This window comes from Brevundimonas sp. Marseille-Q4549 (assembly GCF_976940555.1).
In genome coordinates this window covers 437053-885431 of record NZ_CDRHXG010000001.1, presented here as the reverse complement: position 1 = coordinate 885431, position 448379 = coordinate 437053, and the positions used below count along the sequence as shown (strand labels likewise).

The window sequence follows — 448379 nt, the reverse complement described above, 5'->3', positions numbered from 1 at the left end:
TTGAAAGGACAGGCTGACATGACCTTACGCAAACTCTTCGTCGTCGGCGCCGCCATCGCCGCCCTGGGCGTCGCCGGGGCCGCCGTAGCTCAGACCAGCGCCCAAAAGGCCCTGATCGACCAGGCCAAGGCCGCCGGGACCGTGGGCGAACAGGCCGACGGCTATCTGGGCTTCCGCAACAGCACCTCGGACTCCGCCCTGCGCGCCGCCGTGGACGCGACCAACGCCGGCCGCCGCGCCGCCTACGCCCGCAGCGCCGCCGACGCCGGCACCACGGCAGACGTGGCCGGCGCCCGGATGTTCGAAAGCCAGCTGCTGCCCCGCATCTCTTCGGGCCAGTGGTATCGCAACGCCCAGGGCCAGTGGGTCCAACGCTGAACCGTCAAAGGCCCGGCGAGTGCGCATTCCGCCTCTCGCCGGGCTGAACCTGGAATTCAGGCGGCGGCGCGACGCGGGCTGAGGACGGGCGACAACAGCCCCTCGGTCAAGGCGCGCACCACCGGCACGGCGACCGCATCGCCCATCAGCTTCAGCGCAGCGCTCTCGCTGGCCGGCAGGCGATAGTCGTCCGGCAGCCCCATCAGACGCGCCGCCTCGCGTCCGGTCAGACGACGCACCCGCGCCAGGCCGTGGTCGCAGACCACGACATATTGGCGCGAAGAGCCGCCGGCCGGGGTGCGCAGGCAGCCGGCCAGGCCGTCGAACCGCACCTCCAGCCGCTGAACCTTGACGCCGTTCTCGACCCGCACCCGGCGATAGGCGGCCCCCACCTGACGCCGCCCCGAGGCCAGGGCCTGGTCGATCCGGGCCCGGTGGGCGGGGGCGGCCAAGGCCAGGATCGCCTGGGGATCATCCAGCCATTCCGCCGCCTCGTCAGGCTCCAGAACGGCGGCGAGATCCAGGTTGCGCTTGGGCGGGCCCGGCAGCGACCACCAGGCCCAGGCGTCGCGCACCGTCTGGGGCAGGCGAGCCTGGGCGGCGACCAGACGCGACGAATGGAAGGGCGCGGTCGGACCGGACGCCTCTGGCCCTTCGCCCTTGATCGCCACCACGAACAGGCGCGGACGCGACTGGGGCAGCCAGAAGGCGGCGTCCATCTCGAGCGCCCCTACACGATAACCGGCCTGGACCATGGCGGCGCAGACGGCGGCGAAGTCACGCCCCTGGCCCGAGGTCAAAAGGCCGATGACGTTTTCCAGCACGACGACGCGCGGCGCCCGCCCTTGACCCTCCAAGCCCTGCATCAGTCGCCAGAAGCCCCAGAAGGCGCCGGAACGCCCGGCCTCCAACCCCCCTCGCGCCCCGGCCAGGCTGACGTCCTGACAAGGAGACGACGCCCAGGCCAGATCGGGTCGCCCCGGCAGATCCTCCAGCGTCAGGGACCAGACATCGCCCTGGCGAAAGGGAATCTGCGGATGGTTGGCGACGAAGGCGCGCGCCTTGGCCGGATCCATGTCGTTAGCGAAAACGGTGTCGATCCCGGCGGCGCCCGCCGAAAGCCCCAGCCCCGCCAGGCCGCCGCCGGCGAAGAATTCATAGGCGGTGGGGCGAATCGTCATGGGGCCAGCATAACCCAGCCCCGGCATAACACAGCCCGGCCCTTGACCACGGCCTGACGCGCCCACACTTGCGGCGGGTTCCGGATAGCCGCCTCCCCCAGAAGTAAGAGAGACCGCCGATGCGTCTGATCCTGCCCGTCCTGATCGCCGGCGTCGCCCTGGCCGGCTGCTATGACCGCAAGGAGGTCAAGCCCAAGACCGCCGCCGAGCCCCAGGCCGCCGCCGTCCTGGGCGGGGTCGATCTGGGTCAGCCCGTGCGCGCGCTGGGGACCGAGCCGTTCTGGAGCGTGGAGATCACCCCCGACGCCCTGATCTATACGCGCGTCGACCAGCCCGAGCAGCGCGCGCCCAACCACGGCGCGACCATCCAAGGGACGGTGGCGACCTACGCCACCTCGACCAATCTGCAACAGGCACTGAACGTCATGTTGATCGCCACGGAATGTTCGGACGGCATGAGCGACCGGGTGTACCCGTTAACGGCGCGGGTCGAGATCGGCGACGACACCCTGACGGGCTGCGCCGCCTCCAAATCGGCGATCATGGTGCAGCCGGCGCCCTGAGCTCCCCCGCGCGCCGTCCCCTCACCACCAGTCGGCTTCGCGCAGGGCGCGGGCGTAACGGCGGCTGACGGGCGCGCGCAGGCCGCCCTCCAGCGTCAGGACGGCGCGGCCGTCGCCGCGTTCGACGCCGCGCACCGCCTCGCGCGCCACCCACCAGCTGCGGTGCGTCTGAGCCCCCTCCAGACCCTCCAGCTCCTCGACCGCGTCGGACAGGCGCATCAGGATCAGGTCCGATCCCCTGTCGGTGTGCAGGCGCAGATAGTGGTCCTCGGCCTGAACGGCGTGGAGCGTCGCCCCCCTCAGCCGGGCGGGCAGGCGTTGCAGGAACCGGGCGGGCCCAGGATGGACCGGATCGGCGTGGGTCTGGACCGGTTCGGCCCGCCCGAGAAAGACGTTCACCGTCGTGATCGCGGCCGTCACGATCAGCACGGGAACGAACAACTGCGGCAAGCTCGCCACCGAATAGAGGCGATGGGCGAAAAACAGGCCCGTGGCGGCCCAGACCACGATGCTGAGCGGACCTGTGATCACCGCCGTCAACGCGGCGACGGCCAGCCAGGGTCGCTCGTCCGCATCGACGAAGCGGCCGACCGCCATGCCGCAGACATGCCCCCACAAACCGCCGATCACCATGACCAGAACCCAGTAGACCAGCCGTTGCGGCAGAGGCGCGCCGACGCTGCCGAAAGCGCCGGTGATCGCCAGGAAGACGCCGCCCGACACCGCCACGACCAGACCTCTGAGAAAACGGCGACGTTCGGCGGGGTGGGTGAGCATGTGGGCTTTCGACGACAAGGATCAGTCGCCGTGAAATCATGTTTTCCTGCCGGGCGAAAGCAGCGCGTGCGTTCACGAAGCCGACGCGGTCGTTGACGAAGGGCCTCTGGCGCCGAACGGCGCGCCAGCCAAGGACCACAGGGCAAGGAGACGCCCATGACCCACTTCACCCGCCTTCGCCACCTCGCCCCCTCAGCCCTAGCGCTGTTTCTGCTCGGCGCGCCGCTCGCCTTCTATATGGCCCGGCACGGCGTCGGTCTGACGCGGGAGGGGTTCGCCTTGCACGCTCCGGATTGGACGCGTCTCCAGGATGCGCCCGCCGTGATCCAGCTCCATCTGGCGGCCGCCCTGGTCGCCCTGGCGATCGGCGTCATTCTGCTGACGGGCGTGAAGGGAACCCGTCGGCACCGCATTCTGGGTTGGACCTGGGTGCTGGCCATGGCGACGACGGCGATCAGCTCCTTCTTCATTCACCAGATCAATCCGGGCGGCCTGTCGCTGATCCACGCCCTCAGCGGTTGGACGCTGGTCGGCCTGCCGATGGCGGTCCATGCGGCGCGCCGCCATCGCGTAGAGGCGCATCGTCGGGCCATGACGGGCATGTTCGTCGGCGGGCTGGTCGTGGCGGGCCTGCTTACCTTCCTGCCCGGACGACTGCTGTGGGCGGTTTTCTTCGCCTAGTCCTGGGCCTAGTCCTGGTCGCCTTGCCGGCCGTCCATTCCGGCGACGGCGCGGAAGCCGGCGGCGGCGAAACGGACCATATAGTCGCCGGCCGTCTGCAGATCGCCGGATCGGGCCAGACCGTTGGACAACCGGTCCAGACGCCCCGTCTCGCCCAGGGTCAGGGTCAGGGCGCCCGACAGATTGTGATAGGCCCAATAGAGATCGACCTGGCTGGCCTCGGGCAAGACGCGCGCGATCAGGGCGATCAGCCGGTGAATGGCCGGGTCGAAATAGCGGGCCATGGTCTCGCCGCCGAAACTGGGATTGGCGTTGGTCTGGGCCACCAGGGCGGCGTAGTGTTTCCAGCCCGGTCCGCCTTTCAGCGACCAGTCGAAAGGCGGACGCAGGAAGGCCTCCAGCAGGCCCTCCAGCGTCATGGCCTCGCCCGCCGCCTCGGCGTAGCGGTCAATGGCGGCCACCCGCTCGTCGTTCCACACCTGGGCGCGACGCAGAAAGACGGCGTCGAACAGGTCGCGCTTGGCCCCGAAATAATAGTGGACCAGGGCCGTATCGACCCCCGCCTCGCGCGCCACTTCGCGGATGGTGACGCCGTAGAAGCCGTGTTTGGAGAACAGGTCCTCGGCCGCATCCAGGATCAGGTCGCGCGTCTCGACGGCGGCGCCGGCGCGCGCCTTTGACGGACGGCCGCGTCTGGCGGGGGCGGCGCTGTCGGCCTTGCGGCGAGCGGCGGCGACGGGACGGGACGGGACGGTCTCGGACTTGGTCATGACCCGACGCTAGAGCCTGATCCACGCCGTGGAAAGCGTTCGCCGCTGATGCAAGCGCGACACGCTGCGGCGTCCGCATGACGTCACGGAAAGGTCAAGGTTTGACAGCGGGGCCAATCCAGTCCACTCATCGTGAAAATCATTGAACGCTGAATAAAAGCGTCAACGGGCTGGAAAACGACAAAGGGGTCACGATCATGAATCGTCATGTGAAGTACGCGCTGCTGGCCGGCGCGGCGTGGGGCGTTATGGCGGGGGCTTCGGCCGCCCAGGACACGGAGGCTGCGGCTCAGGCGGCCAACGCCAACCAGGACACGGCGACCGTCGACGACATCGTCGTCACCGCCCGCCGCCGCGACGAACAGCTGAAGGACGTGCCGGTCGCGGTTTCGGCCCTGAGCGCCGAACGCCTGGAACAGACGGGCGCGGTCAACATCACCGCCCTGCAGCAACAGACGCCGAACGCCACGGTGCAGGTCGCGCGGGGCTCCAACTCCACCCTGATCAGCTTTATCCGCGGCGTGGGCCAGCAGGACCCGCTGTGGGGCTTCGAGCCGGGCGTGGGCCTGTATGTCGACGACGTCTATGTGGCGCGTCCGCAGGGCGCCGTGCTGGACATCTTCGACATCCAGCGCATCGAAGTGCTGCGCGGCCCGCAAGGCACCCTCTACGGCCGCAACACCATCGGCGGCGCGATCAAATACGTCACCAAGCGTCTGGGTCGTGATCCCAGCCTGACCGCCCGCGCCGAACTGGGCAGCTACAACGAGCAGAACTTCCTGCTGTCGGGCTCGATCCCCGTGGGCGACACCTTCGCGATCGGCGCGGCCGTGGCGACCTACAACCACGACGGCTACGGCAAGAACCTGAACACCGGCCAGGACCAGTACGACAAGGACGTCACCGCCTATCGCGCCAGCGCGGAATGGACGCCGAACGACAACCTGTTCTTCCGCCTGGCCTGGGATCGGGTGGAAGACGACTCCAGCCCCCGTCACGGCCACCGCGAAGTCACCTCCTCGGACGGCCTGTGGACGCCGCCGGCCGGCAAGTACGACACCTACGCCGGCATCACCGGCGAGCAGAAGGTGGTGACGGAGGGCGTCGCCCTGACCGGCGAATACCGCGTCAACGACATGCTGACCCTGAAATCGATCAGCGCCTATCGCACCGGGGACACGCACACGGTCATCGACTTCGACCAGACGCCCAACCCGACCCTGGACGTGCCGGCCATCTATAACGACCGCCAGTTCACCCAGGAGTTCCAGGCCCTGCTGACCGGCGAACGCTGGTCCGGCGTGGCGGGCGTCTTCTATCTGGACGGCAAGTCCTCGGGCGCCTTCGACACCATCGCGGGCAATCTGGGTCTGGCTATCGCCGCCGCCGGTTCGGTGGACACCAAGTCCTTCTCGATCTTCGGCGACTTCAGCTACGACCTGACCGACCGCCTGCACCTGTCGCTGGGCGGCCGCTACACCCGCGACGACAAGGACGGATCGGTCCTGCGCCTGTTCTATCTGGGCGCCACGCCGACGCCCTATACCGGCGGGGTCAATCGGCCGATCTTCGCCACGCGCACCAACTATGCCGCGTCCAAGACCTTCGAGAAGTTCACGCCGCGCGTCAGCGTATCCTACGACTTCAGCGAGGCCGTCACCGGCTACGCCTCGATCAGCCAGGGCTTCAAGTCGGGCGGCTGGGACATGCGCGGCGACGCCGCCCTGGTGCCCCAGACGGTCAACGGCTATCAGCCCGAGACGGTCACCACCTATGAGCTGGGCCTGAAGGGATCGGCCTTCGACCGTCGCATGAACTTCGCCTCGGCGATCTTCTATTCTGACTACAAGGACCAGCAGATCACGACCCAGCAGGTGGCCACGCCGCCCGCCGTCGGCATCGCCTCGGTCGTCGACAACGCCGGCGCCTCGACCATCTACGGCTTCGAGCTGGAAGGGTCGGCCTATCTGACCAACGACATCTCGGCCAACTTCTCGCTGGGCTATCTGAAGAACGAGTTCGACAAGTTCGTCACCCTGGTGACGGGTTCGCCGGTCGACATCTCGGATCAGCGCAAGCCGCAGAATTCCCCGGAATGGTCGGCCTACTACGGCATGACCTGGCGCGGCGACATCCTGGGCGGCGAGATCCGCGTCACCCCGTCGCTGTCCTACCGTTCGGACTACCATCTGTTCGACGCGCCCGATCCCATCCTGGATCAGAAGGGCTATGTCCTGGCCGACGCTGCGGTCGTCTGGACTGCGCCCAGCAAGCGGTGGGAAGTGGGTCTGTTCGGCCGCAACCTGACCGACGTCCGCTACAAGGTCGGCGGCTACAGCTTCCCCGGCGCGACCTATAACAACTCGATCAGCGCCTTCTACGGCCCGCCGACCACCTATTCGGCGCGCCTGACCTACCGCTTCTGATCGCGACAAAAGACGCCTGATGCGAGGGGCGGCGGTCTCCGGGCCGCCGCCCTTCGTGCTTTCGGACCCGGCTTGGCAGGCCCTGCGGCTTGCGGCTAGGCTCGCTCCAAACATGACGCGCCGAAAGGCCGCCCAAGGGAAACGCCGATGACCTCCGACGTGACGACCGACGCCCCGTCCCGGACGCCCGACCGACCCGGCTACCGCTTCTATGTGCTGGCGGTGCTGATCCTGATCTATATGCTGAACTTCCTGGATCGGCAGATCATCGGCATCCTGGCTGCGCCGCTGAAGGCCGAGTTCGGCATGTCCGACAGCCAGTTCGGCCTGTTGGGCGGCATCGCCTTCGCCTCGGTCTATTCAACCCTGGCCATTCCCCTGGCCTGGATGGCGGATCGGTTCAGCCGGGTCTGGATCATGACCGGGGCGCTCGCCATCTGGTCGGGCTTCACCGCCCTGTGCGGCATGGCGGGATCGTTCGGGCAGTTGTTCCTGTGCCGGATGGGCGTCGGCGTCGGCGAGGCGGGCGGGGTGGCCCCGGCCTATTCGCTGATCGCCGACTATTTCCCGCCGCATCAGCGGGCGCGGGCCATGGCGGCCTTCGCCTTCGGCATTCCGCTGGGCATGGCGGCGGGCACCCTGGTCGGCGGCCTGCTGGCCGCGACCTATGGCTGGCGTACGGCCTTCATCGTGGTCGGCCTGTTGGGCCTGCTGGTCGCGCCGCTGCTGCGCCTGACGGTGCGCGATCCCCGGCGCGGCGGAATGGATGTGGTCAAGACCCAGGCCGTAGAGGCCGCGCCGACCTTGGCCCCCGCCCCCGCTCCCGCAGGCGCGGATCGCGCCGGCCGGATCGCCGCCCAGATCATGCTGGGTCTGGGCGCCGGGCTGCTGGTTCTGGCCGGCGTCAGTTGGCTGATGGGGACGTCGCTGGGCAATCCGCTGGTGCTGGGCTTCGGCGGGCTGCTGGCGGTGGTGATCGGAGTGTCGCTGATGATCGCGCGGCGCACGGCCTCGGTGGTGGTCAAAAAGCCCAGCTTCTGGCTGCTGGCCCTGGGCGCGGCCTCGTCGTCGGTGTGCGGCTATGGCGTCGCCGGCTGGTTGCCGCTGTTCTTCATGCGCAGCTTCGACCTGACCCTGAAACAGACCAGCGTCTATTACGCCGGCATCGCCCTGATCGGCGGCCTGCTGGGCATCTGGCTGGGCGGCACGATCGCCGACAAACTGTCCAAGAAGGGCAAGGGCGCCTATCCGCTGACGCCCGCCATCGCCTTTCTGATCTCGGCGCCCTGCTTCATCCTGGCGATGAACTCGCCGTGGCTCATCGGTCTGGTTCTGCCGGGCGGCGGCAGCCACGTTCAGCAGCTGACCCTGGCCTTCTTCATCTTCCTACTGCCCACGGGTCTGAACCTGGCCTGGCTGGGTCCGATCACGGCGGCGGTGCAGCATCTGGTTCCGGCGGCCATGCGTTCGACGGCCTCGGCCCTGTTCCTGCTGATCAACAATCTGCTCGGGATCGCGGTGGGCTTCTACTACTTCGGCTGGATGAGCGACCTTCTGGCGCCGCGCTTCGGCGACGAGAGCCTGCGCTGGGCCATCTACACCGGCATGGGCTTCTATGTGCTGGCGGCGATCCTGCTCGTGGGAGCCTCGCGCACGCTCAAGCGGGACTGGGTGGACTAAAACGCAGCCTGTGGACGGTTGCACCTGCGAAGGGACGGGGCCTATAAGCCCCGCAACTTTCCCAGCAGATCGCGGCGGTCCCTCATGAACATTCACGAATATCAGGCCAAGCAGGTCCTCAAGGCCTACGGGGCCCCGGTCGCGGACGGCGTCGCCATCACCTCGGCCGACCAGGCTGAAGCCGCCGCCAAGCGGCTGCCTGGCCCGCTCTACGTCGTGAAGTCGCAGATCCACGCCGGCGGACGCGGCAAGGGCAAGTTCAAGGAACTGCCGGCCGACGCCAAGGGCGGCGTGCGCCTGGCCTTCTCGATCGAGGAAGCCGTCGCCCACGCCAAGGAAATGCTGGGCAACACCCTGGTCACCGCCCAGACGGGCGAGGCCGGCAAGCAGGTCAACCGCCTCTACATCGAAGACGGCGCCGACATCGATCGTGAACTGTACTGCTCGCTGCTGGTCGACCGCTCGGTCGGCCGCGTGGCCTTCGTCGTCTCGACCGAGGGCGGCATGGACATCGAGGCCGTCGCCCACGACACGCCCGAGAAGATCCACACCATCGCCATCGACCCGGAAGCCGGCGTGACCGACGCCGACGTGTCCGCCATCTCCAAGGCCCTGGAACTGACCGGCGACGCCGCCGAGGACGCCAAGTCCCTGTTCCCTATCCTGTACAAGGCCTTCGTCGAGAAGGACATGGACCTCCTGGAGATCAACCCGCTGATCGTCATGAAGAACGGCCGCCTGCGCGTGCTGGACGCCAAGGTCAGCTTCGACGGCAACGCCCTGTTCCGCCACGAGGACATCAAGGCCCTGCGCGACGAGACGGAAGAAGACGCCAAGGAGATCGAGGCCTCCAAGTGGGACCTGGCCTATGTCGCCCTGGACGGCAACATCGGCTGCATGGTCAACGGCGCCGGCCTGGCCATGGCGACCATGGACATCATCAAGCTGTACGGCAAGGAGCCCGCCAACTTCTGCGACGTCGGCGGCGGCGCCGGCAAGGACAAGGTGGCGGCAGCCTTCAAGATCATCACCGCCGACCCCAAGGTCGAAGGCATCCTGGTCAACATCTTCGGCGGCATCATGAAGTGCGACGTCATCGCCGAAGGCGTGGTCGCGGCCGTCAAGGAAGTGGGCCTGAAGGTGCCGCTGGTGGTGCGTCTGGAAGGCACCAACGCCGAACTGGGCAAGAAAATCCTGAACGAGTCGGGCCTGACCATCCAGGCGGCCGACGATCTGGACGACGCCGCCCAGAAGATCGTCGCGGCGGTCGCGTAAGCGCCGCTATCGCCCAGCAGACACACAGAATTCAGAGCACAGACACATGTCCATCCTCGTCAACAAAGACACCAAGATCCTGGTGCAGGGCCTGACCGGCAAGACCGGCGGCTTCCACACCGAACAGGCCCTGGCCTACTACAACACCAAGATGGTCGGCGGCGTGCACCCGGCCAAGGGCGGCCAGACCTGGACCGGCTCGCACGGCGAAACCCTGCCGATCTTCGCCTCGGTCGCCGAAGGCAAGGAAGCCACCGGCGCCGACGCCACGGTGATCTACGTCCCGCCGGCAGGCGCGGCCGACGCCATCATCGAGGCCATCGAGGCCGAAATCCCCTTCATCACCTGCATCACCGAAGGTATTCCGGTGTTGGACATGGTGCGCGTCAAGGCGCGCCTGGATCGCTCCAACTCGCGCCTGCTGGGCCCGAACTGCCCAGGCGTCCTGACCCCGGAAGAGTGTAAGATCGGCATCATGCCGGGCAACATCTTCAAGAAGGGCAACGTCGGCATCGTGTCGCGTTCGGGCACCCTGACCTATGAGGCCGTGTTCCAGACCTCGAACGAGGGCCTGGGCCAGACGACGGCCGTCGGCATCGGCGGCGACCCCGTCAAGGGCACCGAATTCATCGACGTGCTGGAGATGTTCCTGGCCGACGACGCCACGGAATCCATCATCATGATCGGCGAAATCGGCGGCTCGGCCGAAGAGGACGCCGCCCAGTTCCTGATCGACGAAGCCAAGAAGGGCCGCAAGAAGCCGATGGCCGGCTTCATCGCGGGCCGCACCGCGCCCAAGGGCCGCACCATGGGCCACGCCGGCGCCGTCGTCTCGGGCGGCAAGGGCGATGCGGAATCCAAGATCGCGGCCATGGAATCGGCCGGCATCAAGGTCTCGCCATCGCCCGCGCGCCTCGGCACGACCCTGGTGGAAGTGCTGAAGGGCTGAGAAGGCCGGGCCGGCTCCCTCTCCTACGAGAGGGGAAGCGGTTCTTTCGCGCGGCTTCCACGCATTGAAAATGCCGCCTCCGGCGGGGATCAGCGCCCTCGGCTTCGGCCGGGGGCGTTTTTTCTGGCCCCTGCGACCAAATTCTTACCCAAATGCCCCCTTTCGGCCATGACCCATTAGGAAAGCGGGCCTATATGACGGGCGCGCCCTTCACGGAGATGTGTCCGGCTGGGCTCCAGAGACGAGACGAGAGAACCATGGCGGACGATGCCGGTCGGCTGAACCAGGTCTTTGCCGAGACCTCCTTCCTGTACGGGTCCAATGCGGCCTATGTGGAGGAGCTCCAGGAGAAGTGGGCGCGCGATCCCGCTTCGGTCTCTCCGGAATGGAAGGCCTTCTTCGACCAGTTGCGCGACAACGCCGCCAGCGTGACCGCAGCGGCCGAGGCCGGCGGCTGGGGCCGCGGCGTGGCGACCGATCCCACCGAGGAGACCGGCGTTTTCGACGGCCGCTGGCCTGCTCCCAAGCCCGACCCCAAGAAGCCCGGCGCGCCCGCACCCGCCAAGGCCGCGCCAGCCGCCGACGCCTCGCCCGAGGCCATTCGCGCCGCCGCACACGATTCCATCCGCGCCCTGATGCTGATCCGCGCCTATCGCGTGCGCGGCCACCTTCAGGCCAACCTGGACCCGCTGGGCATTGAACAGCCGGTCGAGAACCCTGAACTTACGCCGGAATTCTATGGCTTCTCCGGCGCCGATCTGGACCGGCCGATCTACCTCGACGGCGTGCTGGGCCTGCAGACGGGCACGATCCGCGAGGTGCTGGCGATCCTGAAGCGCACCTACTGCGGCAATATCGGCATCCAGTACATGCATATCGCCGAGCCGGAGGAGAAGTCCTGGCTTCAGGAACGGTTCGAGGGACCGGACAAGTTCGAGGCCAACGCCTTCACCAAGGAAGGCAAGATCGCCATCCTGAACAAGCTGATCGAGGCCGAAGGCTTCGAACGCTTCCTGCACAAGCGTTTCCCCGGCACCAAGCGGTTCGGCCTGGACGGCGGCGAGGCCATGGTCCCGGCCTTGGAACAGGTCATCAAGCGCGGCGGCAATCTGGGTGTCGATGAAGTCGTTCTGGGCATGGCCCACCGCGGCCGCCTGAACGTGCTCGCCGCCGTGATGGGCAAGCCCTACAAGGTCATCTTCCACGAGTTCCAGGGCGGCTCGGCCGTGCCTAGCGACATCGAGGGTTCGGGCGACGTCAAATACCACATGGGCGCCTCGTCCAACCGCGAATTCGACGGCAACCACGTCCACCTGTCGCTGACCGCCAATCCGTCGCACCTCGAGATCGTCAACCCGGTCGTGCTGGGCAAGGCGCGCGCCAAACAGGCGTTCGACATCCGCGAGGCCAACGCGGGCGTGCCCGAGGGCCAATGGGCGCTGGACCGCTCCAAGGTCGTGCCGCTGCTGATCCACGGCGACGCCGCCTTCGCGGGTCAGGGCGTGGTGGCCGAATGTTTCGCCCTGATGGGGCTGAAGGGCTATCGCACCGGCGGCACCCTGCATTTCGTCATCAACAACCAGATCGGCTTCACCACCAGCCCGCGCAACTCGCGCTCCTCGCCCTATCCGTCGGATGTGGCGTTGATGGTCCAGGCGCCGATCTTCCATGTCAACGGCGACGATCCCGAGGCGGTCGTCTTCGCCGCCAAGGTGGCCACCGAATACCGGCAGAAGTTCCACAAGGACGTGGTGGTGGACATGTTCTGCTACCGCCGCTTCGGCCACAACGAAGGCGACGACCCCACCTTCACCCAGCCGCTGATGTATTCGAAGATTCGCGCCCAGGCTTCGACCCGCGAACTGTATTCGCAGCGCCTGATCGCCGAGGGCGTGATCACCCAGGCCGAGATCGACGCCGAACTGACCCGGTTCGAGACCTTCCTCGACGAACAGTTCGAGGCCGGCAAGTCCTGGAAGGCCGACAAGGCCGACTGGCTGGACGGCCAGTGGAAGGGCCTGCAGGCGCCCAAGGAAGAGGCGCGCGGCGACACCGCCGTTCCCCTGTCCAAGCTGAAGGACCTGGGCCATCGCCTGACGACCATTCCGAACAACGTCGACATGCACAAGACGTTGAAGCGGGTCATCGACGGCCGCCGCGAGGCCATCGACAGCGGCCAGGGCCTGGATTGGGCCACCGCCGAGAGCCTGGCCTTCGCCTCCCTGCTGGACGAGAACTTCCCCGTTCGCCTGTCCGGCCAGGATTCGGTGCGCGGCACCTTCTCCCAGCGTCATTCGGGCGTCATCGACCAGACCACCGAAGAGCGGTACGTCCCGCTGAACAACCTGCGCGAAGGCCAGGCCAATTTCGAGGTGATCGATTCGGCCCTGTCCGAAGAGGCGGTGCTGGGCTTCGAATACGGCTACTCCCTGGCCGACCCCAATACGCTGGTCATGTGGGAAGCCCAATTCGGCGACTTCGTGAACGGCGCCCAGGTGGTGATCGACCAGTTCATCAGTTCCGGCGAACGCAAGTGGCTGCGGATGAGCGGCCTGACCATGCTGCTGCCGCACGGCTATGAGGGCCAGGGACCGGAACACTCCTCGGCCCGTCTGGAGCGGTTCCTGCAGGCCTGCGCCGAGGACAATATGCAGGTCGCCAACTGCACCACCCCGGCCAACTACTTCCACATCCTGCGCCGCCAGATGCACCGGTCGTTCAGGAAGCCGCTGATTCTGATGACGCCCAAGTCGCTGCTGCGTCACAAGAAGGCGGTGTCCAGCCTGGCGGACCTGGCGGAGGGTTCGTCCTTCCACCGCGTCCTGCACGACGACGCCCAGACCCGTCCCGACGTGGCCGGGATCAAGATCAAGGCGGACAAGGACATTCGTCGCGTCATCCTGTGCTCGGGCAAGGTCTATTACGACCTGCTGGACGTGCGCGAGAAGAAGGCCAAGGACGGTCAGGCGGTGGACGACGTCTACATCCTGCGTCTGGAACAGTTCTATCCGTGGCCGATGCAGTCGCTCCGCAAGGAGTTGGCGCGTTTCCCCAACGCCGAACTGGTCTGGTGCCAGGAAGAGCCGCGCAACATGGGCGGCTGGACCTTCGTCGATCCGTGGTTGGAGATCACGCTGGACAAGCTGGACGTCAAGGCCAAGCGCGCCCGCTACGTCGGCCGCCCCGGTTCGGCCTCGACCGCCGCCGGCCTGATGAGCCGTCACCTGAAGGAACTCGAAAGCTTCACCAACGAAGCCTTCGCCTGATACACCTAGACGCCTGAAATAAGAGACAGCTGGACCCGACATGGCCGACATCCTGACCCCCGCCCTCGGTGAATCCGTCACCGAAGCCACCATCGCCAAATGGACCAAGAAGGTCGGCGACGCGGTCAAGAAGGACGAACTGCTCGTCGAGCTTGAAACCGACAAGGTCTCGCTGGAAGTCGTGGCGCCCGCCAACGGCGTCCTGGCCGACATCAAGGCCGCCGAGGGCGACACCGTCGTGCCGGGAACCGTTCTGGGCGTGGTGAGCGAGGGCGCGGCCGCCGCCGCTCCCGCCGCCCCTAAGGCCGCCGCGCCGAAGGGCGAAGCCAAGGCCGCCCCGGCCGCTGCTGCGAGCGCCATCGACATCACCGTGCCGGTGATGGGCGAAAGCGTCGCCGAAGGCTCCATTGGCAAGTGGCTCAAGAAATCGGGCGATGCGGTCAAGAAGGACGAACTGCTGGTCGAGATCGAGACCGACAAGGTCGCGGTCGAGGTTTCGGCCCCCGCCGACGGCGTCCTGACCATCGCCGCCGACGAAGGCGCGACCGTCACCCCGGGCCAGAAGATCGGTTCGGTTTCGGGATCTGGGGCCGGCGCGGCCCCCGCCGCTGCTCCGGCTCCGGCCGCTGCGGCGCCGGCCAACACCGGCTCTGCTCAGGTTTCTGGCCAGGTTTCGGGCGCCAGGAACGACGCCCTGTCGCCGGCCGTCCAGCGCGTGGTCGCCGAAAACAACCTGGACCCCAAGGCCATCGCCGCCACGGGCCCCAAGGGCAACATCACCAAGGGCGACGCCATCGCCGCCATCGGCCAGGCCTCGGCTCCGGCCCCTGTCGCCGCTGCTGCGCCTGCCGCGCCGCGCGCCCTGGCCCCACGCGAGGAGCGGGTGAAGATGACGCGCCTGCGTCAGACCATCGCCCGCCGCCTGAAGGAATCGCAGAACACGGCCGCCCAGCTGACCACCTTCAACGAGGTGGACATGACCAACATCATGGCCCTGCGCGCCCAGTACAAGGACGCCTTCGAGAAGCGCCACGGGGTGAAGCTGGGCTTCATGTCCTTCTTCACCAAGGCGGTGGTCGCGGCCCTGCACGAAATCCCGGCCGTCAACGCCGAGATCGACGGCACGGACATCATCTACAAGAACCATTACGACATCGGCGTCGCCGTCGGCACCGACAAGGGTCTGGTGGTTCCGGTCCTGCGCGACGCCGACACCCTGACCCTGGCCGGGATCGAGAAGGGCATCGCCGCCCTGGGCAAGGCCGCCCGTGACGGCTCGCTGACCATGGATCAGATGCAGGGCGGCACCTTCACCATCACTAACGGCGGCACCTATGGCTCGCTGATGTCGACGCCGATCCTGAATGCGCCGCAGTCGGGCATCCTGGGCATGCACAACATCGTCCAGCGCCCGATGGCCATCAACGGCGAGGTCAAGATTCGCCCGATGATGTATCTGGCCCTCAGCTACGACCACCGCATCGTGGACGGCAAGGAGGCGGTCACATTCCTGGTCCGCGTCAAGGAACTGCTGGAAGACCCGCAGCGGGCCCTGTTGGACCTGTAAATAACGAAGGGGCGGCCGATCAGGCCGCCCCTTTTTCGTTCTCGCAAAGAGGGTCCGCCGATGCTGACGCTGCACACCGCGCCCCGCTCCTGCAGCCGCGCCAGCCATATCGCGCTGGAGGAGGCGGGGCTGGACTATCAGGCCCGCTACGTCGACTTCGCTCGCGGCGATCAGCGCCAGCCCGAGTTCCTGGCGATCAATCCCAAGGGGCGCGTGCCCGCCCTGGTCACAGATCGCGGCGTCCTGACCGAGGGACCGGCCATCCTGGCCTATGTCGCCGCCCTGGCGCCCGAAGCCAGGCTGGCGCCGACCGATCCATTCGACTTCGCCCGGATGCAGGCCTTCAACCTCTATCTGGCCACCACCATCCATGTCGCCCACGCTCACGGCCGACGCGCCGCCCGCTGGAGCGACGACCCCGCCGCCCAGGCCAGCATGGCCGCCAAGGTCAGCGAGAACATGAGCGCGGGCTTCGACCTGATCGAGGCAGGGCTGGATGGCGAATGGGTGATGGGCGACGCCTATTCGGTCGCCGATCCCTATCTGTTCGTCTTCTCGGGCTGGTTGGCCGGCGACGGCGTGGACATCGCCCGGTTCCCCAAGGTCGCGGATCATTTCCAGCGTATGGCCCGGCGTCCCGCCGTCCAGCGCGTCCTGGCCTGGGAGGCCGCGCGAGCGGACTGAAAAACCAACGGTTGTGTCTTTCCGGCGTCGGTCAGGGTACGATCATCAGCCAAGTTTGATTTATCGCATTTCGCACCGCCCGATTTCATGGCCATATTCTCGCCATGGAGTGGGCAGCGCGCGCGATCGGGGTGTTTTACGTCTTGGGCGGACTGATGCTCCTGTATCAAGCCTGGCTTAACTGGCGCCTCCAGCAGGCCCTGTCGCACCTGGTCTCCACCTCCTTCAACGACCAGCTGGCGGATGGCGTGATCGCGCTGGGCGGTCTTATGGTCCTGGCCTCGGGCCTGGCGCTGGCGGCGCTCAGCGCCTGGGCGGTCATCGCGTTTTCGGCGGGCTGGGCGATACAGGCGGCCTATCTGCTGTGGGCCAATCGTTCGAACCTGGACGATCCACCAGCCGCCGGACGCCGCCGGGCGGTTCACGCCTTCGCCGGCTACACCGCCGCGACGGCCCTGGTCCTGCTGCTGCCGCTGACCGGCGTGCTGGACTGACGCCTCAGCCGAACTCGGCTTCCAGATCGGCGAGGCGCGCGGCCTGATCCTCGGCGATCAGGGCGTTCAGCAGAGGATCGATCTCGCCTTCCAGTATCTGCGGCAGGCTGTGCAGGGTCAGGCCGATCCTGTGGTCCGTCACCCGCCCCTGCGGGAAGTTGTAGGTGCGGATGCGTTCGGAACGGTCGCCCGATCCCACCTGCGACTTGCGCGAGTCGGCGCGGGCCAGATCCTTGGCCTGACGCTGCATGTCGTACAGCCGCACCCGCAGATTCTTCATCGCCTTGTCGCGGTTCACGTGCTGCGACTTCTCAGACGAGGTGACGACGATGCCCGTGGGCAGGTGGGTGATCCGCACAGCCGAATCGGTCTTGTTGACGTGCTGGCCGCCGGCGCCCGAACTCCGGAAGGTGTCGATGCGGATGTCCTGGTCGCGGATCTCGATCTCGACGTCCTCGACCTCGGGGAGGACGGCGACGGTGGCCGCCGAGGTGTGGATGCGTCCGCCCGCCTCGGTGGTCGGCACGCGCTGGACCCGATGCACCCCGCTTTCGAACTTCAGCCGGCCGAAGACGCCGTCGCCGGTCACGGTGGCGACGATCTCCTTGAAGCCGCCGGCGTCGCCTTCGGACACGCTGTCGATCTCGACCCGCCAGCCGCGCGTCGCGGCATAGCGCGAATACATCCGAAACAGGTCGCCGGCGAACAGGGCCGCCTCGTCCCCGCCGGTGCCGGCGCGCACTTCCAGAACGGCAGAGGCGTTCTCGTCCGCATCGCGCGGCGCCAGCAGCAAGGCCACCTGCCGTTCCAGCTCGGGCAGGCGGTCGGTCAGGGCGCGAAGCTCGTCCTCGGCCATGGCCGCCATTTCGGGATCGGCCGTCATCGCCTCCAGATCCGCCATCTCGGCGCGGACGCGCGCCAGGCCCTGAACGGCGTCGGCGACGGGCTTCAGTTCGGCGTGCTCCTTGGACAGACGCACGATCTCGGCCCCGTCGGTCGCCGCGCCCATGCGGGCTTCGACCTCATGGAAACGGTCGAGCACCTGATCGAGACGGGCCTGGGGCAGTCGCAAGAGGAAGACATCCTGAGGGAGATGGAGTGAGGGGCGTCCTTACCCGGCGCAGATGCGCCTGTCGATTGCGGGCGCGCCGTCGAGCCGATGGTCAACTTTTGGTCACGATGGCGTCAGGCGCGGTGACGGATCGCCCCTGGACCGTTTAGCTGACGCCCAGCCACCGCCCAGGAGGACATCCATGTTCGATCGCCCCCATTCGTCCGTCGGTTCCGACACAGGCCCCGATCAGATCGCCGTCGCCGACAGCGTCGAGCGGCTGTGCCGCCTGTATGACGATCGCCTGGCCCAGGCGAGCCAGACCCTGTCGCCGCGCGACCTGCAGGAGTTGAACGCCCTGGCCGCCGTCTACGACCTGGACATCCAGCGGCCGGCGCGGGAGGTCTGGCGCGACCTGCGGGCCGTCCTGGTGCGTCAGGCGCCGGTTGCGGGCGAACGGGCGACGAGCCCCGAAGGCCAGGCCCTGACCCTGCTGGTGGTGGAGGACGACCCGGACGCGGCCGCCTCCCTGACCGAACTGCTCGGCGAGGCGGGCCACAACGTCATCGGACCGTTTCACAGCGCCGCGGCGGCCGAGGCGGCGGCGGCCCTGCACGACATCGACGCGGCCCTGCTGGACATCAATCTGTCGGATCGGATGACGGGGGTGGATCTGGCCCGCACCCTGCGCGACCGCTGGGCCGTGCGGGTCATCTTCACCTCCGGCGACGTGGCGGCGGCGGCGCGCCATGCCGATCTGGCCGAGGCGCTTTTGCTGAAGCCCTACAACGGCGCCCAGATACTGGAGGTCGTGGATCGCCTGGCCGCCAAGGCCTGACCGGATGGAAGACTTCCTGCTGTTTCTGGTGGTGGGTTTCCTGGCCCAGATGGTCGATGGCGCCCTGGGCATGGCCTATGGGGTCATCTCCTCCACCGTCCTGTTGTCGTTCGGGGTGCCGCCGGCGACGGCGTCCGCCAGCGTCCACGCCGCGGAAGTCTTCACCACCGCCGCCTCGGCCGGGTCGCACACGGTCAACAAGAACGTGAACTGGAAGCTGTTCGCCCCCCTGGCCCTGGGCGGCGTTGTCGGCGGGGGCGCGGGCGCCTTCCTGCTGACCAGCATCGACGGCGACGCCATCCGACCCTGGATCACCGCCTATCTGGCGATCATGGGCCTGGTCATCATCTGGCGCGCGACGCGACAGACGCGCGAGCGGCTGTTTCCCCGCCGCTTCGCCGGGCCGCTGGGCCTGGCCGGCGGCTTCTTCGACGCCATCGGCGGCGGCGGCTGGGGGCCGACCGTCACCACCACCCTGGTGGGGTCGGGCCAGGACCCGCGCGTGTCGATCGGCACCACCAATACGGCCGAGTTCTTCGTCACCTCGGCGGTGTCGGCCACCTTCCTGGTCGCCCTGCTGACGGGCCACTGGCAGGAGGCGGAGGGCATCGCCACCCACGCCACGGCGGTGGCGGGCCTGGTGCTGGGCGGCCTGGTCGCCGCGCCCTTCGCCGGGATCATCGCCCGCATCGCACCGCGCCGGGCCTTGACCTATGGCGTCGGGGCCGTCGTCCTGCTGTCGGCCGGCTACCAGGCGCTGCGACTGTTCAAGCTGATCTGACAAGCCAGCGGCGCCGGACCCGAAGACCCGACGCCGCCCTGGTTCGGCATCCGGTCAGCTTACCGCGCGCGGGCGCGGAAGCGCGTCAGGAAGGTCTTGATGTTCTCGCGGATCGAGGCTTCGTTGGCCATGCGCAGTCGCTCGGTCGCCAGCAGGGACTGGCCCATGGAAGCCGTGCCCGTGGCGGCCACCGTCTCGTCGAACAGGACCCGCTCGGCGCGCGTGACCGTATAGCGGACCTGGCTGATCACCGACAGGTCGAAGCCCGCCAACGGCTGTTTCAGGTCGATCAGGGACGCCGAAACCGTCATCGGCTGACCCTCCGTTCCCATATAGCCGGCGGCGGCGAGCGAGTTCTCCAGCGCGGTCTTGAAGTCGGCGTTGGAGACCTGGGAGGTCCAAAGCGGATTGGTGCCTTGCCCGCCCGAGACGGTCACGGTGGTGACGGCGTGATAGCCCAGGTCGCCCGATGAGGCGGTCAGGCCCGGCGTGGCGGGCAGGGTCATCAGGGCCGGGTTGGACGGGCTGGCGCAGGCGGCCAGGCCCATCAGGGCGACGACGGCCGCGCCGACGGCGAGACGGCGCATCCTCAGCGCGTCCCCGCCGGGGCGGGCGCGACCGGCGCCGGCGTCCGCGCCGCCGCCGCTTCCTCGGCCGGGGTGCGCAGCGTCACCGTCAGCGGATTGGGCTTCAGATCGTTGAGGGCCCCTGAGGTGGCGTCCACCGCCCCGCCGATCAGGCCGCCGACCAGGACGTTGCCGGCCAGGGCCGCGCCGCCCGCGCCGGACATGCTGCTGGTCACTTCCACGGTCTGGGAGACGTAGCCGTCCTTGGACACGGTCACGTTGAACCCGTCCTTGCGCGACATGCGGAAGGTGCAGGGGGTCGAGACGCACTCGAAGCCGTTCGAGGTGGTGACGTGCGCGCCGGGCGGGGTGCTCTCGACGGTGAATTGCTGGGTGGTGCCGCGCGTCATCGTGGCGCAAGCCGGCACGGAAAGCGCCACGCCGACGAGCGCGAGCGCACGCACGCCGAAGCGCACGACAGTCTTGGAAATCATGGAAGCCCCATATCAGAACGACCCGCCTCCCCGACGGGTCTAAAGCGTAGGTTGCATAGCGGCGGTACGCGCGTCAATCACGGATCGGTGACGCTTGACCGCCAGGACGACCGCCACGGTGCGGCGGCTTGTCGCAGGGCTATTCCGCCGCCTGGACCGGGGCGGCGCGGGCGGCGGTCAGTTCGGCGGCCTTCTGTTCGACCAGGTCGACGATGTGGTCGATCATGCCGTCGTTGGCCTGTTTGTGGGCGATCTTGCCGTTCAGATAGATCATGCCCGCCCCCTTGCCGCCGCCGGTGAAGCCGATGTCGGTGTAGAGGGCCTCGCCGGGTCCGTTCACCACGCAGCCGATCACAGACAGGCTCATCGGCGTGGAGATATGGGCCAGCTTCTCTTCCAGCAGGGCCACGGTCTCGATGACGTTGAACCCCTGGCGCGCGCAGGACGGGCAGGCGATGATGTTGACGCCCCGGTGACGCAGGCCCAGCGATTTCAGGATGTCGAAGCCGACCTTGATCTCCTCGACCGGATCGGCGGCCAGGGACACGCGGATGGTGTCGCCGATACCGGCCCACAGCATCGACCCCAGGCCGATGGCCGACTTGATCGTGCCGGTGCGCAAGGGTCCCGCCTCGGTCACGCCCAGGTGCAGGGGGCAGTCGATAGCCTCGGCCAGCTGCTGATAGGCGGCGACGGTCAGGAAGGGGTCGGACGCCTTCACCGAAATCTTGAACTCGTGGAAGTCGTGGTCCTGCAGGATGCGGGCGTGATTCAGGGCGCTTTCGACCATGGCGTCGGGGCAGGGCTCGCCGTATTTTTCCAGCAGTTCCTTTTCCAGCGAGCCGGCGTTGACGCCGATCCGCATCGAACAGCCGTTGTCCTTGGCCGCCTGGATGACTTCGCGCACCCGGTCCGCGCTGCCGATGTTGCCGGGATTGATGCGCAGGCAGGCGGCGCCCGCCTGGGCCGCCTCTATGCCGCGCCTGTAATGGAAATGGATGTCGGCGACCAAGGGGACCTTGGCCTCGCGCGCGATGGTCCTGAAAGCGGCGGTCGAGTCCTCGTCCGGGCAGGAGACGCGGACGATGTCGGCCCCCGCCTCTTCCAGCTGGCGGATCTGGTCGATCGTCGCGGCGGCGTCGGACGTCGGCGTATTGGTCATCGACTGGACGCTGATCGGGGCGTCGCCGCCCACCAGAACGGAGCCGACGCGGATCTGGCGGCTCTTGCGGCGCTCGATATGGCGCCAGGGGCGGACGTGGGTATGGTCGCTCATCGGGTGCTCATATAGGCCGAGGATGACGGCGGGACCACGGCGGACCGATCAGTTGGGCGCGGAAACGGGCGCGACGGGAGGCGGCGTCGCAGCCGAGGGCGGCGCAGGCGACGGCGCGGCCGCCGGGACGCGGGCGGCGGCCTGGGCCTGCGCTTGAGCCTGGGCCTGGGCGCGCGCCTGGGCCTCGGCCAACTGACGGGTCGCCTGGCCCGCGCGGGCGTTCAACTGCGCCAGCGGCGTCAGAACGGCCGGCAGGGGCCCGCCGTATTCGCCGTTCAGATACACGTCGAAGGCGGCCGGGTCGGAGACGTCGATGGTCGCCGCAGCCGCCAGGGGCGCGCGCCACGCCTCTCCGGCGGCCATCTGACGGGCGAACAGCGCCTGACCGTCGCCGATACGGACCACGAGCGCGCCGGGCTTGCGGGCCTGGATCACCACCTGGGAGGCGTTGGCCGGCGCCCCATAGACGGCGCCGCGCGGATTGAACGCCTTCTGCACCGGCGCCTGGTCCTTGGCGGCGGCCAAGGCGGCCATGGCCTCGGGATCGGCGGGATCGACCCCGGCCAGCTGAGCCTCCAGGCCCGGGGTGACATAGAGGGCTGGGGTCGTCTGGTCGGGCGGGGCGGCCCTGGGCGCGCCCAGGGCGATCGGCGCGCCGTCGGCGCGGGCGCGCCAGGCGTCGGGCACGGCGGCGATGTCGGAGGCGCGAGGGGCGCGCAGCAGGCTGATACGCTGAAACACGTTCCAGCCGATCACGGCCAGAACCACGACGGCGATCCCGGCGACGATGCGCGGCGACTGGCGCTTCATGTCCTCGAAGGCGATGCCGACGGGCGGCTTCAGCGGCGTGGTGGTGTCGGGACTTTCGCGCTTGAACCGCTCCACCGCCGACTGCTCGTCCAGGCCCAGGGCGGCGGCGTAGGCGCGGACATAGCCGATGGCGAAGACGCGCGACGGCAGGGACGACCAGTCATTCTGCTCCAGGGCGGTCAGGAAGCGGCGGTGGACCTTGGTCTCGGCGGCCAGTTCGGCCAGGGACTTGCCCGAACGGTCGCGCGCCGTGCGCAGGCCCTCGCCCAGGGTCGCGGCCGCGTCGAGGACATGACCCATGTCCTGTCCGTCCGAAGAAGCCTGCGACTGGTCGGGACCCGATCCCGCTGACAGCGTCATGACGCCTGGTTCCCTATGCCTGCTGGCATTGATCCGGACACGCCAGGGCGGCCGATCCATTGCGCCCTAGTAGAGGATGGCTCGCCCCGCTTCAACCGACGCCTGAGGCCCGGCGACGATGGACGGTCGGACAGGCGAAAAACAGAGTCCGAACAGTCCGATCCGTCCGATCTGTCCGAAATCGCCGCCCCTCCTCCATGCGGCGGGCAGTATGGCGCGGCGGTCGACCAGGGCGCGCAGAAAGCATATCTGGAAGCGCAAGCCCTTGAAAAAGCGTCGCTCACGCCGCGACGTTCAGCTTTCGAGCCAGGGCCTGTATCTCGTTGCGGACCGATCCGGTCGACAGGTTCAGCAGATTGGCCAGGCCGCGCCGCGCCGCGCCCAGGTCAGCCGACAGGATCATGCGCTTGACCGGCCCCACGCCGCCCGCCGGCGCCGACAGGCGGGTGAAGCCCAGGGCGATCAGGGCGAAGGCTTCCAGCGGGCGACCCGCCAGCTCGCCGCAGATGGAGACGGGCGTGCCGGTGTCGGCGCAGGCCTTCTGGATCGTCTGCAGCGCGCGCAGGGTCGGCGGCGACAGGGGATCGTAGCGGTCCGACACCAGCGGATTGGTCCGGTCCGCTGCATACATGTACTGGAACAGGTCGTTGGTGCCGATGGAGACGAAATCCGTCAGGGGCAGAAGCGCGTCCAGGTGCCACAGCAGGGACGGACATTCGATCATGGCGCCCACCCGCAGCAGGGCGGGCAGCGCCCGGCCCCGGCGGCGCGCCCAGGCGCATTCGACATCGACCAGTTCGCGCGCGGCCCGGAACTCGTCCACCGTGGCGATCATCGGGAACATGACGCGCAGTTCGCGCCCGGCCCCCGCCGCCAGCAGGGCGCGCAACTGCATCCGCAACAGGGACGGCCGGTCCAGACCCAGGCGGATGGCGCGACGACCCAGGGCGGGATTCTCTTCCCGCTCCGCCTCAAGATACGGCAGGACCTTGTCGCCGCCGATGTCCAGGGTGCGGAAGGTGACGGGTTTGTCGCCCGCCGCGTCCAGAACCAGCTTGTAGAGCGCCGTCTGGGCGTCCAGCCGGGGCAGTTCGTCCGAGACCATGAACTGGAATTCGGTGCGGAACAGGCCGATGCCCTCGGCGCCCGTCTCGGCCATATTCTCCAGATCGACCGCCAGACCGGCGTTGGTCAGGACCATGATCCGCTGGCCGTCCAGGGTGACGGCGGGCGTGTCGCGCAGCTGGGCGAACTCGGCCTGACGCTGCTGGCGCACGTCCATGCGGGACTGGGTCGCCTCCAGCATGTCGGGGCGGGGCCGCAAATAGGCCTCGCCGGTCTCGCCGTCGGCGATGACCATGTCGCCTTCCGACAGCCGGTCGCGCAGCCCCATCAGGCGGCCGACGCAGGGAATCTGTAGCGCGCGGGCCACGATGGCGGCGTGGCTGGCGGCCGAGCCTTCCTCCAGCAACAGGCCCTTCAGCTTGTCGCGCGGATATTCCAGGAGGTCGGCGGGGCCCAGGTTTCGGGCCACCAGAATGGCGTCGTCGGGCAGTTCGCGCTCGCCCGGCTTGTCGCCCGCCAGCACGCGCAGCAGCCGGTTGGCCAGATCCTCGAAATCGTGCAGCCGCTCGCGGATATAGGGGTCGCGCGCCTGGGCGAAGCGGGCGCGATGTTCGTTCCTGACCCGGTCCACGGCCGCCTCGGCCGTCAGGCCGTTCCGCACCGCCTCTTCCAGCGACCGGTTCCAGCCCCGGTCGTCGGCGAACATCCGATAGGTCTCAAGCACCTCGAACGAGGGGCCGGCCAGGCCCTGGCCCTTGTCCAGCATGGCGTCCAGGCCGGTCTTCAGCGTGGCCAGGGCCAGCTTCAGCCGCGCCTCCTCCATGCCCGGATCGTCGCTGAGCAGCCTTTCGGGCGCCAGCGGGGCCTCGTGCAGGACCACATGACCGAAGGCCAGGCCATCGGCGAATTTCTGGCCCTTCAGCCGTTCCGGGCGGTGGGGCGCCACTTCGACGTCGCGCAGCTCGTCCTGGTCCAGCAGTTCGCCGGAGGCCACCGTCTCGGCCAGGACCATGGCGATGGTCTGGATGTCCTCGACCTCGTCCTCGTCGTAGCGCCGTTCGGTGCGGTTCTGGACGACCAGGACGCCGATGGCCCGCCCGCCGCGCAGCAAGGGGGCGCCCAGGAAGGCGTGATAGGGGTCTTCGCCCGTCTCTGGTCGGTAGGAGAAGGCCGGATGCGACGGCGCGTCCGACAGGCTGATCGGCTGGGCCAGGCGGGCCACCTCGCCCACCAGACCCTCGCCGGGACGCAGGCGGGTGTTGTGGACGGCTTCGGGATTCAGACCCTCGGTGGCGAACAGCTCCAGCTCGCCCGAGGCGCGGCGCAGATAGATGGAGCAGACCTCGGCGACCATCGAGCGGGCGATGATGCGGACGACCATGTTCAGCCGGTCCTGCGCCGGCGTGGCGCCCGCACCCGCCCCGCCCAGAGCCTCGCGGATCTGGCGCAGGAGGATTCGAGGTCCCCTGGTCATCGCGCCGCCTGCCGGCATCGTGTCTCCCGCGCCCTTTCGTCTGATGTAGGCGCTTTCTTCAGATCACCTATACCGTTTCAAGCCCATAGGCCGAATGCAGGGCGCGAACGGCCAGTTCGGCGTAGGCGGCGTCGATCAGGACGCTGATCTTGATTTCCGAGGTCGAGATGGCCTGGAACTTGACCCCCTTGTCGGCCAGGGCCTTGAACATGGTCTGGGCCACGCCGGCATGGCTTCGCATGCCCACGCCCACGACCGAGACCTTGGCCACGTCCTCGTCGACGCGGATTTCCTCAAAGCCCAGCTGGGCCTTGGCGGCGGTCATCAGCTCGGCGGCGCGCACGGCGTCGCGGCGGCCGGTGGTGAAGGTCAGATTGACCGCCCCCGGGGTGCGCGACTGGCTCTGGACGATCATGTCGACGTTCACGCTGGCCTCGGCCAGGCGGGTGAAGACGTCGGCGGGGGCGTCGACCCGGTCCGAAAGGCCCAAAAGGGTGATACGGGCCTCGTCGCGGCTCATGGTCACACCGGACACAATGCGTTTTTCCACGATCTCCTCCTCGTCGCAGATCAGGGTTCCGCCCTTGTCGGGCATGACGCCGTTAGCGTCGGGTTCGATAAAGCTGGACAGCACGCGCACCGGCACCTGTTTGGCCATGGCGAGCTCGACCGAGCGGGTCTGCAACACCTTGGCGCCCAGGGAGGCCATTTCCAGCATCTCCTCGTAGGAGACCTTGTTCAGACGCCTGGCGCGGCTCTCGATGCGCGGGTCGGTCGTATAGACGCCGTCCACGTCGGTATAGATGTCGCAAGGGCAGCCCAGGGCTGCCGCCACCGCCACCGCAGAGGTGTCCGAACCGCCCCGGCCCAGGGTGGTGATCTTGCCGTCGGGGGTGACGCCCTGGAAGCCGGGGACGACCGCGATCTGACCGCCGTCGACGGCGGCGCCCAGCTTGTCGCCCGGAATGTCGACGATGCGGGCGCGGGCATGGGCGTCGTCGGTGACGATCGGCACCTGCCAGCCCATCCACGAGCGGGCGTCCAGCCCCATGTTCCTCAGGGTCATGGCCAGAAGGCCGGACGTGACCTGCTCGCCCGAGGCGACCACCACGTCATATTCGTCGTCCGACAGCGGCAGCCCCGCGCCGGCCGGGCCGGCCCCGTCGGTCCAGGCGACCAGTTCGTTGGTCTTGCCCGCCATGGCCGAGACGACGACGGCGACCTTCTTGCCGGTCGCGGCCTCGGCGGCGACGATGCGCGCCGCACGACGGATACGTTCGAGGTCGCCCATGGAGGTGCCGCCGAACTTCATCACCAGTCGTGTCGTATCGGGCCGCGTCATCGTGGCGTTTCGCCCCCTGCTTGCGTGAAAGGCCGCAAAGGTTCATCCCTCGCGTCATGACCGCTTCTAACGGCGCCGCTCCGTCTCGCCTACCCCAACAGGGGCAGGGTTTTTCGCAAAATTCGCCCGAAGGTGCGTTCGGCGCATCGATCGACCCCGCCGACGTCGCCCGTTTCTCGGCCCAGGCGGCGGAGTGGTGGGATGCGAAGGGGCCGTTCGCGCCGCTGCACCGGTTCAATCCGGCGCGGCTGAAACTGATCCGCGAACAGCTGTGCGCCCGGCTGGGCCGCGATCCCGATGCGATCCGTCCGTTCGATGGGCTGACCCTGTTGGACGTGGGCTGCGGCGGGGGGCTGATCGCCGAGCCGATGCGGCGGATGGGGTTTCAGGTTTCAGCCATCGACGCCTCCAGCGAGAACATCGGCACCGCCCGCGCCCATGCGGACATGGTCGGGCTGGACATCGCCTATCGCGCCGCCACGGTCGAACAGATCGAGGCCGAGGGCGCCGGCCCCTTCGACGTCGTCCTGACGATGGAGGTGATCGAACACGTCGCCGATCCCGAAAGCTTCGTGCGCGCCTGTTCGCGCCTGGTCCGGCCCGGCGGCGTCATGATGGTCGCCACATTGAACCGCACGCTGAAGTCCCTGGCCCTGGGCAAGGTGGCGGCGGAATACATTCTGCGCTGGGTCCCGGCCGGCACCCACGACTGGCGCCAGTTCCTGAAGCCCGACGAAATCCGCGCCATGCTGTCCGCCGAGCCGGTGACGGTCGAGGGGCCCTACGGCCTGAACTACGACCCGCTGAACGACCGCTGGAGCCAGTCGGACGATGCGGGGATCAACTACATGATGGTCGCGACGCGAGACGTCTGAAACGAAAAAGGCCGCCCCGAAGGGCGGCCTTCCCTTTTGGGGCCTGGATCGCCCCTAGACCTTCTGCGCCCGGCTGCGCGTCCAGGCGTAAAGGCCGAACACGGCGACCGCGAAGCCGACGACGCCCGCCAGCATGGCCGGCCAGGCGGAACCGGCGGGCAGCATGGCGAAGGGGGCGTCGTCCTTGGTCGCCACGATGACGCCGGCGGTGAAGACGCCGAACAGACTCTCGCCCACGATCAGGCCCGAGGCCAGCAGCACGCCCATCCGCCGCGCCACGTCGGCGTAACGGGTGGACGACACCGCCTTGTCGTAGATCCAGCCGCAGACCGCGCCGATCACCAGCATGGTGGTGACGGCGGCCGGCAGATAGAAGCCGATGCCGACGGCCAGCGGCGGAAGCTTGATCTTTCCGTTCGAGGCCTTGGACACCACCACGTCCAACACGATGATGACCACGCCGATCGCCGCGCCCAGGCCGATCAGGTCCCACCGCAGGTCGCCGCCTATGACGCCGCGCGCCAGGGCCGAGATCAGGGTCGCCTGGGGCGCCGCCAGGGTCTTGGCGCCTTCCACGATGGCGGGCGGGCCGCCTTCGAAGCCGAAGGCCTGGTTCAGCAGGTTCAGGATGAAGGGGATCACCAGGGCGCCGGCGCCGACGCCGACGATCAGCGCCACCTGCTGACGCCACGGCGTGGCCTCGACCAGCTGGCCGGTCTTCAGGTCCTGAAGGTTGTCATTGGCGATGACGGCGACGGCGAAGACCACCGCCGTCACGATCAGGGCGAAGGCGATGATCGACGGATCGGCCGGTACGCCCGCGATGGCCATGACGCCCAGCATCAGCAGCGAGGCGATGACGATGGCCAGGATGCCGACGCCCGACACGGGGCTGTTCGACGAACCGATCAGACCGGCCATATAGCCGCAGATGGCCGCCACGGCGAAACCAATCAGCACCACATAGACCAGGCCGCCGATCACCAGCAGCGGGGTGGAAGACGCCAGGGCCGGGGCGCTCTGGGCGAACCAGGCCAGGAGGCCGGCGATGCCGACCAGGCAGGCGACCGAAACGCCGCCGACAAGCTTGATCGGCAGGTCCTGTTCCGTGCGCTCAAGCACCTCTCCGTGGGCGCGTTTGGCGTTGGCGGCGAGCGCCGAGGTCAGGCCGCCGATCAGGGGGCCGGCCAGTTTGATCAGGGTCCAGATGGCGGCGACGCCGATGACGCCCGCGCCCATGAAGCGGACCTCGCGCGCCCAGACCTTGGAGGCCAGTTCCTCGGCGCCGACGCCGGCGGGCAGGGTGGAGGCGATGGACGGGATGCCGTGCGCCGTCAGCCAGGCGATGGTGTCCGGGCTGGTCAGGATCGGTACGGCGACGGCCCAGGCCAGCACCAGGCCGAACAGCTGCGCCAGACCGACCGTCAGGCCGATCAGGTGGCCGGCGCCCAACAGGGCGAACTGCATGCCGAAGCCCATGCCGGTCGCGCCCCCGCCCAGGGCGGCGGGCAGCTTGAAGAACTTGGCCGCTTCGCCCGCGAACACCCGGCCCGCCACCAGCAGCGCATAGCCCGCCGAGACCACGGCGCCCGCGACCACGACCCACAGGCCGGACTTGTTCTCGCGCACCGCGCTCTCGGTCTGTTCGGCCCCGCGCGAGCCGACCTTCAGCACCTCGGCGGCGGCGACGCCTTCGGGGTAGGGCAGGCCGCCGTTGACGACCAGCGCCCGGCGCAGCGGGATCGAGAAGGTCACGCCCAGCACGCCGCCCAGGATGCAGATGGCGACCGACTGCCAGAAGGGGAACTGAAGCCACCAGCCGATCATCACCAGGCCCGGCAGTACGAAGATGATCGAACTCATGGCCCCGCCGACCGAGGCCACGGTCTGGACGGTCATGTTCTCCCAGATGGTCGAGGTCTTGAAGGCCCGCAGCACGGCCATGGAGATCACCGCCGCCGGAATGGCCGAGGCGAAGGTCAGGCCGACCAGCAGGCCCAGATAGGTGTTGGCGGCGGTGAAGATCACCGCCAGCAGGCAGCCCAGCACCAGGGCGCGGAGCGTCAGTTCAAGCCGACCTTTCGGGGCGGCGGCGGCGTCTGTCATCGAAGGGTTCCCACGTTTGGCGGGACCGTAAGCGCATTATGTCGCAGGCGGCAACAGGGCGCACGACGAAGGTCATGCGGTGCGGCGCCAGCATGACCATGGCCGTCAGCTCCCAGGACAGAAGGATGTCGGACAGGAAATGGCCGCCGAAGGCCAGACGGTTCATCGACAGGGCGACGGCGCAGGTGGTCGTCACAGGCACGGCGACGGGGCGCCCGCGCGCGGGCGAAGGCGCAGTTGGTGCGGCAGGCGTCGCTGAACATCCAGACCGGGGTGAAGCTTTCCTGACCCGCCCAGACCTGACCTTCCAGGTCGAACCCGTCAGGCGCGGCCGGGGGTCTGTTCCAGTTGCAGTTCCGGCGCGGCGGCGACGGGCGCGGCGCTGATCGGCAGATGCAGGATGAAGATCGCCCCCTTGCCCGGCTCGCTCTCCACCTCGGCCCAACCGCCGTGCAGTTCGACCAGGGCCTTGACCAGGGCCAGGGCGACGCCGGGGCCGCCCCGTTCGCGCCGGACGAAGCGGTCGAAGACGTGGGGCTGCAGGTGATAGGGGATGCCCCTGCCGGTGTCAGAGACGCTAAGACGCACCTCGCTCGGCGCGCCTTCGGCGGACAGGGACACGGCGCCGCCTTCGGAGACGGCGCGGGCGGCGTTCTCCAGCAGATGATCCAGCGCCTGGCCGATGCGGTGGTGGTCGGCGCGGATGGGCTTCAGGTCGGTTGGGCAGGTCACGGTCAGGGTCGCGCCGCGTCCCTCCACCTTGGGGCGCACCTTCTCGGCGGCCTGGGCCAGGAGGTCGCAGACGCGCACGTCGCCCAGCGACAGCTCCATCTCGCCGGCGTCGATCTGGGCCATGTCAAGCACGTCGTCGATGGAGCGGGCCAGCTGGCTGGCGGCGATGCGGATGGCGCCGGCGTGCTGGCGGCTGCGTTCGGGCAGATCGCCCAGGGTCTCCAGCAGTTCGGAATAGCCGACGATGGTCGTCAGCGGCGTGCGCAGTTCATAGGAGACGCTGCCGACGAATTCGCGCTTCAGGGCCTGGCTTTCGGCCAGGGCCTGTTCGCGCTGGACCAGGGCCTGTTCCAGCCCGCGCCGGGCGGTCACGTCCGAGAAGGCGACCAGGGTGGCGCCGTCCGGCAGGGGCCGGGTCTGCCAGGCGGCCACGCGACCGTCGTTGGTGCGCCCCTCGCCCGAGATGGCGACGCGGCTTTCAGGATCGGGGTCGGCCACCCGCGCCTTCAACCCCAACCACAGGGCCGGGTCGGGCAGGACCGCCTTGCACAGTTCCGCCAGGGCGTCGAAGTCGGCGGCCGCCGCGATCCGATCGCCCGACAGGTTCCAGAAGGTCTCGAACGCCTCGTTGTGCAGCCGCAGCCGCCCGTCGGAGCCGAACACGGCGACGGCGTCGTTCAGCTTGTCCAGCGTCGCGGTCTGGACCTGGATCTGGGCGTTGTAGCGGCTGCGCAGCTGCAGTTCGCCGGTGATGTCCGAGAAGATCAGCAGAATGCCGCCCAGGGGGTGAGGCTGGCGCACCACACGCAGGGTGCGGCCGTCAGGCAGGGACCAGCTGTCGTCGGGCGCGGCCTGGGCGGCGCCGTAGAAGTCCAGTTCGCGCGCCTTCCAGCCGGCGTAGTCGACCACCTCGGGCAGGCGGCGGCGCTGGCGCAGCCGGTCCAGCAGTTCGGCGTGGGTCGGCCGCTCGTCCAGCCAGGCCGGGTCCAGGTCGAACAGGGTCTGGAAGGCGGTGTTGTGAAAGGCCAGCCGCTTGGCCGGGCCGAAGATGGCCACGGCGTCGGCCAGGTGGTTCAGGGTCTCGTCGTGGGCCTCGACGTGGCGGCGCAGGGTGTCGCGCGTCTCTTCCGCCTCGGTCGCCTCCAGGGCGAAGGCGGTGACGGCCCCGCCGCCCGCCGGTTCGGCGACGATGCGCCAGGCGCGGCGATGCCCCCCGCCGGTGGTCCAGCGGAACCCTTCCTGGCGCACGCCCAGCCGGCCGGCCTCGGCGACCACGGCGTCGGCGCCGCGATCGAACGACAGACCCTTCTCGATCGCCTCTTCCAGACTGTCGGCGCTGACCTGGGCCAGCCAGGCGCGGTTGGCCCAGGCCAGGCGGCCGGCGCCGTCCACCACCCAGGTCGGCACGGGCGAGGCGTCGCCCAGCAGGGCCAGACCGCTCTCGGCCGCGTCGATGCCGGTCAGGGTCACGCTGGAGGCCGGCGACAGGCGCAGCCAGGCCGCGCCGCCCGCGACCCGCCCCTCGATCCGCCAGGGCTCGACCTCGTCCAGGGCGATCAGGCCGTCGAAGACCTGGCCTTCGCGCACCAGGGCGTCCAGCTGGTCGGCGTGGGTCTGGCGCAGACGGGTCAGGACGGCCTCGCCCGCCTGCGTCTCCGCCCCGGCCAAGCGGGCGATCAGCTCGGGCGGGCCGACGGGCGGGCCGGCCGCCGCGCCGTCCGGCGTCAGGGCCAGGTTGACGTCGTCGAAGGCCCGCAGCAGACCGTCGTAACGGCCGAGGGCGAACACGGCCTCGGCGCGTTGGCCCTGCGCGGCCTGAACCGTGGCGTTCAGCTGGGCGCGCAGGCGCAGGGCCCAGGCGCTGACGGCCAGCGCCAGCCCGGCTGCCCCTGCAGTGGCGACATAGGCGATGTCGGCCTCGGCCATTCCCATCCTGAAGCTTCGCGCGAACCGATTCGGCGTTCACCATACTCCAACCGCGCGAAAAAGCGGCGATCTCCTCGCGCGACGGGAGGCGCGGCGTCGCGTCCCGTTGCGTCGGCGCGCGCGGGCGGCGATAGGCGGGGCATGACCGACGCCGCCCCCGACCTCATGGCCCCGTCCCTGGACGACTTCGCCCGTCTGGCGCGCGACGCCTTCGACGCCCTGCCGGCCGAGTTTCGCCAGGCGGCGGGCGAGGTGGTGTTCCGCATCGACGACTTCGCCGACGAACAGACGCTGAAGGACCTGGAGATCGAGGATCCGTTCGAGCTGACGGGCCTGTATCACGGGGTCGACATCGGCCGGCGCGAGGGCCTGGGGCCGGCGCCCGAGCCGTCGCGCATCTTCCTCTATCGCCGCCCGATCCTGGACGAATGGTGCGAACGCGGCGACGTGGGCTTAGCCGAACTGATCGCCCATGTCCTGATCCACGAGATCGGCCACCACTTCGGCCTGTCCGACGACGACATCCACGCCATCGAGGACCAGGACTAGGGCCTCTAGCGGTCCGAAGGATAGGGCGTCGTCACCGCGCCCGAGATCATGCCGGGAATGGCCTCGCCCAGGCCCAGCAGGATGAACTGGATCGCCAGGGCGCACAGGATCAGGCCCAGCACCTTGACCACGATGGCCATGCCCACGTCGCCCAGCAGGCGGCTGAGCGAGCCGGTCAGGGCGAAACAGACGAAGGACACGGCGCAGGCCGCCGCGATGGCGACCAGGGAGCCGACCGTGCCGGCATAGCCCAGCTTGGCCGCCTCGCCCGCCTGGATGATGACGGCCGAAATGGCGCCCGGTCCGATCATCAGCGGAATGGCGAAGGGCACGACCAGACGCTGGAAACGCCTACGCGCATAGCCGCGCACGTCCTTGGCGTCGCTGAGCGCGTCCTTGTCGGCGAACATGGCCAGGAAGTCGCCGCGCGCCATGTCCAGCCCCAGGAACAGCAGCAGAATGCCCCCGGCGATGCGGAAGGCCGCCAGGGAGATGCCGAAGAACTGCAGCAGGCCCAGGCCCGTGAACAGGAAAAAGGCCAGGAACAGGGTGGCGAAGGCGCAGATCAGGGCCGAGACGGAAATCCGCTGACGCAGGGTCGCGCCCGCCGTGGCGGCGGCGAAGATCGGCAGATTGCCGATGGGGTCCAACAGGGCGAACAGGGTCACGAACAGGTTGACACCCAAATCGACTGCGTTCATCGCCTGCCCTCGCCCTCAATCCGTCACGCCGCCCTGCCGACGCGCCCGCGTGTCCGGCATAGCCGCTCAGCGCGAGTCCGTCGATGACCCAGACCGAAACCGCTTCCGACCTGGCCCCGAACCGCGCGCCCGACGAACGGATCATCTGCGCCCTGGACGTGCCGACGACGGCCGAGGCGGCGGCCCTGGTCGAACGGGTGCAGGACGCGGTCGGCTTCTACAAGATCGGGCTTCAGCTGTTCGCCGCGGGCGGCATGGACCTGGCGCGCGATCTGAAGGCGGACGGCCGCAAGGTCTTTCTGGACTGGAAGCTGCACGACATCGGCGCGACGGTCGAAAAGGCCGCCGCCAATCTGGCCGCAGCGGGCTGCGATCTGCTCACGGTCCACGCCCGGCCCCAGGTGATGGCGGCGGCGGCGCGCGGCGTGGCCGGCTCTGGCCTGAAGGTGCTGGGGGTGACGGTCCTGACCAGTCTGACGGCCGAGGACCTGATCGCCGACGACCACAGCCTGTCGCCCGCCGATCTGGTCGAGCGTCGCGTGCGTCAGGCGCTGGACGCCGGGATCGACGGGGTGGTCGCCAGTCCGCACGAGGCGGCGCGCGTCAAGGCCCTGGCCGTCGAGGCGGGCCGAAACGACTTCCTGATCGTCACGCCGGGCGTGCGGCCCGAGGGCGCGGCCCTGGACGACCAGGCCCGGGCGGCCACGCCAGAGGCCGCCTTGCGCGCCGGGGCGACCCATCTGGTGATCGGCCGCCCGATCACGGCGGCGGCCGATCCGCGACAGGCGGCCCTGGCGATCGCCGAGACGATCGCCCTGATCTAGGGCCTGATCAGCCGCGTTCGCCCGGTTCCTGGGCGTAGCCGTGGCGCGGACGCGCGGGCGGCGGCGGCGGAGGCGGGGGCGGGGGCGGGGGCGGCGCGATTTCACCCTCGGGCGGCAGGTCGCCGTAGTAGCCGCTGGGCGCATAGGCCGGGGCCGTGTTCACCTGCGGCGGGGCGACGTGGACCTGGGCCGGGGCGATGTTGACTGGGGCGGACTGCACATAGACCGGGGCCTGATCCACATAGACCGGACCGCCGACATCCACCTGGGCCGGCGCCATATTGACGCGTCCGGGGGCCACCTGCACGCGTTGAGGACCGACGTTCACGTCCGGCGCCTGCGCATAGACCGGAGCCTGATCGACATAGACCGGCCCGCCGACGTCCACCTGAGCCGGGGCCATGTTGACGCGTCCCGGACCAACCTGGACCCGCTGGGGACCAATGTTCACGTCCGGCGACTGCACATAGAGGGGCGCCTGATCGACATAGACCGGCGGGGCGACGTCCACCTGGGGCGGGGCCATGTTGACCTGACCCGGCGCGACCTGGACCCGCTGCGGGCCGATGTTGACCGGCGGAGCCTGCACATAGATGGGCGGCTGTTCGATATAGGCGGGCGGTCCCATCTCGATCTGCGGCGGGGCGATGTTCACCTGCGACGGCGCGACATAGATGCGCTGGGGCGCGATATTGACCGGCGGAGCCTGAACATAGGCCGGACGCTGCTCGATATAGCGTTGTTCGTAGCGCTGCTCGTAACGGGGCTGGGGCGCCGGGCGCGGGGCCGGACGGCAGTTGCAGCCGCCGCCCTGATAGGGACGCCAGCCGATATAGTCGCGGCCGAAGCCATAGACCGGATAGCCGACGGGGGCGCTGACCGGCGCCGGACCGACGAAGTTGACCGGCGCGGACATCACCGGCCCGCCCCAGTATCCGCCCTCGGAATAGCCTTCCGAATAGCCGCCGCCGGAATAGACCGTGCCGCCGCCGACATAGCCGCGCGAGAAGCTGGACGAACCCGAATAGCCGCGCGCGTTGATGGCGGAATAGCCGCGGGCGTAGGCCGAGCTTTGCGCCGAACTATTGGCGTAGGCGTTGTTCACATTGACGTTGACGTTGCGGTTGTAGTTCCCGCCGCCTTGAAAGCCGCCTCCGGAATGGCCGCCGCCCGGGTGGCCGCCGCCGCCGCAACTTCCGCAGCCGCCGCCCCCTCCGCCATGTCCGGGGCCGCCGGCCAGGGCCGGCGCGGCGGAAAATAGAAGGACCGCCGCTGCGGCCGAGATCATCAACTGTTTCGTCACGGGACAGACTCCTCTGAGTTGTCCCGCACCACGCAAGTCCGGCGCCTGTCGCTAAGCTTTCGTTAAGGGTTGCGATAGGCCGGCGGCATCGGCGTCTGCTGGCGATAGCGGTCGCGCAACAGCAGGGGGCGGCTGGTCAGGGGCTGTTCGACCCCGTCGATGAAGACGGCGGAGGGCTGGCTGAGCGGCTCCAGGGGATCGCCCGACCAGACGACCACGTCGGCGGCGGCGCCGGGCGCGATCTGGCCGAAACGGCCCTCCATGCCGAAGATCCTGGCCGGGTTGGCCGTCAGGGCCGCAATGGCCGCGCCATAGGGCAGGCCGTGCGACACGGCGTTGCCGGCGTTGTAGCGGGCCTCGCGCGCCCGGTGGGTAGAGCCTTCGTTGCCCTTGATGGCGATCAGCACCCCGGCGGCGTTCAGGGCCGCCGCATTCTCGGCCCGCGCCGCCCGCATCTCGAAGTCCGAGGGCAGGTTGGAGATGGGGTTCAAAAGGACCGGGGCGCCCGCCGCGGCGATGTCGCCGGCGACCAGCCAGCCTTCCTCGGCGCCGTCCAGGATGACCTTGATCCCCTCCTCGCGCGCCAGCCGCAGCACCTGACGGATGTCCGAGGCGCGGTGGACGGTGACGATCAGCGGCTGGGTTCCGTTGGCCACCGGGATCAGGGCCTCCAGGTCCGCGCGCGAAAGGCTGAGGCTGCGCAGGCCCGCGCGTTCGTAGGCGGCCTTGTTGCGGGCGTAGAGGCGGACCTCGGCCATCGTCTCCTTGAACAGGACGAACTGGGCGCCGCGCGCGCCGCCGGCGATGTCGGCCCCGGCCTCGCCGAACGGGGCGACCATGGCCACGCGCGGCTTGACCAGGATGTCGGGCCCCTGGGCCAGTTGAATAATGGCTGCCTGGCCGGCGAACAGGCCGGGCGTCTGGAAGCCGCCGTCGCCGGCGCCGGCGGTGTCCTCTTCATGCACATGGCCGCCGGACGAGCCGGGATGCTGGGGCACGACCACGGCGCGGGTGATGCCGCCCAGGCGCGCAACCGGCAAGGTGAAGGACCAGGGGTCCAGGCCGTAGGAGACGTCGAAGGCCGCGCTGAGGGTGTTCGAGCGGTTGCGCAGTTCGTTGGTGCCGCGGACCGAACCGACCTCGGTTCCGCCCAGGCCGGAATCGACGGCGACGAAGCCGGGCGCCACCGTCTTGCCCGCCGCATCGATGACGCGCGCGCCGGCCGGGGCGGCTCCGGCGCCGACCGAGACGATCTTGCCGTCCCGCATGACGACCACGCCGTTTTCGATGACGGAGGTTCCGGTCAGGACGCGGCCGCCGACGATGGCGACGACTTCGTCGGGGCCTGCCGCGCTTCGCGCTGCTTGAGGCCCGGATTGGGCGAAGGCGGCAGGGGCGAGAGACAGGGCCGCGACAGCGCCCGCGAGAATATGGGACAAGCGCATCAGCGGGCTCCTTCCGTGACGTTGGCGGCGCTCAGCCCATAGCCGGGCTGGCCCAGTTCGAAGTCGCTGGTCGGCTGATAGGCCGGGTCGGCGCGGTCGAAGGCCAGGGCGCCGTCGATGAAGACCTGATCGGCGCGGGCGTAGATGGAGAAGGGATCGGCGCTCCAGATCACCACGTCGGCGCGCAGGCCCGGCGTCAGCGACCCGGTCTGGTCGGCGATGCCGATGGCCTTGGCGGCGTTGGAGGTGAACCAGCCGATGGCGTGTTCTTCCGAAATGTTCAGCCCGGCGCGCCGACCGGCCGACAGGGCGGCGGCGGCCTCCTGGTTCAGACGCTGGGTCAGTTCGGCGTCGTCGGAGTGGATGACCGCGCACGACCCCTGCGGCGCATCCACCAGGGCGGCGTTCTCCTCTATGGCGTCCAGTGCCTCCATCTTGAAGCCCCACCAGCCGGTCCACATGGCCGCGCAGACGCCCTCGGCGGCTAAGCGCGGCGCGATCTTGTAGGCCTCGGTCGCGTGGTGGAAGGTGGTGATGCGGTAGCCGAACTCCTTGGCCATATCCATCATCAGCGCCATTTCGTCGGCGCGGTAGCAATGGTTCTGGATCAGGATGGAGCCGTCCAGAACGCCCGCCAGGGTCTCGTTCTGCAGGTTGCGGGTGGGCGGCGTTCCCTCATGATTCTCCTGCCACTTGTCCCACTTGGCCTTGTATTCGCGCGCGGCGATGAAGGCGGCGCGATAGCCGGCCATATTGCCCATGCCGGTCGCGGGGCTCTGGTTGCGGCTCCCATAGACGCGCGACGGGTTCTCGCCGCAGGCCATCTTCAGCGTGTAGGGGGCGCCGGGGAACTTCATCCCCTGGCTGGTGATCGAGGGCACGTTGCGGATGGTCACGCCGCGCCCGCCGAACAGATTGGCCGAGCCGGGCAGGATGTGAAGCGTGGTCACGCCGCCCGCGCGCGCGGTGTTGAAGCCGGGATCCTGAGGCCACAGCGAATGTTCGGCCCAGACCTGGGCGGTGTTCGGATTGGTCGCCTCGTTGCCGTCGCTCATCCCCTGCACACCAGGCGAGGGATAGACGCCCAGGTGGCTGTGCACGTCGATGACGCCCGGCGTTACATAGCGCCCGCGCGCGTCCACGACCTTGTAGCCCGCAGGGACGGGGGTGGAGGCGTCGCCGACGGCGGCGATGCGGCCGTCCGTCACCACCACTACGCCGTTGTCGATCTTGCGGTCCGTGCCGGTCAGGACGGTGGCGCCGACCACGGCGAAGTTTTCGCGCGGCAGGGGCTGATAGGTCGAGGGATAGGGGTCCAGGGTCTTGGACGGGTCCAGCCCGGCCGCCAGGCTGGCGTCGCGCGCCGGGCGCGCCTGGGCCGTTTCCGGCTTGGCCTGGCCCGTGGTGGCGCAGGCCGACAGCCCCAGGGCCGCGCTTGCCAGCGCCGCGAGGCCGACGCCCCGCAGATGATGTCCGGTCATCGGAACCCCTCTATCCCATGCGACGCCGCCCGATGGCGCCCCTCCGGCGCGCATAGAAGGGTGTTTCGGTCTGGGGCGTCAAAAGGTTTCGGCGGGGCGCCGGGCGGCGCGGTCCTAGACGCCGGGAGCGGCGACGGCTAACGGCAGGCGCATGACCGCCGACCTGCCCCCCGAGGACGACAATCCCCATCTGGACCGCCCCCTGCGGTCCTTCGGCCGCATCAAGGCCCGTCCGATCAAGCCGCGTCAGGCGGCCCTGATGGAGACGCTGCTGCCCGCAATCGCCGTGCCGGACCCCAAGGCCGGGCCGCTGGATCCCAGGGCGATGATGCCGGGCGCGACCGAGGTCTGGCTGGAGATCGGCTTCGGCGGCGGCGAACATATGGCGGCCCAGGCGGCGACGCGGCCCGACGCCCTGGTCATCGGCTGCGAGCCCTTCCTGAACGGGGTGGCCTCGGCCCTGCGCCACGTCGAGGAAGGCGATCTGAAGAACGTCCGAATCCACGCCGACGATGCGCGCGACGTGGTGGACGCCCTGCCGGACGCCTCGGTCGACCGGGTGCTGATCCTGTTTCCCGACCCCTGGCACAAGGCGCGCCACAACAAGCGCCGCCTGTTGCAGGACGAGACGGCCCAGGCCTTCGCCCGCATCCTGAAACCGGGCGGGACGCTGCGCTTCGTCACCGACTGGCTGGACTACGCCGAATGGGCGCTGGAACGTCTGGAGCGCACGCCGGGGCTGGAGCGGATCGGCCCGTCTGATCAGGACTGGTTCGTCCCGCCCGCCGACCACGTCGTCACCCGCTATGAGGAAAAGAAGCTGGGCGACACGACGCCGGTCTTTCTGGAGTTCAGACGGGTCTGAACATAAGAGGGCTGACAAGCGGACGTGAAGCGCCTATATGCCCCCTCACATCGTTAGACCGGCGTCCAACGGCGTCGTTCCAAGCGGCGGCCCGGACGGACCGCCGCTTTTGTTTTGGATATTCGTCGCGTGCGCGCAAAGACCGCCCAGGACCGCCAGCTGCTGGAGCTGATCGACCCCATCGCCGAAAGCCTCGGCCTGGAGGTCGTGCGCGTGCGCCTGATGTCGGGCTCCAAGCGCCAGCGCCTGCAGATCATGGCCGAGCGCCCGTCCGATCACGACATCTCGGTCGAACAATGCGCCAAGCTGAGCCGTGCGGTGTCCGAGGTGTTCGACGCCGCCGACCCTGTCGCCGGCGAATATCTGCTGGAGGTCTCGTCGCCCGGCATCGACCGCCCTCTGACACGCCCCATCGACTTCGACCTGTTCGAGGGCGAGGAGGCGCGGCTGGAGACCGACCGGATGATCGAGGGCCGCAAGCGGTTCAAGGGCGTGCTGGCCGGCTATGAGGACGGCAATGTCCTGATCGACCTGGACGGCGAGGACGACACCGCCCTGATCCCCTTCGACTGGCTGGCCGACGCCAAGCTGGTTCTGACCGACGCCCTGATGAAACGGGGCGCCGCCATTCGCGCCGCGCGCGGCGAACCCGAAGACGACGGCCTGCCCGAGGGTGCGCCGGACCAAGCGACAACCGACACCAAGACCCCTTCTGAGGACAACGCCTGATGGCCGTCACCGGTATTTCCGCCAACCGCCTCGAACTGCTGCAGATCGCCGATGCGGTCGCCCGCGAGAAGAACATCGACCGCGAGATCGTGATCGAGGCCATCGAGGAGGCGATCCAGAAGGGCGCCAAGTCGCGTTACGGCGCCCACCACGACATCCGCGCCAAGATCGACCACAAGACCGGCGAACTGGCCCTGACCCGTCACGTCACCATCGTCGAGGACGACTGGATGCCGGAAGACGAGCTGGAAGAGTTCAACGACAGCGCCATGGTGCGCCTGAAGGACGCCCTGAAGCGCGACCCCGAGGCCGAGGTCGGCAAGGAATACGTCGAGAACCTGCCGCCGTTCGAATTCGGCCGCGTCCAGACCCAGATGGCCCGTCAGGTCGTGACCGGAAAGGTCCGCGAGGCCGAGCGCGCCAACCAGTACGAAGAGTTCAAGGATCGCGTCGGCGAGATCGTCAACGGCACGGTCAAGCGCGTCGAATACGGCAACACCATCGTCGACCTTGGCCGGGGCGAGGGCGTCATGCGCCGCGACCAGTCCATCCCGCGCGAAGTGTTCAACATCGGCGACCGCATCCGCACCTACATCTACGACGTCCGGCCCGAGGCCAAGGGCCCGCAGGTCATGCTGTCGCGCGCCCATCCGGGCTTCATGGCCAAGCTGTTCGCCCAGGAAGTGCCCGAAGTCTATGACGGCGTGATCGAGATCCGCGCCGCCGCCCGCGACGCCGGCTCGCGCGCCAAGATGGCCGTCCTGTCCAACGACAGCTCCATCGACCCCGTCGGCGCCTGCGTCGGCATGCGCGGCTCGCGCGTTCAGGCGGTCGTCGCCGAACTGCAGGGCGAGAAGATCGACATCATCCAGTGGAACCCGGACGAGCCGACCTTCATCGTCAACGCCCTGGCGCCGGCCGAAGTCTCCAAGGTCGTGCTGGACGAAGAAGCCGGCCGCGTCGAAGTGGTCGTGCCGGACGAGCAGCTGTCGCTGGCCATCGGCCGTCGCGGCCAGAACGTGCGCCTGGCCAGCCAGCTGACCGGCTGGCAGATCGACATCATCACCGAGGCGCAGGACTCCGAGCGTCGCCAGCGCGAATTCACCGAGCGGACCGCCCTGTTCCAGGAAGCCCTGGACGTGGACGAGGTCATCGCCCAACTGCTGGTGACGGAAGGCTTCGCCACGGTGGAAGACCTGGCCTATGTCGACGCCTATGAAGTCTCCGAGATCGAGGGCTTCGACGAGGAGACGGCCGAAGAGCTGCAGACCCGCGCCCGCGAGTTCCTGGACAAACAGGCCGCCGAACTGGACGCCAAGCGCGTCGAACTCGGCGTCGAGGACGCGGTTCTGGACGTGCCGGGCGTGACCCTGGCCATGGCCGTCGCCCTGGGCGAAGGCGGCGTGAAGACGGTCGAGGACTTGGCCGACCTGGCCACCGACGAGATTCGCGGCGGCTACGAAGTCCGGAACGGCGAACGGGTGAAGGTCCCGGGCGTTCTGGAAAGCTTCAACCTGGCCCAGGAAGACGCCGAGCTGCTGATCCTGCAAGCGCGCGTGGCCGCCGGATGGATCGACGCTTCGGAACTGCCGCAGCCCGAGCCGGAATACGAGGAAGACTACGCCGAGGGCGAATACGATCCGGACCAGGTGTTCGGCGACGCGCCCGCTGAAGATGCGGCCGAAGACGATGCGGAGGTCCTCGCCGAGGACTCCGAACCGTCGAACGCGTGATGGAGACCCTGGCCGTTCATGAGCTTGCGCGACGCAACGATCGATAGGGAACGCCGCGACCTGGTCAGCCACCAGGTCATGGACGAATCTCGTCTGATCCGTTTCGTCGCCGGGCCCGACGGCCAGGTGGTCCCCGACCTGGGGCGCAAGCTGCCCGGCCGCGGTCTGTGGGTCGAGGCCAGCCGCGCCTCGGTGGAGGCCGCGGTCAAGAAAAACGGCTTCACCCGGGCCGCCAAGACGCGGCTGATCGCCCCCGCCGACCTGGCCGACACGGTGGAGCGGCTGCTGGTCCGGCGTTGTCTGGACCAGCTGGGTCTTGCCCGGCGCGAAGGCGTGCTTATTTCTGGCTTCGAAAAATCCGCTGCGGCCCTGCGGTCCGGCAAGGCCGCCTGGGTGATCGAGGCCTCTGACGGAGCCTCTGACGGCCGTGGCAAAATCCTCGCATTGGCTCGCCATCAGACCGCCAAGGTCTGCGGCGCCTTTGCGGCGGACGATTTGAGTTTGGCCCTTGGGCTGGAAAATGCGATACACGCCGTCCTGCTTGCGGGCGGACGCGCTGATCGCTGGACCTTGGAGGTCGAACGACTGGCTGGATTTCGGCCGCTTCGCCCCCCTCACTGGGACATTTCCGGTGAAGCGGACGGAACGGCGGGAACGCTCCCCACAGGAGCGAACTGAGGATTTTGGCGGGCGCGGGCCTGTCTCCTGGCACGGAGACGGGCTCACGGCCGTTTATGGGTATCGAGACGACGGCGGGCTTTTCCGCCCCAAGTAAAGCGACCGGATGAGCGACGAAAACGACAAGACCAACCAAGGCCAGGGTTCGAACACCGGCGGAACGCCGTCCCAGACGGGACCACGCGCGCCGCTGAGCCTGAAGCCGCGCGCCGCGGGATCGGTTTCGACCGGCACCGTGAAGCAGAGCTTCAGCCACGGCCGTTCCAAGACGGTGGTGGTCGAGACCAAGCGCCGCGTCGGCGCCGGCGGGCCTCAGCGCCCGCAGGGCTTCGATGTCGCGCGTCCGCAGGCCGCCGCGCCCCAGGCGCCGCGTCCGCAGGCGCCGCGTTCGGCCCAGCCCGCCGGCGGCGCCCTTTCGCCCGAGGAACAGGAGGCCCGTCGCCGCGCCATCGCCCTGGCGACCCAGGCCAACGCCGAGCGCGAACGCGCCGCCGCCGCCGAAAAGGCCGCGCGCGAAGCCGCCGAGCGTGAACGCGCCGCCGCCACCGAACGGGCCGCCCAGGCCGCCCGCGACGAGGCCGCCGCCGCCAAGGCCGCAGCCGAGGCCGCCCGCGCCGAGGCCGCCAAACTGGCCGCCGCCGCGCCCGCCCCGGCCAAACCCGCGCCCAAGCCGGCCGCGCCCGTCGCTGCGGCACCGGTCGCGCCGACCCCGGCCGCGCCGACGCCCGCTCCCGCACGTCCGGCCGCCCCGACGCGTCCCGCCGTCAACTTCGGTCAACGCGCGCCCAAGCCCGGCAATCCGCAACGCGCCCCGGCCGAACGTCCCGCCTTCGGCGGCCGCTCGGCCCGCGAGCAGGCGATGGGCGGCGGCGAGCGCGCCTATTCGGACCGTCCGCAATCGAGCGAGCGTCCGCAGGGCGACCGTCCGCAAGGCGCGCGTCCCGGCCAGCGTCCGCAAGGCGCCAAGCCGGCCGAACCCGTCCGCTACTCGGCCCTGAACCCGCGTCCGGCGCCGGGCGCAGCCCGCACCGGCCCGCGCACCGGTCCCGGCGGTCGTCCGACCCCGAACGCCCCCCCGGCCCAGGCCGAGGTCGCCCGTCCCAGCCGCGCGCCCGGCGCCGGCTTCGGCCGTCCGGTCGGCCGCGACGACGATCGCGACAAGCGTTTCTCCGACGCCGGCAAGGCGGTCAGCCGCACGCGCGGCGAGCCCAAGCGCCGCGAAGGCCGCATGACCATCCAGTCGGTGGTCGGCGACGGCGACGCCGCCGAGCGGATGCGCTCGCTGGCCTCGGTCCGCCGCGCCCGCGAACGCGAGAAGGAAAAGCGCAAGGGCGGATCGACCGACGCGCCGAACCGTCCGCGCGAAGTGGTCATCCCCGACGTCATCACCGTACAGGAGCTGTCCAACCGGATGGCCGTGCGCGGTGTCGACATCATCAAATTCCTGATGCGTCAGGGCATGATGATGAAGATCAACGATGTGATCGATTCCGACACCGCCGAACTGGTGGCCGAGGAATTCGGCATGGCGGTCAAGCGCGTGTCGGAATCCGACGTTGAAACCGGCTTCATCGCCGAGGCCGACGACGAGGGCGCCACCGAGACGCGCGCCCCGGTCGTGGCCATCATGGGCCACGTCGACCACGGCAAGACCTCGCTTCTGGACGCCCTGCGCACCACCGACGTCGCGGGCGGCGAAGCCGGCGGCATCACCCAGCACATCGGCGCCTATCAGGTGCGTCTGGAAGACGGCCAGAAGGTCACCTTCCTGGACACGCCGGGCCACGCCGCCTTCTCGGCCATGCGGGCGCGCGGCGCCAATGTGACCGACATCGTGGTTCTGGTCGTCGCCGCCGACGACGGCGTCATGCCGCAGACCATCGAGGCCATCCAGCACGCCAAGGCCGCCGAGGCCCCGCTGATCGTCGCCGTCAACAAGATGGACAAGCCGGGCGCCACCTCGCAGAAGGTCGTCAACGAACTGCTGCAGTACGAGGTCATCGCCGAAAGCCTGGGCGGCGACACCCAGATCATCGAGGTGTCGGCCAAGGAACGGATGAACCTGGACGGCCTGTTGGAAGCCATCCTGGTCCAGGCCGAGGTCATGGACCTGCGCGCCAACGCCGATCGCTCGGCCGAGGGCGTGGTCATCGAGGCCAAGCTGGACAAGGGTCGCGGCCCGGTCGGCACCGTCCTGGTCAAGCGCGGTACGCTGAAGCGCGGCGACATCGTCGTGGCCGGCGGCTCGTGGGGCAAGGTTCGCGCCCTGCTGAACGAGCGCAACGAGCAGCTGACCGAAGCCGGTCCGTCGGTTCCGGTCGAGATCCTGGGTCTGGACGAGGCGCCGTCGCCCGGCGACGTCTTCGCCGTGGTGGAAACCGAGGCCCGCGCCCGCGAGCTGACCGAATACCGTCAGCGGGTGAAGCGCGAGAAGGCCCAGGTGTCGGGCGGCTCGGTCTCGCTGGTCGACATGATGGCCAAGCTGGGCTCCAAGAAGATCAGCGAGCTGCCGGTCGTCATCAAGTCCGACGTCCAGGGTTCGGGCGAAGCCATCGCGGCCTCGCTGGAGAAGATGGGCAACGACGAAGTCCGCGCCCGCATCGTCTATTCCGGCGCCGGCGGCATCACCGAGAGCGACGTCAACCTGGCCAAGTCGGCCGGGGCGCCGATCCTGGGATTCAATGTCCGTGCGTCGAAACAGGCGCGCGACCTGGCCGAACGCGAAGGCGTGGAGATCCGCTACTATTCGATCATCTACGACCTTCTGGACGACATGAAGGGCGTGCTGTCGGGCATGCTGGCGCCGCTGCAGCGGGAAACCTTCCTGGGCAACGCCCAGGTGCTGCAGGTGTTCGACATCTCCAAGATCGGCAAGATCGCCGGTTGCCGCGTCACCGAAGGCGTCGTGCGCAAGGGCGCCCGCGTCCGCATCATCCGCGACGACGTTGTGGTGCTGGAACTGGGCGTGCTCAACACGCTCAAACGCTTCAAGGACGAGGTCAACGAGGTGCCCTCGGGCCAGGAGTGCGGCATGCAGTTCCAGGGCTTCCAGGACATCAAGGAAGGCGACTACATCGAGTGCTTCACGGTCGAAGAGATCAAGCGCACCCTGGACTAAGGGTCTGCGCGAGGCGCGATGAAGGAGACAGGCCCGGAACTCAAGTTCCGGGCCTTTTTCGTGGGCTAAGCAACGGTTGAACCCGTGTCCGCGCCGGTGGTCGTTCGCGCTTCGCCAACGGACGGGCGCGGTCGTTGGCGAAGGCGAGGCGTCCGTTTCCGCAGAGGCGCTGGCGATCCGGCGGGGTCGGCGGCACGGTCGGGTCATCGAGGGCCGGTCGGCGGTCCTCATTCAGAACCGGACCCATCGCCATGAAGACCCTGTCCTCCGTTTTCGCCCCTGTCGCCGCCCTGGCTGTCGCCGCCGCCTTCGCTTCGCCCGTCTTGGCCGCCGACCTGACCCTGTCCTTCCCCACCGCCGCGTCTCAGGGCAAGATCATGGTCGCCGTTTTCGACAGCGCCGCCGCCTATGGCGGTCGGGGCCAGCCGGCCAAGGTCGCCCTTCTGGATGCGGCGGCGGGCGAGACCCACGTCACCTTCGACGGCCTGCCCGACGGCGACTATGCGGTACGCGCCTTCCACGACCTGAATGGCGACGGCAAGATGAACACCAATCCCTTCGGCATGCCGACCGAACCCTATGCCTTCTCCAACAATGCGGTGGGCAATATGGGGCCGGCGTCCTGGGATCGCGCCAAGTTCGCCGCCGCCGGCGCCACCGCTCAGACCATCGACCTGAAGTAAGTAGTGCGCCGTCGGAGCCCGACCATGACCCCTTCCCGCCGTTCCTTCCTGATGGGCGCCGCCGCCCTGTCCGCCGCCGTGGCCACGCCCGAAATGGTGCGCGCCGCCGCCGCCCTGGACGCCGCCGCCAGCGCGGACTGGGCCCTGGCCACCCGCGACGTCGAGGGCGACACCCCGCGTCAGGCCATGCGCCTGATCCATGGCCGGGCGCCCCGGGGGCTCGAAGGCGCCCTCTATCGCAACGGTCCGGCCAAGTTCCGGCGACCGGGCGGCTCGGCCACCCACTGGTTCGACGGCGACGGCATGATGCGCGCCTTCCGTATCCGGGACGGTCAGGCGACGCTGGAGGCCCGGTTCGCCGACACGCCCAAACGTCGCACCGAAACCGAACTGGACGCCGTGGTCACGCCCGGCTTCGGCACCAGAGGCGACGCGCGCGCCCGCATCGGGTCGAACGACGACGCCAACGCCGCCAACACCGCCGTCATGGCGGCCGGCGACAAGATCTGGGCCCTGTGGGAGGCCGGTTCGCCCCTGGCGATGGAGGCGTCGGACCTGTCGACGAAAGGCTTCGTCACCCTGCGCGACGATCTGAAGGGGATGCCGTTTCAGGCCCATCCGCGCTACGCCCCCGACGGTACGATCTGGAACGTGGGCACGGCCGGCGGCCAGGCCGTGATCTGGCGGCTGAACCCCGACCGCAGCCTGAACGACGCCCAGGTCGTGCCGCTGCCGCGCGCCAGCTATATGCACGACTTCACCGCCACAGACCGGCATCTGATCCTGGTGCTGCAGCCCTGGGTGTTCGAAGGCCACGCCATGCCGGTCGTCTCGGCCCTGCACTGGCGGCCCGAGATGGGCACGCAGGTCCTGGTGCTGGACAAGGCCGACCTGTCGCAACGCCGGCTCTACGGTCTGCCGGCCTTCTTCCACTTCCATCTGGGCGACGCCTGGGCCGAGCGGGACGGAACGATCCGTTTCGACGTGGCCGCCAGCAGCGATCCGCGCTTCGCGGTGGACGGCGCCAAGGTGCTGGTCGACGGGCGCGGGGTCGTGCCGGGCGATCCAGCCAGACTGGCCCTTGTGACCCTGCATCCCGACGGCCGCACCGAGATGGTCTCCAGCGAGGTGGTCGGCGAATTCCCCAAGGCCGACCCGCGCCGCGCGGGCCTGAAGCGCCGCCTGACCGCACATACCTGGGGCGAGACGCGCGGTCGCCCCCTGCCGACCGGCCTGGCCGTGCACGACTGGGACAAGGGCCGGTCGAACGCCTTCGAATTCGGCGTCCATCAGGTGGTTGAAGAGGCCGTCTTCGTGCCCAAGCCCGGCGCTGCGGCCGAGGATCAGGCCTGGCTGGTCGGCCCCTCTGTCAATCTGAAGGATGGCCGCACCGAACTGCACGTCTTCGACGTGGCGCGCATATCGGACGGGCCTGTGGCGACCTGGCAGGCCGAGGTGGCCCTGCCGGCGGGTTTCCACGGCGCCTGGGTCGGCTGAACGGGCCTGAAAGCCCCCCGGGCACGGCGTTTGCGGGCCTTCACGGTTCGACAAGGCTGACGTGCCAAGGTGACACCATGACCCCCGTCCAGACCCCCGCCGATCTGAAGCCCATCACGGCCCTGCGTTTCGGCGCGGCCATCTGGGTCGCCGTCTACACCTTCTGGGAAAACCTGGCCGGCGCGGGCCAGTCCGGCCTGGTGTCCAAAGGGTATCTGGGCGTCGAACTGTTCTTCGTCCTGTCGGGCTTCATTCTCAGCCACGTCTATCTGCAGTCGGCGGGCGAGAAGCGTTTCTCGTATCGCAGCTTCCTGTGGGCGCGGGTGGCGCGGGTCTATCCCTTGCATGTCGCCACCCTGATCGGGGTGGGTCTCCTGGCGGCGGCGGCCCTGATCGCGGGGATGAGCGTGGACGCCAATGTCCTGTCCTGGGCCTCGTTGCCGGCCAATCTTATGATGGTCCACGCCTGGGGCCTGGCGCCGGTGGCGGGCTGGAACCATCCGTCGTGGTCGATCTCGGCGGAGTGGTTCGCCTATCTGTGCTTTCCCCTGTTCGCCTTCGTCTTCTGGCGTCTGCGCGAAAAGCCCGTCGCGGCCGTGATCGGCGCGGCGGCCTTTCTGGCGGTGCTTTATTTCGTATTCGAGCAGACGGCGGGCTTTCCCCTGACCGAGGCCACCATCCGCTGGGGCGCGCTCAGGATCGTGCCCTGCTTCGCCCTGGGGTGCGCCCTCTACCTCGTCTATCGCAAGGCCCCGCTGAAGGCGCCCTGGACCTGTTCGGCGATCAGTTTCGGCCTGATGGTGCTCAGCGCCGCCTTGGGTTTGTGGGACGGGATCACCGTGCTGCTGGCCGGCGCCCTGATCCTGTCGCTGGCCTCGCTGCCGAACCAGCGCGCCGGTTGGCTGGCTTCGCGCCCGGCGGTCTACCTGGGTGAGATCAGCTACTCCGTCTATATGGTCTGCGTGCCGTGGAAGCTGCTGGCCGTCGGCCTGGCCGCCAAGCTGACGGACGCGCCGGACAAGCAGCTTCAAATTTTCGTGTGGTTGGCCATCCTGGCCCTGCTGCCCGTCGTGGCGGCCGTGTCCTATCACCTGATCGAACACCCGGCGCGCAAGGCTTTGCGCACGCTCGGCGCCCATAAGCGCAAGGTTTCAGACACGAATATGAAGCACGGCGATATGCCGAAACAACTTGCTACAGGGCGTGAACCCGTGGCCTAAAGGAGGTTCCTTAGGCAGGTCGGGAAACCCTAAGCATGTCGAAACGGCTGAAAGCCGCCGCGGTTGCGGCGACCCTCGGTTTTTTTGCATTGGGCGTCACGCCCGCTTCCGCAAAGGCTGACGAGCCGTATTGGCAATGCGTGACCTTCGCCCGCATGTTCTCGGGCATTAATATCTTCGGCGACGCCTGGACCTGGTGGCGCCAGGCCACCGCCAACTTCCGCACCGGCAAGGCGCCTGAAACCGGCTCCGTCCTGGTGTTCCGCCCCGAGGGCCGCATGAGCCGGGGCCATGTCGCCGTCGTTTCCGACATCCTGACCGACCGCGTCGTGCGCGTGACCCACGCCAACTGGGGCGGCAGCCGCGGCAAGGTCGAGGAGAACGTCACCGTCGTCGACGTCTCGCCCGCCAACGACTGGTCGCAGGTCAAGGTCTGGTACAATCCGATCAACGGCCTGGGCACCACGGTCTATCCGACGTACGGCTTCATCTACAAAGGCGCCCGCGACGCCTTCGACGCCGGCCGCCAGATCGCCGCCAACGCGACCGGCCAAGGCCAGCACTAAGACCACACGTCTCGCCCCCGCCGGCTTGCGCCGCGGGGGTTCGCGCGCGATAGGCGGCGTATGACCCAATCCAGCGACATGACCTACGCCGGCTATCTGGCGTTGGACGACCTGCTTTCGGCGCAACATCCGCTGTCGGACCAGCATGACGAGATGCTGTTCGTCATCATCCACCAGACCAAGGAACTGTGGCTCAAACAGATGCTGCACGAGGTGGCGCTGGCCCAGACCCTGGTCCGCGGCGGCGATCTGGTGCCCGCCTACAAGAGCCTGGCGCGGGTCAGCCGCATCCAGGCGGTGATGACCCAGAGCTGGGACATCCTGTCGACCATGACGCCGGCGGACTATCTGCGGTTCCGAGGCGTGCTGGGATCGTCGTCCGGCTTCCAGAGCGACCAGTTCCGGCGGTTCGAGGCCATGCTGGGCCTGAAGGACGCCAGCTTCCTGAAGTTCCATGTCGAACGCCCGGCCGCCCATGCCGCGCTTGAGGCCGCCATCGCCGCGCCCAGCCTGTACGACGACGCCCTGGCCCAGCTGGCGATCGCCGGCCTGCCCGTGCCGGTCGCCGTGCTGGATCGCGACGTGACCCAGCCCTATGAACCGTCCGAAGCCGTGGAGGCCGCCTGGCTGGAGGTCTATCGCGACACGGAACGCTGGTGGGCCCTGTATCAGCTGGCGGAGAAGCTGGTCGATCTGGACGACGCGCTTCTGACCTGGCGGCACAAGCATGTCGTGACGGTCGAACGGATCATCGGCCGCCGACGCGGCACCGGCGGCACCGAGGGGGCGGCCTATCTGGCCTCGACCCTGACCAAGCGCTGCTTTCCCGAACTGTGGTCCCTGCGCACCAAACTTTGATGTCGCAGGGCGGCAACCAAAGCCGCCGCCCGCCCATTTCGCCATCGACCGCAATTGCGGAAGGAATGGACGAGATGAGCAATCCCAACGCCCACGACATCAAGGTTTTGAACGGCCTAATCGAAACGACGCTGGACAGCGCCGACGGATATCGCGAGGCCGCCGAACAGACGGACGACGCCCACTATCGCACCCTGTTCCAGCGTCGCGCCGCCGAGCGTCAGCAGATCGCCGATGACCTGTCGGCCGCCGTGCGGGGTCTGGGCGGCGACCCGGAATCCGACGGCTCCATCCTGGCGAAGGCGCACCGCGCCTTTCTTGACGTGAAACACGCCCTGCTGCGCAACGACGACTCCGTCGTAGGGTCGATCAACGCGGGCGAGAGCTTCATCACCGCCAAATACGACAAGGCCCTGGAGGACGGCGGCATCTCGGCCACCACCCGCGAGACCATCCGTCGGGCCCATGCCGCCGTAAAGGCCGAGCACGATCAGATGGAGGCCCTGAAACACAGTCTGGAAGGCCAGCGCACCGAGGCCAATCCCCTCTTCCCGCACTGATCGCACCTCAGGCATGAAAAAGGCCCCCGCGTCACCGCCGGGGCCTTGGTCGTTTCGGCAGGAGCCCGAAGCCTTAGGCTTCGTCGCCGCCCTTGTCGGCCGAGCCGGTTTCCGGAACCACGGCGCCCTTGGCCGGGCGGACCGTCTGGCGCTCGGCGATACGCGCCGACTTGCCGCGACGATCACGCAGATAATAGAGCTTGGCGCGACGCACGACGCCGCGGCGCTTCACTTCGATGGACTCGACGTTCGGCGACAGAATGGGGAATTTGCGCTCGACGCCTTCGCCGAACGAGATCTTGCGGACGGTGAAGGTCTCGTTCACGCCGCCGCCGTCGCGGGCGATGCAGACGCCTTCGAAGGCCTGAACGCGCTCGCGCTCGCCTTCCTTGATCTTCACGTTGACGCGCAGGGTGTCGCCGGGTTGGAATTCCGGGATCTTGCGCTCGCCCAGAACGCGGGCTTTTTCTTCAGCTTCCAGCTGTTGAACGATGTTCATGTCATTTCTCCTCGAGCTTTGCGCTCTTTACCTGTGAGTTGGCGAGATGCGCCTGCCAGAGGTCCGGCCGCCGCTCCCGCGTCGTTTGCTCCCGTTGCGCCTGACGCCATTGGTCGACCTTCTTGTGGTCGCCCGACAGCAGCACCTCGGGTATCTCCAGTCCCTCGAACGTCCGCGGTCGCGTGTACTGCGGGTGTTCCAGAAGCCCGTCCTCGAAGCTCTCGGACGACAGGCTGTCGCCTGAACCGAGCACGCCGGGGATCAGTCTTACGCACGCCTCGATCACGACCATCGCCGCCGCCTCGCCACCGGCGAGAACCGCGTCTCCGACCGAGACCTCCTCGAACCCGCGTGCGTCGAGCACCCGCTGGTCCACCCCCTCGAAACGGCCGCACAGCACGACGATCCCGTCGACCTTCGCCCATTCCCTGACGCGCGCCTGGGTCAGGGGCCTGCCCCTGGCGCTCATGTACAAAAGCGGCCGTCTTGGTCCCGGCAGGCTATCGACCGCCCGAGCCACCACGTCCGCCTTAAGCACAGCTCCCGGCCCGCCACCCGCAGGGGTGTCGTCCAGGAAGCCGCGCGTATCTGTGGAAAAGGCGCGGATGTCAACCGTTTCCAGGCTCCACAGCCCCTTCTCGCGCCAGGCCGTGCCGATCAGCGACACACCGAGCGAGCCCGGAAAGGCCTCTGGGAACATGGTCAGGACGGTCGCGGTGAAGGGCATGGCGGCGGCTCATACACCAAAGCCCCGCCGCCCGCGAGGCGAGGCGGTCGTCGAACGCGGGTCCAGAAGGTCGAAGACGCTTCGTGCCACACCGTCCCTGCAACCAAGGTCAAGCTTGGGCGTTCGGACAAAGCTTGACCATAAGGAGGTTCATCATGCGCAAGATCATCGCCTTCTCGCTCGTCGCCGCCGCCCTGGCGGTCTCGGCCTGCAACACCATCGCCGGCGTCGGCCGCGACGTGTCGGCGGCCGGTTCGGCCGTGACCCAGGGCGCCAACGACGCCAAACGCTGAAGCGGGCTCGGGGGAACGAGGGGGTGACGCGCCTTCTCGTTTCCGTCGCAGGACGGTGCTAGCCTGATCCCGCAATCCGAAGGAGATGGATCATGGGCATGCTGGACAATGTGCTGAACGGCCTGGGCGGCGATGCGGCCGGCGGCGTCGGCGACCTTCTGCGAGGCCAGGGCGGCGTCGGCGGTCTGGTGGAGAAGTTCAACCAGGCGGGCCTGGCCGACGTGGTCGGCTCCTGGATTGGGACCGGCGCCAACGCCAATATTTCGGCCGAGCAGATCACCGCCGTGATCGGTCACGGCCCCTTGGCCGACATCGCCGCCAAGATGGGCGTCACGCCCCAGCAGGCGGGAGAGACCCTGGCGGGCCTGCTGCCCGAAGCCATCGACCGCCTGACGCCCGGCGGACAGCTGAACGGCGCCGACGACCTGCTGGGCAAGCTGCCCGGCGGCCTGGGCGACATGATCGGCGGCTTTCTGAAACGCTGAGGCTTCAGGAGGGCTGGCCCTCGGTCGCCGCGATGGCCGGGTCGACGTCCTCCTCCGCCTTTCGGCGTGCTTCCAGCGCGGTCTGTTTGCCGGCCACCACGAAGGCCAGGACAATGGCGAACAGCCCGATGACGACCGAGTAGAGGAAGAAGACGACATAGCCCGCGCCCAGGGCGGCCGGGCTGACGCCGCTGGTCGCTGCGCCGGTCGCCAGCGACCCCTCCGGCAGGCGCGCGAACAGGCCTCTCAGGCCCGCGAACGGCCCCCCGCCCTCGGCGGCCCGGGCTGCCGCCTCGACGATACGGCCCGACTGGGAGGCGATCAGCTTGCCGGGCAAGGCATAGAGCGAACTGAACAGGGCGTACTGCGTCGCAGTGAAGCCGATCGACGTCAGGCTGGACATATAGGCGATCAGGGCCGTGCCGGCGTAGCCGGTGGCGACGTTGTCCACCCCGATAGCCACGGTCAGGGCCGACAGATTGGGCCCCTGGGTCGCCAGCCAGGCGAAGACCAGGTTGGACACCGGGCTCATGAAGGCGCCGATGACCATGGTGCGGATCAGGCCTAGCCGGGCCACCGACCACCCGCCGACGAAGATGCCCAGCGAGGTCATCACCACGCCAAACACCTTTCGCACCTCGGCCAGCTCGGTCTTGGAGAAACCGAGGTCCAGGTAGAAGGGATTCATGATGTTCAGCACGAAGTCGGCCAGGCGATAGACGCAGATCAGGGCCAGGATCAGGGTCGCGACGCCCGCGAACCGCTTATAGAAATCGGCCAGCGGCGCGCCGAAAGAGCCCGCCAGATAGGCGCCGGGTCGTGTCTTCACGCCGGGAATGGGCCAGCAGGCCAGCACCATCAGCGCCAAGCCGCCGAACACCGCCAGCACCTGCAGATAGACCCCGCCCGGTTTCGCCGCCCAGGCCTGCGTGATCGCGGCCTTACCCTCTGCGCTCAGACCGAACAGGCCCAGCAGGCCGTTCAGCGGATCGGCCTGCGCCGTCAAACCCGAGCCCACCACCATCGCGGCGGCGATTATGACCACCAGCCGGGCGATCCATTCCAGCACTTCGAGACGGGGCCGCGACGGAATGCCCGTGACCGGAATGGGCCGGATCACATGCGCCTTCTCGCGTGGCGCGAACAGCACTCCGGCGACGCCGAAGCCCATCAGCGCGGCCATCACTGCATAGGACAGGTTCCAGTTATAAAGGTCGGCCAGAACCAGGGGCACGGCGCCGGCGACGATCTGGGCGACGCGATAGCCCAACTGATAGCTGGCGGCCATGGCGCCGTGGCGCGTGTCGTCCGCCGCCTCGATACGCCAGGCGTCGATGACGATGTCCTGTGTGGCGCCGAAGAAACCGACCAGAACAGCGAACATTGCAACCTGCGGCAAGGCGGTCGCGGGGTTGAGGCCTGAGATCGACCACAGGCCGAAGATGACGACGGCCTGGGTGACCAGCATCCATGATCGGCGGTGGCCCAGATATTTGGTCAGTAGGGGAATGTGGGTCCGATCGATCAGCGGCGCCCAGACGAACTTCAGCGAATAGGACAGGGTCGCCAGGGCGAAGAAGCCGATCATCGCCAGAGACAGGCCGCTCTCGCGCAGCCAGGCCGAAAGCGTGTCAAAGATCAGAAGATTGGGCAGGCCCGCCGAAAAGCCCAGCAGCAGCATGATGAAGACGCGACGCTCGCCATAGACGGCCAGACCTCCGAAGCGGCTCGCGGACTTGCCTCCCGCAGGGACGGCGGCGGAGGACGAGGCTTTGTCGGTCATGAAACGCTCCGGCGGCGGCCGGAACGCGGACGCCTGAATCTCAGCCGACCTTGGCGCGGATGTCGCCCTTCGTCCAGCGGGTCAGGGCGGCGCGCAGCGAGGCGGCGTCCAGCGGCTTGGTCAGATGGTCGTTCATGCCGGCTTCCAGACAGGCGCGGCGGTCCTCGGCGAAGGCGTTTGCGGTCAGGGCGACGATGGGGGTGGCGTCGCCCCCGGCGCGGATCGCGCGGGCGGCGGCCGGGCCGTCCATGCCGGGCATCCGCATGTCCATGAAGACCAGATCGTAGCGCGCGCGCTGCAACGCCTCCACGGCCTCGGCGCCGGTGGCGGCGGTTTCGACGACGCAGCCTTCGCGGCGCAGCAGGGTGCGCGCCAGGAGGGCGCCGACCGGATTATCCTCGACCAGCAGCACACGCGCCCCTGCGAATTGGATGGGTGCGACGCGGTCGTCCTCGGGCGGGGCGGATGCTAGCGCACGGGGCGGCTGGCCTCCCGCTTCGGCGACAGTCCCGGCGGATCCCGCGGCGGCAAGCACGCGTTCGACCAGAGAGGCGCGGCGCAACGGCTTGATCAGATAGCCGTGGAAACCGGCGGCGCGATAGCGCGGGATCAGGTCGCGCTCGGACGGTTTCAACAGGACGATGGCGCGGCCCGTCTCGGGCGCGGCGGCCAACAGCTCGGCCTGGGCGTCGCCGGGCGCCGTTGCATGATCGACCAGGACGACCGGCGCGACGCGCGCGACCCGTCCGCCGGACGCCGCGATCTGGGCGGTCGCGGCCGACAGGACGAAGGGATCGGTTGCTTGGACGGCGACGCTTCGTCCCCGCAGAGCGTCGCGGGTCGCGTCCCTGGCGTTCGCATCCTTGGGGTCGGCGACGGCCTGAAAGGCGGCTTCGAAGCGGAAGCGCACACCCTTGCCCGAATTCCGTCCCCGGTGGCCGGCCGGCAGGTCTTCGACCTTGACGATCCCGCCCATGGCGGCGGCCAGTTTGCGCACCACCGCCAGCCCCAGGCCGGCGCCGTCGTGGCGGGCGGCGTCGGAGGAATCGGCGTGGCCGAACTCCTCGAATATCCGATTGCGGGCCTCAGGCGGGACGCCGGGGCCGGTGTCGTCGACGAGGAAGGCCAGGCGGGGCCGGTCGGGATCGGCGTCGCCCTCTGCTTCGGCGCGTTCGATGGCGATGCGGACACCACCGGCCTCGGTGAACTTCACCGCGTTTCCAGCCAGGTTGAACAGGACCTGCCGCAGCCTGCCCTCATCTGCCAGGATATGGGGCGTGTCCGGGGCTACCGACCAGACGATCTCCAGCCCCTTGTCGTGGGCGCGGGGACTGAGCAGTTCGGCGACGCCCCGCGCCAGACCCTCCAGATCGACAGGCGCCAGATCGAACTCCAGCGCGTCAGCTTCCAGCCTGGCGTAGTCCAGCAGGTCGTTGACCAGGCCCAGCAGATGTTCGGCCGACTGACGCGCGTTTTCGGCATAGGCGCGCTGGGCGCCGTCCAGCCGTGTGCGCTGCAACAGGTTGATCATGCCGATGACGCCGTTCAGGGGCGTGCGCATCTCGTGGCTCATCAGACGCAGGAACTGCTGAGCGGGGTCGGCCGTCGGGACCGTTTCCTGCGACGCCGTCTGCTCTTCGATCCGTTTCGCCGCGCGTCGCGCCATGCCGCCTGCCTCCGTCTTGGGTGCAGTCTAGGACGGCGGGGGTTAAGGATTGGTCCTGTCCGCCGGATCGAAACGGGAATCAGGTGTGGAGGAAGGGGGTCTGCGGCGGCCCGGCCTCGCCCAGGCCGAAGGCGCCGCCGCGCGCGGCGGCGCGGCGGTCGAACTCGGCCTGGGCGCCGACGGTGGTGCGGCGATAGATCAGGGCCTCCGCCACATGACGGCGCAGCACGCCGGTCGCGCCGTCCAGATCGGCGATGGTGCGCGCCAGACGCAAGGTGCGGGTCCAGCCGCGCGCCGTCAGACCCCCGGCCTCTCCGGCGCGCATCAGCAGCATCCGCCCGGCCTCGTCCGGCGTGGCGAACCGGTCCAGGGCCGCGCCGCCGATACGGGCATTCAGACCTTGTGACGCTTCCAGCCCCGCCTCTCGCGCCCGATCCTCCTGCAGGGCGCGGGCCTGGGCGACGCGCGCCCTGGCCTCGGCCGTGCCCTCGGCCGGCGGCGGCAGGGTCATGTCGGCGGCGGTGACGGGCGGCGTCTCCACCGTCAGGTCGATGCGGTCGAACATCGGCCCCGACACCCGATTCTGATAGTCGCGCTGGCAGCGGGGCGCCTTGCCGCAGGCCCCGCGTCCGGCCCCGCCCAGGCCGCAACGGCACGGGTTCATGGCCGCCACCAGCTGGAACCGCGCCGGATAGCGGACATGGGCGTTGGCGCGGGCCACCACGATCTCTCCGGTTTCCAGCGGCGCGTGCAGGGAATCCAGCGCCTGGGCCGAATATTCGGGCAGTTCGTCCAGGAACAGCACGCCATTGTGGGCCAGGGACGCCTCGCCCGGCTTGGCGCGCAGCCCCCCGCCGGTCAGGGCCGCCATGGAAGCTGAATGGTGCGGGCTGCGGAACGGCCGGTCGCGCGTCAGGGCGCCGCGCTCGATCAGGCCGGCGATCGACCAGACCATGGAGGTCTCCAACAGCTCCTGCGACGTCAGGGGCGGCAACAGGCCCGGCAGGCGCTGCGCCATCATCGACTTGCCCGAGCCTGGCGGCCCGATGAAAAGCAGGTTGTGACCCCCGGCCGCCGCGATCTCCAGCGCCCGCTTGGCGCCCTCCTGCCCCTTGACGTCGCGCAGGTCGGGCACGGCGCCGCCGTCGGCCAGGGGGCCCGGCTCGGGCGCGCGCAGCACCTGCGTTCCCTTGAAATGGTTGACCAGGCCGATCAGCGACCGCGGAGCCAGGATGCGCGCGCCGCCCGCCCAGGCGGCCTCCGGCCCGGTCGCCTCGGGGCAGATCAGGCCCAGGCCCATGGCGTCGGCGGCGACGGCGGCGGGCAGGGCGCCGCCCACCCGCGCGATCTGTCCGTCCAGACCCAGTTCGCCGATGGCGGCCCAGCCGTCCAGGGCGTCGGGCGCGATCACCCCCATGGCCGCCATCAGGGCCAAGGCGATGGGCAGGTCGAAATGGCTGCCCTCCTTGGGCAGGTCGGCGGGCGCCAGATTGGCGATGATCCGTTTGGCCGGCAGGGCCAGGCCGATGCCGGCGAAGGCACCGCGCACCCGTTCCTTGCTTTCGGCCACCGCCTTGTCCGGCAGGCCGACGATGTTGAACACGGTCGGGCCGTCGCTGCCGACCAGTTGGACCTCCACGTCGACGCGCCGGGCGTCCACCCCATCGAAGGCGACCGTGACGACCCGCGCGACCATATGTTCCCTCCGCCGTAGCGAAGGAACAAAACACGAACCGAAATCTAATTCAAGTCGTGTTCACGCAACCTGAGCGGAACGCTTCCTTTCCATCACGTCCCACATCACGGCCGTGGCGTCGATGCCGGTGAACTGTTTCAGCTGCTGGGCGCCGGTGGGCGAGGTGACGTTGATCTCGGTCATCCAGTCGCCGATCACGTCGATGCCGACGAAGATCAGGCCGCGCGCCTTCAACGTCGGACCGATGGCGGCGCAGATTTCCAGATCGCGCGGGGTCAGCTCGACCGGCGCAGCCGTGCCGCCGACGCGCAGGTTGGAACGGACCTGATCCTTGGCCGGAATGCGGTTGATGGCGCCCACGGGTTCGCCATCGACCAGCAGGATGCGCTTGTCGCCCCTGGACACGGCGGGCAGGAATTTCTGGATCACCAAGGGATCGCGGGACCCGGCGGCGTGAATCTCGATCAGGGCGTCCAGGTTCGGGTCGTCCGCCTTCAGCCGCACCACGCCCGAACCGGCGGCGCCGTGCAGGGGTTTCAGCACCACCTCGCCGTGACGACGGTGGAAATCGTTCAGCTGGACGGGATCGGAAGTGATCAGCGTCGGCGGCGTCAGGTCGGGAAAGCGCGTGACCAACAGCTTTTCGGGCGCCGAACGCACTTCGGCCGGGTCATTGACCACCAGGGTGTGCGGATGGACGGTCTCCAGCAGATAGGTGGCGGTGACATAGGCCATGTCGAACGGCGGGTCCTGGCGCATCAGGATCACGTCCACGTCGCGGCCCAGGTCCAGCCGCACCTCCTCGCCGAAGGTCACATGGTCGCCGACCACGCGCCGCAGCGTCACGGGCCGGGCGCGGCAATACAGGCGGCTTTCCTCCAGCGCCAGGGTGCGGAAATCATAGACCCACAGCCGGTGTCCGCGCGCCTGGGCCGTCTCGGCCATCAGGAAGGTGGTGTCCGAGACGATGTTCACCGCCTCGATCGGGTCCATCTGGATGGCGACTCTGAGGGTCATTTTTGTTTGGGCCTATCGCGCGTCGCGCTGCTTGAGGCCCGGTGGGCGCGCTGCGCCGTGGGCCGGTGGAGATTGGGGGCGGCGGCGGCGGTCAGTCCAGTTGACGCGCTTCCTCCACCAGCATGATCGGCACGCCTTCGCGGATCGGATAGGCCAGCTTGGCGCCGGCCGAGACCAGTTCGCCCGCCTCGCGGTCATACGTCAGCTTGCCGCGCGTGACGGGACAGACCAGCACCTCCAGCAGGCGGGGGTCGACGGAGACGGGGGTGTTGAAGGCGTCGCTCATTTTTGTTGGCCTATCGCGCTGGCGCTACTTGGGGCCGTTGTAGGGGGCGGCGGCGCATCGCGCTACTGCATGGACGGAGCGTCGCCGTCGCCGGCGTCGGCGGCGTCGATGCGCAGCAGGGCCGTCAGGGCCTGGGCGCGGTCCATCAGGCCGTGCGCCTCCAGAAGCGCCTGTTTCTCGGCCGGCTCGAACGGCAGGGCCATGGACAGGCTGTTGACCAGCGCCTCCATCGGTGCGCTCTCGGCCGTGTCCCAGTCGATATCCATCGACCGATGGGCCAGATAGCCGCGCAGGGCGTCCAGGAAGCCGTCGCGGTCGAAGTCGGGCTCCTCGGCCGGAGAGGTCAGGTCCGCAGCGTAATCCTCGAACGCGGCGCGCACCTGGCGATAGGGCGACTTGGACGGCAGTTCGGCGGCGATGCGAAAGCGCGAAATCCCCGTCAGGGTGATCAGATAGCGGCCGTCGGACGTCTCGGCGAAACTGGTGATGCGCCCAGCGCAGCCGACCGGCGACAGGCCCGGCAGGGCGCGCGTTCCCCCCATCGGCTGGACCAGGCCGATCAGCCGGTCGCCCGCCATGGCGTCGTCCACCATGTTCAGATAGCGCGGCTCGAACACGTTCAGAGGCAGCTGGCCGCGCGCCAGCAGGATGACCCCCGACAGCGGAAAGACCGGGATCACCTGCGGAAGATCCGAGGCTTTCACATAGGCTTGCGGCATCGGGCTCCTTCCGGCCTATCGACCTTCGCGCTTCCTACGAGAACAGGATCGACGACAGGCGCCGGCGTCCGTCCTTGGACACGTCGGAACTCAGGCCCGCCGCCTCGAAGATGACCAGCAGCTGCTTGCGGGCCGCCTGATCGTTCCACTCGCGGTCGGCCTGGATGATGGCCAGCAGATTGTCGACCGCACCCTTGAAGTCGCCGGCCGCGCTCTGGGCTTCGGCTAAGTCGAAACGGGCCTGATGGTCGTTCGGATCGGCGGCGACCTTTGCCTCCAGTTCGGCCGAGGCGCCGGCCAAATCGCCAGAGGGCGCCTTGGACGCGAGGGCCAGCTGGGCGCGCACGCTCTGGACCATCGGCTCCTTGGAATCCTGGGGCGCCATGGCGATGGTCTGGGCCGCCTGTTCGGGGTCGCCGCCCGCCAGATAGACCCGCGCCATGCCGGCGATGGCCTTTTCGTTTTCGGGCTCGATCGACAGGACGTGGGCGAAGGCCTGAGCGGCGCCGCCGAAGTCGTTCAGGCCCAGCGATTCCTCGCCCAGCTCCAGAAGCTGCGCCGTCTCGGTCGAGCCCCCCTGACCGCCGGTCAGCTTGTCGATGAAGGCCTTGATCTGGCTGTCGGGGATGGCACCCTGGAAGCCGTCGACCGGCTGGCCGTTGACGAAGGCGTAGACGGTGGGGATCGACTGCACCCGCAGCTGGCCCGCATAGGCCGGGTTGGCGTCCACATCGATCTTGACCATCTTCACCACCCCCTTGGCGGCGCGCACGGCCTTCTCCAGCGCCGGGCCCAGGGTCCGGCACGGCCCGCACCAGGTCGCCCAGAAGTCGACGATGACCGGCTGGTGTTTCGAGGCCTCGATCACATCGGTCATGAAGGAGGCGTCCGTGCCTTCCTTGATCAGATCGTCGGGTGTGTTGAGCGTCGGGTCGGCGAAGGTCATGGCGGCGTCCGTAAGGCGGCTGTCGTGTTCAACGGCTCAGATGGCGTCGGGATGCCTCGGCATCAAGCGGCGATGCGGTCGCGGCGGATTTTCGGACAGCCGAAAATTTGAGTCCGAAGTGGCCGATCAGTCCCGAATTCCGAACCCACAGCGTCCGGTTGTTCGTTCTAAACGGGGGAATGCGCTGATCGTCAAGCGGCCGTCGCGAGCGCAGGTATGGAAAGCAGAGCAAGCTCCGGCTAGTCTTGGCTCATGGATCAGGAATCGCTTTCAAGCGAAGAGAGAATGAAAAAGCTCGCCAAGGCTTTGAGGGAGGCAGAGCACAGAATCATTTCTCCGACGCCTTCACCGCCAGTTGCACCGGAGCGTCATGCGCCGGCGCAACTCGGTCCCAAGACACGGCTTACGATCAAGGTGATGGTATGGTGCTTTAGACTGTTCTGGCTGGTCTGGATCGCGCTAGTGTTGGTCACCAGTCCGCCGCGTCAGATCAGCGACCTGTTCGTGACGCCGCTCTCGGCGTTCGTGTGCTGGCTGATTTTTCAGTTTCACAAAGCGATCATTGTCGGCGCGGCCGGGCGATTGTCCCGTCGAACCTAATCCTGAGACGGGCTAGCGTTGTCGTCCGAAACCGAGAACGCCCCGAAATCCACCACCACCGGCTCGCGCCCCAGCAACGCTAGAACCCGCCGAAACGCCGCCTGGTCCAGCGCCGTCGTCGCCGTATTGGTCAGGGGGTGGAAGTTGACGACAGCGGCGTCCCACAGGCGGCGGTCCAGCACGAAGGTCACACGGCGGTCGGTATCGTTGATCAGGCCCAGCGCCGTCACCGAGCCGGGGCGGACGCCCAGCGTTTCCCACATCAGGGCTTCGGCGCCGAACGATAGGCGGCCTGAGCCCATGACGGCGGCGGCGCGCTTCAGGTCGATCATCGTGTCCTGACGCGCCGAGATCAGCCACAGCCGGCCCCTGTGATCCTTCAGAAACAGGTTCTTGGTGTGGGCCCCGGGCAGATCAGCCTTGAGGTCCAGCCCTTCCTCGACGCGAAAGACGGCCGGGTGATCGTGGGTCACGTGATCCACGCCGTTCGCCTCCAGCCAGACGGTCAAGGTCTCGCGGTCGTAAGCGGGTGCGTCAGTCATGGTTGAGCCGTCGGATTTGGGGCGTTAGGACAGGTCCATGGTCGATACCGTCAACACGCGCCCGCTGGAACTGGAATGCTATCCGATGACGGCCCGGCCGCCGGACCTGGTGCCCGGTCGCCAGTCGCGCAACTGGATGGACGCCTTCATCAGCCGCCACCCCTATCGCTGCCTGCCGCTGAACATGGCCAACACCACGGGGTGGGAAATCCTGTGCCCGTTCGGCTTCTCGGCCGAGTGGAACGGCGGCCCGCGTCAGGAAGACATCGTCATCACGCCGGACCGGCCCCAGCACGACCTGGACCATTTCGTCACCTCGCACTTCTCGCGCGGGGTGCTGACGATGCACCCGCAATATCTGTTCCGCACGCCGCCCGGCTGGGGGATGATGTGTTCGGGGTCGCCCAACCATGTGAAGGACGGGATTCAGCCCCTCGTCGGCCTGATCGAGACCGACTGGCTGCCCTTCCCGTTCACGATGAACTGGATCTTCACCCGGCCGGGGCGGATCACCTTCGAAAAGGGCGAGCCCTTCTGCTTCATCAATCTGATCGAGCACAAGAAGGTCGAGCAGTTCCAGCCGGTGATCCGGACGCTGGACTCCAATCCGACCATGAAGGGCCAGTTCGAAGCCTGGAACCGCGCGCGGACCGACTTCAACCAGCGCCTGGCCGGCGGCGACCCCGACGCGGCCAAGGAGGCCTGGCAGCGTTTCTATTTCAAGGGCGAACTGCCCGAAGATCTGGGCGCGGCCCCCGCCACCCATTCCAACAAGCGCCGGCTGAAATCGCCGCGCGTGGGATAGACAAAAGCCCTCTCCCGGCGGGAGAGGGCTTGAGCTGACGGCGGCGAAAGCCGTCGGTTACGACGTGGGGCGCGTGACCTGCGGGCCCAGGTTCTGGATCACTTCACGCGCGTCGAAGGCGTTGGGGTCGTTGGCGGGCTTGGCGCCCCGGCCCATGACGATCTCGGCGTTGGCTTCGAAGCGATCGACCTGGCGGACGTCGAAGTCGTTGGCGCCCCAGCCCCAACGGTCCCACGGGCTCCAGAAGCCGCCGCGATAGTAGCGCCACGACGGACCCCAGTAGGGGCCATAGAAGCTGCTGTAGCGCGAGTAGAACGGATCGGGCGTGGCGACGTAGCGGGTGTCGCGGTCCGTGGCGCGGTTGACGGTGGCGAACCAGTCATAGCCGCTTTCGGCCGTCAGCTCCGCCGAGCGCAGCAGCAGGCCCATCTCGACCTGTTCGCGCGATGTGACGGAATTGCCCGAGAAGCTGACGCGGAAACGGTTGTTCTCCAGCCGCTGTTCGGCATAACCGCCGCGCTGGCCGTTCAGCCCGGCGGGTTGGTACGGCGTCGCGGTGGCGCAGGCGGCGAGCGCCAGCCCCGCCGCCACCGTCATCGCCAAGGTCTTTAAGGGGAGGGCTTTCATGACATCAAACTCCTTGATCGCCCATTCGGGCGCGCTGACGGCTGAACGGAGCATGAACGGCGGCGTTCAGCCTGCAATTTAGGACGAAGCGGGGCGGCGTCTAGAGCCTTGCGACGATCAGCAGCGCCGCCGTCATCAGAAGCATGCCGACGAAGACGCCGAACGCCTTTCTAAAACGGGGCTGCTGCATCCGCCGCGACAGGGCCGCACCGGACAGGGCGTAGGCGCTCATCGACATCATATCCATGCCGATGACGGCGACGGCGAATAGGGCCATCTGCGGCGCGACCGGCCGGCTGACATCCACGAACGGCGGCAGGACGGCGGTGAAGAACAGGATGGCCTTGGGGTTGGCGATCTGCACGGCGAAGCCGTCGACGAAGGCGCTGCGGCCTCTTCTGACGACGAGGCGATCGGGCTGACCGGCCGTGGTGAAGGCCCCGCGCAGCGCCTTGACGCCCAGCCAGGCGACATAGACGGCGCCCAGGACGGCGACGACCTTGAAGGCGGCGGGGAAGGCCTTGACCAGGGCGGCCAGACCCAGGGCCGCCGCACCGAACCAGACCAGGGTGGCGACGTTCATGCCCAGCACCCCGAACAGGGCCGAGGCGCGCCCCTTCTCCATCCCCGTGGCGACAGCGAACAGATTGGCCGGGCCGGGCGTCACGGCCATGACGGCCATCACCCCCAGGAAGGTCGAATAGAGGTGCGGATCGACGGGAAGGGCGGCCATGCGGCGCGGTGTCGCCCCGCCTCGCCCCCCGGTCAAGCGTCGATCAAGCGCCGATCAAGCCTCAGGGGCGGCGTGGTGCGGGCGGCGGCGGCGGGGCCTCGGGCGCTTCCGGTCGTTCCGGCGCCTCGATGCTGTCCTCGACGGCGTCGGCGGCCTGGTCCAGGGCGTATTGAGCGATCAGGCCGTAGGTTTCGATCTGATCCTTGTCGGGATTGGTCCAGGCGCTGTTGCGAACGACGCCTTCGCCGGCGGCGACGCCGTGCGCCATGCCGTCGGCCATGGCCTGTTTGACCTCGGGGTCGTTCAGGGCGTCCTGGACCAGGGCCTCGACGTCGATGTCCTGCAGCGCCTGGGCGGCGACCTCGCCCGCGTGCTGGGTCGCTTGGGCGGTGAAGGCGGTCACGTCCGGCTGATACTCGGCCCACAGGGCGGCGACGCGGCGACCGCGTTCCGCCTCGCTGAGGCCGGCGTCTTCTGAAATGGCTTCGGCGCGTTTGCCGAACTCTTCCATGCGCGCCTCGAACGCCGATGCGGCGGCGTCCAGCCGGGCCTCCGCCGCATCGGCGGCAGGCGCGGGTCCATCCTGGGCCAGGGCCGAAGACAGGGGCAAAAGGGCCAGGGCGGCGGTCAGGCTGAGCAGGCGGATCATGGGAAGAGGCCCCGTTGACGACCCGCGTAAACTCGACCCAAGGCGCCCCGGCCTCAAGTGAAATCGCGGTAAGGCGCGGCCTTACCGGGGCGTGGCCGGACCGGCCGACGCGGCGACCGCGCCTTCGATCTGGGCGCGGACCATGGCCGGGATGGCCTTGATCTGCTGTACCGCCTCGGCGATCTCGTCGGCCGCCGCGGCCTGGGTCGCCGCGAACGTCTGGACATCGTCGGCGAAGGCGTCGACCTCGCCCTGATAGCGGGCCTGGACCGCATCGAGGTCCGTCTTGGCCTTGGCCTTGTCCGACTGGGCGGCGGCGGCCTGCATCTCTGCGGCCATGGCCTGAATCTTCTCGCCGAAGGCTTCGGCCCTGGCCTCGAACGCCGCTTCCTCGGAGCTCTTGGCGGCGTCGTCCGCGGCCGGCGCCTGGGCGGCCGGGGCCGGCTGCGGCGTCGCGACGGCCTGGGCGAAGGCGGGGGCCGCTAGGGCCAGAACGGCGGCGGCCGCGACGAAGGACAGAGGACGCATGGGAAGACTCCGGGCGTCGGCCGGAATGGCCGGAAACGCGAACCCCGGACTATATCGGAAGCTAAGAGGGTCCGTCACCCGCCCTTGGCCCGAGAACCGCGAACCTCGGGCTGGGAGCCGCACCGGATCGCCCATCCGCAATTGTACGTAGAAATTACAGGTGCGGATTTTTAAGACCTGAACGCCCAAGGTCGGTCTCATGGGGTTCAGAACGAAGACCTTGGGGCGCGGACGGTGGCGGTTCTTCCGCCATGACGCCGGTCAGGCGGCGGGCCCGCCCGCATGGGCCTATGTCCTGCTGTTCGCGGCCTGTCAGCTTCTGGGCCAGTGGAGCCTGAGCACGCTGCACGTCATGGTCATGTGGCCGGCCAACGCCGTCCTGCTGGCCGCCGTATTGCAGCTTCACCGACGACCGGCCCTGGCGGTTCTGGTCTGCTGTTTTTCGGTCAATCTGATCGGCAACGTGTTCCGCGGCCAACCGGACGTCTTCACCCTTGTCAACGCCGTGCTGAACCTGGTTCAGGTGCTGGCCGCCGCCCTTCTGGCGCGGCGTCTGTGCGGCGCCGCGCTGGACATGCGGCGACCCGCCCGCCTGTTCCGATTCGCACTCGGCGCGGCCGTCCCCGCCGTGGCCCTGAGCACCGCCCTGGCCGGCGTCATCGCCCTGGCCACCGGACGGCTGTCGCCGGAGGTGCTGAGCTTCCGCCTGCACCACCTGTTCGACATGGAGCTGCTGGCGATGATGATCTTCACGCCGTCCCTGCTGCTTCTGGCGCGCAGTCATCGCTTCTCCCAGGACGCCGTGGCGCCCGCCGCCGAGGTCGTCGCCTTGATGGGATTGGTCGTGATCGCGACCGTGTGGGGCTTTGGCCAGACCGTGGCGCCGATCCTGTTCGTGGTCTTCCCGCCCTTGATCCTGCTGGCCTTCCGGCTGTCGCCGCCCTGGACGGCCTTGGCGGTCATCGCCATCGCGGTGATCGGGGGCGCGGCGACCGTAACGGGACACGGCCCGGTGACGCAGACCCATGTGGCGCAGAACCCCGCCCTGTCCTCCATTCCGCTGATCATGCGCCAGATGAACGTCTTTCATCTGTTCCTGCTGATGGTCGTGGCCACCGCCTTGCCGATCACCACCCTGTCGTCGGAACGGCGCAGACTGGTGGCCCAGTTGCGCGCGCGCACCGCCGCCGCCCTGGCCGCCCTGCAGCGGGCCGAGGCGGCCGACGTCGCCAAATCCCGCTTCCTGGCCCTGATGAGCCATGAAATGCGCACGCCCCTGACCGGCGTGACCGGCTATGCCGATCTGCTGGCGCAACGTCCCTGCCTGGACGAGGAAGGCCGCCGTCAGGTCGAAGCCCTGCGCCTGTGCGGCGAGGCCATGCTGCGTCTGGTCGAGGACCTGCTGGAGGTGTCGCGCGGCGGCGGCGAGGTGATGCTGAGACCCATCGACGTGCGCGCCCTGATCGACGAAGCGGTCGCCCCCGCCCGCGAATGGGCGGCCGTTCGCGGCCTGGATTTCACCGTCTCGATCGCGCCGGAAGCCGAAGGGACCGTGCTGACCGATGCACGACGCCTTCGCCAGACCCTGCACCATCTGTCCGGCAACGCCGTCAAATTCACCAGCCGTGGCGGCGTGGACATCGCCGTGGATCGGGTCGACGAGCGGCTGCGCATCGCCGTCAGGGACACCGGATGCGGCATGGGCGACGCCGTGCTGTCGGGCGTGTTCAGCCTGTTCGCCCAGGCCGACGCCAGCACCAGCCGCGCGCATGAGGGCGCAGGCGTGGGCCTGGCCCTGGCCAAGACCCACATCGACCGCCTGGGCGGGACGATCGGGGTCGAGAGCGTCCAATGGACCGGCACGACCTTCACCCTGATCCTTCCCGCCGAAGTCGTCGCCGCCGCCGCGCGCGAGGCCGACGCCCCGCGCGACGATGGCCGGATTAGGGTGCTGATCGTCGACGACCATCCGGCCAATCGCGACCTCCTGCGCATCATGCTGCAGGCGGCCGACTGCGAGACGACCGAGGCGCGCGACGGCCAGGAAGCCCTGGACGCCGTGGCGGCGGGCGCCTTCGACCTGGTGCTGATGGACGTGCGCATGCCGGTGATGGACGGCCTGGCCGCCACCCGCGCGATCCGCGCCCTGGACGCGCCCGTGTGCGACCTGCCGATCCTGGCGGTCACGGCCGAGGCCATGCCCGAGGACGCCGCCCGGTGCCTGGCCGCCGGCATGGACGGCCATCTGGCCAAGCCCGTCACCCAGGCCCGTCTCTATGCGGCGGTGACGGAGGTGCTGGACGCCGCCGCCGAAAGAGCCGCTACGGCCCAGACCGCCCGAGCGGCCTGACGGGGACACCGTGCGACGAGGGCGTCCGATGCGGACGCCGACGCTGTCGTCAGGATTGCGTCGCGATGGAGCAATGCTAGATTTCGGCCATGTTTGTCGCTCTCTTCGCCGCCGCCGCGATTCAGGCCGCGCCTGCCCCGCCGCCCGTGATCTGGATCGACCCGCCCCGGATCGAGACGCCGCCCAGAGCCTTGGAGGCAGGCGCTTCTGGTGTCGTCGTGCTTCGGTGCGAGTTCAACACGCAGGGACGAGCGACCAATTGCCTGGTCGTTTCCGAGACGCCGCCGGGACTGGGCTTTGGTCGAGAAGCCCTTCGCGGGGCGCGCATGGGCCGGGCGCAGGTCGACCAGGCCGGACCGCGTGAGGTTACGCTCAACTTCCAGACGCGATGAAGCGGCGGTCGCGCCTGTAAATCGCCGTCGTCTTTTGGCATAAGCCCGCGATGAAGTTCCTCGATCAGGCCAAAATCTTTATTCGCTCGGGCAACGGCGGCGCGGGCTCCGTGTCGTTCCGGCGCGAGAAATTCATTCCCAACGGCGGGCCGGACGGCGGCGACGGCGGGCGCGGCGGCGACGTCTGGATCGAGGCGGTCGAGGGGCTGAACACCCTCATCGACTATCGCTACCAGCAGCATTTCAAGGCCCAGACCGGCCACCACGGCCAGGGCCGTCAGATGCACGGCGGCAAGGGCGAGGACGTCGTCCTGAAGGTGCCGGTCGGCACCCAGGTGCTGGACGAGGACAAGGAGACGGTCCTCCTGGACATGGATGCGCCCGGCAAGACCGAACTGCTGCTGAAGGGCGGCAACGGCGGCTGGGGCAACACCCGCTTCAAGGGGCCGGTCAACCAGGCGCCGACCCACGCCAATCCGGGCCAGGAAGGCCAGGAACGCTGGATCTGGCTGCGGCTGAAGCTGATCGCCGACATCGGCCTGGCGGGCCTGCCCAATGCGGGCAAGTCCACCTTCTTGGCCGCGGCCAGCGCCGCGCGGCCCAAGATCGCCGACTATCCCTTCACCACCCTGACGCCGAATCTGGGGATGGTGGACCTGTCGCCGACCGAGCGGTTCGTCATCGCCGACATCCCCGGCCTGATCGAGGGCGCCAGCGACGGCGCAGGGCTCGGCACGCGCTTTCTGGGCCATGTCGAGCGGTCGGCCAGCCTGATCCACCTGGTGGACGGCACCCAGGACGACGTCGCCGCCGCCTATCTGATCATCCGCGGCGAACTGGAGGCCTATGGCGCGGGCCTGGCCGACAAGACCGAGATCCTGGCCCTGAACAAGATCGACGCCCTGACGCCCGAGATGCGCGAGGAAAAGGCCGCCGAGCTGGAAGCCGTCGCCGGTCGCCGGCCCATGCTGGTCTCGGGCGTGTCGGGCGAGGGGGTGCCGGCCCTGCTGCGCGCCGCCTGGGCCGAGGTGAAGAAGACGCGCGGCGCCCTGGCCGGGGAAGGCGCGGCCGATCAGATCAGCGGCTGGCAGCCCTGACCGGCTCTAGCCCGCGGCTTCGGCATCGCCCTTGGTCGCGGGCTTTCGGCGTGGTTTCGGCGGCGTCTTCCCGCCTTTGCGCGGGCCCTTGTCGGCATAGGGCTCGCCGTCGCCCGACAGCAGCACCGCCATCCAGCGCGAGCCCTGGAACTCGGCCAGGACGGCCATGGCCATGACCGCCAGCGGCGTGGACAGGAACATGCCGACCACGCCCCACAGCTTGCCCCAGAAGGCCAGAGCCAGCAGAACCACCACCGGGTCGATGTTCTGATTGTCGCCCTGCATGCGCGGCTGGATGAAGTTGCCGACCACGAACAGGATGATCTGCAGGCCCACCAGCAGAATCACCGCGGGCCAGTAGCTGGAGAACTGCACCAGGGCGAACAGCGGCGGGGCCAGGCCCGCGACCGCCCCGCCCAGCACCGGAATGAAGCCGACGATGAAGATGACGAAGGTCCAGAACTCGGCGTTCTGAAGCCCGACCGCCCGCATCAGCAGCCAGGCGGCGGCGCAGATCATGATCCCGGTCACGGCCTGGACCCACAGATAGCCCTCGACCCCGCCGCGCACCCGCTGGAACACTGCGACCGCCTCGTCCCGGTGGGTCTTGCCGGGGAACATGGCGACGATTTTGCGCTGGAAGCCCATCTGCGAGGCCAGGAGAAAACCCAGATAGACCAGGACGAAGAAGGCGCTGGAGGCGATGCCCTGCACCTGCATGGCGGTCGAGGCCAGATAACCCCGGATGTCGATGCTGTTGATCAGGTCCTGGGCCGTGGGCGGATTGACCAGGTGGAACAGGCCGTAGACGTCGCGGATGATCTGGTCGATGCGCGGGCCGATGTTCTGGGACACGCCCGACGCCTCGCCGAAGAATCCGGCCGCTCCGTTCACGATGATGCCGATTGAGGCGAAGAAGGCCAGGACCACAAGGGCCAGGGCCCCGACCCCGGCCCAGCGGCGCGGCAGGGGCGTGCGCGCCTCGATGGTGCGCTTGACCCCGTCGATCATGATCAGAAGGAAGATCGCCATGGCCAGGGGAGTCAGTATGTCCCGCAGCCAATAGACGGCGGCGCCCGCCGCCACGGTCGCGATCACGGCCAGGGCGTTGCGCGACGCGGTTTCGGGCGGGGTGACGATGGCGCTTTTCATGATCCTGTCATCGGCTTGAGCATCGAGCGCGTCAATCGCTGTTCCGGGCGCGGCGATCATGCTCTAGAGCTTGGCGCAACGCTTGCGGAGACCGGCATGTCCGACACCCCCACCGGCCTGTTCATCGGCCAGTCCGACGCCAACGCGCCGGAGACCCTTCTGTTCAACCGGGCCAATCGCCACGGCGTCGTCGCCGGCGCGACGGGCACGGGCAAGACCGTCACCCTGCAGATCATGGCCCAGGGTTTCTCGGACGCCGGGGTGCCGGTCTTCTGTTCGGACGTGAAGGGCGACCTGTCGGGCATCTGCCAGCCGGGAACGCCGAACGAGAAGCTGACGGCGCGGGCCGAGAGCATGGGCCTGACCCTGACCCCGCGCGCCGCGCCGACGGTGTTCTGGGACCTGTACGGTCAGAAGGGCCACCCGATCCGCACCACGGTGTCCGAGATCGGGCCGGTCCTGATGGCGCGGATGCTGAACCTGAACGAGGTGCAGGAAGGCGTTCTGACCGTGGTCTTCCACGTCGCCGACAAGGAGGGCCTGCTGCTGCTGGACCTGGGCGATCTGCGCAGCCTCCTGGTCTATGTGGGCGAGAACGCCGACCGGATCGGACGCGAGGTCGGCAATGTGGCCCCCGCCTCCATCGCCTCCATCCAGCGCGCCCTGCTGCAGCTGGAACAGGAGGGCGGCGCCGCCTTCTTCGGCGAACCGGCGCTGCGGCTGGAAGACATGATCCGTGTCGGCCTGGACGGCCGGGGTCAGGTCAATGTGCTGGATTCCACCCGCCTGATGAACAGCCCGCGCCTGTATGCGGCCTTCCTGCTGTGGCTTTTGTCGGAGTTGTTCGAGCAGCTTCCGGAGGTGGGCGATCCCGACAAGCCGCGCCTGGTCTTCTTCTTCGACGAGGCGCACCTGCTGTTCAACGACGCGCCCAAGGCCCTGTTGGAGAAAGTCGAACAGGTCGTGCGCCTGATCCGGTCCAAGGGGGTCGGCGTCTATTTCGTGACCCAGAACCCGGCCGACATTCCCGACACCGTCCTGGCCCAGCTGGGCAACCGGGTGCAGCACGCGCTTCGCGCCTATACGCCTTCGGACCAGAAGGGGCTGCGCGCCGCCTCGCAGAGCTTCCGAGTCAACCCGGCCTTCGACACGGCCGAGGCGATCCAGGCCCTGGGCGTGGGCGAGGCCCTGGTCTCGCTGCTGGACGAAAAGGGCGCGCCGACCGTCGTCGCCCGCACCAGGATCAGGCCGCCCGATTCGCGCCTGGGCCCAGCGACCGACGCCGAGCGCGCCGCCGTCATGGCCGCCAGCCCCGTGCGCGGCGTCTACGACCAGGCCGTGAACCGCGAATCCGCCGAGGAGATCCTGGCCGCGCGCCATGCCGCCAGCGATCAGGCCGCCGCCCAGGCCAAAGCCCAGGCAGACGCCGCCAAGGCCGCCGAGGCCCAGGCGAAGCTGGACGCCAAGGCGGCCGCCGCCCAGGCGAAGGAACAAGCCAGGGAACAGGCGCGCGTCGCCCGCGCCCCTGCCGCGCCGCGCCGCTCGACCCGCGAGACGCCGATCGAGTCCCTGACCAAGTCGGTGCTGCGCACGGCCGGTTCGACCCTGACCCGCGAACTGCTGCGCGGCGTGCTGGGCGGGTTGAAGCGACGCTGAGGCTTCCTGCGCCGACCCCTTGCAACAGGGCGGGGGACGGCGCATCTCCCGCCCATGTTCATCCAGACCGAAGCCACGCCGAACCCCAATGCGCTGAAGTTTCTGCCGGGCCGCGAGGTCTCGCCGAACGCGGCGCTGGAGTACCGCACCATCGACGAGGCGACCGCCTCTCCGCTGGCCGAGGCCCTGTTCGAGCTGGAAGGCGTCGACGGCGTCTTCTTCGGCGCCGACTACGTCTCGGTCACGCGTCATGAGCTGGGTCCCGACTGGTCGGCGATGAAGCCGGCGGTGCTGGGCGTGATCATGGATCATTTCGTTTCGGGTCAGCCGCTGACGCGCGGCGGCGACGGCGAGGCGGCCCACGCCGAGGACGACAGTGAGATCGTCGCCGAGATCAAGGCCCTGCTGGACAGCCGCATCCGACCCGCCGTGGCCCAGGACGGGGGCGACATCCTGTTCGATTCCTTCGACGAGGAGACCGGCGTGCTGTCGCTGCGTATGCGCGGCGCCTGTTCCGGCTGCCCGTCGTCGTCGGCGACGCTGAAGGCGGGGGTGGAGCAGATGATGCGCCACTATGTCCCCGAGGTGACGCGGGTCGAACAGACGATCTGACCGCCGGGGCGGTTTCCACCTCGCCAGACGCGCGGCGGGGCGCCATCTTAAGTTGATGGCTCGCTTCGTCCCTGACCCAGAAGTTATTCGCCTCGGGGAGGCCCTGGCCGTTCTGCGCCGGGAGCGCGGCCTGTCCCAGGCCGAGGCGGGCGCCCGGCTGGACATGACCAGCCAGGGTTGGGGCCTTTATGAATCCGGTCGTCGCCCCGGCCTGTTCCGCCCCGACGTGCAGCGCCGTCTGACCGCCGCCCTGGACTCTACGCCCGAGGTGCTGGCCCTGACGGCCGCCCGCATCGTCCCGCCGCTGGCCGAGCGGACGCCGCAGGGGCTGGAGAGCAAGGGGCGCGGCTTCGACGGTCCGCCTGTCCTGAAAATCCGCAGTCTTCGCCTGACCGACGACGGCCTGTCACCTTGGGCGGGGGCGGGGGTGACGGTGGATTATCGGCCGGGCCAGCTTCCCCGCATGGGCCAGGGATGCGTGGTCGAGATGACGGACGGGGCGATCCTGGTTCGATTGTTCGACGGCGACGAAGGCGCGACGGTTCGCCTGCGTGGGGCCGGGGCGCTGGATCGCCTTGAGACCCTGCCCCGCGACCGCATCCGGCGGATTTCGGCCGTTGTGGCGCGTCGCGAAGAATGAAACGAAATGGTTGCATGCGCGGTCAGGTTGTGAAAGGACTGGGGCATGGACACCGATCCCGCCCCGCCGCCCAGGACGCCCCGATCCGTCGATGCGATCGACGTGGCGGTCGGCGAACGCATTGCGGCGCGCCGGGCGGCGCTAGGCCTGTCGCAGACGGCCTTGGCCGAACGAATCGGCGTCAGCTGCCAGCAGGTCCAGAAATACGAGGGCGGGCGCAACCGAATCTCGGCCGCGCGCCTGCACAGTCTGGCCGCAGCCCTCGGCCTGCCCATCGCGGCCTTCTTTCCAGCGGGCGCCGAGGCGGAGGAGACCGGGGAGGTCTCGATCATGCGCGCCCTGGCCGCGACGCCGGAGGGACGCAACCTGGCGCTGGGCTTTTCCCGAATCGAGGATCACGCCGTGCGCCACGCCTTGACCCGGCTGGTCAGCGCTCTGGCCGCCGCCTGACCCCAAACGCCTGACCGCCGCCGCCCGGACCGGACGGTTTCGCCGACGGTCCTCGAGCGCTAGAAGGCCGGCATGAGACTTCTCGTGATCGATACGGCGCTGGGCGCCTGCACGGCGGCCGTGTTCCAGGACGACCGGCCCTTGGCGGTGCGGTTCGAGCCCATGACCAAGGGCCACCAGGAACGGCTGGGCGGGCTGGTCCGCGACGTGGCGGCCGAGGCGGACGGCGGCTTCGAGGCCCTGGACCGGATCGGCGTCACCGTCGGGCCGGGGTCATTCACGGGGCTTCGGGTCGGCCTGGCCTTCGCGCAAGGATTGGGCGCCGCGCTGGACCGGCCGGTGGTCGGGATTTCGACCCTGGCGGCGCTGGCGGCCTCTCTGGACGACGGAGACGGCCCGGTCGCGGCCCTGATCGACGCCCGGCGCGGCCAGGTCTATGCACGGCTGTTCGAGGAGGGTTCGCCCCTGGGGCCGGATGAAGCCCTGACGCTGGACGTCGCCGCCGCCCGCATCGCCGCCCTGTCGAAAGCGACCGGCCAGCCTGTGCGTCTGGTCGGCGGCGGCGCGTCTGTTCTGTGCGAGGCCTTTCCCGACCTGGCGGCGGGCGCGGTCGATCCGAGAGCGGCGCCGTCGCCCGAGGCCCTGGCGCGGCTGACGCTCGCCGCCGACCCGGCCGCCTGCCCGCCCCGGCCCCTCTATCTGCGCGCCCCCGACGCCACGCCGCCCAGCCGCCTGCCGGGCCAGCCGCGCCAGCCCGTCGCATGACGCCGCCCGACCCCTCGGTCCTGGCCGCCCTGCACGCTCAGGCCTTCGCCGCGCCCTGGGACGCGGCGGCCTTCGCCGACCTTCTGGCCCAACCGGGCGTCTTCGCCGTGGTCGAGACGGACGGTTTCATCCTGATCCGCCTGGTGCTGGACGAGGCGGAAATCCTGACCCTGGCGGTGCGGCCCGCCGCCCGGCGCGCCGGGCTGGGCGGGCGTCTGGTCGGCCAGGGGGCGATCCAGGCCGCGCGGGGCGGCGCCCGTCGCCTGTTCCTGGAGGTGGCCGAGAACAACGCCGCCGCCCGCGCCCTGTACGCGCGGGCCGGCTTTCACTCCCTCGGCCGGCGAAAGGCCTATTACGCCGCGCCGGACGGCGGTCGGACGGACGCCCTGGTGCTGGGACTGGACCTTGCGGCGAATCCCGCCACGGTCCCGCTTCCCTGATGCGATCCGAACCCCTATTCTAGGCGCATGGACCGGATCGAGAAACTCTGCGCCGACCGCGGCATGCGTATGACCGAACAGCGTCGGGTGATCGCCCGCGTGTTGTCGAACGCCGAAGACCACCCCGATGTCGAGGAGCTGTATCGCCGCGCCTCGGCCATCGACCCGCACATCTCCATCGCCACCGTCTATCGCACCGTGCGCCTGTTCGAAGAGGCGGGCGTGGTCGAGAAGCACGACTTCGGCGATGGCCGCAGCCGCTATGAAGAGGCGGGCGACGACCATCACGACCACCTGATCGACACCAAGTCGGGCGAGGTGATCGAATTCTTCGACGCCGAGATCGAGCGGTTGAAGTCGGAGATCGCCGAACGCCTGGGCTTCCAGCTGATCGGCCACAAGCTGGAGCTTTACGGCGTGCCGATCGAAGGCGCCGAACCGTCCAAGCGCGAGGGCCTGATCTTCACCCGCCACGCCGCCCGCGTCGATCCCGAGACCGCCGCCTGACCCAGGCCGTGCGTCTGCAAGGCTTTCGGTCGCCGGGACCGCGCTCAAGTAGCGCGAAGCGCAATAGCGCACTAAAAAGCCCCTCATGACCGAGACCCTTGAGACCGCCGAGGCTGGACGCGCGCCCGAGAAGCGCCTGTTCATCAAGACTTACGGCTGCCAGATGAACGTCTATGACTCCGAGCGCATGGCCGACGTCCTGCGTCCGCTGGGTTATGCGACGACCGACGATGCGGCCCAGGCCGATTTCGTCATCCTGAACACCTGTCACATCCGCGAGAAGGCCGCCGAGAAGGTCTATTCCGAACTGGGCAAGCTGAGAGAACTGAAAGAGGCCAAGGCGGAGACGTCCGGCGCGACGATGACCATCGCCGTCGCCGGCTGCGTCGCCCAGGCCGAGGGCGAAGAGATCATGCGCCGCCAGCCGGCGGTCGACATCGTCGTGGGCCCCCAGGCCTATCACCAGCTGCCCGAACTGCTGACCCGCACGGCGCGGGCGCGGGGGGAGCGGATCGGCGCCGACTTCGCCCCCGACGACAAGTTCGACGCCCTGCCGGTCGCGCGCGGAACCACTGGCCCGACCGCCTTCCTGACGGTGCAGGAGGGCTGCGACAAGTTCTGCACCTTCTGCGTGGTGCCCTATACCCGCGGCGCCGAATGGTCGCGGCCCCTGGCGGCGGTGCTGGAGGAGGCCCGCGCCTTGGCCGATCGCGGCGTGCGCGAAGTCACCCTGCTGGGCCAGAACGTCAACGCCTATGACGGCGAACGGTCGGATGGAAAGAAGGCGACCCTGGCCGAACTGGCCTATGCCCTGGCCGAAATCCCCGGCCTGGACCGCATCCGCTATACGACCAGCCACCCCAACGACATGTCCGACGACCTGATCGCCGCCCATGGCGATCTGGACGCCCTGATGCCCTATCTGCACCTGCCGGTTCAGTCGGGCTCGGACCGCATCCTGCGGCTGATGAACCGGAAGCACGGTCGCCAGAAGTATTTCGACCTGATCGACCGCATCCGCGCCGCGCGGCCGGACATGGCGCTGTCGGGCGACTTCATCGTCGGCTTCCCCGGCGAGACGGATCGGGAGTTCGAGGACACGCTGGATCTGGTGCGGCGGGTCAACTACGCCAGCGCCTTCTCCTTCATGTACTCGCCCCGCCCCGGCACGCCTGCCGCCGGCATGGGCGCGCAGGTGCCGTCCGAGGTGTCGAAAGAGCGGCTGCATCGCCTGCAGGCCCTGCTGTTGGAACAGCAGGTCGCCTTCAACGCCGCCCAGGCGGGCCGAACCCTGAACGTCCTGTTCGAGAAGACAGGCCGTCACGGTCGCCAGGCCATCGGCCGGTCGCCCTATCTGCAGTCGGTCCATGTCGATGATGCGGATCATCTGATCGGCCGGATCGTTCCGGTCCGTATCGTCAGCGGGCAACAGAACAGCCTGACCGGCGAACTGATCCCCGACGGGCTCGATCAATCGCGCCCCGCGGGCGAGGCGGCGGCCCAAAACCCCGGGCTCAAGCAGCCGAGCCCCGCGGGCGCGGCGTTAGCCCAAGAAGAAAAGGCGGCCTAGTGGCGCGCGAGTCCGATTTCGTTCCCCTGAACCATGCCGAACTGCAGGCCGTCGTCGGCCCCAACAGCCGACACGTCGCCCTGATCGAGGACGCCTTCAAGGTGCTGATCGAGGCGCCGGGCGGCGGGGTATCGATCAACGGCGGCACGCGCGACCGGTCCGACGCCCGCCGGGTGGTCGAGGACCTGGCCAAGCGCGCGGCCCTGGGCGCCGAGGTGACGGAGGCCGACGTGCGCGCGGCCCTGGGCCTGGCGCGCGGCGGCAAGGGCACGCCCGGCATGGCGGCGGCGGGCGTGTCCCTGCCTGGCGGCAAGCGCGGCGCCATCGTGCCCAAGACCAAGGCCCAGGCGGCCTATCTGGACATGCTGGGGCGGTGCGAACTGACCTTCGGCGTCGGCCCGGCGGGCACGGGCAAGACCTTTCTGGCGGCGGCCTATGGCGCCAGCCTGCTGCGGCGCGGGCAGGTGGACCGGCTGGTCATCACCCGCCCGGCGGTCGAGGCGGGCGAGAAGCTGGGCTTCCTGCCGGGCGACCTGAACGAGAAGGTCGATCCTTATCTGGCGCCCATCTGGGAGGCGCTTAACGACATCCTGGGGCCCGAGGACGTGCAGCGTCGGCGCGACAAGGGTGAGATCGAAGCCGCCCCCATCGCCTTCATGCGCGGCCGCACCCTCAGCCACGCCTTCGTCATCGTGGACGAGGCCCAGAACACCAGCCGTCTTCAGATGAAGATGGTTCTGACGCGCCTGGGCGAAGGCGCGCGGATGGTGGTGACGGGCGATCCGTCCCAGGTCGACCTGTTGAACCCGCGCGATTCCGGCCTGGCCCACGCCCTGCGGATTCTGGAGGGGGTGGAGGGCGTCGGCGTGCTGAAGTTCGGCGCCGCCGACGTGGTGCGTCACGTCATGGTCGAGCGGATCGTGCGCGCCTATGACGCCGACGCCGCGCGCGGGCGTCCCACGCCGGACCTCGAAGACCCGGCATGATCCCGGGAACGATCGAAGTCGAGATCGAGGCGGACGCCTGGACCGCCGCCCTGCCCGAGGCCGAAACGGTCGTGCGACGCGCGGCGACGGCGGCGCTGGGAACCGTCGCGGGCGATGTCGTCGTCCTTTTGACCGACGACGGGGCAGTGCGCGATCTGAACGCCCGGTTCCGCGACAAGGACCGGTCGACCAACGTCCTGTCCTTTCCGGCGCCCGAAACCGCCGAGCCGCATCTGGGCGACATCGTCCTGGCCTACGGCGTCTGCGCCGATGAGGCGGCGGCCCAGGGCAAGAGTCTGGCCGACCATCTCAGCCATCTGGTCGTGCACGGCGTGCTGCACCTGCTGGGCCGCGATCACGAGGACGACGCCGAGGCCGAGGAGATGGAGGCTGAGGAGCGCGAGATTCTGGCCGGGATCGGCGTCGCCGACCCCTACGCATCCGAGCAGGACTGACCGATGTTTCCAGACACCCTGCTTGACCGTTTCGCGACCCCGATCCGCGCCCTGCCCGAGCGGCGTCGCGCCTGGACGTGGCGGGCGATCCGCATCGTCCTGGCCCTGCTGGCCGGGGCAGGCGCGGCCTTCGCCCACCCGCCTTTCGGGGTGCTGATCGGCCTTCTGGGGTATCCGCTGCTGATGATCCTGTCGGAGCGGTCCGACCGGCCGCGCGGCGCCTTCTGGATGGGGTGGCTGGCGGGTTTCGCCTATTTCTTCGTCGGCTGCTGGTGGGTGGCCGAGGCCTTCTTCGTCAATCCCGAACAGGCGTGGATGGCGCCCTTCGCCGCCAGCCTGCTGCCGGCGGGGCTGGGCCTGTTCTGGGGCGGGGCCTGCGCCCTGTATCGCCGCTTCGCTCCCATTGGGGCGGTGCGGGTCCTGCTGTTCGCCGCCCTGTTCTGCGCCTTCGAATGGCTGAGAGGCCATGTGCTGACCGGCTTTCCGTGGAACCCGGCCGGGGCGACCTGGCGCGCCGGCGGCGGCATGTCGCAGTTCGCCGCCGTCGTCGGCGTCTATGGGCTGAGCCTGGTCACGGTCGGCGCGACGGCGGCGCTGGCGCCCCTGATCGGGCCCGGGGTGCGGCGTGGGCGGCTGATCTCGGCGGGGCTGGGGCTCGGCGCGCTGCTGGCCGTCGGCCTGTTCGGCGCCGCGCGCCTGGCCCAGGCGCATCTGACCTTCACCGACACCGTCGTGCGCCTGGTCCAGGCCGATGTGAAACAGGAGACGAAATGGTCGCCCGAGGCCTATCGCTCCATCGTCGATCGCTATCTGGCCCTGACGGCCCAGGCGCCGGTCGAACCAGGCGGGCGCGTCCCGAACGTCGTCGTCTGGCCCGAGGGCGCCCTTCCCGCCTCGGCCAACGACGTCTTCGCCTCGGCCGACGCCCAGGCCCTGGCGGCCGCCGTCCGGCCCGGCCAGACCTTGATGATCGGCCTGGCGCGCGGCGAGCCGGACCTGACGGCGCCCGAAGGTGCGCGCTACTACAACAGCCTGTTCGCCCTGCGCAGCGAGGGGACGGCGGGCCTGCGCGTCGCGGCCGTCTATGACAAGCATCGGCTGGTCCCGTTCGGAGAATATCTGCCCCTGGGGTCGCTGATGACCGCCATCGGCCTGCGCAGCCTGGTGCATATGCCCAGCGACTTCTCGGCCGGGCCGACGCCCAGCCCCATCGCCGTGCCCGGCGCGCCGCCCGCCCAGGTGCTGATCTGCTACGAAAGCCTCTATCCCGGCTTCACGCCCGGCGCGGCGGGACGTCCGGACTGGATCGTCAACGCCTCCAACGACGCCTGGTTCGGCGCCACATCCGGACCGCGCCAGCATCTGAATCTGGCCAGCTATCGCGCCATCGAGACCGGCCTGCCCATCGCGCGGGCCACGCCGACCGGCATCTCGGCCATGATCGACTCCTGGGGCCGGATCGTGGACGGCGAGAAGCTGGAGCCCGGCGTCATGGGGGTGATCGACGCCCCCCTGCCGCGCCCGACCGACGTGACCCCCTATGGCCGATTCGGCGACTGGCCCTTTTTGATCGCTCTTCTGGCAGCCTGCGCCCTATCCTTGTGGCCGTCGATCCTGCGATCTAAGGTTCGCCTGGAGTCGTCCGTGATTTGAGCTGAGGGGAACGCCATGGCGCGCAGCGGGGAAGAGGACATCCATCCGGTCGATCGCCACGTCGGTCGCCGCGTTCAGGAAAAGCGCCTGGGCCTGGGTCTCAGTCAGACCGCCCTGGCCCAGGCGGTCGGCGTCAGTTTCCAACAGGTGCAGAAGTACGAGAAGGGGACCAATCGCGTCTCGGCCTCCAAACTGTTCGAGATCGCCGAGTTCATGCGAGAGGAGATCGCCTTCTTCTTCGACGGTTATTCGTCACGGCGACCCGGCCTGGCCGAAGAGACCGCGCCCGTCTTCGAGCATGACTTCCCCATGACCAAACACAGCCTGGAGATCAGCAAGCTCGCCCCGCGTCTGCCGTTGCGCAAGCAGAAGGCGGTCGTGCAGATCATGCGCGAGATGCTGGACGACGGGGCCGACAACGACGCCTGAAGCCTAGTCGACCGCGACGATCTCCGCGGTCTGGCCGGCGATCCGGACCTCGTCTCCGATCTGTCTGCCCAGCACGGCCCGGGCCAGGGGGGAGACGTGGCTGACGGATCCCTGCGCCGGATTCGCCTCGTCCTCGCCGACGATGCGCCAGGTCTGGACGCGGCCGTCCTCGCGTTCGACGCCGACGCTTCCGCCGAAGCGCACCCGGCCGTCGCAGGCCCCAGGTTCGACCAGTTGGGCCGAGGCGCGGCGGGCGGACCAGTAGCGCAGGTCGCGCGTGGCGCGGGCCATGGCTGTGCGGTCGCTGTCGATGGAGCCCTTCACCTGGGCGGCGGCGTAGGCCGCCCGCGCCGAGGCCAGTTCGGCCTCGATCAGGGCCAGACCCTGGGGCGTGACCAGGTTGGGGTGGGGCGAGATCGGCCGGTCCGCCAGGTCGGCGGCGGTGGCTTCCAGATCTTCCTCTCGGGTGAAGGCGACGCTCATGACAGGGAACATAGCGACGCCGCCCGCTATAGCCAGCGCGACCGCGAGCGGGCAAAGCGGGGATATGAGCGAAACCTCCTCCGTCCATGTCATCGGCGCCGGTCCCGCCGGGCTGATGGCGGCCGAGCGGTTGGCGAACGCGGGCCTGCGCGTCGTCGTGCACGAGCGGATGCCGTCCGTGGCGCGCAAGCTGCTGATGGCCGGACGCGGCGGGCTGAACCTGACCCATTCCGAGCCGCTGGACCGGTTCCTGCCCCGCTATGGCGCGGCCCAGGCGACGGCGACGGACTGGATCGCGACCTTCACCCCCGGCGATCTGATCGCCTGGGTGGAGGGGCTGGGTCAGCCGACCTTCGTGGGGTCCAGCGGGCGGGTGTTTCCCCGGGCGATGAAGGCTTCGCCGCTGTTGCGCACCTGGCTGGCGCGGCTGGAGGGATTGGGGGTCGGGGTGCGCACCCGCTCGCGCTGGATCGGGCGACGCGACGGCGCCTGGATGTTCGACACGCCCGACGGCGAGCGGATGGAGCGACCGGACGCCGTCGTCCTGGCCCTGGGCGGAGCCAGCTGGCCGCGTCTGGGTTCGGACGGCGCCTGGAGCGGAGAGGTCGAGGCCCTGGGCGCGACGCTGTCGCCCTTCCGGGCCGCCAACGCCGGCTTCGACGTGGCCTGGTCGCCCCTGTTCCGAGAGCGTTTCGCCGGACGACCGGTGAAGGGAATCGCCCTGACCCACGCCGGACGCACCGTGCGGGGCGAGGCCATGATCGCCGCCTATGGGATCGAGGGCGGGGCGGTCTACGCCCTGTCGGCCGACCTGCGCCGGACGCTGGAGCGGGAAGGCCGCGCCGAGCTGATCCTGGACCTGAAGCCCGACCTGACCCCGGCGCGCCTGGCCGAATGGCTGGCCCGGCCGCGCGGCAAGGCCAGCGTCTCCAACCATCTGCGCAAGACAGCCGGACTGGACGCGACCGCCGTCGCCCTGCTGCGCGAAGCCGGGCCGCCGCCAGAGACGGCACAGTCTTTGGCCGAACGGATCAAGGCCCTGCCCCTGACATTGACCGGCATGCAGGGGCTGGAGCGGGCCATCTCCTCGGCCGGCGGCGTGCGGCTGGACGCCCTGGACGAACGACTGATGCTGAAGACCGCCCCCGGAGTCTTCCTCGCCGGCGAAATGCTGGACTGGGAGGCGCCGACCGGCGGCTATCTGCTTCAGGCCAGTTTCGCCTCGGGGGCCGCGGCGGCGCGTGGCGTTCTGGACTGGCTCGACAGCCGGAGCCGAGCGGGGCAGGCTGTCCCTCCATCGTCCCGGAGTTCCTGATGCGCCCTTCCCTGATCGCCTTGTCCGGCCTGTCGCTGGTCCTGTCCTCGCCCGCCTGGGCCGGCGATGCGCCGACCATCGACGCCGAACGGATGAACCAGGCGGTGCGGGTGCTGGCTTCGGACGAGTTCGAAGGCCGCGCCCCCGCCTCGGCGGGCGAGGAGAAGACGGTGGCCTGGCTGGTCGAACAGTTCCGCGCCGCCGGCGCCGAGGGCGGCGGGCCGGACGGGTCGTTCGTCCAGGTCGCCCATCTGTCGCGTACGCGCCAGGACGGCCCGGCGACCATCGTCGCCCATGTCGCGGGCCATGGCGGGGGCCATGTCGGGGGGCGGGCGATCGACCTGGTGCGCGGGCCGGACGTCCTGGTCTCCAGCGACCGGCCGGTCAGCCATATCACCGTGACGGACGCGCCCGTCGTCTTCGTCGGCTATGGGGCGACCGCGCCCGAGCGTCAGTGGGACGACTTCAAGGACGTGGACGTGCGCGGCAAGGTGATCGTCGTCCTGGTCAACGACCCGGATTTCGAAGCGGCGGCGGGCGATCCCGTCGCGGGGATGTTCGACGGCCAGGCCATGACCTTCTACGGCCGCTGGACCTACAAATTCCTGGAGGCGGGTCGTCGCGGGGCGGCCGGCGTTCTGGTGGTGCATGAGACGGCGGGGGCCGGCTATCCCTGGTCCACACTCCAGAATTCGTCGGCCGCGCCCAAGTTCGACATCGTGCGCGCCGACCCGGACGCCGAACGCGCGCCCTTCCAGGGCTGGATTCAACGGGCCAAGGCCGAACAGCTGTTCACTGCCGCCGGCCTGGACTTCGCCGCCCTGAAGGAAAGCGCCCGCCGCGCCGACTTCCGCCCCGTGGTGCTGCCGGGCCTGACCCTCAGCGTCGATTTCGGTCAGGTCGCCGACCGGGTGGAGACCAAGAACGTCCTGGCCCGCATTCCGGGTTCGGAACATCCGGACGAAACGGTGATGTACGGCGCCCACTGGGATGGTTACGGCGTCGGCACGCCCAACGCCCAGGGCGACAAGATCTACAACGCCGCCGTGGACAATGCGACGGGTGTCGCCGCCCTGCTGGAACTGGCCCACGCCTTCGCCGAGGGGCCGCGTCCCAGGCGATCGGTCGTTTTCGCCGCCTGGTCGGGCGAGGAGGCGGGCCTGCTGGGCTCCACCTACTACGCCGCCAATCCGGTCTGGCCGCTGGAGACGACGGTGGCCGACATCAATGTCGACAGCCTGCTGCCGGGAACCGAGGTCGATCCCAACGTCGTCGTCATCGGCAAGGGCAAGAACCAGCTGGACGACATTCTGGCCCGTCACGCCGCCGCGACCGGCCGGGTGCTGATCGCCGATCCAGCGCCCCAGGCGGGGGCCTTCTACCGCTCGGACCACTTCCCTCTGGCGCTGAAGGGGGTGCCGGCCCTGTTCCCGGCGGCGGGCTTCACCGGCGCCAGCGCGGCCAGCCGCGACTATGTCCAGAACCGCTACCATCAGCCTACGGACGAATGGGACGAGACCTGGCGGATGGACGCCGCAGCCGCAGACGTCGCCCTGATCTACGCCGTGGGCCGCGAACTGGCCGACAGCGAGCAATGGCCCGACTGGAACCCCGGCGCCGAGTTCGGCCCGGCGCGCGACGCCTCCAGAGGGATGCGGCGTTAAGGTCGAACCACAGCCATGCCCGAACTTCCCGAGGTCGAAACCGTCCGACGCGGCCTGACGCCGGTGCTGGAGGGCGCGCGTCTGTCGCGCGTTCGGATCAACCGGCCCGACCTGCGTTTTCCCTTTCCCGAGCGGTTCGTCGAACGGCTGGACGGCGCGACCGTGCTGCGGATCGACCGGCGGGCCAAATATCTGCTGATGCCCCTGTCCACCGGCGAGACCTGGATCATCCATCTGGGCATGACCGGCCGCTTCACCCTGGACGGGGCGCTGCTGGGCGAGTTCGAGGAGGCGGCGCCCATCGCGGGCAAGCACGAACATTTCAGCGGCTGCGCCATCCGCGACGGCGCCGCGACCCGCATCGGCTACGCCGACGCCCGCCGGTTCGGCTTCATGGGGTTGATCGCGACCGACCTGATCGAGGCCCATCCCTGGTTCGCGGGTCTGGGGCCGGAGCCCCTGGGCAACGGCTTTTCCGGCGCCCACCTGGTCGAGGCCTTCGCGGGCAAGAAACAGAACATCAAGGTGTCCTTGCTTGACCAGCGGATCGTCGCCGGCCTGGGCAATATCTATGTCTGCGAGGCCCTGTACCGCGCCCGCATCTCCCCCCTGGTCGCGGCCGGATCGGTGTCGAAGGCGCGGCTGGAGCGTCTGGCGACCGAGGTCCGAAACGTCCTGAACGACGCCATCGCGGCGGGCGGCTCCACCTTGCGCGACTTCGCCAACGCCGAGGGCGGCCAGGGCTATTTCCAGCACCGGTTCGACGTCTATGGCCGCGAGGGCGAGCCGTGTCGTGGTGAGACATGCACCGGCGTCGTCGCCCGCATCGTCCAGGGTGGTCGTTCCACCTTCTACTGCCCCTCCTGCCAGAAAGAATGACGCCATGAGTGACCGCATCTGCCTGTTGCGCGGCGTAAACGTCGGCGGGGTCAAGGTTCCCATGAGCGAGCTGAAGGCCATCGCCGTCGAGGCCGGTTTCGCCAATCCGCGCACCCTTCTGGCCAGCGGCAATCTGGTGGTCGAGAGCGACGCCGAACCGGCCGATGTCGAAGCAAGGCTGGAGCAGGGGATCGCCGCCCATTTCGGCCGCCCCATCGACGTGATCGTGCGCACGCCTTCGCAATGGGCGGCCCTGATGGCCGCCAATCCATTTATGGATGAGGCCGGGATCGACGGCTCGAAACTGCTGGTCATGGTGATGAAGGCGGGGATCAAGGCCGGCGCGGTCGAGGCGCTGCGCGACTTTGCGGCTGGCGACGAGCGGGTCGAACCTGTCGGCGGCGAGCTGTTCTTCTGGCACCCCGACGGCCTGGGCCGGTCCAAGATGGCGGAGAAGGCCCAGCCGCGCCTGATCGGCGTCGGCACCGGCCGCAACTGGAACACGGTGCAGAAGCTGGCCACCATGGTCGGGTTGGAGGGCTGAGCGATGCGCAAGATCCATCTGTGGATCAGTCTGATCGTCGGCGTCCTGGTCTGGGGCGCCTATTTCGTCCACTTCGTCCAGGGCGTGCGCACCGGCGACCTCGGCGACCTGATCTGGTGGTTCGTCGCCGCCCTGGTCGTCGCCGCCGTCGCCGAGGCCGCCGCCACCGGCCTGATCGCGCGTCTGTTCCGCCGTCGCGAGCGGGCGCTGGACGACGGGCCGACGCTGCAGGCGGCGCTGAAGGCGGGTCACGTCGCCCTGATGCTGCTGGTCGGCCTGGTCCTGATCTCGGCCCTGGTCCTGGCCCTGTCCTCGGTCTTCGGCTGGACGCTGGACCTTTCGGGCGCGCGCGGCCAGGTGATCGCCGCCAATCTGTTGCTGGTCATGGTCGTGGTTGTCGAACTGGCGCGCGCCGCCCTGACCCTGGCCCTGATGCCGCGTCGCTAGACCGCGCGCTGGATCGCCCGACCGCGCCCCTGTATGACCGTCGCCAAAGGAGACCGACCATGGCCGACGCCTACGCCAACCTGCTGATCGAACGCCACGCCGACGGTTACGCCGTCGTCACCCTGAACCGGCCCGAGGCGTTGAATGCCCTGAACGCGGCCCTGTTCAAGGACCTCGCGGACTTTCTCGACAGCGTCGAACATGACGACAGCGTGCGCTGTCTGATCCTGACCGGCGCGGGCGAAAAGGCCTTCGCAGCCGGCGCCGACATCAAGGAGATGGCGGACCAGACCTATGCCCAGATGTACACGGGCAACTATTTCGCCCTCGGCCACGACCGCATCACCCGATTCAGAAAGCCGATCATCGCCGCCGTCAACGGCTTCGCCCTAGGCGGCGGTTGCGAACTGGCCATGCTGTGCGACTTCATCGTGGCGTCGGAGAAGGCGAAGTTCGGCCAGCCCGAGATCAATCTGGGGGTCGCGCCCGGCATCGGCGGCTCGCAGCGCCTGACCCGTCTGGTCGGCAAGTCCAAGGCCATGGACATGGTCCTGACCGCCCGGATGATGGATGCGGCCGAGGCTGAACGCGCCGGTCTGGCCTCGCGCGTCTTCCCCCACGAGACCCTTTTGGACGAGACCCGCAAGATCGCCGCCCGGATCGCCGCGCAAAGCCCGCTGGCGGTCATGGCCAACAAGGAGATGGTCAACGCCGCCCTGGAGACGACCTTGACGCAAGGCGTCCAGTTCGAACGCCGCCTGTTCCACTCCCTGTTCGCCTTCGAGGACCAGAAGGAGGGCATGGCCGCCTTCGTCGAGAAGCGCAAACCCGACTTCAAGGGGCGCTGACTCCGGGTCGCGGCCGCAAGGGCGTCAACCGATCGCCGCGATCCGGCGTTAGGGGCGGATGATGAGCCGATTTCCGCCCGCCCTTGTCCTGTCCGCCGCCCTGGCCCTGGGGGGCGCGCTGCCCGCCTGCGCCCAGACGCCGCCGGCCCTGCCCTTCACCGCCGTCAAGCCGGCCTTCCAGTCAAACCGCATCCTGGTGGACGCCTATGGGCGCGGGCCGGACGTGATCTTCATTCCGGGTCTGGGCTCGACCGGCGACGCCTGGCGCCCCACGGCGGACCGGCTGGCCGGACGTTACCGGGTCCATGTCGTGACACTGCGCGGATTCGGCCGCACCGATCCCCAAGCCAACGCCCAGGGCGCCCTGTCGGCCCCCGCGGCGGCCGAGATCGAACGCTACATCCGCGATCAGGGGCTGGTGCGCCCGGCTCTGGTCGGCCATTCGCTGGGCGGCCAGATCGCCCTGCGCGTCGCCTCCGACCTGGGCGACCGTGTCGGACGGGTCATGGTGGTGGATTCCGCCCCCTTCTTTCCGGCCCTGGTCGATTCTCGCGTCACACCCGCCGAGATCGAACCCCTGGCGCGCCTGGGCTATCAGGCCCTGATGCTGTTCGGCGACCAGGCGTTGAAGACGCAGGTGGCCGGGATGGGCGGCGACCTGGGCCTGGCCGGGGACATGGTGTTCGGCGGCCTGAACCTGCAGGGCGGCGACCGACGTGTGCTGGCGCAAGGGTTGTACGAGGCTCTGACCGTCGATCTGCGTCCGCGTCTGGGACGCATCCGCGCGCCTGTCACCGTCGTCTATGGCTGGACGCCCGATCCCGACAATCCCCGCAACCGGCTGGAGGGCCTGTATCGCTACGGCTTCGCCGCCCTGCCCGATCCGCCCCGGTTCGAGCGGATCGAAGGCGCCGAACACCAGGTCATGACCGACCAGCCCGCCCGTTTCCTGAACGTGGTGGAACGGTTTTTGACGTGACCTGAGGCAGAGCGGTTTCGAACAGACCCTAGTGCACGGCGAGGTCCGCTATCCAGGCGTGCAAGGCAGCATCGTCGGCCATGTCACCTTCGAACAGGCGGTCGGGGCGCTGCGGTTCGTTATTGCCCCGCGCGCGGCCGCGATAGACCTTCATCGGCACGGCGATCTGGGCCAGGCCGCTGGGCAGGACCGGATTGCGGATATCCATATAGACGGTGTCGGCCGAGGTCTCGCGCCCGACCTGGACGGCGCCTGCGGTCTTCCACAGATCCACGGCGTCGAGGCAGGCCGAGCCGCAACTGGAATCGGTGAGAACGTAGACCCGGCCCGACATCAGTTGTGGCACAGATGGGGGGGCAGCGGACGAGGCGGCGCTGTCGTCGTTTGCGTCGCGCCAATAGACCTGGCCCGCAGCCTTCGCCGCCTTCATGCCGGTCACGACCCTTTCGGCCCAAGTGATCATCTGGGGCTGGCCGTTTGCGGCGCGAAGCTGGTCGAGGAAGCTCGACATCTGGGCCAGGTTGTCGTCCGATGCGCGCCATTCGACCGCCTGAACCGTCTGGTCCGAGTGAGCGGCCATCCAGTCGTCGCCCCACAGGATTTGCGCCATCAGTTCGCTCCAGTGCGAGGAGCCGCCGCCGTTTCGGCGCAGGTCAAGCACCACATAGGAGGCCGCGCGCAAAGCCGGCTGTCTCGCCTGCATGTCGGCGATCAGGGTGGTCAGCTTGGCGTACGCTTCGCTGGAAGGATCGCCGTTGAACGACGGCGTAGAAATCCAGAAACCACCGTCGTCGAGAGGTTTGAGTCCGAAGTCGATCGAGGCGCTCTGGATCAGCCGGGCGCGGCGCGCGCCCAGATCATCGGGCGTGGCCCGCCAGTTCAGGGTGTAGGACTTGGTCGCGCCATCGGCCTCGAACCGGCACTGGCGCATTTCGTCGATCCATGGGTTCTGGGCGCTGAGGAACAGCCAGTCTCCGAAGAGGACATGCTGGGCTTCCAGGAACCAGCGGCCGCGGAATTGGCCGATGCGCTGTTCGGCCAGGGTTTCGGCGGCCACGCCGTCGCAGTCGATCAGCCGGGCGTCCAGCGGCGGGGTCGAGGGATCGGTCGCGTCACGGTCGGCCACCACCTGATCGGCGCCGCGATAGACGGTCAGGAAACCGGGCCAGCGCGTGGGGAAACTGTGACCCGGCTGAGTGACGTTAATACCGACGTGGCCGTCCTCGAAGCTGGCGACATAGGCCCGCAGCGCCCACCACCAACCGCCTGCGTCGGTCGTCCTCTTCGCGCGTTCGAGCGCGACGGCCAGTCCTTGGTCCAGCCGAGGTCGGAAGGCGGGATTGAGGGGATCGTACGCCCCCGGATGGCTGTCCACGATGATATCGTGCAGGCCTGTCGCGTCCTGAATCAAGGTCGCCGACCAGTCGCGAGGCTGGTCCATCGGCTTGGGTGCTTCCGCCGTCTCAGCCTGGGGCAGGCCTTGCTCCTGAACTCGCGCCTGGGCCGCGCTCGCCATCGCCAGACAGGCCGAGCCCGCGGCCAGAAATCGTTTCATACTCAGTCACCTTGATCGTCTTGAGCCAAGCGTAGCAGGGTGCCGGAACCTCGCCAATTGCGCCTCGTCATGGGCGTCATCACCCGACAGCGGCCAGCGTCTCCAGCACGCCCTTGCCGTAACGGTCCAGCTTGGACTGGCCGACGCCGGAAACGGCGCCTAGGGCGATCAGGTCGCCCGGTTCGGCGTGGGCGATCTCCAGCAGGGTCTTGTCCTGAAAGATGACATAGGGCGGGACATGTTGTTCCGACGCCCGGTCGCGGCGCCAGGCGCGCAAGGCCTCGAACCGGGCGCGGACGTCGGCGTCCATCGTTTCCAGGGCGGCGTTGCGACCCTCGCCCGAACGGTCGCGGCGGCGGGTCGAGGCGGCGGCGCTGGGCGGAGCGCGGCGGACCTCGATGCGGCGTTCGGCCTTGTAGACCGCGCGCACGGCCTCGGGATCGCCCAGGCCGACCAGCGGCTTGCCGTCGTTGGGATCTTCGGCCAGCAGCCCCTCGAACAGCAGGTGGTCGACGATGTCGCGCCAGCCGTTCGGCGAGATGTCCGCGCCGACGCCCCAGGTCGACAGCGCCTGTTCCCACGGCTGGACGTCCTTGGTGCGGCCGGTCAGGTGATCGACCACGCGGCCTCGGCCGAAGCGGCCGCCCAGCCGCTGCACCGCCGCCAGAGCCTTCTGGGCGGGCACGGTGGCGTCATAAAGTTGGGGCGGATCCCCGCAGATGTCGCAGACGCCGCAAGGGCCTGCGTCCTGCTCGCCGAAATAGCGACGCACCGCCTGGGGCCGACAAACGGCGCCGTCCAGCATGGCGAACAGTTGGCGGGTCTTGCGGACCTGGACCTGTTTGACCTCCTCGGCCATCGGGCGGCCGTCCAGACGGCGCAAAGACCAGGCGATGTCCGACGGGCCGTACAGGGTGATCCCCTCGGCCGGCTCGCCGTCGCGGCCTGCGCGGCCGATCTCCTGCCAATAGGCCTCAAGACTGCCGGGGGGATCGGCGTGGATGACGAAGCGCACGTCGGCCTTGTCGACCCCCATGCCGAAGGCGATGGTGGCGACCATAACGGCGCCCTCCTCGGCCAGAAAGCGTTCCAGCCGCCGGTCGCGCTCTTTCGTGTCCATGCCGGCGTGATAGGCGATGGCGTTGGTTCCGGCCTCGCGCAGGGCCTGGGCCACGCGGTCGCAGCCGTCGCGGCTGCCGCAATAGACCACGCCCGACTTGCCCCGCCGCTCGCACACCAGTTCGATGACCCGCGCGTCGGTCCTGGCGCGCGAGGCGTTCTCCTTGCGCGCGGCCGACAGTTGCAGGTTCGGACGGGCGAAGCTGTCGACGAAGACCCGCGCCTCCTCAAGCCGGAGCGAGCGCAGGATGTCGTCGCGGGTACGGGCGTCGGCGGTCGCCGTCACCGCGATGCGGGGCGTATCGGGAAACCGCTCGGCCAGCAGGCCCAGATTGCGATAGTCGGGGCGGAAGTCGTGGCCCCACTGGGACACGCAGTGGGCCTCGTCGATGGCGATCAGGCTGAGGGGCAGTTCGGCCAGACGATCCATCATGGCCCCCGCCGCCAGACCTTCGGGCGAGACGTAAAGCAGATCCAACTCGCCCGAGCGCGCCGCGCGCCAGATGGCCGATCGCTCGTCCAGGGACACGCCGGAATCCAGCCGGGCGGCGGCCACGCCCTGCTGTTTCAACGCCTCGACCTGGTCGGTCATCAGGGCGATCAGCGGCGAGACGACCAGACCCAGGCCGGGACGGAGGATGGCGGGAATCTGATAGCAGACGCTCTTGCCGCCGCCGGTCGGCAGGACCGCCAGAACGTCGCCGCCGTCCAGGATCGTCTCCACCACCTGGCCCTGAAGCCCGCGAAAATCGGCATGCCCCCAGACCCGCGACAACAGGGCACGGGCGTCGTCCAGCGTCGGGCGTTCGACCTGCGAAGCCTGAAGGCTCAAAGCGCGGGAGATTCGGCGAACTGTCCGCCGACGCGGTATTTCCACAGATAGGAGGCGGCGATCACCTCCATGCCGTTCGGATGCTGGACGCCCAGGTCCGCCAGGGTGGCGGCGCCGTCGGCGACGACGTTGTCATGCTCCAGCATGAAGACCTGATCGCGCGTCAGGGGCGGGGTCACGCCCACGATTCCCGTCAGTTCCAACAGGCCGCCCAGAGGCTTGGCGACGAAGAAGGGCAGAGGCGCCAGAAGGCGATTGCGGCCCGTCTCGTGGTTCACCAGCTCCAGGATTTCGCGGAAGCTGTAGACGCGCGGGCCGCCCAGCTCATAGGTGCGGCCGGCGGCGTCGGCGTGGGTCACGGCCCGGGCGATCGCCTCGGCGACATCGCCGACATAGACAGGCTGGAACCGGGTTTCGCCGCCGCCGATCAGGGGCAGGACAGGCGACATCGCGGCCAGGGCGGCGAACCGGTTCAAAAAGCCGTCGTCGGCCCCGAACACCAGCGACGGCCGCAGGATGACGGCGTCGGGATAGACGGCGCGCACGGCGTCCTCGGCCTTGGCCTTGGAACGGCCGTAGGCGGATTTGGACATCGGATCGGCGCCGATGGCCGACATCTGCACCAGACGCTTGACGCCGGCGGCGCGGGCCGCCTCGGCCACGATCTGTGCGGCCTGGACGTGAACCGTGTCGAAGCCGCGCTTGCCGCGTCCGTCGTGCAGCACGCCGACCAGATTGACCACCGCATCGGCGCCGCGCAGGGCGGCGGCGACATCGTCGGGATCGGTCACGTCGCAGCGGGTGAACTGGATCTGGCCGGGGTCGCCGGCGGTCTGGACCTCGATGGCCAGAACCGGATTGCGAACGGCGACGCGGATGCGCCAGCCGCGACGCGCCAGGGCGCGCACCGCCTGCGATCCGATAAAGCCCGATCCACCGATAACGGTCACGACGCCGGGGGCCAGATCAGCCATCAGAAACTCCAGTCCATGCAGTGAGGGCGGGATAGCCGATGGGGCGCCGCACCGCAACGCGATCCATCGGCATGCTCACGCCTGTGCGCGCTGCGTCAGGGACGGCCGACCAGTTCATCGACCGAACCGGCGGTGACGGGGTGATACAGCGGCCGAGCCTCGGCGTAGATGCGGCGCGCGTTGGACCGGCCCCAGTCGCCCTCGTTCCACAGGGTCTGGAACAGCGGCAGAACGAATTTGCGACGGCCTTGGCTGGTCAGGAAATTTTCGGCCGTGGCGACCGACGGCTGATAGCGGTGGGCCAGGGCGATCTGCAGCCAGGCGAAGGTCAGTTCGCTGTTGCCTTCGTTCGCCAGATTCAGGGTGCGTTCCAGATCGGCCAGCTGGGCGTCGGTCAGCCAGTCGGCCCCCGTCCGCAGGCCGTCGGGACGCCAGCCCAGGAAACGCTGGCGCTGCTGGGTGTTCCAGTCCGACCACGGAATGGCCGAGGCCGGTCCCTTGTCCTTGAAGAAGGCGACGGCGGCCGCGTCCACCGGCTCGAAGGCGTGGGACACCGGCGCCACGGCGTTGGACGGCAGGCCCGGCTGATAGACCCAGGCGTCCATCTGCAACTGGCTTTCCAGCGCCGCGTCGCCCTTGATCAGATTGTCGCGGATGTCTTGCAGGAACATGGCCGTGGTCATGGGGCGGTAGGCGTTGCGATCGAAATAGCCGCGCAGCCAGGCGTCGAACCGATCCCTCCCGACGGTGCGTTCGATGGTCCGCAGGAACAGGGCGCCCTTCTCATAGGCGATGTCGTTCATGCCGTCGTCGGGATCGCGGCCCTTCAGGTCCAGATGCAGGCGGATGTCCGCCGCCGGCAGGGATTTCAGCGTGTCCTGAAGGCTGTCCCAGCCCAGCACCTGCTCCTGCATGGCGCGGTCATGGCCATAGACCGACTCCATGATCCGGTTCTCGAAATAGACGGTGAAACCCTCGTTGAGCCAGAAGTCGTTCCAGGTGGCGTTCGTCACCAGATTGCCCGACCAGGAGTGCGCCAGCTCGTGCGCGACCAGCGACACCAGCGACCGGTCGCCGGCGATGATGGTCGGGGTGGCGAAGGTCAGTTTGGGGTTCTCCATCCCGCCGAAAGGGAAGGACGGTGGCAGGACCAGAAGGTCGTAGCGGCCCCAGCGATAGGGGCCGTACAGCCGCTCGGCCGCCGTCACCATCTGGGCGGTGGGCTCCAGCTCCCACTGGGCGGCGCGCAGGCGGCTGGGCTCGGTCCAGACCCCGGTACGGCCGTCGAACGGCGCAAAGGCGATGTCGCCCACGCCGATGGCGATCAGATAGGGCGGGATCGGATTGTCCATCCGGAAGCGCCAGGTCTTCATCCCGTTTCCGGCCCGCTCGCCGTTCGGCGTCAGATGATCGGCGCTCATGACCACCGTCAGGTCTTCGGGGGCGGTGATGCGGGCCGAATAGGTCTGGCGGATGCCGGGGCTGTCCTGGGTCGGGACCCAGGTGCGGGTCAGGATCGCCTGGCCCTGACTGAACAGATAGGGCTTCTGACCGCCCGCCGTCTGGCTGGGGTTCAACCATTGCAGCGCCGCCGCGTCGGGGCGGGTCGAATAACGGATAGTGATCTTGCGCCGCTCATCGGGGGCGAAGGCCGGGAAATAGACGGTCAGCGGCTGGCCCAGGATCGGATCGTTGTCGCCCACCACATAGCGCAGCGGCTGGCCGGCGGCGTCGCGCACGTCCTGAATGTCCAGGTCGCGGATATCCAGCACGATCTCGTTGGCGCCGGGAACGGCCAGGATGTCCAGCGTCGCCGTGCCCGACAGGGTCCTGGCCTGGAAGTTCGCGGTCAGGTCCAGGGCCACGTCGACCACGCGGGCGATCTCGGGCCGGGCGTGGGTGTGGACGTCCACCGCTTCGGGTCCCGGCGCCGGGCCGACGGCGGGCGGGGCCAGCGAGGCGCCGCCGGTGGGGGTGGAGCAGGCGGACAGGCCCATGGCCGAAGCGAGGGCGAGGGCGGAGACGAGGCCGAGCGCTTTGCGCGTCATCGAGGTATTCCCGAGCTGATCTTTGCGATTGGCCGGAGAACGCGCGGAAACGCGAAAAAGATCAAGCCTCGGCGCGAACCGGCGCATGATGGGCGCGGAACAGCCGCCCCCGTTCGGCGAACAGGACGCAGCCCAGGGCGATCAGGCCGAAACAGGTGAAGCCCAGCGACATGGGCACGGTCGTGCCGTTGAACTGCTGGCCCACCGCAAAGCCCAGGAGGGAGCCGACGATGGTCGAGACGAAGCCCTGGATCGAGGCGGCGGTGCCGGCGATATGGCCCATGGTCTCCATCGCCATCGATCCGAAATTGCCCGCGATCAGGCCGAAGCAGAACATGGTCAGGGTCTGCAGAACGGCGAAGGTCCAGATCGATTCATGGCCGCTGATCGCCACGGCGGCGTGAACGGCGGCGATGCTGGTGAAGCCGATCAGGGCGGTGTGGGAAATCTTGCGCGACCCCAGCTTGACCACCAACCGGGCATTGACCAGGGAGGCCACGGCGATACCGCCCGCGATCAGGGCGAAGACGGCCGGAAACACCGCCTCCGCGTGGAAGACGTCGGCGAAGATTTGCTGGGACGAGTTGATGAAGCCGAACAGCGCCCCGGTGATCGCCGTCATGGCCAGCGTATAGCCGACGGCGGTGCGGTCCGTCAGCGCGACCCGATAGGCCGAGGCCAGACGCTTGACCTGAATGGGCAGGCGATCCTCGGGCTTCAGCGTCTCGGGCAGGCGAAGGCCCGCCCAGACGATCAGGCCGACGCCGACCAGACCCAGTCCGGCGAAGATCCAGCGCCAGGGGCCGACCAGCATGATCAGCTGGCCCAGCGACGGGGCCAGGATGGGCACGCCCAGGAAGACCAGGAAGCTGAACGACATGACCCGCGCCATGGTCCGCCCCTCGTAGCGGTCGCGCACGATGGAGACGGCCAGAACACGGGTGCAGGCGCTGCCCAGACCCTGGCCGACACGCGCGGCGATCAGGGTGTCGAAGGTCGGCGCCAGGGTCGCCAGCAGGCTGAACAGCACATAGACGCCGACGCCGAACATCAGGACGGGCTTGCGTCCGAACCGGTCGGCCAGAGGTCCGTAGATCAACTGCGCCCCGCCGAAGCCCAGCAGATAGGCGGTCACGACCCACTGGCGGCCGTTTTCGTTGGCGACGCCCAGATCCGCCCCGATGTGGGGCAGGGCCGGCAGCATGGAGTCGATGGCCAGGGCGTTCAGGGCCATCATCAGGGCGATCAGACAGACGAACTCGACGAAGCCGGGTTCTTTCTTGGCGGGGGCTGACGCAGCGGAAACGGACATTGGGACCAGATGCGTCGTCGCGCCCCGATCCGCAACCGTGCGCCTGTCATAAATTGCTGCAATGCAGCGAAATCGAGATTGACCGGACGGCGCCTCGCCAAAGACAAGAAGCTTCGCTAGAGGAAGTCATGACAAAACAGATGACAGCACAGGCGGCGCTGGACCGCCTCGAAACCCTCTACACCCAATCCGTGACCAACCTGCGCGACGCCGTGCGGGATTTCGTCGAGACCGGCGCGCGGCCCGATCCGCTGAAACGCGCCGAAGGGGTGTTCGCCTATCCCGAACTTCGCATCCGCTGGGACGGGGATCGCCCCCAGGACCTTGAGCCGCGCGCCTATGCCCGGCTGGCCAAGCAAGGGGTCTATGCGACCACCGTCACCCGGCCGGACCTGTTCCGCCCCTATCTGACCGAACAGTTGGAACTGCTGGAGCGGGAGTATGACGCGACCTTCGAAGTCGAGGTCTCGCGCCAGGAAATTCCCTTCCCCTATGTGACCGACGGACTGGAGGTCGCGTTGGATCGGTCGATGACGGCCGCCCTGGCCCGATGGTTCCCGACCACCGACCTGGCCAATATAGGTGACGAGATCGCCGACGGCCTGTTCGATCCCGCAGAGGATCTGCCGCTATCGCTGTTCGATGGCCTGAGGACGGATTTCTCGCTGGCGCGGCTTAAGCACTACACCGGCACGCCGGTAGACGACGTCCAGTCCTATGTGCTGTTTACCAACTACAATCGTTACGTCGACGAGTTCGTGCGCTGGGCCATCGAACAGCTTCAGACGCCGGACAGCCCTTACGAGACCCTGTCCTGCGCCGGCGGCGTCGTGATCACCCGCGACACGCCCAATCCCGAGACGGCGATCAGCGATACGGCCTGGAAGAAGCACCAGATGCCGGCCTATCATCTGACCGCGCCGGGCCATAAGGGCGTGACCCTGGTCAACATCGGCGTCGGCCCGTCCAACGCCAAGACGATCACGGATCACCTGGCCGTCACCCGCCCGCACGTCTGGCTGATGATCGGACACTGCGGGGGTCTGCGCGCCAGCCAGACCATCGGCGACTATGTGCTGGCCCACGCCTATCTGCGCGACGATCACGTCCTGGACGCGGTGCTGCCGCCGGACATCCCCATCCCCTCGATCGCCGAGGTTCAGCGCGCCCTGTACGACGCCACCAAGTCGGTCAGCGGCATGCCGGGCGACGAGGTCAAGCTGCGCCTGCGCACCGGCACCGTCGTCACCACCGACGACCGGAACTGGGAGCTGCGCTATTCCAAGTCGGCTCTGCGCTTCAACCAGAGCCGCGCCGTCGCCATCGACATGGAAAGCGCCACCATCGCAGCGCAAGGGTATCGCTTCCGCGTGCCCTACGGGACGCTGCTGTGCGTGTCGGACAAGCCGCTGCACGGCGAGATCAAACTGCCGGGCCAGGCCAACCGCTTCTACGAAGGCTCGATCTCCGAACACCTGCAGATCGGCATCCAGGCGGTCGACCTGATGCGGAACGAAGGATCGCGCCTGCATTCGCGCAAGCTGCGGGCCTTCGACGAGCCGCCGTTCCGCTAAGCCGCCGTCCTCAGGAGTCGGGGGCGACCACGGCCTTCTCCAGTTCGCCGGGCCTGTCCGGACTGGGGGCCGTGGCGGCCTTTCGCGTGTCCTGCCGGCGCGGCAGACGCCAGACCTGATGGGAGTTGTAGCGTTCGCCGTCCCAGGCCAGGGCCGTGACGGTGATGGTCCTGGCGTCCCAGTCGATCTGGTTGAAGCCGGGCGGGGAGCCGCGCTCGCGGTGCGACAGGGTTCCGCAGCCGACGGCGTAGGAGCAATGATCCGCCAACGGAATGGGCATGGCGAAGGGCACATGGACGTGGCCCGTCATGATCAGATCGACCCCCGCCTCGGCGAAGATCAGGGCGGCCTCGTCGCCACGTTTGACGTCGCCGGTCATGGGCGTGCCGACCATTTCGATCAGCGGGTGGTGACAGGCCAGAATGCGCAGCGCCCCGATCGGCGCCTGGCGCAACGCCTCGGCCGCGCGACGCGTCTGATCCAGGTCGATGACGCCCTTGGACCAGTTGGGCCGCGCCTGCCAGCCGCGCGCTGTGACGACGCCGCGCACCATCAGGGCGTCGCCGCGGAACTGACCGTCGTGGGCCGGAAAACCGGTCGCCGTCTCGAACGCTCGCCACGGATGAAAGACGCGGGCGACGGCGTCCCAATAGGGCACGTCGTGATTGCCCACGATGACGAAGCGCGGCTCGGGCATGGCGCGCATCCAGGCGGCGGCGGCCTTGAATTCGTCGGGAAAGCCCTGTTGGGTGATGTCGCCAGTGATCAGAATCAGGTCGTTGGGCGTGGCGTGGGCGTAGTCTAGGGCGGCGGCGCAGGCGCGCTTGTGCTCGCAGCCGAAATGGACGTCTGAGAACTGAAGCAGCCGCCCCATCAGACGCTGTCCTCGGCCGAGGGCGGCAGGGGCGCCAGGGCCTTGAAGGCCTTGGGCACGAAACGGATCACCGCCTCGGGCTTCAGCTGCAGGGGCTCGCCGTCGATCACGGCGGGAATGCGCGAGCGGGCCCGCACCTCGATCAGACGCGCCGGCCGGGTGGAGACGGCCGGATCTTGACGCCAGTCGCTGAACAGGGCGGTGGCCGCCAGGCGGAAGGCCTGGGTGGTGTCCGAGGGGTCCATGGCGGCGGCTTCCAGCCCCACCGGCTCCTCCATGGCCTTGGAGATCATCGGGCTGATCAGGACCAGGGCTTCGGTGCGACGCTTCTCGCCCCCGTCCAGGGTGAAGCGCAGCCGGCCGGAAAAGGCCCGCTTGAAAGCCCGGCGGCCATATTGCCAGGCCAGTTTCAGCTTGCCGGTCCGCACCGCCTCGCGCGCCGGCGCCCACAGGGCAGGCGAACCCAGGATGGCGGCGCAATAGAAATATTCGCCCTGAACCTCGCCGCCCGAGACCGGCTGGGGCGCGCCTTCCTCCAGCGCCCGCTTCAGCGCCAGCTTCCAGTCCGCCGTGCCGTAAAGCGCCTTGGGCAACATGTTCATTGTGCCGCCCGGAAGGGGCGCGATCATCGGCCCGTCCGAACGGGCGCGCGCAGCCACCGCCCGGGCCGTGCCGTCGCCCGCCAGCACCAGGATGGCGTCCGGCTTGTCGGCGAAGGCTTCGGCGATATGGGCGTCGAAATCGCCGGACAGGACGATCACCTTGGCCTCCAGCTCATAGGCCTCCAGCAAGGTCCGCGCCTCGTCCGCCGCGCGCGGGCCGACGCTGCCCGACAGCGGATTGACCAGCATGACCACCCGCTTCAGCGCCACATGCGGCGTCAGGACATGCGCGGGCGTGTCGGACGCATCTGCCGACGGGGAAGGCGGACTATGGGACGGGGGGTGCGCAAGCTCGTTCATGGGCGACGGAACGTCTCGTCTCGTCGCCCGTTCCGGAAGCGTGGCTGTATTTCGGCCGCAATGGTTCGCACAGTGGTCAAGGCGATACGGTTCGGGACGAACGGCCTGTTCGATCCCCGCCTTCGGCGGAACCTGAACCCTATCGTGACGTTTGAAACTCGGGACGACCCCAGGGACAAAGAGGATTTCATCATGAACAAAGCGATCATCGCAATTGCGGGCGCCGGTCTGCTGGCGTCGGCCTGCGCCAGCGATCCCTACGGCTACAACAGCGGCCCGAACCAGTCGGTTCGTCAAGGCGCCATCGGCGCCGGCCTGGGCGCCGTCGCCGGGGCCATCGTCGGCAACAATGTCGGCGGCGGCAATGCGGCCACGGGCGCCCTGATCGGCGCGGCAGTCGGCGGCGCGGCGGGCGCGATCCGCGGCTCGAACCAGGACCGCAACAACCAGCAGCGCTACCGCGACAGCCAGGGCCGGTACTACTACTGCTACGACAATCGCCAAGACGAGTGCTACTGGGAGAACGGCCAGCGTCGCTATTGATCGACGCGGGTTTCCGGTCGCGGAGGCGTGACCGGGCTTGAGTTCCGGGGGCGGCGCGTCGAAGGATGGGCCGCCCCTTTCGTGTCCGAGGGGCTGTTTCAAGGAGGGGGTCATGAAGGTTTTCAAAGCGGGCGTGGTTGGGGTGGCGATCGGCCTGGCGGCGGTCGGGTGCGCACAGACGCCGAAACGGTCGTCCCTGGTGGTCGGCGAGAGCGGGTGCCAGTCGGGCCGGTTCGACGTCTATTTCGTGGAGAACCAGGCGCGATTGACGGATGCGGCGCAGCTGTTGCTGAACACGGCCGCGGAAAAGGCGCGCCAGTGCTGGGTCGCCAAGGTGCGGGTGTTGGGGCTGGCGGACGCCACGGGCGCGTCAGAGGCCAACATGACCCTGTCGCAGCAGCGCGCCCGCGCGGTGGCCCAGGCCCTGACCCGCGCCGGCATGCCGGCCCCGGTGTTCGAGGTGGCGGCGGCCGGCGACGCCGGCGCGGTCACGCCCTCGGGCCAGGACGAATTGCTGCGGCGGCGCACCGAGGTGATCGTAGAGGTCGCCCCGCGCTGATCGCGCGCAGCCGCTCGTGATGGCGAAAGGGGATGCAAGCGCCTAAGGTCCGCAGGCTTCTCGCGCCTTTCGGAATGCCCGCCTTGCGTCCCTTCGCCCTTCTCGCCGCCCTGATCCTGGCCGTCCTGGCGCCGACCGTTCACGCCTCGGCGGCGGTCGAGCCGGCTTTCGGAGCCCAGAGAACCGAACGGATCGCAGCGGAACTGGTCCCCATGACCCAGTGGGCGACGCCCGGTTCCACCGTGGTCGTCGCGGTGCGCCAGGATATTCAGCCGGGCTGGCATACCTATTGGCGCAATCCGGGTGATTCCGGCGGGGCGACCACCCTGGACTGGACCCTGCCGGCCGGGGTGAAGGCCGATCCCATCCTGTGGCCCCTGCCCACGCGCCAGAGACTGCTGGGCCTGATGAATTACGGCTATTCGGGCAAGGTCTTCCTGCCCGTGCCGATCCAGGTTCCTGCGACGGCCCGACCGGGCGAAATCCTGACCCTGACGGCCCAGGCGCTGTTCCTGGTGTGCAGCGACCGGATGTGCGTGCCCGAACCCCTGACCCTGTCCCTGGCCCTGCCGGTGCGCGAGGGAACCGCGCCCTTGTCGCGGCCCTGGGGCGAAGCGATCCGCAAGACGGTCGAGACCGCGCCGCGGCCAGCCGGGATCACGGCCCATGTCACGCGTGACGGACAAGGTTTGATCCTGACCGCGACGGGCGGGCCGTTGGCGAGCGGAACGGTCGGCGCGGCCTATGTCTTCCCGTTCGAGCCCGGTCGCATCGACCATGCGGCGGGCCAGTCGGGTCAGCTTGGCCCCGAGGGCCTGACCCTGAGGCTGGCGCCGGGGCGGGAGACGGGGGACGGCGCCCTGTCGGGCGTTCTGGCCACCGACAAGGGCGCCTGGGAGATCACGGCCGAGCCGGGGCCGCCGCTGGACGGGGCGACGGGCAAGGGCCCGCTTGCGCCCCCGCCCGAAGGCGAAGCGACCAAGGCGCCGGCTTCGGCGCCCGCCGGCCTGGGCTTGCTGCACGTCCTGGGCCTGGCCCTGCTGGGCGGGCTGGTGCTGAACCTGATGCCTTGCGTCTTTCCCGTGCTGGCGATGAAGGCCGCCGCCCTGTCGGCCGCCGCCCACGATCCGGCCCGCGCGCGCCGCGACGGCCTGGCCTTCCTGGTCGGGGTGCTGGTCAGTTTCCTGGCGCTGGCGGGAATCCTGTTGGCGTTGCGGGCCGCCGGTCAGGCCGTCGGCTGGGGCTTTCAGCTGCAGTCGCCGGGCGTGACCGCGACCCTGGCCCTGATCCTGCTGGGCGTCGGGCTGAACCTGTCCGGCGTCTTCCATGTCGGCGCCGGTCTGCAGGGCGCGGGGTCGGGTCCTCTGGCCCGCCTGCCCGGCGCGACCGGCGCCTTCTTCACCGGGGTTCTGGCGGTGGTGGTGGCGGCGCCCTGCACCGCCCCCTTCATGGCGGCGGCCCTGGGGGCGGCCCTGGTTTTGCCCTGGCCCCTGGCTCTGGCGGTCTTTCTGGCCCTGGGGCTGGGCCTGGCGGCGCCCTATGTGGCGATCAGCCTGTCGCCTGGGCTTCTGGCGCGCCTGCCGCGCCCCGGCGCCTGGATGGAGACGCTGAAGGGCGTCCTTGCCTTTCCCATGTACGGCGCCGCCCTGTGGCTGACCTGGGTGTTCAGCCAGCAGGGCGGGGGGCAGGCCCTGGCCGGCCTTCTGGCCGCCGGTCTGCTGCTGGCCTTCGCCGGCTGGACCTATGGCCGCGTGCAGGCCCGCCGGGCCGAAGGTCGGCAGGCGGTCGCCGGCGTCGTGACCGCGACCCTGGCGCTGTTGCTGACCCTGATGCTGGCCGGGGCGGCGGCCATGGCGGCGCGAGAGCGACCGGCGGTCATCGAAACCGCCGAAGCGGCGACCGCCCTGGCCTCCCAGCCCTGGTCGGCCCAGGCCGTGGCCCAGGCGACGGCCGCCGGCCGACCCGTTCTGGTCAATCTGACCGCAGACTGGTGCGTGACCTGCAAGATCAACGAGCGGGCGGCCCTGTCGTCGCCCCGCGTGGCCGAAGCGATCCGGGCGGCGAACGCCGTCTATCTGGTGGGGGACTGGACCCGCCGCGACGACGCCATCACCCGAGAACTTCAGGCGCACGGGCGTTCAGGCGTGCCGCTGTATCTGGTCTATCGTCCCGGCCGGGCCGAGCCGGAAATCCTGCCCCAGCTTCTGACCGAAGGAGTGGTGATCGAGGCGCTGAAGGGCGGCTGAGCCGTCAGACTTCCGGCTTCGGCGGGGCGGTGATGACCTCGACATTGTCGTTCAGCAGATAGGACAGTTCCGACAGGGCGGTGGCGCGCTCGGCCGGATTGGCCGCCGCCTGAACCGCCGCGACCTTTTTGGGCATGTCCTCGGAAATGCCGCGCAGGATGCATTTCAGATCGCCGTCGGTGCCGCGTTCCTTCAGGATCAGATGCCCCTGCATGTCCAGGGCCGCCAGTTCGTCGGCCTGGGCCTTGAAGCCGGTGAAGGCCTGACTGGTGAAGAAGGCTGCGTCGTCCGCGGCCTTGGCGGCGGCCCAGCCGTCGACCATGGTCTTCAGCCGCGTCGAGCGGGCGATGATGTCGGCGAACAGCGGCTCCCCGGCCACGGAGACGGGCGCGCCGGGAACCGCCGCAGGCTGTTCGGCCGCCAGGGCGACGGCGGGATTGGACATCGACAGGGCGATCGTGAGAGCAAGGCCGCAGGACATGAGGTGACTTCCTGTTTCAGCGTCCGCTGGGACGTTGAACCTGCATACGCCCCGACCGTAAACGAGTGTTTACCCTGTTTGACGAGGACCGCCGATGACCCGCGACGCCGCCTGGACGCGCTTCGACCTGACCGCCGCCGAGGCCGCCGAGAGCCGGATCGTGGACCAGTTCGCGGCCGATCCCGCCCGGCTGGACCGGATGTCGGTCGAGGCGGCGGGTCTTTATGTCGACCTGTCGAAACAGAGCTGGACCCGCGCGGCGTTTGACGCCTGCCTGGACCTGGCCCGCGCCTGCGAGGTGGAGGGCCGCCGCGACGCCCTGTTCGCGGGCGAGGCGGTCAATCTGACCGAGGGGCGGGCCGTGCTGCACCCGGCCCTGCGCGCGGCGCCCGGCGCCGACTTCAAGGCCTTGGGAGAGCCGGTCTCGGCCGAGGTGGACGCCGTCCGCACCGAGATGAAGACCTATGCGGACGCCGTGCGGTCGGGCGCCGAGACGGGAGCCACGGGCAAGCGGTTCCAGGCCATCGTCCATGTCGGCATCGGGGGGTCCGACCTGGGGCCGCGCCTGGTGTGGGACGCCCTGCGGCCGCTCGATCCGGCCATCGACCTGCGCTTCGTCGCCAATATCGACCCGCGCGACATGGCCGAGGCCCTGACCGGCCTGGATCCCGAAACCACCCTGGTGGTGGTGGTGTCCAAGACCTTCACGACGCAGGAAACCCTGGCCAACGCCGAGGCGGCCAAGGCCTGGCTGGCCGCCGCCCTGCCCGCCGATGGACTGGCCAGACACTTCATCGGGGTGACGGCGGCGCCGGACAAGGCGCGGGCCTTCGGCTGCGGCCGGACGTTCGCGTTCCGGGACTGGGTCGGCGGGCGCTACTCCCTTTGGTCGGCGGTCAGCCTGTCGTGCGCCATCGCCCTGGGGTGGGAGGCGTTCGAACAGATGCTGGCCGGGGCGGCGGCGATGGACGACCATTTCGTCGCGGCGCCGCTGGAGAGGAACGCGCCGGTGCTGATGGCCCTGGCCCAGGTGTTCAACGTGGACGGCCTGGACCGGCGGGCGCGGACGGTGGCGCCCTACGCCCATGCGCTTCGCCGCCTGCCGTCCTTCCTGCAGCAGCTGGAGATGGAATCCAACGGCAAGCGGGTGCATCGCGACGGGTCGCCTGTGACGCGCCAGACCTGCCCGGTCGTTTTCGGCGAACCGGGGACCAACGGCCAGCACGCCTTCTTCCAGCAGATCCACCAGGGGCCGCAGGTGGTTCCGGCCGAGTTCGTGATCGTGGCCCGAACGCATGAGGACGCGCCCGAGGCGCCCCTCTGGTCCAACGCCCTGGCCCAGGCCCAGGCCCTGATGCTGGGCAAGTCCGCCGAGGCGGCCGAAACCGAAGGTCTGGCCCAGGGCCTTTCGACCGAGGAGGCGAAACGTCTGTCGACCCACCGCACCTTCACCGGAAACCGCCCGTCGACCGCCATCGTGATGGAACGGCTGACGCCCCGGACCCTGGGCGCCCTGATCGCCCTTTATGAGCACAAGACCTTCGTCGAGGGCGTGATCTGGGATATCAACAGTTTCGACCAGTGGGGCGTGGAACTGGGCAAGGTGCTGGCCAAGGCGATCCTGAAGGATGTTCAGGACGGCGGCCCGTCCGCCGATCTGGACCCATCCACCGCCGCCCTGATGACACGGCTGATGCGATGAGCGTGATTGCGGGGCGCTGGCAGCGGCTAGCCTATATCGGGCTCGACCGGATGCTGGGCTATGGGCTGAAATCGTCTGAGGCGTTCGAGGTCACTCACCTCGGCCTGGTCGGCAGTACCCGAGAGACCCGTCCGTCATGACAAAAGGCCCGGTCGGAGGACCGGGCCTTTCGGTTGACGGGATTGGATCGCCTACCAGCGGCGGTCGTAGCGGTAGTCGCGATCATAGTTGCGGCGATCGTAACGCTGGTCGCGGCGATAATCGCGGTAGTCACGATAATCCTGGCGGCCGCCATAGCGGTAGTCATAGCCGTAGTCGCGGCTGTTGATGCCGTGCTCGCGTTCCCAGTGGCCCTGGTTACGGTAGCACTGACCACCGCGATAGTATTCGCAGCCCGATCCGCGATTGGAGGCGACCGCGCCCAAGGCCGCGCCAGCCAAGGCGCCGCCGGCGATGTAGTTGCCGTCGCCGTTGCCGTAGAGGGCGCCGGCCAGGCCGCCCACGGCGGCGCCGATCAGGGCGTTGCGGGCCGAATCGTCACGGCCGCGATCATGGTCGCGATAGCGGCTCTGGGCGTCGGCCGGGCTGGCGGCCATCACGGTGGCGGCCATGAGCGGCACGAAGGCGGTCGCGGCGATTTTGCTGAAGGTCTTCATACGCTGTCTCCTCTTTCCGGGGGCGAACCGGCCGGCGGCCGGGTTTCCCGATGACGTTGGAGACCGTTCTAGGGGGCGCCGCCTGAACGCGTCGGGAGGCCGCCGTTCATCGGCGGTTCATCGCGCCCAGCCGCGCGGATGCGATTTTTGTTCGTCGGGATCGCCTTGACGCCCCGGTTCGGCCCTCCTACTTGCCGAACGCGTTAGCACTCTTGCCGGTCGTCTGCCAAAACAGCGATCGCGAGAGCGCCGCTCACCGTATTCAGAACGCCCCGCTTCGGGGTTAAGAGGGAGAAGTCCGATGGCGTTTCGTCCGCTCGGCGACCGCGTGCTGGTCAAGCGCGTGGAAGAAGAATCCAAGACCAAGGGCGGGATCATCATCCCCGACACCGCCAAGGAAAAGCCCCAGGAAGGCGAAGTCGTCGCCGTCGGCCCCGGCGCCCGTGACGACAAGGGCGTGGTCAACGCCCTGGAACTGAAGACCGGCGACCGCATCCTGTTCGGCAAGTGGTCGGGCACGGAAGTGAAGATCGACGGCGAAGACCTGATCATCATGAAGGAATCCGACGTCCTGGGCGTGCTGTCCTAAGCGCCGACGTCCCGTTTCCTCAGTCAAATCCTCTAGACAGGAGCAGCCCGCATGGCCGCTAAAATCGTAAAGTTCAACACCGACGCCCGCGACAAGATGCTGAAGGGCGTCAACGTCCTGGCTGACGCCGTCAAGGTGACGCTGGGTCCCAAGGGCCGCAACGTCGTGATCCAGAAGTCCTTCGGCGCCCCGCGCTCGACCAAGGACGGCGTGTCGGTCGCCAAGGAAATCGAGCTGGAAGACGCCTTCGAGAACATGGGCGCCCAGATGATCCGCGAAGTCGCTTCGAAGACGAACGACAAGGCGGGCGACGGCACCACCACCGCCACCGTCCTGGCTCAGGCCATCGTGCAGGAGGGCCTGAAGGCCGTCGCCGCCGGCATGAACCCGATGGATCTGAAGCGCGGCATCGACAAGGCCGTCGGCCTGGTGCTGGAAGAGATCAAGTCCAACTCCAAGCCGGTCTCCAACAACTCCGAAATCGCCCAGGTCGGCACCATCTCGGCCAACGGCGACAGCGAAATCGGCGAGCTGATCGCCCAGGCCATGGCCAAGGTCGGCAACGAAGGCGTCATCACGGTTGAAGAGGCCAAGACCGCCGACACCACCGTCGACGTCGTCGAAGGCATGCAGTTCGACCGCGGCTACCTGAGCCCTTACTTCATCACCAACGCCGACAAGATGGAGGCCGTCCTCGAAGAGCCGCTGATCCTGCTGTTCGAGAAGAAGCTGACCAGCCTGCAAGCCATGCTGCCGATCCTGGAAGCCGTGGTGCAGTCGGGCCGTCCGCTGCTGATCATCGCCGAGGACATCGAAGGCGAAGCCCTGGCGACCCTGGTGGTCAACAAGCTGCGCGGCGGCCTGCGCGTCGCCGCCGTCAAGGCTCCGGGCTTCGGCGACCGCCGCAAGGCCATGCTGGAAGACATCGCCATCCTGACGGGCGGCCAGGTCATCTCGGAAGACCTGGGCATCAAGCTGGAGAGCGTCACGCTCGACATGCTCGGCAAGGCCAAGAAGGTCTCGATCACCAAGGACGACACCACCATCGTGGAAGGCGTCGGCGGCAAGGACGAGATCGAAGCCCGCGTGGCCCAGATCAAGCGCCAGATCGAAGACACCACCTCCGACTACGACAAGGAAAAGCTGCAGGAACGTCTGGCCAAGCTGGCCGGCGGCGTCGCGGTTCTGCGCGTCGGCGGTTCGACCGAAGTCGAAGTGAAGGAAAAGAAGGACCGCGTCGACGACGCCCTGAACGCCACGCGCGCCGCGGCTGACGAAGGCATCGTTCCCGGCGGCGGCATCGCGCTGCTGAAGGCGTCGAAGATCCTGGCCGACGTCAAGGGCGACAACGCCGACCAGAACGCCGGCGTCAACATCATCCGTCGCGCCCTGCAGGCTCCGATCCGTCAGATCTCGGAAAACGCAGGCGTCGAAGGTTCGATCGTCGTCGGCAAGGTGCTGGAGAACGGTGAAGCCTCGTTCGGCTTCAACGCCCAGACCGAAGAGTACGGCGACCTGGTCAAGATGGGCGTCATCGACCCCGCCAAGGTGGTCCGCACCGCCCTGCAAGACGCCGCTTCGGTGGCCGGCATCCTGATCACCACGGAAGCCGCTGTCGCCGATGCGCCGAAGAAGGCTTCGGCCGGCGGCGCCCCCGACATGGGCGGCATGGGCGGAATGGGCGGCATGGACTTCTAAGTCCAAGCCATCCGACGCTGAAACGCAGAAGGGCGGGACCGAAAGGCCCCGCCCTTTTCTTTTGGCCGCCGCCTTCCCGCCGACGGGACGGGCGCGATCAGAACTCCGAGATCGCGCCGGGCTGGCGCGCGCGGGTCTTCAACCACATGACGCCCAGGAGGTCCGAAACCGAGGCGCGCAGGCGGCCCCAGTTGGTGTATTTCGACTGGCCCGTCTCGCGGTGGCGGTGATCCACGTCCAGATACTGGTTCTTGAACCCTTCGCGGATCATCAGGGCCGGCAGATAGCGGTGGACGTGATCGAAATAGGGAAGGCGCAGGAAGATGTCGCGGCGGAAGGCCTTCAGCCCGCAGCCCGTGTCGTCGGCGTCGTCGCCCAGCAAGCGACGGCGGATGCGGTTGGCCCAGAGCGAAGCCTGGCGCTTGGCGTTGGAATCCTGGCGCTTGGCGCGACGGCCGCCGACCAGGGCCACGTCGGCGGGAGCGGCGATCAGGGCGTCCGCCAGGCGCGGCGCGTCGGCAGGCGGATTCTGGCCGTCCCCGTCCAGGGTGACGACGACGGGCGCGCGCGCGGCCAGGACGCCGGTGCGCACGGCCCGGCTCTGGCCCGCATTGGCGGCATGGGCCAGGACGCGCAGGCGCGGCAGGTCGGCCATGGCGGCCTTCAGTTCGGCCAGGGTCGTGTCCTTGGAGGCGTCGTCGACGAAGATCATCTCATAGGAGCGGCCGGCGAAGGCGGCGGCGATTTCGCGCGCCAGGGGCACGGCGGCCCCCGATTCATTGTGCACCGGCACCACGACGGAGATGTCCGGGGCGGCGGTTTCGGGCGGGGAGACGGCGGCGTCGGTCATCGCGGCTCTGTAGCGCATCGTCCGGCGCGGCGAAACGGCGACGCGCGCGCGATCAGGACCGCTTCCGGCGGGGCCGGATGGCGTGATACGACTGCCGCATGACCCTTCCGAACCTGGATCACCTCATCGCCGGTTGGCGCGGCCCGGTCCTGGCGGCCCTCCTGACCCTGGTCGCGGGCCTGCCCAGCCTGATGCTGCTGCCGCCGCTGGACCGCGACGAGAGCCGTTTCGCCCAGGCCACGGCCCAGATGCTGGAAAGCCACGACTTCGTCGACATCCGCTTCCAGGACGAGCCGCGCTGGAAGAAGCCGGTCGGCATCTATTGGCTGCAGGCGGCGGCCGTGGCCCTGACCTCCGACGTCGAGGATCGGGACATCGCCCCCTATCGCCTGCCGTCCCTGCTGGGGGCCGCGCTGGCGGCCTGGGCCGCCGCCTGGGCGGGAACGGCCCTGTTCGGCAATCGCGTCGGCTTTCTGGGTGGGGCCATACTAGGCACCACCTTCCTGCTGTCGACCGAGGCGGGCATCGCCAAGACCGACGCCGTCCTGTGCGGGGCCACGACCCTGGCCATGGCGGCCCTGGCGCGCATCTATATGGCGACCCAGGCGGGCGAACGGCCCATCCGACCGCACAAGCTGCTGTTCTGGCTGGGTTTGGGCCTGTCGATCCTGATCAAGGGACCGATCGGCCTTCTGGTCGTGGGCCTGGCGATCATGGCCCTGTCGATCTGGGACCGCGACGTCAAATGGCTGGGCCGGCTGGGCTGGGGCTGGGGCCTGCCGCTGGTCGCCCTGATGGTCGGGCCGTGGGCCATCGCCATCACCATCGCCACCGACGGCGGCTTCTGGCGCGAGGCCATAGGCGGCGACCTGGCGCCCAAGATCGCCGGCGCGCACGAGAGCCATTCGGGTTTCCCCGGCATGTATCTGTTGCTGGCGCCGCTGCTGTTCTTCCCGTCCACCCTGCTGTTGCCGGCCGCCGTATCGACGGGCTGGAGCCGGCGGGCCGAGCCGGCGATCCGGTTCCTGGTCTGCTGGTTGGTTCCCGGATGGCTGATGTTCGAACTGGCCCCGACCAAGCTGTGGCATTACACCCTGCCGACCTTCGGCGCCCTGGCCCTGCTGGCGGCGGCCGCCCTGGCCCGCCCGATCGGGACCGCGTCGCGGATCGTCGGCGCGATCCTGGCGGTTCTGGCGGCCGTGCTGATCATCGGCGTCACCGTCTATGGGCTGACCGTCTATGGCACCTCCACGGCCCAGACCTGGGCGGCCCTGACCATCGGGACGGCGGCGGCGGCGGCCCTGGTGGGGGCCTTCCTGCTGCTGAACCGGGCGTCGATCACGGCGCTGCTGGCCTCGCTCGTTTTCGGGATCACCGCCCATGCGGCCCTGGCGGGGACCATTCGCCAGCTGCGTCCCCTGGCCATAGCGCCCCAGCTGGAAAAGACGCTGGAGGCCGCCGACCTGCATCCCCGCCAGGGCCGCACGCCGGGACCGGTGGCCATCACCGGCTTCCATGAGCCCAGCTTCGTCTTCCTGACCGGGCGCGACACCGACCTGACCGACGCGCAAGGGGCGGCCGAGGCCCTGGCCGAAGGACGGCCCGCCATCGTGGAAGCGCGCGACGCCGACGCCTTCCGCGCCGCCTCGGCCCGGCTGGGCGTGTCGGGCCGGGCGGTCGGCACGGTGCGGGGCCACAACTATTCGGAAGGCGACGACGTCAGCCTGACGGTCTACGCCCCGCCGCCCCGACCCGTTTCAGGCGCGGCGGCGGGCGCCGGTGCGGGCGCCGACCGATGAGCCGCTTCATCCAGATCGTCGAGGTCGGACCGCGCGACGGCCTGCAAAACGAGAAGGCCGTTCTGGAACCGGCCATGCGCGCCGACCTGGTGCGACGGCTGGAGACGGCCGGCGCCAGACGCATCGAGGCCGTCTCCTTCGTCCATCCGAAATATGTGCCCCAGATGGCCGGCGCTGAAGCGGTCATGGCCGCCCTGCCGCATCAGGCGGGACGCAGTCGCATCGGCCTGGTCTTGAACGGCAAGGGCTATGACCGGGCGCTGACCACCGGGGTGGACGAGGTCAATGTGTCGGTCGCCGCCACCGACGGTTTCGGCCTGAAGAACCAGGGCCTGGCGGTGAAGGACCAGTTGGCCATGCTGGGCGAGATCGTGGCCCGGCGGCACAACGCCGAAGCGTCCGAAGGCGCGCCTTCGCTGTCGGCGACAATCTCCTGCGTGTGGGGCTGTCCGTTCGAGGGTGAGGTTTCGGTCGCGCAGGTTGCGGACATGGTCGGGGCCATAGGCGAAATGGGCGTAGCCGAAATCGGCCTGGCCGACACCATCGGCGCCGGCGACCCCTGGGCGGTGACAAGGAAGGTGGAGGCCGCCAGAAAGGCCGCGCCGGACGCGACCCTGCGTCTGCATTTTCACGACACGCGCAACACCGGCCTGGCCAACGCCTACGCCGGGGTGGAGGCGGGCGTCGACGTGCTGGACGCCTCGGTCGGCGGCATCGGCGGCTGTCCCTTCGCGCCCGGCGCCACGGGCAATATCGCCACGGAGGACCTGGTCTATATGCTGTCGCGGGCCGGGTTCGAGACCGGCTACGATCTGGAGGCCCTGATCGCCACGGCGCGCTGGATCGGCGCGGCGATGGGCCGGCCCGCCCCCTCGGCGCTGAGCCGCGCGGGCGGCTTTCCCAAGGGGTGAGCCCCCGCCCGAGGCTTGACCGTGGCGGGCGGCGGCGAAGCGCGCTATCGTCACCCCGACGCGACGGCCCCGGACGCGCCGCGCGAAGAAGACCGGACCCATGCTGATCGCGATCCCCCTGCTGATTATTCCGGTTGTGCTCTACAACATACTGGTGCTGACCGAGGGGGCGACCCAGGCGGACGCCCTGCTGAACGATCCGCTGTTTTCCGTCACCATGACCTCGGGCGCGCAATGGGGCGTCAGCTGGGGCGACCTGATCCTGTTCGTCGGGCTGATCCTGCTGTTCTTCGAACTGATCAAGTCCACGTCCAGCCAGCGCGTCGCCATCGTAAACCACGCCCTGTCGATGGTGCTGTTCATCGCCGTGCTGATCGAATTCCTGCTGCTGCGCGGCTTCGCCACCTCGACCTTCTTCCTGATCGTGGTGATGATCCTGCTGGACGTGCTGGCCGGTTTCATCGTGACCATCATCGCGTCCCGCAAGGACTTCGACTTCGGCAACTAAGACCGTTTGTCACGTCTCTCCGAAGCGCTGGTCACGCTTCACGGCCTCGGGTCTCGCGAAGCGCGGGCCCGGCCATGCTGGCCGAAGGCCGATAGGCCTTAGGAAAAAACGCTGAAGATCAGGGCCACGACGGCGACGTCGAAGACCTTGGCGGCGAGGCTGAAGGCGGCAGGCATGGGCGGGTCCGGAAAGAAGCGGCGTCGCCCCGTCCCAGCAAGCCCCGTGCCGCGCGATCAGATTTCGGTCTTGGTCGATTTTCCGGCGGGCGGACGACGCTCGGCCGCGCCGGAATATTCCGTTCCCAGATAGGCGGCGCGGGCCGCGTCCAGCACGGGCGCGCCGCCGCGCAAACCCCGCTTGTGGCCGCCCTGACCGATCTGCTGGGCGACGAAGGCGGCGGCGACGGGTTCCGGCGCCGTGTGGACGGCAGGTCTTGCCGGGTCGGGCGCGGCGGCGTCCTCGGCCTGGACCTCGGAAACCGGAACCAGGGCGCGGGCGGCGGCGCGGCGGTCGCGGCGGCGGCGCTCGCTCTCGCGGCGTTCGACCCGTTCGGGTCCGCCGACCGGACGGACGCCGTCGGTCATTCGGACTTGCCGCCCGCCAGCCGGTCGATCTGACGGCGCATCTCGTCCATCTGGCGACGCATTTCGGCCAGGGCGTCGGGGGCCTCGGCCGCAGGCGCGGGATCGTCGGTCTTGTCCCTGGGCGGGGTCGCCGTGTCCGCGGCCGGTTCGGCGCGGGCGTAGCCGAAGCCAGGGAACATCTGCAGGGCGCGTTCGAACATGGCCATGTTGGCGCGGGCGGCCTCTTCCATCAGGGTCGCGCCCGAACCGGTCCCGAAGGCGCGGCTCATCTGGCTGGCGAACTGCTCCTGCTGGCGACTGAAATTAGCCAGGGACATCTCCAGATAGGAGGGCAGAACCCCCTGCATCGATCCGCCGTAGAAGCCGATCAACTGGCGCAGGAACTGGACCGGCAGCAGGGCCTCGCCCCGGCTTTCCTCCTCGAAGATGATCTGGGTCAGGATCTGGCGGGTCAGGTCGTCGTTGGTCTTGGCGTCATAGACCACGAACTCGACCCCCTCGCGCACCATGGCGGCCAGGTCCTCCAGCGTCACATAAGCGCTGGTTCGGGTGTTGTAGAGCCTGCGGTTCGCATACTTCTTGATGACGATCACATCGGTGTCGCCGCCTTTTCCGCCCTTGGTCTTTTCGTCAGCCACGCTTGTTCTCGCGATGTTGCAACGCGTCACTATCGTCCGTTGCGACGCGAAGCGCCAGAGGGCGCGACCGCGCAGGGGCGACGCTCAACCGTGCGCCATCGCCGGCGCCAGCACCACGCCCACCAGAACCGCCGTCCAGTGGACCGTCGCGCCGGTGACGACGAAGCCGTGCCAGATGGCGCGACGGAAGCGCACCTTGGGGCTGATGAAGACGAAGACCCCGGCGGTGTAGATCAGGCCGCCTATGACCAGAAGGGCCAGGGCGACCGGGTGCACCGTCTCGACCATGGGCTTCAAGGCCGCGACCGCCAGCCAGCCGAAGACGACATAGACCGCGCTCCAGAACCTGTCCGAAATGCGCGGGGCGAACAGCTTGACCCCTGCGCCGGCGAAGGCCAGGGCCCAGATCAGGGTGGTGAAGCCGATCGCCCAGACCCCTTCGAACCGCTGGGTCGTGAAGGGGGTGTAGCTTCCGGCGATCATCAGGAAGATCGCCGCCTCGTCCAGCCGACGCAGCACCGGCCGCGCGGCGCACGGGGTGGTCCAGTTGTAGATCGTCGAAGCCGTCAGCATCCCCACCAGGCACAGGGCGTAGATGGCCGTCGCCATCACCCCGCCAATGCCCGTATAGACGCCGGCCAGGCCCGCCAGTACGACGCCGCCCACCGCCGCCAGCATCAGCCCCACCACATGGACCCACAGATCGGCCAGTCGTTCGGCCCGCGTCTGATAATGGTCGATCATGTCCAGTTCGTCCGGCGTGCAGACGTGGGCGACAAGACGGTTCAAGGTGCGCAGCATGGCCTTTCCAATCCCGGATCGCCGCCATCGTTCCCGCGACAATGCGCCCAGAGGGTGACAATTGGCTGAATCGCCATGCGACCACGCGCCTCGGGGTGACGAAACCCGCGCAATGCGGCAGAACGGCCACGACTTTTATTCCGCAGAGAGTGAAATCCCATGACCGAGGTCGTCATCGTCTCCGCCGCCCGCACGCCGGTCGGGTCCTTCCTGGGCGCCCTGTCGTCCTTGCCCGCCGCCAAGCTGGGCGAGATCGCCATCAAGGCCGCGCTGGAGCGCGCCGGCGTTGCGGGCGACGAGGTGGACGAGGTGATCCTGGGCCATGTGCTTCAGGCCGCCGCCGGCCAGGGACCGGCGCGTCAGGCCGCCGTCGGCGCGGGTGTGAGGAAAGAAGCCGCCGCCTGGAGCCTGAACCAGATCTGCGGCTCGGGCCTGCGCGCCGTCGCCATCGCCGCCCAGCAGATCGCCCTGGGCGACGCGAAGATCGTCGTCGCCGGCGGCCAGGAAAGCATGAGCCAGGCGCCGCACGCCCAACAGCTGCGGACCGGACACAAGATGGGCGACGTGGCCTTCGTCGACACCATGATCAAGGACGGTCTGTGGGACGCCTTCAACGGCTATCACATGGGCCAGACGGCCGAGAACATCGCCGACAAATGGTCGATCAGCCGCGAGGCTCAGGACGAATTCGCCGTCGCCAGCCAGCACAAGGCCGAGACCGCCCAGAAGGCAGGGCGGTTCGCCGATGAGATCGTTCCCGTCGTCATCCCTGGCAAGAAGGGCGACGTGACCGTCGATCAGGACGAATATATCCGTCACGGCGCGACCCTCGAGGCGATGCAGAAGCTGCGTCCCGCCTTCGCCAAGGACGGCAGCGTCACCGCCGCCAATGCGTCCGGCCTGAACGACGGCGCCGCCGCCCTGGTGCTGATGAGCGCGGACGAAGCCAGGGCGCGCGGTCTGGAGCCGCTGGCCCGTATCGCCAGCTACGCCACCGCCGGGGTCGATCCGTCGATCATGGGCACGGGGCCGATCCCGGCGTCGAAGAAGGCGCTGGAGAAGGCGGGCTGGACCGTCGCCGACCTCGATCTGGTCGAGTCCAACGAGGCCTTCGCCGCCCAGAGCCTTTGCGTGGTCAAGGAACTGGGCCTCGACCCGGCCAAGGTCAACGTCAACGGCGGCGCCATCGCCATCGGCCACCCCATCGGCGCCTCGGGCGCGCGCATCCTGACGACCCTGCTGTTCGAGATGAAACGGTCGGGCGCCAAGAAGGGTCTGGCCACCCTTTGCATCGGCGGCGGCATGGGCGTCGCCATGTGCGTCGAGCGCGCGAACGCTTAAACCGTCATTCCGGGGCCGAGCGAAGCGAGGAACCCGGAATGACGTTCATGCCGACCGTGCCTCAATCCGCCGGATATTCGAACGGGTCGCTGGGCGTCGGCTGCGTCGGCAACGGCATCCGCGGCAGGGGTTCGTCGCGGTTGGCGGCGTTCAGCAGGAAACTGGCCAGGATGACGGCCGCCTGACGCAGGTCTTCGGCCTTCAGGTGGTCGTAGCTGTCGATGCTGGTGTGGTGCAGGCGGCTGGAATAGTCGAGCGGGTCCTGGATGAACTGATACCCCGGCACGCCCACCGTCTGCATATAGACGTGGTCGGTGCCGCCCGAGTTGCGCAGCGACACGCTGGTCGCACCCATGCTGGCGAAGGGCGCCAGCCAGTCCTGGAAGATCGGGGCGGCGGCGACATTGCCCTCGGCGTTGATGCCGCGAATCTTGCCCGAGCCGTTGTCCAGATTGAAATAGGCGACCAGATCGCGATAGCCGGCGCGCGGCTCGACGGGCCAGCGGCTGCGCCAGGTGCGATTGTTCGACAGGCCCGCCAGCGCTGGATCGTTCGACGGCGCGCGCGTCGCCAGATGTCGGTCCACATAGGCGAGAGAGCCGAGGATGCCCTGCTCCTCGCCGTTCCACAGGGCGAAGCGGATGGTGCGTTTGGGCCGCACGTTCAGCGCCTTCAGGATGCGCGCCGCCTCCAGAACGACCGCACTGCCGGCCGCATTGTCCACCGCGCCGTCGGACGCCACCCAGCTGTCCAGATGGGCGCCGGCCATGACGTATTCGGTCCCGCGCGCCGTGCCGGGAATGTCGGCCAGGATGTTGTAGGCGTTGACGTCCTCGTCGTGGAACCGGACCTCGCTGTTCAGCTCCAGCGTCGGCGGGGCGTCGGTCAGGGCCAGACGCGCCAGACGGCGATAATCCTCGGCCGCCAGCTCCATCCCCGCCAGTTTCGGCGTGGCGCCCACCTGATAGGTATAGCCCGTGCCGTGCAGAAGGCCGCCGTCCCTCTGGGAAATCCGCACCCAGGCCAGGGCGCCCTGTTCGACCAGGAAGGCGTCCATCTTCGAGGCGAAATCGGCGGTCTCCAGCGACTTGCGGATGGCGGCGGGCGAATATTGCGGCTGGTTATAGGTGTTGCGCTCGGCCAGCTCGGCGCTGGTCCAGCGGCGGAAGGCCGGCTCGGTCGGCTCCGACCCCGTGCCCGGCTGGGAGATCATGACGATCTTGCCCGCCAGCTTGCCGCGCCATTTGTCGAAATCCTCCACCTTGGACAGGGGGGCGACGATCACCCCCGCGCTGATCGTTCCATTGGTGCCGGGCGTCCAGGCCACGGGAATGGCGCGCAGATCCAGCGGGCGCGGCGCGGTCATGCGGGCGCTGGAGCGGACGATGGACCAGCCCCGGCCGAACTCGAAACCCTCGGCGCGCACGTCGGACAGGCCGTAGTCGCGGAACTGCTGCTGCGCCCAGCGCTCGGCCTCGCGCATCTGGGGCGAGTTGGTCATCCGCCCGCCGATCCGGTCGGTCAGATAGGCGGCGGTCTGCATCACCTGGCTGTGGTTCAGCCCCTGATCGATGATGCCGTTGACGGCGACGCGGTCCACCGACTGGGCGGCGACCGGCGTGGCGAGCAGCGCCGAGGCGCAGACGAAGGCGAGCAGACGCGACATGAAACCCCCACGACGAAGCAGGTCCCTATCTGAAGCGATCCGGCCATCGAGTGCAAACCACGAGGAGGAACAAGAACCCGGATCAGCCCCACGGTCCGCGCGGCGGCGCGGTGATGGGCACGCCCGTGGTCGTGGTCGCGGTTGGAGCCGCAACTGAAGACGGGGCCGCCGCAGGCGCGACAGGCGCGGCCTCCACCACCGGTCGGGGCCGCAGCCCCATCCGCGCGCCCAATTCCATCAGGGCGCGGACCCGGTTGCCGGTCGCCGGATGGGTCGAGAACAGATTGTCCGCGCCGCGCCCGGCCAGGGGGTTGATGATGAACAGCTGGCCCGAGGCGGGATTGCGCTCCGCCGTCGGATTGTGGATGCGCTTGGCGTAGGCCTCGATCTTCTGCAGGGCGCTGGCCAGGGCCTGGGGGTCGCCGGCGATCTCGGCGCCGACGCGGTCGGCCTCGTATTCGCGACCCCGGCTGATCGCCATCTGCACCAGGCCCGCGGCCATGGGCGCCAGCAGCATCAGGGCCAGGGTTCCGATCAGTCCGCCCAAACCGCTTTCCTGGCGCTCGCGGTCGTCGCCGCCGCCGAAGAACAGGGCGAAGTTGGCCAGGGCGGCGATGGCGCCCGCAATGGTCGCCGTCACCGTCATGGTCAGTGTGTCGCGGTTCTTCACATGGGCCAGTTCGTGCGCCATCACCCCGCGCACCTCTTCGCGCGTCAGCATGTCCAGAAGGCCCGTCGTGGCGCAGACGGCGGCGTTCCGGGGATTGCGGCCGGTGGCGAAGGCGTTGGGCTGGTCGTTGGGAATGATGGCGACCTGGGGCTGGGGCAGGCCGGCGTCCCGCGCCATCTGGCGCACGTCGGCGACATAGTTCCTGACCACGGCGTTGGGATGCTGTTCGTCGACCGGCTGGGCGCGATACATCTTCAGCACGATCTTGTCGGCGTTCCAGTAGCTGAACAGATTCATCCCGCCCGCGAACAGCAGGGCGATCGCCATGCCAGGCCCGCGACCGATCAGATAACCCAGCCCCATGAACAGGGCGGTCATGACGGCCAGCAGCACGAAGGTCTTCAGATGGTTCATCGTCTCTTCCGTTTCGCGCGCGCCGGTCCGATCCTTCGCTACGTTGGCGTCGCGCGTTCGATCGCCTATTTGAGGCGGCCCGATCCCGCGCTCAAGGGAGCCGCCCTGTGACCGAACAGCCCACCCCCGCGCCCCAGCCGACCGAGGCGCAAGGCGCGCACGGCCCGGCCTTCAACACCGACGTGCCCCACGCCACGCCGGAACGCCCGCTGTCCGAGACGGCGCGCCGCGCCCTCCTGGAGGCCGCCGCACGGCGCGCGGCCGAACCGACGCCGGAGGCCCAGCCCGAACACGGCGGCCCCCGCGGGCCCGAACCGACGCGCTATGGCGACTGGGAAAAGAAGGGCCTGGCGGTCGATTTCTAGGCCTGTCGGCTTTTCCGGGCTTTTTCTTTTTCGACGGGACGCGCTAGGTCCGGCGTCATGGCCACCGCCCTCTACATCGACGCCGACGCCTGCCCGGTGAAGGAGGAGGTCTATCGCGTGGCGCGCCGTTATGGGCTTAAGACCTATGTCGTCTCCAACGGCTGGATGCAGGTTCCGCGCGAAGCCCTGATCGAACAGGTGGTGGTGGACGCCGGGCCAGACGTCGCCGACGACTGGATCGCCGAGCGGGCCGGACCAGGCGATGTGGTGATCACCGCCGACATCCCCCTGGCCGACCGCTGCCTGAAAGCCGGCGCCCAGGCGCTGAAATCGAATGGTCAGCCCTTCACCCCGGATTCGATCGGATCCGCCCTGGCGGGGCGGATGGTGGGCGAGCACCTGCGCTCCATCGGCGTGGCGACCGCTGGGCCGCCGCCCTTTTCGGCCGCCGACCGCTCGCGCTTTCTGCAGGCGCTGGATCAGGCCGTGGTCAAGGCGCGCAAGGCCGTTCCATGACGACCATACCCGAGGAGGAGCTGGAATTCCGCTTCTACCGCGCCGGCGGACCCGGCGGGCAGAACGTCAACAAGGTCTCCACCGCCGTGCAGATGCGGTTCGACGTCAGGAACTCACCCTCCCTGACCGAACCGGTCAAGGCGCGGCTGATGAAGCTGGCGGGCAGCCGCCTGACGCTGGACGGGGTGATCCTGATCAACGCCGTGCGCCACCGCACCCAGGATCGCAACCGCGCCGACGCCATGGCCCGGCTTCAGGAGATGGTGGACGCCGCCTCGATCAAGCCGGTCTTCCGCGTCCCGACGCGTCCGACCCGCGCCTCCAAGGAACGGCGTCTGCAGGCCAAGACCAGCCGGTCCGCCATCAAGTCCGGCCGGGGCAAGCCCAGGATCGACTAGGGTTCATCGACATTCGACCTTAGGACGCCCGCGTCGTCATTCAGGGGCTTCCGACAGGACGAATGGGAATGACCAAAAAGCCGGAAGGCCGCGCCGTCAGTCCTGAGCGGGGCGGAACAGAAGGGCGGCGATCTTGTCGTCGGCGTCGAAGCCGATCATCCACTCCGTGACCTGATTGTCGAACGTCACCTTGAACAGCTGGGCCTCGCCCTCCTGGCGCTGGTAGTCGACGGATTTCAGGGCGCCGAAGCTCTTGATCAGCGGCGTGACCTGGGCGGCCTGCTGGCGGATCTTGGACGCCAGGTCGGGGGTGAAGACGGAATAGTCGAAACCGGCCCCCTGCGCCGCCGCGATGACGCCGCGCAAGGCTTCCTGAGAGCGCGCGACGTCGGGCGCCTGGGCGTCGGAGGCGGCCGAGCCGGGACGCACGGTCTGGGTCTGACCCTGAGCTTGGCCCCGAGTCTGGGCCGGCGCGTCGAAGCTGTTGGGCACGGCGCCGGCGGCCGCGCCGGACTGGGCCAGGGCGAGGCGGGGCGTCAGCAGGAGGGCGGCGGCCAGAGGCGCAGTCGCAAGGGCAACGGTCTTCAGGGTCGTCTTCATGATGAAGGCTCCGGTCAATGCAGATAGGGCCACAGCGAAAAGCCCAGGGCCGCCAGGGCCGCGATCGTCGCGACGGTGACGGAAACCGCCAGCCAAGCCGGAGTTCCCGACTTTTCCATGACCACCGTCGTCGGCTGCGGCGGGTCCTGGACCAGACGCGAGATGGCGCGGGCGGCGGAGATCAGCTCGTTCAGGGCGTCGCGGGCCTGGGCCTGAGGCCCCAGCTCGCGGCGGATCCAGCGCTCGACCACGGGCTTGGCGGCGGCCCACAGGTCGTGATCGGGATTGAGGCGGCGCGCCACCCCCTCGACCGACACCATGGTCTTCTGCAACAGGATCAGTTCGGGCCTCAGCCGCATGTCGAACAGGGCGGTGATCTCGAACAACTGACCCAGCAGACGGCCCATCGAGACCTGGCTGGCGGCGCGGCCGATCACCGGCTCGCCCACCGCGCGCAGGGCCTGGGCGAAGGTCTCGACCGAATGGTGCGGCGGCACATATCCGGCCTCGAAATGGACGCGGGCGATGCGGTCGTAGTCGCGGCTGATGAAGCCCCACAGGATCTCGGCCAGATAGCGCCGCTCGGCCGGACCCAGCCGCCCGACGATGCCGAAGTCGATGGCTGTCAGATGGGCCGGGGCGCTGGCGAACAGATTGCCCTCGTGCAGGTCGGCGTGGAAGGCCCCGTGATCCAGCGCCTGCACCAGAAAGGCGCGCACCACATTGTCGGCCAGGAGGTCCACGTCCAGGCCCGGCAGATCGCGCAAGGCCGGGTCGGTCATGGGCACGCCCGGAGCCCATTCCAGCGTCAACACCCGCTTGCCCACCCCGTCCCAGACCACCGGCGGAGCGGACATGTAGCCGTCCTTGGCCATGACCTCGGCCATTTCGCTGGCGGCGGCCGCTTCCAGCCGCATGTCCAGCTCTAGGTCCAGAGAGCGGGCGATGGTCTCGACGAAGGCCTGCGGCTCCAGCCGTCGCGCCGCCGGCACGAAACGCCAGACCAGGGCCGCGCCCAGCCGCATCGAATCCAGTCCGTCGGCGACCCGGCGCTCCACGCCCGGCCGCAGCACCTTGACCGCCACCGCCCGGCCGTCGGCCAGGGTCGCCCGGTGCGCCTGAGCCAGAGAGGCGGCGGCGACCGCCGGTCCCAGGCCGATGAACAGGCTGTCGACCGGCCGCCCCAGCGACCGTTCGATCTCGCGCCGCGCCACATCTTCGGGGAAGGGCGGCAGGGCGTCCTTCAACCGCCCCAGGTCGCGGGCGAACTCCAGGCCGAAGATGTCGGCGCGCGTGGCCAGCACCTGACCCAGCTTGATCGCCACCGGCCCCAGATGCTCGAACGCCTTGCCCAGTCGCTGGCCGGGGCGGCCCTGACGGCCCGCCTTTCCAGAAAGCAGTTGCACGAACCGCGCGAAGGGCCGGGTCCAGGCCGGCAGCAGGGGCGTGACCTCGCGCGGGATCAGGGCGTCATGGCGCGCCAACACCCACAGCCATCCCATCAGCCGCAGGAAGGCGGCGACCGGGTGCTGCACCGCCACGGGCGCGGGCGGCGGCGGGGCCGTGCGATAGATCCGGCTGGTCAGATCGCCCACCCGTGGTGGATGGCGGCGATCCCGCCCGACAGATTGGTCACGGACACGCGGCTGAAGCCCGCCTGTTCGATCATCCGCTTGAACGCCGTTTGATCGGGGAAACGTCGGATGCTCTCGACCAGATACTGATAGCTGTCGCGATCCTTGGCGACCCAGCCGCCGATGCGCGGAATGGCGTGGAAGGACCAGGCGTCATAGACCTTGCGGATCGGCGTGGTCGTGGGCCGAGAGAACTCCAGGCACAGGAACCGGCCGCCGGGCTTCAGCACGCGCCGCGCCTCGGCCAGGGCCTTGTCGATATGGGCCACGTTCCTGATGCCGAAACTGATCGAATAGGCGTCGACCGAGGCGTCCGGCAGCGGCAGGTTCATGGCGTCGCCGACCGTCCAGCTCATCTCCGGCTCGCCGCCCTTGTGGACGCCCGCCAGGATCATTTCGGCGTTGTAGTCCAGCACGATGACCGAGGCGTCCTCGCCCCCGCGCCGCTGCTGCGCCGCGCGGGCCATCTTCGAATAGCGCCGCGCCATGTCGCCGGTGCCGCCCGCCACGTCCAGAATGGTCTCGCCGGGGCGGGGGTTCAGCTTGGCGGCGGCGATATCCTTCCAGATGCGGTGGACGCCCACGCTCATCAGGTCGTTCATCACGTCATAGTTGGAGGCGACGGAATCGAACACCCCGCGCACCATCTTCACCTTTTCGCGCGCGTCCACGTCGCGAAAGCCGAAGGAAGAGCGGTCGCCCTGCGAATGCGGGCCGTGCGGGGAGGCGTAGGTCATGGCGACGGTCTAGCGCGTCGCGACGGCCGCGTCACGCCGCCTGGGGACGCGGAAGATGCAGTTCCCTGGCCACCTCGCGCATCAGGCCGTAGCAGCCGCATGACGCCGCCTCCAGCCCGTCGCGGTCAGCGACGCGCACCCAGCCGCGACCGCGCTCGATCAGGCCCCGGTTCTCCAGCACGGCCCCGACCTCGGACACTGTGGCGCGCCGCACGCCCAGCATGCCGGCGATGTCGGCCTGGGTCAGGTCCAGACGATCCTCCTCGGCCCGGTCGTGCAGGACCAGAAGCCAACGCGCCAGCCGTTCATCCAGGGTGTGCTGGGCGTTGCAGGCGGCCGCCTGCTGCACCTGGGCCATCAATCCTTCGGTATAGCGCGACAGGGCCAGGCGCAGGCTCTCGCTGGCCTCCAGCGCCGCGCCGAACACCTCGGCGTCGCAACAGGCGGCCAGGCCTTCACGCTGGCTGACCGCCCGGCTGACGGCGCGCGCGTTCATGGGTCCGCACGTCACCCCGACCAGGCCCTCTCGCCCGATGGCGGCGGTCTCCACCGCCTTGTCGTCGGGCAGCAGGGTCATCAGGGAGACCACGCCCTTCAGCGGAAACCAGACCTGATCCACCGGCTCCCCCGCGTCGAACAGCACCTGTCCGCGCGCCATCTCGCGGGATTGCAGATGGGGTTCGATCCGCGCCCGATCCTCGGCGTCCAGGTCGGCGATCCAAAGATTGTTTCTCATCCGGCGCTCTCGGCTCCAACGGCGACGCTTTCTCAACGCCAAGCTTGAGGCCCCGTTCCGCCGCTTGCCGTCGTCGTCCGGGCGCCTTAGCCCTGTCGCAAAAGAGGAACGCCCATGACCGACGCCCGCCTTGACCCTGCGGAAGCCTTGAAATCCCTGCCGGACTGGCGTGTGGCCGACGACGCCCGACCGGCCCTGACCCGCACCCTGCGCTTCGCCGATTTCAACGCCGCCTTCGGCTTCATGACCCGCGTCGCCCTGACGGCGGACAAGATGGACCATCACCCCGAATGGTCGAACGTCTATGATCGGGTGGAGGTGCTGCTGACCACCCACGACGCCGACGGCGTGACCGACAAGGATGTCGCCCTGGCCCGTTTCATCGACCGGGCCGCCGCTGAAACCGGAGCCCGCGCATGAGCGTCGAACCCCGTCCCGGCCGCGTCGCCGGTAAAAAGGTCCTGATCACCGGCGCCGCCGGCGGCCTGGGCGAAGCCATGGCCTTCATGATGGCGCGCGAGGGCGCGACCCTGGCCCTGACCGACATCGACGGCGACCGCGTGGCGGACCTGGCCTGGCGCGTCAATCTCCAGAGCCCCGGCGCGGCCTTCGCCTACGCCCACGACGTCGCCAGCGAGGACGACTGGACCCGCGTGATCGACGCCGCCGCGGCCGACCTGGGCGGTCTGTCGGTCCTGGTCAACAACGCCGGCGTCGGCGGTCCCCTGGCCTTCGTCGAACAGGACACGGTCGAGAACTGGCAGCGTCAGTACGAGATCAATCTGCGATCCGTCATGCTGGGCGCCAAACACGCCCTGCCGCATCTGCGCGCCGCCGCACCGGCTTCGATCGTCAACATCTCCTCCATCGCCGGCCTGGCCGCCGCCCCCGGCATGGGCGCCTATAACGCCACCAAGGCCGGCGTCTGGATGTACACCAAGACCCTGGCGCTGGAGGCGGCCAAGGCCGACTGGAACGTGCGCTGCAACTCGGTCCATCCGGTCTTCATCAAGACTCCGATCCTGGACCCCTTCATCGCCATGGCCGGGGGCGACCCGGACAAGGCCGCCGAACGCCTGGCGCGCGGCATCCCCCTGAAACGGATCGGAGAGCCGGACGACGTCGCCTATTGTGTCCTCTATCTGGCGTCGGACGAATCCAAATTCGTCACCGGGTCCGAGTTCAAGATCGACGGCGGCATGACGGCCCAATAGGCCCCGAACACCTCAATCGGCGCATTCGGGATTGAGACCGTCCGCGCCTTGCTGTAAGCGCGTCTTCCCGGCGGAGCGATCCGCCCCGCGCACCCGTAGCTCAGCTGGATAGAGTGCTGCCCTCCGAAGGCAGAGGTCACAGGTTCGAATCCTGTCGGGTGCGCCACTTCCTCAAAACCTATTGAAAACGCTACAGGTTTACCGTCTGCGGGACCGTTTTGCGGCGATGTCTACACAACCTGTCTACACAATTCGACCGACGATCATGGCCTAACGCCCTCTAATCATTGGGTTAATCGTCAAAGCAGCGTCTACACAAAGCGTCTACACATTGTTCGAACGCATTTGGTCGAGAAACGCGGTCAGATTCACTATCGGCGACGTGTTCCCGAGTCTTTGCGCGGGGTCGTCGGCAAGAAGGAAATCTGGAGATCGTTGGGGACGGACAGCCCCACGGTCGCCAAGCGTCGCGCTTTACGAGTTGCGGCAGAGGTCGAACATGAGTTCGAGGTGGCAAGGTCGAGGGTCGGCCATATCGTCGATCAGATCGTGCTGAATGGGCTTTCCGAACGGGCACCAATTGTTGAACCCGTAACGGAAGCGGAACCGCTTCCGAGCATCACCTTCATTGATCTCTACGACGCTTACATGAACGATCCGACGCGGGATTGGTCGCCCACCACCCGGATGGCTTACCAGACGACGAAGCGGATCGTGATGGCGATCCTCGGGAAGGACACGCCAATCCGCAGCATCACGCGGACCCAGTGCCGCGAGATGATCGAGGTGCTGCGTTGGCAGCCTCGCAACGCCTCGAAGCTGTTCCCAACGCTCGGTCCTATCGAGATTGCGGAAAGGGCGAAGGCCGAGCAGCGCACCGATCTGATTAACGCCGCGAACATAAACACCTACCTGAACAAGCTGGGCGGCGTGCTGAACTGGGCCGTGAAGGAGGAAATGCTTGACCGTAATCCTGCCCAAGGACTGCGCGTGCCCGATCCCACCGCCCGTCGCGACAAACGGCATCCGTTCTCGACAAACCAGCTACAGACGATCTTCTCGGCACCACTCTACACCGGCTGTCGTGACGACGGGCACGGCTATGCCACGCCCGGCCCGGAGCGTCCTCGTCACGCCCGATTCTGGATTCCGCTGCTGTCGATGTTCGGCGGACTTCGTTTGAACGAGGCTTGCCAACTGGATGCGGCCGACATCCGGCGGATCGAGAACGTGGATTGCTTCGTCATCACCGAGCGGTCGGAGGAAGTCACTACCGACAAACGGCTGAAAACCGCATCGAGCGAGCGGGTCGTTCCTATCCACGTCATGCTGATCGACCTTGGCTTCTTGGACTTCGCTCGTCAGCGTAAGCGCGCTGGTGAAAGCAAACTGTTCGGCGAAGTGGGGATGGGGGCCACCGGCTACCGATCCACGACCTTCTCCGCGTGGTTCCGTCGCTTCGTGGCCAGAGCCGGGGCAGACTCACCGAAGACCTGCTTTCACAGCTTCCGCCACGGCTTTCGCGACGCCCTACGGGAGGCGCGCATCGACCGAGACATCGCACTCGCGCTCGGCGGGTGGACGACGGCGAGCGGGGCCGCGTCGGTTTCCGATGCCTATGGGAGCGGCTATCGCATCGCCACGCTGAAGGAGGCTATCGACCGTGTTCGATATACGGGCCTCGATTTATCGCACCTTTATGAACAATGAAGCACACCGCCGCCTGTCTGGTAACGATGATGTTTCGATTGATGCATATCAATGGTTTCCACCATCGAATATGGTAGCGTCACCATAACGCAATAGAGGAGAGCGTGATGAGGGGTTTTGTCGATGACATTGACCGGTTGACGGTCGAGAACAAGGATTTCCGCAGGGTGCTCTACACAGGCAAGCACCTTCAACTGGTGCTGATGGCTTTGCGACCCGGCGAGGAAATCGGCGAAGAAGTTCACGACGACCACGACCAGTTCTTCCGCATCGAAAAGGGCGAGGGAGAAGTGTGGATCGATAACCAGCGGACGAAGATCAAAGCGGATGACGCGATTGTCGTGCCAGCGGGTGCCCGCCACAACGTAATCAATACCGGCGACAAAAAGCTGAAACTCTACACTGTCTACGGCCCCCCCGATCACAAGGACGGAATCGTGCGCTCCACTAAAGGGGAAGCTGAGGCCAGCGAAGAGCATTTCGACGGCACCACAACGGAGTAGCTCGCGCAACGCCGCCGACACCCTGACCTACCTCCGAGAACCACGGTTTTTGGTCCTCGCCTATTGATGTGAAATGTGAGTTTAATAGCGAGGCTCGGTCGTCGTGCGAGACCGGCCCAGCCCGGCCAGTGGATTAGGCTTGACCCCCCTCAACCCTTTATCTCTGCCGGGCTGCTTCTTGAGGGAGATGCTTGGGTTCAGGATGGACGGATACACGTTCTACACGCTGCCCTCGTCGGCGAATGGGCGTCATTTCAGCCCGGCAACACTGCCATCTGACGAAGCCGCCATCGCACGAGCCACGGGTGCGCTGCGCGATTGTCCCGTGACCCAAGAAGTGGCCATCTGGACAGGCTCTCGGTTCGTAGCGAGGGTCGCTAAAGACCGAGACTAATAATCTATCTCTCAAGCGCGACGCTTGGCGACCGTGGGGCTGTCCGTCCCCAACGATCTCCAGATTTCCTTCTTGCCGACGACCCCGCGCAAAGACTCGGGAACACGTCGCCGATAGTGAATCTGACCGCGTTTCTCGACCAAATGCGTTCGAACAATGTGTAGACGCTTTGTGTAGACGCTGCTTTGACGATTAACCCAATGATTAGAGGGCGTTAGGCCATGATCGTCGGTCGAATTGTGTAGACAGGTTGTGTAGACATCGCCGCAAAACGGTCCCGCAGACGGTAAACCTGTAGCGTTTTCAATAGGTTTTGAGGAAGTGGCGCACCCGACAGGATTCCTCGTGCCGACCTGCTGGTAGGCCGAGCTATCGGCTGCTGATTGGGCGTCGTCAGCCATGATGATACTCCGCGAATCGGATGGATGAGCCGCGAAGCAGAGTCCTCGGATGGGCTGGGGTCAACGTCTCGAACGGTGCCGCACGACCGTCTCTGACGTCAGGCGGAGTCTTTCCTGCCAATCTTCCACCGCTATGGTCAGCAGGTCGCGGCAGGTCGCGTTGAGGGGGAGAAGTTTAGCCATGTGGAAGCTGGATCATGTCGTCCCGGCGTCTGACGTTGATTTGGAGGAACGGCGCCTTGGCGAAGTTCTGGCGAGCGCGGGCTACGATGTTGGGAAGTTGACGTTGAGCGGTTTGGCCCAGCAGGTGCTGGCCGAGCGGGCGAAGGCCACGGTGATGGCCATCGGGATCGAACCGTCGAACTGGCCACATTTTCCGCTGGGCAATGGCGGCGTCGAAGTGCGCTTCCAGTTCAGCCGCGAGGCGGATCAGGTGAACGCGAAGATGGCCTTGGCTTAAAAGCCGTTGAATTTAACGCTACGTCGGCTTGTTTTCGCGTATCATTGGTGGCCGGATCACATGGAGGCCACCATGACGCTTGAGACTTTCCGCCAAAGCCTTCTGTCGTTCTCTATCGCAGAGTGGGCCATTGTCGCCGTCGTCGTCATTTCCTTTGTTGCCGTCACAACGACGGTCGGCTTCGTAATGGGGCCGATTGTGGGCTACTCCGTCGTCATGCTCTCTCGACGGGCCAAGCGTCGGGGAACAGCCTTTGAGGCGGAGAAATCGGCCTCTACGACCAAATAGCTCATCCGGCGAAGCACTCCTGACGGTCTTCTTGAACCGTCTTCAGCGTGCGCGAGATGGCCGTCACCGTGGTCGTGGAGGCACGATGTAGGCGGGCGGTGGCCCGGATTGTCAATCGGCGTCTAAAAGGGACCCCCTATCGGCGTGCAATAGGGACCCCCTTTTGGGGTTCGTGATGGACGTCACGAGCGCACCGCTTGCGAGGGTTGGGGCGTAGGGAGGGCGTAGCCCGACCGGAGGCTCAACCCTCGCTTGGCGTTCTTTTGGTGGGGTCAGCTGCGGTGCTTGAAGCGCCAGCTGTCGTTGCCGGTCTCGACGATGTCGCAGTGGTGGGTGATGCGGTCGAGCAGGGCCGTCGTCATCTTGGGATCGCCGAACACGGTCGGCCATTCGCCGAAGGCGAGGTTGGTCGTGACGATCACCGAGGTCCGTTCGTAGAGCTTGCTGATCAGGTGGAACAGCAACTGGCCGCCGGAGCGTGCGAACGGCAGGTAGCCGAGCTCGTCGAGGACCACGACGTCGAGGCGGCAGAGGTGAGCAGCCAGCGCACCGGCCTTGCCCAGGCGGGTCTCCTCCTCGAGGCGGTTCACCAGGTCGACGGTGTTGAAGTAGCGGCCACGCGCCCCGGCGCGCACGACGTTGGTGATGATGGCGGTGGCCAGGTGGGTCTTGCCCGTGCCTGTCCCGCCGACCAGCACGATGTTGCGCCGGTTCGCCAGGAAGGCGCCGCTGTGCAGCGAGCGCACCAGCCCCTCGTTGATCGGCGTGTCGTCGAACACGAAGGCGTCCAGGTCCTTCACGGCCGGCAGCTTGGCTGCCGCCATCCGGTACCGGATGGAAGCCGCATGCCGGTGGGTCGTCTCGGCGCGGAGCAGGTCGGCGAGGATCTCCATGGTCGTGCGCTTGCGCTGCAGGCCGGTGGTGACCGCCTCGTCGAAGGCGCCGGCCATGCCCTTGAGGCCCAGGCCGGTCAGGGCCGCCATCATCTCATGCCGCTGCATGCAGGCCTCGCAGACTGTCGTAGCGGTCGCAGTCCGCCTGAGGCGGATGCCGCAGGGCAAGGTCATCCGACGTGACGATGCTCAGCGGCCGGGGCGGTTCGCGTCGGCGCGCCAGGATGTTGAGGATGACGTCGTCGCTCACGGTCCCGGCAGCGAGCGCCTCGCGCGCGGCGGCCTCGACCGGCTCCAGGCCGTCTTCCAGCACAGCCGCCAGAACCCGCACGAACCGGCGATCGGCTTCGTCACCCGCACCCAGCTTGCGCCTCAGGCGCGCCAGGGCGGGCGGTAGCTCCCAGTCCTGGAACGGCGCGCCATTGCGCAGGGCGCCGGGCTTGGTCGCCAGCACCGGCAGGTAATGCCATGGGTCATACAGGGTGCGGTCTCGACCGAAGAACCGGCGATGGTCGGCGACGACCTCACCCTCGCAACGCACGACGATCCGGTCGGCATAGGCGCGGACCTGCACCGTACGGCGTCCCGCTCTAGCCATCACCGAGTAGCGGTTGCGGTCGAAGCTGATCAGGCAGGTCCCGGTCACCGCGTGCTCGCTCTCGTGGAAGCCGTCGAACGGGCCCAGCATGGGCTGCAGCGCCGGGCGCTCGGCGGCCAGGGCCTGGGCGACCGTCAGCTCCTTCTGCTCGGGATGCTGGCGCAGCTCGCCCCAGCGACGGCATTCGGCCTCCAGCCAGCCGTTCAACTCCTCCAGGCTGGTGAAGCGCAGGCGCGGCTGGAAGAACCGTCCCCGCGCCGTCTGGACCTGGTGCTCGACCTGGCCCTTCTCCCAGCCCGCCGCCGGCGAGCAAGCCGTCGGCTCCACCATGTAGTGGCTCGCCATGACCAGGAAGCGCCGGTTGAACAGCCGGTCCTTGCCCGTGAACACAGTCGTCACCGCCGTCTTCATGTTGTCGTAGATCCCGCGCGTCGGCACCCCGCCGAAGAAGGCGAACGCCCGCGCATGCGCGTCGAACAGCATCTCCTGGGTCTCGCGCGGGTAGGCCCGAACATAGATCGCGCGTGACGCGCACAGTCGCATGTGCGCCACCTTCACCCGCATCGGCTTGCCCGCGATCTCCACGTCCTCGTGGCTCCAGTCGAACTGGTAGGCTTCGCCCGGCCTGAACATCAGCGGGATGAACGACGGTGCATCCGCCACGCCCCGGCGTCGCTTCAGCCGCCACCCCGCCGCGTAGCGCCGGACCGCGTCATACGACCCGTCGAACCCCTCGCGCACCAGTAGGTCATGGACCCGCGTCATCCGCAGCTTCTCGCGCCGCGGCCGCGCCTCGTCCTCTTCCAGCAGTTCATCGAGCCTGGCCTGGAACGGCCCCAGCCTTGGCAACGGCTGCACCGCCCGCCGATAGGCGAACTCCGCATCCGGCTCCCGGATCGCCTTGCGAACCACCTTGCGCGACAATCGAAGGTCACGCGCGATCGCTTTGATCGCCTTGCCGGACGCAAACTCGCGCCGGATCCTCAACACCGTCTCCAACACCAACATCCCGAACTCGCCGCCTGACATCCGCCAAGCCGCCACCGTTAGACCTCAGGAATGAGGGGTCCTTATTCGACGCCGATCACACCGCTAACGGGGTCCCTTTTCCACGCCGATCCACACGCAGGACCGCGTAGAAGCGATCAGGAGGTCGTTGGAAGCCGGTCAGGGCATCCGGGCCACCGCCCGCCTACATCGTGCCTCCACGACCACGGTGACGGCCATCTCGCGCACGCTGAAGACGGTTCAAGAAGACCGTCAGGAGTGCTTCGCCGGATGAGCTATTTGGTCGTAGAGGCCGATTTCTCCGCCTCAAAGGCTGTTCCCCGACGCTTGGCCCGTCGAGAGAGCATGACGACGGAGTAGCCCACAATCGGCCCCATTACGAAGCCGACCGTCGTTGTGACGGCAACAAAGGAAATGACGACGACGGCGACAATGGCCCACTCTGCGATAGAGAACGACAGAAGGCTTTGGCGGAAAGTCTCAAGCGTCATGGTGGCCTCCATGTGATCCGGCCACCAATGATACGCGAAAACAAGCCGACGTAGCGTTAAATTCAACGGCTTTTAAGCCAAGGCCATCTTCGCGTTCACCTGATCCGCCTCGCGGCTGAACTGGAAGCGCACTTCGACGCCGCCATTGCCCAGCGGAAAATGTGGCCAGTTCGACGGTTCGATCCCGATGGCCATCACCGTGGCCTTCGCCCGCTCGGCCAGCACCTGCTGGGCCAAACCGCTCAACGTCAACTTCCCAACATCGTAGCCCGCGCTCGCCAGAACTTCGCCAAGGCGCCGTTCCTCCAAATCAACGTCAGACGCCGGGACGACATGATCCAGCTTCCACATGGCTAAACTTCTCCCCCTCAACGCGACCTGCCGCGACCTGCTGACCATAGCGGTGGAAGATTGGCAGGAAAGACTCCGCCTGACGTCAGAGACGGTCGTGCGGCACCGTTCGAGACGTTGACCCCAGCCCATCCGAGGACTCTGCTTCGCGGCTCATCCATCCGATTCGCGGAGTATCATCATGGCTGACGACGCCCAATCAGCAGCCGATAGCTCGGCCTACCAGCAGGTCGGCACGAGGAATCCTGTCGGGTGCGCCATTTCTCCTGGCGTGGTCTACGTCAGGCGCCACCCAGGCGGGACACGATCTCGGGGTCGTTCTCGGAGAGGCGGACCTCGGCCTCGAACGCCTGTTCGGCCGTGGCGAGATCGTCGAAATCGCGCGGGTTCTCCAGGCGCAGACTGGTCAGGCGGTAGTCGTCGTCGCGGTGTTCGAGCACGACGCCGCTTCGGGCGTGGAGGACTTCGGTCATGGGCGATCCCTTTGCGGCCTTCGCCTGGGACAACGCTTAGGCCGCGCCTGCGATCCCGTTCAGGTGCTCGGCCAAGGCGCCAAAATCTATTTCGGAGCCGATAGTTTGGTTAGCGAGGACCAAACACCTTCGATACATATGGATGTCTATAAACAAAAGTATATTGAAGCCGCCCTTCGAGGGAATTACATTGGGGCCCAAATCAATCCGAATGGTCAGCAATGTGGCTCATAACATTCAGCGTCCTTATACTGGCCGCAAGCGATCTGGGCGTTGCAGCCAGCCGGGCTAACGCTCCGGCGGGATTGGACTTCCGTGCGGGATTCGCCATTGAAGAAAATGGAATTTGGGCGACCGAAATATACACACGTCGCGCAGAAAGCGGCGTATCGGAATGGGTGGCTAGACGGAGCCTCATGACGTCTGCGGGGCCTGAGCAGGTGCGCTGGACTTCCGGTTCATCATGCCCCGTGTTGGAGGATGTCGCATCCAGCCTGAACCACTTCCCGCTAGGCGGTCTTGTGATGCCCGACCTCAATCGAACCGGCCCGCGCCATTTCGTTTATCCAGCCCCAAGGCGCCTCGTTAATGGAGCGGCTGTCACCATTTGGGCGACGGGAATGTCTGGCGACGGTTTCGTCGATTACCGCTTGCAAGCCCAGAGCGGGAATGTGGCCGACTGGGCGCATCAAGCATCTGAAACGCTTGGCCCCTGTTGGGAACATAGGTGAAATCTATAGTCGCACCGCCGCCATGCCGGGCTTCTGCCCTTGCTGACGGCAACAAGAGCGGCGTCCCGCGCGGGGCCGGGACTAATGCCTCTCTGCAGACTTCGCCGTAGACAACGTTCACTCCGGCCGTGCGATCCCGTTCAGGCGCTCGGCCAGGGTGGCCTCGTCCAATCCCTCGACGGTGATCATCTTCAGGCGCGACTGACCCCCGCGCGCCAGGGCCAGCGACGACTTCGGCACGCCCAGGGCCTTGGCCAGGAGTTTGATCAGGGCGACGTTGGCCTCTCCGTCCACCGGACGGGCGCGCACGCGGACCTTCAGCACGCGTCGACCGTCGGGATCGGCGTCCCAGCCGTCGATCCGGTCGGCGGCGGCGCCGGGCTGAAGCTTGATCTGCAGTTGGGCCATGGGCGGTTTCACAGACGAAGAAGGGCGCGACGTCCGACGTCGCGCCCCTCCCTATCGACTTGGCGGACCGGGCCTCAGCCCAGGGCGGCCATCAGTTCGGGCACGGCGGTCTTGTAGTCGGCGACCAGGCCGTAATCCGCGACCTGGAAGATCGGAGCGTCGGGGTCCTTGTTGATAGCGACGATGGTCTTGGAGTCCTTCATCCCCGCCAGGTGCTGGATGGCGCCCGAGATGCCGATGGCGACATAGAGCTGAGGCGCGACCACCTTGCCGGTCTGACCGACCTGATAGTCGTTGGGCGCATAGCCCGCATCGACCGCCGCGCGCGAGGCGCCGATGGCGGCGCCCAGCTTGTCGGCCAGGGGCTCCATGACGGCATGGAACTCTTCCGCCGAACCCAGGGCCCGGCCGCCCGAAACGATGATCTTTGCGGCGCCCAGTTCGGGACGGTCCGACTTGACCATTTCCTCCGAGACGAAGGCGGTCTTGGGCGCATCGGCGCCGGCGACGGATTCGACCGAGGCCGAACCGCCTTCGGCGGCGGCGTTGAAGGCCGTCGGACGCACGGTGATGACCTTCTTGGCGTCGGACGACTGCACCGTCTCCAGCGCATTGCCCGCATAGATGGGCCGCACGAAGGTGTCGGGGGACACGACCTCGACGATGTCGGAGATCGGGGCCACGTCCAGCTTGGCGGCGATGCGCGGCGCGAAATTCTTGCCGTCGGTCGAGGCCGGGGTCAGGATCGCATCATACTCAGCGGCCAGCGGCACGACGGTCGCCTCGACCGCCTCGGCCAGGCCGTGGCCCAGACCGGCGCTTTCGGCCAGCAGCACCTTGCGGACGCCCGCGATCTTGGCGGCGCTGTCGGCGGCGGCCTGCGCCCCCTGCCCGACGACCAGAACGTCCACGTCGGACGACAGGCCCAGAGCGGCGGTCACGGTCTTGTTGGTGGTGTCGCGAACGGTCGAACCGTCGTGATCGGCGATGACGAGGACAGCCATATTACAGCGCTCCCGCGGACTTGAGCTTGGAAACCAGTTCGGCGGCGTCGGCGACCTTGACCCCGGCGGAACGCTTGGGCGGTTCAGTGACCTTCACGACCTTCAGACGATCAGCGACGTCGACGCCGTAGTCGGCGACCGCCTTGACGGCGATCTCCTTCTTCTTGGCCTTCATGATGTTGGGCAGCGACGCATAGCGCGGCGTATTCAGCCGCAGGTCCACCGTCACCACGGCGGGCAGGTCGGCCGCAATCGTTTGAAGGCCGCCGTCGACTTCGCGCGTCACCGTGGCCTTGCCGCCGTCGATGACCAGCTTGCCGGCGAAGGTGGCCTGGGGCCAGTCCAAGAGGGCGGCCAACATCTGGCCCACGGCATTGTTGTCGCCGTCGATGGACTGTTTGCCCATCAGGACCAGATCGGGCTTCTCCTCGTCGACCACCGCCTTCAGCAGCTTGGCGACCGCCAGCGGCTCAAGATCCGTATCCGACTGGATCAGCAGGCCGCGATCCGCGCCCATGGCCAGGGCCGTGCGGATGGTTTCCTGGGCCTGGGTCACGCCGATGGAGACGACCACGATCTCGGTCGCGGTTCCGGCGGCATGATGCTCCTTGCCTTCCTTGAGACGAACCGCCTCTTCGACCGCGATCTCGTCGAAGGGGTTCATGCTCATTTTGACGTTGGCCAGATCGACGCCCGACTGATCCGCCTTGACGCGGGCCTTGACGTTATAGTCGATCACCCGTTTGACGGGGACGAGTACCTTCATGGGTCTATCCGTGAAATCGCCTGAATGTGTGGGCAGAGGACATGGAGCGGTCGCGAAGGCCTGTCAATGTAACGCGGCGTCAGGTTTCAAGGCCGGACCCGCCCTAGCGGACCGAGACATGAAGCGTTTTCTGACCTTTCCCCGCCTGGCGATGCTGTTCGCGGGCGTCTTCGGCCTGGCGGTCATCGGCATTTTCGCCTTGCAGGATTACTGGGTCGCGCCCGGCAAACGCTGCGAGGCGGCCGGCAAATGGTACGACATGGACAATCGCATCTGCGCCCAGCCCATCTCCATCGCCCAGATCACCGGCCGGCCCATCGGCGTCTCGCGCGCCCAGGCCTCCGAAGAGAAGAACCGCGAACTGGTGCGCATCGAAAGCGAACTGGCCGCCCAGGACCGCGCCCGCGCCGCCGAGGTCGAACGCCAGAAGGCCGCCCTGGCCGCCGCCCGCCCGGCGACCTGATGGGAAAGATCAGCGCGTCGCGCCGGGCTTCCATTTGACGTCGTCGGCCCCGTTGGCGTTGGCGCGGCGGCCGGCGACGAACAGATGGTCGGACAGGCGATTCAGATATTTCACCGCCGCCGGGTTCACCTCGACCCCGCTTTCCATCAACCGCACCGCCTCGCGCTCGGCGCGGCGACAGACGGTGCGGGCGACGTGAAGATGGGCCGATAGGGGCGAACCGCCCGGCAGGATGAAGCTGTCCAGCGGCTTCAGGCTCTCGTTCATCCAGTCGATCTCGCGCTCCAGCCGTTCGACCTGGCTGTCCAGGATGCGCAGCGCCTCCCAGGCGGGGGGCGGGTCCAGCGGGGTGGCCAGGTCGGCGCCCAGGTCGAACAGCTCGTTCTGGATACGACCCAGCATGGCGTCGATCCGGTCGTTCTGACCGCTGTTCAGCCGGGCCACGCCGATGACGGCGTTCAACTCGTCCACCGCGCCATAGGCTTCGACCCGGCGGTCCGTCTTGGACACGGGCGCGCCCGACGCCAGCCGTGTGCGGCCCTCGTCGCCGGTGCGGGTGTAGATCTTGTTCAGCGTCACCATGGCCTCACCCTCCGCTGGTCGCCTTCCACACCATGCCGCCGACCAGCAACAGCACCGCCACGGCCTGCAGGGCGACGCGCAGCCGCATCAACCGGTTGGAATGGGTCCGCGCATAGTCGCCGCCTCGGAACAGCGAATAGAGCCCCAGCCCCAGGGTGACGGTCACGGCCAGGATGGCGAGGGCGATCAGGATGTCGATCAACTGCATGTCGTCCTTCTAGGCCCGCCCCGCCGTCCTGACCAGCGGCGCAGCCATGCCGACTTCCTTGCGACCGATGGGCGCACCCCCCTTGGTCAAGCTTGCGAATGATGTTGAGAGGCGCTCGCAAATAAGGGGCCTTTCTGCTTATGACCGTCTCGACCCGCGCCCGGCTGCTGTCCGGCGCCGCCTTCGTTCTCATGCTGACCACCGCCGGCGTCGCCGCCCAGGCGAATCCGGCCGCCGACGACCAGTCACGGGGACCAGCGGCGCCCGTGGCGGAACTGGGCGAGGTGGTCGTCACGGCGGCCGGATTCGAGCAACGGATCAACCAGGCCCCGGCCTCGATCAGCGTCCTGCCCCGGGCCGAGATCGAAGAGACGCGCGCGGTCTCCATCGCCGAGATCCTGAACACGGTCGAAGGCGTCGACACCGGCGCGGCCGTCGGCAAGTCGGGCGGCCAGACCATCAACATCCGGGGCATGGGTTCGGACTACACCCTGATCCTGATCGACGGCCGCCGCCAGAACACGGCCGGCAGCGTCACGCCCAACGGCTTCGGCGAGACCGCGACCAGCTTCCTGCCCCCCGTATCGGCCATCGAACGGGTCGAGGTGGTGCGCGGCCCCGTCTCCACCCTCTATGGTTCGGACGCCATGGGCGGGGTGGTCAACATCATCACCCGCAAGATCGGCGATCGCTGGGTCAGCGCGGCGACCGCCCATTACACCGTCCAGGGCGACGACGAATTCGGCCCGATCCGGGGCGGCGACCTCTATCTGGCCGGCCCCCTGATCAAGGACCGCGTCGGCTTGTCGCTGCGCGCCTCCCGCTCGGAGCGCGAACAGTCGCGCCTGACCTTCCAGGACGTTTCCGGCGCCGAGGCGCCCGTGACCGGCTTCGGCCGCAGCGCCACCGCCAACCGGATCTGGTCCGCCGGCGCCCGCCTGGCCTTCGACCTGCACCCCGACCACGACCTGTGGATCGACGCCGATTTGGCGCGTCAGTGGTACGATAACTCCAAGGGCCAGATGGGCACGGCGACCACCGCCGGCGGCTACGACAAATTCCTGGAATTCAACCGCGACCAGTTCGCCGTCGCCCACAACTGGCGCCTGCCCTTCGGCGTGCTGGAATCCAACTATTCGGTGGGCCGGACGGAAACGAAGGGCCGCATCATCCCCAATGGCGTAGCCGGCGCGGGCGGCCCCCGCACCCTTGAGAGCGAGAACCGCATCCTCGACAGCAAGCTGTTCTCGCAGTGGGGGGCGCACACCTTCACCATCGGCGGCCAGCACTGGGAGGCCGAGATGACCGACGGCGTGGTGTCCGGCGCCTTCCGCCACACCCAATGGGCCGTCTTCGCCGAGGACGAATGGCGGTTCACCGACGCCCTGGCCCTGACGGTCGGCGCTCGCCACGACGATCATTCGACCTTCGGCGCCCATTTCAGCCCCCGCGCCTATCTGGTCTGGAACCCGTCCGAGGTCTGGACCGTCAAGGGCGGGGTCAGTCAGGGCTTCAAGACCCCCCGGCTGGAACAGCTGGCTTCGGGCATCAACGGCTTCGGCGCCCAGGGCCGCCTGCCCCTCTTGGGCAGTCCCGGCCTGAAGCCCGAGACCTCGACCTCGACCGAGTTCGCGGTTCTCTATGACGACCACGACCGCCTGCGGGCCGGCCTGACCCTGTTCCACAACCAGTTCGACGACAAGATCGCCACCGGCGTGCCCATCGCCAACTGCCTGTTCGGCCTGACCGCCGCCCAGTATTCGGCCGGCGGCTACAACACCTCGGGCTGCTACGACGTGGGCTTCTACACCCCCTATATCTCCACCGTCGCCAGCTTCGGTCAGTCGGTGAACATCGACGAGGCGGTGACGCAGGGGATCGAGGCCACGGCCCGTTATCGCTTCGCCGAGGCCTGGACGATCCAGGGCAACTACACCTTCACCGACAGCGAGCAGAAGTCCGGCGCGGCGGCCGGGGCGCCGCTGACCGACACGCCGCGCCACATGGTCAATGGCCAACTGCGCTGGCGGGCCACGGACCGGATGAATCTGTGGCTGCGCGGCGAATATCGGTCGGAACGCTATCGCGGCGCGGGCGCGGCCCAGGACGCGCTGGGCGACTATGGCGCCTACAGCCTGTTCCATCTGGGCGGCGCCTATCGGGTGGACGACCACCTGACCATCCATGCCGCGGTCTACAATCTGTTCGACAAGGATTTCGTCAGCCTGCTGCCCTATGGGACGCCGGTCGCCTATGCGCCGGAATACGCCAACAATCAGGAGCCGCGCCGTCTCTGGGTCTCCGTGAGCGCCGCCTTCTGATCCGGGGCCCTTGCGCCCGACGAACGGGGATCGTTCCGTCGATCCCCGTTCTTTTCCCGCAAAGCTAAGCCATTGGTCATCATTGCCGTGGCAGATTGCGCCGCATGTCTGATCGCGCCGTCCGCAGTCTCGAACACCTCAAGGGGTCGGCCTCCACCGCCCGGGTCCTGAACCTGCTGCGGGTGTGGGAGGAAAACGGCGACAGCCGCGCCGACGGCGCCGTGCGCAATGCCGACTGGGCCGCGCGCCCCATCTTCCGCACCACGGCGCTGAACCGCGCCCTGTTCATCAAGCACCGGCTGCGCCGCAACGAGACGGACCTGTTCACCGGCCGCCGCCAGGTCGCCACCAAGGTGATCATCCCCATCGACGAGGACGATCTGAAGACCGGCGGCCGCTACCTCTTCGTCAACCAGATCGGCTTCGAGCGAATGATGATGGAGGCGTTCGGCGTGCCGTCGTCCCATCCGGACCTGGAAACCCTGCGCCTGATCGACAAGCTGCCGTCGCTGGATCCCTTCCTGCTGCGCGAGCAGCTGCGACGCGGCGGGCTGGATCCGTCGCCCTGCTACTTCTCGATCAGCGACAGCGACCTGCAGCGGATGCTGGCCTTCGTTCGGTCCGAGATCGAACCCCTGGTCACGCTGAGCCTGGGCGGAGACACCATCGCCGTGGCCTCCGATTCGGCCTCGCGCATGGCGGCGAAGATCCTGTCCAATACGCCCGGCGACCAGCTGGACGCCCTGCGCCTGACCCTGCGCCTGGCGCCCGAGCAGTATCAAGAGGGCGTCTTCTGCTGGAAGGGCTTCCTCTATTACAAATGGACCCTGTCGGCCCTGCTGGGCGACGTAGCCGCCGTCGCCGAGGCCGTGCGCACCATCAAGCCTATCGGCAAGACCGACGACGCCGCGCGCGAATTCCTGTCCCGCAGCCGCGACGTCCTGCGCGCCCGGATCATCAAGACCTGCGACGAGGTCAGCCGCACCCTGCGCGTCTATGACGACGCCTACTCCAAGCTGACGCGCGAGGGTCAGCCCACGGCCTTCCGCGACTTCCTGCTGGATGCGCCGGCCATGTTCGCCAAGCTGGGCGACCAGCTGGGCGCGGTCCAACACATCGTCAGCTACTGGCGCTTCCGTTTCGCCCCCGGCGCGCCCCCCGCGAACGTCGAGGAACTGATGGACATCTTCATGGACTTCGAGACGGGCCTTTTGGGTCGGGGCGAATTTCCCGACGCCATCCCCGGCGCCCTGGCCGCCTGACTTGCCGGGCCCCCAGGACAGGGCTCAGAACGGCGGAGAGACATCGGTCAGGAAGGCCTGAAAGCGGCGCAACGCTTCCTCGGTCAGGGCCGGGTCGTGTCGCATCGGCCCGTTGTTCGTTCCCTCGTCGAAGGCGTGAGTGCCGACCGCGATCCAGCTTTCCACCTCGGCCCCGCAGTCGCGGATCATGGCGTTCACCTGTTCGGCGTTGCGCACCGTGGTCAGGTGGTCGCGCTTGCAGGTCACGGCCAGGACGCGCGGACACAACCGCCACGGCTTCATCCGGTTGAAGGCGAACGGGCCGATGTAGGGATACATCAGCCACACCGCCTTGATCCCTGACAGGTCGGCGGTCTGGGGATCGGCGACGCCCATGGCGCCGGGGCTCCGTTCGCCGCTCATCAGCTCCATGATCGACCAGCCGCCGTGGCTCCAGCCGGCCAGGGCCAGCCGCGTCTCGTCCACGTCGGGGCGCGCCGACACCGCCTGGATCGCCGCCAGGACGTCGCCCGCCCGCTCGCGCCCGCGTAGCACAAGCCCGGTGCAGACCGTCGTCAGGGTGAAGGCCCGACCCCAGCCGCGCGGCCCGTAGGAATCGACGACGAAGGCGCGCCATCCCGCCGCCCTGGCCGCCTCGGCGTAGCGCGGCAGATGTTCGCGCAGTCCGCCGCAGCCGTGAAACATCAGCACCGCCGGGCGGGGCCTGTCGTCGTCCGGACCGACGACGGTCACATGGGGCGCCAGCCGCTCCCAGCGGCGTTTCAGATCGTCCATGCCCTTCTTAGGCCGCAAGGCGGGCGCGAACGCCAGCCCCCAAAGATCGACCCCTTGCGCATTTCAATGTTTCGATATATCTGAACCGGCATGATTAGATATATCGAAAAGGAATGGACAATGCGGTCCGACAAATATGTTCACGGTCGCGGCCACGGCTGCGACGAAAGCCATGGACGGCGCGGCTTCGGAGGGTTCGGTTTCGGCCGGGGCATGCGGGGCGGCGGCTTCGGCCCCGGCTGGGGCACACGCCACGAGGGACGGGGTCATGGCCGGCGCGGCGGCGGCCGTCTGTTCGACCACGGGACGCTGCGCTGGGTGCTGCTGTCGCTGATCGCGGACAAGCCCAGCCACGGCTATGAGCTGATCAAGGCGGTCGAGACGAAACTCGGCGGCGCCTATTCGCCCAGCCCCGGCGTCATCTATCCCAGCCTGACCCTGCTGGAGGAGATGGGCGCCCTGGAATCCGAGGCCCAGGGCGGCAAGAAGCTGTATTCCATCACCGAAGCCGGTCGCGCCCTGCTGGACGAGAACGCCGAGGTGCTGCGCGGAGCCGAGGCCACCATGGACAAGTTCGCGGCCCGCGCCCTGCGCCCCGCCGCTATCCATGACGCCATCGGCCGTCTGCGCCACGCCGTTCACGCCCGACTGACCGGCGAGACCGCCCTGACCGAGGCCCAGGTGGAGGCCATCGCCGCCGCTATCGCCGCCGCCGCCGACACGGTGGAAAAGGCATGAGCGCGCGCGACATCCAGCGGGTGCGGCACGACCTGCGGTTCCGCACCTTGACCGTCGCCGCCGTCCAGGACCTGACGCCGTCGCTGCGGCGCGTGGTGCTGGAAGGGCCGGAACTGGACGGTTTCGTCTCCCTGGGCTTCGACGACCATGTGAAAATCTTCCCGGCCGCCGAGGGCGAGGCCGCGGTCCTGCCGACCCTGGGGCCGGACGGGCCGATCTTTCCCGAACCACGCCCGGCGATGCGCGACTATACGCCCCGCGCTTTCGACCCAGCGACCAACCGGCTGACGCTGGACTTCGTGACGGGCCACGGCGGCCCGGCCACGGAATGGGCCATGGCTGCACGGCCCGGCGCGACCCTGGGTGTGGGCGGGCCGCGCGGCTCCTTCGTCGTTCCCACCGACTACGCCGACCATGTGCTGATCGGCGACGAGACGGCCCTGCCTGCCATCGCTCGACGGCTGGAGGAACTGCCGCCCCAGGCCCGCGCCCATGCGGTGATCGAGGTGGGAACCTTCGCCGACCGGATCGCCCTGGACAGTCCGGCCCGGGCGACCGTGACCTGGGCCATGCGGGACGGCGCCCCGCGTGGCGAGAGTCAGGCCCTGCTGAAGGCGGCCGAAACCGCCCTGGCCGGGGTCGATCCGACCGACGCCTATGTCTGGATCGCCGCCGAGGCGACCGCGGCCAAGGCGCTGCGGGCGCGCGCGCTCGACCTCGGCTTCTCGCCCAAGGCGATGAAGGCGGCCGGCTATTGGCGTCTGGACACAGCGGGCGGTGAAAAGATCAGTCTGGACTGACGCCGGCCCGGCGCAGCGTCAGGTTCAGACGCCCGCCGCCGGGGATCAGGCGCGACGACCCTTCCAGCACCCGGTCGATCCCGTGCCGCGCCAGACGCGCCGGACCGGTCAGGGCGCAGAGGTCGCCGCTCTGCAATCTCAGGGTCGTGGTGGGTCCGCCCTCGGCCGGCCCGATGCGGAACACCGCCGTATCGCCCAGGGACACCGACAGGACCGGTGCGGACAGGTCCGCCTCGTCCCGGTCCTGATGCAGGCCCATCCGCGCGCCGTCCCGGTACAGATTGACCAGACAGGCGTCCGGCGTCGGCCCGCCGACCGTCGCGGCCCACAGGTCCAGCAGGACGGCCGGAATATCGGGCCAGCCCTGCCCCGTTTCCGGATGGATCGCCTGATAGCGATAGCCACGCGGGTCGGAGACCCAGCCCAACGGCCCGAAATTGCTCATCCGAACCGACAGGGGCCGTCCGCCCGGCGTCATCGGCCGATAGAGGGGCGCTGCTTCCAGACGCGCGAAAACGTCAGCCGTCAGTTCGGCCTGGGCCTGGGCGTCCAGGGCCCCCGGCCACAGCCGAAAGCCCGGCAGAGCGGTTCCGACCTCAGCGGGTGTAGGTGTATTCGCTGACTTCGCAGACGTTGATGCGGAAACGGGTCAACTCCTGGCCGTTGGTGAACTGGGCCTTGAAGTCATAGATGCAGGCGCCGGAGCCGTCATCGATGTTGATCCGCAGATCGCGCCCGTTTTCCAGCACACGGTCGCCCAGGATATCCTCCTCCCAGTCGTCGGTGCGCGAATCCGAGGCGTAGAACCGCAGCATGGTCCAGCCCGTGCGGTTCTTGATCATGACATGGCGGTCATAGCCGTCGCGCGACTGGCCCGCGACCAGATTGGCGCTCGACGCCACGGATACGGCCGGGGCCGGGGCGGCCGCCACGGCGCCGACCAGGACGACAGCGCACGCAGCGCTCTTCAAAAACACCTTGAACATGGGTCCCTCTCTTCTCCGCTCCCCTGCGACGAACAACGTTATGCGTCAATTCCGCGCAGGCGGCACCCGAAAAATCTCGAAGCCTGAATCGCACCGGGAATCGCAGATCGCCCTTGCGAGCCGGGGGGTCTTTCCCATATCGGGGCCAGCTTCGGAGAAACCCCGCGAAAACTGGGGCTATCCGATCAACTTCAACGCCAACCCACTGGGGGCGGTCACGCGCGGCGCTTCATCGAAGGCCGCCGCATCGCCCGCCGATACGGAAAGAGAACAGAACGCGCATGGCCAAGATCATCGGCATCGACCTCGGCACCACCAACTCGTGCGTCGCCGTCATGGACGGCAAGAACCCCAAGGTCATCGAAAACGCGGAAGGCAACCGCACCACACCCTCGGTCGTCGCCATCCAGGACGGCGGCGAAACCCTGGTCGGCCAGCCGGCAAAACGCCAGGCCGTGACCAATCCGGCCAATACCTTCTTCGCCATCAAGCGTCTGATCGGCCGTAACTTCGACGACCCCGTCGTGGCGAAGGACAAGGGCATGGTGCCCTATGACATCGTCAAGGGCCCGAACGGCGACGCCTGGGTGCGCGCCTTCGGCAAGGACTATTCCCCGCAACAGATCTCGGCCTTCATCCTGCAGAAGATGAAGGAAGCGGCCGAAGGCTATCTGGGCGAGAAGGTGACGCAGGCCGTCATCACCGTCCCGGCCTATTTCAACGACAGCCAGCGCCAGGCCACCAAGGACGCCGGCAAGATCGCCGGACTGGAAGTCCTGCGCATCATCAACGAGCCGACCGCAGCCGCCCTGGCCTATGGGCTGGAAAAGAACGACGGCCAGAAGATCGCCGTCTACGACCTGGGCGGCGGCACCTTCGACGTCTCGATCCTGGAGATCGGCGACGGCGTCTTCGAGGTGAAGTCGACCAACGGCGACACCTTCCTGGGCGGCGAGGACTTCGACCTGCGTCTGGTCGACTACCTGGCCGACGAGTTCAAGAAGGAGCAGGGCGTCGACCTGCGCCAGGACAAGCTGGCCCTGCAGCGCCTGAAGGAAGAGGCCGAAAAGGCCAAGAAGGAGCTGTCCTCGACCACCCAGTACGAGGTCAATCTGCCGTTCATCACCATGAACGCCTCGGGTCCGCTGCACCTGAACATCAAGCTGACGCGCGCCAAGCTGGAATCCCTGGTGGACGACCTGATCCAGCGCACCATCGAGCCGTGCAAGAAGGCCCTGGCCGACGCCGGCCTGAAGGCTTCGGACATCGACGAGGTGGTGCTGGTCGGCGGCATGACCCGCATGCCAGCCGTTCAGGAAGCGGTGAAGAAGTTCTTCGGCAAGGAGCCGCACAAGGGCGTGAACCCTGACGAGGTCGTGGCCTTGGGCGCCGCCGTTCAGGCCGGGGTTCTGCAAGGCGACGTCAAGGACGTGCTGCTGCTGGACGTGACGCCCCTGACCCTGGGCATCGAGACCCTGGGCGGCGTCTTCACGCCCCTGATCGAACGCAACACGACCATCCCGACCAAGAAGAGCCAGACCTTCTCGACCGCCGACGATAACCAGTCGGCCGTGACGATCCGGGTCTTCCAGGGCGAACGTCCGATGGCGGCCGACAACAAGATGCTGGGTCAGTTCGACCTGATGGGCATCCCGCCGGCCCCGCGCGGCATGCCGCAGATCGAGGTCGCCTTCGACATCGACGCCAACGGCATCGTCAACGTCTCGGCCAAAGACAAGGCGACCAACAAGGAACAGTCGATCCGCATCCAGGCGAACGGCGGCCTTTCGGACGCCGACATCGACAAGATGGTCAAGGAAGCCGAGGCCAACGCCGCCTCCGACAAGGCCAAGAAGGATCTGGTCGAGGCCCAGAACGCCGCCGACAGCCTGATCCACTCGACCGAGAAGGCCCTGGCCGACCACGGCGACAAGGTCGGCGCGGACGAGAAGGCCGCCATCGAGACCGGCCTGGCCGATCTGAAGACCGCCCGCGAGGGAACCGACGCCGAGGACATCCGCGCCAAGACCAACACCCTGGTCCAGGCGTCGATGAAGCTGGGCGAGGCCATGTACGCCGCCCAGCAGGGCTCGGGCGACGCGGCCGCCGAAGGCCAGCCGGCTGACGACGGCGTGGTCGATGCGGAGTTCGAGGAAGTCTCGGACGACGACGACAAGAAGAACGCCTGATCGGTTCAGGCGGCTGATACGAAGGGCCCCGCTTGTCTCGCGATAGGCGGGGCCTTTTCTTGACGCTTGCATCATCCGTCCCGGCCCCCATGTCAGCCGGGACAGCGTTTTCGACCAGCGTTCACAAAGAGACGCGGCGGAACGTCAGGGGAAGTATGAGGACGAACGCCCTATGGCGCGTGATTATTACGAGGTTCTGGGCGTCGAGCGCACCATCGACGCCCCCGGCCTGAAAGCGGCCTATCGCAAGCTGGCGATGATCCACCACCCGGATCGCAACGGCGGCTCCGAAGAGTCCGTCGTGGCGTTCAAGGAAATCTCCGAAGCCTACAGCGTCCTGTCCGACGACCAGAAGCGCGCGGCCTACGACCGCTACGGCCACGCCGGCGTGAACGGCGGCGGCGGCAACCCGTTCGGCCAGGGCGGCCAGGGCTTTTCGGACATCAACGACATCTTCTCCCAGGTCTTCGGCGATGCGTTCGGCGACGCCTTCGGCGGCCGCCAGGGCCGGGGCCAGCAGGGGGGGCCGCGTCGCGGCTCGGACCTGCGCTACGACCTGGAGATCACGCTGGAGCAGGCCTACAAGGGCGCCGAGGTCGAGATCGCGGTCCCCTCGACCCTGACCTGTGAGACCTGCGAAGGGACGGGCGCCAAGCCGGGCACGAAGCCCGTCACCTGCACCACCTGCAACGGCGCCGGTCGCGTGCGCCAGGCCAACGGCTTCTTCCAGGTGGAACGCACCTGCCCTCGCTGCCACGGCGCGGGCCAGATGATCGCGGACCCCTGCACCACCTGCCACGGCCATGGCCAGGTGCGCAAAAACCGCACCCTGAACCTGAAGATACCGGCCGGCGTGGACGACGGCTCGCGCATCCGCCTGTCGGGCGAAGGCGACGCCGGGCAACGCGGCGGCCCGCGCGGCGATCTCTATGTCTTCCTGTCGGTCGCGCCCCACGACCTGTTCGAGCGGGACAACCTGGACCTGCTCGTCACCGTACCGGTGCCGATGACGGTGGCGGCCCTGGGCGGAGAGATCGACGCCCCCTGCCTGGTCTCGGACGCCTGCGACGGCCGGTGCAAGGCCGCTGTCCAGGTGCCGGCCGGCGCCCAGACCGGCAAGACCGTGCGCATCAAGGGCAAGGGCATGCCCCACCTGAACGGCCGCAACCGGGGCGATCTGGTGGTCGAGCTGTTCGTCGAGACTCCCACCGACCTGACCGCGCGCCAGAAGGAACTGCTGCAGGAGCTTGCCCTGTCGTTCGGAGAGGCGCAAAACCCCAGGAACTCCAGCTTCGCCGGAAAGGCCAAGCGCTTCTGGGCCGACATCCTGGGCAGTCAGGACGCGGACGGGTCGAAAGAGAACGCGGTTTGAGCGCCATCTTCCACGCCGGCATATCCGGCTATCGCGGCCGAATGGGTCGGGCGGTGTCCCAGGTGCTGGATGCGCGCGACGACGTGGTGGTCGCCGCCCGTTTCGACTGGGGCGAGACGGCCGACATCTCTCTGTGCGACGTCATCATCGACTTTTCCACCCCGGACGCATCGGTGGCCCTGGCCCAGGCCGCGGCGGTGCGTGGCGCGCCCGCCCTGGTCATCGGCTCGACCGGCATGACGCCTGAGCAGGAGGCCGAGATCCTTAAGGCGTCCGAGACCGTGGCCATCGTCAAGAGCGGCAACTTCTCCCTGGGCGTCAACGTCCTGATCGGGCTGGTGCAGCAGGCGGCCCAGCGGCTGGATGCTCAGGAATGGGACATCGAAATCACCGAGAGCCATCATCGCCGCAAGGTCGACGCGCCTTCCGGCACCGCCCTGATGCTGGGCGAGGCCGCTGCAGAGGGGCGGTTCGGCGAACTGTCCGACCTGCGCAGCCCGCCCTACGACGGCGTCCAGGGCGAGCGCGAGCCCGGCAGGATCGGCTTCTCTTCCATCCGCGCAGGCGGAATCATCGGCGAACATTCGGTCCTGTTCGCCTCGGAAGCCGAGGTCCTCACCCTCAGCCATTCGGCCATCGACCGCTCCCTGTTCGCCAAGGGCGCCGTCGCCGCCGCCGCCTGGGTCCGCACGCGCCGCCCCGGCCTCTACGACATGCAGGACGTGCTGGGCTTCAGACAGGCGTGACCCGGGACGCCCAGGCGCAAGGGCAAGCCCCTGAGATGGGAACGGTCAGTCAGGGCATCGCCCTGCGGATCGCCGCGGCGGGCTGTTTCTCGATCATGGCGGCGGTGCTGAAACTAGCGTCGCTGGAGGGCGTCGGCGCGCCGGAAATGCTGTTCTACCGCGCCTTCTTCGGCCTGCCCGTCGTGCTGATCTGGGTGCTGGGCCGCCCCGACGGCCTGAAGGCCCTGACCACGCGCCGGCCCTGGGCCCATGTCGGACGCAGCGCCCTGGGCATTCTGTCCATCCTGTGCGTCTTCCAGACCCTGACCCTGTTGCCTCTGGCCGACGCCACGACCCTCAGTTTCACCGCCCCGGTCTTCGCCACCCTCTTGTCCTTTCTGATCCTGAAGGAGGCGATCGGGCCCCGTCGCTGGGCCGCCGTGGCCCTGGGCTTCGTCGGGGTCATTATCGTCATGCGGCCAGGTGCGGGCGATCACGCCGTGCCCCTGGTCGGCATCGGCTTCGGCCTGGCGGCGGCGGTTTTGACGGCGGCCGTCACCATCACCCTGCGCCAGTTGCGCGACACCGAACACGTCGCCGCCATCGTCTTCTGGTTCTTCGTGGCCTCGTCCATCGTCGGCGCGATCCTGCTGCCCTTCGTCGGCCATTGGCGGTCGCCCCAGATCCTGGCCCTGCTGATCGCCTCGGGCGTCGTCGGCGGCCTGGCCCAGCTTTTCATGACCGCTTCGTTGCAGAAGGCGCCGGTCGCCGTGGTGGCGCCCTTCGACTATCTGCAGATCATCGGGGCGGTGGTCTTCGGCTGGTGGCTGCTGCACACGCCGCCGAGCCTGAACACCCTGGCCGGCGCCGCCCTGATCGCCTCCAGCGGCCTATATACCGCCTGGCGCGAACACGTCCGCCGCAAGGCCGGCCTCATCCAGCCGACCGCGCCGCTGGTTTAGGGCAATGCACCAGACCACCTCTTAGGCGTTAGCAGTCTTCGTCTTATTTGGAAGGCGTCGCCAGAGGGGCTGCTGTTGGCCCGAGAATTCGAAACTTCGAGATCACGACGTAAAAGTCGCCGGCGCGAGGAGAATCTTCCCCTTCAACGACTGCGACTTCTGCCGTTCTCAACGCTCTCAATGTCACTCGGCCAAAACCAACCGGATGAGACTCCGAAACGACCTGGCAATTTTCCAGCATTCGCGCGTCTTTGAAGACGCATCTCACTTCGGCCCAACCGGACGGAATTTGCTGCGATAAAGCCGTCTCTGGCGGGTACGGCCGCTCCATGCGAAGCGGCGCCTCCGCCATGCACCAAGTTTTGATGGCGTCGCCCGCGCCTCTTTCCACCGGGACGCAAACTGGCGCCAAGGGCGTTTCGGGCAGCGCGACGTTTTGAGTGGCCAAAAACAGAAAGGCGGCAGTGATCATGATCGCTATCCCAGAATAACAGCCAAGCTGTCCCTACCGCCCCGTTGATCCGAATCCGCCCGTCCCGCGCGCGGTCTCGTCCAGCGTTTCGACCTCGATCCAGTCCGCCCGCTCATGCCGGGCGATCACCAGCTGGGCGATGCGTTCGCCGCGACGGATGATGAAGGGCTCGGCGCCGATATTGGCCAGGATCACGCCGCACTCGCCGCGATAGTCGCTGTCGATGGTGCCCGGCGCGTTGGGGCAGATGATTCCGTGCTTCAGCGCCAGGCCCGAACGGGCGCGCACCTGGGCCTCGAAGCCCAGCGGCACGGCGATCTTCAGCCCCGTGGGCACCAGGGCACGCTGGCCCGGCGCCAGGGTCAGGGGCTGGTCCTCGGGCACGGCGGCGCGCAGGTCCATGCCCGCCGATCCCGCCGTCTCATAGGCCGGCAGGGGCAGTCCCTCGGCGTGGGGCAGGCGCTGGATCTGCACGGCGAGCGGGGCGTGGGTCATGCGGGGTCCTTGAAATGGTCGGCGATGCGGGCGGCCAGGGCGCGGGCCACGGCGGTCTTGGACTGGCGCGGCCAGGCCTCGGTTCCCTCAGACGAAATCAGAAGCACGGCGTTGCCGTCCGCGCCGAACACCTCGTCCGAGACGTCGTTGGCCACGATCCAATCGCAGCCCTTGCGCGACAGCTTGGCTCGCGCGTTGGCCTCCAGATCCGAGGTCTCTGCCGCGAAGCCAACGACCAGCGCCGGCCGATCCGGTCCCGGGGCGGCGATCCCGGCCAGGATATCGGGGTTTTCGATCAGGGCCAGGGTCGGCGGCCCGCCCGGGCCCTTCTTGATCTTGCCCCCCGCGACCGTGTCCACGCGCCAGTCGGCCACGGCGGCGGACAGGACGGCGATGTCGGCGGGCAAGGCTGCGCGCGTCGCGGCCTGCATCTCCAGCGCGCTCTCCACATCGATGCGGATCACGCCGGCCGGCGCGTTCAGTCCCGTCGGCCCGGACACCAGCGTCACCTCGGCTCCCAGTTCGGCCAGGGCGGCGGCGATGGCATAGCCCTGTTTGCCGCTGGAGCGATTGGTCAGGCCGCGCACCGGGTCGATGGGTTCGAAGGTCGGTCCCGCCGTGATCACGGCGCGGCGCCCCGTCAGCGGCCGTCCGGCGGCGCCGGCCAGCAGACCTTCGATCGCCTCCAGTATGGCGGCCGGTTCAGCCATCCGACCGGGACCATGTTCGCCGCAGGCCATCTCGCCCACGTCGGGTCCGACCACGGCGACGCCGTGGAAACCCTCGAAGCCCTTCAGCCGCGCCACATTGGCCTGGACCGCCGGATGCTGCCACATCCGCACGTTCATCGCCGGCGCCAGCAACACCCGCTTGTCCGTCGCGATCAGGGTGGTGGAGGCCAGGTCGTCGGCCAGGCCGTTCGCCGCCTTGGCGATCAAACCGGCCGTCGCCGGCGCCACGACCACCAGGTCGGCCCAGCGCGACAGCTCGATATGGCCCATGCTGGTTTCGTCGTCAGGATGAAACAGGCCCGCCCGCACCGGATGGCCGCTCAGCGCCGCCAACGACAGGGGGGTGACGAATTCGGCCCCCGCCTCGGTCAGAATGACGCGCGTCTCGCCCCCCGCCCTGGCGATCAGCCGCACCAGTTCCAACGCCTTGTAGGCGGCGATGCCGCCACCGACGATCAGCAGCACCTTGCGGTTCGAAAGGGATCGGCTGTCCATGTGCCCGGTCTAGCGGTCCTGCGCGATGGCGTCGAGACGGATGACAAGAACATTGCAGGAACAATCAAGTTGTGGTTTCCTCTCGTCACACGGGTGTCGGGAGGGACGAATGGGACTGCGATCGACGAGTTTGGGATCAGCCGGGACGGCGGCGGCGCTGATCCTGCTGACGCTGGCGGGTTGCGACCGGCCGTCGGCGGTGGAGACGCGGGAGCGGGCGTCGGCCGACGCGCCGATGGCCCTGGCCTCGACGCCCGAGGCGGCCGGCGCCGAAAACAGAGGCGCGGCCGCACCCAAGCCCGTCCTGACCGCCAACCGGCGCGAGACGACGGACGCCAAGGTCGCCCGCCTGTTCGAGCGCAACGGCGCCGCCTTCGACGCCCGCACGCCGGACGACTATCTGGCCAAGGTGGAGGCCTTCACCGCCAAGCCGCCGCGCGACGTCGAAACGGTCAAGCGTCCCAACGGCGACACCCTGATCTATCAGGCCTCGACCAACACCTTCGCGGTCGTGGCGCGCGACGGCACGCCCCGCACCATGTTCAAGCCCACGACCGGCGCCGCCTACTGGGCCGAGCAGAAGGCGGCGGCGCCCACCTTCGGCCGCCGCCGCCAATCGACGGACGCCGCCGGCTGATATAGAGGGCGGGTTCCAGACCCCAGGATTCCGCCCATGGCCGCCAACAAGACCCCGCCGCTGAAGACCGCCCTGATCTACGATTTCGACGGCACCCTGGCGCGCGGCAACATGCAGGAGGTCAGCTTCATCCCCTCGATGGGGATGGACATCGGCGCCTTCTGGACCGAGGCCGAACGCCTGACCAAGGACGCCGACGGCGACGGCATCCTGATGTACATGCAGCTGATGCTGCACCACGCGCGCCAGAACGGATCGCCCGTCACGCGCGACACCCTGCGCCAACATGGCGAGGCCGTGGCCCTGTTCGAGGGACTGAAGGACTTGAGCTGGTTCGACCGGATGAACGATTTCGGCGCCCGTTACGGCCTGGAGATCGAACACTACATCGTCTCCGCCGGCCTGGAGGAGATGATCGACGGCACGCCGATCCGCCCCGCCCTGACCCACGTCTTCGCCTCCCACTACGTCTATGACGACAAGGGAGAGGCGGCCTGGCCGGCGGTCGGCGTCAATTACACCACCAAGACCCAGTATCTGTTCCGCATCAACAAGGGCGTGAAGAACCACTGGGAGCACGAACGCATCAACCACTTCATCCCCGACGACGAACGCGCCGTGCCGTTCGAACGGATGATCTTCATCGGCGACGGCGACACCGACGTGCCGACCATGAAGATGATGCACACCAAGGGCGGCTTCTCCATCGCCGTCTACGACCCGCGCTCGAACGAAAAGGATCAGAAGAAGGTCTATTCCCTGATCTCGGAGGACCGGGTGAATTTCGTCGCCGCCGCCGACTATCGCGAGGGCTCGGCCCTGGACCTGATCGTCAAGGGTCTGATCGGACGCATCGCCATCAACGCCGGTTCCATGCCGTCGGACGCCTAGCGGCCGCCGGCCCTCAGCCAGGCGGCCCGCGCCTCGATCAGACGCGCCGGGGCCAGACCGCGCAGGGATTTGCCCCCGGTCTGCTGCAATCCCGCCTCGTGACCCTTCTGCCAGACGACCGTCGCCGGATAGGCCACGGCCTCGGCCACATCGACCACCACCACCTCGCGCGGCAGGGCGGCGCCGCGGTCCAGCCGCACCCGCATCCCGCCGTCCGACAGATCCACGATGACGCAGGCCGTCTCCATCCCCGGCGCGCAGACGACGCCGCGCGCGTTCATCGGCCGACGGTGCGTTCCACGCCGATCTTCGCCGGAGACGGCGTTGAATCTGAACAGGCTCATGCGGTCTCAACGCCCGGGCGCAACGCAACGATCCGACGTCGCGCGTCCAGTTCGACGGTCAGGTCCGGACGAACCCCGCCCGCCAGCATATGCCGCGTGATCCGCTCGTAGTGACCGATGAAGCCGGCCAGGGCCGCGCGACGCTGGGGCGACACGGCCGCGACGCCCAGCAATTCCGCCTCCTGTTCGCAACGCCAGTCCAGCACCACTTCGAACCCCGGCGCCTTCAGAAACACCAGGGCGTCCAGCCGCGCGGCCAAGCTGGCATAGCCGTCACCCAGGGCGGCATCGACCGCCCGTCGCCAGACCCCATTGGAGTCCTTCTCACGTTCCAGCGCGTTGACAGGCGCCGTCAACGCCTCGGGTCGTTGCGCCGTCGCGCCCAGACACCAGCCCTCCAGCACGATCAGGCGCGGACGTCCCCGCACCACGGCCCAATCCGTCTCCGGCGCCCGCTCGTCGGCCAGCTTGTCGAAACGCGGCAGGCGAATCTCCTCGTCGGAACCCGCGGCGCGCAACCGGTCCAGCAGGCGGTTCAGCAGGGCCAGGTCGTGCGTGCCCGGCGGCCCGCGCACGGCGAACAGCGGATGCACCCTTTCGGCCAGCGCCGCCCGCTCGGCCTGGGTCAGATAGACGTCGTCCAGAGACAGCGCCGCCCCGCCGAACCTTTGGGCGACGGCGCGGGCCAGTGTCGATTTTCCGCTGCCCTGCGATCCCGCGATCCCCAGGATCGGCGGCGGCGCGGCCGGATCGGCCGTTTCGATCCAGCGGCCGATCCAGTCGATCAGCGCAGGATCGACACCGACCATCTCAGTGCTGATTTTCCGGCAGGCGCACGACCAGCCCGTCCAGCGCGTCCGACACGCGGATCTGGCACGACAGGCGGCTGTTCGGCTCGACCTCCTCGGCGAAGTCGAGCATGGACTCCTCCATGGCGCTGGGCTTGCCCGTCGCCTCGCGCCAGGCTTCGTCGACATAGACGTGGCAGGTGGCGCAGGCGCAGGCCCCGCCGCAGTCGGCGTCGATGCCCGGCACATTGTTGCGGATCGCGCCTTCCATGACGGAAAGGCCCGGCTTCACGTCCACGACGTGTTCGGTTCCGTCATGTTCGATGTAGGTTATCTTGGCCATGGCCCGCTCTTAGACGAGGGCGCGGCGGAGGCAAGCCTCCACCGCCGAATCCTCAGGCCGCCTGCTTCCTGCGCTCGGGCGAGACCATCAGCTTCTTGGTCTCGGCGATGGCCTTGGCCGGGTTCAGACCCTTGGGGCAGACCTGGGCGCAGTTCATGATCGTGTGGCAGCGATACAGTTTGAACGGGTCTTCCAGGTCGTCCAGACGCTTTTGCGTGGCGTCGTCGCGGCTGTCGGAAATCCAGCGATAGGATTGCAGCAGCGCCGCCGGGCCGAGGTATTCTTCCTGGTTCCACCAGTAGCTGGGGCAGGAGGTCGAGCAGCAGGCGCACAGGATGCACTCGTACAGGCCGTCCAGCTTCTCGCGTTCAGCCGGGGTCTGCAGACGTTCTTTCTCGGGGTCCGGCTCGTCCGACTGGAGGTAGGGCTGGATCGAGTCGTACTGAGCGTAGAACAGGCTCAGGTCCGTCACCAGGTCCTTGACCACCGGCTGGTGCGGCAGGGGCGAAATGGTGATGTCGGACGACTGGCACTCGTCCCAGCCCTTGGTGCAGGCCAGGGTGTTGCGCCCGTCGATGTTCATCGAGCAGGAGCCGCAGATCCCTTCGCGGCACGACCGGCGGAACGACAGGGTCGGATCGATCTCGTTCTTGATGTGGATCAGGGCGTCCAGCAGCATCGGCCCGTGATCGTCGGACGACACCTCATAGACGTCCCAGCGCGGATCGGCGTCCACCTCGGGATCGTAGCGATAGACCTTGTAGGTCTTGACGTTCTTGGCGCCGGCCGGCGCCTTGTGGACCTTGCCCTTGCTGGGCTTGGAACCCCGGGGGAGAGTGAGCTGCACCATCAGGATATGTCCTTGGTCGCGGCACCGGTGATGCCGTACCAATCAAGCTTGCGAGTGAAATACATGACCGCGAAGATCGCGGCGAAGCTGGCCAGGGCGCCGACCAGCAGGGCGTAGTCCTCCAGCCGCATCAGCACATAGATGAGGCCGTAGAGGAAGGTGAAGGCGACCAGGGCGCGGACGCCCTGCCGCCGGCTGTCGAAGGTCCATCCGGCGTAGGCCGAGATCAGGGCGACGGTGGCCGTCGCCGCCAGGGCGAAACCGATGTCGAACCCGGTGTGTTCGGCGATGGACAACAGCAGCATGTAGAAGATGACCTGGGCCAGGCCGATCAGGATGTATTGCGCCGGGTGGACGCGGCGGCCCGTGGTCGTCTCGAACAGGAAGAAGGCCAGGAAGACCAGACCGATGAACATCGGCGCATATTTCAGCGACCGGCTGACCGACTGATAGGGATTGGCCGGCTCCACGAAGCTGACCGCCAGGTCCGCGGCGCCCAGTCGGGCCAGGGCGCTGGCGTCGCCTTCGGCCGGAATGCCCCGCGCGACGAACGGCACGCTCCAGTTCGCATCGAACCGCCCGGCGCTGGCCTCGCGCTTGGTCGGCAGGAAGCCGCCGTTATAGGACGGATGCGGCCAGTCGCCCTTGATCCCCGCCTCGGTGGTTCCCGCGAACGGCAGGACCGACACCCGTTGGGCGCCCGAGAAGGTCGCCCGGCCCGACACCGGCAGGACGCCCGAACGGTCGGTCAGGTTCAACGGCGCCCCGAACAGCTTCAGCACCGAACGCGGGCCGGCGCGCTGATCGACATTGGGATCGCCGACCAGGCTGACGGACGCATCAAGGGTGGACGGGGTCAGGGCGACGGTGCGATCACCGATCTTCAGGACGATGTCGGAGCGTGCGCCCCGCGCATCGGACGCCCCGACCACGATCTCGGCCCGGCTCCAGTCCAGTACGGCGCCGCTGGGCGCCTCGGACCCCGCGCGCGCCAGGTCGAACTGGCCGGAATAGACGACCTGGGCCTGATAGACGGCGACGCGGAACAGCGAGCGTTTGCGCACCTCGGAATCGGTATCGACGTCGATCTTTCCCTGGGTCGGGAAGACGTACCAGACGCCGGTCTCCAGGCGCGGGACGTTCGGCTGAACGACCGGCCCGCCCGGCGCATTCGACGGGCCACTGGCCATCCGGCTGTACGGCACGGCGATCACCGGCCCCAGGAAGGTCTGCTGGCCGCCCATCAGGTCGCCGACCTCGGTCGCGACCCGTTCCGCCCGGTGGCTGCGATCCATCAACAGGCCGAAGACGAACAGCGCCGGAATGCTCATCAGCAGCGCCAGGGCGCAGACCAGCAGCAGCTTCAGCCCCAGCGAACGCCGGGGCGTCGCCCGGGCCGCCGCCAGGCGCGCAGCCGTCGCCGCGCTGACCTCGAAGGGCGAAGCGGGATCAGGCTGGACGTCTGAAGGGGGCAGGGCCATGGCGGATCAGTAAACCCGCGCCTTGGGCTCGATGTACGAGACGTCGTCAGTCATGGTGTAGTTGTGCACCGGACGATAGTCGATCTGGACGCCTTCGCCCGGACGCTTCCACGCCAGGGTGTGCTTCATCCAGTGGACGTCGTCGCGCTCGGGATAGTCTTCGCGGGCGTGGGCGCCGCGCGATTCCGTGCGGTTCAGGGCGCCTTCGATCGTCACCGTCGCCTGGGCGATCAGGTTGTCGTATTCCAGCGTCTCGACCAGGTCGGTGTTCCAGATCAGGCCGCGATCGGTCGTCTTGATGTCGGCGCCCGCGGCGTCGATGGCGCGCAGCTTCTGAACGCCTTCTTCCAGCGTCTTGCCGGTGCGGAACACCGCCGCATCGGCCTGCATGGCGCGCTGCATCGACAGGCGCAGCTCGGCGGTCGGGGTCGAGCCGTCGGCGTAGCGGAAGCGGTCCAGCCGGGCCATGTGGGCGTCGATCTGGGCCTTGGGGGCGCTCGGCACGGCGGACGCCTTGTCCACCACCTCGCCGCAGCGCAGGCCGACGGCGCGGCCGAACACAACTAGGTCGGTCAGGGAGTTGGAGCCCAGGCGGTTGGCGCCGTGCACCGAGACGCAGGCCGCCTCGCCCACGGCCATCAGGCCGGGCACCACGCTGTCGGGGTTGCCGTCGCGCAGCGTCAGCACCTCGCCGTGATAGTTCGTGGGGATGCCGCCCATATTGTAGTGGACGGTCGGCAGGACCGGGATCGGCTCCTTGGTCACGTCCACGCCGGCGAAGATCTTGGCGCTTTCGGAAATGCCCGGCAGGCGCTGGTGCAGGATCTTCGGATCCAGGTGATCCAGGTGCAGGAAGATGTGGTCCTTGTTCGGACCCACGCCGCGGCCTTCACGGATTTCGATGGTCATGGAGCGCGAAACCATGTCGCGCGGGGCCAGGTCCTTCACGGTCGGCGCATAGCGTTCCATGAAGCGCTCGCCTTCCGAATTGGTCAGATAACCGCCCTCGCCGCGTGCGCCCTCGGTGATCAGGCAGCCTGCGCCATAAATGCCGGTCGGGTGGAACTGAACGAACTCCATGTCCTGCAACGGCAGGCCGGCGCGCAGCACCATCGCATTGCCGTCGCCGGTGCAGGTGTGGGCCGAGGTGGCGCTGAAATAGGCGCGGCCGTATCCGCCGGTCGCCAGCACCACCATCTTGGCGCGGAACTGGTGAAGCTGGCCGTTGTCGAGTTGCAGCGCGGTGACGCCGGTGCAGGCGCCGTCCTGCATGATCAGGTCCAGCGCGAAATATTCGATGAAGAACTTCACCTCGCGACGGACCGACTGGCCGTACAGGGTGTGCAGGATGGCGTGGCCGGTGCGGTCGGCGGCGGCGCAGGTGCGCTGCACCGGGCCTTCGCCGAAGTTGCGGGTCATGCCGCCGAAGGCGCGCTGATAGATCTTGCCTTCGTCGGTGCGGCTGAAGGGCACGCCCCAGTGTTCCAGCTCATAGACCGCCTTGGGGGCGTTGCGGACCAGATATTCGATGGCGTCCTGGTCGCCCAACCAGTCCGACCCCTTGACGGTGTCGTACATGTGCCATTGCCAGCTGTCCTCGCCCATGTTGCCGAGCGAGGCGGAGATGCCCCCTTGCGCCGCCACGGTGTGGGAGCGGGTCGGGAAGACCTTGGTGACGCAGGCGACCTTCAGCCCCTGCTGGGCGGCGCCCAGCGCGGCGCGCAGGCCCGAGCCGCCCGCGCCGACGACGACGACGTCGTATTCGTGATCGATGAGTTCGTAAGCAGCCATTGGACGATCAGGCTCCGAAGCCGGCGGGCAGCGGCGCGGATCCCAGCGCCATCCGCGTGATGAAGAAGACGCCGGTCGCCGCCAGCACCAGGCAGATCAGATTGACCAGCAGCACCAGGGCCCGCCGCGCGCCCGCCTGGGGCACATAGTCCTCCAGGATGACCTTCCAGGCCAGGCTGGCGAAACCGCAGAAGACCACCAGCGTCAGGCCCGCCAGGACGGCGTTCAGCGTATTGGCGAACCAGGCGGCAACCGCGCCGTAATCGGCGCCGGCCAGGGTGTGGATCGTCGACAGGACCCACAGGCCCAGCGGCATCAGGGCCAGCAGCAGGACCCGCTCGCTGAGCCACTCCGACGCGCCGTGGCGCTCGGAGACCTTGACGTGGTTCTTGAACTTGACCGGGCTGCTCACAGCGCGACCCTCCCCGAAGCGAACAGCACGACCCAGAACAGGACGGCCAGCGGAACCGGCGCCCAGACCGCGATATTGGCCATCAGCGTCGCCGACTTCAGCGTCAGGCCGTGACCGGTGTCGTTGATCAGGTGGCGCCCCCCGTTCAGCACGAAGGACAGGACCACCACCGTCAGGCCGAACCCGACCAGCAGCCCCAGGGGCGAGCCCGCCAGCGACAGGAAGCAGGCGTAGTGTTCGGGTCCGAACGCCAGGGCGCCCAGCCAGCCGACCATGATCACGGCGCCGACGCTGGCGGCGATGATGGTGGCGCGGAACAGGATGGAGGCGGTCATGGTGACGTGCCAGCGCCACACTTCCATGAAGGGCGACATCGGCGTGACATGGCCGTTGGGCTGGATGACGTAGCGACCGGTCGGATCGACCGGCGCGCCCCGCCGGGTCGGGTTGGGCTGAGTCATGCGAATCGTTCTCAAAGACGAATGAATTCAATCGCCGTGTGCGGTTGCGAAGGCTTTTGTGACCCCGAGGGGCCGGTGTCAACGGACGGGGGAAAACATCGTCGGCTCGGCGCCCGGTTTCGCCCGCTCGCCATCGCAAAACCGCCACCCTATATGTAGCGGATGCCAGACCTGACCCACCGCCCCGTTCTCCGTCTGCACCCCGCCTATCGCGACGACATCGGCGATCTGATCACGCGCCGGCCCGTGCCCGGCCCCGGCCTGGACCAGGTCGATCCCTTCCTGTTTCTGAACCACCACGGGCCCCAGACCTATGCGCCGGGCAACGCCGGCCTGCCGTTCGGCCCGCACCCGCATCGGGGGTTCGAGACCGTCACCTTCATCCTGGACGGCGAACTGGCCCATAACGATTCCGGCGGCGGCGAGAGCATCATCGCGGCGGGCGGCGTCCAGTGGATGACCGCCGGCTCGGGCCTGATTCACGCCGAACTGTCGCCCGCGTCGTTCAAGCGCGACGGCGGGCCGATGGAAATCCTCCAGCTCTGGGTCAACCTGCCGTCCCGGCTCAAGATGACCCAGCCGAACTACGTCGGCCTGCAGAAGGCCGACATTCCGACCTTCACCACCGAGGCCGGCGTCACGGTCGAGCCGGTCTCGGGCGACTGGCTGGGCGTGAAGGCGCCGATCCAGTCCCTGATCGACATCCATCTGGCCGTCGTCCGCCTGCCCGCCGACGCGCAGTTCCAGACGCCGGTAGCGCCCGGCCGCAACGTCTTTCTCTATGTCGTGAAGGGCGATGTCTCCGTCGCCGGAACCCCCGTGCCGCAATGGAACCTGGCCGCCCTGGGCGACGGCGACGCGGTCGAGATCACGGCCGCATCGGACGCCGTCGTCCTGCTGGGCCACGCCCGCCCCATCGGCGAGCCGGTCTTCAGCCACGGCCCCTTCGTCATGACCACCCGCGAAGAGATCATCCAGGCGATCCAGGACTATCAGGCCGGCAAGTTCGGCCCGCCGCCGCGCGTCTAGGACCGGCCCGGCGGCGGGGATGCGTTCGCCGCCAAAACCCTATATGACGCCGGTTCCTAGCGACCGCCCCAGCCGAAGACACGCCGAATGCCCAGCCTGAACGAGATCCGCGCCACCTACCTCGACTTCTTCGCGGCCGACGGTCACGAGAAGGTGCATTCGGCTCCGCTGGTGCCGCAGAACGACCCGTCCCTGCTGTTCGTCAACGCCGGCATGGTGCCGTTCAAGGACTATTTCACCGGTGCGGCCAAGCCGCCCTATCCGCGCGCGACCAGCTCGCAGAAATGCGTGCGCGCGGGAGGCAAGCACAACGACCTGGACAACGTCGGCTATACCGCCCGCCACCTGACCTTCTTCGAAATGCTGGGGAACTTCTCCTTCGGCGACTATTTCAAGGAACACGCCATCGACCAGGCGTGGAACCTGGTCACGGACGGCTTCGGCCTGGACCCCAAGCGTCTGTTGGTCACGGTCTATATCGACGACGACGAGGCCGCCGCGATCTGGAAGAAGGTCACGGGTTTTTCCGACGACAAGATCATCCGCATCGCCGGCTCGGACAACTTCTGGGCCATGGGCGATAGCGGCCCCTGCGGCCCCTGCACCGAAATCTTCTGGGATCACGGCGACAAGATCGCCGGCGGCCCTCCCGGTTCGCCCGATGAAGACGGCGACCGGTTCGTCGAGATCTGGAACAACGTCTTCATGCAGTTCGAGAAGGAGAACGATCAGATCGTTCGCAGCCTTCCCAAGCCCAGCGTGGACACCGGCATGGGTCTGGAGCGGATCACCACCGTGTTGCAAGGCGTCCATTCGGTGTTCGAGACCGATCTGTTCAAGACCCTGATCGCCGCCTCCGAAGACGCCACCTCGACCAGGTCGGAGGGCGAGCGCGCCGCCAGTCACCGGGTCATCGCCGACCACCTGCGCTCGTCGTCCTTCCTGATCGCCGACGGCGTCACCCCCTCGAACGAAGGCCGGGGCTATGTCCTGCGCCGGATCATGCGCCGCGCCATGCGCCACGCCCACCTGCTGGGCGCGACCGATCCCCTGATGCACCGTCTGGTCCCGACGCTGGTGGCGCAGATGGGCGACGCCTATCCCGAACTGGCCCGCGCCCAGCCCTTCATCGAGGACACGCTGAAGCAGGAGGAGATCCGCTTCCGCACCACCCTGGGCCGGGGCATGACCCTGTTCGACACGGCGGTTCAGGGCTTCAAGCCCGGCGACATGCTGGACGGCCAGACCGCCTTCACCCTGTCCGACACCTATGGCTTCCCGCTGGACCTGACGCAGGACGAGGCCCGTCGCCGCGGCTTTTCGGTCAATGTCGACGGCTTCGAGGCCGCCATGGCCGAACAGCGCCAACGTTCGCGCGAGAACTGGAAGGGCTCGGGCCAGTCGGCCAACGCCGGCGAATGGCTGGCCGTGCGCGACCGGATGGGACCGACTGTCTTCACCGGCTATGACAATATCGAGGGTTCGGGCGAGGTCCTGGCCATCATGAACGGCGGCGCGCCCGTCGAGGCGGCCGAGGCCGGCGAGATCGTCGAGGTCCTGTTCGACACCACCCCCTTCTACGCCGAAAGCGGCGGCCAGACCGGCGATCAGGGCAGGCTGGAATGGCCGGGCGGCGAGGCCGAGGTGCTGGACGTCAAGAAACACGCCGGCGACCTGCACGTCCTGTCGGTCCAGATCACGGCCGGCAAGCTGGAGATGGGCGCCCGCGTCGCCCAGTCGGTCGACGCCGAAAAGCGCACGACGACCCGCGCCAACCACTCCGCCGCCCACCTGCTGCACACCGCATTGAAGAATGTGCTGGGTCCGCAGGTCGCCCAAAAGGGTCAGCTGGTGGACGCAGAGCGCGCCCGCTTCGACTTCAGCCATTCGGCCCCCGTCACCGAGGACGAGCTGGCGGCCATCGAGGCCGAGGTCAACGCCGTGATCCGCCAGAACGTCCCGGCGGAGACAAAACTGATGGCCCCCGCCGACGCCATCGAGGCCGGCGCCATCGCCCTGTTCGGCGAGAAATACGGCGACGAGGTCCGCGTCCTGACGCTGGGCCGCTCGCTAGTCAGCGATAACGCCCCCTATTCGGTCGAACTGTGCGGCGGCACCCACGTCGCCCGCACAGGCGACATCGGCCTGTTCAAGGTGGTTCAGGAAACCGGCGTCGCCGCCGGCGTCCGCCGCATCGAGGCCCTGACCGGCGAGGCGGCCCGCCTGTATCTGGAAGGTCAGGCCAGGGTCGCCCGCAACCTGGCCCGCGACTTCAAGATCCAGCCGTTGGACGTCCCGGCCCGCGTCGAAACCCTGCAAGGCTCGGTCAGGACGCTGGAGAAACAGGTCGCCGAGCTGAAGAAGCAACTGGCGCTGGGCGGCGGTTCGGGCGCTTCGTCCGCGCCCGAGGAGATCAACGGCGTCAAGCTGATCGCCCGCGTTCTGGACGGGGTGGACGGCAAGGGCCTGCGCGGCGTGGCCGAGGACTTCCGTAAACAGGTTGGAACCGGCGTCGTCGCCCTTATCGGCGTGACGGACGGCAAGGCCGCCGTGACCGTCGCCGTCACCTCGGACCTGACCGGCCGCGTCAACGCCGCCGATCTGGCGCGGGCGGCGGTCATCGCCATGGGCGGCCAGGGCGCGGGCGGCAAACCCGACTTCGCCCAGGGCGGCGCCCCGGACGGGTCGAAGGCCGATGACGGTCTGGCGGCGGTGCGGGCGGCCCTGGCGGGCTGAGACCCAGCGGCGCCGAAGAGCGGACCGTGCGATTTCGCCGGGCGATCAGGCCATCGGATCGGGCGTCAGGTCCACGCCCGACAGCTTCCAAGAGAACGGCCCGCGCCGGCTCATCAGCAGGACCAGGGCGTCGTCGGGCCGATCCTCGCGCGTCAGGGTGACGGCGAAGGTGTTCGGCCCGCGATAGGCCCAGGACTGATGCAAACGGTCCTTGGGCGCGGCGGGCGTATCCGGGGACGGCGCGGGCCGTTCCGGCTCGGGCTTTTCTGCGGACCGCACCATGGCGGCGACCGCCTGGGGTGTGACCAGATTATCGACCGCCCCATCCACCAGGGACGGCGCCAGCAGCATGCCCAGCGCCGTCAGGCCGGCGTCGCCCTTGGCCCGCTGGCGGATTTCCATCGTGGCGCGGGCGTTCAACTCCTCGCGCAGACTGGCGCGAAAGGCGGGAAAGTCCACGCGCCGCTCCAACTGGGCCGCGTCGCCCGCCCGCGCCGCCCGGATCAGCCCCTGGGCCGCCAAGAAGGGCGAAACGAACAGGGCGATCAACACGGCGCCCGCCACCACGATCACCGCCCCCCAGAGGCGCTTTCTGGTCGAGGAGCGGTTCATGGCGTGTCCTTTCGCGGAGCGGGGCGAGGGGTCGAGGCAGGCGAGTTTGGAGCAGAGGGGGCGGTGCCGTCGGGCAGGCCGATCTGAACCAGGGTCCAGGCGAAGGGTCCGCGACGCTCGAAGGTGAAGACGGTGCGCGATCCGCCCCGATCCCGAACCGCGAAACGCGCCCGGTTCACGCCCCAGAAGACGAGCCGAGGCCAGGGCTTGTCCACACGGGCGTCGGTGGCGGCCGTGGTCGTCCACTGGCTGGCGTAGCGTCCCTCGCCCCTTGTCAGGGCCGAGAGGGCGGCGGGCGTCAGGTAGGCGTCCACGTCCGGCGGCCGGATGATCGGGTTCTGCTGCAACTGGTGGCGGAAGGCGCCGATCGGGTCTTCCAGAAAGGACGGCGCGGGCGCCATCGCCTCGGGCCGACCGGCCAGCTGCGGCCGCAGCGACTGACGCACGGCCGAGAAGTCGATCAGCCGCGACAGCCCCTGGACGTCGCTGGCCTCGGCCGCCGAACGGATGGCGAAGAAGGCCACCCCCGGCGCGGCGAAGAAGGACACGATCGCAAGAACGACCGCCGCCAACAGCAGATTTGCGAACAGGCGCCTCACCCGAACTCCCTCATGACCGCGATCATGCACGGCTTTCACCCCGGCACAACGAAAAGCCCCGCCGGAGCGATCCGGCGGGGCCATTCTTCTTTGTCCTACCGCGCTTCGCACTGCTTGAGGACGTTTGGGCGTCCTGTCGGCAAGGCTTGTGCGGCGGGGCGGCTGCGAGGCTTAGCCCACGTCCGGCAGGGCGGCCTTCAGGTTCTCGGCGACCTTGTCCAGGAAGCCTTCGGTGGTCAGCCAGCCTTGCTGATCGCCGACCAGCAGCGCCAGGTCCTTGGTCATGTAGCCGGCCTCGACCGTATCGACGACGACCTTCTCCAGGGTGTCGGCGAACGCCACCAGGGCCTGGTTGTCGTCCAGCTTGCCGCGGTGCTTGAAGCCGCGCGTCCAGGCGAAGATCGAGGCGATCGAATTGGTCGAGGTGGCCTCGCCCTTCTGATGCTGGCGATAGTGGCGGGTCACGGTGCCGTGGGCAGCCTCGGTCTCAAGCACCTTGCCGTCGGGCGTCATCAGCACCGAGGTCATCAGGCCCAGGGAGCCGAAGCCTTGGGCCACCACGTCCGACTGCACGTCGCCGTCGTAGTTCTTGCACGCCCAGACGAAGCCGCCCGACCATTTGATCGCGGCCGCGACCATGTCGTCGATCAGCCGGTGCTCATAGGTCAGACCGCGCGCCTTGAATTCCTCGGCGTAGTGTTCGTCGAACACCTCCTGGAACAGGTCCTTGAAGCGACCGTCATAGGCTTTCAGGATGGTGTTCTTGGTCGACAGATAGACCGGATAGTTGCGGGCCAGGCCGTAGGCGAAGCTGGCGTGGGCGAACTCGCGGATCGAGGCGTCCAGATTGTACATGCCCATGGCCACGCCCGAACCGGGGAATTGGAACACCTCGTGTTCGATCTCCTGACCGTCGTCGCCGACGAATTTGATCGTCAGCTTGCCGGGGCCGGGGACCAGGAAGTCGGTGGCCTTGTACTGGTCGCCGAACGCGTGACGTCCGACCACGATGGGCTGGGTCCAGCCGGGCACCAGGCGCGGCACGTTCGAGCAGATGATCGGTTCGCGGAAGACCACGCCGCCCAGGATGTTGCGGATGGTGCCGTTCGGCGACTTCCACATCTTCTTCAGGCCGAATTCCTTCACCCGCGCCTCGTCGGGGGTGATGGTGGCGCACTTCACGCCGACGCCGTGCTTCTGGATGGCGTGAGCGGCGTCGATCGTCACCTGGTCGTCGGTGGCGTCGCGGTTCTCCATGCCCAGGTCGTAGTAGTCCAGATCAAGGTCCAGGAACGGAAAGACCAGCTTGTCCTTGATCATCTGCCAGATGATGCGGGTCATTTCGTCGCCGTCGATGTCGACGATGGGGTTTTCGACCTTGATCTTGGCCATGCGTGGGTCCGCCTCTGACTATGGGGAAGGAATGTCGTGGCGGCGGTATAGCGAGGCCGCGCGCCCACGCAAAGCCCGCCGTCCGCCAGGCGGAACCGATGCGGCGGCGGAACGCTGAAACTTCAGCGCGATGATCACGGAGCAACGCCCATGTCCGACACGACCTTCAAGGCCGGAGACAAGGTCAAGTGGGACCACAGCCAGGGCACGACCACCGCAAAGGTGATCAAAAAGGTCACATCCGAAACTCGGATCAAGGGCCACAAGGCGGCGGCCTCCAAGGACAATCCGGAGTATATCGTCGAAAGCGCCAAGACCGGCGCACGCGCCGCCCATAAACCTTCGGAACTGAGGAAGGCATGATCTCTTCTCGCGGCCCTCACGGCCTACAATGCCTGACCTTCGGCCTGGGCGCCCTGGCGCTTCTGGCCGGTTGCGGCGACCGAACGGACAAGGCCCCGACGGCTGCGCCCGGTTCCCCGGCGGCGTCGAGCACACCCGCCGCCACAGCGCCGGTCCTGCAGATTCGCAGCGAGACCCGTACCTTCAGGGACTGGCAGGCCAGCTGCGGGAACGACGGGAACTGCTGGGCCTTCGGCTTTGCGCCCGACTTTGGCGCGGGCTGGATCCGCATCGCCCTGGCGCCCGGCCCGGACGCCCAGCCGCAGATATCCTTCGGATTTTGGCCTGACAGTGACGGTCCCCCTGCGCGGCGGCTGTCGCTGGATGTCGACGGTCGCGTCTTCCCGGCCAGCATGAGCCCTGACGGAACCAAGGAGGCGCCGATCGGCGTGATCGCCGGAGGCGACGCTCGCGCGCTTATCGACGCCTTGGCCCAGGGCAAGAGCCTGACCCTTCGAGGCGGCGCGAACCAGGCCGTGTCGCTGAACGGGGCGGCGGCCTCCCTGCTTTGGATCGACGACAAGCAAGGCCGTCTTGACACCTCGACCGCACTGATCCGGCGCGGCGCCAAACCATCCTCCACAGTGCCGACGGCCCCGCCCCTGCCGACCGTGACCCTGTCCTCAGCGGTCAGTCAGGCCGGCTTCGGCGACACGGGCCAGACCGTTCCAGACGCGCTTCTGAATCGCAGCGACGTCGCCAACTGCATGAAGGAATCCGTGACGCCGGACGTTACGGACACCGTCGCTTCGGCGCGACTGGACGCCAATACTGAGCTGTGGGCCATTCCCTGCGGCGCAGGCGCCTACAACATTACCCAGGCCTGGTTCTTGACCGGACCGGGCGGCCGCGACGCGCGACCCGTCGCCCTGGTCGGAACCGGCGGCCCAGGCGCGGACCCCACGACGCCCGACAACACCACCATAAATGGCGCCTACGATCCCAAGACCCGCCTTCTGACGGCCTTCCCCAAGGGGCGAGGACTCGGTGACTGTGGGACACTACAGACTTGGGGCTGGACCGGCCGTCAGTTCGTCCTGACGAAGGAGCAGACCATGGGCGAATGCGCCGGGGTCGATCTCGACTACTGGCCCACGACTTGGCGCGCCCGAACGAACTGACCAAAGCTCGGACCAGGTCTCACGCCTGGGTGGACGTCCAGTCCTGCACGATCCGCTCCAGCACCGACAACGGCACGCCGCCGGCGGCCAGGGCCGTGTCGTGGAAGCCCTTGATGTCGAATTTCGGCCCCAGGGTCGTCTTGGCCTGTTCGCGCAGCCGGACCCATTCGTTGTGCCCGACCTTGTAGGCGCAGGCCTGGCCCGGCCAGCCGCAATAGCGTTCCACCTCCGACGTCGCCGCCCCTTCCTGGTCGCCATAGGCGTCCATCATGTAGCGGATGCCCTGTTCGCGGCTCCAGCCCTTGGAATGGATGCCGGTATCGACCACCAGGCGCGCGGCGCGGAACATCAGCGACTGGATATAGCCGATCTGTCCCACCGGATCGTTCTCATAGGCGCCCAGTTCGTCGGCCAGCTGTTCGGCGTAGAGCCCCCAGCCTTCGACATAGCTGGAGAAGCCCAGAAGGTTCATCAGCAGGGGCGCCGAGGGGCTTTCCTGCTGCAGACTGATCTGCAGATGGTGGCCCGGCGTCGCCTCGTGATAGGTCAGGGTCGGCAGGGACCAGGACGGCCATTCCGCCGTGTCCTTCAGATTGATCCAGTAGATGCCGGGCCGCGTCCCATCCAGGCTGGCCGAGTTGTAATAGCCCATCGGCGCCCCGGCCTCGATCTCGGGCGGCACGCGCTTGATCTCGACCTTGGCCTTGGGCAGGCGGCCGAAGGCGCTAGGCAGCCGGGCCTGCATGTCGGCCATCTGTGCGTTCAGCTTGGCGATCAGCTCGGCCTTGCCAGCGTCGGTGTTGGGATAAATGTATTTGCGGTCGTCGCCCAGGGCCTTGATGCGGTCGGCGACCGAACCCTGCGTCATCCCCTGCGCCTTCAGCAGTTCGTCGGCGCGCGCGGTCAGTTCGGCCATCTGGGCCAGGCCGGTGCGGTGGATCTCCTCGGCCGTCAGCCGGGTGGTGGTGATGTAGTTCAGACTGTTGGCGTAGTACTGCTCGCCCTGAGGCAGGCGGAGCACAGACGCTTCATGGGTCGCGCCCGGCTGGGCGGCCTTCAACACGGCGTTCTGGGCGGCCAGGGCCGGATAGACGCGTTCGGTCAGAAGGCGTTCGACCTGGGCGTCCCAGTCGCCGCTCAGCCCCTTTTCGCGCGCCCGGTCGCGCACCGACTGGGTCAGGGGCGAGGTCGCGACAGGCGTCGCCAGGAAACCGTCCTGCTGACGCACCGCCTTGGCCAGGATGAAGTCGGGCGGGACGACGCCCAGGGCGTACTCCTCCTTCAACCGGTCGGTCTCTGCGGTCAGGACGTCGGCGAAGGCGTTGACGCGGGCCACATAGGCGTCCGCGTCGGCGGCCGTCTCTATGGTGTGCTGATTGGCCAGGAAGTCGGGCGTCGACTGATAGGCGCCGCCCTGCTGGCTGACGCGATAGGGATTGGGCCAGCCGCCCTGGCCGTAGGGGATGGCGTAGGTGGCGATCACGCCGTCCAGATTGGACTTCAGGCTGTCGTAATAGTTGACGTTGCGCGGCGTCAGGGCAGCGCGGTCGATCCGCGCCAGTTCGGCCGCCTGGCGGCGAACGAAGGCGCGCTGGTCGTCCTCCTCCTGTCGGGTCGGGGCAGTCAGCTGGGACTTGGCGGCGGCGCGCGCGCCCTTGTCCAGGCCGAACATGGTCACGACCTCGGGCGCGCGGTCCAGCGTCTCCTCGAACGCCCGGTCCATGAAGCCGCGGAATGTCGCATCCACCGGCCCGCCCTCGACGGGGGCGGCGGTCTGGACGCGGGCCAAGGCGGACCCGCCCACGGCGGCGAGACCCGCGCCCAGGGCGGCGGACTGAAGCAGGCGGCGACGATCGAGCATGGACTTCTCCCCACGAAATGACGCCGCAATGGAGACCCGCCGCGTCACGCCCGCAAGTGAAATCCGCGACAGGCCGGCGCGCCCGGAGCGGGCGGCGCGAAAAAGCCCGGCGGATCGCTCCGCCGGGCCTCTTTCGTCAGGGGTGACGCCGTCGCCTAGTCGCGACGACGACGGCCGCGGTCGCCGCCGCGATCGCCGCCCTCGCGCTTCGGACGACCGCCGGTGTCTTCCGACAGCGGGGCCTCGCCGCGTTCGGCGCGTTCGGCGTTGATCTTGTCGGTGATGTCCTCGCCAGTTTCCTGATCGACGACCTTCATCGACAGCTTGGTCTTGCCGCGATCGTCGAAGCCCAGGAACTTGACCTTGACCTCCTGGCCCTCCGACAGGACGTCGGCCGGGTTGGCGACGCGTTCCAGAGCGATCTGGGACACGTGGACCAGGCCGTCCTTGGCGCCGAAGAAGTTCACGAAGGCGCCGAAGTCGACGACCTTCACGACCTTGCCGGTGTAGATCGTGCCGACTTCCGGTTCCGAGGCGATGGACTGAATCCAGGCCTTGGCGGCGTCGATCTTTTCCTGGTCGTTGGCGGCGATCTTGATGGTGCCGTCGTCGCCGATGTCGATCTTGGCGCCGGTCTTTTCCACGATCTCGCGGATGACCTTGCCGCCCGAACCGATCACTTCGCGGATCTTGTCGACCGCGATCTTGACGGATTCGATCTTGGGCGCGAACTCGCCCAGCTCGGTGCGGGCGCCGTCAATGGCCTTGTCCATCTCGTCCAGGATGTGCAGGCGGCCGGCCGAAGCCTGGGCGATGGCCTGTTTCATGATCTCCTCGGTGATGCCGGGGACCTTGATGTCCATCTGCAGCGAGGTGATGCCTTCGCGGGTGCCCGCGACCTTGAAGTCCATGTCGCCCAGGTGGTCTTCGTCGCCCAGGATGTCCGACAGGATGGCGAACTCGCCCGACGGTTCCAGGATCAGACCCATGGCGATGCCCGAGACAGGACGGGCCAACGGCACGCCGGCGTCCATCAGGGCCAGCGACGAACCGCAGACCGTGGCCATCGAGGACGAGCCGTTCGACTCGGTGATCTCCGACACCAGGCGGATGGTGTAGGGGAAGTCTTCGCGCGACGGCAGCATCGGACGGATGGCGCGCCAGGCCAACTTGCCGTGACCGATCTCGCGGCGGCCGGGCGACCCCATGCGGCCCGCTTCACCCACCGAATAGGGGGGGAAGTTGTAGTGCAGCAGGAAGCTTTCCTTGTAGGTGCCGGTCAGGCTGTCGATGTACTGCTCGTCCTCGCCGGTGCCCAGGGTGGCGACCACCAGAGCCTGGGTTTCGCCGCGCGTGAACAGGGCCGAACCGTGGGTGCGCGGCAGGACGCCGACTTCCGACACGATGGCGCGGACCTTGTCCAGGGCACGGCCGTCGACGCGGTGGCCGTTTTCGATGATGTCGCGACGCAGGACCTCGGCTTCGCACTCCTTGAAGGCGGCCGAGAATTTCGAGGCGTCGACGCCGTCGGGGTTCTCGTCGGTCTTCACCAGGGCGGCGGCTGCGGTCTTCTTGGCCGCATCGACGCCCGAGCGGCGCTCGTATTTGCCGGGGTGGGTGTAGGCGGCCTTGATGTCCTCGCCGACCAGCGACTTGATCGCGGCGACGACGTCCGAATTGTCTTCGGCCTGGAAGTCGAAGGGTTCCTTGGCGGCGTGTTCGGCCAGGTCGATGATCGCGTCGATCACCGGCTGCATGCCGGCGTGGGCGAACATCAGGGCCTTCAGCATCAGGTCTTCCGACAGCTCCTTGGCCTCGGATTCGACCATCATCAGGGCGTCTTGCGTACCGGCGACCACCAGGTCCAGGTCCGAGGACGGCATCTGGTCGATGGTCGGGTTCAGCACCAGCTCGCCGTCGATCACGCCGACGCGCGCGGCGCCGATCGGACCCATGAAGGGCACGCCCGAGATGGTCAGGGCGGCCGAGGCGGCGACCATGCCCAGGACGTCGGGATCGTTTTCGAGGTCGTGCTGCAGCACGGTGACGACGACCTGGGTCTCGTTCTTGAAGCCCTTGACGAACAGCGGGCGGATCGGACGGTCGATCAGGCGGGAAACCAGGGTTTCCTTCTCGGTCGGACGGCCTTCACGCTTGAAGTAGCCGCCGGGGATCTTGCCGGCCGCGAAGGTCTTTTCCTGATAGTTGACCGTCAGGGGGAAGAAATCCAGGCCGGGCTTTGGCGCGCGGCCATAGACGACGGTGGCCAGAACCACGGTCTCGCCGTAGGTCGCCAGCACGGCGCCGTCGGCCTGACGGGCGATACGGCCCGTCTCCAGGGTCAGCGGGCGTCCGGCCCACTCGATCGTCTTGCGTTTGATATCGAACATATCTCGTCTTTCGTAGCCCGGGCGGCGTATTCCGCGCGGGGTCCCATCATTGGGCGGATGCGTCGGCGTTCAGTCCTTCGATCCATGGGCCGCCGCGCCATCGCGGAAGACCCGATGAGGACCGGCATGGCCCTCGCGTCTGCGCCGTTGTCCTGCGGCGCCCAGGTCGTGTGAGGGGACGTCTAGGTACACAACGAGGCGCGGACGTGACCGCCCGCGCCTCGAAATGATCTCTACATCCGTCCGGCGCCTTAGCGGCGCAGGCCCAGCTTGGCGATCAGCGCCTGGTAGCGGGCGCTGTCGGTCTTGTTGAGGTGGTCCAGAAGGCGACGACGCTGCGACACCATCTTGAGCAGGCCGCGGCGCGAGTGGTTGTCCTTCTTGTGGGTCTTGAAGTGTTCGGTGAGGTTGGCGATGCGTTCCGACAGGATCGCGACCTGGACCTCGGCCGAGCCGGTATCGCCGGCGGAGCGGGCGTTATCGGCGATGATCTCGTGCTTGCGTTCAGCAGTAACCGACATCGAAAGTCTCCCTTGGTGGCCTACCGCGCGTCGTGCTGCTTGAGGCCGGGTTGGAGTCTCCTGATCAGGCGATCAGGAAAGATTGAAAACGCGGTCGGGTTCTAACCGGCCGGCCCGCAACTGACAGAGCGCGACGAGGGTCTGGCCCTGAAAGGCTGAAACCGTGCGCGAACCGCCTGAAAGACGATCCTTGAGGGTTTCCACCTGACGGGGGAGCAGAACGATCGGGCGTCCCTGCCGAAGCGAGAAGGCGTCCTGTTCATTCACGGCCAGTTCCGGGATGTCGTCCAGAGCGGTCGCGACGGCAAGCAAGCCTTCCGAGGCGGCGCCCCTATGCACCATTTCCTCCAGAGAATCCAGAGTGACGGCGTTTTCCGTGCTGAACGGGCCGACGCGCTCGCGCCTGAGGGCGCTGACATGGCCCTCGGCGCCCAGCACCGCCGCCAGGTCGCGCGCCAGCGACCGCACATAGACGCCCTTGCCGGTGCGGATGACGATTTCGACGTGGTCGGCGTCGGGCGCGTCCGAGACCTCGGCCGAATGGACGGTTACGCGCCGCGACGGCAGTTCGAACGCCACCCCGTCGCGCGCCAGGTCATAGGCGCGGGCGCCGTCCACCTTGATGGCCGAGAAACGCGGCGGCGTCTGGTCGATCTCGCCGACGAAGGCGGGCAGGGCCGCCTTCACCTGCTCCACGCCGGGCCGCACGTCGGATCGGCTGATGATCTCGCCCTCGCGGTCCACGCTGTCGGTCGAGACGCCCCAGTTGATGGCGAAGCGATAGACCTTCTGCGCCTCCATCATCATCGGCACTGTCTTGGTCGCTTCGCCCAGGGCGATGGGCAGGATGCCGCTCGCCAGCGGGTCCAGCGTCCCGGCGTGACCAGCCTTCTGGGCGTTGAACAGGCGACGGATGCGGCTGACCGCCTCGGTCGATCCCATCTCGAACGGCTTGTCCAGACAGACCCAGCCGTCGACAATATCGCCCTTCTTGCGACGGCCCATCAGCAATGCTCCGTTGAGTGATTATGAAAACGCTCAGCCGCCGCGCGACCCTGTCCGCCCCGCTCGTCCTGATGACCCCAGCCTTCCAGGCGGCAGACCAGTCTTACGGCGGCTTCGCCATCGATTTGAACCTCGCGCCTCAAGCCACGAGAGACGCCACGCTGCGTTCGCTGTGCGCCCAGATCGATCTGGTGAACAGCCTGAAGATCAAGCCCGACGTCATGGCTTGGTTTCGCACCGTGCCTTTGATCGTCGATCCGTCGATCCGGGGACCGGGCGAGTTCCGTAACGGACGACTGGCGCTGAAGGATATCGCCACGCCCGCCGATAATCCGCTGCTGCTGCACGAACTTCTGCACGGTTGGCATTTCCAGATGATGCCCGGCAGACGCCGCAATCCAGAAGTCCTGGCCTTCTATGCGCAGGCCAAGGCGTCCAGCGCCTTTCCAGCTCAGTCCTATATGATGTCCAACGTCGGGGAGTTCTTCGCCATGACGGCCTCTGTCGTCCTGTGGGGTAAGGCCGCACGACCGCCGAGCACGAGAGAACGTCTTCGGGCGGTCATGCCTGCCTACTACGACTGGCTCGTCGGACAGTTCGGCCTCCAGCTCTGAAGCGGGCTTCATTCGCCATCGTCGTCGCGGCGTTCCAGGTCGGCGCGGACGCGGGGATCGTCGAACAGGCGGTCCATATGGCTGGCGGCGTCGAAGCTTTCGTCGTGACGGAAGCGCAGATCGGGCGTGAACTTCATGTCCAGCTTGGAGCCCAGGCGTCCGCGCAGGAATTTGGCATGGGCGTTCAGGGCCTTGATGATCTCGCTCTCGTGACCCGTGGTCTCGGCCGCCTCGACCCCGGCGCCCAGGGGCTCCACGAAACAGGTGGCGTGCTTCAGATCGGGCGACAGCCGCACCTCGGTGACAGTGACCGAGACGCCGCGCAGGGCGTCGTCGTGGATGTCCTCCTCGCGGAACACGTCCACCAGGGCGTGACGGATCAGTTCCCCGGCGCGCAGCTGGCGCTGGCTGGGCCCCGTTCCAGAGTGGCCGGGACCGGAGGCGTTGCGGGTGTGTTGTTTGCGGGACATGGGCCGCTCCTTGGTTCATCGCACACGGCCGATCATCGGCGCGACCGGGGATCGGACCCGGCGGACTGGCGGAAGCCGGGCGGTCTAGTCGCCTCGCGCCGCCGTGTCCAGTTCCGCCGGGGTCTGCTCACGCGCCGTCCGCAGCACCTCGGCCGAGACGATCGACCGGACCGGCCGGATCGGCAGGCCGGCGGCGTTCAGAACCTGGGCGCTCCAATGATTGCACAGATGCAGGATGGAGAAGGTCTCGCGGCTGGCGAAGAAGCGCGCGTCGTCGCCCGGCCGCACCGCCGCGATGCGGGGCCCGCCGCCCGACAGGTCCAGCGATCCCTCGATCCGGTCCGCCATCCGGTCGAAGGCGGCCCGCGTCAGGATCAACGCCGCGCGGCCGTCGGCGGCGTAGCGCGTCCGAGGGTCCTCCACCTCCGGATCCAGCATCAGGACGGATGGATTGCCCGGCCGGAAAAAGGCCCGTGCGCCGTCAGGCAGGCGGCTGCCCATCGGGCTTTGATCGACGTAGAATTTCGCATCGCCCCAGCCGATCACGATCCAGTCGCCCGGCGCCAGTTCGGCGACCGCCTGGGCCAGGGGACCGCCGCGCCGCATCAGGGCCGCGCGCGGAACGACCAGATCGGTATGGAAGCCATTGTCCAACAGATAGGCGGCGATCCGCTCCGCCCCCGGATCCGAAGGCGTGGAACGACCCGGCGTCGTCCAGGTCAGAAGCGCGGCTGTAACGCCCAGAACGACCGCCAGGATCAGACCCCGTCTCATCGGATCGGCCCTTCAGCGGTTCAGGGCGACGACGGCGCACAGCCTGTCGTCGGTCGCCAGGCTTCCCGGCGGTGGTCCCTGGCGAACCGGCATGACGATCACGCCCTGGCGATGAACGGCCAGGGCCAGCCAGCCCACGGCATGACCGGCGCACAGGCGCGACTCCCGGTCGGCGACGACGCGGCGGACCTCGATCTGGGCGGCGGGCGGCGTCTGCAGAACCTCGGCGAAGGTGCGGGCCGCGCTGGCGGCCTGGTCGGCGGAAACCAGGCGATGCGGCGCGGTCTCCAGACCTCCCGCGCCCGGCCGCGTCACCGTCGCCCCGTCGAACGCCAAGGTCACGGCTCCGTCGGCCGTGCGATAGGCGCCGGCCAAGACAGGGTCGCCGACCTCGACCCGGTCGGGCGGCTGAGACGGCAGGCCACGCGGCAGGACGCCGGCGAAACTCAGGCGATGCAGGGCCGGCTCCACCACCACCGCCCCGATCAGGACGCAGACGAAGGCGCACAGGCCGATGGCGGCCAGAATCCAGGTCGGCGGCGGGGCGTCATAGGCGGTTTCGGACACGCTCATGCGTCCAATCTAGAACGCCGTGCGCCGAGGGTCGAATCCGTCGTCAGTCGGCGCGGGGGGCGGGTCCGGCCGGGGCGGTCTGCCACTCTCCGCGCCAGTCGTATTGCAGGGTGACGCAATGGCGGAAGGTCCCGTCGCTCCAGCGGCCGAGCGCCTGCATCGTCAGGGGGCGCGGGGCGCGCACCCGACCCATCGCTAGCCAGACCTCGTCGGCGCCGGGACACAGGGCGCGCGACAGGCCGCGGCCGTCGCCCTCCGGGTCGATGGCGTAGAGATCACGCTCCTCGGCGCCTTGCGGCAGGACGCGAAGCGCCTCGCCCGGCCCGCCGCGCACGAAGCCCGCCGTGCCCCGCTGGGTGGTCGAGAACAGCCGCTCCACCGTCACCGCCCCGAACAGGCCGCGCCGCACCTGCAGCGTCACCCCCTTGGTCAGGGCCTGGGTGATCCGGTCCGAAGCGTTATAGGCGTAGTAGCGCGTGTCGGCCCGGGCGGGCGCGGCGGCCACGGCCGACATCAAGCCCGAGACGACGACGGCGGAGAGAAGAAGGCGGCGCATCAGTCTTCCTTTCCCGGCCTTTGCGGCGACAAAGCGGCTCAGCCCTCGCCCAGGCAGCGCAGGGCGACCTCAAGGTTGCGCAGGCCGTCCTCGCCCGTGACCGCCGGGGTCTCGCCCGTTACGATGGCGCGGGCGAAGGCTTCCAGCTCCTTCTTCAGCGGCTCGGCCGGCCAGCTGTTCAGCATCCGCGTGGAATAGGAGCCGTCCGGCTGCTGGCCGAAATATTCCGTCACCTGGCGGGTGATCAGGTCGGCGACGATGAATTTGGTCTTGGTGGCGACCTGAAGGGTGCGGGTCTTGTAGGGCGTGACCCAGTTGGTGGTGATGTGGGCGATCACCCCGTTGTCCAGGCGGAACTGCAGCAGGGCCGTGTCCTCGCGGTCGGCGCGGGTGCGGGCCAACTGAGGCTGGACCTCGGTGATTTCCGATCCGGTCAGGTGGCGGATGATGTCGATGTCATGCACGGCCAGGTCGATGACCACCCCGACCTCGCCCATGCGGGGCGGGAAGGGGCCGACGCGGGTGATCTGGATGGAGATGATGTCGTCGTCAGCGACCGCGCGCTTGACCGTCTCGACCGCCGGGTTGAACCGCTCGACCTGGCCGACCATCAGGACGCGGTCGTTGGCGCGGGCCGCGTCGATCATGCGCTGGGCGTCGGCGACCGTGGCGGCGATGGGTTTTTCCACCAGAACGTGGACGCCCTTCTCCAGCAGGGCCACCCCGACCTCGGCATGGAACCGGTTGGGCGTGGCCACGACGGCGGCGTCCAGACCGGCGTCGACGAAGGCCTGGGCCGTCGTGACGGCCTGCGCGCCATAGGCGGCGGCCACGCCTTCGGCCGTCACGGCGTCGGGATCGAAGATGGTCGTCAGCTCGAACTCGCGCATTTCAGAGGCGACGCGCGCATGGTTGCGGCCCATGACGCCTGCGCCGGCGACGCCGATCTTGAGGGGGGCGGTGGTCGGCATGGCTTAACCCTTGAAGCTGGCGACGGCGGCGACGATGCGATCCTGGGTCGCGGCGTCCAGATCGGAATGCATCGGCAGGCTGACGACCACGTCCTTCAGCCGCTCGGTCACGGGCAGGCCGCCCGCGCCGCGCGGATAGTGTTCATAGGCGGGCTGCAGGTGCAGCGGGATCGGATAATAGACCGCCGTGGGAACGTCGTTGGCCTTCAGGTGCGCGGCCAGACCATCCCGGTTCGGGTGTTCGATCGTATATTGCGCCCAGTTGGAGATGTTTCCGGCCGGCACGTCCGGCACCTTGGCGACATGGGGACGCAATCCGTCGTTGTAACGGGCGGCGGCGGCGTTTCGCCATTCGATCTCCTGAGCGAAGACCTTCAGCTTCTCGATCAGGACAGCGGCCTGGATCGTGTCCAGACGGCTGTTCAGGCCGATGCGCATGTTCAGATATTTGGGGTCGTGGTCGAAGGTGCGGTCCTTCAGGTCCACCGCGACGGCCTTGCCGTGGACGCGGATGGAATCCATCAGCTGGGCCAGTTCGTCGTCATTGGTCAGCACCGCCCCGCCGTCGCCGTAGCAGCCCAGCGGCTTGGCCGGAAAGAAGCTGGTGGTGGTGACGTCGGCCCATTTCAGCGGGTGGGCGCCGTCGATGGTGCAGCCGAAGCCTTGCGCCGAATCCGAGATCAGCTTCAGCCCATGCTTGTCGCAAATGGCCTTGATCGCCGGATAATCGGCGGGCTGGCCGAACAGGTCGACAGCGATGACCACGCGGGGCGTCAAACGACCCTCGGCCTTGATCCCTTCGATGGCGCGGTCCAGCGCGGCGGGGTCCATATTGTAGGTGTCAGGGTCCACGTCCACGAACACCGGCTCGGCGTCGAACCAAGGCACGACCTCGGCGGTGGCGGCGAAGGTGAAGCTGGGCACGAAGACTGCGTCGCCGCGTCCCACGCCCCAGGCCATCAGCGGCAGGGCCAGGGCGTCGGTGCCGTTGGCGCAGCCCAGGGCGTGTTTGGCCTGGCCGAAGGCGGCGAGGTCGGCCTCGAACTGACGGACCTGCGGACCCATGACCCAGGCGCCGCCGACGACGGCCTCCTGGACGGCGGCCTCGATCTTGCCGCCGAGACGCAGCCGCTGGGCCTGAAGGTCGATGAAGGGGATCATGGGTCGCGCTCTCCGGAACTGGGGCGGGCAGGGTCGGGCGGCGGCGCGGCCGGGCCCGGAACATGAGGCCCTCCTAGCAAGATCGGACGCGAGGGCCAAATCCGGCGCCCTCACTTCGCGTTGCCCTTTGCAACGGCGCCCGCTTGGAGCCTGGTCCCTGGAACTGGCCCTTGGCGCCCGCCGCCCAGCGCCTTAAGCCGAAGCCATGACGACGCTTTCCGCCGCCAAGACCCGGGTCCGGACCTGGCTGTTCGACCAGGCCTTGCCGCTGTGGGCGGCGCGCGGCATGGGCGACGACGGGCGTTTCCATGAACAGCTGGATTTCGACGGCCGACCGGTCACGGGCCGCCCCCGGCGCACCCGCGTCCAGGCGCGTCAGGTCTATGTTTTCTGCGAAGCGACGATCCTGGGCTGGACGCCCGGCCGCGCGGTGGCGGAACGGGGCCTGGACCGGCTGATCGCCGACTATCGCCGCGACGACGGCCTGTGGATCACGTCCACGGACGACGCCGGCGCCGTGCTGGACGCCACGCCGGACCTCTATGACCTGGCCTTCGTCCTGTTCGCCCTGGCGGCGGCGCACCGGGGACTGGGCGACGCCCGCGCCCGGGACCTGGCGCTGGAGACGCTGGCCGCGATCCAGGCGCGGATGGCCGCGCCCCATGGCGGCTGGCAGGAGGCCCTGCCGCCTCGCCTGCCGCGACGCCAGAACCCGCACATGCATATGCTGGAGGCCTTGCTGGCCTGGCAAACGACGGCGCCTGATCCCGCGTTCGAGACGGCGGCCCGATCCGTCCTGGACCTGGCCCACGAACGGCTGATCGTCGATGGCGCGGTGCGGGAGTATTTCACCGCCGACTGGACGCCCGATCCGGCGGCGGGCCAGGTGATCGAGCCGGGCCACCTGGAGGAATGGGCCTGGCTTCTGACCCAGGCGACCAGGCTGGGCCTGTGCGACGGATCGGCGGCGACCGACCTGCACCGCCGCGCCATGACGCACGGCCGGCGCGACGGCTTCTTGATCCGCGAGATGGCGCCGGACGGGTCGCCCCTGGACGCGGGCCGCCGCCTGTGGGCCCAGACCGAGGCGATCCGGACGGGCCTGGCCTTCAAAGATTCCGAAACGCCGGACCTGATCGCCCGAACTTTCGAGACGCATCTGGCGACCGAAATCCCCGGCCTGTGGATCGACAGCTACCAGGCCGACGGCCGCTCGGCGGACCGGGCGGCGCCCGCCTCCAGCCTCTATCACCTGACCACCGCCTTTTCCGAACTGCTGGGGAGCGACGCATGACCGGCCGACCCGCCGCCTTCCTGGACCGCGACGGCGTCCTGATCGAGGACAGCGGCTATCCGCATCGACCCGAGGATCTGAAGCTGATCCCCGGCGCCGCGGCGGCCGTGCGGCGGATGAAGGACGCCGGCTATCGGACCGTCATCGTCACCAACCAGTCGGGGGTGGCGCGCGGCCTTTTCAGCGAAGAGCGGATGCACGCCTTCAACGCCGAACTGGTCGCCCGGCTGGCCCAGGACGGGGCCGTGATCGACGCCGTCTACGCCTGCCCCTTCCACGAGAAAGCGGTCGAGGCCCGCTATCGCCATCCCGACCATCCGGACCGCAAGCCCAATCCCGGCATGTTGCTGCGGGCCATCGCCGATCACGGGCTGGACCCGGCCCGGTCCTTCATCATCGGCGACAAGGACAGCGACCTTCAGGCCGGCGTCCGCGCGGGCGTGGCGGGTCATCTGTTCGAAGGGGGCGATCTGGACGCCTTCGTGCGCGACGCGGTCCTCGGCCAGGGCTGACTGCGGACATCGCAATTCCGCAGGCGATGAATTACTCTGGACCAAAAGCCCAAAAGACAGAGGAAACCGCCCGTGACCGCCCAAACGTCCGCCTTCGTCGATCGCCGCTGGACCTCGCCCGAGGGACTCAGCCTCCATGCCCGCGACTATGCGCCAGCGGCGGGACCGGCCCGCCCGCCGGTCGTCGCCATCCACGGCCTGACCCGCAACAGCGCCGATTTCGAAGCCATCGCGCCCCTGCTGGCGCAGAGCGGTCGGCGTGTGCTGGCGGTGGACGTGCGCGGCCGGGGTCTGTCGGACCGCGCGCCCGATCCCATGACCTATACGCCCGACGTCTACGCCCGCGACATCCTGGCCCTGATGGATCAGGCCGCCATCGACCGCGCGGTCTTCGTCGGCACCTCCATGGGCGGGCTGATCACCATGGCCCTGACGACGATGCGGCCCAGGGCCGTGGTCGCGGCGATCCTGAACGACATCGGCCCGGAGGTGGCGCCCGAGGGCCTGGCCCGCATCGCCGCCTACAGCGGCCAGCCGGTCGAGATCGGCTCATGGACCGACGCGGCGGACTACGCCAGGCGGATCAACGCCGTCGCCTTCCCTCACTATGCGGACGCGGACTGGGACGCCTTCGCCCGACGCATTTTCCGCCAGCAAGCGGACGGCGAAATCGGCCTGGATTACGATCCCGACATCGCCGTGCCGATCCGGGCGGCGGGCGCCAAGGCCCTGGTCCCCGACCTGTGGCCCATGTTCCGACGGCTGGCGAAAAAAAAGCCGACGCTTCTGGTGCGGGGCGCGACCTCGGACCTGCTGAGCGCCGACATCGCCGAGCGTATGAAAAAGGCGGCCCCCGCCATGGCCTATGTCGAGGTTCCGGGCGTCGGCCACGCCCCAATGCTGGACGAGGCCGAGGCGCGCGCCGCGATCTTCGAATTCCTGGCCGATATCGACTGACCGGATCAGTATTTGGTCGGATCGTCCTGAGAGGCGTCGCCATAGGTCAGGGCCAGGAAGACGTCTTCCAGGTCCGGATCTTCGGTGGTGATGTCGGCGATGGTGACGCCGGCCGCGCGCACGGCGTTGATCACCTGCTCCACCGACGACTGGCCCTTCTTGTAGGCGACGGCGAAGGCGCCGCCTGGACGGGGCGTGACCTCGAAGCCGGCCAGCACCGGCGGTGTCGCCTGAGGCGTTTCCGGGGTCACGACGACGTTTCGGCTGTCCAGACGGCGCAGCAGTTGCGGCGTCGGCTCGCAGGCCACCACCTCGCCCCGGTTGACGATGGCGATGGTGTCGCAGAGCTCCTGCGCCTCTTCCAGGTAGTGGGTGGTCAGGACGATGGTCACGCCCTCTTCGTTGATGCGGCGGACATAGGCCCACAGCTGGCGGCGCAGTTCGACATCCACTCCTGCGGTCGGCTCGTCCAGGATCAGGATGGGCGGATTGTGGACCAGGGCCTTGGCCACCATTAGGCGGCGCTTCATACCGCCGGACAGAGCGCGGACATAGGCGTTGGCCTTGTCCGACAGGCCCAGCGCCGCCAGCAGCTCGTCGGATCGGCGCTCGTCCTTGGGCACGCCATAGAAGCCGGCCTGCACCTCCAGCGATTCGCGCGGGGTGAAGAAGACGTCGGCGACGATCTCCTGCGGCACCACGCCCAAGGCCGCTGCGGCGTCGCGCGGCTCCTTGTCGATGTCGCGACCCCAGATCTTCACCGTGCCTTCCGTCTTCTTGACCACCCCGGCCAGGATGTTGATCAAGGTCGACTTGCCGGCGCCGTTCGGCCCCAGCAGACCGAAGACCGAGCCGCGCGGGATGACCAGGTCGACGCCGCGCAGGGCCGTCTTGGGCGGCGCCTTCTTGGACCCGGCGTAGGTCTTCTTCAGCCCCCGCACCTCGATGGCGTTTTCAGGCAGGGCGGCGGTCTGGGACATGGGCAGGAGCGCTCAAGGAAGGTCGGGCGGCATAGGTAGGGCGCATGGGCGGGTTCGCCAAGCCGTCGGCGACGAGGCGTTGGGTAAGCACCCTTGTCTTGGTGTCAATGATGCTTGACTAGATGGTTGGTTGTGTCTAGCATGCTTGTCATAACGTCAAACCTGCTTGATGGAGACCGCCATGACCCAAGCCCGCCGCCTGACCAAGACCCGCCTGATCGGTTTTGTCGCCATGGGGGTTTGCGCCCTGGGCTACGCCGGCGCCGGACTGGCGCTGCTGGCCGGAAAGACCGACCAGATCGCCATGACCACGGCGGCCCTGGCCTTCGCCGTCCTGGCCCTGATCGGCGAATGCGGCCTGTGGGTCGGCGCCGCCTGCCTGGGTCTGACCCTGTTCAAGAAGCGCAAGGCGATGCTGAACCGTCTGCTGGGCCGACGCCCCGCCGCCTCCGCCGAGGTTTGACGCGCGGGTCCGGTCCGCCTAGGAACGCGCAAGCCCTCCAGCCCCGGACCGGACCATGCCTCCCCGTCATCCCGAAGCCCTGATCCTTCCGCCGGAAGAGATCGTCGTCTCCACCAAGCGCGTGGCCTGCGACGGCGGCGGCGGAGCCCTGGGCCATCCACTGGTCTATCTGGATATGGGCGGCGAGGACTTCATCGAGTGCCCCTATTGCGATCGGCGTTTCGTGCTGTCGGCCCACCCGCACGACGAGAACGAATATCTGAGCCCAGCGGCCCGCGCGCCTGAAGCCCACTAGAACGGGGCCCCCTAGGGCCGTAACGCCAGTTCAGTCGCCTGGGCGTGGTCGGCGGCGTATAGACCGCGCACACGCCGTTCGGACGGAGACGAACCCTTGCGCTATCTGCACACCATGGTCCGGGTGAAGGACCTTGAGGCCTCGCTGCATTTCTACTGCGACCTTCTTGGTCTTCAGGAGGTGCGTCGCACCGAGAACGAGGCCGGACGGTTCACCCTGGTCTTCCTGGCGGCGCCGAAGAACCTGGATCAGTCGCAGGCCGAGCGCGCCCCAGAGGTGGAGCTGACCTTCAACTGGGAGCCGGAAGACTATTCCGGCGGTCGCAACTTCGGCCATCTGGCCTACGAGGTCGACGACATCTACGCCGCCTGCCGCCGACTGATGGACGGGGGCGTCACGATCAACCGCCCGCCGCGCGACGGCTATATGGCCTTTGTCCGGTCGCCGGACGGCGTCTCCGTCGAACTGCTTCAGAAAGGCCACGCCCTGGCGCCGGCCGAACCCTGGGCCTCCATGCCCAATACGGGAAGCTGGTGATGGTTCGATTTGGGGCCGCGCAGGCGCGCATGGCCGCCGCGCTGGGGACGACGGTCATCCTGGCGTCGGCCTGCGCCTCGACGACCGAATCGAACATCGGCCGCACCGCGACCGAGCAGCTGTTGCTGGCGCGGGCCGCCGACAAGGCGGTCGAGGGTCTGTCTCTGCCCCTGCCGACAGCCTCGGCCATCTTCGTCGACGAGACCTATTTCCAAGCCGAAAACTCCCGCTACGCCATCAGCGCGATCCGCGCGGCCCTGTCCGACGCCGGCTATCGACTGACCCGCAACAGGGAAGACGCCGACGCCGTGTTCGAACTCCGCACCGGCGCCCTGGCGCTGGAGCAGATGCGTCGCGTGGTCGGCATTCCGGAAATGCGGATTCCAATCAATGAGAACCTGAACGTCGTTTCGCTGCCGGAGCTGTCGGTCTACAGCAACCGGGACCGCGCCGGCGTCGCCGAATTCTCCGGGTTTCTCTACGAAGCGAAGACCGGTGCGCCCCTGGGCGCGGTTCTGCCGATGATCGGCCAGTATCGCATCCGCAGCCACAAGCTGTTCATGATCGTGACCTGGGGCCAGCAGCAGGCCCAACCGGGCCGCCGTAACCCCGGTTCCAGCTGGACCGAATTCTGACGGCTGACGCGGCGGCTTCGGCCGCCTATGTTCCGCCCATGACCGACGCCTCCGCCCCCGACGCCGCCGACACCCAGGACCGCCCGTTGACCCAGGACGGGCCGGCGCTGCGTCTGTGGATGATCGACGCCTCGGCCTATATCTTCCGCGCCTATCACGCCCTGCCGCCCCTGACGCGCAAGTCGGACGGCCTGCCGGTGGGCGCCGTCCAGGGCTACTGCAACATGTTGTGGAAGCTGTTGAAGGACATGAAGGGCGCGGATGGTCCGACCCATCTGGTCGCCATCTTCGACCATTCGGAAAAGACGTTCCGCAACACCCTGTATGATCAATACAAGGCCCACCGTCCGCCGCCGCCCGAAGACCTGATCCCGCAGTTTCCGCTGGTGCGCGAGGCGACGGCGGCGTTCGGCGTCCATTGCGTCGAACTGCCCGGCTACGAGGCCGACGACCTGATCGCCACCTACGCCTGCAAGGCGCGCGAGGCGGGCGGCGAGGCGGTGATCGTGTCGTCCGACAAGGACCTGATGCAGCTGATCGGCGGCGGCGTGGTCATGTGGGACCCGATGAAGGACCGGCGTCTGGCCGAGCCCGAGGTGTTCGAGAAGTTCGGCGTGGGGCCCGAGAAGATGGTCGATCTTCAGGCCCTGATCGGCGACAGCGTCGACAATGTGCCGGGCGCCCCCGGCATCGGACCCAAGACGGCGGCCCAGCTGCTGGACGAATACGGCGATCTGGACACCCTGCTGGCTAACGCCGGTGAGATAAAACAGCCCAAGCGGCGCCAGACCCTGATCGATTTCGCCGATCAGATCCGCCTGTCGCGCGAACTGGTGCGCCTGACCTGCGATGCGCCGGCGCCCGAGGCGATCGACGATTTCGCCGTGCGCGATCCCGATCCCGCGATCCTGTCGGCCTTTCTGGAGACGATGGAGTTCCGCTCGCTGCAGCGCCGCGTCGGCGATGGCAAGGCCGGGCCCAGCGACGTCTCGGCCTTTGCGCCCAAACGCGCGCCGAACCTGAGCGCCCCGGTCGCTACGCCGCGCTACGGCCAGGTCGTCGAAGGCCCGGCCGAGGTCCAGACGTTCGATCACGCGGCCTACGAATGCGTTCAGACCGAAGAGGCGCTGGATCGCTGGATCGCGCGCGCGACCGAGGTCGGCGTCGTCGGCTTCGACACCGAGACTGATACGCTGTCGGCGACCCATGCGGGCCTGTGCGGCGTGTCGCTGGCAGTGGGGCCGAACGAGGCCTGCTACATCCCCCTGACGCACGAGCACGAGCCGCAGGCTGGCGAGGGCGGTCTGTTTGGCGAAGCGGGAGAGGCGCCCGAGCCGATCCATCAGCTGGACAAACCCACGACCCTGGCCAAGCTGAAGACGCTGCTGGAAGACCCATCGGTTCTGAAGGTGCTTCAGAACGCCAAATACGACCTCGCCGTCATGGCGCGCCGGGGCATCCGCGTCGCGCCCTATGACGACACGATGCTGATCTCCTATGTGCTGGAGGGGGGACTGCACGGGCACGGCATGGACGAGCTGGCGCGCCTGCACCTGGGCCACGAGCCGATCCCGTTCAAGAGCGTGGCGGGTACGGGCAAGAGCCAGAAATCCTTCAAGCACGTCGCGCTGAAACCCGCCTCGGAATATGCCGCCGAGGATGCGGATGTGACCCTGCGGCTCTGGCGCATCCTGAAACCCCGTCTGGCGCGTGAGGGCCTGTCCACCGTCTATGAGACGCTGGAGCGCGGCATGCCGGCGGTGCTGGCGGACATGGAGCTGAACGGGGTCCGCATCGATCCCGACCGGCTGAAGCGGCTGTCCAGCGAGTTCGGCCTGCGCATGGCCGAGCTGGAGGCCCAGGCCCATGAAATCGCCGGACGGCCCTTCAACATCGGTTCGCCGCGTCAGATCGGCGAGATCCTGTTCGGCGAACTGAACCTGCCGGGCGGCAAGAAGACCGCCTCGGGCCAGTGGGGCACCGACGCCAGCGTGCTGGAGGAGCTGGCGCTCACCCACGATCTGCCGCGCGCGATCCTGGACTGGCGCCAGCTGTCGAAGCTGAAGGGCACCTATACGGACGCCCTGATCGCCGCCGCCGATCCCAAGACCGACCGCGTCCACACCAGCTATCAACTGGCCGCCGCCACCACAGGCCGTCTGGCGTCCAGCGACCCCAACCTGCAGAACATCCCCATCCGCACCGAGACCGGACGCGAAATCCGCCAGGCCTTCATCGCCTCGCCGGGCCATGTCCTGATCAGCGCCGACTACAGCCAGATCGAGCTGCGCCTGCTGGCCCATATCGGCGACATCCCCGAGCTGAAGCGCGCCTTCAAGGCGGGACTGGATATTCACGCGGCGACGGCGTCGGAGATGTTCGGCGTGCCCGTCGAGGGCATGCCGTCCGAGACGCGCCGCCGGGCCAAGGCGATCAACTTCGGCATCGTCTACGGCATTTCGGCCTTCGGCCTGGCCAACCAGCTGGGCATCGATCAGGGTGAGGCGGGGGCCTATATCAAGACCTATTTCGAACGCTTCCCCGGCATCCGCGCCTATATGGACAAGACCAAGGCCGAGGTGCGTCAGACCGGCTTCGTCTCGACCGTCTTCGGCCGCCGAATCCACATCCCGGCCATTCATTCCAAGTCCGGCGCCGAGCGCCAGTTCGGCGAGCGCGCCGCCATCAACGCCCCGATCCAGGGCGCCGCGGCCGACATCATCCGCCGCGCCATGATCCGCATGCCCGCCGCCCTGACCGACGCCGGCCTGAGCACGCGCATGCTGCTTCAGGTGCACGACGAACTGGTGTTCGAGGCGCCGGAAGCCGAGGCCGACCACGCCATCGCCGTCATCAAGCGTGTGATGGAAAACGCCGCCGAGCCCGCCGTCGCCTTGTCCGTTCCGCTCGTCGTCGACGCCCGCGCCGCCGCCAACTGGGACGAGGCGCACTAGGACGCGAACCCTGAAAGGCGTTCAGCCGACAGTAGCCTCAATGGCGATGGTCGCGCGGACCGAATGGGCCATTTCGCAATGATCGTGGGCCTGGTGGTGCAGGGCGTCGATCTCGGCTTGATCGGGCTCGCGGCCGGTGAAGCTGGTGAAGGGGCGCAGCGTCACTTGGGCCAGATAGCGCTTGCCGCTATCGTCCTTGCCCATCTTGCCCGACGCCTCGTCGACATAGGTGTCGACCACCAGGCCGGCGTTGGCGGCGAAAGCCAGGAACCACAGCATATGACAGCTGGAAAGAGAGGCGACCATCGCCTCTTCCGGATCGACGCCTGCGGGATCGGACATCGGCAGCGGCACGCTGGACGGCGCTGACGAAGCCGGAACCACCGCCCCGCCGTCGAAGCTCCAGGAATGGGCGCGGCTGTAGCGCTTGTCCAGGAAGGGCTGATCGCCCCGGTTCCAGACGACCCTGGCTTCATAGACGCCCATTACGCCCTCCAGAAGCCGACGATCTTCTTGACCGCGTCCACCACGGGATCGGCGACGGCGGCGGCCCGCTCGGCCCCGTCTTTCAACACCCGATCGATCTCGGCCGGATCGTCCATCAGGCGGCGCATCTCGGCCGTGACGGGCGCCAGGCTGGAGACCGCCAGATCGGCCAGGGCCGGCTTGAAGGCGCCGAAGCCCTGGCCGCCGAACTGTTCGATCACCTGTTCGCGCGTCAGCCCGGCCAGGGCGGCGTAGATGGCGACCAGGTTCTTGGCCTCGGGCCGGTCGTCCAGTCCCTCCAGAGTCTCGGGCAGGGGCGCGGGGTCGGTCTTGGCCCTCCTGATCTTGGCCGCGATCGCGTCGGCGTCGTCGGTCAGGTTGATGCGGCTGTTGTCCGACGGATCCGACTTGGACATCTTGGCCATCCCGTCGCGCAGGGACATGACCCGCGTCGCCGGCCCCTGGATGATCGGCTCAGGCAGCGGGAAATAGCCGGGCACGCCGAAGTCGTTGTTGAACTTGGCGGCGATGTCGCGGGTCAGCTCCAGATGCTGTTTCTGGTCCTCGCCGACCGGAACCTCGGTGGCCTTGTACAGCAGAATGTCCGCCGCCTGCAGCACCGGATAGGTGTAGAGGCCGACCGAGGCGCGTTCCTTGTGCTTGCCCGACTTCTCCTTGAACTGGGTCATCCGGTCCAACCAGCCGAGGCGGGCGACGCAGTTGAAGATCCAGGCCAGGTCGGCATGGGCGCGCACGGCCGACTGGGGGAAGATGGCGGCCTTGGCCGGGTCCAGGCCCGAGGCCAGATAGGCGGCGGCGATCTCGCGCGTCTGGGCGGTCAGCTTGGCCGGGTCCTGCCACACGGTGATGGCGTGCATGTCGGCGACGAAGACGAACAGGGGCGCGCCCTGATCCTGAAGCTCGACGAAACGCTTCAGCGCGCCGAGATAATTGCCCAGATGCAGGGCGCCGGAGGCCTGGATGCCGGAAAGGATGCGGCGCGGGCCGTCATAGGCCGGGGCGGCGGGAGCCGGGGTCTGATCAGTCATGAGGTCGGGTCTCGAAAATACAGGGGCAGGCGTGGCGAAGCGATCGGCGGTCAGCCGCGCCATCGCCGATCAAGAACAGGGCCCGAATTGATCATGGTCTCGCGCTTATCGGTTCGTCGCCCGTCAGTCCAGACCGGAGACGCCGCCGCCGCCCGGCTCGCGGCGGAGCGTCGCCTTCAGCTCGCCCAGCGTGACCGCGCGGAACAGCAGCAGGCAGAACCCGTAAAGCGCCGCGCCGACGCCGCAGACCACCAGGATCGCGATCTCCTTGGCCAGGAACACCCGGCTCAACAGGGCGTATTCGACGCTGGCGGCGAACAACAGGGCGGCCATGACCAGGCTGGCGGCGACGACGCGGCCGATGCGCGACAAGAAGGCGGGCGACGGCCGCCAGCTGTTCTCGCGGACCAACACCCCGCCCAGGAGGCCGACATTGACCCAGGCGGCGGTGCTGGTGGCGACCGCCAGACCCAGAACGCCGTCCCAGCCCCGGCTGCGGAACCAGAAGAACAGGGCCGAACCCAGAACCACGGTCACGACCACGCTGGCGACGGCGAAGATCATCGGCCGGCGGGTGTCCTGGCGGGCGAAGAAGGGCGGCGTCAGCACCTTGGCCAGGACGAAGGCCGGCACGCCCCAGGCGAACTGGCGCAGCACATCGGCGGTGCGGCTGGCGTCGGCCGAGGTGAAGGCCCCGCGCGTCACCGTGGCGTCGATGACGAAGAACGGAATGACGAACAGGGCGACGGCCGCCGGCAGGGTGAAGGCCATGGCCAGATTGATGCCGTCGTCCAGCGTCCGCTGGCCGCCTTCGTGATCGCCGGCGACGAAGGCCCTGGTCAGGCGCGGAACAAGGGCCAGGCCGATGGCGACCCCCACCAGGCCCAGCGGCAGTTGATACAGACGGTCCGCGTTATAGAGGACCGAGCGCGCGCCCTCGTCCGAACCGGTCAGGAACTGCGACACCAGGGAGTTGATCTGCAAGGCGCCGCCGGCCAGGGCGCCGGGCACGGCCAGGCTCAGCGTCCTTTTGACGTTGGGCGTGATGCGCGGCAGGCCCAGCTTCAGCCGCACGCCCAGGCGTCGCACGCCCCACCACAGAAGCGCGGCCTGGATGACGCCGGACACGGTGACGGCGGCCGTCACCATCATCAGCACCGTCTCCTGCGGAATCGGCAACAGCATGGGCGGAACCAGCGCCGCCAGGGTGCACAGGTTCAGAAAGACCGGCACGCCGGCCGACAGGGCGAACCGCCCCCCGGTGTTCAATATCCCCGACAACAGGGATGCGGCCGTCATGCAGGCCAGATAGGGCATGGCCAGCTGGGTCGCGATCACCGCCGCGCGCAGCACTTCCGGCTGGCCGCGATAGGCCGACAGCAGCCAGGGCATGATCCAGGGCATGACGACCTGCAACAGGACGCAGAAGCCGGCGACCACCGCCAGCATGAAGCTGAGCGCCTCCGAGGCCGTCACGGCGGCGGCTTCATCGCCCTCGCGCGCCTTGACCCCGCCATAGACCGGCACGAAGGCCTGGGCGAAGGCGCCCTCGGCGAACAGGCGCCGGAACATGTTGGGCAGCATCAGCGCCGTGGTGAAGGCGTCCATCATCGGCCCCTGGCCGAACCGGGCGGCCAGGGCCATGTCGCGCGCGAAGCCGAGAATACGACTGCCCAGGGTCAGGCTCGATTGAACCAGGGTGTTGCGGGCGAGGCTCATGCGGACGTTCGGCGAGGTCGAAGGAGGGGTGCGAGGCTTAGCGCGCTTCCGGTCCCCGCGATACAGGCTTGCGCGCCCGGCGGCCCAGTTCGGACACGTCGCGCGCGCTGGCGCGGGCAGAGGCCACCTTGCGGCCGGCGGGCGCGGGCGCGCGGCTGTCCAGCACCGCCTCCAGCGCGCGCCTCAGCTCCTCGATCCGCTGTTCCGAGGCGACCTTGCGTCCCTTGCGGTCAACGACATAGAAGCTGTCCACCGCCCGCTCGCCGAAGCTGGCGACATGGGCCGAACGGATGCTCAGCCCCTCGTCGTTGAAGACGCGCGACAGGGCCGCCAGAAGGCCGGGGCGGTCGGCGCCCGACACCTCGACCACCGTGGCGGTCTCGCTGGCGTGATGATCGACCATGACGACGGGGCGGACCTCGAAGGCGGCCTTTCGCGCATTGCCGGCGGGTTCGGGCGCCTTGCCGATACGGCCCTCCCCCCGCGCGGCGCGCTCCAGCGCCTCGACCATGGCCTTGAGGCGACGGGGTTCGGCCTGGCCGTAGGGCAGTCCCGCCCCGTCCTGAACGCGAAAGACGTCCAGGACGACGCCCTGATCGCTGGTGGCGACGCGGGCGTCGGTCACGTCCGCCCCCAGGGCGGCCATGGTCTGGGCCAGGTCGGCGAACAGGCCGGGACGGTCGGCGGCGGCGATGGAGATTTCGGTGGTCTGGACCGGCAGGCCCTCCACCGCCGGCGTCGCCCGCGCCCGGGCCGCCGCCCCCTCGATCCGCGCCCGCGCCACCAGTTCCGCCTCCTCGGCCAGGGGATCGGCGCGCGCCATGTCCTCGCCCCGGAACAGGGCGGCGACCTGGTTATAGAGGGTGCGCATCAGCTGCCCCTTCCAGCCGTTCCAGACGCCCGGGCCCACGGCGCGGATGTCGGCGACGGTCAACACCAGCAGCATCCGCAGGCGCTCGGGATCGCCGACCAGTTCGGCGAAGGCGCGGATGGTGGCCGGGTCGGACAGGTCGCGCTTCTGGGCGTGATCGCTCAGCGCCAGATGGTTGCGAACCAGCCAGACGACCAGTTCGATCCGGCGCGGATCGACGCCCAGCCGTTCGCACGCGCGGCGCGCGGCGATGGCGCCGTCCTCCAGCTGTCCCCGCTCGCCGCCCTTGCCGACGTCGTGCAGCAGCATGGCCAGCATCAGGGCCTCCATGTCCGAGATCAGATGCACGATCTCGGACGCCATCGGGTGGTCGTCCCGCAGCTTGCCGCGGGCGATGTCGTTGATGACCCCGATGGCCTGGAGCGTATGCTCGTCCACCGTATAGGCGTGGTACATGTTGAACTGGGTCTGACCGACGATCCGGCCCCATTCCGGCAGGAACCGACCCAGAAGACCCGTCTCGTTCATCAGGGTCAGAACGCGGTAGGGCCGCTGGCCATGCGCCAGGATGCTGAGGAAGGCCTTGCTGGCCTCGGGGTCGCGCCTCAGCCGGGGCGTCACCAGCGACAGGGACCGCGTCACCGCCGAAAAGGCGTCCGGGTGCAGGTCCAGATCGTGCCGGTCGGCGCAGACGAACAGCTTCAACAGTTTGGTCGGATTGGCGGCGAAGACCTCGGCGCCCTCGACCGACAGGCGGCCCTGGTCGATCCAGAAGCCCTCGACCTCCAGCTTGCGCCGGGCCGGACGGAAGGGCGTGATCAGGCGCGACAGACCCAGGGCCGTCTTCTGGTGGCGCGCCTCCAGCTTGGCCGACATGGCGCGCGTCAAGGCGCCGACATCGCGCGCGACCAGAAAATAGCGCCGCATGAACCGCTCTACCGCCGGTTCGTCGCCGCGCCCGCGCCAGCCCATGCGCCGGGCCACCTCGGGCTGCATGTCGAAGGTCAGCTTCTCCTCGGCGCGCCCTGCGATCAGGTGCAGGTGGATGCGAACCCGCCACAGGAAGTCGAACGCCTCGTCAGACGTGCGCCGTTCACGCGGGGTGAACAGCTCGTCCATCACCGTCGCGCCCAGCCGGCTTTCCGGGGCCAGGGACCGGGCGATCCAGTACAGGGTGTTCAGGTCGCGAAGGCCGCCCTTGCCGTCCTTGACGTTGGGTTCGACCTTGTAGCGCGTCGAGCCGGCCTTCTCGTGCCGCACAGCCCGTTCTTCCAGCTTGGCGGCGATGAAGGGGCGCGGGTCGGACCTGGACACCATCTCGCGAAACCGACCGATCATCAGCTCGGCCAGGCGCTGATCGCCCGCCAACGGCCGCGCTTCGAGCAGGGTGGTCCGCACCGTCATGTCTGTGCGCGACAGGCTGAGGCATTCTTCGACCGAGCGCACCGACGGCCCGACCTTCACCCCCAGATCCCACAGCACATAGAGGACGAATTCGATCACGCTCTCCCCGCGTGGCGTCGCCTTGGCCGGGCGCAGGAACAGCAGGTCCAGATCCGAGAAGGGCGCCAGGACGCCCCGCCCATAGCCCCCCACCGCCACCAGCGACAGACGTTCGCTCTCGACCGGCGAGACGGGAAACAGGGTCTCGGTCGCCACCCGCCACAGGGCCTTCAGCATGTCGTCGGCGGCCGCGGCGTAAAGACGGGCGACCTCGCGCCCCTTCGAACCGGCGTCCAGCTTGCGCTCGGCGCGGGTGCGGGCGGCGTCATAGGCCTCGCGCAGAACGAAAGAGACCGCCGCGCGCGGATCCTGCGCGGCGGCGGCCTCGTCTAGTCGGTCGTCGAGGCTGGGCGGAGCGGGGGTCATGCGCCGATATAGGCCTCAAACCCTCGCCGCGTCAGTCAGCGATTATTCCGGGCGAACGCGCTTCTTGCGGAACGAGGGGTTCAGCACCTGCTTGCGCAGGCGGATCGACTTGGGCGTGACCTCGACCAGTTCGTCGTCGTCGATATAGGCGATGGCCTGTTCCAGCGACATCTGGCGCGGCGGGGTCAGACGCACGGCCTCGTCCTTGCCGGCGGCGCGGACGTTGGTCAGTTGCTTGCCCTTGATCGGGTTGACGTCCAGGTCGTCCCAGCGCGCGTTCTCGCCGATGATCATGCCCTGATAGGTCTTTTCGCCGGCGCCGACGAACATGACGCCGCGGTCTTCCAGGTTCCACAGGGCGAAGGCGGCGGTTTCACCGTCGGAGTTCGAGATCAGAACGCCCTTCAGACGGCCGGCGATGGCGCCCTTGTGCGGCTCATAGTGGCTGAACACGCGGTTCAGAACGCCCGAACCGCGCGTGTCGGTCAGGAACTCGCCCTGATAGCCGATCAGGGCGCGCGACGGCGCCTTCAGGCTGATGCGGGTCTTGCCGGCGCCGGACGGACCCATGTCGGCCAGCTCGGCCTTGCGGGCCGACAGCTTTTCGATGACCACGCCGGTGAACTCGTCGTCCACGTCGATCATGACGTCTTCGATCGGCTCCAGCTTCTCGCCGTTCTCGCCTTCCTTGAACACCACGCGCGGACGCGAGATCGAGACCTCGAAGCCTTCGCGGCGCATGTTCTCGATCAGAACGCCCAACTGCAGTTCGCCACGGCCAGCGACCTCATAGGCGTCGCCGCCTTCGGTCGTGGTGACGCGGATGGCGACGTTGGCCTCGGCCTCCTTCAGCAGGCGGTCGCGGATGACGCGCGACTGGACCTTGTCGCCCTCGCGGCCGGCCAGGGGACTGTCGTTGACCGAGACGGTCATGGAGATGGTCGGCGGATCGATCGGCTGGGCGTCCAGCGGCTCGGTGACTTCCATGGCGCACAGGGTGTCGGCCACGGTCGCCTTGGACATGCCGGCGATGGCGACGATGTCGCCCGCTTCCGAACCCTCGTCCAGCGGCTGGCGCTTCAGGCCACGGAAGGCCAGCACCTTGGTGATGCGGCCGCGTTCGATTTCCTTGCCTTCGCGGTCCAGGGCGTGGATCGCCATGCCGGGAACGGCCTTGCCGCTCTCGATCCGGCCGGTCAGCAGGCGGCCCAGGAACGGATCGCTTTCGATCAGCACGTCCAGCATGCGGAACGGCTTGTCCCGGTTGGCCTGGACGGCGGGCGGCGGCACGTGGTCGACGATCAGGTCGAACAGCGGGGCCAGGTTGTCGTTGGGCTGGTTCAGGTCCAGCGTCGCCCAGCCGTTGCGGCCCGAGGCGTAGATGTGCGGGAAGTCCAGCTGCTCGTCCGTCGCGCCGATGGCGGCGAACAGGTCGAAGGTCTCGTTGTGGACGCGGTCCGGGTCGGCGTGGGCGCGGTCGACCTTGTTGATGCACAGGATCGGGCGCAGGCCCATCTTCAGCGCCTTGGTCAGCACGAACTTGGTCTGGGGCATGACGCCCTCTTCGGCGTCGACCAGGATGACGCAACCGTCCACCATGCCCAGGATGCGCTCGACCTCGCCGCCGAAGTCGGCGTGCCCGGGGGTGTCGATGATGTTGATGCGCGTCTCGCCCGCCTTGCCGTTCCACAGCACCGAGGTGCACTTGGCCAGGATGGTGATGCCGCGTTCCTTCTCCTGGTCGTTGGAGTCCATGGCGCGCTCGGTCGTCGCCTCATTGGCTCGGAACACGCCGGACTGGGCGAGAAGCTGGTCGACCAGGGTCGTTTTGCCGTGGTCAACATGGGCGATGATGGCGACGTTACGCAGGTTCATGTCGGGCTCGGGCGGACTGTGTTCGGTCACGGAAAATCCGCGCCGCTGCAAGGGATGCAGGCATTGGGGGGAGAGAGTTTCGCGCGCCTCTTACAGGCAAGAGCGCCGAAACGCCAGAGCAGGCGTTTTCGCGCCCCGTCCGGCCCCGGCGCCCACGCCGGCGCGCCTTACCGATATTTCATCCGCAACGCCGCATCCGCAGGCCCCGCAGGTCGCCTCCTGTTCGCAAGACGCCGACCCGGCGAATGCAATGGAGACGACGATGAGCCTGATCGCCGGATTGACCTTGGCCACAACCCTGCTGGCCGGACCGGCGCCGGACATGTCTGTTCAGGCCCAGGGCCTGAACCTGGCGCGGCGGGACGAGGCCCTGATCCTGGCCCAGCGGATTCGCGTCGCCAGCCGCGACTGGTGCGCCGTGAACGGGGCGTTTCTGACGCCGGATTCCATCGGGGATCCGCGCGTCTGCGAGCAGGAGATGCGGCGGCGCGCGGTCAACGCCATTCCACGCGCCCATCGTGTCGACTTCGTTCGGGCCGGCGGCCGGACGGCGTTGAACCGGCCCTGACGTCACACCTCAGAGCGGGCGCACCATATAGCGGGCGTCGGGTCCATAGCTGGCCAACTTCTCGGCCAGGGCGTCCGAGGCCCGGTCCTGAAATCCGTGACGCCGCCAGAAGTCGGCGGCGTCATTGACCGCCACCAGGGCCACGGCGGGCCAGCCGTCCCCGGCCGCCTGTTCGGCCAGACGCTCCACTATGGCGCCGGTCACGCCGCCGCCCCGCGCCTCGGGGTGCAGGGCCAGGTCGTGCAGATAGATCAGCGCCGGTTCGCCCGGCAGCCCTTCGATCACCGTGTTCAGCGGCGGCGCGCTGTCGGCCTTCCAGGGATAGGCGATCAGATAGCCGCGCACCGGCCCCTCCGCCTCGGTCAGCACGAAACAGCCGCGCGGATAGAGGGCCAGCCGGTTCTCGAAACAGGCGCGGTCCTCGAAATGATCGGGAAACGACAGCCGCGCCACATCGACCACCGCATCGATGTCGTCAGGCCGCATCAGCCGCCAGGTCAGAGCCATCAATGAACCTTTCCGGGATCGGGCGGGGCAGACGGCAGGGGAGCGACGGGGACCCCGTCGTCCTTCAGCTTGCGAACCTCAGCCGGCGTCGCCTCGCCGTAGATTTCGCGCTTTTCGGACCGGCCTTCGTGGATGTCGCGGGCCTCGCGGGCGAAAGCGTCGCCGACATAGTCGAAATTGGCCTCGACATGGGCGCGCACCTCGCGGGCCGCCTCCATCATCATGGTCTGCATGCGGGCCGCCACGTCAGGCGCCGGGTCGGCCTTGCGCGCGCCGCCGACCGCCGGCGCCATTACGGCCTTGTCCACCGCGTGCGAGCCGCAGAACGGGCATTCGACCAGGCCGCGCGCCGCCTGGTCGTCATAGTCGGCGGAGGAGCCGAACCAGGCCTCGAAACCATGGGCCTGATCGCATTTCAGGGCGTAACGGATCATGAGGGGTCCAAGACGGGGCTGAAGTCGCGGTCGTGGGTCAGGGCGGGGACGGCGGCGCGCGCGCGCGTCACGGCCGTCAGATCCAGGGTCGCCGGCACGACGCAGGGCTCGTCGTGATCCGCCTTGGCGACGATCTCCCCCCACGGCCCGACGACGGTCGAACGCCCCCAGGTCCGGCGGCCGTCCTCATGCGTCCCGCCCTGCGCCGGGGCCAGGATGAAGGCGCCCGTCTCTATGGCCCGGGCGCGCAGAAGGGTCTCCCAGTGCGCCTCTCCGGTCGGGACGGTGAAGGCGGCGGGAACCGCGATCATAGCCGCCCCCGCCTTGGCCAGCTGACGATACAGATGCGGAAAACGGATGTCGTAGCAGACGGTCAGACCCAGGCCGCCCCAGGGCGCCTGGGCCATCGCCGCCCGATCGCCGGGCCGGACCGTGGCGCTTTCGCGATAGGTCTCGCCGTTCGGCAGATCGACGTCGAAGACGTGCAGCTTGTCATAACGGGCGACGACGGCGCCGGTCGGATCGATCAGCAGCGACCGGTTGGCCGCCCGGCCGTCGCCGGGCTGATCGGACCGCACCAGGGCCGAACCGATCAGCAGCCAGACGCCCAGTTCGGACGCCAGGGCCCGCAAGCCCAGGACGGCGACGTCATTTTCCTCGTCCGCCAGAACGGCCTCGCGCAGGGCGCGACGCTGTTCCAGCAGATTGGTCCCTTCGGGCGTCAGGATGAGTTTCGCTCCGCCGGCCGCCGCCTCCCGGATCAGCGGCGAGACATGGGCCAACCCGCCCGCCGCCGTCGCCGGCGTGCGGGTCTGGATCAGGGCGATGTCCAGCGTCTCGCCCAAGGCGCGTCAGGCGGCCAGCAGGGGGTCGAGCTTGCCCTCGCTGTCCAGGGCGTGGAGATCGTCCGACCCGCCGACATGGCGGCCGTCGATGAAGATCTGCGGAAAGGTCATGCGTCCGCCGGAACGTTCGACCATCTCGGCCTTCTTCTCGGGATCGTTGGACGCGACGATCTCGACATAGTCGACGCCCTTCTTCTTCAGCAGGCTCATGGCGCTGAAGCAGTAGGGGCAGCCGGGCTTGGTGTAGATGACGACGTCGGCCAAAGCAGGTCTCCAGATTGGGGTTGGAGCCTACATAACGATCTCGCGCGCGTTTCGCACCCTCGCCACCACCGCCAGGTCGACGGCGCGCGCCCCGGCGGCCGTCAGGGCGCGCGCGCAGGCCTCTGCCGTCGCCCCTGTGGTGAGGACGTCGTCGATCAGCAGCACCCGCCGTCCCTTGATGCGGCGCCGCCCCGCCTCGGTCACGGCGAAGGCGGCCTTGACGTTCAGCCGCCGTCCACGCCGGCTTCGCCCGCCCTGGCTGGCGGTATGGCTGATCCGGACCAGGGCGTCGGGCGCATAGTCGAGGGCCGATGCGCGGGCCAGAGGTCGGGCGATCTCGGCCGCCTGGTTGAACCGGCGCGACAACAGGCGAAACCGGTGCAGAGGCACGGGCGCGACCACGTCCGCCTCGGCGATCAGATCGGCGGCGGCGCGGCCGATCCAGCGGGCGAACAGGGGCGCGAACTGCTGCTGGTCGCCATGTTTGAACCGCAGGATCAGACCGCGCGAATCTTCGTCATAGACACAGGCCGCCCGCGCCCGTTCGAAGGCGTAGGGCCGAGCCAGACAGGCGGCGCAGCGGCTGTCGGCGAAGTCGCCCCCGTCCATCTCGAAGGCCGCGCCGCAGCCGTCGCACACCGGCGCCTCCAGAAACCGGATGCGGCTCCAGGCGTCTGGCGTCAGGCCGGCAGCGGCCGTCGCCTCGCGGCTGTCGTGGGCCATGGGCGGCAGGATCAGGTCGGCCATTCCCCGCATCCATAAGCCGGGCCCCTCGCGCAAACCCCGTCCCGCCCCTTCCCAGGCGCGCCGCCAGACCCCATTCTGCCCTGCCATGGCCCCCTCCCCGCTCCAGTCACCGCCTCAGGCCGACGGCCCGCCGCTGATCTTCGACGCCGCCCGCCGCGCCGCGCGTCTGACCCGGTCGGCCCCAAGGTTCGATCAGGCCGACTTCCTGCACGCCCGCGCCGCCCAGAACGCGGCCGAAAGCCTGGAAGCCATCCTGCGCGATTTTCCCGTCACGGTCGATTCTTCCGCCCACCCTGGCGTGTTTGAGGCGGCGGTGCGCGCCAGCGACGCGGCCGGACGGGTCGGACCTGTCGCAACACCTCTGAGCGTGGATCAGCGCGCCGCGCCGGGCGCCGCGCCCCTGCCGCTTGCGGCGGACAGCGCCGATCTGATCGTGTCGCTGCTGTCGCTGCACTGGGCCAACGACCTGCCCGGCGCCCTGTCCCAGATCCGCCAGGCCCTGAAGCCCGACGGTCTGTTCATCGGCGCCCTGTTCGGCGCGGGCACGCTGAAGGAGCTGCGCGGCGTCCTGACCGAGGCCGAACTGGCCGAACGCGGGGGCGCCCAGGCGCGAGTCTCTCCCTTCGCCGACGGCCATGACGGGGCGGCCCTGCTGCAACGCGCCGGCTTCGCCCTGCCCGTCTCGGACGTGGATCGCTTCACCGTCCGCTATCCGGACCTGTTCGCCCTGGTCCGCGACCTGCGCGCCATGGGAGAGACCAATGTGCTGAACGGCCCGATCCGGCCCTTGACCCGGTCCATGGTGGCGCGAGCGGCCGATCTCTACGCCCAGCGGCACGGCGACGCCGACGGCCGCATTCCCGCGACGTTCGAGATCATCCATGTCGCCGGCTGGAAGCCGCACGAAAGCCAGCAGAAGCCCCTGCCGCGCGGATCGGCCAAGATGCGTCTGGCCGACGCCCTGGGCGTGAAGGAACGAACCGGCGAAGAGGCCGACTAGCCGCCGATCGCCGCCTGAATGGCGGTGCTCAGCTTCTCGACCGTCCGGGCGAAACCGCCGGTGTTCGTATTGCCGAGGGCGCTGATCGAACCGACGATGGCCAGGAAGATCAGGGCGCAGATCAGGCCGTATTCGATGGCCGTGGCGCCGTCGTCGTCGCGCAGGAACCGGCCGATGAAGCGTCGCATGGCCGGCCTCCCTGGTCGGCGGTGGTCACAAGAGGTCGCGTAGCCAGGCGACCAGCGGTTCGTCGGCGGGCGGCATGGGATAGTCCGACAATTTGTTCGGCTTCACCCAGGCCAGGGCGTCATGCTCGCGCGCGGCGACCACGCCGTCCCAACGTCGACACAGATACAGTGGCATCAAGAGGTGAAAGGAATCGTAAGCGTGGCTGGCGAAGACGAAGGGCGCCAGGCAGCTTTCCTTGACGTCGATGTCCAGTTCTTCCTTCAGCTCGCGGATCAGGGCCTGTTCGGGCCGTTCGCCCGGCTCGACCTTGCCGCCCGGAAACTCCCACAGACCAGCCAGCGTCTTGCCCTGCGGTCGTTTGGCGATCAGCACGCGACCGTCCACGTCGATCAGGGCGACGGCGACGACCAGAACGGTGGGCAGAGGCGCGTCGGTCACGAGCGATAGTCGCCGTTGATCTCGATGTAGCCCTTGGTCAGGTCGCAGGTCCAGACGGTGGCCGAAGCGCGGCCCGAACCCACATCGACGGTGATGTCGATCTCCGGATTCTTCATATAGGCTGTCATCTTGGCCTCGTCGTAGGTCGGGGCCGGGGCGCCGTCGAGGGCGGCCTGGTGCGGGCCAAAACGGATGGCCAGGCGGTCGCGATCGACCGACTCCTCGGTCTTGCCCACGGCCATGACGACGCGGCCCCAGTTGGCGTCCTGACCGGCGATGGCGGTCTTTACCAGGGGACTGTCGGCGATGGACTTGGCCAGCTTGCGGGCCGACGCGGGCGAAGCCGCGCCGTCCACCGTCACCTTGACGAACTTGGTCGCGCCCTCGCCGTCGCGCACCAGCTGGTGCGCCAGGTCCAGCATCACCTTGTCCAGGGCGGCCGAGAAGCTCTTCAGCCGCCGGTCGCCGACCCGGCCGATGCGCGGCGCGCCCGAGGCGCCGGTGGCGAACAGCAGGCAGGTGTCGTTGGTGGAGGTGTCGCCGTCCACCGTCACCGAGTTGAAGGTGGTGCGCACATGCAGGCCCAGAAGGGCGCGCAACACGCTGGGATGGATGTCGGCGTCGGTGACGATGAAGGCCAGCATGGTCGCCATGTCCGGCGCGATCATGCCCGAGCCCTTGGCGATACCGGCGATGCGGACCTTGTAGCCCTCGATCTCGGCCTCGGCGTAGGCGCCCTTGGGGAAGGTGTCGGTGGTCATGATGCCGCGACCGGCTTTGGCCCAGGCGTCGGCGGCCAGCCCGTGTTCGATCTCGGGCAGCTTGGCCAGGATCTTCTTTTCGTCCAGCACCACCCCGATCACACCGGTCGAGGCCAGCATGACGTCGCGCTGGCGACAGCCGAAGCGTTTGGCGACCTCGGTCGCCGTGCGCCGGGCGGCGTCCGCCCCGGCCTTGCCGGTGAAGGCGTTGGCGCAGCCGGCGTTGATCACCAGGGCGCGCACGTCCTTGCCGTCGCCGGCGGCCAGCTGTTTCTTGCACCAGTCCACGGGGGCCGAGCCGATCTTGTGACGGGTGAAGACCCCGGCGCAGCTGGTTCCGCGCGCGAAGCGGAACACCACCAGATCGTCGCGTTCATGCTTGTAGAAGCCCGCCCGCGCCGTCGCCATCTCCACCCCGCCGATGGGCGGAATGGTCGGAAACGGCACGGCCAGGGGCGAGATGGCCAGGCCCGGCTTGCCGGCCGGCGGCGTCGGCGCGGCGGCCTCGGTCCCCGACGGGCGGGTCGCGCGCTTCAGCGCCGTCGCCAACGGATCCAGCGCCTTTTCCAGCGCCTGTTCGATCTTCTGGCCGGTGGTGGAAGGAGTCTTGTTCATGTCAGGCGGCCGGTACGGGGGCGGAAGACGGCGACGCGGGCGTCGGCGGGACGGAAGCGGCGGGCGATGCGGGCAGAAGGACGTCCACCTTGGACTTGCCGCGCAACTGCTCCAACAGGCGGCGCACCCCGTCATAGGTCAGGTAGCGGACGATCTGCGGACGCGCCTGTTCCAAAGTGGGCGGGGTTTCCTTTCGCCGATCCTCGACCCGCAGAACGGCCCAGCCGCCCTCGGTCTGGAACGGGCCGACGACGGACCCCGCCGGCCTGTCGCGCAGCGCGGCGGCGTAGCTTTGCGGCATGACGTCCAGGGTGGAATAGCCCAGGTCGCCGCCGGAAAAGCGGGTCGCCTCGTCGATGGAGCGTTCGCTGGCCACCGCCTCGAAGGCGGCGCCCTGACGCAGGATGCCCAGAACGGCGTCCGCCTCGGCCTTGGTGCGGGTCAGGATCAGGCGGACGCGGATTTCCTCGGACGTCTTCGCCAGACGAAGCTGTTCGTTATAAAGCGTCTGCACCGCCTGGTCGGACACCGCGCCGTCGACGACGTTCTCGACCAGCATGTCGCCGAGGATGCGTTCGCGCGTGGCCTCCAGCCGGCGCTGGGCCAGGGGCGAAGCGTCCAGCCGGCGCCGCTCGGCCTCGCGCGCGAGAAGCTTCTGGTCGATGACCTCGTCCAGCACCCGGCGGAACAGCTCGGAAGTCGTGTCCAGCGGTTCGTTTTCGCCGATCAATCCTTGAGCCACCGCCTCGCGCCGCACGTCCGAGGCCCAGATGGTCGCGTCCTGCACACGGGCCACCGCCTTGTCGCCGGCCTCTGGCGCGTGGTCGCCGCCGCCGCGCGAACAGGCCGATACGGCCAGGCTGGCGACCATCAGGGCCGCCGTCAGAACGCCGAAGGGTCGCCGGATTGGGATCAAGGGGGCGCTCCGTCGAAGGCGGCCGAAAGCCCCTCGCGTTGACAGGGGTTAGGCCGGTGCTTAAGTCCCGCCTGCGCCCAAGTCGAGGGGTTTTGATCGTCTGCGCGGCCCTTCGCGCGCGCCCGTTGCGGCGTCTGTGGGGCCGGCGCCGTTCAAGCCTCTCTCGCGGCGTCCAGTCTCGCCGCCCCATCTCGGGATTTCTGAGCCGTTCGAAACGACGCTCGACCCTTACCGGATCTGCCATGCTCGGCTTCGCCAAGAAACTTTTCGGCTCTTCCAACGATCGCAAGGTCAAGGCCTTCCAGGATCAGGCCCAGCGCATCAATGCGCTGGAGCCCAAGTTCGCGGCCCTGTCCGACGACGAACTGCGCATGATGACGGACACGTTCCGCGACCGTCTGGCCGCCGGCGAGACGCTGGACAAGATTCTGCCCGAAGCCTTCGCCGTGGTGCGCGAGGCGTCCAAGCGGGTGCTGGGCCAGCGCCAGTACGACGTCCAGCTGGCCGGCGGCATGATCCTTCACCAGGGCGGCATCGCCGAGATGCGGACCGGCGAGGGCAAGACCCTGGTCGCCGTGGCCCCCGTCTATCTGAACGCTCTGGCGGGCAAGGGCGTCCACGTCATCACCGTCAACGACTACCTCGCCCGGCGCGACGCCGAGACCATGGGCCGGGTCTATCGCTTCCTGGGCCTGGACGTCGGGGTCATCGTCAACGGCCTGTCCCAGGGGCAGCGCCAGGCCGCCTACGCCGCCGACGTCACCTACGGCACCAACAACGAATTCGGCTTCGACTATCTGCGCGACAACCTGGTCTATGACCGGCGCGAGATGGTGCAGCGCCCGCACAACTTCGCCATCGTCGACGAAGTCGACTCCATCCTGATCGACGAGGCCCGCACCCCTCTGATCATCTCGGGTCCGACCGAAGACCGTTCGGACCTCTACAAGGTGCTGGACGCCCTGATCAAAGAGCTGATCAAGGACCCCGACACCTTCGAGCTGGACGAAAAGCAGAAGCAGGTCCTGCTGACCGAATTGGGCTCGGAACGGCTGGAAGAGGCGCTGGAGAAGGGCGGCCACTTCGCCGAGGACACCACCGGCCTGTACGACGCGGCCAACATCACCCTGGTCCACCACTCCAACCAGGCCCTGCGCGCCAACACCCTGTACCAGCGTGACAAGGACTATATCATCAAGGGCGGCGAGATCGTCCTGATCGACGAATTCACCGGCCGCATGATGACGGGCCGCCGCCTGTCCGAAGGTCTGCACCAGGCCATCGAGGCCAAGGAGGACGTCAAGATCCAGCCCGAGAACCAGACCCTGGCCTCGGTCACGATCCAGAACTACTTCCGCCTGTATGAAAAGCTGTCGGGCATGACCGGCACGGCCGCGACAGAGGCCCAGGAATTCGGCGACATCTACAAGATGGACGTCCTGGAAGTGCCGACCAATCGGCCGATCCAGCGCAAGGACTACGACGACGAGGTCTATCGCACCCACGCCGAGAAGAACCAGGCCATCGCGCGCCAGATCGCCGAGTGCCACCTCGCCGGTCAGCCGATCCTGGTCGGCACCGTTTCCATCGAACGTTCGGAACAGCTGTCGGACCTGCTGAACCGTTACGAGTACAGGGTCGAGGTCTCCCGCAAGCTGAAGCCCGAATACGCCGGCAAGGCCAAGGAGGCGGAAAAGATCGGCGACGCCGCCTATGACATCACCTACGAGACCAAGCTGCGCGGCATTCCGCACAGCGTTCTGAACGCCCGCCAGCACGAACAGGAAGCCTATATCGTCGCCGACGCCGGCCTGCCGGGCGCCGTGACCATCGCCACCAACATGGCCGGCCGCGGCACGGACATCCAGCTCGGGGGCAACCTCGAGATGAAGATGCAGAAGTGGCTGCTGGACCAGCGCAACCTGGCCGTCGAGGTGACGCCGGAAATGGAAGCGGCCAAGGAGGCCGAGTTCAAGGCCGAGATCGCCGTCCTGAAGGAACAGGCCCTGGCCGCCGGCGGCCTGTTCGTCCTGGGCACCGAACGCCACGAAAGCCGCCGCATCGACAATCAGCTGCGCGGCCGCACCGGCCGTCAGGGCGACCCCGGCGTGTCGAAATTCTACCTGTCCTGCGAGGACGATCTGCTGCGCATCTTCGCCGGCGACCGCCTGGACTCGATCATGAAGACCTTCGGCGTAGCGGAAGGCGAGGCCATCACCCATCCCTGGCTGAACCGCGCCATCGAGACCGCCCAGAAGCGGGTCGAGACCCGCAACTACGACATCCGCAAGAACCTGCTGAAGTACGACGACGTCGTGAACGACCAGCGCAAGGCCGTGTTCGAGCAGCGCCAGGAGTTCATGGACTCCGAGGATCTGTCCGAACTGGTCGGCGACTTCCGCCGCGACGTGGTCTCCGACCTGGTCGAACGCTACATGCCGCCCAAGGCCTATGCCGAGCAGTGGGACATCGACGGCCTGGACGAAAAGGTCCGCTCGACCCTGGGTCTGGAGCTGCCGCTGCACGACTGGGCCGCTGAGGAAGGCGTGTCGAACGAGGAGATCGAGGAGCGGCTGCTGGAAGCCGCCGACGCCCGCGCCGCCGAACGGCTGGAGATGATCGGCGCCGAACAGACGCGCGGTCTGGAAAAGCAGTTTCTGCTGCAGATGATCGACATGCAGTGGCGCGAACACCTGGTTCACCTGGACCATCTGCGCGGCGTCATCGGCCTGCGCGGCTACGGCCAGCGCGATCCGCTGCAGGAGTACAAGACCGAGGCCTTCAACCTGTTCGAGGGCCTGCTGCACGACCTGCGCCACAACGTCACCCGCTGGCTGATGACGGTGGAGTTCCGCTTCCAGCCGCCGCCCGAAATGCCCGAGTTCCAGGAAATCCACCTGAACCCCGGCACCGGCGAGAACGAAATGGACGATCCGTCCGCTCAGAACCCGGAAGGCACGCTGATCGGCGACGACCGTTCCAAGCTGCCCATCGAGGCCCTGCCGCCCGGCTGGGAGATGACCGGCCGCAACGCCCCCTGCCCCTGCGGTTCGGGCCGCAAGTTCAAACACTGCCACGGCGCGCTCATCTGAGGCGCGTCACGCGCGGCTTGAGCGCCAGGTGAGATGGCCTAAAGGGGAGGGATGAGCCACAAATCCCTCTTCTCCCGCGCTCTGGCGGCGGCGCCCGGTCGGCTGCATTTCGCGGCGCACAGCCATCATCTGTGGCCCGACGTCAGTTTCGAGGCCCAGCAGCAGGCCTGGTTGGACGCCAACGCCCATGCCGACCAGAAGTGGGACCTGGTCTTCGGCGAAGTGATCCCCGAGGCTCAGGCCCATGTGGCGGCCGAACTGGGTTTGCCGACGACCGACGGCCTGGTCTTTTCCTCCAACACCCACGACTTCCTGTTGCGGATCTTCTCGGCGTTCGAGCGGCGGCCCGTGCGCATCCTGGCCACGGACGGAGAATTCCATTCCTTCCGCCGCCAGGCCCAACGCTGGGAAGAGGAGGGTCTGGCGGTCGTCACCCGCGTGCCTTTGGCCCCGTTCGACACCTTTCCCGACCGGTTCATCCAGGCGGCGCAGGCGGGCGGGCACGACTGGATCCTGGTCAGTCAGGTCTTCTTCCGCACCGGCGGCCTGTTCGACAGGATCGAGGCCCTCGCCGCCCTGGCGCGCCCCGAGGGGCCGTGGATCACGCTGGACGGCTATCACGGCTTCATGGCCGTGCCGACCGATCTGTCGGCGGTGGCGGATCGGGTCTTCTACGTCGCCGGGGGCTATAAATACGCCATGGCGGGCGAGGGCGCCTGTTTCCTGCATGCGCCGGAAGGGTTCGGTCCGCGTCCGGCCGTCACCGGCTGGTTCGCCGAATTCGGCGATCTGGAGGGCCCGCCCGGCGGGGTCCGGTATCGCCGGGACGGCGGCCGCTTCTGGGGCGCGACCTTCGACTGTTCGGCGCTGTACCGATTCAACGCCGTGCGCCGGATGCTGCAGGATCAGGGCCTGACAACCGCCGATACGGCCGAGCATGCGCGCCGCCTGGCGACCCGGTTTCAGGCGGCGGTGACGGACGGCCAGGCCGGGGCCCTGTCCCAGGCCGAAATCCTCAATCCCGTGGAGGGCGAGGGTCCCCGCGCCCGCTTCCTGGCCCTGCGCCACCCCGAGGCGCCGGCCTGGCGCGCCAGGCTGTTGGCGGCGGACGTCGTCTCCGACGTACGCGACGACGTGATCCGCTTCGGCTTCGGCCTCTATCAGGATCAGGAAGACGTGGATCGCCTGATCGCCGCCTGCCGCACCCTCTGATCGCGCCTCAGAAGAAGGTCGTGTCCTCCTCGCGTCGGGGCAGGGGCGCCGGGCGCGGCGTTCGGCCCGCCGGCGGGCGGCTGCGGGGAGGCTCTGCCGTCGGTGTTCGAGGCTGCACGGCCGGCGAGGGAGACGACACAGGCGCCGGCGCACCGGTCGCAGGGGCCGGCCTGGCGGGCGGCGGCAGTTCCGGATAGGCCAGGGACGGGCGTCCGGGAGCGGCGGCGGCGGCCGGGTCCTCGGCCTTGGGCGCAGGACGGACGTCAGGCTTGGGCGCCTGGGCCGATCCCAGATCGTCTTCGATCCTTTTCCACGACCCGCTGTCGGAGCAGCCGCAGGCCGTCAGCCTCCCGTTTCGGTCCCGCCACAGGATCAGCGGATAGCGGATCAAGACCCCGGCCGCCCGCAGCTGGCCGGTCAGGTCCGCGTCGAACCGCCGCCCCGCCTCGACCATGGCGGCGCGGGACAGATCGTGGTCGGCGCCCGGCAAACCCGCCGCCGTCCAGCTGCGCGACGGCGTCTCGGCCCAGCGGCGATACAGGGTCCAGTCACGGCTCAACCACAGTTCGGCGATCGTGGCCCGTTCGGTCGCCGTAGAGCGGGGCGCCCCGTCCTGATCCGGGCGGGCGAACAGGATCAACCGGGTCTCGACGCCGGCGGCGCGCAGACGCGGGGCTTCCTCGCGCATGAAGGTCTCCACCGCCGCGCTGTCGCGCCAGCCGACGACATAGACCGGCCGCTCTCCGGCCCCGTCCGACACCCAGGACGCCTCGTCCAGAAGGCCCTGAACGGTTTCGTCGGCCTCCCGGTCCAGGGTCACGGGCTGGAACCGGACATGCAGCGCCCAATAGGCGCCGAAACCGGCCCCCGCCAGGACCACGCCGATCAGGGCCGACAACACGGACCAGAAGAAAAAGCGACGCAACCCAGGGCTCTCCGGCTTCATGGCCCCACGCGGATCGACGCGCGCGCCGCCCCTCTTGTCCCCCGAAGCGGCGGTCATTTCCAGCCTGGTTTCGGCGCCTGTGCGCCTGCGGCGTCTTGTCCTGCACAAAGGCGAAGACGGGGGCCTTGAACCGCGACGCCTCCTTCCCATCTTGGGTCGGACGGCACGGGTTTCTCCCCTCCAACCCGTGACGACAGCGAGGCCGACGCCCCTCCCCTCCCCAACGTCGGTCCGCGCAGGCCGCCGGACCCCCAGTCCGGCGGCTTTTCTCTTTGTGGCGCCGCACAATAATTCCAAGGTGATCGATGTTCATGACAATGATCGATCCGCAAGGGCTTCCCGAGCGACCGGACCTGGCCTAGTCAGCAGATGTGGCGCTGCGTCGCGCCGCATCCCTTGCGGCCCTGCCGCGTCGCCCGAGACTGCTTGTCCATGACCGCCCTCGATCCGAGCCCCGTTCCGGTTCAGCCGATCACCAAGGCCGCGTTGGAGGCGGCCTTCGCCAAGATCGTGGGCACGGGTCCGGGCGCGGCGGAACAGGCCTTCCTGGCTCAGGCGCACGAGGACTACGCCGCCGACGAGACGCCCGAACTGGGCGGCGAGGATCTGGCCGCCCTGCTGGCCGCCTCGTGGGACGCCGCCAAGGCCTATCCGGCCGGCGCCGCGCCCCTGATCACCGTGGGCGCCCTGACGGGTGCGAACGGCCAGGCGCTGGACTACGACCTGATCCGCATCGTCCAGGCGGACGCCCCCTTCCTGGTCGACAGCGTCATGGGCGTGCTGGCCGAAGCCGGCGTTTCGGTCCGCGCCCTGTTCCACCCTCTGGTCGAGATGAACGGTCGCCGCCTGTCGGTCATCATGCTGGTGATCGACCCCGTGCCCCAGGAGCGCCGCGACGTCCTGGGCGAGGGGCTGGCCCAGACCCTGGCCGACGTTCACGCCGCCGTCGCCGATCACGACGCCATGACCGGCCTGATGCGCCAGGCCGTCAAACGTCTGGAAGAAACGCCGCCGCCGGTCGATCCCGCCGTCCTGGCCGAGAACATCGCCTTCCTGAAGTGGCTGAAGAGCGATCATTTCGTCTTCCTGGGCGCGCGCGACTACGACTATCCCCGCGCCGCCGACGGCGATTATGAGGCCGAGGCCGCCCTCAGCCAGTCCGTCGCGGGCCTGGGAATCCTGGCCGATCCGGAGCGCACGATCCTGCGCCGCGCGTCCGAACCGGCCGTCCTGACCCGGCAGATGCGCCGCCAGCTGGACCTGTCCGAGCCGGTGACGGTGGCCAAGGCCAATTCCCGCTCGCGCGTCCATCGCCGCGCCTACATGGATTACGTCGGGGTCAAACGCTACGGCGCCGACGGCAAGGCGACGGGCGAGACCCGCTTCGTCGGCCTGTTCACCTCCGAAGCCTACGACAAGGCGGCCAACGAGGTTCCGCTGATCCGGCGCAAGGTCGCCAACGCCCTGGCCCGCGCCGACAAGGCCCCCGGCAGCCACAACGAAAAGCGGCTGAAGAACATCCTGGAGAACTATCCCCGCGACGAGCTGTTCCAGATCAGCGAGGACGAACTGTTGTCCATCGCCCTGGGCATTCTTCACCTTTACGACCGGCCGCGCATTCGCCTGTTCTCGCGTCAGGACCCGTTCGACCGCTTCGTTTCGGTCCTGTGCTTCATCCCGCGCGAACGGTTCGACGCGGCGGTGCGCGAACGCATCGGCCAGATCGTGGCCCGCGCGTGGGGCGGCCGCATCTCGGCCTGGTATCCGCAACTGTCCGACGCCCCGCTGGTCCGCGTCCACTACATCATCGGCGTGGAGCCGGGGAACCATCCGACCCCCGATCCCGTCCAGCTGGAACATGACGTGGCCGAGGCCGGTCGCGGCTGGGTCGACCGGTTCGAATCCGCCCTGCGTCGCGCCGATATCGACGATGTCGAGGTGGGGCCGCTCAGCGCCCGCTGGGCCCGGGCCTTCGGCGCCGCCTATCGCGACCGCTATGACGCGGACGAGGCCGCCATCGACCTGCGCGAGATGGACCGGCTGAACGCCGACGGCCGCGTCGGATCGGGCGAGCCGGTGGCCGTGCGCGCCTTCCGCCGCGACGACGACAGCCCGCTGCAGTTCCGCTTCAAGATGTATCGGCGCGGCCCGGCCGTCCCCCTGTCGGACGTCCTGCCGATCATGGCCGACATGGGACTGAAAACGCTGGAGGAATACGGCTATCCGATCCGTCCGGCGGGTGGGGACGAGATTCACGTCCACGAGTTCCTGATGGAGGATCCGCGCGGCGGCGACCTGGTCTTCGCCGACGTCAAGGCGCCGTTCGAGCGCGCCTTCGCCGCCGTCTGGAACGGCTTGACCGAAAGCGACGGCTTCAACCGCCTGGTCATCGAACTGGGCGTGGAATGGCGCGAGGCCGCCCTGATCCGCACCCTGGCCCGTTATCGCCAGCAGACCGGCCTCGATCCGTCCCAGGCGGTGCAGGAAGAGGCTCTGCGCGAATATCCCGACGTGTCGCGCGCCCTGTTGTCGCTGTTCAAGGCCAAGTTTGACGAGACCGGCGGCGCTGTCGAGGCCCGTCAGGTCCAGGTCGCCGAGCTGGACGCCAAGATCGTGGCCCTGCTTCAGGACGTGAAGAGCCTGGATCACGACCGGGCGCTGCGCCGGATCGCGGCCCTGATCGGGGCGATCAAGCGCACCAACTATTTCCAGCTCGATGCGGACGGCCAGCCCAAGCCGCACATCTCGATCAAGATCGCCTCGCGCGAGCTGGAAGACCTGCCCCTGCCCAAACCCTACCGCGAAATCTTCGTCTGGGCGCCGCATGTCGAGGGCGTGCACCTGCGCTTCGGCCCCGTGGCGCGCGGGGGCCTGCGCTGGTCCGACCGCCGCGACGACTTCCGCACCGAGGTCCTGGGTCTGGTGAAGGCCCAGCAGGTCAAGAACGCCGTCATCGTGCCGGTCGGTTCCAAGGGCGGCTTCTATCCCAAGCAACTGCCCCGCACGACGGACCGCGAGGCGGTGCAGGCCGAGGCGATCCGCGCCTATCGCACCTTCCTGTCCGGCCTTCTGGACATCACCGACAACATCGCCGCCGACGGTTCGGTGGTGCGCCCGGCCCATGTCGTGGCCTGGGAAGGGGACGATCCCTATCTGGTCGTCGCCGCCGACAAGGGCACGGCGACCTTCTCGGACATCGCCAACGGCGTCTCGGCCTCCTACGGCTTCTGGCTGGGCGACGCCTTCGCCTCCGGCGGCTCGGTCGGCTACGATCACAAGGGGATGGGCATCACCGCGCGCGGCGCCTGGGAGGCGGTCAAGCGCCACTTCCGCGAGATCGGCAAGGACATCCAGACCCAGCCCTTCACCATGGTCGGGGTCGGCGACATGTCCGGCGACGTCTTCGGCAACGGCGCCCTGTTGTCCAAGGCCACGCGTCTGGTCGCCGCCTTCGACCACCGCGACATCTTCATCGACCCGAACCCGGACCACGAAACCAGCTGGGTCGAGCGCAAACGCCTGTTCGACCTGCAGCGCTCGTCCTGGCAGGACTATGACAGGAGCCTGATCTCGGACGGCGGCGGCGTCTTCTCGCGTGCGGCCAAGTCGATCCAGTTGACGCCGCAGATCAAGGCCGTGCTGGACATCGCCGAGGACGAACTGGACCCGGTCAGCCTGATCCGCGCCATCCTGAAGGCGCCGGTCGAACTGCTCTATCTCGGCGGCATCGGCACCTATGTGAAGTCACCGGCCGAGACGGACGCCCAGGTCGGCGACAAGGGCACCGACGCCCTGCGCATCAACGGCGACGAACTGCGGGTCAAGGTGGTGGGCGAGGGCGCCAATCTGGGCTTCACCCAGGCGGGCCGCATCGCGTTCGCCCAGAACGGCGGACGCATCAACACCGACGCCATCGACAACTCCGCCGGGGTGGACACCTCCGACCACGAGGTCAACATCAAGATCCTGGTGGGTTCGGCCATAACCAACGGCGTCCTGCCGATGGAGGAGCGGGCGCCGCTTCTGGCCTCCATGACCGACGAGGTCGGCCACAAGGTCCTGGCCCACAACTACGATCAGACCCTGGCCCTGAGCCTGCAGCAGGCCGAGGGCGTCGGCGCCCTGGACGCTCAGGAGCGGTTCATGCAGACCCTGTCGGCGCGGGGCAAGCTGGACCGCAAGGTCGAGGGCCTGCCCAGCAGCCTGCGCATCAAGGAGATGATGGCGGCCGGCCTCCCGCTGGCCCGGCCTGAATTGGCCGTGCTGATGGCCTATGGCAAGCTGGAGCTGTCGGACGACATCGTCGCTTCTGCGGCGCCGGAAGACCCCTTCTTCGAGCACATCCTGACGGGCTATTTCCCCGACGCCCTGGCCCGGTTCGAGCCGGAGATGAAGAGCCACCGGCTGCGGCGCGAGATCATCGCCACCGTCCTGTCGAACGAGGTGGTCAATATGTGCGGCCCGACCTTCCCCGACCGCCTGCGCGGCTCGGCGGAATGCGACACCACCGCCCTGATCATCGCCTTCGAGGCCGCCCGGAGGGCCTTCCGTCTGGACGAGGCCTGGGACGCCGTCTCGGCCCTGGACCTGAAGATCTCGGCCGAGGCCCAGATCGCCCTCTATCAGGAAATCGCCGTCGTCCTGCGTCGCCAGACCTTCTGGCTGGCCCGTCGCGCCAAACAGGGCATGACGGTCCAGGCCCTTATCGACCAGTATCGCCCCGTCGCCGACGCCCTGCAGACCGAGGGACCGGACGTGCTGTCGCGCTTCGAGCAGAGCCGGCTGGAGGATCGCGTGCGCCGCTTCGCCGACATGGGCGCGCCCGAGGATCTGGCGCGCTCCATCTCCATCATGCGGCCCCTGGTCGCCGTCGCGGACATCGGCGACCTGGCCCAGGAAGCGGGCTGGCCGGTCGCGGCCATGGCGCGCCTCTATCACCAGGTCGGGGCCGCCTTCGACTTCGACCGCCTGCGCGCCGCCGCCGGCTCCATCCCCTCGGCGGATCATTTCGACCGCCTGGCCGTGCGCCGTCTGATCGAGGATCTGATGAACGAGCAGGCGACCCTGACCCGGGCCGTGGCCAAGGCGTCGGATCCGTCCGTCGGCGTCAGCGAGGACGCGGCTGAAGCCGCCGTCGACGCCTGGATCGGCTCCAAACAGGCGGTGGTGGAGGGCGTCCGCGCCTCGGTGGACGAGATCGAACAGTCCGGCTCGGGCTGGACCTTCGCCAAGCTGACCATCGCCAACGCCACCATCCGCGACCTGGCGACGGCGGCCCTCTGATCAGCCGCTTCCGTCGCCTTGTCTGGCCGCGCAGTCGGACAAGGCGACGGGACCGCTTGACGAAGCCGGCGTCGCGCGGCCTTTTCATCGTCTCATAGGCGGGCAGGGGAGGCCGTCATGCCCAGAAAATTCTTGGTCGTCGTCGACGACAGTCCCGAGTTCGAGGCCGCGCTGCGCTTCGCCTGTCGGCGCGCCCGATCGACCGGCGGCCATGTCGTCCTGCTGCGCGTCCTGCCCTCCAACAGCGACGCCCACTGGTCCGGCGCCCGCGAGGAGATCGAACGTCAGCAGCGCGAGGAGGCGGAAACCCTGTTGAACCGCCTGGGCGAAGAGGTGCTGGAACGCGCCGGCGCCCCTCCCGTCTTCCTGATCGAGCAGGGCGACGTCCAGGGCGCGATCAAGAAGGTCGTCTCGGCCGATCCCGACATCAAGATTCTGGTCCTGGCCGCCAGCGCCGGCTCGCGCGGACCCGGCCCGCTGGTCTCGGCCATCATCAAACAGGGCGCCCAGGTCGGCGGACGCAAGCTGCCCGTCACCATCGTGCCGGGCGAACTGACCGAGGACGAGATCGAGGACTTGGCCTAGGCCTTAGCCCTTGGGAACCAGTTTCCACATGCGCAGGGGATGGCGCACCGTGCCCGCCTCGGCGCCGGCCCGGTCGCCGCGTCCCATATAGAGATCGGCCCGCACCGGCCCGCGAATGGCCGAACCGGTGTCCAGCGCCATGGCCAGACCGCGATAGCTGGCCGTCGCCCCGCGCAGGTCGCCGCCGTCCGCTTCCAGCCAGACCAGTTCGCCATAGCGACAACGCGACGGATCGACCGCCACGGCGCGCCGCTCGGTCAGGGGCAGGCCCGCCGCCCCGGGCGGATGGCCGTTGTCGTCCGGGTCCAGCCGGAAGAAGATGTAGCGAGGGTTCAACGCCATCACCGCCTGGGCCTCGGGGCCCCTGTGCGACGCCAGCCAGCCCCGGATCGCATCGCCCGAGGTGCCGTTCTCCGGCAGCAGGCCCTGGCGCGCCATAGGTCGGGCGATGCCGACGAAGGTCTTGCCGTTGTCGGCGGCGTAGGCGGCCCGGCCACGCGTTCCATCCTCGAACGTCAGATAGCCCGAGCCCTGGATCTGCATGAAAAACAGGTCCTCGGCCCGCATCCAGGCCAAGGCCTGATCGGGCCGGGCGCGCGCCTCGATGGCCGCCCGGTCGCCGGCGCTGCGCGGGTCGGCGGGCCTGGGCAGGACGGGCGCCGAGAATTCGGCGTCGGGCCTGCGTCGAGCGGGATACTCGGGTGCGAAATAGGCGGTCAACAGACCCGGTCGACCATCGGCCGTCGCCACCGGCTCGGCGCTGAAACTGGCTTCGAAGAAGGCGCGGGCGTCGGACGGGGTGACGGTCGTGGTCGCCGCCAGGGCCTTGGCTCGGCCGCAGACCGCGCGGGCGACCGCCTCTCGCGCCACGCCGCATCCGTCCACATAGGCGCGGAAGGCCGCCAGATGATCCTCGTCGTTCCAGCCGGGCAGGACCGCCGGACTGACCGCATCCCCCGGTCGGATCGGCCCCGATTCCGGCAGGGGCGAGGGCGGCGGCGTATTGGGAACCGGCCCGCCGGTCTGTCCGGTTGCGGACGGGGCCGTCGGGGTCATCGGCCCGGTCGAACAGGCGGACAAGGTCAGGGCCGTCAGAGTCAGGACCGTCAGGGTCGAGGCTATCGGGGCTGCGGCCCGCCCTGGCCGCTGCGCGCCCCCGGCCCGGGCGGACATCAGGCGTTGGCCGGTTCGACGCGCGCCAGGACCCAGTTCGGGTCCGCCGCGCCCAGGGCGCGTTCGAAGGTCCAGTGTTCGGCCGTGCGGCGCTCTTCGATCACGGGTTCGCCCTCGCCCGACGTCTTGGCGATCTGGCTGCGCAATTCGGCCAGGAAGCGGATCTTTGCCACCGCCTTGTCGCCCTCGGCCGTCGCCGCTTCCAGGTCGGCGCGGGGCGGGAACAGAAACTCGGCCGTCTCGGTCTCGCCACGCGCCTCGCGCGCCGCGATGCCGGCTTCGAACGAGGCCATGACGGCCGGGGTCAGCAACGGCTTCAGCGCGGCGCGGTCGCCGGCGGCGTAGCCGCGCACGATGATCTCATAGGCCTGACGCGCGCCCTCGACGAAACGGGCGGGATCGAAGGCGGGGTCGCGCGCCTTCAGGCCGGCGACGGCGGCCTGGGTCGCGGCGTCCACGGCCGGCTGGACCTTGGCGGATTCCGCCGCGGTCGGGGCGGGCATGGGAGTCTTGGCGTCTTCCTGCGGCTGACGCCCCACCTTCTTGCCCAGCACATTGTAAAGCTGGAACAAGACGAAGGCCGCGATCACGGCGAAGACGACGATCTGGAACTGGACCGGCATATTCAAGACGACATTCCTGTAGCGGCGACGGGCGCGCGCGGGCGCGTCCCTGGAGGATTAGGGGCTCATATAGGGCGAAGCAAGGCGCGGCGCGCCCCCTGAAAGCGACCGACGTTGCGGCGAAGCGTCCCGGCATGGTAGTCGCGGCCCCTCATTCCCGGCCGGACCGGCCCCTGATCCGAAGACTGCCTTTCATGACCGACGCTGCACCGCCCGCCGAAACCCCGAACGGCGACCCATCGCAACAGGGCCAACCCGCCGGCCCCGGCTTCCGCATCCTGGCCCAATATGTCCGGGATTTCTCGTTCGAGAATCCGCGCGCGCCGGAATCCCTGCGCATCGACGGCAAGCCCGCCATCGACCTGGGCGTGGAAATGGCCGCCCAGGGGCGTCCCGACGGCCTGTTCGAACTGGACCTGAAGCTGTCGATCAAGGCCACGCACGAGAACCAGCCGGTGTTCCACGTCGAACTGGTCTATGGCGGCCTGTTCCAGCTGGCCAATGTCCAGGAGCAGGACATCGAGCCGATGCTGCTGATCGAATGCCCCCGCTACCTCTTCCCCTTCGCCCGCGAGATCATCTCGGGCGCGACGGCGGACGGCGGCTTCTATCCCCCGTTCCAGCTGGACCCGATCGACTTCGCGGCCATCTACATCGCCCGTCAGCAGCAGATCGCCCAGCAGCCGGTCGAGACCGGCCAGGCCTGATCCGGCGGTTCATAAATCCGACGAAACGAGGCGGCCCTTCGCGGGGCCGCCTTTTTCACGCGGGTTCGGTCGCGGACGTCTCCAGGAACGTCACCCCGTGCGCCTGCCACAGCGACTGGTCCTTCAGCACCGAGGCCAGGAAGGCGACGTGGGCGGCGTGTTCCGCCTCGGTCGAACGGGGCGCCAGCGGACGCGGGCGGGCGCCATAGGCCGCGATCTCGATCAGGCCGCCGGGACCGCGCCCGCCCACGCCCGACGACAGGTCCAGCACACGCTCCTTGCCGCCCCGCAGCTCCAGATAGACCTCGGCCAGCAGCCGGGCGTCGATCAGGGCGCCGTGCAGGGTCCGCTCGACCAGCGACACCTTGTAACGTTTGCACAGGGCGTCCAGCGAGTTGGGCATGCCCGGAAACCGCGTCTGGGCCAGTTTCAGCGTGTCGATCCAGCGCGGCTCGCCCGTGATCGGCCTGCCGCAGCGGTTCAGCTCGAAATCGATGAAGTTGCGGTCGAAGGCGGCGTTGTGGGCGATCATCTGGGCGTCGCCGACGAATTCCATCAGATCGTCGACGATCTCGTGGAATTTCGGCGCGTCCTTCACCTTGTCGTCGGTGATGCCGTGCACCTTGATGGCGTCGGCGGGGATGGAGCGTTCCGGATTCACGAACCGGTGGAAGGTCCGTCCGGTGGGCAGCAGGTCCAACAGTTCGATGCAGCCGACCTCGATCAGCCGGTCGCCCGTCCGGGGGTCGAAGCCGGTGGTTTCTGTATCCAGAACGATCTCGCGCGCCATGGCCTCTTAATGGCGATGTTCGCGGCCGTGGAAAAGGGCCCCGCCCCCATTCAATCGGGGACGGATCGCCGTCTTCGGCGAGGCGGCGACCAATCCGGGTCCAGCACCGTCGCCACGATGGTCTCGACCTGGGTGCGGGCCGCCTCAAGCCCCCGGCCGGCGTCGACGACGAAGTCGGCCCGCGCGCGCTTTTCGGCGTCGGGCAGCTGGCGCGCCAGGATGGCCTCGAACCGTTCGCGCGTCATGCCGGGGCGGGCCAGGACCCGCTCGGCCTGAACCGCTGCATCGGCCGTGACAACCACGATGGCGTCCACCGCCCTGTCGCCGCCCGTTTCGAACAGCAGGGGGATGTCCAGCACCGCCAGGCGCACCCCGGCCCGCCGCGCCGCCGCCAGATCGGCCAGCCGCCCCTCGGCGACCAGCGGATGGACGATGGTCTCCAGTCGACGAAAGGCGTCGTCGTCACGGCCCAGCGCCTCGGCCAACCTTTTGCGGTCCACCGCCCCGTCTGCGACCACGCCCGGAAAGGCCCGGCCCACCGGTTCGACCGCCGCCCCGCCGGGGGCGTAAAGCCGATGCACGGCGTCGTCGGCGTTCCAGATCACCGCGCCCAGATCGGCGAACATGGCCGTCGTCGTGGACTTGCCCATGCCGATGGAGCCGGTCAGTCCCAGGACGATCACGTCCTCGCCTCGCCCAGATGCGCCAGCAACAGGGTCCGCAGGTCCAGCGGCGGCGGCGGGCGACGGAACAGGGCCTCGAACGACGGCGCCGCCTGGCCGATCAGCATCGACAGGCCGTCCACGGTTTTCAGACCCCGCGCCCGCGCCGCTGTCAGGAAAGGCGTCCACAGCGGCTTGTAGGTCATGTCCATCACGACCGTGTCCGGCGCGATCCGGTCGAAATCCACATTTGGCTGGACGCTCAGCGCGTTGATCACCAGGGCCGCGCCCTCGAACGCCCCGTCCGCCGCCATAACCCGCACCGACGGCCCCAGATCGGCGGCCAGGGCCTCGGCCCGGTCAAGCGAACGGTTGACGATCCGCACCTCGGCGCCGGCTTCGACCAGAGCGCCCGCCCCGGCCCGCGCCGCCCCGCCGGCGCCCAGCATGACCACGGCGCGACCCTTGATCTTCAGGTCCGGCGCCCGGTCCTTCAGACCGCGCATCAGGCCGATCCCGTCGGAACTGTCGGCCTGAACCCTGCCGTCCTGAAAGGTCAGGATGTTGGCCGAGGCCGTCAGACGCGCCGCCGGGGTGGCCTCGTCGGCCAGGGCGAAGGCCTGTTCCTTGAACGGGGCGGTGACGTTCAGCCCCTGGATCAACCCCGCCCGTCCCGCCGCAACCAGGGCCTCGAATCCTGCCGCGTCCGCCGGCGCGAAGGGAACGTAGGCGCCGTCGATCCCGCCCGCCGCCAGCCAGGCGTTATGGATGATCGGGCTCAACGAATGGGCGACCGGCCGGCCGGCGATGCCCGCGACCTGGGCCGCGCCCGTGATTCTGTGCGCGCTCATGCCGCCAGCACTCCGGCGCGACGCAGTTCCGCCAGCACGGGCCACAGCGGCAGGCCCAGGACGGTGAAATAATCGCCCTCCACCGCCTCGAACAGCTGCGAACCCAGGCCTTCCAGCCGATAGGACCCGACACAGGCCAGCAAGGCCGGGCCCTCCGCGTCCAGATAGGCGTCCAGAAAAGCGTCGGAGAAGTCGCGCATCCGCATCCGCACCGTATCGACGCCGGACCAGACCACCTGACCCTTGATCGCCAGGGCGGCGCCGGAATGCAGATGGTGCGTCCGGCCGCGCATGGCCTTCAGACGGTCGCGCGCCGCCTCCAAGGTCGGCGCCTTGGACACCAGGCCGCCGTCGAAGGACAGGGTCTGGTCCGAGCCCAGAACCCAGGCCGCCTCGTCTTCGCGCGACACCGCCAGGGCCTTGGCCTCCGCCAGGCGCACGGCCAGGGCGGCCGCATCCAGGTCGCGCGAGGCGGCCTTGACCGCGTCTTCGTCCACGCCCGCCACGCGCACCTCAAACGGCACGCCTGCGTTTTCCAGCATGGCGCGGCGCGCGGCGCTCTTTGACGCCAGGATCAGGGTTTCGTGCGTATCGCTCACCAGGTCGTCCCAATCTTCTGGTTTCTGTGCTCGCTGAGCAGATTGGTGATGGCCGCCGCCGTTTCCTCCACCGAACGGCGGGTCACGTCGATGGTCGGCCAGCCGCGCCGCTCGAACGCCCGCCGCGCCTTGATCGTCTCTTCGCGCACGGCGTCCTGATCGGTGTAGTTCGACGCCTGGCTGGCATTCAGATTGTCGATCCGGTTGCGGCGGATCTGGATCAGCCGGTCGGGCGAGACCGTCAGGCCGATGACCAGCGGATTCTTCAGCTGGGTCAGGCGCTCTCCGTCCTCCTGTCCCGGCACCAGGGGCACATTGGCGGCCCGGATGCCCCGGTGCGCCAGATAGATGCAGGTGGGGGTCTTGGAGGTGCGGCTGACCCCGCACAGAACGACGTCGGCGCCTTCCAACTGCTCCAGCGTGCCCTGGCCGTCATCATAGGCCATGGCGAAGTCCAGGGCCGCGATCCGGTTGAAATAGTCGTGGTCCAGGGCGTGCTGGGCCCCGACGCGCGACGACAGAGCCGCCCCCAGATAACGCGACATGGCCCCGACCAGCGGGTCCAGCGCCCCGATCTGCGGCATGTCCAGCCGACGACACCCCTCTTCCAACTGTTCGCGCAGGTCGCGGTCGACCAGGGTGTGCAGCACCACGCCAGGCGCCGAGGCCACCTCTTCCAGCACCCGCTCCATCTGTTTCGACGACCGGACCAGGGCGTAGATGTGCTCGATCGGAATGACGCCGTCGAACCGGGCGGTCACCGCCTTGGCCATGGCGTTCAACGTCTCGCCGGTGGAATCGGACACCAGGTGCACATGGAAATAGGTCGCCAGGCGAAGCGGTCGGGCAGGGCTCATTCGAACAGTCCGGACGGGTCCGGTCCCTGTGGAAAGGGTGGGGGCGATCCGGCGATGCCGGGGCGCCGTTCTCCATAGCGGCTGATCCGGCGGGGGGCGAGCGGGGATGACGGTGGGCGACGCGCGCTGCGAACGCCCCGTTCATCCCAAGGCGGACAGCCGGTTTCGCCTCGGCTGTGGAAAATCCTAACGAGAGGTTAACGCCGCTTAACCGCGTTCACAGCCCCGTGCCGCGCAAAGCCCGACACATTAAGGCTTCGTTAAGGATTATCCACCGACGGACCAGCCCGCCTGACCATCCCCGTTAACGATCCGGTCGCCGGGGATATCCGCTTTTGTTCCGGGGGCGAGCCTTGAGTCTTCCCCGGCTTTCCACGGCCCTACCTGCCTCTACGAATCTTTTAATTCTTATTTTGATTAGGGATTGAGAGCGGGGGGCTGTGACCTTAATCGTCCGGCATGACCGATCTTGACGCGATCCAGACCTCAACGGCCCATCCGGTCCCCCGGATGATCCGGGCCTTGGCCGGGGAGACCCTGGATCGGCCGCCCGTCTGGTTCATGCGTCAGGCGGGTCGTTACCTGCCGGAGTATCGTCGTCTCCGCGCCGAGGCGCCGGATTTCATCGCCTTCTGCCTGAATCCCGAGATGGCCGCCGAGGCGACGCTGCAACCCATGCGCCGGTTCGGTTTCGACGCCGCCATCGTCTTCGCCGACATCCTTCTGATCCCGCGCGCCCTGGGTCAGGATGTCTGGTTCGAGACGGGCGAGGGACCGCGTCTGGGCGAAATGCCGATTCCGGGGCGCATGGCCGAGCTGGCCCCCGCGGCGGGAGACCATCTGTCGGCGGTCGGCGAGACCCTGTCCCTGGTCCGCGCGGCCCTGGAGCCCGAGCGGACCCTGATCGGCTTCGCCGGCGCCCCCTGGACGGTCGCCACCTATATGCTGGACGGCGAACACCGCACCATCGGCAAGGGCGAGCGCGCCCAGGCCCGCACCTACGCCTATGCCGACCCCAAACGGGTGGACGAGACGCTGGAGGTTCTGGTCGAGGCCACGGCCCGTTATCTGAAGATGCAGGCCGACGCCGGCGCCCAGGTGTTGAAGATCTTCGAGAGCTGGGCCGAGGGTCTACCCGACGACCTGTTCGAACGGTTGGTCCTGAAGCCACACCAGGCGCTGGTGCGGCGCACGCGGGAGCTGGGTGTCGATGTGCCCCTGATCGGCTTTCCACGCGGCTCTGCGGCGCTGGCGGAACGGTATGCCGAGGACGTCGAGGTCGACGCCGTCGCGCTCGACACGGCCTGCCCGCTGGCGGTCGGCAAACGGGTTCAGCAGATCAAGCCGATCCAGGGCGCGCTGGACCCCTTGCTTCTGCGCGCCGGGGGCGAACTTCTGGATCGCCGCGTCGATCAGCTGATGGAGGCCTGGGGCCAGGGGCCCTGGGTCTTCAACCTTGGTCACGGCATCCTGCCCGACGTGCCCATCGACCACGTCGAGCGGGTGCTGAAACGGATCGGCGCTCAATGAGCGGCGCCGGGTCGGAGGCGCCGGTCGAAGCGGGTTACGGACGGGGGCTGAAGGGTCGTCGGATCGCCGTGGTCCTGTTCAATCTGGGCGGACCGGACGATCAGGCCTCGGTCAAGCCGTTCCTGTTCAACCTGTTCAACGATCCGGCCATCATCGGCCTGCCTGATTTCGCCCGCACGCCGTTGGCGCGTCTGATATCCCGCCGGCGCGAGGCTTCGGCTCAGGCCAACTATCGCCGGATGGGCGGCGGTTCGCCCCTGTTGCCCGAGACGCGGCGCCAGGCCGAGGCGCTGGAGGCGCGGTTGAACGCCCGGCTGACGGACGACGAGGTGCGGGTCTTCATCGCCATGCGCTATTGGCGCCCGCTGACCGAGGAGACGGCCGCCGATGTCGCCGTCTTCGGCCCGGACGAGGTGGTGCTGCTGCCGCTCTATCCGCAGTATTCGACCACCACGACCCAATCGTCGCTGAAGCTGTGGAACGCCGTCTATGCGGGCTCTGGCGTCAGCCGCACCGTCTGCTGCTGGCCCACCGCGCCCGGCTGGATCGAGGTTCAGGCCGACGCCGTCTGCGACCGGCTGGACCAGGCGGGCGACCGGCCGGTGCGCGTCCTCTTCTCCGCCCACGGCATTCCGGAGCGTCTGGTGACGGCCAAGGGCGATCCGTACCAGGAGCAGGTGGAGACGACCGTCGCCGCCGTGGTCGCCGCCGTCCAGGCGCGTCGCGGTCCCATCGACCACGCCATCTGCTATCAGAGCCGCGTCGGCCCGATGAAATGGCTGGGTCCCGCGACGCCCGAGGCCGTGGAACAGGCCGGGGTCGACGGCAAGGGCGTGGTGGTCGTTCCCATCGCCTTCGTCTCCGAACATATCGAGACCCTGGTCGAACTGGATGTCGACTATGCCGAACTGGCCCTGGAAAAAGGGGCCAGTCCCTATTTTCGGGTCCCCACCGCCGGGGTCCAGACGCCCTTCATCGAGACCCTGGCCGACGCCGCCGTCGCCGCCCTGGGCCGCACCGGCGTCGCGCCCTTCGGACCTGGTTGCAAGGCCGACTGGAAGGCCTGTCCTCGCCGCAATGGAAAACACGCGACATGAACACCTACGATCTCGCGCGGGGCCTGCACATTCTGGCCGTCATCGCCTGGATGGCGGGCATGCTGTTCCTGCCGCGCCTGTTCGCCTACGACGCCGAGCAGAACGCCAAGCCCGAACCGCTGCGCAGCGAGATGCAGGGCCTGCTGCGCACATGGCAGACGCGTCTGCTGCGCATCATCATCAATCCGGCGATGGTCCTGACCTTCGTCTTCGGCCTGTGGCTGATCCATCTGGACGTCGCCGCGCGCGGCTGGGGCTTCCTGGCCGAGCCGTGGATGATCACCAAATTGATCGGCGTCTTCCTGCTCAGCGGCTGGCACGGCTTTCTGGCGGGTCAGCGCCGGAAGATCGCCGCCGGCAGGTCGAAATACTCCGGCAAGTTCTGGCGCATGACCAATGAGATTCCGTTCCTTCTGGCCATCGTCATGGTGCTGTCGGTGACGACGGAATGGACCTTCCGTTGATCGTCCTCCGCCGGGTCCGTTCCGGCGCCGCTTGACCTGTCCGGCCGCCTGTGGTTTCGCTGGCGGTGAACCGTCCGGCCCGGCTGGCGGTCCCTCTCTCTTCGCGACGCCCGCAGGCCTTGACCGGCGGGAGCCCGTCGCGCCCTCCCTTCCGGCCCCTGGGCCAGACATCCCGAGACCCGACGCCGCACCGTCCCGGTGCGCGCCCGCGAGCCTGCATCATGACCGACGTCCGCGACACTGACCCCGATTCCCCCGAGGTCGAAGCCTTCGAACCCGCCGAACATCACGGCTCCATCCACGCGCCGGGCGAGGCCGCCGGCGCCGATTCCGGCGTGGACACCACGGCCGAGGACGAGGAGGACGGCGAACCCATCGTCGCCAACGGCCGCATCACCCTGGCTGAACTGAACGAGAAGACGCCGGCCGACCTGGTCGCCTTCGCCGAACAGCTGGAGGTCGAGAACGCCTCGAACCTGCGTAAACAGGATCTGCTGTTCGCCATCCTGAAGGCCCTGTCGGACGAGGAAGTCGAGATCATCGCCGACGGCGTACTGGAAATCTTGCCCGACGGCTTCGGCTTCCTGCGCAGCCCGGACGCCAACTATCTTCCGGGTCCGGACGATATCTATGTCTCGCCCTCGCAGATCCGCCGTTTCGGCCTGCGCTCGGGCGATACGGTCCACGGCGCCGTGCGCGGCCCGCGCGAGGGCGAGCGCTACTTCGCTCTGCTGAAGGTCGACACGATCAATCTGGAAGACCCGGAACTGGTCAAGACCAAGGTCCTGTTCGACAACCTGACGCCCCTCTATCCCGAAGAGCGGCTGCACATGGAAATCCAGGACCCCACCCTGAAGGATCGTTCGGGCCGGGTCATCGACATCGTCGCGCCTCTGGGCAAGGGTCAGCGTTGTCTGATCGTCGCGCCGCCGCGCGTCGGCAAGACGGTGATGCTGCAGAACATCGCCAAGTCGATCGAGAAGAACCACCCTGAGGTCTTCCTGATTGTCCTCCTGATCGACGAACGCCCCGAAGAAGTCACCGACATGCAGCGCACGGTGAAGGGCGAGGTCGTGGCCTCGACCTTCGACGAGCCCGCCACCCGCCACGTCGCCGTTGCCGAAATGGTGATCGAAAAGGCCAAGCGTCTGGTCGAGCACAAGAAGGATGTGGTGATCCTGCTGGACTCCATCACCCGCCTGGGCCGCGCCTATAACGCCACTGTCCCGTCGTCGGGCAAGGTGCTGACCGGCGGCGTCGACGCCAACGCCCTGCAGCGGCCCAAGCGCTTCTTCGGCGCCGCGCGCAATGTGGAGCAGGGCGGCTCGCTGACCATCATCGCCACGGCCCTGATCGACACCGGCAGCCGCATGGACGAGGTGATCTTCGAAGAGTTCAAGGGCACCGGCAACTCGGAAATCGTGCTGGATCGCAAGGTCGCCGACAAGCGCATCTTCCCCGCCATCGACGTGCTGAAGTCCGGCACCCGCAAGGAGGACCTGATCACGCCCAAGGATCAGCTGGCCAAGACCTATGTCCTGCGCCGCATTCTGAACCCCATGGGTCCGCAGGACGCGATCGAGTTCCTGCTCGACAAACTGCGCCAGTCGAAGAACAACGCGGATTTCTTCCAGTCGATGAACACCTGAGACGGCATTCGCCGCCGGGCGTTCTGTTTCACGTGAAACGGAGCTGAGGCCGATGAAGATCAATGTCGAAGTCGATTGCACCCCGGCCGAGGCCCGCGCCTTTCTGGGCCTGCCCGACGTCGCCCCGCTGAACGAGGCGATGGTGGCCGAGATACAGAAGCGAATGCAGGCCAATGTCGCGGCGATGCAGCCCGAGGAGTTGATGAAGACCTGGACCAGCTTCGGCCTTCAGGCCCAGGATCAGTTCCGACGTCTGATGGAAGCCGCCGTCAAGTGAACCTCGCCGGTCCTCGCCGGTTTTGCGGGGAGGCGGGTCGCCCATCATGACCGACACCATCTTCGCCCTCGCCACCCCGCCCGGTCGGGGCGCCATCGCGGTCATCCGTCTGTCCGGTCCTGCCGTGGAGCCGACTCTGGCGGCCCTGGGCGCCACGCGATTGAAGCCGCGTCTGGCGGCCGTGCGCGATCTGACCCATGATGGCGCGGTCATCGATCAGGCCCTGGTCCTGCGGTTCATCGCGCCCAACAGCTATACGGGCGAAGACGCCGCCGAGCTTCATCTGCATGGCGGGCGGGCGGTGGTGGAGGCGGCCAGCCGCGCCTTGATCGCCCTGGGCGTCCGGCCCGCCGAACCCGGGGAGTTCACACGCCGCGCCTTCCAGAACGGACGGATGGATCTGGCCCAGGCCGAGGCGGTGGCCGACCTGATCGACGCCGAAACCACCGCCCAGGCCCGACAGGCCCTGGGGCAACTGGACGGCCGCCTCAGCGAAACCTACGCCGGCTTCCGTCGCGACCTGTTGCATGCCTTGGCCCTGGTCGAGGCCGAGATCGATTTTCCCGACGAGGAGGTGCCGGACAATCTGGCCCGCACCGCCGGGCCGGTGCTGGACCAGCTAGCCGAGGAGCTGGCCCAAGCGGTCGAGACGGGCCGCCGGGGCGAACGGGTCCGCGACGGCTATCGCATCGTCCTGATCGGAGAGACCAACGCCGGCAAGTCGTCTCTGTTCAACGCCCTGGTGGCGCGCGAGGCGGCCATCGTCACCCCCATCGCCGGCACGACGCGCGACGTGCTGGACGCCGCCCTGACCATAGGCGGCTATGCCGTGACCTTGTCGGATACGGCGGGTCTCCGCGACAGCGACGACCCGGTGGAGGCCGAGGGGGTGCGCCGCGCCAGGCTTCGCGCGGAGCAGGCCGACCTGCGCCTGTGGGTTCGGGCCCCGGGCGATCCCGACGGCGTCGCCGCCGATTACGCCCGGCCCGGCGACCTGGTGGTGTGCAACAAGGCGGATCTGGGCGCAGTCGCGGTCGACGGCGGCTTCGAAAGCCTGTCGGTCAGCAGTCGCACGGGCGAGGGTCTGGCGCCGCTGCATGACTGGATCGCGGCCAGACTGGCGCGCGATCTATCGGGCGCGGACTTTCCCGCCGTCACGCGCGAGCGTCACCGCCTGCGCCTGACCGAAGCTCTGAGGGCTGTGCAGGCGGCGCGGTCAGCGCTGGACCTCGCCCCGGAAATGGCGGGCGAAGACCTGCGCCGCGCGGCCGAAGCGCTGTCGCGCGTCACAGGCGCGATCGGCGTCGAGGATATTCTCGGCCAGGTCTTTTCGACCTTCTGCATCGGCAAGTAGGGTCGCCGTTTCACGTGAAACACCAAAGTGAGACCGGCGTTTCGCCGCCCAAGCTGGCGAAACGACCCGATCTGGACTAAGGGGCGGAGATGTCTTCCTTCAAAGATCTTTCGTTCGACGTCGTGGTCATCGGCGGCGGCCATGCCGGTTGCGAGGCCGCCGCCGCCTCGGCGCGCGCCGGCGCTCGCACGGTCCTGCTGACCCAGAAGCTGGAAACCATCGGCGAGATGAGCTGCAACCCGGCCATCGGCGGGCTGGGGAAGGGACATCTGGTGCGCGAGATCGACGCCCTGGACGGAGTCATGGGGCGGTTAGCCGACGTATCCGGCATTCAATTCCGCCTGCTGAACCGCTCCAAGGGCGCGGCCGTCCGCGGCCCGCGCAGCCAGATCGACCGCCGCCTGTACCGTGAGGCCATGCAGGCCGAACTGGCGCGGACACCGAACCTGACCCTGATGGCTGGCACGGCCGAGGGTCTGGTGCTGACCGGCGACCGGGTGGTCGGGGTCACGACCGGGGCGGGGGAGACGATCCGCGCCGGGGCGGTCGTCCTGACGACCGGCACCTTTCTAAACGGCGTCATCCATCGGGGGGACGAGCGCATTCCGGCCGGCCGCCACGGCGAGGCGCCGTCCACCGGCCTGGCGGCCGATCTGCACGCGGCCGAACTGGCCATGGGAAGACTGAAGACCGGCACGCCCGCGCGCCTGGATGGCCGAACCATCGCCTGGGATCGGCTGGAGATGCAGCAGGCGGACCAGACGCCGTCCGCCTTCTCCTTCCTGACCGACCAGATCACCGTCCCCCAGATCGCCTGCGGCGTGACCCATACGACCGAGGAGACCCACCGGATCATCGCCGAGAACCTGGGCGAGAGCGCCGTCTATGGCGGCCGGTTGTCGGGTCGGGGTCCGCGCTACTGCCCCTCGATCGAGGACAAGGTGGTGCGGTTCGCCGACAAGACCAGCCACCAGATCTTCCTGGAGCCGGAGGGGTTGGACGATCCGACCGTCTATCCGAATGGCATCTCGACCTCGGTGGGGGAGGCGACGCAGCTGGCCTTTCTGCGGACCATCCCCGGCCTGGAGGCCGTGGAGGTGTTCCGCTACGGCTACGCCATCGAATACGACTATGTCGATCCGCGCGAGCTGAGCCCGGCGCTGGAGGTCAAGAAACGGCCCGGCCTCTATCTGGCCGGTCAGATCAACGGCACCACTGGCTATGAGGAGGCGGCGGCCCAGGGCCTGATGGCCGGACTGAATGCGGCGCGCGCGGCGGCGGGCCAGGATGCGGTCGTCCTGGGTCGGGACCAGGCCTATATCGGCGTGATGATCGACGATCTGGTGACGCGCGGCGTGACCGAGCCCTACCGCATGTTCACCAGTCGCGCCGAATATCGACTGACGCTGAGGGCCGACAACGCCGATCAGCGCCTGACGCCGCTGGGGATCGAACTCGGGATCGTGGGGCCGGAGCGGCAGGCGCGGTTCGAGACCAAGGCTGAGCGGCTGGCGGAGGCCAACCGTGTTTCACGTGAAACCCTGTTCACGCCCAACGAAGCCAACGCCCTGGGAATCGCGGTCAACGCCGACGGACGCCGCCGCTCGATGCGCGAGCTTCTGGCCTTCCCAGGCGTAGCTCTGGATCGGTTCCTGAGCGCCCATCCGGCCATCGCCGACTGGGCCGCCGACATCCGAGAGCAGATCGAGATCCACGCCGGCTACGCCAACTATCTGGATCGTCAGGCCGTGGAGGCCGAGGCGTTGCGGACGGAGGAGGGGCTTCTGCTGCCGGTCGACCTCGACTACGCCGTGATCGGGGGCCTGTCGAACGAGGTCCGGGAGAAGCTCATCCGCGTCCAGCCTCGCACCCTGGGCCAGGCCGGCCGGATCGAGGGCATGACGCCGGGCGCCCTGACCGCGCTTCTGGCCCATGTGAAACGGACCCCGCGCGCTGTGGCGGCCGCCTGATGCTGGAGACCGAGAAGGCCGCCTTCCAGGTGAAGACGGGCGCCGACGACCAGCAGTTGGCCGATCTGCAGGCATTCCGGGAGCGGCTGACGGAAGCGAATGCGGTGATGAACCTGGTCGGGCCCGACAGCCTGCCCGACTTCTGGAACCGTCACGCCTGGGACAGCGCCCAGCTGCTGAACTTTGCGCCAGGCGCGCTGACCTGGGCTGACCTGGGAGCGGGGGCGGGGTTTCCGGGCGTGGTACTGACCATCCTGCTGAAGGGGCGGCCGGGCGCGCACGTCTGGCTGATCGACAGCTTGGGCAAACGGTGCCGTTTCCTGCAGGAGATCGTCGATGCGCTCGATCTTCCGGCCACCGTTCTGAACGGCCGCGCCGAGGCGCAGAGCGTGACATGCGACATCGTCACCGCGCGGGCTGTGGCGCCGATGGAGCGGCTGCTGGGTTATGCACAGCCCTATTTTGAAAGGGGTGCACAAGGTCTGTTTCTGAAGGGGGAGAAGGCCGAATCCGAGTTGATCGAAGCCCGGAAATCCTGGCATTTCGATGCTGAACTGGCCCCGTCGCAAAGCGACCCGCGCGGCCGCATCGTATCCATCCGGAGCCTTCGCCGTGTCCGCACAACGCGCTAAAAAGCCCGCTCGCGTGCTTGCCGTGTCCAATCAGAAGGGCGGAGTGGGCAAGACCACGACCGCCATCAACCTGGGCACCGCCCTGGCCGCCATCGGCGAGAAGGTTCTGATCGTGGACATGGACCCCCAAGGCAATGCATCCACGGGCCTGGGTGTTCCACGTGAAACACGACGCGTCACCATCTATGACGTGGTGGTGGATCAACGCTCCATCGACGATGCGGCGGTGCAGACCACGGTGCCGGGCCTCTGGATCGTGCCGGCCGACGCCGACATGTCGGGGGTGGAGATCGAGCTGAGTCAGGCGGATCGACGGTCCTATCGCCTGCGTGACGCCCTGCGGGCCCATGACGACGGCCCTACCGCGTATGACTATGTGCTGATCGACTGTCCGCCGTCGCTGAACCTCCTGACGCTGAACGCCATGGCGGCGGCCGATGCGGTGCTGGTGCCGCTGCAGTGCGAGTTCTTCGCCCTGGAAGGCCTGAGCCAGCTGATGCGGACCATCGATATGGTCAAGCACAGCCTGAACCCGGCGCTGGAGATTCAAGGTCTGATCCTGACCATGTACGACCGCCGCAGCGCCCTGTCGGGTCAGGTGGCGAACGATGTCCGCGCCCATTTCGGCGACAAGGTCTATGACAGCGTCATTCCCCGTAACGTGAGGGTGGCCGAGGCGCCGTCCTTCGGCAAGCCCGCCCTGATCTACGACCTGAAATGCGCGGGCAGTCAGGCCTATCTGCGCCTGGCCAAGGAAGTGGTGAAGCGCGAGCGCGAGCGGATGAAGCTGGCCGCCTGACCCTGGCACCTGAACAACGAATGAAACGGAAACAGTATCTTGGCTGAACGACACAGAGGTTTGGGCCGCGGCCTGTCGGCTTTGATGGGCGAGAACGCCGAGGCGCCGGTCGCATCGGACGCGCCCGCTCCGGCGGGTGTGCGCCGTGTGCCGATCGAAAGCCTGAAGCCCAATCCCGACCAGCCGCGCAAGACCTTCCGCCAGGAGGACCTGGAGGAGCTGACGGCCTCGATCCGCGACAAGGGGGTGCTGCAGCCGATCCTGGTGCGGACCCAGCCGGGCGAGGACGGGGTCTGGCAGATCATCGCCGGTGAACGGCGCTGGCGCGCCTCCCAGGCGGCGCGCCTGACCGAGGTGCCCATCGTGGTCCACGAGATGGACGACGTGGAGGTGTTCGAGGTCGCCATCGTCGAAAACGTCCAACGCGCCGACCTGAATCCGCTGGAAGAGGCCGAAGCCTATCGCGTGCTGATGGAGCGGTTCGGTCGGACCCAAGATGCGGTGGCGGGCGTGGTCGGCAAGAGCCGCAGCCATGTGGCCAACACCCTGCGCCTGCTGCAACTGCCTGAACGGGTGCTGTTCTATGTGCGCGAGGGCAAGCTGACGGCGGGCCATGCGCGCGCCCTGATCAACACGCCCGACCCGGCCCAGCTGGCCGACATCGCCTTCGTCGACGGGCTGAGCGTGCGCGAGACCGAGGCCTTGGCGCGGCGCGCCGTCGATGGGCCCAAGCCCGCCAAGGCGCGGGCAGGCGGACCCAAGGGCGGGGCGGAGGGTTCCGCCGACGTCGTCGCGCTGCAGCAGGATCTGGCCGACGCCCTGGGCCTGAACGTCCAGCTGACCGACAGGAACGGCAAGGGCGAGCTGACCATCCGCTATGGCACTTTGGAACAGCTGGACGACCTGTGCCGGCGTTTGATGCGGGGTTGAGGCGCGGAACGTGCTAAGGGTCTAGGCATGACCGAACCGAACACCCCGACCGCCGCCGACAAGCTGAAGGCCGCCCTGGCGGCCAAGAAGGCCAAGACAGGCCACGGCTTCAACGGCCAACCGGGCGCCAAGGCCGAGGAGAAGGCGGTCGCGGCGCGCAACGTGGCCTTGGCCAAGCCGGCCTTCCGCCGGGCGTCCAAGCGCGGCTGACGAGCGTCTAGAGCCCCAGCCGACGGGCGCGGCCCGCGATCTCCAGCAGCAGGCGTTCGGCGATCAGCTGATCGGGCAGACCGGTCGTCTTGGTGGCGACATCGGCGGTGTTGATGCTGTCCATCACCTCGTCCAGGGCCTCCAGCCGCCAGGCGCGGGCCTGACGCAGCATTTCCGCCTCCTGTTTCCAGAAGACGCCGGCGGCCTTGGCCGCCTCCTTGGCGTGGGCGCCGTTGGCCTGCAAGATATTGATACGACGTAGCTTTCCAAGGTGAAGCGCGGCCGAACGCACGGCCAGGACCGAGGACTCGCCCTCGGCGAAGGCGCGTCTGAGACCGGACTGGGCCGGACCAGGCCGGGCGCCGAAGGCCTGGAGCGCTGCGTCGGACAGGGAGGCGTCGGGCTCGACCCCCAGATGCAGCTCCAGCTCGTCCACGTCCAGGGTGCGGCCCGAGCCGGGGCCGATGAACAGGACCAGCCGCTCGATCTCCTGACGCATCAGGCCGCGTTCGCGCGGCAGGCGCGCGACGAACCGATCCAGGGCGTCGGCGGTCAGACCGACCTTGTCGGCGGCCAGGGCTTCGCGTGTCATGCGGGCCACGTCGCCCGTCTCGTCCTCGTAGCAGACGATGCCGACCGCGCCGTTTTCCTTTTCAGCCGTCTTGCGAAGGGCGGATTCGCGGCCCAGCTGGTCGGCCTCGACCACCAGCATGGCGTCGGGATTGTAGCCGCCGGCGGCGTGGATCTTGACGGCGGCGGCCACGGCCTTGTCCACGCCAGGTTTCGCGGCCGACAGGCGCACCCGCACCAGACGCCGCCCGCCCATCAGGGACAGGGCGGTCAGGGCCTCTTCCAGCCGGGTCTCGTCGCTGTCGATGTCGCTGTCGGTCAGGACGGTGACATTGAACGGGTCGTTCAGGTCCGGCGTGACGGTGCGGCACAGGATCTCGGCCCGTTCGGCGACCCCGGACCGGTCCTTGCCGTGGATGACCGCCGCACGGACGGCCGGGTCGGGCGCCTTCAGGAAGCGATCGATCTCGGGACGTTTGGCCAGGATCATCGCGGTCGGCTCACCGCGCCGCCAAGGCCTGCATCACGTCCAGACGGATCAGACGCGCCAGTTCGGCGGCCGCGCGTTCCTCGCCGTCCTGCTGGGCGGCGATGGCGGCGTAGGGCTGGTCGGCGGCGGCGTAGGTGGTGGTGACGGTCTCGCTGCCGCTGACAGGGGTTCCGCCCGTCGCGGGCGTCAGGGTCCAGTCCGCCTTGACCGTCAGTTCGTAGCGGGTGGCGGTGTCGTCGATACGGCGGCCCAGGGGTCGGCGGCTCTGACGCACCTGGGTCTCCAGCCGATAGAGCGGCGTCGCCGACCGGTCCCAGGCCAGGGCGTCTTCCAGCTGTTCTCGCAGGCGATAGCCCAGCCGGTCGTCCTGGCCGACCACGGCGATCCGGCGCAGCGGCGACCCGACCGCCGGATCGGCGTACAGGGGCGTGAAGCCGCAGGCCGAAAGCCCGGCGGCCGCGCCCACGACCGCCAGGGCCGACAGGATCGCCGCGCCCCGCATCAGCCGGCCACCAGATTGACGATGCGGTCCTTGACCACGACGATCTTCTTCACGCTCAGACCCTCCAGCCGCGCCTTGACGGTGTCGTCGGCCAGGACCAGCGCCTCGACCTCGGCCGGTTCGGAACCGCGCGCCACGCGGATTTCCGCCCGGCGCTTGCCGTTGATCTGGATGGGCAGGACCACGTCGTCGTCGGCCGCCAGCGCAGCGTCCCACACGGGCCACGGCGCGTCCAGAACCATCCCCTCTTCGCCCAGCCGCGTCCAGCCTTCCTCGGCCAGGTGCGGGGTGAAGGGGGCGATCAGACGGGCCAGGGCCGACAGGGCCTGCCGCCTGGCCTCGCCGCCCGCCTGGGCCGCGTCGCGGATGACGGCGACGAAGGCGTAGAGTTTGGCGATGGCCGAGTTGAAACGGAAACCTTCCACCCCTTCGGACACGGCCTTGATCGCCTTGTGCGTCTCGCGGATCAGTGCGGCGTCGGCCTTGGCGTCGCCGGGGGCGGCGGGGTCGAAGCCGTCGAACAGGGCCCAGACCCGCTGGACGAAGCGGCTGGCGCCCTCGATCCCGCCGGGGGTCCACTGGATGTCGCGCTCGGGCGGGCTGTCGGACAGCACGAACAGCCGGCCGGCGTCCACGCCGTGGGTGGTCAGGATTTCCGCCGGCGCCACGACGTTCTTCTTGGACTTGGACATCTTTTCGATGTCGCCGATGATCAGGGTCTCGCCGGTGGACAGCTGGCGGGCCGAACGCACGCCGTCGACGTTGGTCAGTTCGACGTCGGTGGGTTCGACCCAGGCGCCGTCGGGGCGGCGATAGGTCTCATGGACCACCATCCCTTGCGTGAACAGGCCGGCGAAGGGTTCCTTGACGCTCATCAGGCCGGCGTCGGTCAGGGCGCGGGTGATGAAACGGGCGTACAGCAGGTGCAGCACCGCATGTTCGACCCCGCCGATATACTGATCCACCGGCAGCCAGTGGTCAGCGGCGGCCTTGTCGATCGGCGCCTCGGCCTTGGGGTCGGTGAAGCGGGCGAAATACCAGCTGGAGTCCACGAAGGTGTCTAGGGTGTCGGTCTCGCGCGTCGCGTCTTCGCCGCAGGTCGGACATTTGACGTGTTTCCACGTCGGATGGCGGTCCAGCGGATTGCCGGGCGTGTCGAAGGTCACGTCGTCGGGCAGGACGACCGGCAACTGGTCCGCCGGAACCTCCACCGGACCGCAGGTCGGGCAGTGGATGATGGGGATGGGGCAGCCCCAGTAACGCTGGCGCGAAACGCCCCAGTCGCGCAGGCGATAGATGGTCTCGGCGCGGCCCTGGCCGGACTTCTCGAGCTGGGCGATCGCTGCGGCCCTGGCTTCGCCCGTGTCCAATCCGTCGAGAAAACCGGAATTCTCGATGCGGCCTGGGCCGGTGTAGGCTTCACCCTCGATGTGCAGGATGCTGGCCGTTTCTCCGATGTAGGGAATGACCACCGGGGTGACGGGCAGGTCGTATTTGCGGGCGAAATCCAGGTCGCGCTGATCATGCGCCGGGCAGCCGAAGATGGCGCCGGAGCCATAGGTCGACAGGACGAAATTGGCGGCCCAGACCGGCACGGTGCGCGCCGGGTCGAACGGGTGCTGCACCCGGACGCCCAGATCGACGCCCAGCTTTTCGGCCTTCTCGATCTCGGCTTCGCTGGTGCCCGTCTGGGCGCAGGCCTTGACGAACTCGGCCACGTCCGGGCGATGTTCGGCGATGGCCTTCGTCAGGGGGTGGTCGGGCGCCAGGGCCAGGAAGCTGGCCCCGAACAGGGTGTCGGGACGGGTGGTGTAGACCTCGATCGGATCGCGGGCGTGGTTGGTCTCGCCGGCCGGGCTGTCGGGCAGGAAGGCCGGCGCCTCGACCACCTTCCACCACAGGGTGGCGCCCTGGCTCTTGCCGATCCAGTTCTCCTGCATCAGCCGGACCTTCTCGGGCCAGCGGTCCAGGGTCTTCAGGCCGTCGATCAGATCGTCGGCGTAGTCGGTGATGCGCAGGAACCACTGGTTCAGCTTGCGCTTCTCGACGGGTGCGCCCGAACGCCAACCACGCCCGTCGATGACCTGTTCATTGGCCAGGACGGTGTTGTCGACCGGATCCCAGTTGACGATCCCGTCCTTCCTGTAGACCAGGCCGCGCCGATACAGCTCCAGGAACCAGGCCTGTTGCTTGCCGTAATAGTCCGGGTCGCAGGTGGCGAATTCGCGCGACCAGTCCAGCGACAGGCCCAGCAGTTTCAACTGTTCGCGCATGTTGGCGATATTGTCGTAGGTCCAGCCCTTGGGGTGGATGCCGCGCTCCATGGCCGCGTTCTCGGCCGGCATGCCGAAAGCGTCCCAGCCCATGGGGTGCAGGACGTCGAAGCCCTGCGCGCGCTTGGACCGCGCCACCACGTCGCCCATCACATAGTTGCGGGCGTGGCCCATGTGGATGTTGCCCGACGGATAGGGGAACATCTCCAGCACATAGTATTTCGGCCGGCCGGTGTCCTTCGTGACGAAGGCGGAAGCCTCGGCCCAGCGGGCCTGCTGGCGGGGTTCGGCGGTCTTGGGGTCGTAACGGGCCACGGTCGTCCTGAAAGTCAAAAGGGCGCTGACGCCCTCCCGGCTCCACTAGCCCGAAGGACGACAGCGCCCAAGAAGTAATGCGTTTCGGCGTTCCCACCAGGTCCGACGAAACTAAACCAGTCGGCGCTCAAGTAGCCTGAAGGGCGATAGCGCCTACGAAGAATCTAACGCCGGCGATCAGCCCGCGTTGGACAGGTTCAGCTGGCGCGCCTTGGTCAGGATGGCGTTTTCCAGGTCCGTCTCGGTCTGGGCGGCGACCGGGGCGGCGGTCCACTGGCCGTCGGCGCCCTTGACCTCCTTGGTCACGGTGACGTTCAGGGCGTCGGCGCGCAGGCGCGTGTCCAGGATGAAGACGGTCGCCTTGAAGCGCTCGTTCGGGGCCTGGGGATTGATGTACCAGTCATAGTTGATGACGCCGCCCCACGGGTCGGCCGTCAGCAGGGGCATGAAGCTGAGGGTGTCCAGCGAGGCGCGCCACAGATAGCCGTTGACGCCGATGCCTTGTTGCACGTTCGTCTTGGGGGCCGTCTTCTTGCCGCCGACGAAGGGGAGGCTGGAACAGCCCGCCGCGCTCAGGGCGACGCCCGAGACCAGGGCGACCGCGACGCCGCGAACCAGGGCCTTGTTGAGGCTCATCAAGGAAGTCTCCGTAAACTCAGGGACGTGAGGGCCCTCGCCCACACGCGCGGACGGCTTCGCGCTTCGTCAAAGGCCGTTGCTGCGCTCTATAACACGGCGAAAAGGGGCGATGACAAGGCGAAGTCGGCGCCATCGCCCGATGTCGGACGACCGGCGGTCGTACGGACGCCCGTTTTCGAACATTTCCCGTGACGCTCGCGCCACATCGCACTGCAACAATTCGCCTGGATGCGACTCTATGGTCCCGGTCACGTTGACCGCGTCGGCGCCCGGTGTCTAATCGCGCCTCCATACCCATATGACAGGGATGGTGTTTCGAAGTCCGCCCGCAGAGGCGGAGTTCAAGGGATATGGAATGCGTTTCGGCGGTGTCTTGGCGATGGTGATGGCGACGGGGGTTTTGACCGCCGGCGCGCCCGCGTTGGCGCAAAGCCGGGCGCCGACCGTCTCCCTGTCCGAAGCCCAGGCGGCCCAGCGCAGCGCGCCCGCGCCGCAGCGCCGGGGCCTGCGCCTGGACCAGCACGGCCGCTGGGGCCTGGACTTCAATCTGAACCAGCCCGTCGGCCGCGAGACCGAATGGGGCGACGTGGAGGCCGGGGCCTATTATCGGCTGAACGACCGTCTGCGCGTCGGCGCCGCCGCGGCGGTCGCCGCGCCCGAGGCGGACCCGGCCCGAGCCCCGGAAACCAACGGCCGCGCCCAGCCGCGCGTGCGTCTGGAAACCATCTTCAAGTTCTGACGACGGCTTCGGCGAAGGCCGATCGAATCGCCCCCACCCCGGCCAGGCCGCAGGCGCCGGAGCCCGTCAACCTGTCCGCTGTCTTCGCGTCGACGCCGCCCAGGGCGTAGACAGGCAGGGCGGCGCACCGGGCCAGCGCCGTGAAACCCTGTATCCCCAACGCAGGCTTGTCGGCCGAGGCGCCGCCCGCCGGAAACACAGGCGACAACACCAGGGCGTCCAGCCCCTGGACCGGCGGCGTCTCCGCCCCATGCCAGGCCGCCGTCAGCAGGGCGTCCGGCCAGGCCGTGCGGATCGCAGGCGCGCGCGTCGCGGCCCGTTCGGGCAGATGCAGGCCGTCAGCCTGGACCGACCGGGCCAAGTCGGAATCCAGCCCGATCAGCAGTTTCACCCCGGCAGACCGGGTCGTGTCGCGCAGGCGTCGGCCCGTTTCCACCGCATCGGGGGCGCCGAAGGCGCGAAACACGACCGCCGCTCCGGCCGGCAGGCGCTTCGCCGTCTCCCAGGGCCGTGGGGTGCGCACCGGGTCGGTGAAGAACAGCAGGGGCGGCAAGGCGGCCGGGCGTGGGCTGACAGCGGCGGCGGCGCGGTTTAGAGCGGTCGCCACGTCCCAGAGCGCGCGCGCCTCAGCGCTGTAACCGGCCGACAGGTTCATGACCCCTTCTTCTCCCGCTTCCGTCCCGCCGTCCATCGCCGAACGGGTGGCCGAGGTGCGGGCCCGAATCGCCGCCGCCTGCCGCGCCGCGGGGCGCGATCCGGCCTCGGTGGTGCTGACGGCGGTGTCCAAGACGCAAACGCCCGAGGCCATCGACGCCATCCTGGCGACGGGTCAGCGGGTGTTCGGCGAAAACCGGGTGCAGGAGGCGCAAGGCCGGTGGATTCCGCGCCGGCCAGAATTGCTGGAAGAGTTGGAGCTGCGGCTGATCGGTCCGTTGCAGACCAACAAGGCGGTCGAGGCGGTCGATCTGTTCGATGTGATCGAGACCCTGGACCGCGAACGGCTGGCCCGCGCCCTGGCCGAGGCCGCGATGAAACGCGGCCGTTCGCCGCGCCTGCTGGTCCAGGTCAACACCGGCGCGGAGCGGCAGAAGGCCGGCGTCCTGCCTGATCAGGCCGACGCCCTGATTCGCGCCGCACGCGACGCCTACGACCTGACGGTCGAAGGGCTGATGTGCATTCCGCCGGCGGACCAGGATCCGACGCCCCATTTCGTCCTGTTGCGCGATCTGGCCGAACGCCACGGCCTGTCGGTCCTTTCGATGGGGATGAGCGGCGATTACGAGACCGCGATCCGCTGCGGCGCGACCCATGTGCGGGTCGGAACGGCGCTGTTCGGGGAACGAAATCGGCCCTAAACCGCCTCTAGGCCGTAACCCGACGTGATTATTCGCCCTCAAGCCTTGGCGCGGGGGCCAAGCCTCGCCATTGTCTGAACCATGCCCACGCCCAAGACCATCCTGATCATCGACGACGACGACGACCTGCGCGAGGCCCTGGCCGAGCAGTTGAACCTGCACGAGGAGTTCCGCACCCTGCAGGCCTCGACCGCGACCGACGGGGTTCGGATGGGCCGAGAAGTGCGCGCCGACCTGATCCTGCTGGATGTCGATCTGCCGGACATGGACGGCCGCGAGGCCTGTCGTCTGTTGCGCAAGGATGGGGTGTCCACGCCGGTCATCATGCTGACGGCCCAGTCAGCCGACGCCGACGCCATCCTGGGGCTGGACGCCGGGGCCAACGACTATGTCACCAAGCCCTTCCGCTTCCAGGTGCTGTTGGCGCGCATCCGGGCCCATCTTCGCAGCCACGAACAGTCGGAAGACGCCGTCTTCACCATCGGCCCGTACGAGTTCCGGCCCGCCGCCAAGGTCCTGACCGACGCCAAGGGCAAGAAGGTCCGGCTGACGGAAAAGGAAACCAACATCCTGAAATACCTCTATCGCGCCGGGGCCAAGCCGGTGTCGCGCGAGGAGCTGCTGACGGAGGTGTGGGGCTATAACGCCGGGGTCACGACCCACACCCTGGAAACCCACATCTATCGCCTGCGCCAGAAGATCGAGCCCGAGCCCGGCCAGGCGCGCCTGCTGCTGACCGACGCGGGCGGATACCGGCTTCAGCCGTAAGGCGTCAGTTCGGCCGCCATTCGCTGAGCATCTGACCGGCGGCGTCCTCGAAAGCGACGCGATCCAGTTGAACCGCGCCGATGCAGGTCGGGCGTTGTTCAGGGCCGTCGGCGCGGCATTTGATGGCCCGGCCGTCGGCGAAAGCGATCATCCGCCCCTCCAGCACCAGACGATAGCCGCCGACCAGCGGGGTCGCCGGCTGGTCTCCGGCGGCGCGCACCACGAATTCATAGGCCCGGCCGTTGCGGCGGCCCAGGCGTGATCCGCCCTCTTCGAAGACGGCGGCCAGCCCGACCGTCTGCGGCGAGACGGTTTCGCCATTATCGGCGGCGTTCGGATCGGGCAGGGCGCCGGGACAGCCATCCTGCCGCAGCCAGGGGCGGGGCAGCCAGAACCCTTCCGCCGCCTCCCAGCCGTCGGCCCGGCCCGCCAGCAGCGGCGAATCGCTCCAGTCCGCCGGCGCGAGGTTCAGCTTCACGGTCTGACGCCGTTCGCCCCAGGCCCAGGCGGCGACGCCGTCGCGCGGGGTCCCTGTCGTCTCGGCGCAGCCGAAGGCCTGGCGCACCACGAAACGCCGCCCGGCCAGGGTCGCGCCGCCCGGGTCCTTTCCGGCCGCATAGGCCGAGGCCGCGACATCCATCGCCTGCAACAGGGCGGCGCGGTCCAGAACGGGGGCGGGGCCTACGGCGACGGCGGGCGTGGAAGGCTCGGTCGGGGCGGGTTGGGCCGCAGGCGTCGCCTCCTGACGCTGACAGCCGACAAGCAGCAGGGTGGACGCCGCGAGCGCGACGACCGACGGACGAGACATCACGATCGGTTCGAGCATGGAACCAGTCTATCACACGATCCGCTGTGATGGGGCGATCCGACGAAAAAGGTTGACGAAAGCGACGGGGGACGGTCTGCACGGGCTCATGACATTCGACCAGATCGCCGCCCTGGCGGTGCTTATCGGCGTCGTCGGCGTCCTGATTCACGGCAAGGTGCGCGCCGATGTGGTCGCCCTGACCGGGGCCGCCGTCCTGTTGCTGCTGGGCGTTGTGCGGCCGGTGGAGGTTCAGGGCGCCTTCGCCAGCCCGGCGGTGATCGCCCTGGCCGGCCTGTTCGTCATCGCCTACGCCATCGAGCTGTCGGGTCTGCTGGGATTGCTGATCCGCCAGGCGACCCAACTGGCCTCGCGGGTCGGGGCGGCGGGAATCTGGGTGGTGATCGGCCTGTGCGGTTCGGTCGGGGGCTTTCTGAACAATACGCCGGTGGTGGTGCTGGCGGCGCCGGTGATCCGCGACGTGGCACAGTCGCTGCGCCTGTCGCCCAAACGGTTCCTGATGCCGCTCAGCCATGTGACGGTGATGGGCGGTTTGCTGACCCTGATCGGCACGTCCACCAATCTGCTGGTCAACGACATGGCGCGAAACGCCGGCCAGCCGGTGTTCGGCATGTTCGAGATCACGCCGGTCGGTCTGTCCATCGCCGTGACCGGCGGGTTGTGGCTCTATTTTGTGGGCGCGCGGCAACTGGGCAAGGCGGTGGCCAAGGACGAGGCCGAGGCCGCGCGGCTCGCCGAACTGGAAGAGGCGCGTCGGCTGGCGGAACTGACCGCGACGTCGCGACGTCGGCGGTTGTTGCCGTTCAACCTGCCGCGTCTGGGCGAGGCGAGAAACCAGTCCGACGGATCGGGCGACGCGCATCTGGGGGATGTAGAGCTGTATGGCGCGGCGGATCGATCCTTCCGGCTGAAGCCCGCCCTGATCTCGCTGGGCGTCTTCGTCTTGGTGATCGTGGCGGCGGCCCTGAATTGGGCGCCGATCGCGGCGGCGGCCTTTGCGGGGGCGGTCGCCCTGATCCTGCTGCGGGTCATTACGCCGGAGGAGGCCTATGCCGGCCTGCGGCCCGAAATCCTGCTGTTGATCGCGGGCATGGTGGTGATCGGCACGGCCATCGAGGTGACGGGTCTGGCCTCGGCCGGGGCGGAACGGTTGATCGACGTGATCCGCCCGCTGGGGCCCTTGTCCGCCCTGATCGTGCTGTATGGGGTGACGCTGTTCGCGACCGAACTGTTGTCCAACGCCACGGTGGCGGTTCTGATCACCCCCATCGCGGTCGCTCTGGCTGAAAGTCTGGGCGTCGATCCCAGGCCCTTTCTGGTGGCCGTGATGATGGCCGCCTCGGCCGCCTTCGCCACGCCGTTCGGTTATCAGACCAATGTGCTGGTCTTCAACATGGCGGGCTACAGCTACATGGACTTCGTGCGGGTGGGGCTGCCGCTGAACCTGATTACCTGGGTCGCGGCCATGATCGCCATTCCGATCTTCTTCCCGTTCTGACGGATCAGACGTCCAGATCCACCGTCACAGGGGCGTGGTCGGACGGGCGGTCCCATTCGCGCACGTCGTCGTGGATGCGGGCCGTGTCCCTGACCACCGCTGGCGTCAGGCCGGGCGAGGTCCAGATGTGGTCCAGGCGCAGGCCGCGGTTGGACTTGCGGAAGTCGGCGGCGCGATAGCTCCACCAGCTGGCCAGCTTCTGCGGTTCGGGGAAACGGTCGCGCAGCACGTCGGCGAAACCGCCCGTGGCCTGAAGCCGGTTCAGGGTCTCGACCTCGATCGGCGTATGGCTGACGATCTTGGACATATAGCGGTGGTTCCACACATCGCCTTCGCCCGGCGCGATGTTGAAGTCGCCGGCCATCACCAGCGGCCGGGCCTTGTCCTGGCGGGCCACGATGGCCGTCAGCTGTTCGTAGAAGTCCAGTTTGTGATCGAACTTCGGATTCAGGATTCTGTCGGGCACGTCGCCGCCGGCGGGGATGTAGAAGTTCTGGACATCAATCCCGGCGACGCGGGCCGAGACACAGCGCGCGTGGCCCAGCTTGCAGACCTGGAAGGTGTCGCTGTCCTCAAGCGGCAGACGGCTGGCGATAGCCACGCCGTGCCAGCCCTTCTGACCCGCCACCCGCAGATGCGGCAGGCCCATCTCCTCGAAGGCGGCGCGCGGGAACTGGTCCGTAGTGCATTTGATCTCCTGCAGCATCAGGACGTCGGGCGCGCGTTCGGCGACGAACCGGGCGACCTGGTCGATGCGCAGGCGGACGGAGTTGATGTTCCAGGTGGCGAGGCGAAGGGTCATGGCCCGCCATAGCAGGCCCACGCGCGAAAAAAAGCCCGGCCGCAGGGGGCCGGGCTTGTAAAAGGCATCTCTCTCGCCGCCGGGAAGGGGGGATGACATCCTGGCGTTGGAACGACCGCCGCCGTTCCTGTGGTTCTAATGTCACGACCGAGCGAAAAGGTCAAACTGTCACAATTCGCGCTTGGACGTGCCTGAACAGCAACGCCCGAACGTCAAAATCCGATCAGTTGCGGCCGGGGCGACGCGTCGGGTCCGTGAGCTGGAACAGACGGGCCGACAGGTTCGACGCCGGTTGCAGCGAGGTCAGCTGGGTGCGGGTGCGCGCGCCCTGAGCGTCGGTGATGGTCCATTCCGTCAGGCGCAGCGGCGATCCGGCGAAGGTCAGGACCACCTGACCGTCGTTGGGGCGGCGGCTGTCGCGCGCGGTGATCGAGAAGGCGCCGCCGGCCATGCGGTTGACGCTGTCGATGCGCACGCCCTGATCCAGTCGCACGTTGCGCGCCAGGAAGACCGACAGGGGCGTGCGGCTCAGCGGCACCTGCTGGAAGCTATTCAGGCGAGGGTCGTAACGTTTGACGTTGTAGCCGTCCGACACGACCAGAAGGCCGGCCGGATTGGTGTATTCGAACCGCATCTTGCCCGGGCGCAGCAGGGAGAAACTGCCCTGGCGCGTGACATTGTTCGGACCCGTCTCGACAAAGGCGCCCTGCGCGGCGGTCAGGCCCTGAAGATAGGTCTGGGCCTGCTGGACCAGGGCGCGGTCGGCGGCCGACAGATTGGCCTGGGCGTGAGCCGGGCCGGCCAGGCCTCCGACCGAGGCGAGGCCGGCCAAAAGGCCTGCGCCCAGCAGCAGCCGGCGGCGCTGGATGTCGGTGTCGGCCCGGGCGACGGCCTGGGTAACGGCGCGGTGGGTCATGGTATTCAAATCTCCCGTTCGGGATGGTTGTCGATGCCGCACCCTCGCGTCCGGCTCTGGCGTCAGAATGACGCGAGCCTGACCATATTCCGGCGCTGCGATGAAGCCCTGTTCATCGAAATGCTGAAGCTTGCGAGAGATGACGGAGAGGCAAACGCCTTCGTCGGTCGTCCGTTGCGTGGTGTCGTCCGGATGCGTCATGGTGCGCGCCCATGAGCGCAAATCCAGAGCTTCTTGCCCTTTGGGCCCGTGGTTGGGCCCATACGCGCGGCGTGCCGCCGCCCGTATGGGACAAGGGAGGGTGGAGAATCGAGGTCGGCGAACCGGATCAGCTGCGTCGCTACGTCCATGCCGATGCGGATGACGCGGTGGCGAGGCGAGCGGCGCGTATCGATCGGTCCGACGTCCTGCTCAAGGTCTGCGCCGACGCGATGACGACGCGGGCGCTGTTGCCCCCGGGTTGGTCGGTGCGACCGCCAGGCTTCATGATGACCCTCTCCGGCCCGATGGCGGTCGGCCCTGCGGAAGCAACCGGCTACACGGTCGGGCTGGAACGGCGGGGACCTGTGCTTCATTGTCGGCTGTTCGCCGGAAACATCGAGACCGCGAGAGGGCGCGTGGTGGTCGTGGACGGTGTGATCGCCGTCTATGATCGGATAGCCGTCGATCCCGGCCACAGGCGACGGGGGCTGGGCCGTCGCGTGATGCGCACGCTTGAAAGGGAAGCGGGCGCGAACCAGGGCGTGCTGGTCGCCACGGTGGAAGGGCGAGCCCTGTACGCCTCTCTCGGCTGGGCGCTCCATTCCCACTACACGACCGCCGCCCTCGACGCCTGAGGCATGTCGGCCTCGGATCACACCATCGGCGGCGGGCCGGCCAGGACGTCGCGCTTGCCGGCGTGGTTGGCGGGGCTGACCACGCCTTCCTGCTCCATCCGCTCGATCAGGGAGGCGGCGCGGTTGTAGCCGATCTGGAGCCGGCGCTGGACATAGGAGGTCGAGGCCTTGCGGTCGCGCGTGACCACGGCGACGGCGCGATCATACAGGTCGTCTCCCGATCCGCTCCCGCCGCCCTCGTCATAGCCCCCGTCGCCGTCGCCGTCCGGCTCGTCGGTGATAAGGTCCAGATAGTCGGGCTCGGCCTGCGCCTTCAGGTATTTGCAGACGTCCTCGACTTCCTTGTCGTCCACGAACGGGCCGTGCAGGCGGGTGATGCGGCCGCCGCCCGCCATATAGAGCATGTCGCCCTGACCCAGCAGCTGTTCGCCGCCCTGCTCGCCCAGGATGGTGCGGCTGTCGATCTTGGACGTGACCTGGAAGCTGATGCGCGTCGGGAAGTTGGCCTTGATGGTGCCGGTGATGACGTCCACCGACGGGCGTTGCGTGGCCATGATCAGGTGAATGCCCGCCGCGCGCGCCATCTGGGCCAGACGCTGGACGGCGCCTTCCACATCCTTGCCCGCGACCAGCATCAGGTCGGCCATCTCGTCCATGACCACGACCAGGAAGGGCAGAGGCTCGGGCCGGATCTTCTCGCTTTCGTAAACCGGGCGGCCCTGGTCGTCGAAGCCGGTCTGGACCGTGCGTTCGAAATGCTCCCCCTTGGCCTGGGCCTCGCGGGCGCGCTCGTTGTAGCTGGCGATGTTGCGCACCCCCAGCTTGGACATGCGGCGATAGCGATCCTCCATCTCGCGCACCGTCCATTTCAGGGCGACGACGGCCTTCTTCGGATCGGTGACGACGGGCGCCAGCAGATGCGGAATGCCGTCATAGACCGACAACTCCAGCATCTTGGGGTCGATCATGATGAAGCGGCATTCGGCCGGGCTGTGGCGATACAGGATCGACAGGATCATGGCGTTGACCCCCACCGACTTGCCCGAGCCGGTGGTGCCCGCGATCAGCAGGTGCGGCATCCGCGCCAGATCGGCGACATAGGGTTCGCCGCCGATGGTCTCGCCCAGCGCCAGGGGCAGCAGATGGCCCTTCTTGTCGTATTCGGCGCTGGCCAGAAGGTCGCGCAGATAGACGGTCTCGCGCTTGGCGTTGGGCAGTTCGATGCCGATGGCGTTCCTGCCCTGAACCACGCTGATGCGGCAGGCGCGGGCGGACATCGACCGGGCGATGTCGTCGGCCAGGGCGACCACGCGGCCGTGCTTGACCCCCGGCGCCGGGACCAGTTCGTACAGGGTGACGACGGGGCCGGGGCGGATCTGGTCGATCACGCCGCGCACGCCGAACTCCTGCAAGACGCCCTCCAGCATCTTGGCGTTCTGCTTCAGCGAATCCTCGTCGACCGAGGCGGTGCGCTGGCCGGGCTTGCTCAATATGCCCAGCGGCGGCAGGTCGAAATCACCCTCAGGCCGGGTGAAGTCGAAGGCCTGCTGGTCCAGGTCGTCCTTCCTGACCTTGGGCGCCTTGACCGCGGCCACGCGCGGCTCGACCGAACGGGCGGCGGCCGAGGCGGAAGGCGGGGGCGGAACGGCCTCGGCATCCTCCCACGGGGGCAGGTCGTCGTAAGCGGTCGCGGCCGTTTCCGGCGGCACGAAGGGCGCAGCCACGTCCAGCGGCGCGTCGGGCGCGGCCACGCGCGGTTCGGCCCGGGTCTTCTTGGCCGGCGTCTTCGTGGTCGCGGCGCGCGGGGTCTGGCGCGGCGCGGCGGGGGCGCGCAGCGATCGGCCCCAGTGCAGGGCGTCCAGAAAGTCCGAGGCGCGGATGCCGATGGCGTAGGCCGTCAGCCACAGCCCCCCGCCCAGGAACACAAGACCTGCGATGATCCGTCCGCCGGGAACGTGCAGGGCGCTGATCCCCTTGGCCGTCAACCCGGTCAGGGCTTCGCCCCACAGGCCGCCCAGGCCGGCGGCCAGTGGCCAGGCGGCGGGCGCGGCCAGGGCCGCCAGGGCGCCGGACAGCAGCAGGGTTCCCCCCGTCGCCGCCAGGGCCTTGACCGGCGTGGGCTTCAGGCGGGGCTGAAGCGCGTCGCCGACCGCGCGGGCCAGGCCGAAGGCGCCCACCAGCAGGGCGGCCGGCCAGGCGGCCAGACCCAGCGACTGCATGAACAGGTCGGCGAACAGGGCGCCGTTCGCACCCAGCCAGTTGGTCGGCGCCACGCTGGAGGCGGCGTTCAGGCTGGCGTCCAGCGGATTCCACGACACCAGGGCGACCAGCAGCAGAACCGCCAGGAGGGCCTGAAGCACGCCCCGGAACCGCACGACGAAGGGCGCGTCCCACAGGATGCGGGCGCTGATCCAGGCCTGGCGGCCGACGGCGAGGGCGGTGGACATGAAGGGCGGGACCTTCCGGGCGGCTGAGGTTCGGCCGCCCTTGTCGCACCCACAGGGTTAAGAGCTCATTTACCAGCTTGGCCTTGGACGCCTCTGGACCTTTCGGCCGGGCGGCGCGACAAGCCTGTCATGGCCGAGACCGAACCCTACGACATCGTCATCGCCGGCGCAGGCTTGGCCGGGGCCGCCTTCGCCCTGGCGGCGGCGCAAGGCGGGCTGAGGGTGGTGATGGTCGACCCCCAGCCGTTCGACGCCCAACTGGCGCCGACCTTCGACGGGCGGTCGACCGCCATCGCCTTTTCGACCTTCCGCATGCTGGACGCCCTGGGCCTGGGCGAGGCGCTGCGGCCCCACGCCTGCCGGATGGACCATATTCTGGTGACGGACGGACGCCGGCCCGGCGCGGCCAGCCGTGCGGCCTCGCCCGCCTTCCTTCGGTTCGACGCCGAGGAGATCGGCGGCCGCACGGGCGGCGAGCCCCTGGGCTACATGGTCGAGAACCGCCGCATCCGCGCCGCCCTGGCCGAGGCGGTGACGCGGGCGGGGATCGCGGTGCGGGCGCCGGCTGCGGCTGCGGGGGTGCGGACCGATGCGGGAAAGGCGACCGTGACCCTGGCCGACGGATCGACCCTGATCGCGCCTCTGGTCGTCGGCGCCGAGGGGCGAGGATCGGCCGTGCGACAGTCGGCCGGCATCGACACGGTCGGCTGGACCTATGGCCAGAGCGGGGTGGTGGCGACGGTGCGGCTGGGCCGCGACCACGGCAATGTCGCCCACGAATATTTCCTGCCCAGCGGTCCCTTCGCCATCCTGCCCCTGACCGACCGGCGCGCCAGCCTGGTCTGGACCGAGACGACGCGGCGGGGCGAGGCGCTGCGAACCGCGTCCGACGAGGCCTTCCACGCCCATCTGATGCGACGCTTCGGCGAATTCCTGGACGGGGCGACGGTCGAGGGGCCGCGCTTCGTCTATCCCCTGTCGCTCAGCCTGGCCGAACGGCTGGTCGCCCCGCGCATCGCCCTGATCGGCGACGCCGCCCACGGGGTGCATCCGGTGGCGGGCCAGGGGCTGAACATGGGTCTGAAGGATGCGGCCGCCCTGGCCGAGGTCCTGGCCGAGGCCGTCCGTCTGGGCGAGGATCTGGGCGCCGAAACGGTGCTGGAGCGGTATGCGCGCTGGCGTCGGTTCGACAATGCGGCCCTGGCGGCGGGCTTCGACGCCTTCGTGCGCCTGTTCTCCAACGACATCGCGCCGGTGCGCCTGGCGCGCGACCTGGGCATGGCGGCGGTGAACCGCATTGGCCCGCTGCGCCGCGCCTTCATGCACGAGGCCGGCGGCGCCACCGGCGACCTGCCCCGGCTGCTAAGGGGCGAGCCGGTCTAGCCGTCAGTTCAGGCGCATCCGCACGCGGTCGAAGCTGGCGGTGCGCCAGACGGCCTCGGCGCCCTCCAGGCTGCGCGCGTGCGACAGGGCGACCAGGGCGCCGGCGAGGGCGCCCTGCTTCTCGCGGGCCGCGGCGACATCCAGCCAGGGACGGTGGTCCGCCGGGTCCAGGAGGGCGCGGCGCAGGGCCGAGCGTTCGGCGGCCTCATAGTCGTGGCGGGCCAGGGCGCGGCTGAACAGCACGTTCTGAAGCCGGATCAGGGCCTGACGGTCGCTGACTGGCGCCATCAGAACGTCCAGCCGATCCGCCACCTGGGGCGTCAGGCCGGCGCGCAGGGCCCGGCGCGTCAGTTCGCTGGGCAGGACAAGCCGGCCGTGGCTGAAAGGGTCCAGGGCGACCGGTCCCTCGGCCGTCTCGACCCGAACCAGGAAATGACCGGGGAAGTCGACGCCCGCGGCCGTCAGCCCGACCGCCGCCGCCGCGTGGAGATAGAAGACCGCCAGGGTCGCCGACAGGCCGCGCCGCCGCTCGGCGACGTCGATCACGTCGGTGTTGGCCGCCAAGTCGTGGGTCAAGAGGTCGCCGTTCAGCCGCAAATCGGCGGCCATGGTCTCGGACAGGGCGTCGTCGGGGCCTTCGCCGCCGATCCGTTCCCGAAGGCGCAGACACGCGCTGCGCGCCAGGGTGCGGACGGGTTCGGGATCGCGAAACGGGCGGTCGTGAACGGCGCAGGCGATCGCCGCCTCCAGCAGGGGAAAGCCCGTATCGCCCGCCTCTCCAGCGGCCGTCAGGACGGCCTCGGCCTCATCCCGCGTCATGGATTTCCTTCAGTCGCCGCGTTCGACGCCGCGAAGATGACGCGGAAACCGACCCGGAGCCAGCGCCACCATATCAATTCTCAAGTCCAGCGATTGCAGGGCGGGGCGTTTGCGGCGGATCGCCTGGCCGGCGGCGATCAATCGGTCGTACTGGGCGGGCTTCAGCGCCAGGCGGGCGGCCTCCAGCGTGGCGCGGCGCTTGACCTCCACCACCGCCAGGACGCGACCGCGTCGGGCCAGGAGGTCGATCTCGCCGGCGCGGTCCTTCAGGCGAAAACCCAGGATCCGGTAGCCCTTTGCCATCAGGAGGACGGCGGCGACCCATTCGGCGGCGTGGCCGCTGCGAAAGGCCGTCCCGCCCTTCGTCCGACGCCAGGCCGCCTTCGGGCGCGGCGCCAAGGTCGGACGGGGCAGTCGAGGCGGTTTCATCGGCCCTGGAGGTCGAGGGCGCGCCGATAGAGGGTCTTGCGGTTCAGACCCAGGGCCTTGGCCACCTCGGCGGCGGCCTCCCCGGTCGGCAGTCGGGTCAGGGCCTCTGCCAGGGCGGCGTCCGCCTCGGCCTCGGTGGCCTGTTCGACCGCGCCGGGGCCGATCACCACGACGATCTCGCCCTTGGGGCTGTCCAGGCGCGGATCGACCGCCAGGGCGTCCAGCGGGCCGCGCACGCATTCCTCGTAGAGTTTGGTCAGTTCACGCGCGACGGCGGCGGGGCGGGGGCCCAGAACGGCGGCCATGTCGGTCAGGCTGTCCTTCAGGCGCGGGCCGCTTTCGAAGAAGACCAGGGTCTGTCGCGGGCCTTTCAGGTCTTCCAGAGCGGCGCGTCGCCCGGCCGTCTTGGGCGGCAGGAAGCCGGCGAACAGGACGCGGTCGGCGGGCAGGCCGGCGATGCACAGGGCCGCCAGCAGGCTGGAGGCGCCGGGGATCGGGTGAACCGGCAGGCCCTCGACGATGACGGCGCGGGCCACGACGAAGCCCGGATCGCTGACCAGCGGCGTGCCGGCGTCCGACACCAGGGCCACCACCTGCCCTTCGCGCAGGCGTTCCACGGCCAGATCGGCGGCGCGGGCGGAGGCGTGGTCGTCGCACCGCTCCAGCCGCGCCTTCAGGCCGTAGGCGGACAACAGCTTGGCCGTGACGCGGGTGTCCTCGGCCAGAACCAGATCGGCGGCGGCCAGAACGTCCAGCGCCCTGAGGGTGATGTCCCTCAGATTGCCGATCGGGGTGGCGACCAGATAGAGGCCGGGCTCCACCCGCCGGGGCGGGGGCGCCGTCAGGGGCTGAGCTGCGGGGTCCAAGCCGGAATCAGCGGTCGACGACCGCCGCGGGCGGGCGCGGCGCCGACGTCAGGCCCGTACCCTGGAAGGCGGGGCCGGCGTCGTAGGCGGCGAAGGTGGCGGCGGTGATGATCTCCGAGACCGAGGCCCCCAGGGAGACGATCTGCACCGGCTTTTCCAGACCGACCAGCAGCGGACCGATCAGGGTCGCCCCGCCCAGGGCCTGAACCAGCTTGGTCGAGATGGCCGCCGAATGGATGGCGGGCATGACCAGGGTGTTGGCCGGCTTGGACAGGCGATTGAACGGATAGGCCGGGTGTCCCTTGGGATCGAGGGCGATCTCGGGCGGCATCTCGCCCTCGTATTCGAAGTCGACGCCCATCTTGTCCAGGATGCGGATGGCCTCGCGCACCTTCTCGCCCCGGTCGCCGGGCGGATTGCCGAAGGTGGAGTAGGACAGGAAGGCCACGCGCGGATTGCGGCCCAGCTTGCGCACTGTATCGGCCGCCTTGACCGCGATCTCGGCCAGCTGTTCGGCGTCCGGCAGTTCGTGGATCGAGGTGTCGGCGACGAACAGGGTGCGGCCCTTGGCCAGCAGGATCGACAGGCCGATCAGGGTGTCGTCGACGTCCAGGACGCGCTGCACCTCTTTCAGGGCCATGTTGAAGTTGCGGGTCACGCCCGCGACCATGCCGTCGGCCCGGCCCTTGGCGACCAGGGTGGCGGCGTAATAGTTGCGGTCCTGATTGATCATCCGCTGGACGTCGCGGCGCAGATAACCCCGGCGCTGAAGCTTCTGATACAGCCATTCGGTGTCTTCGACATTATGGCCGGAGACGCGGGCGTTGGTGATCTCAATGTCCAGATCGTCGAAGTTCAGGCCCGCCTCGGCGGCGTTCTGACGGATCAGATCCTCGCGGCCGACCAGGATCGGCGTGCCCAGGCCCGCCTGTTTGAAGCCCCAGGCGGCGCGGATGACGGCGGTCTCCTCGCCCTCGGCGAAGACGATGCGCTTGTCCGGTCCGCCGCGCACGGCCGAGTTGATCTTCTGCATCAGGGCAGCGGACGGATCGACGCGCGACCGCAGGGCGTCGCGATAGGCGTCCATGTCCTCGATCTGGACCCGGGCCACGCCGGTGTCCATCGCCGCCTGGGCGATGAAGGGCGGGATGTACCAGATCAGGCGCGGGTCGAACGGGGTCGGAATGATGTAGTCGGGGCCGAACTTGAGCTTGCGGCCGCGATAGGCGGCGGCGACCTCGTCCGGCACGTCCTCGCGGGCCAGGGCGGCCAGCGCCTGGGCGCAGGCGACCTTCATCTCGTGGTTCACCCGACGCGCGCGCACGTCCAGCGCGCCCCGGAACAGATAGGGGAAGGCCAGGACGTTGTTGACCTGGTTCACATAGTCCGAGCGGCCGGTGGCGATGATGGCGTCCGAACGCACCGACTGCACGTCCTCGGGCGTGATCTCGGGATCGGGGTTGGCCATGGCGAAGATGATCGGATTGGGCGCCATGGAGGCGACCATCTCCTTGGTGATGGCGCCCTTGGCCGACAGGCCCAGCACCACGTCGGCGCCGACCATGGCCTCGGCCAGGGTGCGCAGGGGGGTGTCGGTGGCGTGGGCGGCCTTCCACTGGTCCATGCCGTGTTCGCGGCCCTTGTAGACCACGCCGTCACGGTCGCAGATCACGGTGTTCTCGGCCTTGACGCCCGCCGCCTTCATCAAGGCGATGGAGGACAGGCCCGCGGCGCCGGCGCCGGCCAGCACCACCTTGACCTCGTCCAGCTTCTTGCCGGCGATGTGGACGGCGTTGATCAGGCCGGCGGTCGAGATGATGGCCGTGCCGTGCTGGTCGTCATGGAAGACGGGGATGTCCAGCAGGTCCTGCAGCTCGCTTTCGATGACGAAACATTCGGGGGACTTGATGTCCTCCAGATTGACGCCGCCCCAGGTGTCGCCGATGTTCTTGACGACGGTGATGAACTCCTGCGGGTCGGTGGTCTTCACCTCCACGTCGAAGCTGTCGACGTCGGCGAAGCGTTTGAACAGGACGGACTTGCCCTCCATCACCGGCTTGGAGGCCATGTGGCCCAGGTTGCCCAGCCCCAGGATGGCCGTGCCGTTGGAGATGACGGCGACCATATTGCCCTTGGCGGTATAGTCGTAGGCGGCGTCCACGTCCTTGGCGATGGCCAGCACCGGCACCGCGACCCCCGGGGAATAGGCCAGCGACAGATCGCGCTGGGTCGCCATGGGCTTGGTCGGGCTCATGGAAATCTTGCCCGGGGTCGGAAGGCGGTGGAAATCCAGCGCTTCCTGGTCGGAGAAGGTCTGTTTTTCGGTTTGGTCGGGCATGGGAGCAGGCGTTTCCGGCGCGTCGTCTAGGACTGTCCCCTCGTTCCTAGTGCGCTGGGCGGCGCGGGACAACCGCGCAGCCGTCTTGGCGCGAGATGGGCGCGAGAAGGGCGGAAAAGACCGCGGGGTGGTTCGCGTCGTGCGGAAAAGGTGATCGCGCCGCACTGGATCGTGCGGCTTTTCGCCTGACGCCGTCGCCGGGCTTCAGAACGGCAGCAGGCCGGTGCGTTCGATCTCGACGGGGCCGGTCATAAGGACATGGTCGGTGTCGGCGTCCCAGTCGATGACCATTTCGCCCCCATCCACGATCACGGCCGCCTTGCGGTCGGTCAATCCACGTCGGACGGCGGCGACCAGGGCGGCGCAGGCGCCGGTGCCGCAGGCCTTGGTCAGGCCGGCGCCCCGTTCCCAGACGCGCAGTCGGATGCGGTCGCGCGCCTGCACGTCGGCGAAGCCCACGTTCACGCCTTCGGGGAACAGCGGATGATGTTCGACCAAGGATCCCGAGCCGGACACGAACCCGTCGTCCTGTCGGTCGGTGAAGAAGACGACGTGCGGATTGCCCATGGAAACGGCGCCCGGCGTGTGCAGCACTGGCGCGTCGATGGGGCCGACCTGCAGTTCGATCCCGCGCGTGTCCATGTCTTCGGACAGGGGCACCTGGGTCCAGTCCAGGCGGGGGCGGCCCATATCCACCGTGACACGGCGGTCCCCGGCGCGGCTGGCGGTCGTCGGTCCCGCCGCCGTGTCGATGACCACGCGATCCGACCCGGTCGCCTCCATCAGCAGCCATCCGACGCAGCGCAGAGCGTTGCCGCAGGTCTGGACCATCGAGCCGTCGGCGTTCCACACCCGCATGAAGGCGTCGGCCGTTTCGGACGGCTCGATGGCGATCAACTGGTCGAATCCTTCGCCGGTCGCGCGGTCGCCCAGCGCCCGGACCTGATCCTCGGTCGGGCGGAACGGGCGCTCCAGCGCATCGACGACGACGAAGTCGTTGCCGGCGCCGTTCATCTTGACGAAGGGCCGGGGGGCGGCGGTCTGGCTCATGGCTCGCCATATAGGCGCGGATCGGGCCGGGGGAAATCGTCACCCTCGCGCTTCGGCCTGCGGAACCGTTGGACAGGCAGGGCGTCAGGCTGTTGATTGCAGGCGGTAGAGTTCCGGAACGCCGGACGAAGGGGGCGCGTGACCAAGGACAGGATGGACGATCCACGCAGGGTTTCGGGCGAGGACGGCCTGCGCCTGCGCGCACGGCTGCGCTACCTCTATCACGGCTCCCAACCACCGGCGGTCCGGTTTCGTCTGGCCGTGATCGGCGTGGACATCGTGATCATCGCCTTCTTCCTGGCCGCGCCGATCCTGCGCAACATGGGATGGGCCTTCTATGTCATCGACTATCTGATCGCCGTGGTCCTGGCGGCAGACTTGGCGGCGCGGGCCTATGCCTATGCCGACATCAGGGACTGGCTGAAACGTCCCATCGTCTGGGTCGATCTGTTCGTCCTGGCGACCCTGCTGTTTCCCGCATGGCTGTTCAACCTGGGCTTCCTGCGGATGCTCAGGCTCTGGACCCTGCTGAATTCGGACTTCTTCTGGCGGACGGTGGGCCACAAGTTCGACGACACGCGGGTCGAAGGGGTCGTGCGGGCGCTAGCCAATCTCGTGACCTTCGTCTTCGTGGCCACCGGCTTCGTCTATGCGACCTTCCGGGGCACGCCGGGCGTCGGCGGCTATGTGGACGCGCTGTATTTCACCGTGGCGACCCTGACGACGACGGGGTTCGGCGACGTGACCCTGCCCGGCGCCTGGGGCAAGTTGTTGTCGATCGCCATCATGTTGACCGGCATCACCCTGTTCCTGCGGCTGGCCCAGGCCCTGATCCGGCCGTCAAAGATCAGCTTCCCCTGCGATCGCTGCGGCCTGAGCAAGCACGATCCGGACGCGGTGCACTGCAAGGCCTGCGGCAATCTGCTCTGCATTCCGGACGAGGGTCTATAGGGCCGATCATGACAAAGCCGTAAGGTAACGGGCGCCTCGCTTGCCGCGCGGGGCCGCGTCGTTAAGGTGCGCCGACTTCATCCGACCGGGGCCTTTCATGATCCGCACGTCCGTCGCCGCCCTCGCGGTCCTTCTCGCCTCCACCAGCCTGACACCGAGCGCCATGGCCCAGACGACTTCCGCCGCCGCCCCCGCCGTTCCGGCCGGCGGCTTCGCCACCAGCGCCGAGACCGATCCCTATCTGTGGCTGGAAGAGGTGGACGGCGCGCGGGCGATGGAATGGGTCCACGCCCAGAACGCCCGCACCCTGGGGATTCTTCAGGGCGATCCGCGCTATGCCACCCTGCATCAGGAGGCGCTGGACATCGTCCAGTCGCGCGACCGAATCCCATCGCCCGGCTTCACCCACGACGGCCACATCGACAACTTCTGGCAGGACGCCCAGCATGTGCGGGGCGTCTGGCGTCGCACCACCTTGGACAGCTATCGCACCGCGACGCCGCAGTGGGAGACCATTCTGGACGTCGACGCCCTGGCGACGGCCGAGGGCGCCAACTGGGTCTACAAGGGCTCGACCTGCCTGCAGCCCGAAGAACGCTACTGCCTGATCAGCCTGTCGAACGGCGGCAAGGACGCCGTGACCCTGCGTGAGTTCGACAGCGTCGAGCGCAGGTTCGTCGAGGGCGGGATCGTCCTGCCCGAATCCAAGGGCGGCGCGTCCTGGATCGACAAGGACACCCTGTTGGTCTCGCGCGATTTCGGCCCCGGCACCCTGACCAACTCGGGCTATCCGATGGTGGTCAAGCGGATGAAGCGCGGCCAGAGCCTGGACCAGGCCGAGACCCTGTTCACCGGCCAGCCGACCGACGTCGCCGTGTCCGGCTATACGCTGCGCGACGCCGACGGGGTGGTGAAGGCGGTCCTGATCAACCGCTCGGTGGACTTCTATTCGTCCGAGACCTGGCGCGTGACCGACGACGGCGCCCTGACCCAGCTGCAACTGCCGCCCAAGTCCGACATCAGCGGCCTGGTCGACGGGCGGCTTCTGGTTTCGTTGAAGCAGGACTGGACCGCGCCCTCGGGTCAGGACTTCAAGACCGGGGACCTGATCGCCTGGCCGCTGGAGGCCTGGCTGGCCGATTCCAAGACTCCCGCCCAGCTGGTGCTGCGTCCGACCGAGCGTCAGGCCATCGAGGGCGTCAACGTCACCCGCAACCGTCTGGTCGTGGCCCTGTACGACAATGTGCGCGGATCGGTTCGGGTTTATACGCCCTCTGACGGCGAGTGGGCGTACAAGACGCTGGACCTGCCCCAGAACGTCTCGGTCGGCGTCGGCTCGGCGTCGGAAAGGGACGACAAGGTCTTCGTCAGCGTCACAGGCTATCTGAACCCGTCCAGCCTGTGGCTGGCGGATGCGGCGACCGGCGCGGTCGATCAGGTCAAGTCCATGCCGGCCAAGTTCGACGCGACGGGCATGACGGTCGACCAATTCCAGGCGCGGTCGGCCGACGGGACGATGATCCCCTATTTCGTGGTGCATAAGGCGGACATGCCGCTGAACGGCTCCAACCCGACCCTGCTGTACGGTTACGGCGGGTTCGAAAGCTCGCTTCTGCCCGGCTATTCAGCCACGGTCGGCAAGCTGTGGCTGGAGCGGGGCGGCGTCTATGTGGTGGCCAATACGCGCGGCGGCGGCGAGTTCGGCCCCCGCTGGCACGAGGCGGCCCTGCAGCAGAACCGCCAGCGCGCGCACGAGGACTTCCAGGCCGTGGCCCTGGACCTGATCGCCCGCAACATCACCAGCCAGCCGAAACTCGGCATCATGGGCGGCTCGCAGGGCGGGCTGTTCATGGGGGCGATGCTGACCCAGCGCCCGGACCTGATCAACGCCGCCGTCATCCAGGTGCCCCTGTTCGACATGCTGCGCTTCAACAAGCTGTTGGCCGGCGCCAGCTGGATCGGCGAATACGGCGATCCCGACATTCCGGAACAGCGCGCCTGGATCGAGCAGTATTCCCCCTATCAGAACCTGCGGGCGGGCCAGCCCTATCCGGAGGTCTTCATCCACACCTCGACCAAGGACGACCGGGTCCATCCGGGCCATGCCCGCAAGGCGGCGGCGCGTCTGGAAGCGCTGGGCTATCCGGTCCTGTTCTATGAGAACACAGACGGCGGCCACGCGGCGGGGGCGAACCTTCAGGAGACGGCCCGCCGTCTGGCTCTGGAATACACCTATCTGTCGCGCCGCCTGATGGACACGCCGGCGCAGCAGTAATCTGAGCGGAGAGTTTAAGTCATATGCGTCACCTGATCCTGTCCGCCGCCCTTCCGGCCCTTCTGATGGGCGCCTGCGCCACGGCGCCCGCCGCGACCGAAGCCCCGTTGTCGCAAACCGCCGAAAGGGGCGCGCCGCCTTATCTGCCTCGCGACCTGAGCCCGGCGGGCGTCGCGGCCGCCGACGATCATCTGGCGCTGGAGCAGGTGGACGGGGCCGAGGCCATGGCCTTCGTCGCCGAGGAGAACCGGAAGTCGCTGGCCGCCCTGACCGGCGACCCGCGCTACGAGACCTTCAGGTCCGAGGCCCAGGCCATACTGACCGCCACCGACCGCATTCCCATGCCCAGTTTCCTGGGCGACGGGATCGGCAACTTCTGGCAGGACGCCAATAATCCCAAGGGCGTCTGGCGCCGCACGACGCTGGACTCCTACCGCACCGCGACGCCCCGGTGGGAGACGCTGCTGGACATCGACGCCCTGTCGAAAGCCGAGGGCAAGGACTGGGTGTTCAAGGGCGCCGACTGCCTGGCGCCGGACGAGACCCGCTGCCTGATCATGCTGTCCGACGGCGGCAAGGACGCGGTGGTCGTGCGCGAGTTCGACCTGACCACGAAACGCTTCGTTGACGGCGGATTCAACCTGCCCGAGGGCAAGCACCGGATCGAATGGCTGGACCGCGACACGCTTCTGGTCGCCACCGACTTCGGCGCGGGAACGATGACGGAGTCGGGCTATCCCTTCATCGTCAAGACGCTGAAGCGCGGCCAGACCCTGGCCCAGGCCACCGAGGTCTATCGTGGCGAACAGTCGGACGGCGGCTATGGCGTCAGCCCCGCCGTCTATCGCGACAGGGACGGCAAGGTGAGCGCCGTCATCATCACCCGCCCGCTGGACACCTTCCGGTCCGAGACGTGGCAGTTGATCGACGGCCGACCATTGCGCCTGGAAATTCCTGCTCGCGTGTCCGTTCATGGCGTGCTGAACGGCAAACTGGTGTTTACGGCCGAAGAAGCGTGGTCGCGTCGAGGCGTCGATCGTAAAGCGGGCGACCTGCTTGCCGTCGGCCTTGATGTGCTGCATCCGCCGACCGTGTCTGGCGATATCGTCATCACCAATGCTTCCGACATGATCTTCCGACCCGAGGCGCGTCAGGCGGTGGCCGAGGTGCGTGTGCTCACTGATCGGGTCGTCGTATCGTATACAGACAGTGTTCGGGGGCGCGCCGCCGTATTTCGGGATCGAGGCGAGTGGGGCTGGCCGCGCACGGATATAGCCATGCCCGACAACCTCGCTGTCAGCTTGGGCGACTCATCCAAGTCGCGCGGCGAGGTGTTCGTCTCGACCCAGGGCTTCCTGGTCCCACCGACGCTCAGCCTGGCCGACGCCAACGCCGCGACCCTGACGACGCTGAAGTCGGCCCCGGCCAAGTTCGACGCCTCGCGCGACGTGACGGAACAGTATGAGGCGATCTCGGCCGACGGGACCAAGATTCCCTATTTCATCACCCATCCGCGCGACATGAAGCTGGACGGGTCGAACCCGACCATCATGCTGGGCTATGGCGGGTTCCAGATCAGCCTGAACCCGGCCTACAAGCCCGAGATGGGCAAGCTGTGGCTGGAGCGAGGCGGGGTCTTCGTCCAGGCCAACATCCGCGGCGGCGGCGAGTTCGGGCCCGACTGGCACCAGGCCGCATTGAAAGAGAACCGCCAGCGCGCCTTCGACGACTTCGCCGCCGTGGCCCGCGATCTGGAGCAGCGCGGCGTCACCAGCCCGCGCCGCCTGGGCATCTATGGCCGGTCGAACGGCGGGGTCCTGACCTCGGTGTCGATCACCCAGCATCCAGAGCTGTTCAATGCGGCGGTGATCGAAAGCCCGCTGATCGACATGCTGCGCTATCCGGACCTGCCCGCCGGCGCCAGCTGGATCGGCGAATACGGCGACCCGCGCCTGCCCGAGGATGCGGCCTTCATCGCGCGCTATTCGGCCTATCAGCAGCTTCGGCCCGATGTTCGCTATCCGCGCGTCTATATCACCACCAACACCCGCGACGACCGCGTCCACCCCGGCCATGCGCGCAAGTTCGCCGCGCGCCTGGGCGACCAGGGGCATGACCACCTCTATTACGAGGACACGGCGGGCGGTCACTCCAACGACGCCGATCCGGTGGCCAACGCCCGGCGCTGGGCGCGGCACTATGTCTATCTGTCGCAACAGCTGATGGACTGAGGCGGGCGGTCGTCGGTTCACGGACTTATGACCGACGCCGTCCGGCGCGGACGCTAAGAACGAGAGCATGAAACGCAAGGCTTGGATGCTGGCGGCGGCGGTGACGGCGTGCGCCTTCGCCTCGGCGGCCGTCACGGCCCAGCCGACGAACGGGCGGGCGTCCCACGCCCCGCGCCGCGTGGCCCAGTCCGCGCCGGCCGCGCCAGTGGTAGTGGAGCTGTTCACCGCCCAGGGCTGCGCCGCCTGTGTCGAGGCCAATGCGGTGGTCGAGCGCGCGGCGGCCGAGCCGGGCGTTGTGGCCCTGACCTATGGCGTCGACTACTGGGACTATCTGGGGTGGAACGACACCTTCGCGCGTCCGAAGTTCGCCGAGCGCCAGCGCGCCTATCGTTCGGCCCTGCGGCTGCGCGGGGTCTCGACCCCCGAAGTGGTGATCGACGGCCGCCGCCAGGTCTCGGGCGCGCGCGGCGCCGAGCTCGAGGCCGCCATCGGCGAGGAGGCCGATCGCCACGTCTGGCCCCCGCAGATCGAGTTCCGCGAGACGGGCGACCGCGTCGGCGTCGGCTCCGGCCGCCTGCCTGTCGGCGGCGCCGAGGTTCTGGCCGTCACCTATACGCCGGGTCCGCAGGTGGTGCAGGTGCGCGCCGGCGAAAACCGGGGCCAGGCCGTGCGGCACGTCAATGTGGTGCGCGACGTGGTCCGTCTCGGCGACTGGCGCGGCCGCCCGGCCCTGTTCGACCTGCCCGCCTCCGCCGAGGGTCAGGGGGTCGTGATCCTGATCCAGGCCAAGGGCGACCGCCGCATCCTGGGCGCCGCCGTTCGGAAATAGACGACCGTCAGGTCTTCGCGATGGTCACGCCGCCGTCCACGCACATCGCCGCCCCCGTCATGAAGCGGGAAGCGTCCGACGCCAGGAACAGGGCGGCCTGGGCGATCTCCTCGGGCGTCGCCAACCGTTTCAAGGCGTGCATGTTCTGGACGAAGGCGACGATCTCGGGCGTGCTGGCGAAGGTTCGACCCGTTTCGGTGTCGACTCCGCCCGGCAAAAGACAGTTGCTGCGCAACCCCTGCGACCCGTGTTCGGCCGCGATCACGCGCGACAGGCCGATCAGCCCGGCCTTGGCGGCGGCATAGGCGCCCATGCCCGGCAGGCCGATGTGATGGCCGACGAAGGTCGAGGTGAAGATCAGCGACCCGCCGCCTCGCTTCAGCAGGGCCGGAATCTGCGCCCGCGCGCCCAGGAACGCCCCCGTCAGGTTGACGTCCACGGTTTCGCGCCACTGATCCAGCGTCAGGTCCGACACCGGCGCATTGACGCCGACCGCCCCGGCGTTGTTCAGGGCGATGTCTAGACCGCCGAAAGCCTGGGTCGCCGTGGCGACCAGCCGGTCCGCCAGGTCGGGATCGCAGACGTCGCCGGCGACCGCCACGGCTTGGCCGCCCTCGCCGCGGATCGTTTCGACCAAGGCCTCCAGCCGATCCTGCCGCCGCGCCGAGACGACGACGGCCGCTCCGGCCTGGGCGAACAGGCGGGCGGCCGCGGCGCCGATGCCGGAACTGGCGCCGGTGACGATGGCGACCTTGTCGATCAGGGTGAACATGAAGACCTCCGTTGAAAACGTGGTCTTCGGCCTAGAGGCCGCGAAGGGCTCGGTCTGGCGGAGTTCGGACGCCCAAATCGCCGAAGATCAGGCTCCGGCCTTTTTCGCAAAGCCCCAGGCGGCGTCGCTGAGGGGGCCGACCTGGGCGGCCATGCTCCTGGCGTGGGCGCTGGCGGCGGTGCCGTCGCGGACCCGACCGGCGATCCCCTGGCAGATGGCGGCCAGACGGAACAGATTATAGGCGTAGAGCCAGTCCAGATTGGCGGGCCGCATGCCGGTTGCGGCGGCGTAGCGGTCCACCGTCTCCTCGACGGAGGGGATGCCCAGCGCCTCCAGATCCGCGCCGGCCAGTCCGTTGCGCAGGCTGGCCGGAATGGCCCAGGCGATCAGCAGATAGGAAAAGTCCGCCATCGGATCGCCCAGGGTCGACAGCTCCCAGTCCAGAACCGCGCGCACCTGGGGCGCGTCCGGCGCCAGGATCATATTGTCCAGGCGGAAGTCGCCGTGGACGATGCGGCTGGGCCCCTCGGGCGGCAGACTGTCGGGCAGGAAGGCGATCAGCCGGTCCATGGCGGCGACGGGCTCGGTCTCCGAGGCGCGATACTGTTTGGTCCAGCGCCCGACCTGGCGCGCGAAATAGTTTCCGGCCTTTCCATAGTCGGCCAGGCCGACAGCGGCGGGATTGAAGGCGTGCAGCCGGGCCAGGGTATCCGTCTGGACCTCATAGATCGCGCGGCGTTCGGCCGGCGTCAGGCCGGGCAGTTTCAGATCCCAGAAGATACGGCCCTCGACCCGATCCATCACATAGAAGATAGAGCCGATAACGTATTCGTCCGTACACAGAGCATAGGGCCGGGCGACCGGAAAACCCTGGGCGTAGAGGGCCGAGACGACCTTGAATTCGCGATCCACGGCATGGGCGCTGGGCAGCAGGACGCCCGGCGGCTTCCGGCGCAGCACATAGGATGCGCCCGGCGTAGTCAGGGCGTAGGTCGGATTGGACTGGCCGCCCTTGAACTGGCTGATGGTCAACGGCCCGGCGTAGCCCTCGACGTGGGCCTTCATCCAGCGATCCAGCGCGGCCTCGTCCAGGCGGTAGCGCGGATCGACTTCGCGCGTGCCGGAAAAGGCCTCTTGAGCGTCTATCGGGGCGTCCAGCTTTGCGTCGGTCATGGGCGGTTCCGTCGTTTCCTTCAGCCGTCCGGCTCTTGCGCCCGGTCCGGCGCGGCGATGATGGCGGCCTTCACCGCCCGACGCCAGCCGGAAAGCAACCGTTCCCGCTCCGCCGCCGCCATGCGGGGTTTCCAGGAGGCCGGCGCCTCGGCCGGGCGGGCCTTAAGATCGTCCAGCAGGCCGACGCCCAGGGCCGCCAGGCGCGCCGCGCCCAGGGCCGTCATTTCCTGGAAGGCCGGACGCTCCACCTCCACCTCGCAGATGTCGGCGACGAACTGCATGGCGAAGCTGTTGGCGGTCACGCCGCCGTCCACCTTCAGGGTCTTCAGGGGCGGGGCGCCGTCGGCGGCCAGGGCGTCCAGAAGATCCCGCGTCTGATAGGCCAGGGCCTCCAGCGCCGCGCGGACGAAATGGGCCGGACCGGAATCGCGGGTCAGGCCGACGACTGTTCCGCGCGCCTCGGGCTCCCACCACGGCGCGCCCAGACCGGTGAAGCCGGGCACCAGATAGACGCCGCCGTTGTCCGGCAACCCTTGCGCCATCGCTTCGGACTGGCGGGATTCCGAGATCATCCCGGCGCCGTCGCGCAGCCATTGGATGGCCGAACCGGCCGAGAAGATCGACCCCTCCAGCGCATAGGCCGTCCGCCCCTCGGCCTGATAGGCCAGGGTGCCCAACAGGCGCCGGGTCGAGGCGACGGGGGCGGCCCCGACATTGGCCACCAGAAAGGCGCCGGTTCCATAGGTGATCTTGGCGTCGCCCGGGTTCAGGGCCCCGTGACCGACCAGCGCCGCCTGCTGGTCGCCGGCCGATCCGGCGATGGGCAGGGCGCGGCCGAACAGGGCGGGATCGGTCTGGCCCATCATCCCCGCGCAGGGTCGGATCTCGGGCAGGGCGGCGCGCGGCACGTCGAACAGTGCGCACAGGTCGTCGCGCCACTCGACGGTCTCAAGGTCCATCAGGGCGGTGCGCGAGGCGTTGGAGGCGTCGGTGACATGACTTTCGCCCCCCGTCAGCTTCCAGATCAGCCAGCTGTCGATCGTGCCCAGCCGAACCTCGCCTTTCGCCGCCCGTTCCCTCGCCCCGGGCACGGCGTCCAGCAGCCAGGCGAACTTCGTCGCGGAGAAGTAGGGGTCGAGGATCAGGCCGGTCGCCGCCTGGACCGCCGGCTCATGCCCCTCGGCGATCAGCCGGGTGGTCAGGTCGGCCGTGCGTCGATCCTGCCAGACGATGGCGCGGTGCAGGGGCGCGCCCGTCGCCGCGTCCCATAGAATGGCGGTCTCGCGCTGGTTGGTCAGGCCGACGGCGGCGAAGCGGGCGACCCCGCCGGCCTTGCGCACCACCTCGCGGCAGGTCTGGAGGGTGGCGGCCCAGATTTCGGCGGCGTCATGTTCGACCCAGCCCGAGCGGGGAAAGTGCTGGCTCAACTCGATCTGGCTGACCGCCACCGGGGTCAAACCCTGGTCGCGTGTCTCGAAGGCGATGGCGCGGGTCGAGGTCGTGCCCTGGTCGATGGCGAGGATCAGGCTCATGCGTTTGCGCTCCCGGTCGGTGATCGACGTCTTGGGCGTCGTGTGCGGTTCAGGCTAAGGGGAGCATATGACGAACCGCCTGCCCAGCTACGAAGGCGTCCTGGACGCCGCCCGCCAGATCGAAGGCGTCGCCGTGCGTACGCCATTGTTGGAAAGTCCCGCCCTGAACGCCGTCGTGGGTGGTCGGGTGCTGATGAAGGCCGAGACCCTGCAGCGCGCCGGGGCGTTCAAGTTTCGCGGGGCCTACAACCGGATCAGCCGCCTGAACGCCGAGGAGCGGCGGCGCGGCGTGGTCGCCTTCTCCTCCGGCAATCATGCGCAAGGGGTGGCCGCCGCCGCCGCCCTGGCGGGGACGCCGGCGATCATCGTCATGCCGTCGGACTCGCCTCGGGTGAAGGTGGAAGGGGTGATCGGCTTCGGCGGAGAGGTGCGGACCTACGACCGATGGATCGAGAGCCGCGAGGCCATCGGCGCGGCCATCGCCGCCGAGCGCGGGGCGATCCTGGTGCCGCCGTTCGACGATCCCTTCGTCATCGAGGGGCAGGGGACGGCGGCGCTGGAGATGCTGGACCAGGCCGATGCGCCGTTTGATCAGCTGTTGTGCGGCGCCTCGGGCGGGGGGCTGCTCGCCGGGATCAATCTGGTTCTGGCCGAACGGTCGCCCGACACCCAGGTGTTTGTGGTGGAGCCCGAGGCGTTCGACGATACGGCGCGGTCCCTGGCGGCCGGAGAACGGGTCGGCCATCCGCAAGGCCCGCCCTCGATCTGCGACGCCCTGATGGCGCCCATGCCCGGCGAACTGACCTGGCCGATCAACCGGCGTCTGGCCGGAGCCCTGACCGTGTCGGACGCCGAGGCGGCCGAGGCCATGCGCTTCGCCTTCCGACATCTGAAGCTGGTGATCGAGCCGGGCGGAGCCGTGTCCCTGGCGGCCCTGCTTTCAGGCAAGGCGAAGGCGCGCGATCGAGTGACGGGGATCGTCCTGTCCGGCGGCAATGTCGATCCCGCCCTCTATGCCGAAATCATCGAAGGGCGTTTCGAGGGATAGGGCTTTTCATCCTGCCGTCTCTCGGACAAGCTCGCTTCTAACAGAACCGGGAGGACGGGATGACGGCGGTCGACGCGCTACAGGGATTGATCGGCCAGGAGGTCGGCGTCTCCCGATGGATCGAAGTGAGCCAGGCCCGGATCGACGCCTTCGCCGACTGCACCGAGGACCATCAGTTCATACATGTGGACCCCGAGGCCGCCAGGGCCACGCCCTTCGGCGGCACGATCGCCCACGGCTTTCTGACCCTCAGCCTGGCTTCGGCCATGAGCTACGACGCCGTCCGGCCGCTGGACGGCGTGGTGATGGGCGTCAACTACGGTTTCGACAAGCTGCGCTTCCTGGCGCCGGTGCCCGCCGGTTCGCGCATCCGCGGCCGGTTCAGGCTGCTGGCCGCTGACGACAAGGGCCAGGGCCGCTGGCTGCTCAAACACGAACTGACTGTCGAGATCGAAGGCGGCGACAAACCGGCCCTCATCGCAGAATGGCTGGGCATGCAGATGATCGCCGTCTAACTATCGGTTGTCGTTCCAACGACCGTTCCGATTGCGTCTTCGGCGAGTTGGAATTGGGTCGTGCGGCAAATTCACCTGTATCATCAAGGTCACGGTGTAGGTTGCAGCGCCGAAGAGCGCCACGTTTCCGCCTCGACCTTCATAGGCAACGCTGATAAGACCCGATCTAGGCGGTGGAATCCGCCCCACATCAACAGGCGGAGGGCTAACCCCCATGCGTATGAAGACTATCGTGCTGGCCTCCAGCGCAGCGGCCGCCTTGGCCCTGTCGGCTGGCGCGGCGTCGGCGGAACCGAACGGCTGGTACGGCGCGATTGACTTAAACTATCAGTGGATCGACAAGATCAACGCCGAGTCGTCGACGACGGGCGCGAACTGGAACTATGAAGTGAACAACGGCTGGGCCGCCTTTGCGCGCCTGGGCTATCGCTTCAACCCGAACTGGCGCGTCGAACTGGAAGGCGGCTACCGCTCGGGCGACATCGGCCCGTGCGCGCCGTTTCCGGCACGCAGGGCCTGTGCAACCTGACGCCTACCACCGGCCCTTGCTATTCGCCGGAAGGCGACATCGAGTCGATGACGCTGATGGCCAATGTCATCTACGACTTCGGCTATGAAGCCTGGGGCATCCGTCCGTTCGTCGGCCTGGGCGCCGGCGTGAACCACGTCAAGACCGACACGGTTGGCAACCTGCGCGCCAACCGCGGTGCGACCTTCACCGCCGACGACAGCTCGACCAAGTTCGCCGCCCAGGCGATCGCCGGTCTGGCCTGGGCCATCGGGGACCGCGCCAACATCGACCTGACCTACCGCTATCTGACGGGCGACGCCTCGTGGGATTCGACCACGGTCGGCACGGGTCCGGGCGCCACCAACTTCGGCACCTGGGACGGCGATTACGACCAGTCGCACACCGTGACCCTGGGTCTGCGCTACAGCTTCGGCGCCGAAGACGCGCCGCCGCCGCCGCCTCCGCCCCCGCCGCCTCCGCCCCCGCCCCCGCCGCCGCCCCCGCCGCCCCCGCCGGTGGTGCAGAAGTTTACCGCGCGTCAGTTCGTGGTCTACTTCGACTGGGATCGCTCGGACCTGACGGCTGAAGCCCGTTCGGTGGTGACGCAGGCCGCCAACTACGCCAAGTCGGGCGCTCCGACCCGCGTTCTGGTCGTCGGCTACACCGACACCTCGGGTTCGGCCGCCTATAACCTGGGTCTGTCCAACCGTCGTTCGCGCACCGTCGCGGACGCCCTGGTGGCTCAAGGCGTCAACGGCGGCGTGATCGCCCTGGACGGCAAGGGCGAGACCAACCTGGCCAAGCCCACCGCCGACGGCGTGCGCGAACCGCTCAACCGTCGCGCGACCATCGACATCAACTTCTAAGACTAAGCGAAACCCGGCCCGGAGCAAAACTCCGGGCCGGAAATCGCAAAGGTCGGACGAAGCTCGTCGCAAGATCAACCGCCGCTTCCGATCCGGAGGCGGCGGTTTTTCCATGGGTGAAAATGGTCTGGGTCAGCCGTCGTGAGGCGGCGAAGCGGACGAGGCGTCAACCCCGACCGAGGCGGTGTTTCGACGCAGAAGCGCCTCGCCGGCGCCGATCACCACCACGGCGGTCAGGGTAGCGCAGACGATGGCGACGCCTGCCAGCTTCAAACCGTCGGTGAATTCACGGTGTTCCGGCGTCATGGCCCGTTCGTCCTGCCGCTGCTCTCTGTCTCTGTTTCGGCACAACCACGACCGATTTGCGGATGCAAGTCACGGAACGGTGTGCGTCGGGCCCAACACGTTCTGGCGCGTCCCTGGGGCCCTGACGCGCGCCCATGCGGAAAGCTCGACTGACGCTTAGTGCAAGAAAAAAGGGCGACGCAGCGCGTCGCCCTTCCTGTGGATTTACAAGATCGGATCCGATCAGCCGCGGAACGGCCGGATCAGGATTTCGACCCGCCGGTTCATGGCGCGGCCTTCCGGCGTGGCGTTGGAGGCCACCGGGTTCTGCGAGCTCATGCCGGCCACATAGATGCGTTGGGCGATGACGCCGCGACGCACCAGCTCGGAGGCCACGCTGCTGGCCCGACGTTCGGACAGCGGCTGGTTGATGGCGTCGCCGCCGCTTGAATCCGTATAGCCCAGCACGTCGATGGTGGACTGGTCATACTGCTGCAGCACCTGGGCCACATCGTCCAGAACCGGCATGAAGCGGGCGTCGATGGAGGACTGGTTGGTGGCGAAGGTGACATCCGAAGGCATGCGCAGGACCAGATTGTCGCCCTGGCGCGCCACGCCGACGCCGCTGCCCGACAGTTGGGATTCCAGCGCCCGCTGCTGGTTATCCATGTAGCGGCCGACGGCGGCGCCGCCCAGGGCGCCGATACCCGCGCCGATCAAGGCGTTCTTGCGACCCTGTTCGCCGTTGGAAGTATTGGTCAGATAGCCCAGCAGGGCGCCGCCGACCGCGCCGGCGATGGCGCCCGTGCCGGTGTTGTTGCGCTGAGGCGCGGAGCGATAGGGGTCGGTGGTGGTGCAGGCGGCGGCGCCCAGCAGGGCGGCGATGGAGACGCCGGCGACAATAATCTTGGCGCGCATGAGGAGATCCTTCTCGGTTTATCGGTCTGGCGCAGAAACGCGGCCCTACTGTCTAGGTTCCAAGCTGTACCGTTGCTGAACAAGGCCGTGACCTGACATCGACGGGGAAAGGGCGTATGGGAACCGCCGCACCCGATCAGAACGAGGACGACGCCGTGAGCGCGACCCAGACAGAAACCCCCGCAGGCCGCGCCATCGTCCCCGTGTCGATGAGCCTGTACGACACCGACTTCCAGGCCTTCAGCGACGCCCTGGGGGCCTCCTTCGCGCGCTACGGTTTCGCCGTCGTCGCCGATCACGGCCTGGACGAGACGCGCATCGCCGCGGCCCTCGACGACGCCAAGGCCTTCTTCGCCCTGCCCGAAGACGTCAAGCGTCAGTACCATCAGCCCGGCACGGGCGGCGCGCGCGGCCTGACGCCCTTCGGCGTCGAGGCGGCCAAGGGCGCCGCGACCGTGGACCTGAAGGAATTCTGGCACGTCGGCCGGGAACTGCCGGACGGCCATCCCTATCGCCAATATATGCGCGACAACGTCTGGCCGACCGAGGTCGAAGGGTTCCGCGAGCATCTGTACGGCATGTTCGAGGATCTGGACCGGCTGGGCGCGCGGGTGTTGCGCGCGATCGCCCGTTATCTGAAGCTGGGCGACGACTTTTTCGAGGACAAGGTCCAGCTGGGCAACAGCGTGCTGCGCATGCTGCACTATCCGCCGGTGCCGGCCGACGCGCCGGGTGTGCGGGCCGGGGCGCACGAGGACATCAATGTGATCACCCTGCTGCTCGGGGCCGAAGAAGCCGGGCTGCAGCTGCTGGATCGGGACGGCCAATGGCTGGACATCGCCCCGCCGCCGGGCGCACTGGTGGTCAATATCGGCGACATGCTGCAGCGGCTGACCAACCACGTCCTGCCGTCGACGACCCATCGCGTGGTCAATCCGGCGCCCGAGCGTCGCGGCTTCGCCCGCTATTCGACGCCCTTCTTCCTGCACTTCAATCCGGACTTCCCGATCGAGACCCTGCCCAGCACGATCACGCCGGACAATCCGGACCGATACGTCGGCAAGACCATTCTGGCCGAGGACTATCTGACGGAACGGCTGCGCGAGATCCGGCTGCTCTGAGCGTCAGCGGGAAATCCGCAGCCGGGTGATGTCGCGGCCGATGGCCTGGAAGGCCTCGCTGAGATCCGATGTTGAGGTGGGCAGATAGGCGTAGGCCGGCGATGTGGCGCAGGTTTTCATCAGGTCGGCGGCGTTGCCTTCCGACGCCACCTGGAAACCGACCGTATAGACAATGACGCCCTGAGCCTTCATCGCCGCGCACAACCGCTCGCTTTGGGTGAAGGAGTCGCCGTTTGTGGCGTTCTGGTTGATGTGGTCGCTATCGTTTCCGGACCCGCTTCCGGCGTCTTTGGCGATCACGCCGCTGCTGTAGGGCGTGTTGAACTCACCGTCCGTCATCAGGATGACCGCCTTCAACGTCTTTCTGGTGTTGTAGGCGGCCGGCGCCGAAGAACCCCACATGGCGGCGAAGTTCGGAGAGACGGAATACCAGCCCCAGGCCGCGCCGATCTGTCCGGCGGTGGACCCGCCTGCCGAAAGGCTGCTGATCAACGATTTCAGGTCCGTCTTGCTGCTGGACAAGGGCAGGATCGTGCTGGCGGGGCAACCGTTGTTCGACGCAGGATAGCTGAAACTGACTTTCGCGACCGTAGGACTGGCGTCGCTGTAGGCCTCGGCGCCGGTGCGTTCGCTGACGCAAGTGCTGTTCGCCAGCCATTGAAGGCTTCCGGCCGCGCTGACGAATACGCGCCACTGGCACCCGTAGTGGCCGCAATAGGCGCTTCCGCCGCCGGTGTAGGTCTGTGATCCGACCGTTTCCAGCAGGAAGGTGTTGGACGTCAGATTGGTGGTCTGAAAGCCCTTGCTGTTCAGGTTCGTCATTCCGCCGATCCCGCTGAGATAGACGGTTCCGCCGGACGCAAGAAGGCCGTGATTGGCCGACGTAACCGTGGGCTTGCAGTCGGTCCGCGCGCATTTGGCGACATAGGGGGTTGAACTGGATGTGTTGAGCGAGCTCCAGTTCCGACTGTCGATATTCGTGTTGTTGGCCGCGTTCTTCAGCGTGAACGTCTTGGACGACGGCACGGAACCGACCGTATAGACCACGCCGTTCAGGCCGGTCATGCCGCTGACGTTCCAGAAAGCCACCTTGTCGCCGACGGCGAAGCCGTGGTTGGCGGAGGTGGTGATGGCGGTCGGCGTGGCCTTGGTCGCCGCCGTCACGGTCTGCACCGAGCCGGTGTACCAGGTGATGTTGGTGATGGACGTTGCAGCGGTCGGCGTCCCTCGAGCCGTCGTCGCATAGGCGGACCCCAGGTTCACGCCCATCGAGTATGGCACGATCGACATTTTCGAATAGTAGGGCGACTGCTGGTCCTGAACGACGATGTCGACCAGTTCCTTGGCGGCGTCTTTCAGGGACTTGAGCTTGGCGGTGGTCATCGACCCGGTGATGTCCAGGACCAGGGCCACTTCGATGTCCTTGGACGAGCGGTTGACCTCGGAATGGGCGCTCAGCGGGACGGTGTCGTCCAGAAGCTTGCCATAGGGCGGCAGGACGATGTTGGCGACCAGGGTTTTCACGCGAACCTTGAGGTCGGCGACGACGATCTGATCGTCGGTCAGGGCGATGGTGAAGTCAGAATCCTGAAGCGGTTCGACATCGGAGTTGCGCAGGTTGGCGTTCAACGCCACCAGGGCCACCCGCTTCAGATCGGCGGGCTCGGTGTAGGTCGAACGCGCGGCGGCCAGGGCGGCGGCGTCCAGTGCATCCTGCATTCGCGCCTTGACCGTGGTGATGCGGTTGATGTCGATCCCGCCGAAGGTGAGCATGAGCAGCAGCGGCATGGCGAAGGCGAACATCATCACCACATTGCCGCGCCGGTCCGAGCCCAGGCGGGCTGCAAGCCCGCACAGCCGCCGGAAGGTCGAACCGATCAGTCGTTGCGCCGTCGCCATGGTCATCCTCGAACAGGCGAAGACCGCCCGCGTGACGACAGTCTGCCGTCACACGGTTAAGGGAAGCCTCAAGCGTCGCGGTTAATCCGCGTTAGGCGGTCGAACGCCCGGTCAAGCGGCGGACCAGCCGCACCGATGGCCGCGGTTCTGCACGGTCAGCCAGGCGTTCAGCGGGGCGAAATAGTCCGCCACCGCCGAGGCGTCGTTGGTCGTTTCGCCGGTGAAGGCCTGCATCGCCTCGGGCCAGGGGCGGGACTGACCCATCTGCAGCATGGCGTTGAAGCGGGCGCCGACTTCCTTGTTGCCATAGACCGAGCAGCGGTGCAGCGGCCCGGTCCAGCCGGCCTGGCGGCAGGCCGCGCGCTGGAACTGGAACTGGTAGATATGGGCCAAGAAGTAGCGGGTGTAGGGGGTGTTGCCCGGCACATGGTATTTGGCGCCGGGGTCGAAGGCTCCGGCCGGGCGCGGGCCGGGCGGGATCAGACCCTGGTACTTCAGCATGTCGGCGGTCCAGGCGGCGTTGTACTGGTCCGGCGTGGTCGCGCCCGAGAAGACGTCCCAGCGCCAGCGGTCCACCATCAGGCCGAAGGGCAGGAAGGCGATCTTGTCCAGCGCCATCTTCAGCAGGAAGGGAATGTCCTCCTCGGCGCCCGGCGTGGTCTTCAACAGGCCGATCTGGTTCAGATAGGTGGGCGTCAGGGCCGACAGGCCGACGAAGTCGCCGATGGCCTCGTGGAAGCCGTCGTTGGCCCCGTTGCGGAACAGCATCGGCTGGTTCTTGTAGGCCCGCTGATAGTAGTTGTGACCCAGTTCGTGGTGGACGGTGTAAAAGTCGTCGCCATTGACGTTGGTGCACATCTTGATGCGGATGTCGTCGAGATTGTCCAGGTCCCAGGCCGAGGCGTGGCAGACCACCTCGCGGTCGCGCGGGCGGACGATCTGGCTGCGTTCCCAGAAGGTCTGGGGCAGGGGATCGAGACCCAGCGAGACGTAGAAACCCTCGCCGGTCCTGACCATCTTCACGGGGTCGTAGTCGGCGGCCTTGAGCAACTCCGTCAGGTCATAGCTGGAGCCGGCGCCGCCGGTCGGGGCGACCACGTCGTAGATATTGCCCCACTGCTGCGACCACATATTGCCCAGCAGATCGGCGCGGATCGGACCGTGGTCGGGCTGGACCGCGTCGCCGTATTTGGCGTTCAGCCGCGCCCTGACGTAGCAGTGGAGGTTCTCGTAGAAGGGCCGGACCTGTTCCCACAGACGGTCGGTCTCGGCGGCGAAGGCGTCGGCCGGCATGTCGTAGCCCGAGCGCCACAGGGCGCCGGTGTCGGCGAAACCCAGTTCGCGCGAGCCCTCGTTGGCGATCTCGACCATGCGGGCGTAGTCGTCGCGCATGACCGGCGAAATGGTGCGCCAGCCCTCGTACAGGGCCTTGGTCTCGTTCGGATCGCGGCTGTCGGCCAGGATCAGCGAGGCCTCGTCCAGCGTGATCTGGCGACCCTTGAAATCGAACTTGCCGGTCGAATAGGTCGAGTCCAGTCGGGTGGTGATCTGCGACAGTTCCTCGGCGGCGCCGGGCCGGTTGGGCGCGGGCAGGACCAGGCCCAGGCGCAGAAGGTCCAGCTTGCGCCGCACCACCGGGTCGACCTGGACGTCGTTGAACCGGGCGGCCTGGTTGGCGAACTTGACCTGAAGCTCGGTCGCCTCGGCGTTGGCGCGCGATTCCAGCCACATGGTGTCGAAGGTGATGTTGGTGGCGCGCGCCCATTGGATACGGGCGACGTATTCGCTGACCTGGGCTAACTTCGCCTCGGCGTCGGCGACGAAGGCGGTCGCGCCCTGGGCGGTGATCGGATAGTCGGCCTCGGCGGCGGACGCGGCGGGCCTGGAGGCTTCGGCCTTCTGGTCGGCAGGGGCGCTGGTGCTGGCGCAGCCGGCGGTGAAGGCGAGGACGCAGACCGCAGCGGCGGCCATCAACTGACGCTTCATCATGGATCTCCTGAACAGCCGGCGCAGGAGAGGTCAGCCGCCGTCCGTCGTCAAGCGTTCCGACCCAGGACGCAGGCGTCCAGTCCCTGGTCGCGCACCGTTCCCATGGCCGCCTGGATGCGGCCGGCGCGGCGCCGGACATAGGGGCCGGGATCGGCGGCCTGATACCGGCGCGGGGAGGGCAGGATGGCGGCCAGGCGCGCCGCCTCGGCCCGGGTCAGGGACCGGGCGTCCTTGCCGAACCAATGCTGCGAAGCGGCCTGGGCGCCATAGACGCCGGGCGCCCATTCCACCACGTTCAGATAGACCTCCATGATCCGGCGCTTGCCCCAGACCGTCTCGATCAGGACGGTGTAGCCGGCCTCCAGCCCTTTCCGGACCCAGTCGCGCGAGGGCCAAAGAAAGACGTTCTTGGCCGTCTGCTGGCTGATGGTGGAGCCGCCGCGCAGGCGGCCGCCGTCGGCGTTATGGTCCAGCGCCTTCTCAATGGCCGTCATGTCGAAGCCGCGATGGGCGCAGAAGCGCGCGTCCTCGGCGGCGATGGCGGCGTCCACCAGATGGGGCGAGATGGCGTTCAGGCCGCGCCAGCGGTAATCCAGCCCCTCGCCGCGCACGGCCTGCTGCACCATCAGGATGGTCGGCGTCGGCGGCACGATGGCGAACAGCAGAACCCCGCCGATGGGCACGCCCACGATAAGCAACAGCAGGGCCAGCCAGACCCGGCGCCAGCGCGACTTGCCCGAACGCGCCATGGGCTAGAGGACCGTGACGCCGGCGCCGCCGTCCTCGTCGGCCCAGGCGACCTTGTCGGCCTCGGGGTTGAGGGCCAGGGCGACGATGGCCGCGCCCTTGTCGGACTTGACGAAGTTCAACCCCTGGCCCGCCGGGTGGGCGATCCAGACCCGGCCGTCACCCAGGCCCGCCGCCACCAGCGGTTGGTCGGGCCGGGCGGCGACGAGGTTGACCAGGGTGGTGTCGTCATAGCCGATCTCGGTCGCCTCGCGTCCCATGGGACCGTTCGATCCGACGAAGGGCCACAGCACCGCCCCTTGCGCCCCCGAGGTGGCCAGGATCTGGCCGTTCGCCAGGAAGGCCAGGGAGCGCACCTTGGACGGATAGCCGCCCATGCGCAGGTTCTTGGCGTCCTTCAGCCGCCAGCCGTGCAGCTGGTTGTCCTGCATGGTGGTGACGACGAAGGCGCCGTCGGGCGAAAAGGCGACGCCGGTGTGCGACCCGGCCCAGGCCAGCCTGGTCGGCTGCTGCTTTTCGATCCGGGCGTACCACAGGGCCGCCCCGCCATAGGTGGAGGCGGCGATGCGCCGGCCCTTGGGATCGAAGGCGACGCCGGAGACGGTGCGCTCATGCTGGAAATCGCGGCGGAAGCCGACGTCGGCGGCGTCGATCACCGACAGGGTGCGGCCCCAGGAAAAGGCGATCAGGCCCGTGGCCGACGCCGCGTCGATGGCGTCGATCCACTGGTTCCTGGCCGTCGCCAGAACGACCGGACCCTCGTCGCGCCGGCTCCAGACGACCTTGCCGTCGTCGCCGCCGGTGACGACGCCCTGGCCCGAGGGGTGGACGCAGGCGCACAGGACGGCGCCGTCGTGCGCCTGGACCCGCGTGCGGTCCTCGAATCGGACCGAGCCGTCGCCCAGGGCGAAGATCGCGCCGGACGCGTCGAACAGGGCGGCGGTGATCTGGGCGTCGAAATCGAAATTCATGGCGCAGGCGTTAGCCGGTTGTAGCGATCATGCCTATACCCGATGCCTCATCGGTGCGGATCAGGATGCGGTCTATCCAAAAGGTCAGGCAAGCGCGTTCGGGCCCTATGACGGCTTCGCACCAATACTCGTCATCCCAAACCACTAGACTGCCATCAGTCGTTCCAGACAGGATCAACTCACCTGTTTCGCTTCGTTCGACGGACAGAACGGACCATCGCATAGAGGTCGAAAGCCCTTCGACGACAAAGAAGCCTTCCCAATCATCAATCGGTTCAAAACGCAGCGTGTAGGCTCCTTGGGAGCCTGAGGCTTCAAGCTGAAATGGCTTTGGACATTTTGCCCTCGTCCTCATTTCGCACAAAGTCTCAGACCGGATCGGTCGGCTTGGGCTCCACCGGCGCGGGCGCGGCCTGGGCGGCGGCGGGCTCTTCCGGCAGGGGGATGAACTCCAGGTCGTCCTCGCTGGGCAGGGCCATGCGGCCGGCCTTCCAGTCGGCCTTGGCCTGGTCCAGCCGCGCCTGGCTGGAGGAGACGAAGTTCCACCAGATCAGCCGCTCGCCCACCGGCTCCCCGCCCAGCACCATGACGGTGGCCTGGGTCAGGGCCTTGACGGTCGGCTCGGCGCCGGGCTCCAGCACGATCATCTGGCCTTCGTGGAAGGTGCGGTCGCCGACCTCGATGGAGCCCTTGGCGACGAACAGGGCGCGCTCGCTCATCTCGCGCGCGGCGGGCGGGGCGGTGCGCACGCCTGGCTGCAGCTCCCAATGGACATAGAACAGGGGCGAGGAGACCGGGGCCGCCGCCTTGGCGCCGTAGGCTTCGCCCGCCACCAGTCGGGCGAACAGGCCGCCGTTCTCATATGTCGGCTGGGCGTCCTCGCCCAGGTGATGGAAGGACGGCTCGACCTCCTCGGCCTCGGTCGGCAGGGCGACCCAGGCCTGCATGCCGTGCATCGGCCCGCCCTGGCTCTTCTTGAGGGGATCGGTGCGTTCGGAATGGACGATGCCGCGCCCGGCGGTCATCCAGTTCACCTCGCCCGGACGGATCGCCTGATTATAGCCGAGGTTGTCATGGTGCATGATCTCGCCCTCGAACAGATAGGTCAGGGTCGACAGGCCGATGTGCGGGTGGGGCCGCACATCGACGGCCGTGGCGCCGGGCGCGAACTCGGCCGGTCCCATCTGGTCCAGGAAGATGAACGGCCCCACCATCCGCCGCGCGTGGAAGGGCAGGACGCGCCCGACCTCGAACCCGCCAAGGTCCTTGCGGCGCGCGTCGATCACCAGTTCGATCATGGTCGTGGTCCTCTGGCGGAACGGCCCGCCTGAGCGACGTTATCCGACGTGAGGCGTGACGATGCCAAGGGGCAGGGCGGTCACATTCTTCACGCCGCGGGTGACGATATGGCTCTCGCAGTCGGACACCAGGCCCAGGGCCAGCAGCTTCTCGCGCAGGAAGCGGTCGAAGGCATGCATGTCGGAGGTGATGATGCGCAGCACATAGTCCTCGCGCCCCGTGATGGTGGCGCACTGGACGACCTCGGACCATCCGGCCACGGCCTTGTCGAAAATCTCGAGATTCTCGGACGACGGCAGGGTCAGTTTGACGATGGCGTAGACCTCGAAATCCAGGCCCAGGAGTTGCGCGTTCAGCAGGGTGACGCGCTTGGTGATCAGGCCGGAATCCTCCAGCCGCTTGATCCGGCGCCAGCAGGGCGAGGCCGACAGCCCGACCCGATCCGCGACTTCCGCGACCGACAATCCGGCGTCTTGTTGAAGGATATCCAGGATCCGGGCGTCGATGGGATCGAGTTCGTCCGCCAATGCGTTTCTCCGATTATGGTTATGGCGAAATAAAATACCCGAAATCGGGAATATGCAAGGTCAAATTGAGCGAGCGCCTGCTGGAGCGCCGTGTTATCACACGGTCAGAGGAAGCACGGACGGACTCCGAAAGGAACAGGGACGCCCGCATGAACGATAAAAACATGAAAAAGAACAGCCAGCCGTTGTCCTTGCATGTACCCGAACCCTCCGGGCGGCCGGGGGATGCGCCGGACTTCAGCCATCTGAAGCTGGACGCCGCCGGGGCCGTCGAACGCCCCGAAGTCGGGTCCACGCCCTATGAGATGCGTGACCTGGCCTTCCGCCTGATTCGCGTATTGGACGACGAGGGCCAGGCGGTCGGTCCGTGGAACCCGCGTCTGGACCCCGAGACCCTGCGTCGCGGCCTGAAGGCCATGATCCTGACGCGCGCCTTCGACGACCGGATGCACCGCGCCCACCGCCAGGGCAAGACCAGCTTCTATATGAAATGCACCGGCGAAGAAGCCATCGCGGTCGCGCAGGGGATGCTGCTCAGCCGCGAGGACATGGGCTTTCCCACCTATCGCCAGCAGGGGCTGCTGATCGCGCGCGGCTATCCGCTGGTCGATATGATGAACCAGATCTATTCGAACGCGGCCGACCCGATCAAAGGCCGCCAGTTGCCGATCATGTATTCGGCCAAGGACTATGGCTTCTTCACCATCTCGGGCAATCTGGGCACCCAGGTGCCGCAGGCGGTCGGTTGGGCCATGGCCAGCGCCTACAAGGGCGACGACAAGATCGCCGTCAGCTGGATCGGCGACGGCGCCACGGCCGAAGGCGACTTCCACAACGCCCTGACCTTCGCCAGCGTCTATCGCGCCCCGGTGATCCTGAACGTGGTCAACAATCAGTGGGCCATCTCGTCCTTCATGGGCATCGCGGGCGGGCTTGAGACCACCTTCGCCTCCAAGGCCATCGGCTATGGCCTGCCGGCCCTGCGGGTGGACGGCAACGACTTCCTGGCGGTCTGGGCCGCGACCCAGTGGGCCGAGGAACGCGCGCGGTCGAACCAGGGCGCGACGGTGATCGAGCTGTTCACCTATCGCGGCGCCCCGCACTCGACCTCCGACGACCCCAGCCGCTATCGCCCCGGCGACGAGCACGAGAAATGGCCGCTGGGCGATCCGCTGGAGCGTCTGCGCCAGCACCTGACCGTGATCGGCGAGTGGGACGACGAGCGTCACGCGGCCGCGCTGAAGGAGGCCGTCGAACAGGTTCGCGCCGCCGGCAAGGAAGCCGAGGCCATTGGCACGCTCGGTCAATCGCGCCCCAGCGTGAAGACGATGTTCGAAGAGGTCTATGCGACCGAGGACTGGCGGCTGGTCGAACAGCGCCGCGAAGTGGGGGTCTGATCATGGCTGAGCAAACCACCTTCACCGAGGCCGACCGCAACGACGGCGTCGAGCCCGACATGGTCGATCAGAACGCCGCGCCCGCCTCCCAGGCGTCCGGCGCCGGTATCGTGCCGATGAACATGATCCAGGCCCTGAACTCGGCCATCGACGTCAAGATGGCCGAGGACCCCAACGTCCTGTCGTTCGGCGAGGACGCGGGCTATTTCGGCGGCGTCTTCCGCGTCACCGACAAGCTGCAGCAGAAGCACGGCCTGACCCGCAGCTTCGACGCCCCGATCAGCGAATGCGGCATCGTCGCCGCCGCCATCGGCATGGGCGCCTATGGCCTGCGCCCGGTCGTGGAGATCCAGTTCGCCGACTACATCTATCCGGCCTATGACCAGATCGTCTCCGAGGCGGCCAAGATGCGCTATCGCTCGGGCGGTCAGTTCACCGCGCCCATCACGATCCGCAGCCCCTATGGCGGCGGCATCTTCGGCGGCCAGACCCACAGCCAGTCGCCGGAAAGCCTGTTCACCCATATCGCGGGCCTGAAGGTCGTCATTCCGTCCAACCCCTATGACGCCAAGGGCCTGTTGACCGCCGCCATCGAGGACGACGATCCTGTCGTCTTCTTCGAGCCGAAACGCCTCTACAACGGCCCGTTCGACGGCTGGCACGAAAAGCCGGTCTCGCCGTGGAAGACGCAGGATCTGGCCCAGGTCCCGACGGCCAAATACGTCGAACCCATCGGCAAGGCGCGCGTCATGCGCGAGGGGAACGACGTCACCATCCTGGCCTATGGCACCATGGTCTGGGTCGCGTTGGCGGGCGCCGAACACGCGGGCGTGGACGCCGAGGTCATCGACCTGCGCACCCTGGTTCCGCTGGACATCGAGACCATCGAGGCCTCGGTCAAGAAGACCGGCCGCTGCGTCATCGTGCATGAGGCGCCCAAGACCTCGGGCTTCGGCGGCGAGCTGTCGGCCCTGGTGCAGGAGCGCTGTTTCTATCACCTGGAGGCGCCCGTCGCGCGCGTGACGGGCTGGGATACCCCCTATCCCCATGCTTTCGAATGGGAATATTTCCCCGGACCGCAACGGGTCGCAGACGCCTTGAAGAGCGTCATGACGGGAGGTCGCTGAGATGGGTCGTTTCGTCTTCAAACTGCCCGACGTGGGCGAAGGCACCGCCGAGGCCGAACTGGTCGCCTGGCACGTCAAGGTCGGCGATGTGGTCGCCGAGGACCAGATCGTCGCCGACGTCATGACCGACAAGGCCACGGTCGAGATCACCGCCCCGGTGTCCGGCACAGTCACGGCCCTGCACGGCGAACCCGGCGCCATGGTCCCCGTGCGCGGCCCCCTGGTGGAGTTCGAGGTCGAGGGCGCGGGCAATGCGGATGACGCCCCGGCGCCTGCCGCCGTCGCCAAGCCGGACCCTGCGCCTGTGGTCGCCGATGCGCCGAAGGTCGAGAGCCCGCCTGCCGCCCCTGTCGAAGCGCCGACGTCCGGCAACTACGTCTTCAAACTGCCCGACGTGGGCGAGGGCACGGCCGAGGCCGAGCTGGTCGGCTGGCACGTCAAGGTCGGGGATGCGGTCGAGGAGGACCAGATCCTGGCCGACGTCATGACCGACAAGGCCACCGTCGAAATCACCTCGCCGGTCGCCGGAACGGTCGTCGCCCTGTATGGCGAGGCGGGCAAGGCCGTGCCCGTCGGCGGCCCGCTGGTGGCCTTCGATGTCGAGGGGCGGGGCAATGTCTCGACGCCCGTTTCGACCCCGAAACCCGCGGAGAATTCGACGACGAATTCCGCTGTGATTTCGAATACGGCGAGTGCGATTTCGAAGACATCGACGCCGCCCCCGTCCAATCCCGTTCCGGCCCTGACCGGACGCGCCGCCGGCGAACGTCCGCTGGCCTCGCCCGCCGTGCGCAACCGCGCGCGCGACCTGGGCGTGGACCTGACCTTCGTGCCCGGCTCCGGCCCCGCCGGACGCATCACCCACGAAGACCTGGACGGCTTCATCGCGCGGGGCGGTTCTCAACCCGCCTCCGCCCCGACCGGCGGCGGATCGACCTACGCCAGGGCGGAAGGGACGACCGAGGTCCGCATCATCGGCCTGCGTCGCAAGATCGCCGAGAAGATGGCCGAGAGCGTGCGCCGCATCCCGCACATCACCTATGTCGAGGAAATCGACATGACGGCGGTGGAGGAGCTGCGCGCCCACCTGAACGCGACGAAGTCCAAGGATCAGCCCAAGCTGAACGTCCTGCCCTTCATCGCCCGCGCCATCGTGGTCGCCCTGCGCGACCAGCCCCAGATCAACGCCACCTATGACGACGAGGCCGGCGTCCTGACCCAGCACGCTCCGGTCCATCTGGGCATCGCCGCCCAGACCCCGAACGGCCTGATGGTGCCGGTGGTCCGTCATGCCGAGGCGCGCGACCCCTACGATACGGCGCAGGAGATCGCGCGGGTGTCGGGCGCGGCCAAGGACGGTTCGGCCAAGCGGGAGGAACTGTCGGGTTCGACCATCACCATCACCTCGCTTGGCACGCTGGGCGGGGTGGTCCACACCCCGATCATCAACCACCCCGAGGTCGCCATCGTCGGCCCCAACAAGATCGCCGAACGGGTGGTGGTCAGGGACGGCCAGATGGTCGTCCGCAAGATGATGAACCTGTCCTCCAGCTTCGACCACCGCATCGTCGACGGCCATGACGCGGCGGTCTTCGTCCAGCGGATCAAGGGGCTGCTGGAGAACCCGGCGACGCTGTGGATGAGCTGAGCATGACCCAGACCCTGAAAACCAAAGTCCTGATCATTGGCGCGGGCACCGGCGGCTATGTCGCGGGCATCCGCTGCGGCCAACTTGGGCTGGACACCGTGCTGGTGGACGGCGGCGACGGTCTCGGCGGGACGTGCCTGAACGTCGGCTGCATTCCGTCAAAGGCCATCATCCATGCGGCGGGCAAGTTCGAGACGGTGGCCAGGGCGGCCGGCGGCGGGACGCTGGGCATCACGGCGGCGGCGCCCGCCATCGACCTGAAACAGACGGTCGAATGGAAGGACGGCATCGTTAAGAAGCTGAACGGCGGGGTCGCAGCCCTGCTGAAGAAGGCCAGGGTCAAGGTCATCAAGGGCTGGGCCGAGTTCGCAGACGCCAAGACCTGCGTGGTGAAGACGGACGACGGCGACATCCGCATCACCGCCGAACACGTCATCCTGGCGACGGGGTCCGAGCCGGTCGAACTGCCCTTCCTGCCGTTCGGCGGGGACGTCATCTCCTCGACCGAGGCGCTGAGTCTGTCGGAGGTTCCCAAGAAGCTGGTCGTGGTCGGCGGCGGCTATATCGGGCTGGAGCTGGGCATCGCCTATCGCAAACTGGGCGCCGAGGTGGCCATCGTCGAAATGGCCGAGCGCATCCTGCCGCTCTACGACAAGGCTCTGACCGATCCGGTGGCGAAGTGGTTGGAGAAGCATGGCGTCGAGCTGCATCTGGGCGCACGCGCCGGGGGCTTCGGCGACGGGAAGCTGTCGATCACGACCAAAGACGGCGAACCGCTGCAACTGGACGCCGACAAGGTTCTGGTCACGGTGGGCCGCAGGCCGCGCACCCAGGGCTGGGGGCTGGAGAACATGGGCGTGGCCATGGCCGGGCCGTTCGTGAAGATCGACCAGCGCTGCGCCACCTCGATGAAGAACGTTTGGGCGGTCGGCGACCTGACCGGCGAACCCATGCTGGCGCACAAGGGCTCGGCCCAGGGCGAGGTGGTCGCGGAAATCATCGCCGGCCATGACCGGGTATTTGATCCCGTCACCATCGCCGCCGTCTGTTTCACCGAACCGGAGATCGTCTCGGCGGGCCTGGGTCCGAACGATGTGGAGGGCCGCGACGACGTGATCCAGTCGGTCTTCCCCTTCGCCGCCATCGGCCGGGCGCTGGCCATCGAGGCGGGCGAGGATGGCGGCTTCGTGCGGGTCATCGCCTCCAGGGCCGATCACCGCATCCTGGGCCTACAGGCGGTGGGCCAGCATGTGTCGGAACTGTCCAACAGTTTCGCCCAGATGCTGGAGATGGGGGCGGTGCTGGAGGATGTGGCCGGGACCATCCACGTCCATCCGACCCTGGGCGAGGCCTTCCACGAGGCGTCGCTGCGGGCGCTGGGTCACGCCATCCACATCTGACGCTGGGGAGCGGTCTTACAGCCGCTCCAGCCGCCTGGCGTGGTTGGCCACCATCCGCAGGGCCAGGCCGTCGGGGAGGAAGCGCGCCAGGCCGGCCATGACATTGTTCATGACGCCGGGTGTGACGCTGGGGCGGTTCGCCTCGCTGGCGTCGACGCCGATGCGGGCGACGCGGGCGGCGTCCATCCACATCCACGGCGGATAGGCGCTGGAGACCTGATCGCGCGATCCGTTGACGTCGTGAAACTCCGTCAGGGTGTAGCCGGGGTTAAGGACCGTGACGTGGACGCCGGTTCCCAGCGTCTCCAGATGCAGGCCCTGCGACGCCTTGATCAGGAAGCTCTTGATCGGTCCGTACAGGGTGTCGCCGCCGGTCGCGGGCATCTGGCCGGCCAGCGAGGCCACGTTCAGCACCCGGCCGAACCCGCGCTGGATCATGCCGGGCAGCAAAAGGCGCGACAGCTCGATCGGCGCGGTCAACATGACCTGGATCATGGCTCGGTGGGCGTCCAGGTCCGTGTCCAGAAAGCCGGTGACGCGGCTGAAGCCCGCATTGTTGACCAAACCATCGACGGTCAGGCCGCGCGCGGCGATGGCGGCCACCAGCCGTTCGGGCGCGGCCGGGTCGCCCAGATCCTCGGGGATCACGGTCGCGGCGACGCCGTGGGCGGTGGTCAGTTCGTCGGCCAGGGCCTGTAGCGGGCCTTGGCGACGCGCCGTCAGGATCAGATCCCAGCCTCTGGACGCATAGACCCGCGCCAGGGCCGCGCCGATGCCGGCCGAGGCGCCGGTGATCAGGACCGTTCGGCGCATGCGAGGTTCAGGCCGCGACGGGGCAGGACGGGTGGACGGTGAAGGCCGCCAGCGAGGCGGGGTTTTCGGCCAGCAGGTCGGCGATGGTGATTTTGGACAGGGCCTCGGTCGCAGCCTCGTCGGCGGCGGTCAGGGCCTTGGCCACCTGGCGCGGAATGTGTTCGCTGATCGGACAGCCCTTGGCGCCGGCGGGCGGGGAGCCGATGTGGGCGCAGCCGTTCACCGCCTTCAGCACCGCGTCCAGGCCGATCTCCTCGGGCCGGTGCAGCAGCCAGGAGCCGCCGGTGGCGCCCGGCCGGGTGGCGATCAGCCCGGCCTTGGCGAGCAGAGCGGTCACGCGGCGCACGACGACAGGGTTGGTCGGGATGGACGAGGCCAGGACGCCGCTGGGCATCGCCTGCGCAGGGCCGAAGGCGCCCCTATGGGCCATATAGGCCAGGGCGTGGGCGGCGACGGGGAAGCGCTGGCTGTCTGACATGGTTCTGTTCCTGAGGGGAAAATAGGGCCTCGAACGCCGAATCACAAATCCGCCCGCCGAACGGCGAAACCGAATCCCGCGCGACACGATTGAAGCGGACGCGGAATGCGCCTAAAGGCTCGCCGCTTTGAAGGGACCGGCGAGGCCGCCGGCGACCCGGAGGATACGCATGGCCGGGGATACTCCCCACGACGCGAGCGCTCCCTCGCCCGCGTCGCATACGCCGGACGCCGCCACCCCTGTTGCGGGACCCCGGTCCCACGCCCCCGGCGATCCCCACGCTCACGGCCCCAAGGGCCACGGCTTGTGGGCGCTGACCCTGGGCGCCATCGGCGTGGTCTTCGGCGACATCGGCACCAGCCCGCTCTACGCCCTGCGAGAGGCGATCGGTCACGCCCAGCGCGGCGTGGGCGGCGACCTGGCCGTCGTCGGCGTGGTCTCCCTGGCCTTTTGGGCGCTGATGGTCGTGGTGACGTTCAAATACGTCTTCTTCCTGATGCGCGCCGACAACAAGGGCGAGGGCGGCACCCTGTCGCTGATGGCCCTGGCCCAGTTCGCGGTCGGGCGGCGCAGCGCGTGGATCTTCATTCTGGGCGTCTGCGGGGCGGCCCTGTTCTATGGCGACGGCGTCATCACGCCTGCCATTTCGGTGCTGTCGGCGGTCGAGGGGCTTCAGGACGCGCCGGGCCTGTCGGGCAAGCTGGACCCCTTCATCGTGCCGATCGCCGCCGGCGTTCTGGTCGCCCTGTTCATGGCCCAGTCGCGCGGCACGGCCAGTCTGGCCAAATATTTCGGGCCGATCATGGCCATCTGGTTCCTGAGCCTTGGCGCGCTGGGCCTTCTGCACATCGGCGACGATCCGTCGATCCTGCGCGCCCTGTCGCCCTGGTACGGCGTCAGCCTGCTGCTGCACGACGGTTTTCTGGGCTTCGTCATCCTGGGCAGCGTCTTCCTGGCGGTGACGGGGGCCGAGGCGCTTTATGCCGACATGGGCCATTTCGGAAAGGCGCCGATCCGCGCGGGCTGGCTGTATTTCGCCCTGCCGTGCCTGACTTTGAACTATCTGGGGCAGGGCGCCTTCATTCTGGAGAACCCCACCGCGGCCAGCAATCCGTTCTGGAACATGGTGCCGGGCTTCGCCTACTGGCCCATGCTGATCCTGGCGACCGTGGCGACCGTGGTGGCTTCGCAGGCCGTGATCACCGGCGCCTTCTCGGTGACGCAACAGGCGGTGCAACTGGGCCTTCTGCCGCGCATCGACATCCGCAACACCTCAGAGACCCAGGCCGGTCAGATCTATGTTCCGGCGGTCAACAGCTTCCTGATGATCGGGGTCCTGACCCTGCTGGTGGTGTTCCGCAGTTCGCACAATCTGACCGCCGCTTACGGTGTGGCGGTGACGGGGACCATGCTGGTCAATACGCTGATGGCCTATTCGGTGATCCGCAAGGGCTGGAAATGGCCCATGTGGGCGGTTGCCGGCACGCTTATTCCCTTCGCCTTCATCGACAGCGTCTTCCTGACGTCCAATCTGCTCAAGATTCCTGACGGGGCGTGGATGCCGCTGGTGCTGGGCGCCATCCTGGTGGTCATCATGTGGACCTGGGTGCGCGGCACCCAGATCCTGACCAGCAAGACGCGCAAGGACAGCCTGCCGCTGAACGACCTGATCGAGATGCTGCACGCCCGCCCGCCGCACCGTGCGCCGGGCACGGCCATCTTCCTGACGTCGGACCCGGACGTGGCGCCGGTCGCCCTGATGCACAATCTCAAGCACAACAAGGTGCTGCACGAGAAGAACGTCATCCTGACGGTGCGCACCTCGGAACGGCCGCGCGTCAAGGACGCCGACCGGGTGAAGATGGAGCCGATCAACGACGACTTCAAAAGGCTGACCGTCACCTACGGCTTCATGGAGACGCCGAACGTGCCGCGCGCCCTGGGCCTGTGCCGCAAGCAGGGGCTGAAGTTCGACATCATGTCGACCAGCTTCTTCCTGGGTCGGCGTTCGCTGATCCCATCGGCGCGCCAGGGCATGCCGCTGTGGCAGGACAAGCTGTTCATCTTCCTGATGCGCAACGCCGCCAATCCCACCGACTTCTTCCACATCCCGCCCGGCCGCGTGGTCGAGCTGGGCGCGCAGGTGGCCGTATGAGGCCCGGCCAGAGTTCCGAGGCGCGGGGCCGCCGGATGGCGACCAAGGGTCGGCCGCGCCCGGCCTCGACCGAGGCCCCGCCCGTTCAGGACGACATCGGGGTCGAGGCCCGCGTGGTCGCCGGCATCCTGCTCAACGCCGCGCTGGAGAAGCGCAACGGCCTGGACGAGGCCCTGTCCCAGCCGCCCGCCCGCGCCCTGGCGCCGGTGGACCGCGCCTTCGCCCGCGCCGTGGCCATGGCCGCCCTGCGCCGTCTGGGCGAGATCGACCAGATTCTGGACCGCCGCCTGCAGAAGTCGCCGCCCGAGGCGGTGCGCACCCTGATGCGCATCGCCCTGGCCCAGACCCTGGTGCTGGAGACCCCCGCCTTCGCCGCCGTCTCGACGGCGGTGAAGCTGGCCGAGCGTGATCCCAAGACCCGGCCCTACAAGAACCTGGTCAACGCCGTGCTGCGCGGCGTCGGCCGCGACGGACCGGGGCTGACGACCGCGGAATCGAATCTGCCGGACTGGATCGCCGCCCGCTGGAAGGCGGCCTATGGCGAAGCGACTCTCGTCGGACTGGCGTTGGCGGCCCGCGAGGAGCCGGCGACAGACCTCAGCCTCAAGCCCGGCGTCGATCCCGCCGCGATCGCCGAAGCCGTGGACGGCGAGGTGCTGGCGGGCGGCACGGTGCGGACCGGGCGTCGCGGCGACGTGGCGGCCTGGCCGACCTTCGAGGCCGGCGACTGGTGGGTGCAGGACGCCGCCGCCGCCGTGCCGGGCCGCCTGCTGGGCGTGAAGTCCGGCGAGACGGTTCTGGACATGTGCGCCGCGCCGGGCGGCAAGACCCTGCAACTGGCCGCCGCCGGTGGCCAGGTGGTCGCGCTGGACCGCTCGGCCCCGCGTCTGAAGCGTCTGACCCAGAATCTGGAGCGCACGGGCCTGGCTGCCGAGGTCGTCGCCGTCCCGGCCGAGGACTGGGACGACCCCCGCACCTTCGACGCCGTGCTGCTGGACGCGCCCTGCACCGCCACCGGCACCTTCCGCCGCAACCCGGAAGTCCTGCGCGCCACCCGGCCCGCCGATGTGGCCAAGCTGGCCGATGTGCAGCACCGCCTGCTGGACGCCGCCGCCGAACGGGTCGGGCCGGGCGGGCGTCTGGTCTATTGCACCTGCTCGCTGGAGCGCGAGGAGGGCGAGACCCAGATCATCGCCTTCCTGCGCCGGAACCCGGCCTTTCGCACCGTTCCCGCCGACCCGGCCGCCGTCGGCGCGCCGCCCGAGGCCCTGACGCCCGAAGGCTGGCTGCGCATCCTTCCCTCGATGTGGGCCGAACACGGTGGTCTGGACGGCTTCTTCGCCGCACGGCTGGAACGGGTTTCCTGAACGGGCGCGCCTTGCTCCCGCCCGCAAGCCGTCCTATCCCCAAGGCCATGGCCGTCTCTCCCCTGATCTGCCCGTCCATCCTCGCCAGCGACTTCGCGCGGCTGGGCGAAGAGGTGCGTGCGCTGGACGCGGCGGGCGCCGACTGGATCCATGTCGATGTGATGGACGGCCATTTCGTGCCGAACATCACCATCGGCCCGGATGTCGTGAAGGCGATCCGGCCGCACACGGCCCTGCCGTTCGACGTTCATCTGATGGTCGCGCCGGTCGATCCGTGGCTGGAGGCCTTCCGCGACGCCGGCGCCGACATCCTGAGCGTCCATCCCGAAAGCGGGCCGCACGTGCATCGCACCCTGGGCCGTATCCGACAATTGGGCGCCAAGGCGGGTCTGGTGTTCAATCCCGGCACGCCTCTGTCGGTGCTGGAAGAGGTGGTCGATCTGGTCGATCTGGTGCTGATCATGTCGGTCAATCCCGGCTTCGGCGGGCAGAAGTTCATCGACGCCTCCCTGCGCAAGATCACCGCCGCCCGAGCCATCCTGGATCGTGCCGGATCGGCGGCCCATCTGCAGGTGGACGGCGGCGTGACCTCGGCCAATTCGGCGGCCTGCGTCGCGGCGGGGGCGGACGCCCTGGTCGCCGGCTCCTTCGTGTTCAAGGGCGACTACGCCGCCAATATCGCGGCCCTGAAGGCCGGTCCGGGCGCCGCGTGAGCCCGATCGGTCCCTTTGCGCCGCGCGGGTCGGACGCCGCGCCCGATATCGCGCCGGGTCAGATTCCGGGCCTGCCCGGCGCCCCGGTCCGCACGCCCGTGCGTTCAGGCGAAGCGGCGGTCGGCCCCGGCCTGTGGCCCGCCATCCTGGGCCGGCTGGCGACGCGGCAGCTGTGGATCGAGCTTTACGGCCTGCCGGGCTACGGATTGACCCTGGGCGGAGGCAAGGTCACGGCCTTCGCCTCGACGCCGCGCGATTTCCGGCCCCACGATCCGGCGCCGGGCAAGGGGTTTCTGGTCGGTCGGTTCATTCTGGCCGGCGCATCGATGGAGGTGGAACCCCCGGCCGATCCGTGGAACCGCCCCAGCCCGACGCGGCCCTTCGCGGTCGAACTGCACGCCTTCAACTGGCTGCCGGCCCTGATGGCCCAGGGGGATCGCGGCGCGCGCGAGGCCCTGCGCCTGACCCTGGGCTGGGTGGACGCCTTCGCGCGCTGGTCGCCCTTCGCCTGGGGACCGGACATCCTGCCCCGCCGGGTGATCAACCTGGCCTGCGCGGCGCGGCGCATGGGCGCGGTGGCGACCGAGGCCGAGCGGCTGAAGCTGGCCGACAGTCTGGCGCGCCAGACCCGGCAACTGCTGCGCCCGCCCGGCGGCCTGGCCACCAAGGCCGAGCGGCTGACCGCCGCGGCCATCGGCGGCTGCGTCCTGGCCGGATCTCCGGGTCAGGGCCTGCGTCGGCGCGCCCTGGCCGCCCTGCCGGCCGCCCTGAAGACCACCGTCCTGCCCGACGGCGGCCACGCCTCGCGCAGTCCGCAAGCGGGGCTGGAGCGGCTGCTGGATCTGCTGACCCTGGACGACGCCCTGTCGCAGCTTTCGGAACCGACACCCGATCCGGTGTCGGAGGCCATCGCCCGGCTGACGCGGGGTCTTCGCCTGCTGACCCTGCCGGACGGCCGTCTGGCCAGTTTCCAGGGCGGAGGGCCGTCCAGCGCCGCCCGCGTCGCCGCCGCCCGCGCCCATGACGAGGCCGTCGAAGACGCCGCGCCGACGGGCGTCGTAGCCGGTCTGTCCCGCGTCGCCGGGGCCTTGCTGACGGTGGTGGCCGATATCGCCGGCCCGGCCCATGGCGCCTGGGGGGCGACCGCCTGCGCCCAGCCGCTGGCGCTGGAGGTGCTGTGCGGCAAGGACCGGCTGTTCACCGGATCGGGCTGGACGCCGGCGGCGACCGACCGCCAGGCTCTGCGGCTTACGCCCGCCCATTCGACCCTGACCCTGGGCGAACGATCATTGAACGAGCCGCTGGGCGGCTGGAAGGGCGAGCTTCTGGGTCCGCGTCTGGTCGGACCGCCCATCCATGTGACCCACGATCAGCGCGCCGGCGACGGGGCCGTCTGGCTGGAGATGGAGCACGACGGCTGGACCGAAGCCTTCGGCCTGACCCATCAGCGCCGCCTCTATCTGGATCAGCGACTGGACGAACTGCGGGCCGAGGAACGGCTGTTCCCCACGCCCGGCCGTCGGGAGGTCGTGCGTCCGATCGCTTCTCCCTACGCCATCCGTTTCCAGCTGGAGCCGGGCGTGCAGGCGTCCCTGGCGCGTGACAAGCGATCCATCCTGCTGCGCGGCGGCTCGGGGCGGGGCTGGTGGTTCCGCACCGACGGCCCCGATCTGGCGGTGGAGCCCAGCGTCCATATCGACGCCGGCCTGACGCGGCGCAGTCTTCAGATCGTGGTGCGCGGCTCGGCCCGCACCGACGCCGAGACCAAGGTCCGCTGGAAGCTCAGCCCGGCCGGCGCCAGCGGCGAGGCGGCTGAAAGAGACAGGCCCTGCGGGCCCCCCCCCCCCATGCCCGCCGCTCCCGACTTTCCGCCCGCCCCCGATCAGGTGAAGCCGCAGCGCGCCCTGATCTCCCTTTCCGACAAGGCAGGGCTGGAAGAGGCGGCGCGCGCCCTGCACGATCTGGGCGTCGAACTGGTCTCGACCGGCGGCACCAAGGCGGCCATCGAAACGCTGGGCCTGCCGGTCAAGGACGTGGCGGACCTGACCGGCTTTCCCGAGATGATGGACGGCCGGGTCAAGACCCTGCATCCGGTGGTGCACGGCGGCCTGCTGGGCGTGCGCAACGCCCCGACCCATGCCGAGGCCATGGATCAACACGGCATCGGCCCCATCGATATCGTCTGGATCGACCTCTATCCGTTCGAGAAGACGGTGGAGCAGGGCGGCGGGTTCGAGGCGGCCATCGAGAACATCGACATCGGCGGCCCGGCCATGATCCGCTCGGGGTCCAAGAACCACGGCCATGTCGCCGTCGCCGTGGACGGCGAGAGCATCGGCCTGATCGTCGAGGCGTTGAAGGCCGACGGCGCCACGGACCTGGCGCTGAGAAAGCGTCTGGCCGCCCGCGCCTTCGCCCGCACCGCCGCCTATGACGCCGCCGTCTCGACCTGGTTCGCCGCCCAGCTGGAGGACGCCGCCCCGGCCCGCAAGTCTATCGCCGGAACCCTGGCCCAGACCCTGCGCTATGGCGAGAACCCGCATCAGACGGGCGCCTTCTACCGCACCGGCGAACGCCGCCCGGGCGTCGCCTACGCCACCCAGGTCCAGGGCAAGGAGCTGGGCTACAACAACATCGCCGACGCCGACGCCGCCTATGAACTGGTCGCCGAGTTCGAGGCTCCGGCCTGCGTCATCGTCAAACACGCCAATCCTTGCGGCGTGGCCGTGGGCAAGGACCTGTCCGAAGCCTACGCCCGCGCCTTGGAATGCGACGCCGTCTCGGCCTTCGGCGGGGTGATCGCGGTCAACCGCCCGCTGAACGGCGACGACGCCCGCGCCATCACCGGCATCTTCACCGAGGTCGTCATCGCGCCCGGCGCCGACGATGAGGCCAAGGCCGTCTTCGCCGCCAAGAAGAACCTGCGCCTGTTGATCACCGACGGCCTGCCTGACCCGCACGGTCCGGGCGAGGTGTTCCGCTCGGTCGCCGGGGGCTTTCTGGTCCAATCCCGTGATCGGTCGTTGATCAAGCCGTCGGACCTGAAGATCGTGACCCGTCGCCAGCCGACGCCGACCGAGATTCAGGACATGCTGTTCGCCTTCACCGTGGCCAAACACGTCAAGTCCAACGCCATCGTTTACGCCAAGGACGGCCAGACGGCCGGCATCGGCGCCGGCCAGATGAACCGACGCGACAGCGCCCGCATCGCCGCCATCCGCGCCAAGGAGGCGGGGGACGCCAAGGGTCTGGCCCATTCGCTGGCGGAAGGTTCGGCCTGCGCGTCCGAAGCCTTCTTCCCCTTCGCCGACGGCCTGCTGGAAGCGGTCGCGGCCGGGGCCACGGCGGTGATCCAGCCCGGCGGCTCCATTCGGGACGACGAGGTCATCGCCGCCGCCGACGAGAAGGGGATCGCCATGGCCTTCACCGGCGTGCGGGTCTTCCGGCATTAATTCTGGAAAGAGAGGCGCTAACGCTCCCGACGCGGTCGCCCGCTGCTTGAGCGCCGCTCTTTCCGCTTGCGACGCGCCTTAACGTTACTGGACGTTGGAACATGGCCGTGATGCTCTGACCGCTTTCCCGTGTTGGAGCGTCCGCCCATGACCATTCTGATCCGTCCCGAAGGCCAGACCGCCGACGATCTGAAGCTCAGCCGCAGGGCGGTCGGCGCCTTGGGCGGCCTGCTGTTCTCGGGCTACGCCGTCGCGGCCCTGGCGAAGGAGGCCAAGCCGATCACCACGGATTCGGCGGGCCTGGTCACGGCCGAGGTCCGCTATCCCGCGCCCGACGGTTTCGACCTGCCGGCCTATGTGGCCCGCCCCGCCGGCGACGGCCCCTTCCCGGTCGTGATCGTGGTGTCCGAAATCTTCGGCGTCCATGATTATATCAAGGACGTCTGCCGCCGCCTGGCCAAGGCCGGCTACGCCGCCGTGGCGCCCGCCTTCTTCGTGCGGGTGGAGGACCCCGCGCCCCTGTCGGACATGGGCCGGATCATGCAGATCGTCGGCGCCGCCGACTACGAACAGGTGATGGGCGACATCGCCGCGACCCTGGACTGGACCAGCCAGCAACTGTGGGCGAGGGACGACAAGGTCGGGATCACCGGCTTCTGTTGGGGCGGCAAGGTGGTGTGGCAGGCGGCCGCCCGCTTCGCAGTCTTGGGCGCGGGCGTGGCCTGGTACGGCCGCCTGGCGCCCGCGCCCGACGCCACGCCGGTGCAGATCGCCTCGGGCCAGCCCTGGCCGGTCGATCTGGCCGACGACCTGAAGGCGCCGGTTCTGGGCCTCTACGGCGGCCAGGACCAGGGCATCCCCGTGGCCAGCGTCGAGCGGATGCGCCAGGCCCTGACCCGCGCGGGCCAGACCCACAGCGAGATCGTCGTCTATCCCGACGCCCCGCACGGCTTCCACGCCGACTATCGCGCCAGCTACGTCGAGCCCGACGCCCAAGACGGATGGCGGCGAATGCTGGCGATCTTTGACCGGACTCTGAAGGCCTGATTCAGGCCTTGCCGTCGAAGGTCTGGCCGTCGGAGGCAGGATGGGCGTCGTAGGGGTTGGCGGCCTTGGCGCCCGATCCCTTGGCGGCGACCACCACCATGGCGGGGCGAATGGTGCGACCGAACAGTTCGAAGCCGGACTGCATGGTCTGGATCACCGCCCCGCCCGGCACGGTGTCGGAGGGTTGCTCCATCATGGCCTGATGCAGGTGGGGGTTGAAGGCCTCGCCCGCTTCGGGCTTCACCAGCTTCAGACCATTGGTGTCGAACGCCTGGAGCAGGGCCTTTTGCGTCATTTCCAGACCCGTCACCAGGCCGGCGGTGGCGCCCTCGGCGTCCTTAGGCGCGGCCATCAGGGCGCGTTCGAGATTGTCGGCCACACCCAACAGGTCCTTGGCGAACCGCTGGATGGCGAAGGCGCGCGCGTCGTTCTGCTGCGTTTCGGCGCGGCGCTTGAGATTCTCCATCTCGGCGGCGACGCGCAGGGCGCGGTCCTTCCACTCGTCGCGCTCGGCGATTACGGCGTCCAGCGGCGCCAGACCGTCGGCCGGATGGGCGTTCAGCCCGTGTTCGGCGTCGGTCTCGGCCGCATCGGCGGCCGGGGTTTCGGAAGTGTCGTTCAGGGGTCTGTCGCTCACGTTTCTTTCCCGTCCAGCATTCGGCCCAGCACCCGGGCGGTATAGTCCACCAACGGAATGACACGGGCGTAGTTCAGTCTTGCGGGTCCTATCACGCCGATGGCGCCCAGAACCCGCTGTCGGCCGCTCATATAGGGCGCCGCGATCACGGCGGAACCCGAAAGTGAAAACAACCGTGTTTCGGCGCCGATGAAGATACGCACGCCCTGGGCGGAATCGACCCCGTCGAGGAGGCCGATCAACTGCTCCTTCTGCTCCAGATCGTCGAACAGGACGCGCACCCGCTCCAGGTCGGCCAGGCCCTCGCCGTCCTGCAGCAGATTGGCGCGGCCCCGCACGATCAAGGCGCGTTCGCGTTCGACGCCGCCGGACCAGGCGGCCAATCCATCCTCGACCAGGCGGGCGGCGGTCTGATCCAGTTCGCGCCGGGCGACCTCCAGCTCCTGGGCCATTTCGCGCCGCGCCTCGGCCAGGGGGCGGCCCCGCAGCCGGACGTTCAGGAAGTTGGACGCCTCCTGCAGGGTCGAAGGGGTGACGCCCGCCGACAGGCTCATGATCCGATTCTCGACCGTGCCGTCGTCGGCGACCAGGACGGCCAGGGCCTGATCCCCGCCCAGGGCCACGAACTCCACATGTTTGACACCGGCGTCGCGTACGGGGCTGGAGACGACGCCCGCGCCGCCGGCCAGGCCGGACAGCAGGTTGGACGCCTCGTCCAGCGCCGCCTCGAAATTGCGACCGCGCCCCGCTAGGCGCCCATCGATCTCGCGTCGCTCCTCCTGGGTCAGATCGCCGATCTCCAGCAGGCCGTCGACGAACAGGCGAAGGCCCGCATGGGTCGGAATGCGCCCGGCCGAGGTATGGGGCGCGACCAGAAGGCCGGCCAGGGTCAAATCCTGCATGGTGTTGCGGATGGAGGCGGGCGACAGGGCCACCCCGCCCAGCGACAGGGTGCGCGACCCGACCGGCTCGCCGGTCTCCAGATAGCTTTCGACGATGCGGCGGAAGATGTCGCGGGCGCGCGCGTCCAACCCCGCCAACCCGGTCAGGGGCGACAGGCCGTCGAACGGCGGCGGTTTGGGGGCATACAGGCTCACGCTTTCAGGATAAGCAGCGGCGCTGCCGCTTCCAAGGCCCTCTACACTTCGGGTCCGGCCGCCAAGGGATCATGCTCATGCGCCATTCGCAACGCACCGACGACCAGATGCGCCTCGTGACCATCGAGACGGGGGTCAACCGCTACGCCGAGGGCTCGTGCCTGATCGGCTTCGGGAACACCAAGGTCCTGGTGACGGCCTCGGTCGAGGAGAGCATTCCCGGCTGGATGCGCGGCAAGGGCCAGGGCTGGGTCACGGCCGAATACGGCATGCTGCCGCGTGCGACCCATACCCGCGGCCGGCGCGAGGCCGCCGTCGGCAAACAGACGGGCCGCACCCAGGAGATCCAGCGGCTGATCGGCCGGTCCCTGCGCGCCGTGGTGGACCTGAAGGCGCTGGGCGAACGTCAGGTGGTGCTGGACTGCGACGTGATCCAGGCCGACGGCGGCACCCGCACCGCCGCCATCACGGGCGCCTGGGTCGCCATGGCCTCGGCCCTGACCTATCTGCGCGACGAAGGGGTGCTGAAGGCCGACCCCATCCTGGACCAGGTGGCGGCGGTCTCGTGCGGCGTCTGCGACGGCGTTCCGGTGCTGGACCTGGATTACGAGGAGGATTCGCAGGCCGAGGCGGATTCCAACTTCGTCCTGACCGGCGCGGGCCAGATCGTCGAGATCCAGGCGACGGGCGAGAAGCGGGGCTTCACCCGGGCCGAGTTCGACCGGCTGTTCGCCCTGGCCGAGGTCGGTTGCGGCGAGTTGTTCGCCCTGCAGAAGGCGGCCCTGGCGGCGGTGAAGCGATAGGGGGTTTCGTCTGCGCCTCGGGGCGGGCATGGTCGCCGCCTCGATCCTGACCGGAGGCCAGCCCGTGCGTCGCATCTCCTCGATCCCGGCCGTGTGGCTTCCTTTGGCCGCTTGCGTCCTGTTGGCGGCGGGCTGTCAAAGGTCCGGCCCGGCCGATCCGGGCGCCTCTGGCCCAGGCGCCGCGCCGTCCGACGTGATCGACGCCGTGCCCCTGCCGCCTGAGGAGACGCCGGCCCCGGCGCCTCCTTCCGCGACGCCCGCGCCCGAAAAGGCCAAGCCTGCCGAAACGCCGGCCGAGGAGCCGCAGGCCACCCTTCCGGAAGGCCCGGACATGGCGCCGGTTCGCGTGCCGGTCAGCGAGGTCGCCTGCCGTGACGCCATCGGCGCCAGCGCCGCCGCCCGCCTGGTCGAACGCTGCGTCCAGGTCAGCCCCGCCACCCATCCGCCCTGCAACGCCGCCAATCCGTGCGATCTGATAAAGGGCGAGATCGACCGATCCTGCAAACTGTGGGCCCGCGACGGAAACCCGCCCGCCGCCTGCAAATCCTGAAGCCTTGACCGCGTCTCTATGCTTTCGCGTCGGCGATCTGCTACGCAGATAACAGCGGATTCCGTCGGGGAGGGATAGCCTTGAAAAGAGGGTTGGTGCTGGTCGTCTGGGCCTTGCTGGTCGGCACATCGGCGATCGCCGGCGAAACGATTCAGCGCGGCCCCGCGCCGGATTGGCTTCCCGAGGTCGCGCCGCACCGCTCCAACAGGCCCGACAGTCAAACGCAGCCCCTTCGGTACGAAGTCGTCGAAAGCCATGCGAGGGCCTTTGGGGACCATACGGAAACCTATGTCCACATGCGACTCAAGGTGCTGTCGCCCCTGGGGCTGCAACAGGCGTCGCGGCTGAGCCTGGAGTGGAATCCGGCCTTCCAAACGCCCACTGTCCATCACGCCCGCATTGTCCGCGCGGGCGAAACCACCGACATTCTGGAGAAGACCGACTTCACCATCCTTCGCCGGGAGGCGGGTCTGGAGAAGTCGCAGCAGATCACAGGAATTCTGACCGGCCTCCTGATCAACCCGGACATCCGCGTGGGCGACACGATCGACTTCGCCTATTCGCTGCGCACCCAGTTTGACGTCTTCGGCAATCCCCTGGAAGCGATCGGCTATTCGCGCTCTGCATTGCCGGTCGACCTTGGCGTAACGACTCTGAGCTGGCCGTCCTCCATGGCGGTGCAAACCCGCGTCGGTCGCCATGCCGAGCTTCCGCCGATCCTCCAGAAGGACGATTTCAAGGTCCTGACCTATCGCATGACGGATACGAACGGAGACGCGTACCCGATCAACATCGCACCTCGATCGCTTCCGGACTACGGCTGGCAGGTCAGCAGCATACCGCAATGGGGCGCCATCGCCGACCATGTGCGCCCGGCCTTCGATCAGGCAGAGCGCCTGCCGGACGCGCCAGATCTCGCCGCAAGCCTGGAACGTATCAAGTCCGAGAACCCCACTCCCGAAGCACGCGCCCTGGCGGCCCTGAGGCTGGTTCAGGACGAGGTGCGCTACATGGCCTTGACGCTTGGCGAAGGGGGCTGGCTGCCGACCTCGGCTCAGGACGTCTGGACCAGCCGTCAGGGCGACTGCAAGGGCAAGACCGTTCTTTTGGTGGCGCTGCTGCGAGCGCTCGACATCGACGCGGTTCCAGTGCTGGTCTCCTCAAACAATCTGCCGCTCGACCAATATCTGCCAATGGTCAGCGTGTTCGATCATGTGATCGTCAAGGCGCGGATCGGTCAGCAGACCTATCTGATGGACGGGTCCCGGATCGGGGATCGAAGCCTGACGCCGGATGCGCCGTTGGTTCACGAATACATCCTGCCCATCACCGAGCGCGCGCGTCTGGAGCGCGTTCCGCTCAGCCTTCCCTCGCGTCCCATGGGCGCCATGACGGTCGAGATCGACCTGTCGGAGGGCGTTTACAGCCCCGCACGGGTCACGATCACCGATATCGATCGGGGTGACAGCGCCACCGAAATGCAGGCCGTCGCGGCGCAGGCGCCGACGACCGAACTGACGCGGCTCTACGATGAGCGATGGAAGACGCTGCTGAAGAGCAGCGGCGAGGTCTCCGACGTAAGAAGCCAATGGGAATACCGCGAGGATACACATGAGTTCGTCGCCAGCGCGACGGCGCGCATGGTCTTCGACTGGAGCGGCGGGCCGATCAACATCCCCTTGGCTCACGTCACATGGCAGGGTTTCGACCTGAACGCCGATGAGCGATTCAAGGACGCGGATTACGCGAAAGACTTCCCCGGCTTCAGCTCCTTCCGCACCGTCGTCATCCTCCCCGAAGGCCGGGACGACATCGAGTTCTCGGTAGAGCCCTACGAGGTCGAGGCGGGCGCCACCCGCTATTTCCGCACCGTTCAGCGGAACGGAAACCGGCTGGTGACCGATCGGGGGTCCATCACCCTTCGACCCTATGCGACGGCGACGGAGGTCAGGGCCGAACAGTCGAACATGGACCGGTTCAAGGACCTGAAGGCCACCATGCGGGTGAGGCCGGGCTATGTGATGACGGCCACGGACCGTCAAACCCTGGAGACCCCGCCCGAAGGCGATCCGGAGGCCGCGCTTCGTCGCGGTTACGCGCTCAACGATCAGGGCGATCATCTGGCGGCTATCGCCCAGTTTGACGCTGCGATCGCTGGCTTTCCGGCGCCCAACGCCAATGCGCTCGCCAACCGCGCCCTGGCCTATCTGGCCCTGAACACGCTTGAAAAGGCGCGCGCCGATATCGCCGCAGCGGAGGCCGTCAATCCCAATGAGGTGATCCTTCTTCACGCCAAGGGCCGGTTGGCGGAAATCGAGAACGACGATCTGGAGGCTGTGCTGGCGTTCACGGGGGCGCTGCGATCCTGGCCGGAGGACATTCACGCTCTTTATCGTCGGGCTGCCGCCTATGAGCGCATGGGTCAGTCGGCCCGTGCGCTCGCCGACCTGGAACGGGTCGCCGCGCTTCAGCCGCAAGACCAAACAGCCCAGATGGCGCTGGTGGTGCAGCTCATGCGCATGGGGCGGACGCAAGCGGCCTATGACCAGGCGAAGGTCTTGGCGCAATCGCTCGGACATGCCGAAGCGCAGGTGGGGATATTCATCGCCATGACGCAGTCTCTAGCCTCGGGCTTGAAGGCGTCGGATCCGGCCAAGGCGGAGACTGTGCTCACCAACGCCCTGTCGGTCGAGACCGACTTCCCGGCTCTGTTGATCGATCGGGCGGCTGTCCGCGACAGGCTCGGCGACACGCGCGGCGCTGGCGAAGACAGGGCGCGCTTTACGGCGCTGACCACCATCGATCTCGACGACGTTGCACAAGCCTGCGTGTCGGACCGACTTCTGCGGATCAGTCGGGACGTCGCCTTGGACATGTGCGACAAGGCGATCCAGCAGAAGAGCGACGATGTCGAGCTCCACATGCGGCGCGGGTCTTTGCTTCGGTTCCTCAATCGCAAGACCGAAGCCGTCACGGCCTATCGCACGGCGGCGGATCTCGATCCGTCCAATCAGAAGGCGAAATACGGTCTCGGCCGGATGCTTAAGGAGATCGGACAGACCGACGAAGGCGAGGCGCTCATGGCGGCGGCCTTGGCCGCCGACGCAACGGCGGGCGAGACTGCCGACGAGGGTATGATCGCTGTCCGTGTCGCCGGTTGAAGCGAAAACGGCGCGCTGAATGGACCAGTCCAGACTGCGACGGACTGCGATCGAGCTCGGACTTCAGCCCGCCGTGCGCACGGCGCCGGCCACCTCGGCCACAACGCGTTTGACCAGGGCCTCGTCGTCGCCTTCGGCCATGACGCGGATCAGCTTTTCGGTGCCTGAAGGACGGACCAGCAGCCGGCCTTGACCGTTCAGGGCGGCCTCGGCCTCGGCGATGGCGGCCTTGACCTTGTCGGTCTCCAGCGGCTTTTCGGCGGTGAAGCGGACGTTTTCCAGCCGTTGCGGCACGGGGTCGAACTGGCGGGCCAGGACGCTCATCGGCTGGCCGGATTCGACCAGGACGGCCAGAACCTGAAGCGCCGCCATCAGACCGTCGCCCGTGGTGGCGTGGTCGTGCAGGATGATGTGACCGGACTGTTCGCCGCCGATGTTGAAGCCGCCCTCGCGCATCCGCTCCATGACGTAGCGGTCGCCGACCTTGGTCCGCTCCAGCGTCAGGCCCTCGGCCTTCAGGCGGCGCTCCAGCCCCAGATTGGACATGACGGTGGCGACGATCCCGCCGCCGGTCAGCAGGCCGCGCCGCGCCCAGTCCAGCCCGACCAGGGCCATGATCTGGTCGCCGTCCACCACCTGACCCTTTTCGTCGCAGACGATCAGGCGGTCGGCGTCGCCGTCCAGAGCGATGCCGATGTCGGCGCGATAGCGTTTGACCGCCTCGGCCAGGGTCTCGGGATGGGTCGAGCCGCAGTCGGCGTTGATGTTGGTCCCGTTCGGCTCGACACCCACGGGGAAGACCTCGGCCCCCAGTTCATAGAGGGTGGTGGGGGCGACCTTGTAGCCGGCGCCGTTGGCGCAATCGACGGCGATGCGCAGGCCCTGCAGCGTCAGCCGCTTGGGGAAGGCCTGTTTGGCGATCTCGATATAGCGGGCCTGGGCGTCGTCGATGCGCTTGACCCGGCCCAGGCGGTTGGACGCCGCCAGCCCCTGCCCCAGGCCGTCGTCCATCATGGCCTCGATCTTCAGCTCGATCTCGTCCGACAGCTTGTAGCCGTCCGGGCCGAACAGCTTGATCCCGTTGTCGGCGTAGTCGTTGTGCGAGGCCGAGATCATGACCCCCAGATCGGCGCGCATGGAACGGGTCAGCATGGCCACGCCCGGCGTCGGCACCGGGCCGAAGGTGCGCACGTCCATGCCCACCGAGGCGAAGCCGGCGACCAGGGCCGGTTCGATCATATAGCCGGACAGGCGGGTGTCCTTGCCGATCACCACCAGATGGCGGCGGTCGTCGCCCGTGTTGAACAGGCGGCCGGCGGCCAGGCCGACCCGCAGGGCCACCTCGGCCGTCATCGGATAGCTGTTGGCGCGCCCGCGGATGCCGTCGGTGCCGAAATATTTTCTGTCGCCCAAGGATCGGTCCTTCGTTTCGGGTAACGTTCCGAAACCCCATTTTTGATGCGGTCCGCCTTAAGATTGCATAGACGGCCGGTGGGGCTTGATTGCGTGGCTTAGTCCCAGTTCGCCGCCAGTGCAAAAGCGGCCCTGTTTTCTTTCGGAGCTTGCGGCATGTGCGGCATCATCGGCGTCACCGGCAACGGACCCGTCGTTCCCCGGCTGATCGACAGCCTGAAGCGGCTGGAGTACCGCGGCTATGATTCCGCAGGCGTGGCCGTGATGGTCGACGGCAAGGTCGAGCGCCGACGCGCCAAAGGCAAGATTCGCAACCTGGAAGCCGTTCTGGCCGAGGATCCGCTGAACGGCGTCGTAGGCATCGGCCATACGCGCTGGGCCACCCATGGCGCGCCGACGACCGCCAACGCCCATCCGCACAAGGCCGGCCGCGTGACGCTGGTGCACAACGGCATCATCGAGAATTTCGCCGAGCTGAAGGCCGAGCTGGCCGCCGAGGGCCATGTCTTCGAAAGCCAGACCGACACCGAGGTCATCGCCCACCTTCTGGACGCCGAGCTGAAGACGGGCAGGAAACCGCTGGAGGCGTTCAAGGCGACCCTGGATCGGTTGACCGGCGCCTACGCCCTGGCGGTGCTGATCGACGGCGAGGCCGACCTGATCCTGGGCGCGCGGCGCGGCAGCCCTCTGGTCGTCGGCTGGGGCGAGGACGAGATGTATCTGGGCTCGGACGCCCTGGCGGTCGGCCCCTTCACCCAGAAAATTTCCTATCTGGAAGAGGGCGACTATGTCGCCGTGACCAAGGCCGGCTTGCAGATGTTCGACGTGACGGGCAAGCCGGCGGACCGTGCAGTCGTCCAGGTCGCGGCCTCCTCGGCCCTGGTCGAGAAGGGCGAGTATCGCCACTTCATGGAAAAGGAAATCCATGAACAGCCCGACAGCGTCCAGCACACCCTGTCCGAATATCTCGATCTGGTGACGGGAACGGCGAAGACGAACGCGATCGATTTCGCCGCCATCGACCGCATTCAGATCGTCGCTTGCGGCACCGCCTTCTACGCCGGTCAGATCGGCCGCTATGCTTTCGAGAAGCTGGCGGGCTTGCCCTGCGACGTGGAGATCGCGTCGGAGTTCCGGTATCGCTCGCCCGCCGTGTCGCCGCGCACCCTGGCGGTCGCCGTCAGCCAGTCCGGCGAAACGGCCGACACCCTGGCCAGCCTGACCTGGTGCAAGGCGCAAGGCTTGCAGACAGCCGCCGTGGTCAATGTCCATTCCTCCTCCATGGCGCGAGAGGCCGATGTGCTGTGGCCGACCCATGCGGGACCCGAGATCGGCGTCGCCTCGACTAAGGCCTTCACCGCCCAGGTCGCCGCCCTCCTGGCCCTGGCCGTGGCGGCCGGCGTGGCGCGCGGCCGGATCGACGCCGCCCAAGAGGCCGAACTGGTCAAGGCGCTGTTCGAAAGCCCGCGCCTGATCGCCGAGGCCCTGACCATGGGCGACAGCATCCGCGCCGTGGTTCAGGACCTGTCAAAGGCCGACGACGTCCTGTTCCTGGGACGCGGCGCCATGTTCCCTCTGGCCATGGAGGGGGCGCTGAAGCTGAAGGAGATCAGCTATATCCACGCCGAGGGCTATGCCGCCGGCGAGCTGAAGCACGGTCCGATCGCCCTGATCGACGAGGCGACGCCGACCATCGCTCTGGCGCCGCTGGACGACGTGTTCGAGAAAACGGCGTCGAACCTGCAAGAGGTCGCCGCGCGGGGCGGGCCGGTCATCATGATCGCGCCGGTCAACGCCCCCGACCCGCACGGCGCCGGCATCAGCCGCATCGACGCCCCGGACTGCCACCCCCTGATCGCGCCCCTGGTCTATGCCGTGCCGGTGCAACTGCTGGCCTATTACACCGCTGTCCAGAAGGGCACCGACGTCGACCAGCCCCGCAACCTGGCTAAGTCCGTCACGGTGGAGTGACGGGCGGATCGCTCATTCCGCGCAGGATGTCGGGATCGACGATTTCCAGGGCGCCGCGGCGCAGGCGGATGGCGCCCATGTCGTCGAGGGCGGCGCAGGCGCCCGAGATGCTGGCCCGGCGCACCTGCATCAGATCGGCTAAATCGCTCTGACGCAGGGCCAGGACGTCGCCGCCGCCCAGGTCGTGCACGTTCAGGATCAGGGCGGCCAGACGCTGCTCGACTTTCAGACCCGCGTGACGCCTTAGTTCGGCTTCCAGGGCCGCGTTCCTGCGTCGAAGGTCGGCCAGGGCGGCGTCGATCAGAGTCGCGCCGTCGATCCTGTCGACCAGACGCTGGGCCGACACGGTCAGAAACCGGCCCGGCGTCAACCATATGGCGGTCTCGGCCGGCCCCCGGCGCAACACGGCGTCGAAATTGATCAGTTCCTCCGGCCCCGCCAACCCCTGCGACAGGGTGGGATGGCGCCCCAGGCGGGCCGCCACGCCGCCCAGGATGAAGGTGATCAGCGGCTCGCCCTCGGCTTCGGCCAGCGTATGGGCGCCGGGCAGGGCGGGGCGGGCGTCGCCCTCGTCCAGACCCTGGACGGCCAGGATGGACAGAAGCGAGGGGACCAGATGGGACGTCGGCATCCGCCGTCTAGATCGCGAAGCGCCACCGTGCGCGATAACATGGGTTAAGCGGTCAGACCGGCTCGCTCTGCAGGCGCAGATAGGTGGGGTCGAACTCGGCGATCTCGGCCAGGCGGCGCCAGTCCAGGATGTCGATCCGGCCGCCCGACCACTGGACCACGCCCTCGGCCCGCAGTTCGGAGATCAGCCGGCTGACATGGACGGCGGACAAGCCCAGGGCATCGCCCAGAACGTTCTGGGTCAGGGGCAGGTCGAAACTCAGATCGCCCGTCTGTCCCACCGCCTGCAGGCGCAGGTAGAGTTCACATACCAGATGGGCCAGATGGCCCAGGCCGCTGCGCCGACCCATGGCCACCAGCCATTGTCGGTGGATGGCGGCGTCGATGATGGTGTCCAGCCACAACAGACGCCCCAGGTGCGGATGGCGCTCGGTGATGTCGATCAGGCGGATGTGCGGGGCATTGGCTGTCACGCAGTCCGTCAGGGCCACGACCCCGTGATCCATCTGCTTCATCAGCAGGCTGTGCAGATCGATGAAATCCCCCGATACATTGATCTCCGTGATCTGGCGCGAACCGTCTTCCAATGTGGAATAGCGGGCCGAGAAGCCCGAGATCAGAAGCGTGCTGGCCGAGGGCCGGGTGTGCTCGCGTACGATGTCTGCTCCGGCGGGGACGGAGCGCGGCGGTTCCAGCGCCTTATCCAGGGCGGCGACCTCCTCGTCCGACAGCCGGTCCCGCAGGCTCAGCTTGTCCACCAGAGTCTGTACGCGGGGGGTTGCGCGGGTCTCGGTCATCGCGGCGTCTCCGACACGCTCCAGTCCTCGGGCGGGCTGTCGGACGCGGCGGCGGTGATGCTGACCACCGTTCGTCCCGCGTCGTCGGTCACGACGACGCTGAATCGGCGCGTCGCCCAGAAGGCCGCGCCCCGATAACGCAGAATTTCGCCAAGGACCGCAACCGCCTCCTCGCGCGCCGCCTCGACCCCGTGCAACTCCTCGCCCTGATCGTCCCGGACGACGTCCCCGTTCTGGGTATGGAAAAAGTAGCGAGGCAATCCATCCTCCGACCGTCTGCGGGAAAGAAGCGGTCTGGATGCGGATTGGTTCAGTCGAATGGACCTTAAGTCTCAGATTTCCTGATTGAAGGCGCCGATTTCGGGATAGGCGGCCAGGCGCGGCTTGATCTCCTTGCGGAACAGGTCGCGCATGTCGTCTTCGCTGCGCATGCTTTCGACCACCACGACCAGTTCAGGCTTGTTGGACGAGGCGCGGACCAGAACCCATGAGCCGTCGTCCAGATGCACGCGCACGCCGTTGACGGTGATGGCCTCGATGATCTTGCGGCCCAGGATTTCGCCCCCGGCTGCGGCCAGATCGGAGTATTCCTTCACGATCCGGTCCAGCACGCCGTACTTCAGTTCGTCATCGCAATGCGGCGACATGGTCAGGCTGGTCCAGGCGTCTGGCAGGGCGGACTTCAGTTCCGAGAGCTTCTTGCCCGGATTGCGGTCCAGCATGGCCAGAACGGCGCCCGCCGCGACCAGGCCGTCGTCGTAGCCATGGCCCAGATCGCCGGCCATGAAGAAGTGGCCCGACTTCTCGAACCCGGCCCGGGCGCCCAGTTCGGCGGTCTTGCGCTTGATGTAGGAATGGCCCGTCTTCCAATAGACAACCTCGGCGCCGTTGGCCTTCAGCACCTCGTCGGTCTTGTACAGGCCCGTCGACTTCACATCGACGACGAAGGTCGAGCCGGGGTGGACCCTGGACAGGTCGCGGGCCAGCATCAGGCCGATCTTGTCGGCGAAGATCTCCTCGCCCGTGTCGTCCACCACGCCGCAGCGGTCGCCGTCGCCGTCGAAGCCCAGGGCCAGGTCGGCGCCCGTCTCCTTCACCCGCTGGGCCATCTGCACCAGCATGGCGTGGTCTTCGGGGTTCGGGTTGTATTTGGGGAAATTGTAGTCGAGGTCGGTGTCCATCTCGATCACCTCGACGCCCATGCGGCGCAGAGCTTCGGGCGCGAAGGCGCCGGCCGTGCCGTTGCCGCAGGCGCACACCACCTTCAGCGGACGTTTCACCTGAACCTTGGCCGCCACATCGGCGATATAGATCTCGCGGAAGTCGTCGATGCGCACCAGCCTGCCGCCGTCGCGGGCCACGCCCTGACCGCCCAGCACGATCTCCTTCAGGCGGTCCATTTCGTCGGGGCCGAAGGTCAGGGGCTTGTTCGCCCCCATCTTCACCCCGGTCCAGCCGTTCTCGTTATGGCTGGCGGTGACCATGGCGACGCAGGGGGCGTCCAGTTCGAACTGGCCGAAATAGGCCATGGGCGACAGGGCCAGACCGATGTCCAGAACCTCCATCCCCCCTTCCAGCAGGCCGATGATCAGGGCCTGTTTGACGCTGAGGCTATAGCCGCGAAAATCATGACCGACGACGATGCGCGGCCGGACGCCGATTTCGTGCACATAGGTCGCCAGACCGAGGCCCAGCGCCTGAATGCCGAGGAGATTGATTTCTTTCTCCAGAATCCAGCGCGCATCGTACTCGCGGAACCCCGTCGGTTTGACCAGCGCCTGGGTTTCATAGGCGGCCGTGTTCGGGGTCAGATCCTGGCGAGGTTTCAGCATTGGATGTCCTTCGGGAAGTGGTCTTGCGCCAATGTGCAGCGAGAATTCCGGGACGCGGTTTCAGGCCGCGGCGCGCTTGCGGATGCGGGCGATCCGGCGCAGGCGACGCCAGAAGCGGCCCCTCTCCGGTTCGGGATAGGGCTGCAGGTTCTCGACGAACTGCTCGGCCGAGGCGCGCCAGCTGAACTTCTCAGCATAGGCGCGCACCGCCTTCCGATCCAGATCGAGGCAGGCCAGGCAGGCGGTCCGCAAGTCCTTGTCGATGGCCCCGGCGCCCGAGCCGGGGATGATGTCGATCGGGCCGTGGGCCGGATAGGCGGCGACCGGCGTACCCGTGGCCATGGCCTCCAGGATCACCAGGCCGAAGGTGTCGGTCCAGCTGGGGAAGACGAACACATCGGCGTCGCGGAAGCAGCGGGCCAGGTCGTCGCCGAACTTGGCGCCCAGGAACTTGGCCTCGGGATATTTCTCCTGAAGCTCCGCGCGCGCCGGACCGTCGCCGACGACGATCTTGGTGCCGGGCAGGTCCAGTTGGAGGAAGGATTCGATATTCTTCTCGACCGCCACCCGGCCGACGTTCAGGAAGAAGGGCCTGGGCCAGTCCTTGCCGCCCAGTTCATCGTAGATCGGCTTCAGGTCCGGGTTGAACACTGCGGTATCGACGCCGCGCGACCATGGCGAGACGTTCTTGAATCCGTGCTCGACCAGTTCGTCGCGCAGGGTGGGTGTCGCCACCATCAGCCGGCCCGACGGCTTGTGGAACCATTTCATATAGGCGTAGCCGACCTGGACCGGGATCGGGAACCGTGCCGAGACGTACTCGGGGAATTTGGTGTGGTAGCTGGTGGTGAAAGGCAATTTCCATTCGACGCAGATGCGGCGCGTGGCGATGCCGATGGGGCCTTCGGTGGCGATATGCACGGCCTCAGGCTCGAAGGCGCGCAGCATCTCGCGGATCTCCTCCTCGGCGCCCAGGGCCAGCCGGATTTCCGGATAGGTGGGGCAGGGGATGGTCTTGAACAGGCTGGGTTCGATGACCTCGACCTCGTGCCCCATGGCCCGGCATTCCGCAACCGTGCGGGTCAGGGTGCGGACGACGCCGTTGACCTGAGGTTCCCAGGCGTCGGTGGCCAGAACGATGCGCATTGAGGCGGGCGGACCCTGAGCCGTTGAGTAAGGGCGAAACTTCTAGCCGGTTCGAATGACGATGGCGAGACGGTCCTTGCTCGACGCTGCGTCACGCCAGTTGCAGGGATCGATCGTCGCGCCCGTATAGGAAGTTCAGCGTGTCTCGTACCTGAACGTAAGCGGCCATGATGTGATAGAGCGAACTCGCAGGCGCTGGTTCGTCGATGAACTCGCCGGTCTCCAGCATCTTGTCCCGCCACAGGCCTTGAGGCGTCAGATAACGCCACAATGCGTGGGAAGCTTGGGACGCTTGATCCAGGCACTGGTCCCGTTGACCATCTTCGCTCATCGTCGCCAGAATGCACGCCGCCTTGAGCCATTCGGTCTGGGGCCACAGTCGGGCCCGTGCGCTCTGTATGCCGCCGGTGATGGTCAGGGCGTCCATTGCGACGCCGCGTTTGCGGTCCACACCCTTCAAGCCCGCCGCGTACAGCCTCCGGGCGCTGTCGAGGGCGCCTTGGTCGTTACGGCTTCGGCCGTAGCGCGCCATCAACCAGGCCCATTCGAATTGGTGTCCTGGTTCGACCAGTCGGCCAGCTTCTCCCGGAGCGGGCGCCCAGCCGGCGTCGAAGAACTCGCGCAGTGCACCGGTGTCTGCGTCGATGAAGCGCGTTTGCGCCAGCCGTACGATCCGATCCGCGGTTTCGGTCCAGCGCGGGGCGCCGCCAGCCTCTTCCCAAGCCAGTGCGGCTTCAAGCAGATGCATGTGGGCGTTGGATTGATAGGGATGATCGCCGGACTCTCTGAGCCCGCCGGCGGCGTCCGCGCGCTGGAGCAGGTGGTTCAGCACGCCTGCGGCTTCATCTTCGAGGTCCATCCGCGCCGTTGCGCGCGCCACGCTGGCCAGGGCGAAGAGGAAAAAGGCCTGATCATAGACCATGGCCGTTTCATCCTGAGGGCGGCCGTCGGCGTCGAGCAGAGTCCTCATCTGCCCATCCGGCCGAAGATAGGCGGCGCGCAGCCGTTCTAGCCCCTTGTCGATGACGGCGCGCCAAGGTCCGGCCCAGCCTTGTCGTCCGGCGTCCGCATAAACCTGCAACTGGCGCGCCTGGACCCGGGCGCGGCGCGACGATCGGATATGGCGACCATCCAGGGTCAACAATTCCTCGAAGCCGCCATCGGCGCCCTGGCCCAGCGTCGCCCAGGTCGGCAGGGCCGATTGCCGCATCCAGGTGGTGAAGCGGACCGCCCCATCCTGCAGCGATTCAGCCGGCGGAGGCGCGGAGAAGTCCAGATGCTGTGGCGATAGGGTCCGCAGACGCTCAACTACCTTCTTAACATCCTGGCTCTTTTTCAGAGCGGTGACGAGTACGGCGTCACGCTCCACCACGATGCCGACGTCCTGCAGGCCGATCGCTGCGACCATAACCCCGTCGCAGGCGCGGATCAGGCAACCTTCGGAGTCTTCGAGGACGTGCAGGCCCACGCCGCCTTCACCCGAGGCATGGACGGCATCCCAAGCGCCCAGGTCGGACCAGGCGAAACGGACCGGCAGGACCGAGGCGTGCGTGGTCTTCTCCATGACCGCATAGTCGATCGAGATCTTGGGCGCGGACAAGAAGCTCGCGCCCAGGGTGAGGCAAGGGCCTTCGGTCTTGGCCTCGTCCAGGCCTGCCTTCACAGCTTCGGCCACGGCGGACGCGTGTTCCGCCACTTCCGTCGCCAGGACATCTGCGCGAACGATGAAATTGCCGCTGTTCCAGAGATAGCCTTCATTTATGTACCGCTGTGCGGTCGTTGCGTCCGGCTTTTCCACAAAGGCGGCGACTGGCGACAAGCCGTCGCCAGAGGGCGCAATATATCCATAAGCCGACGAGGGTGCGGTCGGCACGACGCCAAGCGTCACGATGCGCCCTTCGGCCGCTGCGACAGCCGCTTCCTTGACCGCTGTCCTGAAGGCCTGGTCATCAGGAATATGATGGTCTGATGCGACGAACAGTGTAACCGCGTCGGGCGTCTGGCGGGTGGTCCAGAGCGCTGCTGCGGCCATGGCGGCGGAGGAGTCTCGACCTTCAGGCTCCAGAAGAATAACAGCCGATGCGCCGATTTCGTCTAGCTGATCGAGAATCGCGCGCTTGTGCCGCACGCCGCCGACGACGACCAAGGATCCGCCGCCTTCCGCCAGAGCCGAGACGCGGGCCACAGTCTCCTGAAACAGGGAGCGGTTGCCGGCCAGAGGGATGAACTGCTTGGGAAGCGAGGGACGAGACGCGGGCCAGAGTCGCGTGCCGGAGCCGCCGCACATGATGACTGGATAGATGGGGGGCATGGGCACGTTACGTTTGTCTGAGGGATGGTCAGTACTAGCCGAGCCTGTCGTTGTCGTCACCTACGGCGACCGTCGGTTGTGGTTCGAGACTGCCGCAATCTCAGAGCGGCAGCACCGTCGTGGACTTCACCTCTTCGAGAACGGCGTAGGTGCGGGTTTCCCGCACGCCCGGCATCCGCACCAGAACATCGCCCAGAAAGGCGCGATAGGCGTCCATGTCGGCGACGCGGGCCTTGATCAGATAGTCGAAGCCGCCGGCGACCATGTGGCACTCCAGAACCTCGGGCTGGGTGCGGACGGCCTCGGCGAAGCCCTCGAAGACGTCGCCGGTGGTGCGGTCCAGCAGCACCTCGACGAAGATCAACAGGTCGCGCCCGACCTGGGCCGGGTCGATCATGGCGGCATAACCGGTGATGACCTTCTTTTCGCGCAGCCGTTTGACCCGCTCGAAACAGGCGGCGGGCGACAGGTTGCAGCGCCGGGCCAGTTCGGCGTTGGAGATGCGGGCGTCGGTCTGGAGAACCCGCAGGATGCGGCGATCGACGGCGTCGATTTCGATCATCGGAAAATAGGCCTGGAATACGAATGATCTTCGGCTTGATCATATATCATACGAAGCACCTTCGATGAACTCCGACATATAGGGGATGAATCCACAGGATTTGTCCGCCATGACCGCTTCAGCCTTCACGCCTTCGAGCCTGGCCGCCTGGGACGATCTGGACCACGACAAGTTCCGCGACGAGCGCGCGTCCGTCGCCGCCAACCTGGCCCGCATTCCCTTGAGCGCGGACGAACGCCTCGCCGTGGTCGCCGAGGCCACGGCCCTGGTCGAACACGCCCGCCGCAGCCAGAAGAAACAGGGGGTGGTCGAAAGCTTCCTGCAGCAGTTTTCGCTGGGCACCCGCGAGGGTCTGGCCCTGATGTGTCTGGCCGAGGCTCTGCTGCGCGTGCCGGACGAGGAGACGCGCGACCGCCTGATCGCCGAAAAGATCGGTTCCGCCGACTGGGCCAGCCATCTGGGCCAGTCCGACAGTTTGTTCGTCAACGCCTCGACCTGGGGCCTGATGCTGACCGGCAAGCTGGTGGACGTCGATGAAGAGGCCAAAACCGACCTGTCCGGCTTCCTGAAGCGGATCGCGGGCCGGATCGGCGAGCCGGTGATCCGTCAGGCCGTGGCCACCGCCGTCAAGATCATGGGCGAGCAGTTCGTCGTCGGCCGCACTATCCAGGCGGCGTTGAAGCGGTCGAACAAGGAAGGCTGGTTGTGCAGCTTCGACATGCTGGGCGAGGGCGCCCGGACCCTGGCCGACGCGGATCGCTACGAGACCATCTACGCCGACGCCATCGAAGCGGTGGGCAAGACGTCGAAGGGCCAGGGGCCGGAACACGGCCACGGCGTGTCGGTGAAACTGTCAGCCCTGTCGCCCCGCTATGAGGCGACGCACGAGGGCGGGGTGTGGGACACCCTCTATCCCCGCATTCTGCGCTTGGCTCGGATCGCGGCGAAATACGACATCAACTTCACGATGGACGCCGAGGAGGCCGACCGTCTGGCCCTGTCGCTGAAGCTGCTGGACCGGCTGGCGCACGAGCCGTCGCTGGGCGGCTGGACCGGGCTGGGTCTGGCGGTTCAGGCCTATCAGAAGCGGGGGCTGGAGACGATTCAGCGGGTCGCCGACCTGGCCCGCCGCTCGGGGCGTCGTCTGATGGTGCGTCTGGTCAAGGGCGCCTATTGGGACACCGAGATCAAGCGCGCCCAGGTCTTCGGCCGCACTGACTATCCGGTCTTCACGACCAAGGCGGCGACCGATCTGAACTATCTGGTCTGCGCGCGCGCCATGATCGAGGCGGCGCCCGCGATCTACAGCCAGTTCGCCAGCCATAACGCCCACACCTTGGCCGCCGTGCGCCGCATGGCGCGCGATCGCGGCGTCGCGGTCGAGCATCAGCGCCTGCACGGCATGGGCGAGGCTCTGTACGACGCCGCCATCGACACATGGTCCGACGAAACGGTGATCGTGCGCGCCTATGCGCCCGTCGGCGGGCACGAAGAACTGCTGCCCTATCTGGTGCGGCGCCTGCTGGAAAACGGCGCCAACTCCTCCTTCGTCCATGCCCTGCTGGACGAGCGCGTGCCCGCCTCGGCCGTCGCGGCCGATCCCATCTCCCTGGTCGAGCAGGCCCCCGACCGTCACCCCAAGATTCCGGTTCCGAAAGACATGTACGGCGATCGTCAGAACTCCCTCGGCCGCGACTACAGCCAGGCCGCAGACCGTGAAGCCCACGCCCGGGCGCTGCAGCTGGTGGACCGCGAGAAGCTGACCTCAGGCCCCCTCGTCGGCGGCAAGCTTCGCGCCGGGATCAATCCTCAGGACGTGACCAATCCGTTCGACCGCTCGCAGGTGCTGGGCCATGTGTCCGAGGCCGAGACGGCCGACATCGACGCCGCCGTCGAAGCCGCCGCCAACGCCCAGGTCGCCTGGGACCGTCAGGGCGGCGCCAAACGCGCCGTGACCCTGCGCGCCATGGCCGATGCGCTGGAGGCGGACATGGACCGCTTGGTCGCCCTGCTCAGCCGCGAGGCGGGCAAGACCCTGAACGACGGCGTCGCCGAGGTGCGCGAGGCCGCCGACTTCTGCCGCTACTACGCCCTCTTGGCCGAACGCGACTTCTCGGCGCCGGAAACCCTGAAGGGGCCGACGGGCGAGACCAACCAGCTGATCCTGCACGGACGCGGCGTCTTCGCCTGCATCAGTCCGTGGAACTTCCCGCTGGCCATCTTCACCGGCCAGATCGCCGCTGCCCTCGCCGTCGGCAACGCCGTCCTGGCCAAGCCCGCCGAACAGACGCCCCTGATCGCCGCCGAGGCCGTGCGCCTGTATCACAAGGCCGGCCTGAACCCCGATCTGCTGGCCCTGGTCCCTGGACGCGGCGAGACGGTCGGCGCGGCCCTGGTCACGCATCCGGGCGTCGACGGCGTCGCCTTCACCGGCGGCACGGACACGGCCGCCGCCATCAACCGATCCATCGCCGCCCGGCCCGGCGCCATCATCCCCTTCATCGCCGAAACCGGCGGCCTGAACGGCATGTTCATCGACACCACGGCCTTGAAGGAACAGGTGATCGACGACGTGATCCAGTCGGCCTTCGGCTCGGCCGGGCAACGCTGCTCGGCCCTGCGCGTCCTCTATGTGCCCAAGGATTCGGCCGACGCCCTGATCGAGGGCCTGAAGGGCGCGCTTGCCGTCCAGACCGTCGCCGACCCCGCCGACCCCAGGACCGACATCGGCCCCGTCATCGACCCGGAATCCCGCCGCGCCCTGGAAGCCCACGTCGAGCGCCTGTCAAAGGAAGCGACAATCATCGCCCGCGCCGCCCTGCCGATGGGCGCGGAAAAGGGCGACCTGTTCGCCCCCACCATCGCCGAAATCCCCACGCCCGATTTCCTGGAACGCGAGGTCTTCGGCCCCATCCTGCACATCTACCGCTACGCCCCGTCCGATCTGAAGACGGTCGCCGGTAAACTCGCCGCCCGCGGCTATGGTCTGACCCTGGGCGTCCACAGCCGCATCGAAGCCTTCGCCGACGAGGTCGTCTCCCTGGTCCCCGCCGGCAACGTCTACGTCAACCGCTCCATCACCGGCGCCGTCGTCGGCGTCCAACCCTTCGGAGGCGAAGGCCTGTCCGGCACCGGCCCCAAGGCGGGCGGCCCCAACAGCCTGATCCGCTATGCCGCCGAGAAGGCGATCAGCATCAATATCGCGGCCCAGGGCGGGGATCCGGCGCTGTTGAATCTGTAGCTCCTTACGAATTCAGTGCGCGTCTCAGCGTTTCACCTACGCGCGTGATATCGTCCGCCGACAATGACTCGTGAGTCGGTAGATTGATGCCCTGGGCTGCGCAAAGGCGCGCGTTCGGGGCGTCGACCGAAGCGTCATAGTAGGGCGGCATGTCGTTGACCGGATAGAAGACGGGGCGTGTCTCCACGCCATCCGCGTCCATTCGCGCCATCACCTCGTCGCGGGACGTTCCGACGTGTGGTTTCAGCATGATGGTGTACATCCAAAATGAATGCTCGCAGTCGATCGCGGTGAAGGGCAAGTCGATCATATCGACCAGCCCAGCGAGAGCTTGATCATAGGTGGCGGCGATCTCGACGCGCCGGGCCAGGGCCTCGTCAAGCCGTTCCATCTGGGCCACGCCGATGGCTGCCGTAAGGTTCGTCATTCGATAGTTGAAGCCAACGACCGGATGCCAGTAACGCCGTTCGGCGCTCATGCCTTGGCTGCGCAACAGCCGCATACGGGCCGCCAACTCATCGTCGTTCGTTGTTACGGCTCCGCCTTCGCCGGTCGTAATGATTTTGTTGCCGAAAAAGCTAAAACTACCGCAGTGCCCGATGCCCCCCACGGGCGCGCCGCGATATCGTGCGCCGTGCGCTTCGGCCGCGTCCTCAATCACCCAGAGTCCATAACGGGCGGCGATTGCCATGATCGGCGCCATGTCGGCGGACTGACCATACAGATGAACGACCACAATCCCCTTGGTCCGTGGAGTGATGGCCTGTTCGATGCGCTCCGGATCAATGTTGAAGGTGCGGGGATCGTTGTCGACGAACACCGGGCTGGCGTTGCAGTAGCGAACGCAATTGGCTGTGGCGATATAGGTCAACGACGGCATGATGACCTCGTCGCCCGCCCCGAGGCCCAGCCCGACCATAGCCAAGTGCAGGGAGGTGGTGCCGTTGTTGCAGGCGATGGCGTGCTTGACGCCGGCCATGGCGGCGACCTGCGCCTCGAAGCGTTCGATGAAGGGGCCGCGCGACGAGATCCAAGTGCTATCCAGCGCCTCGTTGACGTAGGCCTTTTCCTTGCCCGAGAGGCGCGGAACGGCGACGGCGATGCGGTCCATGGCTTTATCCTGTCTATCTTGGGCGGGCGGGCGTGCCGACCGCGATGGCGTTCGATTGAATGTCGTAGATGGCGGTCGCGCCCGCGCCGAGCGTCGCATCGTCGCCGATAGATACGCCAGGCGCCACCGCCGAGCCGACGCCGAGCATGGCACGATCGCCCACCACGACCGATCCGGCCAGCCGGCCGCCGGGTGCGACATGCGCCGCGACGCCTAACCGGCAATCATGATCGACCGATGCGCAGGTGTTGATGATGCTGAACGCCCCGATCCTGCAATCGGCGTTCAGGACCGCGCCCGGCATGACGATGGCGCCGCGTTCGACCACGGCCGAAGGAGACACCGTCGCGCGGGGACTGATCAAGGCAGGCAGTTCGAATCCCAGTTCTTCGAACCGAAGGCCGATTCGTTCCCGTGTCCGGTTGGATCCGAGGCCCAGGGCCGCAAATCCCACGCCTTCGGCGAGAAGCGCCGCCGCCATGTCGTCCTTGCCGATCACCGGCGCGCCGACGACGAGACGTGGCGTATCGTCGGCGTCGAGGCAGCCGACGACTTCGAAGCCGCAAGACCGCGCCAGTTCGACGACGACCTTGGCGTGTCCACCCGCCCCGATAACCACCAAACGGGGAATCGCGGGCTCCTAACGACGCTTTTGAGTCAGTCGCGCGACGTCTGCGTCCACCATCTCGCAGATCATCTCCTCGAGCGTGATCGTAGGCTTCCAACCCAGTTGGCGTTCGGCTTTCGTGGGATCGCCCAGCAGCACGTCGACTTCAGCCGGACGGAACAGAGCCGGATCGATGACCAGATGATCCTCAACCGAAAGACCCGCATGTTTGAAGGCGATGTCCACCATATGCTGAACGGTCCAGGTCTGCCCCGTCGCCACGACGTAGTCGTCCGCAGCGTCCTGTTGCAACATCATCCACATCGCCCGGACATAGTCGCGGGCGTGGCCCCAGTCCCGCTTGGCCTCGATGTTGCCTAGGCGAAGCTCCTTGGCCAGCCCCAACTTGATGCGCGCCACGCCGTCGGTGACTTTGCGCGTGACGAACTCCTGCCCGCGAAGGGGGGATTCGTGATTGAAGAGAATACCCGAGCTTGCGTGCATGCCGAAGCTTTCACGGTAGTTCACCGTGATCCAGTGCCCGTATAGCTTGGCGACGGCGTAGGGCGAGCGCGGGTAGAAGGGGGTGGCCTCGCTTTGCTTCTCGTGCTGGATCAGACCGAACATTTCAGAGGACGACGCCTGATAGAATCGGGCCTCGCTTTTGAGAAGACGCAAGGCTTCCAGGACGTTCAGGACGCCGACACCCGTCACGTTCGCGGTGAGATGCGGCTGTTGCCAGGACGTGGCGACGAATGACTGCGCCGCCAGGTTGTAGACTTCGTCAGGGTCCACTTCGGCGATGATGCGCATGAGACTCGACAAATCAGTCAAGTCGCCCTCGACCAGCGTTATGCGGTCCAGGACGCCTAACCATTCCAAGCGGTCTAGGTGTAATCCCCCTGAGCTGGAGCGGCGTGCCAGACCCCAGACCTGATAACCCTTTTCGAGGAGGAATTCGGCGAGATAGGCTCCATCCTGGCCCGTAATTCCCGTGATGAATGCTCTTGGCACGCAAGCTCCTCCATGAAAGCGCGGACTTACTAGACGTTGAAGAGACCCAAGCCAAGTGCAGCGGCGACAAAGGCGGATTTGGCGTTGCTTTGGGGGAGAGTGAGCCGTATCTCGAGGTTCTCATCATACGAGGTTCCACCCCTTGAAAATCGCGATACTTCTCTCCGAGCGCCCAGATCTGGGTTGGCTTTGGCGCGCGAAGGAACTCGCGGCCGCTCTCCGCCAGACGGGCGCGCCAAACGGCGGCGAGATCACGGTCGCAATAGGGTTGCCGCGTGAATCCGAAGCGGAGTGGCGGAAGAAGGAAGCCGAGCTTCTTACGGAGGATAGCGGCGTTGTCGTGCGACATCTCGGATGGGAGCGGGTCGAGCCTGCTATGGCCCAAAGGATGTTCCCCGATCTGAAGGCCAGTCTGGACGACATTCCCGATGTCGCCCTTCCCCGCGACTGGGGATGGAACTTCATGGACTGCGACGCCTGGATCGTATGCGCCGACGCGGCGCAGGGCGCCGTGGCGCCGCTGAAGCCTGTCGCTTATTATGTCCGCGACCTGGCGCAGCGTTATGTGCCGGCGGCGTTCGCGTCCGGTCTCGATCACATCTTCTGGCGACGCCAGGATCATGCATTCAGGCTTTGGCGCCAGGCCGATTGCGTGTTCGCCTCTCAGATTTCGACGTGCGACGATATTTCCGGATATGCGGGCGTTCGGCGCGACCGGATCGTCCTGGCTCCGCAACTTCGGCCGGGATCGACCATTTCCGCCCGCGAGGACTGCCAGTCCATCGACCTGCTATGGTTGGCTGAACCTTACGCCGGACACGACCCCGCCGTTGGGTTGGAAGCGATCCGCATTCTGCGGTCGGAGGGCGTGGAGGCCAAGATCACGGTATGTGGCGAGCAAGCCTATGGCTTCGCGCCTGACGATGGACAGGTCACTCTGGCCGCGACGCCTCCCTGGGCGCGAAGGGCGGCGAAATCCATCTCTTGCGAGACGGTCTCCGACGAGCGGGGGCTCGTTCGCGCATTGTCGCGCGCCAAGCTGGTCTGGTCGAGCGCCTTGGCCGATGCGGAGGGGGAAGGGCTTCTTCGTGCGGCTCAGGCGAAGACGCCCTTCATCGGTCTGCGCTATCCTCAGGCCGAGAGCCTGGCGCGCGAGCTTGGGGTGAAGGCTTATTTCTATGATCGGTCGGAAGCCGGTCTGGTCGCCGACGCCTTGAAGGCGGCCTTGTCCGAAACCGCCCGGACGTCTGAGGCCGCGCAGCCCCGGCGCGCTGATGCGGAGGACTGGTCCTCGATCGTGGAGCGTCTTTGGAGGGCTCCTGGTGCTTGAGGGAAATCGGACCGCGATCGGCGTCTGGAGCGAACTGCCTCCGGGCGCACGGTGGGCCAACGAGGGTATTTCTCGGATTGTCGGTTTCCTGATCGAGGGTGGAGCCGAAACCGGCGATTACATCTTCCGGGTCCTGGTGCCGCGCGGGATGGCCGAGACCGTGCGCGAGGACCTGCGCACGCTGCTGGCGAAGGAGGGTGTCGACTGGATCGTCGATGAACCCAGCGAGGCTTTCGAGGCGGAATGGGCGCGCGAGCACGGACCGATTTCAGACAAGTCCTCCCTCGCTGCTTCGATGGCGGCCTACGCCAACGCCCACATCGATGTCGCCGGTTGGATCAACACCTTCCCACATTTCACTGGATCGCGTCTGTTGGATCGTCGCAAGGCGGTGCTGTTGCCGGACGCCATTCCCTACGATTTTCCAATAGGCTGGGATTACAACCACTATTGGGGTCCGCAAGGCGAATGGGTGCGGTGGAAGACTATCGCGCGCAACACCCTGTCCGACGGCCAGGCGGTGATCGCCCATTCCAAGCATGTCGCGCGCCGTCATGGGGTCAAGCTGCTGGGGCTCGACGAAAGCTTGATTCGTGTGGTGCCGCACGCGCCGCCGGACCTGGCGCCGATTCTTCCCTTCATAAAGGATCGCCGAAAAACGCCTGAAACCCGGCGTTTGGCGGCCAATATCCTCCGCGATTACGCTGCGACGAAGGGGCTGGATTATCTGCGGGCCTTCCCATTCGAGGAAACGCCCTTCGTCATGGTCGCGACCCAGGATCGGGTGACGAAGAACGTCGGTCGTGCGGCCGAGGTCGTGCGACGGCTGGTTCGGGACGAGCGGCGGAATTTGAAATTGTTCACCACGGCGCCCCTGCATCATGGCGCCGGCTGGACGTTGTTTCCCGGCCTGGTGGCGGATCACCAGATGCAGCATGACATCGTCTCGATGCCGGACGTGCCGCGCGACGTTCACGCCGCGCTTTTCCACTGCGCAACCTTGACGATTCACCCGACCTTCTACGAGGGCATCGTAGGCACCTTGACGTTCTACGAAGCGGTCAGCGTCGGCACGCCTTGCATTATGGGGGTGGGACCGCATGTGCGTGAACTGATGGAAACGGCTCCGGAGCTCGAGCCGCTGACCTTCGATCCCTACGACATTCCCACCATGCGAAAGCTTGTCCTGGACGTACTGGAAGATCCCGAGGCCGCCGTGGCGCTTCAGCGTCCGGCCTATGAGCGTCGCCGCAAAAGGGGCTGGGCCGCCGTCGCTCAAGCCTATGCCGAGGCCGCCGCCGGCTTCGACGACGCGGCGTCGTCATGAACGCGCGTTCCAAATCCGCTGAAGACAGGGCCCGCATTCCTGTCGGCGTGTGGACGGAATGGCCCGTCGGCGCGCGTTGGGCCAACGAGGGCATGACCCGGCTTCTCGGTTTCATGATCGAGGGCGTGGCCAAGGGGAAGACCTATACGTTCCACATCGTGATGCCCGAGGGCGTCCGAGCGGAGGCCAGGAACGACCTGGCGTCTCTGCAGGCCGTCGAAGGGGTGGATTATGTTCTGCACTCCCCTTCGCCCGAACTGGGGCTCGCCGCGGACGACTTCGAAGGTCAGGCCAGATTCGCCAATGCGCATGTGAAGGTGGAAGGGTGGATCGTGCTTTTCCCGTACTTCCGCCATGCACTGCTGCTGGACGCGCCGGTGGCCACCATCTTCCCCGATGGCATACCGGTAGCGTTTCCTGTTCCCGACGCGGGGGCGTGGGGCCCCAACGGCTATCATTTGCGGTGGCGCCAACAGGTCCAGACGCTGCTTGACGGTTCGGATTGCGTCGTGACCTTTTCGAACCATGTCGCGAACGAGCAGGCGGGGCGTCTGTTCGGGGTTGCGAGGGAAAAGATTCACGTGGTGCCGCATGCGCCGCCCAATCTGTCGCACCTGGCACCCTATGCACGCCAAGGTTGGACGGCGGCAAGTCGAAGCGCCGCCGCCGAGCTTCTGCGTTCCCATGCGCACGAGCGAGGCTGGACCCAATTGGCTGACTTTCCTTTCGAGGAGATCGACTATGTCGCGGTGTCGACGCAGGATCGCGTGACGAAGAACATTCGGCTGGCAGCGGAAGCGGTGCGAATGCTCGTCCGCGACGAGAGGCGCAATCTCAAGTTGTTCATGACCGCTCCGCTGCATTTCGGCGCCACTTGGACGCCCCTGCCAAACCAGTTGGAACATGACCTGATGGTCGGCGACGTCGTGTCCATGACCGATCTGCCGAGGGAAGTGCACGCCGCCTTTTATCATTGCGCGGCGCTTGCCGTTCATCCGTCCATCTTCGAAGGTGGACTGGGTCCGTTCCCCTTCTATGAGGCTGTAAGCGTCAGTACCCCCTGTTTGATGGCCGATGGCCCGCATCTGCGTGAACTGGTCGCGGACGAGCCGCAACTGGCCGCCTTCACCTTCGATCCGAACGACAGCCGAAAATTGCGGGATCTGACCCTCTCGACGCTGGAAGACCGAGATGCGGCTCTGGCCGTTCAGAAGGCCTGCCTGGAACGGATAGCCGACTATGGCTGGAGCGAGGTCGCGGCGGCCTATTCCGCGGCGGCGGTGGCTGGGAAGGTCGCTCGGTGAGCGGGGAGGCCGCCCATCTGGAGGAACGGCTCTCGTTGATCGAAGCCCGAATCGCCAACCTGCAGGAGATGATCGAAGCAGGTCTCCAGCGCCAGATCGTTTCGCTGGACGATGATTTCGTGGGGATACGGTCTAAGGACGGATGGATCGTGGCGGGGGCGGAAGAATTCCGCACCGTTCTGCATTTGGCGGACGGCGTTAGCGGCCATGAACCGGGCGTTCAGGCCTTGCTGAAGCGTGCCGTGAAAGCCGGCGACGTAGTCGTCGATGTCGGAGCTCATATCGGCCTCATCAGCGTCGAACTGGCAAGGCATGTGGGCCGGGAGGGTCGGGTGATCCTCGTCGAGCCGAACCCGCGATCGGCGGAGGCCGCCCGGCGCACGCTGTTGTCGAATGGTTTCGGCGATCGTTTCGATCTTCATCTCGCCGCGGGGGGGGCGAAAGCCGGGCGTGCGACCTATTTCTTCGGCTTCAACAGCATGCTTGGAAGTCTGGCCGTTCTGGAAGGGTCGTCATTGGGTTCGCTCGAAGTCGATGTCGCGCCTCTGGATGACATCGTCCCTCCCGGCCAGGCCGTGTCCTTGGTCAAGATCGACGCCGAGGGTTGGGAGAACGAGGTCGCCAAGGGGATGGTGCGGCTTTGCAAGGATTCTCCGGATATTCTGGTGATCGCCGAATTCGCGTCTTCCCATCTGGCGAGGACCGGCGTGACGCCGACGCAATGGTTCGATGATTTCGCCGCCCTGGGACTGTCCGACTTCTCGTTGATCGACGAACAAACTGGCGCGCTGTCGCCTTGCAGCGTCGAACGCCTGATGCAGATGGAGACCGCGAACATCCTTCTCGAACGGCCCGGCGCTGGGTTAAGGCGACGCTTTTCAAGGCGGGAGGGGGCGCGTAATTGAATCGTCCAGTTGGGCAGGATTATATGGCCGATACACACTCAGCCGCAGGCGCGAGTCCCGTTGACGCGAAGCGTTCCGTTCCTAGGTCGCAAGCCGCGTCTTCGGTCGCTATCGGCAACCTGAATGACAAGCTAGGCGTGCTGGATGGTCGATTGAACGCCTTGGAGACCATTGCGACCGACATCGGCGAACGTCAGAAAGCGATACTCGACCGGCTAGATACGCTCGGCTCGGCGCTTGCCGGCGGCGTCGACGACCATCGTGAAATTCTGACGCGTCAGGACGAGCGCCTGAAGGCCCTGGAGACGGGATCGACCGAAGCCGTCAAACGTCAGAAGGCGATGATCGACCGTCTCGGCGCGATCAGCGCGGCCCTGGTCAGCGGTGTCGACAGTCATCGGGACGCTCTTATGCGCTTGATGTCCCAAGGCTCGCGGGACATGCAGGAGTTGGGACGGGAAATCGCGGCGCTGGAGAAGCGGCAAGAGCAGGTTGGTTCGGCCACGACCGACGTTCTGGAAAGCCTGGCGCGGGCCGCCGCGGCCGCGGACGCTCGGAGAGTCGAAGAAAACCTTCGCTTTGAAGCTCTGGCCGGCGAACTGATCGACTTGCACCGAGTGCGGGACGCCTTGCAGAGAGAACAGGGACGAACGGAAGCGCTGCAACGCCGGCGTCTGGACGATCTCGCGCGAATCCAGGCCTTGGGCGCAGAGCGGGATGCCTTGGAAATCGAACTCCAATCGGCGGCGAGCCGACATAGACGGATGGTGCGTGGGGGGGCGGCCGACGTCCGTCCCGTCGCGGCGGCGTCAGTTTCGCACACCTCTGAAAATTCATCCGAGCCAGCACGCGTCGAAGCGTCGTCCGACGAACCGCCTCTCGTCGGCGTGGACCATCGACAGCTTCTGGCCGACGCGCGCGCCGCGAAGGCATGCCGGGATTGGCCTCGCGCGCGCGAGGCCTATGCGGCCTATGTGGCGGCGCGACCGCGAAAGGCGTCCGCCTGGAAGCAGTACGGACACGCGTTGAAGGAAAACGGCGACCTCGCCTCGGCCGAGGCGGCGTATTTCAGGTCGCTCGCCTTGGCGCCGGCGGACCTCGACACCTGTTTGCATCTCGCGCACGTCCTCAAAAATCGCGGAAATCGAGAGTTGGCCGCCGAGGTCTTCAGCGCAGCGTTGAAGATGAATCCCGATTTCGGCCCGGCCAAGGACGGGCTGGGCGATCTGGGCTTTGCCGTTCCCGAGGCCGTCGCGAATACGAGCCCCCGGAAAATCGACGGCAAATTGACTCGCTGGCTATTTGGAAAGCGGCTGAAGTTGGCGCAGGCGGCGTTTTCCAGCAGGCAATGGAAGACGGCAGAGCGGCGCTATCGCAGTCTGCTGCTGACACAACCTTGGAACGCTCGTCTTATGATCCAGATCGGCCACACCTTGAAAGAGCAAGGAAGACTTGACGCGGCGGTGCAGATGTACCGCAAGGCTGCGGATCAGGAGCCCTTGAACAGTGACGCCCAGCTTCACCTCGGACACGTGGCGAAGCTGGCGGGCGATCTGGATTTGGCGCGTGGCCATTATCTGCGGTCCCTGCGCTATTGGCCCCAAAACCCTGATGCATTGCACGAACTTCGAGATCAACAGTGATCGCCACTGACAATTCATGGTCGTCACACGTCAGAATTATAGGCGCGCTGATGATGCGCGAGACGATCACGCGTTATGGCAGGCAAGGCTTAGGCCTGCTTTGGTTGATCGGCGAACCGTTGCTGTTTTGCTTCGGCGTCATCATCATGTGGTCGTTGATAAAGCCGGCGTATGAGCATGGCGTCAGGATCGCACCGTTCATCATGACCGGCTACATGTGTCTTCTTCTGTTAAGACATCTGATCGGCGCGAACATGAATGCGCTTCAAGCCAACGGTGGGCTCCTCTACCATCGACCGGTGCGAGTCATGCACCTTTATCTGTCGCGATGCGGATTGGAGATCGCCGGAAACACCATGGCCTTCTTCATCGTCTATCTGGCGATGTTGGCGATCAGACAGGTAAGCCTTCCTCACGACCTGCTTCTGCTCTATTCCGGCTGGTTCCTGCTGGCTTTCATGGCGTGCGGAATCAGTTTCGTGTTCGCTGGACTTTCTCTGCGTTACGAGTTGTTCGAGCGTGTTTCGCCTGTTCTGCAGTACGCCATGATCCCGCTATCCGGCGTGTTTACGATGATGGCCTGGCTGCCGCAGCATTATCGGGATGTTCTGTTGAAGGTTCCTATTCCCCATGCAGTGGAAATGGTGCGCGCCGGCATGTTCGGGGAATTCACGCCGACCTATTATGACGTCGGATACGCCCTTGCATGGACGGTCGGATTGAACTTCGCGGGACTGGTGCTGTTGGCACGAGCCAAGCACTATCTGGAAATGGAATGAGGCGGCGCGACCGTTTCTGGAAATCGAAATGAACAAGCCAATCCTGAAATATCACGGCCCCGGCGACTTCGCTGCTTCGTCGGACACCACGCCGCGCTGGCGAAGAACGCTGGGGAGGACGCCCCTGTCCTTTCTTCTCGTCGTAATCGCGCCGACGATCCTAGTGGCGATCTACTACCTGCTTGTGGCCTCTCCGCAATATACGTCGGAGGCACGTTTCGTCGTCAGATCCAAGACCCAGGAGCAGCCGTCCAGCCTGGGCGTGGCGCTTCAGGGGGTCGGCCTGTCCTCCAATCAAACGGACGCCTACGCCGTCCACGAATATATCCGATCACGCAATGCACTGGACGATCTGCGCGGAAAGCTGGATGTACGAGCCATGCTCGGCCGGCCGGGCGTGGACGCCCTGTCGCGTTATCCTCGGCCTTGGGAAAGTGAATCGCCCGATGGCCTGCACGATGGGTTTCGGCGGTTTGTGACGGTAGGATACGACTCCTCTACCGGCCTCAGCACACTACGGGTCAGGGCGTTCAGGCCCCAAGATGCGCAAACGCTGGCGGATGCTTTGCTGGATGGCGGCGAACGCCTCGTCAACCAGCTCAACACCAGAGCGGATCAGGGTGCCGTGGCGGATGCGCGACGTAACGTCGCTGACGCCGAGGCGCGGTTGACAGCGGCACAGGTACGTTTGACGACTTTCAGAAACAGGGAGGGGCTTTTGGACCCGTCCAAGGCGGCTGTCGAAAATCTGCAGCTGATTGGCAATCTTCGCGGGACCGTGGCGAATTTGCGCGCCGAGCGATCCCAATTGGCCTCCGAAGCACCGCAGAGCCCTCAATTAACGGCGCTGGACAGTCGTATCGCAGCATTCGAACGGCAGATTGCTGCCGAACAGAGCAAGATGGCCGGCACCGCCGATTCCTTGGCGCCCAAGCTTGAAACCTATGAAGCCCTTGCGCTGGACCGCGAGTACGCCGACAAGGCCCTGGCGTCGGCGCGAGCCTTACTGGATCGTTCGGAGTCGGATGCGCGCAGCCAACGTCTGTATCTGGAACGCGTCGTGCGCCCCAACCTTCCGACCGACGCCAGCCAGCCGAAGCGACTCCTTGCCATTTTGACAGTTTTCCTGAGCCTCCTAGTCCTATACGCCACAGCCTATCTCGTCGTCGCGGGCCTCAGAGAACATAGTCAAGGATGACGGCGATCGGCATCCAAAGCTCTGTGACGCGCTCGCAATCCGTCGCGCTCGATGTGCAGTCGCTCGGCAAGGTTTTCGTCGAGAATCGGTCCGGAAGCGGACGATGGATATTTCGGGATTTGAATCTGCATCTTCAGAGGGGCGAACGGCTCGCCGTCTTGGGGCGCAATGGGCAGGGCAAATCGACCCTGATCAAGATACTCGGCGGCGTTTTGCCGATGTCCGAAGGGAAGGTGGACTGGTGCGTTCGGCCGTCGTGGCCGATCGGCTTCGGCGGAGGATTTCAAGGCAGCCTCAGCGGCCTCGACAATATCCGCTTCCTCGCGCGCATCTATAATGGCGACTACGACACGGTTCTGGATCGCGTGGAGAATTTCGCGGAACTAGGATTGGCGCTCAAGCAGCCTGTGAAGCACTATTCGTCAGGCATGCGGGCTCGACTCGCCTTCGGTTTGTCCCTGGCGATCGATTTTGACTGCTACTTGATTGACGAACTGATGGCTGTGGGGGACGCGCGTTTCGCAGCCAAATGCGCGGATGAACTTTTCACGCGCCGCGCGGACCGAGCGTTCGTCATGGCGTCACACGACATGGCCTCGGTCGCGAACGTCTGCTCTCGCGCGCTCATCATCGAAAACGGGCAAGCAAAGCTCTTCGATGATGTGGCAGAGGCGATTGACGTCTATACTTGGCTGAGGGCGGTTTGACGCCCGGCTAACCGGACGCGCGTCCGATCGCCACCGACAATATGCGAAGCGTGCCGGCGAACACTGCGTGGGCTGCCGAAATCCGGAATTCGGCGACGGCTTCTCTTTCCCAATGGGTATCCAGGATGATGTCGTAGAGCCCCGCTCTGTCCAACGCGATATCATGGCGTTCGTATGCTTCGAGGCTCCCCCACTCGAACCTCAGGATTTGAGTCGAGGCGGTTTTGTCTATCTCGAATCCCACACTCAAGCGCCACTCTCCCGACGGCAAAGTCATGTGAGGTCCCCAGATCAGGACATCAGGACGGCCCGTCATGTCGAACGTCAATGGCGGAGCGCCGGCGACCAGGCGACTCTCATTGACATGCATCATGGCGAAGGAAATATCAGTCGAGCCGCCTTGACGGCCAAACAGCAGAAGTTCCTGGGGCCAGGTTCCCGCTCCCAGCGCAGGTTCGACGACCTCTCGTGTGAAAGTCTCCACGACGGCGCTCATGGCCTCGTCACCGGAACACGAGCCCGCAAATCCGCACCTGCCGCCTGTCTCCAGCGCATGAGAGAACAACCGCGAAAGATCTCGCGCCTGATTAACGCTGAACTCGGCCGATAACGATGATGGAGTCGAGAGGACGATCAGCCATTCATTGGCCTGGAGCGTTAGGGCCTCGTCCACGGACATGCTCACATGAACGGCGCTTTCGGCGTGCCGCGCTCGAAAGGCGTGTGCTTTCTCCAGCCATTGGTCACTATTTTCGCCTGGTGTTACAAGGATACCGATGGATGCTTGGAAAGCAGGCTGTTTTTCGAGTGTCATTCAGAGTCCAAGCGCGCCATAGGCACCCTTTAGGCGTTGTTTATAGGCATCGATCGAGAAGGTGCCGGCGCGTAAGCGACCGGCGGTCTCCAACGATTTTCGCAAATCATCGTCCGTGTCCAATGCGATAATGGCGGTCCGCATATCGTCCAGACTGCGGGGGTCGACGATGAGTGCCGCATCGCCCGCGATTTCCGCCGTCGCCGATACGTTGGATGTCATAACCGCCGTTCCGGCCGTCATAGACTCGAGAATGGGCAATCCGAACCCCTCATAGAGAGAGGGAAACAGCGTCGCCTTGGCACCCTGGATAAGATTCTTCAAAAGCGGCGCTGGAAGATAGTCGAAACGCCTGACTCCGCTGTCGCTCGCAGACGCATGCGCGAGAAGAGCGAGATCTTCCTGGGCCAGCCAATCTCGACCGGCGACGATCACCAGTGGCGTGGAGACCCGACTCTGCAAATAGGCTTGGATCAATCTTGATACATTCTTTTTGGGCTCTACGGCGCCGAAGAAAAGGAAATAATCCTTGAAGCCTAGGCCATGAAGCGTTTGCAAATCATTGGCGACGTCGTCGTCCGAGCTCTGCCGTTCAGGCGTCGCTATCGCCTGATAAGTCGTGATGACCCGATTTTCATCCGCGCCGAGAAGCTGGATCAGATCAGTGCGCGTGGTGTCAGAAACGGAAAGCAAGAGGTCAGCGCGTTGCACGATCGATTTCATCAGTTCGTAATAACGCTGTTTGTGATCAAGCGTTGAATGGGGAAGCTTCAGAGGGATGATATCATGTACGGTGTAGATGTTCGCGGAGCGACGGGCATAGATCGGAAGTGGCGTGGTCCAATGCATGGCATGTGGCCCGCGTCGTCCGTCGGACGACGTTTCAAAGGTCAGCGGCGTGAAGGTTCCATAAAGCGTGTGCGCCCGGTTCGCGGTCGAGAAGATGTCACAGGCCGCCCAATGTCTCTGGGCCGGTGGCATGTCGTCCCTGCCGACGATGAGTCCGCTTTCTTCCACGGACCGCGCGGCGCGTCCGAAACGAGACAGGATTGTGGAGGCGGCGCGGGTCAGGCCCGCCTTGCGCGCGGTCTTACGTGCGTCACTAAGGCTGATTTCCTTCAGCAGCGGATTCGATGTCTGCGGGCCGGCGGGGCCGTGAAGAATTTCGATTTCCACACCATTCTGGGACAGGGCTGTCGCCAAATTTCGCGCATATGTGGCGATGCCGGAACCCTTCGCGAGTGAAAGATTCCAGCCGTCTATGCAAGCCCGAGCCATGCAGCCTCTCCGTTTCCGCAACATGAAACATGCGAAGGGAGACGGGCTTTATATCATCCAGTTGTGATCGGCGACCGAGAACCAGAGATCGCGTTGGGAGATGTGGATCAAATCGCTATCGAGGGAAAATAGGTCGGACACTTTCTCTTCCGGAAGCGGATGGATCTGGGGGCTTGTGTCGAAGAAGTCCGAAGGCCCCGGCAACGTTTGAATATGTTCGAAGGCCTCGGCCTTTGCCGAAGACGTGGAATCGACGCGCACGATATCGGACGATTTCAGCGTCGCGCCTGCCTGCAAGGTGGCGATGAGCGCGGCTCCTGCGGCTCCCGCGCCGTCCGGATCCCACATGACTCGGCCCGTTGCGGCATCCCACAGGATTTGCGGGCCGCTTCCGGTCGCCGTGACTCCGTTGACGAACCAATTGTCACCCGTCAGGCCGAAGCCACGGAACTCGAGCACATCCTCGCCCGAATGGAAGTCGGTTATCAGGTCCCCCCCTTCGGCTGCGGCGAAATAGACGAAGGCGTCACGCCCTTCCCCGCCCGTCAAGATGTCCGCGCCCAGCCCGCCTGCGATGCGATCGGCGCCGGCGCCAGCGTCGATGACGTCATCGCCGCCGCGGCCTTCGATCGTGTCGTCGCCGTCGCGCGCCAGAATGTAATCGCGATTCTGCGTCCCCAGCACGTAATCGGCGCTGTTGGACGACACGACCCGTTCTATCGAGGTGTAGGTGTCCCCTGCGGCCTCTCCCGTGTTGCGACCCGAGTTAATGAGGTCGATCAGCAAGGTCCCACCGGCAACGCCAACGTCGTACCAGACCGTATCGATGCCGTCGCCGCCGTCGAAGGTGTCGCCGCCGCCGCGGCCGAGGAAGATGTCGTCGCCGTCGCGGCCTACCATATAATCCGCGTTGTCGGTGCCGCGGATGATGTCCGCCTCATTCGATCCCACTACCCGTTCGATGGAGAGGTAGTGATCCCCCATCGCCGCGCCGCCGTTTTCGGTCAAGCCGGCCAGATCCACGACTGCCGCCGTATCATACCAGACGGTGTCTATGCCTTCGCCGCCGTCGTACCAGTCGCCGCCGCCGCGGCCGAGGAAGATGTCGTGGCCCGCCCTGCCGACAAAATAATCCGTTCCAGCTGTGCCTCTGAGAATGTCGTTGCCAATTTCCGACCCCACGATCCGTTCGATGGATTGGTAGCGATCACCTGCGGCCGCGCCGGTGTTGCTGCTGGAGTCCATCAGATCGACGGTTACTTCCGTGTCGTACCAGACCGTATCGACGCCATCGCCGCCGTCGAACCAGTCGCCGCCGCCTCGGCCCTGGAAGATGTCGTTGCCGCCTCGGCCAACGAAATAGTCAGTACCGCCGGTGCCCCGCATGATGTCGTCGAAATTCGATCCCACGACGCGCTCGATCGAAGTGTAGTGGTCGCCGGCCGCAGCGCCGCCGTTCGTGAACGACAAAACGAGATCGACGATGGCCTGCTCATCGTACCAGACGGTGTCGATGCCCGCGCCGCCGTCGTACCAATCGCCTCCGCCGCGGCCGAGGAAGATGTCGTTGCCTTCACGTCCGACGAAGTAGTCAGTGGACAAGGTCCCGCGAATTATATCGTCGCCTGTCGATCCCACGACGCGTTCGATCGAGTCATAGGTGTCGCCTGCGGCTTCTCCAGTGTTTTCCGACGGATTGAGAAGATCCACGATCAGCACGCCACCGCCAGTGTTTTCATACCAGGCCGTATCGATTCCGGCTCCGCCGTTCAGGTGATCGCGGCCCGCACCGCCAAACAGGATGTCGTCTCCCCCCAGACCGTTCAACGTGTCGTTTCCGTCCAGGCCTGAGAGAATGTCGTTCCCTGCTGTGCCGTTCAGCGCGTCATCGGCCGCCGTACCCGACACCCTGACCCCTTCGTCGATCGAAACGATCGCATCGTCGAACTGCAGACGTTCCACATTCGTCAGCCGATCTTCACCGTCCGGTCCACGAACGGTCGTGACGCCGTTCACCGTCGAAATCGTGTAGGCGGATCGAGCGCCGATATAGACGGCCGTGTCCAGACCCGCACCGCCGTCCAAAATGTCGTCGCCGCCGCCCCCGTACAGGCGGTCGTCTCCATCCCCGCCGAGAAGCGTGTCATTCGCTATACTGCCGTTGAGGATGTCGTTGCCCGCGCCGCCGTCCAGAAGGCTCCCGGTGAAGGCGGTGCTCGCAACCGTATGGGTGCTGACCGAAACATGCATGGTGTATCGGTTGCCGACCGGAGCGCCAGAGGTCGTAAAGCCGCCATTTGGCAGCGTGCTGGCGAACTGGCCGACCTGAATATAATAGATTCCGGCCGTCTGAACCTGAATGCTCAGATAGGAATTCTGTGACGCGCCCTCCGCGTTGGACGACGGCGTGTCGTCGTTCTGGGCGATTTCGACGCCATTGGAATCGAATATGCGAACTGTCGAATCGAATGATGCATCGTCGATATCGACGAGCAGAACGCCGCCAGCGCCAACTGTCACAGCATAATATTCAATTCCGCCATGCGTTTGGGCCAGGACCGTGGCGTGGGGCATGACGACATCGGCGATGCCTTCTCTCCGCAGCGTGTCGAAGCCGTCGTCGATGCTGATCGCTGTGCCGATGGAAGCGTTGGCGACGCTACGTGTCTTGTAGATGTCCGGCGCTTCCCCGTTGCCGCCTTCCCCGGCGAACAGCTGGTCGTCGCCGTCGCCGCCGTAAAGCCTGTCCGCGCCGCCGCCGCCGCGAATGATGTTCGCCCCCGCGTCGCCGCGAATGACATCGTTCGCCCGTGTCCCGTTGATTTGCTCGACGCCGGAAAGAGTGTCGGTATCGAATCCGCTCCGGACGACGCCGGTGGCCAGATCGGCGTTCAGGCCAAGCGTCGTTTCCGTGTAGTCGGCGACGTCCCATCCGGCGCCGCCGATCATGACGTCGTCCCCGGAACCGCCGACCAGGGTGTCGTCGCCGTCTCCGCCATCCAGCGTGTCGTTGCCGGAGCCGCCGTTGAGGTAATCGTTGCCGCCGAAGCCGTTCAGGATGTCCGCGCCGCCGGCGCCGCCCAGGCTGTCGCCGAACGTCGTTCCATTGATCAGGTTGTCCGTGATGTCCCCCACGACAGTCAGGGGTCCACTAGGCTCAAGCGTAACCGTCTGATCGGCGAAGCGGAGGAACTCGACGTTTCGAACGGTTGTAACCGCACCGCCATTGACCGAGACGGTTCCCACCTGACCGTCCCACGATATTTGGTAATCGCTACGCTGCCCCGAGAAGACGACCGTGTCTGTTCCGAGGCCTCCGTCGATCTGGTCGTTTCCTCCGTTGCCGGTGATCAGGTTGTCGGCGGCATTGCCGAAAATCGTATCGTCGCCAGTTCCTCCGATCGCGTTCTCGATAACCGCGCCGACGGCGATCGAGACATTGCCGACTAGGCCAACGACGCTTGAGAAATGTCCTTGCCGCAGGTCGATCGTCTGCGAGCCGGAGAAGCCCGAAAAATCCAGGGTGTCGGTTCCGCCGGCGTCCCAGACGGCGAAGATCATCCTGCCCATCATGTCGGGCGCATACCAGGCCAGGCCCGTGTTGGAGTTGTAGCCGTAGATCGTGTCGCCGGTCCGGGTCGTCATGTTGGCGCCGTAGAGGCGCTGAATCGCCGAGATGTCGTCAAGTAGTGGTGCAGAGGCGTACGACCCCAAGAAAGAAGCGCCGGTGTTTGTTTCTGAGAAGTAGCTCATCAAGCTGTATTGACGAGAATCTTCGAAATACGAGGCGCTGTTTTGATAGGTGATCGTCACGCCCTCGCTGGCGTTGTAATCTCCTGGATGTTTCAGGCCTAGGGCGTGGCCGATTTCGTGCGTGAGGACTTGTTGTCCATAGCCCAGATTTACCGGTGAGATATTGTAGCTCAGGGAGGAGTTGACCCATACGTCGCCGGAGACGGAATTGGCCGCCGTATTGCCGGGGCCATAGGCGAAGGCGGCCGCGCCGTTCTGCCCGGTGGCGTAGTTGCCAAACAGGATCGAGGCGTTGTTCGAGTAGCCAGACCCCTCGTCGACGCGCTGGAAGGTGATGTTCGCCACATCCGACCACGCCCTCAGTGCTAGAAGCGTGGCGGCGATCTGCACGGCGGTGAATTGTGTGAATCCCGCCGTGTCGGTGGGCATGGACGTCGGCGCTGTCGCCCGGAAGGCGAAGCTGACGGTCGCCGCGGTGCCCAGAGGCTGTCCAACCGTCACCCAGGATGCATTGCCGCGGGTGATCTGAACGCCTGCGTCCGTGTTGGTGAGCGACATTTTGCCGTTCGGATAAAGGCCGCCTCGACTCTCGATATTGGTGATCGCGGCCTGATGGCCGTCATTGACGCCGTCTGAAATAAGAAGTCCGCAGCAGCCGCAAACATAGACGCTGGAAATCGACGAGCCTCCGGTGGACGCAAAACCCTCGCCCGAGGGATTGTCGAACGCATCGCCGCTGAACGCTGTGTTGAAGGCTCGGCTATTGAGCATGTTAGGCATGGTCGAGGTCCCTGCGGCTGTGGCTGCGACACCCTAGCGCGCATGGCCATCTTGGCAAGCCTACACTGCTTTTCGCGACTTTAGGCCGCCTGGAAAACGGTATTGATGTATTCGCCGTCCTGCTTGCGAAGAACCGTCCGAAATCCTGACGCTTGGGCGACGGCGTCAATGCTTTTGTCCAGATAGAAGATGGTGTGAAAACGTGTGTCCAGATAACGCTCCTCGTAACAGGGAGAGGAATGCGCCATCCGTGCGCCTGTTTTCAGCAGGGCCCTCATCTTCCTGAACTCGGCGACGGGATCTGTGAAGTGTTCGATTGTGTTGTTCGAATATATGCCTGCCAGACCGGGCGCGACTTGGCCGAGGTCGCTGATAACGAACTCAGAGCCCGGGCCGGGCGTCGGCTCGTATCCCCAGACGTTCCATCCATCAGCCCTGAGCGCGAGAAGGGATGACGACCACCATCCGCATCCCCAGTCCAGATAGACGTCGCCCGGTTTTGGCTCGAGCGCGTGAAACGTGCGCGCTGTGTCTTCGGCTGTATCGCCCTCTTTGTAGGAAGCGTAAAGAATTTCGTATTCGGACGATAACTCGAATTCGTCCATGGCGAGCATTTTTTCCGGACCGAACAACGCTCCACAAATCCTGCAATAATAACGGATAAGTTCGCCGCCGCCGAACCGGCAGACGCTGATCGACGTTTTCAGATCCTGGCTCTGATGGACGCTATTGCATATGATGCAACGGATTGGTCGATTTCCTAACGTGCGATAATATATGTTCAGGGCCGAGTGTTTGGTGGCGACAATATAGCGCTCGAGTATCTCTATGCGTTTGTTGTCCATGATAGGTCCTGACGGCTGACTGGCGTCATGATGATGCTGCCATCGGCGCCGTCAACGCCGGTTGGCCACAGTCGGCGATCTCCCCACGTGACACCACCCCCGTCCCCCGCTATTTCCCGCGCACGATGAACGAAACAGAGCGCCAGTCCGAGGAACGCAGTTGGGAGACGGCGAAGACGCTCGCCGAGGCCCTGCCGTATATCCAGGTCTATGACCGTAAGACCGTGGTCATCAAATACGGCGGCCACGCCATGGGCGAGAGCGCCGTGGCCAAGCAGTTTGCGGCCGATGTGGTGCTGCTGAAGCTGATGGGGGTCAACCCGGTCGTGGTGCACGGCGGCGGGCCGCAGATCAGCGCCATGTTGGACAAGGCGGGCGTGAAGTCGGCGTTTGTCGATGGGTTGCGCGTGACCGATCCGGCGACGATGGAGGTCGCCGAAATGGTGCTGTCGGGCGCGGTGAACAAGGAAATCGCCCACTGGATCACCATGGCCGGCAAGGAGGCCGACGTGCGCGGCGTCGGCCTGTCGGGCAAGGACGCGGGCCTGCTGACGGTCGAAAAGACGCGCCGGACCAAGCGCGATCCCGACAGCATGATCGAACACGAGGTCGATCTGGGCTTCGTCGGCGAACCGACCAAGGTCGATCCCAAGCTGATCGCCGGACTGATCGCGTCGGAGACCGAGGACTGGGTGCCGGTCATCGCCCCGATCGGCGTGGCCGAGGACGGCCAGACCTACAACGTCAACGCCGACACCGTGGCGGGCGCCATCGCCGGATCGCTGAACGCCAAGCGGATGCTGCTGCTGACCGACGTCGCCGGGGTCAAGGGCGCGGACGGCGAGATCATCCGCCAGATGACGCTGGACGAGGCGCAGAACCTGATCGACACCGGAGTCGCCACCGGCGGCATGATCCCCAAGCTGGAGACGGCGATGGCGGCGGTGCGCGCAGGCGTCGAGGCCGTGGTCATCCTGGACGGCCGGCGGCCGCACGCCATGCTGGTCGAGCTGTTCACCGAGTTCGGCGCCGGCACCCTGGTGAAGGCGTCTTGATCGACCTGTCGCACGTAAACGCCTGGGTGTTCGACATGGACGACACCCTGTACCCGCGCGAGCAGGGGCTGATGCGGCTGGTCCAGGCGCGGATCAACGCCTTCGTGGTCGAGGCGGTGGGCCTTGCGCCCGGCGAGGCGGCGGTGATGCAGCGCCAGTTTCTGGACGAACACGGCACGACCCTGGCGGGCTTGATGGCCAACTACGCCGTCGACACCGACCGTTTCCTGAAGGAAGTGCATGACGTGCCGCTGGATTCGGTGGAGCCGAATCCACGTCTGGCCGAACGGTTGAAGGCCCTGCCGGGTCGGTGTTTCGTCTTCACCAACGGCGCGCGCGACTATGCGTATCGGGTGCTGGATCGGATCGGGATTTCGGACTGTTTCGCCGGCGTCTTCGCCATCGAGGACGGCGACCTGACGCCCAAACCGAACCCGGCGACCTTTCGGCGGATGCTGGAGCGGTTCGACATCGCGCCCCACCGCGCCGCCTTCTTCGAGGACACGCCCAAAAATCTTGAGCCGGCCAAGGCGCTGGGCATGACCACCATCCTGATCGGCGACGGCCACGGCAAGCCGCTGGGCGACCATATCGACATCGTCGCCCCCGACCTTCTCGACTTCCTCTCCGACTTGAATCTCAAGGACGCCGCATGACCGACCTGTCGCATCTGGAATCCGTCATCGAAGCCGCCTGGGAAGACCGGGCTAACGTCTCGGCCACGACGCGCGGCGAGGTGCGCGACGCGGTCGAAACAGCCCTGGCCTTGCTCGATTCCGGTGAGGCGCGGGTCGCCTCGCGCGGGGCGGACGGGGATTGGATCACCCATCAGTGGCTGAAAAAGGCTGTGCTGCTGTCCTTCCGCCTGAACGACAACCAGATCATGCGCGCGGGTCACGCTTCCACCATCCCGCTGTCGGCCGATCACCCGGCGGCGCTCGGTCCCTTCTGGGACAAGGTGCCCAACAAGTTCGGCGACTGGAGCGCGGGCGATTATCAGGCGGCCGGTTTTCGGTCCGTGCCCGGCGCCATCGTGCGGCGCGGGGCGCACATCGCCAAGAACGTTGTGCTGATGCCGTCGTTCGTGAACATTGGGGCCTTCGTCGACGAGGGTTCGATGGTCGACGCCTGGGCCACGGTCGGCTCCTGCGCCCAGATCGGCAAGAACGTCCATCTGTCTGGCGGTGCGGGCATCGGCGGCGTGCTGGAGCCGCTCCAGGCCAATCCGACCATCATCGAGGACGGTTGTTTCATCGGCGCCCGCGCCGAGGTCGCCGAGGGCGTGATCGTGCGCGAGGGGGCGGTCCTGGCCATGGGCGTCTATCTGTCGGCCTCGACCAAGATCGTGGACCGGGCGACAGGCGAAGTGTTCCGGGGCGAGGTGCCGGCCTATTCGGTGGTCGTGCCGGGTTCTCTGCCTGGCCCCAACGGCGGCCCGTCGCTGTATTGCGCCGTCATCGTCAAGCGTGTGGACGCGCAGACACGGGCCAAGACCGGCGTCAACGAGCTGCTGCGCGACTGATTTTCGCTGAAGCTCTGACAGCAAAAAGCCCGCCCCGGTGTCGTCCGAGGCGGGCTTTCAGTTCCAGGGCCGGGTGTCAGGCCTGAAGACGCTTCAGGTCCGGCGGCGTCGCTTCGTCGGTCAGGATGGCGATAGCCTCCTCGACGGTGACGACGGTCTGGGCCTGTGAGCCCAGGCGGCGGATGGCGACCTTGCCTTCTTCGGCTTCCTTGCGGCCGACGACGGCGATGGCGGGAACCTTGGCGACCGAGTGTTCGCGGATCTTGTAGTTGATCTTCTCATTGCGCAGGTCCGTCTCGACGCGCAGGCCCGCCGCGCGGAACCGTGCGGCGACATCCTCGGCGTAGCCGTCGGCGTCCGAGGTGATGGTGGCCACCACCACCTGTGTCGGGGCCAGCCATAGCGGGAAGGCCCCAGCGTAGTTCTCGATCATGATGCCGATGAACCGTTCGAACGACCCCAGGATCGCCCGGTGCAGCATGACCGGCCGGTGCTTCTGCCCGTCCTCGCCGATGTAGGTCGCGCCCAGACGTTCCGGCAGGACATAGTCCAGCTGGATCGTGCCGCAGGTCCATTCGCGCCCGATGGCGTCCTTGACGATGAAATCCAGCTTGGGCGCGTAGAAGGCGCCGTCGCCGGGGGTGACAACCGGCTCGGTTCCCGCCGCGCGGGCCGCGTCGGCCATCAGGGTCTCGGCCTTGTCCCAGAATTCGTCCGTGCCGGCGCGGTTCTCTGGCCGGGTGCCCAGGCTGATGTAGGCGGTCTCCATTCCCAGGTCGGCGTGGACGCTGCGGGCCAGTTTGATGAAGGCGGCCGTCTCCTCGACGATCTGGTCCTCGCGGCAGAAGATGTGGGCGTCGTCCTGGGTGAAGCCGCGCACCCGCATCAGGCCGTGCAGCGAACCCGACGGCTCATAGCGGTGGCAGGCGCCGAACTCGGCCATGCGCAGCGGCAGTTCGCGGTACGACCGCTGGCCCTGATCGAAGATCTGGACGTGGCCCGGGCAGTTCATGGGCTTGAGGGACAGTTCCTCGCCCTCGACCGTCTCGCAGACGAACATGTTTGGCCGGTATTTGTCCCAGTGGCCGCTCTGTTCCCAGAATTTGCGGTCCAACACCTGGGGCGTCTTGACCTCGACGTAGCCGGCGGCGTCCAGGCGGCGGCGCATATAGGCCTCCAGCACGCGCCACAGGACCCAGCCCTTGGGATGCCAGAAGACCATGCCCCGGCCTTCCTCCTGCATATGGAACAGCTCCATGGCGCGGCCCAGCTTGCGGTGGTCGCGCTTCTCGGCCTCTTCCAGCCGCTGCAGATAGGCGTCGAGATCGGCCTGGTTGGCCCAGGCCGTGCCATAGATGCGCTGCAGTTGGGCGCGGTTGCTGTCGCCGCGCCAATAGGCGCCGGCCAGCTTGGTCAGCTTGAAGGCCTTGCCGACGAATTTGGTGGTCGGGAAGTGCGGCCCCCGACACAGATCGGCCCATTCGCCCTGTTTGTAGACGGTGATCGTTTCAGTGTCGGGCAGGTCGCGGATCAGTTCGGCCTTGTAGGTCTCGCCGATCCTTTCGAAATGGGCGATCGCCTCGTCGCGGTTCCAGACCTGGCGTTCAAGAGGAGCGCCGCGATCCACGATCTCGGCCATCTTCTTCTCGATCTTGGGGAAGTCGTCGGTGGAGAAGGGCTCGGCGCGGGCGAAGTCGTAATAGAAGCCGTCTTCGATGGCCGGACCGATCGTCACCTGGACGTCCGGATACAGCTCCTGCACCGCCTGGGCCAGGACGTGGGCGGCGTCGTGACGGATGGTTTCCAGCGCCTCGGGGTCGTCGCGCATCAACAGGCGGAAGTCGCCGTCGCCGTCGATGACGCGGTCCAGGTCGCGTTGCTGGCCGTTCCAGACCACCAGGGCCGCCTTCTTGGCCAGGGAGGGGGAGATGGCGGCGGCGACGTCGCGGCCGGTGGACCCGTCCGGATACTGACGCACGGCGCCGTCGGGAAATTTCAGTTCGATCATGGTTTCGTCTTTGCAGGCGGGACGGGGTCGTAACCCGACTCTCCGAAGGGGTGGCATTTACAGAGACGCCGCGCGGTGAGCCATCCCCCCTTGAGCGGACCGTGCTGGATCAGGGCGTCGCGCCCATAGTCCGAACAGGTCGGCAGAAACCGGCACTGCTGGCCGATCAGGGGAGACAGCGTCAGCTTGTAGCCTCGGTGGGCCGCGCGGACGCCGCGTTCGTAGAGAGACATCGGTCCCTTCGCCGGGGGCTGGATAGGTTCGCCGCGCTTATCCCCTGTTGCCGCAGGGGGATCAACCGGTCGGAGCCCTTCAGGCCGCGCCGGCGAGACGAGTTCGCGCCACAAGCGCTGCGTTGACGGCCTCCAGCGTCGCCTCCAGCGAGACCAGGGTCGAGGCGTGGCGGGCGGGATAGGCGGCGACCTGTTTCAGCAGGCGCAAATCCTCGAACCGTCCGTCCGGACCGTCGCCGTCGGATTTCAGCATGGCGAGCATGGCGTCGCGGGCTCGTTCGATCTCGGCGGCGTCGGCGCCGACGACGTGCTGGCCCAGCACGCCGGCGGCCGCCTGGCCCAGGGCGCAGGCCTTCACGTCCTGGGCGAAGTCGGCGATGCAGCCCTGGTCGTCCAGCACGACATCGACCGTGGCGCGCGAGCCGCACAGCTTGGCGACCCGTTCGCCGGTCCCGTCCGGCGCGGCCAGGCGGCCCGCGTGCGGCAGATTCGCCGCAAGCGTCAGGATGCGCGCGCTGTAGAGATCGTCGATCATGGGCGAAAGATAGGGCGGGGAGCCGCGATGTGAAACCGCTTGAGGCGGTTTGGCTCCAAGGTCGGAAGGATGTCTCGGATCCAACGCCTAAGCAACGTATCGCTTAGGCAGAATCGACGCCTTTCGGGACAGAACCAAGTCACAGGCGGCTGTTTCGGACAAGACATCCATCTCGATCGGCTCGATCCGGCCGTCGTGAGTGATGCGCCAAGCCTTGAAGCCAAAGCTCGTCAGCCAGTTTAGGAAGGTTTCGAGCGGGGTGCGTGCGGCGATCTGGATCGGGCTCCATTCCATTATGATCGTGATATCGGCGTTTTCCCTTAGCAGCCTTTCCGCGCCCTTAAGGATGAGAGGCTCCGAGCCTTCAGCATCGATTCTTATGAGATCGACGGGTTCGGTGACGATGTCGTCGAGCCGTACGGCCGGAACCTTGAGGACGACCGTGTCCTCATAGGGGCGAAGGTCCCACTGCGAAACGAAGCCGCCGCCGGAGAAGATGCGCGATGTGACGAAGTCGATCTCGCCTGGCGCGTCGAGCGCGGCCTTGGCGACGACTTGGACGCGGTGGTCGAAGCCGTTCAGCCGCACAGATTTTTCGATCAGACCCGCGAGGCGCGGATTGCCTTCCAGAACCGTGACGGAACCCTTCGAGCCGGCCAGCGCGGCCATTGCGATCGTATAATAGCCGACGTTGCCTCCGATCTCGAGGATACGGTCTCCAGGCCGAACAATGCCCTGCACCACGGCATGAACCCAGGTTTCCCAGAACCCGTCTGCGATGATGTTGGCGCTGATCTGTTCGTCCTGCGGGTCCACATACAGAAGCAGACCGTTGCACAGACGCTTGAGCGCCAGGTCGGGCCCGAGGTAGAAATAGTCTCCCTTTCCCCCTCGCCGCGCGCGCCGGACATCCGCCGCAGGACTGGCAGGCTTCCCCCTACGAACAAGCCTGCCCAGCCTCTGACGGATATGACGAATGTTCACGCGAGCTCCGTTTCGTGAATCGGTCGGCAGGAAACGTCGGACCGGCGGATGATGAGCCCGACCGAAGTGGCTCCGAACCCCCGTAAGGCGACTTTCAGGTGCGGCTGATCCCTGTAGGGTGCCATGTCTACATAACGATCGACCGGGCGGTCGCCCGGATCGAGATCCAGGGGCGCCACCCAGTGGCCCTGCGCCTCCAGGCGAGCCGCCAACGCCCTGAGGTCCCGTTCGCGAAACAGGACCGTGTCCGCGTGATCGACGGTGCGGTCGTTCGAACTGAAATTGTATTCGGTGGTATGCACCACCAGTCCCCCTGGTTTCACACAGTCGAGCGAGCGTTCGACGAACGACAGGCCATCGGCGATGGAGCCCAGATGCTCCAGGGCGCACGCCGACCAGCAGAAGTCGAAATCGACGAGATGGTCGGACACGGCGTTCATGTCGCAGTGTTCGAAACTGACGTTCGCGTCGAAGACATCGTCGGCGCAAAAGGGACGACGCAGCGCGGCGAGATCGTCGGCGTGTTGATTGGTGGCGGCCCAACCCGATTCGATCGCCTGCTGGCGCGTCATGTCCGTCGCGACGATCAGGCAGCCTTCGGAGGCGAAAAGCGCGCTGAGCGGTTCCTGTCCCACGCCAAAGCCGAGCCCCCGCGCGCCAGGCCTAATCGCTCCACGCTCCCAAAGCGATTGAACGATGAAGACGAACTCCCACACCTTACGGTGATAGCGCAGGGGTTCCGCAAGTCTTCTGGTCCAATAGGCGAAATAGGGTTGGTCGAAATCGTTCTGCCGGCAAACAGCGGAACGGTCGAAAACCCGGCTCGCCGGGCTTCCATCGACCATGTCCGGCTTGCCCCGCCAAAGCTCGTCTCTCGGCACGGCCAGGTCGCGGAGCACGACATTCGTTTCCTGAAGCTGAACCGACATCTGCTCGACCATCGTCTCGATGCGCCGGATACGTGTGCGAGTATCGGACCGAAGGCGCTGATATTTCCGAATCGGACCCAGAGGCGCGCGCAGAAATCGGAGAAGTGATTTCAAGAGATTGTCCCTACCATTCAGGAGCGACTAACAGACCCGATGAAAAGCGTCGAGGATCGTGGCCCTTCGGGACAGGCGTCGCGCCCTGTTCCCGCAGCGCATTGCGAGAACGGCGGGCGAGCCAGGGGAAGGTGGACAGCTCAGCCGCCCAGCGAATTCCAGGTGCGGGCCGTGTCGGTCGAGGCGGCGCCGATTCCGCCGCGCGCGCGCAGCCAGGCCAGGTTCTGTTCGGCCAGTTGCGGGGGCAACTCGCGGCGCAGGATCTGTTCCGCCTCGCTCATCTTGCCTTGCAGGCCCAGCGCCATGGCCAGGTTCTGGCGCACCTGGCCGGAGGCGGTCGGCTGGGCGGCGGCGCGGCGCAGCAGGGCCTCGGCGCCCGGCGCATCGCCGTGGGTCATGGCGGCCATGGCGGCGTTGGTCAGGACGTCGGGATTGTCGGGCGACAGGATCAGGGCCTGGTTCCATGCGGCGCGGGCGTCGTCGAAGCGGTTGACCTGTTCATAGGCGACGCCCAGCAGCGACCAGGGACGCCAGTCACGCGGCGCCAACGCCCGGGCTTGCTCCAGCGGGGCGACGCCGTAGAAGGCCTGACCCCGCGCGATATGGGCGCGCCCCAGTTCCAGCATGGCCTCCAGATTGGCGGGCTGGACGGTCAGGGTGGCCTGGGCCGCCTCGGCCGCCTGGTCGTAGCGGCCCAGTTCGCGCAGCGCCTGGGCCAGCCTGACCCCGGCGACGGGGTCGGCGGGGTCGATCTCCTGTTCGTTGGCCCAGAAGACCGAGCGCGACAGGGCGTCCATCCGATCATAGGCGGCGCGGGTCTGGGCCGAGGCGGGCGTACGGACCGCCGGGGCCGTCGTGGTCTGCGCCGACTCCGGTCCGGCCGCCAGGGACGGACCGGCGGACAGGAACATCAGGGCGGTGGTTGCGAGAAGGGCGGGCATGGGCGACATGGTTCAGGTCCAGACGGTCCTCGGTCGCCCCTAGAATCGCCTGTTCGCGTCAACCGATCGTTAACCGCGTTTCGAGGTCCGTCATGTCCTTGCTTCATCCGCTGCTGGTCGCCGCCGATACGGGGGAGACGGCGGTCCCCATCCGCGTCGCGGCGTCGGGCCAGGCGCTGGAGGGCGCGGCCGGTCGGTGGGCGGCGCTGAACGGGTTCGAGGGCAAGGCCGGTCAGGTTCTGGTCGTGCCGGACGCCGAAGGCGGGGTCGATCAGGTGCTGGTCGGCGCGGGGGCGGCCTTCGATCCCATGAGCGTGCGGGGGCTGTCGACGCGACTTCCGGGCGGCCTCTACCGGCTGGACCTCGACGAGGAGGCGGCCGGCCAGGCGGCCCTGGCCTTCCTTTTAGGGACCTATGTCTTCGACCGTTACAAGGCCCGGCCCGAGACGGCGCCCGTGCGGCTGGTCGCGCCCGCCGGAATGGATGGGGCCGAGGCGTCGCGCATCGTCGCGGCCTGCGCCCTGGCGCGCGAAATGGTGGACACGCCGGCGGCCGACATGGGGCCGCTGCAGATCGAGACCATCGCCCGCGAGATCGCCGAGAGCGCGGGCGCCGCGATCACGGTCACGACCGGCGACGCCTTGCTGGACGAGAACTATCCCGCGGTCCACGCGGTCGGCCGCGCCGCCGCTCCGCACCGGGCGCCACGCCTGATCGAGATCGGCTGGAAGCTGGACCGCACCGACCTGCCGCTGGTCGCCCTGGTCGGCAAGGGGGTGGTGTTCGACACCGGCGGGCTGGACCTGAAGCCCGCCGCCGGGATGCGCAACATGAAGAAGGACATGGGCGGTTCGGCCCACGCCCTGGCGCTGGCTCGGCTGGTGATGCAGGCGGACCTGCCCGTGCGGCTGGTCGTCGTCGTGGCGGCGGTGGAGAACGCGGTGTCGGGCGACGCCTTCCGGCCCGGCGACATCCTGAACAGCCGCAAGGGTCTGACGATAGAGATCGGCAATACGGACGCCGAGGGCCGGCTGATCCTGGCCGACGCCCTGACGCGGGCGGGCGAGCATGAACCCGACCTGACGCTGGACTTCGCCACCCTGACCGGGGCGGCGCGGATCGCCCTGGGGCCGGATCTGCCGCCGCTTTATACCGACGACGAGGCTCTGGCCGCCGATCTGCTGGCGGCCGCCGCGGCGGTGCGCGATCCCTTGTGGCGGATGCCGTTGTGGCCCGGCTATCGCGCCGCGCTCGACACCGAGATCGCCGACATCAAGAACGACTCCTCGGCCTGGGCCCAGGCCGGATCGGTGACGGCGGCCCTGTTCCTGCAAAAGTTCGCGCCGACCACGGGCGTCTGGGCCCATATGGACATCTTCGCCTGGAACCCGCGCGCCCGCCCCGGTTTCCCCGAGGGCGGCGAGGCGCAAGCCCTGCGCGCCTGCTACGCCATGCTGAAAGGGCGCTACGCCGGTTGAGCTCAGGCGAAGACGAGGCCCGGTCCGGCGTCGTCGGCGTCAGGGCGGGGCGCGCGGGGCTTACGGCGTCGACGCGTTCGCCGTCGTCGTCCGACTGCGGAAGTGTATGCCGCGACCGTCTGAAACACGCGGCGCAGGATGCGGTTCAGGTCGCGTCCGCGTGCGACGGCCTGCAGCGTCAGGGTCAATACGGCCATGTCGAAGACGACGGTCACGTCGAACACCATGACCCAGGTCGTCAGCTCCGGCGCCGTCATGGAAAAGAGTCTGAGACCCTCGGCCTCGAAAAGAAACGCGGCGGCCCCGCCCAGAAGCAGAACCAGGGTCAGTCCCAGGAGCTGACCGCGCGACAGGTTCGACAACAGGCGAGCAGGCGTCTCGACCAGTCGACGGCGCAGAAACCGGCCCACGGGCCCCTGGTCGCAAGCGGTCAGGCCGAAACCAATGAGCAAGACCGAAATCAACAGCACAGGCAGGATCCTCATTTTCGGACCGCCGGGCCCTGCGGAGGACATGGGTGATCCGCCATGAACGACAAGCGTCAAGAACGGCGTTCGGCTGATTTTCTTCGGGAAAAGGGGCGGCGTTAACGGGCGGTTCGCCTTCCTTGGCTAAGGCTGGGGGTTCAGTAACGCGAGTCCACGTTTGAGCGACGTCCTCGACCTTCTTGCGCCCGGCGAGCGGCTCGCCAGACCGGACCTGGCGGAACAGGCGCTGGAAGGGCTGGTGCGTGCGTCGGCCTATCGCAGGACCGAGGCGATGCATTGCCGCGTCGCCGTCGCCGACATCCTGTCCAACGCCGACCAGCGCATCGATCAGCTGCTGCATGGGGAGGTTTTCGATGTTCTGGACCGGGCCGACGGCCGCGCCTGGGGCCGGGCGCGCCGCGACGGCGTGGTGGGCTGGGTCGTGCTGGACAGCCTGTCGCCCGGCGCGCCGCTGGCGACCCGTCGGGTTTCGGCCGTCGACGCGGCCCTGCCTTTGAACGCCCTGGTCGTCGACGACGTCGAAGGCGTGGAGGCGGCCGATCTTAGCCCCGTCGGCGCTTTCGAGACGGACCTGGTCGCGGTGGCTGAGCGGCTGCTGGGCCGGCCGCACGAACTGGGCGCGCGATCTTCCATCTCCACCGACTGTTCGGGCCTGGTGCAACAGGCGCTCCTGGCTTGCGGTCGGGCGGGGCCGCGCCGGTCGGACGCTCAGGCCCAACTGGGTCGGGCGGTGACGGACGGCGTCTTGAAGCGCGGAGACATCGTCGTCTGGCTGGCGCCGCGCGGCGATCTCGACTGGACCGGTCATTCGGCCTTGATGATCGACGATGCGCGCATCATCCACGCGACCGGCGGCAAGGGGGTGGTGATCGAAACCCTGGCCGAGGTCGAGACGCGTCTGGTCGCCGAGGGTTTCGCACCGGCCGTCTTCCGTCGCCTCTGACGGATCAGTCGCGCATCGTGCGCAGCGCCCCCAGCCGGGCGAAGGCCAGGGTCAGGGCCTTGCGCCGCGCCGGGGCCAGCGGCGTGACAGGGGCGTCGCGCACCATCGCCCCGCCGAAAGCGTCGGCGACGATCAGGCCCGGTTCTTCCGGCAGGATTCCTTGCGGAAATTCAGGCGCCACGGCGAAGTAGAAGGCGTCGCAGAAGGGGGCGTATTCGGGCCATTTGCGATCGACGCGATAGTCGTCCAGTCCCGATTTCACCTCGCAGATGACGATGTCGCCCTTGGGCCCCAGGGCCATGACATCGGCGCGGCGGCCGTTGGGCAAGCAGACTTCCAACAACGGCGCATAACCCATATCCAGCATCAGCCGCGCCGCCCCGCGCGTGACCGACAGGGTGGTTTCGGGGCGGCTGAAGACCAGTTCCAGAGCGATGGCGGCGGACATGGGAACAGCTTATGTTCCGGCTCCGTTCCGCCCGCAAGCGCCGCCTTGGCCGCCCGGCCTGTGGAGCGGACCGGTTTTCGCCTGAAGCCTGCTAGGGCGCGTTCAAACGCGTGCGGTTTTTGGCCCAGTCGGCGCGGGTCTGGCCCCACAGATCGACGGCGTGGTCCTGTAAAGGTTCGGGCAGCAGACCCGGTCCGCGGTTGACCGAGCCCAACCGGCGCGCCACGGCGGCCGAGGCCAGATTGTCGGGATCGATGCAGTGGATGACGTCGTCCCAACCCAGGACGTCGAAGGCGTAGTTCATCGCCGCCGCCGCCGCCTCGACCGCATAGCCCTTGCCCGTCGCATCGCGATGCAGGCTCCAGCCGACCTCGCGGCCGGGCCAGCCGTAGGGATGCAGCGGGCCGATCCGTCCGACCCAAAGGCCGGTGGACCTTTCCAGGATCGAGAACATGCCTTCCCCGGTCAGGGCCCACATGCCGGCGACGGTGCAGATCAGCCGCCAGGTCTGGGCCGGGGCCTGGACCCCGCCGATGAAGCGCGTCGTCTCCGGCTCGGCCATGAAATCGGCCCAGCGGGGGAAGTCCTCGACCGCCGGCGGACGCAGTATCAGACGTTCGGTCAGAAGCGTCGGACCCAGGACGAGGTGAGGCGAGACGGCGTAGGCGTCGGAGGCGGCGGTCACAGCAGATACTCCCGCTCCAGCGCATACTGGCTGCCGTCGTCGGTCAGGACGCTGGAATAGAGGCCGAAGCGGTCGATACGGATCGGCGGGGAATGCAGCAGATTGTGCCCCGCCATCCAGGCGCCGATGCGGTCCGGGTTCGTCTGGGGCTTCAGATAGGCCAGGGTGACGTGGGGCCGATAATCGCGCGCCTCCATCGCAACACCCGCGCGCTGGCCCGCCGCCCTGCAGCGGCCGGCCAGGACCGACAGGCGGTCGTTCGGGGTTTCGACCCCGGCCCAGAGGGTGTGGCTGCGGTGGTTGTCGCCGAAGGCGCCCACCCCCTTCAGCGCGATCTCGAACGGTTCGCCGGCGACGCGCGACAACTCGGACGCCAGGTCGTCGGCGCGCCGCTCGTCCATCTCGCCATAGAAGGCCAGGGTGACGTGCAGCGCCTCCAGCGGCCGCCAGCGCGCGCCCGGCAGGCCGGATTGACGCCGTTTCAGGGTCTCGGCGACGTCGAAAGGCAGGGTCAGGGCGGCGAACAGGCGAACCATGCGACGGAAGGTAGCGGTGGGAACGGGTCGCTCCAAGCCCGGTTTTCCTTGCAGAGACGGCCCCGGCTCACGATATTCGAGGCCGATGACCGGAGACGCCTCTCCGGCCAATGGGAGAAAGTTCGTCGCCATGAGCGATTTCAACAACGGCTACGCCCGTCCGCTGCCGCAGACGGCCGACATGTCGGTCGACGCCGGCCTGCGCGCCTTCATGCTGGGCGTCTACAACAAGCTGGCCCTGGGTCTGGTGGTCGCCGGCGCCCTGGCCTACGTCACCGGCAATGTGCTTGCGGTGCAGCAACTGCTGTTCGCCCAGACGGCGGACGGCCGCGTCGGCCTGACCGTGCTGGGCATGATCGTCCAGTTCTCGCCGCTGGTCCTGCTGTTCGGCTCTATGTTCTTCATGAAGAACCCGACGGCCAAGGGCGTGAACCTGCTCTACTGGGCCGTGGTCGCCACCATCGGCGCGGGTCTGGGCGTGCTGTTCCTGCGCTATACAGGCGGTTCGCTGGCCACCACCTTCCTGGTGACGGCGGCAGCCTTCGGCGGGCTCAGCCTGGTGGGTTACACCACCAAGAAGGACCTGACGGGCATGGGCACCTTCCTGATCATGGGGGTGATCGGCCTGATCATCGCCTCGATCGTCAACATGTTCATGCAGTCTGGGGTCTTTTACCTGATCATCTCCGGCCTGGGCGTGCTGATCTTCTCAGGCCTGATCGCCTATGACACCCAGCGTCTGAAGATGACCTACTACGCCTTGGGCGGCGACCAGAACGCCATGGGCGTGGCCACCGGCTTCGGCGCGCTGAGCCTGTTCATCAAATTCGTGAACCTGTTCCAATTCCTGCTGGCCTTCATGGGCGGCAACCGGAACTAAGCACGGTCCTAAAGACAGACGCGGAAAGGGTCCCTTCAGGGGCCCTTTCTTTTGGGTGAGGGTTATGCGGCGCGAGGGTTGTGTGCCACTCTCGCCAAATGTCTTGAGGGGAGTTTGCGGAATGATCCGTCGCACATTCGCATGGCTGTTCGCCGTATCGTTTCTGTGGACCGCATCGGCCGTGGCGCAGGAACGCCCCGCTCAGGTCCAGGCCTTCTCGATTTCTGAAACAGGGCGTCTAGGGACGGCGATATGGCGTCAGGATGTGGCCGCGGCCCGCGCCACCGACGCCCTTCTGGCGGCCTCGGGCAGCCAGCCGCCGCAGGGTCTGATCGGTTGGATCGTCATCCCCGAGGGGGACGGCCAGCGCGTCCGCTTCCTGTCCGGCGAAATCTCGGCGCCGCAAGCCTTCAAGGACGTGGTGATCGATTCCCAGCTCAAGGCCGGCCCTGTCATCGACGTCGCGGAACCTGCACTGTCGGTGGATGAAATCGCGCAGTTCGCGGCGCGCAACACCGCCGCCCAGGCCATCGGCCCGCTGCGTTGCGCGGCGCGATACAACGCGGTGATGCTCAAGGATCCCGAAGGATCGGGATGGCTGGTGTGGCTGCTGGCGTCCACCACCCAGGCGAACGTCGTGCCGATGGGCGGACACTATCGATTCCATATCAGCGCGGACGGCCAAACGGTCGAAAAGCGCGAGCAGCTGTCCGGCGGCTGTCTCGACATGGACCGTAGTCAGGCGCAGCGGGGCGGGCAGACGGTGGGCCTGGTGACAAACATCGTCGTCGCACCTCAGCCGTTGGAGGTTCACGTCTACCTGTCCCTGCTTAACCGGCTGCCCATCTATGCGATGGCGGGCGACAAGATTTGGGAAGTGCAAGGCGCACGCATCCGCGAAGTGACGCCGTCCGCGCGTCGCTGACCTAATCCACCACCTGAAACCTTCGCCCGTCGAACACCCGAAGCACCTGGGCCAGGTCGCGACCGCGACGCAGGATCTGGCCGCCTTCGCCGATGACGGCCCACTGGCCCTGACGGTTTTGCAGCGCCGGGCGCTTTTCGATACGATAGGCCGGGGCGTCGCCCGACCGGCGGAAGACGGCGAATTCGGCGAAGTCCCTGTGCCCGACCACGGCGTAATCGCGCCATTCGCCTTGGGCGACCATGCGGCCATAGACGCGAAGCACGGCGTCCAGTTCGCGTCGGTCGAAGAAGACGGGGCCGGCTTGCGGCGCCGCGTCGTGCGGGGTCGTGCTCATGGCTTCAACTTAGGCGACGGCGTCGCCGGCGCCAGGGCCTGCGAAAAAGCGTCCGGAACACCAAATGGCCTCGATTCCGTCCTTCGCCCGCCCGCTTGGGCGGTGAAACAGGGATCATCGGCTCGTCGGAGTTCGGAAGCGTCCGGAACCTGAACAGCCCCCCCAGCCCCCCTGGATGTTTCCAGTAAAAGGGCTCCGGCGGCCGATGCTTCCTCCAAGCGAGCGCCCGCCCTGCCGTTCCCCTCCCCCTCCAAGGCAAGGCGGGCGTTTCGCTGTCTGGAGGTCGGCTAGAACGCCGAGGGCGGCTGCAGCGTCAGCTTCTGGGGCTCGCCATTGCGCATCACCGTCAGATCGACCGCGCCGGTCCCCGCCCGCAGGGCCGCGACCACGGCGGCGGCGTCCGTCGTCGTCCGGCCGTCCACGGCGGTGATCAGGTCGCCGGCCGTCAGTCCCGCCTGGGCCGCGGGCGATCCTGCCTCTACGGCCGTCAACTGCACCGCGCCGTCCTGGTCGCGCAGGGTCGCGCCATAGGCGACGGCGGCCGAGGCCCCGAGGATGATCGGTTGGGTCTGGGGCGTCTCCACCGCCAGGGCGGTCGTCCGCTCGCGCCCGTCGCGCAGATAGATCAGGTCCAGGGTCGAACCGGGGGCGGCGATGCCGACCGTGGCGTTGATGGCGCCGGCGTTGGCCACGGGACGGCCCTGGATGCGGGTGATGACGTCGTCGAGGCGCAGGCCGGCCCGCTCGGCCGGAGAGCCGGGCGCCACGTCCGCGACCACGGCGCCGCGCACGATGCCCAGGCCCAGTTCGCGCGCCCGCTTGGCGCTGAGCGAACCGAAGACGGCGCCGGTCTCGCCGCGCTTGACCTCGCCGTATTTGCGGATCTGGTCGGCGACATAGAGCATGATGCGGGTCGGCACCGCGAAGGCGATGCCGTCGTTGCCGCCGCCCATGCCGCCCGACAGGATGGAGGTGTTGATGCCGATCAGCCGGCCCCGGCTGTCCAGCAGCGGCCCGCCGGAGTTGCCCGAGTTCACGGCCGCGTCTGTCTGGATGTAGTCCTCGACCGCATCGCCCAGGCCCGAACGGTTCAGGCCCGAGACGACGCCCATGGTCAGGGTCTGGTCCAGACCCAGCGGATAGCCGACGGCGAAGGCCAGGTCGCCGGTGCGCAGGGTGTCCGAATCCACCGTCTGCACCTGTTTCAGGTTCAGGGGACGCCCGTCCGGCGTGATCTTCAGCACGGCGATGTCGGTGGCCTTGTCCGCGCCGATCAGGGTGGCGTTGAACAGGCGGCCGTCGGTCAGGTCGATGGTGAACTTGCGCCCGCCCTCGACCACGTGATTGTTGGTGATCAGTATGCCCTGCGCCGCATCGACGATGACGCCCGAGCCCGAGGCGTAGGGCTTGGGGTCGGCGGCGTCGGAACTGGGGCCGCGCGACTGGCCCAGGGTCGTGACCTGGACCACCGCCGGCAAGGAGCCTTCCAGATCGGGGGCGAAGCTGAACACGCCGCGCCGCGCGTCATAGGGCAGGGCGTTGGCGAGCGGACCGCTGCGAGTGGCGGCGGGGGCCAGGGCCAGGGCCGCTTGCGGGGCCGCCGTCGCGCCGAAGACGGCGAAGGCGACGGCGAGGGACGACACGGCCTTGAGGCGGATTGGCATGGGCGGTTCCTTGATCGAACCGCGAGCCTAGCGCGGGAACGGGCGTCTGACGATGGGGTGATTTCGGGGATTGGTCCTTGCGAAAAGGCCGCCCGCGCGAGACCATGGGGTCAGGTCATTCTGTTTCGGAGCCCCTCGCATGAGCCAGACGACGATGGACAGCGCGCGCGCCCGCTCCTCGGCCTTCGACCGGCTGTTTCGCGATCACCCGCGCGAGGTGAACGAGACCTATCTGCAGCATATGGCCGCCTCCTCGGCGTTCGGGTTCAAGCTGATGGGCCTGGCCTGCGCCGCCTTCGCCCATGCCGTCGTCCCGGGCGTGCACAGGGCCACCGTCTCGACCGCGATCCGCGGCATGGCCAAGGAGATGGGCGGCCGCGCCGAGGAGGCCCGCGAGAGCCGGATGCGCGACGCGGGGGTCTGGGACGTCGGCCTCTGACAGAGGGCTGAAACGGCCCGGTCATGCAATTGCCGGGGTTTGTGCTATAGCAGGCGGCTAAACCTCATCCAGGATCGCCGCCTTGAGCATCACGCTCGACCTTTCGCGCGTCTCGACCGCGCCGGCTGAAAAGCCTCCCGTCAACCTCAGCGGCCTGACGCGCGCGGGGCTGCGTCAGGCCCTGATCGACGCCGACGTCTGCCCGCCCGAAAAGGCGAAGATGCGCGCCAGCCAGATCTGGGGCTGGATCCATCACTATGGCGTCACCGAGTTCTCGGCCATGAGCAATGTCGCCAAGGAGATGCAGGCCAAGCTGGCCGAGCATTTCACCCTGGCCCGCCCCGAGATCGTCGAGCGCCAGGTGTCCAAGGACGGCACCCGCAAATGGCTGATCCGCACCGCGCCGGGCATCGAGATCGAGACCGTCTATATCCCCGACGTGGGCCGGGCCGGCGCCCTGTGCGTGTCCAGCCAGGTCGGCTGCACCCTGAACTGCACCTTCTGCCACACCGGCACGCAGAAGCTGGTCCGCAACCTGACCGCCGCCGAGATCGTGGCCCAGGTCCAGGTGGCGCGCGACGACCTGGAGGAATGGCCGTCGCCCAAGGAAGACCGCCGCCTGTCCAACATCGTCTTCATGGGCATGGGCGAGCCGCTCTACAATCTGGACCATGTCGCCGACGCCATCGACATCATCTCGGACAATGAGGGCATCGCCCTGTCGCGCCGCCGGATCACGGTCTCGACCTCGGGCGTCGTGCCGCAGCTTCAGGCGCTGGGCGACCGCACGGCGGCCATGCTGGCCATCAGCCTGCACGCCACCAACGACCCGCTGCGCGACGTGCTGGTGCCGCTGAACAAGAAATATCCGCTGGACCAGCTGATGGCCGCGATCCGCGCCTATCCCGGCCTGTCGAACGCGCGGCGGGTGACGTTCGAATACGTCATGCTGAAGGGCGTCAACGACAGTCCGGAAGAGGCCCGCGCCCTGCTGAAACTGATCGAGGGCATTCCGGCCAAGATCAATCTGATCCCGTTCAACCCCTGGCCGGGCGTCGATTACGAATGCTCGGACTGGAAGACGATCGAACGGTTCGCCGCCATCCTGAACAAGGCCGGATACGCCAGCCCCATCCGCACCCCCCGCGGCCGCGACATCCTCGCCGCCTGCGGACAGCTGAAGTCGGAGAGCGAGAAGGTGCGGGCGAGCGCGCTCAGGAAGGCCGAGCAGGCGGCGGCGTGAGCCGGTTTGACCTGCCCGCCCGGGCGCACAAGAACGCTGCTGACGACAACCCCCTGTAATCTTTCGTCACAAGGTGTGGCCGTGGCGCGCTTGCGGATTGGGGCGACAATCGGGCAAGGCGTTGGCTCATGGACCCGTCCCTGTCCAATGTTCTGTCGAGCGCCGAGATGCAGGCTTTCGCCTCGGGCTTTCCGGTCATGGTCACGCACCTGATCGTGACCCTGCTGCTGCTGGCGGCGGGGGCGGCGGTCTATGTGCTGATGACGCCCTGGAAAGAGATCAGCCTGATCCGCGAGGGCAATCCGGCCGCCGCCATCGGCTTCGCCGCCGTATTGGTCGGCCTGGCCATTCCGCTGGCGGTGTCGCTGTCGGTGTCGACGACGGTGCGCGACATCGCCATCTGGGGGGTGGCGACCCTGGCGCTGCAGCTTCTGGTGTTCCGGATCGTGGACCTGATCCTGACCGGCCTGCCGCAGCGCATCCAGAACGGCGAGGTCTCGGCGGCGGTGGTGCTGGCGGGGGCCAAGCTGGCGACGGCGCTGATCTTGTCCGCCGCCCTCACAGGCTGAGCGGGCCGTGCGTTTGCCCCGCCTGCCGGACTGGGCCGTCTATGCGGCGGTGGCGGGCGTGCTGTTGGCCGTGTCTCTGAGCCGGCGCGAGCACGCCGACGCGCCGCCGGCCGCCGCCGTGCCGCCCGACGCCGTCGAAGGCGCCCTTCTGGGCCCGATCACCCCGTTCGACGCCGCCGCCACCGTGGAGGCGCCAGACGCCTTTCGCCCGTCGTCGGGGACGGCCTTCTCCATCGCCGGGCGTGGACGCTGGGTCACGGCGCGCCATGTGGTCGAAGGCTGCAGAAAGCCCGCCCTGGTGATCGGCGGCGGGCGGGCGGTGGCGGCGGACGTGCGGCTGGCGTCGCGGGCGGATGTCGCCCTGCTGATCACCGACGGCGGGCCGCCCGCCCTGCCGGTGGCCGCCGACGCGCCGCTTCGCAAGGGGCAGCGCGCCTTCCACCCCGGCTTTCCGCAAGGCGCGCCGGGCGAGGTGACGACCCGGCTGCTGGGGCGCGAGACGTTGAAGGTGTTCGGGCGTGGCGCCCACGAAGAGCCGGTGCTGGCCTGGGCCGAGGTCGGGCGCACCGACGGCCTGGTCGGCGCCCTGTCGGGTCTGTCCGGCGCCCCGGCGCTGGACGGCCAGGGGCGGGTGCTGGGGGTCACGATCGCCGAGGCGCCGCGCCGGGGACGCATTTACACGACGGCGCCGGAATCCTTCGGTCCCGCCATTCGTGGCGAACAGGGTCCCGACGAGGCGGCGCAAGGCCAGCCGATGACCGTTGAAACCTACGGCCGGGCTTCCGACGCCCTGAGGCGGGATCTGCGCGTGGCCCAGGTGGTCTGCCTTTCGGCTTGAAGGAAGTCGGGCGGTCTGAAAAAACAGTCCGAACAGTCCGAACAGTCCGAACAGTCCGAACAGTCCGAACAGTCCGAACAGTCCGAACAGTCCGAATCCTAGGCAAGAGATATTGGCGCAGGGAAAGGCGTCCCGTCTGAAATCCGGGATCTTCATGACCGATGCGCCGATGTCAAAGACCGGCGCCGATCATACGCCCGTTTCACACCGTGCCGGGACGATTGCGACGACGCGGATTCAGGTCATTGAAAAACCGGGTCTTCGTCGCTCGACCTCGGCGAGAGGAGACTGGCGAGCGCGCGGGCCTCTCTCTCCCGGCTGAGGGGAAGGAGAGGCCGCGGGCGTCCCTATTTCAGCGCGCCGGAGCCGAGGTTCAGGTCCTCCAGCTGGATGACCTCCAGGTTCGGATGTTTGGCGCGCAGGTCGTCCAGGAACAGGGAGCCGTCGCCGACGATGACCAGGCTGGCCTGGTTGACCGGCAGGTGGCGGGCGAAGGCGGTTTCGATCTGTTCCGGCGTGACGGCGCGCACCCGGCCGGCGTAGTCGGCGAGATCGCTCATCGGCAGGTCGTAGAGCGCCAGGTTGGCGACCAGCGATCCCAGGCCGTCCACCGTCTCCAGCGAATCGCCGAAGCCGCCGATCAGAACCGCGCGGCGCGGGGCCAGGTCGGCCTGGGTCGCGGGCTCGGACCCCAGGCGGGCGATCTCGGCCAGGATCAGGTCGGCGACCTCGTCGGCGGTCTCGTTCTTGGTCTGGGTCGAGGCGGTGAAGACGCCCGCGCCTGCGCGCGCGCCCAGCGACGAACCGGCGCCGTAGGACAGGCCGCGCTTGATGCGGATTTCCTGGTTCAGGCGCGACGAGAAGCCGCCGCCCAGCAAGGTGTTGCCGACCAGGAGCGGGAAGTAGTCGGCGTCGGTGCGCGGCACGCCGCGGATGGCGGCGACGACGGCGGCCTGGCCAGCGCCCGGCTGGTTGACGACCACGATGCGCGGCGCCTGGGCCTGGCCGGCCGGATCGGCCACAGCGGCGGGGGCGGCGCCGGACGCGCGCCAGTCGCCGAAGGTCCGCTGCGCCAGGGCGCGGGCGGCGTCGGGCGTGATGTCGCCCGAGAAGACCAGGGTCGCGTCCGACGGGCGATAGCGGGCGGCATGGAAGGCGGCGACGTCGGCCGGGGTGATCGTCGGCACCGTCTGCAGCGTGCCCGAACCCGGCGAGCCGTAGGGCGCGTCGCCATAGATCACGCGGCCGACCGTCTGGCCGGCGATGGCGCCCGGCTGGCTGAGGGCGACGCGCAGGCCGTCCAGCGTCTGGGCCTGCTGGCGTTCCAGTTCCTCGGCGGCGAAGGCCGGATGCTTCACCAGATCGGCCATCAGGGCGACCGTGTGCGGGAAGGCGTTGGCGGGCGCGTTGGCGTAGACGTTGGCGAAGTCGACCCCGGCGCCGGCGCCGACGGCGGCGCCCAGCTGTTCGATCTGGGTGGCGATCTCGGGCGCGGACCGGGTGGTCGTGCCCTGGGTCAGCAGGGCGGCGGTCAGGGCGGCGACGCCGGCCTTGCCCGGCGGATCGTTCGCCGACCCGGCCTTCAGGTTCAGGCGGGCCGAGACGAGGGGCAGGCCCCGGGTCGGGGCGACCAGGACGCGCAGGCCGTTGTCCAGGCGGAAGTCGGCGACGACCGGGGTGGCCGGGGCCACGTCGGGGCCGGCCTGGGGCAGGGCGGCGCGCTGACCTTCCGGCAGCAGGGCGACGGGTTCGCCGGCAGGGGCCAGATCGGCGACCTTGACCGGGGCGTCGACGTTCATCTTCTGAACCGAGGGCGGATGCGCGGCGTCGGCGGCCAGATAGGTGATCGTCGACTGGCGCTGAGGCGTCAGATATTTGCGCGCCACGCGCTGGACGTCGGCGACGGTGACGGCCTGGATCTGGGCCACCGCCTGGTCGGCGGCCGCGGCCCCGCCGGTGTTGATCAGCGAGAAACCCAGGGCCTGGGCGCGGTCTTCCACGGTCTCGCGGCTGCGCAGGGCGCTGGCGACCAGTTCGTTCTGGGCCTCGGCCAGTTCGGCGGCGGTGATCGGCTGATCGCGCAGCCGGGCGATCTCCTCGTTCAGGGCCGCGATCCCCTCGTCGGCGTCGTGACCGTCGGCCATGATGGCGTAGGCCGTCAGATTTCCGGCCTGCTGGGCGAAATCGGGGCTGGAGCCGATGCTGTTGGCGATCTGCTTGTCATAGACCAGGGCGCGATACAGACGGCTGCTCTCGCCGGTCGACAGGACGCCGTCCAAAACCTCCAGCGCGGCGCGGTCGGCGTCGGCGTATTTGACCGTGGGCCAGGCGACCACCACCGCCGGCAAGGGCACGTTCGGAGCATAGAAGGTGACGGACTTGGGCCCCGTCGGTTCGGGCTCGACCACCGCATTGGCCGGGATGGGCGTCGACGGGTTCTTCAGCGGCGCGAAATACTGATCGACCCACTGGTCCAACTGGGCCTGGTCGAAATTGCCGGCGACGATCAGATAGGCGTTGTCGGGGCGATAGTAGGTGGCGTGGAAGCGGCGCACGTCGTCCAGCGACGAGGCCTCCAGTTCCTGGATCGAGCCGATGCCGGGACGGCGATAGGGACTGTCCTGATAGATGGTCTCGGGCACGAACAGGCCGAACAGGCGGCCGTAGGGGCTGGCCAGGATGCGCTGGCGGTATTCCTCCTTCACCACGTCCCGTTCCGATATGAAGGTCGGCTCGTCCACGACCAGCGAGCCCATACGGTCGGCCTCGGCGAACAGCAGACGCTGCAGGTGGTTGGCGGGAATGGTCTCGTGATAGGCGGTGACGTCGTCGGCGGTGAAGGCGTTGTTGCCGCCGCCCACGTCCTCGGTCAGCCGGTCGAAGCTCTCGGACGGCAGGTTGCGCGTCGCCTTGAACATCAGGTGTTCGAACAGGTGGGCGAAGCCGGAGCGGCCGGACGGATCGTCCTTGGACCCCACCTTGTACCAGACCTGGACCGTGACGTTGGAGGTGTTGGCGTCGCGCGCCGAATAGACCTCCAGGCCGTTCGGCAACACGCGCCGGGTGAAGCCCAGCGGCGGGACCGTCACGCCCTGGGCGGCTTGAACGGCGGGGGCCGGCGCGGCGGCGACATCGAAGGCGCGGGCGGCGAAGGCGGGCGCGGCGAGGCCCAGCAGGATCGCCGAGGCGGCGACGGTGGCGGTGAGGCGGAATTTCATCAGGGATCTCCGGCGCCCGAGGCGAGGGCGCCGCACCGTATCAGCGATACGCGCCGGCGCACCTTACGGAGATGTAATGTGGGGGTGGTTCAGTCAGTCGCGGAAAACCTCGACCCCGATCTCGCCTTCTGGTGTCAGCCAGGCGTGCTTCATGCCCTGGCTGTTGAAGGGGGCGGCGAGGTTTCCGGCCGCGTCGAGCGCGATCAGGCCGCCGTCGCCGCCCAGGGCGCTGATCTCGTCGATCACGGCCTGGGCGGCCTGGGCCAGGGGCTGGCCGGCGGCGACGCGCCAGGCGACCTGGGCGGCGGCGGCGACGCGGATGAAATATTCACCCTGGCCGGTGCAGGAGGCGGCTGCGGAGCCGTCGGCCCACGTCCCGGCGGCGGGGATGGGGGTGTCGCCGACCCGGCCCGGCATCTTGCCGAACACCCCTGCGGTCGAGGTGGCGGCGGCCAGGCGGCCCTGGCTGTCCAGCACGCAGCAGCCGACGGTGCCGTGGCTGAGGGTTCCGGGCGGATGGTTGTCCTCGCCCTGGCCGGCGCCGGTGTACCAGGCGGTCTCGTCCGCGATGGGCTCCAGCCCCTGGTCGTGGGCGAACAGACCCGCGCCTTCGCCGACCAGCATGACGTGCGGGGTGCGTTCCATCACTGCGCGTGCGGCGACGACGGGGTTGCGAAAGCCCTGCAACGCGGCGACGGAACCGGCGCGGCGGCTCGCGCCGTCCATCAGGCTGGCGTCCAGCTCATAGGCCCCGGCCAGATTGGGCGAGGCGCCCTTGCCGGCGACATAGAGGCCCGAATCCTCCAGCATGACGACCGCGGCGACAGCGACATCCAGGGCGCTGTCGCCCGCGTCCAGCCGGACCTTCATGGCCTCGACCACCTCGCGCATATGCACGACCTCGGCGTCGTAGTTGCGTTCGCGCCGGGCGCCGGCGCCGCCGTGGAGGATGAGGGCGGTCATGGGATTGTCCTGAACCTTATTTCGGTCGCCTCTTTCAAACGGGCGTGGCGCTCTTTAGCGTCGCGATGAAGGCCGCGCCATGTCGGTCCAGGGAAAACGGCCTCAAGCAGCGCGAAGCGCGATAGGCCAAGAAAGGAAATCTTGATGCGTGCTATTCTTTCGAAAGCCCCTGGCGGCCCTGAAACCCTGGTCGTGGAAGACGTGCTCGACCCGACGCCCAAGCCGGGCGAGGTGATCATTGAGGTCAAGGCGGTGGGGATCAACTATCCCGACACATTGATCATAGAGGACAAATACCAGTTCCGGCCCGAACGGCCCTTCTCGCCGGGCGCCGAGGTCGCGGGCGTGGTCGAGGCGGTGGGCGAGGGCGTCAAGGGCGTGCGCAAGGGCGACCGGGTCATCGCCGTGCCGGGCTGGGGCGGGCTGGTCGAACGGCTGGCGGTGCGGGCCGAGACGGTCATCCCCATTCCCGACGCCATGAGCTTCGAAGAGGCGGCGGCCCTGGTGATGACCTATGGCACCAGCTACTACGCGCTGAAGGACCGGGCGCAGCTGAAGGCCGGCGAGACCCTGCTGGTTCTGGGCGCGGCCGGGGGCGTGGGCGCCGCAGCGGTCGAACTGGGCAAGGCGATGGGCGCACGCGTGGTCGCCGCCGCCTCGACCAACGACAAGGTGCAGTTCGCCCTGGACCTGGGGGCCGACAACGGCCTGATCTATCCGTCCGGCCCGATGGACAAGGCCGCGCAGAAGGAATTGTCGAGCGAGTTCAAGCTGGCGACGGGTCGCGACGGGGCCGACGTGGTCTATGACGCGGTGGGCGGCGACTACGCCGATCCGGCGCTGCGGGCCATGGACTGGAACGGGCGCTACCTGGTGGTCGGCTTCCCGGCGGGCATTCCGTCCCTGCCGCTGAACCTGACGTTGCTGAAGTCGGTGTCGGTGATCGGCGTCTTCTGGGGCGCGGCGGTGATGCGCGATCCCAGGGCCCACGTCGCCAACATGGCCGAACTGATGCAGATGTACGCCGACGGCAAGATCAGGCCGCGCGTGTCGAAGACCTTCCCGCTGGAAAAAGCCGGCGAGGCGATCAAGGCTCTGGGCGACCGTCAGGCCCTGGGCAAGATCGTGGTGACGGTCGAGAGCTGAAGGATCAGGCCGACGGGCAGCGGAAGTCCTCGCGCGGAACGCCCGATACCGACGACAGGCGCTCTGCGGGCAGCTTGATCGTCAGGCCGGAGTGCTCCAGGCGGAAGTCGTAAATGGCCCCCAAGAGGCCAGCCATCGGGCAGCCCGTGACCCGCGCGCCCTGGGCGTCCAGACCCAGGGCCAGGCCCTCGCCCATGCTGCCGGTCCAGCGGCCGACCTTGACCCGAACCGCGCCGGAATGATGGCGGCCGGCGCGCGGCAGCACTTCTTCGATCCACTGGCGCGGCACGCCGGTCTCGCGCTCCTCGGACATCAGGCGGTGCACCTGATAGGGACGGGCTTCGCTCACGAACCAGCCCATGACCGCGCGTGCGACGACCGTGTTGCCGCCGCTGGGGGTGTCGGTCAGATCCAGGATGATCGTCTCGTTGCGGCGGGCCTGGGTCATGGCGGCGTCGAAGGCCGCGATGGTGCGGTCGTCGCCCAGGGAATCGTTGAAGGCGATCGTCAGGCCGTCCCGTCCGCGCGTGGTCGTGATCGGCCCGGCGCCGGGGCGCGGGGCCGCATAAAGGTTCGACAGCTCCAACTCCCGCGGCGGACCGTCGCCGCGCTGGAGCGTCAGGCGACGCGGGCGGTCGCGGCGTCCGGCCGCCAGAACGCGCACGGCGTAGCCGGCGTCGCCGCCCGACTCCAGGCCCAGATCGCGCCAATAGGCGGCGACGGCCTCGGCCGTCGGGACGCCGTCGATCCGGATCAGCCGGTCGCCCACCGTTACTCCGGCGGCCTGGGCCGGGGATCGGTCGCGCACGGCTGTGATGCGATAGAGGCCGCCCTCGGGTTCGATCCACAGGTCGGCGTAGCTCGGGACGATGGCCCAGCTGTCGGAGAACGAACTGCCAGTGATGACATGTGCGTCCGCCAGCAGCGCCAGCCGCCGCTCGGCGTAGCGCAGCAGGGTGGCGCTGTCGTGAACCGCATCGGCTTCGGCGCGCAGACGCTCGGTCATGGGCGCCTGGCCAGACGGGAAGCGGTCCAGATAGGCGTAGTTCTCCGCGATCAGCCCGTCGATGGACCGGGCGTCGCTTCGATAGTCTTCGGCCGTCGGCCCGGTCATCTGGGCGGCGGCCGAAATCGGCAAGCCGAGGACGAGGACGGCGCAGAGCGGCGCCACGCGGTTCAGAATGGACATGGTCCCGAGGCTGGAGCCCGTCCGACTTCGAGACAACTGAATAATCGGTAAGCTAGGCTATTTCGCCTTCAGCCGCTGAACCGCTTCTTCGGCCTGGTCGCGGTGGCGGCGTTTGATGTTGGCGCCCAGCGTGGCCAGAAGGGCGGCGATGACGGCGGCGTCGTCGGTGTAGCCGATGCCCGCGAAGATGTCGGGAATGGCGTCCACCGGCATGACGAAATAGGCCAGGCCCGCGAAGATCATGCCCTTGGCCGCCATCGGCGTCTGCGGATCGCGCGCGGCGTACCAGGCGGCCAGGGCCTGGTCCGCGAAGGGGATGCGTGCGGCCGTGCGCTGGATCTTGGGCCAGAAACCCTTGGTCACGCGCATCTCGTTGATCTTCACGACCGAGGGGACCAGCGCCTTTTTCGGGTCCAGGGCGTCGGACGGATCGGCGGGTTTGGCTTTGGCGGTCATGGCCGCTAAATCCTCAAACGAAACTCAGGTTCAACACAATATAGGAACGATCAGGATGAAACTCGACAGCAGCATCGCCGCGGTGGTCACGGGCGGCGCCTCGGGCCTGGGCGAGGGCACGGCCCGCGCCATCGCCGCCACCGGCGCCAAGGTCGCCCTGTTCGACCTGAACGCCGAAAAGGGCGAGGCCATTGCGGCCGAGATCGGCGGCGTCTTCTGCCAGGTCGACGTGACCGACGACGCCTCGGTCGCCTCAGCCTTCGAAAAGGCCCGGGCGGCACACGGCCAGGAGCGGCTGACCGTCAACTGCGCCGGCATCGCCACCGGCATGAAGACCGTCTCGCGCAAGAAGGACACCGGCGAGATCAAGGCCCACGACATGGCCCAGTTCGAGCGCACGGTGCGGGTCAATCTGTTCGGCACCTTCCGCGTCCTGTCGCAGTCGGCGGCGGGCATGGTGACGCTGGAGCCCATGGCGGACGGCGAGCGCGGCCTGATCGTCAACACCGCCTCGGTGGCGGCGCAGGACGGCCAGATCGGCCAGGCGGCGTATTCGGCGTCCAAGGGCGGGGTGTACGCCATGACCCTGCCCATCGCGCGCGATCTGGCTCAGGAAGGGGTGCGCTGCAACACCATCCTGCCCGGCATCATGTGGACGCCGATGATGGCCGGGATGGATCAGAAGATTCAGGACGCCCTGGCCGCCGCCATCCCCTTCCCCAGCCGCCTGGGCACGCCCGCCGACTATGCGTCGCTGGTGCTGGAGCTGGCGCGCAACGTCTATATCAACGGCGAATGCATCCGCCTGGACGGCGCCATCCGACTGGCGCCGCGCTGAGGCGCAGGGGGCGTGGGCAGGGCTTGGTCGCTTTTTGCAAAATTCACTCTTGCAGGACCGATCAACCCTCCGCTATACGCCCCCTCCTCGACGGGGCGCGCACGTAGCGCCTTACGGATTGCGGGCGTAGCTCAGGGGTAGAGCACAACCTTGCCAAGGTTGGGGTCGAGAGTTCGAATCTCTTCGCCCGCTCCAGTCGAGATTGCTAAGGCAATCAAGAGGTTAGGCAGGGGCGGTCCTTCGGGATCGCCCCCCTCCTTTTTTCCCGCCGCTACCACCCCGCTACCAAAAACTTTTCGGGCGTCTAGCGCTGGCTTGCTACTATCGGGTGAACTTCCATGAAATCCGCTGGACTCTGCTGAAAAAGCGAGCCGCCGTGTCCGCGAACGGTGGGTGGTGAACAAAATCGTGAGCACACTTGAAGTGGCAGCGCTCAATGCGCTTTTCAGAACCGCGCCACCCAGCACGTTCACATCGGTTGTCTTGCGCTTCACGCAATGTCGTATGCACACAGCCGATCGGTTCTGAAGGCCGAACCCCACACATTGCCGGACCAAGCGGGCGGACATATTTGACGAGTATGGCCATGCTATAGGCCAATGATCGACGATGCGCGCCATCGACTAAAGGGCTTCCGCCTTCAGGCGCGCGACGATCCTCATCTGGACGGCAGGCCTATGCCGGACGCGCAATCGCTTCACACCCTTCAACTGATCCGCAAGGGCGTACTTGCGGTCGGCATCCTGGCGGTTGTCATCCTGGCGGTCTTCACGGGGGAAAGGCTCTGGTCAGATGCGGTGCATGCGGGCTTTCGGGCCGCCGGCCTCGTGATGATCGGGATCGCCATCGTTGGACGGGCCTGGTGCTCGCTCTATATCGGAGGCCGCAAGGCCGCCGAGATAGTGGATCGCGGCCCTTATTCCGTAACCCGCAACCCTCTCTATCTGTTCAGCTTCATCGCGGCGCTCGGTATGGGTCTTCAGACCGGCAGTCTGGTTCTGGCGGGGCTGTTCGTGCTTGTGGCTGTAGGTGTCTTCTTCGCCACGGTGAAGCGTGAGGAGGCCTGGCTTCAGGCCCGCTTCGGCGAAGCCTACAGTGAGTATCGGCGTCGCACGCCCCGGTTCTGGCCGCGGCTCTCGGCCTGGCGAGACCTTGAGACGCTTCAGATCCGACCAGACCGGTTCGTGATGACCCTGAAGGACGGTTCGGTCTTTCTTCTGGCCGTACCGATTTTCGCCTTCGTGGCCTGGCTGCAGTCGAAGGGCTGGGTGAATGCCGTCATCACGCTGCCCTGAGCCAATGACACCGGTACCGGCAACCACAAACGGGCGGCCTCCAAGCCTGGCTGTTCACCGCGAGAGTCCGGCATGAGCACCTACACCGTGTTTCCATTCAAGTCGTCCGGCGTTGCGCCGAGCGTCTACTGGATCGAACAGGGCGACGATGTCCTGGCGGCGGCTGAGGGCCTGAGGCTGCTGGCCGACCACCAAAGCGCCGTCCGCGTGACGGTCTGGCGAGGGGAGGCCCTGGTCTTCAGTGGTCCCTCCGCCGAATGCGCCGCGTGGCTCTCGAGCGAGCCTCAACGCCGCTCAGACTGTCCGGCGATCTCCCACCCGGACCAACTCTGCAGCACAGACTGCGGACGACTGCGCCTCGATGTTGGCTGACGTCTGTCTTGGACAAGACGTCAACGGTTCGGGGGCTGCTGCCCCGGTTGCCTCTTCTCCGTCAGCGCCCCGGGACCTTCGCCAGCCTCTGGTCGTCGTCACCCAGACCTTGACCTGAATCAAGGTGTCGTCGCGCACCCGACCTAAGGTGCGTGTGGCTCGATCGGGGCTGCGACGGGTTTGATGATGTGGACGTGACATGGCCCGGCCTCGATCAGGATGAGGCCGACCGACGGCTCCTGTCCGCAGGTCCGAACATCCCTTCTCCTGTGCGCGCCCGCAGCCTGGGCAGGATTCTGCTTTCGACCCTGCAAGAACCGATGTTCCTGCTGCTGGTCGTTGCGGCCGGGCTGTATCTGTTTCTGGGCAGCCTCGCCGAGGGTCTCTTTCTGACCCTTGCCGCGGTCGGGACGATCAGTCTGGTCGTAGTGCAGCAAGCGCGGAGCGAAAGCGCTATGAAGGCGCTGCGCGACCTGTCCGAACCGACCGCCAGGGTCATGAGATCCGGTGTCGCGTGCACGCTCGCCATCGACCGGCTGGTTCAGGGCGACATCCTGCTGGTGAGCGAGGGCCAACGCCTGCCCGTCGACGGTCGCCTGGTCGATGGCGACGTGCTGAGCGTGGATGAGTCGACCCTGTCGGGAGAGTCCGCCCCGGTCATCAAGACCGTGCGCCAGGCGATCTCGGATCCGGACGGCGCCGGCGACGCCGTGTTTTCCGGCACGCTCGTCGTGTCCGGCCAGGGCGTGGTCGAAGTGCTGGAGACCGGGCCGCGGACGAGATTGGGTCAGATCGGAACCTCGCTGCCGCCATTGCGCCTGACCGGACGCGACTGGAGAGGTCGACTGGACGCCTGGTCGCCCTGTTCGGCTTTCTGGCGGTTGTGCTCAGCGCCACGGTCGTCCTGGCCTACGGGCTGATGCGGGGCGACTGGATCGAAGCACTTCTCGCAGGCATCACCGTCGCCATCTCGCTCATTCCCGAGGAGTTTCCGACCGTCCTTGCCGTGTTCATCGCGCTGGGCGCCTGGCGTCTGGCGCGCCATCAGGTTCTGGTGCGGCGCGGCGCGGTGATCGAGACCCTGGGATCCGCCACCCTTCTGTGCGTCGACAAGACCGGCACCCTGACCGAGAACCGGATGTCGGTGGCCGAGGTCTGGGTCGAAGGAAAGAGTGTCGACGCTTCGGCGGGGCCTTTGCCGCCTGATGCCGGTCTGGTCCTAGATGCCGCTGCATTGGCAAGCGCGTTGCAACCGACCGACCCGATGGACCGCGCCATTCGCGAGCGGTCGCCATCGACGGGCGGCGGGACCGTGACCCGGGCCTGGCCGCTCGAAGCTAAGCGGATGGCTGTGATCCAGACATGGCGGCTTGCTGACGGCAAATCGGCCGCCGCGGCGAAGGGGGCGCCCGAGGCGATCTTCAGCCTGTGCAAGGCGTCGGAGAAGACCCTGGCGCCGGCAAGAGAGGCTCTGGATGCGATGGCGGCCAGAGGGCTCCGCGTCCTGGCTGTTGCAACGGTCCGTCAGGTCGATGCTGGATTCACCGATCCGGATCAGGCCCCCTTCATCTTCAGCGGACTGATCGGCTTTCTCGATCCGGTGCGAGAGGATGTGCCGGGAGCCTTGCAGGAGGCGCGTCGCGCCGGAATCAGTGTGGCGATGATCACGGGCGACTACCCCGCTACCGCGCTCGAGATCGCGCGACAGGCCGGCGTCGATGTGGACCCTGGCGTGATGACGGGAGACGAGATCGCGGCTTTGTCCGCCGAACTTTCGGAACGCATCCGCACGGTCCGGGTCTTCGCCCGCATCCAGCCTCAGCAGAAGCTGGCGCTGGTCCAGGCCTTCAAGGCGAATGGCGAGATCGTCGCCATGACGGGAGACGGGGTCAACGACGCGCCTGCGCTCCAGGCGGCCGATATCGGGATCGCCATGGGAAAGCGGGGGACGGACGTCGCGCGCGAGGCGGCCGACATCGTGCTGATGGACGACAGTTTCGGCGCCATCGTCGGCGGGGTCCGCCTGGGCCGCCGGATCTTCGCCAATCTTCGTAAGGCGCTGACGTTCATCGTCGCCGTTCATGTGCCGTTGGCCGGTCTTGCTCTGATCCCGATCCTGATGGGCGCGCCGCCCCTGCTTTTCCCGGCCCATGTCGTCTTTCTTCAGCTGATCATCAGTCCGGTCTGCTCCCTGGTCTTCGAGGCGGAGCCCAGCGAAGGCGACGCGATGACGAAGCCGCCCCGTTCCGATACAGCGTCGCTGTTTGGTCCGCGCCAGATCGCGTTCGGGGCCCTGCAGGGGGTGGTCATCCTGTCCGGGGTGCTCGGCTTCTATGTCTGGATGCTCGCTCAGGCGCCGGAAACGGAGGCTCGCGCCGCCGCCTTCATCGCCCTTGCGATCGCGAACATGGTGCTGGCTTTGACGGACTCGGCCACCTCGGGCGTGTCTCTGTTCGATCCACACCGCCGGATCTTCTGGCTGATTTGCGCCAGCGCGGTGATCGTTCTGGGGGGCTGCGTGTCCGTGCCGTTCGTCGAGGATCTGTTCCGCTTTGCCACGCCGTCTGGCGACGCTCTCCTCTTGGCCATTGCCGTTGCACTCGTCAGCGGAGGCTGGGCCGGCCCCTGGCGGTGGATCGTTCAGCGGGCGCAAGCCACGCCCGGCCCTCTGCGGGAAGCGGGGCCCGTCGTGGCCGGCTGATCCGTCCAGTCCTTGATCTGCCTGAACGACGGACCGCGCCGCGGTCAGGCTGACGTCAGGTTTTCCAACCAGCGTCCATTAAACGGAGGTTTCTATGACCAGCACGGCTCCGAAGGCGATCAGGATCATCAAGACCTGGGACTGGGGCGTCCGCCTGTTCCACTGGCTCCTCGTGGCCGCGATCGCGCTCGCCTTTCTGTCCTCAGAGGAGGGCAGCGCCCTGTCACCCTGGCACGGGTCAGCGAGCTGGGTGGCGGCGATCCTGATCGCCTTCCGGCTCCTCTGGGGCTTTGTGGGCGGGGAACACGCACGCTTCGCAAACCTGATCCGTCCGTCGCGGATGGCGGGCCATGTGAGAGGACTGTTCGCGGGGCGGGTTCATGCATCGCTGGGCCACAACCCGCTGGGCGGGATCGCTGTGATTGTGCTTCTGGCCCTCGTCGCCGCGACCACCTTCACCGGCATCACGGGCGGCGAGGGCGGGCATGAGGCCATCGCCTACATCCTTCTGGCTATGATCGCCCTGCACGTCGTCGCGGTGGTGGCCATGTCGTTCTTGACCCGGGACAACCTGATCGGCGCCATGATCACCGGCAGCAAGAAAACCACTCACTTTCCTAGTGCCTTGGATGCCACCCCGCCGGCGCGCTTGGCCGTTCCCCTCGCCGTTCTCGTCGTGGCGGGGTCCGCCTATGCCGCGACCCGCATCGACCAGCAGGCCTTCACACCGGGCGCGCATGGCGAAGCCGGCGAAGGCGGTGACGGCGGTGACGGCGGCGAAGCCGGGGAAGCGGACGAAGACTGAACCGGCTTGAGCACAGCCGGGCTAGATGACGGTCCCGAACAGGTGGCCGATGCCGGCGGTCAAACCCATGGCGAATGCCCCCCAGAAGGTGACGCGCACGATAGCCTTGGCGATACCGGCGCCGCCGACCCTGGCGCCGATACCGCCCAGCAGAGCCAGCCCGACGAGGGCTGAGCCCGACACCAGGGCGACGAGCAGCGATCCGGGGGCCACGACCACCATCGCCAGCGGCAGGACCGCTCCCACCGAGAAGGTTGCCGCCGAAGTCAGGGCGGCTTGGATCGGGCGCGCCGCCGTATGTTCCGATAACCCCAGTTCGTCCCGCGCGTGCGCCCCCAGCGCATCATGGACCATCAGCTGGCGCGCGACTTCCAACGACACATGCGCATCGACGCCCCGGCTGCGATAGATCGCGGCCAGTTCGCGGGTCTCGGCATCGGGGTCAGCATCGAGCTCGGCGCGTTCGCGTGCCAAATCGGCCGCCTCCGTATCGGCCTGCGAGCTGACCGAAACATATTCGCCCGCCGCCATGGACATGGCGCCGGCGACCAGGCCGGCAACGCCCGCGACGAGGATCCCGGTCTTGCTGGTCTGGGCGGCGGCGACGCCAACGATCAGACTGGCGGTCGACACCAGCCCATCGTTGGCCCCCAGAACAGCGGCTCGAAGCCAGCCGATCCGGGAGACCAGATGGCGTTCGGGATGGCGCTCAAGACGGCTCATGATTGGGTCTCGGTGGAATGGGCAAAGACGAGGATTAGTTCGGACCGATCCGGCCGGGTCTCGATCCATCCACCATGCGCCGCCATGATGCGCGAGACGATAGCCAATCCCAGACCCGCGCCGCTTGTGCTGGCGTGATCTCCACGGCGATAACGTTGGCTGAGGTCAGCAAGGCGCTCCGGCGTCAGTCCGCCCCCGCCGTCGCTCACCGAAAGCCGCGCGCCCGGGCCGGCCGTAACCGTCACCGTTCCGCTGGACGGCGTCACCCGCAGCCCGTTCTCGACCAGATTTCTAAGCGCGGCGCCGATGGCCTCTCGGCGACCTTTGACTAAGACGTCATCATTGAGTTCCAACGCCACCGACTTGTCGTCCGCGACGGCGAGAGGGGCATACTGCGAGACGATTTCCGTAGCGATTTCGGCCAGATCAACCGAAGTTGCCGACACAGGAGCCGCCGCCTGCGCGTCCAGCTGCGCCAGCACCAGAAGCTGATCGACCAGTCGCGACATCGCCGAAACATCCCGTTTCAACCGCTGGCCCTCGGGCGATTCGAGCCGATCCAGCTCGAGCGCGAGCACGGCCAGCGGCGTTCGCAGTTCATGGGCGACGTCGGCGGCAAAGGCTTCCTGACGGGTCGCGGCTTCATCGAGACGCGAGAGCATACCGTTGACGGCGTCGGCGAAGCCCGTCGCCTCGGCCGGAAAGTCATGCACATCGACCCGGAAACCCTTGTCGGCGGCCTGGGCGGCCTCAATCCGCGCGCCGGCAAGGCTCAGCGGCCGCAGGGATGACCGGATCACCCAAAGCGCAGCCAGGGTCATGGGCACGATCAAGACGAGCAGGGGCACCACGACATGGTCGGCGACCTCGTTCGCGATCCCCGCGAACTGGATCTCGGCCCGCCTCGCGCGAGACGACAGGCCGTACTCGACGCCGACAAACAGAAGCAGAATGAAGCCGCCGATGACGCTCATCAGCGCAAACCCGAGCATCAGGCGCTGGAAGATAGAGGGGGTGCGGGTCAAGCGACGGCGTCCCGCATCAGATAGCCCAGCCCACGGACGGTGTGCAGCATTCCTGTGCACCCCGCATCGTCGAGCTTGCGGCGCAGTCTGGAGACCGCCACCTCGACGGCATTGGGCGTGACCGGCTCGTTGAATGCATAGAGCGATTCCTCCAACGACCCCCGGGTCACGACCGAACCCGCCCGACGCATCAGCGTCTCCAGAAGGTCGCCTTCACGGCGGGAGAGTTCGATCGGCAGGTCACCGTGCGCGGCCTGGCGCGACGCGACGTTAAAGGCGAGCGCGCCGACGTGAAGCACCGGCGTCATCCGCTGACCGGGCCGCCGCAGGATCGCGCGACACCGCGCCGACAGCTCCGAAGCCTCGAATGGCTTGACCAGATAGTCGTCCGCGCCGGCGTCCAGCCCCGTAACCCGATCGTCGAGCCCCCCGCGCGCGGTCAGCACCAGAATGGGCGTCAGGTCGGTCGCGCGCCGCAGGGTCCTGACCCAGTCGAGCCCGTCGCCATCCGGCAGTCCGAGGTCGAGGAGGATCAGATCGTAGGTCGCGCTGGCGACCGCCTCCGCCGCGCCCTCGATGTCCTGACGCCAGTCCACGACGAAGCCGTCGCGGGCGAGCCCTTCGCTCAGGAGCTCGCCCAGCCGGACCGTGTCTTCAACGAGGAGGAGACGCATGATCGACATCCGTTCCGCTGGCGGCGCGTTTCCAGCCGGTCACCATCGACATGACCAGATTTTCGCGGTGACGCCAGCTTTCCACGAGGGCTGCGACGACATGCAGGATCGCAAGCGCCATGATGGTGTTGGCGGCGGTCTCGTGAGTGGCCTCAAGCCAGGGTGCTCCCCAGAAGGCATCGAGTCCCATCATCCAGCCGGTGACGCCGCAGGAGAGCGACAGGAGGATCAGAGCGATCATCATCAGGCCGCCTGCAGGATTGTGACCGATGTAGCGCGGCTCACGCCGCTGGATCATGGCCGTCAGGTAGCCGGCGAGGCGACGGGGGCCGGCAATGAAGTCGGAGAACCGCGCATGCTGCGGACCGACAAAACCCCAGACCAGCCGGATCGCGATCGCCGCGACGATCACATAGCCGACGTATCGGTGCACCGCCTTCAGCTCACGAAACACAGTCAGGTTGGCGACGATCCCTGTGACAAGGGTCCAGTGAAACAGTCGAACGACCGGATCCCAGACCTTGGTGCGCTTGGGTGTCTCCGCAGGGGATGGGGCGAGTGACCCATCCCCAAGAACCACGGTTGCCTTGGTCACTGCGCTCAATCCTCGTTGTTCTGGACCACGGCGCCAGTCACTGGGTTGAAATAGACCTCGGCGCGACGGCCATTGGCGGCGCGGGCATAGATCTCGTAGCAGCTGCCGCTGACCTGAAAGACGCGGATGTTGGTGTAGCCGAGTTGGGCCACACGAGCCCGCATCTGGGCCTCGGTCAGCCATTGGGCGCGGGGCGCGGTGGTGCAAACCGGGCCGGCCGAGACCGAGGTCGCAAAGCCGGTCATGGCCATGCCTACGGTAGCGGCGAGGGTCAGGGCGATGCCCGAAGGAATCAGGAACGTCTTCATGGGGAGCCTCGAGAAAGCTGGACTTGTCGCCGGACGACATCACCCGGTGACGCCAACCTGACGTCCGAAGCTGACGGCGACCTGACGGCTGGGGCGACATTCAGTCCGAACGTGAGCGGCCGGGTGATTTCATTTCGTCAGGCTCCGGTCAGCCTTCGGGGCGAGACAGCACCGGCGCATCGGGCGCATCCCAGACACCGGAGCCTTCCCATGACCCTCAAGATCTTTCTGACCACCGCCGTCGCCGTCGCCCTTTCGGCCGGAGCGGCATCCGCTCAGGACCTGAACCCGCAGACGCGGGCCAATCTGGAAGCCGCCATGCATGGCGAGGCCTTCGCCAACCTCAAGTATCTTCGCTACGCTGAGGTCGCCCGCGAGAGCGGCAATGCCGAACTGGCCCAACTGTTCGAAAGCTCCGCCAACGTCGAGGCCAACGAGCATTTTGCGCGCGAAGCCGACGCCCTGAAGCTGGACGGGACCAACGAGGCCAATCTGGTGGATGCGATGGCCGGGGAGCAGTACGAGAACGTCACCATGTATGTCGGGTTCGCAGATCAGGCCCAGGCAGCGGGCGATACGCGCGCTGCAGCGATGTTCCGGCAGATCGCCTCCGACGAAGGTGATCACTACGAACGCTATCGCGCCGCAGCTGAACGCCTCCGTCAGGCCCGCTAGACTGTATTGCGCTGCTCCCTTCGTCACGAGCGGACGAGGGGGGCACAGGCGTGGGTAGACCTGTGGCTGTATGACGTATTCCCGGTTTCTGCAGTCTTTGGTCTGGACGCCAGCGTCGGCCCGCCCATCCCACGGTCGTGAACGTCTGACGCCTTGTGGTCGGCCGGTCCTGCCGTACATCTCGAAGACCCTTAGGTCAGAAATGCTCACCGAGACCGAAGCCGTGGCGGACAACCGACCATAGCGCGTTCGCTTTGGTAGCGGATCCACTCCTCCATGTTTCCGCAATGAGCTGTCGTTTTATTGGTGATTAAAGGCGACGTTCGGCACATCGAACGGATAGCCCCTGTCCTTGAAGGGTGGTTACACAGGGTCTTTGTAAGCGCTTAAGACCGAACTTAGCGGAAGGCTGCTCCGGTCCTGACGCCGAACCTTTTGAACAGCATCGCCGCGGGACAGAAGCCGGTGAAAGCAGCCTGGAGCGCATTCAGGCCGGCGAAGATCGTCAGCGCGATCCACCAGGGATTCACGAAATGCGCCAAGGCGACACTTGCCAGGATAACACAGCCAAGGAAGGCGAATACGGCACGGTCTAAGGTCATGGTCGGTCTCCGGTCAGGCCTCGCGCGCTGGGCCAAGCGCCTGGCGTGTCCAGGCGACGATCTTTGGGGTGCTCAGCAGCCCGGCGCTCCGGGCGATAATCTTCGTGTCGCGAAAGAGCAGCAGCGCCGGAATGCCTGAGATGCCGAGGGCTGCCGCAGCCTGCGGCTCGGCCTCGGAGTTGAGTTTCAGCAGCCGGACGTCCGGCTCCAGGAGGCTCGCTGCGGCTGCGAAGTTGGGAGCCATGGCGCGGCAGGGGCCGCACCACGGCGCCCAGACATCGACCAGCACCGCCGCGCCCTTGGTGGACGCGCGATGGACGCCCAGCGCCCTGGTGTCGACATCGACCGGACGTCCTGTGAACAGCCGCTCGCCGCAGCGACCGCATTTGGCCGCCAGCGGGTCCTTGCCGTCTGGCGCGCGATTGACCGCGCGACAGACCGGGCAGACGAACTGGCCCATGGGTCAGGCCTTGATCTTGCGCAGGCCCATCATCTCCAGGGCCAGCTTCTCGTAGAAGGGCTCGGTCTCGCCGCGCCTGATCTTGCCCAAGAAGTATTTTTCGAACCCGACCTTGGCGAGGTGGACCCATTTTCCGCTCGCCGACCAGTTGACGTTGCGGGGCGGAATCTGGGGCTGGGCGACGAAGGCCACGCCGCCGTCGCCGAAGTCGGCGAGGCAGAAGGCGTTCCAGGTGGCCTCGTGCGTCGGGGGTTTGCCATCGAGGATCTCGGTCATGTTGTGGGCGATGGCGGTGACCATGCTCTCGATCATGAAGCCGGTCTTCGGGACCCCGACCGGCACCGGGGTCTTGCCGGTCGGCGCTATGGCCACGCACACTCCGAGGCCGAAGACGTTCGGATAGGTCGGATTGCGCTGGTGCTTGTCGATGACGATGAAGCCGCGCGGATTGGTCAGGCCTTCGACCCCCCTTACAGCGGCGACGCCGCGGAACGCCGGCAGCATCATCGAATAGGCAAACGGCAGGTCATGGGTCTGTTTGACCGCGCCATCGTCGGCGATCTCCTCGACATGCATCAGACCAGCCTCAACGGACGTGACCCTGGCATTGGTGACCCATTTGATGTGGCGATTGCGCATCTCGCTTTCGAGCAGACCCTTGGTGTCGCCGACGCCGTCAAGGCCGAGGTGGCCGACGTAGGGTTCGGACGTGACGAAGGTCATCGGCACCCGGTCGCGGATCTTGCGGCGTCTGAGCTCCGTGTCGAGGATCATCGCGAACTCGTAGGCCGGGCCGAAGCAGGAGGCGCCCTGCACGGCGCCGACGACGATCGGACCCGGGTTCAGGACGAAGGCGTCGAAGGCCGTCCCCGCCGCCTCGGCGTGATCCACATGACAGACCGACTGGGTAAAGCCGCCATGCGGTCCCAGGCCCGCGATCTCGTCGAAGGCCAGTTCGGGACCCGTGGCGATGACCAGATAGTCGTAGTCGACGACGGCTCCGTCGTTCAGCTCGATCTGGTTGAGCGCGGGCGAGACCCGTTTGGCGCCGACGCCCTTAAAGGCGATGTCCCGCTTGGCGAACACAGGCGGTAAATGGACCTCGATGGCGTCTCGTTTTCGCCACTGCACCGCGACCCAGGGGTTTGAGAGTCGGGTGTGATCACCGCCGCCTTCGGGGGGCATCACGGCTGGTTCTGGCGCAATCGCAGCGGAGAGACGGTGACGATCACGCTCCAGACATCCGGCGACTACGAGAGCGTCGATTTCGTCGATTGATCAGGTCACCCGGAGTGTTGCCTGGGACCCAGCCTCAATCCTTCGTCTTCGGCCAGCGTGGATGACGCTCGTCGATGACGAAGGGGTGGCTATGAGCGGCCTCGCCGGATTGGACGTTGAGGTGTGGATCGTCGCTGGGCATGGCGTCGTGACGATGCGGCAGGTCGGCCGGGTCATTGGCGGGCCAGACCAGAAAGCCGAGGACCGTGCCCGTGGCGCACAGGGCCGCCAGAACCAGGAAGGCCGCGCTGGGGTCCGCCGCGGCGCTGACCAACCCCGCCACCGGATAAGCGATCAGCCAGGCGGCGTGGGACAGGGCGAACTGCGCTGCGAACAAGGCCGGACGGTCTTGGGCGTTCGATGACCGGCGCAGGGCACGTCCCGCCGGCGTCAAGGTGAGGGAGTAGCCCACGCCCATGACGGCCCAAAGAACCAGCAGGGCGACATAGCTGGTCGCCAGCACCGATCCTGCGAGCAGAACGATGGTCATGAGGGCCGCGCCCCACAGCATGGCAGTGCGGTCGGCGATCCGGTCCAGCAGGCGAGGCAGGGCGACCGCCGCCACCATCGAGCCGGCGCCGAACGCCGCCAGGGCCCAGGCGGCGGCCTGACCGGACATGGCGAAGCGCGACTGCACCAGAACCACGGTGTTGACGAAGACCATGGTCCCGCCGGCGGCCTCGGCGAGGCTGATGGCGATCAGACCGCGCAGACGGGGCGTCAGGGCGAACAGGCGAACACCGCCGGTAAGCCTCTGCAGGAAGGGCTTCTGGACCGCCTGGGTCAGGACCGGCAGGGCGGCGCTGACGACGAACAGGGCCGAGATCACGAACCCCAGGGCGGTGCCGGCGAACAGGTTGTTGTAACTCATGAATGCCAGCAGGACGGCCGCGAGCATCGGGCTGGCCACGCTCTCCAGGTCGGCCGCGAGGCGCGAGAGCGACAGGGCCTTGGTGTATTCGGCCTCGTCCGGGAGCAGGTCCGGGATCATCGCCTGGAACGCTGGGGTGAAGGCGGCGGATGCGACATAGAGCACCGTCATCAGGGCGTAGACCTGCCAGGCCTCGCCCACGAACGGCAGGGCTCCCGCGACGCAGGCGCGGACGACGTCCAGCGAGACCAGCAGCGCCTTGCGGGGCAGCCGGGCCGCCAGCGCGCTCGCGAACGGCGCGACGCCGATATAGGCGATCATCTTGATGGCGAGGGCCATGCCGAGCACCTCGCCGGCATTGGCCCCGGCCAGATCATGGGCCAGCAAACCCAGAGCCACCGTCGCCATGCCGGTGCCGAGCAGGGCGGCGACTTGGGCGATGAACAGATGCCGGTAACCGGCGTGACCGAGTGGCGAGAACATCGAGGCGTATCCAGTGCGGGAGTCATTCAGGCGAGGCTGGTCATATCCCCTCCAGGGGGATAGCATGGTGTCATGGCTCACGTCGTCCACGAATCCCACCCTGAGATCGTCAATCGGCTGAAGCGCGCCGAGGGGCATCTTCGCAAGACCATCGCCATGATCGAGGGCGGCCGAACGTGTCTGGATCTCGCCCAGCAGCTTCACGCGATCGAGAAGGCCGTGGCGGCGGCCAAGAAGACCCTGATCCACGACCACATCGACCATTGCCTCGCCCATGCGGCGGAGGGCGACCCGGCCGAGGCCCGCCAGGCCATGGCCGAGTTCAAAGACATCACCAAATACCTGTGAGACGCCGATGACCCCGTTTGCAGACCTGCTGTCGCAGGGCTCGGCCCACGCCTGGCTGTTCATTCCCTCGGCCCTGTTGCTGGGAGCCTTGCACGGGCTGGAGCCCGGCCACTCCAAGACGATGATGGCGGCCTTCATCGTTGCGGTGCGCGGTACGGTCTGGCAGGCGATCTTGCTGGGTTTGTCGGCGACTCTGTCCCATACGGCTATCGTCTGGGCCATCGCCCTGACCGGGCTCTACTTCGGCCAGTTCTTCGACATCGAAGCCTCGGAGGGCTGGTTCCAACTGGCCTCGGCCGTGATCATCCTCGGTGTCGCCGCATGGATGCTCTTCGCCACATGGCGCGAGCAGAACGCCGTCCACAGCGAGCATGACCACGACCATGACCATGACCATGACGAGACGCGCTGGATCGACACCGGCCATGGCGTCGTCAGCCTGAGTATCTTCGAGGACGGCGTGCCCCCACGGTTCCGGTTCGCGCCAGAAAAAGGGCCGGTTCCGAGGGGCGACGACGTCACCGTCGCGACCACCCGGGCTGATGGCTCTGTTCAGATATTCGGCTTCGAGGCTCGCGATGGTTATCTCGAGTCGGCTGACGTCATTCCCGAACCCCACGCCTTCACGGCGCGGCTGGTTCTGGGCCACGACAATCACACTCATGACTTCGACGTCGAGTTCTTCGACCATGATCACGAGCATGGTCTGTCAATCGGCGTCTAAAAGGGACCCCCTATCGGCGTGCAATAGGGACCCCCTTTTGGGGTTCGTGATGGACGTCACGAGCGCACCGCTTGCGAGGGTTGGGGCGTAGGGAGGGCGTAGCCCGACCGGAGGCTCAACCCTCGCTTGGCGTTCTTTTGGTGGGGTCAGCTGCGGTGCTTGAAGCGCCAGCTGTCGTTGCCGGTCTCGACGATGTCGCAGTGGTGGGTGATGCGGTCGAGCAGGGCCGTCGTCATCTTGGGATCGCCGAACACGGTCGGCCATTCGCCGAAGGCGAGGTTGGTCGTGACGATCACCGAGGTCCGTTCGTAGAGCTTGCTGATCAGGTGGAACAGCAACTGGCCGCCGGAGCGTGCGAACGGCAGGTAGCCGAGCTCGTCGAGGACCACGACGTCGAGGCGGCAGAGGTGAGCAGCCAGCGCACCGGCCTTGCCCAGGCGGGTCTCCTCCTCGAGGCGGTTCACCAGGTCGACGGTGTTGAAGTAGCGGCCACGCGCCCCGGCGCGCACGACGTTGGTGATGATGGCGGTGGCCAGGTGGGTCTTGCCCGTGCCTGTCCCGCCGACCAGCACGATGTTGCGCCGGTTCGCCAGGAAGGCGCCGCTGTGCAGCGAGCGCACCAGCCCCTCGTTGATCGGCGTGTCGTCGAACACGAAGGCGTCCAGGTCCTTCACGGCCGGCAGCTTGGCTGCCGCCATCCGGTACCGGATGGAAGCCGCATGCCGGTGGGTCGTCTCGGCGCGGAGCAGGTCGGCGAGGATCTCCATGGTCGTGCGCTTGCGCTGCAGGCCGGTGGTGACCGCCTCGTCGAAGGCGCCGGCCATGCCCTTGAGGCCCAGGCCGGTCAGGGCCGCCATCATCTCATGCCGCTGCATGCAGGCCTCGCAGACTGTCGTAGCGGTCGCAGTCCGCCTGAGGCGGATGCCGCAGGGCAAGGTCATCCGACGTGACGATGCTCAGCGGCCGGGGCGGTTCGCGTCGGCGCGCCAGGATGTTGAGGATGACGTCGTCGCTCACGGTCCCGGCAGCGAGCGCCTCGCGCGCGGCGGCCTCGACCGGCTCCAGGCCGTCTTCCAGCACAGCCGCCAGAACCCGCACGAACCGGCGATCGGCTTCGTCACCCGCACCCAGCTTGCGCCTCAGGCGCGCCAGGGCGGGCGGTAGCTCCCAGTCCTGGAACGGCGCGCCATTGCGCAGGGCGCCGGGCTTGGTCGCCAGCACCGGCAGGTAATGCCATGGGTCATACAGGGTGCGGTCTCGACCGAAGAACCGGCGATGGTCGGCGACGACCTCACCCTCGCAACGCACGACGATCCGGTCGGCATAGGCGCGGACCTGCACCGTACGGCGTCCCGCTCTAGCCATCACCGAGTAGCGGTTGCGGTCGAAGCTGATCAGGCAGGTCCCGGTCACCGCGTGCTCGCTCTCGTGGAAGCCGTCGAACGGGCCCAGCATGGGCTGCAGCGCCGGGCGCTCGGCGGCCAGGGCCTGGGCGACCGTCAGCTCCTTCTGCTCGGGATGCTGGCGCAGCTCGCCCCAGCGACGGCATTCGGCCTCCAGCCAGCCGTTCAACTCCTCCAGGCTGGTGAAGCGCAGGCGCGGCTGGAAGAACCGTCCCCGCGCCGTCTGGACCTGGTGCTCGACCTGGCCCTTCTCCCAGCCCGCCGCCGGCGAGCAAGCCGTCGGCTCCACCATGTAGTGGCTCGCCATGACCAGGAAGCGCCGGTTGAACAGCCGGTCCTTGCCCGTGAACACAGTCGTCACCGCCGTCTTCATGTTGTCGTAGATCCCGCGCGTCGGCACCCCGCCGAAGAAGGCGAACGCCCGCGCATGCGCGTCGAACAGCATCTCCTGGGTCTCGCGCGGGTAGGCCCGAACATAGATCGCGCGTGACGCGCACAGTCGCATGTGCGCCACCTTCACCCGCATCGGCTTGCCCGCGATCTCCACGTCCTCGTGGCTCCAGTCGAACTGGTAGGCTTCGCCCGGCCTGAACATCAGCGGGATGAACGACGGTGCATCCGCCACGCCCCGGCGTCGCTTCAGCCGCCACCCCGCCGCGTAGCGCCGGACCGCGTCATACGACCCGTCGAACCCCTCGCGCACCAGTAGGTCATGGACCCGCGTCATCCGCAGCTTCTCGCGCCGCGGCCGCGCCTCGTCCTCTTCCAGCAGTTCATCGAGCCTGGCCTGGAACGGCCCCAGCCTTGGCAACGGCTGCACCGCCCGCCGATAGGCGAACTCCGCATCCGGCTCCCGGATCGCCTTGCGAACCACCTTGCGCGACAATCGAAGGTCACGCGCGATCGCTTTGATCGCCTTGCCGGACGCAAACTCGCGCCGGATCCTCAACACCGTCTCCAACACCAACATCCCGAACTCGCCGCCTGACATCCGCCAAGCCGCCACCGTTAGACCTCAGGAATGAGGGGTCCTTATTCGACGCCGATCACACCGCTAACGGGGTCCCTTTTCCACGCCGATCCACATCCGAGAGTTCGCTTTCTTCATCGCCGGATTGATGAACACCCTGGCGGCGGAAGAACTCACCTTCGGTACCTTCAATCCCGGTGCCTATATGGCCATCGACGACCTGCGACTGTCCGCCGTCGTCGATCCGGGCGCCAAGCCTTCCATCCTGCGCGCCGGGCGGCGAGCCGGGCCGGCTCCAGATCGGGAAATGGTCATGCAGGGCGATCAGTCCGCCCTGACGCGCTCCTCTCCGGCTCGTCGTCGGGACTAGGCGGCGGTAATCGCCGCGTGGCCCAGGTGAGCGGCCAGGAAGTCCGTGAACGGGCCGATGTCGCCAAAGGTGCTCGCGGCTTCCAGAGCGGCCATGTAGTCAGCCCTCGATTGTTTGGGAATGACTGTCCAGGGGTAGCCCCCAGCCGCCATCATCACGTTCATCAGGAAGCGACCGGTCCGGCCATTACCGTCGAAATACGGGTGGATGTAGACATAGATGAAATGGCCCAGGACGATGCGCACCGCCGGGTCCGGCTCATCCGTCAACAGGGTGAAGAATGCCGGCATGGCGTCACGCACCGCGTCCGCGTTCAGGGGGACGTGTCGAGAGCCCTTGAGATAGACGGGTCCGTTTCGATAACCGGCCAGATTCTCGGGCCGCAATAATCCCGCGACGATCTTCGGGGCGAACATTTCCCGGTACCAGCGTTGATGGTCCCTGTCCGCGACAGCCCCGGGGTTGGCGCCGCCAATGACCTCGCGCACGCTTTCGCGGACCGCTTGGAACGCTTGCCAATACCCTCGGGCCGCCAGGGCATCCTCCATCCGGCGGTCGTCCGGATCGGCCTGGGGCGTCCACTGACCCGAGCGTACCCGTTCGATAAGTTCCGGGCTGACGGTGTAGCCCTCGATCGAAAGCGAGTGATAGGCGTCCGTCACATAGAGTCCGTCGACCTCGGCGAGATAGGCGTCGACGTCATTGACCCGCGAGGCCGGTTGCGGGAACCGTCCGATGACGGCTTCGCGCATCTGCGCCCACATCGTGCGGATACGATGCACATAGGGCGATCGGTCCCGTTGATAGGGGATGCGGGCGCGCTCCCGGAAAGGATCCGTCTCGCGGACCTCATAGCCGGCGGTTCGCATCGTCTCCAGAATGTCCTGCGCCTCACGATCTCGACCGATGTTGCGAAAGGCCCCGGCGAGGCGGCCGGCGACGACGCTGTGGCCTCCCGCCAGAAGTCGGGCCAGAAGTTCGGAGGCGTCGCCCAGAGTGGAAAGAACGGTGCGTGCTTCAAGAGGGTTCTGCTCGAAGAAGACGGCTTGAGCGAGGATCAGGGCGGCCGCGGGTCGGTAGAGCCGGAGACCTTGCCATTCGAGCATGTCGGCGGCGTCGGGGAGAGCGGCCCTGGTCTCGAACAGGGACGTCCCGTGCAGGAAGGCTGTGGGTTGATTGTTCGCAGCAGGCGATCGCACCAGGAGTTGGGCGGGAGCCACGGTATCGCCGGCCTGGAGCCTGAGGGACTGCTCCGGGCTGAGGATCCAGTCCGAACCGAAGCGGCCCTCAAGATAGTCCCGGTAGAAACCCCAGAAGGCGGCGTACCAGCTCGTGGTGTCGCCCGGACGTTCGCCGGGGTGGCTCGCGACGTACCAGCCCTTGATGACGGGTTGCAGAAACCGGTTCTTGAGCAGTACCTCCCGTGTCGATCGCGTCAGGTCGGCGGACGGTATGGCGACCTGACCGCGCTCCTGGAGCGTTCTCAGGGTTTCTAGGGCCGCAGCCAGCTTTTCGTTCGGCGTCATACAGGACTCTTTTCAGCCGCTTGGATCTCGTCCCGCCCAGTACGTGAGCGAGTTTATCGTGACGTACCTATGATAGTTTATCGTGCCGTTCGTACCATAGTTTTTCGTGCTGTGCGTTATTTAGTATTTTGCGCCAATCGGATATGACTCTCGTACGGCGGTCTTTGCATGAATTACAAAAACCAACTCAACCTGCCGTCTCATCCCAGGTACTTCGCATGACGATTCTGACAGGCCTCGAGATGAAGATGGCGCTCGAACTGTTCGAGTCCGGCGGGCACGTACTCGACTTCACCAACGCCACATACGCCGCGTTCTTCCGCTCGGAAGTCGGGATCGACATCTACGACGACGCCTATGCGATCTATGGGACATCGAAGGGCAAGCGCCTGAGAGCCTTCCTGGAAAAGGCGCAGCCGGCAGGCATACGGAAGATACTGGTGTCGCTGTGGGGCTATCGGCAGATGACGTTGCGGATCAGCGGTGAGGCTGATCCGTTGATCGATTTTGGGACGGACCTGTCGGCCTTGATCGTGCGGCTTGGCGGTAAGCCGTTGACCCTGTCCCCAGTGCCGACACACCCGGCATCGGAGGCAGAGGATGCCGTTGATCATGCCGCACTGATGACGAGCCTCCGCGAGATAATGACTCTGGCCCCCCATCCCCGTGGCTTCGCTTTCGAAAAATTCCTGAAAGGCATGTTCGACGCCTGGCGGCTCGATGCGCGCAAGGCGTTCAAGATCATCGGTGAACAGATCGACGGTAGCTTTCAACTTGGTGACGCCACCGTGCTGCTCGAAGCCAAATGGCAGAACCACCCCGTCGACCTGATCACCCTGCAAGGCTTTCAGGGCCGGTTGGAGGACCGGCCCATATGGACGCGGGGCCTTTTCATCAGCTACGGCGGGTTTTCCGTCGAGGCGCTTCAGCGTTTCCAGACCAGGCGAGTCGTCTTGATGGACGGCCTGGACATTCATGACCTTCTCGACAGGAAGCTTTCGCTCAAGGACGTGATCAACGCCAAGAGCCGCCGGGCGTCCGAAACGGGTCAAGGTTATGTCCCGGTTCGAGACCTGTTCCCAAGCTGAGCGTGTAGGTCGGCGATCTGCCTCAGCCCGCATGATAACTGCCAAGGACGAGTTGGTTTGGTGTTTGGCGTGTTGGAACACCCTGGGTGTCCAAAAAGCACCCTCGATCAAACTGGCTCAGCTACACTGTCGGACCGATACCGCAGTTAGGTGGTCGCCCCCGACTTCAGATTTTGGGACTGAATCGCTCACCAATCCGCTCCGCAAGGGCCCGAACCGGATCATCGCTTAGATGGGCATACCGTTCAGTGGCGCGACTGTTGGCGTGTCCCAGCGCCTTGCCGATCATCGGGAGACTGGCGCCGTCGGCCAGGGCGAAGCTTGCGAAACTGTGGCGCAGGTCGTGGATGCGGACGCCTTCCAGCTTGGCTTTGGGGAGCACCTTATCGCGCCAGATCTTGGACTCGGAGGTCGCGTATCCGTTGTCGCCCTTGGTGGCCGGGAAGACGAACTGGCTTCGACCGCGGGTCTTGTAGAGGCGCTGCAGGATTCCGAAGGCCATGTCGTTGAGCGAGATCCGACGATCCCCAGTGCGACCGCCGGCCTTGGTGCGGCTCGGCGGCAGCACGAGCCGGCGCCGGTCGAAATCGACCTCCGTCCAGCGCAGGCCTGCGATTTCGTTGCGCCGCGCGCCCGTCAGAAGCAGAAGCCGATAGACCGCGCCCTGCCGTTCGGAGATCGTCGCATCCGCCTCCAGGGCGTCGAGAGCGGCGATCAGGTCCTGGGCCTGGGCCTCTGACAGGAAGCGTTCGACCGCCGGTCGGAGCTTTCGTTCGACCTTGGCGCACGGGTTAGGGCCGGCGAAATGGCCCTTGTCGATCGCCCAGTTGAAGGTCGCCCGCAGGGTGGAATAGGTGCGGTCAGCGATGCCTGCTCCGCCCTTAACGATGGATCGACCACGAAGTTTGGTCTTCACATCCTTGGCGGTCTTCCCGGCCGTGATCGATCGGATCATCCCGGTGATGTGGTCGCGGGTGACCGTATCAAGCGCCATCTTGCCAAGCAGGGGCACGACATGGCGCTCGAGGTTCGTCCGGTCCATGGCCCATGACGAATCCCGTTTGGTCGGTTTGTCGTCCGGTCCCTTGTCCAGATACAGCTCGACCAGGCCTTTGACGGTGAGACCCTCGATGCGCCTGCGGGCTTCGCCGGGATCGATGCCGCGCCGCGCATCGACCACCACCGCCGCCGCCTCCTTGCGAGCCCGATCCGCCGTGAGCTTGTCCGGCCCATCCCCATGCTCGCCGAGCGTCAGCCAGCGCTGGATCCCGCGGACCCGATACTTGATGGCGAACATCCTTCGGACAGACTTGGCGGCATGGCCCTGTCGGGTTTCCGTCCCAGGATAGATTCGGAGGCAGAAGCCTGCGATCTCGCTGTCCCAGATCCGACCCTCGCCGGTCTCTGGAACGGGCACGCTCTCAACCACGCGCTTGGTGAGTTTTTGCTTCGTCATGGCGATAGAAATATACGCTCATTTCCGAGCCACCGCTACCACTCCGCTACCAACTCAAGTGAAAACGGCCGAAACGCTCCGCAACCGGATAAACAAGAAACTCTATGCAAAACAACGTACAAAGCTGATTTTCGGAACGTCCTGAAAAGCCCGGAAATGCTGATCCTCAACATTGCCAAGGTTGGGGTCGGGCGTTCGAATCGCCTCGCCCGCTCCATGTCGAGACCACAAAACGGCCCGCCGGGAACGGCGGGCCGTTTGTCGTTCCGGGCGATGAAACTCGACCGCCGCTGCGAGATTTGCTTGGCTGCGCGTCATCGCTTCAGGAGGTCTTTTCGTGATCCGTCTTTCCCGTCTTGCTTCGGCCCGCATCGTCCTGGCGCTGGGCGTCTCTGCGGCGGTTCTGTCGGCCTGCGCCTACAACGAAGCCTTGGGCCGCAGCCAGTTCCTGATCGTCGACAACGCCGCCCTGTCGCAGCAATCGACCGCCGCCTGGCGCGAGGCGATCGCCAAGCCGGGCGTCATCACCACCGGCGCCCAGGTGCAGCGCATCCGCAGCGTCGGCGACAAGCTGGTGCAGGCGGCCGGCCTGGGCGGTCGGCCCTGGGAATACGCCGTCTTCACCAACAACAGCCCCAACGCCTTCGTTTTGCCGTCGGGTCAGATCGGGGTGACGACCAGCCTGTTGGCCCTGGTTCAGAACGACGATCAGCTGGCCAGCGTGATCGGCCATGAGATCGGCCATGTCGTCGCCAATCACGCCGCCGAACGGGCGTCCAGCCAGACGGCGACCAGCATCGGCCTGGCGGCGGTCGGGGGCGCGGCCGGGCGTTATGGCGACGCGGTGAACGCCTATGGCGGGCTGGCGGCGCAGTACGGTCTGTTGCTGCCCTATTCGCGGCGGGACGAGTTGGAGGCCGATCGGCTGGGCGTCGACTATATGCAGGCGGCCTGGTTCAGGCCGTCGCAGGCCGTGGCCCTGTGGCGGCTGATGGCGGCGCAGCGTCAGACCCAGACGCCGCAGTTCGCCTCGACCCATCCGTCGGATGCGACGCGGATCGAGATGTTGCAGCAGTATATCGCCAGTCGGGGCTGGAACTGATCAGACGCGGATGTCGAGGTAGGAGCCGGGACGAAGGATTCTCGGCTCCTCGCGCGCGGGCGGGGCGGCGGGCGCCTGGACCGGCCGGCCGGGCGTGGCGGTGCGAATGGCGGACATGACGGCGGCGGCTGGCGCCGGGGCCGGGGCCGGGGCGGACTGAGGAGCGGCGGTCTGGTTCAGGGCGGCGCGGAAGAAGGCCGCCTGGGCGTTGCGCGCGCTGGGCAGATCGAGGCCCTGGGCGGGCGTGTTCAACGGCAGGCCGGGGCGAATCGCGCTCATGCCGACATGGTTAACGCAATCCCTCGAAAAAGGGTTAACGCCGCCTCAGCGGGCGGTCGGCGCCGGACGGGCGGGGGCCTGCATGGAGGCGACCAGCCGGTCGATGTCGGCGTCGTCCAGCAGCGGGCCGGACTGTTTGGCGGTGATGCGGCCCATCGCATCGACGGCGAAGGTTTCGGGCACGCCGGAAATGCCCAGGTCCAGGCCCGCCCGGCCCTCGCGGTCCACCAGCACCATGGAATAGGGATCGCCCATCTCGTCCAGGAAGGCGCGGGTCGCGACCGGCTCGTCCTTGTAGGCGACGCCGACGACGGCGACGCCGCGCGCCTTCAGCGCTAGCAGTTTGGGGTGTTCGACCCGGCACGGCGCGCACCAGGAGGCGAAGACGTTGACCAGCATGGGCCGACCGACCCCGGCGGTCTTGAGGTCCAGATTGCCCGGTCCCGCCTGATCGCCCGACAGCAGGGGCAGGACGGTCTCGGGGATGGTCTGGCCGACCAGGGCGTCGGGCTTGAAGGCCGGATCGCGCTTCAGCGACCAGCCGACGAACAGGGCCGCCAGCGCCGCCAGCACGGCGAGGGGCAGGAGCGCCAGCCAGCGGCTCACGGGCGAAGCCCGTTTTCTTTTGGCGCTACCGCGCTTCGCGCTACTTGAGCGCCGTCTGCCTCCCTATCGGCCGTCTCAAGTCTGGCCAGTTCGCGCTTCCATTTGCGGGCGGCGGCGAAGGCGCGGACGGTCAGGGCCGTCAGGACCAGGGCGCTGATCCCCCAGGCGGGCCAGACGAAGGCGGCGTAGGGGGTCATGTCGAGGTCGAGCATGGCTTCAGGCCTCCTGAGCCAGACGGGCGCGCAGGGTCATGACGCGGCGGCGGCGGATTTCGGTGCGGATCGCCGTCAGCCACAGGGCCAGGAACAGCACCCCATAGGCCGCCAGCATGGTCAGGAAGGGCGGTAGATAGACGGGGTCCAGCCCGGACGATCCGGGGGTCAGGAAGCTGGCGGGCTGATGCAGGGTGTTCCACCAGTCGACCGAGAATTTCACGATCGGCAGATTGATCAGCCCGACCAGACCCAGGACGGCGGCGGCGCGCCCGGCCTTCTGCTCGTCGTCGATGGAGGCCCTCAGCGCCATATAGCCGAGATAGAAGAGGAACAGCACCAAGACGCTGGTCAGGCGCGCGTCCCACACCCACCAGGTCCCCCACATCGGCTGGCCCCACAGCGAGCCGGTGATCAGGGCCAGGGCCGTGAAGGCCGCGCCCGGCAAGGCGGCGGCGCGGGCGGCGGCGTCGGCCAAGGCGTGGCGGAAGACGAGGGCGAAGAAGCTGGAGACGCCCAGCGCCGCATAGGCGCCCAGTCCCCAGGTGGCGGCGGGGACATGGACGAACATGATCCGCACCGTGTCGCCCTGTTGGTAATCGGCCGGAACGGTGAAGCTGAGCCAGGCGCCGACGCCCAGCAGCACGGCGGCGAGCCCCCACAGCACGGGCGTCAACGGGCCGGTGAAGGCCATGAAGCGCTGCGGATTGGACAGGCCGAACATCGGTTCAGCGCTTACGCGGCGAAGGGGCGGCGGGCAAGCTCACCCTTGCGCGTTGCGAACGGCGGCGGCGCCCGCCAGAGGCGTGACCACGGCGGCGAACAGGACATAGGCGCAAAGGAAGGCCAGGGCCGGGGCGGCGGGCTGGCCCGAGGCGGCCCGCTCCAGGGCGCCCGCGCCGAACACGACCGGCGGGATGAACAGCGGCAGGACCACCACGGCGATCAGCAGGCCGCCGCGTCGCGCGCCCAGCGCCAGGGCCGCGCCCAGCGTCCCGGTCAGGGCGAAGCCGGCGGCGCCGATCAGGGCCGAAACGGCGGTCAGGGGCGCCAGCGCAGGCGGCAGGCCCAGGGCCAGGGCTGCGACCGGCGCGGTCAGGGCCAGCGGCAGGCCGACGGCGATCCATTGCGCCAGGGCCTTGATCAGGACGACCGATTCCAGCGGCAGATGGCCCAGGGCCAGAATATCCAGCGCCCCGTCGTCCAGGTCCCGCTCGAACAACCGCTCCAGCGACAGCAGCGAGGCCAGGGCCAGGGCCAGCCAGGCGATCCCGCCAGCGACCGGACCGAGGGTGCGTGGATCGCCGCCGACCGCCAAGGGCAGCACCGCCGTCAGACAGGCGAAGAAGCCGCAGGCCAGGAGCGGACCTCCGCCGCCGTTCCAGGCCAGGTCCAGTTCGCGCTCCAACAGGACGCGGGTCGCGCCGCGCAGGCCGGGCGGACGTCGCGGGCCGCTCATGCCCGGCCTCCCAGGTCCAGGGTGCGCGAGGTCAGGGGCAGGGGGTCGTGGACGGCGGCGACGATCAGGCCGTCGGCGTCCAGATGGCGGCGCATCTGGTCGGCGAAGGCGTCCCGCCAGCGGGCGTCCAGCGGGGCCATCGGTTCGTCCAGCAGCCAAAGGGCGCGCGGCGAGCCGACCAGCCGCCCCATGGCCAGGCGACGGCGCTGGCCCGCCGACAGGCGGCGCACCTCCAGGTCCAGAAGCGGCGTCAGGCCGAAGGTCTCGACCGCCTGGTCGAACCCGTGCGGCGTGTGGCCAAGCCAGTCGCACTGAAAGCCCAATTCCTCGCGCGCCGTTCGCCCGGTCTTCAACCCGTCCTGATGGCCCAGGAAGTGGGTCTCGCGCCCGCGCGCCACCCGGTCGTCCAACGGATTGCCGTCGCCGTCCTGAAAGACGACCGTCCCCGCGTCCGGCCGCAACAGACCGGCGATGGCGCGCAGCAGACTGGTCTTGCCCGCCCCGTTGGCGCCTGTCAGGGTCAGCAATTCTCCCGCCTTCAGCGTCAGATCCAGGCCGTGGAACAGCCGGCGCTCGCCACGCGAGACGCTCAGGCCGGAAAGGGCGAGGGTGTGGATCATGCGTAATTCGCCCTCCCCGCGCCGGGGAGGGTGGCTGAGCCGTAAGGCGAAGCCGGGTGGGGAGGGCGCCGCGCCACATCACCGATCTGCTTTGCTCTAGGTCGTGCGTCCCTGTCGGGCCGCCCCCACCCGGTCGCTGCGCGACCACCCTCCCCGGAACGGGGAGGGAGATTCATCAGCGCAAATCTGCGAACCCTTCTCAATGTCCCTGTCGGGGGTGTGGACACATGGACGGTGCGGTTCGGCGGAGCTATAGGCACGGTCGCCGCAGCAGGCTTTCGCCGCGCGCGCAGGGGCCCTGTGAGCCGCTGCGTCTGTCGCGCGAAGGCGCAACCGGATTTTCGGGCGGCGCTGACCAGAGGAAAACTCTCCATGCCGTCGATCGACAGCCTCAATACCCGCCAGGACCTTTCCGTCGGGCGTAAGAAATACGCCTATTACAGCCTTCCCGCCGCCGAGGAAGCCGGGCTTGCCGGGATTTCCCGCCTGCCGCGCTCGATGAAGGTGCTGCTGGAGAACCTGCTGCGCAACGAAGACGGCGTCTCCGTCACCGAGGACGACCTGAAGGCCGTCGCCGCCTGGATCGAGAACAAGGGCTCGGTCGAGCACGAGATCGCCTTCCGTCCGGCCCGCGTCCTGATGCAGGACTTCACCGGCGTGCCCGCCGTGGTCGATCTGGCCGCCATGCGCGACGCCATGTCGGCCCTGGGCGCCGACGCCGCCAAGATCAACCCGCTGGTGCCGGTCGATCTGGTCATCGACCACTCGGTCATGGTCGACAACTTCGGCACGCCGAAAGCCTTCGGCCAGAACGTGGAACGCGAATATGAGCGCAACATCGAGCGCTACAACTTCCTGCGCTGGGGTTCGTCGGCCTTCAACAACTTCCGCGTCGTGCCCCCCGGCACCGGCATCTGCCACCAGGTCAACCTGGAGAACCTGGCCCAGACCGTCTGGACGCTGGAAGAGGGCAAGAAGACCGTCGCCTATCCCGACACCGTCGTCGGCACCGACAGCCACACCACCATGATCAACGGCCTGGCCGTCCTGGGCTGGGGCGTCGGCGGCATCGAGGCCGAGGCCGCCATGCTGGGCCAGCCGATCCCCATGCTGATCCCCGAGGTCATCGGCTTCAAGCTGACCGGCCGTCTGCCGGAAGGCGCCACCGCCACCGACCTGGTCCTGACCGTCACCCAGATGCTGCGCAAGAAGGGCGTGGTCGGCAAGTTCGTCGAGTTCTTCGGCGACGCCCTGCCGAACATGACCATCGAAGACCAGGCGACCATCGCCAACATGGCCCCGGAATACGGCGCCACCTGCGGCTTCTTCCCCGTCTCGGCCGCCACCATCGGCTATCTGACCGCCACGGGCCGCGACAAGGCGCGCGTCGCCCTGGTCGAGGCCTACGCCAAGGCCCAGGGCCTGTGGATCGACGAGACGAGCGAAGACCCGGTCTTCACCGACGTGCTGGAACTGGACATCTCGACCGTCGTGCCGTCGCTGGCGGGTCCGAAGCGTCCGCAGGACCGCGTCGAACTGACCTCCGCCGCCCCGGCTTTCGAAACCGCCCTGGTCGAGACCTTCGGCCGTCCGTCCGACGCCCCGCGCGCCGATGTCGAGGGTGAGAAGTTCTCGGTCGGCGACGGCGACGTGGTGATCGCGGCCATCACCTCCTGCACCAACACCTCCAACCCGTCGGTGCTGATCGCCGCCGGTCTGGTGGCGCGCAAGGCCAACGCCCTGGGTCTGAAGGCCAAGCCGTGGGTCAAGACCTCGCTGGCCCCCGGTTCGCAGGTCGTCACCGACTATCTGACCGACGCCGGCCTGCAGAAGGATCTGGACGCCCTGGGCTTCAACCTGGTCGGCTATGGCTGCACCACCTGCATCGGCAACTCGGGTCCGCTGGATCCGGCGATCTCCAAGGCGATCAACGACAACGCCCTGGTCGCGACCAGCGTCCTGTCGGGCAACCGCAACTTCGAAGGCCGGGTGAACCCCGACGTCCAGGCCAACTATCTTGCCTCGCCGCCGCTGGTCGTGGCCTACGCCATCGCCGGTTCGATGCGGATCGACATCACCAAGGATCCGATCGGCCAGGACAAGAAGGGCAACGACGTCTTCCTGAAGGACATCTGGCCCACCAGCCAGGAGATCGCCGACATCCAGAAGAAGTCGGTCACGCCGGCCATGTTCGCCAAACGCTACAAGGACGTGTTCAAGGGCGACAAGCACTGGCAGGCCATCAAGGTCGCCGGCGGTCAGACCTATCAGTGGGACGACAAGTCGACCTATGTCGCCAACCCGCCCTATTTCGAGGGCCTGTCGATGGAGCCGGCGCCGGTGGAGGACATCGTGGAGGCGCGCGTCCTGGCCATCTTCGGCGACTCGATCACCACCGACCACATCTCGCCGGCCGGTTCGATCAAGAAGACCTCGCCCGCAGGCGTCTATCTGACCAACCACGGCGTCGAGCCGGCCGAGTTCAACAGCTACGGCGCCCGTCGCGGCAACCACGAAGTCATGATGCGCGGCACCTTCGCCAACATCCGCATCAAGAACAAGATCACGCCCGAGATCGAAGGCGGCGTGACCAAGCACTTCCCGTCGGGCGACACCATGTCGATCTATGACGCGGCCATGCGGTATCAGTCGGAAGGCCGTCCGCTGGTCGTCTTCGCCGGCAAGGAATACGGCACCGGCTCGTCGCGCGACTGGGCGGCCAAGGGCACCAACCTGTTGGGCGTGCGCGCCGTCATCGCCGAAAGCTTCGAGCGCATCCACCGTTCGAACCTGGTCGGTATGGGCGTGGTGCCGCTGCAGTTCAAGCAGGACGGCTGGCTGAAGCTTGGCCTGACGGGCGAGGAGATCGTCACGATCCGCGGCCTGTCGGACGCCAACATCGGCAAGCTGAAGCCGCGTCAGGACCTGTGGGTCGAGCTGTTCCGTCCGTCCGACGGCAAGATGGCCCGCTTCCCGGTCCGTTGCCGCATCGATAACCAGACCGAGCTGGACTATCTGCGCGCCGGCGGCGTCATGCCCTATGTGCTGCGCAATCTGGCGCGGGGCCCGGAAACCGAAGCGCCGATCGCCGCCGAATAGGTCCGCGGTTCGCCGAGACACGAAAAGAGGGCCGGCGGAGCGATCCGCCGGCCCTTTTGTCTTTCAGCCTTTCGTCGCGTTGTGCAGGCCCGGACGGCGGGCGCGGCGGGCTTTGCGGTCAGTCCAGCGTCAGCGCCTCGGCCAGAAGTCGGGCCTCGGCGGCGCGGCTGGAGCCGGATCGCCAGGCGACGACGATTTCGCGATGGGGCGGGGCGCCGTCGGCCTGGTTCTCGAAGGCGCGGATGGCGACGGAGGGATTGTCGGCGAGGCCCGCCTGGACCGCCATCTTGGGCAGGAAGCTGACGCCCAGGCCCGAGCCGACCATCTGGACCAGGGTGTGCAGGCTGGTGGCGGCGAAGACGTCGTCGCCGCGCGGCGCCTCGATGTCCAGGGCCGCCAGCGCATGGTCGCGCAGGCAATGGCCGTCTTCCAGCAGGATCAGATCCTGCGCCTTCAGCGAGCCGGGCCGGATGGGGCCGGGGGCGGCCAGGGCGTGGTCGTGGGGCGCGGCGGCCATGATTTCGTCGTCGCCGATGCGGGCGTGTTCGATCCCTTGCGCCTCATAGGGCAGGGCGATGACGGCGGCGTCGATCTGACCGGCCTTCAGCGCCGCGGTCAGCCGGGGCGTCAGGTCCTCGCGGATGAACAGCTTCAGATTCGGATAGGCGGCCTTCACCGACGGCAGTTTGGCGGGCAGCAGGAAGGGGGCGACGGTGGGGATGACGCCCAGCCGGAACCGACCGGACAGCAGGCGGCCGGCGTTCTTGGCGGCCTCGACCAGATCCTCGGTCCGGGCCAGCACGTCCTCGGCCCGGCGCACGGCCTCGGCGCCCACAGCGGTCATGATGACAGCGCCGCGCGTGCGTTCCACGACCGGGGCGCCCAGGATGCGCTCCAGCTCCTGCACCCCGGCGCTGAGGGCGGGCTGGCTGACGTGGGCGGCCTCTGCGGCGCGCGAGAAGCTGCCGTGTTCGGCCAGGAGCTTGAGATACTGAAGCTGTCGCAGGGTGGGAAGCATGGGCGACACATAGGTTCGATCTATGATGAAATCAAAGACAATCGATTTGATCTATCGGGTGGTCTGACGCCAAATGTCCCTGTGACCATCAGGGGCAAGGCCGCGCGACGCCGCGCCGCCCGCCCATCCGGGAGAGACGACCATGACCACCGAAGCCAAATGCCCCTTCTCCGGCCGCAAGAGCGAGCCGGTCGCGGGCGGCGGAACGCAGAACCGCGACTGGTGGCCGGGCCAGCTGCGCACCGATCTGCTGAACCAGCATTCGAACCGCTCCGACCCGCTGGGTCAGGGCTTCAGCTACGCCGAGGCGTTCAAGACGCTGGATTACGAGGCGCTGAAGGCGGACCTGCGGGCTCTGATGACCGATTCCCAGGACTGGTGGCCGGCTGACTTCGGTCACTACGGGCCGCAGTTCGTCCGCATGGCCTGGCACAGCGCCGGCACTTATCGCGTCGGCGACGGGCGGGGCGGCGGCGGCCGGGGCCAGCAGCGGTTCGCGCCGCTGAACTCCTGGCCCGACAACGTCAATATCGACAAGTCGCGCCGCCTGCTGTGGCCGATCAAGCAGAAATACGGCCAGGCCATTTCCTGGGCCGACCTGCTGATCCTGACCGGAAACGTGGCGCTGGAGACGATGGGCTTCCGCACCTTCGGCTTCGCGGGCGGGCGCGAGGATGTCTGGGAGCCGGATCAGGACGTCTATTGGGGGCGCGAAACGACCTGGCTGGGGGGCGACGACCGTTACGCCCATGGATCGGCCGGGGTGGTGAAGCCGGGCGACGAGGCGGTGTTGGTCACTGACGACAGGGCCGATGGCGACGAACATTCGCGCAATCTGGAGAACCCTCTGGCGGCGGTGCAGATGGGGCTGATCTACGTCAATCCCGAAGGGCCGGACGGCAATCCCGACCCGATCGCCGCCGCGCGCGACATCCGCGACACCTTCAAGCGGATGGCCATGAACGACGAGGAGACCGTGGCCCTGATCGCGGGCGGCCATACCTTCGGCAAGACCCACGGCGCCGGGCCGGCCGACAATGTCGGCCCCGAGCCGGAGGCGGAAGGCCTTGAAGCGCAAGGTTTGGGCTGGGCCTCCAGCTTCGGTTCGGGCAAGGCGGGCGACGCCATCACCAGCGGGCTGGAAGTCACCTGGACCCAGACCCCGGCCCAGTGGAGCAACTTCTTCTTCGAGAACCTGTTCGGCTTCGAATGGGAGCTGGAGAAATCCCCGGCCGGCGCGCACCAGTGGGTGGCCAAGGATGCGGGCGACATCATCCCCGACGCCCACGATCCGTCCAGGAAGAAGCGGCCGACCATGCTGACGACCGACCTGTCGCTGCGGTTCGACCCGGAATACGAGAAGATTTCGCGCCGCTTTCTGAACAACCCCCAGGCCTTCGCCGACGCCTTCGCGCGGGCCTGGTTCAAGCTGACGCACCGCGACCTGGGACCACGCTCGCGCTATCTGGGGCCTGAAATCCCGCGCGAGGTGCTGATCTGGCAAGACCCGGTCCCGGCCGTGGATCATCCGCTGATCGATGCGGCGGACGCGGCCGATCTGAAGGTGCGGATCGCCGAGACGGACCTGAGCCCGGCCGAACTGGTCGCCACCGCCTGGGCCTCGGCCTCGACCTTCCGGGGCGGGGACAAGCGCGGCGGGGCGAACGGCGCGCGCATCCGCCTGGCCCCGCAGAAGGACTGGGCCGTCAACGAGCCCGAACGGTTGGACCGCGTGCTGAAGACGCTGGAGCGGGTGCGTTTCGCCTTCAACCAGGACCAGACGGGCGGCAAGGCCGTGTCCCTGGCCGACCTGATCGTTCTGGCCGGAAACCTGGGCGTCGAACAGGCGGCCAGGGCGGCCGGACACGCGGTCGACGTGCCGTTCAACCCCGGCCGGACGGACGCCAGCCAGGCGCAGACGGACATCGAATCCTTCGGTTATCTGGAGCCGGTCGCCGACGGGTTCCGGAACTATCAGAAGGCGCGCTTCAGCGTGCCGGCCGAGGCCCTGCTGATCGACCAGGCCCAACGCCTGACCCTGACGGCGCCGGAGATGACGGTGCTGATCGGCGGCCTGCGCGCCATCAACATCAATGCGGGCGGCGCGACGCACGGCGTGCTGACCGAACGGCCGGGCGTGCTGTCCAACGACGTCTTCGTCAATCTGCTGGACATGGAGGTGAAATGGACCGCGACCTCGGACGCCAAGGATGTGTTCGAAGGCCGCGACCGGCGCACGGGCGAGGCGAAATGGACCGGCACGCGGGTCGATCTGGTGTTCGGCTCCAACGCCGTGCTGCGCGCGCTGGCCGAGGTCTATGCCGGAGCGGACGCCGAAGGAAAGTTCGTCGCGGATTTCGTGGCGGCCTGGACCAAGGTAATGGAGCTGGATCGGTTCGACCTGCGGGGTTGAGCGGACATCCGCCACCCTGTCGTCATTCCGGGTTCGTCCTGCGGACGCCCCGGAATGACGTGGCGGTGAGTTATTTCAGCCTGATCTCGAACAGCTGGGGCCAGCGTTTGCCGGTGACGAACAGGCGTTTGCCGGCGGCGTCCCAGGCGATGCCGTTGGCGACGTCGTCGTTGGGGTCGAGGCCGGCGTCCCGGGGGATCAGGGGGGCGAGGTCGATGAAGGCCTTGACCACGCCGGTTTCGGGATCGATGCGGGCGATGCGGCTGTCCTGCCAGATGTTGGCGAAGACCTCGCCGTCGATCCATTCCAGCTCGTTGATCTGCTCCAGCGGCCGGCCGTCGGCGGTGACGGAGACGCGGCCGGTCTCGGCTAAAGTCTCAGGGTCGAGGAAACGCAGTTGGTCGGTGCCGTCGCTCATGATCAGGCGGCGGCCGTCGGTGGTCAGGGCCCAGCCCTCGCCCGGATAGGAGAAGCCGCCCAGCGGCGAGAAATCGTCCAGCTTCCAGATGAAGCCGATGTGGTTGCGCCAGGTCAGGCTGTAGAGCTTGCCGTTCAGCGTGGTCATGCCCTCGCCGAAATAGATGGTCGGCAGGTCGCGCTGGCGCGCCACGCGGCCGGTCTCCAGATCGATCTTGCGGATGAAGGACGGATAAAGGCCCGTGCTTTCGTAGAGGGCGCCGTCGTGGAAGAAGAGGCCCTCGGTGAAGGCCGTGCGGTCGTGCGGATAGGTGCGTACGACCTCATAGGGCTGGACCGGAACCTCGGCGGCGGCCGGGCCGAACAGACCGCCCGCCGCCAGCAGCAGGCCCGCGACGAGGCCGGCGATGCAGGACGACGGGCGGATCATGGCGCTCAGCCCCGCTCGGCGGCGGCTTCGGCCTCGGCCTTCTGGGCCCGGGCCTCGGCGGCGTTCGCCTCGATGCGGGCCAGCTCGGCCTTTTCCTTCTTGGACGCGGACCGGCGACCCAGCATGTTCAACGCCTCCACCCCGGCCGAGAAGGCCATGGCCGCATAGATGTAGCCCTTGGGCACATGATAGCCGAAACCGTCGGCGATCAAGACCATGCCGATCATCAGGAGGAAGCCGAGCGCCAGCATGACCACGCTGGGGTTTTTGTTGATGAAGTTCGCCAGGGGATCGGCGGCCAGCAGCATCACGGTCACGGCGACCAGGACGGCGACGACCATGATCGGCAGATGCTCGGTCATGCCCACGGCCGTCAGGATCGAATCGATCGAGAAGACGATGTCCAGAAGGATGATCTGGACGATGGCGGCGCCGGCGTTGGCGATGACCACATCCTTCTTGTCCATGACGTCGTGGGTCGGCGTGGGATCGACCGTGTGGTGGATTTCCTTGGTCGCCTTCCAGACGAGGAACAGGCCGCCTGCGATCAGGATCAGGTCCTTCCACGAGAATTCGTTGCCCATGACGGTGAAGACCGGCTGAACCAGGCCCACCAGCCAGGCGATGATCGACAGCAGGGCCAGACGCATGACCAGGGCCAGGCCGATGCCGATGCGCCGCACCTTGGACCGCTGATGCTCGGGCAGTTTGTTCGACAGGATGGAGATGAAGATCAGGTTGTCGATCCCCAGCACCACCTCCATCACGATGAGCGTCACCAAGGCGGCCCAGGCGGCCGGATCGGAGAGAAGCGGAAGTATGCTGTCGAGCATGGAGGGTCCAGTGGGGGCTGAGGCTTGAGCCGAAAGCGCTAGGGCCGCCGACGGTTCCGATCAAGCGGCCGGGTGCGGCGTCATGGTCGCACCCCCTGTCTCTGGCGCGATGCGCGGCGTTATCGCGCAGGTTCGCCGTTCACGGACGCTTCACGCAATGTTGCGACTGGCGAAACCCCGTGCTATCAGGCGCCCGGCTTGAAGGGGGCGTATTCAAGGATACGGCCTCTGTCGTGCTTTCCCTAGGCATTTCAAGCTTTTGACCGTTGTGAGCCTTCGCAGTCGGTCGCGACCCTGACACAACGACCTCGGACCCTAATCAGTGGCTGATGATTTCAGAACGACGGAAGTCGGCGATCGCTACGCACAGGCGCTGTTCGACCTGGCGCTGGAAACCGGCCGCCTGGACGCCGTCCGCGCCGACATCGTCTCGCTGAAGGCCGCCTGGACCGAGAGCGCCGACCTGCGCCGTCTGGCCCGCTCGCCGCTGATTTCGGCCGACGATCAGGGCAAGGGCCTGGTCGCCGTCGCCACGAAGGCCAAGTTCGAGAAGACCACCGCCAACTTCCTGGGCCTTCTGGCCCAGAACGGCCGCGCCAAGGACCTGCCCGCCGTGATCGCGGGCTTCGAGGCGCGCTACGCCAAACACGCGGGCATCGTCGCCGCCGAGGTCGTCTCGGCCCAGCCGCTGGACGCCAAACAGCTGGCCGCGATCAAGACCGCCCTGAACAAGAGCCTGGGCAAGGCGCCGGAGCTGACCGCGCGGGTCGATCCGTCGATCCTGGGCGGCCTGAAGGTCAAGGTGGGGTCGAAGCTGTTCGACGCCTCGCTGAAGACCAAGCTCGACCAGATGAAATTCGCCCTCAAGCGCGCCTGAGCGTTCTGAGCCCCAAAGACTGCAGCGGGTCCGAACGGCTCGCCCCGAAGAAGACCTAGACAGAGAGATCCCATGGACATCCGCGCCGCTGAAATCTCGGCCATCCTCAAGTCGCAGATCGCCAACTTCGGCGTCGAAGCCGACGTTTCCGACGTCGGCAGCGTGCTGTCGGTCGGCGACGGCATCGCCCGCATCCACGGTCTGGACAATGTCCAGGCCGGCGAAATGGTCGAGTTCACCAAGGCCGGCGTGAAGGGCATGGCCCTGAACCTGGAACGCGACAACGTGGGCGCCGTGATCTTCGGCGCCGACGCCGCCATCGCCGAGGGCGACGACGTGCGCCGCCTGGGCGAGATCGTGGACGTGCCGGTGGGCAAGGGCCTGTTGGGCCGCGTCGTCAACCCGCTGGGCGAGCCGATCGACGGCAAGGGCCCGATCCAGTTCACCGAGCGCCGCCGCGTCGACGTCAAGGCGCCGGGCATCATCCCCCGCAAGTCGGTTCACGAGCCGATGCAGACCGGCCTGAAGGCCATCGACACCCTGATCCCCGTCGGCCGCGGCCAGCGCGAGCTGATCATCGGCGACCGTCAGGTCGGCAAGACCGCCGTCGCCATCGACACCATCCTGAACCAGAAGAACGTCAACAAGACCGACGACGAGAGCGCCAAGCTCTACTGCATCTACGTCGCCATCGGTCAGAAGCGTTCGACCGTGGCCCAGATCGTCAAGACGCTCGAGGAGTCCGGCGCGCTGGAATACACCATCGTCGTCGCCGCCACGGCTTCGGAGCCCGCCCCGCTGCAGTTCCTGGCCCCGTTCGCCGGCACCGCCATGGGCGAGTTCTTCCGCGACAACGGCATGCACGCCCTGATCGTCTATGACGACCTGTCCAAACAGGCTGTAGCCTATCGCCAGATGTCGCTGCTGCTGCGCCGTCCGCCCGGCCGCGAAGCCTATCCGGGCGATGTCTTCTACCTGCACAGCCGCCTCCTGGAACGTTCGGCCAAGCTGAACGAGGACTATGGTTCGGGCTCCATGACCGCCCTGCCGATCATCGAAACCCAGGCCAACGACGTGTCGGCCTATATTCCGACCAATGTGATCTCGATCACCGACGGCCAGATCTTCCTGGAATCGGACCTGTTCTATCAGGGCATCCGTCCGGCCGTGAACGTCGGCATCTCGGTGTCTCGCGTCGGCTCCTCGGCCCAGACCAAGGCGATGAAGAAGGTCGCCGGCACCATCAAGGGCGAGCTGGCCCAGTATCGCGAGATGGCCGCCTTCGCCAAGTTCGGCTCGGACCTGGACGCCTCGACCCAGAAGCTGCTGGCACGCGGCGAACGCCTGACCGAGCTGCTGAAGCAGCCCCAGTATTCGCCGCTGGCGATGGAAGAGCAGGTCGTCTCGGTCTACGCTGGCACGCGCGGCTATATCGACGGCATCGCCACGGCGGACGTCGGCCGGTTCGAGAAGGAACTGCTGGCGCGCATCCATGCCAACCACGCCGGCCTGCTGGAAGGCATCCGCGCCAAGAAGGACCTGACGCCCGAGCTGGAAGCCGAGCTGAAGGACATTCTGGCCGCCTTCGTGAAGACCTTCGCCTGAGCCCCTCCGGACAGCTGAGAGAGTAAAGCCGGATGGCCAGCCTCAAGGAAATGCGCAATCGGATCGGAAGCGTGAAAGCCACGCAGAAGATCACGAAAGCCATGCAGATGGTCGCCGCGGCCAAGCTGAAACGAGCCCAGGACCAGGCCGAAAGCGCCCGGCCCTATGCGCAGAAGATGGCCTCGGTCATCGCCAACCTGGCCGCCGGCGTCTCCGGCGCCGACGCGCCGCGCCTTCTGGCCGGCACGGGCGCCGACCAGCGCCACCTGGTCGTGGTGGCGACGGCGGACAAGGGTCTGGCGGGCGGCTTCTCGACCAACGTCATCCGCGCCGCGCGCGAGCGGATCAACAGCCTGATCGCCAACGGCAAGGACGTGAAGATCGTCGCCGTCGGCAAGAAGTCGCGCGATCAGCTGGCGCGTCTGTACGGCGACAAGCTGGTCCGCACCTTCGAACTGTCCGAGCACAAGACGATCGGCCTGCCTTCGGCCCAGCCGATCGCCGAGATGATCGCCACGGCGTTCGAGGACGGTCAGGCGGATGTCGTCACCCTGTTCTACAGCCAGTTCAAGTCGGTGATCGCTCAGGTCCCGACCGCCAAACAGCTGATCCCCGCCGTGGTCGAGGGCGATGCGCAGCCGATCGACCTGAACGGCGCGGTCTATGAGTACGAGCCCTCGGAAGAGGAAATCCTCGAAACCCTGTTGCCGCGCAACCTGACCACCCAGATCCTGGCGGCGCTGTACGAGAACCAGGCGGGCTTCTTCGGCTCGCAGATGGCGGCAATGGACAACGCCACGCGCAACGCCGGCGACCTCATCAACGCCCTGACGCTGCAGTTCAACCGCAAGCGCCAGGCCCAGATCACCACCGAACTGATCGAGATCATCGCCGGCGCCGAAGCCCTCTGATCCCGAACGCCCAGACATTCCGACACGGACCCCAGCCATGACCGACACCGTCGCCCCCAAAAAGCCCGCCGCCAAGAAGCCGGCCGCCAAGAAGGCCGCTCCTGCCGCGGCGCCCGTCAACGCCGCCGCCACGGGCCGCATCGCCCAGGTCATCGGCGCCGTCGTGGACGTGGAGTTCGACGGACACCTGCCGGCGATCCTGAACGCCCTGCACACCCAGAACGTCGACCAGAAGACGGGCGAGCCCTTCACCCTGGTTCTGGAAGTCGCCCAGCACCTGGGTGAGAACATGGTCCGCACCATCGCCATGGACACGACCGAGGGCCTGACGCGCGGCCAGGCCGTGACGGACACGGGTTCCTCGATCCAGGCCCCGGTCGGCCCCGGCACCCTGGGCCGGATCATGAACGTGGTCGGCCAGCCGATCGACGAAGCCGGTCCGATCAAGACGACCGAATACCGCCCGATCCACAAGGATGCGCCCAGCTTCGAGGAACAGTCGACCTCGTCGGAAATCCTGGTCACGGGCATCAAGGTCATCGACCTGATGTGCCCCTACACCAAGGGCGGCAAGATCGGCCTGTTCGGCGGCGCCGGCGTGGGCAAGACCGTGACCATGCAGGAGCTGATCAACAACATCGCCAAGGCTTACGGCGGTTATTCGGTTCTGGCCGGCGTGGGCGAACGCACCCGCGAAGGCAACGACCTGTATCACGAGATGATCGAGTCCAACGTGAACGTGGACCCGTCCAAGAACGACGGCTCGACCGAAGGCTCCAAGTGCGCCCTGGTCTATGGCCAGATGAACGAACCGCCCGGCGCCCGCGCTCGCGTCGCCCTGACCGGCCTGTCGATCGCGGAATATTTCCGTGACGAGGAAGGCAAGGACGTGCTGCTGTTCGTCGACAACATCTTCCGCTTCACCCAGGCCGGTTCGGAAGTGTCGGCGCTTCTGGGCCGCATCCCCTCGGCGGTGGGCTATCAGCCGACGCTGGCCACCGAGATGGGCAACCTGCAGGAGCGCATCACCTCGACCAAGAAGGGTTCGATCACCTCGGTCCAGGCCATCTACGTGCCCGCCGACGACCTGACCGACCCGGCGCCCGCCGCCTCCTTCGCCCACCTGGACGCGACGACCGTTCTGAGCCGCGACATCGCCGCCCAGGCCATCTTCCCCGCCGTCGATCCGCTGGACTCGACCTCGCGGATCATGGACCCGCTGATCATCGGCGAAGAACACTACAACGTCGCCCGTTCGGTTCAGGAAGTCCTGCAGCAGTACAAGGGCCTGAAGGACATCATCGCCATCCTGGGCATGGACGAGCTGTCGGAAGAGGACAAGCTGATTGTCTCGCGCGCCCGCAAGATCCAGCGCTTCCTGTCCCAGCCCTTCTTCGTGGCCGAACAGTTCACCAACTCGCCCGGCAAGTTCGTCGAGCTGGCCGACACGATCCGCAGCTTCAAGGGCATCGTCGCCGGTGAATACGACCACCTGCCGGAAGCCGCCTTCTACATGGTCGGTTCGATCGAGGAGGCCGTGGCCAAGGCCGAGAAGATGGCGGCGGAAGCCTGATCATGGCCGGCAAGCTGAACTTCTCCCTCGTCTCGCCGGAACGCGAGGTCTTTTCGGGCCTCGTGGACCAGGTGGACGCGCCGGGCGTCGAGGGCGACTTCGGCGTGTTGCCGGACCATGCGCCCTTCATGACCGCCCTGCGCGAAGGCGTGGTCACGGTCTATAACGGCGGGGCCAAGACCCAGTACGATGTCCACGGCGGCTTCGCCGACGTCAACGGCGAAGGCCTGACCATCCTGGCCGAGCAGGCAGTGGAACTGCAGATTAATGCTTAACGGACAGCGAGCGTCCAGAAATGGATGCTCCGCTTTTCGTCATTGATCTCAATGAGTACCCTTAGGCCCGGAAACCGGGCCATCTTCGGTGTAAGCGTCAATCTCAGATGTCGCTCCGCGAACGCGGGGGATGGTTCACTCTCTTCCCAAGGTGTGCGTTCCAATGACCATTCCAGAAGGTCATAGGCATCAGTGATCGCTGGATAGCTACGCTCCAGTGCGAAGTAGCTCGCCTCGAATAATTCCGAGTGAGTTATCGAATAAGGAGGTTTCTCACCAGGGGCTCGCAACCGCATGCTGACGCGCCGAATCAATCGCCCAATCGCGATCTGATTCCGTAGCCTCGTCTGGCACGAGCTTCAATGCCGTGAAATACGGGATTACTTCGCCCATTCTCGCAGCTTCCCAAGCGGCATTATGGCTGAGATCGCTAATTTCTTTAGCTGACTTGCCCTTCACAAAATCAGCCACATCTCGGAGCAGGCGCTCCTCAGCCTCGCTTAAGCGGGTGCGCATATATGGTCGTCGAGCTATGTAACTCTTCTTAGGGTAGCCGTAATGCGCTGTTTCGGAGACACAAATTCGGCCATCCGCTTCGAGCTCTCTAGTCGCTATCGTTAAATGACGAGCGGTAGGGCCAAATTTCTGCTTGAGGTACTCAACGCCCGTGATCGGCCTACCTTCTTGCAGATAAGCCAGCATATCCGCAAAATAAAGCATCTTGTGCAACTTAACGTTGCCTAGTTCGTCGGCGTCGCAATAGGACGCAAGGAGCCATATGGCGTCCTTGAACTTCTCTCGATCAAACTGTGGCTGATGGCTTCGCAAGGCATGTAGCTCCGAATCAGAGTTGAATCTTCGGGACTCGGAGGGTCAAGGGGAACAAAACAAGAACTATAATCGAGCTTGTATCATTGTCCGAGGAGGCAGTCAATTTGATGGCTCATCATGAAAGTTGCGCGATGGCGCTGTTGCTTCTTGAACGCTAGGACCGGCTCATGACCGATTCCATAGACATTCACGGCGTCTGCGCCCCCGGCTTCGAGGCCGTGCGCGAAGCGTTCGCCGCCAATTTCACCGAGGCGCCCGAGGGGCTGGACGAACAGGCGGCGCGGTTCAGCGTGCTGGTCGAGGGGGAGGCGGTGGTCGATCTCTGGGCCGGATACGCCGACACGGCGCGTACGACCCCGTTCACCGACATGGCCCTGACGCCGGTGTTCTCGACCGGCAAGGCGGTGATGGCCATCCTGATGGCGACGGCGGTCGAGGCGGGGCAGGTCGACTACGACCAGCCGGTCGCGGACCTGTGGCCCGAGTTCGGGGCGGCTGGCAAGCAGGCCGTGACCGTCGCCCAGCTGATGAGCCATCAGGCGGGTCTGCCGGGCTTTTCGGAAGCGGTCGATCCGGCCCTGTGGTTCGATCCCCAGGCGGTGCTGGCGCGGTTGGCGGCCCAGGCGCCGATGTGGGCGCCGGGAACGGCGTCCGGCTATCATCCCGTCACGGTCGGCTATCTGGCCAACGAGGTCTATCGCCGGGCGACAGGGCGGACCATGGGGCAGGCGCTGCGTCAGGACTTCGACGATCTGGACCTGTGGATCGGCCTGCCGGAAAGCGAACACGGGCGCGTCGCCCAGATGCGGAAGCCGACCGCGGCGCCCAGCCTGGGAACCATCGATCCGATCAAACAGGCCGCCTTCCTGGATCGCGGCTCGGCGCCCGGCGGGCGGGGTTCGGCCGAGTGGCGCAAGATGGAAATCCCCTCGGCCAATCTGCACGGCACGGCCCTGGGGCTGGCGCGGATATTGGGCGTGGTGGCGAACGGCGGCGCGCTTGACGGCCGGTCGGTGCTTTCGACGAGCACGCTGGAGCAGCTGACACGCGAACGCATCCATGGGCCGGACAAGGTGCTGCCCTATACGATCAGCTGGGCGGCGGGCCTGATGCGGAACGACGGCCTGGGCGTGTTCGGGCCGGACGAGGCGTGGGGCCATTACGGCTGGGGCGGGTCGATGGCCATGGCCGATCCGCCGCGCCGCCTGTCGGCCGCCTATGTGATGACGCGCCAGTCGCCCCACCTGATCGGCGATCCGCGCCCCCGGCGCCTGCTGGAGGCGTTGTACGCGGCGCTCTAGACCGTCTCGGCCATACGAACCGCCGCGCGGGCGGCGCGGCTGCGTTTGAAGGCGGCGATGGCGAAGACGGCGGCCCCGGCCCAGATGAAGACGAAAGACAGCACCCGCAGCGGCGTCAGATGCTCGCCCGCCCACAGGCCGCAGGCGAACTGAAGCGTCGGCGCCAGAAACTGCAGGAAGCCGACCGTCGACAGCGGCAGGCGCCGCGTCGACCAGGCGAACAGGGCCAGGGGAATGACCGTCGCCGGGCCGTTGAACAGGGCCCAGGCCAGGCCAGAGGGCGAGGAGAAGCCGACCGCCTGTCCATGCATGGCCAACCAGATCAGGAAGACGCCGCCGATGGGCAGCAGCACCAGACATTCGACCAGCAGCCCCGTCTGGGCCGAGGCGGGCACGCGTTTGCGGATGACCGCATAGGAACAGAAGGTCAGGGCCAGGAGCAGGCCGATGATCGGCACATGGCCCAGGGCGAGGGTCTGGATGACCACGCCGACAGCGGCCAGACCGATGGCGACGGCGCTCCAGCGGTCGATCTTTTCACGGAACAGCACCGCCCCCGCCGCCATGTTCAGCAACGGATTGATGTAATAGCCCAGGCTGGCTTCCAGGGTCGCATGGTGGGTGGTGGCGTAGACGTAGATGCTCCAGTTGGCGCCGATCAGCAGGGCCGAAAGGATCAGCCAGCCGAAGACGCGCGGCGAGGCCAGGACATGTTTGAACTCGTTCCACTGACCCGCCAACAGAACCACGGGGATGGCGACGAACAGAGACCAGACGGCGCGGTGCGCCAGGATCTCGGGCGCGGCGAACCCGTGCGCCGCCATGGCCATGAACAGCAGGGGCAGGACGCCCCACAGGGTGTAGCAGGCGATGGCGGTGGCGACCGCCCGACCGTCGGCCGAAGGCGACGAGGACATCGGTGAGTTCCTTGGTCCGCCGGACGGAGGAGCGCCCGGCGGTCTATGGGGATCAGACGGTGATAGAACGATAGCCGGACGAGGACTTGATCACGCCCGTCTCGTCCAGCAGCTGGGCGATCTGGACGGCGTTCAGGGCCGCGCCCTTGCGCAGATTGTCCGACACGACCCACAGGTTCAGGCCGTGCTGGACGGTCGGGTCCTTGCGGATGCGGCTGACATAGACCGCGAACTCGCCGGCGGCGTCGACCGGGGTGATATAGCCGTCGTGCTCCTGCTTATCGACCACCAGCACGCCCGGCGCGTCGCGCAGGACGGCGCGGGCCTCGTCGGGCTCGATCGGACGGTCGAACTCGATGTTCACGGCTTCGGAGTGACCGACGAAGACCGGCACGCGCACGCAGGTGACGGTCAGCTTGATGTTCGGATCGAGCATCTTGTGCGTCTCTTTCCACATCTTGGTCTCCTCGTCGGTGGAGCCGTCGTCGTTGAAGGCGCCGATGAAGGGGATGACGTTGAAAGCGATCTGTTTGGGGAATTTCTTCGGCGTGGCGTCGCCCAGCCCGTAGATGGCCTTGGTCTGGTTCCACAGTTCGTCCATGCCTTCCTTGCCGGCGCCGGACACCGACTGATAGGTCGAGACCACCACCCGCTTGATCTTGGCCGCGTCGTGCAACGGCTTCAGCGCCGTGACCAGCTGGATGGTCGAGCAGTTGGGGTTGGCGATGATGTTCTTCTTCCTGGCGTCCTTGACGGCGTCGGGGTTCACCTCGGGCACGATCAGCGGCACGTCCGGGTCCATGCGCCAGGCCGAGGAGTTGTCGATGACGATGGGGCCGGCCTTGCCGATCTTTTCGGACCATTCCCGGGACACGGCGCCGCCCGCCGACATCAGGACGATGTCGACCTTGGAGAAGTCGAACTGTTCGATGTCCTGGCATTTGACGGTCCTGTCGCCGAATGACACCTCCACCCCCTTGGACTTGCGCGAGGCGATGGCGTGCAGTTCGTCGACGGGGAAGTTCACCTCCTCCAGGATGTTCAGCATCTCGCGGCCCACATTGCCCGTGGCCCCGACGACAGCGACGCGATAACCCATTTTTTCTTGTCCTTCGGACGCGCTACCGCTCGGCCCACGGGGCCTCGCTGCTTGAGCGCATTGTAGTGATGGCCCTGCAAATAGGCGTTCAGGGCTGTGAAGCAATCGCTTTTCGCTGGAGGGAGCGTTAAGCAACGCTCCCATGACCTCCCGTATCCGCAACGCCTACGACATCCGCGTGGAAGAGGGGGTGCTGACGCCCGATCCGGCCCAGCAGCAGGTGATCGCCGCCTTGGAGCGGCTGGAGACCGACCTGGCGAAAAAGGGACTGTTCGGGCGCGCGCCGGAGGTGCGGGGCGTCTATCTCTACGGCCCGCCGGGACGCGGCAAGTCGATGCTGATGGACCTGTTCTATTCGGCGACGCCCGAACCGCGGAAGATGCGCGCCCATTTCCACGCCTTCATGGCCCGCATCCACGACCTGGTGAAACAGTGGCGCGAGGGGGACGCGAAGACCAGGAAGGCCGTGTTCGGCACGCACAAGGGCGATGACCCCATTCCGCCCATCGCCAGGCTGATCGCCTCGGAAGCGCGGCTCTTGTGTTTCGACGAGCTTCAGGTGACGGATATCGCCGACGCCATGATCCTGGGGCGGCTGTTCGAGGCCCTGTTCGAGGATCGGGTGGTGCTGGCCATCACCTCGAACCGGGCGCCGGAGGACCTGTACAAGAACGGCATCAACCGGCAGCTTTTCCTGCCCTTCATCGACATCATCCGCGACCGCTGCGAGGTGGTGGAGACGGCGGGCGCGCGCGACTGGCGGCTGGACCGGATGACCTCGGCCCAGGTGTGGCACACGCCCGACGACCGGGCGGCGTTCGAGAACCTGTGGCGCGAACTGAAGGGGGGAGAGCCGGAAGAACCCGCGCACCTGACCGTGCTGGGCCGCGACGTGGTGATCGAACGCACGGTCGGGTCCATGGCCCGCGCGACGTTCGACGAGCTGTGCGCCCGGCCGCTGGGGCCGCAGGACTATCTGGCCATCGCCCAGCGGTTCCACACCCTGTTCCTGGAGGACGTGCCGATCCTGAGTGCGGCCAACCACCAGGAGGCGCGGCGGCTGGTGACGCTGGTGGATGCCCTGTACGAGGCCAGGACCAAGCTGATCGTGCTGGCGGCGGCCAAGCCGGAGGCCCTCTATACCGAAGGGGTGGGGGCGTTCGAGTTCGAACGCACCGTGTCGCGCTTCAACGAGATGCAGAGCAAGGACTGGCTGGCGCACGTCCGCGAGTGACCGCTAGGGTGGGGCAGACCTTCGGAGAGTTTCCATGCGCCGCCTCGCCCTTGCCGCCGCTGTTGTTCTGACCCTGTCGCCGCCGACGGCGGGGACGGCCTTTGCCCAGACGGCGGCCCAGACGGCGCCGGCGCCGGCCGGTCGCGGTCTGACGCCGGCCGAGGTCGGGACCTGGATCACCGGTCTGGGCGGCCGGGTCGGGCCGGTGCAGAGCGAGAACGGCCTGACCTTCTTTATCGTGACCAATGCGGGCCTGACCTGGGCGGTGTTCTTCTATGGCTGCGAGGCGGACGCCTGCGGCGAGGTGCAGTTCAGCGCCGTCGTGGCGGAGGCGGGTGCGACGCCGGACAAGGTGAACGCCTGGAACCGCGAGAACCGCTATCTGAAGGCCTTTCACACCGCCGGAGAAACGCCGACCGCCACGGTGCAGTACGACCTGATCCTGACGCCCGGCGCGGGCGTCGCCCAGCTGGCCGACCCCCTGGCGGTCTGGCTGCAACTGCTGCCCCGGTTCGCGGCGGCGATGGGCTATTCGCCGCCGGCCTGACCGCGTGGGGCGCGCCGCAAGGAAAAGGGCCGCAGATTGCTCCACGGCCCTTCCGTATAGATCAAAGCGCTCAAGCAGCGCGGCTCCGCGAGCCGCGCGATAGCGCCCTTCGCTGGCATTAAGCCAGCGAGGAATCGATGTCCTTGCAGGCTTGCAGCAGGCCCTGGACCGAGGCGACGGACTTTTCGAACATCGCCTTTTCCTCGTCGTTGGTGGTGAACTCGACAACCTTTTCGACGCCGTTCGCGCCAATCAGGGCGGGGACGCCGACGTAGAGGTCCGACAGGCCGTATTCGCCCGACAGCCAGACGGCACAGGGCAGGACGCGCTTCTGGTCCAGCAGGTAGGACTTGGCCATGGCGATGGCGGATTCGGCCGGGGCGTAGAAGGCCGAGCCGGTCTTCAGCAGGGCCACGATCTCGCCGCCGCCCTTGCGGGTGCGGTCCACGATGGCGTCCAGATCGTCCTGCGACAGGAAGCCGGCCTTGACGGCGTCCGGCAGGGGCAGGCCGCCGACGGTCGAGTGACGCACCATCGGCACCATGTCGTCGCCGTGACCGCCCAGGGTCCAGGCGTGGATGTCCTGAACCGACACGCCGGTCTTTTCAGCCAGGAAGTAGGCGAAGCGGGCCGAGTCCAGCACGCCGGCCATGCCGACGACCTTCTCCTTGGGCAGGCCCGAGAACTTCTGCAGGGCCCAGACCATGGCGTCGAGCGGGTTGGTGATGCAGATGACGAAGGCGTTGGGGGCGTGGGCCTTGATGCCTTCGCCGACGGCCTTCATGACCTTCAGATTGATGCCGATCAGGTCGTCGCGGCTCATGCCAGGCTTGCGCGGCACGCCGGCGGTGACGATGCAGACGTCGGCGCCCGCGATGTCGGCATAGTCGTTGGCGCCCTTCAGGGCCACGTCCTGGCCGAAGACGGCCGAGGCCTCGGCGATGTCCAAGGCCTTGCCTTGGGGCGTGCCCTCGGCGATGTCGAACAGGATCACGTCGCCCAGGGCTTCGCGCGCGGCCACGTGGGCCAGGGTTCCGCCGATCATGCCGGCGCCGATAAGGGCGATCTTCGCGCGAGCCATGGATGTCTCCGTCTGTGTGCGTGTGCGAAAAGGATAAATCGTGGCGGCGGTCTAGACCCGCATTCGCCGCGCTGCAAGGCTGGGCGCCGTCCGTCCAGACGCGCGCCAGGAGTTCGAATGTCCCAGTTTCGTCCTGACCCCGCCTTCGAGGCCGGATCGGTCGCCGCCGCCGAATGGCCCCTGTGCCATGTGCGGCTTCAGGACGATGCGCGGTTTCCGTGGCTGATCCTGATTCCACGCGTCGAAGGAGCCGTGGAACTTGCGGATCTGAGCGCCGAACAGCGGGCGACGCTGATGGAGGAGACGGTGCGGGCGGGCGATCTGGTCCGGCGCCTGGGGCCGGTCGAAAAGCTGAACGTCGGCGCCATAGGCAATGTGACGTCGCAGCTACACGTCCATGTGGTGGGCCGTCGCCGCGACGACGGCCTGTGGCCGGACCCGGTCTGGGGACGCGGCCCGGCGGTTCCGTATGATCCAGCCGAACGCGCGCGTCTTCTGGAGAAGATCGCGGGGGCTAGATGATGTCCAGCGGGGTTTCCTGCGTCGGGGGCGGGAAGGCGCGGTCCAGCCGTTCCAGATCCTCCAGGTCGAACTGGACCTCCAGGGCGTCGGCGTTGGCCTGGACGTGTTCGACCGAACTGGCCTTGGGGATGGCGATGACGCCATCGTGGCGCAGCACCGCAGCCAGGGCGACCTGGGCGGGTTCCGCGCCGTGGCGGTTGGCGATGTCCAGGATCAGCGGGTGCTCCAGAAGCCCCCCGCGCCCCAGCGGGGAATAGGCCATCATCGGCATGTCGCGCGCCTGCATCCACGGCAGCAGGTCGAACTCCACCCCGCGCGAACCGAGATTATAGAGCAACTGGTTGGCGGCGCAGTCTTCGCCGCCCTCGATCTGCATCAGGGCTTCCATGGCGCGCAGATCCAGATTGGACACGCCCCAGCGGGCGATCATCCCCTCGTCCACCAGTTCCTGGAAGGCGGCGACCGTCTCCTCCAGCGGCACGCGGCCTTCCCAGTGCAGCAGATAGAGGTCCAGCCGCTCGACGCCCAGCCGCTCCAGCGACTTCTCGCACGACAGCATCATCTTCATTTCCGAGGCGTTCTCGGGCTTGACCTTGGAGACGATGAAGACCTCGTCGCGGCGCCCGGCGATGACCTCGCCCACCAGGCGCTCGGAGCGGCCGTCGCCATACAGTTCGGCCGTGTCGATCAGGCTCATGCCCAGGTCGATGCCGCGCGCCAGGGCCTGCTGCTGTTCGTCGCGCCAAGCGGGGTCGTCGCCCAGCTCCCAGGTCCCTTGGCCCAGGGCGGGAACGGTCGTACCGTCGGCGAAGGTGACGAGGCGGGTCATGGCTTTGTCCAAATGCGCGTCGCGGAGGGAAGATGCAGTCGCGCCTTATCAAGACCGACGGCCTGAACCAACAGGTGCTGGAAGCGGGCGAGGGGCCTCTGGCCCTGCTGATCCACGGCTTTCCCGAACTGGGGATCAGCTGGCGCGCCCAGGTCGAGGCCCTGTCGCGGGCCGGCTATCACGTGGCGGCGCCGGATATGCGCGGCTATGGCGGCACGGACAAGCCCCGGGGGGTGGAGGCCTATTCCATCCTGAACCTGGTCGGCGACATGGTCGATCTGGTCCGGGCGCTGGGGGCCGAGACGTGCGTGGTCGTGGGCCACGACTGGGGGGCTCCGGTCGCCTGGCATTGCGCCCTGCTGCGGCCGGATGTCTTCAAGGCGGTGGCCGGCCTGTCGGTGCCGTTCCAACCGCGCCGTATCAAGGGGCCGCCCACCGCCGCCATGGCGGCGATCTCGAAGCGGGCGGGCCTGGGCGACCTCTACATCAATCGGTTTCAAGATCCGGGCGCGCACCGGGCGCTGGACGCCGACCCGGCCGCGACCCTGCGAAAACTGTTCTGGGCCTATGACGGCGCCACGCCGGCCGAGAAACGCGCCACCGGCTTCATGCCCGAAGGCGTCGATCTGCTGGACGCCATCGACGCCGCCGCGACCTTGCCGCCCTGGATGAACGCGGCGCATTTCGCCGAATATGTGCAGGCCTTCGCGCAGGGAGGCTTCGAGGCGCCGCTGAACTGGTATCGGGCGCTGGATCGGAACTGGGCCCTGACGGCCTTCCTTCAGAACCAGCGGATCACATCGCCCGCCCTGTTCGTGGTGGGCGAGGACGACCCCGTGCGCCACTACGCCGGCGGCCATGAGGCGGGATTGAAGGACTGGGTTCCCAATCTGACGCGTTCGGTCGTCGTGCCGGGCGCGGGCCACTGGATACAGCAAGAGCGGTCGGAGACGGTGAACGCCCTGCTGATCGAGTTTCTGGCGGATCAGGCCATCGGGGCGCGATCCAGGCGGTAGGTCTGCTCCGAGGCGTCCTTTCCTTCGAACCGATCGACATCGATTCGGTGGAAACGGATGAGAACCTCGTTCCCCTTGGTCAGGAGGTCGAACCCGTTCGGTGTGATGCGCCAAGACGTGGCCGAGGCGACGATGGAAGGCGCGCAACGGGTGACAGACGCGGGAAGGCGGTCAGCCTGGAGTATGGGGTCGAGGGTCAGACGACACGAGGTCGGCGCTCCGGAACCGCTGACCTGCCAGTAGCCGAAGACATCTTCCACCGACAGTGAGGCGGTGACGGGCATTGCAACCTCCTTGGCGCCGCAGGCGCTTGTGGCGAACACAGCCGAGATCATGACGATGACAGCCAGGCAATGTCTAGACACAGGTCTCATCGTCATATTTCAGCATCCGCCAACGCGCGTTTCGCCGAAGCAATTGGACATCCTCGACTCCGCCGTCATTATACAATTTCTGGCTCATCGATATACAGCTAGACCACTCAAAACCGCCCATGCCGCCTGCAGGGGCGCCTGCGGGGCTCAAAGCCGAACCAGTCGTGTTGAAGTCTCTTCTTCCAGATCGCCCCGGCACGGGGCCGTTGGCGGAGGCGTTCCGCGCCTGTCGCACCCACTTTCTGGGCGCCGCCGTGTTCAGCGCCCTGATCAACCTGCTGTATCTGACGCCGACCCTCTACATGATGCAGGTCTATGACCGCGTCGTGCCGACGGGCGGATTGACCACCCTGGTGCTGATGACAGCCGTGGCCGTCTTCGCGCTCGCCTGTCTCTCCGTCCTCGACTGGCTTCGATCGCGGCTGTTGCTGCGCGCGGGACTGCGGTTGGACCGGATGCTTTCGGCGCGAATTCTGTCTCGCGTGGTGAACCTGCAGACCAAATCGCCGAACACTCAGGCCCTGAGAGAATTCGACAATGTCAGGTCGGCGGTGTCCGGCGCCGGCGCGTTGGCCCTCTTCGACGCGCCTTGGACTCCGCTCTATCTCGGCTGTTGCTTTCTTCTGCATCCGGCGATCGGCATCCTGACATTGGTCGGCGGGTTGGTGTTGTTCGCCTTGGCGTGGCTCAACGAACGCGACAGCCGTTCCCGCCTTTCCAAGGCCATTCAGTCGAACGTCGCGGCCTACGCCGCGCAGGAAAGCATTGCAGCCCAGGCGGAAGTGGTGCGGGCGCTGGGCATGAGAAAGGCCAGTATCGCGAACCAGATCGAACAGCGTCGCGGCGCAGTCGCCCTTCAGGCCGACGCGCAATTGCAGGGCGGGCGCTATTCGGGCGCGATCAAGTTCGTGCGGCTGGCGCTGCAGTCTGCGGCGCTCGGTCTTGCTGCGTTCCTGGTGGTGAAAGGCCAGATTTCTCCAGGCTCGATCATCGCTTCTTCGGTCCTCCTAAGTCGCGCCGTCGCTCCGGTGGAGCTTCTGGTGGGCGCCTGGCCGGGGTTGGTCCAGGCGCGGACGAGTTGGAACCATCTGGTCGAACTGTTCGCCCAAACCGCTGGCGAGGATCGCCCCCGCACCGGTTTGCCGCCCCCGGCCGGCCGGTTGCGAGTGGACGGCGCGACGGTCAGGCTGCCTGACCTCGACAAACCCGTCATTCAGAATGTCGCTTTCGCTCTGGACCCGGGGCAGACGCTTGGGATCATCGGCCCCAGTGGCTCTGGAAAGACCACGCTGGCGCGCGTCGTCGCCGGCTCCCTAAAGCCGACCGGCGGCGTCGTTCGTCTCGACGGCGCGGAATATGACGCGCGCGACGGCGATGATCTTGCACAGTTTATAGGCTACCTGCCGCAGAGCCCGAGCTTGTTCGCGGGATCGGTCCGAGACAACATCTCTCGTTTCGTTGCGGCGACCGGAGTGGAGAAGGAAGCGGTCGATCGCGGCGCCGTCGAGGCTGCGATGGCCGCGGGCGCACACGATATGATCCTGCGTCTGCCGAACGGCTACGATACCGTGCTGGGACCGTTCGGGGCCGGCGTGTCCGCCGGCCAGGCGCAAAGGATTGCGCTGGCTCGCGCCCTGTACGGCGATCCGGCCTTACTGGTTCTGGACGAGCCGAACTCCAACCTGGATCAGGAAGGCGAAGCGGCCCTGATGGTCGCCGTTCTCAAGGCGGCGGCCAGAGGCGCTGCCGTGGTCATTGTGGCGCATCGCGCGGGCGTTCTGGCGCGTGTGGATCGCCTGTTGTTGATGCGGGACGGCCTGATGCAGATGGAGGGTCCGCGCGAGGAGGTGCTGTCGCGCATCCGGCCCTCGACGCCTCCTGTGCGTAAGGAGGCTTGAAGGTGAAACTGCTGTCGATCGGCGTTCTGAACGGCGGCGCGAAGCGCGAGGTCGATTCGCCGCGGCCGGAGCTGACGCTAGGCGTTGCGGTCATCGGGCTGTTCTTTGTCGGGTTCCTGGGATGGGCGGCGTTCGCACCGCTGGATGCGGGAGCGTTCGCCCAGGGGCAGGTGGCGATTTCGGGCAATCGCCAGGCCGTTCAGCACCGTGATGGTGGCGTGGTGAGCGCGCTGATGGTCGCGGAAGGCGATCGGGTGCGTCGCGGACAGATACTGGTCAGGTTGAACGCCGGAGAGCTGACGGCGGCCGAACGCGGCGTCGCTGGTCAGGTTTTCGCCCTTCTGGCGCAAAGGTCGCGTCTGGTTGCGGAGCGTGACGGCCTGTCGGCGCTGCCTACGCCTGTCGAGTTCGCCAATCTGTCAGGCGAAGACAAGGTTCTGGCCGACGAAGCGATGCGGTTGCAGCGCATCCAGTTCACGGCGAGGGGCGCCGGGCGGTCGACCGAAACCGGCGTGCTCGACCAGAGGGTGGGGCAACTGCGCGATCAGATGCGGGGTTACGAACGCCAGATCGAGGCGAACAGCATTCAGCAACGGTTGATCGCGGAAGAACTGGAGGGTCTGAGGTCTCTGGCGGAGCGAGGCTATGCGCCGCTCACCCGCGTTCGGGCGCTGGAGCGGACGGCCGCCGCCCTGGAAGGCGAGCAGGGGTCCTTGCGGGCGCAGGTGGCGCGGACGCGCGAGCAGATCGGCGAGACCCGGCTGCAGACCCTGGGCGTGTCCACCAAGCTGAACGAAGATGTCGCCGAACAATTACGTCAGGTGGAAGTGCAACTGAACGATCTGCAGCCGCGTCTGGTCGAACTACGGGATCAGTTGGCGCGGGCCGAAATCCGCAGCCCCGCCACGGGTCAGGTGGTCGGCCTGACGGTATTCACGCCGGGTGGCGTGATCCAGCCAGGGCAGATGCTGATGGAGGTGGTGCCGGACGAAGCCTCGCAGGTCGTCGTCGCCCAGATCGATCCCGCCGATATCGACAATCTCCGCGTCGGCCTCGACACAGAGGTAAAGTTCCCTGGCTTGCGGGAACGCAATCCACCGATCGTCCATGGCCGGGTAACTCGCATATCGGCCGACAGCTTTAACGACGAGAAAACCGGGCGCAGCCACTATCGTGCAGAGATCGTCGTGCCGCCCTCCGAACTACAGAAGCTGGGGGGCGCGGCGCGAACGATTCGTGCTGGCATGCCCGTACAGGTTGTTATCCTGACTCGGAAACGGACGATGCTGACCTATCTGGTGGAGCCGCTGATCCAAAGCCTATGGCGCTCGGGAGCCGAGCAGTAGAGCGTCACTCCGCAAGGGCGTCGCGCGCCTTGGCGACGATTTCCAGGCTGCGGATGCGGGCTGCGTTGTCGAACATCATGCCGGTGATCATCAGTTCGTCCACGCCGGTCAGGGCGATGAAGTCGGCGATCTGTTTCTGCACCGTCTCCGGCCCGCCGATGGCGGAATAGAGCAGGCGACCGCGCGCGCCCTCGATCTGCTGAGGCGTCAGGACGGTGGTGATGTCGTCCACCGGCGGGGGCAGTTTGCCGGGCTTGCCGGTGGAAAGGCGGGCGAAGCTCTGCTGCATGGAGGTGGACAGGCGCACCCCCTCCGCGTCCGTATCGGCGGCGAAGACGTTGATCGCGGCCATGGCGTAGGGTTTGGCCAGGCGATCGGAAGGCGTGAATTCGCGGCGATAGAGCGCCAGGGCCTCCAGCAGCAGTTCCGGCGCGAAATGGCTGGCGAAGGCGTAGGGCAGGCCCAGCTGACCGGCCAGTTGCGCGCTGAACAGGCTGGAGCCCAGAAGCCAGATCGGCACGCGCAGGCCGGCGCCGGGGACGGCGCGGACAGGCTGGTGTTCGGACGCCGGTTCGAACCACTGGATCAGTTCGACCACGTCGCGCGGAAACTGGTCGGCGCCTTCGAAATAGCGGCGCAGGGCGCGGGCGGTCGCGCCGTCCGTGCCGGGCGCGCGACCCAGGCCAAGGTCGATCCGGCCGGGGAACAGGGTCTCCAGCGTGCCGAACTGTTCGGCGACGACCAGAGGCGCATGGTTGGGCAGCATGACGCCGCCCGACCCGACACGGATCCGTTCGGTCCCCGCCGCCACATGGCCGATGACGAGGGCGGTCGCGGCGCTGGCGATGCCGGGCATGTTGTGATGCTCGGCCAGCCAGAACCGCTCATAGCCCAGACGGTCGGCGGCCTGGGCGAAGGCCAGGGTCTCGTCGAGGGCGCGGCGGGCGTCGCCGCCCTCGACGATGGGCGACAGGTCGAGAACGGAAAAAGGGATCATGACCCCTAGATCGGGTTCGGCCGCGCGGGTTCAAGGGGAACCGCAACAGCCCCCGCGCCTTTTGCTAGGCTGAACAGGAGAGCGCCATGACCGATCCCGATCCGGAATGCGAAGACGCCCGCGAGGCGGCCGACATGGGCGAGAAACCCGATCTGGGCCATAAGGCGGACGCCCTGATCGAGGCGCTGGACGGGTCCGATTCGGGCTCGGACACCCGCGCAGGCTCGCTGGAGGGAGGCTCGGCCTCAGGCTCGGACGACGATCCCGACTCGCGCAAGATCAATGAACGCCTGGCCCAGGAGGGCAGCGAGGCGGCGGCCCGTCGAGACGCCGACCGACAAGACTGAGGCCGGCGCCTTGCTGGCGCCGCATCCATGCGCCACGGTGGCGCTTCGACCATGGGTCCAAGGGACGATCTCGCGATGATACGCCGTCTGGCGGTTTCGGCCGCTGTTGTTTCGCTTTGTCTGGTTTCGACGGCGCTGTCCGGCTGCGACGGGTCCAAGGCGCCCAAGACGCCCGAGGCCAAGCCTACGCCCGAAGCGGTTCTGCCGGCCCCCGCCGATCAGCCGCCGGTCGCAAAGGCCCCCGCGTCGGCGCCGGCGGCAACGCCGGTCGTAGCCGGGGCGCCTGCCTTCGCCGTGCTGTATCCGGGCGCGAAATTGGACGGTCAGCCCACCCTGCCGGGCGGCAAGTCGGACGGCGGCATCGTCACCTTCCGCACCGCCGCTTCCCCCGACGAAGTCGTGGCCTTCTATCGCGCCCAGGCGGAGGGCGCCGGCCTGCGTTCCGTCACCGGCATGAACCAGGGCGATGCGCGCGCCTATGGTGCTGCTGGCGGCGCTGCCAACGATGTGACGCTTCAGGTGGTCGCGGCGCCGGACGACGACGCCCAGACCTCCGTTCAACTGACCTGGACAGGGGCCCAGTGAATCCGCCCTGGGTCGCCGTGGCCGCGATGGCCGCGACGGCGATGGCGGGACTGATGCTGACCGGCTGCGCGGCGGGCCAGCCTCCGGCCTGGGCCGTGCCCACGACGCAGGGCTATCTGGCCGAGGGGGTGCTGGCGCGACTGGTCTCGGATGCGCCGCCGCCGCCCGCGCCCGGATCGCCGATCGATCTGGCCGACAAGGCGACCTCGGCGCGCATGATCGCGCTCGAAGACACTGATCGCTGGCTTCTGGCCACGTCCCATGCCGAGGTGCGGCCGCCGCTGGGCCTGCAACATTTCGACTGCGTCCTGGGCGTGCGCCTGGGATCGGCCGAAACGCCCGCCCTGGATCGGCTGATGGCGCGGGTCTTCCACGACGCCCAGTCCGTGGCCGAACGGGTCAAGGCCGAGGCGGCCCGAGCCCGGCCGGTCGGGGACGATCCGGATCGGCGCGCCTGTCAGCGCCTGGACGCCGCAGGACGGCAGAGCCGCTCCTACCCTTCGGGCACGGCCGCCGTGGGCGCCGCCTACGCCGAGACCTTCGCCCTCCTGGAGCCGGAGCGGGCGGCGGCGGTGCGCCGGATCGGCGCGGCCATCGGCGACAGCCGCGTGATCTGCGCCATGCATTATCCCAGCGACGTGCAGGCGGGCGCCGATCTGGGCCGTGCGGTGGCGGCGGAAATCGCGACCCTGCCGGCGTTTCAGGCCGATCTTCCGGCGGCGCGGGCCGAGTTGGCGCAGGCGCGCGCCACCGGCCTGACCAACCCCGGCTGCGCGGCGGAACGGGCCGCGCTGGCCGCGCCCCTGCCCTGAGATGCTGGTCCAATCGCCGGACCTGCCCGTCGCCCCGCCCTGTTCGGCCGAGGTCGTGCGGCAGCTGGCGACGCCTTCGGATCAGCCGTTTCGTCTGACCTGCCGCGCCGTCCTGAACGGAACAGAGGTGCGGCGCCCTGTCCTCCTCGAGGGCGCGGAGGCCTCGGGCGCGGGCCTGGACTGCGGCGGCGGCCGGATCGTTGCGCCCGGAGAGGCCACGACGACCCGACCCACGGTGGCGATCTGGTCCCGACGCGACGGAGCGGGCTGGAGCCGGCCGGTCGGGGTGGTGGTCAGCGACTGTGTCGTGGTCGGCAACATCCGCATCTGGGGCATGGGCGCGGGCGGCTCGATGCGCGACCTTCTGGCGTCCTCGCGCACGGCCGATCATACGACGGCGGCCCAGTCGGCGGCGCCGCTGGCCACGACCCTTGACCGCATCCGCTTCGAGGGCGTGGGAACCATTCCCCTCTATGTCGGACCGGGCGTGACGCGAACGACCGTCGTCCGGTCCCGCTTTCGCGGCCGTTCGACCTCGGTCGCCCTCTATCTGGACGCCGAGAGCGCGGGGGCGGTGGTCAGGGACAACGATTTCGACATCCGCACGGGACGCGAGCAGATCGCGGTCGATGGCTCGGGCGCGAACCGGATCGAGAACAATCGCTTCGTGCTGAACGGTCGCGGCGGCATATTCCTCTATCGCAACTGCGGCGAGGACGGGGTCATCCGGCACCAGACGCCTTCCTACAATCAGATCACGGACAATCTGTTTTACCGAGCCGGCTGGCTGAGGCCGCGCCTGGTCGTGGTGGGATCGCGCGAAGGCCGTCGGCTCTACTGTGGCGACGATGCGGGCTGGCCCTTCGGCTCCAGCCTGGACGACGGGGACGGGGCGACCGGCAATCGGGTCAGCGGCAACCGCGCCGTCGGCTGAACCGCGACGCCCTTGCGCAAGATCGATGCGCCGGGCCAAGTGTCGGTTCGGGATCGGGGAGGCGGGAATGCGACTGTTTCTTTTGTTGGCGTCGCTGGCGGCGGCCTTCGCTCTGGCGGTTGTCACGACCCAGACGCCGCCGCCCGTCAGCGCGGACGCCGCCGCCACCGCTTTCTCCGCCCAGCGCGCCATGATCGACGTGCGGCGCATGGCCCGCGCACCGCATCCGGTCGGATCGGCCGAACATGAGGTGGTTCAGGCCTATCTGTTCCAGCGCATGGCGGCCCTGGGGCTGAGACCCGAGCGTCAGACCGGCGTCCTGTCGCCCGCCGCCGTTCGTCGCATCGAGGCGCGGGGCGACAGCGCCGAGGGCCTGTCGGTCGTCAATCTGGTCGGGGTGTCGCCGGGACGGCGTCCGGACCTGCCGGCGGTTCTGCTGATGGCCCATTACGACAGCGTGCCGGGCTCGCCGGGCGCGGCCGACGACGCGGCGGGGGTGGCGGGCGTTCTGGAGGCGGTGCGGGCGATCCAGGCGCGAGGTCCGGCCGACCGCGATCTGGTGGTGTTGCTGACCGACGGGGAAGAGCTGAACCTGGACGGCGCCCGCGCCTTCTTCAGCGAACATCGGCTGCGCAGCCGGATCGGCGCCGTCGTCAATCTGGAAGCGCGGGGCGGCGGCGGTCGGGCCATGATGTTCGAGACTGGCCCCGGCAACGCCCAGACGATCGACCTGTTCGCGCGTGCGACCGGTTCCGTGACGGGCGGGGCGACCGGCAACGCCCTGGCGGTCTTCGTCTACAGGTTGATGCCGAACGGCACCGACTTCACCGTGGCGGCGGACAGGGGTCTGGCAGGCGTCAACCTGGCCTTCCTCGGCCGGCCGGATCAGTATCATTCGCCCCGTTCGACGCCCGATGCGCTGGATCAGGGCAGCGTCCAGCATATCGGTTCGCAGGCGCTGGAGGCCGCCGACGGTTTCCTGCGCGCGCCGACCCTGCCGCGCGCGACCGCGAATGCGGTCCACGCCGACGTGTTCGGGCTGATCTTCCTGCGGCATTCGCTCGGATTCGGCTGGGTTCTGCTGGCGACGGCGGCGGCCTTGACGGCGTTCGCGGCCTGGGGCGCGCGGCATGCGGCCGGTCTGGGTTGGCGCGAGGTCGGTCGGGGGGCGGCGGGCGGCCTGTGGCTGGTCGCCTCTGCGCTGGTCGTCGCCCAGGCGGTGCGGATCCTGGCCGGGCCTGTGGGCAGGCGGATCGACACGCCCGACGCCTACTACACCCTGCTTCGGCGGCTGCCGTGGATGGAGGCGGGCGTTAGCCTGGCCGTCATGGCCGCTGCATTTGCGCTGTTGGCCGGACGCGCAAGGGTCGGGCGGCGGACACTGGCGGCGATCCTGATCGGCGCGACCGTGACGGCGTCGGCGCTGGGCGGGCTGAACGTGATCCTGATCGGCGCGACCGCCGTCGCCGTCTTGCTGACCTTCTGGCCCGGCGGCCAGGACGAGCCGACATGGGGCGGTTGGCTGGGGCTGATCGTCCTGGTGCTGATCATCGGCGCCGTCGCCCAGGCGGTCGCGCCGGAAGCGGCCTTCGTCTTCATCTGGAGCGGTCTGGCGGCGGCGCTGGCGGCCGCGACGGCGGCGTTGATCGGCGCCCGGCTGCAGCGCCGTCGGGCCCTGATTCCCGCCGTCGTGGCGACCATCGTCGCGGGCGGATGGATGCTGGGCCTGGGGCATTTCGTTTTCCTGGGCGTGGGGATGGACCTGCCGGGCGCGCTGGGCGTGATCGCCCTCTTGATCGTGGTTCAGGCGCGGCCCCTGGGTCCGGTCGGCGGGCGCGCCTGCCGGGTCCTGGCCGTGGTCGGCGCAGCGTGTATGGTCCTGGCCTGCGGCGTGTCGCTGGCGGCGCGCTGGGCCGAACCCGCGCCGCCGCCCGGAGTGGAAGGGCCCGGTTGATTTTCAGATGAATTTCCGTGGGTTTCGACCTAGTCAGGAACTTTCAACGGCGTGTGGAGGCGTGTCGCCGTGCATCACGATCCCCTGAGCCTGTTCGCCGTTCTGGCGCTGATCGTCGCTGTCCTGGGGGCGTGGACGGCGCTGGACCTGTTCAACCGGGCGTGCAGCCATCTGGGGTCGGCGCGGCTGCGCTGGCTGGGGGCGGCGGCCGTGTCGCTGGGGCTGGGCATCTGGTCCATGCATTTCATCGCCATGCTGGGTTTCAGGCCGGACGGCGGCGTCGCCTATGACGGCGGCCTGACGCTGTTGTCCTTCCTGCTGGCGGCGTTCGGAACGGGGGGCGCCTTCCTGACGGCGGCCGGACCCAATACGCGACCCATGCGGCTTTCGATGGCGGCGCTGCTGATGGGCGGGGCCATCGCCGCCATGCACTATGTCGGCATGGCGGCCATACATACGGCGGCGACGCTGGCCTATCGCCCGGCGCTGGTCGTTCTGTCCGTGGCGATCGCCGTCGCCGCCTCCTACGCCGCCCTGGTCGCCGCGCGGCGGGAGCGGAACCTGACCTGGCGCGCGGTCGCCGCGGTCCTGCTGGGCCTGGCCATCGTCGCCATGCACTACACCGGAATGGCCGCCTTGATCCTTACGCCGGTCGTCCACGCCGCGCACGAGAGCGACACCTCGCGGCTGGTCCTGGCCGTCGCCGTCACGGCCGGGTCGGTCGCCGTCCTGTTCGTGGCGCTGGGCGCCTCGGTTTTCGACCGGAGAACCGATGTGCTGGCGGCGGTCGACGCCGGCGGGGTCGGTTTCTGGGAGGCGGCGGTGCCGCTGCGGCCGCCGGTCATGTCGGCGCGCGCGCGCGAAATCCTGTCCATCCCGGAAGACGCCCGGGCGGGATCCAGCGAAATCGGCGACCGGCTGTCGCCGGAGGATCTGCCGGCGCACAGGGCGGCGCTGGCTCGCGCCCTGGCCGGAGAGGCGGACTATGATCAGGAATGGCGGCTGCCCGCCACAGGGCGCTGGATCCATCTGAGGGGACGGTTGATCCGCAGCCGCTCCGGCCGGCCGTTGCGGATGTCGGGCGTCATCACCGACGTCACCGACCGGCGCGAGGCCTTCGCCGCCTTGGCCGACAGCGAGCGTCAGCAGCGGCTGCTGATCAACGAACTGAACCACCGGGTGAAGAACACCCTGGCCACCGTCCAGTCGATCGCGCGCCAGACTGCGCGCCGCACGCCGGACGTGAAGACCTTCACCGCCCTGTTCGAGGCGCGGCTTCTGGCCCTGTCCAACACCCAGAACCTGCTGACGGCCGGAAAGTGGGAGCGCGTCGACCTGGGCGCCCTGTTGGGGCAGGAACTGGCGCCTTACGCTGACGAACAGGTGCGATTGGCCGGGCCGGCGGTCGATCTCGATCCGCGCCAGGCCCTGGGCCTGGGGATGGTCTTTCATGAACTGGCCGTCAACGCCGCCAAATACGGCGCCCTGTCGACCCCCGCCGGCTGCGTCCGGGTGGATTGGTCGGTGCGGGACGCCAACCTGATGCTGGATTGGGTCGAAAGCGGAGGGCCGCCGGTGGCCACGCCGACGCGACGAGGTTTCGGCGGGGACCTCATCGAGGCCACGCTCAATCGTTCTTTGAATGGGACGGTGATCATGACCTACGAAACCGCAGGCTTCGCCTTCAGCCTCCGTCTGCCGCTCTAAGATCACGTCGGAAACGGACGTAGGCTAGGCGGAATGCGCCGGGCGACAAAGAGAACATCTTGTGAACCGGAACAAACCGTGCACATAGTGCCGCTCACGAAACGGGGGCGGGTCCATGGCGGGTCTCTCCCAGGCTTTTGACGGGAATCATGGCAAGGGAGACGAAGGCAATGGCACAGGCGGCTTTGAAACTGGTGGGCAAGGAAGACGGCGACAAGCAACGCGCTCTTGAGGCGGCGATCGCGCAGATCGATCGCGCCTTCGGCAAGGGCTCGGTGATGAAGCTCGGCAAGGCCGGGGTGGTGAACGAGATCGAGAGCGTCTCGACCGGTTCGCTGGGTCTGGACATGGCGCTGGGCATCGGCGGCCTGCCGGTCGGGCGGGTGATCGAGGTGTTCGGCCCGGAATCCTCCGGCAAGACCACCCTGGCCCTGCATACGGTCGCCGAAGTGCAGAAGAAGGGCGGGGTCGCCGCCTTCGTCGACGCCGAACATGCGCTGGACCCGGTCTACGCCCAGAAGCTGGGCGTCAATCTGGACGATCTGCTGGTGTCTCAGCCGGACGCCGGCGAACAGGCGCTTGAGATCGTGGACACCCTGGTCCGGTCGGGCGCCGTGGACATCGTTGTGGTCGACTCCGTCGCCGCGCTTACGCCGCGCGCCGAGATCGAGGGCGAGATGGGCGATAGCCTGCCGGGTCTTCAGGCGCGCCTGATGAGCCAGGCGCTGCGCAAGCTGACAGCCTCCATCTCCAAGTCGAAATGCATCGTCCTGTTCATCAACCAGATCCGCCACAAGATCGGGGTGATGTATGGCAGCCCCGAGACGACGACGGGCGGCAATGCGCTGAAATTCTACGCCTCGGTGCGTCTGGACATCCGCCGCACCGGCGCGATCAAGAACCGCGACGAGGTGGTCGGCAACACCACCCGGGTCAAGGTGGTCAAGAACAAGGTCGCCCCGCCGTTCCGCGAGGTCATCTTCGACATCATGTACGGCGAGGGCATCTCCAAACTGGGCGAGGTCATCGACCTGGGCGTCAAGGCCGGGGTGATCGAGAAGTCGGGCAGCTGGTTCAGCTATGACTCCACCCGCATCGGCCAGGGCCGAGAGAATGTGCGCGAGTTCCTGAAACAGAACCCCGACATCGCCGCCTCCATCGAAAAGGCCGTGCGCCAGTCCACCACCAAGATCGCCGACGATATGCTGGGCGCGCCCGAGCCCGACGAAGGCCAGGATCTGGAAGGCTGAGGCCAGGACAGGGGGCCGAGCGGCCGAGGCGGACTGTTTCAGGCTCGCTCGGCCGGGGCCCGGCCCTTTCACCGCTACTCCGTCGCCCCTAGCGACCCGCCACCGACCCCGCGAAGGGCGGCGGAGCGACCCGCTCGACCTCGTGTCGGGCGGGTCTTTTCTTTGCGTTTAGCCTATCGCGCGTTCGCACTGCGTGCGGCCGAATGCTCACCTCTCCGCTCATCCCGGCGAAAGCCGGGACCCAGTTCTGTCGCTTGGCCGTGCGCTGGACCAAGGGGGGCTAGCGGGGGGTGCCGTATGGCCCAAAACACTGGTCCCGGCTTTAGCCGGGATGAGCGGAAGGAAGGGGACAAACGAAAACGGGCGACCCGAAGGCCGCCCGTTCCGTTGTCTCACGATGTCCGCTGCCGATCAGGCCGCGGCCTTCTGCGGGGAGAACTTGCCGTAGAAGGTTTCGCCCTTGGCGGCCATGTCGCGTAGCAGCTGCGGGACCTTGAAGCGGTCGCCATAGGTCGCGGCCAGACGGTCGGCGGTCTCGACGAACTTGGCCAGGCCGATGCCGTCGATGAAGCTGATCGGGCCGCCGGTCCAGGGTGCGAAGCCCCAGCCCAGGATCGCGCCCAGATCGGCCTCACGCGGGTCGTCGATGACGCCCTCTTCCCAGCAGCGGGCCACTTCGACGGCCTGGCGATACAGCAGGCGCGTCTTCAGCTCGTCGATCTGGGCGAAGGCGGTCGGCTCTTCCGGCTGGTCGATGCCCTTGGTGGTCGGGGCCAGTTCGGACAGACCCTTCCAGATCGTCTTGGGCTTGGTGTCGTAGTCGTAGAAGCCCTTGCCGTTCTTGCGGCCGAAGCGTCCGCCCTCGACCATCTTGGCGACGATGTCGGCGCCTTCCGACGGGACGTATTTGTCGCCCAGATCGAGCGCCGTCTGTTTGGCGATCTTGTAGGATAGGTCCAGGGCGACGTCGTCGTGCATCTCCAGCGGGCCGCGCGGCATGCCGGTCATGCGTCCGACATTGTCGATCAGGGCAGGGCCGTAACCCTCCTCCAGCATCGCCATACCCTCCATCAGGAAGGTGGAGAAGCAGCGCGAGGTGTAGAAGCCCCTGGAGTCGTTGACGACGATCGGCGTCTTCTTGATCTTCAGCACATAGTCCAGCGCCTTGGCGATGGCGGCCTGACTCGTCTTCTCGCCCAGGATGATCTCGACCAGCATCATCTTGTCGACGGGCGAGAAGAAGTGGATGCCGATGAAGTCCTCGGGACGGACGCTGGCCTCGGCCAGGCCGGTGATCGGCAGGGTCGAGGTGTTGGAGCCGAACACGGCGCCCTCGGCCAGCTGGGCCTCGGCGCGCTTGGTCACATCGGCCTTGATCTCGCGGTTTTCGAACACGGCTTCGATGACCAGGTCAGAACCCTTGATCAGATCATAGTCGGTGGTGGCGGTGACGGAGCCGAGCAGGGCGTCATACTTCTCCTGCGTCAGCTGACCGCGCGACAGGCGCTTCTTCAGCAGTTCCTCGACATGGGCCTTGCCCTTGTCGGCGGCTTCCTGGGTCTGGTCGATCAGGATGGTCTCGATGCCGGCAAGCGCCTGCACATAGGCGATGCCCGCGCCCATCATGCCGGCGCCGATGACCGTGACCTTCTTCGGATCGGACTTGGGCACGCCAGCCGGGCGAACGGCGCCCTTGTCCAGTTCCTGCTTGGACAGGAACAGCGAGCGGATCATGGCCTGGGCCTGCGGCGTCATCAGGGTCTTGATGAAGTAGCGCGTCTCGATGCGCAGGGCCGCGTCCATCGGAACCTGGGTTCCCTCGTAAACGGCCTTCATCAGGTTCACCACGGCCGGATAGTTGCCGTAGGACTGTTTGCGCAGCATGGCGTTGCCGACCATGAAGTTCTGGATGCCGGCCGGGTGATAGGGGCCGCCGCCGGGCAGTTTGAACGACTTCTCGTCCCAGGGCTGGACGGCCTTGCCCCCCGACTCGACCTTGCCCTTGATCCAGGCCTTGGCGGCCTCGACAGACTGGCCTTTTTCGACCACCTCATGGACGATGCCGGCGCCCTTGGCGTCGTTCGGGCGGAAGGACTTGCCTTCGCTCATGGCCATCATGGCGTTCTGCACGCCCACCAGGCGCGTCAGGCGCTGGGTGCCGCCGCCGCCGGGGAAGAGGCCGACCTTGATCTCGGGCAGGCCCAGCTGAATCTTGTTGTCGTTCTCGACCACGCGGTAGTGGGCGGCAAGGGTGAACTCCAACCCGCCGCCCAAAGCCAGGCCGTTGATCGCCGCCGCGATCGGCTTGCCGCAGGTCTCCAGCGCACGGAAGGCGCCGTTCAGCTTCCACCCGGCGTCGAACGCCTTTTGCAGGTCGCCGCCGCCCGACAGCACGCCGCCGGCCATGTCGCCCAGATCCGCGCCGGCGCAGAAGCCCGAGGCCTTGCCCGAGGTGATGACGGCGCCCTTGATGGCGTCATCGGTCTTGATGCGTTCGACCAGTTCGGGGATTTCCTTCATCACCGAGGACGTCAGGGTGTTCATCGAACGGCCCGGAACGTCGAAGGTGATCAGGGCGATTCCGTCGGCGTCGACGTCGATCTTGAAGTTTTCCATGTTCATTCGCTCCTAGATCAGACGCGTTCGATGACGGTGGCGGTGCCCATGCCGCCGCCGATGCACAGGGTGATCAGGGCGGTCGACTTGTTCGAGCGTTCCAGCTCGTCCAGGGCGATGCCCGTGATCATGGCGCCGGTGGCGCCCAGGGGGTGGCCCATCGAAATGCCGCCGCCGTTCACGTTCATCTTGGCGTGGTCGATGTTCAGGGCCTGCATATAGCGCAGGACGACGGCGGCGAAGGCCTCGTTCAGCTCCCACACATCGATGTCGTCGGGCGTCATGCCCAGCTTCTTCAGCAGTTTGCGGGTCACATACTCCGGGCCGGTCAGCATGATCGACGGCTCTGAGCCGATCGAGGCGCCGCCCAGGATCTTGGCGCGCGGCTTCAGGCCCAGGGCCTGACCGGCTTCCAGCGAGCCGATCAGAACGCCGGCCGAACCATCGACGATGCCCGACGAATTGCCAGGGGTGTGGACGTGGTTGACGCGCTCGACCTCGGGGTAGCGCTGGTTGATCACGCCGTCGAACGCCATTTCGCCCATCATGGCGAAGGACGGGTTCAGCCCGCCGAGGGTCTGCATGTCCGTGTTCGGACGAATGGTCTCGTCGTGGTCGAGAATCGTCAGGCCCAGCTGGTCCTTGACGGCCAGGACCGAGTTCTTGAACCGGCCCTCGGCCCAGGCCCTGGCCGCGCGCTTGTGGCTTTCGACCGAATAGGCGTCCACGTCGTCGCGGCTGAAGCCGTATTTGGTGGCGATCATGTCGGCCGAGACGCCCTGCGGCACGAAATAGGTCGGGAAGGCCGAGGAGGGGTCCGTCGGCCAGGCGCCCATGTCCGAACCCATCGGCACGCGGCTCATGACTTCGACGCCGCCGCCGACGGCGAAATCGGCCTCGCCGGACTTCACCTTGGCCGTCGCCATGTTCACCGCCTCCAGGCCCGAGGCGCAGAAGCGGTTGATCTGAACGCCCGCCGTATCCTGCGACCAGCCGGCCGACAGGACCGCCGTGCGGGCGATGTCGGCGCCCAGTTCGCCCACGGGCGTGACGCAGCCCAGGATGACGTCGTCCACCTTGGAGGTGTCCAGGTCGTTGCGGTCGCGCAGGGCCTCCAGAACCTGGGTCGCCAGGCTGAGGCCGGTGATCTCGTGCAGCGAGCCGTCCTTCTTGCCCTTGCCGCGCGGCGTGCGGACGGCGTCGTAAATATAGGCGTCAGCCATGGAAGTGCGTCTCCATCTTTGGGCCCTGGTTTCACCGTGCGGCAGTCCGCGACGTGAGGAGCAGGGCGGTTCCAAGCGTGGACGCCAAGAACCCTACGTTTACGTCAACGTCAAGTAATAAGGCGCGTGATCGCACGCCAGGCGACGGCGTTGGAGAGCTCCGAAGAGGAGGAAGAACCCCTTGGGCGTCAGTTCTGGGGAATGCGTGTCGCGCCGCCTATGATGGTGCAGGCGTATTCGGTCTCGGGCCGTCCGGTCTGCAGTCCGGTGGGCGTCAGAATGCCCTGGCGCGCCTTGCAGGACGCTTCCAGCCGATCGAGGTCTTTCCGGTAACTGCTGACGCCGCCGGTGGACGAGGCGCAGGCGCCCAGCAGCGGCAGGGCGACGGCGACGAGAATGAGACTGCGCATGGTCATTCGCTCCTTTCGGGAGATCAAGACTGGCCCCCGCCTGTCTCGCCGATCCTAGGGCGCCGGGGTCAGCCTGACCAGTTTGCCGTTCTGCTCGTCCGTGATGGCCCAGATCGCGCCGTCCGGGCCGACCGCCACGTCGCGAATCCGCTCGCCGAGGTCGGTGAGCAGGCGCTCTTCGCCCACGACGCGGTCGTTCTGCAGCACCAGGCGGGCGATATGTTTCTCCTTCAGGGCGGCGACCAGCAGGTTCCCGTTCCATTCGGGGAAGAGGGCGCCCTGATAGAAGGCGGCGCCGCCCGGGGCGATCACCGGGTCCCAATAATAGACGGGCTGCACCGTGCCGGGCTTTTGGGTCGCGCCTGCATTGATCGCCCCGCCGGCGTATTCGATTCCATAGGCCGCGTCGGGCCAGCCGTAGTTGGCGCCGGGCTTTTCCAGGTTCAATTCGTCGCCGCCGCGCGTGCCGTGTTCGATGGTCCAGACGGCGCCGGTTCCGGGCTGGATCGCGATTCCCTGGACGTTGCGGTGGCCCAGGCTCCAGATTTCCGGCAGGGCGCCGGCGCGGCCGACGAAGGGATTGTCCTGCGGGACCGTGCCGTCGGCGTTGATGCGGATGGTCTTGCCCATGTGCGAGCCCAGGTCCTGGGCCTGCGGCCGCATCGGCTTGTCGGAGCGTTCGCCCAGGGTGACGAACAGCTTGCCGTCCGGCGCGAAGGCCAGGGACGAGCCGAAATGCTTGTCGCCGTCATAGACGGGCAGGGCGCGGAAGATGACCTGGACATCGTTCACCCGCGATCCGTCGTCCGACAGACGCCCCCGCGCGACCGAGGTGGCGTTGCCGCCTTCCCGAGGTTCGGCGTAGCTCCAGTAGATCGTTCGGTCGCGGGCGAAGTCGGGTCCGACTACGACATCCAGCAGACCGCCCTGGCCGCGAGCATCCACGGTCGGGAGCCCGGCGATGGGCGCGCCGACCCGACCTTCTGACGTGACGATCCGCAGGCGGCCGGGCCTTTCCGTCACCAGCCAGTTCCCGTCAGGCAACAGGGCCAGCCCCCAGGGATGAACCAGGCCGGACGCCACGACCGTGTGGGTCAGAGCCCGTTCGGTGGGGACGGCCGGCGCTCGTGTCTGCCCCTCGAAAGCCGGCTGTTGGGCCGGATTGTTGGCGGGGCGGGTCTCCAGCGGCGCGCCCGCCGGGGTCCGAGGCTCGCCCTGGGCGCCGCAGGCGGCGGCGAGGACCAAAAGGGCGCTGGAAGCAGCGAGGGCGGAAAGACGCATGGCGGGGCTCCGGTCGGCGGCGGGTTCCGACGGCAACGGCGGATGTCGGCTCCTGTTCCTCGCGCGACCTTCACAGCAACGCATCGTGGCACGATGTCGCGCGACATGACTTGAACCCTGCGTCCGGCGGCGATATAGGCACGCCTCTTCCGCGCGACCTCGGTCGGCGCGCAGGGCCCATGGTTGGGTAGCTCAGATGGTTAGAGCGGTGGATTCATAACCCACAGGTCGGCGGTTCGATCCCGCCTCCAACCACCACCCCTTCTCCCCGAAAGCAATCGCCGCGTGTCGACCCCTTCGGTCAGGGCCCGCATCTGTCATGGTGGAGGGGGAAGCGGCCCGGCCGACTGTGTAGGGAAAGGCCAGGCCGCCTCTGACGATCCCGACCGGCGAGGGACAGGATCGTCTGCGACGAACCGTCGGGGTTCGCGCAATCGAGGGATAGGCGGCTCTGTCGCGGCGGGACAGTTGGTGGAAATACGAGGCCGTCTCGTCGGCATGACCGCAACCGTCGCCTTTGTTCGGCGTTCTGGCGTCGAAGCGGACCTTGACCGGAGAAACGCCATGACGAAGCGCACCCTGACCTTGCCGACCAGCCTTGTCGCCGTCGCCGCCCTGACGTTGGCGGTCGGCGCCTGCACCCGCCACGAGACGGCCGAGGCCGAACAGAAGGCCGAGGTGGCGGGCGATCACGCCCAGGCCGCCGCCAGTCAGGCGGGAGAGGTGCTGGAAGCCGGCGCCATGAAGACCGCCCAGGCGGTCGAGAGCGGCGCGGGCAAGGTCGCCGACAAGCTGGAGGAAAAGCAGGCCAAGGCGGCGGCCGAGGGGCGGCCCGGCGCCGTCGATCCGGCCACGGATCGTCGCGTTCCCGCGAACTGAAGCCGAAAACCGAGGCTGGAAACCAGGCGGTCAGGCGGCGGGCGCGCTCTCGGCCAGCAGGGCGTCGATCAGCGCCCTCGCTTCCGCGCTGTTCCAATCCGCATCGCCGGCCAGGCTGGCGCGGATGCGGCCCTGGCGATCCAGCAGGATGGTCTGGGGCATCATTCCCTTGCCCGGAAACTCGAACGGCAGCTGGAAACGGATGTCGTTGTAGAAGGGCAGGGGGGCGTGGGCGTCGATAAAGGCCTTGGCCTGGGCCACGCCGTCCGGCGTCGCATCGACGTTGATCGGCAGGACGATCAGATCGGGATCAGCCTCGTAGGATCGGGCCAGGGCCGCCAAGGTCGGCATCTCGGCGCGGCAGGGCGCGCACCACATGGCCCACAGATTGACCACCGTCACCCGGCCTTGAAAGGCCTGAAACCGCACGGCCGTGCCCGTCCGGTCGCGGAAGACGTAGTTGGGCGCAGGGCGAAGTTCTGCTGGCGTCTGCAGCTTCGCCATCGACCCGGTTGCGTACCGCGCAAGGTCGCTGGGGCCGGTTGCGTCGCCGGTCTTGGCGGCTGCGGGCGTCTTGGGGGGTTGCGCCGCCTGCCTATGATTGGCGTATAGCGAGATCGCCATTCCGCCGGCGCCGGCGATGGTGCTGACCAGCACGATCGCGCCGACGACCGCCCAGATCGCCTTTCTCGAGCCGCTCATGACAGATACGCCCTCCACCGACGCCGAACACGGCGGTTCGACTGCGCCGGTCCGGCCCGCGGGTCAAGACATGTGGGGCGGACGCTTTTCGTCGCGGCCGGCCGACATCATGCAGGCGATCAACGTCTCCATCGGCGTGGACCAGCGTCTGTGGCGTCAGGATCTGGCCGGATCGCGCGCCCATTGCCGCATGCTGGCCAAGCAGGGCGTGATCCAGCAGGCCGACGCGGACGCCATTCTGAAGGGGCTGGACGCGGTCGAGGCCGAGATCCTCGGCGGGACCTTCCCCTTCCGCGACCAGTTCGAGGACATCCACATGAATGTGGAGGCGCGCCTGAACGAACTGATCGGCGAGCCGTCCGGCCGCCTGCACACCGCGCGCAGCCGCAACGATCAGGTGGCGCTGGACTTCCGCCTGTGGGTCCGCGACGCCTGCGACCGGTCGGTGGCCCAGCTCAAGGGGTTGCAGGCCGCCCTGCTGGTCCGGGCCGAACAGCATGCGGGCGACCTGATGCCGGGCTTCACCCATCTGCAGACCGCCCAGCCCGTGACCCTGGGCCATCACCTGATGGCCTATGTCGAGATGTTCGGGCGGGATGCGGGCCGGTTCGCCGACGCCCGCGCGCGCATGAACGAAAGCCCCCTGGGCGCCGCCGCCCTGGCGGGTTCGCCCTTTCCCATCGACCGCCACATGACGGCGGCGGAACTGGGCTTCGACCGGCCGATGGCCAATAGTCTGGACGCGGTGTCGGATCGCGACTTCGCGCTGGAAAGCCTGGCCGCCGCCTCGATCACGGCGGGCCACCTGTCGCGTCTGGCCGAGGAGATCGTGGTCTGGATGACGCCGATGTTCGGCTTCGCTACCCTGCCCGACGACCTGACCACCGGCAGCTCCATCATGCCGCAGAAACGCAACCCGGACGCGGCCGAACTGGTGCGGGCCAAGACGGGACGGATCATGGGGTCTCTGGTCGCCCTGTCGACGGTGATGAAGGGTCTTCCGCTGGCCTATTCCAAGGACATGCAGGAGGACAAGCCGCCGGTGTTCGAGGCCTTCGACGCCCTGGACCTGGCGTTGACGGCCATGACGGCCATGGTCGCCGCCCTGATCCCGAACACGGAACGGATGGCGGCTGCGGCGGGCGCCGGCTTCTCCACCGCGACGGACCTGGCCGACTGGCTGGTGCGCGAACTGAACCTGCCGTTCAGGAAGGCGCACCATGTCACGGGCGCGGCGGTGAAACGGGCGGAGGAACTGGGCGTGGACCTGGCGCAACTGCCGCTGGACGAGATGCAGAAATTGGAGCCGGGCGTGACCGAAGCGGTTTACAAGGTGCTGACCGCCAGGGCGTCTTGCGAAAGCCGCCAGAGCTATGGCGGAACCGCGCCGGAACAGGTCCGCGCGCGCATCGCCGACTGGAGACAACGCCTGTGAAGAAGACCGTCATCCTAGCGGGCGCGCTCGCCCTGACCCTGACGACGGCGCTGGCCGGGTGCGGCCGCATGGCCGACCTGGAATCGCCGGTGCGCGAGACCGAGCGCGCGCCGCGCAGCAGCCGCGCCCCCGGCCTGCCCGAACCCGCCACCCTCAACCGGCCGTCCAGCAGCGTGCCGATCGACGGCGGCCCCTCCAATCCGATCGGCGCCGGCGCCGCCCAGAACGAACCGCGCTAGACCTTGCACCATTTCGACCTCAAGGACGGGACGCTGCATGCCGAGGGCGTGCCGCTGGAGTTGATCGCCGACGAGGCGGGCACGCCCGTCTATGTCTATTCGACCGCGACGCTGAAGCGGCACTACGGCCTGTTGCGCGCGGCGGCCGACGCCCACCGCGAGGCGTTGGGCGAGGCGTTGATCGCCTTTGCGGTCAAGGCCAACTCCAACCTGTCGGTGCTGGCGACCCTGGCCAGGCTGGGCTGCGGCGCGGACACCGTGTCCGAAGGCGAGATCAGGCGGGCCCTGGCGGCGGGGGTGCCCGCCGACCGGATCATCTTCTCGGGCGTCGGCAAGACGGACATGGAGCTGACCTTCGCCATCGGGGTCGGCGTGCGCCAGATCAATGTCGAATCCGGCGCGGAGCTGGAGCGTCTGATCGCGGTCGCGGCCATGATGGGGGCGGCGCCCGCCATTGCCATTCGCGTCAATCCGAACGTGGGCGCCGGGGGCCACGCCAAGATCACGACCGGCGGCAAGGGCGACAAGTTCGGCGTTCCAGTGGCCGAGGCGATGGACCTCTACGCCCAGGCGTCGCAGTCGCCGCACGTCACGCCCGTGGGCCTGGCCTGCCATATCGGCAGCCAGATCACCGACCTGGCGCCGCTGGAAGCCGCCTTCCGGGTGCTGGCCGACATGACCCGCGATCTGCGGGGGCAGGGCCATGCGGTCACGCGGCTGGACCTGGGCGGGGGATTGGGCGTGCCCTATTCCGGCGGCAGCGAGCCGCCTTCCCCGGCCGACTATGTCGCCATGGCCGCGCGCGTCCTGGCCGGTCTGGAGGTCGAGGCGGCGTTCGAGCCGGGCCGGCTGCTGGCCGCCAACGCCGGGGTTCTGCTGAGCCAGGTGATCCAGGTCAACGAACGCTCGGACGGGCGGCGTTTCCTGGTGCTGGATGCGGCGATGAACGACCTGATGCGGCCCGCGCTGTACGAGGCCTATCACGACATCCTGCCGGTCACGCCGCGTCCGGGCGGGGCGCTGCCCTACGACGTGGTCGGCCCGGTGTGCGAGACGGGCGACACCTTCGCGCGCGACCGCGCCCTGCCGCCGCTGGAGGCGGAGGATCTGGTGGTCTTCACCGGCGCCGGCGCCTATGGGGCGGTCATGGCCAGCGAATACAACAGCCGGCCGCTGGTTCCGGAGGTTCTGGTCGACGGCGAGAACTGGGCTGTCGTCCGGCCGCGCCCGACCTACGAGGAGATGCTGGACCGCGAACCGTTCGCCGACTGGCTGTGAAGATTTGGGCTCGATTGTTATAAAGTAACGGGATATAGGGCGCGGCATGTCTCCCGGTCCTGACCCGTCCGTCATGCTGTCCCTGCTGGGCGGCGGTTTCGTCGCCGCCTTCCTGCATGCGGCCCTGCCGACCCACTGGCTGCCCTTCACCCTGGTCGGGCGGGCGCAGGGCTGGCGGCCGTCTCGTATCTTGGCGGTCGTGGCGACGGCCGGCCTGGCCCACATCATCGCGACGGCGGCTGTCGGCGCCCTGATCGTGGCGGCGGGCCTGGCGCTGGATCGCTGGATCGAAGGTCTGCTGCCGCATCTGGCGGCGGTGCTGCTGTTTCTGTTCGGCGCCTTCTATCTGACGCGCGCCATGCTGCGTCGCGCCGCTCCGGCCGACGCTGCGCCGCCGCCGGCGGCGGTGTCGGACAAGGCCGCCGTTTGGGGGCTGGTCGCCATGATGGCCGTGTCGCCGGGCGAGGTGCTGCTGCCCATCTATCTGTCTACTGCGCCACAGGGGTTGGGAGCCCTGGCTTTGCTGACCCTGATGTTCGCCCTGGGCACGGTGGCGGGCATGACCGTCTTCACCGCCCTGGCCAGCGCGGGCGCCTCCATCCTGCGGCTGGAGCGCTGGGCCCGTTACGAGGGCGCGGTTCTGGGGGCGGCCCTGATCGTCCTGGGCTTGATCGTGGCGACCCATCAGCACTAGGGCTTTGCATTATATGATAACATTCAATGCGTTATCTTATAGCGACTTGGCCTTTTCCCGAAACGGCGTATAGGCGGGGCCATGAGCGCCCACGGACACAGCCACGCGGATCACGATCACGCCTCCGACCATGACCACGACCACAGAGGTCATGGTCATGCAGGCCACGACCATGGACCCGTCGATACGGGAGATTGGCGCTACGCCGTCGCCCTGGCCATCAACCTGGCCTTCGTGGTCTGCGAATTCGCCGCCGGTTTCGCCGTCAATTCGACCGCCCTTCTGGCGGACGCGGGCCATAATCTGACGGACGTTCTGGGGCTGGCCATGGCCGGCGGCGCAGCCTTGCTGGCCCGGATGGGCGGACACGGGATCGCGGGCGGCCGTCGCACCTACGGACTGGGCAAGGCCACGGTCCTTGCGGCTCTGGGCAACGCCCTGCTGCTGATCTTCGCCTGCGGGGCCATCGCCTTCGAGGCGGTTCGCCGTTTCGCCGAGCCTGCGCCGGTCCATTCGATGACCATCATGGCGGTGGCGGGCGTGGGCTTCGTGCTGAACCTGGCGACGGCCCTGCTGTTCATCCGGTCCCAGCACGACCTGAACGCGCGGGGCGCCTATCTGCACATGATGGCCGACGCGGGCGTGTCGCTGGGCGTCGTTCTGGCCGGCGGCCTGATGATGGCGACCGGTTGGTCGATGGTCGATCCGATCGTCAGTCTGCTGATCGTCGCGGTGATCCTGTGGTCGACCTGGGGGCTGTTCAAGGATTCCGTCAATCTGGCCGTGGACGGCGTTCCGGCCCAGGTGGACGTGATCCGGCTGGAGGCGGCGCTGCGGGAACTGCCCGGCGTCACGGCGGTGCACGACCTCCACGTCTGGGGATTGTCGACCACCGAGACGGCCCTGACGGCCCATCTGGTGCACGAGCGGGCGGACCCTACGGCCCTGCTGAAGGAGGCGCAGGTTCTGGTGCGGACGCGCTTCTTCATCGGCCACACCACGCTGCAGCTGGAGACCGAGGCCCTGCCCGACTGTCCGGACTGCTGACGCTAGGCCTTTTCGAACGTCACCGGCGCGCCCCAGAACTGGGACACCAGCTCCGACTGCGGTCCGGCCTGGCCGGTGGTCAGAAAGTCGCGCCGGCCGCTGTCGCCCAAATCGTATTCGGGGTGCTGCGCGAAATAGCGTTCCAACGCATCCGCTACGGCCGTCGGTTGTTCGATCAGGACGGTCCCCGCCGGAAGGGCCTGGGCGAACAGGTCGGCGACGATCTCATAGTGGGTGCAGCCCAGGATGGCCTTGTCCGGGTGGCGGCCGATGCGACGACGGAGCGCATCGACGTGGTCGCCGATCACCACCTTCAGCTCCTCGGCCGGGGCGCCCAGCTCGATCAGACCGGCCAGGCCGGGACAGGGTTCGGAGAAGACGGCGATGTCCTCGCGTCGCTTGTCGATCTCGATCTCGTAGACGCGGCTGATCGCCGTGGCGGCGGTGCAGAAGACGCCGGTGATGGCGATGGATTCGACCTTCTCGCCCTCCAGCGGGCGCTGGGCCTCGAAGCTCCAGGGCACGCCGGTCGCCGCCTCGATGGTCGGCACGATGATGCCCAGGATGTTGACCGGCCGACCCAGGCGTTCGCGCAGGGCGGGCAGCCAGGTCTGCTGCAGCCGTCGCAGGGCGATGGCCGAGGCGGTGTTGCAGGCCAGGACGACGACCGAGGCGCCGGCCTCGAACAGGCGTTCGCACCCCGCCTGGGTCAGCTGGACGATGTCCTCGCCGCCGCGCCCGCCGTAGGGGGCGTGGGCCTGGTCGGCCAGATAGACGAAGTCCCGCGTCGGGAACCGCCGGGTCAGTTCGCGGTGGACGGTCAGGCCGCCCACGCCGGAGTCGAAAACGCCAATAGCCATGGGGGCGCTTTAGAACAGTGCGACGACGTATCCAACCGGATTGGCGACAAGTTTATCCCCGCGTCAGGTGACGGGGGCGATCCGTGCGCCTAAGTATATCGCAACCATGATCTTGTTTCGGAGCATTCCATGCATAGACGCCAGCTTCTCATCGCGGGCGGCAGCCTGATGGCCCTGTCGGCCTGCGCCACGAACATGACCGGAGAGCCGGGCGCGCCGGGCGCTCCGGGAACGAGTGCTGCCAGCGTCGCCGAAGAGGCGCGGATCGCGCGCGCCGTCCTGCCGGCCCAAGCGCCGCGCGCCGAGTTGCTGCAGGTCTGGACCGGGCCCTACGACGGTGTTCCGCCCTTCGACAAGGTGACGCCGGCGAAGCTGCGCGAAGCCATGCTGGAAGCCATGGAGCTGGCCCGCGCCGACGTCGCCGCCGTGGCCAACAACCCAGAGCCCCCGACCTTCGCCAACACCTTGGCGGCGATGGAGTTGTGGGGCCAGCCGCTGGACCGCGCCTACAATATCTACAGCGTCATGACGTCGAACATCGGCGGGGCCGAATACGACGCCCTGGACACCGAGCTGTCGCCGATGACCTCGGCCTTCTTCGACGAGATCAACTTCAACGATAAGCTGTTCCAGCGGGTCAAGACGGTCGCCGACAACGCCGACGCCATGGGTCTGACGCCCCAACAGAAGCGTTTGGCCGAGCGCCGCCGCGACGCCTTCATCCGCTCGGGCGCGAATCTGGACGCGGCCGGCAAGGCCGAGCTGGGCCGGATCAACACCGCCCTGTCCAACGCCTTCACCCGCTTCGGCCAGAAGGTCGTGGCCGACGAGAACGCCTGGACCCTGATCCCGAACGAGGCCGGGCTGGCCGGCCTGCCCGAGTCGAACAAGGCCGCCGCCGCCGCCGCTGCGCGCAGCCGCAACCTTCAGGGCTGGGCCATCCTGAACACCCGTTCGGCGGTCGATCCCTTCCTGACCTTCGCCGACGACCGGGCCCTGCGCGAGCAGGTCTGGAAGAAGTTCGTCAACCGCGGCGACAACGGCGACGCCAACGACACCAACTCGACCATCGTCGAGATCGTGCGCCTGCGCGATCAGCGCGCCAAGCTGCTGGGCTACAAGAACCACGCCGAACTGCGCATGCAGGACACCATGGCCAAGACCCCGGCCAACGCCCAGCGCCTGATGGACCGCGTCTGGGCCCCGGCCAAGGCGCGCGTGGCCGAAGAGGTCGCCGACATGAAGGCGATCGCCGGGTTCGACATCGAGCCTTGGGACTACCTCTACTTCGCCGAGAAGGTCCGTAAGGCCAAGTACGACCTCGATCAGAACGAGCTGAAGCCCTATTTCGAACTGAACGCGGTGCGCCAGGGCTCCTTCGCCATGGCCGAGCGTCTGTACGGCTTCCAGTTCAAGAAACTGCCCAAGGGAACCGTGCCGGTGTTCGAGCCGGACGTGGAAGCCTACGAGGTCTATGACAAGACCCGCGGCGGCCGTCTGATCGGCCTCTACTACGCCGACGACTACGCGCGTCCGGGCAAGCGGTCGGGCGCCTGGATGACCACCTATCGGTCGTTCTCGCAGCTGGACGGCTCCAAGGTCATCCTGGCGTCGAACAACAACAACTTCACCAAGCCTGAGCCGGGCCAGCCGGTGCTGATCTCTCTGGATGACGCCGAGACCCTGTTCCACGAGTTCGGTCACGCCCTGCACTATCTGTCGTCGGTCGTGACCTATCCGTCCTATGGCGAGACGCCGCGCGACTTCGTCGAATATCCGTCGCAGGTGCACGAACACTGGGTGCTGAGCCGGCCGATTCTGGACGGCTATCTGAAGCACTATCAGACCGGTCAGGCCATGCCGCAGGCCCTGGTGGACAAGATCGAGGCGTCCAACACCTTCAATCAGGGCTATGCGACCGTCAGCTATCTGTCCTCGGCCATCGTGGACATGGACCTGCACACCCAGGCCGTGCCGCCGACCGACATCGACGCCTTCGAGAAGGAAAGCCTGGCCCGTATCGGCATGCCCAAGGAGATCGTGATGCGGCACCGCCTGCCGCAGTTCAATCACCTGTTCACCTCGGACGCCTATTCGGCGGGCTACTATTCCTATCTGTGGTCCGAGACGATGGACGCCGACACCTGGGCCTATTTCGAGGAGTCGGGCGACGTCTTCAATCCGGACATCGCCGGCCGCTTCAAGTCGATCATGCTGGCGCCGGGCAACACCACCGACCGCGCCGAGGCCTATCGCGCCTTCCGCGGCCGCGACCCGGACGTGGCGGCCCTGCTGAAGGTCCGGGGCTTCCCGGTCAACTGAGACCTGCATCGAGACCAGAGATCGCCGCCGGATACATCCGGCGGCGATTTTCGGTTCGAGGGCGTGACGCCGCCGGGCTTTCGCGCTCTAAACGCAGCGGAATTCGGTTCGGAGGACGCCATGCCGGTCGTCGCATCCTATGTCTATCGAGACGGCCATCGGGTCCGCGCGGCGCCGCTCAGCGAGGAGGGGCTGAGGCTGGAGCCGGGTCAGTTCGTCTGGATCGGCCTGGTGGATCCGACGGACGAGGAGTTCGACATCCTGGTCCGCCGCTTCCACCTGCATCCGCTGGCGGTCGAGGACGCGCTAGTGGCGCACCAGATGCCCAAGGTCGAGGTCTATGGCCGCGAACTGTTCGTCGTCGCCCGCACGGCGGCCCGGATCGACGAACGCATCGCCTATGGCGAGACCCACATCTTCGTCGGCGAAGACCATGTCATCAGCATCCGCCACGGCTCCGCGCGCGCCCATAACGCCTTGCGGGCCCAGCTGGAGGCTTCGCCGGGGGAGTTGAAGAGGGGACCGGATTTCGTTTTGCACGGCATTCTGGATTTCATCGTCGACGCCTATTCGCCCATCGTCGACGAGGTCGAGGACAGCGTCCTGGAGATGGAGCAGAAGACGCTGGACGCCTTCCTGACGCGCGCCGAGATCCGCCGCCTGTTCACCGTGCGCCGCGAACTGCTGAAATTTCGGCGCATCCTGGGGCCGATGGAGGAGGCGACGCGCCGCCTGCAGTCGCTGGACCTGCCCTGTATCGACGCCGATGTCCGGCCCTATTTCCGCGACGTCAGCGACCACGTTCAGCGGGTGGGCGCCCGGCTGGGCGGACTGAACGACATCCTGTCCTCGGTGTTCGAAGTCGCCAATCTGCTGGAACAGCAGCGCCAGGGCGGGATCACGCGCAAGCTGGCCTCCTGGGCGGCTCTGCTGGCCGTGCCGACCGCCATCGCCGGAATCTACGGCATGAACTTCGACTTCATGCCCGAGCTTCACTGGCGCTACGGCTATTACGGCGCCCTGGTCCTGATGCTGGCCATCTGCACCGGACTGTTCGTGACCTTCAAGAAGACGAAGTGGCTTTAGGCCTTAGCCGCTGTTCCTCAAGCCAGCCGCGACGCCGTTGATCGCCAGAAGGATGCCTTCGCGGACGCGGGGATCGTCGTCGCCGGCGCGGCGGCGTCGGATCAGTTCGATCTGGACGTGGTTCAGCGGCTCGACATAGGGCATCCGCAGGCGGATCAGCCGGTCCAGCTCGGGCTGGCCGCCCAGCAGCTTGTCGTGCCCCGTCACCGCCAGAACGGCGGCGTGGGTGCGGTCCCACTCGGCCTTGATCTCTCCGTATATGCGCGCCGCCAGCGAGGCGTCGGGGACCAGGGTCGCATAGCGCCGGGCGATGGTCATGTCGGCCTTGGCCATGACCATCTCCATGTTCTGCACTAGGGTCTTGAAGAAGGGCCAGGCCTCGGCCATCGCCTTCAGTTCGTCCATGTCGCAGCCCTGAACGGCCGAGCCGAAGCCGAACCAGCCGGGCAGCATCACCCGGCTCTGCGACCAGCTGAACACCCAGGGAATGGCGCGCAGGTCCTCGATGCGGGGCGAGGCGGTGCGCGACGACGGGCGCGACCCGATCTTCAGGTCGGCGATCTCGGCGATGGGGGTGGCGGCCCGATAGTAGTCGACGAAGCCTTCGGTCTCATAAACCAGCTTGCGATAGGCGGCCATGGACCGGGCCGACAGGTTCGACAGCATCCGCCCGTGTTCGGCCGTGAAGCTTTGGTCGCGTCCGGTTCCAAGGGACGCCAGGACCGCCCCGCAGGTCAGGGCGTCCAGATTCCTCAGCGCGATCTCGGGCTCGCCGTATTTGTTGGCGATGACCTCGCCCTGTTCGGTGGTGCGGATACGGCCCTGCACCGTGCCGTCCGGCTGGGCCAGGACGCCGGCGAAGGCCGAGCCGCCGCCGCGCCCGACCGTGCCGCCGCGGCCGTGGAACAGCTGCAGCCTCAGACCGTGCGCGCGCGTCACCTCGACCAGGGCGCGCGACGCCTCGTGCAGCTCCCAGCCCGAAGTCAGGTAGGAGCCGTCCTTGTTGGAATCGGAATAGCCGATCATCACCTCCTGCACCCCGCGCGCCTGGGCCACGGCCAGGGCCGAGGGTTCCCGCAGCAGGCGTTCCAGGGTCGGGCGGGCGGCGCGCAGGTCTTCGATGGTCTCGAACAGAGGCACGGCCTGGACCGGGCAGGCGGCGGGGTTTTCCGGTCGGAAGAGGCCGACCTCCTTCAGCAGCAGATAGACTTCCAAAAGGTCCGAGGCCGCATCGGTCTTGGACACGATATGGGTGCGGATGGCCTGGGGGCCGAAGGCGGCCAGGGCCTGGGCCGCCGCCTGCAGAATGGTGCGTTCCTTCAGCGTCTCGGGCGCATAGTCGGCATAGGCGCTGAACAGCAGGCGCGGCGAGGCCAGTTCGGCCGCCAACAGCGCCAGCCGTCCCTCCTCGTCCAGGGCGGCGTAGTCCGGACAGACGTCGGCGACCTTCAGCAGGTCTGCGACCACCCGTTCGTGAACGTCGGAGTTCTGGCGCAGGTCCAGCGTGGCCATATGGAAGCCGAACACCTCGACCGCCGTGATCAGGTCGTTCAGCCGGTCGTCGGCGAAGACGGCGCCGTTGTGGGCCACCAGACTGTCGTGCAACACGCGCAGATCGGCCTCGAAGGCGTCGGGCCCCGGATAGGGTTCGGCCTGAACCGCCGGGCGACGCGGCGGCGGCGCGCCGCCCAACGTCTCATGCGTCGCCGCCAGGCGGGCGTAAATCCCGGTCAGGGCGCGGCGATAGGGCTCGTCCGCCCGATGGGGCGACGGATCGTGGGCCGCATCGGCCAGGGCGGTCAGTTCCGGCGAGACCTGGGCCAGGTCGGCGGCCAGGCTGAGCTCGGCGCCCAGGGCGTGCGTCTCGTCCAGATAGAAGCTCAGAACGGCCCGCGCCTGGGTGCGGAAGGCGGCGGTCAGGACGGCGGCGTCGACATTGGGGTTGCCGTCGCGGTCCCCGCCCACCCATGTGCCGACGCGCATGAAGGGCTGAAGGTCCGGCGCTTCCAGCAGACGCCGCCACGCCGCCAGCTGGCGCGGCGCCACATGCAGGAAGATGCGGTCCAGGAAGGAGACGACGGTGTCGATCTCGTCCTGCACGACCAGACCCTGACTACGCACCAGGCGGGTCGCCCACAGGATGACGATCTGGCGGCGCAGCGGCTCGTTCAGCATCGCCGGATCGCAGGCGTCGCCGGCGCGGTCGCAGGCGTCCAGCAGGTCGGATATGGCGGCGATCCGGTCGATCACGCTCTTGCGCCGAACCTCGGACGGGTGGGCGGTAAGGACCGGCGAGATGAGGGCCTCGTCCAGGAGGGCGCGAACCGCCTCGCGATCCACGCCCTGGTCGGCCAGACGCTTCAGCGCGCCCTCGGGCGTGTCGGGCCGGGCGCCCGCCTCGGCCTGGTCGCGGGCGCGACGACGGCCGGCCCGGTCCTCGGCGATATTGGCCAGAAGCGAGAACAGGGCGAAGCCGTGCGCCAGTCCGGCCGCCTGATCGACCGGCAGGGCGGTCAGCAGCCGTTCCAGTCGTTTGGCCGGATGGGACGCCGGGTCGCGGTGATAGGCGATGGAGGCCTGCCGCACCGCTTCGACCTGGTCGAACAGGGCCTGGCCGCCCTCGGCGCGGATGACCTCCCCCAACAGGCCGCCCAAGAGGCGGACTTCGTCGCGCAAGGCGTCGTCGGCGGCGGGGTTGTTCATTGTGGCGTCCTGAGCGTTCGGCGGGGAGGGGCGCATGTGAAGTCGTGCAAACCGTCCCGTCAACGCACGAAACGTGTCCGAGGGGCCAAGTCGGGCGGCAGGTCGGAAATCATGGTGAACCCGCCGTTAGGGTTTATTAACCGCGTCGGGGCGAAGATCGGATGGAAGGATTCCGTCTTCGGTCCCGGCTCTCAACCATGTTCGCCAAACGCCAATCCGCCCTCGCCGCCACCGCCGGTCTCGCGCCCCGTCCGCGCAGCCGGATGGGGATGAAGCCCGTCGTCGCCGCGCTGAAGAAGCCGCCGGTGATCGCGGGCCTGGCCGGCCTGTTCCTTTTGACCACCAGCGCCCTGTTCCTGACGGTGCTGGGCGACCCCCGCGCCGGTTCGCCCTCGGCCCGCGTCGCCCTGGAGCGCGAGCAGGCCGCGCCCGCCCCCGCGCCCTCCGGCTTCGACGCCTTCTCCAGCGGCGCCATGGGCCTGTATCAGAATCTGACCGGCGGCGGCGGCGACCCGGCCGCCATGGGCGGCGAGGCGGTGATCACCCTGCCGGACGGCGCCAGCGTCGCCGGCGGCGGCGCGGCCTATTCGGCGCCCGTCCATGCGGCCTCGCCCCTGGCTCGCGCGCCCATCGCCGGCCTGTCCCAGCCCGGTCCCAACGGCCCCCTGCCCATGATCGCGCCTGACGGCCGGGTGCCGGCCCAGGCCTACGCCCGGCCGTTCCGCCCCAACGGCAAGCCGCGCGTGGCCCTGATCGTCGGCGGCCTGGGCCTGAACGCGGTGACGACCCGGGCGGCCATCGAGCGTCTGCCGCCGGAAGTGACGCTGAGCTTCGTGCCCTATGCCGAGAACCTCCAGTCCTGGATCGACCAGGCGCGGGCCCAGGGTCACGAGGTCATGCTGGAAATGCCGATGGAGCCGACCGGTTATCCCAACAACGACCCCGGTCCCTACACCCTGCTGGCCGACGGCGGTCCGGACGACGTCCAGGCCAAGATGGAATGGCTGCTGGGCCGCGCCACTGGCTATTTCGGCGTGACCAACTATCTGGGCGACCGTTTCGCCGCCTCGGACGCCGGCATGGGCGCCTTCCTGACGATCCTGCGTCAACGTGGGATATCCTTCTTGGACGACGGCTCGTTCCAGCGTCGCCCCGGCGCCTGGGCGCGGGCCAGCGCCGACCGGATCATCGACCAGACGCAATCGCCGGCCGCCATCGTCTCGGCCCTGAACGGCCTGGAGGCCCAGGCCAAGCTGCGCGGCTCGGCCCTGGGAACAGGCTTCTCCTATCCGGTGACGGTGGAGGCCGCCGCCCGCTGGAGCGCCGGGCTGGAGCAGCGCGGCCTGCAACTGGCGCCCGCCTCCGCCATGACGATGCGGCCCGGTCGGTGACGGCCGACCACTCCGCCTACCGCCCCAATGTCGGCGTGGTGTTGTTCAACCGCGCGGGCCAGGTCTGGTACGGTCGCCGTCATGCGACGCCCGGCCCCTATAATTGGCAGTTCCCCCAGGGCGGCGTGGACAAGGGCGAGGACCTGCTGGACGCCGCCGTTCGCGAGCTGCGCGAGGAGACGGGCGTCACCTCCGTCGAACTTCTGGGCCGGACCGAAGACTGGATCCTGTACGACTTCCCGCCCGAGGCGATGAACAACGCCAAGGCCTGGCGCGGCTTCAAGGGGCAGAAGCAGATGTGGTTCGCCTTCCGCTTCACCGGCCAGGACGACGAGATCGACCTCCAGGCCGAGGACGAGGTGGAGTTCGACGCCTGGCGCTGGGGCGATCTGTCGGAGGCGTGCGACCTGATCGTGCCGTTCAAGCGCGACGCCTACGCCCAGGTGGTTGCGGCCTTCGCCCGCTTCACCGCATAGAAAAAGGGCGGCGCGAACGCCGCCCTTTCCCTCAGTCTCGAAGTGCGACGGATCAGGCCGCCTTGGCCGTCGTTTCCATCTCGCCCTCGATCAGCGGCTGGCCGACGCCGATTTCGACGCGGCGGGGCTTCAGCGCCTCGGGCAGTTCGCGCTTCAATGTGATCGTCAGCAGGCCGTTGACCAGGTTGGCGTCGGTGACGACGACATAGTCGGCCAGCTGGAAGCGGCGCTCGAAATCGCGTTCCGCCAGGCCGCGGTGCAGATAGGTCTTCTGCGGGACGACATCGTCGTTGGCGCTCTTGCGGCCCGTCACGGTCAGCAGGTTTTCCTTCACCTCGATGTTCAGCTCGTCAGGGGTGAAGCCCGCGACGGCGATCTCGATGCGATAGGCGTTCTCGCCCAGGGTCTCGATATTGTAGGGGGGGTAGCCGCTGTCCTGGCTCGAACGCGCGGCGTTTTCCAGCAGGTTGGCCAGACGGTCGAATCCGACGGCGGAACGATACAGCGGGGAGAGGTCATAGGTACGCATCAGCACATCCTCCTGAGGATCAGCAAGGTTGAGCCGCCCGGCGATTCAGCCCGGACGGTCGGGTTTCAGACGGGCGGCCCACTATCGGCGCCGTCAGTCCGGAGAGCCCGGTATCGGCGCTCTCGCAAGGTCAGATGGGATGGCCGCGTCAGGCGTCAAGGGGGTCGCGAAACTGGCCTGCGGCGAATCGCCGGAACGGCGGGATCGCGCTATGCGTCGGCCGCCCCGCGCCGTAAGACGGCGCGATCGCTTTTCAGGACATCGCTCATGCGTTCAGTCTTTTCCGGCCTCGCCGTCCTCGCCACGACCGCCGCCTTCGTCGCGACGGCTGTTCCGGCCCTGGCTCAGTCGTCCGCTCCGCCGGCGGCCCAGACCGAAGGCGCCTGGACGCCGCCGCGTTCGGCCCTGTCCAGCGCCATGCCGACCCTGACCGAGGACACGGCGCTTCAGGCGGCGGTGGCGGCGCAGAGCCGACCGGCCGCCGACCGCGCCCGCGACGCCGCCCGTCACCCTTATGAATCCCTGACCTTCTGGGGTCTGACGCCCGGCATGACGGTGGTGGAGATCGAGCCGGGCGGCGCCAGCTGGTGGCGCCACATCCTGGAGCCCTACGCCGCCGCGACCGGCGGCCGCTATGTGGCGGTCGACAAGCCGCTGGAGTCGATGGGCGCGGCCGACGGGACGGCGGACTTCATCCTGGTGGCGCGCGCCTTCCACAACTGGTCGCGCGACGGCCGGACCCAGCCCTATCTGCAGGCCTTCTTCCGGGCGCTGAAACCGGGCGGGGTTTTGGCCATCGAACAGCACCGCAGCGCCGAGGGCCTGAACGTGGCCGATGTCGCGTCGACGGGCTACGTCCCCGAAAGCTACGTCATCCGCGAAGCCCAGAACGCCGGCTTCGTGCTGGAGGCCCGCAGCGAGCTGAACGCCAACCCGAAGGACGATCACGACCATCCGTTCGGCGTCTGGACCCTGCCGCCGGTGCGCAAGTCGGCGCAATCGAACGATCCCGCGGCGCGTCGCCTGACCGCCGAGGAACGCGCCGCCTTCGACGCGATCGGCGAAAGCGACCGAATGACGCTGCGCCTGCGGAAACCGGAATAGACGATCGCGTTTTGACCGGGACGGCGAACCTGACTAATCCCGTCTGACCAAGGTTTGCTGGCGCGGGGGTCGGCGTCCTGCGGGAGTTTTCGATGGTTGATCATCCTGCGGTCTGCGGCGGTCCGTCGCGCCGGTTCCTTCTGGCCGGGGCGACCACCCTTGTCCTGACCGGCGTCGCCGCCTGCGGGCGCAAGGACGACAAGACCCCGGCCGCGCCGGCGCCCGCCGCGCCCGCGGGGCCGCCGGAAGGGTCGCTGGAATGGGCGGTCGCCGGCCCATGGCGCACGCCGCAGGATCGGGCCCGCGACGCCCATCGCCACCCGATGGAGACGCTGCGGTTCTTCGGTCTTCAGCCGCGCATGACGGTGGTGGAGTTCTGGCCCGGCGGCGGCTGGTACAGCGAGATTCTGGCCCCCTATCTGGCGCGCGGCGGCGGGACCTATGTGGCGGCCCTGTTCCCGGAGGGGCCGACCGCCGACCCTGCCCAGGTCACGTTGAACACGGCCTTCAAGACCCGCTTCAGCAGCGACAAGAAGCTGTACGGAGAGCCGCGATTCACGACCTTCGGCGCGACCTCCGGGCCTGTCGCCCCGGCGGGCACGGCGGACCTGTGCCTGTTCATGCGCACCCTGCATGGCTGGATGGCGGCGGGGATCGCCGAAAAGGCCTTTTCGGACGCCTTTTCGGCCCTGCGGCCCGGCGGCGTCCTGGGCGTGGAACAGCATCGCCTGGCGCCGGAAGAGGACCAGGACCCGGTCGCCGCGAACGGCTATGTCCAGGAGGCGTTCGTGCGGCAGCTGGCCCAGGAGGCGGGCTTCGTCTTCGTCGAATCCTCCGAGATCAACGCCAACCCGAAAGACACCAAGAAACACCCCTTCGGCGTCGACACCCTGCCGCCCACGCGCCTGACCGCGCCGAAGGACCAGCCCGCCGATCCCGCCTTCGACCGCGCCAAGTTCGAGGCGATCGGCGAAAGCGACCGCATGACCTTGAAGTTCAGGAAGCCCGAGTGAACCGCGCCCAAGCCTTCGCCGCCAACGCCCCCCTGATGGGAGTTCCCGGCGCCGCGCCCCCGCCGGGAGGCAGGGGCGACTGGTTCCGCGGGGCCGGCGGCATGCGCCTGCGCGCCGCCTTCTGGACCCCGACCCATCTGGCCCAGGGCCAGGCGAGGGGGACGGTGGTCCTGAGCCCCGGCCGCACCGAACCGATCGAGAAATACTACGAGGTCATCGGCAACTTCCTGGCGCGCGGCTGGTGCGTGCTGGCCCACGACTGGCGCGGGCAGGGGCTGTCGGCGCGGCTGCTGCCGGATCGGCTGAAGGGCCACGCCCGCGCGGTGGAGGAGTTCCTGGACGACTACGGCCGGCTGTTGACCGCCTTCGAGGATCGGGCGCCGAAGCCCTGGATCATGGTCGGCCATTCCATGGGCGCCTGTCTGAACCTGCTCAGCCTGGAGGCCGGCGAGGACCGTTTCGCGGGCGCGGTCCTGTCCAGCCCGATGCTGCGGATCAAGACGGGCAAGCGGTCGATGTGGTCGGTCAAGCTGGCGGTGCGCTGGAACATTCGTCACGGTCTGGCGGGCGACTATGTGCTGGGTGATCCGGACGACCCCTTCGATCACAATTTCGAGGAGGACGCCCTGACCTCGGACCGGGCGCGCTACGAGGCGTGGCGTCAGCAGCTGTTCGCCTGTCCGCACCTGGGCATCGGCGGGCCGACCTACGGCTGGCTGGCCTTCGCGCTGGACGCCGGGGAGCGGGCGCTGAAGCCCAAGGCGCTGAAACAGGTGCGAATCCCCGTCGCCATCGTCCAGGCCGACGCCGACGACGTGGTGTGGAAACAGACCAATCGCTGGGCCGCGCGGCGCCTGCCCCGAGGCCGCTATGTCGAGGTCCTGCGCGCCAAGCACGAGGTCATCATGGAGGCCGACGAGATGCGCGCCGAATTCCTGCGCGAGTTCGACGCCATGGCGGACATGGTCGCGCCCCTGTCGGACGCCGCGCGCGACCCGTCAGCCCGCACCGAGGACGTGACCGCCGCGACCCCGTCGGTGGCCTGACGGCGAAATCGGACTCGAAAAAAGACAGTCCGATGAGTCCGATCGGTCCGGTAGGCGTCGCAATGTCAAAGACCGGACGCGGAGCTTAACACGGGCTGCAAGCGTGCTAGGCCGATGGGTGCGAGGCTAGGGATTTCGACTTTGGTTCAAAGGTCGACCTGGCGGAAATACGCGGCTTGGCGGTAGCTGCTCTGTGAGCCTGTATCGGATCCGTTCATGATCCATTGGGACCGTTGGTGGATTGAACCTAGGAGGGCTGATGATCATCGTCACGATGTTGTTCGCTATTAGTCAGGCGGCGCCGCCTGCCGCAGCGCGACCTGAGCCTGTTGTTTGTGAACTATCCGAACGTGATCCAGCGACAGGATCTCGGCTTTGGTGCCCTGCCGAGCTCCGGATAAGAGTGCCGCGAAACCTAATAACGACGATGCCTATCGATGGGATAGGAAAGGGATGGGCGCTGTTGAAGTGCGCTCTAGGCGAACGCGGCGTGACGACGGCATGCAGTCTTGTCGATGAGTCGGAGACGGGTTCTTCGTTCGGCGCATGGGCGATACGCGTTCAGCAAAGAGCGACTGCGCAGACCACCGATGATGGTTTTCCCCCGGCTGGCGATAGCTACTACGCTTTTGCACGATGGGAGGTTCGCTAGCGTTCGCTTCCCACCCATCGCCGACATTCGATCCGTCCGCTCATGCCGCCCGCTAAACCGCCGCCCGCTCCAGCAGCGGCAGGGCCTGGGCGATCAGGCGGGGGTCGCCGACGGCGAGGATCCGGCCGTCGGCGTCGGGCGTCGCGCCGCGCCAGTTTACGACCCGGCCGCCCGCGGCCTCGATAATGGGAACCAGGGCCGACCAGTCCCAGGGCTTCAGGCTGGTCTCGGCGACCAGGTCCATCCGCCCGGCCGCGACCATGGCGTAGGCGTAGGCGTCGCAGCCCAGGCGGGCCAGGCGGGCGGCGCCGCGCAACTGCGTCCAGGCGGCGCCTTCGGCGGCGTCGAAGATGTCGGGGTCGGTGGTCGAGATGACGGCCTCGGCCAGGGTTCGGCACGGCCGCACGGCCAGCGGCGTCTCGGCCCGGCCGCGCAAGAGGCGCGCGCCGGACGGGCCGCCGACGAAGATTTCGTCCAGATAGGGTTGGGCGATGACGCCGACCGTGGGGCGGTTTTCCTGGCGCAGGGCGATCAGCGTGGTCCACAGCGGCAGGCCCGAGATGAAGGCGCGGGTGCCGTCGATGGGGTCCAGCACCCAGACCTGTTCGGCGTCCGGCCGGTCCGCGCCGTACTCCTCGCCGATGACGCCGTGATCGGGATAGCGTTCCGCGATCAGGCGGCGGATGGCGGCTTCGGCCTGTTTGTCGGCCTCGGTGACGGGGTCGAAGCCGGCGGCGCCGCCCTTGTCCTCGTGCCCGATGTCCGAGCGGAAGAAGGGCAGGGTCACGCGCGCGGCTTCTCGCGCCAGTTCGACGGCGAAGGCTTCATATTCGGTCATGGCGCCTCTTAGCGCGGTTCGACCGGCTTGGGCGCCCTCTGTCGCGGGGTCAGGCCGCGACCTCGTCCGAATGCAGGGACTTGGCCAGGTCCAGCAGGCGACGGCGTGGTCGTTCGCCCAGTTGGTAATAGGCCTGGATCAGGTCCAGCGTCTCCTTGCGGGAAAAGACCTCTCCGCCGGCGCCCTCGCGCCGTTCCAACGCCTCCGTCAGGCCTTCGTAGAAATAGGAGACGGGACTCTCCAGCGCTTCGGCCAGTTCCCACAGGCGGGCCGCCGATACGCGATTGGCGCCGCATTCGTATTTCTGAATCTGCTGGAAACGGACGCCGATGCGGACGGCGACCTGCTGCTGCGTCAGGCCCAGCAGGCGACGCCGGCGACGCAGGCGTTTGCCCAGGTGAAGATCGATTTCGGCGGCCATGGCGTCGGCTCCTGATCCCGCTGTCCCGGCGTGGGACGGTTCGCGTTTCAGGACGCAACCCCCGTGCCGGATCGCCTGTGACGAGAATGGGGCGATCGCACGCAACCCCGAGGGCGGACGCGCATTTAGGATGCAGCTTGGCTTTTGAATGGAGGATACGAGCATGGGTTTGGGTCTTATCGGATGGTTGGTCATCGGCGTCGTCGCGGGTTGGCTCGCTGAAAAGGTCATGGGCCGCAATCACGGCCTGCTGACCAATCTGATCGTCGGCGTCGTCGGCGCGCTTCTGGGTGGCTTCATCGCCAACAATCTTCTGGGTACGCCGGTCGGCGGGTTCAACTTCGTGACCCTGATCGTCGCCTTCCTGGGATCGTGCCTGCTGCTGTTCCTGCTGGGCCTGATCAAGCGCCGCGCCTGAGGCCGACGCTTCGAACATCGGAAAGGGCGGCGCTTCGGCGCCGCCCTTTTTGTTGTCGGATCACGCGGTGAAGACCGCGCATGACAAAGGCGGCCGGGATGTCCCGGCCGCCCTTTTCATTCCAGCCCTGAATTAGTTGGGTTGGGTGGGAGGCGTCGTCGGCTCGGCAGGCTCGGTCGTCGGCTCCGTGGTGGGTTCCGTCGGCAGCGGCGGGGTCGGCGCGCTGGTCGGCGGGGTGGTCATGGACGGATCTGAAGCCGGGGGAGCGGCCGGATCGGTCGGTTCGGACGCGGCCGGAGCGCCGGCGATCGGAGCCGCGGCGTCGAATTCGGCCTTGGTGTAGGCCACAGCCACAGCCTCGCCGTCCTGACGGATGCCGGCCAGGGGCACGCCACGCAGTTGACCGTCCGCGCCTCGCACGGTCAGTTCCTGCTTGCCTTCGGCGTTCGTGCGCACACCTTCCAGCTTGCCGAGGTCGCCGTCAGGACCGCGAACCGTGGAGCCCGGCGTCAGCGACAGGCTGGGCTGGGCGGCCGGGGCCGTCGCCGGGGCCTGAGCCGGCTGAGTCTCTTGCGCCAGGGCCGGCGCGGCGGTCAGAACGGTCGCGGCGGCGCTGGCCAGAAAGAAGGTCTTGATCGTCATGGGATGTATCCCCGGTTACGCGGGCCCGACGCCCGCAGGATACAAACTCGCCGTGTTACGGATTGTTTCGTGCGCCCCGAAATGACCCCGGCCTCGCCCCAGTGCGACGATTCATGGTCTATGGTGCGGCGTTCCGCCGAATCAGCAGGTCCCGCTTGTCCCGACGCGCCGCGCAAATGCCTGGACTGGTCCGCCGCCTGGCCGGGCTGGTCTATGAACTGACGCCTCAGGTTTTCGCCATCCTGGCCTTCCTGGCCGGCGGCTTGATGTTGACCTCGGCGGTGACGCCCGATTTCGACGACCGCCTGCGTCGGCTGACGGGTGTGGTGTCGCCTGTCTTGATCGACCTGTCCCACTTCGTCGCCAGCATCGCGGCCTTCCTGCTGATCCTGCTGTCGGCGGGCCTGTGGCGCCGACGGCGCGGGGCCTATTGGGCGGCCCTGGCGGTGCTGATCCTGGGCGCGGTCTTCTCCGTTCTCAAGGGGCTGGACTGGGAGGAGGCGCGAGACCTGATGATCGTCGCCGCGCTGCTGGCGCCGTGCCGCAGCGCCTTCAATCGTCGTTCCCGGCTGAGCGAGCCGTTGCGGCCCAGCTGGCTGCTGCTGCTGATCGCCGTGGTGGGGGCCATGCTGTGGCTGGGCTTCTTCGCCTATCGCGACGTGACCTATACTGACGAACTGTGGTGGCGGTTTCTGACCGACCGTCAGGCCTCGGGGTTCCTGCGGGCCGGCCTGATGCTGGCCATACTGACGGTGGTCGTGGCCGGGCGATCGCTGCTGGGGTCGCCCGGCGCGCACAGCCACGGTCCCGCTAGCGCGGAGGATATTCGGCGCGCCCAGGCCGCCCTGGCCCAGGCCGACCGCGCCACGCCAGAGGCCTGGCTGGCCATGCTGGGCGACAAGGCCCTGCTGTTCAGCCCGTCGGGCCGCAGCTTTTTGGCCTATCGGGTGCGCGGGCGACGCTGGATCGCCATGGGCGAGCCGGCGGGATTGAGAAGCGAACGTCTGCCGCTGCTGTGGGCCTTCGCGGAAATGGCCGACAGCTATGGCGGGGCGGCGGTCTTCTATTCGGTCGGCGAGGACATACTGGGCGACCTCGCGACCATGGGCCTGGCGGTTCGCAAGGTGGGCGAAACGGCCGTCATCGACGCGCACAACTTCTCGACCGAGGGCAAGGGCAAGCAGAACCTGCGCACCGCCGTGAACAGGGCCGAGCGGGAAGGGGCTTCGTTCGAGGTGCTGCCGCCCGGCTCGGTCGGCCCCATCATTGACGAGCTGAGGGCCGTGTCGGATGCGTGGCTGGCGATGCACGAGGGGGCCGAAAAGGCGTTCTCCCTGGGACGGTTCGACCCCGATTATCTGGATCTGACGCCCCTGGCGGTGGTGCGCGAGGAGGGGCGGATCGTCGCCTTCGCCAATCTGCTGATCGCGCCGGACGAGGCGGCGGTGGACCTGATGCGCCACCGGCCCGACGCGCCGCACGGGGTGATGGACTATCTGTTCATCCGCTGCGCCCAGTGGGCCAAGGCCGAGGGGATCGCCCGATTCGACCTGGGCATGGCGCCGCTGGCGGGGCTGGAGGATCGGCGCCTGGCGCCGGTGTTCGCCCGCGTCGGCGCCCTGGTGTTCGAGGAGGGCGGGGCGCTATACGGCTTCCAGGGCCTGCGCAGCTACAAGGGCAAGTTCGGCCCCGAATGGCGGTCGCGCTTCATCGCCGCCCCGGTCTCGACCCCTTTGCCCTTGGCCCTGCTGGACGTGGCCCTGCTGACCAGCGGCGGCTGGCTGGGGATGCTGGGCCTGCGCAAGGGCTGATCGTTCAGGTCAGCAAGGCCTTCAACACGCCGTCCAGAACGGGGCGGCCCTTGGCGGTGGCGATCAGACGACCGGCCTGGACACGAAGAAAGCCGTCCACGATCAGTTCGGCCGCCCGCCCGGTCTCCGGAGACAGGCCGAGATCGGCCAGCAGGGCCGCCGGCGCGCCTTCGACGGTGCGCAGGCCCAGCAGCAGGCGCTCTTCGGCGGCGTCGGCCGGCGACAGGCGGTCCTGTTCGGCCCAGGGCGTTCCCGCCGAGACGCCTGCGATGTAGTCGTCGATCCGGCGATGGGCGACGGTGGCCGTGCGCACGCCGTCCAGGGTCAGGCGGCCATGCGCCCCCGGACCCAGGCCCAGATAGTCGCCGCCGCGCCAGACATGCAGATTGTGGGTCGAACGGGCGGCGACGCCTCGCGCATGGTTGGACACTTCATAGGCGTCGAAGCCGGCGCCGCTCAGCACCGCCTGGGTCGTTTCATAGAGGGCGGCGGCGCGATCCTCGTCGAGCGGGACCAGGCTTCCCCGCGCCAGGGCGCGACCGAAGGCGGTCGTAGATTCTATGGTCAATTGGTAGGGCGAGACGTGTTCGAACCCCATCGCCAGCGCCGCCTCCAGTTCGGCGCTCCAGGCCCGCGGCGTCTGGTCCGGGCGCGCGTAGATCAGGTCGATGGACAGGCGGTCGAAGGCGCGGCGGGCCAGGTCGACGGCGCGCAGGGCTTCGGCCGCCGAGTGATCGCGCCCCAGGAATCGCAGGGCCGCGTCGTCCAGGGCCTGCACCCCCATCGACAGACGGTTGACGCCGGCGCGCGCCAGGTCGGCGAACCGGCCCGCCTCGGCGTCGGTGGGGTTGGCCTCCAGCGTGATCTCGATCAGGTCCGTCGCCGGGGGAAAAAGGTCGCGCGCGGCGTCCAGAATGCGGGCCGCCGCCTGCGGCCGCATCAGCGACGGCGTGCCGCCGCCGAAGAAGACGGACGCCAGGCGGCGTGGCCCGGTCAGGGCGCGCTGGGCCGCCAGATCGGCCAGGATCGCCTCGACCAGCCGGTCCTGCTCGTCCGTCCGACCCCGATCGCGCACGACGTTGAAATCGCAATAGGGGCAGATGCGGGCGCAATAGGGCCAATGGACGTAGAGGCCGACGTCCGTCCCGGGGTCCAGCGGATCAGTCAATCAGGGCGGCCCGCAGCTTGGCGAAGGCGCGGGCGCGATGGCTGATCGCGTCCTTTTCGGCCGGCTCCATCTCGCCGAAGGTCTGGGTTCCGCCGTCGGGAATGAAGATGGGGTCGTAGCCGAAACCCCGGTCGCCGCGTGGCGGGAAGGTCAGTTCGCCCTCGACCACGCCCTCGACCACGACGCACGGGCCGTCGGGCCAGGCGACGGCCAGGGCCGAGGTGAACCAGGCGCGCCGGTCGGGATCGCCACGCTCTTCCAGCCGCGTCTCGACCTTGCGGATGGCCAGGGCGAAATCCTTGGCCGGGCCGGCCCAGCGTGCCGAGAAGACGCCCGGCGCGCCGTCCAGGGCCGTGATCGACAGGCCGGAATCGTCGGCCAGGGCCACCTCGCCCGACAGCTGGGCGGCATGGCGCGCCTTCAGCATGGCGTTGCCCGCGAAGGTGGTCTCGGTTTCCTCCGGCTCGGGCAGGTTCAGCTGACCCGCGGTTAGGATCTCGTAATCTTGGCCAAGCAGGGCGGCGATCTCGGGGACCTTTCCGGGATTGTGGGTGGCGGCGACGATCCGCATCCCCCTGATAAGCTTCAGATTCATTGGCGATCACATCCCTGAAACAGTCTATTGCCAAAGTTTAATATCGTTAAACGATATGTAACGTGATTTCACGCTTCGCACGGTCTATCTATTGATCATCAGGAACGGGGCCGCACCGTTCAGGACTTCCGGGAAAACGGAAACGATCATGCGGTCTAAAAACCAAACGGGCGATAATCGCCCAATCAAACAGACGGAGAAACACGATGCATACGATGAACACCTCGATGTGGCTGGACAAGGTCGGCGCCGCTTTTGTCAACACGGTCCTCATCGCCGCCCTGCCGACCGCCCTGGTCGCCATCCTGATCCAGGCCTTCTGAATCGTAACAGGTCAGCGCCTTTATCGATCACGAGAGCTTTGACGACCTTGAACAAGACCGCGATGTATAGAGCCGCGCGCGGGTTCGCCGGACCCCGCGTGGCCATCGCGCCCCCGCTCCCGGCCTGAGAGCCGACCCGCCATGCGCCTGCCGACGCCGCGAAATCCATTCAAGCGCAGGCCGGCGCGCGCGCCTCGCTGGATCGACGCCGTCGCCGCCCCTGTGCGGGCGCTGGGCCCCGGTTCCGTCTCCAGCGTGCTGAAGGTGGCGCTGGACGCCGCCTATGTTCTTCTGTGGCTGATCACCGGGCTTCTGCTTCTGTTGCTGATCGCCGCCATCTTCATTCCCCTGGACAACGTCAACATCACCGTCAGCGGTCAGTCGGGCGGACGCCAGCTGCCCCTGACGCGGCTGCTGCTGCTGTTCGGCCTGGGCGCCGCGACGGCCTATTTCGGCGGGTTCATGCTGATCCTGCGCAGCCTGCGTCGCATCTTCCGCACCCTGACCATGGGCGATCCGTTCCATCCCGCCAATGTCCGGCGCCTGCGCCAGATCGGCCTGACCCTGGCCGTCGTGACCGGCGGGGTCTGGCTGGCCCAAGGCTTCGTCGCCGCGCGCCTGGCGCCCGGGGTCATGGATCCGCAAGGGTTGGGCGAGCTGCTGACCCCCATCTTCTCCGTCCTGATCGTCTTCGTCCTGGCGGAGGTGTTCCGCGAGGGGGCGCGCCTGCGCCGCGAATCCGAACTGACGATCTGATCCGTTTCCAGTAGGGTTTTCCGCATGGCCATCCGCGTCCAGCTTGATCGCGTTCTCGTCGAACGGCGCATGTCGCTGACCGAACTCGCCGACCGGGTCGGGGTGACGGTGGCGAACCTGTCGATCCTGAAGACGGGCAAGGCGCGCGCGGTGCGGTTCTCGAC

General features: G+C 67.8%; 428 protein-coding genes, 3 tRNA genes and 2 pseudogenes (1 of these 433 running past the window's edge). 218 read left to right on the top strand and 215 right to left on the bottom strand.

Translation table 11 applies throughout. From position 1 onward, the window contains the following. The first annotated feature begins 18 nt into the window (after positions 1-18). Complete coding sequence (locus ACWPV3_RS04455) at positions 19-378, top strand: DUF1318 domain-containing protein (protein WP_453977003.1); 360 nt, start codon at positions 19-21, stop codon at positions 376-378. Positions 379-434: 56 nt separating this feature from the next. Here the strand turns inward: ACWPV3_RS04455 and ACWPV3_RS04450 are convergent, their stop codons facing one another. Then, positions 435-1559 (bottom strand): DNA cytosine methyltransferase, encoded by a 1125-nt coding sequence (locus tag ACWPV3_RS04450; protein WP_453977002.1) that lies wholly within the window; start codon positions 1557-1559, stop codon positions 435-437. 119 nt (positions 1560-1678) lie between these two features. On the opposite strand from ACWPV3_RS04450, the gene ACWPV3_RS04445 reads away from it, so the two are divergent. Continuing rightward, positions 1679-2122 (top strand): COG3650 family protein, encoded by a 444-nt coding sequence (locus ACWPV3_RS04445; RefSeq protein ID WP_453977001.1) that lies wholly within the window; start codon positions 1679-1681, stop codon positions 2120-2122. 21 nt (positions 2123-2143) lie between these two features. On the opposite strand, the gene ACWPV3_RS04440 is transcribed toward ACWPV3_RS04445, so the two are convergent. Further along, a complete protein-coding gene (locus ACWPV3_RS04440; RefSeq protein WP_453977000.1) occupies positions 2144-2899 on the bottom strand; it encodes a LytTR family DNA-binding domain-containing protein in 756 nt (251 codons plus the stop codon). Positions 2900-3055: 156 nt separating this feature from the next. Here ACWPV3_RS04440 and ACWPV3_RS04435 point away from each other — a divergent pair, with 156 nt between their 5' ends. After that, entirely contained in the window at positions 3056-3580 is a 525-nt protein-coding gene (locus ACWPV3_RS04435; protein WP_453976999.1) for a DUF2306 domain-containing protein, read from the top strand. 8 nt (positions 3581-3588) lie between these two features. Here ACWPV3_RS04435 and ACWPV3_RS04430 read toward each other — a convergent pair whose 3' ends face one another. After that, a complete protein-coding gene (locus tag ACWPV3_RS04430) occupies positions 3589-4350 on the bottom strand; it encodes a TetR/AcrR family transcriptional regulator (RefSeq protein ID WP_312734642.1) in 762 nt (253 codons plus the stop codon). A 197-nt stretch (positions 4351-4547) separates the two neighbouring features. On the opposite strand from ACWPV3_RS04430, the gene ACWPV3_RS04425 reads away from it, so the two are divergent. From ACWPV3_RS04425 to ACWPV3_RS04390, 8 genes are all read left to right on the top strand, one after another. Then, entirely contained in the window at positions 4548-6776 is a 2229-nt protein-coding gene (locus ACWPV3_RS04425; protein WP_453976998.1) for a TonB-dependent receptor, read from the top strand. Positions 6777-6923: 147 nt separating this feature from the next. Then, positions 6924-8456, top strand: a complete 1533-nt coding sequence (locus tag ACWPV3_RS04420) for a spinster family MFS transporter (protein WP_453976997.1) — start codon at positions 6924-6926, stop codon at positions 8454-8456. A gap of 84 nt (positions 8457-8540) precedes the next feature. After that, the gene (sucC, locus tag ACWPV3_RS04415; RefSeq protein WP_453976996.1) at positions 8541-9731 is read left to right on the top strand and encodes an ADP-forming succinate--CoA ligase subunit beta; all 1191 of its coding nucleotides are present in this window, start codon (positions 8541-8543) and stop codon (positions 9729-9731) included. A 46-nt stretch (positions 9732-9777) separates the two neighbouring features. Further along, positions 9778-10680 (top strand): succinate--CoA ligase subunit alpha, encoded by a 903-nt coding sequence (sucD, locus tag ACWPV3_RS04410; RefSeq protein ID WP_292086193.1) that lies wholly within the window; start codon positions 9778-9780, stop codon positions 10678-10680. 257 nt (positions 10681-10937) lie between these two features. Next, positions 10938-13946 carry a 2-oxoglutarate dehydrogenase E1 component gene (locus ACWPV3_RS04405; RefSeq protein WP_453976995.1) on the top strand — a complete coding sequence of 1003 codons (3009 nt, stop codon included), beginning with the start codon at positions 10938-10940 and terminating at the stop codon, positions 13944-13946. Positions 13947-13986: 40 nt separating this feature from the next. After that, complete coding sequence (gene odhB / locus ACWPV3_RS04400) at positions 13987-15513, top strand: 2-oxoglutarate dehydrogenase complex dihydrolipoyllysine-residue succinyltransferase (protein WP_453976994.1); 1527 nt, start codon at positions 13987-13989, stop codon at positions 15511-15513. A 60-nt stretch (positions 15514-15573) separates the two neighbouring features. Continuing rightward, entirely contained in the window at positions 15574-16197 is a 624-nt protein-coding gene (locus tag ACWPV3_RS04395) for a glutathione S-transferase family protein (RefSeq protein ID WP_453976993.1), read from the top strand. A gap of 155 nt (positions 16198-16352) precedes the next feature. After that, a complete protein-coding gene (locus ACWPV3_RS04390) occupies positions 16353-16691 on the top strand; it encodes a hypothetical protein (RefSeq protein ID WP_292086198.1) in 339 nt (112 codons plus the stop codon). Positions 16692-16695: 4 nt separating this feature from the next. On the opposite strand, the gene prfA is transcribed toward ACWPV3_RS04390, so the two are convergent. Next, complete coding sequence (gene prfA / locus ACWPV3_RS04385) at positions 16696-17763, bottom strand: peptide chain release factor 1 (protein WP_453976992.1); 1068 nt, start codon at positions 17761-17763, stop codon at positions 16696-16698. Positions 17764-17944: 181 nt separating this feature from the next. On the opposite strand from prfA, the gene ACWPV3_RS04380 reads away from it, so the two are divergent. Together ACWPV3_RS04380 and ACWPV3_RS04375 are read left to right on the top strand one after the other, a co-directional pair. Next, a complete protein-coding gene (locus ACWPV3_RS04380; RefSeq protein ID WP_453976991.1) occupies positions 17945-18580 on the top strand; it encodes a response regulator in 636 nt (211 codons plus the stop codon). Between the two features lie 4 nt (positions 18581-18584). Continuing rightward, on the top strand, positions 18585-19361 hold the full coding sequence (locus ACWPV3_RS04375; protein ID WP_453976990.1) for a sulfite exporter TauE/SafE family protein: 777 nt from the start codon (positions 18585-18587) through the stop codon (positions 19359-19361). 59 nt (positions 19362-19420) lie between these two features. Here ACWPV3_RS04375 and ACWPV3_RS04370 read toward each other — a convergent pair whose 3' ends face one another. The 6 genes from ACWPV3_RS04370 to ACWPV3_RS04345 form a co-directional block, all read right to left on the bottom strand. Next, the gene (locus ACWPV3_RS04370) at positions 19421-19948 is read right to left on the bottom strand and encodes a YajG family lipoprotein (protein WP_313453719.1); all 528 of its coding nucleotides are present in this window, start codon (positions 19946-19948) and stop codon (positions 19421-19423) included. 2 nt (positions 19949-19950) lie between these two features. After that, complete coding sequence (locus ACWPV3_RS04365; protein ID WP_453976989.1) at positions 19951-20421, bottom strand: PEGA domain-containing protein; 471 nt, start codon at positions 20419-20421, stop codon at positions 19951-19953. A 139-nt stretch (positions 20422-20560) separates the two neighbouring features. Further along, positions 20561-21697, bottom strand: a complete 1137-nt coding sequence (gene ispG / locus ACWPV3_RS04360) for a flavodoxin-dependent (E)-4-hydroxy-3-methylbut-2-enyl-diphosphate synthase (protein ID WP_453976988.1) — start codon at positions 21695-21697, stop codon at positions 20561-20563. Positions 21698-21745: 48 nt separating this feature from the next. Then, the gene (locus tag ACWPV3_RS04355; protein WP_453976987.1) at positions 21746-22867 is read right to left on the bottom strand and encodes a helix-turn-helix domain-containing protein; all 1122 of its coding nucleotides are present in this window, start codon (positions 22865-22867) and stop codon (positions 21746-21748) included. Between the two features lie 280 nt (positions 22868-23147). After that, positions 23148-25406, bottom strand: a complete 2259-nt coding sequence (ptsP, locus tag ACWPV3_RS04350) for a phosphoenolpyruvate--protein phosphotransferase (RefSeq protein ID WP_453976986.1) — start codon at positions 25404-25406, stop codon at positions 23148-23150. 67 nt (positions 25407-25473) lie between these two features. Next, positions 25474-26748, bottom strand: a complete 1275-nt coding sequence (locus tag ACWPV3_RS04345) for an aspartate kinase (RefSeq protein WP_453976985.1) — start codon at positions 26746-26748, stop codon at positions 25474-25476. A gap of 56 nt (positions 26749-26804) precedes the next feature. Here ACWPV3_RS04345 and ubiG point away from each other — a divergent pair, with 56 nt between their 5' ends. Further along, positions 26805-27623, top strand: a complete 819-nt coding sequence (gene ubiG, locus ACWPV3_RS04340; RefSeq protein WP_453976984.1) for a bifunctional 2-polyprenyl-6-hydroxyphenol methylase/3-demethylubiquinol 3-O-methyltransferase UbiG — start codon at positions 26805-26807, stop codon at positions 27621-27623. A gap of 54 nt (positions 27624-27677) precedes the next feature. Here ubiG and ACWPV3_RS04335 read toward each other — a convergent pair whose 3' ends face one another. From ACWPV3_RS04335 to ACWPV3_RS04325, 3 genes are all read right to left on the bottom strand, one after another. Beyond that, positions 27678-29729, bottom strand: coding sequence for an OPT family oligopeptide transporter (locus tag ACWPV3_RS04335; protein ID WP_453976983.1), 2052 nt, complete (start codon positions 29727-29729; stop codon positions 27678-27680). After that, entirely contained in the window at positions 29692-29931 is a 240-nt protein-coding gene (locus ACWPV3_RS04330) for a hypothetical protein (protein ID WP_453976982.1), read from the bottom strand. The genes ACWPV3_RS04335 and ACWPV3_RS04330 overlap by 38 nt, the downstream gene beginning before the upstream one ends. A 119-nt stretch (positions 29932-30050) precedes the next feature. Next, positions 30051-32387, bottom strand: coding sequence for an ATP-binding protein (locus tag ACWPV3_RS04325; RefSeq protein WP_453976981.1), 2337 nt, complete (start codon positions 32385-32387; stop codon positions 30051-30053). A 141-nt stretch (positions 32388-32528) separates the two neighbouring features. Between ACWPV3_RS04325 and ACWPV3_RS04320 the strand changes: the two genes are divergently transcribed. Beyond that, the gene (locus ACWPV3_RS04320; RefSeq protein WP_292086213.1) at positions 32529-32936 is read left to right on the top strand and encodes a metallopeptidase family protein; all 408 of its coding nucleotides are present in this window, start codon (positions 32529-32531) and stop codon (positions 32934-32936) included. Between the two features lie 5 nt (positions 32937-32941). On the opposite strand, the gene ACWPV3_RS04315 is transcribed toward ACWPV3_RS04320, so the two are convergent. After that, complete coding sequence (locus ACWPV3_RS04315) at positions 32942-33637, bottom strand: MarC family protein (protein WP_292179336.1); 696 nt, start codon at positions 33635-33637, stop codon at positions 32942-32944. 83 nt (positions 33638-33720) lie between these two features. Here ACWPV3_RS04315 and pyrF point away from each other — a divergent pair, with 83 nt between their 5' ends. After that, positions 33721-34461, top strand: a complete 741-nt coding sequence (gene pyrF, locus ACWPV3_RS04310; protein WP_453976980.1) for an orotidine-5'-phosphate decarboxylase — start codon at positions 33721-33723, stop codon at positions 34459-34461. A gap of 7 nt (positions 34462-34468) precedes the next feature. On the opposite strand, the gene ACWPV3_RS04305 is transcribed toward pyrF, so the two are convergent. The 3 genes from ACWPV3_RS04305 to ACWPV3_RS04295 form a co-directional block, all read right to left on the bottom strand. Continuing rightward, positions 34469-35764, bottom strand: a complete 1296-nt coding sequence (locus tag ACWPV3_RS04305; protein ID WP_453976979.1) for a hypothetical protein — start codon at positions 35762-35764, stop codon at positions 34469-34471. A 62-nt stretch (positions 35765-35826) separates the two neighbouring features. Next, the gene (locus ACWPV3_RS04300; RefSeq protein ID WP_453976978.1) at positions 35827-37209 is read right to left on the bottom strand and encodes an amidohydrolase family protein; all 1383 of its coding nucleotides are present in this window, start codon (positions 37207-37209) and stop codon (positions 35827-35829) included. After that, complete coding sequence (locus ACWPV3_RS04295; protein ID WP_453976977.1) at positions 37209-38690, bottom strand: amidohydrolase; 1482 nt, start codon at positions 38688-38690, stop codon at positions 37209-37211. Before ACWPV3_RS04295 ends, ACWPV3_RS04300 begins: the two co-directional genes overlap by 1 nt. Positions 38691-38841: 151 nt before the next feature. Here ACWPV3_RS04295 and trmB point away from each other — a divergent pair, with 151 nt between their 5' ends. The 11 genes from trmB (at position 38842) to ACWPV3_RS04240 (ending at position 51197) form a co-directional block, all read left to right on the top strand. After that, on the top strand, positions 38842-39555 hold the full coding sequence (gene trmB, locus ACWPV3_RS04290; protein ID WP_312734690.1) for a tRNA (guanosine(46)-N7)-methyltransferase TrmB: 714 nt from the start codon (positions 38842-38844) through the stop codon (positions 39553-39555). Positions 39556-39684: 129 nt separating this feature from the next. Continuing rightward, entirely contained in the window at positions 39685-40284 is a 600-nt protein-coding gene (rimP, locus tag ACWPV3_RS04285) for a ribosome maturation factor RimP (protein ID WP_453976976.1), read from the top strand. Then, a complete protein-coding gene (nusA, locus tag ACWPV3_RS04280; protein WP_312734693.1) occupies positions 40284-42017 on the top strand; it encodes a transcription termination factor NusA in 1734 nt (577 codons plus the stop codon). The genes rimP and nusA overlap by 1 nt, the downstream gene beginning before the upstream one ends. 18 nt (positions 42018-42035) lie before the next feature. Continuing rightward, on the top strand, positions 42036-42695 hold the full coding sequence (locus ACWPV3_RS04275) for an RNA-binding protein (RefSeq protein ID WP_453976975.1): 660 nt from the start codon (positions 42036-42038) through the stop codon (positions 42693-42695). A 106-nt stretch (positions 42696-42801) separates the two neighbouring features. After that, positions 42802-45813, top strand: coding sequence for a translation initiation factor IF-2 (gene infB / locus ACWPV3_RS04270; protein WP_453976974.1), 3012 nt, complete (start codon positions 42802-42804; stop codon positions 45811-45813). Between the two features lie 251 nt (positions 45814-46064). Beyond that, the gene (locus tag ACWPV3_RS04265; protein WP_453976973.1) at positions 46065-46496 is read left to right on the top strand and encodes a DUF2141 domain-containing protein; all 432 of its coding nucleotides are present in this window, start codon (positions 46065-46067) and stop codon (positions 46494-46496) included. Positions 46497-46520: 24 nt separating this feature from the next. After that, positions 46521-47993: a carotenoid oxygenase family protein gene (locus ACWPV3_RS04260; RefSeq protein WP_453976972.1), complete on the top strand. Its 1473-nt coding sequence runs from the start codon at positions 46521-46523 to the stop codon at positions 47991-47993. Positions 47994-48070: 77 nt separating this feature from the next. After that, complete coding sequence (locus ACWPV3_RS04255) at positions 48071-49213, top strand: acyltransferase family protein (RefSeq protein WP_453976971.1); 1143 nt, start codon at positions 48071-48073, stop codon at positions 49211-49213. Between the two features lie 35 nt (positions 49214-49248). Further along, positions 49249-49779, top strand: coding sequence for a CHAP domain-containing protein (locus tag ACWPV3_RS04250; protein WP_312734705.1), 531 nt, complete (start codon positions 49249-49251; stop codon positions 49777-49779). A gap of 60 nt (positions 49780-49839) precedes the next feature. Beyond that, positions 49840-50637, top strand: coding sequence for a tryptophan 2,3-dioxygenase (locus ACWPV3_RS04245; protein ID WP_292086234.1), 798 nt, complete (start codon positions 49840-49842; stop codon positions 50635-50637). 74 nt (positions 50638-50711) lie between these two features. Then, entirely contained in the window at positions 50712-51197 is a 486-nt protein-coding gene (locus ACWPV3_RS04240; protein WP_453976970.1) for a PA2169 family four-helix-bundle protein, read from the top strand. Between the two features lie 73 nt (positions 51198-51270). Here the strand turns inward: ACWPV3_RS04240 and rplS are convergent, their stop codons facing one another. Continuing rightward, positions 51271-51696, bottom strand: a complete 426-nt coding sequence (rplS, locus tag ACWPV3_RS04235; protein ID WP_292086238.1) for a 50S ribosomal protein L19 — start codon at positions 51694-51696, stop codon at positions 51271-51273. A gap of 1 nt (position 51697) precedes the next feature. Beyond that, positions 51698-52423 (bottom strand): tRNA (guanosine(37)-N1)-methyltransferase TrmD, encoded by a 726-nt coding sequence (trmD, locus tag ACWPV3_RS04230; protein WP_453976969.1) that lies wholly within the window; start codon positions 52421-52423, stop codon positions 51698-51700. A 155-nt stretch (positions 52424-52578) separates the two neighbouring features. Between trmD and ACWPV3_RS04225 the strand changes: the two genes are divergently transcribed. Next, positions 52579-52716, top strand: a complete 138-nt coding sequence (locus tag ACWPV3_RS04225) for an entericidin A/B family lipoprotein (RefSeq protein ID WP_292179382.1) — start codon at positions 52579-52581, stop codon at positions 52714-52716. 92 nt (positions 52717-52808) lie between these two features. Continuing rightward, positions 52809-53201 carry a YidB family protein gene (locus ACWPV3_RS04220; RefSeq protein WP_453976968.1) on the top strand — a complete coding sequence of 131 codons (393 nt, stop codon included), beginning with the start codon at positions 52809-52811 and terminating at the stop codon, positions 53199-53201. Positions 53202-53205: 4 nt separating this feature from the next. Here the strand turns inward: ACWPV3_RS04220 and ACWPV3_RS04215 are convergent, their stop codons facing one another. The 7 genes from ACWPV3_RS04215 to ACWPV3_RS04185 form a co-directional block, all read right to left on the bottom strand. Then, positions 53206-54984, bottom strand: a complete 1779-nt coding sequence (locus ACWPV3_RS04215) for an AmpG family muropeptide MFS transporter (protein WP_453976967.1) — start codon at positions 54982-54984, stop codon at positions 53206-53208. Between the two features lie 40 nt (positions 54985-55024). Then, entirely contained in the window at positions 55025-56650 is a 1626-nt protein-coding gene (locus tag ACWPV3_RS04210) for a response regulator (protein ID WP_453976966.1), read from the bottom strand. Positions 56651-56729: 79 nt separating this feature from the next. Continuing rightward, entirely contained in the window at positions 56730-58346 is a 1617-nt protein-coding gene (locus tag ACWPV3_RS04205; RefSeq protein WP_453976965.1) for a YifB family Mg chelatase-like AAA ATPase, read from the bottom strand. Positions 58347-58406: 60 nt separating this feature from the next. Further along, complete coding sequence (gshB, locus tag ACWPV3_RS04200) at positions 58407-59363, bottom strand: glutathione synthase (protein ID WP_453976964.1); 957 nt, start codon at positions 59361-59363, stop codon at positions 58407-58409. A gap of 91 nt (positions 59364-59454) precedes the next feature. Further along, positions 59455-59649, bottom strand: a complete 195-nt coding sequence (locus ACWPV3_RS04195) for a Trm112 family protein (RefSeq protein ID WP_292179456.1) — start codon at positions 59647-59649, stop codon at positions 59455-59457. A 62-nt stretch (positions 59650-59711) separates the two neighbouring features. Next, complete coding sequence (locus ACWPV3_RS04190; RefSeq protein ID WP_313452009.1) at positions 59712-60368, bottom strand: LON peptidase substrate-binding domain-containing protein; 657 nt, start codon at positions 60366-60368, stop codon at positions 59712-59714. A 34-nt stretch (positions 60369-60402) separates the two neighbouring features. After that, positions 60403-61314: a tetratricopeptide repeat protein gene (locus tag ACWPV3_RS04185; protein WP_453976963.1), complete on the bottom strand. Its 912-nt coding sequence runs from the start codon at positions 61312-61314 to the stop codon at positions 60403-60405. A gap of 285 nt (positions 61315-61599) precedes the next feature. On the opposite strand from ACWPV3_RS04185, the gene ACWPV3_RS04180 reads away from it, so the two are divergent. Continuing rightward, entirely contained in the window at positions 61600-61914 is a 315-nt protein-coding gene (locus ACWPV3_RS04180) for a hypothetical protein (RefSeq protein WP_453976962.1), read from the top strand. On the opposite strand, the gene ACWPV3_RS04175 is transcribed toward ACWPV3_RS04180, so the two are convergent. Further along, positions 61911-62456 carry a prolyl-tRNA synthetase associated domain-containing protein gene (locus ACWPV3_RS04175; RefSeq protein WP_453976960.1) on the bottom strand — a complete coding sequence of 182 codons (546 nt, stop codon included), beginning with the start codon at positions 62454-62456 and terminating at the stop codon, positions 61911-61913. The two genes, ACWPV3_RS04180 and ACWPV3_RS04175, sit on opposite strands and share 4 nt — an antisense overlap. Before the next feature lie 37 nt (positions 62457-62493). Between ACWPV3_RS04175 and ACWPV3_RS04170 the strand changes: the two genes are divergently transcribed. Beyond that, the gene (locus ACWPV3_RS04170; RefSeq protein WP_453976958.1) at positions 62494-63261 is read left to right on the top strand and encodes a DUF6065 family protein; all 768 of its coding nucleotides are present in this window, start codon (positions 62494-62496) and stop codon (positions 63259-63261) included. Positions 63262-63318: 57 nt separating this feature from the next. Here the strand turns inward: ACWPV3_RS04170 and ACWPV3_RS04165 are convergent, their stop codons facing one another. From ACWPV3_RS04165 to ACWPV3_RS04150, 4 genes are all read right to left on the bottom strand, one after another. Next, a complete protein-coding gene (locus tag ACWPV3_RS04165) occupies positions 63319-63888 on the bottom strand; it encodes a CC0125/CC1285 family lipoprotein (protein WP_312734728.1) in 570 nt (189 codons plus the stop codon). A gap of 100 nt (positions 63889-63988) precedes the next feature. Next, a complete protein-coding gene (locus ACWPV3_RS04160) occupies positions 63989-64621 on the bottom strand; it encodes a LysE family translocator (RefSeq protein ID WP_453976955.1) in 633 nt (210 codons plus the stop codon). A gap of 61 nt (positions 64622-64682) precedes the next feature. Continuing rightward, positions 64683-65270 carry a hypothetical protein gene (locus tag ACWPV3_RS04155; protein ID WP_292086621.1) on the bottom strand — a complete coding sequence of 196 codons (588 nt, stop codon included), beginning with the start codon at positions 65268-65270 and terminating at the stop codon, positions 64683-64685. A gap of 81 nt (positions 65271-65351) precedes the next feature. Further along, a complete protein-coding gene (locus tag ACWPV3_RS04150) occupies positions 65352-65798 on the bottom strand; it encodes a translation initiation factor IF-2 (RefSeq protein WP_313452018.1) in 447 nt (148 codons plus the stop codon). A 199-nt stretch (positions 65799-65997) separates the two neighbouring features. Between ACWPV3_RS04150 and ACWPV3_RS04145 the strand changes: the two genes are divergently transcribed. The 3 genes from ACWPV3_RS04145 (at position 65998) to obgE (ending at position 69637) form a co-directional block, all read left to right on the top strand. Then, entirely contained in the window at positions 65998-68148 is a 2151-nt protein-coding gene (locus ACWPV3_RS04145; RefSeq protein WP_453976952.1) for a response regulator, read from the top strand. An 89-nt stretch (positions 68149-68237) separates the two neighbouring features. After that, positions 68238-68540, top strand: a complete 303-nt coding sequence (locus ACWPV3_RS04140; protein WP_313452021.1) for an energy transducer TonB — start codon at positions 68238-68240, stop codon at positions 68538-68540. Between the two features lie 50 nt (positions 68541-68590). Next, positions 68591-69637, top strand: a complete 1047-nt coding sequence (gene obgE / locus ACWPV3_RS04135; protein WP_292086618.1) for a GTPase ObgE — start codon at positions 68591-68593, stop codon at positions 69635-69637. Positions 69638-69643: 6 nt separating this feature from the next. On the opposite strand, the gene ACWPV3_RS04130 is transcribed toward obgE, so the two are convergent. After that, complete coding sequence (locus ACWPV3_RS04130) at positions 69644-70789, bottom strand: AI-2E family transporter (protein ID WP_453976951.1); 1146 nt, start codon at positions 70787-70789, stop codon at positions 69644-69646. Between the two features lie 96 nt (positions 70790-70885). On the opposite strand from ACWPV3_RS04130, the gene ACWPV3_RS04125 reads away from it, so the two are divergent. From ACWPV3_RS04125 to ACWPV3_RS04070, 12 genes are all read left to right on the top strand, one after another. Continuing rightward, positions 70886-72445 (top strand): helicase HerA-like domain-containing protein, encoded by a 1560-nt coding sequence (locus ACWPV3_RS04125; RefSeq protein ID WP_453976950.1) that lies wholly within the window; start codon positions 70886-70888, stop codon positions 72443-72445. Positions 72446-72499: 54 nt separating this feature from the next. Then, positions 72500-73057 carry a NifU family protein gene (locus ACWPV3_RS04120; protein ID WP_312734746.1) on the top strand — a complete coding sequence of 186 codons (558 nt, stop codon included), beginning with the start codon at positions 72500-72502 and terminating at the stop codon, positions 73055-73057. Positions 73058-73112: 55 nt separating this feature from the next. Continuing rightward, a complete protein-coding gene (locus ACWPV3_RS04115; protein ID WP_453976949.1) occupies positions 73113-73697 on the top strand; it encodes a helix-turn-helix domain-containing protein in 585 nt (194 codons plus the stop codon). A gap of 45 nt (positions 73698-73742) precedes the next feature. Then, entirely contained in the window at positions 73743-74147 is a 405-nt protein-coding gene (locus ACWPV3_RS04110; RefSeq protein ID WP_453976948.1) for a helix-turn-helix domain-containing protein, read from the top strand. 72 nt (positions 74148-74219) lie between these two features. Then, on the top strand, positions 74220-74912 hold the full coding sequence (tsaB, locus tag ACWPV3_RS04105) for a tRNA (adenosine(37)-N6)-threonylcarbamoyltransferase complex dimerization subunit type 1 TsaB (protein WP_453976946.1): 693 nt from the start codon (positions 74220-74222) through the stop codon (positions 74910-74912). Then, positions 74909-75352 (top strand): GNAT family N-acetyltransferase, encoded by a 444-nt coding sequence (locus tag ACWPV3_RS04100; RefSeq protein ID WP_453976945.1) that lies wholly within the window; start codon positions 74909-74911, stop codon positions 75350-75352. The genes tsaB and ACWPV3_RS04100 overlap by 4 nt, the downstream gene beginning before the upstream one ends. Before the next feature lie 27 nt (positions 75353-75379). Beyond that, on the top strand, positions 75380-75859 hold the full coding sequence (locus ACWPV3_RS04095; RefSeq protein ID WP_453976943.1) for a Fur family transcriptional regulator: 480 nt from the start codon (positions 75380-75382) through the stop codon (positions 75857-75859). Between the two features lie 85 nt (positions 75860-75944). Further along, positions 75945-77429: a tRNA (N6-isopentenyl adenosine(37)-C2)-methylthiotransferase MiaB gene (gene miaB / locus ACWPV3_RS04090; protein ID WP_453976942.1), complete on the top strand. Its 1485-nt coding sequence runs from the start codon at positions 75945-75947 to the stop codon at positions 77427-77429. Next, entirely contained in the window at positions 77429-78415 is a 987-nt protein-coding gene (locus ACWPV3_RS04085) for a PhoH family protein (protein WP_453976941.1), read from the top strand. Before miaB ends, ACWPV3_RS04085 begins: the two co-directional genes overlap by 1 nt. Continuing rightward, the gene (gene ybeY / locus ACWPV3_RS04080) at positions 78412-78870 is read left to right on the top strand and encodes an rRNA maturation RNase YbeY (RefSeq protein ID WP_453976938.1); all 459 of its coding nucleotides are present in this window, start codon (positions 78412-78414) and stop codon (positions 78868-78870) included. The genes ACWPV3_RS04085 and ybeY overlap by 4 nt, the downstream gene beginning before the upstream one ends. 3 nt (positions 78871-78873) lie before the next feature. Continuing rightward, positions 78874-80523: an apolipoprotein N-acyltransferase gene (lnt, locus tag ACWPV3_RS04075; protein ID WP_453976937.1), complete on the top strand. Its 1650-nt coding sequence runs from the start codon at positions 78874-78876 to the stop codon at positions 80521-80523. A gap of 15 nt (positions 80524-80538) precedes the next feature. Next, positions 80539-80952: a helix-turn-helix domain-containing protein gene (locus tag ACWPV3_RS04070; RefSeq protein ID WP_292086602.1), complete on the top strand. Its 414-nt coding sequence runs from the start codon at positions 80539-80541 to the stop codon at positions 80950-80952. Between the two features lie 3 nt (positions 80953-80955). Here the strand turns inward: ACWPV3_RS04070 and greA are convergent, their stop codons facing one another. Next, complete coding sequence (gene greA, locus ACWPV3_RS04065; protein ID WP_453976936.1) at positions 80956-81435, bottom strand: transcription elongation factor GreA; 480 nt, start codon at positions 81433-81435, stop codon at positions 80956-80958. A 64-nt stretch (positions 81436-81499) separates the two neighbouring features. On the opposite strand from greA, the gene ACWPV3_RS04060 reads away from it, so the two are divergent. The 7 genes from ACWPV3_RS04060 (at position 81500) to ACWPV3_RS04030 (ending at position 88111) form a co-directional block, all read left to right on the top strand. Continuing rightward, positions 81500-82750 carry a TIGR03862 family flavoprotein gene (locus ACWPV3_RS04060; protein WP_453976935.1) on the top strand — a complete coding sequence of 417 codons (1251 nt, stop codon included), beginning with the start codon at positions 81500-81502 and terminating at the stop codon, positions 82748-82750. Beyond that, positions 82750-84414: a M28 family metallopeptidase gene (locus tag ACWPV3_RS04055; protein WP_453976934.1), complete on the top strand. Its 1665-nt coding sequence runs from the start codon at positions 82750-82752 to the stop codon at positions 84412-84414. The genes ACWPV3_RS04060 and ACWPV3_RS04055 overlap by 1 nt, the downstream gene beginning before the upstream one ends. 15 nt (positions 84415-84429) lie before the next feature. Next, positions 84430-85293: a bifunctional DNA-formamidopyrimidine glycosylase/DNA-(apurinic or apyrimidinic site) lyase gene (gene mutM, locus ACWPV3_RS04050; RefSeq protein WP_453976933.1), complete on the top strand. Its 864-nt coding sequence runs from the start codon at positions 84430-84432 to the stop codon at positions 85291-85293. A gap of 4 nt (positions 85294-85297) precedes the next feature. Continuing rightward, positions 85298-85837 (top strand): DUF1697 domain-containing protein, encoded by a 540-nt coding sequence (locus ACWPV3_RS04045; protein ID WP_453976932.1) that lies wholly within the window; start codon positions 85298-85300, stop codon positions 85835-85837. Positions 85838-85840: 3 nt separating this feature from the next. Further along, on the top strand, positions 85841-86284 hold the full coding sequence (locus tag ACWPV3_RS04040) for a hypothetical protein (protein WP_453976931.1): 444 nt from the start codon (positions 85841-85843) through the stop codon (positions 86282-86284). A gap of 59 nt (positions 86285-86343) precedes the next feature. After that, positions 86344-87132, top strand: coding sequence for an enoyl-CoA hydratase-related protein (locus tag ACWPV3_RS04035; RefSeq protein ID WP_453976929.1), 789 nt, complete (start codon positions 86344-86346; stop codon positions 87130-87132). 61 nt (positions 87133-87193) lie between these two features. After that, a complete protein-coding gene (locus ACWPV3_RS04030; protein ID WP_453976928.1) occupies positions 87194-88111 on the top strand; it encodes an alpha/beta fold hydrolase in 918 nt (305 codons plus the stop codon). Between the two features lie 28 nt (positions 88112-88139). On the opposite strand, the gene ACWPV3_RS04025 is transcribed toward ACWPV3_RS04030, so the two are convergent. The 5 genes from ACWPV3_RS04025 to ACWPV3_RS04005 form a co-directional block, all read right to left on the bottom strand. Beyond that, positions 88140-89666, bottom strand: a complete 1527-nt coding sequence (locus ACWPV3_RS04025; protein ID WP_453976927.1) for a S41 family peptidase — start codon at positions 89664-89666, stop codon at positions 88140-88142. A gap of 79 nt (positions 89667-89745) precedes the next feature. After that, a complete protein-coding gene (gene recQ, locus ACWPV3_RS04020) occupies positions 89746-91617 on the bottom strand; it encodes a DNA helicase RecQ (protein WP_453976926.1) in 1872 nt (623 codons plus the stop codon). Continuing rightward, positions 91614-92591, bottom strand: coding sequence for a complex I NDUFA9 subunit family protein (locus ACWPV3_RS04015; protein ID WP_292086591.1), 978 nt, complete (start codon positions 92589-92591; stop codon positions 91614-91616). Before ACWPV3_RS04015 ends, recQ begins: the two co-directional genes overlap by 4 nt. A 95-nt stretch (positions 92592-92686) precedes the next feature. After that, positions 92687-94639: a M1 family metallopeptidase gene (locus ACWPV3_RS04010; protein WP_453976925.1), complete on the bottom strand. Its 1953-nt coding sequence runs from the start codon at positions 94637-94639 to the stop codon at positions 92687-92689. Positions 94640-94700: 61 nt separating this feature from the next. Further along, positions 94701-95951: a multidrug effflux MFS transporter gene (locus tag ACWPV3_RS04005; protein ID WP_313454813.1), complete on the bottom strand. Its 1251-nt coding sequence runs from the start codon at positions 95949-95951 to the stop codon at positions 94701-94703. A gap of 128 nt (positions 95952-96079) precedes the next feature. On the opposite strand from ACWPV3_RS04005, the gene ACWPV3_RS04000 reads away from it, so the two are divergent. Continuing rightward, positions 96080-97525, top strand: a complete 1446-nt coding sequence (locus ACWPV3_RS04000; RefSeq protein WP_453976923.1) for an AMP nucleosidase — start codon at positions 96080-96082, stop codon at positions 97523-97525. Between the two features lie 10 nt (positions 97526-97535). On the opposite strand, the gene ACWPV3_RS03995 is transcribed toward ACWPV3_RS04000, so the two are convergent. Together ACWPV3_RS03995 and ACWPV3_RS03990 are read right to left on the bottom strand one after the other, a co-directional pair. Beyond that, entirely contained in the window at positions 97536-98399 is an 864-nt protein-coding gene (locus ACWPV3_RS03995; RefSeq protein WP_453976921.1) for a metallophosphoesterase family protein, read from the bottom strand. Further along, positions 98399-99361: a diacylglycerol/lipid kinase family protein gene (locus ACWPV3_RS03990; RefSeq protein WP_313454384.1), complete on the bottom strand. Its 963-nt coding sequence runs from the start codon at positions 99359-99361 to the stop codon at positions 98399-98401. Before ACWPV3_RS03990 ends, ACWPV3_RS03995 begins: the two co-directional genes overlap by 1 nt. A gap of 192 nt (positions 99362-99553) precedes the next feature. On the opposite strand from ACWPV3_RS03990, the gene ACWPV3_RS03985 reads away from it, so the two are divergent. The 3 genes from ACWPV3_RS03985 to ACWPV3_RS03975 all read left to right on the top strand — a co-directional run bounded on the left by ACWPV3_RS03985 (position 99554) and on the right by ACWPV3_RS03975 (position 102709). Then, entirely contained in the window at positions 99554-99904 is a 351-nt protein-coding gene (locus ACWPV3_RS03985) for a glycine zipper domain-containing protein (RefSeq protein ID WP_453976920.1), read from the top strand. A gap of 112 nt (positions 99905-100016) precedes the next feature. Next, on the top strand, positions 100017-100463 hold the full coding sequence (locus ACWPV3_RS03980) for an OmpA family protein (RefSeq protein WP_453976919.1): 447 nt from the start codon (positions 100017-100019) through the stop codon (positions 100461-100463). Positions 100464-100537: 74 nt separating this feature from the next. After that, entirely contained in the window at positions 100538-102709 is a 2172-nt protein-coding gene (locus tag ACWPV3_RS03975) for a protein-disulfide reductase DsbD family protein (protein ID WP_453976918.1), read from the top strand. 4 nt (positions 102710-102713) lie between these two features. On the opposite strand, the gene ACWPV3_RS03970 is transcribed toward ACWPV3_RS03975, so the two are convergent. Beyond that, positions 102714-103190 carry a hypothetical protein gene (locus ACWPV3_RS03970; protein ID WP_292086580.1) on the bottom strand — a complete coding sequence of 159 codons (477 nt, stop codon included), beginning with the start codon at positions 103188-103190 and terminating at the stop codon, positions 102714-102716. 94 nt (positions 103191-103284) lie between these two features. Between ACWPV3_RS03970 and pgi the strand changes: the two genes are divergently transcribed. Both pgi and ACWPV3_RS03960 read left to right on the top strand, forming a co-directional pair. Beyond that, on the top strand, positions 103285-104892 hold the full coding sequence (gene pgi / locus ACWPV3_RS03965) for a glucose-6-phosphate isomerase (RefSeq protein WP_453976917.1): 1608 nt from the start codon (positions 103285-103287) through the stop codon (positions 104890-104892). Then, positions 104889-105032, top strand: a complete 144-nt coding sequence (locus tag ACWPV3_RS03960) for a DUF4260 family protein (RefSeq protein WP_453976915.1) — start codon at positions 104889-104891, stop codon at positions 105030-105032. Before pgi ends, ACWPV3_RS03960 begins: the two co-directional genes overlap by 4 nt. Before the next feature lie 51 nt (positions 105033-105083). Here ACWPV3_RS03960 and ACWPV3_RS03955 read toward each other — a convergent pair whose 3' ends face one another. After that, complete coding sequence (locus ACWPV3_RS03955; RefSeq protein WP_292086576.1) at positions 105084-105548, bottom strand: hypothetical protein; 465 nt, start codon at positions 105546-105548, stop codon at positions 105084-105086. A 301-nt stretch (positions 105549-105849) separates the two neighbouring features. On the opposite strand from ACWPV3_RS03955, the gene groES reads away from it, so the two are divergent. Next, the gene (groES, locus tag ACWPV3_RS03950) at positions 105850-106137 is read left to right on the top strand and encodes a co-chaperone GroES (protein ID WP_453976914.1); all 288 of its coding nucleotides are present in this window, start codon (positions 105850-105852) and stop codon (positions 106135-106137) included. A 51-nt stretch (positions 106138-106188) separates the two neighbouring features. Next, positions 106189-107835 carry a chaperonin GroEL gene (gene groL / locus ACWPV3_RS03945; protein WP_453976913.1) on the top strand — a complete coding sequence of 549 codons (1647 nt, stop codon included), beginning with the start codon at positions 106189-106191 and terminating at the stop codon, positions 107833-107835. A gap of 97 nt (positions 107836-107932) precedes the next feature. Here groL and ACWPV3_RS03940 read toward each other — a convergent pair whose 3' ends face one another. Next, a complete protein-coding gene (locus ACWPV3_RS03940; RefSeq protein ID WP_292086568.1) occupies positions 107933-108685 on the bottom strand; it encodes a glycosyltransferase family 2 protein in 753 nt (250 codons plus the stop codon). A gap of 98 nt (positions 108686-108783) precedes the next feature. Between ACWPV3_RS03940 and ACWPV3_RS03935 the strand changes: the two genes are divergently transcribed. The 3 genes from ACWPV3_RS03935 to ACWPV3_RS03925 all read left to right on the top strand — a co-directional run bounded on the left by ACWPV3_RS03935 (position 108784) and on the right by ACWPV3_RS03925 (position 111903). Beyond that, entirely contained in the window at positions 108784-110484 is a 1701-nt protein-coding gene (locus tag ACWPV3_RS03935; RefSeq protein ID WP_453976912.1) for an ArnT family glycosyltransferase, read from the top strand. After that, positions 110481-111395 carry a hydroxymethylglutaryl-CoA lyase gene (locus ACWPV3_RS03930; protein WP_453976911.1) on the top strand — a complete coding sequence of 305 codons (915 nt, stop codon included), beginning with the start codon at positions 110481-110483 and terminating at the stop codon, positions 111393-111395. Before ACWPV3_RS03935 ends, ACWPV3_RS03930 begins: the two co-directional genes overlap by 4 nt. Before the next feature lie 100 nt (positions 111396-111495). Next, positions 111496-111903 carry a hypothetical protein gene (locus ACWPV3_RS03925; protein WP_292179590.1) on the top strand — a complete coding sequence of 136 codons (408 nt, stop codon included), beginning with the start codon at positions 111496-111498 and terminating at the stop codon, positions 111901-111903. A 233-nt stretch (positions 111904-112136) separates the two neighbouring features. On the opposite strand, the gene ACWPV3_RS03920 is transcribed toward ACWPV3_RS03925, so the two are convergent. The 3 genes from ACWPV3_RS03920 to trhA form a co-directional block, all read right to left on the bottom strand. Then, positions 112137-112487 (bottom strand): hypothetical protein, encoded by a 351-nt coding sequence (locus ACWPV3_RS03920; RefSeq protein WP_453976910.1) that lies wholly within the window; start codon positions 112485-112487, stop codon positions 112137-112139. Continuing rightward, a complete protein-coding gene (phaR, locus tag ACWPV3_RS03915) occupies positions 112484-113125 on the bottom strand; it encodes a polyhydroxyalkanoate synthesis repressor PhaR (protein WP_453976909.1) in 642 nt (213 codons plus the stop codon). Before phaR ends, ACWPV3_RS03920 begins: the two co-directional genes overlap by 4 nt. A gap of 84 nt (positions 113126-113209) precedes the next feature. Further along, entirely contained in the window at positions 113210-113926 is a 717-nt protein-coding gene (trhA, locus tag ACWPV3_RS03910; protein ID WP_453976908.1) for a PAQR family membrane homeostasis protein TrhA, read from the bottom strand. Between the two features lie 159 nt (positions 113927-114085). Here trhA and ACWPV3_RS03905 point away from each other — a divergent pair, with 159 nt between their 5' ends. Next, positions 114086-115267, top strand: coding sequence for an acetyl-CoA C-acetyltransferase (locus ACWPV3_RS03905; RefSeq protein ID WP_453976907.1), 1182 nt, complete (start codon positions 114086-114088; stop codon positions 115265-115267). A 61-nt stretch (positions 115268-115328) separates the two neighbouring features. Here the strand turns inward: ACWPV3_RS03905 and ACWPV3_RS03900 are convergent, their stop codons facing one another. Next, entirely contained in the window at positions 115329-116933 is a 1605-nt protein-coding gene (locus ACWPV3_RS03900; RefSeq protein WP_453976906.1) for a M20/M25/M40 family metallo-hydrolase, read from the bottom strand. Between the two features lie 82 nt (positions 116934-117015). Continuing rightward, positions 117016-118017 (bottom strand): zinc metalloprotease HtpX, encoded by a 1002-nt coding sequence (htpX, locus tag ACWPV3_RS03895; RefSeq protein ID WP_453976905.1) that lies wholly within the window; start codon positions 118015-118017, stop codon positions 117016-117018. Between the two features lie 107 nt (positions 118018-118124). On the opposite strand from htpX, the gene ACWPV3_RS03890 reads away from it, so the two are divergent. Genes ACWPV3_RS03890 through arfB form a run of 3 tightly spaced genes read left to right on the top strand, consistent with a single transcriptional unit; the run spans position 118125 to position 119296 of the window. Next, on the top strand, positions 118125-118382 hold the full coding sequence (locus tag ACWPV3_RS03890) for a DUF1674 domain-containing protein (RefSeq protein ID WP_409516243.1): 258 nt from the start codon (positions 118125-118127) through the stop codon (positions 118380-118382). Positions 118383-118439: 57 nt separating this feature from the next. Beyond that, positions 118440-118898 (top strand): YaiI/YqxD family protein, encoded by a 459-nt coding sequence (locus tag ACWPV3_RS03885; RefSeq protein ID WP_292086557.1) that lies wholly within the window; start codon positions 118440-118442, stop codon positions 118896-118898. Then, positions 118895-119296 carry an alternative ribosome rescue aminoacyl-tRNA hydrolase ArfB gene (gene arfB, locus ACWPV3_RS03880; RefSeq protein WP_292086556.1) on the top strand — a complete coding sequence of 134 codons (402 nt, stop codon included), beginning with the start codon at positions 118895-118897 and terminating at the stop codon, positions 119294-119296. Before ACWPV3_RS03885 ends, arfB begins: the two co-directional genes overlap by 4 nt. A gap of 96 nt (positions 119297-119392) precedes the next feature. Here arfB and ACWPV3_RS03875 read toward each other — a convergent pair whose 3' ends face one another. The 4 genes from ACWPV3_RS03875 to ACWPV3_RS03860 all read right to left on the bottom strand — a co-directional run bounded on the left by ACWPV3_RS03875 (position 119393) and on the right by ACWPV3_RS03860 (position 123003). After that, the gene (locus ACWPV3_RS03875; protein WP_453976904.1) at positions 119393-119896 is read right to left on the bottom strand and encodes a hypothetical protein; all 504 of its coding nucleotides are present in this window, start codon (positions 119894-119896) and stop codon (positions 119393-119395) included. Between the two features lie 14 nt (positions 119897-119910). Beyond that, positions 119911-121398, bottom strand: coding sequence for a 2-polyprenylphenol 6-hydroxylase (gene ubiB, locus ACWPV3_RS03870; protein ID WP_453978499.1), 1488 nt, complete (start codon positions 121396-121398; stop codon positions 119911-119913). A gap of 80 nt (positions 121399-121478) precedes the next feature. Beyond that, entirely contained in the window at positions 121479-122267 is a 789-nt protein-coding gene (gene ubiE, locus ACWPV3_RS03865) for a bifunctional demethylmenaquinone methyltransferase/2-methoxy-6-polyprenyl-1,4-benzoquinol methylase UbiE (RefSeq protein ID WP_292086554.1), read from the bottom strand. Between the two features lie 31 nt (positions 122268-122298). Further along, entirely contained in the window at positions 122299-123003 is a 705-nt protein-coding gene (locus tag ACWPV3_RS03860) for a Crp/Fnr family transcriptional regulator (RefSeq protein ID WP_292086553.1), read from the bottom strand. Between the two features lie 114 nt (positions 123004-123117). Here ACWPV3_RS03860 and ACWPV3_RS03855 point away from each other — a divergent pair, with 114 nt between their 5' ends. The 5 genes from ACWPV3_RS03855 (at position 123118) to ACWPV3_RS03835 (ending at position 126430) form a co-directional block, all read left to right on the top strand. Continuing rightward, positions 123118-123423, top strand: coding sequence for a 4a-hydroxytetrahydrobiopterin dehydratase (locus ACWPV3_RS03855; RefSeq protein WP_453976903.1), 306 nt, complete (start codon positions 123118-123120; stop codon positions 123421-123423). Continuing rightward, entirely contained in the window at positions 123420-124217 is a 798-nt protein-coding gene (locus tag ACWPV3_RS03850) for an SDR family oxidoreductase (RefSeq protein ID WP_453976902.1), read from the top strand. Before ACWPV3_RS03855 ends, ACWPV3_RS03850 begins: the two co-directional genes overlap by 4 nt. 89 nt (positions 124218-124306) lie before the next feature. Then, positions 124307-124383 (top strand) — tRNA-Arg (locus tag ACWPV3_RS03845). Between the two features lie 179 nt (positions 124384-124562). Continuing rightward, positions 124563-125927: a DUF6538 domain-containing protein gene (locus ACWPV3_RS03840; RefSeq protein WP_453976901.1), complete on the top strand. Its 1365-nt coding sequence runs from the start codon at positions 124563-124565 to the stop codon at positions 125925-125927. Between the two features lie 107 nt (positions 125928-126034). Further along, positions 126035-126430, top strand: coding sequence for a cupin domain-containing protein (locus ACWPV3_RS03835; protein ID WP_138142023.1), 396 nt, complete (start codon positions 126035-126037; stop codon positions 126428-126430). Between the two features lie 405 nt (positions 126431-126835). Here ACWPV3_RS03835 and ACWPV3_RS03830 read toward each other — a convergent pair whose 3' ends face one another. Beyond that, a complete protein-coding gene (locus ACWPV3_RS03830; protein WP_453976900.1) occupies positions 126836-127225 on the bottom strand; it encodes a DUF6538 domain-containing protein in 390 nt (129 codons plus the stop codon). Positions 127226-127406: 181 nt separating this feature from the next. Here ACWPV3_RS03830 and ACWPV3_RS03825 point away from each other — a divergent pair, with 181 nt between their 5' ends. Continuing rightward, positions 127407-127685 (top strand): hypothetical protein, encoded by a 279-nt coding sequence (locus ACWPV3_RS03825; protein WP_045811806.1) that lies wholly within the window; start codon positions 127407-127409, stop codon positions 127683-127685. A gap of 72 nt (positions 127686-127757) precedes the next feature. Continuing rightward, the gene (locus ACWPV3_RS03820) at positions 127758-127973 is read left to right on the top strand and encodes a hypothetical protein (protein ID WP_453976899.1); all 216 of its coding nucleotides are present in this window, start codon (positions 127758-127760) and stop codon (positions 127971-127973) included. A 272-nt stretch (positions 127974-128245) separates the two neighbouring features. On the opposite strand, the gene istB (ACWPV3_RS03815) is transcribed toward ACWPV3_RS03820, so the two are convergent. The 8 genes from istB (ACWPV3_RS03815) to ACWPV3_RS03780 all read right to left on the bottom strand — a co-directional run bounded on the left by istB (ACWPV3_RS03815) (position 128246) and on the right by ACWPV3_RS03780 (position 134696). Then, complete coding sequence (gene istB / locus ACWPV3_RS03815) at positions 128246-128974, bottom strand: IS21-like element helper ATPase IstB (RefSeq protein ID WP_128115569.1); 729 nt, start codon at positions 128972-128974, stop codon at positions 128246-128248. Next, positions 128961-130472: an IS21 family transposase gene (gene istA, locus ACWPV3_RS03810; RefSeq protein WP_374036561.1), complete on the bottom strand. Its 1512-nt coding sequence runs from the start codon at positions 130470-130472 to the stop codon at positions 128961-128963. The genes istB (ACWPV3_RS03815) and istA (ACWPV3_RS03810) overlap by 14 nt, the downstream gene beginning before the upstream one ends. A gap of 275 nt (positions 130473-130747) precedes the next feature. Further along, positions 130748-130963, bottom strand: a complete 216-nt coding sequence (locus ACWPV3_RS03805; RefSeq protein WP_453976899.1) for a hypothetical protein — start codon at positions 130961-130963, stop codon at positions 130748-130750. Between the two features lie 72 nt (positions 130964-131035). Further along, on the bottom strand, positions 131036-131314 hold the full coding sequence (locus ACWPV3_RS03800) for a hypothetical protein (protein ID WP_045811806.1): 279 nt from the start codon (positions 131312-131314) through the stop codon (positions 131036-131038). 281 nt (positions 131315-131595) lie between these two features. Continuing rightward, positions 131596-131787, bottom strand: a complete 192-nt coding sequence (locus ACWPV3_RS03795) for a hypothetical protein (RefSeq protein ID WP_453976898.1) — start codon at positions 131785-131787, stop codon at positions 131596-131598. A gap of 848 nt (positions 131788-132635) precedes the next feature. Continuing rightward, positions 132636-132926, bottom strand: coding sequence for a DUF167 domain-containing protein (locus tag ACWPV3_RS03790; RefSeq protein ID WP_453976897.1), 291 nt, complete (start codon positions 132924-132926; stop codon positions 132636-132638). A 74-nt stretch (positions 132927-133000) separates the two neighbouring features. Further along, on the bottom strand, positions 133001-133930 hold the full coding sequence (locus ACWPV3_RS03785) for an electron transfer flavoprotein subunit alpha/FixB family protein (protein ID WP_453976896.1): 930 nt from the start codon (positions 133928-133930) through the stop codon (positions 133001-133003). Between the two features lies 1 nt (position 133931). Further along, positions 133932-134696, bottom strand: a complete 765-nt coding sequence (locus ACWPV3_RS03780) for an electron transfer flavoprotein subunit beta/FixA family protein (protein WP_312735418.1) — start codon at positions 134694-134696, stop codon at positions 133932-133934. A 118-nt stretch (positions 134697-134814) separates the two neighbouring features. Here ACWPV3_RS03780 and ACWPV3_RS03775 point away from each other — a divergent pair, with 118 nt between their 5' ends. Then, complete coding sequence (locus ACWPV3_RS03775; RefSeq protein WP_292086534.1) at positions 134815-135159, top strand: hypothetical protein; 345 nt, start codon at positions 134815-134817, stop codon at positions 135157-135159. A 9-nt stretch (positions 135160-135168) separates the two neighbouring features. On the opposite strand, the gene ACWPV3_RS03770 is transcribed toward ACWPV3_RS03775, so the two are convergent. Both ACWPV3_RS03770 and ACWPV3_RS03765 read right to left on the bottom strand, forming a co-directional pair. After that, on the bottom strand, positions 135169-135741 hold the full coding sequence (locus ACWPV3_RS03770; RefSeq protein WP_453976895.1) for a cob(I)yrinic acid a,c-diamide adenosyltransferase: 573 nt from the start codon (positions 135739-135741) through the stop codon (positions 135169-135171). Between the two features lie 4 nt (positions 135742-135745). Next, entirely contained in the window at positions 135746-135949 is a 204-nt protein-coding gene (locus tag ACWPV3_RS03765) for a twin transmembrane helix small protein (RefSeq protein WP_292086532.1), read from the bottom strand. Positions 135950-136089: 140 nt separating this feature from the next. Here ACWPV3_RS03765 and ACWPV3_RS03760 point away from each other — a divergent pair, with 140 nt between their 5' ends. Together ACWPV3_RS03760 and ACWPV3_RS03755 are read left to right on the top strand one after the other, a co-directional pair. Beyond that, positions 136090-138270, top strand: coding sequence for a TonB-dependent receptor domain-containing protein (locus ACWPV3_RS03760; RefSeq protein WP_453976894.1), 2181 nt, complete (start codon positions 136090-136092; stop codon positions 138268-138270). A gap of 104 nt (positions 138271-138374) precedes the next feature. Continuing rightward, positions 138375-139532, top strand: a complete 1158-nt coding sequence (locus ACWPV3_RS03755) for a hypothetical protein (RefSeq protein WP_453976893.1) — start codon at positions 138375-138377, stop codon at positions 139530-139532. Positions 139533-139556: 24 nt separating this feature from the next. On the opposite strand, the gene ACWPV3_RS03750 is transcribed toward ACWPV3_RS03755, so the two are convergent. After that, complete coding sequence (locus ACWPV3_RS03750) at positions 139557-140306, bottom strand: dienelactone hydrolase family protein (protein WP_312735410.1); 750 nt, start codon at positions 140304-140306, stop codon at positions 139557-139559. Positions 140307-140426: 120 nt separating this feature from the next. On the opposite strand from ACWPV3_RS03750, the gene ACWPV3_RS03745 reads away from it, so the two are divergent. Both ACWPV3_RS03745 and ACWPV3_RS03740 read left to right on the top strand, forming a co-directional pair. Next, on the top strand, positions 140427-141044 hold the full coding sequence (locus ACWPV3_RS03745; protein ID WP_453976892.1) for a PadR family transcriptional regulator: 618 nt from the start codon (positions 140427-140429) through the stop codon (positions 141042-141044). Continuing rightward, positions 141041-141844 carry a siderophore-interacting protein gene (locus tag ACWPV3_RS03740; RefSeq protein WP_453976890.1) on the top strand — a complete coding sequence of 268 codons (804 nt, stop codon included), beginning with the start codon at positions 141041-141043 and terminating at the stop codon, positions 141842-141844. Before ACWPV3_RS03745 ends, ACWPV3_RS03740 begins: the two co-directional genes overlap by 4 nt. Here ACWPV3_RS03740 and ACWPV3_RS03735 read toward each other — a convergent pair. After that, complete coding sequence (locus tag ACWPV3_RS03735; RefSeq protein ID WP_453978498.1) at positions 141831-142427, bottom strand: alpha-ketoglutarate-dependent dioxygenase AlkB; 597 nt, start codon at positions 142425-142427, stop codon at positions 141831-141833. The genes ACWPV3_RS03740 and ACWPV3_RS03735 overlap by 14 nt on opposite strands. A 13-nt stretch (positions 142428-142440) precedes the next feature. Next, positions 142441-142830 carry a hypothetical protein gene (locus ACWPV3_RS03730; RefSeq protein ID WP_292086526.1) on the bottom strand — a complete coding sequence of 130 codons (390 nt, stop codon included), beginning with the start codon at positions 142828-142830 and terminating at the stop codon, positions 142441-142443. 281 nt (positions 142831-143111) lie between these two features. Here ACWPV3_RS03730 and dnaK point away from each other — a divergent pair, with 281 nt between their 5' ends. From dnaK to ACWPV3_RS03710, 4 genes are all read left to right on the top strand, one after another. Further along, positions 143112-145019, top strand: coding sequence for a molecular chaperone DnaK (dnaK, locus tag ACWPV3_RS03725; protein WP_292179871.1), 1908 nt, complete (start codon positions 143112-143114; stop codon positions 145017-145019). A 172-nt stretch (positions 145020-145191) separates the two neighbouring features. Further along, entirely contained in the window at positions 145192-146391 is a 1200-nt protein-coding gene (gene dnaJ, locus ACWPV3_RS03720; RefSeq protein ID WP_453976889.1) for a molecular chaperone DnaJ, read from the top strand. Further along, positions 146388-147137, top strand: a complete 750-nt coding sequence (gene dapB, locus ACWPV3_RS03715; RefSeq protein ID WP_453976888.1) for a 4-hydroxy-tetrahydrodipicolinate reductase — start codon at positions 146388-146390, stop codon at positions 147135-147137. Before dnaJ ends, dapB begins: the two co-directional genes overlap by 4 nt. Next, on the top strand, positions 147134-148078 hold the full coding sequence (locus tag ACWPV3_RS03710) for a DMT family transporter (protein ID WP_453976887.1): 945 nt from the start codon (positions 147134-147136) through the stop codon (positions 148076-148078). The genes dapB and ACWPV3_RS03710 overlap by 4 nt, the downstream gene beginning before the upstream one ends. 43 nt (positions 148079-148121) lie before the next feature. Here the strand turns inward: ACWPV3_RS03710 and ACWPV3_RS03705 are convergent, their stop codons facing one another. From ACWPV3_RS03705 to coaBC, 3 genes are read right to left on the bottom strand one after another with little or no spacing between them, the layout of a single operon-like run. After that, positions 148122-148550: a hypothetical protein gene (locus ACWPV3_RS03705; RefSeq protein ID WP_453976886.1), complete on the bottom strand. Its 429-nt coding sequence runs from the start codon at positions 148548-148550 to the stop codon at positions 148122-148124. 33 nt (positions 148551-148583) lie between these two features. Next, positions 148584-149045: a dUTP diphosphatase gene (dut, locus tag ACWPV3_RS03700; protein ID WP_453976885.1), complete on the bottom strand. Its 462-nt coding sequence runs from the start codon at positions 149043-149045 to the stop codon at positions 148584-148586. Continuing rightward, a complete protein-coding gene (coaBC, locus tag ACWPV3_RS03695) occupies positions 149042-150271 on the bottom strand; it encodes a bifunctional phosphopantothenoylcysteine decarboxylase/phosphopantothenate--cysteine ligase CoaBC (RefSeq protein WP_292086520.1) in 1230 nt (409 codons plus the stop codon). The genes dut and coaBC overlap by 4 nt, the downstream gene beginning before the upstream one ends. Before the next feature lie 109 nt (positions 150272-150380). Between coaBC and ACWPV3_RS03690 the strand changes: the two genes are divergently transcribed. Continuing rightward, positions 150381-150908, top strand: a complete 528-nt coding sequence (locus ACWPV3_RS03690; RefSeq protein ID WP_453976884.1) for an S-type pyocin family protein — start codon at positions 150381-150383, stop codon at positions 150906-150908. Positions 150909-150944: 36 nt separating this feature from the next. Continuing rightward, a complete protein-coding gene (locus tag ACWPV3_RS03685; RefSeq protein ID WP_453976883.1) occupies positions 150945-151799 on the top strand; it encodes an HAD family hydrolase in 855 nt (284 codons plus the stop codon). Here the strand turns inward: ACWPV3_RS03685 and ACWPV3_RS03680 are convergent. From ACWPV3_RS03680 to sdhC, 8 genes are read right to left on the bottom strand one after another with little or no spacing between them, the layout of a single operon-like run. Further along, entirely contained in the window at positions 151796-152143 is a 348-nt protein-coding gene (locus tag ACWPV3_RS03680; RefSeq protein WP_453976882.1) for a PilZ domain-containing protein, read from the bottom strand. The two genes, ACWPV3_RS03685 and ACWPV3_RS03680, sit on opposite strands and share 4 nt — an antisense overlap. Then, a complete protein-coding gene (locus ACWPV3_RS03675) occupies positions 152140-152952 on the bottom strand; it encodes a kinase (RefSeq protein WP_453976881.1) in 813 nt (270 codons plus the stop codon). The genes ACWPV3_RS03680 and ACWPV3_RS03675 overlap by 4 nt, the downstream gene beginning before the upstream one ends. A gap of 1 nt (position 152953) precedes the next feature. After that, the gene (locus ACWPV3_RS03670) at positions 152954-153274 is read right to left on the bottom strand and encodes a 2Fe-2S iron-sulfur cluster-binding protein (protein WP_292086515.1); all 321 of its coding nucleotides are present in this window, start codon (positions 153272-153274) and stop codon (positions 152954-152956) included. A 52-nt stretch (positions 153275-153326) separates the two neighbouring features. Next, the gene (locus ACWPV3_RS03665) at positions 153327-154124 is read right to left on the bottom strand and encodes a succinate dehydrogenase iron-sulfur subunit (protein ID WP_292086514.1); all 798 of its coding nucleotides are present in this window, start codon (positions 154122-154124) and stop codon (positions 153327-153329) included. Further along, on the bottom strand, positions 154124-155605 hold the full coding sequence (gene creD, locus ACWPV3_RS03660) for a cell envelope integrity protein CreD (RefSeq protein ID WP_453976880.1): 1482 nt from the start codon (positions 155603-155605) through the stop codon (positions 154124-154126). Before creD ends, ACWPV3_RS03665 begins: the two co-directional genes overlap by 1 nt. A 6-nt stretch (positions 155606-155611) precedes the next feature. Continuing rightward, positions 155612-157396 carry a succinate dehydrogenase flavoprotein subunit gene (gene sdhA, locus ACWPV3_RS03655; RefSeq protein ID WP_453976879.1) on the bottom strand — a complete coding sequence of 595 codons (1785 nt, stop codon included), beginning with the start codon at positions 157394-157396 and terminating at the stop codon, positions 155612-155614. 7 nt (positions 157397-157403) lie between these two features. After that, a complete protein-coding gene (gene sdhD, locus ACWPV3_RS03650; RefSeq protein ID WP_453976878.1) occupies positions 157404-157808 on the bottom strand; it encodes a succinate dehydrogenase, hydrophobic membrane anchor protein in 405 nt (134 codons plus the stop codon). Further along, entirely contained in the window at positions 157805-158269 is a 465-nt protein-coding gene (sdhC, locus tag ACWPV3_RS03645) for a succinate dehydrogenase, cytochrome b556 subunit (protein ID WP_292086510.1), read from the bottom strand. Before sdhC ends, sdhD begins: the two co-directional genes overlap by 4 nt. Before the next feature lie 162 nt (positions 158270-158431). Between sdhC and ACWPV3_RS03640 the strand changes: the two genes are divergently transcribed. Both ACWPV3_RS03640 and alaS read left to right on the top strand, forming a co-directional pair. After that, positions 158432-159298 (top strand): pirin family protein, encoded by an 867-nt coding sequence (locus tag ACWPV3_RS03640; RefSeq protein ID WP_453976877.1) that lies wholly within the window; start codon positions 158432-158434, stop codon positions 159296-159298. A gap of 87 nt (positions 159299-159385) precedes the next feature. Further along, on the top strand, positions 159386-162034 hold the full coding sequence (gene alaS / locus ACWPV3_RS03635) for an alanine--tRNA ligase (protein WP_453976876.1): 2649 nt from the start codon (positions 159386-159388) through the stop codon (positions 162032-162034). A gap of 45 nt (positions 162035-162079) precedes the next feature. Here the strand turns inward: alaS and ACWPV3_RS03630 are convergent, their stop codons facing one another. The 3 genes from ACWPV3_RS03630 to ACWPV3_RS03620 all read right to left on the bottom strand — a co-directional run bounded on the left by ACWPV3_RS03630 (position 162080) and on the right by ACWPV3_RS03620 (position 164637). Then, positions 162080-162646 (bottom strand): DUF2939 domain-containing protein, encoded by a 567-nt coding sequence (locus ACWPV3_RS03630; protein ID WP_453976875.1) that lies wholly within the window; start codon positions 162644-162646, stop codon positions 162080-162082. Continuing rightward, positions 162643-163245 carry a DUF2939 domain-containing protein gene (locus tag ACWPV3_RS03625; RefSeq protein WP_453976874.1) on the bottom strand — a complete coding sequence of 201 codons (603 nt, stop codon included), beginning with the start codon at positions 163243-163245 and terminating at the stop codon, positions 162643-162645. The genes ACWPV3_RS03630 and ACWPV3_RS03625 overlap by 4 nt, the downstream gene beginning before the upstream one ends. A 171-nt stretch (positions 163246-163416) precedes the next feature. Next, a complete protein-coding gene (locus ACWPV3_RS03620; protein ID WP_292086505.1) occupies positions 163417-164637 on the bottom strand; it encodes an NADP-dependent isocitrate dehydrogenase in 1221 nt (406 codons plus the stop codon). Positions 164638-164787: 150 nt separating this feature from the next. On the opposite strand from ACWPV3_RS03620, the gene ACWPV3_RS03615 reads away from it, so the two are divergent. Beyond that, entirely contained in the window at positions 164788-165000 is a 213-nt protein-coding gene (locus tag ACWPV3_RS03615) for a DUF2945 domain-containing protein (protein ID WP_453976873.1), read from the top strand. Then, positions 164997-166160 carry a DUF1176 domain-containing protein gene (locus ACWPV3_RS03610; protein WP_292086503.1) on the top strand — a complete coding sequence of 388 codons (1164 nt, stop codon included), beginning with the start codon at positions 164997-164999 and terminating at the stop codon, positions 166158-166160. Before ACWPV3_RS03615 ends, ACWPV3_RS03610 begins: the two co-directional genes overlap by 4 nt. A gap of 19 nt (positions 166161-166179) precedes the next feature. Here the strand turns inward: ACWPV3_RS03610 and ACWPV3_RS03605 are convergent, their stop codons facing one another. The 4 genes from ACWPV3_RS03605 to truB all read right to left on the bottom strand — a co-directional run bounded on the left by ACWPV3_RS03605 (position 166180) and on the right by truB (position 171937). After that, entirely contained in the window at positions 166180-168021 is a 1842-nt protein-coding gene (locus ACWPV3_RS03605) for a DUF885 domain-containing protein (RefSeq protein ID WP_453976872.1), read from the bottom strand. Between the two features lie 155 nt (positions 168022-168176). Continuing rightward, positions 168177-170411 carry a polyribonucleotide nucleotidyltransferase gene (pnp, locus tag ACWPV3_RS03600; protein ID WP_453976871.1) on the bottom strand — a complete coding sequence of 745 codons (2235 nt, stop codon included), beginning with the start codon at positions 170409-170411 and terminating at the stop codon, positions 168177-168179. A gap of 251 nt (positions 170412-170662) precedes the next feature. Next, complete coding sequence (rpsO, locus tag ACWPV3_RS03595; RefSeq protein ID WP_292086500.1) at positions 170663-170932, bottom strand: 30S ribosomal protein S15; 270 nt, start codon at positions 170930-170932, stop codon at positions 170663-170665. A 72-nt stretch (positions 170933-171004) separates the two neighbouring features. Continuing rightward, positions 171005-171937, bottom strand: a complete 933-nt coding sequence (gene truB, locus ACWPV3_RS03590) for a tRNA pseudouridine(55) synthase TruB (protein ID WP_453976870.1) — start codon at positions 171935-171937, stop codon at positions 171005-171007. Positions 171938-171960: 23 nt separating this feature from the next. Between truB and ACWPV3_RS03585 the strand changes: the two genes are divergently transcribed. Continuing rightward, complete coding sequence (locus tag ACWPV3_RS03585) at positions 171961-172551, top strand: hypothetical protein (RefSeq protein ID WP_453976869.1); 591 nt, start codon at positions 171961-171963, stop codon at positions 172549-172551. 8 nt (positions 172552-172559) lie between these two features. Here the strand turns inward: ACWPV3_RS03585 and rbfA are convergent, their stop codons facing one another. The 6 genes from rbfA to ACWPV3_RS03555 all read right to left on the bottom strand — a co-directional run bounded on the left by rbfA (position 172560) and on the right by ACWPV3_RS03555 (position 177056). Continuing rightward, positions 172560-173021 (bottom strand): 30S ribosome-binding factor RbfA, encoded by a 462-nt coding sequence (gene rbfA, locus ACWPV3_RS03580; protein WP_453976868.1) that lies wholly within the window; start codon positions 173019-173021, stop codon positions 172560-172562. 84 nt (positions 173022-173105) lie between these two features. Continuing rightward, complete coding sequence (locus ACWPV3_RS03575; protein WP_453976867.1) at positions 173106-173795, bottom strand: DUF2459 domain-containing protein; 690 nt, start codon at positions 173793-173795, stop codon at positions 173106-173108. Between the two features lie 12 nt (positions 173796-173807). Beyond that, positions 173808-174368: a hypothetical protein gene (locus ACWPV3_RS03570; RefSeq protein ID WP_453976866.1), complete on the bottom strand. Its 561-nt coding sequence runs from the start codon at positions 174366-174368 to the stop codon at positions 173808-173810. Between the two features lie 43 nt (positions 174369-174411). Next, on the bottom strand, positions 174412-174924 hold the full coding sequence (locus ACWPV3_RS03565) for a hypothetical protein (RefSeq protein ID WP_453976865.1): 513 nt from the start codon (positions 174922-174924) through the stop codon (positions 174412-174414). A gap of 38 nt (positions 174925-174962) precedes the next feature. After that, the gene (locus ACWPV3_RS03560; protein WP_453976864.1) at positions 174963-175895 is read right to left on the bottom strand and encodes a Gfo/Idh/MocA family protein; all 933 of its coding nucleotides are present in this window, start codon (positions 175893-175895) and stop codon (positions 174963-174965) included. A 3-nt stretch (positions 175896-175898) separates the two neighbouring features. Continuing rightward, a complete protein-coding gene (locus ACWPV3_RS03555) occupies positions 175899-177056 on the bottom strand; it encodes a DegT/DnrJ/EryC1/StrS family aminotransferase (RefSeq protein ID WP_453976863.1) in 1158 nt (385 codons plus the stop codon). Positions 177057-177261: 205 nt separating this feature from the next. Here ACWPV3_RS03555 and ACWPV3_RS03550 point away from each other — a divergent pair, with 205 nt between their 5' ends. The 3 genes from ACWPV3_RS03550 to ACWPV3_RS03540 all read left to right on the top strand — a co-directional run bounded on the left by ACWPV3_RS03550 (position 177262) and on the right by ACWPV3_RS03540 (position 179819). Next, complete coding sequence (locus tag ACWPV3_RS03550) at positions 177262-178350, top strand: AGE family epimerase/isomerase (RefSeq protein ID WP_453976862.1); 1089 nt, start codon at positions 177262-177264, stop codon at positions 178348-178350. Next, complete coding sequence (locus ACWPV3_RS03545; protein ID WP_312735357.1) at positions 178347-178862, top strand: D-glycero-alpha-D-manno-heptose-1,7-bisphosphate 7-phosphatase; 516 nt, start codon at positions 178347-178349, stop codon at positions 178860-178862. Before ACWPV3_RS03550 ends, ACWPV3_RS03545 begins: the two co-directional genes overlap by 4 nt. A gap of 72 nt (positions 178863-178934) precedes the next feature. After that, on the top strand, positions 178935-179819 hold the full coding sequence (locus ACWPV3_RS03540; RefSeq protein WP_453976861.1) for an alpha/beta fold hydrolase: 885 nt from the start codon (positions 178935-178937) through the stop codon (positions 179817-179819). A gap of 5 nt (positions 179820-179824) precedes the next feature. Here ACWPV3_RS03540 and ACWPV3_RS03535 read toward each other — a convergent pair whose 3' ends face one another. Next, positions 179825-180799 (bottom strand): ABC transporter ATP-binding protein, encoded by a 975-nt coding sequence (locus ACWPV3_RS03535; RefSeq protein ID WP_453976860.1) that lies wholly within the window; start codon positions 180797-180799, stop codon positions 179825-179827. A gap of 181 nt (positions 180800-180980) precedes the next feature. On the opposite strand from ACWPV3_RS03535, the gene ACWPV3_RS03530 reads away from it, so the two are divergent. From ACWPV3_RS03530 to polA, 5 genes are all read left to right on the top strand, one after another. Beyond that, entirely contained in the window at positions 180981-181262 is a 282-nt protein-coding gene (locus ACWPV3_RS03530) for a hypothetical protein (RefSeq protein ID WP_453976859.1), read from the top strand. Positions 181263-181317: 55 nt separating this feature from the next. After that, positions 181318-181557 (top strand): zinc-finger domain-containing protein, encoded by a 240-nt coding sequence (locus ACWPV3_RS03525; RefSeq protein WP_453976858.1) that lies wholly within the window; start codon positions 181318-181320, stop codon positions 181555-181557. 96 nt (positions 181558-181653) lie between these two features. Further along, positions 181654-182094, top strand: coding sequence for a VOC family protein (locus tag ACWPV3_RS03520; RefSeq protein WP_453976857.1), 441 nt, complete (start codon positions 181654-181656; stop codon positions 182092-182094). Next, positions 182094-182729, top strand: coding sequence for a DUF6655 family protein (locus ACWPV3_RS03515; protein ID WP_453976856.1), 636 nt, complete (start codon positions 182094-182096; stop codon positions 182727-182729). The genes ACWPV3_RS03520 and ACWPV3_RS03515 overlap by 1 nt, the downstream gene beginning before the upstream one ends. A 38-nt stretch (positions 182730-182767) precedes the next feature. Next, positions 182768-185683: a DNA polymerase I gene (gene polA, locus ACWPV3_RS03510; protein ID WP_453976855.1), complete on the top strand. Its 2916-nt coding sequence runs from the start codon at positions 182768-182770 to the stop codon at positions 185681-185683. Positions 185684-185704: 21 nt separating this feature from the next. On the opposite strand, the gene ACWPV3_RS03505 is transcribed toward polA, so the two are convergent. The 5 genes from ACWPV3_RS03505 to typA all read right to left on the bottom strand — a co-directional run bounded on the left by ACWPV3_RS03505 (position 185705) and on the right by typA (position 193552). Beyond that, positions 185705-186169: an OsmC family protein gene (locus tag ACWPV3_RS03505; RefSeq protein WP_453976854.1), complete on the bottom strand. Its 465-nt coding sequence runs from the start codon at positions 186167-186169 to the stop codon at positions 185705-185707. Beyond that, entirely contained in the window at positions 186169-187218 is a 1050-nt protein-coding gene (gene trpS, locus ACWPV3_RS03500) for a tryptophan--tRNA ligase (RefSeq protein ID WP_453976853.1), read from the bottom strand. Before trpS ends, ACWPV3_RS03505 begins: the two co-directional genes overlap by 1 nt. A 123-nt stretch (positions 187219-187341) precedes the next feature. Continuing rightward, positions 187342-188937: a murein biosynthesis integral membrane protein MurJ gene (murJ, locus tag ACWPV3_RS03495; RefSeq protein ID WP_453976852.1), complete on the bottom strand. Its 1596-nt coding sequence runs from the start codon at positions 188935-188937 to the stop codon at positions 187342-187344. 37 nt (positions 188938-188974) lie between these two features. After that, positions 188975-191677: a [protein-PII] uridylyltransferase gene (gene glnD / locus ACWPV3_RS03490; RefSeq protein ID WP_453976851.1), complete on the bottom strand. Its 2703-nt coding sequence runs from the start codon at positions 191675-191677 to the stop codon at positions 188975-188977. A gap of 42 nt (positions 191678-191719) precedes the next feature. Then, a complete protein-coding gene (typA, locus tag ACWPV3_RS03485) occupies positions 191720-193552 on the bottom strand; it encodes a translational GTPase TypA (protein ID WP_292086630.1) in 1833 nt (610 codons plus the stop codon). A 262-nt stretch (positions 193553-193814) separates the two neighbouring features. On the opposite strand from typA, the gene ACWPV3_RS03480 reads away from it, so the two are divergent. After that, complete coding sequence (locus ACWPV3_RS03480) at positions 193815-194120, top strand: UrcA family protein (RefSeq protein WP_312735337.1); 306 nt, start codon at positions 193815-193817, stop codon at positions 194118-194120. Between the two features lie 9 nt (positions 194121-194129). On the opposite strand, the gene ACWPV3_RS03475 is transcribed toward ACWPV3_RS03480, so the two are convergent. The 5 genes from ACWPV3_RS03475 to ACWPV3_RS03455 are packed head-to-tail and all read right to left on the bottom strand — an operon-like array spanning position 194130 to position 197004. Continuing rightward, positions 194130-194627 (bottom strand): GNAT family N-acetyltransferase, encoded by a 498-nt coding sequence (locus ACWPV3_RS03475; RefSeq protein WP_453976850.1) that lies wholly within the window; start codon positions 194625-194627, stop codon positions 194130-194132. Next, entirely contained in the window at positions 194627-195061 is a 435-nt protein-coding gene (locus tag ACWPV3_RS03470) for a DUF1178 family protein (RefSeq protein ID WP_312735334.1), read from the bottom strand. The genes ACWPV3_RS03475 and ACWPV3_RS03470 overlap by 1 nt, the downstream gene beginning before the upstream one ends. Next, complete coding sequence (locus ACWPV3_RS03465; RefSeq protein ID WP_453976849.1) at positions 195058-195906, bottom strand: carbon-nitrogen hydrolase family protein; 849 nt, start codon at positions 195904-195906, stop codon at positions 195058-195060. Before ACWPV3_RS03465 ends, ACWPV3_RS03470 begins: the two co-directional genes overlap by 4 nt. Before the next feature lie 6 nt (positions 195907-195912). Further along, entirely contained in the window at positions 195913-196170 is a 258-nt protein-coding gene (grxC, locus tag ACWPV3_RS03460) for a glutaredoxin 3 (protein WP_292086471.1), read from the bottom strand. A 27-nt stretch (positions 196171-196197) separates the two neighbouring features. After that, positions 196198-197004 (bottom strand): phosphoribosyltransferase family protein, encoded by an 807-nt coding sequence (locus ACWPV3_RS03455; RefSeq protein WP_453976848.1) that lies wholly within the window; start codon positions 197002-197004, stop codon positions 196198-196200. Here ACWPV3_RS03455 and ACWPV3_RS03450 point away from each other — a divergent pair. Further along, positions 197003-197917, top strand: a complete 915-nt coding sequence (locus tag ACWPV3_RS03450; protein WP_312735328.1) for a methyltransferase domain-containing protein — start codon at positions 197003-197005, stop codon at positions 197915-197917. The two genes, ACWPV3_RS03455 and ACWPV3_RS03450, sit on opposite strands and share 2 nt — an antisense overlap. Here ACWPV3_RS03450 and ACWPV3_RS03445 read toward each other — a convergent pair. From ACWPV3_RS03445 to ACWPV3_RS03430, 4 genes are read right to left on the bottom strand one after another with little or no spacing between them, the layout of a single operon-like run. After that, complete coding sequence (locus ACWPV3_RS03445; RefSeq protein WP_292086467.1) at positions 197914-198105, bottom strand: Flp family type IVb pilin; 192 nt, start codon at positions 198103-198105, stop codon at positions 197914-197916. The two genes, ACWPV3_RS03450 and ACWPV3_RS03445, sit on opposite strands and share 4 nt — an antisense overlap. Before the next feature lie 25 nt (positions 198106-198130). After that, entirely contained in the window at positions 198131-198529 is a 399-nt protein-coding gene (locus ACWPV3_RS03440) for a (deoxy)nucleoside triphosphate pyrophosphohydrolase (RefSeq protein WP_453978497.1), read from the bottom strand. Between the two features lie 11 nt (positions 198530-198540). Then, entirely contained in the window at positions 198541-199920 is a 1380-nt protein-coding gene (gene argJ, locus ACWPV3_RS03435; protein ID WP_453976847.1) for a bifunctional glutamate N-acetyltransferase/amino-acid acetyltransferase ArgJ, read from the bottom strand. 1 nt (position 199921) lies between these two features. Continuing rightward, positions 199922-200791: a peptidylprolyl isomerase gene (locus ACWPV3_RS03430; protein ID WP_453978496.1), complete on the bottom strand. Its 870-nt coding sequence runs from the start codon at positions 200789-200791 to the stop codon at positions 199922-199924. Positions 200792-201078: 287 nt separating this feature from the next. Between ACWPV3_RS03430 and secA the strand changes: the two genes are divergently transcribed. Further along, positions 201079-203928: a preprotein translocase subunit SecA gene (gene secA / locus ACWPV3_RS03425; RefSeq protein WP_453976846.1), complete on the top strand. Its 2850-nt coding sequence runs from the start codon at positions 201079-201081 to the stop codon at positions 203926-203928. Positions 203929-203979: 51 nt separating this feature from the next. Continuing rightward, positions 203980-205140: a kynureninase/PvdN C-terminal domain-containing protein gene (locus tag ACWPV3_RS03420; RefSeq protein WP_453976845.1), complete on the top strand. Its 1161-nt coding sequence runs from the start codon at positions 203980-203982 to the stop codon at positions 205138-205140. A gap of 7 nt (positions 205141-205147) precedes the next feature. Here ACWPV3_RS03420 and ACWPV3_RS03415 read toward each other — a convergent pair whose 3' ends face one another. Further along, positions 205148-206065: a hypothetical protein gene (locus ACWPV3_RS03415; RefSeq protein WP_453976844.1), complete on the bottom strand. Its 918-nt coding sequence runs from the start codon at positions 206063-206065 to the stop codon at positions 205148-205150. A 453-nt stretch (positions 206066-206518) separates the two neighbouring features. On the opposite strand from ACWPV3_RS03415, the gene ACWPV3_RS03410 reads away from it, so the two are divergent. Both ACWPV3_RS03410 and ACWPV3_RS03405 read left to right on the top strand, forming a co-directional pair. Continuing rightward, positions 206519-211369, top strand: coding sequence for an NAD-glutamate dehydrogenase (locus ACWPV3_RS03410; RefSeq protein WP_453976842.1), 4851 nt, complete (start codon positions 206519-206521; stop codon positions 211367-211369). Between the two features lie 117 nt (positions 211370-211486). Then, positions 211487-211954, top strand: a complete 468-nt coding sequence (locus ACWPV3_RS03405; protein ID WP_292086459.1) for a universal stress protein — start codon at positions 211487-211489, stop codon at positions 211952-211954. Positions 211955-211957: 3 nt separating this feature from the next. Here the strand turns inward: ACWPV3_RS03405 and ACWPV3_RS03400 are convergent, their stop codons facing one another. Next, on the bottom strand, positions 211958-213127 hold the full coding sequence (locus ACWPV3_RS03400) for an MltA domain-containing protein (RefSeq protein ID WP_453976840.1): 1170 nt from the start codon (positions 213125-213127) through the stop codon (positions 211958-211960). After that, positions 213127-213750: a TIM44-related membrane protein TimA gene (gene timA / locus ACWPV3_RS03395; protein WP_453978495.1), complete on the bottom strand. Its 624-nt coding sequence runs from the start codon at positions 213748-213750 to the stop codon at positions 213127-213129. The genes ACWPV3_RS03400 and timA overlap by 1 nt, the downstream gene beginning before the upstream one ends. A 194-nt stretch (positions 213751-213944) precedes the next feature. Between timA and secB the strand changes: the two genes are divergently transcribed. After that, positions 213945-214457 (top strand): protein-export chaperone SecB, encoded by a 513-nt coding sequence (gene secB / locus ACWPV3_RS03390; RefSeq protein ID WP_292086457.1) that lies wholly within the window; start codon positions 213945-213947, stop codon positions 214455-214457. A 55-nt stretch (positions 214458-214512) separates the two neighbouring features. Here the strand turns inward: secB and dnaQ are convergent, their stop codons facing one another. The 5 genes from dnaQ to ACWPV3_RS03365 are packed head-to-tail and all read right to left on the bottom strand — an operon-like array spanning position 214513 to position 218216. Further along, positions 214513-215247, bottom strand: coding sequence for a DNA polymerase III subunit epsilon (dnaQ, locus tag ACWPV3_RS03385; protein WP_453976839.1), 735 nt, complete (start codon positions 215245-215247; stop codon positions 214513-214515). A 50-nt stretch (positions 215248-215297) separates the two neighbouring features. Then, entirely contained in the window at positions 215298-215930 is a 633-nt protein-coding gene (coaE, locus tag ACWPV3_RS03380) for a dephospho-CoA kinase (RefSeq protein WP_453976838.1), read from the bottom strand. Next, entirely contained in the window at positions 215927-216760 is an 834-nt protein-coding gene (locus ACWPV3_RS03375; protein WP_453976837.1) for a shikimate dehydrogenase family protein, read from the bottom strand. The genes coaE and ACWPV3_RS03375 overlap by 4 nt, the downstream gene beginning before the upstream one ends. Next, positions 216757-217359, bottom strand: coding sequence for a Maf family protein (locus tag ACWPV3_RS03370; RefSeq protein ID WP_453976836.1), 603 nt, complete (start codon positions 217357-217359; stop codon positions 216757-216759). Before ACWPV3_RS03370 ends, ACWPV3_RS03375 begins: the two co-directional genes overlap by 4 nt. Beyond that, positions 217356-218216 (bottom strand): pyruvate, water dikinase regulatory protein, encoded by an 861-nt coding sequence (locus ACWPV3_RS03365; protein ID WP_292086450.1) that lies wholly within the window; start codon positions 218214-218216, stop codon positions 217356-217358. The genes ACWPV3_RS03370 and ACWPV3_RS03365 overlap by 4 nt, the downstream gene beginning before the upstream one ends. Before the next feature lie 459 nt (positions 218217-218675). Here ACWPV3_RS03365 and hemE point away from each other — a divergent pair, with 459 nt between their 5' ends. The 11 genes from hemE to ACWPV3_RS03310 all read left to right on the top strand — a co-directional run bounded on the left by hemE (position 218676) and on the right by ACWPV3_RS03310 (position 229128). Beyond that, complete coding sequence (hemE, locus tag ACWPV3_RS03360; RefSeq protein ID WP_453976835.1) at positions 218676-219746, top strand: uroporphyrinogen decarboxylase; 1071 nt, start codon at positions 218676-218678, stop codon at positions 219744-219746. Next, entirely contained in the window at positions 219743-220843 is a 1101-nt protein-coding gene (gene hemH / locus ACWPV3_RS03355; RefSeq protein WP_453976834.1) for a ferrochelatase, read from the top strand. The genes hemE and hemH overlap by 4 nt, the downstream gene beginning before the upstream one ends. Continuing rightward, positions 220840-221307, top strand: a complete 468-nt coding sequence (locus ACWPV3_RS03350; RefSeq protein WP_453976833.1) for a CopD family protein — start codon at positions 220840-220842, stop codon at positions 221305-221307. The genes hemH and ACWPV3_RS03350 overlap by 4 nt, the downstream gene beginning before the upstream one ends. A gap of 221 nt (positions 221308-221528) precedes the next feature. After that, positions 221529-222956, top strand: a complete 1428-nt coding sequence (rho, locus tag ACWPV3_RS03345; protein ID WP_453976832.1) for a transcription termination factor Rho — start codon at positions 221529-221531, stop codon at positions 222954-222956. Positions 222957-223008: 52 nt separating this feature from the next. Further along, complete coding sequence (locus tag ACWPV3_RS03340; RefSeq protein ID WP_292086445.1) at positions 223009-223233, top strand: DUF6489 family protein; 225 nt, start codon at positions 223009-223011, stop codon at positions 223231-223233. A gap of 46 nt (positions 223234-223279) precedes the next feature. Continuing rightward, entirely contained in the window at positions 223280-224587 is a 1308-nt protein-coding gene (mnmE, locus tag ACWPV3_RS03335; protein WP_453976831.1) for a tRNA uridine-5-carboxymethylaminomethyl(34) synthesis GTPase MnmE, read from the top strand. A gap of 89 nt (positions 224588-224676) precedes the next feature. Further along, positions 224677-226557 carry a tRNA uridine-5-carboxymethylaminomethyl(34) synthesis enzyme MnmG gene (gene mnmG / locus ACWPV3_RS03330; protein WP_453976830.1) on the top strand — a complete coding sequence of 627 codons (1881 nt, stop codon included), beginning with the start codon at positions 224677-224679 and terminating at the stop codon, positions 226555-226557. Further along, entirely contained in the window at positions 226557-227189 is a 633-nt protein-coding gene (gene rsmG, locus ACWPV3_RS03325; RefSeq protein ID WP_453976829.1) for a 16S rRNA (guanine(527)-N(7))-methyltransferase RsmG, read from the top strand. Before mnmG ends, rsmG begins: the two co-directional genes overlap by 1 nt. Further along, positions 227170-227988 carry a ParA family protein gene (locus ACWPV3_RS03320; protein WP_292086441.1) on the top strand — a complete coding sequence of 273 codons (819 nt, stop codon included), beginning with the start codon at positions 227170-227172 and terminating at the stop codon, positions 227986-227988. Before rsmG ends, ACWPV3_RS03320 begins: the two co-directional genes overlap by 20 nt. 39 nt (positions 227989-228027) lie before the next feature. Continuing rightward, a complete protein-coding gene (locus ACWPV3_RS03315) occupies positions 228028-228918 on the top strand; it encodes a ParB/RepB/Spo0J family partition protein (protein WP_312735298.1) in 891 nt (296 codons plus the stop codon). A gap of 27 nt (positions 228919-228945) precedes the next feature. Then, the gene (locus ACWPV3_RS03310; RefSeq protein WP_292086437.1) at positions 228946-229128 is read left to right on the top strand and encodes a hypothetical protein; all 183 of its coding nucleotides are present in this window, start codon (positions 228946-228948) and stop codon (positions 229126-229128) included. Between the two features lie 7 nt (positions 229129-229135). Here the strand turns inward: ACWPV3_RS03310 and holA are convergent, their stop codons facing one another. From holA to ACWPV3_RS03290, 4 genes are all read right to left on the bottom strand, one after another. Further along, positions 229136-230188, bottom strand: coding sequence for a DNA polymerase III subunit delta (holA, locus tag ACWPV3_RS03305; protein WP_453976828.1), 1053 nt, complete (start codon positions 230186-230188; stop codon positions 229136-229138). A 10-nt stretch (positions 230189-230198) separates the two neighbouring features. Beyond that, the gene (gene lptE / locus ACWPV3_RS03300; protein WP_292180129.1) at positions 230199-230690 is read right to left on the bottom strand and encodes an LPS assembly lipoprotein LptE; all 492 of its coding nucleotides are present in this window, start codon (positions 230688-230690) and stop codon (positions 230199-230201) included. After that, positions 230690-233278: a leucine--tRNA ligase gene (gene leuS, locus ACWPV3_RS03295; RefSeq protein ID WP_453976827.1), complete on the bottom strand. Its 2589-nt coding sequence runs from the start codon at positions 233276-233278 to the stop codon at positions 230690-230692. Before leuS ends, lptE begins: the two co-directional genes overlap by 1 nt. A 177-nt stretch (positions 233279-233455) precedes the next feature. Continuing rightward, positions 233456-233914, bottom strand: a complete 459-nt coding sequence (locus ACWPV3_RS03290) for a DUF3576 domain-containing protein (RefSeq protein WP_292086432.1) — start codon at positions 233912-233914, stop codon at positions 233456-233458. 358 nt (positions 233915-234272) lie between these two features. Here ACWPV3_RS03290 and ACWPV3_RS03285 point away from each other — a divergent pair, with 358 nt between their 5' ends. Further along, positions 234273-234656: an NtrZ family periplasmic regulatory protein gene (locus ACWPV3_RS03285; RefSeq protein ID WP_292086431.1), complete on the top strand. Its 384-nt coding sequence runs from the start codon at positions 234273-234275 to the stop codon at positions 234654-234656. On the opposite strand, the gene ACWPV3_RS03280 is transcribed toward ACWPV3_RS03285, so the two are convergent. After that, on the bottom strand, positions 234646-235311 hold the full coding sequence (locus ACWPV3_RS03280; protein ID WP_453976826.1) for a thiamine phosphate synthase: 666 nt from the start codon (positions 235309-235311) through the stop codon (positions 234646-234648). The two genes, ACWPV3_RS03285 and ACWPV3_RS03280, sit on opposite strands and share 11 nt — an antisense overlap. On the opposite strand from ACWPV3_RS03280, the gene ACWPV3_RS03275 reads away from it, so the two are divergent. Continuing rightward, the gene (locus tag ACWPV3_RS03275; RefSeq protein ID WP_453976825.1) at positions 235310-236011 is read left to right on the top strand and encodes a YggS family pyridoxal phosphate-dependent enzyme; all 702 of its coding nucleotides are present in this window, start codon (positions 235310-235312) and stop codon (positions 236009-236011) included. The two genes, ACWPV3_RS03280 and ACWPV3_RS03275, sit on opposite strands and share 2 nt — an antisense overlap. A gap of 81 nt (positions 236012-236092) precedes the next feature. Continuing rightward, positions 236093-236779: a response regulator transcription factor gene (locus tag ACWPV3_RS03270; protein WP_292086428.1), complete on the top strand. Its 687-nt coding sequence runs from the start codon at positions 236093-236095 to the stop codon at positions 236777-236779. 4 nt (positions 236780-236783) lie between these two features. Here the strand turns inward: ACWPV3_RS03270 and ACWPV3_RS03265 are convergent, their stop codons facing one another. Continuing rightward, on the bottom strand, positions 236784-237605 hold the full coding sequence (locus ACWPV3_RS03265; RefSeq protein WP_312735283.1) for a hypothetical protein: 822 nt from the start codon (positions 237603-237605) through the stop codon (positions 236784-236786). An 88-nt stretch (positions 237606-237693) separates the two neighbouring features. Here ACWPV3_RS03265 and ACWPV3_RS03260 point away from each other — a divergent pair, with 88 nt between their 5' ends. Next, a complete protein-coding gene (locus ACWPV3_RS03260) occupies positions 237694-239103 on the top strand; it encodes an SLC13 family permease (protein ID WP_453976824.1) in 1410 nt (469 codons plus the stop codon). 4 nt (positions 239104-239107) lie between these two features. Here ACWPV3_RS03260 and ACWPV3_RS03255 read toward each other — a convergent pair whose 3' ends face one another. Together ACWPV3_RS03255 and ACWPV3_RS03250 are read right to left on the bottom strand one after the other, a co-directional pair. Continuing rightward, entirely contained in the window at positions 239108-239905 is a 798-nt protein-coding gene (locus ACWPV3_RS03255) for an exodeoxyribonuclease III (protein WP_453976823.1), read from the bottom strand. Between the two features lie 223 nt (positions 239906-240128). Next, the gene (locus ACWPV3_RS03250) at positions 240129-240821 is read right to left on the bottom strand and encodes a LolA family protein (RefSeq protein ID WP_312735278.1); all 693 of its coding nucleotides are present in this window, start codon (positions 240819-240821) and stop codon (positions 240129-240131) included. 212 nt (positions 240822-241033) lie between these two features. Here ACWPV3_RS03250 and ACWPV3_RS03245 point away from each other — a divergent pair, with 212 nt between their 5' ends. Then, positions 241034-241657 carry a GNAT family N-acetyltransferase gene (locus ACWPV3_RS03245; protein ID WP_453976822.1) on the top strand — a complete coding sequence of 208 codons (624 nt, stop codon included), beginning with the start codon at positions 241034-241036 and terminating at the stop codon, positions 241655-241657. Between the two features lie 17 nt (positions 241658-241674). Here ACWPV3_RS03245 and ACWPV3_RS03240 read toward each other — a convergent pair whose 3' ends face one another. Further along, complete coding sequence (locus tag ACWPV3_RS03240; RefSeq protein ID WP_453976821.1) at positions 241675-244104, bottom strand: DNA translocase FtsK 4TM domain-containing protein; 2430 nt, start codon at positions 244102-244104, stop codon at positions 241675-241677. A gap of 129 nt (positions 244105-244233) precedes the next feature. Here ACWPV3_RS03240 and ACWPV3_RS03235 point away from each other — a divergent pair, with 129 nt between their 5' ends. Then, complete coding sequence (locus ACWPV3_RS03235; RefSeq protein ID WP_453976820.1) at positions 244234-245487, top strand: UbiH/UbiF/VisC/COQ6 family ubiquinone biosynthesis hydroxylase; 1254 nt, start codon at positions 244234-244236, stop codon at positions 245485-245487. A 3-nt stretch (positions 245488-245490) separates the two neighbouring features. Here the strand turns inward: ACWPV3_RS03235 and ACWPV3_RS03230 are convergent, their stop codons facing one another. The 5 genes from ACWPV3_RS03230 to dapF all read right to left on the bottom strand — a co-directional run bounded on the left by ACWPV3_RS03230 (position 245491) and on the right by dapF (position 250989). Then, positions 245491-246306, bottom strand: coding sequence for a transglutaminase family protein (locus ACWPV3_RS03230; RefSeq protein ID WP_453976819.1), 816 nt, complete (start codon positions 246304-246306; stop codon positions 245491-245493). Between the two features lie 9 nt (positions 246307-246315). After that, entirely contained in the window at positions 246316-246735 is a 420-nt protein-coding gene (locus ACWPV3_RS03225; RefSeq protein ID WP_453976818.1) for a YraN family protein, read from the bottom strand. Further along, complete coding sequence (gene rsmI, locus ACWPV3_RS03220; RefSeq protein ID WP_453976817.1) at positions 246732-247601, bottom strand: 16S rRNA (cytidine(1402)-2'-O)-methyltransferase; 870 nt, start codon at positions 247599-247601, stop codon at positions 246732-246734. Before rsmI ends, ACWPV3_RS03225 begins: the two co-directional genes overlap by 4 nt. Positions 247602-247608: 7 nt before the next feature. Beyond that, on the bottom strand, positions 247609-249939 hold the full coding sequence (locus tag ACWPV3_RS03215) for an NADP-dependent malic enzyme (protein WP_453976816.1): 2331 nt from the start codon (positions 249937-249939) through the stop codon (positions 247609-247611). Between the two features lie 204 nt (positions 249940-250143). Next, a complete protein-coding gene (gene dapF / locus ACWPV3_RS03210) occupies positions 250144-250989 on the bottom strand; it encodes a diaminopimelate epimerase (RefSeq protein ID WP_453976815.1) in 846 nt (281 codons plus the stop codon). A gap of 153 nt (positions 250990-251142) precedes the next feature. Here dapF and ACWPV3_RS03205 point away from each other — a divergent pair, with 153 nt between their 5' ends. The 4 genes from ACWPV3_RS03205 (at position 251143) to ACWPV3_RS03190 (ending at position 257275) form a co-directional block, all read left to right on the top strand. Continuing rightward, positions 251143-251940, top strand: coding sequence for a potassium channel family protein (locus ACWPV3_RS03205; protein WP_292086625.1), 798 nt, complete (start codon positions 251143-251145; stop codon positions 251938-251940). Between the two features lie 97 nt (positions 251941-252037). Continuing rightward, the gene (locus tag ACWPV3_RS03200; protein ID WP_453976814.1) at positions 252038-254215 is read left to right on the top strand and encodes a prolyl oligopeptidase family serine peptidase; all 2178 of its coding nucleotides are present in this window, start codon (positions 252038-252040) and stop codon (positions 254213-254215) included. Between the two features lie 23 nt (positions 254216-254238). Further along, positions 254239-256446 carry a prolyl oligopeptidase family serine peptidase gene (locus ACWPV3_RS03195; RefSeq protein WP_453976813.1) on the top strand — a complete coding sequence of 736 codons (2208 nt, stop codon included), beginning with the start codon at positions 254239-254241 and terminating at the stop codon, positions 256444-256446. 67 nt (positions 256447-256513) lie between these two features. Further along, positions 256514-257275, top strand: coding sequence for a DUF1223 domain-containing protein (locus ACWPV3_RS03190; protein ID WP_453976812.1), 762 nt, complete (start codon positions 256514-256516; stop codon positions 257273-257275). Positions 257276-257282: 7 nt separating this feature from the next. On the opposite strand, the gene ACWPV3_RS03185 is transcribed toward ACWPV3_RS03190, so the two are convergent. The 3 genes from ACWPV3_RS03185 to glpK all read right to left on the bottom strand — a co-directional run bounded on the left by ACWPV3_RS03185 (position 257283) and on the right by glpK (position 260752). After that, a complete protein-coding gene (locus tag ACWPV3_RS03185) occupies positions 257283-258047 on the bottom strand; it encodes an SDR family oxidoreductase (protein ID WP_453976811.1) in 765 nt (254 codons plus the stop codon). An 87-nt stretch (positions 258048-258134) separates the two neighbouring features. Next, a complete protein-coding gene (locus tag ACWPV3_RS03180) occupies positions 258135-259220 on the bottom strand; it encodes a phosphotransferase family protein (protein ID WP_453976810.1) in 1086 nt (361 codons plus the stop codon). A 20-nt stretch (positions 259221-259240) separates the two neighbouring features. After that, positions 259241-260752 (bottom strand): glycerol kinase GlpK, encoded by a 1512-nt coding sequence (gene glpK / locus ACWPV3_RS03175; RefSeq protein WP_453976809.1) that lies wholly within the window; start codon positions 260750-260752, stop codon positions 259241-259243. A 67-nt stretch (positions 260753-260819) separates the two neighbouring features. On the opposite strand from glpK, the gene ACWPV3_RS03170 reads away from it, so the two are divergent. From ACWPV3_RS03170 to ACWPV3_RS03160, 3 genes and pseudogenes are all read left to right on the top strand, one after another. Continuing rightward, the gene (locus tag ACWPV3_RS03170; protein ID WP_453976808.1) at positions 260820-261800 is read left to right on the top strand and encodes a threonine ammonia-lyase; all 981 of its coding nucleotides are present in this window, start codon (positions 260820-260822) and stop codon (positions 261798-261800) included. Positions 261801-261859: 59 nt separating this feature from the next. Further along, the gene (locus tag ACWPV3_RS03165) at positions 261860-262315 is read left to right on the top strand and encodes a MaoC family dehydratase (RefSeq protein ID WP_292086406.1); all 456 of its coding nucleotides are present in this window, start codon (positions 261860-261862) and stop codon (positions 262313-262315) included. Between the two features lie 220 nt (positions 262316-262535). Next, positions 262536-263692, top strand: a pseudogene (locus ACWPV3_RS03160) (OmpA family protein). A 132-nt stretch (positions 263693-263824) separates the two neighbouring features. Here the strand turns inward: ACWPV3_RS03160 and ACWPV3_RS03155 are convergent. Further along, entirely contained in the window at positions 263825-263998 is a 174-nt protein-coding gene (locus ACWPV3_RS03155) for a hypothetical protein (protein WP_453976807.1), read from the bottom strand. 222 nt (positions 263999-264220) lie between these two features. Next, positions 264221-264895: an OmpA family protein gene (locus ACWPV3_RS03150; RefSeq protein WP_453976806.1), complete on the bottom strand. Its 675-nt coding sequence runs from the start codon at positions 264893-264895 to the stop codon at positions 264221-264223. A gap of 209 nt (positions 264896-265104) precedes the next feature. On the opposite strand from ACWPV3_RS03150, the gene ACWPV3_RS03145 reads away from it, so the two are divergent. Further along, the gene (locus tag ACWPV3_RS03145) at positions 265105-266016 is read left to right on the top strand and encodes an isopenicillin N synthase family dioxygenase (RefSeq protein WP_292088501.1); all 912 of its coding nucleotides are present in this window, start codon (positions 265105-265107) and stop codon (positions 266014-266016) included. A gap of 3 nt (positions 266017-266019) precedes the next feature. On the opposite strand, the gene ACWPV3_RS03140 is transcribed toward ACWPV3_RS03145, so the two are convergent. The 6 genes from ACWPV3_RS03140 to ACWPV3_RS03115 all read right to left on the bottom strand — a co-directional run bounded on the left by ACWPV3_RS03140 (position 266020) and on the right by ACWPV3_RS03115 (position 273448). Continuing rightward, the gene (locus tag ACWPV3_RS03140) at positions 266020-267915 is read right to left on the bottom strand and encodes a pilus assembly protein TadG-related protein (protein WP_453976805.1); all 1896 of its coding nucleotides are present in this window, start codon (positions 267913-267915) and stop codon (positions 266020-266022) included. 111 nt (positions 267916-268026) lie between these two features. Further along, positions 268027-269901 carry a M2 family metallopeptidase gene (locus ACWPV3_RS03135; RefSeq protein WP_453976804.1) on the bottom strand — a complete coding sequence of 625 codons (1875 nt, stop codon included), beginning with the start codon at positions 269899-269901 and terminating at the stop codon, positions 268027-268029. Positions 269902-269951: 50 nt separating this feature from the next. Further along, entirely contained in the window at positions 269952-270653 is a 702-nt protein-coding gene (mtgA, locus tag ACWPV3_RS03130; RefSeq protein WP_292088491.1) for a monofunctional biosynthetic peptidoglycan transglycosylase, read from the bottom strand. Between the two features lie 3 nt (positions 270654-270656). Further along, a complete protein-coding gene (locus tag ACWPV3_RS03125; protein ID WP_453976803.1) occupies positions 270657-271622 on the bottom strand; it encodes a WD40 repeat domain-containing protein in 966 nt (321 codons plus the stop codon). Between the two features lie 368 nt (positions 271623-271990). Next, complete coding sequence (locus ACWPV3_RS03120; RefSeq protein WP_453976802.1) at positions 271991-272920, bottom strand: pirin family protein; 930 nt, start codon at positions 272918-272920, stop codon at positions 271991-271993. Positions 272921-272959: 39 nt separating this feature from the next. Then, positions 272960-273448, bottom strand: coding sequence for an Lrp/AsnC family transcriptional regulator (locus ACWPV3_RS03115; RefSeq protein WP_453976801.1), 489 nt, complete (start codon positions 273446-273448; stop codon positions 272960-272962). 164 nt (positions 273449-273612) lie between these two features. Here ACWPV3_RS03115 and ACWPV3_RS03110 point away from each other — a divergent pair, with 164 nt between their 5' ends. The 4 genes from ACWPV3_RS03110 to lpdA are packed head-to-tail and all read left to right on the top strand — an operon-like array spanning position 273613 to position 279020. After that, entirely contained in the window at positions 273613-274845 is a 1233-nt protein-coding gene (locus ACWPV3_RS03110; RefSeq protein WP_453976800.1) for a thiamine pyrophosphate-dependent enzyme, read from the top strand. A gap of 2 nt (positions 274846-274847) precedes the next feature. Next, entirely contained in the window at positions 274848-275972 is a 1125-nt protein-coding gene (locus tag ACWPV3_RS03105; RefSeq protein WP_292088483.1) for an alpha-ketoacid dehydrogenase subunit beta, read from the top strand. 1 nt (position 275973) lies between these two features. Further along, positions 275974-277620: a 2-oxo acid dehydrogenase subunit E2 gene (locus ACWPV3_RS03100; RefSeq protein WP_453976799.1), complete on the top strand. Its 1647-nt coding sequence runs from the start codon at positions 275974-275976 to the stop codon at positions 277618-277620. Between the two features lie 2 nt (positions 277621-277622). Next, positions 277623-279020, top strand: coding sequence for a dihydrolipoyl dehydrogenase (gene lpdA, locus ACWPV3_RS03095; RefSeq protein WP_313453693.1), 1398 nt, complete (start codon positions 277623-277625; stop codon positions 279018-279020). Positions 279021-279035: 15 nt separating this feature from the next. Here lpdA and ACWPV3_RS03090 read toward each other — a convergent pair whose 3' ends face one another. Both ACWPV3_RS03090 and ACWPV3_RS03085 read right to left on the bottom strand, forming a co-directional pair. Next, entirely contained in the window at positions 279036-279833 is a 798-nt protein-coding gene (locus tag ACWPV3_RS03090) for an SDR family NAD(P)-dependent oxidoreductase (RefSeq protein WP_313453811.1), read from the bottom strand. Between the two features lie 7 nt (positions 279834-279840). Further along, positions 279841-280311, bottom strand: coding sequence for an Rrf2 family transcriptional regulator (locus tag ACWPV3_RS03085; RefSeq protein ID WP_313453812.1), 471 nt, complete (start codon positions 280309-280311; stop codon positions 279841-279843). Positions 280312-280480: 169 nt separating this feature from the next. Between ACWPV3_RS03085 and ACWPV3_RS03080 the strand changes: the two genes are divergently transcribed. The 6 genes and pseudogenes from ACWPV3_RS03080 to ACWPV3_RS03055 all read left to right on the top strand — a co-directional run bounded on the left by ACWPV3_RS03080 (position 280481) and on the right by ACWPV3_RS03055 (position 289045). Next, complete coding sequence (locus ACWPV3_RS03080; RefSeq protein ID WP_292088477.1) at positions 280481-282466, top strand: potassium transporter Kup; 1986 nt, start codon at positions 280481-280483, stop codon at positions 282464-282466. Next, positions 282463-283833, top strand: a complete 1371-nt coding sequence (locus ACWPV3_RS03075) for an RsmB/NOP family class I SAM-dependent RNA methyltransferase (protein ID WP_453976798.1) — start codon at positions 282463-282465, stop codon at positions 283831-283833. Before ACWPV3_RS03080 ends, ACWPV3_RS03075 begins: the two co-directional genes overlap by 4 nt. Before the next feature lie 47 nt (positions 283834-283880). Next, positions 283881-284546 carry a ribulose-phosphate 3-epimerase gene (gene rpe / locus ACWPV3_RS03070; RefSeq protein WP_453976796.1) on the top strand — a complete coding sequence of 222 codons (666 nt, stop codon included), beginning with the start codon at positions 283881-283883 and terminating at the stop codon, positions 284544-284546. 326 nt (positions 284547-284872) lie between these two features. Beyond that, a pseudogene (locus ACWPV3_RS03065) lies at positions 284873-286312 on the top strand (heparinase II/III family protein); the annotation flags it as partial. An 81-nt stretch (positions 286313-286393) separates the two neighbouring features. Further along, complete coding sequence (purH, locus tag ACWPV3_RS03060; RefSeq protein ID WP_453978494.1) at positions 286394-287998, top strand: bifunctional phosphoribosylaminoimidazolecarboxamide formyltransferase/IMP cyclohydrolase; 1605 nt, start codon at positions 286394-286396, stop codon at positions 287996-287998. A 147-nt stretch (positions 287999-288145) separates the two neighbouring features. After that, positions 288146-289045, top strand: a complete 900-nt coding sequence (locus ACWPV3_RS03055; protein WP_453976794.1) for a dienelactone hydrolase family protein — start codon at positions 288146-288148, stop codon at positions 289043-289045. Between the two features lies 1 nt (position 289046). Here ACWPV3_RS03055 and grpE read toward each other — a convergent pair whose 3' ends face one another. Together grpE and hrcA are read right to left on the bottom strand one after the other, a co-directional pair. Continuing rightward, positions 289047-289682, bottom strand: a complete 636-nt coding sequence (grpE, locus tag ACWPV3_RS03050) for a nucleotide exchange factor GrpE (protein WP_292088470.1) — start codon at positions 289680-289682, stop codon at positions 289047-289049. Further along, on the bottom strand, positions 289679-290740 hold the full coding sequence (gene hrcA, locus ACWPV3_RS03045; RefSeq protein WP_292088500.1) for a heat-inducible transcriptional repressor HrcA: 1062 nt from the start codon (positions 290738-290740) through the stop codon (positions 289679-289681). Before hrcA ends, grpE begins: the two co-directional genes overlap by 4 nt. Positions 290741-290856: 116 nt before the next feature. Here hrcA and rph point away from each other — a divergent pair, with 116 nt between their 5' ends. From rph to ACWPV3_RS03030, 3 genes are all read left to right on the top strand, one after another. Further along, positions 290857-291582: a ribonuclease PH gene (rph, locus tag ACWPV3_RS03040; protein ID WP_453976793.1), complete on the top strand. Its 726-nt coding sequence runs from the start codon at positions 290857-290859 to the stop codon at positions 291580-291582. A gap of 28 nt (positions 291583-291610) precedes the next feature. Then, positions 291611-292132 (top strand): hypothetical protein, encoded by a 522-nt coding sequence (locus ACWPV3_RS03035; protein ID WP_453976792.1) that lies wholly within the window; start codon positions 291611-291613, stop codon positions 292130-292132. Positions 292133-292212: 80 nt separating this feature from the next. Then, positions 292213-295293, top strand: a complete 3081-nt coding sequence (locus ACWPV3_RS03030; protein WP_453976791.1) for a DUF3857 domain-containing protein — start codon at positions 292213-292215, stop codon at positions 295291-295293. A 63-nt stretch (positions 295294-295356) separates the two neighbouring features. Here the strand turns inward: ACWPV3_RS03030 and glmM are convergent, their stop codons facing one another. After that, positions 295357-296706 (bottom strand): phosphoglucosamine mutase, encoded by a 1350-nt coding sequence (glmM, locus tag ACWPV3_RS03025; protein ID WP_453976790.1) that lies wholly within the window; start codon positions 296704-296706, stop codon positions 295357-295359. 156 nt (positions 296707-296862) lie between these two features. On the opposite strand from glmM, the gene glmS reads away from it, so the two are divergent. Next, complete coding sequence (gene glmS, locus ACWPV3_RS03020; protein WP_453976789.1) at positions 296863-298677, top strand: glutamine--fructose-6-phosphate transaminase (isomerizing); 1815 nt, start codon at positions 296863-296865, stop codon at positions 298675-298677. Here the strand turns inward: glmS and ACWPV3_RS03015 are convergent. From ACWPV3_RS03015 to ACWPV3_RS02985, 7 genes are all read right to left on the bottom strand, one after another. Further along, a complete protein-coding gene (locus ACWPV3_RS03015; protein ID WP_453976788.1) occupies positions 298664-299308 on the bottom strand; it encodes a Crp/Fnr family transcriptional regulator in 645 nt (214 codons plus the stop codon). The genes glmS and ACWPV3_RS03015 overlap by 14 nt on opposite strands. A 52-nt stretch (positions 299309-299360) precedes the next feature. After that, positions 299361-300104 carry a Crp/Fnr family transcriptional regulator gene (locus ACWPV3_RS03010; protein WP_453976787.1) on the bottom strand — a complete coding sequence of 248 codons (744 nt, stop codon included), beginning with the start codon at positions 300102-300104 and terminating at the stop codon, positions 299361-299363. After that, positions 300101-300364 carry a DUF6894 family protein gene (locus ACWPV3_RS03005; protein WP_292088459.1) on the bottom strand — a complete coding sequence of 88 codons (264 nt, stop codon included), beginning with the start codon at positions 300362-300364 and terminating at the stop codon, positions 300101-300103. The genes ACWPV3_RS03010 and ACWPV3_RS03005 overlap by 4 nt, the downstream gene beginning before the upstream one ends. Before the next feature lie 72 nt (positions 300365-300436). Continuing rightward, the gene (locus tag ACWPV3_RS03000; RefSeq protein WP_453976786.1) at positions 300437-301936 is read right to left on the bottom strand and encodes a phosphomannomutase/phosphoglucomutase; all 1500 of its coding nucleotides are present in this window, start codon (positions 301934-301936) and stop codon (positions 300437-300439) included. A gap of 60 nt (positions 301937-301996) precedes the next feature. Further along, complete coding sequence (locus ACWPV3_RS02995; protein WP_453976785.1) at positions 301997-303082, bottom strand: glycosyltransferase family 4 protein; 1086 nt, start codon at positions 303080-303082, stop codon at positions 301997-301999. A 91-nt stretch (positions 303083-303173) separates the two neighbouring features. Beyond that, complete coding sequence (locus tag ACWPV3_RS02990; RefSeq protein ID WP_453976784.1) at positions 303174-305393, bottom strand: AGE family epimerase/isomerase; 2220 nt, start codon at positions 305391-305393, stop codon at positions 303174-303176. 100 nt (positions 305394-305493) lie between these two features. Then, complete coding sequence (locus ACWPV3_RS02985; protein ID WP_292088455.1) at positions 305494-305955, bottom strand: Lrp/AsnC ligand binding domain-containing protein; 462 nt, start codon at positions 305953-305955, stop codon at positions 305494-305496. 109 nt (positions 305956-306064) lie between these two features. Here ACWPV3_RS02985 and putA point away from each other — a divergent pair, with 109 nt between their 5' ends. Further along, positions 306065-309196, top strand: a complete 3132-nt coding sequence (gene putA / locus ACWPV3_RS02980; RefSeq protein WP_453976783.1) for a bifunctional proline dehydrogenase/L-glutamate gamma-semialdehyde dehydrogenase PutA — start codon at positions 306065-306067, stop codon at positions 309194-309196. Between the two features lie 4 nt (positions 309197-309200). Here putA and ACWPV3_RS02975 read toward each other — a convergent pair whose 3' ends face one another. Genes ACWPV3_RS02975 through gmd form a run of 3 tightly spaced genes read right to left on the bottom strand, consistent with a single transcriptional unit; the run spans position 309201 to position 311928 of the window. Next, entirely contained in the window at positions 309201-310307 is a 1107-nt protein-coding gene (locus ACWPV3_RS02975; RefSeq protein WP_292088453.1) for a DegT/DnrJ/EryC1/StrS family aminotransferase, read from the bottom strand. A gap of 13 nt (positions 310308-310320) precedes the next feature. Continuing rightward, on the bottom strand, positions 310321-310926 hold the full coding sequence (locus ACWPV3_RS02970) for an acetyltransferase (protein ID WP_453978493.1): 606 nt from the start codon (positions 310924-310926) through the stop codon (positions 310321-310323). Between the two features lie 21 nt (positions 310927-310947). Next, positions 310948-311928, bottom strand: coding sequence for a GDP-mannose 4,6-dehydratase (gene gmd, locus ACWPV3_RS02965; RefSeq protein ID WP_292088452.1), 981 nt, complete (start codon positions 311926-311928; stop codon positions 310948-310950). A 388-nt stretch (positions 311929-312316) separates the two neighbouring features. On the opposite strand from gmd, the gene ACWPV3_RS02960 reads away from it, so the two are divergent. From ACWPV3_RS02960 to ACWPV3_RS02925, 8 genes are read left to right on the top strand one after another with little or no spacing between them, the layout of a single operon-like run. Next, complete coding sequence (locus ACWPV3_RS02960) at positions 312317-313258, top strand: hypothetical protein (RefSeq protein WP_453976782.1); 942 nt, start codon at positions 312317-312319, stop codon at positions 313256-313258. Further along, positions 313251-314585: a hypothetical protein gene (locus ACWPV3_RS02955; RefSeq protein WP_453976781.1), complete on the top strand. Its 1335-nt coding sequence runs from the start codon at positions 313251-313253 to the stop codon at positions 314583-314585. The genes ACWPV3_RS02960 and ACWPV3_RS02955 overlap by 8 nt, the downstream gene beginning before the upstream one ends. Continuing rightward, complete coding sequence (locus tag ACWPV3_RS02950) at positions 314582-315889, top strand: glycosyltransferase (protein WP_453976780.1); 1308 nt, start codon at positions 314582-314584, stop codon at positions 315887-315889. Before ACWPV3_RS02955 ends, ACWPV3_RS02950 begins: the two co-directional genes overlap by 4 nt. Next, entirely contained in the window at positions 315886-316794 is a 909-nt protein-coding gene (locus tag ACWPV3_RS02945) for an FkbM family methyltransferase (protein WP_453976779.1), read from the top strand. Before ACWPV3_RS02950 ends, ACWPV3_RS02945 begins: the two co-directional genes overlap by 4 nt. Positions 316795-316817: 23 nt before the next feature. Beyond that, on the top strand, positions 316818-318437 hold the full coding sequence (locus tag ACWPV3_RS02940; protein ID WP_453976778.1) for a tetratricopeptide repeat protein: 1620 nt from the start codon (positions 316818-316820) through the stop codon (positions 318435-318437). A gap of 50 nt (positions 318438-318487) precedes the next feature. Beyond that, entirely contained in the window at positions 318488-319216 is a 729-nt protein-coding gene (locus ACWPV3_RS02935; protein WP_453976777.1) for an ABC transporter permease, read from the top strand. A 28-nt stretch (positions 319217-319244) separates the two neighbouring features. Beyond that, entirely contained in the window at positions 319245-320414 is a 1170-nt protein-coding gene (locus ACWPV3_RS02930) for a Wzz/FepE/Etk N-terminal domain-containing protein (protein ID WP_292088444.1), read from the top strand. Beyond that, a complete protein-coding gene (locus ACWPV3_RS02925) occupies positions 320411-321121 on the top strand; it encodes an ABC transporter ATP-binding protein (RefSeq protein ID WP_453976776.1) in 711 nt (236 codons plus the stop codon). The genes ACWPV3_RS02930 and ACWPV3_RS02925 overlap by 4 nt, the downstream gene beginning before the upstream one ends. Positions 321122-321128: 7 nt before the next feature. Here the strand turns inward: ACWPV3_RS02925 and ACWPV3_RS02920 are convergent, their stop codons facing one another. The 4 genes from ACWPV3_RS02920 to ACWPV3_RS02905 all read right to left on the bottom strand — a co-directional run bounded on the left by ACWPV3_RS02920 (position 321129) and on the right by ACWPV3_RS02905 (position 328591). Then, on the bottom strand, positions 321129-321935 hold the full coding sequence (locus ACWPV3_RS02920) for a hypothetical protein (RefSeq protein ID WP_453976775.1): 807 nt from the start codon (positions 321933-321935) through the stop codon (positions 321129-321131). Beyond that, complete coding sequence (locus ACWPV3_RS02915; RefSeq protein WP_453976774.1) at positions 321936-323213, bottom strand: glycosyltransferase family 4 protein; 1278 nt, start codon at positions 323211-323213, stop codon at positions 321936-321938. Between the two features lie 48 nt (positions 323214-323261). Next, entirely contained in the window at positions 323262-327746 is a 4485-nt protein-coding gene (locus ACWPV3_RS02910) for a M57 family metalloprotease (protein WP_453976773.1), read from the bottom strand. 80 nt (positions 327747-327826) lie between these two features. After that, positions 327827-328591: a class I SAM-dependent methyltransferase gene (locus tag ACWPV3_RS02905; RefSeq protein ID WP_453976772.1), complete on the bottom strand. Its 765-nt coding sequence runs from the start codon at positions 328589-328591 to the stop codon at positions 327827-327829. Between the two features lie 125 nt (positions 328592-328716). Here ACWPV3_RS02905 and argB point away from each other — a divergent pair, with 125 nt between their 5' ends. From argB to dapD, 3 genes are read left to right on the top strand one after another with little or no spacing between them, the layout of a single operon-like run. Next, on the top strand, positions 328717-329646 hold the full coding sequence (gene argB / locus ACWPV3_RS02900; protein WP_453976771.1) for an acetylglutamate kinase: 930 nt from the start codon (positions 328717-328719) through the stop codon (positions 329644-329646). Then, the gene (locus ACWPV3_RS02895; RefSeq protein WP_453976770.1) at positions 329643-330302 is read left to right on the top strand and encodes a pyrimidine 5'-nucleotidase; all 660 of its coding nucleotides are present in this window, start codon (positions 329643-329645) and stop codon (positions 330300-330302) included. Before argB ends, ACWPV3_RS02895 begins: the two co-directional genes overlap by 4 nt. Beyond that, positions 330299-331168 carry a 2,3,4,5-tetrahydropyridine-2,6-dicarboxylate N-succinyltransferase gene (gene dapD, locus ACWPV3_RS02890; RefSeq protein ID WP_453976769.1) on the top strand — a complete coding sequence of 290 codons (870 nt, stop codon included), beginning with the start codon at positions 330299-330301 and terminating at the stop codon, positions 331166-331168. Before ACWPV3_RS02895 ends, dapD begins: the two co-directional genes overlap by 4 nt. Before the next feature lie 76 nt (positions 331169-331244). On the opposite strand, the gene thrS is transcribed toward dapD, so the two are convergent. The 6 genes from thrS to ACWPV3_RS02860 form a co-directional block, all read right to left on the bottom strand. Beyond that, a complete protein-coding gene (gene thrS / locus ACWPV3_RS02885; protein ID WP_453976768.1) occupies positions 331245-333176 on the bottom strand; it encodes a threonine--tRNA ligase in 1932 nt (643 codons plus the stop codon). Then, complete coding sequence (yidD, locus tag ACWPV3_RS02880; RefSeq protein ID WP_453976767.1) at positions 333173-333409, bottom strand: membrane protein insertion efficiency factor YidD; 237 nt, start codon at positions 333407-333409, stop codon at positions 333173-333175. The genes thrS and yidD overlap by 4 nt, the downstream gene beginning before the upstream one ends. 79 nt (positions 333410-333488) lie before the next feature. After that, positions 333489-333944, bottom strand: a complete 456-nt coding sequence (locus ACWPV3_RS02875) for an iron-sulfur cluster assembly scaffold protein (protein ID WP_453976766.1) — start codon at positions 333942-333944, stop codon at positions 333489-333491. 87 nt (positions 333945-334031) lie between these two features. After that, positions 334032-334928, bottom strand: a complete 897-nt coding sequence (locus tag ACWPV3_RS02870; protein WP_453976765.1) for an FkbM family methyltransferase — start codon at positions 334926-334928, stop codon at positions 334032-334034. After that, a complete protein-coding gene (locus ACWPV3_RS02865) occupies positions 334925-335971 on the bottom strand; it encodes a hypothetical protein (protein ID WP_453976764.1) in 1047 nt (348 codons plus the stop codon). The genes ACWPV3_RS02870 and ACWPV3_RS02865 overlap by 4 nt, the downstream gene beginning before the upstream one ends. A 140-nt stretch (positions 335972-336111) precedes the next feature. Next, positions 336112-336921: a tetratricopeptide repeat protein gene (locus tag ACWPV3_RS02860; RefSeq protein WP_453976763.1), complete on the bottom strand. Its 810-nt coding sequence runs from the start codon at positions 336919-336921 to the stop codon at positions 336112-336114. Positions 336922-337004: 83 nt separating this feature from the next. Between ACWPV3_RS02860 and ACWPV3_RS02855 the strand changes: the two genes are divergently transcribed. Further along, entirely contained in the window at positions 337005-338390 is a 1386-nt protein-coding gene (locus tag ACWPV3_RS02855) for a leucyl aminopeptidase family protein (protein WP_453976762.1), read from the top strand. 2 nt (positions 338391-338392) lie between these two features. Here the strand turns inward: ACWPV3_RS02855 and ACWPV3_RS02850 are convergent, their stop codons facing one another. Beyond that, positions 338393-338875 carry a hypothetical protein gene (locus ACWPV3_RS02850; RefSeq protein WP_453976761.1) on the bottom strand — a complete coding sequence of 161 codons (483 nt, stop codon included), beginning with the start codon at positions 338873-338875 and terminating at the stop codon, positions 338393-338395. A 160-nt stretch (positions 338876-339035) separates the two neighbouring features. Here ACWPV3_RS02850 and ACWPV3_RS02845 point away from each other — a divergent pair, with 160 nt between their 5' ends. Continuing rightward, positions 339036-339821 (top strand): C40 family peptidase, encoded by a 786-nt coding sequence (locus tag ACWPV3_RS02845; RefSeq protein WP_453976760.1) that lies wholly within the window; start codon positions 339036-339038, stop codon positions 339819-339821. 4 nt (positions 339822-339825) lie between these two features. On the opposite strand, the gene mmcB is transcribed toward ACWPV3_RS02845, so the two are convergent. The 3 genes from mmcB to thpR all read right to left on the bottom strand — a co-directional run bounded on the left by mmcB (position 339826) and on the right by thpR (position 341490). Continuing rightward, positions 339826-340269 (bottom strand): DNA repair putative endonuclease MmcB, encoded by a 444-nt coding sequence (gene mmcB, locus ACWPV3_RS02840; RefSeq protein ID WP_453976759.1) that lies wholly within the window; start codon positions 340267-340269, stop codon positions 339826-339828. Between the two features lie 91 nt (positions 340270-340360). Then, the gene (locus tag ACWPV3_RS02835) at positions 340361-340954 is read right to left on the bottom strand and encodes a GNAT family N-acetyltransferase (RefSeq protein WP_453976758.1); all 594 of its coding nucleotides are present in this window, start codon (positions 340952-340954) and stop codon (positions 340361-340363) included. Next, complete coding sequence (gene thpR / locus ACWPV3_RS02830; RefSeq protein WP_453978492.1) at positions 340951-341490, bottom strand: RNA 2',3'-cyclic phosphodiesterase; 540 nt, start codon at positions 341488-341490, stop codon at positions 340951-340953. The genes ACWPV3_RS02835 and thpR overlap by 4 nt, the downstream gene beginning before the upstream one ends. Positions 341491-341620: 130 nt before the next feature. Here thpR and ACWPV3_RS02825 point away from each other — a divergent pair, with 130 nt between their 5' ends. Then, entirely contained in the window at positions 341621-342370 is a 750-nt protein-coding gene (locus ACWPV3_RS02825) for a Bax inhibitor-1/YccA family protein (RefSeq protein WP_453976757.1), read from the top strand. Between the two features lie 265 nt (positions 342371-342635). Beyond that, positions 342636-343295, top strand: coding sequence for a hypothetical protein (locus ACWPV3_RS02820; protein WP_453976756.1), 660 nt, complete (start codon positions 342636-342638; stop codon positions 343293-343295). Position 343296: 1 nt separating this feature from the next. Here ACWPV3_RS02820 and ACWPV3_RS02815 read toward each other — a convergent pair whose 3' ends face one another. Continuing rightward, complete coding sequence (locus ACWPV3_RS02815; RefSeq protein WP_312733769.1) at positions 343297-343632, bottom strand: DUF2794 domain-containing protein; 336 nt, start codon at positions 343630-343632, stop codon at positions 343297-343299. Positions 343633-343919: 287 nt separating this feature from the next. Next, positions 343920-345296, bottom strand: a complete 1377-nt coding sequence (locus tag ACWPV3_RS02810; RefSeq protein ID WP_453976755.1) for a trypsin-like peptidase domain-containing protein — start codon at positions 345294-345296, stop codon at positions 343920-343922. Between the two features lie 139 nt (positions 345297-345435). Here ACWPV3_RS02810 and ACWPV3_RS02805 point away from each other — a divergent pair, with 139 nt between their 5' ends. The 4 genes from ACWPV3_RS02805 (at position 345436) to ACWPV3_RS02790 (ending at position 348385) form a co-directional block, all read left to right on the top strand. Beyond that, positions 345436-345735: a DUF6356 family protein gene (locus tag ACWPV3_RS02805; protein ID WP_453976754.1), complete on the top strand. Its 300-nt coding sequence runs from the start codon at positions 345436-345438 to the stop codon at positions 345733-345735. A gap of 82 nt (positions 345736-345817) precedes the next feature. Beyond that, positions 345818-346978, top strand: a complete 1161-nt coding sequence (gene rlmN / locus ACWPV3_RS02800) for a 23S rRNA (adenine(2503)-C(2))-methyltransferase RlmN (RefSeq protein WP_453976753.1) — start codon at positions 345818-345820, stop codon at positions 346976-346978. Between the two features lie 128 nt (positions 346979-347106). Beyond that, entirely contained in the window at positions 347107-347547 is a 441-nt protein-coding gene (locus tag ACWPV3_RS02795) for a DUF350 domain-containing protein (protein WP_453976752.1), read from the top strand. Positions 347548-347554: 7 nt separating this feature from the next. Then, positions 347555-348385, top strand: coding sequence for a S1 family peptidase (locus tag ACWPV3_RS02790; protein WP_453976751.1), 831 nt, complete (start codon positions 347555-347557; stop codon positions 348383-348385). A 347-nt stretch (positions 348386-348732) separates the two neighbouring features. Here ACWPV3_RS02790 and ACWPV3_RS02785 read toward each other — a convergent pair whose 3' ends face one another. Beyond that, positions 348733-351603 carry a M16 family metallopeptidase gene (locus ACWPV3_RS02785; RefSeq protein ID WP_453976750.1) on the bottom strand — a complete coding sequence of 957 codons (2871 nt, stop codon included), beginning with the start codon at positions 351601-351603 and terminating at the stop codon, positions 348733-348735. A gap of 93 nt (positions 351604-351696) precedes the next feature. Next, the gene (locus tag ACWPV3_RS02780) at positions 351697-352566 is read right to left on the bottom strand and encodes an isoaspartyl peptidase/L-asparaginase family protein (RefSeq protein ID WP_453976749.1); all 870 of its coding nucleotides are present in this window, start codon (positions 352564-352566) and stop codon (positions 351697-351699) included. A 144-nt stretch (positions 352567-352710) separates the two neighbouring features. Between ACWPV3_RS02780 and ACWPV3_RS02775 the strand changes: the two genes are divergently transcribed. After that, on the top strand, positions 352711-353712 hold the full coding sequence (locus tag ACWPV3_RS02775) for an NADPH:quinone oxidoreductase family protein (protein WP_453976748.1): 1002 nt from the start codon (positions 352711-352713) through the stop codon (positions 353710-353712). Between the two features lie 4 nt (positions 353713-353716). Here the strand turns inward: ACWPV3_RS02775 and ACWPV3_RS02770 are convergent, their stop codons facing one another. Both ACWPV3_RS02770 and ACWPV3_RS02765 read right to left on the bottom strand, forming a co-directional pair. Beyond that, positions 353717-354901 carry a S41 family peptidase gene (locus ACWPV3_RS02770; RefSeq protein ID WP_453976746.1) on the bottom strand — a complete coding sequence of 395 codons (1185 nt, stop codon included), beginning with the start codon at positions 354899-354901 and terminating at the stop codon, positions 353717-353719. A 57-nt stretch (positions 354902-354958) separates the two neighbouring features. Continuing rightward, positions 354959-355357, bottom strand: coding sequence for a YkvA family protein (locus ACWPV3_RS02765; RefSeq protein ID WP_292088398.1), 399 nt, complete (start codon positions 355355-355357; stop codon positions 354959-354961). Positions 355358-355412: 55 nt separating this feature from the next. Here ACWPV3_RS02765 and ACWPV3_RS02760 point away from each other — a divergent pair, with 55 nt between their 5' ends. The 7 genes from ACWPV3_RS02760 to ACWPV3_RS02730 all read left to right on the top strand — a co-directional run bounded on the left by ACWPV3_RS02760 (position 355413) and on the right by ACWPV3_RS02730 (position 361368). Next, positions 355413-356195 (top strand): SDR family NAD(P)-dependent oxidoreductase, encoded by a 783-nt coding sequence (locus ACWPV3_RS02760; protein ID WP_453976745.1) that lies wholly within the window; start codon positions 355413-355415, stop codon positions 356193-356195. Between the two features lie 120 nt (positions 356196-356315). Next, positions 356316-356390, top strand: a tRNA-Gly gene (locus ACWPV3_RS02755). 404 nt (positions 356391-356794) lie between these two features. Next, on the top strand, positions 356795-357490 hold the full coding sequence (locus ACWPV3_RS02750) for a methyltransferase family protein (RefSeq protein ID WP_236261165.1): 696 nt from the start codon (positions 356795-356797) through the stop codon (positions 357488-357490). A 72-nt stretch (positions 357491-357562) separates the two neighbouring features. After that, positions 357563-357862: a hypothetical protein gene (locus tag ACWPV3_RS02745; RefSeq protein ID WP_201098243.1), complete on the top strand. Its 300-nt coding sequence runs from the start codon at positions 357563-357565 to the stop codon at positions 357860-357862. Between the two features lie 152 nt (positions 357863-358014). Further along, entirely contained in the window at positions 358015-358782 is a 768-nt protein-coding gene (locus ACWPV3_RS02740; RefSeq protein WP_453976744.1) for a P-type ATPase, read from the top strand. Beyond that, complete coding sequence (locus ACWPV3_RS02735) at positions 358674-360563, top strand: cation-translocating P-type ATPase (RefSeq protein WP_453978491.1); 1890 nt, start codon at positions 358674-358676, stop codon at positions 360561-360563. Before ACWPV3_RS02740 ends, ACWPV3_RS02735 begins: the two co-directional genes overlap by 109 nt. 94 nt (positions 360564-360657) lie before the next feature. Next, positions 360658-361368: a cytochrome b/b6 domain-containing protein gene (locus ACWPV3_RS02730; protein ID WP_453976743.1), complete on the top strand. Its 711-nt coding sequence runs from the start codon at positions 360658-360660 to the stop codon at positions 361366-361368. Positions 361369-361389: 21 nt separating this feature from the next. Here the strand turns inward: ACWPV3_RS02730 and ACWPV3_RS02725 are convergent, their stop codons facing one another. The 5 genes from ACWPV3_RS02725 to ACWPV3_RS02705 are packed head-to-tail and all read right to left on the bottom strand — an operon-like array spanning position 361390 to position 364693. Then, positions 361390-362091: a VIT1/CCC1 transporter family protein gene (locus tag ACWPV3_RS02725; protein WP_201098238.1), complete on the bottom strand. Its 702-nt coding sequence runs from the start codon at positions 362089-362091 to the stop codon at positions 361390-361392. Beyond that, a complete protein-coding gene (locus tag ACWPV3_RS02720) occupies positions 362088-363116 on the bottom strand; it encodes a sensor histidine kinase (protein ID WP_453976742.1) in 1029 nt (342 codons plus the stop codon). The genes ACWPV3_RS02725 and ACWPV3_RS02720 overlap by 4 nt, the downstream gene beginning before the upstream one ends. Then, complete coding sequence (locus ACWPV3_RS02715; protein WP_236261163.1) at positions 363113-363790, bottom strand: response regulator transcription factor; 678 nt, start codon at positions 363788-363790, stop codon at positions 363113-363115. The genes ACWPV3_RS02720 and ACWPV3_RS02715 overlap by 4 nt, the downstream gene beginning before the upstream one ends. Further along, the gene (locus ACWPV3_RS02710; RefSeq protein WP_307417609.1) at positions 363771-364385 is read right to left on the bottom strand and encodes a cytochrome b/b6 domain-containing protein; all 615 of its coding nucleotides are present in this window, start codon (positions 364383-364385) and stop codon (positions 363771-363773) included. The genes ACWPV3_RS02715 and ACWPV3_RS02710 overlap by 20 nt, the downstream gene beginning before the upstream one ends. Positions 364386-364390: 5 nt before the next feature. Beyond that, entirely contained in the window at positions 364391-364693 is a 303-nt protein-coding gene (locus ACWPV3_RS02705; RefSeq protein WP_236261161.1) for a PepSY domain-containing protein, read from the bottom strand. Positions 364694-364903: 210 nt separating this feature from the next. Here ACWPV3_RS02705 and ACWPV3_RS02700 point away from each other — a divergent pair, with 210 nt between their 5' ends. Beyond that, complete coding sequence (locus ACWPV3_RS02700) at positions 364904-365368, top strand: rubrerythrin family protein (RefSeq protein ID WP_201098234.1); 465 nt, start codon at positions 364904-364906, stop codon at positions 365366-365368. Between the two features lie 398 nt (positions 365369-365766). Here ACWPV3_RS02700 and ACWPV3_RS02695 read toward each other — a convergent pair whose 3' ends face one another. The 4 genes from ACWPV3_RS02695 to ACWPV3_RS02680 form a co-directional block, all read right to left on the bottom strand. Continuing rightward, positions 365767-365970 carry a YgaP family membrane protein gene (locus ACWPV3_RS02695; RefSeq protein ID WP_292227078.1) on the bottom strand — a complete coding sequence of 68 codons (204 nt, stop codon included), beginning with the start codon at positions 365968-365970 and terminating at the stop codon, positions 365767-365769. 13 nt (positions 365971-365983) lie between these two features. After that, entirely contained in the window at positions 365984-366430 is a 447-nt protein-coding gene (locus ACWPV3_RS02690) for a thioredoxin domain-containing protein (RefSeq protein WP_292227076.1), read from the bottom strand. A 3-nt stretch (positions 366431-366433) separates the two neighbouring features. Next, positions 366434-367516, bottom strand: a complete 1083-nt coding sequence (locus tag ACWPV3_RS02685) for an NAD(P)/FAD-dependent oxidoreductase (protein ID WP_453976741.1) — start codon at positions 367514-367516, stop codon at positions 366434-366436. Between the two features lie 226 nt (positions 367517-367742). Next, positions 367743-369062 carry an MFS transporter gene (locus tag ACWPV3_RS02680; protein WP_453976740.1) on the bottom strand — a complete coding sequence of 440 codons (1320 nt, stop codon included), beginning with the start codon at positions 369060-369062 and terminating at the stop codon, positions 367743-367745. A gap of 72 nt (positions 369063-369134) precedes the next feature. Here ACWPV3_RS02680 and ACWPV3_RS02675 point away from each other — a divergent pair, with 72 nt between their 5' ends. Both ACWPV3_RS02675 and ACWPV3_RS02670 read left to right on the top strand, forming a co-directional pair. Further along, positions 369135-369410: a metal-sensing transcriptional repressor gene (locus ACWPV3_RS02675; RefSeq protein WP_292227072.1), complete on the top strand. Its 276-nt coding sequence runs from the start codon at positions 369135-369137 to the stop codon at positions 369408-369410. A 7-nt stretch (positions 369411-369417) separates the two neighbouring features. Then, on the top strand, positions 369418-370134 hold the full coding sequence (locus tag ACWPV3_RS02670) for a nickel/cobalt efflux transporter (protein WP_453976739.1): 717 nt from the start codon (positions 369418-369420) through the stop codon (positions 370132-370134). Between the two features lie 146 nt (positions 370135-370280). Here the strand turns inward: ACWPV3_RS02670 and istB (ACWPV3_RS02665) are convergent, their stop codons facing one another. Both istB (ACWPV3_RS02665) and istA (ACWPV3_RS02660) read right to left on the bottom strand, forming a co-directional pair. Beyond that, positions 370281-371009 carry an IS21-like element helper ATPase IstB gene (istB, locus tag ACWPV3_RS02665; protein WP_128115569.1) on the bottom strand — a complete coding sequence of 243 codons (729 nt, stop codon included), beginning with the start codon at positions 371007-371009 and terminating at the stop codon, positions 370281-370283. Next, entirely contained in the window at positions 370996-372507 is a 1512-nt protein-coding gene (istA, locus tag ACWPV3_RS02660) for an IS21 family transposase (protein WP_374036561.1), read from the bottom strand. The genes istB (ACWPV3_RS02665) and istA (ACWPV3_RS02660) overlap by 14 nt, the downstream gene beginning before the upstream one ends. Before the next feature lie 148 nt (positions 372508-372655). Here istA (ACWPV3_RS02660) and ACWPV3_RS02655 point away from each other — a divergent pair, with 148 nt between their 5' ends. Continuing rightward, on the top strand, positions 372656-372877 hold the full coding sequence (locus ACWPV3_RS02655) for a hypothetical protein (RefSeq protein ID WP_219352876.1): 222 nt from the start codon (positions 372656-372658) through the stop codon (positions 372875-372877). Here the strand turns inward: ACWPV3_RS02655 and ACWPV3_RS02650 are convergent. Next, on the bottom strand, positions 372874-374403 hold the full coding sequence (locus tag ACWPV3_RS02650) for a Fic family protein (protein ID WP_219352877.1): 1530 nt from the start codon (positions 374401-374403) through the stop codon (positions 372874-372876). The two genes, ACWPV3_RS02655 and ACWPV3_RS02650, sit on opposite strands and share 4 nt — an antisense overlap. A 218-nt stretch (positions 374404-374621) precedes the next feature. Here ACWPV3_RS02650 and ACWPV3_RS02645 point away from each other — a divergent pair, with 218 nt between their 5' ends. Further along, positions 374622-375491 carry a restriction endonuclease gene (locus ACWPV3_RS02645; protein ID WP_219352878.1) on the top strand — a complete coding sequence of 290 codons (870 nt, stop codon included), beginning with the start codon at positions 374622-374624 and terminating at the stop codon, positions 375489-375491. A gap of 166 nt (positions 375492-375657) precedes the next feature. Here the strand turns inward: ACWPV3_RS02645 and ACWPV3_RS02640 are convergent, their stop codons facing one another. Continuing rightward, the gene (locus ACWPV3_RS02640; RefSeq protein WP_219352879.1) at positions 375658-376947 is read right to left on the bottom strand and encodes a tyrosine-type recombinase/integrase; all 1290 of its coding nucleotides are present in this window, start codon (positions 376945-376947) and stop codon (positions 375658-375660) included. Positions 376948-377284: 337 nt separating this feature from the next. Here ACWPV3_RS02640 and ACWPV3_RS02635 point away from each other — a divergent pair, with 337 nt between their 5' ends. Next, positions 377285-378049, top strand: coding sequence for a M48 family metallopeptidase (locus ACWPV3_RS02635; protein ID WP_453976738.1), 765 nt, complete (start codon positions 377285-377287; stop codon positions 378047-378049). Here the strand turns inward: ACWPV3_RS02635 and ACWPV3_RS02630 are convergent, their stop codons facing one another. From ACWPV3_RS02630 to ccmA, 6 genes are read right to left on the bottom strand one after another with little or no spacing between them, the layout of a single operon-like run. Further along, complete coding sequence (locus tag ACWPV3_RS02630; protein ID WP_453976737.1) at positions 378050-378328, bottom strand: hypothetical protein; 279 nt, start codon at positions 378326-378328, stop codon at positions 378050-378052. A gap of 45 nt (positions 378329-378373) precedes the next feature. Then, positions 378374-378934 carry a DsbE family thiol:disulfide interchange protein gene (locus tag ACWPV3_RS02625; protein ID WP_453976736.1) on the bottom strand — a complete coding sequence of 187 codons (561 nt, stop codon included), beginning with the start codon at positions 378932-378934 and terminating at the stop codon, positions 378374-378376. Continuing rightward, on the bottom strand, positions 378931-379146 hold the full coding sequence (ccmD, locus tag ACWPV3_RS02620) for a heme exporter protein CcmD (RefSeq protein WP_453976735.1): 216 nt from the start codon (positions 379144-379146) through the stop codon (positions 378931-378933). The genes ACWPV3_RS02625 and ccmD overlap by 4 nt, the downstream gene beginning before the upstream one ends. A 4-nt stretch (positions 379147-379150) precedes the next feature. Next, a complete protein-coding gene (locus ACWPV3_RS02615; protein ID WP_453976734.1) occupies positions 379151-379870 on the bottom strand; it encodes a heme ABC transporter permease in 720 nt (239 codons plus the stop codon). A gap of 39 nt (positions 379871-379909) precedes the next feature. Continuing rightward, entirely contained in the window at positions 379910-380605 is a 696-nt protein-coding gene (gene ccmB, locus ACWPV3_RS02610) for a heme exporter protein CcmB (RefSeq protein ID WP_453976733.1), read from the bottom strand. Beyond that, entirely contained in the window at positions 380602-381225 is a 624-nt protein-coding gene (ccmA, locus tag ACWPV3_RS02605; RefSeq protein ID WP_453976732.1) for a heme ABC exporter ATP-binding protein CcmA, read from the bottom strand. Before ccmA ends, ccmB begins: the two co-directional genes overlap by 4 nt. A gap of 372 nt (positions 381226-381597) precedes the next feature. Between ccmA and acnA the strand changes: the two genes are divergently transcribed. Then, positions 381598-384324, top strand: a complete 2727-nt coding sequence (gene acnA, locus ACWPV3_RS02600) for an aconitate hydratase AcnA (RefSeq protein ID WP_453976731.1) — start codon at positions 381598-381600, stop codon at positions 384322-384324. Between the two features lie 118 nt (positions 384325-384442). On the opposite strand, the gene ACWPV3_RS02595 is transcribed toward acnA, so the two are convergent. After that, on the bottom strand, positions 384443-385342 hold the full coding sequence (locus ACWPV3_RS02595) for a hydrogen peroxide-inducible genes activator (RefSeq protein ID WP_453976730.1): 900 nt from the start codon (positions 385340-385342) through the stop codon (positions 384443-384445). 142 nt (positions 385343-385484) lie between these two features. On the opposite strand from ACWPV3_RS02595, the gene katG reads away from it, so the two are divergent. Continuing rightward, entirely contained in the window at positions 385485-387755 is a 2271-nt protein-coding gene (gene katG, locus ACWPV3_RS02590) for a catalase/peroxidase HPI (protein ID WP_453976729.1), read from the top strand. A 70-nt stretch (positions 387756-387825) separates the two neighbouring features. On the opposite strand, the gene ACWPV3_RS02585 is transcribed toward katG, so the two are convergent. Further along, entirely contained in the window at positions 387826-388602 is a 777-nt protein-coding gene (locus ACWPV3_RS02585) for a glutaminyl-peptide cyclotransferase (RefSeq protein WP_453976728.1), read from the bottom strand. Positions 388603-388607: 5 nt separating this feature from the next. Further along, complete coding sequence (locus tag ACWPV3_RS02580; protein WP_453976727.1) at positions 388608-389435, bottom strand: TerC family protein; 828 nt, start codon at positions 389433-389435, stop codon at positions 388608-388610. Between the two features lie 322 nt (positions 389436-389757). Between ACWPV3_RS02580 and ACWPV3_RS02575 the strand changes: the two genes are divergently transcribed. The 5 genes from ACWPV3_RS02575 (at position 389758) to ACWPV3_RS02555 (ending at position 394676) form a co-directional block, all read left to right on the top strand. Then, positions 389758-390312 carry a F0F1 ATP synthase subunit delta gene (locus tag ACWPV3_RS02575; RefSeq protein ID WP_453976726.1) on the top strand — a complete coding sequence of 185 codons (555 nt, stop codon included), beginning with the start codon at positions 389758-389760 and terminating at the stop codon, positions 390310-390312. Between the two features lie 72 nt (positions 390313-390384). After that, complete coding sequence (atpA, locus tag ACWPV3_RS02570) at positions 390385-391917, top strand: F0F1 ATP synthase subunit alpha (protein WP_312733745.1); 1533 nt, start codon at positions 390385-390387, stop codon at positions 391915-391917. Between the two features lie 32 nt (positions 391918-391949). Then, positions 391950-392828 carry a F0F1 ATP synthase subunit gamma gene (locus ACWPV3_RS02565; RefSeq protein WP_453976724.1) on the top strand — a complete coding sequence of 293 codons (879 nt, stop codon included), beginning with the start codon at positions 391950-391952 and terminating at the stop codon, positions 392826-392828. A gap of 37 nt (positions 392829-392865) precedes the next feature. Then, entirely contained in the window at positions 392866-394401 is a 1536-nt protein-coding gene (gene atpD / locus ACWPV3_RS02560) for a F0F1 ATP synthase subunit beta (protein WP_409411713.1), read from the top strand. A 2-nt stretch (positions 394402-394403) separates the two neighbouring features. Continuing rightward, positions 394404-394676, top strand: coding sequence for an ATP synthase F1 subunit epsilon (locus tag ACWPV3_RS02555; RefSeq protein WP_453976723.1), 273 nt, complete (start codon positions 394404-394406; stop codon positions 394674-394676). A gap of 273 nt (positions 394677-394949) precedes the next feature. Here the strand turns inward: ACWPV3_RS02555 and ACWPV3_RS02550 are convergent, their stop codons facing one another. Then, positions 394950-395504 (bottom strand): Panacea domain-containing protein, encoded by a 555-nt coding sequence (locus tag ACWPV3_RS02550; RefSeq protein WP_453976722.1) that lies wholly within the window; start codon positions 395502-395504, stop codon positions 394950-394952. A gap of 170 nt (positions 395505-395674) precedes the next feature. Here ACWPV3_RS02550 and ACWPV3_RS02545 point away from each other — a divergent pair, with 170 nt between their 5' ends. Next, positions 395675-396808 (top strand): serine hydrolase domain-containing protein, encoded by a 1134-nt coding sequence (locus ACWPV3_RS02545; protein WP_453976721.1) that lies wholly within the window; start codon positions 395675-395677, stop codon positions 396806-396808. On the opposite strand, the gene rarD is transcribed toward ACWPV3_RS02545, so the two are convergent. Together rarD and ACWPV3_RS02535 are read right to left on the bottom strand one after the other, a co-directional pair. After that, entirely contained in the window at positions 396805-397725 is a 921-nt protein-coding gene (gene rarD / locus ACWPV3_RS02540; protein WP_453976720.1) for an EamA family transporter RarD, read from the bottom strand. The two genes, ACWPV3_RS02545 and rarD, sit on opposite strands and share 4 nt — an antisense overlap. Before the next feature lie 52 nt (positions 397726-397777). Then, a complete protein-coding gene (locus tag ACWPV3_RS02535; protein WP_292088369.1) occupies positions 397778-398824 on the bottom strand; it encodes an aspartate-semialdehyde dehydrogenase in 1047 nt (348 codons plus the stop codon). Between the two features lie 142 nt (positions 398825-398966). On the opposite strand from ACWPV3_RS02535, the gene zapE reads away from it, so the two are divergent. Next, the gene (zapE, locus tag ACWPV3_RS02530) at positions 398967-400058 is read left to right on the top strand and encodes a cell division protein ZapE (RefSeq protein ID WP_453976719.1); all 1092 of its coding nucleotides are present in this window, start codon (positions 398967-398969) and stop codon (positions 400056-400058) included. 34 nt (positions 400059-400092) lie between these two features. Beyond that, complete coding sequence (locus ACWPV3_RS02525; RefSeq protein WP_453976718.1) at positions 400093-400605, top strand: YbjN domain-containing protein; 513 nt, start codon at positions 400093-400095, stop codon at positions 400603-400605. 118 nt (positions 400606-400723) lie between these two features. On the opposite strand, the gene mdh is transcribed toward ACWPV3_RS02525, so the two are convergent. Beyond that, positions 400724-401686, bottom strand: a complete 963-nt coding sequence (gene mdh, locus ACWPV3_RS02520; protein ID WP_453976717.1) for a malate dehydrogenase — start codon at positions 401684-401686, stop codon at positions 400724-400726. Positions 401687-401803: 117 nt separating this feature from the next. Here mdh and ACWPV3_RS02515 point away from each other — a divergent pair, with 117 nt between their 5' ends. Beyond that, positions 401804-402208, top strand: a complete 405-nt coding sequence (locus ACWPV3_RS02515; protein ID WP_453976716.1) for an HIT family protein — start codon at positions 401804-401806, stop codon at positions 402206-402208. Here the strand turns inward: ACWPV3_RS02515 and ACWPV3_RS02510 are convergent. Then, positions 402201-403037: an aldo/keto reductase gene (locus ACWPV3_RS02510; protein ID WP_453976715.1), complete on the bottom strand. Its 837-nt coding sequence runs from the start codon at positions 403035-403037 to the stop codon at positions 402201-402203. The genes ACWPV3_RS02515 and ACWPV3_RS02510 overlap by 8 nt on opposite strands. A gap of 32 nt (positions 403038-403069) precedes the next feature. Between ACWPV3_RS02510 and ACWPV3_RS02505 the strand changes: the two genes are divergently transcribed. After that, positions 403070-404053: an alpha/beta fold hydrolase gene (locus tag ACWPV3_RS02505; protein ID WP_453976713.1), complete on the top strand. Its 984-nt coding sequence runs from the start codon at positions 403070-403072 to the stop codon at positions 404051-404053. On the opposite strand, the gene ACWPV3_RS02500 is transcribed toward ACWPV3_RS02505, so the two are convergent. Then, a complete protein-coding gene (locus ACWPV3_RS02500; RefSeq protein WP_292088878.1) occupies positions 404023-404337 on the bottom strand; it encodes an AprI/Inh family metalloprotease inhibitor in 315 nt (104 codons plus the stop codon). The two genes, ACWPV3_RS02505 and ACWPV3_RS02500, sit on opposite strands and share 31 nt — an antisense overlap. A gap of 209 nt (positions 404338-404546) precedes the next feature. On the opposite strand from ACWPV3_RS02500, the gene ACWPV3_RS02495 reads away from it, so the two are divergent. Both ACWPV3_RS02495 and ACWPV3_RS02490 read left to right on the top strand, forming a co-directional pair. Then, positions 404547-406325, top strand: coding sequence for a type I secretion system permease/ATPase (locus ACWPV3_RS02495; RefSeq protein WP_453976712.1), 1779 nt, complete (start codon positions 404547-404549; stop codon positions 406323-406325). 2 nt (positions 406326-406327) lie between these two features. After that, on the top strand, positions 406328-407671 hold the full coding sequence (locus tag ACWPV3_RS02490; RefSeq protein WP_453976710.1) for an HlyD family type I secretion periplasmic adaptor subunit: 1344 nt from the start codon (positions 406328-406330) through the stop codon (positions 407669-407671). A gap of 4 nt (positions 407672-407675) precedes the next feature. On the opposite strand, the gene ACWPV3_RS02485 is transcribed toward ACWPV3_RS02490, so the two are convergent. Then, positions 407676-408668, bottom strand: a complete 993-nt coding sequence (locus ACWPV3_RS02485; RefSeq protein WP_453976708.1) for an LLM class flavin-dependent oxidoreductase — start codon at positions 408666-408668, stop codon at positions 407676-407678. Positions 408669-408754: 86 nt separating this feature from the next. Here ACWPV3_RS02485 and ACWPV3_RS02480 point away from each other — a divergent pair, with 86 nt between their 5' ends. The 7 genes from ACWPV3_RS02480 (at position 408755) to recA (ending at position 416257) form a co-directional block, all read left to right on the top strand. Continuing rightward, on the top strand, positions 408755-409015 hold the full coding sequence (locus tag ACWPV3_RS02480; protein WP_292088870.1) for a ribonuclease: 261 nt from the start codon (positions 408755-408757) through the stop codon (positions 409013-409015). Positions 409016-409090: 75 nt separating this feature from the next. Beyond that, a complete protein-coding gene (locus ACWPV3_RS02475; RefSeq protein WP_292088869.1) occupies positions 409091-409600 on the top strand; it encodes a hypothetical protein in 510 nt (169 codons plus the stop codon). Next, on the top strand, positions 409597-410412 hold the full coding sequence (locus ACWPV3_RS02470; protein WP_453976707.1) for a phosphatase PAP2 family protein: 816 nt from the start codon (positions 409597-409599) through the stop codon (positions 410410-410412). The genes ACWPV3_RS02475 and ACWPV3_RS02470 overlap by 4 nt, the downstream gene beginning before the upstream one ends. Position 410413: 1 nt before the next feature. Continuing rightward, the gene (locus tag ACWPV3_RS02465; RefSeq protein ID WP_453976706.1) at positions 410414-411346 is read left to right on the top strand and encodes a right-handed parallel beta-helix repeat-containing protein; all 933 of its coding nucleotides are present in this window, start codon (positions 410414-410416) and stop codon (positions 411344-411346) included. A gap of 67 nt (positions 411347-411413) precedes the next feature. Then, positions 411414-413300 carry a M20/M25/M40 family metallo-hydrolase gene (locus ACWPV3_RS02460; RefSeq protein WP_453976705.1) on the top strand — a complete coding sequence of 629 codons (1887 nt, stop codon included), beginning with the start codon at positions 411414-411416 and terminating at the stop codon, positions 413298-413300. A gap of 69 nt (positions 413301-413369) precedes the next feature. Next, a complete protein-coding gene (locus ACWPV3_RS02455; protein WP_453976703.1) occupies positions 413370-415007 on the top strand; it encodes an MHYT domain-containing protein in 1638 nt (545 codons plus the stop codon). Between the two features lie 170 nt (positions 415008-415177). Continuing rightward, positions 415178-416257, top strand: coding sequence for a recombinase RecA (gene recA, locus ACWPV3_RS02450; RefSeq protein ID WP_313454565.1), 1080 nt, complete (start codon positions 415178-415180; stop codon positions 416255-416257). A 411-nt stretch (positions 416258-416668) separates the two neighbouring features. Here the strand turns inward: recA and ACWPV3_RS02445 are convergent, their stop codons facing one another. The 4 genes from ACWPV3_RS02445 to ACWPV3_RS02430 all read right to left on the bottom strand — a co-directional run bounded on the left by ACWPV3_RS02445 (position 416669) and on the right by ACWPV3_RS02430 (position 421787). Further along, positions 416669-418873, bottom strand: coding sequence for a 3-hydroxyacyl-CoA dehydrogenase NAD-binding domain-containing protein (locus ACWPV3_RS02445; RefSeq protein WP_453976701.1), 2205 nt, complete (start codon positions 418871-418873; stop codon positions 416669-416671). Positions 418874-418890: 17 nt separating this feature from the next. After that, positions 418891-420096: an acetyl-CoA C-acetyltransferase gene (locus ACWPV3_RS02440; RefSeq protein ID WP_292088862.1), complete on the bottom strand. Its 1206-nt coding sequence runs from the start codon at positions 420094-420096 to the stop codon at positions 418891-418893. A 188-nt stretch (positions 420097-420284) separates the two neighbouring features. Next, entirely contained in the window at positions 420285-420506 is a 222-nt protein-coding gene (locus ACWPV3_RS02435; RefSeq protein WP_453976700.1) for a hypothetical protein, read from the bottom strand. 54 nt (positions 420507-420560) lie between these two features. After that, entirely contained in the window at positions 420561-421787 is a 1227-nt protein-coding gene (locus ACWPV3_RS02430) for a PQQ-dependent sugar dehydrogenase (RefSeq protein ID WP_453976699.1), read from the bottom strand. A gap of 181 nt (positions 421788-421968) precedes the next feature. Here ACWPV3_RS02430 and ACWPV3_RS02425 point away from each other — a divergent pair. Both ACWPV3_RS02425 and ACWPV3_RS02420 read left to right on the top strand, forming a co-directional pair. Further along, positions 421969-422045: transfer RNA gene (locus tag ACWPV3_RS02425), tRNA-Met, on the top strand. 306 nt (positions 422046-422351) lie between these two features. Then, positions 422352-422666, top strand: a complete 315-nt coding sequence (locus ACWPV3_RS02420) for a hypothetical protein (protein ID WP_453976698.1) — start codon at positions 422352-422354, stop codon at positions 422664-422666. Between the two features lie 30 nt (positions 422667-422696). Here the strand turns inward: ACWPV3_RS02420 and ACWPV3_RS02415 are convergent, their stop codons facing one another. Continuing rightward, the gene (locus ACWPV3_RS02415) at positions 422697-423368 is read right to left on the bottom strand and encodes a TlpA family protein disulfide reductase (protein ID WP_453976697.1); all 672 of its coding nucleotides are present in this window, start codon (positions 423366-423368) and stop codon (positions 422697-422699) included. Positions 423369-423438: 70 nt separating this feature from the next. On the opposite strand from ACWPV3_RS02415, the gene argH reads away from it, so the two are divergent. From argH to ACWPV3_RS02390, 5 genes are all read left to right on the top strand, one after another. Continuing rightward, positions 423439-424803: an argininosuccinate lyase gene (gene argH / locus ACWPV3_RS02410; protein ID WP_453978490.1), complete on the top strand. Its 1365-nt coding sequence runs from the start codon at positions 423439-423441 to the stop codon at positions 424801-424803. Beyond that, positions 424800-425042 carry a hypothetical protein gene (locus ACWPV3_RS02405; protein ID WP_292088855.1) on the top strand — a complete coding sequence of 81 codons (243 nt, stop codon included), beginning with the start codon at positions 424800-424802 and terminating at the stop codon, positions 425040-425042. Before argH ends, ACWPV3_RS02405 begins: the two co-directional genes overlap by 4 nt. Before the next feature lie 3 nt (positions 425043-425045). Next, positions 425046-426320 carry a diaminopimelate decarboxylase gene (gene lysA / locus ACWPV3_RS02400; RefSeq protein ID WP_292088854.1) on the top strand — a complete coding sequence of 425 codons (1275 nt, stop codon included), beginning with the start codon at positions 425046-425048 and terminating at the stop codon, positions 426318-426320. A gap of 46 nt (positions 426321-426366) precedes the next feature. Then, on the top strand, positions 426367-427014 hold the full coding sequence (locus ACWPV3_RS02395) for a hypothetical protein (RefSeq protein WP_292088853.1): 648 nt from the start codon (positions 426367-426369) through the stop codon (positions 427012-427014). An 81-nt stretch (positions 427015-427095) separates the two neighbouring features. After that, positions 427096-428061, top strand: a complete 966-nt coding sequence (locus ACWPV3_RS02390) for a cation diffusion facilitator family transporter (protein ID WP_292088852.1) — start codon at positions 427096-427098, stop codon at positions 428059-428061. Positions 428062-428063: 2 nt separating this feature from the next. Here the strand turns inward: ACWPV3_RS02390 and ACWPV3_RS02385 are convergent, their stop codons facing one another. Continuing rightward, on the bottom strand, positions 428064-428921 hold the full coding sequence (locus ACWPV3_RS02385; RefSeq protein WP_292177667.1) for a glutamate racemase: 858 nt from the start codon (positions 428919-428921) through the stop codon (positions 428064-428066). 129 nt (positions 428922-429050) lie between these two features. On the opposite strand from ACWPV3_RS02385, the gene ACWPV3_RS02380 reads away from it, so the two are divergent. Next, positions 429051-431243 carry a M3 family metallopeptidase gene (locus tag ACWPV3_RS02380; RefSeq protein WP_453976696.1) on the top strand — a complete coding sequence of 731 codons (2193 nt, stop codon included), beginning with the start codon at positions 429051-429053 and terminating at the stop codon, positions 431241-431243. A gap of 120 nt (positions 431244-431363) precedes the next feature. After that, positions 431364-432329: a magnesium and cobalt transport protein CorA gene (locus ACWPV3_RS02375; protein WP_453976695.1), complete on the top strand. Its 966-nt coding sequence runs from the start codon at positions 431364-431366 to the stop codon at positions 432327-432329. Between the two features lie 3 nt (positions 432330-432332). Here the strand turns inward: ACWPV3_RS02375 and ppc are convergent, their stop codons facing one another. Further along, positions 432333-435032 (bottom strand): phosphoenolpyruvate carboxylase, encoded by a 2700-nt coding sequence (gene ppc / locus ACWPV3_RS02370; RefSeq protein WP_453976694.1) that lies wholly within the window; start codon positions 435030-435032, stop codon positions 432333-432335. A gap of 197 nt (positions 435033-435229) precedes the next feature. Here ppc and ACWPV3_RS02365 point away from each other — a divergent pair, with 197 nt between their 5' ends. Then, positions 435230-436423 (top strand): divergent polysaccharide deacetylase family protein, encoded by a 1194-nt coding sequence (locus tag ACWPV3_RS02365; RefSeq protein ID WP_453976693.1) that lies wholly within the window; start codon positions 435230-435232, stop codon positions 436421-436423. Next, entirely contained in the window at positions 436420-436899 is a 480-nt protein-coding gene (locus ACWPV3_RS02360; RefSeq protein WP_453976692.1) for an RNA pyrophosphohydrolase, read from the top strand. Before ACWPV3_RS02365 ends, ACWPV3_RS02360 begins: the two co-directional genes overlap by 4 nt. Before the next feature lie 52 nt (positions 436900-436951). Here the strand turns inward: ACWPV3_RS02360 and ACWPV3_RS02355 are convergent, their stop codons facing one another. Further along, on the bottom strand, positions 436952-437428 hold the full coding sequence (locus ACWPV3_RS02355) for an Hsp20 family protein (RefSeq protein WP_292088842.1): 477 nt from the start codon (positions 437426-437428) through the stop codon (positions 436952-436954). 267 nt (positions 437429-437695) lie between these two features. Between ACWPV3_RS02355 and ACWPV3_RS02350 the strand changes: the two genes are divergently transcribed. From ACWPV3_RS02350 to ACWPV3_RS02340, 3 genes are all read left to right on the top strand, one after another. Beyond that, positions 437696-438532 (top strand): class I SAM-dependent methyltransferase, encoded by an 837-nt coding sequence (locus ACWPV3_RS02350; RefSeq protein WP_453976691.1) that lies wholly within the window; start codon positions 437696-437698, stop codon positions 438530-438532. Between the two features lie 92 nt (positions 438533-438624). Further along, entirely contained in the window at positions 438625-439545 is a 921-nt protein-coding gene (locus ACWPV3_RS02345; protein ID WP_453976690.1) for a class I SAM-dependent methyltransferase, read from the top strand. Beyond that, positions 439542-440591, top strand: coding sequence for an alpha/beta fold hydrolase (locus tag ACWPV3_RS02340; protein ID WP_453976689.1), 1050 nt, complete (start codon positions 439542-439544; stop codon positions 440589-440591). Before ACWPV3_RS02345 ends, ACWPV3_RS02340 begins: the two co-directional genes overlap by 4 nt. A 704-nt stretch (positions 440592-441295) precedes the next feature. Here the strand turns inward: ACWPV3_RS02340 and hisN are convergent. Then, complete coding sequence (gene hisN, locus ACWPV3_RS02335; protein ID WP_453976688.1) at positions 441296-442081, bottom strand: histidinol-phosphatase; 786 nt, start codon at positions 442079-442081, stop codon at positions 441296-441298. A 49-nt stretch (positions 442082-442130) separates the two neighbouring features. After that, positions 442131-442502, bottom strand: a complete 372-nt coding sequence (locus ACWPV3_RS02330) for a helix-turn-helix domain-containing protein (RefSeq protein WP_453976687.1) — start codon at positions 442500-442502, stop codon at positions 442131-442133. A 163-nt stretch (positions 442503-442665) separates the two neighbouring features. On the opposite strand from ACWPV3_RS02330, the gene ACWPV3_RS02325 reads away from it, so the two are divergent. Continuing rightward, the gene (locus ACWPV3_RS02325; protein ID WP_292177692.1) at positions 442666-442920 is read left to right on the top strand and encodes a GlsB/YeaQ/YmgE family stress response membrane protein; all 255 of its coding nucleotides are present in this window, start codon (positions 442666-442668) and stop codon (positions 442918-442920) included. A gap of 132 nt (positions 442921-443052) precedes the next feature. On the opposite strand, the gene ACWPV3_RS02320 is transcribed toward ACWPV3_RS02325, so the two are convergent. Then, positions 443053-443562: a hypothetical protein gene (locus tag ACWPV3_RS02320; RefSeq protein ID WP_453976685.1), complete on the bottom strand. Its 510-nt coding sequence runs from the start codon at positions 443560-443562 to the stop codon at positions 443053-443055. 176 nt (positions 443563-443738) lie between these two features. On the opposite strand from ACWPV3_RS02320, the gene ACWPV3_RS02315 reads away from it, so the two are divergent. Continuing rightward, positions 443739-445373, top strand: coding sequence for a GNAT family N-acetyltransferase (locus ACWPV3_RS02315; RefSeq protein WP_453976684.1), 1635 nt, complete (start codon positions 443739-443741; stop codon positions 445371-445373). 4 nt (positions 445374-445377) lie between these two features. Here ACWPV3_RS02315 and hemW read toward each other — a convergent pair whose 3' ends face one another. Next, positions 445378-446541 (bottom strand): radical SAM family heme chaperone HemW, encoded by a 1164-nt coding sequence (gene hemW, locus ACWPV3_RS02310; RefSeq protein WP_453976683.1) that lies wholly within the window; start codon positions 446539-446541, stop codon positions 445378-445380. Then, positions 446534-447136 carry an RdgB/HAM1 family non-canonical purine NTP pyrophosphatase gene (rdgB, locus tag ACWPV3_RS02305; RefSeq protein WP_453976682.1) on the bottom strand — a complete coding sequence of 201 codons (603 nt, stop codon included), beginning with the start codon at positions 447134-447136 and terminating at the stop codon, positions 446534-446536. The genes hemW and rdgB overlap by 8 nt, the downstream gene beginning before the upstream one ends. A gap of 464 nt (positions 447137-447600) precedes the next feature. Here rdgB and ACWPV3_RS02300 point away from each other — a divergent pair, with 464 nt between their 5' ends. Then, entirely contained in the window at positions 447601-448215 is a 615-nt protein-coding gene (locus ACWPV3_RS02300; RefSeq protein WP_292177708.1) for a DUF2975 domain-containing protein, read from the top strand. Between the two features lie 24 nt (positions 448216-448239). Then, positions 448240-448379, top strand: partial view of a helix-turn-helix domain-containing protein gene (locus ACWPV3_RS02295; RefSeq protein WP_292088829.1) — the 5' portion only. The gene runs 100 nt beyond the window's last position; only the first 140 of its 240 coding nucleotides appear in the window; the start codon lies at positions 448240-448242; its stop codon lies off the right edge, out of view.

Coding starts and splice junctions, on each gene's coding strand:
- ACWPV3_RS03615 (WP_453976873.1), top strand. CDS start 164,788: ATGTCCGACACGACCTTCAAGGCCGGAGACAAGGTCAAGTGGGACCAC.
- ACWPV3_RS02950 (WP_453976780.1), top strand. CDS start 314,582: ATGAACGCGCGTTCCAAATCCGCTGAAGACAGGGCCCGCATTCCTGTC.
- purH (WP_453978494.1), top strand. CDS start 286,394: ATGCCCGCCGCTCCCGACTTTCCGCCCGCCCCCGATCAGGTGAAGCCG.
- recA (WP_313454565.1), top strand. CDS start 415,178: ATGGCACAGGCGGCTTTGAAACTGGTGGGCAAGGAAGACGGCGACAAG.
- ACWPV3_RS03185 (WP_453976811.1), bottom strand. CDS start 258,047: ATGTTCACCCTGATCGACAAGGTCGCCATCGTCACCGGCGCCAGTTCC.
- mdh (WP_453976717.1), bottom strand. CDS start 401,686: ATGGCTCGCGCGAAGATCGCCCTTATCGGCGCCGGCATGATCGGCGGA.
- acnA (WP_453976731.1), top strand. CDS start 381,598: ATGCCGTCGATCGACAGCCTCAATACCCGCCAGGACCTTTCCGTCGGG.
- ACWPV3_RS03530 (WP_453976859.1), top strand. CDS start 180,981: ATGACCCAAGCCCGCCGCCTGACCAAGACCCGCCTGATCGGTTTTGTC.
- odhB (WP_453976994.1), top strand. CDS start 13,987: ATGGCCGACATCCTGACCCCCGCCCTCGGTGAATCCGTCACCGAAGCC.
- ACWPV3_RS03995 (WP_453976921.1), bottom strand. CDS start 98,399: ATGGGGCGGCTGCTTCAGTTCTCAGACGTCCATTTCGGCTGCGAGCAC.
- ACWPV3_RS02715 (WP_236261163.1), bottom strand. CDS start 363,790: ATGCGTCTCCTCCTCGTTGAAGACACGGTCCGGCTGGGCGAGCTCCTG.
- ACWPV3_RS02730 (WP_453976743.1), top strand. CDS start 360,658: ATGACCAGCACGGCTCCGAAGGCGATCAGGATCATCAAGACCTGGGAC.
- ACWPV3_RS02650 (WP_219352877.1), bottom strand. CDS start 374,403: ATGACGCCGAACGAAAAGCTGGCTGCGGCCCTAGAAACCCTGAGAACG.
- ACWPV3_RS02760 (WP_453976745.1), top strand. CDS start 355,413: ATGAAACTCGACAGCAGCATCGCCGCGGTGGTCACGGGCGGCGCCTCG.
- ACWPV3_RS03225 (WP_453976818.1), bottom strand. CDS start 246,735: ATGAAACCGCCTCGACTGCCCCGTCCGACCTTGGCGCCGCGCCCGAAG.
- ACWPV3_RS02640 (WP_219352879.1), bottom strand. CDS start 376,947: ATGACGAAGCAAAAACTCACCAAGCGCGTGGTTGAGAGCGTGCCCGTT.
- ACWPV3_RS02545 (WP_453976721.1), top strand. CDS start 395,675: ATGACCGATTCCATAGACATTCACGGCGTCTGCGCCCCCGGCTTCGAG.
- ACWPV3_RS03955 (WP_292086576.1), bottom strand. CDS start 105,548: ATGAAGACCTTCAGCAAAATCGCCGCGACCGCCTTCGTGCCGCTCATG.
- truB (WP_453976870.1), bottom strand. CDS start 171,937: ATGGGCCGTCGCAAGAAGGGCGATATTGTCGACGGCTGGGTCTGTCTG.
- ACWPV3_RS04195 (WP_292179456.1), bottom strand. CDS start 59,649: ATGAGCGACGCCTTCAACACCCCCGTCTCCGTCGACCCCCGCCTGCTG.
- ACWPV3_RS04115 (WP_453976949.1), top strand. CDS start 73,113: ATGGCTCGCTTCGTCCCTGACCCAGAAGTTATTCGCCTCGGGGAGGCC.
- atpA (WP_312733745.1), top strand. CDS start 390,385: ATGGACATCCGCGCCGCTGAAATCTCGGCCATCCTCAAGTCGCAGATC.
- ACWPV3_RS03755 (WP_453976893.1), top strand. CDS start 138,375: ATGTCTGATCGCGCCGTCCGCAGTCTCGAACACCTCAAGGGGTCGGCC.
- ACWPV3_RS04390 (WP_292086198.1), top strand. CDS start 16,353: ATGCTCCTGTATCAAGCCTGGCTTAACTGGCGCCTCCAGCAGGCCCTG.
- ACWPV3_RS04155 (WP_292086621.1), bottom strand. CDS start 65,270: ATGATCCGCCTGCTCAGCCTGACCGCCGCCCTGGCCCTTTTGCCCCTG.
- ACWPV3_RS03790 (WP_453976897.1), bottom strand. CDS start 132,926: ATGGCCCAACTGCAGATCAAGCTTCAGCCCGGCGCCGCCGCCGACCGG.
- ACWPV3_RS02775 (WP_453976748.1), top strand. CDS start 352,711: ATGCGTGCTATTCTTTCGAAAGCCCCTGGCGGCCCTGAAACCCTGGTC.
- ACWPV3_RS04265 (WP_453976973.1), top strand. CDS start 46,065: ATGAAGACCCTGTCCTCCGTTTTCGCCCCTGTCGCCGCCCTGGCTGTC.
- ACWPV3_RS02435 (WP_453976700.1), bottom strand. CDS start 420,506: ATGCGCAGTCTCATTCTCGTCGCCGTCGCCCTGCCGCTGCTGGGCGCC.
- ACWPV3_RS02535 (WP_292088369.1), bottom strand. CDS start 398,824: ATGGGTTATCGCGTCGCTGTCGTCGGGGCCACGGGCAATGTGGGCCGC.
- ACWPV3_RS04000 (WP_453976923.1), top strand. CDS start 96,080: ATGACAAAACAGATGACAGCACAGGCGGCGCTGGACCGCCTCGAAACC.
- katG (WP_453976729.1), top strand. CDS start 385,485: ATGACCACCGAAGCCAAATGCCCCTTCTCCGGCCGCAAGAGCGAGCCG.
- ACWPV3_RS02825 (WP_453976757.1), top strand. CDS start 341,621: ATGAGCGATTTCAACAACGGCTACGCCCGTCCGCTGCCGCAGACGGCC.
- ACWPV3_RS03140 (WP_453976805.1), bottom strand. CDS start 267,915: ATGGCGACGGCGCAACGACTGATCGGTTCGACCTTCCGGCGGCTGTGC.
- ACWPV3_RS03105 (WP_292088483.1), top strand. CDS start 274,848: ATGGCTGAGCAAACCACCTTCACCGAGGCCGACCGCAACGACGGCGTC.
- ACWPV3_RS03975 (WP_453976918.1), top strand. CDS start 100,538: ATGCCCGCCTTGCGTCCCTTCGCCCTTCTCGCCGCCCTGATCCTGGCC.
- ACWPV3_RS03230 (WP_453976819.1), bottom strand. CDS start 246,306: ATGACGCGGGATGAGGCCGAGGCCGTCCTGACGGCCGCTGGAGAGGCG.
- ACWPV3_RS02930 (WP_292088444.1), top strand. CDS start 319,245: ATGAACAAGCCAATCCTGAAATATCACGGCCCCGGCGACTTCGCTGCT.
- dnaJ (WP_453976889.1), top strand. CDS start 145,192: ATGGCGCGTGATTATTACGAGGTTCTGGGCGTCGAGCGCACCATCGAC.
- ACWPV3_RS02655 (WP_219352876.1), top strand. CDS start 372,656: ATGAACACCCTGGCGGCGGAAGAACTCACCTTCGGTACCTTCAATCCC.
- ACWPV3_RS04335 (WP_453976983.1), bottom strand. CDS start 29,729: ATGACAGACGCCGCCGCCGCCCCGAAAGGTCGGCTTGAACTGACGCTC.
- ACWPV3_RS02935 (WP_453976777.1), top strand. CDS start 318,488: ATGATGCGCGAGACGATCACGCGTTATGGCAGGCAAGGCTTAGGCCTG.
- ACWPV3_RS02415 (WP_453976697.1), bottom strand. CDS start 423,368: ATGAGCGGCTCGAGAAAGGCGATCTGGGCGGTCGTCGGCGCGATCGTG.
- ACWPV3_RS03155 (WP_453976807.1), bottom strand. CDS start 263,998: ATGACGCCGGAACACCGTGAATTCACCGACGGTTTGAAGCTGGCAGGC.
- ACWPV3_RS03980 (WP_453976919.1), top strand. CDS start 100,017: ATGAAGGTTTTCAAAGCGGGCGTGGTTGGGGTGGCGATCGGCCTGGCG.
- zapE (WP_453976719.1), top strand. CDS start 398,967: ATGACCTCCCGTATCCGCAACGCCTACGACATCCGCGTGGAAGAGGGG.
- glnD (WP_453976851.1), bottom strand. CDS start 191,677: ATGACCCCCGCTCCGCCCAGCCTCGACGACCGACTAGACGAGGCCGCC.
- ACWPV3_RS02330 (WP_453976687.1), bottom strand. CDS start 442,502: ATGGCCGCCGAAATCGATCTTCACCTGGGCAAACGCCTGCGTCGCCGG.
- istA (WP_374036561.1), bottom strand. CDS start 130,472: ATGTTGGTGTTGGAGACGGTGTTGAGGATCCGGCGCGAGTTTGCGTCC.
- ACWPV3_RS03290 (WP_292086432.1), bottom strand. CDS start 233,914: ATGAGCCTCAACAAGGCCCTGGTTCGCGGCGTCGCGGTCGCCCTGGTC.
- ACWPV3_RS02850 (WP_453976761.1), bottom strand. CDS start 338,875: ATGAGGATCCTGCCTGTGCTGTTGATTTCGGTCTTGCTCATTGGTTTC.
- ACWPV3_RS03375 (WP_453976837.1), bottom strand. CDS start 216,760: ATGAGCGCGCACAGAATCACGGGCGCGGCCCAGGTCGCGGGCATCGCC.
- htpX (WP_453976905.1), bottom strand. CDS start 118,017: ATGAACCATCTGAAGACCTTCGTGCTGCTGGCCGTCATGACCGCCCTG.
- istA (WP_374036561.1), bottom strand. CDS start 372,507: ATGTTGGTGTTGGAGACGGTGTTGAGGATCCGGCGCGAGTTTGCGTCC.
- ACWPV3_RS02815 (WP_312733769.1), bottom strand. CDS start 343,632: ATGAGCACGACCCCGCACGACGCGGCGCCGCAAGCCGGCCCCGTCTTC.
- ACWPV3_RS04015 (WP_292086591.1), bottom strand. CDS start 92,591: ATGGCTGATCTGGCCCCCGGCGTCGTGACCGTTATCGGTGGATCGGGC.
- ACWPV3_RS02810 (WP_453976755.1), bottom strand. CDS start 345,296: ATGCCAATCCGCCTCAAGGCCGTGTCGTCCCTCGCCGTCGCCTTCGCC.
- ACWPV3_RS03340 (WP_292086445.1), top strand. CDS start 223,009: ATGAAGATCAATGTCGAAGTCGATTGCACCCCGGCCGAGGCCCGCGCC.
- ACWPV3_RS04425 (WP_453976998.1), top strand. CDS start 4,548: ATGAATCGTCATGTGAAGTACGCGCTGCTGGCCGGCGCGGCGTGGGGC.
- ACWPV3_RS02765 (WP_292088398.1), bottom strand. CDS start 355,357: ATGACCGCCAAAGCCAAACCCGCCGATCCGTCCGACGCCCTGGACCCG.
- ACWPV3_RS03825 (WP_045811806.1), top strand. CDS start 127,407: ATGTGGAAGCTGGATCATGTCGTCCCGGCGTCTGACGTTGATTTGGAG.
- ACWPV3_RS04190 (WP_313452009.1), bottom strand. CDS start 60,368: ATGCCGCAAGCCTATGTGAAAGCCTCGGATCTTCCGCAGGTGATCCCG.
- secA (WP_453976846.1), top strand. CDS start 201,079: ATGCTCGGCTTCGCCAAGAAACTTTTCGGCTCTTCCAACGATCGCAAG.
- ACWPV3_RS03525 (WP_453976858.1), top strand. CDS start 181,318: ATGCCTCCCCGTCATCCCGAAGCCCTGATCCTTCCGCCGGAAGAGATC.
- sucD (WP_292086193.1), top strand. CDS start 9,778: ATGTCCATCCTCGTCAACAAAGACACCAAGATCCTGGTGCAGGGCCTG.
- ACWPV3_RS03000 (WP_453976786.1), bottom strand. CDS start 301,936: ATGCTGAAACCTCGCCAGGATCTGACCCCGAACACGGCCGCCTATGAA.
- pgi (WP_453976917.1), top strand. CDS start 103,285: ATGACCCGCGACGCCGCCTGGACGCGCTTCGACCTGACCGCCGCCGAG.
- ACWPV3_RS03430 (WP_453978496.1), bottom strand. CDS start 200,791: ATGGTCGCCAGCCTGGCCGTATCGGCCTGTTCGCGCGGCGGCGGCGAC.
- ACWPV3_RS03850 (WP_453976902.1), top strand. CDS start 123,420: ATGAGCGTCGAACCCCGTCCCGGCCGCGTCGCCGGTAAAAAGGTCCTG.
- ACWPV3_RS03265 (WP_312735283.1), bottom strand. CDS start 237,605: ATGCTCGAACCGATCGTGATGTCTCGTCCGTCGGTCGTCGCGCTCGCG.
- ACWPV3_RS02580 (WP_453976727.1), bottom strand. CDS start 389,435: ATGCTCGACAGCATACTTCCGCTTCTCTCCGATCCGGCCGCCTGGGCC.
- ACWPV3_RS03405 (WP_292086459.1), top strand. CDS start 211,487: ATGCCCAGAAAATTCTTGGTCGTCGTCGACGACAGTCCCGAGTTCGAG.
- ACWPV3_RS04250 (WP_312734705.1), top strand. CDS start 49,249: ATGTCGAAACGGCTGAAAGCCGCCGCGGTTGCGGCGACCCTCGGTTTT.
- lnt (WP_453976937.1), top strand. CDS start 78,874: ATGTTTCCAGACACCCTGCTTGACCGTTTCGCGACCCCGATCCGCGCC.
- ACWPV3_RS04210 (WP_453976966.1), bottom strand. CDS start 56,650: ATGGCGCGACGCGCGGCGAAACGGATCGAAGAGCAGACGGCGTCGCAG.
- ACWPV3_RS04205 (WP_453976965.1), bottom strand. CDS start 58,346: ATGGTCGCGCGGGTCGTCACGGTCGCCTTCGATGGGGTGGACGCCCGG.
- ACWPV3_RS02780 (WP_453976749.1), bottom strand. CDS start 352,566: ATGACCGCCCTCATCCTCCACGGCGGCGCCGGCGCCCGGCGCGAACGC.
- ACWPV3_RS03200 (WP_453976814.1), top strand. CDS start 252,038: ATGATCCGCACGTCCGTCGCCGCCCTCGCGGTCCTTCTCGCCTCCACC.
- ppc (WP_453976694.1), bottom strand. CDS start 435,032: ATGAACAACCCCGCCGCCGACGACGCCTTGCGCGACGAAGTCCGCCTC.
- ACWPV3_RS04255 (WP_453976971.1), top strand. CDS start 48,071: ATGACCCCCGTCCAGACCCCCGCCGATCTGAAGCCCATCACGGCCCTG.
- ACWPV3_RS03545 (WP_312735357.1), top strand. CDS start 178,347: ATGACCGGCCGACCCGCCGCCTTCCTGGACCGCGACGGCGTCCTGATC.
- creD (WP_453976880.1), bottom strand. CDS start 155,605: ATGGCCCTGCCCCCTTCAGACGTCCAGCCTGATCCCGCTTCGCCCTTC.
- ACWPV3_RS03770 (WP_453976895.1), bottom strand. CDS start 135,741: ATGGTGACGCTGAACAAGATCTACACCCGCACCGGCGACGAGGGCCGC.
- ACWPV3_RS03670 (WP_292086515.1), bottom strand. CDS start 153,274: ATGGCCAAGATAACCTACATCGAACATGACGGAACCGAACACGTCGTG.
- ACWPV3_RS03455 (WP_453976848.1), bottom strand. CDS start 197,004: ATGGCAGGGCAGAATGGGGTCTGGCGGCGCGCCTGGGAAGGGGCGGGA.
- ACWPV3_RS03535 (WP_453976860.1), bottom strand. CDS start 180,799: ATGTCCCAGACCGCCGCCCTGCCTGAAAACGCCATCGAGGTGCGGGGG.
- ACWPV3_RS03605 (WP_453976872.1), bottom strand. CDS start 168,021: ATGCTCGATCGTCGCCGCCTGCTTCAGTCCGCCGCCCTGGGCGCGGGT.
- holA (WP_453976828.1), bottom strand. CDS start 230,188: ATGATCCTGGCCAAACGTCCCGAGATCGATCGCTTCCTGAAGGCGCCC.
- ACWPV3_RS03135 (WP_453976804.1), bottom strand. CDS start 269,901: ATGAAGCGTCAGTTGATGGCCGCCGCTGCGGTCTGCGTCCTCGCCTTC.
- ACWPV3_RS02680 (WP_453976740.1), bottom strand. CDS start 369,062: ATGTTCTCGCCACTCGGTCACGCCGGTTACCGGCATCTGTTCATCGCC.
- obgE (WP_292086618.1), top strand. CDS start 68,591: ATGAAGTTCCTCGATCAGGCCAAAATCTTTATTCGCTCGGGCAACGGC.
- ACWPV3_RS03075 (WP_453976798.1), top strand. CDS start 282,463: ATGAGGCCCGGCCAGAGTTCCGAGGCGCGGGGCCGCCGGATGGCGACC.
- ACWPV3_RS02565 (WP_453976724.1), top strand. CDS start 391,950: ATGGCCAGCCTCAAGGAAATGCGCAATCGGATCGGAAGCGTGAAAGCC.
- ACWPV3_RS04440 (WP_453977000.1), bottom strand. CDS start 2,899: ATGCTCACCCACCCCGCCGAACGTCGCCGTTTTCTCAGAGGTCTGGTC.
- ACWPV3_RS02445 (WP_453976701.1), bottom strand. CDS start 418,873: ATGGAAAACTTCAAGATCGACGTCGACGCCGACGGAATCGCCCTGATC.
- murJ (WP_453976852.1), bottom strand. CDS start 188,937: ATGAGCCTCGCCCGCAACACCCTGGTTCAATCGAGCCTGACCCTGGGC.
- ACWPV3_RS04300 (WP_453976978.1), bottom strand. CDS start 37,209: ATGCGCTTGTCCCATATTCTCGCGGGCGCTGTCGCGGCCCTGTCTCTC.
- ptsP (WP_453976986.1), bottom strand. CDS start 25,406: ATGACCAGGGGACCTCGAATCCTCCTGCGCCAGATCCGCGAGGCTCTG.
- ACWPV3_RS02915 (WP_453976774.1), bottom strand. CDS start 323,213: ATGGCTCGGGCTTGCATAGACGGCTGGAATCTTTCACTCGCGAAGGGT.
- ACWPV3_RS04315 (WP_292179336.1), bottom strand. CDS start 33,637: ATGAACGCAGTCGATTTGGGTGTCAACCTGTTCGTGACCCTGTTCGCC.
- ACWPV3_RS02630 (WP_453976737.1), bottom strand. CDS start 378,328: ATGAGCGCGATTCGCCCCGGCCTGCCGTTGAACACGCCCGCCCAGGGC.
- ACWPV3_RS04355 (WP_453976987.1), bottom strand. CDS start 22,867: ATGACGCTGTCAGCGGGATCGGGTCCCGACCAGTCGCAGGCTTCTTCG.
- arfB (WP_292086556.1), top strand. CDS start 118,895: ATGACGACCATACCCGAGGAGGAGCTGGAATTCCGCTTCTACCGCGCC.
- atpD (WP_409411713.1), top strand. CDS start 392,866: ATGACCGACACCGTCGCCCCCAAAAAGCCCGCCGCCAAGAAGCCGGCC.
- glmS (WP_453976789.1), top strand. CDS start 296,863: ATGTGCGGCATCATCGGCGTCACCGGCAACGGACCCGTCGTTCCCCGG.
- mutM (WP_453976933.1), top strand. CDS start 84,430: ATGCCCGAACTTCCCGAGGTCGAAACCGTCCGACGCGGCCTGACGCCG.
- rdgB (WP_453976682.1), bottom strand. CDS start 447,136: ATGAATCTGAAGCTTATCAGGGGGATGCGGATCGTCGCCGCCACCCAC.
- ACWPV3_RS03570 (WP_453976866.1), bottom strand. CDS start 174,368: ATGAGCGTGTCCGAAACCGCCTATGACGCCCCGCCGCCGACCTGGATT.
- typA (WP_292086630.1), bottom strand. CDS start 193,552: ATGAACCTGCGTAACGTCGCCATCATCGCCCATGTTGACCACGGCAAA.
- ACWPV3_RS02500 (WP_292088878.1), bottom strand. CDS start 404,337: ATGCCCGTCACCGCCTCACTGTCGGTGGAAGATGTCTTCGGCTACTGG.
- mmcB (WP_453976759.1), bottom strand. CDS start 340,269: ATGTCCGCCGCCATCGCTCTGGAACTGGTCTTCAGCCGCCCCGAAACC.
- istB (WP_128115569.1), bottom strand. CDS start 128,974: ATGCAGCGGCATGAGATGATGGCGGCCCTGACCGGCCTGGGCCTCAAG.
- ACWPV3_RS03900 (WP_453976906.1), bottom strand. CDS start 116,933: ATGTCGCGTCTGCTCGCCTTCGTCTGCGCCTCGGCGCTGCTCGCCACG.
- ACWPV3_RS02510 (WP_453976715.1), bottom strand. CDS start 403,037: ATGACCCGCCTCGTCACCTTCGCCGACGGTACGACCGTTCCCGCCCTG.
- ACWPV3_RS02985 (WP_292088455.1), bottom strand. CDS start 305,955: ATGATCGAAATCGACGCCGTCGATCGCCGCATCCTGCGGGTTCTCCAG.
- ACWPV3_RS02960 (WP_453976782.1), top strand. CDS start 312,317: ATGTTCCCCGATCTGAAGGCCAGTCTGGACGACATTCCCGATGTCGCC.
- argB (WP_453976771.1), top strand. CDS start 328,717: ATGAACGAAACAGAGCGCCAGTCCGAGGAACGCAGTTGGGAGACGGCG.
- ACWPV3_RS04420 (WP_453976997.1), top strand. CDS start 6,924: ATGACCTCCGACGTGACGACCGACGCCCCGTCCCGGACGCCCGACCGA.
- ACWPV3_RS03150 (WP_453976806.1), bottom strand. CDS start 264,895: ATGCGCGCCAAGATTATTGTCGCCGGCGTCTCCATCGCCGCCCTGCTG.
- ACWPV3_RS03055 (WP_453976794.1), top strand. CDS start 288,146: ATGACCATTCTGATCCGTCCCGAAGGCCAGACCGCCGACGATCTGAAG.
- ACWPV3_RS02420 (WP_453976698.1), top strand. CDS start 422,352: ATGACGAAGCGCACCCTGACCTTGCCGACCAGCCTTGTCGCCGTCGCC.
- ACWPV3_RS02440 (WP_292088862.1), bottom strand. CDS start 420,096: ATGGCTGACGCCTATATTTACGACGCCGTCCGCACGCCGCGCGGCAAG.
- ACWPV3_RS03275 (WP_453976825.1), top strand. CDS start 235,310: ATGACCCCTTCTTCTCCCGCTTCCGTCCCGCCGTCCATCGCCGAACGG.
- ACWPV3_RS03835 (WP_138142023.1), top strand. CDS start 126,035: ATGAGGGGTTTTGTCGATGACATTGACCGGTTGACGGTCGAGAACAAG.
- groL (WP_453976913.1), top strand. CDS start 106,189: ATGGCCGCTAAAATCGTAAAGTTCAACACCGACGCCCGCGACAAGATG.
- ACWPV3_RS03145 (WP_292088501.1), top strand. CDS start 265,105: ATGAGCCTGTACGACACCGACTTCCAGGCCTTCAGCGACGCCCTGGGG.
- ACWPV3_RS04380 (WP_453976991.1), top strand. CDS start 17,945: ATGTTCGATCGCCCCCATTCGTCCGTCGGTTCCGACACAGGCCCCGAT.
- ACWPV3_RS02555 (WP_453976723.1), top strand. CDS start 394,404: ATGGCCGGCAAGCTGAACTTCTCCCTCGTCTCGCCGGAACGCGAGGTC.
- ACWPV3_RS02940 (WP_453976778.1), top strand. CDS start 316,818: ATGGCCGATACACACTCAGCCGCAGGCGCGAGTCCCGTTGACGCGAAG.
- ACWPV3_RS03920 (WP_453976910.1), bottom strand. CDS start 112,487: ATGACCGACGGCGTCCGTCCGGTCGGCGGACCCGAACGGGTCGAACGC.
- ACWPV3_RS02670 (WP_453976739.1), top strand. CDS start 369,418: ATGACCCCGTTTGCAGACCTGCTGTCGCAGGGCTCGGCCCACGCCTGG.
- ACWPV3_RS03170 (WP_453976808.1), top strand. CDS start 260,820: ATGACGAACCGCCTGCCCAGCTACGAAGGCGTCCTGGACGCCGCCCGC.
- ACWPV3_RS02745 (WP_201098243.1), top strand. CDS start 357,563: ATGAGCACCTACACCGTGTTTCCATTCAAGTCGTCCGGCGTTGCGCCG.
- ACWPV3_RS02395 (WP_292088853.1), top strand. CDS start 426,367: ATGTCTCCCGGTCCTGACCCGTCCGTCATGCTGTCCCTGCTGGGCGGC.
- ACWPV3_RS04025 (WP_453976927.1), bottom strand. CDS start 89,666: ATGAAACGATTTCTGGCCGCGGGCTCGGCCTGTCTGGCGATGGCGAGC.
- ACWPV3_RS02920 (WP_453976775.1), bottom strand. CDS start 321,935: ATGACACTCGAAAAACAGCCTGCTTTCCAAGCATCCATCGGTATCCTT.
- ACWPV3_RS04150 (WP_313452018.1), bottom strand. CDS start 65,798: ATGCGTCCTCTGTCCTTCGTCGCGGCCGCCGCCGTTCTGGCCCTAGCG.
- mnmG (WP_453976830.1), top strand. CDS start 224,677: ATGTCTTCCTTCAAAGATCTTTCGTTCGACGTCGTGGTCATCGGCGGC.
- ACWPV3_RS04140 (WP_313452021.1), top strand. CDS start 68,238: ATGTTTGTCGCTCTCTTCGCCGCCGCCGCGATTCAGGCCGCGCCTGCC.
- dapF (WP_453976815.1), bottom strand. CDS start 250,989: ATGAGCCAGACCGCCGCCCCCCGGCCCTTCGTCAAGATGAACGGCGCC.
- ACWPV3_RS02320 (WP_453976685.1), bottom strand. CDS start 443,562: ATGACGATCAAGACCTTCTTTCTGGCCAGCGCCGCCGCGACCGTTCTG.
- ACWPV3_RS03745 (WP_453976892.1), top strand. CDS start 140,427: ATGCGGTCCGACAAATATGTTCACGGTCGCGGCCACGGCTGCGACGAA.
- ACWPV3_RS03235 (WP_453976820.1), top strand. CDS start 244,234: ATGGCCGAGACCGAACCCTACGACATCGTCATCGCCGGCGCAGGCTTG.
- dnaK (WP_292179871.1), top strand. CDS start 143,112: ATGGCCAAGATCATCGGCATCGACCTCGGCACCACCAACTCGTGCGTC.
- ACWPV3_RS03015 (WP_453976788.1), bottom strand. CDS start 299,308: ATGCCGACGTCCCATCTGGTCCCCTCGCTTCTGTCCATCCTGGCCGTC.
- ACWPV3_RS03190 (WP_453976812.1), top strand. CDS start 256,514: ATGAAACGCAAGGCTTGGATGCTGGCGGCGGCGGTGACGGCGTGCGCC.
- ACWPV3_RS03080 (WP_292088477.1), top strand. CDS start 280,481: ATGGCCGGGGATACTCCCCACGACGCGAGCGCTCCCTCGCCCGCGTCG.
- ACWPV3_RS03785 (WP_453976896.1), bottom strand. CDS start 133,930: ATGGCTGTCCTCGTCATCGCCGATCACGACGGTTCGACCGTTCGCGAC.
- mnmE (WP_453976831.1), top strand. CDS start 223,280: ATGACCGACACCATCTTCGCCCTCGCCACCCCGCCCGGTCGGGGCGCC.
- trpS (WP_453976853.1), bottom strand. CDS start 187,218: ATGACTGATCAGACCCCGGCTCCCGCCGCCCCGGCCTATGACGGCCCG.
- ACWPV3_RS02615 (WP_453976734.1), bottom strand. CDS start 379,870: ATGTTCGGCCTGTCCAATCCGCAGCGCTTCATGGCCTTCACCGGCCCG.
- ACWPV3_RS02585 (WP_453976728.1), bottom strand. CDS start 388,602: ATGATCCGCCCGTCGTCCTGCATCGCCGGCCTCGTCGCGGGCCTGCTG.
- ACWPV3_RS03260 (WP_453976824.1), top strand. CDS start 237,694: ATGACATTCGACCAGATCGCCGCCCTGGCGGTGCTTATCGGCGTCGTC.
- ACWPV3_RS02645 (WP_219352878.1), top strand. CDS start 374,622: ATGACGATTCTGACAGGCCTCGAGATGAAGATGGCGCTCGAACTGTTC.
- ACWPV3_RS04160 (WP_453976955.1), bottom strand. CDS start 64,621: ATGGCCGCCCTTCCCGTCGATCCGCACCTCTATTCGACCTTCCTGGGG.
- mtgA (WP_292088491.1), bottom strand. CDS start 270,653: ATGGCGCGTTCGGGCAAGTCGCGCTGGCGCCGGGTCTGGCTGGCCCTG.
- ACWPV3_RS04395 (WP_453976993.1), top strand. CDS start 15,574: ATGCTGACGCTGCACACCGCGCCCCGCTCCTGCAGCCGCGCCAGCCAT.
- ACWPV3_RS04345 (WP_453976985.1), bottom strand. CDS start 26,748: ATGACGCGGCCCGATACGACACGACTGGTGATGAAGTTCGGCGGCACC.
- ACWPV3_RS02515 (WP_453976716.1), top strand. CDS start 401,804: ATGTCCCAGTTTCGTCCTGACCCCGCCTTCGAGGCCGGATCGGTCGCC.
- ACWPV3_RS03885 (WP_292086557.1), top strand. CDS start 118,440: ATGGCCACCGCCCTCTACATCGACGCCGACGCCTGCCCGGTGAAGGAG.
- ACWPV3_RS03100 (WP_453976799.1), top strand. CDS start 275,974: ATGGGTCGTTTCGTCTTCAAACTGCCCGACGTGGGCGAAGGCACCGCC.
- lpdA (WP_313453693.1), top strand. CDS start 277,623: ATGACCCAGACCCTGAAAACCAAAGTCCTGATCATTGGCGCGGGCACC.
- ACWPV3_RS02325 (WP_292177692.1), top strand. CDS start 442,666: ATGGGTTTGGGTCTTATCGGATGGTTGGTCATCGGCGTCGTCGCGGGT.
- ACWPV3_RS04165 (WP_312734728.1), bottom strand. CDS start 63,888: ATGAAAGCCCTCCCCTTAAAGACCTTGGCGATGACGGTGGCGGCGGGG.
- ACWPV3_RS03680 (WP_453976882.1), bottom strand. CDS start 152,143: ATGAGCCTGTTCAGATTCAACGCCGTCTCCGGCGAAGATCGGCGTGGA.
- rpsO (WP_292086500.1), bottom strand. CDS start 170,932: ATGTCGGTTACTGCTGAACGCAAGCACGAGATCATCGCCGATAACGCC.
- ACWPV3_RS04295 (WP_453976977.1), bottom strand. CDS start 38,690: ATGACCGGACATCATCTGCGGGGCGTCGGCCTCGCGGCGCTGGCAAGC.
- ACWPV3_RS02390 (WP_292088852.1), top strand. CDS start 427,096: ATGAGCGCCCACGGACACAGCCACGCGGATCACGATCACGCCTCCGAC.
- ACWPV3_RS04045 (WP_453976932.1), top strand. CDS start 85,298: ATGAGTGACCGCATCTGCCTGTTGCGCGGCGTAAACGTCGGCGGGGTC.
- ACWPV3_RS04375 (WP_453976990.1), top strand. CDS start 18,585: ATGGAAGACTTCCTGCTGTTTCTGGTGGTGGGTTTCCTGGCCCAGATG.
- nusA (WP_312734693.1), top strand. CDS start 40,284: ATGGCCGTCACCGGTATTTCCGCCAACCGCCTCGAACTGCTGCAGATC.
- sdhA (WP_453976879.1), bottom strand. CDS start 157,396: ATGGCTGCTTACGAACTCATCGATCACGAATACGACGTCGTCGTCGTC.
- gshB (WP_453976964.1), bottom strand. CDS start 59,363: ATGACCCTCAGAGTCGCCATCCAGATGGACCCGATCGAGGCGGTGAAC.
- ubiE (WP_292086554.1), bottom strand. CDS start 122,267: ATGACCTACGCCTCCCCGCACGGCCCGCATTCGCAGGGCGACCGCTCT.
- ACWPV3_RS04225 (WP_292179382.1), top strand. CDS start 52,579: ATGCGCAAGATCATCGCCTTCTCGCTCGTCGCCGCCGCCCTGGCGGTC.
- greA (WP_453976936.1), bottom strand. CDS start 81,435: ATGAGCGTCGCCTTCACCCGAGAGGAAGATCTGGAAGCCACCGCCGCC.
- ACWPV3_RS03960 (WP_453976915.1), top strand. CDS start 104,889: ATGAGCGTGATTGCGGGGCGCTGGCAGCGGCTAGCCTATATCGGGCTC.
- ACWPV3_RS04320 (WP_292086213.1), top strand. CDS start 32,529: ATGACCGACGCCGCCCCCGACCTCATGGCCCCGTCCCTGGACGACTTC.
- ACWPV3_RS04220 (WP_453976968.1), top strand. CDS start 52,809: ATGGGCATGCTGGACAATGTGCTGAACGGCCTGGGCGGCGATGCGGCC.
- ccmB (WP_453976733.1), bottom strand. CDS start 380,605: ATGAGCGGCCCGCGACGTCCGCCCGGCCTGCGCGGCGCGACCCGCGTC.
- ACWPV3_RS03475 (WP_453976850.1), bottom strand. CDS start 194,627: ATGGCTCTGACCTGGCGGCTGATGCGGCCTGACGACATCGATGCGGTG.
- ACWPV3_RS03560 (WP_453976864.1), bottom strand. CDS start 175,895: ATGCCGACCACCGCCCCCCTCAAGATCGGCGTCGCCGGCGCAGGCGTC.
- ACWPV3_RS02975 (WP_292088453.1), bottom strand. CDS start 310,307: ATGGACCGCATCGCCGTCGCCGTTCCGCGCCTCTCGGGCAAGGAAAAG.
- ACWPV3_RS03400 (WP_453976840.1), bottom strand. CDS start 213,127: ATGTCCGCCCGGGCCGGGGGCGCGCAGCGGCCAGGGCGGGCCGCAGCC.
- ACWPV3_RS03765 (WP_292086532.1), bottom strand. CDS start 135,949: ATGCAGTTGATCGACATCCTGATCGCCCTCGCCATCCTGGCCGTGACC.
- ACWPV3_RS02480 (WP_292088870.1), top strand. CDS start 408,755: ATGACCGATCCCGATCCGGAATGCGAAGACGCCCGCGAGGCGGCCGAC.
- ACWPV3_RS03205 (WP_292086625.1), top strand. CDS start 251,143: ATGGACGATCCACGCAGGGTTTCGGGCGAGGACGGCCTGCGCCTGCGC.
- istB (WP_128115569.1), bottom strand. CDS start 371,009: ATGCAGCGGCATGAGATGATGGCGGCCCTGACCGGCCTGGGCCTCAAG.
- thpR (WP_453978492.1), bottom strand. CDS start 341,490: ATGGTTCGCCTGTTCGCCGCCCTGACCCTGCCTTTCGACGTCGCCGAG.
- ybeY (WP_453976938.1), top strand. CDS start 78,412: ATGATCCCGGGAACGATCGAAGTCGAGATCGAGGCGGACGCCTGGACC.
- ACWPV3_RS03935 (WP_453976912.1), top strand. CDS start 108,784: ATGACCCTTCCGAACCTGGATCACCTCATCGCCGGTTGGCGCGGCCCG.
- ACWPV3_RS02505 (WP_453976713.1), top strand. CDS start 403,070: ATGCAGTCGCGCCTTATCAAGACCGACGGCCTGAACCAACAGGTGCTG.
- ACWPV3_RS04170 (WP_453976958.1), top strand. CDS start 62,494: ATGGTCGATACCGTCAACACGCGCCCGCTGGAACTGGAATGCTATCCG.
- ACWPV3_RS02725 (WP_201098238.1), bottom strand. CDS start 362,091: ATGAGCCGTCTTGAGCGCCATCCCGAACGCCATCTGGTCTCCCGGATC.
- ACWPV3_RS03730 (WP_292086526.1), bottom strand. CDS start 142,830: ATGTTCAAGGTGTTTTTGAAGAGCGCTGCGTGCGCTGTCGTCCTGGTC.
- ACWPV3_RS03245 (WP_453976822.1), top strand. CDS start 241,034: ATGAGCGCAAATCCAGAGCTTCTTGCCCTTTGGGCCCGTGGTTGGGCC.
- ACWPV3_RS04060 (WP_453976935.1), top strand. CDS start 81,500: ATGAGCGAAACCTCCTCCGTCCATGTCATCGGCGCCGGTCCCGCCGGG.
- ACWPV3_RS02785 (WP_453976750.1), bottom strand. CDS start 351,603: ATGAAATTCCGCCTCACCGCCACCGTCGCCGCCTCGGCGATCCTGCTG.
- pyrF (WP_453976980.1), top strand. CDS start 33,721: ATGACCCAGACCGAAACCGCTTCCGACCTGGCCCCGAACCGCGCGCCC.
- ACWPV3_RS03110 (WP_453976800.1), top strand. CDS start 273,613: ATGAAAAAGAACAGCCAGCCGTTGTCCTTGCATGTACCCGAACCCTCC.
- ACWPV3_RS04260 (WP_453976972.1), top strand. CDS start 46,521: ATGACCCCTTCCCGCCGTTCCTTCCTGATGGGCGCCGCCGCCCTGTCC.
- ACWPV3_RS03240 (WP_453976821.1), bottom strand. CDS start 244,104: ATGTCCACCGCCCTCGCCGTCGGCCGCCAGGCCTGGATCAGCGCCCGC.
- ACWPV3_RS03930 (WP_453976911.1), top strand. CDS start 110,481: ATGAGCCGCTTCATCCAGATCGTCGAGGTCGGACCGCGCGACGGCCTG.
- ACWPV3_RS02485 (WP_453976708.1), bottom strand. CDS start 408,668: ATGATCCCTTTTTCCGTTCTCGACCTGTCGCCCATCGTCGAGGGCGGC.
- ACWPV3_RS02705 (WP_236261161.1), bottom strand. CDS start 364,693: ATGAAGACGTTCCTGATTCCTTCGGGCATCGCCCTGACCCTCGCCGCT.
- sucC (WP_453976996.1), top strand. CDS start 8,541: ATGAACATTCACGAATATCAGGCCAAGCAGGTCCTCAAGGCCTACGGG.
- infB (WP_453976974.1), top strand. CDS start 42,802: ATGAGCGACGAAAACGACAAGACCAACCAAGGCCAGGGTTCGAACACC.
- ACWPV3_RS04040 (WP_453976931.1), top strand. CDS start 85,841: ATGCGCAAGATCCATCTGTGGATCAGTCTGATCGTCGGCGTCCTGGTC.
- dnaQ (WP_453976839.1), bottom strand. CDS start 215,247: ATGGCGCGCGAGATCGTTCTGGATACAGAAACCACCGGCTTCGACCCC.
- ACWPV3_RS03780 (WP_312735418.1), bottom strand. CDS start 134,696: ATGAAGGTACTCGTCCCCGTCAAACGGGTGATCGACTATAACGTCAAG.
- ACWPV3_RS04370 (WP_313453719.1), bottom strand. CDS start 19,948: ATGCGCCGTCTCGCCGTCGGCGCGGCCGTCGTCGCCCTGATGGGCCTG.
- ACWPV3_RS03410 (WP_453976842.1), top strand. CDS start 206,519: ATGACCGCCCTCGATCCGAGCCCCGTTCCGGTTCAGCCGATCACCAAG.
- ACWPV3_RS03470 (WP_312735334.1), bottom strand. CDS start 195,061: ATGATCCGTTACGCCCTGAAATGCGATCAGGCCCATGGTTTCGAGGCC.
- ACWPV3_RS02525 (WP_453976718.1), top strand. CDS start 400,093: ATGCGCCGCCTCGCCCTTGCCGCCGCTGTTGTTCTGACCCTGTCGCCG.
- ACWPV3_RS04010 (WP_453976925.1), bottom strand. CDS start 94,639: ATGACGCGCAAAGCGCTCGGCCTCGTCTCCGCCCTCGCCCTCGCTTCG.
- ACWPV3_RS03035 (WP_453976792.1), top strand. CDS start 291,611: ATGGTCGCCGCCTCGATCCTGACCGGAGGCCAGCCCGTGCGTCGCATC.
- ACWPV3_RS03985 (WP_453976920.1), top strand. CDS start 99,554: ATGAACAAAGCGATCATCGCAATTGCGGGCGCCGGTCTGCTGGCGTCG.
- ACWPV3_RS02355 (WP_292088842.1), bottom strand. CDS start 437,428: ATGCGTACCTATGACCTCTCCCCGCTGTATCGTTCCGCCGTCGGATTC.
- ispG (WP_453976988.1), bottom strand. CDS start 21,697: ATGAGCGACCATACCCACGTCCGCCCCTGGCGCCATATCGAGCGCCGC.
- secB (WP_292086457.1), top strand. CDS start 213,945: ATGACCGACGCTGCACCGCCCGCCGAAACCCCGAACGGCGACCCATCG.
- ACWPV3_RS04055 (WP_453976934.1), top strand. CDS start 82,750: ATGCGCCCTTCCCTGATCGCCTTGTCCGGCCTGTCGCTGGTCCTGTCC.
- ACWPV3_RS02380 (WP_453976696.1), top strand. CDS start 429,051: ATGCATAGACGCCAGCTTCTCATCGCGGGCGGCAGCCTGATGGCCCTG.
- ACWPV3_RS04070 (WP_292086602.1), top strand. CDS start 80,539: ATGGCGCGCAGCGGGGAAGAGGACATCCATCCGGTCGATCGCCACGTC.
- ACWPV3_RS04430 (WP_312734642.1), bottom strand. CDS start 4,350: ATGACCAAGTCCGAGACCGTCCCGTCCCGTCCCGTCGCCGCCGCTCGC.
- trmD (WP_453976969.1), bottom strand. CDS start 52,423: ATGCCCTTCACCGCGACCGTCCTGACCATGTTCCCAGAGGCCTTTCCG.
- ACWPV3_RS03310 (WP_292086437.1), top strand. CDS start 228,946: ATGACCGAACCGAACACCCCGACCGCCGCCGACAAGCTGAAGGCCGCC.
- ACWPV3_RS03685 (WP_453976883.1), top strand. CDS start 150,945: ATGGCCGCCAACAAGACCCCGCCGCTGAAGACCGCCCTGATCTACGAT.
- yidD (WP_453976767.1), bottom strand. CDS start 333,409: ATGTCTCTCTACGAACGCGGCGTCCGCGCGGCCCACCGAGGCTACAAG.
- ACWPV3_RS03090 (WP_313453811.1), bottom strand. CDS start 279,833: ATGCGCCGAACGGTCCTGATCACCGGCGCCTCGGCCGGCATCGGCGCG.
- ACWPV3_RS02460 (WP_453976705.1), top strand. CDS start 411,414: ATGCGACTGTTTCTTTTGTTGGCGTCGCTGGCGGCGGCCTTCGCTCTG.
- ACWPV3_RS03365 (WP_292086450.1), bottom strand. CDS start 218,216: ATGAGCCCTGCCCGACCGCTTCGCCTGGCGACCTATTTCCATGTGCAC.
- ACWPV3_RS04130 (WP_453976951.1), bottom strand. CDS start 70,789: ATGAAAAGCGCCATCGTCACCCCGCCCGAAACCGCGTCGCGCAACGCC.
- ACWPV3_RS02315 (WP_453976684.1), top strand. CDS start 443,739: ATGCCTGGACTGGTCCGCCGCCTGGCCGGGCTGGTCTATGAACTGACG.
- ACWPV3_RS04145 (WP_453976952.1), top strand. CDS start 65,998: ATGGGGTTCAGAACGAAGACCTTGGGGCGCGGACGGTGGCGGTTCTTC.
- ACWPV3_RS03620 (WP_292086505.1), bottom strand. CDS start 164,637: ATGGCCAAGATCAAGGTCGAAAACCCCATCGTCGACATCGACGGCGAC.
- ACWPV3_RS04180 (WP_453976962.1), top strand. CDS start 61,600: ATGAAAAAGCTCGCCAAGGCTTTGAGGGAGGCAGAGCACAGAATCATT.
- ACWPV3_RS02805 (WP_453976754.1), top strand. CDS start 345,436: ATGAGCCAGACGACGATGGACAGCGCGCGCGCCCGCTCCTCGGCCTTC.
- dut (WP_453976885.1), bottom strand. CDS start 149,045: ATGACCCACGCCCCGCTCGCCGTGCAGATCCAGCGCCTGCCCCACGCC.
- trhA (WP_453976908.1), bottom strand. CDS start 113,926: ATGCTGCGCACCTTGAACCGTCTTGTCGCCCACGTCTGCACGCCGGAC.
- rho (WP_453976832.1), top strand. CDS start 221,529: ATGACCGACGTCCGCGACACTGACCCCGATTCCCCCGAGGTCGAAGCC.
- ACWPV3_RS04120 (WP_312734746.1), top strand. CDS start 72,500: ATGTTCATCCAGACCGAAGCCACGCCGAACCCCAATGCGCTGAAGTTT.
- ACWPV3_RS02595 (WP_453976730.1), bottom strand. CDS start 385,342: ATGCTTCCCACCCTGCGACAGCTTCAGTATCTCAAGCTCCTGGCCGAA.
- ACWPV3_RS04435 (WP_453976999.1), top strand. CDS start 3,056: ATGACCCACTTCACCCGCCTTCGCCACCTCGCCCCCTCAGCCCTAGCG.
- ACWPV3_RS04275 (WP_453976975.1), top strand. CDS start 42,036: ATGAGCTTGCGCGACGCAACGATCGATAGGGAACGCCGCGACCTGGTC.
- ACWPV3_RS03830 (WP_453976900.1), bottom strand. CDS start 127,225: ATGGCTGACGACGCCCAATCAGCAGCCGATAGCTCGGCCTACCAGCAG.
- ACWPV3_RS02995 (WP_453976785.1), bottom strand. CDS start 303,082: ATGCGCATCGTTCTGGCCACCGACGCCTGGGAACCTCAGGTCAACGGC.
- rarD (WP_453976720.1), bottom strand. CDS start 397,725: ATGTCCTCGTCGCCTTCGGCCGACGGTCGGGCGGTCGCCACCGCCATC.
- ACWPV3_RS03270 (WP_292086428.1), top strand. CDS start 236,093: ATGCCCACGCCCAAGACCATCCTGATCATCGACGACGACGACGACCTG.
- timA (WP_453978495.1), bottom strand. CDS start 213,750: ATGCCGGTCCAGTTCCAGATCGTCGTCTTCGCCGTGATCGCGGCCTTC.
- ubiB (WP_453978499.1), bottom strand. CDS start 121,398: ATGGGATGGCTGTGGGTGTTGGCGCGCCATGACGCCCTGATCCCGCGC.
- hemE (WP_453976835.1), top strand. CDS start 218,676: ATGACCGATCTTGACGCGATCCAGACCTCAACGGCCCATCCGGTCCCC.
- dapD (WP_453976769.1), top strand. CDS start 330,299: ATGACCGACCTGTCGCATCTGGAATCCGTCATCGAAGCCGCCTGGGAA.
- ACWPV3_RS03610 (WP_292086503.1), top strand. CDS start 164,997: ATGATCTCTTCTCGCGGCCCTCACGGCCTACAATGCCTGACCTTCGGC.
- ACWPV3_RS03800 (WP_045811806.1), bottom strand. CDS start 131,314: ATGTGGAAGCTGGATCATGTCGTCCCGGCGTCTGACGTTGATTTGGAG.
- polA (WP_453976855.1), top strand. CDS start 182,768: ATGACCGACGCCTCCGCCCCCGACGCCGCCGACACCCAGGACCGCCCG.
- ACWPV3_RS03420 (WP_453976845.1), top strand. CDS start 203,980: ATGAGCCACAAATCCCTCTTCTCCCGCGCTCTGGCGGCGGCGCCCGGT.
- ACWPV3_RS03805 (WP_453976899.1), bottom strand. CDS start 130,963: ATGACGCTTGAGACTTTCCGCCAAAGCCTTCTGTCGTTCTCTATCGCA.
- ACWPV3_RS02465 (WP_453976706.1), top strand. CDS start 410,414: ATGCTGGTCCAATCGCCGGACCTGCCCGTCGCCCCGCCCTGTTCGGCC.
- ACWPV3_RS03665 (WP_292086514.1), bottom strand. CDS start 154,124: ATGGTGCAGCTCACTCTCCCCCGGGGTTCCAAGCCCAGCAAGGGCAAG.
- ACWPV3_RS03165 (WP_292086406.1), top strand. CDS start 261,860: ATGACGGCGGTCGACGCGCTACAGGGATTGATCGGCCAGGAGGTCGGC.
- tsaB (WP_453976946.1), top strand. CDS start 74,220: ATGAGACTTCTCGTGATCGATACGGCGCTGGGCGCCTGCACGGCGGCC.
- ACWPV3_RS04450 (WP_453977002.1), bottom strand. CDS start 1,559: ATGACGATTCGCCCCACCGCCTATGAATTCTTCGCCGGCGGCGGCCTG.
- ACWPV3_RS02910 (WP_453976773.1), bottom strand. CDS start 327,746: ATGCCTAACATGCTCAATAGCCGAGCCTTCAACACAGCGTTCAGCGGC.
- ACWPV3_RS02925 (WP_453976776.1), top strand. CDS start 320,411: ATGACGGCGATCGGCATCCAAAGCTCTGTGACGCGCTCGCAATCCGTC.
- ACWPV3_RS04405 (WP_453976995.1), top strand. CDS start 10,938: ATGGCGGACGATGCCGGTCGGCTGAACCAGGTCTTTGCCGAGACCTCC.
- rbfA (WP_453976868.1), bottom strand. CDS start 173,021: ATGTCCCGCAAACAACACACCCGCAACGCCTCCGGTCCCGGCCACTCT.
- ACWPV3_RS02855 (WP_453976762.1), top strand. CDS start 337,005: ATGTCCTTGCTTCATCCGCTGCTGGTCGCCGCCGATACGGGGGAGACG.
- ACWPV3_RS03875 (WP_453976904.1), bottom strand. CDS start 119,896: ATGAAGACGACCCTGAAGACCGTTGCCCTTGCGACTGCGCCTCTGGCC.
- ACWPV3_RS03255 (WP_453976823.1), bottom strand. CDS start 239,905: ATGACCCTTCGCCTCGCCACCTGGAACATCAACTCCGTCCGCCTGCGC.
- miaB (WP_453976942.1), top strand. CDS start 75,945: ATGACCGAGACCCTTGAGACCGCCGAGGCTGGACGCGCGCCCGAGAAG.
- ACWPV3_RS02700 (WP_201098234.1), top strand. CDS start 364,904: ATGACCCTCAAGATCTTTCTGACCACCGCCGTCGCCGTCGCCCTTTCG.
- hisN (WP_453976688.1), bottom strand. CDS start 442,081: ATGACCGAATATGAAGCCTTCGCCGTCGAACTGGCGCGAGAAGCCGCG.
- ACWPV3_RS04095 (WP_453976943.1), top strand. CDS start 75,380: ATGGACCGGATCGAGAAACTCTGCGCCGACCGCGGCATGCGTATGACC.
- ACWPV3_RS03795 (WP_453976898.1), bottom strand. CDS start 131,787: ATGACCGAAGTCCTCCACGCCCGAAGCGGCGTCGTGCTCGAACACCGC.
- ACWPV3_RS03085 (WP_313453812.1), bottom strand. CDS start 280,311: ATGTCAGACAGCCAGCGCTTCCCCGTCGCCGCCCACGCCCTGGCCTAT.
- coaBC (WP_292086520.1), bottom strand. CDS start 150,271: ATGGACAGCCGATCCCTTTCGAACCGCAAGGTGCTGCTGATCGTCGGT.
- ACWPV3_RS04445 (WP_453977001.1), top strand. CDS start 1,679: ATGCGTCTGATCCTGCCCGTCCTGATCGCCGGCGTCGCCCTGGCCGGC.
- ACWPV3_RS04455 (WP_453977003.1), top strand. CDS start 19: ATGACCTTACGCAAACTCTTCGTCGTCGGCGCCGCCATCGCCGCCCTG.
- rplS (WP_292086238.1), bottom strand. CDS start 51,696: ATGAACATCGTTCAACAGCTGGAAGCTGAAGAAAAAGCCCGCGTTCTG.
- ACWPV3_RS02675 (WP_292227072.1), top strand. CDS start 369,135: ATGGCTCACGTCGTCCACGAATCCCACCCTGAGATCGTCAATCGGCTG.
- ACWPV3_RS03925 (WP_292179590.1), top strand. CDS start 111,496: ATGCTGATCGCGATCCCCCTGCTGATTATTCCGGTTGTGCTCTACAAC.
- ACWPV3_RS02350 (WP_453976691.1), top strand. CDS start 437,696: ATGCGTTCAGTCTTTTCCGGCCTCGCCGTCCTCGCCACGACCGCCGCC.
- ACWPV3_RS03515 (WP_453976856.1), top strand. CDS start 182,094: ATGGTTCGATTTGGGGCCGCGCAGGCGCGCATGGCCGCCGCGCTGGGG.
- ACWPV3_RS03125 (WP_453976803.1), bottom strand. CDS start 271,622: ATGAATTTCGATTTCGACGCCCAGATCACCGCCGCCCTGTTCGACGCG.
- lptE (WP_292180129.1), bottom strand. CDS start 230,690: ATGCGGGGCGCGGCGATCCTGTCGGCCCTGGCGGTCGTGGGCGCGGCC.
- alaS (WP_453976876.1), top strand. CDS start 159,386: ATGCCCAGCCTGAACGAGATCCGCGCCACCTACCTCGACTTCTTCGCG.
- ACWPV3_RS03630 (WP_453976875.1), bottom strand. CDS start 162,646: ATGAACCGCTCCTCGACCAGAAAGCGCCTCTGGGGGGCGGTGATCGTG.
- ACWPV3_RS04245 (WP_292086234.1), top strand. CDS start 49,840: ATGACCCAATCCAGCGACATGACCTACGCCGGCTATCTGGCGTTGGAC.
- ACWPV3_RS02385 (WP_292177667.1), bottom strand. CDS start 428,921: ATGGCTATTGGCGTTTTCGACTCCGGCGTGGGCGGCCTGACCGTCCAC.
- ACWPV3_RS03760 (WP_453976894.1), top strand. CDS start 136,090: ATGACCGTCTCGACCCGCGCCCGGCTGCTGTCCGGCGCCGCCTTCGTT.
- ACWPV3_RS03550 (WP_453976862.1), top strand. CDS start 177,262: ATGACGACGCTTTCCGCCGCCAAGACCCGGGTCCGGACCTGGCTGTTC.
- ACWPV3_RS04005 (WP_313454813.1), bottom strand. CDS start 95,951: ATGTCCGTTTCCGCTGCGTCAGCCCCCGCCAAGAAAGAACCCGGCTTC.
- ACWPV3_RS04175 (WP_453976960.1), bottom strand. CDS start 62,456: ATGACTGACGCACCCGCTTACGACCGCGAGACCTTGACCGTCTGGCTG.
- ACWPV3_RS02990 (WP_453976784.1), bottom strand. CDS start 305,393: ATGCCCCCCATCTATCCAGTCATCATGTGCGGCGGCTCCGGCACGCGA.
- glpK (WP_453976809.1), bottom strand. CDS start 260,752: ATGAGCCTGATCCTCGCCATCGACCAGGGCACGACCTCGACCCGCGCC.
- ACWPV3_RS03215 (WP_453976816.1), bottom strand. CDS start 249,939: ATGCCCGACCAAACCGAAAAACAGACCTTCTCCGACCAGGAAGCGCTG.
- ACWPV3_RS03585 (WP_453976869.1), top strand. CDS start 171,961: ATGAAAACGCTCAGCCGCCGCGCGACCCTGTCCGCCCCGCTCGTCCTG.
- ACWPV3_RS04365 (WP_453976989.1), bottom strand. CDS start 20,421: ATGATTTCCAAGACTGTCGTGCGCTTCGGCGTGCGTGCGCTCGCGCTC.
- ACWPV3_RS03565 (WP_453976865.1), bottom strand. CDS start 174,924: ATGCGCCGCCTTCTTCTCTCCGCCGTCGTCGTCTCGGGCTTGATGTCG.
- rpe (WP_453976796.1), top strand. CDS start 283,881: ATGGCCGTCTCTCCCCTGATCTGCCCGTCCATCCTCGCCAGCGACTTC.
- ACWPV3_RS02795 (WP_453976752.1), top strand. CDS start 347,107: ATGGACCCGTCCCTGTCCAATGTTCTGTCGAGCGCCGAGATGCAGGCT.
- ACWPV3_RS02770 (WP_453976746.1), bottom strand. CDS start 354,901: ATGTCCATTCTGAACCGCGTGGCGCCGCTCTGCGCCGTCCTCGTCCTC.
- ACWPV3_RS03740 (WP_453976890.1), top strand. CDS start 141,041: ATGAGCGCGCGCGACATCCAGCGGGTGCGGCACGACCTGCGGTTCCGC.
- ACWPV3_RS04325 (WP_453976981.1), bottom strand. CDS start 32,387: ATGGCCGAGGCCGACATCGCCTATGTCGCCACTGCAGGGGCAGCCGGG.
- ACWPV3_RS03120 (WP_453976802.1), bottom strand. CDS start 272,920: ATGATCGAACTGGTGATCGACGCGCGCCGCAAGGACCTTGGCGGGTTC.
- ACWPV3_RS03445 (WP_292086467.1), bottom strand. CDS start 198,105: ATGCGACGCTTCATCGGCCGGTTCCTGCGCGACGACGACGGCGCCACG.
- ACWPV3_RS02365 (WP_453976693.1), top strand. CDS start 435,230: ATGTTCGCCAAACGCCAATCCGCCCTCGCCGCCACCGCCGGTCTCGCG.
- ACWPV3_RS04215 (WP_453976967.1), bottom strand. CDS start 54,984: ATGACCGACAAAGCCTCGTCCTCCGCCGCCGTCCCTGCGGGAGGCAAG.
- groES (WP_453976914.1), top strand. CDS start 105,850: ATGGCGTTTCGTCCGCTCGGCGACCGCGTGCTGGTCAAGCGCGTGGAA.
- ccmD (WP_453976735.1), bottom strand. CDS start 379,146: ATGCTCGACCTCGACATGACCCCCTACGCCGCCTTCGTCTGGCCCGCC.
- ACWPV3_RS02905 (WP_453976772.1), bottom strand. CDS start 328,591: ATGGACAACAAACGCATAGAGATACTCGAGCGCTATATTGTCGCCACC.
- ACWPV3_RS04240 (WP_453976970.1), top strand. CDS start 50,712: ATGAGCAATCCCAACGCCCACGACATCAAGGTTTTGAACGGCCTAATC.
- ACWPV3_RS04125 (WP_453976950.1), top strand. CDS start 70,886: ATGTCCGACACCCCCACCGGCCTGTTCATCGGCCAGTCCGACGCCAAC.
- ACWPV3_RS03860 (WP_292086553.1), bottom strand. CDS start 123,003: ATGAGAAACAATCTTTGGATCGCCGACCTGGACGCCGAGGATCGGGCG.
- ACWPV3_RS02430 (WP_453976699.1), bottom strand. CDS start 421,787: ATGCGTCTTTCCGCCCTCGCTGCTTCCAGCGCCCTTTTGGTCCTCGCC.
- ACWPV3_RS03280 (WP_453976826.1), bottom strand. CDS start 235,311: ATGAACCTGTCGGCCGGTTACAGCGCTGAGGCGCGCGCGCTCTGGGAC.
- rsmG (WP_453976829.1), top strand. CDS start 226,557: ATGCTGGAGACCGAGAAGGCCGCCTTCCAGGTGAAGACGGGCGCCGAC.
- ACWPV3_RS03180 (WP_453976810.1), bottom strand. CDS start 259,220: ATGACCGACGCAAAGCTGGACGCCCCGATAGACGCTCAAGAGGCCTTT.
- ACWPV3_RS03285 (WP_292086431.1), top strand. CDS start 234,273: ATGCGTTTCGGCGGTGTCTTGGCGATGGTGATGGCGACGGGGGTTTTG.
- sdhC (WP_292086510.1), bottom strand. CDS start 158,269: ATGACTCAGCCCAACCCGACCCGGCGGGGCGCGCCGGTCGATCCGACC.
- ACWPV3_RS02750 (WP_236261165.1), top strand. CDS start 356,795: ATGATCGACGATGCGCGCCATCGACTAAAGGGCTTCCGCCTTCAGGCG.
- ACWPV3_RS02695 (WP_292227078.1), bottom strand. CDS start 365,970: ATGACCTTAGACCGTGCCGTATTCGCCTTCCTTGGCTGTGTTATCCTG.
- ubiG (WP_453976984.1), top strand. CDS start 26,805: ATGACCGCTTCTAACGGCGCCGCTCCGTCTCGCCTACCCCAACAGGGG.
- ACWPV3_RS02875 (WP_453976766.1), bottom strand. CDS start 333,944: ATGATCGACGATCTCTACAGCGCGCGCATCCTGACGCTTGCGGCGAAT.
- ACWPV3_RS03350 (WP_453976833.1), top strand. CDS start 220,840: ATGAACACCTACGATCTCGCGCGGGGCCTGCACATTCTGGCCGTCATC.
- ACWPV3_RS02690 (WP_292227076.1), bottom strand. CDS start 366,430: ATGGGCCAGTTCGTCTGCCCGGTCTGTCGCGCGGTCAATCGCGCGCCA.
- pnp (WP_453976871.1), bottom strand. CDS start 170,411: ATGTTCGATATCAAACGCAAGACGATCGAGTGGGCCGGACGCCCGCTG.
- ACWPV3_RS03990 (WP_313454384.1), bottom strand. CDS start 99,361: ATGAACGAGCTTGCGCACCCCCCGTCCCATAGTCCGCCTTCCCCGTCG.
- ACWPV3_RS03675 (WP_453976881.1), bottom strand. CDS start 152,952: ATGGTCGGTGTCGATCCTGCGCTGATCGACTGGATCGGCCGCTGGATC.
- ACWPV3_RS04185 (WP_453976963.1), bottom strand. CDS start 61,314: ATGACCTTCGCCGACCCGACGCTCAACACACCCGACGATCTGATCAAG.
- ccmA (WP_453976732.1), bottom strand. CDS start 381,225: ATGATCCACACCCTCGCCCTTTCCGGCCTGAGCGTCTCGCGTGGCGAG.
- ACWPV3_RS03450 (WP_312735328.1), top strand. CDS start 197,003: ATGGCCCCCTCCCCGCTCCAGTCACCGCCTCAGGCCGACGGCCCGCCG.
- ACWPV3_RS03505 (WP_453976854.1), bottom strand. CDS start 186,169: ATGGGCGTCTATGAAGCCAGGGTCGTCTGGAACCGGGGCGATCAGCCC.
- ACWPV3_RS03640 (WP_453976877.1), top strand. CDS start 158,432: ATGCCAGACCTGACCCACCGCCCCGTTCTCCGTCTGCACCCCGCCTAT.
- ACWPV3_RS04100 (WP_453976945.1), top strand. CDS start 74,909: ATGACGCCGCCCGACCCCTCGGTCCTGGCCGCCCTGCACGCTCAGGCC.
- ACWPV3_RS02860 (WP_453976763.1), bottom strand. CDS start 336,921: ATGTCGCCCATGCCCGCCCTTCTCGCAACCACCGCCCTGATGTTCCTG.
- ACWPV3_RS03690 (WP_453976884.1), top strand. CDS start 150,381: ATGGGACTGCGATCGACGAGTTTGGGATCAGCCGGGACGGCGGCGGCG.
- ACWPV3_RS03480 (WP_312735337.1), top strand. CDS start 193,815: ATGAGCCTGATCGCCGGATTGACCTTGGCCACAACCCTGCTGGCCGGA.
- ACWPV3_RS03775 (WP_292086534.1), top strand. CDS start 134,815: ATGAAGCGTTTTCTGACCTTTCCCCGCCTGGCGATGCTGTTCGCGGGC.
- thrS (WP_453976768.1), bottom strand. CDS start 333,176: ATGATCGAACTGAAATTTCCCGACGGCGCCGTGCGTCAGTATCCGGAC.
- ACWPV3_RS03195 (WP_453976813.1), top strand. CDS start 254,239: ATGCGTCACCTGATCCTGTCCGCCGCCCTTCCGGCCCTTCTGATGGGC.
- ACWPV3_RS04030 (WP_453976928.1), top strand. CDS start 87,194: ATGAGCCGATTTCCGCCCGCCCTTGTCCTGTCCGCCGCCCTGGCCCTG.
- ACWPV3_RS03940 (WP_292086568.1), bottom strand. CDS start 108,685: ATGACCGACGCCGCCGTCTCCCCGCCCGAAACCGCCGCCCCGGACATC.
- ACWPV3_RS02345 (WP_453976690.1), top strand. CDS start 438,625: ATGGTTGATCATCCTGCGGTCTGCGGCGGTCCGTCGCGCCGGTTCCTT.
- ACWPV3_RS03010 (WP_453976787.1), bottom strand. CDS start 300,104: ATGACCGAGACCCGCGCAACCCCCCGCGTACAGACTCTGGTGGACAAG.
- argJ (WP_453976847.1), bottom strand. CDS start 199,920: ATGAACAAGACTCCTTCCACCACCGGCCAGAAGATCGAACAGGCGCTG.
- ACWPV3_RS03705 (WP_453976886.1), bottom strand. CDS start 148,550: ATGATCACTGCCGCCTTTCTGTTTTTGGCCACTCAAAACGTCGCGCTG.
- ACWPV3_RS03250 (WP_312735278.1), bottom strand. CDS start 240,821: ATGACCCACCGCGCCGTTACCCAGGCCGTCGCCCGGGCCGACACCGAC.
- ACWPV3_RS02495 (WP_453976712.1), top strand. CDS start 404,547: ATGCCGCCTGCAGGGGCGCCTGCGGGGCTCAAAGCCGAACCAGTCGTG.
- ACWPV3_RS03575 (WP_453976867.1), bottom strand. CDS start 173,795: ATGAGACGGGGTCTGATCCTGGCGGTCGTTCTGGGCGTTACAGCCGCG.
- ACWPV3_RS02475 (WP_292088869.1), top strand. CDS start 409,091: ATGATACGCCGTCTGGCGGTTTCGGCCGCTGTTGTTTCGCTTTGTCTG.
- ACWPV3_RS03555 (WP_453976863.1), bottom strand. CDS start 177,056: ATGATCCCCTTCATCGACCTTCAGGCCCAGCGGCTGCGTCTCGGCGGC.
- ACWPV3_RS03820 (WP_453976899.1), top strand. CDS start 127,758: ATGACGCTTGAGACTTTCCGCCAAAGCCTTCTGTCGTTCTCTATCGCA.
- putA (WP_453976783.1), top strand. CDS start 306,065: ATGACCGCTTCAGCCTTCACGCCTTCGAGCCTGGCCGCCTGGGACGAT.
- ACWPV3_RS03970 (WP_292086580.1), bottom strand. CDS start 103,190: ATGTCCTGCGGCCTTGCTCTCACGATCGCCCTGTCGATGTCCAATCCC.
- ACWPV3_RS03750 (WP_312735410.1), bottom strand. CDS start 140,306: ATGGACGATCTGAAACGCCGCTGGGAGCGGCTGGCGCCCCATGTGACC.
- ACWPV3_RS02375 (WP_453976695.1), top strand. CDS start 431,364: ATGCCGGTCGTCGCATCCTATGTCTATCGAGACGGCCATCGGGTCCGC.
- trmB (WP_312734690.1), top strand. CDS start 38,842: ATGACCGCCGACCTGCCCCCCGAGGACGACAATCCCCATCTGGACCGC.
- ACWPV3_RS02300 (WP_292177708.1), top strand. CDS start 447,601: ATGCGCCTGCCGACGCCGCGAAATCCATTCAAGCGCAGGCCGGCGCGC.
- ACWPV3_RS04035 (WP_453976929.1), top strand. CDS start 86,344: ATGGCCGACGCCTACGCCAACCTGCTGATCGAACGCCACGCCGACGGT.
- rph (WP_453976793.1), top strand. CDS start 290,857: ATGCGCCATTCGCAACGCACCGACGACCAGATGCGCCTCGTGACCATC.
- ACWPV3_RS03855 (WP_453976903.1), top strand. CDS start 123,118: ATGACCGACGCCCGCCTTGACCCTGCGGAAGCCTTGAAATCCCTGCCG.
- hemH (WP_453976834.1), top strand. CDS start 219,743: ATGAGCGGCGCCGGGTCGGAGGCGCCGGTCGAAGCGGGTTACGGACGG.
- ACWPV3_RS04110 (WP_453976948.1), top strand. CDS start 73,743: ATGGACACCGATCCCGCCCCGCCGCCCAGGACGCCCCGATCCGTCGAT.
- argH (WP_453978490.1), top strand. CDS start 423,439: ATGTGGGGCGGACGCTTTTCGTCGCGGCCGGCCGACATCATGCAGGCG.
- ACWPV3_RS03905 (WP_453976907.1), top strand. CDS start 114,086: ATGACCGAGGTCGTCATCGTCTCCGCCGCCCGCACGCCGGTCGGGTCC.